The 459201-nt window shown below is 62.7% G+C and carries 403 protein-coding genes, 7 tRNA genes, 3 rRNA genes and 1 pseudogene (2 of these 414 running past the window's edge); 180 read left to right on the top strand and 234 right to left on the bottom strand.

The window, feature by feature from the left end; all coding sequences use genetic code 11:
* Together ACEW7X_RS02275 and hutG are read left to right on the top strand one after the other, a co-directional pair.
* On the top strand, positions 1-324 hold the end of the coding sequence (locus ACEW7X_RS02275; protein WP_130487723.1) for a carbon-nitrogen hydrolase family protein. Its footprint begins 498 nt before the window's first position; only the last 324 of its 822 coding nucleotides appear in the window; the start codon falls outside the window, past its left edge; the stop codon is at positions 322-324.
* A gap of 79 nt (positions 325-403) precedes the next feature.
* Positions 404-1213 (top strand): N-formylglutamate deformylase, encoded by an 810-nt coding sequence (hutG, locus tag ACEW7X_RS02270; RefSeq protein WP_130487724.1) that lies wholly within the window; start codon positions 404-406, stop codon positions 1211-1213.
* A 127-nt stretch (positions 1214-1340) separates the two neighbouring features.
* Here the strand turns inward: hutG and ACEW7X_RS02265 are convergent, their stop codons facing one another.
* Positions 1341-1703 (bottom strand): DUF4870 family protein, encoded by a 363-nt coding sequence (locus ACEW7X_RS02265; protein ID WP_068375497.1) that lies wholly within the window; start codon positions 1701-1703, stop codon positions 1341-1343.
* Between the two features lie 458 nt (positions 1704-2161).
* Between ACEW7X_RS02265 and ACEW7X_RS02260 the strand changes: the two genes are divergently transcribed.
* From ACEW7X_RS02260 to ACEW7X_RS02245, 4 genes are all read left to right on the top strand, one after another.
* Entirely contained in the window at positions 2162-2692 is a 531-nt protein-coding gene (locus ACEW7X_RS02260; protein WP_068375503.1) for a sigma-70 family RNA polymerase sigma factor, read from the top strand.
* Positions 2693-2701: 9 nt separating this feature from the next.
* Positions 2702-3679, top strand: coding sequence for a FecR domain-containing protein (locus tag ACEW7X_RS02255; protein ID WP_068375506.1), 978 nt, complete (start codon positions 2702-2704; stop codon positions 3677-3679).
* A 132-nt stretch (positions 3680-3811) separates the two neighbouring features.
* A complete protein-coding gene (locus ACEW7X_RS02250; RefSeq protein ID WP_253596634.1) occupies positions 3812-6745 on the top strand; it encodes a TonB-dependent receptor in 2934 nt (977 codons plus the stop codon).
* 508 nt (positions 6746-7253) lie between these two features.
* Positions 7254-10187 carry a TonB-dependent receptor gene (locus ACEW7X_RS02245; protein ID WP_253596637.1) on the top strand — a complete coding sequence of 978 codons (2934 nt, stop codon included), beginning with the start codon at positions 7254-7256 and terminating at the stop codon, positions 10185-10187.
* A 234-nt stretch (positions 10188-10421) separates the two neighbouring features.
* On the opposite strand, the gene ACEW7X_RS02240 is transcribed toward ACEW7X_RS02245, so the two are convergent.
* Entirely contained in the window at positions 10422-12935 is a 2514-nt protein-coding gene (locus ACEW7X_RS02240; RefSeq protein WP_253596640.1) for a FepA family TonB-dependent siderophore receptor, read from the bottom strand.
* A 979-nt stretch (positions 12936-13914) separates the two neighbouring features.
* Here ACEW7X_RS02240 and ACEW7X_RS02235 point away from each other — a divergent pair.
* Positions 13915-14142, top strand: a complete 228-nt coding sequence (locus tag ACEW7X_RS02235; RefSeq protein ID WP_339138288.1) for a GNAT family N-acetyltransferase — start codon at positions 13915-13917, stop codon at positions 14140-14142.
* A gap of 35 nt (positions 14143-14177) precedes the next feature.
* Here ACEW7X_RS02235 and ACEW7X_RS02230 read toward each other — a convergent pair whose 3' ends face one another.
* The 20 genes from ACEW7X_RS02230 to gltS form a co-directional block, all read right to left on the bottom strand.
* Entirely contained in the window at positions 14178-14363 is a 186-nt protein-coding gene (locus tag ACEW7X_RS02230) for a transposase (protein ID WP_416054493.1), read from the bottom strand.
* Positions 14364-14494: 131 nt separating this feature from the next.
* Positions 14495-14607, bottom strand: a 5S ribosomal RNA gene (gene rrf / locus ACEW7X_RS02225).
* A 199-nt stretch (positions 14608-14806) separates the two neighbouring features.
* Positions 14807-17689, bottom strand: a 23S ribosomal RNA gene (locus ACEW7X_RS02220).
* A gap of 292 nt (positions 17690-17981) precedes the next feature.
* Positions 17982-18057 (bottom strand) — tRNA-Ala (locus tag ACEW7X_RS02215).
* Positions 18058-18088: 31 nt separating this feature from the next.
* Positions 18089-18165 (bottom strand) — tRNA-Ile (locus ACEW7X_RS02210).
* 125 nt (positions 18166-18290) lie between these two features.
* Positions 18291-19825 (bottom strand): 16S ribosomal RNA (locus tag ACEW7X_RS02205).
* Together the 16S, 23S and 5S rRNA genes with 2 tRNA genes alongside form the textbook arrangement of a ribosomal RNA operon.
* A gap of 1275 nt (positions 19826-21100) precedes the next feature.
* Positions 21101-22753, bottom strand: coding sequence for an AMP-binding protein (locus tag ACEW7X_RS02200; RefSeq protein WP_068371059.1), 1653 nt, complete (start codon positions 22751-22753; stop codon positions 21101-21103).
* 41 nt (positions 22754-22794) lie between these two features.
* Positions 22795-23358 carry a DUF4442 domain-containing protein gene (locus ACEW7X_RS02195; RefSeq protein WP_238591376.1) on the bottom strand — a complete coding sequence of 188 codons (564 nt, stop codon included), beginning with the start codon at positions 23356-23358 and terminating at the stop codon, positions 22795-22797.
* Complete coding sequence (locus ACEW7X_RS02190) at positions 23355-24557, bottom strand: acetyl-CoA C-acyltransferase (protein ID WP_134838021.1); 1203 nt, start codon at positions 24555-24557, stop codon at positions 23355-23357. Before ACEW7X_RS02190 ends, ACEW7X_RS02195 begins: the two co-directional genes overlap by 4 nt.
* A 13-nt stretch (positions 24558-24570) precedes the next feature.
* Positions 24571-26970 carry a 3-hydroxyacyl-CoA dehydrogenase/enoyl-CoA hydratase family protein gene (locus ACEW7X_RS02185; protein ID WP_130487544.1) on the bottom strand — a complete coding sequence of 800 codons (2400 nt, stop codon included), beginning with the start codon at positions 26968-26970 and terminating at the stop codon, positions 24571-24573.
* Between the two features lie 42 nt (positions 26971-27012).
* A complete protein-coding gene (locus ACEW7X_RS02180; protein WP_068371065.1) occupies positions 27013-28293 on the bottom strand; it encodes an OmpP1/FadL family transporter in 1281 nt (426 codons plus the stop codon).
* An 88-nt stretch (positions 28294-28381) separates the two neighbouring features.
* Positions 28382-30316 (bottom strand): 3-hydroxyacyl-CoA dehydrogenase NAD-binding domain-containing protein, encoded by a 1935-nt coding sequence (locus ACEW7X_RS02175; RefSeq protein WP_253597312.1) that lies wholly within the window; start codon positions 30314-30316, stop codon positions 28382-28384.
* Complete coding sequence (locus ACEW7X_RS02170; RefSeq protein WP_068371072.1) at positions 30313-31635, bottom strand: acetyl-CoA C-acetyltransferase; 1323 nt, start codon at positions 31633-31635, stop codon at positions 30313-30315. The genes ACEW7X_RS02175 and ACEW7X_RS02170 overlap by 4 nt, the downstream gene beginning before the upstream one ends.
* On the bottom strand, positions 31632-33971 hold the full coding sequence (locus ACEW7X_RS02165; protein WP_068371075.1) for an acyl-CoA dehydrogenase: 2340 nt from the start codon (positions 33969-33971) through the stop codon (positions 31632-31634). Before ACEW7X_RS02165 ends, ACEW7X_RS02170 begins: the two co-directional genes overlap by 4 nt.
* A gap of 28 nt (positions 33972-33999) precedes the next feature.
* Positions 34000-34665, bottom strand: a complete 666-nt coding sequence (locus ACEW7X_RS02160) for a TetR/AcrR family transcriptional regulator (RefSeq protein ID WP_165390064.1) — start codon at positions 34663-34665, stop codon at positions 34000-34002.
* Between the two features lie 119 nt (positions 34666-34784).
* On the bottom strand, positions 34785-35414 hold the full coding sequence (locus ACEW7X_RS02155) for a LysE family translocator (RefSeq protein ID WP_127775519.1): 630 nt from the start codon (positions 35412-35414) through the stop codon (positions 34785-34787).
* Positions 35415-35547: 133 nt separating this feature from the next.
* Entirely contained in the window at positions 35548-36255 is a 708-nt protein-coding gene (locus tag ACEW7X_RS02150) for a YggS family pyridoxal phosphate-dependent enzyme (protein ID WP_130487548.1), read from the bottom strand.
* 56 nt (positions 36256-36311) lie between these two features.
* A complete protein-coding gene (locus tag ACEW7X_RS02145; protein WP_068371555.1) occupies positions 36312-36938 on the bottom strand; it encodes a glutathione S-transferase family protein in 627 nt (208 codons plus the stop codon).
* 96 nt (positions 36939-37034) lie between these two features.
* The gene (locus tag ACEW7X_RS02140) at positions 37035-37586 is read right to left on the bottom strand and encodes a glutathione peroxidase (protein ID WP_068371081.1); all 552 of its coding nucleotides are present in this window, start codon (positions 37584-37586) and stop codon (positions 37035-37037) included.
* 96 nt (positions 37587-37682) lie between these two features.
* The gene (gene gltS / locus ACEW7X_RS02135) at positions 37683-38891 is read right to left on the bottom strand and encodes a sodium/glutamate symporter (RefSeq protein WP_068371557.1); all 1209 of its coding nucleotides are present in this window, start codon (positions 38889-38891) and stop codon (positions 37683-37685) included.
* A gap of 371 nt (positions 38892-39262) precedes the next feature.
* Here gltS and ACEW7X_RS02130 point away from each other — a divergent pair, with 371 nt between their 5' ends.
* Both ACEW7X_RS02130 and ACEW7X_RS02125 read left to right on the top strand, forming a co-directional pair.
* Positions 39263-40642, top strand: coding sequence for an MmgE/PrpD family protein (locus ACEW7X_RS02130; RefSeq protein ID WP_068371084.1), 1380 nt, complete (start codon positions 39263-39265; stop codon positions 40640-40642).
* Positions 40643-40784: 142 nt separating this feature from the next.
* Positions 40785-41627 (top strand): phosphosulfolactate synthase, encoded by an 843-nt coding sequence (locus tag ACEW7X_RS02125; protein WP_068371087.1) that lies wholly within the window; start codon positions 40785-40787, stop codon positions 41625-41627.
* 151 nt (positions 41628-41778) lie between these two features.
* Here the strand turns inward: ACEW7X_RS02125 and ACEW7X_RS02120 are convergent, their stop codons facing one another.
* The 7 genes from ACEW7X_RS02120 to ACEW7X_RS02090 form a co-directional block, all read right to left on the bottom strand.
* On the bottom strand, positions 41779-43131 hold the full coding sequence (locus ACEW7X_RS02120) for a sulfate adenylyltransferase subunit 1 (RefSeq protein WP_420177553.1): 1353 nt from the start codon (positions 43129-43131) through the stop codon (positions 41779-41781).
* Positions 43131-43979 carry a sulfate adenylyltransferase subunit CysD gene (gene cysD / locus ACEW7X_RS02115; protein ID WP_238591386.1) on the bottom strand — a complete coding sequence of 283 codons (849 nt, stop codon included), beginning with the start codon at positions 43977-43979 and terminating at the stop codon, positions 43131-43133. The genes ACEW7X_RS02120 and cysD overlap by 1 nt, the downstream gene beginning before the upstream one ends.
* A gap of 249 nt (positions 43980-44228) precedes the next feature.
* Positions 44229-44981, bottom strand: a complete 753-nt coding sequence (locus tag ACEW7X_RS02110; protein ID WP_420177552.1) for a phosphoadenylyl-sulfate reductase — start codon at positions 44979-44981, stop codon at positions 44229-44231.
* On the bottom strand, positions 44978-46045 hold the full coding sequence (locus ACEW7X_RS02105) for a sulfate/molybdate ABC transporter ATP-binding protein (RefSeq protein WP_127773087.1): 1068 nt from the start codon (positions 46043-46045) through the stop codon (positions 44978-44980). The genes ACEW7X_RS02110 and ACEW7X_RS02105 overlap by 4 nt, the downstream gene beginning before the upstream one ends.
* Positions 46046-46056: 11 nt before the next feature.
* Positions 46057-46968 (bottom strand): sulfate ABC transporter permease subunit CysW, encoded by a 912-nt coding sequence (gene cysW, locus ACEW7X_RS02100; RefSeq protein WP_130487550.1) that lies wholly within the window; start codon positions 46966-46968, stop codon positions 46057-46059.
* Positions 46968-47849 (bottom strand): sulfate ABC transporter permease subunit CysT, encoded by an 882-nt coding sequence (gene cysT / locus ACEW7X_RS02095; protein ID WP_068371099.1) that lies wholly within the window; start codon positions 47847-47849, stop codon positions 46968-46970. Before cysT ends, cysW begins: the two co-directional genes overlap by 1 nt.
* 19 nt (positions 47850-47868) lie before the next feature.
* Entirely contained in the window at positions 47869-48891 is a 1023-nt protein-coding gene (locus ACEW7X_RS02090) for a sulfate ABC transporter substrate-binding protein (RefSeq protein ID WP_130487551.1), read from the bottom strand.
* Positions 48892-49074: 183 nt separating this feature from the next.
* Between ACEW7X_RS02090 and ACEW7X_RS02085 the strand changes: the two genes are divergently transcribed.
* Complete coding sequence (locus ACEW7X_RS02085) at positions 49075-49335, top strand: metal/formaldehyde-sensitive transcriptional repressor (protein WP_068371105.1); 261 nt, start codon at positions 49075-49077, stop codon at positions 49333-49335.
* 38 nt (positions 49336-49373) lie between these two features.
* Positions 49374-50483: an S-(hydroxymethyl)glutathione dehydrogenase/class III alcohol dehydrogenase gene (locus ACEW7X_RS02080; protein ID WP_068371108.1), complete on the top strand. Its 1110-nt coding sequence runs from the start codon at positions 49374-49376 to the stop codon at positions 50481-50483.
* Between the two features lie 98 nt (positions 50484-50581).
* On the opposite strand, the gene ACEW7X_RS02075 is transcribed toward ACEW7X_RS02080, so the two are convergent.
* From ACEW7X_RS02075 to ilvD (ACEW7X_RS02060), 4 genes are all read right to left on the bottom strand, one after another.
* Complete coding sequence (locus ACEW7X_RS02075) at positions 50582-51244, bottom strand: DUF799 domain-containing protein (RefSeq protein ID WP_068371111.1); 663 nt, start codon at positions 51242-51244, stop codon at positions 50582-50584.
* A complete protein-coding gene (locus ACEW7X_RS02070) occupies positions 51241-51612 on the bottom strand; it encodes a DUF4810 domain-containing protein (protein ID WP_238591377.1) in 372 nt (123 codons plus the stop codon). The genes ACEW7X_RS02075 and ACEW7X_RS02070 overlap by 4 nt, the downstream gene beginning before the upstream one ends.
* 20 nt (positions 51613-51632) lie before the next feature.
* The gene (locus ACEW7X_RS02065; RefSeq protein ID WP_068371578.1) at positions 51633-52319 is read right to left on the bottom strand and encodes a CsgG/HfaB family protein; all 687 of its coding nucleotides are present in this window, start codon (positions 52317-52319) and stop codon (positions 51633-51635) included.
* 260 nt (positions 52320-52579) lie between these two features.
* Positions 52580-54445 (bottom strand): dihydroxy-acid dehydratase, encoded by a 1866-nt coding sequence (ilvD, locus tag ACEW7X_RS02060; RefSeq protein ID WP_068371116.1) that lies wholly within the window; start codon positions 54443-54445, stop codon positions 52580-52582.
* Positions 54446-54871: 426 nt separating this feature from the next.
* Here ilvD (ACEW7X_RS02060) and ACEW7X_RS02055 point away from each other — a divergent pair, with 426 nt between their 5' ends.
* On the top strand, positions 54872-55786 hold the full coding sequence (locus ACEW7X_RS02055; protein ID WP_068371581.1) for a DMT family transporter: 915 nt from the start codon (positions 54872-54874) through the stop codon (positions 55784-55786).
* A gap of 84 nt (positions 55787-55870) precedes the next feature.
* Here ACEW7X_RS02055 and ACEW7X_RS02050 read toward each other — a convergent pair.
* Both ACEW7X_RS02050 and ispB read right to left on the bottom strand, forming a co-directional pair.
* A tRNA-Pro gene (locus ACEW7X_RS02050) sits at positions 55871-55947 on the bottom strand.
* Positions 55948-55996: 49 nt separating this feature from the next.
* The gene (gene ispB / locus ACEW7X_RS02045; RefSeq protein WP_068371119.1) at positions 55997-56962 is read right to left on the bottom strand and encodes an octaprenyl diphosphate synthase; all 966 of its coding nucleotides are present in this window, start codon (positions 56960-56962) and stop codon (positions 55997-55999) included.
* A 364-nt stretch (positions 56963-57326) separates the two neighbouring features.
* On the opposite strand from ispB, the gene ACEW7X_RS02040 reads away from it, so the two are divergent.
* The 3 genes from ACEW7X_RS02040 (at position 57327) to thiS (ending at position 61319) form a co-directional block, all read left to right on the top strand.
* Complete coding sequence (locus ACEW7X_RS02040) at positions 57327-60197, top strand: HD domain-containing phosphohydrolase (RefSeq protein WP_420177551.1); 2871 nt, start codon at positions 57327-57329, stop codon at positions 60195-60197.
* Between the two features lie 235 nt (positions 60198-60432).
* Positions 60433-61116 carry a tRNA (guanosine(46)-N7)-methyltransferase TrmB gene (gene trmB, locus ACEW7X_RS02035; protein ID WP_238591378.1) on the top strand — a complete coding sequence of 228 codons (684 nt, stop codon included), beginning with the start codon at positions 60433-60435 and terminating at the stop codon, positions 61114-61116.
* 2 nt (positions 61117-61118) lie between these two features.
* Complete coding sequence (gene thiS / locus ACEW7X_RS02030) at positions 61119-61319, top strand: sulfur carrier protein ThiS (RefSeq protein ID WP_068371124.1); 201 nt, start codon at positions 61119-61121, stop codon at positions 61317-61319.
* Between the two features lie 147 nt (positions 61320-61466).
* Here thiS and ffh read toward each other — a convergent pair whose 3' ends face one another.
* A complete protein-coding gene (gene ffh, locus ACEW7X_RS02025; RefSeq protein ID WP_068371128.1) occupies positions 61467-62876 on the bottom strand; it encodes a signal recognition particle protein in 1410 nt (469 codons plus the stop codon).
* Positions 62877-62972: 96 nt separating this feature from the next.
* Between ffh and ACEW7X_RS02020 the strand changes: the two genes are divergently transcribed.
* The 3 genes from ACEW7X_RS02020 to crcB all read left to right on the top strand — a co-directional run bounded on the left by ACEW7X_RS02020 (position 62973) and on the right by crcB (position 64628).
* Positions 62973-63827 (top strand): cytochrome C assembly family protein, encoded by an 855-nt coding sequence (locus ACEW7X_RS02020; protein WP_420177550.1) that lies wholly within the window; start codon positions 62973-62975, stop codon positions 63825-63827.
* Positions 63828-63830: 3 nt separating this feature from the next.
* The gene (locus ACEW7X_RS02015; RefSeq protein WP_068371133.1) at positions 63831-64115 is read left to right on the top strand and encodes a PP0621 family protein; all 285 of its coding nucleotides are present in this window, start codon (positions 63831-63833) and stop codon (positions 64113-64115) included.
* A 120-nt stretch (positions 64116-64235) separates the two neighbouring features.
* Complete coding sequence (gene crcB / locus ACEW7X_RS02010) at positions 64236-64628, top strand: fluoride efflux transporter CrcB (protein WP_068371136.1); 393 nt, start codon at positions 64236-64238, stop codon at positions 64626-64628.
* Positions 64629-64775: 147 nt separating this feature from the next.
* On the opposite strand, the gene htpG is transcribed toward crcB, so the two are convergent.
* Positions 64776-66683, bottom strand: a complete 1908-nt coding sequence (gene htpG / locus ACEW7X_RS02005) for a molecular chaperone HtpG (RefSeq protein ID WP_420177549.1) — start codon at positions 66681-66683, stop codon at positions 64776-64778.
* 185 nt (positions 66684-66868) lie between these two features.
* Here htpG and ACEW7X_RS02000 point away from each other — a divergent pair, with 185 nt between their 5' ends.
* The 6 genes from ACEW7X_RS02000 (at position 66869) to ACEW7X_RS01975 (ending at position 72363) form a co-directional block, all read left to right on the top strand.
* On the top strand, positions 66869-68257 hold the full coding sequence (locus tag ACEW7X_RS02000) for a uracil-xanthine permease family protein (protein ID WP_127773073.1): 1389 nt from the start codon (positions 66869-66871) through the stop codon (positions 68255-68257).
* 212 nt (positions 68258-68469) lie between these two features.
* Positions 68470-68554: transfer RNA gene (locus tag ACEW7X_RS01995), tRNA-Leu, on the top strand.
* 134 nt (positions 68555-68688) lie between these two features.
* Positions 68689-69816: a site-specific integrase gene (locus tag ACEW7X_RS01990; RefSeq protein WP_420177548.1), complete on the top strand. Its 1128-nt coding sequence runs from the start codon at positions 68689-68691 to the stop codon at positions 69814-69816.
* Between the two features lie 61 nt (positions 69817-69877).
* Positions 69878-70504, top strand: a complete 627-nt coding sequence (locus ACEW7X_RS01985; RefSeq protein WP_420177547.1) for a hypothetical protein — start codon at positions 69878-69880, stop codon at positions 70502-70504.
* A gap of 339 nt (positions 70505-70843) precedes the next feature.
* A complete protein-coding gene (locus ACEW7X_RS01980; protein WP_070541143.1) occupies positions 70844-71272 on the top strand; it encodes a DUF3010 family protein in 429 nt (142 codons plus the stop codon).
* The gene (locus ACEW7X_RS01975) at positions 71269-72363 is read left to right on the top strand and encodes a serine/threonine protein kinase (RefSeq protein ID WP_083301379.1); all 1095 of its coding nucleotides are present in this window, start codon (positions 71269-71271) and stop codon (positions 72361-72363) included. The genes ACEW7X_RS01980 and ACEW7X_RS01975 overlap by 4 nt, the downstream gene beginning before the upstream one ends.
* Before the next feature lie 298 nt (positions 72364-72661).
* Here the strand turns inward: ACEW7X_RS01975 and ACEW7X_RS01970 are convergent, their stop codons facing one another.
* Positions 72662-73351, bottom strand: coding sequence for a metallophosphoesterase (locus tag ACEW7X_RS01970; RefSeq protein ID WP_420177546.1), 690 nt, complete (start codon positions 73349-73351; stop codon positions 72662-72664).
* Between the two features lie 465 nt (positions 73352-73816).
* Here ACEW7X_RS01970 and ACEW7X_RS01965 point away from each other — a divergent pair, with 465 nt between their 5' ends.
* From ACEW7X_RS01965 to ACEW7X_RS01900, 14 genes are all read left to right on the top strand, one after another.
* The gene (locus ACEW7X_RS01965) at positions 73817-74044 is read left to right on the top strand and encodes a hypothetical protein (protein ID WP_231755246.1); all 228 of its coding nucleotides are present in this window, start codon (positions 73817-73819) and stop codon (positions 74042-74044) included.
* A complete protein-coding gene (locus ACEW7X_RS01960; protein ID WP_241082051.1) occupies positions 74041-75051 on the top strand; it encodes a hypothetical protein in 1011 nt (336 codons plus the stop codon). The genes ACEW7X_RS01965 and ACEW7X_RS01960 overlap by 4 nt, the downstream gene beginning before the upstream one ends.
* Entirely contained in the window at positions 75048-75587 is a 540-nt protein-coding gene (locus ACEW7X_RS01955) for a plasmid mobilization relaxosome protein MobC (RefSeq protein ID WP_042997010.1), read from the top strand. Before ACEW7X_RS01960 ends, ACEW7X_RS01955 begins: the two co-directional genes overlap by 4 nt.
* Positions 75584-76579, top strand: coding sequence for a relaxase/mobilization nuclease domain-containing protein (locus tag ACEW7X_RS01950; RefSeq protein WP_420177545.1), 996 nt, complete (start codon positions 75584-75586; stop codon positions 76577-76579). Before ACEW7X_RS01955 ends, ACEW7X_RS01950 begins: the two co-directional genes overlap by 4 nt.
* Before the next feature lie 25 nt (positions 76580-76604).
* Positions 76605-76862, top strand: a complete 258-nt coding sequence (locus ACEW7X_RS01945) for a hypothetical protein (RefSeq protein WP_234103205.1) — start codon at positions 76605-76607, stop codon at positions 76860-76862.
* 256 nt (positions 76863-77118) lie between these two features.
* Positions 77119-77844: a P-type DNA transfer protein VirB5 gene (gene virB5, locus ACEW7X_RS01940; protein ID WP_420177544.1), complete on the top strand. Its 726-nt coding sequence runs from the start codon at positions 77119-77121 to the stop codon at positions 77842-77844.
* 14 nt (positions 77845-77858) lie between these two features.
* A complete protein-coding gene (locus tag ACEW7X_RS01935) occupies positions 77859-78338 on the top strand; it encodes a hypothetical protein (RefSeq protein ID WP_420177543.1) in 480 nt (159 codons plus the stop codon).
* Complete coding sequence (locus ACEW7X_RS01930; protein WP_420177542.1) at positions 78335-78595, top strand: EexN family lipoprotein; 261 nt, start codon at positions 78335-78337, stop codon at positions 78593-78595. The genes ACEW7X_RS01935 and ACEW7X_RS01930 overlap by 4 nt, the downstream gene beginning before the upstream one ends.
* Positions 78595-79671, top strand: a complete 1077-nt coding sequence (locus ACEW7X_RS01925) for a type IV secretion system protein (RefSeq protein WP_420177541.1) — start codon at positions 78595-78597, stop codon at positions 79669-79671. The genes ACEW7X_RS01930 and ACEW7X_RS01925 overlap by 1 nt, the downstream gene beginning before the upstream one ends.
* Positions 79672-80321: 650 nt before the next feature.
* On the top strand, positions 80322-80555 hold the full coding sequence (locus ACEW7X_RS01920) for an antitoxin VbhA family protein (protein WP_420177540.1): 234 nt from the start codon (positions 80322-80324) through the stop codon (positions 80553-80555).
* 153 nt (positions 80556-80708) lie between these two features.
* Complete coding sequence (locus ACEW7X_RS01915) at positions 80709-81797, top strand: hypothetical protein (RefSeq protein WP_420177539.1); 1089 nt, start codon at positions 80709-80711, stop codon at positions 81795-81797.
* A 6-nt stretch (positions 81798-81803) separates the two neighbouring features.
* Positions 81804-82214: a hypothetical protein gene (locus ACEW7X_RS01910; protein ID WP_420177538.1), complete on the top strand. Its 411-nt coding sequence runs from the start codon at positions 81804-81806 to the stop codon at positions 82212-82214.
* Positions 82211-82993, top strand: coding sequence for a hypothetical protein (locus ACEW7X_RS01905; protein WP_198512880.1), 783 nt, complete (start codon positions 82211-82213; stop codon positions 82991-82993). The genes ACEW7X_RS01910 and ACEW7X_RS01905 overlap by 4 nt, the downstream gene beginning before the upstream one ends.
* Positions 82994-83147: 154 nt before the next feature.
* On the top strand, positions 83148-84128 hold the full coding sequence (locus tag ACEW7X_RS01900; protein WP_420177537.1) for a DUF4917 family protein: 981 nt from the start codon (positions 83148-83150) through the stop codon (positions 84126-84128).
* A gap of 557 nt (positions 84129-84685) precedes the next feature.
* Here the strand turns inward: ACEW7X_RS01900 and tnpC are convergent.
* The 5 genes from tnpC to ACEW7X_RS01875 form a co-directional block, all read right to left on the bottom strand.
* On the bottom strand, positions 84686-86227 hold the full coding sequence (gene tnpC, locus ACEW7X_RS01895; protein ID WP_420177910.1) for an IS66 family transposase: 1542 nt from the start codon (positions 86225-86227) through the stop codon (positions 84686-84688).
* Positions 86228-86292: 65 nt separating this feature from the next.
* Positions 86293-86622, bottom strand: coding sequence for an IS66 family insertion sequence element accessory protein TnpB (tnpB, locus tag ACEW7X_RS01890; RefSeq protein ID WP_253104750.1), 330 nt, complete (start codon positions 86620-86622; stop codon positions 86293-86295).
* Positions 86619-87026 (bottom strand): IS66-like element accessory protein TnpA, encoded by a 408-nt coding sequence (gene tnpA / locus ACEW7X_RS01885; RefSeq protein ID WP_420177454.1) that lies wholly within the window; start codon positions 87024-87026, stop codon positions 86619-86621. The genes tnpB and tnpA overlap by 4 nt, the downstream gene beginning before the upstream one ends.
* A 75-nt stretch (positions 87027-87101) precedes the next feature.
* Entirely contained in the window at positions 87102-87503 is a 402-nt protein-coding gene (locus ACEW7X_RS01880; protein WP_420177536.1) for a hypothetical protein, read from the bottom strand.
* A 41-nt stretch (positions 87504-87544) separates the two neighbouring features.
* A complete protein-coding gene (locus tag ACEW7X_RS01875; RefSeq protein ID WP_068371591.1) occupies positions 87545-87781 on the bottom strand; it encodes a hypothetical protein in 237 nt (78 codons plus the stop codon).
* Between the two features lie 303 nt (positions 87782-88084).
* On the opposite strand from ACEW7X_RS01875, the gene trhA reads away from it, so the two are divergent.
* Positions 88085-88675, top strand: coding sequence for a PAQR family membrane homeostasis protein TrhA (gene trhA / locus ACEW7X_RS01870; protein WP_238591379.1), 591 nt, complete (start codon positions 88085-88087; stop codon positions 88673-88675).
* Positions 88676-88843: 168 nt separating this feature from the next.
* On the opposite strand, the gene ACEW7X_RS01865 is transcribed toward trhA, so the two are convergent.
* From ACEW7X_RS01865 to ACEW7X_RS01845, 5 genes are all read right to left on the bottom strand, one after another.
* Positions 88844-89857 (bottom strand): MDR family oxidoreductase, encoded by a 1014-nt coding sequence (locus tag ACEW7X_RS01865; protein WP_420177535.1) that lies wholly within the window; start codon positions 89855-89857, stop codon positions 88844-88846.
* A 384-nt stretch (positions 89858-90241) separates the two neighbouring features.
* Entirely contained in the window at positions 90242-91099 is an 858-nt protein-coding gene (gene asd / locus ACEW7X_RS01860) for an archaetidylserine decarboxylase (RefSeq protein WP_207224940.1), read from the bottom strand.
* 301 nt (positions 91100-91400) lie between these two features.
* A complete protein-coding gene (locus ACEW7X_RS01855) occupies positions 91401-92612 on the bottom strand; it encodes a beta-ketoacyl-[acyl-carrier-protein] synthase family protein (protein WP_257741186.1) in 1212 nt (403 codons plus the stop codon).
* Positions 92609-92974, bottom strand: coding sequence for an acyl carrier protein (locus tag ACEW7X_RS01850; protein WP_253597359.1), 366 nt, complete (start codon positions 92972-92974; stop codon positions 92609-92611). Before ACEW7X_RS01850 ends, ACEW7X_RS01855 begins: the two co-directional genes overlap by 4 nt.
* A gap of 33 nt (positions 92975-93007) precedes the next feature.
* Positions 93008-93718 (bottom strand): response regulator transcription factor, encoded by a 711-nt coding sequence (locus ACEW7X_RS01845; RefSeq protein WP_253103116.1) that lies wholly within the window; start codon positions 93716-93718, stop codon positions 93008-93010.
* Here ACEW7X_RS01845 and ACEW7X_RS01840 point away from each other — a divergent pair.
* Positions 93717-93977, top strand: a complete 261-nt coding sequence (locus tag ACEW7X_RS01840) for a hypothetical protein (protein ID WP_253597361.1) — start codon at positions 93717-93719, stop codon at positions 93975-93977. The genes ACEW7X_RS01845 and ACEW7X_RS01840 overlap by 2 nt on opposite strands.
* Before the next feature lie 32 nt (positions 93978-94009).
* Here the strand turns inward: ACEW7X_RS01840 and ACEW7X_RS01835 are convergent, their stop codons facing one another.
* The 13 genes from ACEW7X_RS01835 to ACEW7X_RS01775 all read right to left on the bottom strand — a co-directional run bounded on the left by ACEW7X_RS01835 (position 94010) and on the right by ACEW7X_RS01775 (position 108404).
* Positions 94010-95110 carry a fimbrial protein gene (locus tag ACEW7X_RS01835; protein WP_420177534.1) on the bottom strand — a complete coding sequence of 367 codons (1101 nt, stop codon included), beginning with the start codon at positions 95108-95110 and terminating at the stop codon, positions 94010-94012.
* Positions 95107-97653, bottom strand: a complete 2547-nt coding sequence (locus ACEW7X_RS01830) for a fimbria/pilus outer membrane usher protein (RefSeq protein ID WP_420177533.1) — start codon at positions 97651-97653, stop codon at positions 95107-95109. Before ACEW7X_RS01830 ends, ACEW7X_RS01835 begins: the two co-directional genes overlap by 4 nt.
* A 14-nt stretch (positions 97654-97667) precedes the next feature.
* Entirely contained in the window at positions 97668-98411 is a 744-nt protein-coding gene (locus ACEW7X_RS01825) for a molecular chaperone (RefSeq protein ID WP_253597367.1), read from the bottom strand.
* Positions 98412-98457: 46 nt separating this feature from the next.
* The gene (locus ACEW7X_RS01820; protein WP_420177532.1) at positions 98458-98994 is read right to left on the bottom strand and encodes a fimbrial protein; all 537 of its coding nucleotides are present in this window, start codon (positions 98992-98994) and stop codon (positions 98458-98460) included.
* Between the two features lie 82 nt (positions 98995-99076).
* On the bottom strand, positions 99077-99601 hold the full coding sequence (locus ACEW7X_RS01815) for a fimbrial protein (protein WP_253597371.1): 525 nt from the start codon (positions 99599-99601) through the stop codon (positions 99077-99079).
* Between the two features lie 49 nt (positions 99602-99650).
* The gene (locus ACEW7X_RS01810) at positions 99651-99926 is read right to left on the bottom strand and encodes a hypothetical protein (protein ID WP_253597373.1); all 276 of its coding nucleotides are present in this window, start codon (positions 99924-99926) and stop codon (positions 99651-99653) included.
* Between the two features lie 258 nt (positions 99927-100184).
* Positions 100185-101435, bottom strand: a complete 1251-nt coding sequence (locus ACEW7X_RS01805; RefSeq protein ID WP_420177531.1) for a hypothetical protein — start codon at positions 101433-101435, stop codon at positions 100185-100187.
* A gap of 258 nt (positions 101436-101693) precedes the next feature.
* On the bottom strand, positions 101694-101930 hold the full coding sequence (locus ACEW7X_RS01800; RefSeq protein ID WP_339138359.1) for a hypothetical protein: 237 nt from the start codon (positions 101928-101930) through the stop codon (positions 101694-101696).
* 41 nt (positions 101931-101971) lie between these two features.
* Positions 101972-103300 carry a branched-chain amino acid transport system II carrier protein gene (brnQ, locus tag ACEW7X_RS01795; RefSeq protein ID WP_420177530.1) on the bottom strand — a complete coding sequence of 443 codons (1329 nt, stop codon included), beginning with the start codon at positions 103298-103300 and terminating at the stop codon, positions 101972-101974.
* Between the two features lie 346 nt (positions 103301-103646).
* Positions 103647-104498, bottom strand: a complete 852-nt coding sequence (locus ACEW7X_RS01790; protein WP_415777725.1) for an NAD(P)-dependent oxidoreductase — start codon at positions 104496-104498, stop codon at positions 103647-103649.
* 38 nt (positions 104499-104536) lie between these two features.
* Complete coding sequence (gene ilvD / locus ACEW7X_RS01785) at positions 104537-106264, bottom strand: dihydroxy-acid dehydratase (RefSeq protein WP_068371195.1); 1728 nt, start codon at positions 106262-106264, stop codon at positions 104537-104539.
* Between the two features lie 26 nt (positions 106265-106290).
* Positions 106291-107079: an SDR family NAD(P)-dependent oxidoreductase gene (locus ACEW7X_RS01780; RefSeq protein ID WP_068371198.1), complete on the bottom strand. Its 789-nt coding sequence runs from the start codon at positions 107077-107079 to the stop codon at positions 106291-106293.
* The gene (locus ACEW7X_RS01775; protein ID WP_420177529.1) at positions 107076-108404 is read right to left on the bottom strand and encodes an MFS transporter; all 1329 of its coding nucleotides are present in this window, start codon (positions 108402-108404) and stop codon (positions 107076-107078) included. The genes ACEW7X_RS01780 and ACEW7X_RS01775 overlap by 4 nt, the downstream gene beginning before the upstream one ends.
* 278 nt (positions 108405-108682) lie before the next feature.
* Between ACEW7X_RS01775 and ACEW7X_RS01770 the strand changes: the two genes are divergently transcribed.
* From ACEW7X_RS01770 to ACEW7X_RS01760, 3 genes are all read left to right on the top strand, one after another.
* The gene (locus ACEW7X_RS01770; protein ID WP_127773063.1) at positions 108683-109639 is read left to right on the top strand and encodes a LysR family transcriptional regulator; all 957 of its coding nucleotides are present in this window, start codon (positions 108683-108685) and stop codon (positions 109637-109639) included.
* 191 nt (positions 109640-109830) lie between these two features.
* The gene (locus ACEW7X_RS01765; protein ID WP_420177528.1) at positions 109831-111009 is read left to right on the top strand and encodes an SGNH/GDSL hydrolase family protein; all 1179 of its coding nucleotides are present in this window, start codon (positions 109831-109833) and stop codon (positions 111007-111009) included.
* A 244-nt stretch (positions 111010-111253) separates the two neighbouring features.
* A complete protein-coding gene (locus ACEW7X_RS01760) occupies positions 111254-112792 on the top strand; it encodes a purple acid phosphatase family protein (RefSeq protein WP_420177527.1) in 1539 nt (512 codons plus the stop codon).
* A 160-nt stretch (positions 112793-112952) separates the two neighbouring features.
* Here the strand turns inward: ACEW7X_RS01760 and ACEW7X_RS01755 are convergent, their stop codons facing one another.
* The gene (locus tag ACEW7X_RS01755; protein WP_068371212.1) at positions 112953-113978 is read right to left on the bottom strand and encodes a TRAP transporter substrate-binding protein; all 1026 of its coding nucleotides are present in this window, start codon (positions 113976-113978) and stop codon (positions 112953-112955) included.
* A gap of 402 nt (positions 113979-114380) precedes the next feature.
* Here ACEW7X_RS01755 and ACEW7X_RS01750 point away from each other — a divergent pair, with 402 nt between their 5' ends.
* Entirely contained in the window at positions 114381-116078 is a 1698-nt protein-coding gene (locus tag ACEW7X_RS01750; RefSeq protein ID WP_068371214.1) for an alpha-keto acid decarboxylase family protein, read from the top strand.
* A gap of 141 nt (positions 116079-116219) precedes the next feature.
* On the opposite strand, the gene ACEW7X_RS01745 is transcribed toward ACEW7X_RS01750, so the two are convergent.
* Positions 116220-116699, bottom strand: coding sequence for an Lrp/AsnC family transcriptional regulator (locus ACEW7X_RS01745; RefSeq protein WP_068371217.1), 480 nt, complete (start codon positions 116697-116699; stop codon positions 116220-116222).
* Between the two features lie 289 nt (positions 116700-116988).
* Here ACEW7X_RS01745 and ACEW7X_RS01740 point away from each other — a divergent pair, with 289 nt between their 5' ends.
* Entirely contained in the window at positions 116989-117876 is an 888-nt protein-coding gene (locus tag ACEW7X_RS01740) for a LysR family transcriptional regulator (protein WP_338134559.1), read from the top strand.
* Positions 117877-117900: 24 nt separating this feature from the next.
* Here ACEW7X_RS01740 and ACEW7X_RS01735 read toward each other — a convergent pair whose 3' ends face one another.
* Positions 117901-118677, bottom strand: coding sequence for a Crp/Fnr family transcriptional regulator (locus ACEW7X_RS01735; protein ID WP_083969600.1), 777 nt, complete (start codon positions 118675-118677; stop codon positions 117901-117903).
* Positions 118678-119391: 714 nt separating this feature from the next.
* On the bottom strand, positions 119392-120720 hold the full coding sequence (locus ACEW7X_RS01730) for a tetratricopeptide repeat protein (RefSeq protein WP_420177526.1): 1329 nt from the start codon (positions 120718-120720) through the stop codon (positions 119392-119394).
* 323 nt (positions 120721-121043) lie between these two features.
* On the opposite strand from ACEW7X_RS01730, the gene def (ACEW7X_RS01725) reads away from it, so the two are divergent.
* The 5 genes from def (ACEW7X_RS01725) (at position 121044) to nadB (ending at position 129124) form a co-directional block, all read left to right on the top strand.
* Positions 121044-121577, top strand: coding sequence for a peptide deformylase (gene def / locus ACEW7X_RS01725; RefSeq protein WP_068371231.1), 534 nt, complete (start codon positions 121044-121046; stop codon positions 121575-121577).
* 76 nt (positions 121578-121653) lie between these two features.
* Complete coding sequence (locus ACEW7X_RS01720; protein ID WP_253103098.1) at positions 121654-125115, top strand: NahK/ErcS family hybrid sensor histidine kinase/response regulator; 3462 nt, start codon at positions 121654-121656, stop codon at positions 125113-125115.
* 266 nt (positions 125116-125381) lie between these two features.
* Positions 125382-126284, top strand: a complete 903-nt coding sequence (nadC, locus tag ACEW7X_RS01715) for a carboxylating nicotinate-nucleotide diphosphorylase (protein WP_068371237.1) — start codon at positions 125382-125384, stop codon at positions 126282-126284.
* An 82-nt stretch (positions 126285-126366) separates the two neighbouring features.
* Positions 126367-127530: a quinolinate synthase NadA gene (gene nadA / locus ACEW7X_RS01710; RefSeq protein WP_415358613.1), complete on the top strand. Its 1164-nt coding sequence runs from the start codon at positions 126367-126369 to the stop codon at positions 127528-127530.
* Positions 127514-129124, top strand: a complete 1611-nt coding sequence (nadB, locus tag ACEW7X_RS01705) for an L-aspartate oxidase (RefSeq protein WP_420177525.1) — start codon at positions 127514-127516, stop codon at positions 129122-129124. The genes nadA and nadB overlap by 17 nt, the downstream gene beginning before the upstream one ends.
* A gap of 22 nt (positions 129125-129146) precedes the next feature.
* Here the strand turns inward: nadB and ACEW7X_RS01700 are convergent, their stop codons facing one another.
* The 10 genes from ACEW7X_RS01700 to ACEW7X_RS01655 form a co-directional block, all read right to left on the bottom strand.
* Positions 129147-129956 (bottom strand): sugar phosphate isomerase/epimerase family protein, encoded by an 810-nt coding sequence (locus tag ACEW7X_RS01700; RefSeq protein WP_165390059.1) that lies wholly within the window; start codon positions 129954-129956, stop codon positions 129147-129149.
* A gap of 7 nt (positions 129957-129963) precedes the next feature.
* Positions 129964-130776, bottom strand: coding sequence for an SDR family NAD(P)-dependent oxidoreductase (locus ACEW7X_RS01695; protein ID WP_420177524.1), 813 nt, complete (start codon positions 130774-130776; stop codon positions 129964-129966).
* A 6-nt stretch (positions 130777-130782) separates the two neighbouring features.
* A complete protein-coding gene (locus ACEW7X_RS01690; RefSeq protein ID WP_130487579.1) occupies positions 130783-131811 on the bottom strand; it encodes a TRAP transporter substrate-binding protein in 1029 nt (342 codons plus the stop codon).
* A gap of 83 nt (positions 131812-131894) precedes the next feature.
* Positions 131895-132395 (bottom strand): TRAP transporter small permease, encoded by a 501-nt coding sequence (locus tag ACEW7X_RS01685; protein ID WP_165390060.1) that lies wholly within the window; start codon positions 132393-132395, stop codon positions 131895-131897.
* A 24-nt stretch (positions 132396-132419) separates the two neighbouring features.
* Positions 132420-133697: a TRAP transporter large permease gene (locus ACEW7X_RS01680; RefSeq protein ID WP_130487581.1), complete on the bottom strand. Its 1278-nt coding sequence runs from the start codon at positions 133695-133697 to the stop codon at positions 132420-132422.
* A 154-nt stretch (positions 133698-133851) separates the two neighbouring features.
* The gene (locus ACEW7X_RS01675) at positions 133852-135444 is read right to left on the bottom strand and encodes a GMC family oxidoreductase (protein ID WP_130487582.1); all 1593 of its coding nucleotides are present in this window, start codon (positions 135442-135444) and stop codon (positions 133852-133854) included.
* Positions 135441-135923 (bottom strand): type II 3-dehydroquinate dehydratase, encoded by a 483-nt coding sequence (locus tag ACEW7X_RS01670; RefSeq protein ID WP_130487583.1) that lies wholly within the window; start codon positions 135921-135923, stop codon positions 135441-135443. The genes ACEW7X_RS01675 and ACEW7X_RS01670 overlap by 4 nt, the downstream gene beginning before the upstream one ends.
* A 76-nt stretch (positions 135924-135999) precedes the next feature.
* Entirely contained in the window at positions 136000-136989 is a 990-nt protein-coding gene (locus tag ACEW7X_RS01665) for a PhnD/SsuA/transferrin family substrate-binding protein (protein ID WP_130487584.1), read from the bottom strand.
* A complete protein-coding gene (locus ACEW7X_RS01660; protein ID WP_242611503.1) occupies positions 136986-138860 on the bottom strand; it encodes a thiamine pyrophosphate-binding protein in 1875 nt (624 codons plus the stop codon). Before ACEW7X_RS01660 ends, ACEW7X_RS01665 begins: the two co-directional genes overlap by 4 nt.
* Entirely contained in the window at positions 138857-140386 is a 1530-nt protein-coding gene (locus tag ACEW7X_RS01655; protein WP_207224947.1) for an aldehyde dehydrogenase family protein, read from the bottom strand. Before ACEW7X_RS01655 ends, ACEW7X_RS01660 begins: the two co-directional genes overlap by 4 nt.
* A gap of 386 nt (positions 140387-140772) precedes the next feature.
* Here ACEW7X_RS01655 and ACEW7X_RS01650 point away from each other — a divergent pair, with 386 nt between their 5' ends.
* On the top strand, positions 140773-141750 hold the full coding sequence (locus tag ACEW7X_RS01650) for a LysR family transcriptional regulator (protein WP_130487585.1): 978 nt from the start codon (positions 140773-140775) through the stop codon (positions 141748-141750).
* A 26-nt stretch (positions 141751-141776) separates the two neighbouring features.
* On the opposite strand, the gene ACEW7X_RS01645 is transcribed toward ACEW7X_RS01650, so the two are convergent.
* From ACEW7X_RS01645 to ACEW7X_RS01630, 4 genes are all read right to left on the bottom strand, one after another.
* Positions 141777-142448, bottom strand: coding sequence for a response regulator transcription factor (locus tag ACEW7X_RS01645; RefSeq protein WP_130487586.1), 672 nt, complete (start codon positions 142446-142448; stop codon positions 141777-141779).
* A gap of 173 nt (positions 142449-142621) precedes the next feature.
* The gene (gene acs / locus ACEW7X_RS01640; RefSeq protein WP_130487587.1) at positions 142622-144574 is read right to left on the bottom strand and encodes an acetate--CoA ligase; all 1953 of its coding nucleotides are present in this window, start codon (positions 144572-144574) and stop codon (positions 142622-142624) included.
* 325 nt (positions 144575-144899) lie between these two features.
* Positions 144900-146561, bottom strand: coding sequence for a cation acetate symporter (locus ACEW7X_RS01635; protein ID WP_068371252.1), 1662 nt, complete (start codon positions 146559-146561; stop codon positions 144900-144902).
* Positions 146558-146869 carry a DUF485 domain-containing protein gene (locus ACEW7X_RS01630; protein WP_068371255.1) on the bottom strand — a complete coding sequence of 104 codons (312 nt, stop codon included), beginning with the start codon at positions 146867-146869 and terminating at the stop codon, positions 146558-146560. Before ACEW7X_RS01630 ends, ACEW7X_RS01635 begins: the two co-directional genes overlap by 4 nt.
* 512 nt (positions 146870-147381) lie before the next feature.
* On the opposite strand from ACEW7X_RS01630, the gene ACEW7X_RS01625 reads away from it, so the two are divergent.
* Entirely contained in the window at positions 147382-148260 is an 879-nt protein-coding gene (locus ACEW7X_RS01625) for a pirin family protein (protein WP_420177523.1), read from the top strand.
* A 265-nt stretch (positions 148261-148525) separates the two neighbouring features.
* Positions 148526-149203 carry a ProQ/FinO family protein gene (locus ACEW7X_RS01620; protein ID WP_068371263.1) on the top strand — a complete coding sequence of 226 codons (678 nt, stop codon included), beginning with the start codon at positions 148526-148528 and terminating at the stop codon, positions 149201-149203.
* A 71-nt stretch (positions 149204-149274) separates the two neighbouring features.
* Here ACEW7X_RS01620 and ACEW7X_RS01615 read toward each other — a convergent pair whose 3' ends face one another.
* Complete coding sequence (locus ACEW7X_RS01615) at positions 149275-150723, bottom strand: heavy metal sensor histidine kinase (protein ID WP_420177522.1); 1449 nt, start codon at positions 150721-150723, stop codon at positions 149275-149277.
* The gene (locus ACEW7X_RS01610; protein WP_130487590.1) at positions 150720-151418 is read right to left on the bottom strand and encodes a heavy metal response regulator transcription factor; all 699 of its coding nucleotides are present in this window, start codon (positions 151416-151418) and stop codon (positions 150720-150722) included. Before ACEW7X_RS01610 ends, ACEW7X_RS01615 begins: the two co-directional genes overlap by 4 nt.
* A 225-nt stretch (positions 151419-151643) precedes the next feature.
* Between ACEW7X_RS01610 and ACEW7X_RS01605 the strand changes: the two genes are divergently transcribed.
* From ACEW7X_RS01605 to ACEW7X_RS01585, 5 genes are all read left to right on the top strand, one after another.
* Positions 151644-152222, top strand: coding sequence for a cytochrome b (locus ACEW7X_RS01605; RefSeq protein ID WP_257741171.1), 579 nt, complete (start codon positions 151644-151646; stop codon positions 152220-152222).
* Positions 152219-152776: a YceI family protein gene (locus ACEW7X_RS01600; protein WP_068371266.1), complete on the top strand. Its 558-nt coding sequence runs from the start codon at positions 152219-152221 to the stop codon at positions 152774-152776. Before ACEW7X_RS01605 ends, ACEW7X_RS01600 begins: the two co-directional genes overlap by 4 nt.
* Before the next feature lie 84 nt (positions 152777-152860).
* On the top strand, positions 152861-153448 hold the full coding sequence (locus ACEW7X_RS01595; RefSeq protein WP_420177521.1) for a YceI family protein: 588 nt from the start codon (positions 152861-152863) through the stop codon (positions 153446-153448).
* Positions 153449-153542: 94 nt separating this feature from the next.
* Positions 153543-155036 (top strand): amino acid permease, encoded by a 1494-nt coding sequence (locus ACEW7X_RS01590; RefSeq protein ID WP_127773045.1) that lies wholly within the window; start codon positions 153543-153545, stop codon positions 155034-155036.
* Positions 155037-155107: 71 nt separating this feature from the next.
* Positions 155108-155182: transfer RNA gene (locus ACEW7X_RS01585), tRNA-Arg, on the top strand.
* Positions 155183-155477: 295 nt separating this feature from the next.
* Here ACEW7X_RS01585 and ACEW7X_RS01580 read toward each other — a convergent pair.
* Together ACEW7X_RS01580 and ACEW7X_RS01575 are read right to left on the bottom strand one after the other, a co-directional pair.
* The gene (locus ACEW7X_RS01580) at positions 155478-156185 is read right to left on the bottom strand and encodes a TerC family protein (protein WP_257741169.1); all 708 of its coding nucleotides are present in this window, start codon (positions 156183-156185) and stop codon (positions 155478-155480) included.
* A gap of 252 nt (positions 156186-156437) precedes the next feature.
* Positions 156438-157370 carry a LysR family transcriptional regulator gene (locus ACEW7X_RS01575; protein WP_127773043.1) on the bottom strand — a complete coding sequence of 311 codons (933 nt, stop codon included), beginning with the start codon at positions 157368-157370 and terminating at the stop codon, positions 156438-156440.
* A gap of 81 nt (positions 157371-157451) precedes the next feature.
* On the opposite strand from ACEW7X_RS01575, the gene ACEW7X_RS01570 reads away from it, so the two are divergent.
* On the top strand, positions 157452-157793 hold the full coding sequence (locus tag ACEW7X_RS01570) for a protocatechuate 4,5-dioxygenase subunit alpha (protein WP_068371281.1): 342 nt from the start codon (positions 157452-157454) through the stop codon (positions 157791-157793).
* A gap of 40 nt (positions 157794-157833) precedes the next feature.
* On the top strand, positions 157834-158673 hold the full coding sequence (locus ACEW7X_RS01565; protein WP_420177520.1) for a class III extradiol dioxygenase family protein: 840 nt from the start codon (positions 157834-157836) through the stop codon (positions 158671-158673).
* A gap of 240 nt (positions 158674-158913) precedes the next feature.
* Here ACEW7X_RS01565 and ACEW7X_RS01560 read toward each other — a convergent pair whose 3' ends face one another.
* Positions 158914-159816 (bottom strand): LysR family transcriptional regulator, encoded by a 903-nt coding sequence (locus ACEW7X_RS01560; protein WP_068371288.1) that lies wholly within the window; start codon positions 159814-159816, stop codon positions 158914-158916.
* A gap of 99 nt (positions 159817-159915) precedes the next feature.
* Here ACEW7X_RS01560 and ACEW7X_RS01555 point away from each other — a divergent pair, with 99 nt between their 5' ends.
* From ACEW7X_RS01555 to ACEW7X_RS01520, 8 genes are all read left to right on the top strand, one after another.
* Positions 159916-160779, top strand: a complete 864-nt coding sequence (locus ACEW7X_RS01555) for a VOC family protein (RefSeq protein ID WP_127773041.1) — start codon at positions 159916-159918, stop codon at positions 160777-160779.
* Positions 160776-161468, top strand: a complete 693-nt coding sequence (locus tag ACEW7X_RS01550) for a class II aldolase/adducin family protein (protein ID WP_253103090.1) — start codon at positions 160776-160778, stop codon at positions 161466-161468. The genes ACEW7X_RS01555 and ACEW7X_RS01550 overlap by 4 nt, the downstream gene beginning before the upstream one ends.
* Before the next feature lie 90 nt (positions 161469-161558).
* Positions 161559-163019: a 2-hydroxymuconic semialdehyde dehydrogenase gene (locus tag ACEW7X_RS01545; protein ID WP_068371295.1), complete on the top strand. Its 1461-nt coding sequence runs from the start codon at positions 161559-161561 to the stop codon at positions 163017-163019.
* A 7-nt stretch (positions 163020-163026) separates the two neighbouring features.
* On the top strand, positions 163027-163812 hold the full coding sequence (gene dmpE, locus ACEW7X_RS01540; RefSeq protein WP_068371296.1) for a 2-oxopent-4-enoate hydratase: 786 nt from the start codon (positions 163027-163029) through the stop codon (positions 163810-163812).
* 11 nt (positions 163813-163823) lie between these two features.
* Positions 163824-164627, top strand: a complete 804-nt coding sequence (dmpH, locus tag ACEW7X_RS01535) for a 2-oxo-3-hexenedioate decarboxylase (RefSeq protein WP_257741166.1) — start codon at positions 163824-163826, stop codon at positions 164625-164627.
* A 13-nt stretch (positions 164628-164640) separates the two neighbouring features.
* Positions 164641-164841, top strand: coding sequence for a 2-hydroxymuconate tautomerase family protein (locus tag ACEW7X_RS01530; RefSeq protein WP_068371302.1), 201 nt, complete (start codon positions 164641-164643; stop codon positions 164839-164841).
* A 314-nt stretch (positions 164842-165155) separates the two neighbouring features.
* Positions 165156-166511, top strand: a complete 1356-nt coding sequence (locus ACEW7X_RS01525) for an MFS transporter (RefSeq protein WP_068371306.1) — start codon at positions 165156-165158, stop codon at positions 166509-166511.
* Between the two features lie 345 nt (positions 166512-166856).
* Positions 166857-167126 carry a hypothetical protein gene (locus tag ACEW7X_RS01520; protein WP_068371309.1) on the top strand — a complete coding sequence of 90 codons (270 nt, stop codon included), beginning with the start codon at positions 166857-166859 and terminating at the stop codon, positions 167124-167126.
* 185 nt (positions 167127-167311) lie between these two features.
* Here the strand turns inward: ACEW7X_RS01520 and ACEW7X_RS01515 are convergent, their stop codons facing one another.
* From ACEW7X_RS01515 to ACEW7X_RS01455, 13 genes are all read right to left on the bottom strand, one after another.
* Positions 167312-168019 carry an amino acid ABC transporter permease gene (locus ACEW7X_RS01515; protein ID WP_134837969.1) on the bottom strand — a complete coding sequence of 236 codons (708 nt, stop codon included), beginning with the start codon at positions 168017-168019 and terminating at the stop codon, positions 167312-167314.
* Between the two features lie 51 nt (positions 168020-168070).
* Positions 168071-169048 (bottom strand): D-2-hydroxyacid dehydrogenase, encoded by a 978-nt coding sequence (locus tag ACEW7X_RS01510; protein WP_420177519.1) that lies wholly within the window; start codon positions 169046-169048, stop codon positions 168071-168073.
* Complete coding sequence (locus ACEW7X_RS01505) at positions 169045-169764, bottom strand: amino acid ABC transporter permease (RefSeq protein ID WP_068371319.1); 720 nt, start codon at positions 169762-169764, stop codon at positions 169045-169047. The genes ACEW7X_RS01510 and ACEW7X_RS01505 overlap by 4 nt, the downstream gene beginning before the upstream one ends.
* A gap of 225 nt (positions 169765-169989) precedes the next feature.
* Positions 169990-170805, bottom strand: coding sequence for an ABC transporter substrate-binding protein (locus tag ACEW7X_RS01500; protein ID WP_130487597.1), 816 nt, complete (start codon positions 170803-170805; stop codon positions 169990-169992).
* 432 nt (positions 170806-171237) lie between these two features.
* Positions 171238-172179: a 2-hydroxyacid dehydrogenase gene (locus ACEW7X_RS01495; RefSeq protein ID WP_257741160.1), complete on the bottom strand. Its 942-nt coding sequence runs from the start codon at positions 172177-172179 to the stop codon at positions 171238-171240.
* A gap of 69 nt (positions 172180-172248) precedes the next feature.
* Complete coding sequence (locus ACEW7X_RS01490; protein WP_202969552.1) at positions 172249-173745, bottom strand: tripartite tricarboxylate transporter permease; 1497 nt, start codon at positions 173743-173745, stop codon at positions 172249-172251.
* A 26-nt stretch (positions 173746-173771) separates the two neighbouring features.
* Positions 173772-174314, bottom strand: coding sequence for a tripartite tricarboxylate transporter TctB family protein (locus ACEW7X_RS01485; RefSeq protein WP_068371332.1), 543 nt, complete (start codon positions 174312-174314; stop codon positions 173772-173774).
* A 142-nt stretch (positions 174315-174456) separates the two neighbouring features.
* The gene (locus ACEW7X_RS01480; RefSeq protein ID WP_068371335.1) at positions 174457-175416 is read right to left on the bottom strand and encodes a tripartite tricarboxylate transporter substrate binding protein; all 960 of its coding nucleotides are present in this window, start codon (positions 175414-175416) and stop codon (positions 174457-174459) included.
* A 165-nt stretch (positions 175417-175581) separates the two neighbouring features.
* Complete coding sequence (locus ACEW7X_RS01475; protein WP_068371338.1) at positions 175582-176289, bottom strand: FadR/GntR family transcriptional regulator; 708 nt, start codon at positions 176287-176289, stop codon at positions 175582-175584.
* A gap of 3 nt (positions 176290-176292) precedes the next feature.
* Positions 176293-177441 (bottom strand): galactonate dehydratase, encoded by a 1149-nt coding sequence (gene dgoD / locus ACEW7X_RS01470; protein ID WP_420177518.1) that lies wholly within the window; start codon positions 177439-177441, stop codon positions 176293-176295.
* A gap of 110 nt (positions 177442-177551) precedes the next feature.
* Positions 177552-178202 carry a 2-dehydro-3-deoxy-6-phosphogalactonate aldolase gene (locus ACEW7X_RS01465; RefSeq protein ID WP_068371344.1) on the bottom strand — a complete coding sequence of 217 codons (651 nt, stop codon included), beginning with the start codon at positions 178200-178202 and terminating at the stop codon, positions 177552-177554.
* A 148-nt stretch (positions 178203-178350) separates the two neighbouring features.
* The gene (locus ACEW7X_RS01460) at positions 178351-179385 is read right to left on the bottom strand and encodes a 2-dehydro-3-deoxygalactonokinase (protein WP_127773026.1); all 1035 of its coding nucleotides are present in this window, start codon (positions 179383-179385) and stop codon (positions 178351-178353) included.
* Between the two features lie 164 nt (positions 179386-179549).
* Entirely contained in the window at positions 179550-181607 is a 2058-nt protein-coding gene (locus ACEW7X_RS01455) for a UvrD-helicase domain-containing protein (RefSeq protein ID WP_068371607.1), read from the bottom strand.
* A gap of 186 nt (positions 181608-181793) precedes the next feature.
* On the opposite strand from ACEW7X_RS01455, the gene ACEW7X_RS01450 reads away from it, so the two are divergent.
* Positions 181794-183452, top strand: coding sequence for an FAD-binding protein (locus tag ACEW7X_RS01450; protein WP_420177517.1), 1659 nt, complete (start codon positions 181794-181796; stop codon positions 183450-183452).
* On the top strand, positions 183449-183778 hold the full coding sequence (locus tag ACEW7X_RS01445) for a 4Fe-4S dicluster domain-containing protein (protein WP_130487600.1): 330 nt from the start codon (positions 183449-183451) through the stop codon (positions 183776-183778). Before ACEW7X_RS01450 ends, ACEW7X_RS01445 begins: the two co-directional genes overlap by 4 nt.
* A gap of 18 nt (positions 183779-183796) precedes the next feature.
* Here ACEW7X_RS01445 and ACEW7X_RS01440 read toward each other — a convergent pair whose 3' ends face one another.
* From ACEW7X_RS01440 to ACEW7X_RS01430, 3 genes are all read right to left on the bottom strand, one after another.
* A complete protein-coding gene (locus ACEW7X_RS01440) occupies positions 183797-185974 on the bottom strand; it encodes a primosomal protein N' (RefSeq protein ID WP_420177516.1) in 2178 nt (725 codons plus the stop codon).
* A 394-nt stretch (positions 185975-186368) separates the two neighbouring features.
* Positions 186369-187475, bottom strand: coding sequence for a uroporphyrinogen decarboxylase (gene hemE, locus ACEW7X_RS01435; RefSeq protein WP_068371365.1), 1107 nt, complete (start codon positions 187473-187475; stop codon positions 186369-186371).
* 69 nt (positions 187476-187544) lie between these two features.
* Positions 187545-188342 (bottom strand): helix-turn-helix domain-containing protein, encoded by a 798-nt coding sequence (locus ACEW7X_RS01430; protein WP_134837962.1) that lies wholly within the window; start codon positions 188340-188342, stop codon positions 187545-187547.
* A gap of 174 nt (positions 188343-188516) precedes the next feature.
* Here ACEW7X_RS01430 and ACEW7X_RS01425 point away from each other — a divergent pair.
* A pseudogene (locus tag ACEW7X_RS01425) lies at positions 188517-188720 on the top strand (hypothetical protein); the annotation flags it as partial.
* Here the strand turns inward: ACEW7X_RS01425 and ACEW7X_RS01420 are convergent.
* From ACEW7X_RS01420 to ACEW7X_RS01375, 10 genes are all read right to left on the bottom strand, one after another.
* Positions 188623-189357, bottom strand: coding sequence for a TonB-dependent receptor plug domain-containing protein (locus ACEW7X_RS01420; protein ID WP_420177942.1), 735 nt, complete (start codon positions 189355-189357; stop codon positions 188623-188625). The pseudogene ACEW7X_RS01425 and the gene ACEW7X_RS01420 sit on opposite strands and share 98 nt — an antisense overlap.
* A gap of 373 nt (positions 189358-189730) precedes the next feature.
* On the bottom strand, positions 189731-190165 hold the full coding sequence (locus ACEW7X_RS01415; RefSeq protein WP_068371372.1) for a F0F1 ATP synthase subunit epsilon: 435 nt from the start codon (positions 190163-190165) through the stop codon (positions 189731-189733).
* 81 nt (positions 190166-190246) lie between these two features.
* Complete coding sequence (gene atpD / locus ACEW7X_RS01410; RefSeq protein WP_127773020.1) at positions 190247-191647, bottom strand: F0F1 ATP synthase subunit beta; 1401 nt, start codon at positions 191645-191647, stop codon at positions 190247-190249.
* 46 nt (positions 191648-191693) lie between these two features.
* Positions 191694-192608, bottom strand: coding sequence for a F0F1 ATP synthase subunit gamma (gene atpG, locus ACEW7X_RS01405; protein ID WP_127773019.1), 915 nt, complete (start codon positions 192606-192608; stop codon positions 191694-191696).
* Between the two features lie 103 nt (positions 192609-192711).
* On the bottom strand, positions 192712-194253 hold the full coding sequence (gene atpA, locus ACEW7X_RS01400; protein ID WP_068371382.1) for a F0F1 ATP synthase subunit alpha: 1542 nt from the start codon (positions 194251-194253) through the stop codon (positions 192712-192714).
* A 32-nt stretch (positions 194254-194285) separates the two neighbouring features.
* A complete protein-coding gene (locus tag ACEW7X_RS01395; protein WP_068371385.1) occupies positions 194286-194831 on the bottom strand; it encodes a F0F1 ATP synthase subunit delta in 546 nt (181 codons plus the stop codon).
* Positions 194832-194843: 12 nt separating this feature from the next.
* A complete protein-coding gene (locus tag ACEW7X_RS01390; protein WP_130487603.1) occupies positions 194844-195314 on the bottom strand; it encodes a F0F1 ATP synthase subunit B in 471 nt (156 codons plus the stop codon).
* 160 nt (positions 195315-195474) lie between these two features.
* The gene (atpE, locus tag ACEW7X_RS01385) at positions 195475-195714 is read right to left on the bottom strand and encodes a F0F1 ATP synthase subunit C (RefSeq protein WP_068371391.1); all 240 of its coding nucleotides are present in this window, start codon (positions 195712-195714) and stop codon (positions 195475-195477) included.
* A gap of 112 nt (positions 195715-195826) precedes the next feature.
* Positions 195827-196708 (bottom strand): F0F1 ATP synthase subunit A, encoded by an 882-nt coding sequence (atpB, locus tag ACEW7X_RS01380; protein ID WP_068371394.1) that lies wholly within the window; start codon positions 196706-196708, stop codon positions 195827-195829.
* Between the two features lie 83 nt (positions 196709-196791).
* The gene (locus ACEW7X_RS01375) at positions 196792-197214 is read right to left on the bottom strand and encodes an ATP synthase subunit I (protein WP_165390061.1); all 423 of its coding nucleotides are present in this window, start codon (positions 197212-197214) and stop codon (positions 196792-196794) included.
* 385 nt (positions 197215-197599) lie between these two features.
* On the opposite strand from ACEW7X_RS01375, the gene ACEW7X_RS01370 reads away from it, so the two are divergent.
* From ACEW7X_RS01370 to ttcA, 8 genes are all read left to right on the top strand, one after another.
* Positions 197600-199351, top strand: a complete 1752-nt coding sequence (locus ACEW7X_RS01370; protein ID WP_130487604.1) for a ShlB/FhaC/HecB family hemolysin secretion/activation protein — start codon at positions 197600-197602, stop codon at positions 199349-199351.
* Between the two features lie 24 nt (positions 199352-199375).
* The gene (locus ACEW7X_RS01365) at positions 199376-205438 is read left to right on the top strand and encodes a DUF637 domain-containing protein (RefSeq protein ID WP_420177515.1); all 6063 of its coding nucleotides are present in this window, start codon (positions 199376-199378) and stop codon (positions 205436-205438) included.
* A 214-nt stretch (positions 205439-205652) separates the two neighbouring features.
* A complete protein-coding gene (locus ACEW7X_RS01360; RefSeq protein WP_130487606.1) occupies positions 205653-206006 on the top strand; it encodes a hypothetical protein in 354 nt (117 codons plus the stop codon).
* 295 nt (positions 206007-206301) lie between these two features.
* A complete protein-coding gene (locus ACEW7X_RS01355; RefSeq protein WP_068371402.1) occupies positions 206302-206886 on the top strand; it encodes a DJ-1/PfpI family protein in 585 nt (194 codons plus the stop codon).
* Positions 206887-206958: 72 nt separating this feature from the next.
* Positions 206959-208755 carry a M61 family metallopeptidase gene (locus ACEW7X_RS01350; RefSeq protein ID WP_130487607.1) on the top strand — a complete coding sequence of 599 codons (1797 nt, stop codon included), beginning with the start codon at positions 206959-206961 and terminating at the stop codon, positions 208753-208755.
* Between the two features lie 162 nt (positions 208756-208917).
* A complete protein-coding gene (locus tag ACEW7X_RS01345; protein ID WP_130487608.1) occupies positions 208918-209715 on the top strand; it encodes an SDR family oxidoreductase in 798 nt (265 codons plus the stop codon).
* 79 nt (positions 209716-209794) lie between these two features.
* Positions 209795-210166: a dihydroneopterin aldolase gene (locus ACEW7X_RS01340; RefSeq protein WP_127773015.1), complete on the top strand. Its 372-nt coding sequence runs from the start codon at positions 209795-209797 to the stop codon at positions 210164-210166.
* A complete protein-coding gene (gene ttcA, locus ACEW7X_RS01335; RefSeq protein WP_420177514.1) occupies positions 210163-211215 on the top strand; it encodes a tRNA 2-thiocytidine(32) synthetase TtcA in 1053 nt (350 codons plus the stop codon). Before ACEW7X_RS01340 ends, ttcA begins: the two co-directional genes overlap by 4 nt.
* A 51-nt stretch (positions 211216-211266) precedes the next feature.
* On the opposite strand, the gene purT is transcribed toward ttcA, so the two are convergent.
* Positions 211267-212484 (bottom strand): formate-dependent phosphoribosylglycinamide formyltransferase, encoded by a 1218-nt coding sequence (gene purT, locus ACEW7X_RS01330; protein WP_068371418.1) that lies wholly within the window; start codon positions 212482-212484, stop codon positions 211267-211269.
* A gap of 182 nt (positions 212485-212666) precedes the next feature.
* Between purT and ACEW7X_RS01325 the strand changes: the two genes are divergently transcribed.
* From ACEW7X_RS01325 to ACEW7X_RS01275, 11 genes are all read left to right on the top strand, one after another.
* Positions 212667-213656 (top strand): KpsF/GutQ family sugar-phosphate isomerase, encoded by a 990-nt coding sequence (locus ACEW7X_RS01325; RefSeq protein ID WP_068371421.1) that lies wholly within the window; start codon positions 212667-212669, stop codon positions 213654-213656.
* Between the two features lie 37 nt (positions 213657-213693).
* Positions 213694-214302: a KdsC family phosphatase gene (locus ACEW7X_RS01320; RefSeq protein ID WP_068371424.1), complete on the top strand. Its 609-nt coding sequence runs from the start codon at positions 213694-213696 to the stop codon at positions 214300-214302.
* Positions 214303-214324: 22 nt separating this feature from the next.
* Entirely contained in the window at positions 214325-214924 is a 600-nt protein-coding gene (gene lptC, locus ACEW7X_RS01315) for an LPS export ABC transporter periplasmic protein LptC (RefSeq protein ID WP_238591382.1), read from the top strand.
* A complete protein-coding gene (gene lptA, locus ACEW7X_RS01310) occupies positions 214921-215499 on the top strand; it encodes a lipopolysaccharide transport periplasmic protein LptA (protein ID WP_068371433.1) in 579 nt (192 codons plus the stop codon). Before lptC ends, lptA begins: the two co-directional genes overlap by 4 nt.
* 8 nt (positions 215500-215507) lie before the next feature.
* The gene (gene lptB, locus ACEW7X_RS01305) at positions 215508-216287 is read left to right on the top strand and encodes an LPS export ABC transporter ATP-binding protein (RefSeq protein ID WP_068371434.1); all 780 of its coding nucleotides are present in this window, start codon (positions 215508-215510) and stop codon (positions 216285-216287) included.
* Between the two features lie 213 nt (positions 216288-216500).
* Positions 216501-216821 carry a ribosome hibernation-promoting factor, HPF/YfiA family gene (gene hpf, locus ACEW7X_RS01300; RefSeq protein WP_068371443.1) on the top strand — a complete coding sequence of 107 codons (321 nt, stop codon included), beginning with the start codon at positions 216501-216503 and terminating at the stop codon, positions 216819-216821.
* Between the two features lie 109 nt (positions 216822-216930).
* Entirely contained in the window at positions 216931-217404 is a 474-nt protein-coding gene (locus ACEW7X_RS01295; RefSeq protein WP_068371447.1) for a PTS sugar transporter subunit IIA, read from the top strand.
* 11 nt (positions 217405-217415) lie between these two features.
* Complete coding sequence (gene hprK, locus ACEW7X_RS01290) at positions 217416-218354, top strand: HPr(Ser) kinase/phosphatase (RefSeq protein ID WP_068371450.1); 939 nt, start codon at positions 217416-217418, stop codon at positions 218352-218354.
* Entirely contained in the window at positions 218351-219235 is an 885-nt protein-coding gene (rapZ, locus tag ACEW7X_RS01285; protein WP_068371453.1) for an RNase adapter RapZ, read from the top strand. Before hprK ends, rapZ begins: the two co-directional genes overlap by 4 nt.
* 98 nt (positions 219236-219333) lie before the next feature.
* The gene (locus ACEW7X_RS01280) at positions 219334-220191 is read left to right on the top strand and encodes a septal ring lytic transglycosylase RlpA family protein (RefSeq protein ID WP_068371609.1); all 858 of its coding nucleotides are present in this window, start codon (positions 219334-219336) and stop codon (positions 220189-220191) included.
* A gap of 11 nt (positions 220192-220202) precedes the next feature.
* Positions 220203-220772, top strand: coding sequence for a L,D-transpeptidase family protein (locus tag ACEW7X_RS01275; RefSeq protein WP_420177513.1), 570 nt, complete (start codon positions 220203-220205; stop codon positions 220770-220772).
* Positions 220773-220850: 78 nt separating this feature from the next.
* On the opposite strand, the gene rsmI is transcribed toward ACEW7X_RS01275, so the two are convergent.
* The gene (gene rsmI / locus ACEW7X_RS01270) at positions 220851-221807 is read right to left on the bottom strand and encodes a 16S rRNA (cytidine(1402)-2'-O)-methyltransferase (RefSeq protein WP_068371459.1); all 957 of its coding nucleotides are present in this window, start codon (positions 221805-221807) and stop codon (positions 220851-220853) included.
* Here rsmI and ACEW7X_RS01265 point away from each other — a divergent pair.
* Entirely contained in the window at positions 221795-222358 is a 564-nt protein-coding gene (locus tag ACEW7X_RS01265) for a YraN family protein (RefSeq protein WP_134837958.1), read from the top strand. The two genes, rsmI and ACEW7X_RS01265, sit on opposite strands and share 13 nt — an antisense overlap.
* Here ACEW7X_RS01265 and ACEW7X_RS01260 read toward each other — a convergent pair.
* Complete coding sequence (locus tag ACEW7X_RS01260; RefSeq protein WP_083969603.1) at positions 222351-222644, bottom strand: hypothetical protein; 294 nt, start codon at positions 222642-222644, stop codon at positions 222351-222353. The genes ACEW7X_RS01265 and ACEW7X_RS01260 overlap by 8 nt on opposite strands.
* On the opposite strand from ACEW7X_RS01260, the gene ACEW7X_RS01255 reads away from it, so the two are divergent.
* From ACEW7X_RS01255 to ACEW7X_RS01210, 10 genes are all read left to right on the top strand, one after another.
* Complete coding sequence (locus ACEW7X_RS01255) at positions 222643-226068, top strand: TonB-dependent receptor domain-containing protein (protein WP_420177512.1); 3426 nt, start codon at positions 222643-222645, stop codon at positions 226066-226068. The genes ACEW7X_RS01260 and ACEW7X_RS01255 overlap by 2 nt on opposite strands.
* 65 nt (positions 226069-226133) lie before the next feature.
* Positions 226134-227099, top strand: coding sequence for a Slam-dependent surface lipoprotein (locus tag ACEW7X_RS01250; protein ID WP_420177511.1), 966 nt, complete (start codon positions 226134-226136; stop codon positions 227097-227099).
* Between the two features lie 97 nt (positions 227100-227196).
* A complete protein-coding gene (locus ACEW7X_RS01245; protein ID WP_420177510.1) occupies positions 227197-228672 on the top strand; it encodes a surface lipoprotein assembly modifier in 1476 nt (491 codons plus the stop codon).
* Between the two features lie 136 nt (positions 228673-228808).
* Entirely contained in the window at positions 228809-229846 is a 1038-nt protein-coding gene (locus tag ACEW7X_RS01240; protein ID WP_130487614.1) for an ABC transporter substrate-binding protein, read from the top strand.
* Positions 229847-230072: 226 nt separating this feature from the next.
* Complete coding sequence (locus ACEW7X_RS01235; protein ID WP_420177509.1) at positions 230073-230861, top strand: ABC transporter permease; 789 nt, start codon at positions 230073-230075, stop codon at positions 230859-230861.
* On the top strand, positions 230858-231691 hold the full coding sequence (locus tag ACEW7X_RS01230; RefSeq protein ID WP_207224944.1) for an ABC transporter ATP-binding protein: 834 nt from the start codon (positions 230858-230860) through the stop codon (positions 231689-231691). Before ACEW7X_RS01235 ends, ACEW7X_RS01230 begins: the two co-directional genes overlap by 4 nt.
* Positions 231682-232998, top strand: a complete 1317-nt coding sequence (locus tag ACEW7X_RS01225) for an NnrS family protein (protein ID WP_253597093.1) — start codon at positions 231682-231684, stop codon at positions 232996-232998. Before ACEW7X_RS01230 ends, ACEW7X_RS01225 begins: the two co-directional genes overlap by 10 nt.
* Positions 232999-233214: 216 nt before the next feature.
* Positions 233215-233982: a Crp/Fnr family transcriptional regulator gene (locus tag ACEW7X_RS01220; protein ID WP_068371473.1), complete on the top strand. Its 768-nt coding sequence runs from the start codon at positions 233215-233217 to the stop codon at positions 233980-233982.
* A gap of 167 nt (positions 233983-234149) precedes the next feature.
* A complete protein-coding gene (locus ACEW7X_RS01215; RefSeq protein ID WP_068371475.1) occupies positions 234150-234743 on the top strand; it encodes a phosphoheptose isomerase in 594 nt (197 codons plus the stop codon).
* Positions 234740-235483 carry a BON domain-containing protein gene (locus ACEW7X_RS01210; protein ID WP_068371478.1) on the top strand — a complete coding sequence of 248 codons (744 nt, stop codon included), beginning with the start codon at positions 234740-234742 and terminating at the stop codon, positions 235481-235483. Before ACEW7X_RS01215 ends, ACEW7X_RS01210 begins: the two co-directional genes overlap by 4 nt.
* Positions 235484-235597: 114 nt before the next feature.
* Here ACEW7X_RS01210 and ACEW7X_RS01205 read toward each other — a convergent pair whose 3' ends face one another.
* The 19 genes from ACEW7X_RS01205 to ACEW7X_RS01115 form a co-directional block, all read right to left on the bottom strand.
* Positions 235598-236386 (bottom strand): MetQ/NlpA family ABC transporter substrate-binding protein, encoded by a 789-nt coding sequence (locus ACEW7X_RS01205; RefSeq protein ID WP_068371481.1) that lies wholly within the window; start codon positions 236384-236386, stop codon positions 235598-235600.
* Between the two features lie 56 nt (positions 236387-236442).
* Positions 236443-237132 carry a methionine ABC transporter permease gene (locus tag ACEW7X_RS01200; RefSeq protein ID WP_068371482.1) on the bottom strand — a complete coding sequence of 230 codons (690 nt, stop codon included), beginning with the start codon at positions 237130-237132 and terminating at the stop codon, positions 236443-236445.
* A complete protein-coding gene (locus tag ACEW7X_RS01195; RefSeq protein WP_127772997.1) occupies positions 237129-238160 on the bottom strand; it encodes a methionine ABC transporter ATP-binding protein in 1032 nt (343 codons plus the stop codon). The genes ACEW7X_RS01200 and ACEW7X_RS01195 overlap by 4 nt, the downstream gene beginning before the upstream one ends.
* Before the next feature lie 323 nt (positions 238161-238483).
* Positions 238484-239467: a PDR/VanB family oxidoreductase gene (locus ACEW7X_RS01190; RefSeq protein ID WP_127772996.1), complete on the bottom strand. Its 984-nt coding sequence runs from the start codon at positions 239465-239467 to the stop codon at positions 238484-238486.
* Between the two features lie 73 nt (positions 239468-239540).
* Positions 239541-240611 carry an aromatic ring-hydroxylating oxygenase subunit alpha gene (locus ACEW7X_RS01185; RefSeq protein ID WP_253597088.1) on the bottom strand — a complete coding sequence of 357 codons (1071 nt, stop codon included), beginning with the start codon at positions 240609-240611 and terminating at the stop codon, positions 239541-239543.
* An 81-nt stretch (positions 240612-240692) separates the two neighbouring features.
* Positions 240693-240917 (bottom strand): recombinase-like helix-turn-helix domain-containing protein, encoded by a 225-nt coding sequence (locus ACEW7X_RS01180; protein WP_068371488.1) that lies wholly within the window; start codon positions 240915-240917, stop codon positions 240693-240695.
* Between the two features lie 62 nt (positions 240918-240979).
* Positions 240980-242164, bottom strand: coding sequence for an FAD-dependent monooxygenase (locus ACEW7X_RS01175; protein ID WP_420177508.1), 1185 nt, complete (start codon positions 242162-242164; stop codon positions 240980-240982).
* A 65-nt stretch (positions 242165-242229) separates the two neighbouring features.
* Complete coding sequence (locus ACEW7X_RS01170; protein ID WP_420177507.1) at positions 242230-243201, bottom strand: VOC family protein; 972 nt, start codon at positions 243199-243201, stop codon at positions 242230-242232.
* A gap of 18 nt (positions 243202-243219) precedes the next feature.
* The gene (locus tag ACEW7X_RS01165) at positions 243220-244701 is read right to left on the bottom strand and encodes an aldehyde dehydrogenase (protein ID WP_420177506.1); all 1482 of its coding nucleotides are present in this window, start codon (positions 244699-244701) and stop codon (positions 243220-243222) included.
* 37 nt (positions 244702-244738) lie between these two features.
* Entirely contained in the window at positions 244739-245539 is an 801-nt protein-coding gene (locus ACEW7X_RS01160) for an aspartate dehydrogenase (protein WP_420177941.1), read from the bottom strand.
* Between the two features lie 16 nt (positions 245540-245555).
* Positions 245556-247268: a thiamine pyrophosphate-binding protein gene (locus tag ACEW7X_RS01155; RefSeq protein WP_068371496.1), complete on the bottom strand. Its 1713-nt coding sequence runs from the start codon at positions 247266-247268 to the stop codon at positions 245556-245558.
* Positions 247261-248145 (bottom strand): SDR family oxidoreductase, encoded by an 885-nt coding sequence (locus ACEW7X_RS01150; protein ID WP_242611505.1) that lies wholly within the window; start codon positions 248143-248145, stop codon positions 247261-247263. Before ACEW7X_RS01150 ends, ACEW7X_RS01155 begins: the two co-directional genes overlap by 8 nt.
* A complete protein-coding gene (locus ACEW7X_RS01145; RefSeq protein ID WP_068371498.1) occupies positions 248142-248993 on the bottom strand; it encodes an IclR family transcriptional regulator in 852 nt (283 codons plus the stop codon). The genes ACEW7X_RS01150 and ACEW7X_RS01145 overlap by 4 nt, the downstream gene beginning before the upstream one ends.
* On the bottom strand, positions 248990-249922 hold the full coding sequence (locus tag ACEW7X_RS01140) for an alpha/beta fold hydrolase (protein WP_127772990.1): 933 nt from the start codon (positions 249920-249922) through the stop codon (positions 248990-248992). Before ACEW7X_RS01140 ends, ACEW7X_RS01145 begins: the two co-directional genes overlap by 4 nt.
* Positions 249923-249963: 41 nt before the next feature.
* A complete protein-coding gene (locus ACEW7X_RS01135) occupies positions 249964-250512 on the bottom strand; it encodes a cupin domain-containing protein (protein ID WP_420177505.1) in 549 nt (182 codons plus the stop codon).
* Between the two features lie 79 nt (positions 250513-250591).
* Positions 250592-251359: an SDR family oxidoreductase gene (locus ACEW7X_RS01130; protein ID WP_068371642.1), complete on the bottom strand. Its 768-nt coding sequence runs from the start codon at positions 251357-251359 to the stop codon at positions 250592-250594.
* 84 nt (positions 251360-251443) lie between these two features.
* A complete protein-coding gene (locus ACEW7X_RS01125; protein ID WP_068371507.1) occupies positions 251444-252220 on the bottom strand; it encodes an ABC transporter permease in 777 nt (258 codons plus the stop codon).
* A 39-nt stretch (positions 252221-252259) separates the two neighbouring features.
* Positions 252260-253261 carry an ABC transporter substrate-binding protein gene (locus tag ACEW7X_RS01120; RefSeq protein WP_068371510.1) on the bottom strand — a complete coding sequence of 334 codons (1002 nt, stop codon included), beginning with the start codon at positions 253259-253261 and terminating at the stop codon, positions 252260-252262.
* A gap of 79 nt (positions 253262-253340) precedes the next feature.
* Positions 253341-254123 (bottom strand): ABC transporter ATP-binding protein, encoded by a 783-nt coding sequence (locus ACEW7X_RS01115; protein WP_083969606.1) that lies wholly within the window; start codon positions 254121-254123, stop codon positions 253341-253343.
* 699 nt (positions 254124-254822) lie between these two features.
* On the opposite strand from ACEW7X_RS01115, the gene argB reads away from it, so the two are divergent.
* The gene (gene argB, locus ACEW7X_RS01110) at positions 254823-255728 is read left to right on the top strand and encodes an acetylglutamate kinase (RefSeq protein ID WP_068371515.1); all 906 of its coding nucleotides are present in this window, start codon (positions 254823-254825) and stop codon (positions 255726-255728) included.
* 170 nt (positions 255729-255898) lie between these two features.
* Here the strand turns inward: argB and ACEW7X_RS01105 are convergent, their stop codons facing one another.
* The 4 genes from ACEW7X_RS01105 to gpmA form a co-directional block, all read right to left on the bottom strand.
* Complete coding sequence (locus ACEW7X_RS01105; RefSeq protein ID WP_253597074.1) at positions 255899-256654, bottom strand: HesA/MoeB/ThiF family protein; 756 nt, start codon at positions 256652-256654, stop codon at positions 255899-255901.
* A 13-nt stretch (positions 256655-256667) separates the two neighbouring features.
* Entirely contained in the window at positions 256668-258104 is a 1437-nt protein-coding gene (locus ACEW7X_RS01100) for a S41 family peptidase (protein WP_278859802.1), read from the bottom strand.
* Between the two features lie 78 nt (positions 258105-258182).
* Entirely contained in the window at positions 258183-259787 is a 1605-nt protein-coding gene (locus tag ACEW7X_RS01095) for a murein hydrolase activator EnvC family protein (RefSeq protein WP_420177504.1), read from the bottom strand.
* Between the two features lie 27 nt (positions 259788-259814).
* Complete coding sequence (gene gpmA, locus ACEW7X_RS01090) at positions 259815-260564, bottom strand: 2,3-diphosphoglycerate-dependent phosphoglycerate mutase (protein ID WP_068371524.1); 750 nt, start codon at positions 260562-260564, stop codon at positions 259815-259817.
* A 207-nt stretch (positions 260565-260771) separates the two neighbouring features.
* Here gpmA and ACEW7X_RS01085 point away from each other — a divergent pair, with 207 nt between their 5' ends.
* From ACEW7X_RS01085 to ACEW7X_RS01070, 4 genes are read left to right on the top strand one after another with little or no spacing between them, the layout of a single operon-like run.
* Positions 260772-261188 carry a rhodanese-like domain-containing protein gene (locus tag ACEW7X_RS01085; RefSeq protein WP_238591384.1) on the top strand — a complete coding sequence of 139 codons (417 nt, stop codon included), beginning with the start codon at positions 260772-260774 and terminating at the stop codon, positions 261186-261188.
* 20 nt (positions 261189-261208) lie between these two features.
* Positions 261209-261466, top strand: a complete 258-nt coding sequence (gene grxC / locus ACEW7X_RS01080; RefSeq protein WP_068371526.1) for a glutaredoxin 3 — start codon at positions 261209-261211, stop codon at positions 261464-261466.
* A 55-nt stretch (positions 261467-261521) separates the two neighbouring features.
* Positions 261522-262034, top strand: coding sequence for a protein-export chaperone SecB (gene secB / locus ACEW7X_RS01075; RefSeq protein ID WP_068371528.1), 513 nt, complete (start codon positions 261522-261524; stop codon positions 262032-262034).
* A gap of 5 nt (positions 262035-262039) precedes the next feature.
* Positions 262040-263104 carry an NAD(P)H-dependent glycerol-3-phosphate dehydrogenase gene (locus ACEW7X_RS01070; protein WP_068371535.1) on the top strand — a complete coding sequence of 355 codons (1065 nt, stop codon included), beginning with the start codon at positions 262040-262042 and terminating at the stop codon, positions 263102-263104.
* 294 nt (positions 263105-263398) lie between these two features.
* Here ACEW7X_RS01070 and ACEW7X_RS01065 read toward each other — a convergent pair whose 3' ends face one another.
* The 3 genes from ACEW7X_RS01065 to ACEW7X_RS01055 all read right to left on the bottom strand — a co-directional run bounded on the left by ACEW7X_RS01065 (position 263399) and on the right by ACEW7X_RS01055 (position 266234).
* Entirely contained in the window at positions 263399-264562 is a 1164-nt protein-coding gene (locus ACEW7X_RS01065) for a hypothetical protein (RefSeq protein WP_420177503.1), read from the bottom strand.
* A 350-nt stretch (positions 264563-264912) separates the two neighbouring features.
* Positions 264913-265386 carry a tRNA (cytidine(34)-2'-O)-methyltransferase gene (locus ACEW7X_RS01060; RefSeq protein ID WP_068372605.1) on the bottom strand — a complete coding sequence of 158 codons (474 nt, stop codon included), beginning with the start codon at positions 265384-265386 and terminating at the stop codon, positions 264913-264915.
* Between the two features lie 257 nt (positions 265387-265643).
* The gene (locus tag ACEW7X_RS01055; protein WP_068372608.1) at positions 265644-266234 is read right to left on the bottom strand and encodes a ComF family protein; all 591 of its coding nucleotides are present in this window, start codon (positions 266232-266234) and stop codon (positions 265644-265646) included.
* 241 nt (positions 266235-266475) lie between these two features.
* Between ACEW7X_RS01055 and ACEW7X_RS01050 the strand changes: the two genes are divergently transcribed.
* Entirely contained in the window at positions 266476-267390 is a 915-nt protein-coding gene (locus ACEW7X_RS01050) for a methyltransferase domain-containing protein (RefSeq protein ID WP_130486256.1), read from the top strand.
* Positions 267391-267414: 24 nt separating this feature from the next.
* On the opposite strand, the gene ACEW7X_RS01045 is transcribed toward ACEW7X_RS01050, so the two are convergent.
* The 8 genes from ACEW7X_RS01045 to def (ACEW7X_RS01010) all read right to left on the bottom strand — a co-directional run bounded on the left by ACEW7X_RS01045 (position 267415) and on the right by def (ACEW7X_RS01010) (position 276800).
* Positions 267415-268887 carry a TrkH family potassium uptake protein gene (locus tag ACEW7X_RS01045; protein WP_068372614.1) on the bottom strand — a complete coding sequence of 491 codons (1473 nt, stop codon included), beginning with the start codon at positions 268885-268887 and terminating at the stop codon, positions 267415-267417.
* Positions 268888-268906: 19 nt separating this feature from the next.
* On the bottom strand, positions 268907-270289 hold the full coding sequence (gene trkA / locus ACEW7X_RS01040) for a Trk system potassium transporter TrkA (protein ID WP_068372618.1): 1383 nt from the start codon (positions 270287-270289) through the stop codon (positions 268907-268909).
* Entirely contained in the window at positions 270286-270957 is a 672-nt protein-coding gene (locus ACEW7X_RS01035; RefSeq protein WP_068372627.1) for a response regulator, read from the bottom strand. The genes trkA and ACEW7X_RS01035 overlap by 4 nt, the downstream gene beginning before the upstream one ends.
* A gap of 25 nt (positions 270958-270982) precedes the next feature.
* Positions 270983-273289: a sensor histidine kinase gene (locus tag ACEW7X_RS01030; protein ID WP_068372629.1), complete on the bottom strand. Its 2307-nt coding sequence runs from the start codon at positions 273287-273289 to the stop codon at positions 270983-270985.
* Positions 273286-273879: a DUF4390 domain-containing protein gene (locus ACEW7X_RS01025; RefSeq protein ID WP_127772979.1), complete on the bottom strand. Its 594-nt coding sequence runs from the start codon at positions 273877-273879 to the stop codon at positions 273286-273288. The genes ACEW7X_RS01030 and ACEW7X_RS01025 overlap by 4 nt, the downstream gene beginning before the upstream one ends.
* Before the next feature lie 19 nt (positions 273880-273898).
* Entirely contained in the window at positions 273899-275227 is a 1329-nt protein-coding gene (gene rsmB / locus ACEW7X_RS01020) for a 16S rRNA (cytosine(967)-C(5))-methyltransferase RsmB (RefSeq protein ID WP_130486258.1), read from the bottom strand.
* Positions 275224-276186 (bottom strand): methionyl-tRNA formyltransferase, encoded by a 963-nt coding sequence (gene fmt, locus ACEW7X_RS01015; protein ID WP_068372634.1) that lies wholly within the window; start codon positions 276184-276186, stop codon positions 275224-275226. Before fmt ends, rsmB begins: the two co-directional genes overlap by 4 nt.
* Positions 276187-276287: 101 nt before the next feature.
* Positions 276288-276800: a peptide deformylase gene (def, locus tag ACEW7X_RS01010; RefSeq protein ID WP_068372967.1), complete on the bottom strand. Its 513-nt coding sequence runs from the start codon at positions 276798-276800 to the stop codon at positions 276288-276290.
* A 270-nt stretch (positions 276801-277070) separates the two neighbouring features.
* On the opposite strand from def (ACEW7X_RS01010), the gene dprA reads away from it, so the two are divergent.
* The gene (gene dprA, locus ACEW7X_RS01005) at positions 277071-278264 is read left to right on the top strand and encodes a DNA-processing protein DprA (RefSeq protein WP_416054126.1); all 1194 of its coding nucleotides are present in this window, start codon (positions 277071-277073) and stop codon (positions 278262-278264) included.
* A gap of 35 nt (positions 278265-278299) precedes the next feature.
* The gene (locus ACEW7X_RS01000) at positions 278300-278797 is read left to right on the top strand and encodes an acyl-CoA thioesterase (RefSeq protein WP_068372637.1); all 498 of its coding nucleotides are present in this window, start codon (positions 278300-278302) and stop codon (positions 278795-278797) included.
* 41 nt (positions 278798-278838) lie between these two features.
* Here the strand turns inward: ACEW7X_RS01000 and ACEW7X_RS00995 are convergent, their stop codons facing one another.
* Entirely contained in the window at positions 278839-281508 is a 2670-nt protein-coding gene (locus ACEW7X_RS00995; RefSeq protein WP_420177502.1) for an HAD-IC family P-type ATPase, read from the bottom strand.
* Between the two features lie 590 nt (positions 281509-282098).
* On the opposite strand from ACEW7X_RS00995, the gene ACEW7X_RS00990 reads away from it, so the two are divergent.
* On the top strand, positions 282099-283031 hold the full coding sequence (locus ACEW7X_RS00990; protein WP_420177501.1) for an EamA family transporter: 933 nt from the start codon (positions 282099-282101) through the stop codon (positions 283029-283031).
* Positions 283032-283101: 70 nt separating this feature from the next.
* Here the strand turns inward: ACEW7X_RS00990 and ACEW7X_RS00985 are convergent, their stop codons facing one another.
* From ACEW7X_RS00985 to ACEW7X_RS00965, 5 genes are all read right to left on the bottom strand, one after another.
* Positions 283102-284502 carry a TRAP transporter large permease gene (locus ACEW7X_RS00985; RefSeq protein WP_420177500.1) on the bottom strand — a complete coding sequence of 467 codons (1401 nt, stop codon included), beginning with the start codon at positions 284500-284502 and terminating at the stop codon, positions 283102-283104.
* Positions 284502-285137 carry a TRAP transporter small permease subunit gene (locus tag ACEW7X_RS00980; protein ID WP_420177499.1) on the bottom strand — a complete coding sequence of 212 codons (636 nt, stop codon included), beginning with the start codon at positions 285135-285137 and terminating at the stop codon, positions 284502-284504. Before ACEW7X_RS00980 ends, ACEW7X_RS00985 begins: the two co-directional genes overlap by 1 nt.
* 104 nt (positions 285138-285241) lie before the next feature.
* Positions 285242-286285 carry a TRAP transporter substrate-binding protein gene (locus tag ACEW7X_RS00975; protein WP_068372646.1) on the bottom strand — a complete coding sequence of 348 codons (1044 nt, stop codon included), beginning with the start codon at positions 286283-286285 and terminating at the stop codon, positions 285242-285244.
* A gap of 41 nt (positions 286286-286326) precedes the next feature.
* Positions 286327-287184 (bottom strand): isocitrate lyase/PEP mutase family protein, encoded by an 858-nt coding sequence (locus tag ACEW7X_RS00970; RefSeq protein WP_068372649.1) that lies wholly within the window; start codon positions 287182-287184, stop codon positions 286327-286329.
* Between the two features lie 23 nt (positions 287185-287207).
* Complete coding sequence (locus tag ACEW7X_RS00965; protein ID WP_205704130.1) at positions 287208-287960, bottom strand: SDR family NAD(P)-dependent oxidoreductase; 753 nt, start codon at positions 287958-287960, stop codon at positions 287208-287210.
* Between the two features lie 185 nt (positions 287961-288145).
* On the opposite strand from ACEW7X_RS00965, the gene ACEW7X_RS00960 reads away from it, so the two are divergent.
* The 7 genes from ACEW7X_RS00960 (at position 288146) to ACEW7X_RS00930 (ending at position 294276) form a co-directional block, all read left to right on the top strand.
* Positions 288146-288376: a hypothetical protein gene (locus ACEW7X_RS00960; protein ID WP_068372652.1), complete on the top strand. Its 231-nt coding sequence runs from the start codon at positions 288146-288148 to the stop codon at positions 288374-288376.
* Positions 288373-289104, top strand: coding sequence for a GntR family transcriptional regulator (locus ACEW7X_RS00955; protein ID WP_068372653.1), 732 nt, complete (start codon positions 288373-288375; stop codon positions 289102-289104). The genes ACEW7X_RS00960 and ACEW7X_RS00955 overlap by 4 nt, the downstream gene beginning before the upstream one ends.
* A 271-nt stretch (positions 289105-289375) precedes the next feature.
* Complete coding sequence (locus tag ACEW7X_RS00950) at positions 289376-289765, top strand: GtrA family protein (protein ID WP_068372657.1); 390 nt, start codon at positions 289376-289378, stop codon at positions 289763-289765.
* On the top strand, positions 289762-290805 hold the full coding sequence (locus ACEW7X_RS00945) for a glycosyltransferase family 2 protein (RefSeq protein WP_068372660.1): 1044 nt from the start codon (positions 289762-289764) through the stop codon (positions 290803-290805). Before ACEW7X_RS00950 ends, ACEW7X_RS00945 begins: the two co-directional genes overlap by 4 nt.
* A complete protein-coding gene (locus tag ACEW7X_RS00940) occupies positions 290792-292273 on the top strand; it encodes an ArnT family glycosyltransferase (RefSeq protein ID WP_130486263.1) in 1482 nt (493 codons plus the stop codon). Before ACEW7X_RS00945 ends, ACEW7X_RS00940 begins: the two co-directional genes overlap by 14 nt.
* Positions 292270-292965 carry a response regulator transcription factor gene (locus ACEW7X_RS00935; protein ID WP_068372664.1) on the top strand — a complete coding sequence of 232 codons (696 nt, stop codon included), beginning with the start codon at positions 292270-292272 and terminating at the stop codon, positions 292963-292965. Before ACEW7X_RS00940 ends, ACEW7X_RS00935 begins: the two co-directional genes overlap by 4 nt.
* Positions 292966-292968: 3 nt before the next feature.
* Positions 292969-294276, top strand: coding sequence for a sensor histidine kinase (locus ACEW7X_RS00930; protein ID WP_420177498.1), 1308 nt, complete (start codon positions 292969-292971; stop codon positions 294274-294276).
* Between the two features lie 135 nt (positions 294277-294411).
* Here ACEW7X_RS00930 and ACEW7X_RS00925 read toward each other — a convergent pair.
* The 7 genes from ACEW7X_RS00925 to tyrS all read right to left on the bottom strand — a co-directional run bounded on the left by ACEW7X_RS00925 (position 294412) and on the right by tyrS (position 301013).
* Positions 294412-294502: transfer RNA gene (locus ACEW7X_RS00925), tRNA-Ser, on the bottom strand.
* Positions 294503-294638: 136 nt separating this feature from the next.
* Entirely contained in the window at positions 294639-295271 is a 633-nt protein-coding gene (locus tag ACEW7X_RS00920) for a riboflavin synthase (RefSeq protein ID WP_068372669.1), read from the bottom strand.
* Positions 295272-295425: 154 nt separating this feature from the next.
* Positions 295426-296532 (bottom strand): bifunctional diaminohydroxyphosphoribosylaminopyrimidine deaminase/5-amino-6-(5-phosphoribosylamino)uracil reductase RibD, encoded by a 1107-nt coding sequence (gene ribD, locus ACEW7X_RS00915; RefSeq protein WP_068372975.1) that lies wholly within the window; start codon positions 296530-296532, stop codon positions 295426-295428.
* Positions 296533-296603: 71 nt separating this feature from the next.
* Positions 296604-297080: a transcriptional regulator NrdR gene (nrdR, locus tag ACEW7X_RS00910; protein ID WP_068372672.1), complete on the bottom strand. Its 477-nt coding sequence runs from the start codon at positions 297078-297080 to the stop codon at positions 296604-296606.
* 111 nt (positions 297081-297191) lie between these two features.
* Positions 297192-298436, bottom strand: coding sequence for a serine hydroxymethyltransferase (gene glyA / locus ACEW7X_RS00905; RefSeq protein ID WP_068372675.1), 1245 nt, complete (start codon positions 298434-298436; stop codon positions 297192-297194).
* Between the two features lie 238 nt (positions 298437-298674).
* The gene (locus tag ACEW7X_RS00900; RefSeq protein WP_068372678.1) at positions 298675-299331 is read right to left on the bottom strand and encodes a YbhB/YbcL family Raf kinase inhibitor-like protein; all 657 of its coding nucleotides are present in this window, start codon (positions 299329-299331) and stop codon (positions 298675-298677) included.
* 449 nt (positions 299332-299780) lie between these two features.
* Positions 299781-301013 (bottom strand): tyrosine--tRNA ligase, encoded by a 1233-nt coding sequence (tyrS, locus tag ACEW7X_RS00895; protein WP_068372681.1) that lies wholly within the window; start codon positions 301011-301013, stop codon positions 299781-299783.
* A 354-nt stretch (positions 301014-301367) separates the two neighbouring features.
* Between tyrS and ACEW7X_RS00890 the strand changes: the two genes are divergently transcribed.
* Together ACEW7X_RS00890 and ACEW7X_RS00885 are read left to right on the top strand one after the other, a co-directional pair.
* Positions 301368-302657: a M23 family metallopeptidase gene (locus ACEW7X_RS00890; protein ID WP_253103375.1), complete on the top strand. Its 1290-nt coding sequence runs from the start codon at positions 301368-301370 to the stop codon at positions 302655-302657.
* 3 nt (positions 302658-302660) lie between these two features.
* A complete protein-coding gene (locus tag ACEW7X_RS00885; protein WP_130486273.1) occupies positions 302661-303791 on the top strand; it encodes an anhydro-N-acetylmuramic acid kinase in 1131 nt (376 codons plus the stop codon).
* Between the two features lie 320 nt (positions 303792-304111).
* Here ACEW7X_RS00885 and erpA read toward each other — a convergent pair whose 3' ends face one another.
* The 6 genes from erpA to pmbA form a co-directional block, all read right to left on the bottom strand.
* Positions 304112-304480, bottom strand: a complete 369-nt coding sequence (gene erpA, locus ACEW7X_RS00880; protein WP_068372697.1) for an iron-sulfur cluster insertion protein ErpA — start codon at positions 304478-304480, stop codon at positions 304112-304114.
* Positions 304481-304635: 155 nt separating this feature from the next.
* The gene (locus tag ACEW7X_RS00875; protein ID WP_127772953.1) at positions 304636-305409 is read right to left on the bottom strand and encodes a DUF6776 family protein; all 774 of its coding nucleotides are present in this window, start codon (positions 305407-305409) and stop codon (positions 304636-304638) included.
* Positions 305410-305418: 9 nt separating this feature from the next.
* Entirely contained in the window at positions 305419-306483 is a 1065-nt protein-coding gene (argC, locus tag ACEW7X_RS00870) for an N-acetyl-gamma-glutamyl-phosphate reductase (protein ID WP_253103374.1), read from the bottom strand.
* A 693-nt stretch (positions 306484-307176) separates the two neighbouring features.
* Positions 307177-307569, bottom strand: coding sequence for a 30S ribosomal protein S9 (gene rpsI, locus ACEW7X_RS00865; RefSeq protein WP_068372703.1), 393 nt, complete (start codon positions 307567-307569; stop codon positions 307177-307179).
* 9 nt (positions 307570-307578) lie between these two features.
* The gene (gene rplM / locus ACEW7X_RS00860) at positions 307579-308007 is read right to left on the bottom strand and encodes a 50S ribosomal protein L13 (protein ID WP_068372705.1); all 429 of its coding nucleotides are present in this window, start codon (positions 308005-308007) and stop codon (positions 307579-307581) included.
* A gap of 233 nt (positions 308008-308240) precedes the next feature.
* Positions 308241-309608 (bottom strand): metalloprotease PmbA, encoded by a 1368-nt coding sequence (gene pmbA / locus ACEW7X_RS00855; protein WP_127772952.1) that lies wholly within the window; start codon positions 309606-309608, stop codon positions 308241-308243.
* Between the two features lie 109 nt (positions 309609-309717).
* On the opposite strand from pmbA, the gene yjgA reads away from it, so the two are divergent.
* Positions 309718-310302, top strand: a complete 585-nt coding sequence (gene yjgA / locus ACEW7X_RS00850) for a ribosome biogenesis factor YjgA (protein ID WP_068372713.1) — start codon at positions 309718-309720, stop codon at positions 310300-310302.
* Positions 310299-310982, top strand: coding sequence for an alpha/beta hydrolase (locus ACEW7X_RS00845; RefSeq protein ID WP_068372716.1), 684 nt, complete (start codon positions 310299-310301; stop codon positions 310980-310982). The genes yjgA and ACEW7X_RS00845 overlap by 4 nt, the downstream gene beginning before the upstream one ends.
* A 54-nt stretch (positions 310983-311036) precedes the next feature.
* Here the strand turns inward: ACEW7X_RS00845 and ACEW7X_RS00840 are convergent, their stop codons facing one another.
* Positions 311037-313499: a GNAT family N-acetyltransferase gene (locus tag ACEW7X_RS00840; protein WP_420177497.1), complete on the bottom strand. Its 2463-nt coding sequence runs from the start codon at positions 313497-313499 to the stop codon at positions 311037-311039.
* Between the two features lie 99 nt (positions 313500-313598).
* On the opposite strand from ACEW7X_RS00840, the gene gltX reads away from it, so the two are divergent.
* From gltX to ACEW7X_RS00820, 4 genes are all read left to right on the top strand, one after another.
* Positions 313599-314993 (top strand): glutamate--tRNA ligase, encoded by a 1395-nt coding sequence (gene gltX, locus ACEW7X_RS00835; RefSeq protein WP_068372723.1) that lies wholly within the window; start codon positions 313599-313601, stop codon positions 314991-314993.
* A gap of 281 nt (positions 314994-315274) precedes the next feature.
* Positions 315275-315652, top strand: a complete 378-nt coding sequence (locus tag ACEW7X_RS00830) for a hypothetical protein (protein ID WP_068372725.1) — start codon at positions 315275-315277, stop codon at positions 315650-315652.
* A gap of 38 nt (positions 315653-315690) precedes the next feature.
* Positions 315691-317295, top strand: coding sequence for a hypothetical protein (locus ACEW7X_RS00825; protein ID WP_420177496.1), 1605 nt, complete (start codon positions 315691-315693; stop codon positions 317293-317295).
* Between the two features lie 326 nt (positions 317296-317621).
* A complete protein-coding gene (locus ACEW7X_RS00820; RefSeq protein ID WP_127772947.1) occupies positions 317622-318185 on the top strand; it encodes a YggT family protein in 564 nt (187 codons plus the stop codon).
* 214 nt (positions 318186-318399) lie between these two features.
* Here the strand turns inward: ACEW7X_RS00820 and ACEW7X_RS00815 are convergent, their stop codons facing one another.
* The 5 genes from ACEW7X_RS00815 to accB form a co-directional block, all read right to left on the bottom strand.
* Positions 318400-318903, bottom strand: coding sequence for a glycine zipper 2TM domain-containing protein (locus ACEW7X_RS00815; protein WP_068372729.1), 504 nt, complete (start codon positions 318901-318903; stop codon positions 318400-318402).
* A 280-nt stretch (positions 318904-319183) separates the two neighbouring features.
* Positions 319184-320128 (bottom strand): carbohydrate kinase family protein, encoded by a 945-nt coding sequence (locus tag ACEW7X_RS00810; protein ID WP_068372731.1) that lies wholly within the window; start codon positions 320126-320128, stop codon positions 319184-319186.
* An 86-nt stretch (positions 320129-320214) separates the two neighbouring features.
* Complete coding sequence (gene prmA / locus ACEW7X_RS00805; RefSeq protein WP_068372734.1) at positions 320215-321132, bottom strand: 50S ribosomal protein L11 methyltransferase; 918 nt, start codon at positions 321130-321132, stop codon at positions 320215-320217.
* A 126-nt stretch (positions 321133-321258) separates the two neighbouring features.
* Positions 321259-322605: an acetyl-CoA carboxylase biotin carboxylase subunit gene (gene accC, locus ACEW7X_RS00800; protein WP_068372735.1), complete on the bottom strand. Its 1347-nt coding sequence runs from the start codon at positions 322603-322605 to the stop codon at positions 321259-321261.
* 6 nt (positions 322606-322611) lie between these two features.
* The gene (accB, locus tag ACEW7X_RS00795) at positions 322612-323070 is read right to left on the bottom strand and encodes an acetyl-CoA carboxylase biotin carboxyl carrier protein (protein ID WP_068372736.1); all 459 of its coding nucleotides are present in this window, start codon (positions 323068-323070) and stop codon (positions 322612-322614) included.
* Positions 323071-323530: 460 nt separating this feature from the next.
* Here accB and mpl point away from each other — a divergent pair, with 460 nt between their 5' ends.
* The 6 genes from mpl to ACEW7X_RS00765 all read left to right on the top strand — a co-directional run bounded on the left by mpl (position 323531) and on the right by ACEW7X_RS00765 (position 330797).
* Positions 323531-324913, top strand: coding sequence for a UDP-N-acetylmuramate:L-alanyl-gamma-D-glutamyl-meso-diaminopimelate ligase (gene mpl, locus ACEW7X_RS00790; protein ID WP_420177495.1), 1383 nt, complete (start codon positions 323531-323533; stop codon positions 324911-324913).
* Between the two features lie 146 nt (positions 324914-325059).
* Complete coding sequence (locus ACEW7X_RS00785) at positions 325060-326952, top strand: ribonuclease catalytic domain-containing protein (RefSeq protein WP_339138526.1); 1893 nt, start codon at positions 325060-325062, stop codon at positions 326950-326952.
* 120 nt (positions 326953-327072) lie between these two features.
* Positions 327073-327933 (top strand): shikimate dehydrogenase, encoded by an 861-nt coding sequence (aroE, locus tag ACEW7X_RS00780; RefSeq protein WP_068372745.1) that lies wholly within the window; start codon positions 327073-327075, stop codon positions 327931-327933.
* Between the two features lie 13 nt (positions 327934-327946).
* Complete coding sequence (gene mtgA / locus ACEW7X_RS00775; protein WP_127772945.1) at positions 327947-328678, top strand: monofunctional biosynthetic peptidoglycan transglycosylase; 732 nt, start codon at positions 327947-327949, stop codon at positions 328676-328678.
* A 107-nt stretch (positions 328679-328785) separates the two neighbouring features.
* Entirely contained in the window at positions 328786-329964 is a 1179-nt protein-coding gene (lptG, locus tag ACEW7X_RS00770) for an LPS export ABC transporter permease LptG (RefSeq protein WP_068372748.1), read from the top strand.
* Positions 329961-330797, top strand: a complete 837-nt coding sequence (locus tag ACEW7X_RS00765; protein ID WP_068372753.1) for a symmetrical bis(5'-nucleosyl)-tetraphosphatase — start codon at positions 329961-329963, stop codon at positions 330795-330797. Before lptG ends, ACEW7X_RS00765 begins: the two co-directional genes overlap by 4 nt.
* Before the next feature lie 112 nt (positions 330798-330909).
* On the opposite strand, the gene ACEW7X_RS00760 is transcribed toward ACEW7X_RS00765, so the two are convergent.
* The 7 genes from ACEW7X_RS00760 to ACEW7X_RS00730 form a co-directional block, all read right to left on the bottom strand.
* A complete protein-coding gene (locus ACEW7X_RS00760; protein WP_420177494.1) occupies positions 330910-331662 on the bottom strand; it encodes a lysophospholipid acyltransferase family protein in 753 nt (250 codons plus the stop codon).
* Positions 331659-332957: a dihydroorotase gene (locus ACEW7X_RS00755; RefSeq protein WP_068372759.1), complete on the bottom strand. Its 1299-nt coding sequence runs from the start codon at positions 332955-332957 to the stop codon at positions 331659-331661. Before ACEW7X_RS00755 ends, ACEW7X_RS00760 begins: the two co-directional genes overlap by 4 nt.
* A complete protein-coding gene (locus tag ACEW7X_RS00750) occupies positions 332954-333907 on the bottom strand; it encodes an aspartate carbamoyltransferase catalytic subunit (protein WP_068372769.1) in 954 nt (317 codons plus the stop codon). The genes ACEW7X_RS00755 and ACEW7X_RS00750 overlap by 4 nt, the downstream gene beginning before the upstream one ends.
* Positions 333900-334454, bottom strand: a complete 555-nt coding sequence (gene pyrR, locus ACEW7X_RS00745) for a bifunctional pyr operon transcriptional regulator/uracil phosphoribosyltransferase PyrR (protein ID WP_068372773.1) — start codon at positions 334452-334454, stop codon at positions 333900-333902. Before pyrR ends, ACEW7X_RS00750 begins: the two co-directional genes overlap by 8 nt.
* Positions 334455-334472: 18 nt before the next feature.
* Positions 334473-334928, bottom strand: a complete 456-nt coding sequence (ruvX, locus tag ACEW7X_RS00740; RefSeq protein ID WP_068372984.1) for a Holliday junction resolvase RuvX — start codon at positions 334926-334928, stop codon at positions 334473-334475.
* A 91-nt stretch (positions 334929-335019) separates the two neighbouring features.
* Complete coding sequence (locus tag ACEW7X_RS00735; RefSeq protein WP_068372775.1) at positions 335020-335604, bottom strand: YqgE/AlgH family protein; 585 nt, start codon at positions 335602-335604, stop codon at positions 335020-335022.
* Positions 335605-335673: 69 nt separating this feature from the next.
* Complete coding sequence (locus ACEW7X_RS00730) at positions 335674-335838, bottom strand: rubredoxin (protein ID WP_068372778.1); 165 nt, start codon at positions 335836-335838, stop codon at positions 335674-335676.
* 278 nt (positions 335839-336116) lie between these two features.
* Between ACEW7X_RS00730 and thiD the strand changes: the two genes are divergently transcribed.
* Genes thiD through hemL form a run of 3 tightly spaced genes read left to right on the top strand, consistent with a single transcriptional unit; the run spans position 336117 to position 338898 of the window.
* Positions 336117-336914 (top strand): bifunctional hydroxymethylpyrimidine kinase/phosphomethylpyrimidine kinase, encoded by a 798-nt coding sequence (gene thiD, locus ACEW7X_RS00725; RefSeq protein ID WP_238591410.1) that lies wholly within the window; start codon positions 336117-336119, stop codon positions 336912-336914.
* Positions 336911-337576: a thiamine phosphate synthase gene (gene thiE / locus ACEW7X_RS00720; RefSeq protein WP_068372782.1), complete on the top strand. Its 666-nt coding sequence runs from the start codon at positions 336911-336913 to the stop codon at positions 337574-337576. Before thiD ends, thiE begins: the two co-directional genes overlap by 4 nt.
* Positions 337577-337605: 29 nt before the next feature.
* Positions 337606-338898 carry a glutamate-1-semialdehyde 2,1-aminomutase gene (gene hemL, locus ACEW7X_RS00715; RefSeq protein WP_420177493.1) on the top strand — a complete coding sequence of 431 codons (1293 nt, stop codon included), beginning with the start codon at positions 337606-337608 and terminating at the stop codon, positions 338896-338898.
* 67 nt (positions 338899-338965) lie between these two features.
* Here the strand turns inward: hemL and ACEW7X_RS00710 are convergent, their stop codons facing one another.
* From ACEW7X_RS00710 to ACEW7X_RS00690, 5 genes are all read right to left on the bottom strand, one after another.
* On the bottom strand, positions 338966-340084 hold the full coding sequence (locus tag ACEW7X_RS00710; protein WP_127772941.1) for a helix-turn-helix transcriptional regulator: 1119 nt from the start codon (positions 340082-340084) through the stop codon (positions 338966-338968).
* A gap of 200 nt (positions 340085-340284) precedes the next feature.
* Positions 340285-341076: a hypothetical protein gene (locus ACEW7X_RS00705; RefSeq protein ID WP_068372791.1), complete on the bottom strand. Its 792-nt coding sequence runs from the start codon at positions 341074-341076 to the stop codon at positions 340285-340287.
* A 33-nt stretch (positions 341077-341109) separates the two neighbouring features.
* Positions 341110-341721: a penicillin-binding protein activator LpoB gene (lpoB, locus tag ACEW7X_RS00700; RefSeq protein ID WP_130486278.1), complete on the bottom strand. Its 612-nt coding sequence runs from the start codon at positions 341719-341721 to the stop codon at positions 341110-341112.
* Between the two features lie 104 nt (positions 341722-341825).
* Complete coding sequence (locus ACEW7X_RS00695; protein ID WP_130486279.1) at positions 341826-342278, bottom strand: YcfL family protein; 453 nt, start codon at positions 342276-342278, stop codon at positions 341826-341828.
* Between the two features lie 38 nt (positions 342279-342316).
* Positions 342317-343762 (bottom strand): COG3014 family protein, encoded by a 1446-nt coding sequence (locus tag ACEW7X_RS00690; RefSeq protein ID WP_130486280.1) that lies wholly within the window; start codon positions 343760-343762, stop codon positions 342317-342319.
* Positions 343763-344066: 304 nt separating this feature from the next.
* Here ACEW7X_RS00690 and argJ point away from each other — a divergent pair, with 304 nt between their 5' ends.
* The 7 genes from argJ (at position 344067) to ACEW7X_RS00655 (ending at position 356292) form a co-directional block, all read left to right on the top strand.
* Positions 344067-345299, top strand: coding sequence for a bifunctional glutamate N-acetyltransferase/amino-acid acetyltransferase ArgJ (gene argJ / locus ACEW7X_RS00685; RefSeq protein WP_253596174.1), 1233 nt, complete (start codon positions 344067-344069; stop codon positions 345297-345299).
* A 6-nt stretch (positions 345300-345305) separates the two neighbouring features.
* Complete coding sequence (locus ACEW7X_RS00680; protein ID WP_068372801.1) at positions 345306-346184, top strand: ATP-binding protein; 879 nt, start codon at positions 345306-345308, stop codon at positions 346182-346184.
* 76 nt (positions 346185-346260) lie between these two features.
* On the top strand, positions 346261-347232 hold the full coding sequence (locus ACEW7X_RS00675; protein ID WP_068372804.1) for a Nudix family hydrolase: 972 nt from the start codon (positions 346261-346263) through the stop codon (positions 347230-347232).
* A 27-nt stretch (positions 347233-347259) separates the two neighbouring features.
* On the top strand, positions 347260-348477 hold the full coding sequence (locus ACEW7X_RS00670; protein ID WP_127772936.1) for an MdtA/MuxA family multidrug efflux RND transporter periplasmic adaptor subunit: 1218 nt from the start codon (positions 347260-347262) through the stop codon (positions 348475-348477).
* Between the two features lie 5 nt (positions 348478-348482).
* The gene (locus tag ACEW7X_RS00665; protein WP_420177492.1) at positions 348483-351599 is read left to right on the top strand and encodes a multidrug efflux RND transporter permease subunit; all 3117 of its coding nucleotides are present in this window, start codon (positions 348483-348485) and stop codon (positions 351597-351599) included.
* A complete protein-coding gene (locus tag ACEW7X_RS00660) occupies positions 351596-354694 on the top strand; it encodes an efflux RND transporter permease subunit (RefSeq protein ID WP_420177491.1) in 3099 nt (1032 codons plus the stop codon). The genes ACEW7X_RS00665 and ACEW7X_RS00660 overlap by 4 nt, the downstream gene beginning before the upstream one ends.
* A 44-nt stretch (positions 354695-354738) precedes the next feature.
* On the top strand, positions 354739-356292 hold the full coding sequence (locus ACEW7X_RS00655) for an efflux transporter outer membrane subunit (RefSeq protein ID WP_068372808.1): 1554 nt from the start codon (positions 354739-354741) through the stop codon (positions 356290-356292).
* A gap of 16 nt (positions 356293-356308) precedes the next feature.
* Here the strand turns inward: ACEW7X_RS00655 and zapD are convergent, their stop codons facing one another.
* The 3 genes from zapD to ACEW7X_RS00640 all read right to left on the bottom strand — a co-directional run bounded on the left by zapD (position 356309) and on the right by ACEW7X_RS00640 (position 358708).
* Positions 356309-357064 (bottom strand): cell division protein ZapD, encoded by a 756-nt coding sequence (gene zapD / locus ACEW7X_RS00650; protein ID WP_165389917.1) that lies wholly within the window; start codon positions 357062-357064, stop codon positions 356309-356311.
* A gap of 142 nt (positions 357065-357206) precedes the next feature.
* On the bottom strand, positions 357207-357830 hold the full coding sequence (gene coaE / locus ACEW7X_RS00645; protein ID WP_130486734.1) for a dephospho-CoA kinase: 624 nt from the start codon (positions 357828-357830) through the stop codon (positions 357207-357209).
* Positions 357831-357913: 83 nt separating this feature from the next.
* Positions 357914-358708 (bottom strand): prepilin peptidase, encoded by a 795-nt coding sequence (locus ACEW7X_RS00640; RefSeq protein ID WP_420177490.1) that lies wholly within the window; start codon positions 358706-358708, stop codon positions 357914-357916.
* Between the two features lie 128 nt (positions 358709-358836).
* Between ACEW7X_RS00640 and ACEW7X_RS00635 the strand changes: the two genes are divergently transcribed.
* Together ACEW7X_RS00635 and ACEW7X_RS00630 are read left to right on the top strand one after the other, a co-directional pair.
* A complete protein-coding gene (locus tag ACEW7X_RS00635; protein ID WP_193755199.1) occupies positions 358837-359628 on the top strand; it encodes a copper resistance protein NlpE N-terminal domain-containing protein in 792 nt (263 codons plus the stop codon).
* A 188-nt stretch (positions 359629-359816) separates the two neighbouring features.
* Positions 359817-361187, top strand: coding sequence for an MFS transporter (locus tag ACEW7X_RS00630; protein WP_134837928.1), 1371 nt, complete (start codon positions 359817-359819; stop codon positions 361185-361187).
* Between the two features lie 211 nt (positions 361188-361398).
* On the opposite strand, the gene cyoE is transcribed toward ACEW7X_RS00630, so the two are convergent.
* From cyoE to ACEW7X_RS00590, 8 genes are all read right to left on the bottom strand, one after another.
* Positions 361399-362256, bottom strand: coding sequence for a heme o synthase (gene cyoE, locus ACEW7X_RS00625; RefSeq protein WP_068372831.1), 858 nt, complete (start codon positions 362254-362256; stop codon positions 361399-361401).
* A gap of 23 nt (positions 362257-362279) precedes the next feature.
* Entirely contained in the window at positions 362280-362630 is a 351-nt protein-coding gene (gene cyoD, locus ACEW7X_RS00620) for a cytochrome o ubiquinol oxidase subunit IV (protein ID WP_068372834.1), read from the bottom strand.
* Positions 362630-363265, bottom strand: coding sequence for a cytochrome o ubiquinol oxidase subunit III (gene cyoC, locus ACEW7X_RS00615; RefSeq protein ID WP_068372835.1), 636 nt, complete (start codon positions 363263-363265; stop codon positions 362630-362632). The genes cyoD and cyoC overlap by 1 nt, the downstream gene beginning before the upstream one ends.
* A gap of 3 nt (positions 363266-363268) precedes the next feature.
* The gene (gene cyoB / locus ACEW7X_RS00610) at positions 363269-365245 is read right to left on the bottom strand and encodes a cytochrome o ubiquinol oxidase subunit I (protein ID WP_068372999.1); all 1977 of its coding nucleotides are present in this window, start codon (positions 365243-365245) and stop codon (positions 363269-363271) included.
* Positions 365246-365308: 63 nt separating this feature from the next.
* The gene (cyoA, locus tag ACEW7X_RS00605) at positions 365309-366343 is read right to left on the bottom strand and encodes a ubiquinol oxidase subunit II (RefSeq protein WP_253596185.1); all 1035 of its coding nucleotides are present in this window, start codon (positions 366341-366343) and stop codon (positions 365309-365311) included.
* Positions 366344-366723: 380 nt separating this feature from the next.
* Positions 366724-367236 carry a response regulator transcription factor gene (locus ACEW7X_RS00600; protein ID WP_134837927.1) on the bottom strand — a complete coding sequence of 171 codons (513 nt, stop codon included), beginning with the start codon at positions 367234-367236 and terminating at the stop codon, positions 366724-366726.
* A 180-nt stretch (positions 367237-367416) separates the two neighbouring features.
* A complete protein-coding gene (locus tag ACEW7X_RS00595; protein WP_308219088.1) occupies positions 367417-368307 on the bottom strand; it encodes a ScpA family protein in 891 nt (296 codons plus the stop codon).
* A gap of 13 nt (positions 368308-368320) precedes the next feature.
* Positions 368321-368515 (bottom strand): DUF3460 family protein, encoded by a 195-nt coding sequence (locus tag ACEW7X_RS00590; RefSeq protein ID WP_068372844.1) that lies wholly within the window; start codon positions 368513-368515, stop codon positions 368321-368323.
* A gap of 212 nt (positions 368516-368727) precedes the next feature.
* On the opposite strand from ACEW7X_RS00590, the gene ACEW7X_RS00585 reads away from it, so the two are divergent.
* Positions 368728-370167: a DHA2 family efflux MFS transporter permease subunit gene (locus tag ACEW7X_RS00585; RefSeq protein WP_068373005.1), complete on the top strand. Its 1440-nt coding sequence runs from the start codon at positions 368728-368730 to the stop codon at positions 370165-370167.
* A gap of 57 nt (positions 370168-370224) precedes the next feature.
* A complete protein-coding gene (gene glpK, locus ACEW7X_RS00580) occupies positions 370225-371730 on the top strand; it encodes a glycerol kinase GlpK (protein WP_130486288.1) in 1506 nt (501 codons plus the stop codon).
* 19 nt (positions 371731-371749) lie between these two features.
* On the opposite strand, the gene ACEW7X_RS00575 is transcribed toward glpK, so the two are convergent.
* The 10 genes from ACEW7X_RS00575 to ACEW7X_RS00530 all read right to left on the bottom strand — a co-directional run bounded on the left by ACEW7X_RS00575 (position 371750) and on the right by ACEW7X_RS00530 (position 380835).
* The gene (locus tag ACEW7X_RS00575; protein ID WP_068373007.1) at positions 371750-372298 is read right to left on the bottom strand and encodes a UbiX family flavin prenyltransferase; all 549 of its coding nucleotides are present in this window, start codon (positions 372296-372298) and stop codon (positions 371750-371752) included.
* A gap of 32 nt (positions 372299-372330) precedes the next feature.
* The gene (gene grxD / locus ACEW7X_RS00570) at positions 372331-372657 is read right to left on the bottom strand and encodes a Grx4 family monothiol glutaredoxin (RefSeq protein WP_068372854.1); all 327 of its coding nucleotides are present in this window, start codon (positions 372655-372657) and stop codon (positions 372331-372333) included.
* 121 nt (positions 372658-372778) lie between these two features.
* The gene (gene prmC, locus ACEW7X_RS00565; protein WP_372726427.1) at positions 372779-373633 is read right to left on the bottom strand and encodes a peptide chain release factor N(5)-glutamine methyltransferase; all 855 of its coding nucleotides are present in this window, start codon (positions 373631-373633) and stop codon (positions 372779-372781) included.
* Positions 373633-374715 (bottom strand): peptide chain release factor 1, encoded by a 1083-nt coding sequence (gene prfA / locus ACEW7X_RS00560; protein WP_068372861.1) that lies wholly within the window; start codon positions 374713-374715, stop codon positions 373633-373635. Before prfA ends, prmC begins: the two co-directional genes overlap by 1 nt.
* A 74-nt stretch (positions 374716-374789) precedes the next feature.
* Entirely contained in the window at positions 374790-376067 is a 1278-nt protein-coding gene (hemA, locus tag ACEW7X_RS00555; RefSeq protein ID WP_257740266.1) for a glutamyl-tRNA reductase, read from the bottom strand.
* A 418-nt stretch (positions 376068-376485) separates the two neighbouring features.
* Complete coding sequence (locus tag ACEW7X_RS00550; protein ID WP_127772925.1) at positions 376486-377223, bottom strand: amino acid ABC transporter ATP-binding protein; 738 nt, start codon at positions 377221-377223, stop codon at positions 376486-376488.
* 18 nt (positions 377224-377241) lie between these two features.
* On the bottom strand, positions 377242-377907 hold the full coding sequence (locus ACEW7X_RS00545) for an amino acid ABC transporter permease (protein WP_068372867.1): 666 nt from the start codon (positions 377905-377907) through the stop codon (positions 377242-377244).
* Positions 377908-377909: 2 nt separating this feature from the next.
* Complete coding sequence (locus ACEW7X_RS00540; RefSeq protein WP_068372870.1) at positions 377910-378668, bottom strand: amino acid ABC transporter permease; 759 nt, start codon at positions 378666-378668, stop codon at positions 377910-377912.
* A 151-nt stretch (positions 378669-378819) separates the two neighbouring features.
* A complete protein-coding gene (locus ACEW7X_RS00535) occupies positions 378820-379719 on the bottom strand; it encodes an amino acid ABC transporter substrate-binding protein (RefSeq protein WP_130486290.1) in 900 nt (299 codons plus the stop codon).
* Between the two features lie 216 nt (positions 379720-379935).
* Positions 379936-380835 (bottom strand): transporter, encoded by a 900-nt coding sequence (locus ACEW7X_RS00530; protein ID WP_165389918.1) that lies wholly within the window; start codon positions 380833-380835, stop codon positions 379936-379938.
* Positions 380836-381162: 327 nt separating this feature from the next.
* Here ACEW7X_RS00530 and feaR point away from each other — a divergent pair, with 327 nt between their 5' ends.
* The 3 genes from feaR (at position 381163) to tynA (ending at position 386271) form a co-directional block, all read left to right on the top strand.
* On the top strand, positions 381163-382107 hold the full coding sequence (gene feaR, locus ACEW7X_RS00525; RefSeq protein WP_130486292.1) for a transcriptional regulator FeaR: 945 nt from the start codon (positions 381163-381165) through the stop codon (positions 382105-382107).
* Positions 382108-382268: 161 nt separating this feature from the next.
* Complete coding sequence (locus ACEW7X_RS00520) at positions 382269-383753, top strand: aldehyde dehydrogenase family protein (protein ID WP_257740300.1); 1485 nt, start codon at positions 382269-382271, stop codon at positions 383751-383753.
* A gap of 193 nt (positions 383754-383946) precedes the next feature.
* Complete coding sequence (gene tynA, locus ACEW7X_RS00515; RefSeq protein WP_068372890.1) at positions 383947-386271, top strand: primary-amine oxidase; 2325 nt, start codon at positions 383947-383949, stop codon at positions 386269-386271.
* A 198-nt stretch (positions 386272-386469) separates the two neighbouring features.
* On the opposite strand, the gene ACEW7X_RS00510 is transcribed toward tynA, so the two are convergent.
* The gene (locus ACEW7X_RS00510) at positions 386470-387357 is read right to left on the bottom strand and encodes a helix-turn-helix transcriptional regulator (RefSeq protein ID WP_339138561.1); all 888 of its coding nucleotides are present in this window, start codon (positions 387355-387357) and stop codon (positions 386470-386472) included.
* Between the two features lie 285 nt (positions 387358-387642).
* Between ACEW7X_RS00510 and leuA (ACEW7X_RS00505) the strand changes: the two genes are divergently transcribed.
* The gene (leuA, locus tag ACEW7X_RS00505; protein WP_420177489.1) at positions 387643-389322 is read left to right on the top strand and encodes a 2-isopropylmalate synthase; all 1680 of its coding nucleotides are present in this window, start codon (positions 387643-387645) and stop codon (positions 389320-389322) included.
* A gap of 23 nt (positions 389323-389345) precedes the next feature.
* Here leuA (ACEW7X_RS00505) and ACEW7X_RS00500 read toward each other — a convergent pair whose 3' ends face one another.
* Positions 389346-390275, bottom strand: a complete 930-nt coding sequence (locus ACEW7X_RS00500) for a LysR family transcriptional regulator (protein ID WP_167731822.1) — start codon at positions 390273-390275, stop codon at positions 389346-389348.
* Between the two features lie 134 nt (positions 390276-390409).
* On the opposite strand from ACEW7X_RS00500, the gene ACEW7X_RS00495 reads away from it, so the two are divergent.
* From ACEW7X_RS00495 to ACEW7X_RS00475, 5 genes are all read left to right on the top strand, one after another.
* Entirely contained in the window at positions 390410-391348 is a 939-nt protein-coding gene (locus ACEW7X_RS00495; protein ID WP_420177488.1) for a tripartite tricarboxylate transporter substrate binding protein, read from the top strand.
* Between the two features lie 133 nt (positions 391349-391481).
* Positions 391482-391868 carry a hypothetical protein gene (locus ACEW7X_RS00490; RefSeq protein ID WP_420177487.1) on the top strand — a complete coding sequence of 129 codons (387 nt, stop codon included), beginning with the start codon at positions 391482-391484 and terminating at the stop codon, positions 391866-391868.
* A 15-nt stretch (positions 391869-391883) separates the two neighbouring features.
* Positions 391884-393362: a tripartite tricarboxylate transporter permease gene (locus ACEW7X_RS00485; protein WP_134837923.1), complete on the top strand. Its 1479-nt coding sequence runs from the start codon at positions 391884-391886 to the stop codon at positions 393360-393362.
* A gap of 27 nt (positions 393363-393389) precedes the next feature.
* A complete protein-coding gene (locus ACEW7X_RS00480) occupies positions 393390-394157 on the top strand; it encodes a LamB/YcsF family protein (RefSeq protein ID WP_068372904.1) in 768 nt (255 codons plus the stop codon).
* On the top strand, positions 394154-395293 hold the full coding sequence (locus ACEW7X_RS00475; RefSeq protein WP_420177486.1) for a diaminopropionate ammonia-lyase: 1140 nt from the start codon (positions 394154-394156) through the stop codon (positions 395291-395293). The genes ACEW7X_RS00480 and ACEW7X_RS00475 overlap by 4 nt, the downstream gene beginning before the upstream one ends.
* A gap of 75 nt (positions 395294-395368) precedes the next feature.
* On the opposite strand, the gene ACEW7X_RS00470 is transcribed toward ACEW7X_RS00475, so the two are convergent.
* The 5 genes from ACEW7X_RS00470 to ACEW7X_RS00450 form a co-directional block, all read right to left on the bottom strand.
* Positions 395369-395707, bottom strand: coding sequence for a tRNA-binding protein (locus tag ACEW7X_RS00470; RefSeq protein ID WP_068372911.1), 339 nt, complete (start codon positions 395705-395707; stop codon positions 395369-395371).
* An 88-nt stretch (positions 395708-395795) separates the two neighbouring features.
* Positions 395796-396806 carry a DMT family transporter gene (locus tag ACEW7X_RS00465; protein ID WP_420177485.1) on the bottom strand — a complete coding sequence of 337 codons (1011 nt, stop codon included), beginning with the start codon at positions 396804-396806 and terminating at the stop codon, positions 395796-395798.
* Positions 396800-397396: a TetR/AcrR family transcriptional regulator gene (locus ACEW7X_RS00460; protein ID WP_127772911.1), complete on the bottom strand. Its 597-nt coding sequence runs from the start codon at positions 397394-397396 to the stop codon at positions 396800-396802. Before ACEW7X_RS00460 ends, ACEW7X_RS00465 begins: the two co-directional genes overlap by 7 nt.
* A gap of 125 nt (positions 397397-397521) precedes the next feature.
* Positions 397522-397887 (bottom strand): YggL family protein, encoded by a 366-nt coding sequence (locus ACEW7X_RS00455; protein ID WP_068372917.1) that lies wholly within the window; start codon positions 397885-397887, stop codon positions 397522-397524.
* A gap of 60 nt (positions 397888-397947) precedes the next feature.
* Positions 397948-398023: transfer RNA gene (locus ACEW7X_RS00450), tRNA-Phe, on the bottom strand.
* 83 nt (positions 398024-398106) lie between these two features.
* Between ACEW7X_RS00450 and thpR the strand changes: the two genes are divergently transcribed.
* From thpR to ACEW7X_RS00420, 6 genes are all read left to right on the top strand, one after another.
* Positions 398107-398742 carry an RNA 2',3'-cyclic phosphodiesterase gene (gene thpR, locus ACEW7X_RS00445; RefSeq protein WP_278857151.1) on the top strand — a complete coding sequence of 212 codons (636 nt, stop codon included), beginning with the start codon at positions 398107-398109 and terminating at the stop codon, positions 398740-398742.
* 217 nt (positions 398743-398959) lie between these two features.
* A complete protein-coding gene (hdeA, locus tag ACEW7X_RS00440) occupies positions 398960-399268 on the top strand; it encodes an acid-activated periplasmic chaperone HdeA (protein WP_068373023.1) in 309 nt (102 codons plus the stop codon).
* A gap of 308 nt (positions 399269-399576) precedes the next feature.
* On the top strand, positions 399577-400950 hold the full coding sequence (locus ACEW7X_RS00435; protein ID WP_278857148.1) for a DEAD/DEAH box helicase: 1374 nt from the start codon (positions 399577-399579) through the stop codon (positions 400948-400950).
* Between the two features lie 55 nt (positions 400951-401005).
* Positions 401006-401635, top strand: coding sequence for a LysE family transporter (locus tag ACEW7X_RS00430; protein WP_415358576.1), 630 nt, complete (start codon positions 401006-401008; stop codon positions 401633-401635).
* A 75-nt stretch (positions 401636-401710) separates the two neighbouring features.
* A complete protein-coding gene (locus ACEW7X_RS00425; RefSeq protein WP_068372928.1) occupies positions 401711-403318 on the top strand; it encodes a peptide chain release factor 3 in 1608 nt (535 codons plus the stop codon).
* A 39-nt stretch (positions 403319-403357) separates the two neighbouring features.
* Positions 403358-403999, top strand: a complete 642-nt coding sequence (locus tag ACEW7X_RS00420) for a hypothetical protein (RefSeq protein ID WP_068372931.1) — start codon at positions 403358-403360, stop codon at positions 403997-403999.
* A gap of 113 nt (positions 404000-404112) precedes the next feature.
* On the opposite strand, the gene bfr is transcribed toward ACEW7X_RS00420, so the two are convergent.
* The 4 genes from bfr to rpoN form a co-directional block, all read right to left on the bottom strand.
* Complete coding sequence (bfr, locus tag ACEW7X_RS00415; protein WP_068372934.1) at positions 404113-404589, bottom strand: bacterioferritin; 477 nt, start codon at positions 404587-404589, stop codon at positions 404113-404115.
* Between the two features lie 420 nt (positions 404590-405009).
* Positions 405010-405252 (bottom strand): (2Fe-2S)-binding protein, encoded by a 243-nt coding sequence (locus ACEW7X_RS00410; protein WP_068373026.1) that lies wholly within the window; start codon positions 405250-405252, stop codon positions 405010-405012.
* A gap of 87 nt (positions 405253-405339) precedes the next feature.
* On the bottom strand, positions 405340-406536 hold the full coding sequence (locus tag ACEW7X_RS00405) for an MFS transporter (RefSeq protein WP_420177484.1): 1197 nt from the start codon (positions 406534-406536) through the stop codon (positions 405340-405342).
* Positions 406537-406559: 23 nt separating this feature from the next.
* Positions 406560-407945, bottom strand: a complete 1386-nt coding sequence (gene rpoN, locus ACEW7X_RS00400) for an RNA polymerase factor sigma-54 (protein WP_068373029.1) — start codon at positions 407943-407945, stop codon at positions 406560-406562.
* 31 nt (positions 407946-407976) lie between these two features.
* On the opposite strand from rpoN, the gene ACEW7X_RS00395 reads away from it, so the two are divergent.
* Positions 407977-408582 (top strand): hypothetical protein, encoded by a 606-nt coding sequence (locus ACEW7X_RS00395; RefSeq protein WP_068372940.1) that lies wholly within the window; start codon positions 407977-407979, stop codon positions 408580-408582.
* Positions 408583-408629: 47 nt separating this feature from the next.
* On the opposite strand, the gene ACEW7X_RS00390 is transcribed toward ACEW7X_RS00395, so the two are convergent.
* Entirely contained in the window at positions 408630-409205 is a 576-nt protein-coding gene (locus tag ACEW7X_RS00390) for a TetR/AcrR family transcriptional regulator (protein ID WP_165389921.1), read from the bottom strand.
* A gap of 1195 nt (positions 409206-410400) precedes the next feature.
* On the opposite strand from ACEW7X_RS00390, the gene leuA (ACEW7X_RS00385) reads away from it, so the two are divergent.
* Positions 410401-412104: a 2-isopropylmalate synthase gene (gene leuA / locus ACEW7X_RS00385; protein WP_127775500.1), complete on the top strand. Its 1704-nt coding sequence runs from the start codon at positions 410401-410403 to the stop codon at positions 412102-412104.
* A 295-nt stretch (positions 412105-412399) separates the two neighbouring features.
* Here leuA (ACEW7X_RS00385) and ACEW7X_RS00380 read toward each other — a convergent pair whose 3' ends face one another.
* The 6 genes from ACEW7X_RS00380 to ACEW7X_RS00355 all read right to left on the bottom strand — a co-directional run bounded on the left by ACEW7X_RS00380 (position 412400) and on the right by ACEW7X_RS00355 (position 418647).
* Complete coding sequence (locus ACEW7X_RS00380; RefSeq protein ID WP_339138598.1) at positions 412400-413074, bottom strand: hypothetical protein; 675 nt, start codon at positions 413072-413074, stop codon at positions 412400-412402.
* Between the two features lie 142 nt (positions 413075-413216).
* Positions 413217-414710: a tripartite tricarboxylate transporter permease gene (locus ACEW7X_RS00375; RefSeq protein ID WP_068372949.1), complete on the bottom strand. Its 1494-nt coding sequence runs from the start codon at positions 414708-414710 to the stop codon at positions 413217-413219.
* Positions 414711-414719: 9 nt separating this feature from the next.
* Positions 414720-415253, bottom strand: a complete 534-nt coding sequence (locus tag ACEW7X_RS00370; protein WP_083969676.1) for a tripartite tricarboxylate transporter TctB family protein — start codon at positions 415251-415253, stop codon at positions 414720-414722.
* Between the two features lie 42 nt (positions 415254-415295).
* Positions 415296-416300 (bottom strand): Bug family tripartite tricarboxylate transporter substrate binding protein, encoded by a 1005-nt coding sequence (locus ACEW7X_RS00365; RefSeq protein WP_420177483.1) that lies wholly within the window; start codon positions 416298-416300, stop codon positions 415296-415298.
* Between the two features lie 90 nt (positions 416301-416390).
* Positions 416391-417584, bottom strand: coding sequence for a mandelate racemase/muconate lactonizing enzyme family protein (locus tag ACEW7X_RS00360; protein WP_068372955.1), 1194 nt, complete (start codon positions 417582-417584; stop codon positions 416391-416393).
* 724 nt (positions 417585-418308) lie between these two features.
* Positions 418309-418647, bottom strand: coding sequence for a DUF1840 domain-containing protein (locus tag ACEW7X_RS00355; RefSeq protein ID WP_068372958.1), 339 nt, complete (start codon positions 418645-418647; stop codon positions 418309-418311).
* A gap of 202 nt (positions 418648-418849) precedes the next feature.
* Between ACEW7X_RS00355 and ACEW7X_RS00350 the strand changes: the two genes are divergently transcribed.
* Complete coding sequence (locus tag ACEW7X_RS00350) at positions 418850-422842, top strand: phospholipase effector Tle1 domain-containing protein (protein ID WP_420177482.1); 3993 nt, start codon at positions 418850-418852, stop codon at positions 422840-422842.
* 24 nt (positions 422843-422866) lie between these two features.
* On the opposite strand, the gene ACEW7X_RS00345 is transcribed toward ACEW7X_RS00350, so the two are convergent.
* A complete protein-coding gene (locus ACEW7X_RS00345; RefSeq protein WP_083969715.1) occupies positions 422867-424099 on the bottom strand; it encodes an acyl-CoA dehydrogenase family protein in 1233 nt (410 codons plus the stop codon).
* 266 nt (positions 424100-424365) lie between these two features.
* On the opposite strand from ACEW7X_RS00345, the gene argS reads away from it, so the two are divergent.
* From argS to ACEW7X_RS00330, 3 genes are all read left to right on the top strand, one after another.
* Complete coding sequence (gene argS, locus ACEW7X_RS00340) at positions 424366-426051, top strand: arginine--tRNA ligase (RefSeq protein WP_130486308.1); 1686 nt, start codon at positions 424366-424368, stop codon at positions 426049-426051.
* Positions 426052-426060: 9 nt separating this feature from the next.
* Positions 426061-426744, top strand: coding sequence for an SPOR domain-containing protein (locus ACEW7X_RS00335; protein ID WP_130486309.1), 684 nt, complete (start codon positions 426061-426063; stop codon positions 426742-426744).
* 302 nt (positions 426745-427046) lie between these two features.
* Positions 427047-427679: a thiol:disulfide interchange protein DsbA/DsbL gene (locus tag ACEW7X_RS00330; protein ID WP_068373725.1), complete on the top strand. Its 633-nt coding sequence runs from the start codon at positions 427047-427049 to the stop codon at positions 427677-427679.
* 86 nt (positions 427680-427765) lie between these two features.
* Here the strand turns inward: ACEW7X_RS00330 and metC are convergent, their stop codons facing one another.
* A complete protein-coding gene (metC, locus tag ACEW7X_RS00325; protein ID WP_068373783.1) occupies positions 427766-428926 on the bottom strand; it encodes a cystathionine beta-lyase in 1161 nt (386 codons plus the stop codon).
* 310 nt (positions 428927-429236) lie between these two features.
* Between metC and ACEW7X_RS00320 the strand changes: the two genes are divergently transcribed.
* Positions 429237-429626, top strand: a complete 390-nt coding sequence (locus ACEW7X_RS00320) for a helix-turn-helix domain-containing protein (RefSeq protein WP_068373723.1) — start codon at positions 429237-429239, stop codon at positions 429624-429626.
* 63 nt (positions 429627-429689) lie between these two features.
* Here the strand turns inward: ACEW7X_RS00320 and ACEW7X_RS00315 are convergent, their stop codons facing one another.
* Positions 429690-430754, bottom strand: a complete 1065-nt coding sequence (locus tag ACEW7X_RS00315; RefSeq protein WP_068373720.1) for an MBL fold metallo-hydrolase — start codon at positions 430752-430754, stop codon at positions 429690-429692.
* Between the two features lie 223 nt (positions 430755-430977).
* On the opposite strand from ACEW7X_RS00315, the gene ACEW7X_RS00310 reads away from it, so the two are divergent.
* Together ACEW7X_RS00310 and aceK are read left to right on the top strand one after the other, a co-directional pair.
* The gene (locus tag ACEW7X_RS00310) at positions 430978-431358 is read left to right on the top strand and encodes a MerR family transcriptional regulator (protein ID WP_420177481.1); all 381 of its coding nucleotides are present in this window, start codon (positions 430978-430980) and stop codon (positions 431356-431358) included.
* A 240-nt stretch (positions 431359-431598) separates the two neighbouring features.
* The gene (gene aceK, locus ACEW7X_RS00305) at positions 431599-433446 is read left to right on the top strand and encodes a bifunctional isocitrate dehydrogenase kinase/phosphatase (protein ID WP_420177480.1); all 1848 of its coding nucleotides are present in this window, start codon (positions 431599-431601) and stop codon (positions 433444-433446) included.
* Between the two features lie 174 nt (positions 433447-433620).
* On the opposite strand, the gene ACEW7X_RS00300 is transcribed toward aceK, so the two are convergent.
* The gene (locus ACEW7X_RS00300) at positions 433621-434814 is read right to left on the bottom strand and encodes an acetylornithine transaminase (protein ID WP_068373780.1); all 1194 of its coding nucleotides are present in this window, start codon (positions 434812-434814) and stop codon (positions 433621-433623) included.
* Positions 434815-435149: 335 nt separating this feature from the next.
* On the opposite strand from ACEW7X_RS00300, the gene ACEW7X_RS00295 reads away from it, so the two are divergent.
* Together ACEW7X_RS00295 and gluQRS are read left to right on the top strand one after the other, a co-directional pair.
* A complete protein-coding gene (locus ACEW7X_RS00295; RefSeq protein WP_068373711.1) occupies positions 435150-435608 on the top strand; it encodes a DUF494 family protein in 459 nt (152 codons plus the stop codon).
* 88 nt (positions 435609-435696) lie between these two features.
* Complete coding sequence (gluQRS, locus tag ACEW7X_RS00290; protein ID WP_420177479.1) at positions 435697-436602, top strand: tRNA glutamyl-Q(34) synthetase GluQRS; 906 nt, start codon at positions 435697-435699, stop codon at positions 436600-436602.
* Positions 436603-436708: 106 nt separating this feature from the next.
* Here gluQRS and ACEW7X_RS00285 read toward each other — a convergent pair whose 3' ends face one another.
* The 6 genes from ACEW7X_RS00285 to ACEW7X_RS00260 all read right to left on the bottom strand — a co-directional run bounded on the left by ACEW7X_RS00285 (position 436709) and on the right by ACEW7X_RS00260 (position 442709).
* Positions 436709-437569: a metallophosphoesterase gene (locus ACEW7X_RS00285; protein WP_415358570.1), complete on the bottom strand. Its 861-nt coding sequence runs from the start codon at positions 437567-437569 to the stop codon at positions 436709-436711.
* Between the two features lie 44 nt (positions 437570-437613).
* Positions 437614-438507 (bottom strand): carbohydrate ABC transporter permease, encoded by an 894-nt coding sequence (locus ACEW7X_RS00280; RefSeq protein ID WP_083969713.1) that lies wholly within the window; start codon positions 438505-438507, stop codon positions 437614-437616.
* Between the two features lie 2 nt (positions 438508-438509).
* Positions 438510-439385, bottom strand: a complete 876-nt coding sequence (locus ACEW7X_RS00275) for a carbohydrate ABC transporter permease (protein ID WP_068373706.1) — start codon at positions 439383-439385, stop codon at positions 438510-438512.
* Between the two features lie 125 nt (positions 439386-439510).
* Positions 439511-440809, bottom strand: a complete 1299-nt coding sequence (locus ACEW7X_RS00270) for an ABC transporter substrate-binding protein (protein WP_068373703.1) — start codon at positions 440807-440809, stop codon at positions 439511-439513.
* A gap of 56 nt (positions 440810-440865) precedes the next feature.
* Positions 440866-441951 (bottom strand): ABC transporter ATP-binding protein, encoded by a 1086-nt coding sequence (locus ACEW7X_RS00265; RefSeq protein ID WP_068373701.1) that lies wholly within the window; start codon positions 441949-441951, stop codon positions 440866-440868.
* Positions 441948-442709, bottom strand: coding sequence for a 5'/3'-nucleotidase SurE (locus ACEW7X_RS00260; RefSeq protein WP_068373698.1), 762 nt, complete (start codon positions 442707-442709; stop codon positions 441948-441950). Before ACEW7X_RS00260 ends, ACEW7X_RS00265 begins: the two co-directional genes overlap by 4 nt.
* A 183-nt stretch (positions 442710-442892) precedes the next feature.
* On the opposite strand from ACEW7X_RS00260, the gene ACEW7X_RS00255 reads away from it, so the two are divergent.
* Both ACEW7X_RS00255 and ACEW7X_RS00250 read left to right on the top strand, forming a co-directional pair.
* Positions 442893-443879 (top strand): sugar-binding transcriptional regulator, encoded by a 987-nt coding sequence (locus tag ACEW7X_RS00255; RefSeq protein WP_068373695.1) that lies wholly within the window; start codon positions 442893-442895, stop codon positions 443877-443879.
* A 167-nt stretch (positions 443880-444046) separates the two neighbouring features.
* Complete coding sequence (locus ACEW7X_RS00250; protein ID WP_238591427.1) at positions 444047-444880, top strand: hypothetical protein; 834 nt, start codon at positions 444047-444049, stop codon at positions 444878-444880.
* A 25-nt stretch (positions 444881-444905) separates the two neighbouring features.
* On the opposite strand, the gene ACEW7X_RS00245 is transcribed toward ACEW7X_RS00250, so the two are convergent.
* Entirely contained in the window at positions 444906-447710 is a 2805-nt protein-coding gene (locus ACEW7X_RS00245) for a GDYXXLXY domain-containing protein (protein ID WP_420177478.1), read from the bottom strand.
* A gap of 61 nt (positions 447711-447771) precedes the next feature.
* Here ACEW7X_RS00245 and ACEW7X_RS00240 point away from each other — a divergent pair, with 61 nt between their 5' ends.
* The 7 genes from ACEW7X_RS00240 to ACEW7X_RS00210 all read left to right on the top strand — a co-directional run.
* Positions 447772-450426, top strand: a complete 2655-nt coding sequence (locus tag ACEW7X_RS00240; protein WP_420177477.1) for a DNA topoisomerase III — start codon at positions 447772-447774, stop codon at positions 450424-450426.
* 532 nt (positions 450427-450958) lie between these two features.
* Positions 450959-451450: an SET domain-containing protein gene (locus ACEW7X_RS00235; RefSeq protein WP_420177940.1), complete on the top strand. Its 492-nt coding sequence runs from the start codon at positions 450959-450961 to the stop codon at positions 451448-451450.
* Positions 451451-451934: 484 nt separating this feature from the next.
* The gene (gene mnmE / locus ACEW7X_RS00230) at positions 451935-453362 is read left to right on the top strand and encodes a tRNA uridine-5-carboxymethylaminomethyl(34) synthesis GTPase MnmE (RefSeq protein ID WP_420177476.1); all 1428 of its coding nucleotides are present in this window, start codon (positions 451935-451937) and stop codon (positions 453360-453362) included.
* A gap of 183 nt (positions 453363-453545) precedes the next feature.
* Positions 453546-454736: a tyrosine-type recombinase/integrase gene (locus tag ACEW7X_RS00225; protein ID WP_420177475.1), complete on the top strand. Its 1191-nt coding sequence runs from the start codon at positions 453546-453548 to the stop codon at positions 454734-454736.
* A 165-nt stretch (positions 454737-454901) separates the two neighbouring features.
* Complete coding sequence (locus ACEW7X_RS00220; protein WP_420177474.1) at positions 454902-455219, top strand: MarR family transcriptional regulator; 318 nt, start codon at positions 454902-454904, stop codon at positions 455217-455219.
* A 106-nt stretch (positions 455220-455325) separates the two neighbouring features.
* Positions 455326-457716, top strand: a complete 2391-nt coding sequence (hsdR, locus tag ACEW7X_RS00215) for an EcoAI/FtnUII family type I restriction enzme subunit R (RefSeq protein WP_420177473.1) — start codon at positions 455326-455328, stop codon at positions 457714-457716.
* A gap of 25 nt (positions 457717-457741) precedes the next feature.
* Positions 457742-459201 carry the 5' portion of a type I restriction-modification system subunit M gene (locus ACEW7X_RS00210; protein WP_420177472.1) on the top strand. It continues 19 nt past the right edge of the window, so only the first 1460 of its 1479 coding nucleotides appear in the window; the start codon lies at positions 457742-457744; its stop codon lies off the right edge, out of view.

The raw sequence follows: 459201 nt of genomic DNA, 5'->3' as shown, positions 1-459201 counted from the left end.
TCCCGTGGCGCCAATGTTCTGGTCGTTCCGGCCGCCTTCAATGTCCATACCGGCAGGGATCACTGGGAAGTATTGCTGCGCGCCCGCGCCATCGAAAACCAGTGCTATGTGCTGGCCGCCGCGCAGATCGGCGGCCCCGGCCCGGCCCTGCCCTGCCTGGGCCGCAGCATGATCATCGACCCTTGGGGCACCGTACTGGCCTGCATGCCCGACCAGCCCGGCTATATTTGCGCCGACCTGGACCCGACGCGCGTCACCATGCTGCGCGACAAGCTGCCAGCCTGGTCGCACCGCCGTGGCGACCTGTATCCCACCAGCCCCTGAGCCGCACGCCAGACGCTGCCCGTATTCCCCTGTTTTCACACCCGCGCCCTGCGCGGGCGCTCCTGCCAGGAGAGCCCTCATGACCGAAGCCAGTCCCGCCGTCTATACCTTTCATCAGGGAACGGCCCCCCTGCTGATTTCCATGCCGCACGCCGGCACCTACGTGCCGCCTGAGCTTGCCGCCCGCTTCACCGAGGAAGCCCGGCAAGTCCCGGATACCGATTGGCATATGCCCCGCCTGTATGCTTTTGCCCGGGAAATGGGCGCATCCATCCTGTGCGCGAACTACTCGCGCTACGTCGTGGACCAGAACCGTCCGCCAGACGGCGCCAGCCTCTACCCCGGCCAGAGCGTCACCGGCCTGTGTCCGGTGGATACCTTCTACGACACACCCATTTATGCCGCGGGCGACGTGCCAGACGCAGCAGAAATCGCGGCGCGCCGTGTCGCCCTCTGGCAGCCCTATCATGATTGCCTGCGCCAGGAACTGGATCGCCTGCGCAGCCTGCACGGCCGTGTCGTGCTCTGGGATGCCCACTCCATCCGCTCTGTCGTTCCCCGTTTCTTCGAAGGCAAACTGCCGGACCTGAACCTCGGCACGGCAGACGGAAAAAGCTGCGACCCGGCGCTGGCCGGGAAACTGCTCGCCGTGGCCAGCAGCGACACACGCTACACCAGCGTACTCAATGGCCGCTTCAAGGGCGGCCACATCACCCGTCACTACGGCGCCCCCGAGGCCGGCATCCACGCGGTGCAGCTGGAAATGGCGCAATGCTGCTATATGGAAGAAGCCCTGCCCTTCGCTTATCTGGAAGAGCGGGCCCGGGAAATCCAGCCGCTGCTGCGCCGCATGCTCGACAGCGCCCTGGCATACGCCCGCCAGGCTTGAACCCGGCTCCGCACCCGCCAGCCTGTACCGCAGGCCGGCATGCATAAAAAATGCGCCCGATCCAGAAACCGGATCGGGCGCATTTTCTTCGGACAACCGGCGGGAACCGGCGCCGGAACACGGAGAATTACTCGTAATCGACGGGCGAACGGCCTTCGACCAGTGCCAGCCAGCCGCGGATGACGCGGTACAGCGCCCAGACGATGGTAGCGAATACGCCCAGCCAGCCGATATAGATCAGCGTGGCCAGGAAGCTGACAGCCAGCGCCAGCACGCTCCACCAGAACGTGGCCAGCAGCCAGGCAGCATGACCATCGAAATAGGTAGCGGCAAAATCCTGGCGCTTGACGTACAGCAGGATCACACCAGCGACCGCAGCCAGGCCCAGAAAGCCCGCACTGATCAGCGACACGGCAAACAGGCCATAGACGATGTGCATAACGGTCTGCAGGCTCAATTCGGGCGAGCCGGATTGCGGCAGGTTGCTCATGTTGATCGACTCCTTATCAAAACAGCGGATATCTTACCGCGTTGTCTGTAATAACGTGTTGCAGCGCCGCGCCATCCTGCGCCTGCGCCGCTTGCGCGCACCGGCATTTTCCTGCACGTTTTCCATTACGGCGCAAACCTGCCGCCCCTGTCTGGCGGCAACCGCCCACGCCAGCGAAGCGTACCCGAACGCATGGCTGCGCCAACCCCGGATGTTGCAGGATTTCCACGGCCAGCCAGAATAAACAGGAATGAGAGTTATAATCATCAAAGAATTCTGCTCCGGCTACCGATCCGGGTTGCCGCCAGCTGGCCTCCGTCTGCCGTGCAGCCAGCCCGCCATCCCCAGGATCGCAGCCGCGCCTGTCGGGCAATGTGCACACCTGAAAAGGCCCGCTGCCCCCCATGCACCGGTCGCCATGCAACCGTCTTCACTGCAACACGTCTCGCTGAAAGGCCATGCCCTCTTCCGCCCTTACGCCATCGGCCGATATCGCCACGCTATACGCTGACCATCACAGCTGGCTGCGCAACTGGATTGCCAGCAAGCTGCAGCATTCCGGCCGCGAAGTGGCGGAAGACCTGGCGCATGATACCTTCGTCAGCCTGATCAGCAGCCGCAACCGCGCCCCTGAACCCGACGAGTTGCTCAAGCCTCGCGCCTACCTGGCCACCGTCGCCAAGGGCGTGGTGGTCAGTTGGATACGCCGCCAGTCGCTGGAACGTGCCTGGCTGGAAACACTGGCCACGCTGCCCGAACCGCAACACCCCTCCCCTGAGCACCAGCATGTCATCGTCGAAACGCTGGCCGAGATCGACGCCATGCTCGACACCCTGAAGCCGCGCGCCAAGCAGGCGTTCCTCATGGCAACGGTGGACGGCATGAAACAGGCGGATATCGCCACGGCACTGGGCATCAGCATTCCGACCGTCAAGAGCTATATGCACAAGGCGTACCTGCTGTGCCTGAGCCAGATGCCCGACGACTGAGCCGGCAGCATGGCCAATACACCGGATACACGCATAGACCCCGGCATCCTCAACGAGGCGGCGCACTGGCTGCTGCGCATCCAGGAAGGCCATCTGGATGCGGAACAACAGGCCAGCTTTGCCCGCTGGCATGGCCAGAGCAGCGAACACCAGCGGGCCTGGCGGCGTGCCGAACGGCTGCTGGACAAAATGGGCAGCATGCCAGCAGGCCTGGCTGCGCCCACGCTGCGGCGCGCTAACAACATCGGCGGCGCCAGCCGCCGCGCGCTGCTGCGCAGCGTCGCCGCCATCCTGGCCCTGGCACCTGCCGGATGGCTGGCCTGGCAGGCCCGCCCCTGGTTCGAACGCCTGAATGCCGATTACGTCGCCGGCATCGGCGAACAACTGGACGCCACGCTGGACGACGGCACGCGGATCTCACTCAATACCGACACGGTGCTCGACGTGCTCTACACCGTCGAACAACGCCTGCTGACACTCAAGCGCGGCGAGATATACATCAGCACGGCACCGGATACGCAACAGCCGCCCAGGCCATTCCGGGTGCGCACCGACCACGGCAGCATGCAGGCGTTGGGAACGCGCTTCGTCGTGCGTCAACACGAAGACCATACGCTGCTGGCCGTCTATGAAGGCGCAGTGCGCATCACCCCCGCCGATGCCGGGCCGGGCGTGGCCGTCACCTTGCAAGCGGGGCAGCAGGCTGGCTTCACGCGCCAGCACGTCGGGCCGCTGACAGACACCAGCGAAGCCGCGTCGGCATGGCGCAACGGCCTGCTGATGGCCGATGCCATGAGCCTGCCACAGTGGGTTGCAGAACTCTCCCGCTACAGCCAGGACACCATCGAATACGCACCGGGCCTGCGCCAATTGCAATTGTCCGGCGCCTTCCCGGTGCACGACATCGAACTGGCCTTGCAGATGCTGGCCCAGACCTACCAATTGAACGTCCGCCGCAACGGACGACGGGTCTATATCGGCCGTTGAGGCCGCCTGCTGCAGCCCGCCATCCGGCCCGAAAATATCCTTTTTCATTCCTCATGCGACAAGGAGAGTGAAAGACCAGCGTGTCGCGCAGCGCTGGACCTGACTCCGCCCTGTTCTCAAGGAATGATCGAGATGTCCCGTCCCCCTGTTGCCCCCCGGCCAAGCCTGCGCCTGTCACCCATCGTGCTGGCAGGACGGCTGGTGCTTTTCGGCGTGTCCACCACCGCCGCCGCTGCCCTGCTTTTGGGCCCCGACACGGCACATGCCCAGGCCGCGCCTGACTCTGCTCACCTCGCAGATACCAACGTGCGCCAGTACAACATCCCGGCCGGCCCGCTGGGCCGATCGCTGGCGCAATTCGCCACGCAATCCGGCCTGCTGCTGTCTTTCGACCCGGCCATGACCCGCGGCCTGCAGGCTCCGGCTCTTCAGGGAGGGCATACCACCGGCGCCGGGTTGCAGATCCTGCTGGCGGGCAGCGGACTGGAAATCATCCGACGGCCCGACAGCAGTTACACGCTGCGCCAGAAGAAAAATCCAGGCAAGGTGGCCGAACTGCAGGAAGTCACGGTCGTGGGCAGTATCAGCCCTGCCGAAGAGGTCTACACCGCGCCACGTTCTTCCGTTTATATCTCGAGCGCTGAAATCGAGCGCTACGTCCCCATCTCGACCAGTGACCTATTCAAGGGCGTGCCCGGCGTGCAGGTGGGCGACTCCCGCAACGGCGGCGCGCTGGACATCAACATACGCGGTATCCAGGGGCAAAGCCGGATCGCCGTCACCGTCGACGGCGCCCAACAGGCGCTGGACGTCTACCGCGGCTACGCCGGCACCCAACAACGCAGCTATATCGACCCGGACCTGCTCAGCAGCATCACGATCAACAAGGGCCCCAGTCTCTCGGCCAGCGCAGGCGGCAACGCCATCGGCGGATCGGTGGAAATGCGCACCATAGGCGTGGACGATATCCTCCTGCCCGGCCAATCCGTCGGCGTGCGCCTGATGGGCAACCTCTGGAATAACGGCCAGAAGCCGGCGTACCGCCCGGAAAGCGTGGACAGCGCCAGCGATCTCTCGACAGAACCACACGACAAACATGGCGACCTGTTTGGCTCCCATGCGCAATCCGGCAGCCTGGCCTTCGCAATCGCCGGAGAAAAAATCGACTTTCTGGCAGCCGTTGCCAAGCGTGAACAAGGCAACTATTTCGCCGGCAAGCACGGTCATGACGCCTATCGAAGCTGGGACGAATATGGCCGCGAGGAAGAAACCGTCGCCAAGGTCTATCAGCCAGGCGAAGAAGTCCTGAACTCCTCGGCCGAGACCCGGTCTGTCCTGCTGAAAACCACGATCCGGCCTGCCCCCGGACATACACTGGAACTGGGCTACCGCAACTACGACGGACGCCAGGGCGAAATCATGCCGTCGGACATCTTCCGCTTCGGAACAGCCAATATTTACCAGTATCCGCAGGGCCGCATGCGCATAGATACGGCCACGCTGCGCTACGACTTATCGCCTGCCGACAATCCGCTGATCAACCTGAAAGCCAATCTGTGGGCCACGGATGCCCGCAGCAGCCAGCTCAACGCCGTCACCGTTCCCAGCAGCGAATTTTTCGTCACTGACCGTGGCTGGGTGAGGCAGAACAACCGGCGCATTGGGGGTGACCTCAGCAACCGCTCGGAATTCGGCAGCGCCATCGGCAACTTTGCCGTCGATATCGGCGGCTCGTTCCAGATTGAAGAACTGGGCCCGCAATCCCGGGTCGTGACCACGCAACACGATATCAATGCGAACCGGCAACTGCGCGATGCTCACCGCCGCCAAATGGATCTCACCGGGAAAATCGAGTACCGACCAATCGACCAGCTGAAAATATGGGCCGGCCTGCGCTTCAGCCAGTACCACACCCGCGACCGCAACGTCATTGCCACAGGAGTACGGGAAACCCGCCTGGTACGCAATATCGTGGTGTCCAAACCCGGCATGTGGGGCAACATGTGGTGGGAGGCCGACGCCAACGGTGAATTCACCGATGCGACCGACCCCCGCCTGCATAACGGCATCGTCTGGGAAGACTCCAACCATCCCTTCAATGGCATCCCTTACGACGAAGCCTCGCAAGACGCCACCGTCACGGTCTACGACCCGCGCGAAGTCGCCATCGTCACCGGCTACACCTATTCCCAACCGCAGGAAGACAGCGGCCATGGCTACGCTCCGTCCGTTGGTGCCGAATACGAATTCGCCCCGAACTCCATCGCATATGTCTCCTACACACAGGGGCTGCGCCTGCCCTCCCTCTTCGAAAGCAGCCTGGGCACCTTGCAGGTCCACCCCGGCCAGGCGCTCAAGCCGGAGCGCTCACGTAGCTGGGAAATCGGCTTGAGCACGCTGCAGCACGGCGTCCTGAGCCAGCGCGACATGCTGGCAGCCAAGCTGGCCTATTTCGATACCAACATCAAAAACTACATCACGCGCTACTACGACCCCACCACATGGGGGCTGATGACCTTCACCAACACTGACCGCTACAAAGTCAACGGCCTGGAATTCCAGTCGCAATACGACACCGGTACATTTTTCATGGACCTGTCCGGCACCCGCTACTTCCATGCACAAACTTGCGATGCCGCCTTTGCCGGTCATTTGCGCAGCAACGCCAATGAATACATGCCGACGGAAAACACGCCTGACTGCACCCCGGGCAGCTTCATGGGGTCCTTCTCCAACACGCAGAACCCGCCAAAGTACGCCATCAACCTCACGCTGGGCACGCGCCTGCTGGACGAACGGCTGACCGTAGGTGGCCGCATGGTGTTCACCGCCGGCCCGACCGAAATCCTGGACAAGCCCTGGCAAGTCGGCGCCACGACGCCCCAATTGCTGTACCGCCCCGTCAAAGTGTTCGACGCCTTCCTGAGCTACCAATTCCATAAACAGGCGTCGCTCAATGTTTCCCTGCAGAACATCACCAACCGTTATTACCTTGACCCGCTGGCGCAAAGCTATATGCCTGCACCCGGCCGCACCCTTAATGTCGGCCTGAAAGTGCAGATGTAGGGCCTGCCACCGCCAACCGCCTCAATCGGCCCGGCACGACCAAGATGCCGGGCCGACGCGGGCAAGACCGCACATTCCCCCCGACAAAAGAAACAAAATGTAAAATTCCAGGGAAAAATATACTTTCCTGCGCGTCGTTCGACATAGGTAATGAAAGCCGGCAAGGAAACTGCCGGCTATCGGCTCTGTCACGGGTTCCCCCCGGATTCCAACATTACCGGAAGCTTGCCCATCATGTCCTGCGTCGCTCTGCTGAAGCTGCGCCGCGCGTACCAGCCACGCGTGTCGCCCACCTGCCTTGCCCTTGCGGCCTGTGCGAACGCCGGACCCGTTGGGCCGGCAGTGCATTCAGCGATTTCTTTTTCCTTGAAGCAGAAATCATTCCCATATTGAAAAAATATCCGACATTGGCCGTACCATGCCCGCATCCAGACAGACCGGTTTACCTGATGCCCGCATCGACCCTTGAGGATATCTCCCGCCACCCAGCGGAAACCATTTGCTCAGCATGAAGCCACAACCCGCCCTTTCTGCCCCTGGCCGCCTGCACCCTGGTGCCGCAGCCGTCCGCCAACTCATGTTCGGCCTGATCATCAGCACCGCGCTGATGCCCGGGCTCGTCCCGACCGCCCAGGCCCAGGCCGTGGGCAGTGCAGCGCTGGATGGCAGCACCCTGATCGACTACCGCCTGCCCGCCATGCCCTTGAGCCGCTCGCTGGCGGAATTCGCAGCTCAATCCGGCATTCTGCTGTCCTTCGATCCCGCGCTGGCAAGCCAGCGGCAGGCGCCTGCGCTGCAAGGCACTTATACGGCGCGCGAAGGCATGAACCGCCTCCTGTCCAACAGCGGCCTGGAACTGGTATCCCGCCCGGATGGCAGCTACACCCTGCAGAAAATCGCAGGCCCGGTCGCCACCCTGCCCAACGTCACCGTGGAAGGCACAGCGCCCGACAGCGCGGAGCGCGCGGTCTACACCGAGCCGCGCTCCTCGGTCTATCTTTCCGAGCAGCAATTGCGCCGTTTCGTGCCGCTGTCCCCCGGCGACATGCTCAAAGGCGTGCCTGGCGTGCAGGTCGGCGACAGCCGTAACGGCGGCGGGCTGGACGTGAACATCCGTGGCATCCAGGGCCAAAGCCGCGTCGCCATTACCGTCGATGGCGCCCAGCAGGCGCTGGACGTCTACCGTGGCTATGCTGGCACCCAGCAGCGCAGCTACATCGACCCGGATCTCATCAGCAACGTCACCATCGACAAGGGCCCGGGGCTGTCGGCCGCCACCGGCGGCAATGCCATCGGCGGTACGGTGGCCATGCGCACCATCGGTGTCAACGACATCATCCCCGCCGGGCAAAGCGTCGGGGTGCGGATCACCGGTGAAATGTGGAACAACGGCAACAAACCGGCACACCGCTCGCGCGACGGCTCCAACTACAACAGCTCGTCCGATCTGTACAGCGAACCGGAAAGCAAGCACGGCAACCTGTTCGGGTCGAATGCACAGGCAGGCAGCATCGCCTTCGGCTACACCAGCGAAAAGGTGGACCTGGTCGCCGCCTACGCACACCGCACGCAAGGCAACTATTTCTCCGGCAAGCATGGCTACGACCGCTATGTCGAATATGAATCATCGGGCCGCGAAAAAAACACCGTCGCCAAGATGTACAAGCCCGGCGAAGAAGTCCTTAACTCGTCGGTGGAAACGGAGTCCGTGCTGGTCAAAACCACGATCAGGCCCGCCGCCGGCCATGCACTGGAACTGAGCTATCGGCGCTACAACGGCCGCCAGGGTGAAGTCATGCCTTCGGACATCATCCGCAGCGGCACTGCCGGCATCTATCAATACCCCACCGGCAAAACGGAAATCGACACCACCTCGCTGCGCTACAACTTCAATCCGGCCGACAATCCCTGGATCGACCTGAAGTCCAACCTGTGGTTCGTCGGCGCACGCACGTCGCAGATCAACGGCGTGATGGCCCCCAGAAGCGAAATGTACGTGGGCGACCGCGGCTGGGTGCGCCTGAACAACCGCCGCATCGGCATGGATCTGAGCAACCGCTCGGAGTTCAGCAGCAACATCGGCGACTTCGCCTTCGAACTGGGCGGCTCCTTCCAGGCAGAAAACCTCAGCCCGCAAGCCGGCGTCACCATTACTGAAGACGACCGCAACGCCAATCGCATCCTGCGCGACGGCAAGCGGCAGGAAATCAACCTGACCGGCAAGCTGGAATACAAACCGACCGACCGCCTGACGCTCTGGACCGGCGTGCGGTTCAGCAAGTTCAAGTCGCGTGACCGCAATACCTACGCGACGGCAGTCCGCGAAGACCGCGAAAAGAAATCCGTCATGGTCTTCGCCAACGGCAAGCTGGGCTACATGGATTGGTACCCGGACGAAAACGGCGAATACACCGACGCCACCGATCCCTTGAAAAACAATGGCTTCGTGTACTCCGACTCCAACCACCCGGAAGTCGGCGTCAACCTGGATGAATTCGGCGAACCCAGCTACGTCGCCGCCTCCAATCCCATGGTGATCTCCACGGTCGTGGGCTACAGCCACAGCGAACCGCTGTCGTCACACGATCACGGCATCGCGCCCGCATTCGGTATCAGCTACGAGCTGGCACCGGATACGCAGGTCTATGCCTCGTACTCTACCGGCATCCGCCTGCCCTCACTGTTCGAAACCTCATTGGGCACACTGCAGGTATCACCGGTGCAGAACCTCAAGCCGGAACGCTCGCGCAACCTGGAGCTGGGCTTCAGCACCATCCATAGCGGCGTGTTGTCCTCGGCCGACCTCGCTGCCTTCAAGTTCGCGTACTTCCGCAACGATGTCAAAAACTACATCACGCGCTATTACGATCCTACCCTCAATGGCTCGATGACGTTCTCCAACGCCGACAGCTATCAAGCCAGCGGACTGGAACTGCAATCCCAATATGACAATGGCCGGATCTTCACGGATCTGTCTGCCACGCACTACCTGAAAACGCGCACCTGCGACGCGGCCTTCGCCGCCAACCTGCGCGCCAAGGCAGACCGCTACATGCCGACAGAAAACACGCCGGACTGCACGCCGGGCAGCTTCATGGGCTCATATACCAACACCCAGAACCCGCCGAAGTATGCCGTCAACCTGACCGTTGGCACCCGTTGGCTGGACCAGCGCCTGACGGTTGGCAGCCGCATGACCTTCACCTCGGGCCCGACGGAAAAAATGGAAGAGCCCTGGCAACAAGGCGACACCACGCCCCAGCTGATCTACCACCCCGTCACCCTGGTTGATGCGTTCCTGAGCTATCAGTTCCACAAAATGGCCGCCGTCAACGTCTCGCTGCAGAACATCACCAACCGTTATTACCTGGATCCGCTGGCACAAAGCATGATGCCCGCCCCAGGCCGCACCCTGCGCGTCGGATTGCAAGTGCAGATGTAAACACATCGACTTCCAATCACAAAAACCCGGTTTCCACGAATGGCGGAACCGGGTTTTTCACATCTGGCATCAGCCTGGCTTCCCCCTGCCATGGGCATCCAGGCGTTACTCTCGAAGCAGTACAGCAGGCCAGGGGTGCCGTGGCCACCTGCCACGGCGGTTCTGAAACATACGGTGCAATGTATTTAACCTGCCGCTTCCACACGAGATATCGGATGGAAGCTGACCATCAGCTTAGAACGACACCGTCGTGGTCAGGTAGTACGCCCGGCCAGGTTCGTTATAGGTATAGGCACCGCCACTGACGCCGTTGGAACGACGCTTGATGACCTTATCAAACAAATTGCTGATCCCCACACCAATGCGGAGGTTCTTGTTTACGTCATACAGCGTGTTCAGTCCGATCACTGCGTACGGGCTCACACTGTCCAGTGCCGCCCCTTCCGCATCGGCGCCACGAGCCGTCAAAGTACGAGGCTTCTGAGTGCCGTACCAGCTCATTGTCAGCTGAGCGGACAGCTGTTCCACTGGACGCCACAGCAAGGTACTGTTAAGCGTATATTTGGGAATAATGCTCAATGGCTGATCGGTTTCCCGATCCTTGTTATCCAGCATCCAAGTGAAATTGTTGAGCAGGCTTAAAGTGTGCCCACTCTCTCCGAGCAACGGAATATTCAGGTTACCTTCCAAGCCTTGAACCAAGGCCTTACCCGAATTGTGCCACTGGTAGTATTTGTACGTGCCGACATCAACCGTACCCTGTGTGTACATGTCTGCAGTAATTTTGTTCTTGTAATCATTGCGGAAATAACTGACGCTTGCATCCCACCCCTGGTGATTGTCCCACTGCACGCCGATTTCCTTGTTGACACTGATTTCCGGCTTCAGGTCAGGATTCCCCTGGATGTAGCAAGGGCCACTCACGTTAATTGGGCAACCATTGCCACGCGTGGTATACCAGTAATTTTCATTGCTCTGATACAAATTAGGTGCTTTATATGCGCGAGCAATACCGCCCTTCAAACTGAAATCAGAGCTTAACTGATAGGTTGCATTCAGACTTGGGCTCCAATTGCTGCCAAATTGATTGTGATGATCGAGCCGCACACCTGGCGTGACAATCAAATCGTCAGTAATTTCAATGTTATCTTCCAGATAAAAAGCGACACTGCTCGCCGTCGACTTTGGATCAGTGCCTTGTGTAACGCCGCTAGGCGGTGCTTGCAACAAGGTATTCGGATCTTTCAAGCTCTCATGACGATACTCGATCCCCGTTGTCAGTACCTGTGACAAGCCGCCCAGCGTAAACGGTGTGTAGAGTTCACCATTTGCATAAAGATTCTTGAGATTGGATTCCAGATATGACAGGGGAGACGCACAACTACCTTCCGGGCTACCGGCAGAATTTTTGCGGCAATCCAAATTGCGCGTGTCTTCGTACTGAAGAATGACGCGGGAATTTCCTAGCTTTCCCCAATCGCCCCGGTGAGTCAAAGCTGCTGTCTGGCGATAGGTGCGGCGTACTTCTGCGCCATCATTGGCCAATTGCTCGATCAGTTCCTCATCGCTGACATTCACAGGATACTCACCGGTATAAGCGTTGCCCTGGCGGCTGAAACCAAGATCCAGTTCGACCACATGGTCGGGATTGATATCCAGACGCAGTAAACCGTTTATATCTCGATTGCGTACCCCTTCGCGACCTGCTGCGTTACCGCTGACAACTTCATCTGCATTGATATCTGGCGAATCAGCATTGGTCTTGGCTGCATTGCCATAGAGACGAAACGACAGTTTGTCGTTCAAGGGCCCAGACAAATTGAAACCGATTCTGCGCGCATTGCCCTCATCGCCATTTTCCGGTTGATTGTAGTAGCCGGTCAGCGAGCCGGAAATTTTGTCCGTGGGGGGCTTGGTAATGATGTTGACCACCCCACCAGCAGCGCCAGAGCCATAGCGCGCAGCGGCCGGCCCACGAATGACCTCAATACGTTCTACTTGATCGGCCGGCACCCAGTTGGTATCACCTCTTGTATCGCGTTCGCCGGAACGGCGCATTTGCGCGGCTTCCCGGGACCTGACCGGTTTGCCATCAATAAGCACCAATGTGTTTTCGGGACCCATGCCACGGATATCTATCTGGCGCTGATTACCATACGCCCCGCTAGAGCTCGCGCCGGTCAGGTTAACGCCGGGAACCGTACGAATAATTTCGGACAGATCAGTTGCAGGCGGGCGGATCTGGAGGTCTTCCGCAGTGATTATGGAAACACTCAACTGTTGTTTAAGCTCTTCCTCTGCGGTACCTAAAACCCGGACCGCCTCTAGCTCACGAGTCGCAACCGGCTCATGGGCGATGCGTACACCGCCAGCAGCAGTCAAAGCGAAGAGACCATGGGGCTGCAGAGCCTGACTAAACGCCTGGGGTGGTGTGAAGCTTCCCCTCAGGCCCGGACTGGGCACGTCCAGCGAGACGCCAGGCTCCAAGTCGACGGACCGGCCTGTCTGCTGACTGATGTGATTCAAAACCTCGGCCAAAGAGCCGGCAGGCACATCAAAACGTTGCATCTGCTCAGTTGGTGCCTGTGCGTACGCCACCGCCGCCCCGAAGCATAGGACCGCAGCACCAGTGACATGCGCTGCCAGCGAGAAAGGCGCGACGACTGCACGATGCCTCATTTGAGCGACCATGCGCCGAAGATCGAACTTCCTGCCACATTTATTGGATAGCGATGCTGGACTCGTCATTCCGGATATCCTATTTGATTGATACAAACGTATCGGACGGGTTAGATAGCTGAGGCATGGCAATCGCCATTGAGGCATGCCATGGCCCTATGCCAGTCAGCTTGCAAGCCGTTTTTCCCAACACCAGGAGCAAAGTACGCAAGCCGCGTCTGGCCTCTTAATTTACAAATGCAAATCGTTTTCGATTTTATTTTGTAAATTAAGAAACCTCAACAGCTTGAGAAATTGCAGTATTTTCTTTAGATAAGAGCATCACCCCTCACATCACCAAGGTACATCCACGAACATCTGGCATTCGTCACTGTTCCTGACACCGTCATCGCACCGCGACGACAGCGATATCTCCCATGGTTCTCCACAATTTCGTGGCGGTTTCACCACCAAGCCAGCATCGTCTTTTTCAACGTACAGCGACCTGGCAAAGACCTGTGCGAGCACCATAAAGTGAAAGTGGCGGGCATGAATGTGGCCGAGATACCTCGGATCAAGGAATTAACGTCGGAGAACGAGCGCCTCAAGTGGCTGGTGGATTAGCCATTACCGGTCATTGACGGGTGGAAGGCACTCAATCAAAAGCAGGCGGTCCCCGGCGCGGCGATGCGAAACGTTCGATGCGCTGATCCGGTGGGGGTTATCACACCGCAAGGCATGCTGCTACCTGGGCCGGAGGAGTCGACGGGTGTCGACCTAAACAAGCAAGCAGCCAGAGAAAGACCGCAAGCGATGGGAGCGCTAGATTGCCTTGCCCCAGGAGGGGCCGCGCTTTGGCTATCACCACACTGCGGCCTGGTTATCAGTGGATGCCCCGGAAAACCGTAAGTGACATGCTTGCGCCATGCTGCCGATAGCCTACCTCCGTGATTGACAGGAAATAGAGCTGTGACACGAGCATTTCAGAAAAACAGGCGCCGGCAGCAATGCACCAGATAACGCCGCGACAGGTTCTACCACCACCTTCAACAGGGCTTCCGGGGATCACATGGTGCAGGCCCTGCTACCGGAAGACGAAGGCCACGGCCTGGGTCGTTTGCTGCTGACGCAGGTCGTGGAGACCTTGCGGCACCTGGGCAGGCAAACCCTGTTCCTGTCCTGTTCCAGTGATCCCAAGGTACGTTCCTACGGTTTTTACCGTCATCTGGGCTGGGTGCATGACGGCGGCACCGATGAAGCCGGGGATCACATTCTGGTGCTGAAGCCCGCAGGCTGAGGCAGGCTGGCGCCCCGATGACGTGGGCGCTGCATTCAGGCTGTCTTTATGTATTCCCCGACCCAACGTCGTAGCAGATTGGCGTTCAATCCGTGGGCCAACGCGATCGAGGCAATCGACACATGTGGCGGCAGGCACTGTATCGCCAAGTCACTTTTGTATTCCGCCGTGTACCGCCGACGGCGTCTCGGGCCAGCCCCGATCTGTTCCGCAGAGTGCATACTGCTCCGCCGGCACAAGGTGGGTTCGTCGGACGGTTACTTTCGTCGGGCCCGACCGGCCTGATGATTTCCGGACGCCCCAAAGACAAAACCCCTCTCTGCGTGTGCAGAGAGGGGTTCTGAGGATAAGAGCTTGACGATGACCTACTTTCACAGACGTCCGTCCACTATCATCGGCGCGAAGGCGTTTCACTGTCCTGTTCGGGATGGGAAGGAGTGGTACCACCTTGCTATGGTCGTCAAGCGTAACTGTTTGGCTGGGATGGGATTTAGCCATCCTGGCCCAATTCGGAAGAAACACACGGTGCGAGAGTATAACTCATCGCACACTTGAGGTTGTAATTTATTTCGTTGGCCTGGCTGCTGACGGAGCAGCCAGGTTTTGAGTTTTGAACGGCACTTGTCATACAGACGTTAGCAGGTTTATTAACCGCCATCGTTATAGGATCAAGCCGCACGGGCAATTAGTACTGGTTAGCTTAATGCATTACTGCACTTCCACACCCAGCCTATCAACGTCCTGGTCTCGAACGACCCTTCAGGGGGGTCAAGCCCCCGGGATACCTTATCTTCAGACGAGTTTCCCGCTTAGATGCTTTCAGCGGTTATCTCTTCCGTACTTAGCTACCCGGCAATGCCATTGGCATGACAACCGGTACACCAGAGGTACGTCCACTCCGGTCCTCTCGTACTAGGAGCAGGCTCCGTCAAGTATCCAACGCCCACGGCAGATAGGGACCAAACTGTCTCACGACGTTTTAAACCCAGCTCACGTACCACTTTAAATGGCGAACAGCCATACCCTTGGGACCGGCTACAGCCCCAGGATGTGATGAGCCGACATCGAGGTGCCAAACACCGCCGTCGATATGAACTCTTGGGCGGTATCAGCCTGTTATCCCCAGAGTACCTTTTATCCGTTGAGCGATGGCCCTTCCATTCAGAACCACCGGATCACTATGTCCTGCTTTCGCACCTGCTCGACTTGTCAGTCTCGCAGTTAAGCACGCTTATGCCATTGCACTATCAAGACGATTTCCGACCGTCTCTAGCGTACCTTCGAACTCCTCCGTTACACTTTGGGAGGAGACCGCCCCAGTCAAACTGCCCACCATGCACTGTCCCCGACCCGGATAACGGGCCAAGGTTAGAACCGCAAACAAACCAGGGTGGTATTTCAAGGTTGGCTCCGGCGAATCTGGCGACTCGCTTTCAACGCCTCCCACCTATCCTACACAGATTTGTTCACAGTCCAATGCAAAGCTACAGTAAAGGTTCATGGGGTCTTTCCGTCTAGCCGCGGGTAGATTGCATCATCACAACCACTTCAACTTCGCTGAGTCTCGGGATGAGACAGTGTGGCCATCGTTACGCCATTCGTGCAGGTCGGAACTTACCCGACAAGGAATTTCGCTACCTTAGGACCGTTATAGTTACGGCCGCCGTTTACCGGGGCTTCGATCAAGAGCTTGCACCCCATCACTTAACCTTCCGGCACCGGGCAGGCGTCACACCCTATACGTCCACTTTCGTGTTTGCAGAGTGCTGTGTTTTTAATAAACAGTCGCAGCCACCGATTCTCTGAGACCCCTTCACGCTTTGCACGCAGGTGCATCACGCTACAAGGGCATACCTTCTCCCGAAGTTACGGTATCAATTTGCCGAGTTCCTTATCCCGAGTTCTCTCAAGCGCCTTGGAATATTCATCCCGTCCACCTGTGTCGGTTTGCGGTACGGTCTCGTATAGCTGAAGCTTAGAGGCTTTTCTTGGAACCACTTCCAATCACTTCGTGAAACAAGTTTCACTCGATCCACACCCTTGAATTACGCGCCCGGATTTGCCTAAGCGCCTTCTTCGATGCAGAAACAGGGACTTCCAACACCCTGATGACCTTCCGCGATCCGTCCCCCCATCGCACTATACGACGGTACTGGAATATTAACCAGTTTCCCATCAGCTACGCATCTCTGCCTCGCCTTAGGGGCCGACTCACCCTGCGCCGATGAACGTTGCGCAGGAAACCTTGGACTTACGGCGAGGGGGCTTTTCACCCCCTTTATCGCTACTCATGTCAGCATTCGCACTTCTGATACCTCCAGCAGCCTTTACAAGCCACCTTCGCAGGCTTACAGAACGCTCTCCTACCGCGTATATCTAAGATATACACCCGCAGCTTCGGTTTATTGCTTAGCCCCGTTACATCTTCCGCGCAGGACGACTCGATCAGTGAGCTATTACGCTTTCTTTAAAGGGTGGCTGCTTCTAAGCCAACCTCCTGACTGTCTATGCCTTCCCACTTCGTTTCCCACTTAGCAATAATTCGGGACCTTAGCTGGCGGTCTGGGTTGTTTCCCTCTTGAGTCCGGACGTTAGCACCCGGTGCTCTGTCTCCCGCGCTGTACTTGCCGGTATTCGGAGTTTGCCATGGTTTGGTAAGTCGCCATGACCCCCTAGCCATAACAGTGCTCTACCCCCGGCAGTAATACGCGAGGCACTACCTAAATAGTTTTCGGAGAGAACCAGCTATTTCCAAGTTTGTTTAGCCTTTCACCCCTATCCACAGCTCATCCCCTAATTTTTCAACATTAGTGGGTTCGGTCCTCCAGTACCTGTTACGGTACCTTCAACCTGGCCATGGATAGATCACTTGGTTTCGGGTCTACACCCAGCGACTGAACGCCCTATTCGGACTCGCTTTCGCTACGCCTCCCCTATTCGGTTAAGCTTGCCACTGAATGTAAGTCGCTGACCCATTATACAAAAGGTACGCAGTCACCCCACAAGGAGGCTCCTACTGTTTGTATGCACACGGTTTCAGGATCTATTTCACTCCCCTTCCGGGGTTCTTTTCGCCTTTCCCTCACGGTACTGGTTCACTATCGGTCGATTACGAGTATTTAGCCTTGGAGGATGGTCCCCCCATCTTCAGACAGGATTTCACGTGTCCCGCCCTACTTGTCGTACGCTTAGTTCCACAGTATTGATTTCGTGTACAGGGCTATCACCTGCTACGGCTGGAGTTTCCAATCCATTCCACTATCATTACCGCTAAATCGTACAGGCTCTTCCGATTTCGCTCGCCGCTACTTTCGGAATCTCGGTTGATTTCTTTTCCTCGAGCTACTGAGATGTTTCAGTTCACCCGGTTCGCTTCTCTGCACCTATGTATTCAGTGCAGGATACTCCTTGCGGAGTGGGTTTCCCCATTCGGACATCTACGGATCAATGCTTGTTTGCCAGCTCCCCGTAGCTTTTCGCAGGCTACCACGTCCTTCATCGCCTGTAATCGCCAAGGCATCCACCATGTGCACTTAGTCGCTTGATCCTATAACCATGTCGGCTATAGGCTATGCTGTATGCGATTGTGCCGTTCATTCAAAGCAACTTCGATTTCTCGAAGTCTTGAGAATTGAACTTTTCGATTTTGCAATCACAACCCGTATCTAAAATTTCATCGCTTGCGCGATTCCATGTTAAACACTTCTCGTTGTGCTTCTTCCAAATTGTTAAAGAACAAAACAGCCGTCAGGTCTAAACCCAACGATCAACACACTCGCGTGCGCTCACCGTTGAACTCAAATCCGATAAGTTTGTTGTTTCCAGGGCAAACCAAGGTTTGGTGGAGGATGACGGGATCGAACCGACGACCCCCTGCTTGCAAAGCAGGTGCTCTCCCAGCTGAGCTAATCCCCCAATCCACAGCATCTTCATACTGCAAAACCGTTGGTGGGTCTGGTTGGATTCGAACCAACGACCCCCGCCTTATCAAGACGGTGCTCTAACCGACTGAGCTACAGACCCTAAACCTTAGAGTCTGTACCGGAGCAGAACCAGGAAGGTGACTTCCCATTCCTCTCCTGCTACCGACTCATCCTAAACAACAACCGATAAGCGTGGACGCTTTCGCTTCGTGTACATATGCTCTTAAAGGAGGTGATCCAGCCGCACCTTCCGATACGGCTACCTTGTTACGACTTCACCCCAGTCATGAATCCTACCGTGGTAATCGCCCTCCTTGCGGTTAGGCTAACTACTTCTGGTAGAACCCACTCCCATGGTGTGACGGGCGGTGTGTACAAGACCCGGGAACGTATTCACCGCGACATTCTGATCCGCGATTACTAGCGATTCCGACTTCATGTAGTCGAGTTGCAGACTACAATCCGGACTACGATCGGGTTTCTGAGATTAGCTCCACCTCGCGGTTTGGCAACCCTCTGTCCCGACCATTGTATGACGTGTGAAGCCCTACCCATAAGGGCCATGAGGACTTGACGTCATCCCCACCTTCCTCCGGTTTGTCACCGGCAGTCTCATTAGAGTGCCCTTTCGTAGCAACTAATGACAAGGGTTGCGCTCGTTGCGGGACTTAACCCAACATCTCACGACACGAGCTGACGACAGCCATGCAGCACCTGTGTTCCGGTTCTCTTGCGAGCACTCCCAAATCTCTTCGGGATTCCAGACATGTCAAGGGTAGGTAAGGTTTTTCGCGTTGCATCGAATTAATCCACATCATCCACCGCTTGTGCGGGTCCCCGTCAATTCCTTTGAGTTTTAATCTTGCGACCGTACTCCCCAGGCGGTCAACTTCACGCGTTAGCTGCGCTACTAAGGCCCGAAGGCCCCAACAGCTAGTTGACATCGTTTAGGGCGTGGACTACCAGGGTATCTAATCCTGTTTGCTCCCCACGCTTTCGTGCATGAGCGTCAGTGTTATCCCAGGGGGCTGCCTTCGCCATCGGTGTTCCTCCGCATATCTACGCATTTCACTGCTACACGCGGAATTCCACCCCCCTCTGACACACTCTAGCCCGGTAGTTAAAAATGCAGTTCCAAGGTTAAGCCCTGGGATTTCACATCTTTCTTTCCGAACCGCCTGCGCACGCTTTACGCCCAGTAATTCCGATTAACGCTTGCACCCTACGTATTACCGCGGCTGCTGGCACGTAGTTAGCCGGTGCTTATTCTTCAGGTACCGTCATCCACCCGAGGTATTATCCCGGGCGATTTCTTTCCTGACAAAAGTGCTTTACAACCCGAAGGCCTTCATCGCACACGCGGGATGGCTGGATCAGGGTTTCCCCCATTGTCCAAAATTCCCCACTGCTGCCTCCCGTAGGAGTCTGGGCCGTGTCTCAGTCCCAGTGTGGCTGGTCGTCCTCTCAAACCAGCTACGGATCGTCGCCTTGGTAGGCCTTTACCCCACCAACTAGCTAATCCGATATCGGCCACTCCAATAGTGCAAGGCCCGAAGGTCCCCTGCTTTCTCCCGTAGGACGTATGCGGTATTAGCCACTCTTTCGAGTAGTTATCCCCCGCTACTGGGCATGTTCCGATATATTACTCACCCGTTCGCCACTCGCCACCAAGGAGCAAGCTCCTCGTGCTGCCGTTCGACTTGCATGTGTAAAGCATCCCGCTAGCGTTCAATCTGAGCCAGGATCAAACTCTTCAGTTCAATCTCTGTTGTTTACATATACCTTCCCGTTTCCGGGACGGAAATATGTCGCTTTGCTTTCAAAGGAAGTGAGGTATAAAACCTTACTTCTTTCGTAGGCACTTGATAATTTTGGCATTCCCATTGCTGGGATCGCACACTCATTCCAAGCGCCCACACTTATCGGCTGTTAAGTTGTTAAAGAGCAGTTACTGCAAATTCGGTACTGAACCACTAAACTTCCTACTGCGTCGCTTTCGCGTTTCGCTGATTTGCATCAGCAGAGAAACGAGATTATGAAGCAGTTTTTCAGGTTTGTCAACTCAGTTTCGTTTGCCACTTAGCGGCTATCCACTGAATCCCTACTTGAAAAACGCCGCCTGGGTAAACCCACCAGACCTCGTTTCCGGCCGCTTATCAGAACCACCCGCTAGGGTTAACCCTGAGTTACTAAGCAACCGAGCTAGGAACTTTAACATGAAGTTTTGAAGCTTGTCAACACTTGCTGAACCTTTCTTCAAAACCCTGCCGAACCTGCTTCCCGCACCGCCTGGCCGTCCTCAAGGATCAAACCGCAGCGCCTGAAAACAAACTCCGTTTCCGGCCCCGTCGAACTTTACTTCGCCCCTTTCGCTGGGAAAGGTTTGCTGTGCTGCTCAACAGAAGATGAAATATAGCACGCTTTTCATCACCGTGTAAAACTTTTCGAAGAAAATCTTTTGTTCAGCCAAAAAAAGCTGTTCCGCCCCAGGGAAACGGGCCCTGGCGCCGCTGGCGCTGGCCACGATAGGAAGCCGTCCCCTGCTCTCTGGCACCAGAACGCCTGGCACGGGCCCTGGCTGCAGCGCTCAGCTGGTGGCAACGCATGGATAGCAACGGCCGTGCTTGTCCAGGTCCCTACTATATCCAGGCAAGCAAGCCCGAGGGGTCGCAGAGGCCACGGTAGCTTCATGCCATCTGCCAATCAAGGCGTACCCCAACCACCTGGGGCCATGGCGCTCTCGATATACCTGATGACCTATATATAGATGACCTGATCACCAGCAGGCCTATGCAAAGTGAGCCAACCCAAAGTGGAGCTACTGACGGCCTCCGGCTGCCGGGCTCACACCGGTCACCCCCTGCCTGGAACTATCCTGCTCGGATAGCCTGCCAGTGCCTACCCCGTCCATACCGACCTCTATATATAGACATACAGACAGCAGGCAGAACCCCGTGCTGGCAATACCATGCCTTGCATTGCCTCCTTCACTGTCCCTGGCCGGCAGGGTCCCCCTTGCCAGCCAGGGGGGAAACTCAGCGCAATTCCCGGCGCAGGATCTTGCCGACATTGGTACGCGGCAGGTCTTCGCGAAATTCCACGTGCTTGGGGATTTTGTAGCCGGTCAGTTGTTGGCGGCAGAAGGCGATCAAATCCTCTGCAGTCAGTGCCGGGTCGCGCCGGATGACGAAGAGTTTGACCGCTTCGCCCGAGCGCGGGTCCGGCACGCCAATGGCAGCCACTTCCTTTACGCCCGGATGCGTGGCCACGACATCCTCGATTTCGTTCGGATAGACGTTGAAGCCGGACACCAGGATGATGTCCTTCTTGCGGTCTACCAGGAAGACGAAGCCCTTGTCATCCACATAGCCGATGTCGCCAGTGCGCAGGAACCCGTCCGGATAGAACGCCAAGGCAGTTTCTTCGGGCTTCTGCCAATAGCCCGACGTGACCTGGGGGCCGCGCACGCAGATTTCCCCCGCTTCGCCCACCGGCATTTCCTGCCCATCGTCATTGCGGATGCTCAGTTCGGTCGACGGCAGCGGCAGGCCGATGGAACCTTCCACGTGGTGGCCATCCATCGGGTTGATGGTTACCGCCGGCGAGGTTTCAGTCAGGCCATAGGCCTGAACCAGCGGCGTACCGGTAATCTGGCGCCAGCGCTCGGCCACGACGCGCTGCACGGCCATGCCGCCCCCCAGCGTCAGCCGCAGCTGGGAAAAATCCAGCTTTTCGAACTCGGGATGGTTGAGCAAGGCATTGAACAGCGTGTTGACCCCGGTAAACGCCGTCATGCCGGAACTGCGCATGGTCTTGATGAGGCCGGGAATGTCACGCGCATCGGTCACCAGGACGTTGCGCGCGCCTATCTTCATGAAGATCAGGCAGTTCGCCGTCAGCGCGAAGATGTGGTACAGCGGCAAGGCCGTCACGATGCATTCCTTGCCTTCGCGCACCGCCGAACGAATCCAGGCATGCGCCTGGCAGACATTCGCCACCAGGTTGCCGTGCGACAGCATCGCACTCTTGGCCACGCCGGTGGTGCCGCCGGTGTATTGCAGGAAGGCCAGGTCGGCCGCGCCCAGCGTTGGCGGGTTGAAACGCTGGCCGGCACCACGGGCCAGCGCGTCGCGCAGCCACACGTGCCCCGGCAAGGACCACACGGGCACGCCTTTCTTGACCCGCCGGACCACAAAATTCACCAGCAGGCGCTTCATCCCCCCAAGCAGGTCGCCGACAGCAGTCACCACGACATGCTTGAGATGCTGGCGGTTCTTGATCTTGTCGAGCACATGGGCGAAGTTTTCGGCGATGACGATCGCCTTGGCCTGGGAATCGACCAATTGATATTCCAATTCCCTGGGCTTGTAGAGCGGGTTGCAGTTCACCATCACGCAACCGGCGCGCAGAATGCCGAACAGGCAAACCGGGTACTGCAACAGATTGGGCATCATCAACGCGACCGCGTCCCCCTTGCCCAGACCCTGGCTTTGCAACCACCCGGCAAAGGCGCGGCTCTGGCGGTCCAGTTCCGCATAGGTCATTTCCTTGCCCAGCGACACATACGCCACTTTGTTGGCGTAGCGCCGGCAGCTGTCCTCGAACAGATGAATCAGCGAATCGTATTCCGAGGTGTCCACCATGGGAGGAACGCCTTCCGGGTACTGCTCTAGCCAGATTTTCTCCACGATTGTCTCCTTTGTCCGCCAGCGGCTCCGCATGGAGCCCCTTATTGTGTGCTCTCGGCGTCGGCGCTGGCAGCCGCCTGCCTGGCTCCCAACTCTTTTTCCCGCTTTCTTTCCGCATAGTGCGCCCGCGTCGCAATGTACAACGTGCGCTCTACCGTGGCATATACCGTGCCCTGGGTATCGACCAGGTCCACGTTGTAGACGCGGATGGTCTCGTGTTCCTGGTCCAGCACTTGGCGGATGGATGCCACTTCGTCATCCGTGACGCGGAAATCCGCATACAGCACCTGGTAGGCCGGCCGCCGGAAACGGATGGCGGCCTGCTTGTCCCAGATGATGACATCACGCCCCAGCCGCAGCGTCAGCAGCAGCGGGTGCGGCCCATCCGTCACGCCAAACAGCGAGCCGCCATAGATCGACCCCAACATATTGCGCGTGCGCCGCCGCCAGGGCAAGCGCACACGCATGCATGAAAGGTCAGGCTCGACATGCACGACCCGCCCCCCCATGCCCCGGAACCCGGGGTGCATATTGAAGCCCAGGCGCACCGCCGGGGCGCGCCAGGCAAGAGGCAGGCGGCTCAGCCAGTCCAACGGCGTGCTCACAGCGCCTCGAATACGCCGGCTGCACCCATGCCAGTGCCTATGCACATGGTCACCATGCCGTACTTCCCGCCGGTACGGCGCAGGCCATGCGTCACCGTAGCGGTGCGGATCGCGCCGGTTGCGCCCAGCGGGTGCCCCAGTGCGATGGCGCCGCCCAGCGGATTGACGCGCTGCGGGTCCAGTTCCAGCTCGCGCATGACAGCCAGGGACTGCGCCGCAAACGCTTCATTCAATTCGATCCAGTCGAGCTGGTCCTTGCGGATGCCGGCCTGGGCCAGCGCCCGCGGAATCGCTTCGATCGGGCCGATGCCCATGATCTCGGGCGGCACACCTGCCACCGAATAACCGGCGAAGCGCGCCAGCGGCCGCAAGTTCAGCTGCTTCACCAGGCGTTCGGACATCAGCACGACGGCAGCCGCGCCATCGGACATCTGCGAACTGTTGCCTGCCGTCACCGAACCACGCACCGAAAACACAGTACGCAGGCGCGCCAGCGCTTCGGCGCTGCTGTCTGGACGCGGACCTTCGTCGCGACTCACGGTGCGCCGCGTCACTCGCGGTTCACCGGTCTTGCGGTCACCAGGCCCATGGCTGACGATCTCGAAGGGAGAGATTTCCGCATCGAAATAGCCTGCTTCCTGGGCGGCCACGGCGCGACGGTGAGACTCCAGCGCGAAGGCGTCCTGGTCTTCGCGCGACACCTTCCAGCGCTGCGCGACTTTCTCGGCCGTCAGGCCCATGCCAAACGCCATGCCCAGGCGCTCATCACCATCAAAAATTGCCGGGTTGATGGAAATCTTGTTGCCCATCATCTGCGACATGATGCTCATGGACTCCGCGCCGGCGGCCACCATGACATCCGCTTCGCCCAGCCGAATACGGCTGGCGGCATCGGCCACGGCCTGCAGGCCGGAAGCGCAGAAGCGGTTGATGGTCAAACCCGGCACGACATTGGGCAAGCCGGCCAGCAGCAGCCCCATGCGGGACAGATTCATGCCCTGCTCGGCCTCGGGCATGGCGCAACCGGTAATGACATCGCCGATCTGCGCCGGATCCAGCCCCGGCACCTGGGCCAGCACCGCGCGCAGCGCAGCCGCCAGCAGATCGTCGGGACGGGTACGACCATACATCCCGCCCCGCTTGCCGACCGGCAGGCGGGTAGCGGCCACAATGTAGGCATCCTGTTTCTGCATACTCATGAATGCTCCTTGTTCAATTGCGCAACGGCTTGCCGGTTTCCAGGGTGTGGCGAATGCGTGCCAGCGTCTCCGGCGTGCGCAGCAGCGCCATGAATTCGCGTCGTTCCACGGCCAGCAGCCAATCCTCATCGACCTTCACACCGGTATCGACGTCACCGCCGCACAGGGCCACGGCGGCGGAATGCGCCACCTTGTAGTCGTGCGGGCTGATCATGCCGCCTTCCAGCATGTTGACCAGTTGCATGTCGAAATTGGCAATGCCGCTGCGGCCGGCCACAATCACCTGGCCCGGACGCGCCGGCACCCGGTGCCCGATTTCGGCCAGCGCGCGCGCACGGCGCAGGGCCGTCCACAGCAATTCGTCAGGATGGAAGATCACGGTATCTGTCGGTACGCCAAAGCCGGCCTCAATGGCCTGCAAGGCGCTCTTGGACACCTGGCCCATGGCGATGTTGCGGAACGCGGGCTGCAGGTACGGGAAGACCTCGGCCGGCGTTTCGGTCTGCGCGGCCAGCCAGGCGGCGCGCACCGCGAACGCTTTGCTGCCACCCCCCGCCGGAATCAAGCCGACCCCGGCTTCTACCAGCCCCACATAGCTTTCAAGCGCAAACACGCGGGCCGTGGCATGCATGGTGAATTCGCAGCCGCCGCCCAACGCCATGCCCTGCACGGCAGCAACCGTCGGCACCTGGGCGTAATGCAAGGACAGCGATGCTTGCTGGAACTTGGCAACGGTCTGTTCCAGACGTTCGAACTCGCCTGCCGCAGCAGCTTCCGCAACCTGCTTGAGGTTGGCGCCGACCGCGAACGGCGGCTCGTGCCAGAGCACCAGCGCGTCGCTGGTCTGCTCGGCCAGCGCCACGGCCTGCAGCACACCCTCCAGCACTTCATCTCCGATGGTATGCATCTTCGACTTGAAGGACAGGATGGCAACGCCGGCGTCGACTTCCGGCAAGCGCCACAAACGCACACCGTCATTTTCCCAAAGGGTTTCCTGCACCTGGGCCGCAGCCGGATTCTGTCCGCCCAGCACGCGCTCGGGGAACAACTGGCGACGATAGACCGGCAAGGAGGACGGCGCCTCGATGCGGTGCTCGCGCGCCGAATAGGAACCTTCGGACGTATGCACGCCCCGGCGGCCCGGCTCCTTGGCCCACTGGGGCAGAGACGCCGTGCTCATGGTTTCCCCGCCGGCGATATCGGCTTCGATCGCCTGGGCGATTTCGTTCCAGCCTGCGGCCTGCCAGGTTTCCAGCGGCCCCAGGGCCCAGCCGAAGCCCCAGCGTATGGCCAGGTCGAGATCGCGCGCATTGGCAGCGATGCCGCCCAGATGGAACGCGCTGTAGTGGAAGGTGTCGCGCAGCACCGCCCACAGGAAACGGGCCTGTGGATGCGCGCTGGCCCGCAGCGCGCGCAGGCGCTCGGCCGGATCGCGCTGCTTGAGGATGGCAGCGACTTCGTCGGCCACCTTGCCGGCCGACGGGCGGTAATCGCCCTGGGCCAGGTCCAACACCTGGATTTCACGCCCAACCTTGCGGTAGACGCCACGGCCGCTCTTCTGGCCCAGCGCCCCCTGTTCGATCAGGCCCTGCAGCCAGTCCGGCGCCTGGAAATAGGCATGCCAGGGGTCGTCGCTCGCGCCGTCACGCAAGGTGTTGATGACGTGTGCCAGCGTATCCAGGCCAACCACGTCGGCCGTACGATAGGTAGCGCTCTTGGGGCGGCCGATCAGCGGGCCGGTCAGGGCATCGACCTCATCGAACCCTAGCCCCAGCCGCGTCGTGTGGTGCATGGCTGCCAGCAGCGAAAACACCCCCACGCGGTTGGCGATGAAGTTGGGCGTGTCCAAAGCGCGGATCACTCCCTTGCCCATGCGGGTCGTCAGCCACGACTCCAGGTTATCGAGGACTTCGGGACTGGTTTCAGGAATCGCTACCAGCTCGACCAGCTTCATGTAGCGCGGCGGGTTGAAGAAATGCACCCCGCAAAAGCGCGGGCGCAATGCTTCCGGCAGCACCTGCGCCAGGGACGCAATGGACAGGCCCGAAGTATTCGATGCCAGGATGGTCTGCGGCCCGATATGCGGCGCCACGCGCCGGTACAGGTCGTTCTTCCAGTCCAGCCGTTCGGCGATGGCCTCGATGACGAGGTCGCACGACGACAGCTGGTCCAGGTGCTGGTCGTAATTGACCGGCGTGATATACGCCAGGCTGGCGGGGCTGGCCAGGGGCGCCGGTTCGAGCTTTTTCAGCCCGGCCAGCGCCTTGAGGGAAATCCCGCTGGGATCGCCCTCCTTGGCCGTCAGGTCGTACAGCAAGACCGGTATGCCGGCGTTGGCCAGATGCGCCGCGATCTGCGCACCCATCACGCCGGCCCCCAGCACCGCGGCGCGTTTGATATTGAACTTGCTCAAGCAACTCTCCTTAGTCATGCCGTGAATCGGATGGCCGCATCGTCAGAACCGGGTCGAAACCTGCACGCCGACGATATGGCCGCTGCTCTTGTAATCCCCCACCACGCGGCCCTGGGTCAGAACATTGCCGTTGTCGATGGGCGTGTCCTTCAGGTGCAGATAGGTATAGCCCAGGTCAACCGTGGTGTTCGCACCGTGGCGGTACTGCACCCCAGTGGACAGCCACAGGCGGTTGTTGTCAGGCAACGAGGTCGGCCGGTATTCGGCACTGCGTACCGGCGACTGGTCGACTGCCACCCCCACCTTCCAGGTCCACTTCTCGTTCACGCGGTAGTTCGCTCCCAGCGCGAAGCGCCAGGTATCGCGGAACCGCAAGTCCAGCGAAGTCGTACGATTGATCGTGCCGCCGCTTTCAATATCGAGACGCGGAATACTGCTCCAGCCTGTCCACGATACATCACCCAGCAACGTCCAACTTGGGGTCAGATCATGAGAAATGCTCAACACGGCAGTATCGGGCAGATCGACGCTGGCATGCGCCGCGCCGCTGCCCACTTCGTTGCCGCGCAATTCGATATCCGTGCCGCCGCTGGCCGAATGCTTGATCTTGGAGCGGTAGGACAGGCCGATACGCGTTGACGCTGTCGGCTGGAAAATCACGCCTGCATTCCAGCCCCAGGCATCGCCATGCATCTTGACCTTGGCATCGCCTTCCATATAGCCCACGCCCGGTACCGGCACGACCTGCGCCAGGCGATAGGTGGCGTCTATCCGCTGCCAGTTGGCCCCCACCCCGATCGAGAAGTAATCATTGACCTTATAGGCAACCGACGGATTGATGTTGATGGTGCGGATTTCGAATTCACGCGAATGGAAGCGCCCGGCCCAATCATCCTCGTATTCGGTCTTCAAGCCGAAGGGCGCGCCCAGGCCTACGCCGGCGAACCAGCGGTCATTGATCTGCCACGACATATAGGCATTGGGCACGACGCCCCAGCTGCCCGCATCGCCGCCGTTGGAGGTACTGGGCGCGCCGCCCAGCGCCAGCGGGCCGCGGCTGAGCCCATTGTCGCGAAACTTGAACGACGGCCGGATGGCCGTGGCGCCGCCAGACACGTTCACACCAGGCAGATATGTCATGCCTGCCGGATTGAAGTAAATCGTACTGGCGTTTTCAGCGATCGCCGCCGAACCGGCATAGGCATTGCCCAGTCCGCTGGCGCTCTGTTCGAGCAACTGGAATCCCGCGCCATGGCTGGCCGTGGCAACGCCACTCAGTACCGCCAGGGAAAAGACGCGCCCTGTCAGATTGCGTGTTTTCATCTTCTGTCTCCTCGTCAATGACCAACCTTCTTTGGATTGGCCATAAAGAACCGGCCAGGCCGGGGCTTGTGCTGCGCCTGCTTTATTTTTATGGTGACAACATCCCTTGATGCCGCAAGGGCCCTCCGGTGAACGGGGCATAGCCCGTTCCGAAAATCATGCCGGCGTCGGCCAGATCGGCATCCGCCACAACGCCGGTATCCACCTGGCGACGTGCTGCATCAGCCAGCGTGCGGGCCAGCCGCGCCGCCAAATCGGCAGGCACCTGGCCTGCAGCCGGCTTGGTGGCCTTGCCGTCACGCCAGGGATAGAACCCTTCCCCGCTTTTGCGGCCCAGCTTGCCGCTGTCTATCTTCTGCTGCAGGCAGCGCGGCGGTTCGGCGTCGGGTGCCAGTTGCCTGCCTGCAGCCAGCGCCACGTCCAGGCCGACGGTATCTATCAGTTCTATCGGCCCCATGGGCATGCCGAATGCCGTCATGGCCGCATCTATCCCGGCCGGGCTGACGCCCTGATCAACATAACGCATGGCTTCCAGCATGTACGGCGCCAGCGCCGCATTGACCAGGAAACCTGGCGCGCTGCGCACCGGCAGAGGCAGCTTGCCGATCTGCGCCACGAAACCGCAGGCACGGGCTGCCGCCTGCTGGTGTTCTGCATCGCCATCGCGGGTGCTCACGACTTCCACCAGCGGCATGCGCGCCACCGGATTGAAGAAATGGATACCGATCAGGCGCTGCGGCCGTTGCAGGCACGAACGCAAGGCTTCCAGCGACAGGCTGGATGTGTTGGTGGCCAGCAGCGCATCCGGCCGCATGCGGGCTTCCAGCTGCCGGTACAGGGATTGCTTGGCTTCCAGGTTTTCGCTGATGGCCTCGATCACCAGGTCCGCCCTGGCCGCGCCATGGCCCGCCAGGTCGGGCACGAGGCGATCCAGCGCCGCCTGTTCGCGGCGCCTGTCCTTGAGCTTGCGGCGGTACAGCTTGGCGGCGCGCGCCAGCACCGGCGCAATCTGCTTCATGGACTGGTCCTGCAAGGTCACGCGCAGGCCCTGCAAGGCGCACCAGACAGCAATATCGCCGCCCATCACACCCGCACCGACAACGTGCACATGGCGTACGGGCGCCTGTCCATCAGTCTTGCCGTAGCTCTTGAGACGCTCCTGCAAGTGGAATACCCGCAGCAAATTGCGCGCCGTCTGCGACGCCAGGATGGAATCCACCAGCGCCGGCGCCTGCAATGCATTGCCATCGTGATGCGCCCACAGCGCCAGGATGGCGCGCGGCGCCGGGTAGTGCCCTTGCGGGTCCTTGCTTTCCAGCTGGCGCTTTACCTGCCAGCGCACCAGACGGTTCAACGGCCAGGCGCCCAGCCAACTGCGCCAGCCGCGCACCCGCGCCACAGGCTTGCCGGACAGCACCCACTGCCGCGCCGCCGCCTCGCCGACCCGCTCGGGCACCCGCGCATCCACCAGGCCCAGCGCCGCTGCGCGCCTGGGGTTGACCCGACGACCGGTCAACATCATATCGAGCGCGGCCTGCGCGCCGATCAGGCGTGGCAGCCGCTTGATGCCGCCCCAGCCGGGAAAGATGCCCAGCATCACCTCCGGCAGGCCCAGCCCGGTGCCCGGATCATCTATGACGATACGATAGCGGCAGGCCAGCGCCAGTTCCAACCCGCCCCCCAGGCAATGCCCCTGGATCAGCGCCAGCGTGGGATAACGCACGGCGGCCAGGCGTTCGAACAGGTTCCAGCCGCGTGCCACGATGGCCTGGGCGGCGCCTTCATCGCCCATGCGCGAAAATTCGTCGATATCGGCCCCCACCACGAACCCGGTATTCTTGCCGGAACGGATGATCAAGCCCGCTGGCGGCTCCTTCTCCAGGATATCCAGCACTTCGCCCAGTTCCGCCATGACATCGGCCGACAGGGCATTGACCGCGCTGCCACGCCGGTCCAGCGTGAGCCAGGCCAGGCGTTGGGCATCGCGTTCCAGCGACCAATGCTGCCAATTCTTTTCCGTCATGCTGCCTCCTGCTGCGTCGCCCGGTGGCTGTCACCGGTGCCCAAGGCTTCCACCAACATGGCACCGCCCTGTCCGCCACCGATGCAGATCGAAGCCATGCCCCGATGCAGGCCACGCGCACGCAGGGCCTGCAGCAAATGCAGCACGATGCGTGCGCCCGATGCGCCGACCGGATGGCCGAGCGCAATCGCCCCGCCATCGACATTCAACCTTGTTTCGTCCAATTCGCCCCACGCGGCCGTTCCCAGGTGCTCGCGGCAGTAATCCTCGTCACGCCAGGCCGCCAGGCAGCCCAGGACCTGGGCCGCAAATGCCTCGTTGATTTCCCAGAGCTCCGGGCCATCCAGCCCCAGGCCCTGGCGCTGCAGGATGGGTGTCACGGCATGGACAGGCCCCAGGCCCATGCAGGCCGGGTCCAGGCCGGCCCACTGGCGGTCCACGATCCGGCCCAGGGGTTGCAGGTCCCATTTTTCCACCGCACGCTCGGATGCCAGCAACAGTACAGTGGCGCCATCGGTCACCTGCGAGCTATTGCCTGCCGTGATGCTGCCCCCCAGCCTATCGAATACAGGACGCAACCGCGCCAGCCGTTCCAGCGTGGAATCCGCGCGCACGCCGTCATCCTCCGCATAACTCTGGCCCTGGGCATCGACCAGCGGCGCCATCTCGGCCTGAAAGGCGCCGGCCTCGCGGGCGGCCAGCACCCGCTGATGACTGCGAGCCGAATAGGCATCCATCTCCGTGCGACTGATGCCAAAGCGCATGGCAATGTTCTCGGCCGTCTGCCCCATGGAAAGCCCCACGACAGGATCGGTCAGGCCCTTGAGCAAACCGATCACCGGCTTGAAGAAGCCTGGGCGGAACTGCCCCAGCAGGCGCAGCTTCTGCCCCGTGGAGCGCGCCGCCATCCAGCGTGCCAGCCAGCGCGTCATGTCATCGGAAAACAGCAGCGGGGCGCGCGACAGCGCATCCACCCCGCCGGCCAGCACGAGTTCGGCGCGGCCAGCCTCGATATTGGTCATGGCGGAATCCAGCGCCTGCATGCCGGACGCGCAGTTACGCATCACAGTCCAGCCCGGCACCTTGTTGCCGCATCCCAGCCGCAAGGCGATCACGCGGCCGATATTGACTTCGTCAGGCGATGGCGCGGCGCAACCTATCACCACTTCATCCAGGTCAGTAGGAGCGAAGGGCTGGCGCAGCAGCAATTCGCGCCCGGCCTGCACGGCCAGGTCTGCCGCGCTGAACGGCCCCGGCCCGGTACGGACTTTCAGGAACGGCGAACGTGCGCCGTCCACGACATAGACAGGAGCACTCATGCACGGCCTCCCTGCGGCGCATCTTCAGCCGCCATGATATCGAAGGGGAAATCGTCCACCCGGACCACGATATCGCGCAGCGCATCACGCTTGCGCAACAGGGCATATTCCTCGTCGCTGAGCGCGCCGGCCGCATGCGCCGCTTCGGTCATGTCGCGGACGTTGGCCAGCGGGTTGTCAGCCAGCAAGCCGCTTTTATCGAGCTGACGCAGCTTGAGCTGCGCGGCGTCTGCCGCCAGCGTTGCCTGCAAGGCCTGTTCAATGGCGCCCACCGGTTCGTCGGACGATGCCGGCAGATAGCAGCCTACGGTCAGCCGTTCACGCGCCGCGCCCGGTTCCGTCAGCAGGCGCGCCACCTTCTGTCCCAGACGATCGCTGGGCGCGGAGAACGGCCGCCCCCAGAAGAACACCAGGCAGCGCAGGCAACCCGCCACGAAACGGTTGGGGAAGTTTTTCAGCAGACCGTCCATGGCCGCCTGGGCGCGGAACAGCGCATCCTGCATGGCCCAGTGCACCAGCGGCAGGTCTTCGGCCTGGCGGCCTTCGTCCTCATAGCGCTTGAGCACCGCACTGGCCAGGTACATCTGCGACAACACATCTCCCAGGCGGGCCGACAGGCTTTCGCGCCGCTTCAGGCTGCCGCCCAGGACCAGCATGGACATATCGGACAACATCGCAAAGGCGCTGGAAACACGGCCGAGCTGCTGATAATAGCGGCCGGTAGCGGCATCGGCCTTGCGCGGCTTGGCCGCCCAACGGGCCGCCGTCAGGCTGTGCCAGCCACTGCGCACCACGTTGCCAATGACGAAGCGGACATGGCCCCAGAAAGCACGGTCGAAATCATGCAACGCGCGCTTGCCGTCGCTTTCACGCACCGCCTGCATCTCTGCCAGCACATACGGGTGGCAGCGCGTGGCGCCCTGGCCGAAAATGATCAGGCTGCGGGTCAGAATATTGGCGCCCTCCACCGTAATGCCGATGGGCACCTGCTGATAGGCACGGCCCAGGAAGTTGGACGGCCCCAGGCAAATGCCCTTGCCGCCGATCACATCCATGCCGTCATTGACGACCTGCCGGGCGCGCTCGGTAACGTGATACTTGACGATACCGGAGGCAACCGAAGGCTTTTCGCCCAGGTCCACCGCCCCTGCCGTCATGACGCGGGCAGCTTCCGCGACGTAGGCATGGCCGCCGATGCGAGCCAGCGCTTCCTCCACGCCTTCGAAGCGGCCCACCGGCACACCGAACTGGCTGCGCACGCGGGCATAGCCGCCCACGGCGCGCGCCGTCATGCGCGCCATCCCCGCATTCGAGGACGGCAGGGAAATCGAACGACCAGCTGCCAGGCACTCCATCAGCATGCGCCAGCCCTGGCCAGCCATCTTCGGGCCGCCGATAATGAAATCCAGCGGCATGAACACCTCGCGCCCCCGCGTAGGCCCGTTCATGAACATGGCATTGAGCGGGAAGTGGCGCCGGCCCGTTTCCACGCCGGGATGATTGGAAGGCACCAGTGCGCAGGTGATGCCGATATCCTTCTTGCTGCCCAGCAGGCCGTCCGGGTCATACAAACGGAACGCCAGGCCCAGGATGGTGCAGACCGGCGCCAGCGTGATGTAGCGCTTGTCCCAGGTCACGCGCATGCCCAACACTTCGCGGCCCTGCCATTCTCCCTTGCAGACCACGCCGTAATCCGGGATAGCAGCCGCGTCCGAACCGGCCCAGGGGCTGGTCAAGGCAAAGGCGGGGATTTCCTCGCCCGTCGCCAGGCGCGGCAGGTAGTGGTTCTTCTGTTCTTCGGTGCCATAGTGCAGCAGCAGCTCCGCCGGCCCCAGCGAATTGGGCACCATGACGGTCACCGACAGCGCCGATGAACGCGTGGACAGCTTGGTAATCACCTCGGAGTGCGCATAGGCCGAAAAACCCAGGCCGCCGTATTCCTTGGGAATGATCATGCCCAGGAAGCCGGCCTGCTTGATATAGGCCCAGGCTTCAGGCGAAAGATCGCCCGCATGGTGCGACACTTTCCAGTCGTCGACCAGCGCGCAGGCGCGCTCGACCTGGTGGTCCATGAAATCCTGTTCCTCGGCCGTCAGGCGGGGCCGGGGAAAATCCAGCAGGCGGTTCCAGTCCGGGCGGCCGCGGAACAGCTCGCCTTCCCACCAGACCGTACCGGCCTCAAGCGCATCGCGCTCGGTTTCGGACATTTGCGGCAGGATTTGCCGGAAGCGATTGAGCAGCGGCCGGCTCAGCAGGCTGCGGCGCACACTGGGCACCCCCAGCAAAATGGCGCCCGCCACCACCAGCGCCAGCACGATCCATCCAATGACTTGCATGATTATGTCTCCAGCTTCTGATTGATTATTAGGGCGACTGCAATGGCGCCCTCAGCCCCCCGAGCAGGAAGCTCATCAGGCGCGGCAACAAATTGGCTTCTTCCTGCGCCGCGTCCTGGGCATTCTCCTGCCAGCCCATGACTTCGCGCAGTTCCTTCGTACCCGTCAAGGCAAAAGAGGCGGCGCCCAGCATGAACTGGAAACGCCATACGATTTCATCGTGCGGCACGCCCGGCAGGGCCTTGAGCAAGGCCTGCTTGTAGCGTTCCAGCACGTCGCTGTACTCCTGCGCGAACAAGGTGCGGATGAAGACGGTCGGCTCGGTCATGGAACGCTCGAGCAGTGGCCAGATGCCGGCCTTGTCCTGGCGGGCCAGACGAATCAGCGTGCCGAAAAAGGCATCGACAATTTGCGAAGCCTTGACCGGCTGACCCGTCAGGCCCGCCTGCCGCTCCAGCTGTTCCAGCTGGTTCAGGCGCTCCTGGTTGAGCGCGCCCAGGCGGCGCTTGAGCACGGCCTGCACCAACCCTTCCTTGGAACCGAAGTGATAGTTGACGGCAGCCAGGTTCACACCGGCCAACGCGGTGATCTGGCGCATGGACGTCGCTTCATGCCCCTGCCTGGCGAACAGCGTTTCCGCCGCATCCAGCACCGCTTCGGGAGTGGGGGCCGCCACGCGGCCCATCTCGTTGATGACTGCTGACACCGTTCTTTCACCTGTTTCAAACGTTTGTTTGAATTATGGCGATACGAAACGCGCGCAGCCATGCTGGTTTACCCTGCGCCGCACTGCAACATTTTTACGGAAACGTATTAATCCCGCCCGGAAAACGCCAGCTTGAGCGCCAACGCCACGAAAACCGCGCCCGCGCCTCGGTTCATCCAGACCTGCACCTCGGGCGAGCGCCGCAGCAAATCTCCCAGCCGCCCCGCCAGCAGGGCAATCGCGCCGAACACCAGCAGGGCCGCCAGCATGAACAGCGCCCCCAGGGAAATAAGCTGCCCGGTCACGCTGCCCTGGCCTGGCGTTACGAATTGCGGCAGGAAGGCCAGGAAGAACAAGGACACCTTGGGATTACTGATATTCATCAGAATGCCGCGCCGGTAGAGGGCCCAGCCCGTCAGGCCCACGCCTTGCCCCACGCCGCCAACATCCTTCGCATGCGCGAAGGCTTGCCAGGCCAGATACAGCAGATAAGCCGCGCCGCAAAGCTTCAAGATAATGAATGCCAGTGTCGATGCCTGGAACACCACCGCCAACCCGAGCGCAACGGCGGCGGTATGCACCACCAGGCCGGAACACAATCCCAGCACCAGGCACATACCAGCGCGCCACCCTGCCGTGGCCGATTGCGCCAGCACACACAAATTGTCCGGCCCCGGCACCAGTGCCAACACCACTGCCGTTCCAAAGAACGACAGCGCCACATCCATAGACAGCATCATTACATCCATTGCGGCGCGCCCGCTGCGCGCCAGGTAGGCCGGCCCCATGGCACCGGCTGGTTCATTCCCGCCTTCTCAGGCCCTGCCCGCCATTGCTGCACGGGAAAGCCCGCCGCGACACGCGGCAGGTTCAGGCCCGTGAATAGTCTCGCCCACCGAACAACAGTGAACCAATGCGCACTTCGGTCGAACCTTCTTCGATGGCCATTTCAAAATCGCCGCTCATGCCCATGGAGAGCCGCGCCAGCGACACCCCCGCCGGCGCGGACGGCGCCAGTTCGTCACGCAGCTGGCGCAGGCGCCGGAAACAAGCACGCACCTGTTCCGGGTCGGGATCGTTAACGGCAAGCGTCATCAACCCCTGGATATGCAGGCGTGGCGCCTGTTCCGTCACTTCGCGCAGAAACGCCGCCACGGCTTCGGGCGCCATGCCGAACTTGCTGGGTTCGGATGACGTCTTGACCTGAACCAGTGCATCCATTTCGCGGTTTTCGATTTCCAGACGCTTTTGCAACGCCAGTGCCAGCTCGATGCGATCCAGCGACTGGATCTCGTCAGCCAGCCTGGCGGCTTCCTTGGCCTTGTTGGTCTGCAAGTGGCCGATCATCACCCAGCTGATACCGCAATCCGCCAGCGGCTCGCTCTTGGCCTTGATTTCCTGGGTTTTGTTTTCGCCAAGGCGCCGCAGGCCATGCGCGGCGGCTTCTCGCAGCACATCGACACTGAAAGTCTTGCTGACGGGCAACAGGGTGACGCTACCCGGCGCACGCCCGGACCGTTGTTCGGCCGCGGCAATGCGGGCCCGGATATGCGCCAGGTTATCAGGGGAAAAAAGCATAGATCAGACCAGAAACCATTCAACAACAACACCCGCCCGGACAGGCATCCGGGCGCTCAACGCAACGACAATCCTTCCAGCAACCGCAGGCCCTCGCGCTGTTGCAGGCGGGCATACCAGGCATCAACGTGGGGCAGCGACGGCAGCGAACCTGGCACCGTATGCAAGGCCTGCAGCAAAGTAGCCAGCGGAATGTCGCCCATGCCGAAGCGCTCACCGGACAGATAGGGCTGCCCGCCCAGCGCAGCGTCGACAATGTGCAGCAAGGCCGCAGCCTGCTCGCGCCCGCGCTGGATCTCAGTCTCGCTGCGCTGTTCAGGCGTGGCTCGCACGCTGTTCCAGAAAATGTCACGGAACGGCGCCACGAACGTGGTGGACGTCCAGTCCATCCATTTGTCAGCCGCCGCACGCGCCTGCGCACCATCCGGCAGCAGACTGCCCTGGCCATGGACATCGGCCAGGTAGCGCACGATGGCATTCGATTCCCACAGCACGAAACTGCCCTGTTGCAGGCAGGGCACCAGGCCATTGGGATTGAGGCGCAGGTACTCGGCATCACCAACCACGCCGAACGCCCCGCCGGCATCCACGCGACGGTAGTCCAGGCCCAATTCAGCCAGCGCCCAGATGACCTTGCGCACATTGCTGGAGCTGCTGCGCCCCCAAAGCGTGAGTTCACTCATAATGTCCATCCCCGGAAACGATTCAGGCGCCGGACCCGCCCGGCGCCTGTTCCTGAAGCCTTGTTCCGGCCACTTGGCCGGCGGCGGCAACGTCCGTCAGGCCAGCGCGGCGTCGATGGCCTGGCGCAGCGCGGGATCGTCCGGCGCGATGTCGGGCGCGAATCGGCCGATGACCTCACCGGAGCGCGACACCAGGAATTTTTCGAAATTCCAGGTAACGTCGCTGGGCTCGGCCGACAGCAGATTGCGGTCTGCCAGGCGCTGGCGCAGCGTGCCATCGGGCTTCTGCTGCGCCGCCGGACGGGCGGCGATCAGCGCTGCATACAGAGGGTGGCGGCCGGCGCCGTTGATCACGACCTTGGCAAACAGCGGGAAACGCACGCCGAAAGTCCCTTCACAGAAAGTCTTGATTTCATCGGCAGACCCCGGCTCCTGGCCGGCGAAATCATTGCAAGGAAAGCCCAGCACTTCCAGGCCCTGCTCCTTGTACTGCTCGTAAAGCGACTCCAGCCCCGCGTACTGCGGGGTCAGGCCGCACTGGGACGCCACATTGACGATCAGCAGCGCCTTGCCACGGTAATCGCCCAACGTTGCCGCGCTGCCATCCAGGCGCTGCAAGGGAATATCGTAAATCGACTTCTCGCTCATTCGGAAACTCCTGTCTTGTCGCCCCCGGCATTATCCGTGGCCACTGCCATCAGGCCGCCATGCGGCCAACCCGTCGAGAATACGGGAAGCAGTCTGTCAAATCAATGCCGTGATAATCATGGCGTTGACCAGATCAATGAAAAACCCACACACCAGCGGAACGACGATGAACGCCCGGTGTGCCGCCCCGTATTGCTGCGCCACCGCCGTCATGTTGGCAATGGCCGTGGCAGTAGACCCCAGGGTGATGCCGCCGAACCCGGCCGCCATCACCGTAGCCTCGTAATCCTTGCCCATCAGGCGGAAGACCACGAACAGCGCGTACACCACCGTCAGGAAAATCTGCACCACCATCACGACGGCAATGAAGCCGAAGACGCCCTGGAGCTCCCAGAGCTGCAGGCCCATCAACGCCATCGTCAGGAACAGGCCCAGGGTGACGTCGCCCAGCAGCGCCAGCGCCTTGGTGGTGCCAGGCAGGCTGCGCGTCGGGTCGCGGCGTATCGTGAGCGCCGGAATATTGCGGATCAGGATGCCTGCCATCAAACAGCTGACGAAGGTCGGCAGCGTCAGGCCCAGCTCCTTCAGCGCAGCATCCAGGCTCCAGCCGATCAGCAGCGCGCAGTTCAGCAGGAACAAGGCCCACAGCACACTAAAATAATCCAGTGGCTCCGCCCGGCCCTGGTTGACCGCGCCTACGTCCAGCCTGCGGCTGCCCGAAGGTTTCACGCCATGACGGCGGATCAGCCAGGTAGCGATCGGGCCGCCGACCACGCACGCCGCGATCATGCCCACGGTATTGCCCGCAATGCCCAGCTCCATGGCATTGGGAATGCCCAGCTTTTCAATGAAGATCGGGCTCCAGGCCAGCGTCGTGCCTATGCCGCCGGTCAGGGAAATCGAACCGACCATCAGCCCGGCGCGCGGGTCCAGCCCGAACAGCGCCGCCAAGCCCATACCCGCAACGTTCTGCAGCACGATGAAGACCGACGCGAGGATCAGCAGCAGTACCAGCGGCCAGCCGCCGCGCTTCAAGGTACGCATGTCCGACTTCAGACCGATACCGGCAAAGAAGTACAGCAGGAGCAGTTCGCGCACGCCCAGCGCAAACTGGATGCGGATATCCAGGACGTAATAGGCCAGCGCCACCACGACCGCACAGCAGAAACCGCCAACGACAGGCTCCGGAATGCTGTAGTGCCGCAGCAAGGCGATACGCATGGTCGCGAGCTTGCCAATGAACAACAACAAGATGGCAATCGTGAAGGCGACGAATGCGCTGACCTGCAAGACTCCGGTATCCATGACACCCCGGCCCGAAATGGAAAAATGCAGTGTATCCCCGGCGCTGCGCAAAAACGCGGGGGATTTCCTTTTCTGCAACAGAAAGCGCTCATGAAACGTCAGCGGACGCCAGGCAGCCAGGAAAAGCTGGCAAGACGCACCTGTTTCTGGCGGCGGGCAGCCCGGTTGCAGGGCTGTAATACCTGCACTGACAGTAGCGCTTTAATCAATAATCAATCTCATTACATATACAATCCTTTCAACGCTTCACCCTGCCATGACCGGCAACCGCTACTGCGCCATGCATTACATCATCGCCTTCACTACACCGCATTCCTGTTGCTGACCCGCTCCGCTACGGTGCGGCCCATGGTTTCTCACAAGGAAATATCATGACGGAAGTTGCACAGCTAGCCAGTTTTGTCCACCGCGCCCGCTTTGAAGACATCAGCGCCGCTGCGGTACAGGAATTGAAGATCCGCATTCTGGACACCGTCGGCGTCGCCATTGGCGCCCAGGATGCGCCCCCTATCCAGGCCATACGCAGCCTGCTGCACGACCTGGGCGGCAACCCCGCGGCAAGCTACCTTGGCGGCGGCCAGGGCTCGGCCGACCGCGTGGCGTTCTACAACGCCGCGCTCAGCCGCTACCTGGACTACATGGACGCCTATCTCGCCAAGGGCGAGACCAACCACCCCTCTGACAACCTGGGCGCCGTCCTGGCCTGCGCCGAAAGCGCCGACGCCAGCGGCAAGGATCTCCTGACGGCGCTGGCCGTCGCCTACCAGGTGCATACCCGCCTGTCGGATGTCGCACCGGTACGTGCCAAGGGCTTCGACCACACCACGCAAGGCGCCTATGCCGCCGCAGCGGCCAGCGCCAAGGCGCTGGGCCTGGATGCCGGGCAGATTGCCAACGCCATTGCCATTTCCGGCACCGCCAATAATGCCCTGCGTGTCACGCGCACCGGCAATCTTTCGCACTGGAAAGGGCTGGCCTACCCCAACACCGCCAAGGAAGGCGTCTTCGCCGCCCTGCTGGCCAGCCGTGGCATCACCGGCCCGGAAGCCGTGTTCGAAGGCAACAAGGGATTCAAGGACAGCATTGCCGGGCCGTTTGACATCGACTGGCTCGCCGAAGACCTCGAAAGCGTACGGCGCACCATCCTCAAGAAACACAACGCCGAAATCCACTCGCAATCCGCGCTGGATGCCGCGCTCGATATCCGCGCGCGGCCCGGCTTCGATGCTCACGCAATCAGCAGCGTCAGGCTGCGCACCTTCGACGTCGCCTTCTCCATCATCGGCGGCGGCGAGGAAGGCGACAAACAGAACATCCGCACCAAGGAAGAAGCAGATCACTCGCTGCCCTACATGCTGGCGGCCGCCTTGCTCGATGGCCAGGTGCTGCCAGAACAGTACGAACCGGAGCGCATTGCCGCCGCCGACATCCAGGCGCTGCTGCGCAAGGTCCACATTTCGCCCGACCCCGCGTTGTCGGCCCGTTTCCCCCAGGAAATGCCCGCCGAACTGGAAATCACCTTCGCCGACGGCCGGATAGAACGCGCCACGCGCAACAGTTATGAAGGCTTTCATACCCAGCCCATGAGCTGGGAAACAGCGCGCCGCAAATTCGACCTGTTGGCCGCCCCTTTCGCCAGCGCCGACCTGCGCGAACGCCTGGCCGGGCTGATCGCCACGCTGGAAACGCATAGCGCCCGCGACCTGGCCGGCTTGCTCGCCCAGGTGCCGGCCACGCGCCATACCGTATGACGCCCAGGCCCGCCCTCGACTGAGCGGGCGGGCTACGGCTACGGCTACGGCTACGGCTACGGCTACGGCTACGGCTACGGCTACGGCTACGGCTACGCAAGATTTTCACTCGCTGTTCCTTCGTTTCGAAAAGGAGATTGCCATGAGCAAACCGACGTCGCAGGAAACCGCATTTTCCTTCATCCCCCGTGCCTACCGCCCGCCCAAGCCGCGCAAGTTCGGCCTGACGGAAGCACGCGCGCCCTACTATGCCACCTTCGGCACCCGCCATCTGGCGGACGTGCTGGATGTCGCCGGGCAATGGGTCGATGGCATCAAATGGGCCGGAGGCTCCTTCGCCCTGCTGCCCCGCGAACAGGTACGCGCCTTCAGCGATCTGGCGCACCAGCACGACGCTTATGTGTCGTCCGGCGGCTGGATCGAAACCGCGCTGCGTTATGGCCCGGAAGCGGTGGAAAAGTATCTCAAGGAAGCCAAGGAATCAGGCTTTGACGTGATCGAAATTTCCACCGGTTTCATCTCCATTCCGACTTCCGGCCTGCTGCGCCTGATCGAACAAGTGAAGAAGGCTGGGCTGAAAGCCAAGCCGGAACTGGGCATCCAGTTCGGCTCCGGCGGAGACTCCAGCGAAGCCGAACTGGCAGCCGAAGGCAAAAAAGATGTCGGCGACCTGATCGCCCGCGCCCGCAAGGCGCTGGATGCCGGGGCCGACATCATCATGATCGAGTCCGAGGGCATCACCGAGAACGTTGTTGACTGGAACACCGGCGCCGTCGCCCGGATCATCAACGAAGTCGGCCTCGAACACGTCATGTTCGAGGCCGCCGACCCACCGGTATTCGAGTGGTACATCAAGAACTATGGCAACGAGGTGAACCTGTTCGTCGACCATAGCCAGGTACTGCAACTTGAGGGCCTGCGCCAGAACATCTGGGGCAACAAGAGCACGTGGGGCCGCATCATCAACCCTGCGCCGCGCAGCTAAACCCGCCGCCCGCCTGCGCTTGCGGCCTGCACCGCAACGCGGGCGCCGGCCGGGCCGGCCCCACCCCTGCCATCGCAGTCATACCCAGAGACGCCTCCCCCAGAAGCGCCTACCCCCTTAACGCCTCCGGCAGAGACTGCTGGGCAGATACCTAAGCCAGGCGCACCATGCCCGCCGCAGCCGTCTGGTTGCTGGCCTCGTCGATCAGGATGAAAGCGCCATTGCCAGGATTGGCTGCGTAATCGTCCAGCGGCAGGGGGTCCCGCACCGCCAGGCTGACACGGCCGATTTCATTGGCCTGCAAAGGTTCGCCGCCTGTCACTTCCGCCAGCTCATGGATGTCGCGGCGCGACAGGATTTCCTTCACCTTGACCGACGTCAGGCGGCTGCCATGCTTGAGCAGATAGCGGCGCGCCGGATTGAGTGCCTGGGTATCCAGCCAGCAGATATCTGCCTCGAAAGCCCGCTCCACCCTGGCTGGCGCATGTGCATGCACCAGCAGATCGCCCCGCGACACGTCGACATCCCGATCCAGCACCACCGTCACGGCGTCCCCCGCCAGGGCTTCCTGGCGTGGCTCGCTGCCCAGGTAAATCGCCTGGATGCTGGCCGTCACGCCCGAAGGCTGCACCTGCACGGCATCGCCAACCCGCAGCTCGCCCGAAGACACCAGCCCCGCATAGCCCCGGAAATCCTCCACGCTGCTACCGCCATGGCGTATCACCCATTGCACCGGCAGACGCAGCGGCCGCTGGCGTGCAGGCGCATCCACCGGCAAGGACTCCAACAAATTCAGCAAGGTCGGGCCGTCGTACCAGGGCGTACGCGCCGAGGCCGTCACGACATTGTCGCCCTTGAGCGCCGACAGCGGCAGTGCATGGAAGGACGGGATGTCCAGGCGGCGCGCCAGCTCGGCATAGGCATCGCGAATACGCTCGAAGGTATCGCGGTCCCAGTCCAGCAAGTCCATCTTGTTGACGGCCACGATGATATGGCGAATGCCCAGCAGGCGCGCAATGGCGCTGTGGCGCTTGGTCTGGGTCAGCAGCTTGCCGTCTGCCGCGCGCGTGGCGTCGATCAGGATGATGGCGGCATCGGCAGTCGAAGCCGCAGTGACCATATTGCGGGTGTATTGCTCGTGGCCAGGCGCGTCCGCCACGATGAACTTGCGCCTGGGCGTGGCGAAATAGCGGTACGCCACATCAATCGTGATGCCCTGCTCGCGCTCGGCTTCCAGGCCGTCTGTCAGCAACGCCAGATCAGGGGCGTCACCTTCGGTACGCTTGTACTTGGCGCGCGCGATGGCATCGAGCTGGTCGGCAAAAACGCCCTTGCTGTCGAACAACAAGCGGCCGATCAGGGTGGACTTGCCGTCATCAACCGAACCTGCCGTAACGAAGCGCAGCACGCCGCCATCGGCGGGGCTGCTGTCACCTGCCGGGATGACCGGGAGAGCAACAGTGTCGGCCGCCCGGTCCAGAATCACGCTGGAACTATCGCTCATCAGAAATACCCCTCTTTTTTTCGGCGCTCCATGGAGGCCTCGGAAGTCTGGTCGTCCATGCGCGTCGCGCCGCGCTCGGTAATGGTGGTCACGGAGGTTTCGGCGATGATGCCGGCCACGTCATCGGCTTCCGACGCCACCGGGCAGGTACACGAAATATCGCCTACCGTACGAAAGCGCACGGATACGGTCTCTACCGTTTCCCCTTCGGCTGGCGGCGTCAGGCGCGTCACCGGCACCAGCAGGCCGCGCCGGCGCACGACTTCGCGCTGGTGGGTAAAGTAGATGGAAGGCAGCGCCAGGTTCTCGCGCGCGATGTACTGCCAGACGTCCAGCTCCGTCCAGTTTGAAATCGGAAACACGCGCATGTTTTCACCCTTGTGGACACGCGTGTTGTAGAGATTCCAAAGTTCGGGGCGCTGTGCCTTCGGGTCCCATTGGCCGAACTCATCACGGAAGGAGAAAATGCGTTCCTTGGCTCGCGCCTTTTCCTCGTCGCGGCGGGCGCCGCCGATGCAGGCATCGAAACCAAACTCTTCGATGGCTTCCAGCAAGGTGACGGCCTGTGCCGCATTGCGCGAATCCGTTTCCTTGCGCAGCACCACGCTGCCGCGCCGGATGGAATCCTCCACGCTGCGCACGATCAGGGTTTCACCCAGTTCTGCGGCACGGACATCGCGGAACGCGATCACCTCATCAAAGTTGTGCCCGGTGTCGATGTGCATCAACGGGAAGGGAAAAGCGCCAGGGCGAAAGGCTTTTTCAGCCAGGCGCAGCAGCACGCAGGAATCCTTGCCGCCGGAAAACAGCAGCACCGGACGCTCGCATTCGGCCGCCACCTCGCGCATGATGTGAATGGCTTCGGATTCCAGCCAATCCAGGTGGCTGCGGGAGACGGACGCCGCATCGGGCCTGTCTGCCGCCCCTCGCAATTGGCCGGCATGGATAGCCGGGTTGCCCTGTGGGGCAAGGCTTGCGCTAGTGCTGATAGTCATAGTACCTCTGGGGAATAACGCCGGCCCGAAGGCTGAAACAGCCGCGCCCAAGGGCGACGGCGCCTGCGGCTCCGATAAAACTCGCCGGGCCCGGGAACCGGGTCATGGCGACGAAACAAAAGACACGCTGCCGGCCGGCCGATTGCCCGCATGCAGCCCGCACTCCTTGGAATCCGACGACTCCCACCACCAGCGGCCGGCCCGCACATCCTCGCCAGGCCGTACCGCGCGCGTACAGGGTTCGCAACCTATCGAGGGATAGCCCTGGTCATGCAGCGGGTTGTAGGGAATCCTGCGCTCGCGGATACTTTCCCAGACATCGTCCAGCGTCCATGCCGCCAGCGGGTTGAATTTCACCAGCCCGAATACCGGGTCCTGTTCCTGCTCGTGCAGCTCGCCGCGCGTCGTCGATTGTTCGCGGCGCTGGCCGGTGATCCAGGCGGAGCGGCCCGCCAGCGCGCGGCGCAGCGGTTCCACCTTGCGGATCTGACAGCAGGCCTTGCGCAGTTCCACGCTTTCATAGAATGCGTAGGCGCCATGCTCGGCCACATGGGCCGCGACCGCGGCCTCGTCGGGCTGGTAGACGTCCGGGCTGCGACCATAGCGCGCCTGCATCACGTCCAGCATGCCCAGCGTTTCGGCGTGCAGGCGGCCGGTATCCAGCGTGAACACCCCCAGCGGCAGGCCGCCGTCATAAATGGCATGCGCCAGCACCATGTCCTCGGCGGCCAACGATGAGGCAAGGGCCGCATCCGGGAAATGCCGGGCGATTGCCGCCAGGCTATCCTGCAGGCGCTGCCAGCGCAGCGCTTCTGCCGCGCCTGCCGTCCTTGGAGTCAGGTGCGGGTCACTCATGCCGAATCGCGCGCGAAGATCCGCGCATGGCGCGGACGGGCCAGCAGGACTTCGCCTTCCCTGAGATTCAGTTCACGGAACAGGCCTTCCGGCACCTGCGCCTCGATGAGCTGATCGCTGCCTTCGCGCGACAGTTCGAGAAAGGCGCTGGGGCCAGCCAGGTAGGCATGATTGAGCCGTACCGCCAGGCCTTCGCCGCCCTCTGCGTACGGCAGCACTTCCACTTCGTGCGGCCGCACATAGGCCGTGGCGGCACGCTCGTTGCCACCGCCGAACTCGGGCGCGGGCAAAGTCCAGCCGTCCAGGCGCCAGACGCCATTGGCGGCCACGCCCTGGAACTGGTTCACGTCGCCCAGGAAGCCATAGACAAAGGGCGTGGCCGGCGCTTCCCAGACTTCCCTGGGCGACCCGACCTGTTCAATCTTGCCGGCATTCATCAGCACGACCCGGTCGGACACTTCAAGCGCTTCTTCCTGATCGTGGGTGACGAACACGCTGGCGACATTCAATTCGTCATGCAGGCGCCGCAGCCAGCGGCGCAGTTCCTTGCGCACCTTCGCATCAAGCGCGCCGAAGGGCTCGTCGAGCAGCAGGACACGAGGCTCCACCGCCAGCGCACGCGCCAGCGCGATCCGCTGGCGCTGCCCGCCTGACAATTGCGACGGGTAACGATCGGCCAGCCAATCCAGCTGCACCAGTTCCAGCAAGGCCTTGACGCGGGCGCGGATGTCATCTTCCGAAGGGCGCTGGGCGCGTGGCCGCACACGCAGGCCGAACGCGACGTTCTCGAACACCGTCATGTGCTTGAACAAGGCATAGTGCTGGAAAACGAACCCGACGCGGCGCTGGCGTACATTGACGTCCGTGGCATCCTCACCGGAAAACAGCACGCTGCCCTCGTCCGGCGTATCCAGCCCGGCGATGATGCGCAGCAGCGTGGTCTTGCCGCAGCCGGACGGGCCGAGCAAGGCGACCAGCTCGCCAGTTTCGATATGCAGCGAGACATCGTTCAGGGCGCGGAAATCACCGAAACGCTTGGACAGGTGGCGAACTTCGATACTCATGTATGACTCCTTCAGGCGGCCACTGCCGCCAACGGCCGCTCCAGCGGCTGCGTCGCCGTGGCATGGCCGGGCCGGCCGGCGCGCTCATCGCGCCAGTGCACCCATTGTTTCAGCAACAGGGTAACGAGCGCCAGCAGGGCCAGCAGCGATGCAACGGCGAACGCCGCGGAAAACATATATTCGTTATAGAGGATCTCGACATGCAAGGTCATCGTGTTGGTCAGGCCGCGTATCTGCCCCGACACTACGGACACCGCGCCGAACTCCCCCATGGCGCGGGCATTGCTGAGAATGGCGCCATACAGCAAACCCCACTTGATGTTGGGCAGGGTCACGCGCCAGAACATCTGCCAGCCGGAAGCCCCCAGCGTCAGGGCCGCCTGTTCGCCATCGTTGCCCTGGGCCTGCATCAGCGGGATCAATTCGCGGGCGATGAAGGGACAGGTCACGAACAGCGTGGCGATGATGACGCCTGGCACCGCATAAACGATCTTGATGTCATGTTCCTGCAGCCACGGGCCAAACCAGCCCTGGGTGCCAAACAGCAGCACGAACACCAGGCCGGCAACCACCGGCGAGACGGAAAAAGGCAGGTCGATCAGCGTGACCAGGAATTGCTTGCCACGGAACTGGAACTTGGTGATGGCCCAGGCTGCGGCCACGCCGAATACCAGGTTCACCGGCAGCGAAATGGCGGCCACCAGCAATGTCAGCCGGATGGCATCCAGCGCATCGGAATCGGTAATGGCGGCAAGGTAGACCCCCCAGCCGCGCCGCAGCGCTTCGGCAAAAACGGAAACCAGCGGCACCAGCAGGAACAGCCCCATGAAGGCCAGGGCCAGCGCAATCAGTACATAACGCACCCAGGCCGGTTCTTCCAGCGGGTTGCTGCCCTGGCGGACGGGTATTTTAGTCTGGCTCATCAGCGCACCCCGCCACGGCGTTGCTGCCATGCCTGCAACAAATTGATCAACAGCAGCAACAGAAACGATGCGACCAGCAGCACAGTGGATATTGCCGCCGCCCCGGCGTAATCGAAGCGCTCCAGTTTGGAGACGATCAGCAGCGGGGCGATTTCCGACACCATGGGGCGATTACCGGCAATGAAAACCACCGAACCGTACTCGCCCACCGCCCGTGCGAACGCCAACGAAAAGCCAGTCAGCAAGGCCGGCAGCACCGCCGGGAACAACACGTGCAGGAAGGTTTGCAAGCGGCTGGCGCCCAGGCTGGCAGCGGCCTCTTCCAGTTCTTTCTCGACGTCTTCCAGCACCGGCTGCACGGTGCGCACGACAAACGGCAGACCAATGAAAATCAGCGCCACCACCACGCCCGCGGCGCTGTAGGAGATTTTCCAGCCGAAGAATTCATACAGCGGCTTGCCCAGCCAGCCCTTGGTACTGTAGAGATAGCTCAGCGCAATCCCCGCCACAGCGGTGGGCAATGCAAAAGGCAAGTCCACCAGGGCATCGAGGATGCGCTTGCCGGGGAAGGAGTAGCGCACCAGCACCCAGGCCACGATCATGCCGAAGACCAGGTTGACGGCAGCAGCCAGCAGCGCTGCGCCGAAGGTCAGCCGGTAGGCCGCCAGCGCCTGGGGCGTGCCCACGGCCGCCCAGAAGCCGTCCCAGCCCAGGCCGGCGGCCTTGATCGGCAGGGCCGCCAGCGGGATCAGCACCAGCAGGCTCAGGTAAACCACCGTAAAGCCCATGGACAGGCCGAAGCCCGGCAACACGCCGGGGCTGCGGCGCCGGCGTGCCACGGCGGGAGGATTCAATGTGCTGACCGGTGTCGTTGCCGTCATGCTCGCCCCTGGCTTCCGGTCAGCTGCCGGGCTGGTAGATCTGGTCGAAGGTGCCGCCGTCACCGAAGTGCTCGGCCTGTGCCTTGCGCCAGCCACCGAACACATCGTCGATCGTGATCAGCTTGACCTCAGGGAACTGGCTGGCGTACTTCGCCGCCACCGTCTTGTCGATGGGACGGTAATAATTCTGGGCGATGATTTCCTGCGCCTGCGGCGTGTAGAGCCACTTCAGGTAGGCTTCTGCGACTTCGCGCGTGCCCTTGCGGTCCACAACCTTGTCGACCACCGCAACCGGCGGCTCGGCCAGGATGGACAAGGACGGCACGACGATATCGAACTCGCCCTCGCCCAGTTCTTTCTGCGCCAGGAAGGCCTCGTTCTCCCAGGCCAGCAGCACATCACCCACGCCCTTCACGAAGGTGGAGGTCGAACCGCGCGCACCGGTATCCAGCACAGGTACATTCTTGTAAAGCTGGCCCACGAAGTCCTGCGCCGCCTTCTGGTCGCCGCCGTTCTTGTCGAGCGCATAGGCCCAGGCCGCCAGATAGTTCCAGCGCGCGCCGCCCGAGGTCTTGGGGTTGGGCGTGATGACTTCCACACCGGGCTTGACCAGGTCATCCCAGTCCTTCAAGCCCTTGGGGTTGCCCTTGCGCACCAGGAACACAATGGTGGAGGTATAGGGCGAACTGTTGCTGGGCAGACGTGCCTGCCAGTTCTGATCCAGCAGCCCACGGTCCGCGATGGCGTCGATATCGTAGGCCAGCGCCAGCGTCACGACATCGGCATCCAGGCCGTCGATAACGGAACGCGCCTGGCGCCCGGACCCGCCATGCGAAGGCCGGATCGTGACGGTGTCACCGGTTTCCTTCTTGTAGTCCTCGCTGAAACGCTCATCAATGGCCCGGTAGAGCTCACGCGTCGGGTCGTAGGACACATTGAGCAAGGTCCACGACTTGCCCTCCGCATGCGCAGACGCAAGCGGAGCCAGGACAGACGCTGCGATGACACCAGCAGCCAGCAGAAACTTATTTCCAATAGACATTTTGAGGACTCCGTTCATGGCAGGAACGGGTCAGTGTGCAACGCTTGCAAATGAAAACGAACGAATCAATTTTCCATTGCTCATCCCCATTAGGCATAAGAATTTCTGGATATGAGCTAATTCCAGCGCCCATGATATACTCCCCCCCAGTACAAACCAGGCACCACAACCAGGCCAGCCGAAATGCCCTACACCCCCACTGAAAAACGCAAGGCAGCCGCGCGCGTGCGCCGCATCCAGGGCCAGGTCGACGCCCTGGGCCGCATGTTGGACAACAACGCGCCCTGCAGCGACGTGCTGCAACAGATCGCGGCACTGCGCGGCGCCGTCAACGGCCTGATGTCCAGCGTACTGGAAAGCCACCTGCGTGAAAGCCTCGCACCGGTGGCGCCGCAGGAAACCGTGGACGACGCCATCGGGCTGGTACGTTCCTACCTGAAATAAACCTCGGCCCACATGGCCACCACCCAAGGAAAACCGCTATGAAATCCCGAGCTGCAGTTGCCTTCGAAGCCGGCAAGCCGCTGGAAATCGTCGAGATCGACGTGGAACCGCCGCGCAAGGGCGAAGTCCTGGTCAAGATCACCCACACCGGCGTTTGCCATACCGATGCCTTCACCTTGAGCGGCGATGACCCCGAGGGCATCTTCCCCGCCGTGCTGGGCCACGAAGGCGCGGGCGTCGTGGTCGAAGTCGGCGAAGGCGTCACGTCGCTGCAACCGGGCGACCACGTGATCCCGCTCTACACCGCCGAATGCCGCGAGTGCAAATTCTGTCTGTCCGGCAAAACCAACCTGTGCCAAAAGGTGCGCGCCACCCAGGGCAAGGGCCTGATGCCCGACGGCACGACACGCTTTTCCTACCAGGGCAAGCCCATCTATCACTACATGGGTTGCTCGACCTTCAGCGAATACACCGTGGTGCCGGAAATTTCGCTGGCCAAGTTCAATGCCGCCGCCGACCATGAAAAGGTCTGCCTGCTGGGCTGCGGCGTGACCACCGGTATCGGCGCAGTGCACAACACCGCCAAGGTCAAGGAAGGCGACACCGTGGCCGTCTTCGGCCTGGGCGGCATCGGCCTGGCCGTGATCCAGGGCGCGGTGCAGGCCAAGGCCGGCCGCATCATCGCCGTCGACACCAACCCCGGCAAGTTCATCCTGGCGCGCGCCATGGGTGCGACCGATGCGGTCAACCCCAAGGACCACGACCGCCCGATCCAGGACGTCATTGTCGAAATGACCGACGGCGGCGTGGATTTCTCGTTCGAATGCATAGGCAACGTGCACGTCATGCGTGCCGCGCTCGAATGCTGCCACAAGGGCTGGGGTGAAAGCATCATCATCGGCGTGGCCGGCGCCGGCCAGGAAATCAGCACCCGCCCCTTCCAGCTCGTCACCGGCCGCGTCTGGCGCGGTTCCGCCTTCGGCGGCGTCAAGGGCCGCACGCAATTGCCGGGTATGGTGGAAGACGCCATGGCAGGCAAGATCGACCTGGACCCGTTCGTCACGCACAAGCTGCCGCTGGACGAAATCAACGAAGCCTTCCACCTGATGCACGAAGGCAAGTCGATCCGTACGGTGATCCACTTCTGATCATTGCCGAAGCGCCCGCCGGCTGCGCGTGACGCATGCCGGCAGGACGGCTGCGATGAACGCTCCGCCGCAACCGGCCCTGCCCGCACAGCGAACCCTCAGTCGGTGCCGAAGCGCTGCGAGTACGGCCCGTACAGCAAACCGTTGGGACGGCCTGCAGCCAGCAGGCGCATATCGGCCAGGCCTGCCATCTTGTAGCTGTAATCGCTGGCGGATTCGATGATCTGGTTCACCAGCGCAGTCACCAGGGCGCCCAACAGGCCGCCACCGGAACTTTGCTGCTCGGCGCTGGACGCGGAAGCCGCACCGGACCACAGCTCGGTACCAGACGCCAGATCCACCAGCCGCGCCTGCAATGTCACCACCGATGCACTGCTGAGCACCGCATACGATGTACCGTACTGCTTCACGTCCATGAACAGCGCCGTGTCCGCACCGAAGATCTCACGCAGCTTGTCGGCCGGCACGGACCGTGCATCGGCCGCATCCAGCACGCCATTCTGGCGCAGTACCTCGCTCACCACCGCCACTGGAAAGACGTAATAGCCCGACTCGGCCAGCGGGTAGGACACCTGCGCCAGGACCGCCTCGGCCGCCCCGACTTCCAGCGAATCGTTGAGCGGCGGCAGCACCAGTACGGAGCGCGGGCGCGCTTCGCGGAACGCGGTGTAATCCAGGCTTGCAGGCGGCGTCGCGCAACCGCTGGCCAGGACCGAAACGCCCAACAAACCGATACCCAGGCATTTTTTCCAGATCGTCATTTGCCTGCCTCCGCACGCGCTGCCAGCGTCTTCGCCATGAAAGCCACGAAAGTGCCGGACTCCGGAAAGCTTGCCTGCTCGGCCGCCATCAGCGCCTGGACTTTATCCATCTGCCCTTCCAGGGCGTACAGCATCGCCAGATGCAACTGGAATCCCGGCGGCAGCGCCGCGCCCTCAGCGCTGATGCGCTCACGGCTTTCCTCCAGCTTGCTGATCTGCAAGGCCACGCCGTCCTTGCTGCCGTCCAGGTACTGATAAACCTGATCCTGATAATCTCCCCAACCGTACAGGGTGGGTTCCTTGTGTGCGCAGCCGGCCGCAAGCACTGCCAATGCGGCCAGCCAGGCGCGCGGAGCGCCTAATACCATGTTCATCTTCCTGCCCTGGTTCAATTGGCAGCAGGGCGCCAGGCGCCACTTTCGATCCCTTGCACCAGATTGTCCACGGCTTCGCGGATCGCCAGGTCCAGCACCTTGCCATTGAGGGTGGAATCGTAGCCGGCAGAACCGCCGAAGCCCACGACCTCGCGGCTGGACAGGCTGTACTCTCCCGCGCCCTGGGCGGAATAGACCACTTCGGAAGTATCGACGTCCACCACGTTCAGGTTCACCTTGGCATAGGCCACTTGCGACTTGCCGCGCCCCAGGATGCCGAACAACTGGCGATCGCCGGTTTCCTTGCGGCCGAACTCGCTCACGTCACCGGTGATAACGTAGGACGCGCCCTTGATGTTCTGCGCCTTGCCGTTGAAACCGGCTTCCTGGCTGATTTCAGACAGGTTGGCGCGATCCAGCACATTGAAGCGGCCTGTCTGCTGCAGGTGCGTGATCAGGATGGTCTTGGCCTGGCTGCCCAGACGGTCCTGGCCGTCGCTGAACACGCCGCGCATGAACTCGGTACGGTTGTCGAACTTGCCCACCGAAATCGGGCTGCGCGGCCCCTGGTACTGCACGGCGGCGGCGGCCGTCTTGGGCACTTCCAGGCTACGCGAGGATTCCGTCGCGCAACCTGCCACCAGCACCAGCGCACCCAGCGCCACCACACCTACCGCCTTCCGGCCAGAATTGAGATTCATCATCTGCGTATTGCGCGTCAAAGCGCCTGTTTTAAACATGGGAAAACAGGATATTAACGCCACAGGCAAATAAAAATAATTCCCATTGGCAAATAATCAGAACATGGCCGGCAACGGAGCCGCGCCCCAGGCCCCCGTACCGCCACGCTCTACCCCTGAATGCAACAAGGCCCCCGGCATTGGAACACCTCCAACAGCGGGGGCCAGGTCGTGGCCGCAAACGATGGCGCCAACCCGAAGGCCGACGCCACAAACGGCATTTACTTGCGGCGCAACTGGCTCAGGTCGCGCACGGCGCCCTTGTCTGCCGACGTGGCCATCGCGGCATACGCCTGCAGCGCCAACGAGACATGACGCTCGCGGTCTACCGGCTTCCAGGCGTTTTCGCCACGCGCTTCCATGGCAGTACGGCGCTGGGCCAGCACGTCGTCGGCCACATCCAGGTGAATGCTGCGTTCGGGGATGTTGATCAGGATACGGTCGCCATTTTCGATCAGGCCGATATTGCCGCCCTCGGCGGCCTCGGGCGATGCGTGCCCGATCACCAGCCCGGACGAACCGCCCGAGAAGCGGCCATCGGTCACCAGGGCGCACACCTTGCCCAGGCCCTTGGACTTCAGGTAAGACGTGGGGTACAGCATTTCCTGCATGCCCGGGCCGCCCTTCGGACCTTCGTAGCGGATCACCACGACGTCATTCGGCTTGACCTCGTCCCCCAGGATGCCGGCCACGGCATCGTCCTGGCTTTCGTAGACACGCGCCGTCCCTTCGAAAATCCACTGGCTTTCATCCACACCTGCCGTCTTCACGATGCAACCGCGTTCGGCCAGGTTACCCGACAGCACGGCCAGGCCACCGTCGCGCGAGTAGGCATGCTCACGGCTGCGGATACAGCCCCGTTCACGGTCCAGGTCCAGCGTGGAGAACTCGGCCGCCTGGCTGAAGGCCTGGGTGGTACGCACGCCACCCGGCGCGGCGCGGTAGAAGCGCTGCGCTTCCTCGCTGGCCTCGCCGCCGGCCACGTCCCAATTGCGCAGCGCTTCGCCCAGCGTGCCGCTGTGGATGTTCGCCGCATCCAGGTGCAGCAGGCCGGCACGGCCCAGCTCGCCCAGAATGCCGATCACGCCGCCAGCGCGGTGCACGTCTTCGATATGGAATTTGTCCGTCATGGGCGCAGCCTTGCACAGGCAGGGCACCGCACGCGAAATGCGGTCAATATCGGACATGCTGAAGTTCACGCCCGCTTCCTGCGCTGCGGCCAGCAGGTGCAGCACCGTATTGGTAGAGCCGCCCATGGCCACGTCCAGGCTCATGGCATTCTCGAATGCCTTGAACGTCGCAACATTGCGCGGCAGCACCGATTCATCATCCTGTTCGTAGTAGCGCCGGCACAGATCGACGATCAGGCGGCCCGCTTCCTCGAACAGGGTCTTGCGCCAGGCATGGGTGGCGACGATGGTGCCATTGCCAGGCAGGGACAGGCCCAGCGCTTCGGTCAGGCAGTTCATCGAGTTCGCGGTAAACATGCCGGAACAGGAGCCACAGGTGGGACAGGCACTGCGTTCTGCCTCTTCGGCCTCGGCGTCGCTGACGTTGGGGTCTGCGGCCTTGATCATGGCGTCGATCAGGTCAAGCTTGGCGATGACTTTCACCGTGCCCGGCTCATGGATCTTGCCGGCTTCCATCGGGCCGCCAGACACAAATACGACGGGAATGTTCAGGCGCATGGCGGCCATCAGCATCCCTGGGGTGATTTTGTCGCAGTTGGATATGCACACCATGGCATCCGCGCAGTGCGCATTTACCATGTACTCCACCGAGTCGGCGATCAGGTCGCGCGAGGGCAGCGAATACAACATGCCGCCATGGCCCATGGCGATGCCGTCGTCGATGGCGATGGTGTTGAATTCCTTGGCAACGCCGCCCGCCGCCTCGATTTCCTTGGCGACCAGCGCGCCCAGGTCGCGCAGGTGCACGTGCCCCGGAACGAACTGGGTGAAGGAATTCACCACGGCAATGATGGGTTTGCCAAAGTCGCCGTCCTGCATGCCGGTGGCGCGCCATAGAGCGCGGGCACCTGCCATGTTGCGGCCATGGGTGGATGTGCGGGAACGATAATGCGGCATGCTGGTCTCAACGAGCGGAATAACGAAGCCGCGCCAGACGGCGCGGACAGGGTGCGGATACAGCGAACGAATTTTTAATAATACGCTGTATGGCGCCAATCTTGCATAAAACCCTTGCCTTCGGCACGACTTCAGCAGCGAAAAAACACCTTTCGGCTCGCCCTGCGGCGCGAGTGATTCGCACTAGCGCCGCTATCGTACCAGTCGGCCGGCCAGGCAGGCGGTGCACACGGCGCCGTGACCCGATAACCCTTATGCGCGCATGGTAGCGATAACCCGTAATGCGACCCGCCCGCACAATAAGGGATACTTGCCAGCAACACCTGACCCGGCCAGCCGGCCGCCCATATGGCAGCATATGGCAATCGGCTGGCCTTGCTTTTTTATCGCTGCCTCTTCTACCGCTGCCCCTTGCCGCCTGAACCCATGCAAACGCGAAAACCCGTAGACGGCGCCGCCACGGCCGCCATGCTGCTGCTATGCCTGATCTGGGGCATGCAGCAAGTTTCCATCAAGGCCATTGCCGCCGATGTCGCCCCCGTCCTGCAGGTGGCCCTGCGTTCAGGCGTGGCGGCCGTACTGGTCTTGCTGTTCAGCCGCCTGTTCCTGCGCGAGCGCTGGCTGCCCGGCATCGCGCTGGGGCCAGGGCTGGTGGCAGGCATCCTGTTCGCACTGGAATTCCTCTGCGTCGCCCTGGGCCTGCGCTGGACCAGTGCCGCGCACATGTCGGTCTTCCTGTACACCGCGCCCATCTTCGCCGCCATCGGCCTGCACTGGAAATTGCCAGAGGAACGCCTGCAGCGCATGCAGTGGGTGGGCATTGCGCTGGCGTTTGCAGGCATTGTCATCACCTTCCTGGGACCGCAAGACCCGCAGACGCTGGCGGCCGCCCCCAATCCCTTGCTGGGCGACCTGTTCGGCCTGGGCGCCGGCCTGACCTGGGGGTTGACCACCATTACCGTGCGTGTCACGCGGCTGAGTGAAGCGCCGCCGGCGCAAACCCTGTTCTACCAATTGGCCTGTGCCTGCGCCCTGCCGCTGGCATTCGCCTACGCCACCGGCCAGACCGCCTTCCATGGCAGCCCGCTGGCATGGACCAGCCTGGGCTTCCAAACGCTGGTGGTGTGCTTCTTCAGTTATCTGACATGGTTCTGGCTGCTGCGCCGCTACCTGGCGGCCCGGCTGGGCATCCTTTCGTTCATGAGCCCGTTGTTCGGCGTGGCGATGGGCGCCTGGCTGCTCGACGAGCACCTGGATGCTTCATTCATCATCGGCGCCGTACTGGTACTGAGCGGGATGGTCATCGTCAACGGCCACCGGCTGCTGGCGCGCAAGCGCTGAAGCCGAGCCGGAAAACAAAAAACCACCTAGGCATGGCCTGGGTGGTTTCCCGATTTCTTCCGAGTGACCCTCTTGCAAGCAAGGTGGTCGGGGTGAGAGGATTCGAACCTCCGACTCCTGCGTCCCGAACGCAGTACTCTACCAGGCTGAGCTACACCCCGGAAAGAAATCAACTATAGATCGAATTTATCCAACTGTCAACAGACCACATCAATTTTTACGCGACACAGCGAAGTCGCAAAACGCCAGCAGGGAATCTCGGAACGGGGTATCCGGCAGTTGCGCCAGCGCGTCGCGAGCGATGGCGGCCTCGGCATCCGCCGCCCGGCGCGTGTGATGCAAGGCATCCGTGGCATGGATGGCCTGCGCCACCGCCGCGAAATCGCCTTCGCCCTTTTCAATGGCGCTGCGCACCAGGCTGCTCTGCTCGGCCGTGCCGACTTCCATGACCCGGATCAGCGGCAGCGTGGGCTTGCCTTCGCGCAGGTCGTCGCCCACGTTCTTGCCCAGCGCCTGCACGTCGCCGCCATAATCCAGCACGTCGTCGATCAGCTGGAAGGCCGTGCCGATATGGCGGCCATAGGCAGCCGCAGCTTCTTCCTGCTCAGGGGTGGCGCCAGCCAGCACCGCACCCACCTGGGCCGCAGCTTCGAACAGCTTGGCAGTCTTGTAGCGCACGACCTGCAAGTAACGCTCTTCGGAAACGTCCGGGTCGTGCACGTTGAGCAATTGCAGCACCTCGCCTTCAGCGATCACGGTCGTGGCGCCAGACAGGATGGACATGATGCGCATGGAACCGCCAGCCACCATCATTTCGAAGGAACGGCTGTAAAGGTAGTCGCCCACCAGCACGCTGGCCGCATTGCCAAATACAGCGTTGGCCGTATCACGGCCCCGGCGCAGGTCGGATTCATCCACCACGTCGTCGTGCAGCAGCGTTGCGGTATGGATGAATTCCACCACGGCGGCCAGCAAGTGATGGTTCGTGCCTTCGTAGCCGAATGCGCGCGCCACCATCAGCAGCATCGCAGGCCGCATGCGCTTGCCGCCAGCACTGATGATGTAATCGGCGATGGTGCGGATCAGCACGACATCGGAGTTCAGCCGGGCCCGGATCACGGCATCCACCGCTTTCATATCATCGGCAACAGGGGCAAGCAGCTCGGACAGGCTCAAGGTTCATCCTGGAAATGGAAGCGTGCGGCCTCGGGCCCGCGCGCTCTAACTACACACATCCGGGAACAGCCCGCAGACTCCTCTGCCAGGCTCCATTACCGGAAACAAACTTTATCAGGCTGTGATTATACGGTGCCCAGCATTTCAGGCCATTACCGTTGCAGCTTCCCCGCAATACGGCGCCAGGACTGCCGTCGTGGCCTGCGCCATGACATAGCTTTACCCTTCGGCCCATCCGGCACCTGACACATTTGGTCGTATGATGCTGGCAAACCAGGATCAGCGCCCACCAGACCGCACGCCGGCCTCCCGCCGCGCCGCCGGCCATGCAAGCGCGCCGCCCATCCGTCGGAGCGTACGGCCCATGTTTCTCAAACCACGCACAGGATTCCCGATCCGCTATGCGACCATAGGCATCATCGTCAGCGCCATGGTGCTGATGGCGGCCGTCCTGGTGGCGGCCGGCTGGCTGGGAACGCGCCAGATCCTGCTGGATTCGGCCTGGCGCTCGGCCCGTGAAACCGGGCAGCTGATCAACGAACGCGCCTTGCGCACGACCGCGCCGGCCTCGGCCATGCTGCGCACCCTGGCCTTCGACCCGCTGCTGTCCGCCCGCACCGAGGCTGGCCGGCTGTCACGCGTCGATGCATTGATCGCCTCGCTGATTGCCTCGCCGCTGATCACGTCCATCTATGTCGCCTACGACAATGGCGACTTCCTGCTTGTCCGCCCGCTCAACACGCCCGAATTGCGCCAGCATTTTGTCGCGCCACCGGGCGCGGCCTTCCTGGTGCAATCCATCAAACCGGCGGGCGACGGCACGCAACGGCGCACCTACCATTACTACGACGCGGACAGCCGGCACATTGGCGCCCGCCCCCTGACCGGCGACATCTACGACCCACGCGAACGCAACTGGTACAGCGCGGCCCGCCAGACCCGGTCCACCGTCATTTCCAAGCCCTACGTTTTTTTCTCGTCACGCGAAATCGGCATCAGCCTGTCGCGCCGGGCCGAGAACAGCCAGGCCGTGATCGGCATGGATATCGGCCTGGACGACCTGATGCTTGTCATGGACCGGCTGCGCATGACCCCAGGCACGGAAATCGCCCTGGTCGACGAACAGGGCGAAGTCATCCTCTACCAGGACATGCAGGCCTTCCTGGACGACGAAGACCATCCCGCCCCGGACCGGGATGCCACACTGACGCTGCCCAGCCTGGACCAGCTCGGCGCCAGCGCCCTGCGCGGCACTTATGATGCCGAGCGCAGCGACGAAGTCATTTCCCTGCAAGCCGACGGCAAGGAATGGCTGGGCCTGGCCCTGCCGTTCACGGCACTGGGCGAGGCACCGCTGCAATTGCTGCTGGCCATGCCGACCGATGAACTGCTGTACAGCCTGAAACAGCACCAGCAGCGCCTGATTCTGATCTCTGTCTTGCTGATCCTGCCCTTCCTGCTGCTGGGCTGGCGCGGCGGCTCGTTCATTGCGCGCCATCTCGAACGTATCGCGGCCCGAACCCGGCAGCTCTCGCGCTTCGACTTCCAGCGCCTGCCCGCACAGCCCTCTTCACTGCAGAAAATCAACACACTGAATGCCGCCGTGAACGATGTCAGCGACACCGTCGAGGCGCTGCTGGAAACCAGCCGCATCCTGAATACGGAAAAACAGATCGGCGTCATGCTGGAGCAACTGCTGGAAAAACTGCTCTCGGCCACGCGCTGCCAGGGCGGCGCCGCCTACCTGTGGCACCCGGACGAAGCCATCATGGAACGCATCGCCGCCCGCGGCGACCAAAGCACCCTGGCTGAACGCTTCCCCTATACCGCCGACCGGGCCGCAAGCCCGGCCGGCCAGGAGTCCAGCCAGGGCCGCTTCGAACTGCGCAGTCGGGACGGCGGCCTGCAGGGCCTGCTGATCCTGGCCCAGCCGGACGACCCGGCCTACGCAACGCCGGAATTTCTGGCATTTGCCAACCGCCTGTCCAGCATGCTGGCGGTGGCTATCGAAATGCGCCAGCTGATCGAATCGCAGAAAGCCCTGTTCGACGCCATCATCCAGGTGCTGGCCGACGCCATCGACGCCAAGAGCCCCTATACCGGCGGGCACTGCCACCGCGTGCCGGAACTGGCAATCCAGCTGGCGGACAGCCTGGCTGCGGAACAGCAAGGCCCCTATGCCAGCTTCCAACTGGATGAAACCGAGCGCTACGCCTTCCACCTGGCAGCCTGGCTGCACGATTGCGGCAAGATCATCAGCCCGGAACACATCGTCAACAAAGCCACCAAGCTGGAAACCATCCACAACCGCATCCATGAGATTCGCATGCGCTTCGAAGTACTCTGGCGCGACGCGGAAATCACCTGCCTGCAGGCCCAACTGGATGGCACGGACCCGGCAGCGGCACGCCGGCAGAAAGAGGCCCAGCAGGCGGCCTTGCACGAGGATTTCCGCTTCATCGCGCAGTGCAACGGCGGCAGCGAACACCTGCCCGACGAGGCCCTGGCTCGCCTGCACGATATTGGCAGCCGCACCTGGGAACGCCATTTCGACGACAGCCTGGGCCTTTCCACGGAAGAAACCGAGCGCCTGCAGCGCGCCCGCCCCGACGCCGTGCCGCTGCCAGCCTGGGAACAACTGCTGTCCGACAAACCCGAGCACATCATTCCCTGGGGCGCGCACCGCCCCCCCGTGGAGGCAGGCGACCCGACCAATACGCTGGGCTTCGACATGCCGCTGCCCGGCCAGCTGCAACACCTGGGCGAGCTGCACAACCTGGGCATCCGGCGCGGCACGCTCAGCGAAGAGGACCGCTTCGCCATCAACGAGCATGTCGTCCAGACGCTGCTCATGCTCAAGAAACTGCCCTGGCCACACGCCCTGGCCCGTGTGCCGGACATGGCCGCCAATCACCACGAAAAGATGGACGGCAGCGGCTACCCGCGCCGCCTGCCTGCGGGGCAATTGCCGCTTACCGACCGCGTACTGGCCATCGCAGACGTATTCGAAGCGCTGACAGCTGCTGACCGGCCCTACAAACCGGCCAAATCCCTGTCAGAATCCTTGCGTATCATGGCCCTGATGTGCCGGGATGGACACCTGGACACCGAGCTTTACCTGTATTTCCTGCACAGCAGGATCTGGCGCGGCTACGCGCACAAGCACATGCTGCCCGCGCAGCGTGATACCGTGGATACGGCCGAGCTGGCGCGTCTGGCCAGCAGCCAGGCCTGACACAGTGTTTACCGCCAGGCCCCAGGCCTGCCTCCATCCCAGGCAGGCCGCCCGTTTCGGGCGGGTTCCAGGCCCATTCCGCAGACTTGCCACACATGCATCCGCCAAAGTCTGCGGCGAAAGCCTAAAATAGCGCCCCAAAGATGCCTGCCGACCCAACCGTCAGGCGCCAGCCCTTGCTGGCCCCAATTCCTGCCCCCCGCCACTTTTTGGCGGCATAACGACAGAGTCCACCGTGACAGACCCGCAAACCCCCACCCCCCATATCCGCAGCTTCGTCCACCGGCGCGGCCACATTACCCAGGGACAGCGCGAAGCGCTGGAAACGCTGCTGGAAAAATGGTCCATTCCCTACACCCCGAAGCCTGCCGACTTCGCCGCGCTGTTCGGACGCAAGGCGCCGCAGATCCTGGAAATCGGTTTTGGCATGGGCGAAACCACCGAGCGCATCGCGCTGGCCCGCCCCGATGACAATTTCCTGGGTGTGGAAGTCTTCAACGCCGGCGTCGGCGCCATGCTCAAGCGCATCGAGGAATCCGAGCTGCAGAATGTGCGCATCATCCAGCATGATGCCGTGGAAGTCGTGCGCGACATGATCGCGCCCGATAGCCTGGCCGGCGTGCACATCTATTTCCCCGACCCCTGGCCCAAGAAACGCCACCACAAGCGCCGCCTGATCCAGCCGCCGTTCATTGCGCTGCTGGCCAGCCGTATTGCGCCCGGCGGCTACATCCACTGTGCGACCGACTGGGAAAACTACGCGGAACAGATGCTGGAAGTGCTGAGCGGCAACGAACTGCTGGAAAACACCGCGCAAGACTATGCGCCGCGCCCCGATTTCCGGCCGCAAACCAAATTCGAAACCCGCGGCCTGCGCCTGGGCCACGGCGTCTGGGATCTGATTTTCAGGAGGAAGTGAGCATGCGTATCACACTGAACGGAGAAGACCGTACATTCGATTCCGCACTGAGCGTGACCGGCCTGCTGGAAGCCCTGGGCCATACCGGCAAGCGCGTGGCGGTGGAACGCAATGGGGAAATCGTGCCCAAAAGCCTGCACAGCCAAACCCGGCTGACGGAAGGCGACATCGTAGAACTGGTGGTAGCAGTCGGCGGCGGCTGATTCTTCCTGCCCCACGCTGCGCACCACCAGGCCATCGGTGCGCCGCTGGCCTGGCATACGCGGAAATTACGCCGAAAAAGTAAAAGGCAGGCACCCACGGTGCCTGCCTTTTACATTGGCCGTCCGGCCTGAAAGAAGCAGCGCCGGTCAGCGCAAGCCACCGAAGCGGCCCAGGCCCTTCAGGCCGCCCATGGCGCGCATCATCTTCGCCATGCCGCCCTTCTTCATCTGCTTCATCATGCCCTGCATCTGCTCGAACTGATTCAGCAGGCGGTTCACTTCCTGCACCGGCACGCCCGCACCCGCTGCGATCCGGCGCTTGCGCGAGGCCTTGAGCAATTCCGGCTTGGCACGTTCCTGCGGCGTCATGGAATTCAGGATGCCTTCGGTACGGCGCAACTGTTTTTCCGCCTGCCCGCCCTGCAACTGGCCAGCCGCCGCCTGAAACTGCGCCGGCAGCTTTTCCAGCAACGAACCCATATCGCCCAGCTTACGCACCTGCAGCAGTTGCTCGCGGAAATCATTCAGGTCGAACTTGTCGCCGGACTTGATCTTGCTGGCCAGCTTCTGCGCTTCGGCAATGTCGATGTTCTTCTGGGCCTGCTCCACCAGCGAAACGATATCGCCCATGCCCAGCACGCGCTGCGCCATGCGTTCGGGGTGGAACGGCTCCAGGCCGTCGAGCTTTTCAGACACGCCGACGAACTTCAACGGCTTGCCGGTCACATGGCGTACGGACAGCGCCGCGCCACCGCGCGCATCGCCATCGAGCTTGGTCAGCACGACGCCGGTGAGCGGCAGCGCATTGGCGAACGCCTGGGCGGTATTGACGGCATCCTGGCCCTGCATGGCATCGACCACGAACAGGGTTTCCACCGGAGACACCGCCGCATGCAGCGCCTTGATCTCCTGCATCATGGCTTCATCAATACCCAGGCGGCCGGCAGTATCGAGAATCAGCACATCGTAGTGATGGCGGCGCGCATGGTCGACGGCATTGTTGGCGATATCCAGCGGTTTCTGGCTGGGATCGGACGGCAGCCAGTCGATACCGGCCTGCTCGGCCACGGTACGCAACTGCTCGATGGCGGCGGGACGATAAACGTCGGCACTGACCACCAGCACCTTCTTCTTGCCCGTCTTGCGGCCGCCATGCGTATGGCCGCCTTCGGCCAGCCAGCGCGCCAGCTTGCCGGTCGTAGTCGTTTTACCGGCACCCTGCAGGCCCGCCATCAGGATCACGGCGGGCGGCTGCACCGCAAGCGACAGCTCGCCGGCTTCAGTGCCCAGATCGCCGCCCATCAGTTCGGTCAGGACCTTGTGCACCACCCCCACCAGCGCCTGGCCGGGGTTGAGGCTGTCGGCCACATCTGCGCCCAGTGCGCGTTCCTTGACCCGGGACACGAAATCCTTGACCACAGGCAAGGCAACGTCCGCCTCCAGCAGGGCAAGGCGCACCTCACGCAGCATTTCCTGCGTATTGGCTTCCGTCAGGCGCGCTTCACCGCGCAGGGTTTTGACCACACGCGAAAGGCGCTGGGTAAGATTGTCGAGCATGGCAAGGGTTTCGCTTACACTTATCGGTTCATCAGTTGGTCCGGCAGGCCGTCATTCGGTACGGTTGCCGTAACCTGTCTCTGCATAATGGCATCTATGCCTTACGACATTGTATTTCACGTAGCGGCCACATTGCTCTACGCCAGTCTGACGCTGCATGCCTGGCGCTCGCTGGCCCGAGCCGAAGCCGAGCCCTGGCAGCCGCGCGAACCGCGCTACGGCTTGCCGCTGGCGCTGCTGCTGCATGGCCTGGGCTTGCAACAGGACATGCTGGCCGGCCCGGCATTGCAAATCAACTGGGCCATCGCCGCCTCGGCCTCGCTCTGGCTAGGCATGATCATTTTCTGGCTGGAAAGTCTGCGCGAACCGCTAGACGGCCTGAAACTACTGCTATATCCGACGGCCGCCCTGAGCGCCTTCGTGCCCATCATCGCCCCGATCACCTACCCGGTGTTGCCGGCCAGCGAACCCTGGCTGCGCGCGCACCTGCTGATCGCTCTGGCTTCCTACGGGCTGGTCATCATCGCCGCGCTGCAGGCCGTGCTCATGACGCTGCTGGATCGCCAATTGCAGGCGCCATCGCGCAATATCGGCAACAACTGGTTCGACGCCCTGTTCGCCCGCGCCCTGGACGCCATGCCACCGCTGTTGATCCAGGAAAAACTGCTGTTTCGCCTGATTTCGCTGGGTTTTGGCGCTCTCACGCTGGCCGTGGTGTCCGGTGCGCTGATTTCCGCCACCCTGACAGGCCAGGCGCTACCGCTGGACCTGAAAACCATTTTCACGCTGCTGGCCTGGCTCACGTTCGGCATCCTGCTGATCGGACGCCGTGTCTGGGGCTGGCGCGGCCGCGTTGCCGTGCGCTGGACACTGGCGGGCGCCGGTTTTCTCGCCTTGATCTACCTGGGCGGCGGGTTCGCCCTTTATGTCGCCCTACAAGGGAACCTGTGAACCATGGGAAAAATACTCTTCTGGCTGCTCATCATCCTGGGCGCAATGGTCGTCGCGCGGCTGCTGGCCACGCATAAGCTAAAAAGCCGGGACCAGGCTGGCGCACGCAGCGCCCGCGGCACCAAAGCGGGCCCGAGCGCCGGACCCGCTGCCAGCGCCAAGGAATCCATGGTGCGCTGCGCCCACTGCCACATCTACCTGCCGCGCTCCGAAGCCATGCTCAAGGGTGGCGAAACCTGGTGCTGCGATGCACACGCCAAGCTGGGAAAACGCCTGGAAAAGCGTTAAAAATAAAACAGGTGCCCGGCAGACCGGCGCCAGGACCAAGCAGCAACGATCCCGCCGGCCGCGCCTGCAAGCGCAGCTTCCTGCCCGCCGGGCGCATTCCATCCTTCCCGGCCCATCGCCATGAATGCCTTAACCATCGTCCTGGCCATCAGTTCCGGCGCTGCCCTCGGCGCGCTGGCGCGCTTCGGCCTCAGTGCGCTGTTCAACAACCTGTTGCCCCAAATTCCCATGGGCACGCTGGCCTCCAACCTGATCGCCGCCTACATCATCGGCTGCGCCATCGGTTATGCCAGTATCGTCGCCGAACTGCCTACCGTCTGGCGCCTGTTCATCATTACCGGCCTGGCCGGCGGCCTGTCGACCTTCTCCACCTTCACCGGCGAACTGCTGACCCTGCTGCGCAACGGCCAGCTGCTCTGGTCCGCCGGCATGATCACCGTGCACGTCTGCGGCTCGTTGATCTTCATGCTGCTGGGCATCTGGACCGTCAACCTGGTGCGCGGCAGCCACTGACGCCCCAAACAGGGAGACGCCGCAAAAAAACAGGGCTGCCTGCCGGTATTTGCCGGCAGGCAGCCCTGGATTCATTGCCATGGCGCCGAACTTGGCGGCTCCTTGTCAGCACAGCAGCCCCGCCAGGGAGCTGCCGGGTCATGCCGCTCAGCGTTGCAGCAGCAACTGATTGAGGCGCTTGACGAACTCGGCCGGGTCATTGAGCTGGCCGCCTTCGGCCAGCAGGGCCTGGCCCAGCAGCAGCTCGGCCCAATCATTGAAGCTCGCGTCGTCCGCTTCGCCCACGCGCACCACCAACGGATGATCCGGGTTGATCTCCAGCACCGGCTTGATCACCGGCGCTTCCTGGCCTGCTGCCTTCAGCATGCGCAGCAGATGCGGGCTGAGTTCGTTTTCTTCGACCACCACGCAAGAAGGCGAATCCACCAGGCGCGCCGTCACACGCACCGACTTCACCTTCTCGCCCAGTGCAGCCTGCAGACGCTCGACCAGCGGCTTGAACTTCTCGGCCACTTCTTCCTGGTGCTTCTTTTCGTCTTCGTCGGCCAGCTTTTCCAGATCCACGCCGCCCTTGGCGACAGACGCCAGTTGCTTGCCTTCAAACTCGCGCAGGTAGGACAGCATCCACTCGTCGATGCGGTCCGTCAGCAGCAGCACCTCGATGCCCTTCTTGCGGAACAGCTCCAGGTGCGGGCTGCTGGCGGCGGCGGTGTAGTTGTCCGCCGTCAGGTAGTAAATCTTGTCCTGGCCTTCCTTCATGCGGCCGATGTAATCCGCCAGCGACACGATCTGCGCAGCGCCTTCGCCGGCCGTCGAGGCAAAGCGCATCAGGCCCGCCACGCGCGCCTGGTTGGTCTGGTCTTCACCCACGCCTTCCTTGAGCACCTGGCCGAAGGCCTCCCAGAACACCGCGTAATCGTCCTTCTTGTTCTCCGCCATGTCTTCCAGCACGGACAGAATGCGCTTGGTCGAACCATCGCGGATGGCCTTCACATCGCGGCTTTCCTGCAGGATTTCACGCGACACATTCAGCGGCAGATCGGCAGAGTCGATCACCCCGCGCACAAAACGCAGATAGGACGGCAGCAGCTGTTCGGCGTCTTCCATGATGAACACGCGGCGCACATACAGCTTCAGCCCATGGCGGCTATCGCGGTCCCACATATCGAACGGCGCATGGCGCGGCACATACAGCAGCTGCGTATATTCGCTGCGGCCTTCCACGCGGTTGTGGGTCCAGGCCAACGGGTCTTCGAAATCATGCGACACATGTTTGTAGAACTCGCGGTACTGCTCGTCGGTAATATCCGACTTGCTGCGCGTCCACAAGGCGCTGGCCTGGTTCACGCTTTCCCACTCGTCTTCCTTGATCTGCTCGTTCTTTTCCTCGTCCCACTTTTCCTTGCGCATCAGGATGGGCAGGGAAATATGGTCGGAATAGCGGCGCAGAATACTGCGCAGGCGCCAGCCGTCGGCAAACTCCTCTTCGCCCTCGCGCAGGTGCAGCACGATCTCGGTGCCACGGCCGGCTTTCTCGGCCGGCGCCACGGAGAACTCGCCCTCACCGGCGGACTCCCAGCGCACCGCCTGATCGGCCGGCAAACCAGCACGGCGCGTCGTCACCACCACCTTGCTGGCCACGATGAAAGAAGAATAGAAACCCACGCCAAACTGGCCGATCAGTTGCGCATCCTTCTGCTTGTCGCCAGTCAGTTGCGAGAAAAATTCCTTGGTGCCGGAACGAGCAATCGTGCCCAGGTTGGCGATCACCTCGTCGCGCGACATGCCGATACCGTTATCGGAAATCGTGACCGTGCGGGCTTCCTTATCGAAATCAACGCGGATTTCCAGATCGGCGCCGCCTTCCTGCAACTCGGGGTGGTCGATTGCCTCGAAGCGCAATTTGTCGCAGGCGTCCGACGCATTGGAAACCAGCTCGCGCAGGAAAATTTCCTTGTTACTGTACAGGGAATGGATCATCAGGTGCAGCAGTTGCTTCACCTCGGCCTGGAAACCCAGGGTTTCGGAAGAGGGGGACGTCGCGTTTTGGCTCATCGTACTTTCTGACACTTGAAAATTGATAGGAAAACGGCGGCCGCCACAGCGGGCAACACCGGAATCCTGTGTTTATGGGGACAAACCGCAGCGATTTCAAGGGCTGCAGGCCCGGAAAGACCCGCAAGCCTGGCCGCAAACGCGCCCAGGCCGTTAAAATGCGGCGCTTTGAACGGCCATCCGCCATGCCTACCGCTCCCCTCCCCCATACCGCCGCGCCTGCCGCGCCCGAGGATGCGCCACGCCAGGACCTGATCTACGGCCCTGACGACCGCCCCGCCCCGCCCGTTGCCTTCATCGCCGCGCTGCAGCACCTGCTGGCGATCCTGGTGCCCATCGTCACGCCCGGCCTGCTGATCTGCCAGGCGCTGAACGTCTCCAGCCGCGACACCACGCTCATCGTATCCATGTCGCTGGTGATATCCGGCATCGCTACCTGGCTGCAATGCCGCCGCTTCGGCCCGCTGGGCGCAGGGCTGCTGATCGTCCAGGGCACCAGCTTCAACTTCGTCGGCCCGCTGATTGCCGGCGGCAGCGTCATGGTCAAGCAAGGCACGCCGGTCGAAGCCGTCATGGCGGCCATCTTCGGCGTCGTCATCGCTGGCTCCTTCGTGGAAATGGGCGTCTCGCGCATCCTGCCCTTCGTCAAGCGCCTCATCACGCCGCTGGTCACCGGCATCGTCGTCCTGCTCATCGGCCTGACCCTCATCAAGGTCGGCCTGATCAGCATGGGCGGCGGCTACGGCGCCATGCAGAACGGCACCTTCGCCAATGGCGAAAACCTCATCCTCTCCGGCCTGGTACTGGGCGCCATCATCGTACTCAACCGGGTTCCCGTCGTCTGGGTGCGCAGCACCGCACTGGTGCTGGCGCTCGTGCTGGGCTACCTCGTGGCTGGCTGGATGGGCCGCCTGGACTTCACCGGCGCCCGCGAAGCAGCGCTGTTCCAGATCCCCACGCCGCTGCACTTCGGCCTGGGATTCTCCTGGTCGCTCTTCGTCCCCATGCTGATCATCTACCTGGTGACCTCGCTGGAAGCCATCGGTGACATCACCGCCACCAGCAAAGTCTCGCGCGAACCGGTGGAAGGCCCGCTGTGGATGCAGCGCATCAAAGGCGGCGTACTCGTCAACGGCGCCAACTCCCTGCTGGCTGGCGTCTTCAACACCTTCCCCAGCTCGGTCTTCGCGCAGAACAACGGCGTCATCCAGCTCACCGGCATCGCCAGCCGCCACGTCGGCATCTGGATCGCGGGCATGCTCATCGTACTGGGCCTCTTCCCCGGCGTGGCCGGCATCCTCCAGGCCGTTCCCGAACCCGTACTCGGCGGCGCCGCCATGGTCATGTTCGGCGCAGTGGCGGCATCGGGCATCAACATCCTGGCCGGCATCGACCTGGACCGCCGCGCCCTGCTCATCATCGCCGTCTCGCTGGCGCTGGGCCTGGGCGTATCGCAGGTACCCGAAATCCTCAGCCACCTGCCCCAGGCCATCAAAAACGTCCTGGAATCCGGCGTTGCCACGGGCGGCATCAGCGCCCTGCTGCTGAACTGGTTCCTGCCGGAAAAGAAATAAGCGTTCAAAGCGGCGCTGCGGATAGAGAGCCGCCTATGAAGCGCAGTTGGTATTTTGGTTCTCGCCAGCCTTTCATGGGAAAGGCCGCGAGAACCAAAAACCAGCCGGGGCACAGCAAATTTCACGCGGAACTTGGCCAATCTGCTGTAAACCACATATAATTATCGTCTTCGCATCTCCCGCAGCACATCTTACGTGTTCGCGACCAACCTGCCCGGGTGGTGAAATTGGTAGACGCAGGGGACTCAAAATCCCCCGCCGCAAGGCGTGCCGGTTCGATTCCGGCCCCGGGCACCATCTCCAAATCTTCTGCTAATTCAAGCCATTAGAAGATTTCGAAGTACAAGCCCCGCACCGGGGGATTTTCCTAAAATTGTGGTCAGGTACAGTTTCGGTACAGTGATGCGGCGCTAGCCCCATACGGAGTACTCATGGCTACGATTGTTAAGACTTCCTCGGGCACTTGGAAAGCCCTCATCCGCAAGACAGGCTGGCCGACCACGGCCAAGACGTTCCGCACCAAGCGGGACGCCGAAGACTGGGCGCGCCGTACCGAAGACGAAATGGTACGCGGCATATACATCCAGCGAGCGCCGGCCGAGCGCATGACCGTCGGAGCGGCATTGACCCGCTACCTCAAGGAAGTCACGCCCACCAAGCGGGAATCGACCCAAGCCGGCGAGCACAAGAAGGCGCAGGTCATCATCCGGCATCTTGGCAAGTACTCGCTGGCAGCCCTGAACGCCGAGATCGTGGCGCAGTTCCGTGACATGCGACTGGCCGGCGACCCGGACAAGAATGGCAAGCTACGGCCTCGCAGTAACAACACGGTACGCTTGGAACTGGCCCTGTTGGGCCACCTGTTCACCGTCGCGATCAAGGAATGGGGCATCGGCCTGCCCTTCAATCCCGTATCCAACATTCGCCGCCCGGCCCCCGGCTCGGGCCGCAACCGGCGATTGACTCCTGAAGAGCAGAACCGCCTGCTGCAAGCCGTGGATAAGCACTCGAACCCGATGTTCGGTTGGATTGTCCGTATTGCCGTTCAGACCGGCATGCGGCTGTCTGAAATTGCCACGCTGCGCATTCGGCAAGTGGACATCGAGCGGCGCGTCGTCCGGCTGGAGCACACCAAGAACTCTTCGCCTCGTACCGTCCCGCTGACTGCCGAGGCAACGCACGTGTTCACCGAGGCACTTGCCAACCCCGTGCGCCCGGCCGAAACCGAATTGGTGTTCTTCGGCGAACCCGGCCGGGATGGCATACGACGCCCCTACCTGTTCGACAAAGCATGGACCGATGCCAAGCGGGCGGCGGGCCTTGAAGACTTCCGCTTTCACGACCTGCGGCACGAGGCTGTCAGCCGGTTCGTGGAAGCCGGCTTGAGCGATCAGGAGGTGTCGGCCATCAGCGGCCACAAGTCGATGCAGATGCTCAAGCGCTATACGCACCTGCGGGCCGAAGACCTGGTGCAGAAGCTGGACCGCCTCGCGCGTCGCGCGCCGTCCACTTCTAAACAACGGAGTGAGGCCGACTCCCAAACAGAGAACAACGCATAATCGCTCCATCGCGTTGCCATAATGAATAACCGATTGTCTTAACCTACGGAGGAAGCTAGTTTTGCATACCGCTATCAAGATCGTCGCCATCAGCAGCCTTGCCCTTACCCTTGCCGCGTGCGGCAGCGCCAAAGACGCCAACAAGAGCAACTTCAGCAAGGCCATACAGGCATACCTGGACACTCAAAAGGGTCTATGCGCTGCGATTCCTGCTAAGGGCTTGCCGTTCACCCTGGCGAATCAAGACATGCTGGGCGGTCAGAACAAGAAGCGCGCCGACGCGCTGGTCGATGCCGGGCTGCTGACGAAGCGAGACACCGAAGTCAAAGCCATGTTTGGCAACAAGATGGAGCCGGCCACCGAGTACCAAATCACTGACACCGGCAAGAAATTCCTCGTCGCCAATGGTGCCAATACGATGGCTGGTCAAGATGCCTTCTGCACCGGCAAGTACACCGTTGTGGAAGTGAGCAACTTCACCGAACCCAGCGACATGATGGGCGTAAAGCTGTCGCAGGTGAACTACCGCTACAAGGTAGAAGGTGCAGATGACTGGGCCAAATCGGAAGGCATGCGTGCCAATTACAAGAACTTTGCGGAACAGACGCAGGGAGATATCCAGGGTAAGGCGGCTGTCATCCTGACCAACGATGGATGGATGCACGAGCGCCTGTTCAAGCGCGGATAAGCCGCCCCTGGCTCAGTTCAAAAACGAAAGGCCTTTCACCTGCGAGTGAAGGGCCTTTTCTTTGGTTCTACGCCGATCTGCGTGGTGGTTGGGGTTGCAGAACGACCCAAAGGTGACTGTTTGAGCGCCTCTTCCCCAGCCGCCCATGCCTCTGCTTCCGACTTTAAATGTGAAAATTAGAAACTCATATTTGCTATAGTTTGTTCACCAGAGGCTGGCGGGGTTTCCCAACGCAGGGGCAATCCACATCCAGGAGAAAGCCGTGACCAGGTATCCCCCGGCCCAGTTTATCGCGCAGGTTTTGATTAATACATTACGTTGCGACCTCTAGGAGACACCATGCCCCTTTGCGGCGTTGAAATCAAAGGCAGCGAAGCGATCTTCGCCGTAGTCGAGGTTGTTGATGGTCATTGGAAGCACATTCCGACGGAAACGAAGCGCATCGCCTTGAACGACGATGACGACGCGAAGAATGTCCGTTCGTTTGCGGACCTCATCGCCGGGTTTCTTCGGGACAACAAGCTGACCGAAGTCGCGCTCAAGAAGCGCGGGAAGAAGGGGGAATTCGCCGGGGGGCCGACAACCTTCAAGATCGAAGGCGTTTTCCAACTCAACCGGGACTGCTCAGTTCAGCTAATCTCAGCCCCAACCATTGCCGCGCAGGACAAAAGGCACAATTTCGTCATCCCTACTACCTTGAACAAGTACCAAGTTGAGGCATTCCGAACCGCTTGCGCCGCGCTTGCTCAGCGCCTTCCAAAAGTATGACCAAGCTGTATATCGAAGGCTCAAGCGCGCCCGTTGAGATCAAGACGTCGCTGATAGAGTTCTCCAAAAGTATCGAGTTTCACCGCGAAGACTCAAAGGCGGAAAACGGCTACGTCTTCTTTGGCACTAACCGCGTAACGGGTACGCTCGTCACTCTCAAGTACTACTACTGGGGTGGCAAAGCAGAGTACCACGCTGAGCCCCGACAACTTGCCCAGATTGACGCACAGAACGTCCTCAAAATTCTGGACGCGGGGCTCATCGATGCAAAGTGGGCGTACTTCATGACCCCCACTTGTACTGGCGGCGATCTAGACCTTGTTCTGGAGTCAAGCCCACTGGGATTGAAGGCGGCGCTTGAGTACACGTATCAAACCCTCTCGGGTTTGAGCCATCTTCATGGGAGTCGTTTCCTCCATCGCGACATTAAGCTCGCAAACTTGTACTTGACTGAAGGTGGTTCCGTTGTCATTGGCGATTTCGGCTCAGTGAAGCGATTGCCCGAGGCAGCCTCAACAATTCCTGCATCAAGCCATTCGCTAGCTTATCGACCGCCGGAAACAGTAATCACTAACTCGTACGGTATTCCCGGAGACATCTATCAATGCGGTTTGGTCCTCTACCAGCTACTCGGTGGAACGCTTTCATACGACGGCCTCGCGTGGCTAAACAGGCGGGAACTCGTTCAGTTAGAGACGCTCGCAACGCCGTCGGATAAGGGAGACTTTATTGACCGCTGTATCAAGGCAAAGATCGCGGCGGGAAAAGCGACAGACCTCACGTCCTTACCACCCTGGGTTCCAAAGTCAATTCGCCGGATCATTAACAAGGCCTGCCACGTTGACGCAGCACAACGCTTTCAGACCGCCTCAGCGTTCATGGCCAAGATCCATGATGTTCGTCCGTCTGTTCCCGACTGGCGGGTGATCGAAGGCTGTCCAACACTTATTGCCAAGACTAGCTACAGGATCGTCAGTGGTGACGAGGGTTACTCCGTTCAGAAGCGGGCGAGAGCTGACTGGCGTAACGAAAATACTATCGCCGGTTCGACTCTCGAAGAGTTAGTCGAAAGCATCGCACAGAAGGTTTAGGCGCCAGCGCATGCGCTAAGCGTCCGCTTTCATTTTCTCTTACTGGCTGCTTTTGGCCGAATTCGGCCGCATGTCTTCCTGAGCGAATCATCCCCGCCTACACGGCAACCGAGTAGCACGCAAGATCATCAAGTCCTCGCGCTGGCTGCTCCTGCGCAATCCCGAAAACGTCAGGCGAAAAGCCTTCCCCGGAAATCGGTGATGAACCTCTTTTTCCATATCAGTTCACTTCTCTGATCCGCCCGTTTGTCGGGCCTTTTAAGGCTGCGCCATGTATTCCAGAGGTAGCAGAATGGCATTAGCGTGGCCACGACTTAAGCGTATGCAAGTCCAGCAACGTAAACCTCCCCGCATCCTGCCATCCACCTGTGTCGATGTAGTAAACGTTGCCAAGCTGCGCAGGGTTGCGCAGGGTCATATGTCCATGGACCACCGCACGTACATTGCGGACAGGCTGGGAATACTGCATTCGATAGCGGTCGACGGACCATAGACAGGCATCTTCATCCTCCGGGCTAAAAGTAGCGCCATGAATTGCATGCCAATCGTCATAGGGAAAGTCGGCGTGAACCATACCCACTACACCACTCGGCGTTTCCACCTCGATAGCCAGCGGCAAGGCACTCAAGCAGGCCGCAATGCGTTCACGAACATCGCCAACACAGGCATCCAACCATCCGCCGCCGTGGGCACGATGATCAACGTCCGGAATCGGATTGCCCATCACCCGTCGCCACGTCATCAGGTCGTGATTCCCACAGATCGCGTGAAACCACGGGCGCTTCAACCATTTCAGAACATCGGCTGACTCAGGACCTCGGTCCACAAGGTCCCCCACGGAAAACAATCGGTCCATTTCTGGCGAGAACTTTACGGCAGCCAGCGCGACCTCAAGCCGACCAAAATGACCATGGATGTCACCCACCGCAAAATCACGGCCGTTGGCATTCAATTGAAAGCGCCGGACTCGGACATTACCGGGCGTCATTCCAAGATTCCATATAGTTCCCTAACGACTTGTCATGCATGCCCCATGATACTTGGCTCTCCACGGTAACGTGACACGCACTCCGCTGATCCTAGTGTCATCACTTCGAATGCGAGCCAACAGCGTGAGCACGCTCACATCGTTGGTAATTTTCCACAAAATTTTTCCTTGTCCACCGACGTTTCAGACGCCGAAATCAGGGCGCCTCTCTGACCGCGCCTAAGCCCTTGATTTCGAGGTTCATTTTGCTTGATCACTTCATCGCAAGAAAGCCAATGTGCCATATCTTGGCATTTGGCGATGCCTAATCTTGGTTTTTACTGACACCCCATTTTGGTCTTTAAAATCAATGGGTTAAGTTTGACATCCATGCCTTCACGGTAAAGACTGGCATTACCTACGGTGAACTTGTGAGGCATATGAATGACTACTGGAGAATATCTGTTGGGACGGTTTGGACCGTTGATGAGCATCGTTGACGTCGCTACCTTGCTAGGCCGATCTCCCGATGGTGTCCGCGTTGCGCTTTATACCGATACCGATTTTTCGCGCAAGCTGAAACCAGCCATGCTGCGGGTCGGCCGCCGCGTTTATTTTCGGACGTTGCAGGTCACGGAAGCGCTGAGTCTGGAACAGCCGGCAGACGATGAAATCATGCCCGCAGAGGCCGCTACGCGAGGGCCGCGCGCATGAGTCGGCAAAGAACCATCAACGACCAGATATGGCGGTCAAATCGCCTGTCAGGCTGCACGGTTGAAGACCGCTATGCGCTGTTCTACTTCCTGACCTCGCCATTCAGCAATGTCATCGGCGCGTATGAAATCGTCATTCGCGTTGCGGCCTCAGAAATGGGCTGGGACCCCGATTCACAACTGATGCCAGTGATGCGTCGCCTCATCGAGGCTGGCATCTTGGATTTTGACGCGCAGGCGAATTACATCTGGATCAAAGATTGGTGGGACCACAACTCCGCCAAGATGGCAGTGGCAACGACCCTTAGGAAAAAGACACTCGAGCAAATAGCGGCACTGCCCCGAGGCTGGCGTGACGCTTACGTGAATGACTTTATCGATCGACTGCCTACCGAGGATCCGCTGCGCAATACGGTAGCCAAAGCCCTTGGATACGGTCCTTATAGGCTATCGACACCCTATGCGGGACCCGACGACGGCCGGACGTCGATTCCGGCCGAACCAAAAGACATCCATAGAAATCAATCAATTAGCAACGGGCATACCCCAGCGACAGCCTATCTCCAGGGTATGGGCAGGGGGCCGGGTAACACTACTACTAACACTAACCCTATCTATAACCCTACTACTACAACGAGAACCGACGACGGTCTTCAGTACCCTACCGCGCTGGTCCCCGCTGAGAAACTGTCGATCCAAAACTTGCTTACCGACGTCCAATCAGTTGATGCGCAAGCATTGCTTGACGAGCTGGACGGAGCCATCAAGACACCCGGAACCATCAGAAAGACAAAGGTCGCCTATTTCAAAGGAATCCTTGAACGCCACCGCACAGGGGGATTCGTGCCGTCCGCTGGCATCCCGATAGCAACCAGAAGGGAACGCCTGGCAGCGACGCAAGATATGTCGCGTGCTTCGGAATCAGCACCACTCAGCAAAGCTGAATCTCAAGCCCGGCTTCAAGAAATCAAAGCCCAACTGGAGCTGCATACGAGGATGCCGAAATGACGCGCAAGACCACACTCAGCATCCGCCTGGACGGTGATCTGAAGCGGCGCTGGCAGGCACTTTGTCTTCGACAAGGCAGTACGCCCAGCGACGGCCTGCGGCAGATCATTGTCCGCCTTCTCAACGGTTCGGCAACGGACACTTCGCCCACTCCATCAACACATGAGCAGCCCGATACTTCGCGTCGCCGCTTGGAACTCCGCCTGACTGAGACGGAATATGCCCGTATCGAAGCACTGGCCTTGCAGCAGGGCATGTCCGCCAATCGCTGGGTCATCCACCTGATACGGGCCAATCTCAGCGGGGAACCACAGTTCGGCATGACAGAGCTACGGACGCTGGGCGAATCGAATTCACGGCTGCTGGCCATCGGCCGCAACCTGAACCAGATCGCCCGGCATATGAACGCAGGACGCGCGCTGGAGACGGTGGTAACCGCTGAGCGTATCGACACACTGACCCGTCATATCAAAACCCACACCGCGCGGGTGGCAGACATCATGCGCGCCAACATTGACCGCTGGAGGCTGGAATGAGTCTGGTCATTGATGGAATTTTGAAGGACTGGGGCGAACGCATCTATACCAAGCCCGTAACCAGCCAAGGCATAAAGCGCACGGTGACGCGATCACGCACTTCGCCGCCCTCTAAGCCCCTGTTGTTGACTGGCAGCGCTCGGGTCCGCGACAAGTTGATGCTGACCACTCGCAAAGCGCCCGAAGTCATAGTGAAGATCTCCGGCGGCGGCAAAGGCATCGCGCAGGTGAAAGCACATCTCGACTACATATCGCGCAACGGCCTGGTAGCGTTGGAGAACGAAGACGGTGAAATCATCCTTGGCCGTGAGGCAGTGCAGGACGTTCGCCACGAATGGAAAAGCGGCCAGTACGGGTTGCCTGACAACGGCTCGCGGCGCGAAACGTTCAATATCGTGCTGTCCATGCCACCCGGCACCGACCGACGCGCAGTCAATGACGCTATCCGTGCATTCGCGAAAACGGAGTTCGGCGCCAACCACGCGTATGTCTTCGCCATCCATGACGATGAAGCCCATCCCCACGGCCACCTTTGCGTTAAGGCGCTCGGTCTCGACGGCAGCCGGCTCAATCCACGGAAAGCGGACCTGCAACGCTGGAGGGAGCGCTTCGCCGAGGCGCTGCGTGAACAAGGCATCGAGGCCAATGCCACACCGCGTAGGGCACGGTCTAACACGCATGCTACGGTCAAGCAGGCGACGCGACATGCCGCCAAGCGTGGCCAGAGCGCCAAAGCGGCCGAGCGGGAACAACGCAAGCTTTCGGACGTTTCACCTGCCATCAGGAATGGCTACGGGCACATTGCGAAAGCCTTGGCCGCTGGAGACATACAGGACAAATCGCTTGCCCTGGAAATTGTCCGGTTCCTTGATCCCTCGCAGGACAGAACGCTACAGGTCCCACAGCGTAGTCAGCGCAGCACGGAAGTGACCAAGGACGCCCATCAACTGGATGGGATCAACCACCCAGACACTGGCGACCTGAGCCGTTGATTGATTGCGCAAGAAGGACCATAAGATGGCTTTACGCTACGACGCCCTGCAAGACTACTGCGATGATCCAGCGCGCACCGGTGACGTGCAGGTCATTCTGTATGCGCACTACTGGAAGGGCTTTGCCTTGGCCGTGCAGGACGGCACTACAGAGCACCACGTCATGGACGACAAGGGCCGACCGTACCGGTTCCGAACCGTAGAAATGGCCTTGGCGGAACTGGCGAACATCTCGTATCTATCGGACCGCATCATCATTGACCGTCGCGCGTGGTCGCCGTAGTCGGAAACTACTTTGCATTAACCGTAAGTACAATCAACTTCGGTTGTACCTTTAACCACAACGAACGTTGCACCGCCCCAAGGACGCCTAGCGTACCGGGTGCCGACCCGAAAAGAAGGGTTCCGACCGCCGAGAGCAGATCGGCCGCTTAGTCGCCCCAAGGACGCACAGTCGTACTGGGCGCGGTTCCTGAACAGACCGACAGACCGGACAGCACGGTCCTACGTTCGCCCTCAACCTCTCAGGAGTGGCGAACATGAAGAAACTATCAGCCTCTTGCATTCTGGCCGTCGGCATTGCCGCGTCGTCGGCCGCCTTCGCACAAATCCCCGTGACAGATGGCGCTTCCATCGCCAAGAGCGTGGAAAACCAGATCGAAACGATGGCGAAGTGGAAGATGCAGTACGACCAGATGGTGAGCCAGATCGACCAGATGAAGCAGCAATACGCTGCGGTCACTGGCACGCGCGGCATGGGCGAACTGTTCAACAACCCGCAGCTGCGTGACTACCTGCCGCAAGACTGGCAAGGGGTCTATGACAGCGTGAAATCACGCGGCTATGCTGGCCTGAGCGGGCGCGCAGAATCCATCTACGACAACAACAAGGTGTATGACGCCTGCACCGGCTTCACCTCGAACGAGCAGCGCACCAACTGCGAAGCGCAGGCCGTCAAGGGCGCGCAAGACAAAGCCTTTGCGCTCGACGCCTACGACGCGGCGAAGAAGCGCCTCAGCCAAATCGACCAGTTGATGAGGCAGATCAATCAGACACAGGACCCGAAGGCCATTGCTGAACTGCAAGGCCGCATCGCGGCCGAGCAGGCCATGATTCAGAACGAGCAGACCAAGCTACAGATGTACCAGATGGTCGCGGCAGCGGAAGACCGGTTGCAGGAACAGCGCCAGCGTGAAATCAACGCGAAGGTCCTGGCGAATCGTGAATACACGAAGCATCAGCCTTTCAATCTGCTGGATAAATAAGAGGAGACAAGCCCATGATTTCCTATATTCACATCCCTGTTTTGGCAATTTGCTTTTTCACACTGATGTTCATGCGCCGGTGGTGGCAATGCATAGACCGCCTTGGTTTCACGCGCGAGGTCGGCCGCCGCGCGCCTTCGCTTGTTCAAGGTGACATTCTGGGCGCAGCCTTCGCCATCCTCCCCTTCGTGATCGCGGCGCTAGATTGGTCCGGGGTTGTCCTACCGGGCCAGTCGAGTCCGACGTCTTCATGGACGGCGGCATTGATTTCACTGTCCTGCCTCGGTATTTGCGCGTTCGTCCTGCGCAACTCTAGCGGGCGAATCGCAGGCAATTGGGCTGGCACGCGTGAAAGCGCACTTCGCACAGTTGCGGCGCTACGCATCATCGACGCGGCCGAGCTGGCTCACGCACTCGGCGTATTGCAGCAGCACGAGAGCCGATACACCGGCGGCCGAACCATCGAAATCAACGCACAGGAGATGCGGAAATGAAAAAGCTCGTTCTCACCCTTTTCGTCGCAGCAACACTCGCGGGCTGCGACCAGACCGAGCCGGTCCAAACCGTGGATTGGTACAAAGCGCACGATGCCGAGCGCACTGCGATGGTTTCCAAGTGCCGGAATAACCCTGGCGAGTCGGACGAATCACCGAACTGCATAAATGCCGTCACCGCCCAGAACCATCTGACGGTAGAGAAGCGCGGATACACAAAGCATGAGCCAATCAATGTGCTCGAAGGGGGCAAATAGTGGCTATTGAATCTAATATCTTTGAATGGATGGGCGAAAGCATCGACATGACGCTGAACGCATTTGTTCAGGTGACGTCGGGCAATGTCATTTCCATGTTCACTGACATCTTCATCTACGGTGGTACGCTCACACTCGTGATGATGGGATTCGCCATCATCTTCGGATATGTCGAAGCCCCTGCCTCAAACTTCATGAAGACTTGCGGGAAGTTCATCGTCATTGGCGGTTTGGCAATGAGCGCCCCTACGTACCTGTCATGGGTTGTCGAGGCATTGCGCGGCCTGGAAACGGGCGTCGCTGACGCCTTCTCGGCATCCGGCAGCAGTACGTCCGCTACCTCGGTTTATCAGGTGCTCGATAAGGCGGTGTCCGATGGCTTCCAGATCGGCGGCGATATGCTCGACAAGATGGGAAAACGGCGCTGGTATGAGATTGGCATGGTGTTTTGGGACCTACTAAACGCCCTAATCATCTACGCCGCCACGCTCATCATTGCCATTCCGGCAGGGGCAATGGTGATCGTTGCCAAAATCATGCTCACCCTCATGCTTGGCATCGGGCCGTTCTTCATCGCCATGCTGATGTTCCCCGTCACCGCGAAATGGTTTGATAGCTGGTTTGGCCAAGTGATGACCTACATCATGCAAATCGCCTTGGTGACAACGGTTCTCGGCATGGGCATGAAGTTTTTCAGTGCCCTTACGGCCAAAGTTTTGGCCGTCACCACTGACCATCCTATTGCCACAATGCTTGAAATCCTGATCGTCACGGGCGTTACCCTGTTCTTGCTGCAACGCGCATATGAGGCAGCATCGCACCTGGCCGGAGGCGTGTCCTCGGCGGGTATCACGCTTAGGCAAGTCAGCCAGGCCGCCGCATCCCCCGTTACTCAAGTTCTCAACCGTCAAACAACTCGCCGCGACATGCAAAGCGGCATGATGGTCACCGGGGGCCGGCTCAATCATCTCGCAGCAGGCAACACAATGTGGAACCCAGCGTACCGGCAACACGTAATGCAGAACATGGGCAAAAACTGGGGACCGGCTACAGGCGGCTCAGTCAAAGGCGAATAGCCTGCCATCTGCCCCTGCATTGGCCTCGCTTTCGGCGAGGCCCTTTCATTTCTAGCGGCAAAACTCCGCGCTTCGCTTGGGCAACCTCTTCGGTTGCATCCCGCGTCCGATCTTGCCGGACTGGCTGCGGGGGCAGGCCCGGCGGCTTCGCCTGGTTCCTACCCCTTGCCACAGGCTGCACGGCCTCCAGACGGGTCAAGGGTAAAGGCTACGCCCGATATCCTCACCCGTTCCCTACGCTCCGCTTCGGGCTGCGGCTTCCGGTCCCGCCCTTGCCCCCTCTTCCAGCCAAACAACGTCAGGAGCGGTGCTCTCAAGCGGATGGCGGGTCAAGGGGTTGGTGCGGCCCGCAGCCCCGCAGGGCGAGGACACGGCCCCTTGACGCGGGAGGAGCGCCCCACGCTATGCCCGGGGGCAGGAGTTCCGGGCCAGAGGCCCGCAACCCCTGCTCCCGAGGCTCCCGCCGGCGAGGGTGGAGAGTCCAGAGAGGCAAAGCCTCTTTGGAAACTACGGCGAGTACGCAGCCGATATTGGCATCCATAGCAGGTAAAACAAGACAATTTCAGCGCGCCACCTGTGTGGCTACGTGTACCTAAACCAAATTACCCATACTTCTTGTAAGATCGAGTTACCTACGGCAAGGAGGCACCATGGCAGGCACGGGTAAATGCAGGCAACAGCCCCACAAAACCATATCGGATACCGAACGCAGCCGCCGGCAATCGGCAGTTAACTATGCGCGGGCCTCCGTCGGTTTAGAAGGTTTCTCGCTCAATGAAGCAGATGAGGCCCACGCTCAGCGTTTCGTCGATGGTCAGATAAGCCTGCATGAGTTTGTGCAGCCGCGCGCTGACGCATTAGCACTCCCAAAGTCTTCGTCATGACGAAGAAATTTAGGATTTTGGGACTAGTGCAGGATAGGCTGTCGCCGGTTTTTGTATTGCACAAATTGCCAGTTTCATCCCTCGTAGATTGGATAGAGGAAGTTGCCCTACAAACTAGAGGCATAACCCAATAAGCACCAAGGATCGAAGAACATGTCAGGGATAAATGCCGCTATAAAGCCCAACCCCGCGGAAGACGCCAAACATTTCATTAGTGCACTGCGTGATCGTTGCAGTTGGCCTATTTTTCGAGAAGCATTAAAGAGAGCTCGTTTGTCCACAGGGCTTGGGTGGGTGGAGTTAGAAGGAACAGCTGCAGAAACGACCACCAACGGAGCAAAGCTGCGTCAACTTTTGCGGGAGTATTACTTTGAACACCTGATCGCCGGCGAAAGATATATTCAGCTCTACGAGATGCCCGCGATTGATAAAAAACGCCTACTCACGGTACTTGGGCTCGCTACTGTTCCAAAGTCGGATTTCCAAGACACCTACCCTCTTCCTCTCTCGCTTAAGCGACTGCCTTCCGCTCCATCCGACCCGACTCTCGTAGAAGTGCGTCCGCTGGATCGTGACGACTACGCACTGGTTTATTGTTCCGTCCGCTCTTATGATGACCGGGAAAAGTATACTTTCAACCAACTTCCGTCTCATGTACAACAAACCTACACGGAAATTGACCAACTTATAACCGTGCGAAAAGTGCATTACCAAGCCTATGACGTAGTAGTAATTCGCCCTGGCTTAAATAGGATCGAAATCTGTATAGACCAACCAAAAAAATCAAATGCCGAGCGTCTTGAACTTGCCGTCCTAAGCGTACTAGGGACTGCGTGTCAAAACGTTCCTGATTTAGAGCCAGCATTTTCAACTCCGGCCTATAACGTTTTTCCCGCAATAAGTGGAATTTATTTCACACATAAAGAAGGCACCGTCCGCTCTCTATCCTTTCGCACGCTTACGGGTTCACGAAAGCACGAGCGAATGATTCAATCGGATGATGACCTACGGGCGGAAAAGTTTCATCAGGCTGGAGCTCATGCTGTGCAAAATAAATTAAAACCATATGAGTTAACGGTTGAATGGGAATCAAAGGTTCCTGAGGGTAAATTTGAAGTTACGATGAAAGCACTAATTCGTGAATTATCTAGCCAAGAACCTCGGCTCTATGGATTCTATGTAACAGCAAACTCCAACCCGCTGATTGCTGTTGCAATCAATAAAATAATTAAGTATATCTAGCCAGCCATGGTTCCCGGAAATAAATCAGAAGCGCTAGAAGGGCTAAAACGCGTATGGGGCGACAGCCCCGAGACTCGCGTTGGACGCGCTATTCTCGACCTACTTTCCGAAAATCTCGATAATGCTTTTTTGCCACTCTCAGTATTTTTTGATTCAACAAACAGCACTCTCCCTGACGAAAAGGCCGTAGTCCTAAATGTGGTTAATTTTTTTGCAGGTGCTAGCCAACAGCTAATTAGAATTCAGCTTGAATACATCGACGGTGATGAAGTGATGCTACTCGATGATGATGCCGCCAAAGCAGCCACAGAACATGGAGTAAATCCAATTACAGGGGAAACTGATAGCGAACTCGGCACAAAAATTTTTCTTTGCCTTTCGCCTTCAGATATCGCGCGGAGGGTCTTGAAAAAATGACCACCCTTCCGAACGTATCTCTTAACGATTTCTATGCATTGGTGCAGCATAACCCTGTACTGAAAAACATGGTGCGCCAACAGTATGTGGCTACTTATGAAGAATTCGTCGAACTTCTCTACGAGACACTGGACTGCGCAATTAGCCAGCTCCAGGAAAATCCTCAGCATCATCAAAGTGACGACGAAGATGCACTAACCGACAAAATTATTTCGCTATTAAGAATGGCAGGCTACTCTGCAACTCATGGCACATCGGGAGGAGGCAGCAAGGATTTGACCGTTAGATGGCGTAACCCGCAATGGTCTTGGATTGGCGAAGCCAAAAAGTATAGGAGCTTGGCCGATGTGCGCGAAGGCTTTCTCCAATTGACGACAAGATACCGTAATGCGGATCCGTTATACACACAAGGTGGACTGCTCGCATATACGTACCGTCCGAACGCTGCAAAGTTGCTTTCGGAATGGATGAGTGAGGCAGCAAATGTAGCCGAGAGGGCCGAGGTAAAGCTTGAAAATTTTCGTGTTGAGGACTGCGTAACCCGTCCCAAACTGGCTTACACGTCGTATCACGATCATGTGGCAAGCGGGTTGCAATGCAAGATCCGACACATAGCAGTGGTGCTTTATCATCACCCAGAAGATAAGAGCGCACGTAAATCAAAGAAACATAGACGCAACAGAACATCAGGTCTACAAGAGATCAACGAAACCTCTCCAACAGACAATTCTGAACAAGGCGCCCAATCCTTAAAAGCAGCAATTGCTGACAACAAATGAATGTTGCGTACGAACTTTCCGTACAGTACACGTTGCTCTCAAATACGCAGCCAGCCGGGGGAGATGCTGGTTAGCATGAGCTAAAGCCTGTTCGGAAAAAGCTCCCGGAAGGATAGATGGCACTGGCTGGAATCTAAACGAAGGTTAACTTTATATGCTCACATTCGATGAGGCGTGGGATGCCCTCGCTCCTGGTACCCATCCAGCTATATTGCTAGGCAACGGTTTCTCTCAAGCATGGAACGCAGCTATTTTTAATTACGCCAGCCTACTTCAAGTTGCGAATTTTGAAGACCGTGAACCTCAGATCCGTGAGATTTTCAACAGGCTGAATACTTGGGACTTCGAGGCCGTTATGCGCGCACTTGAATCCGCAGAGATGGTAGCGGAGGTCCACGCGCTTGATCCCAGAATAATAGAAAGAATTCAACTAGATCAAGAAATTTTAAAAAATTCCCTTCTATCGGCTGTTTCCGACAGCCATCCACGATTGCCAAGTGAGCTAACTGTTGCACAATATCAAGCTGTGCGATTGCTGTTAGGTCGCTTTAGCCAGATATTCACCGTTAACTACGATCTGTTGATGTACTGGGCTCGAAATCAGGACCTAGAACCCGCCTGGCAGACAGACGACGGATTTCGAGCTGAACGGCTGTGGCGAGGATACGGAACCGAGCAGGAGATACATTTTCTCCATGGGGGTCTTCATTTGTATGAAGAACAGGGTGGTACGCGGAAACACGCCCACACAGGTGAGATTGGTGGAGGAATTGTCGACCAAGTGCGGGCAAATCTAAACATGCAACCACCGCGATTCCCCCTGTTTGTTGCAGAGCCCACTTATCTGAGGAAAAAGCAACGCATTGATCGAAGTCCTTACCTGACCTTCTGCTTGCGGAAGCTGGAAACCAGCGCCGCGCCAATGTTCATTCTCGGGCATTCGATGGACGAAAATGATCGACATATCTTTGACGCTATCCGCAAGTCAGAAGCTCGGCAAATCTTCGTGAGTATATTCGGGGATGACCAAAGTGACGCGAATAGACGCCTGAGAGCAAATGCCTTGGCATTCTTGGGTGGGCCAGGAAAATATGTGGATTTTTTCAATGCCGACACTGTAAGAGCTTGGGGCTGATCGGGAGGGGCGTACACCCTAGCTCCGGAGCATGTAGGACTGTACCGAAATTTCGGTACAGTACAGGTACAGTGACCAGTTTTCGCCAACTCAGCTAGAATACGCTAACCTACTGATTTGAAACTATTTTTTCCTATTTCAACCTACGCTAGAATTCGCCTCATTTCCCTGTAGAAACACAGTAAATCACCGACTCAAAATCCCCCGCCGCAAGGCGTGCCGGTTCGATTCCGGCCCCGGCACCAAGTTTTTTAAAAGCCGCCGAGCTCATCATAACGGCACCAAAATTCAGCATCGCACAAGTACCGACTTCCGTTTTCACCCATGTCGCTGACGTACGCCAACAAACTGATTGGCAATAACTTTTCTCGATGCCAACCTACGTCCGGCTTCGTCGCAGTCCCCTCAATCAAACAACCCCGCCCCCTTCCCCCATCAATACCTGCTCCAACAGCCCATCCAAACTTTCCGCCACTTCGGTCACTTCATCGAATTCCGGTTCGTAACCGTCCGGTCAACGCACATTGACGAACGGCCGCGTTAGCGGCCGTTATCTTTTAGCTTGTCGTGTCAGGTTGCCACCGATGCGGCAGCAACTCCTCGATCCGACTGTTGGGCTGCGTCGGCAAGCGCGTGAGCACATCCTTCAGATAAGCATACGGATCATGCCCATTGAGCTTGGCCGACTGGATCAGGCTCATCACGGCAGCCGCCCGCCGTCCCGCCCGCAGCGATCCTGCGAACAACCAGTTCTTGCGCCCAAGCGCCACCGGCCGGATCTGGTTCTCGATCCAGTTGTTGTCGATGGGCAAGCGCCCATCATCCAGGTAGCGCGTCAGCGCTGCCCAGCGTTTTAGGCTGTAGTCCAGGGCACGGCTGATGCCGCTATTGCCCGGCACCTTTTCCCGATGCGCCAGCAGCCAGGCGTGCAGCGCATCAGCCAGGGGCCGCGCTTGTTGTTGCCGTAATCGCTGCCGTGCTTCCGGCGTCAAGGTTTTGGCCTGGGCCTCGATGGCATACAGCGCCTGGATCGAGGCCAGCGCCTGTTCGGCGATCTGGCTTTTATTCGCCTGGTGCAGTTCGTGGAACTTGCGCCGGGCATGTGCCATGCAACCCACTTCCGTCACGCCTAGGCCGAAGCTGGCTTTGTAGCCCGCGTAGTCATCACAGATCAGGCTGCCTTGCCAGTCGCCCAGGAACGCACGGGCATGAGACCCGGACCGGCCCTCGGTAAAGTCATACACCACCGCTCGCAAGTCCTGGAACACGCCTGGCGCATAGGCCCAGAGGTAGCCGCGATGCGTGGCCTTGCTGCCAGGCTGCAGCACTTGTACCGGCGTTTCGTCGGCATGCAGTACGGGCTGCGCTAGCACCTCGGCACGCAGGGCATCAACCAGCGGTTGCAGCCGCACCCCGCAGACGCCCACCCATTCTGCCAGTGTGGAGCGCGCCAGTTTGACGCCAGCCCGTGCATAGATCGTTTCCTGACGGTACAGCGGCAGGTGATCCGCGTATTTGGCGACCAGCACCTGGGCCAACAGGCCCGTTGTTGCCAGACCTTTGTCGATCACCTGCGCGGGCACCGGCGCCTGGGTGATCGTCTCGCACTGGCGGCAGGCCCACTTGCCACGGATGTGACGCTCGACCGTAAAAGTGCCCGGTACATAGTCCAGCTTCTCGGTCACGTCTTCGCCAATGCGTTGCAACTGGCAGCCGCACTGGCAGGTTGTGTTGTCCGGCTCGTGGCGGATCTCGGTGCGCGGCAGCGCCGGCGGCAACGCCTGGCGCTTGGGTGCTGTAGCTGTTGGAGCCGACGGTCGCGTGCTGCTCAGCTGCAACAGCTCCTGTTCTATCGCCGCCAGATCAGCATCCACCGCATCATCCAGCAGACTGCCTTGTTCGCCCGCCAGGCGCTCACTCTTCTTGCCGTAGCGGTAACGCTTGAGGATCGCCAGCTCGTGCGTCAGTTGCCCGATGCGCGTTTCTTTGTAGAGATTGTCCTGGTTCAGCCGTTCGACCTGGCCCGTCAACTGCTGCACCAACGCTTGCAAGGCAGCGTTATCCAGTTGGGTCAGGTCGGGAACGGGCAATTGAGACATGGCGCCAATGATGCCATGCAGCATGCCATCACGCCATTGCCGATGCCCCCGATTGCGCGCTGTGGCTACAGCACGCTCAGGCTGCCATCCGCATTCATGCGCTGCCACGGCAGACCCACCACCAGGGCGCATGCCTGTTCCACCGACAGGTTCACGTGACTGCCCAGCGTCGGCCATGCGAACTGGCCCTGGTGCAGGCGGCGTACCGCCATCCAGATACCGAAGCCATCGTGGATCAGCACTTTCATGCGTGTACCACGACGGTTGGCGAACAGGTACGCGTGATGCGGCTGCGCTCGACCGAACACCGCCACCACCTGCATCAGCAACCTGTCCATGCCGCTGCGCATGTCCACCGGCTCCACGCCCAGCCAGATGTGGTCGATGCGAATCATGTCAGCAACACCTTCAGACACACTGCCAAGCGGTCGGCGTACTCGGCGGGCCAGTGAAGGCGAACAGGGCCTTTGCTCGACGGCAGTTCTACTGTGATCTGCCCCCGGACTGAGGAGGCATGCATAGGGGCGAGCGATGGATCCGTCATCGTGGCAGGTTTCAACTCGATGAAGTCAGGCGCCGGGCGGATCATTGTGACGTCCAGTCTCGATGCTGATGCTACTGCCAGATATGGCTCCCGTATCCACTTGCGCAGCAGATTGGCATTGACGCCATGCGCCTGCGCTATCGCCGCTACCGAGACATGTGGCTGCTGACATTGCGCGACCAATTCCGCCTTGTATTCGTCCGTGTACCGACGGCGACGCCGACGGCCTGGGCTTTCTTCTAACTTTAAGAGCATACGTGTCCACCTGTTTAAGTGGACACGTATGCTCTTCGATCTCTGGCAACCATTCAAGGTGGGTTCGCCGGACGGTTACTCCGGTTCTGCGCCATGTACGACACGGCCGGCGATTCGGTCCAGGGCCAGGGCCAGGAATTCATAGTCGCCGTTGACGCTCATGAATATCGGTATGTGGCGTTTCCAGAAGGATTCAGCTGTCTGCCGGTCTACCTCGCTGATGGCGGATTCCAGGCTGATGTCGCGCAAGACATCCGGGCCGAAGGCGCTGTCGGATGTGCCCGCATAGTCGGCAGCACACAGGAACCAGCAGGTGCCGTCCTGGTTGTGCAGTTGTTCAAAGCAAGAGAGAAACGCCGCATGGGCAACGTTGCCTGCCGGTGATGGCGGGCTTACAGGCATATTGCCTGCGGGAGGATGGATGATCCAGCCGCGCGCGGCCAGGTGGTTCAGGAATCGTTCGTGCAGCGTTTCCATGGGCACCCCGTTTGTGAAACGGGCAAGCCGGTCTGACCAAGCTACGCCGTCCGATTGGGCCGTTTGTACTGGCTCAACGCCTGCCTGCCATTTTCAGTCAGGACGGCAATGCGTGGCGCCGGGAAAGGCGATTGGGCCGATGTTTTCTGGTAAGTGGCCTCGATAAGGCCCAGCGCTTGCAGGCGGTCGAAGATGACCTGTTTTTTGTGCCAGGGGGTCTGGCGCAAGCGTACGGCTTCAAGCGCGTTCCAGATGCTTTCGTTTCCTACCTGTGCCATGAAGGCATTCGCCAGATGAGGCATACATCCCCCCTTTCAAGAGCGGCCACGCCATCGCAGCAAATCAGGAATCCGATGGACACGGCCTGTAGCCTTTAACTATGGCCCCTTGTTCCCGTCTTGTCCATGCCTAAGTTGCAACCGTTGCGGTTGCATTTGTGCTTGCCATGGGGCAAGCCAATATTGGGGCATCAAAAGCGGTATGACTTGGGCCAGCGCCATCAAATGTTCATCACCGCGTGTTCTACTGGTCCTTTCCCCTGGAATGAGAATCACGTGTACTACGGTGAAAGATTCAATAGTTTGAGTCATCTGTCCGGGTTGCTGCTCGCCGTCGCCGGCGCAGTATGGCTGCTGGCGGGCACCATCCACTCCGGTGACGGATTCCATATTGCGGGCGCCATCATTTTCTCGGTTGCGGTCATTACCTTGTATGCCGCGTCAACGCTGTATCACAGTACCCGCACTTCCCCGCTCAAGCAGATGTGGGAACGCTGGGACCATTGTTCGATTTATCTGCTGATTGCCGGTACGGTGACACCGCTGGTGCTCCGGCAGAGCATGGATTGGAGCGCCTGGCTGGCACTGGCGGTTATCTGGGCCCTGGCGGTATTCGGCATTTTCTGCGAAGTGCGCTCCAACCAGGGCAAGGCGCCTTCGGTGTGGCTGTATATCGGCCTGGGCTGGGCCGGCGTTCTGTCTGTGCTGCTGGACTGGAACCAGCTCAGCCAGACGTCACTGCTGCTGTTGATGGCAGGCGCGCTGCTCTATACCGCCGGCACGGTGTTCTACCGCAATACGTCGAATCGCAGGCATGCCCATGGTTTCTGGCATCTGTTCGTGGTCGGCGGCACCTCGTGCCATTTTCTGTCAATTTCTGCCCACCTGCTTTGATCGCCAGGTTGCTCAGCCTATGCACCTTGGGTCTTGGCGTTTCTGACGTCACTTCCGGACCAAGAAACGCCAGGTGCACCGAATGCAACGAAGATGCCCTGTTTAGTGGGGCAGACGGTTGTCCTCTGATCCGGCTGTTTCCGCAAATTTGCCGCCCACAGGCCGGACTCAGTCCACTGCCCCGCCCGCATTCACGTCTACCAGCACCCTGCCCTGCAGTTCGCCATCAAGCATCTGCGTGCATGCCTCGGCGACGCCATCCAAGGACACCGTCCTGGCCGTAATGCCTTCCAGCTTTTCCAGAGGAAGGTCCTGCGCCACGCGCTGCCAGGTTTCGATGCGGTTGGCGGTTGGCTGCATGACGGAATCCACCCCCAGCAGGCTGACATTGCGCAGGATGAACGGCATCACAGTGGTGGGCAGATCCGCGCCGCCAGCAAGCCCACAAGCAGCGACCACACCGCCATAGTGCATTTCTGCCAGCGCCCGGGCCAACACACTGGAACCGACGGTATCTATCGCTGCAGCCCAGCGCTGCCCTTCCAATGGCCGCGGCACTTCAGCCCATTGAGGCCCATCGGCAAACTCCGTCGCACCCAAGGCCCGTACATAGTCCTGTTTGGCTGGATGGCGGGTCAGCGCCGTGACGGCGTATCCCAGCTTATGCAGAATGGCGGTCGCCACGCTGCCTACGCCACCCGAAGCGCCGGTGACCAGAACTGTGCCACTCTCCGGGCGGATACCAGCTTTTTCCAGCGCATTGACACACAGCATGGCGGTAAAACCGGCAGTGCCCACCATCATCGCCTGGCGCGTGCTCAAGCCTGCGGGCAGGGGCACCAGCCAACCGCTTTTGACACGCTGATACTGCGCGTAGCCGCCCCAGTATTTCTCGCCGACGCTCCAGCCCGTCAGCACGACTTTCATGCCGGGCCGAAAAGCCGGATTGGCGGATTCGACGACTTCACCGGCAAGGTCGATACCGGGCACCAATGGCCAGGTGCGAACGATCTTGCCACGCCCGGTGACGGCCAGCGCATCCTTGAAATTGATGGTCGAGTATTCCACTTTGACCAGGGTGTCCTCGGCCGGCAGCGCCGTCATATCAAGCGTTTCGACAGCAGCCTGGGTACGGCCGCCCTCTTCCCTGAGGACCATGGCACGAAAATGTTCAACGGACATATTGACTCCTTGGTGGCCCCATGGCCGAAGGCATAGGCATGCTGCCGTGGGTGGCCGGCTTGCCCCGCTATCATCACGCGGCCTGGAAAACGACCGATCTCTGGTGCAAGCATTTAGTGCCGGCTCATGTTCGACTAAACGATCTGCCAACTATATTGAGTGCAGCACAAGGGATCAAGTACTGAAACTCAAGGAAAGAAATGGTGCACCCAGCCCATACCGTTTCAACAAGATGCCCGATCACTGGTTGTTAAACGGTAGTACAGCCTCAATCACACGGGCAAAGGCGCACAAAAAAGGCGCCTGAACGGCGCCTTGGACGTTTGTGCAACCCATGCCGGCACAGCCATCAGGCCGCGCCGGGCAGGTGCTGGCACGCGGTATTCAGTGCACGTCCGCCATCGCTTCGCCCAGGCGGATGGCGCTGCCTTCCTGCCAGGCAGGGTTGAAGCGCCAGTCCCCCGGCGGCAGCAGGGCCACGACGGTGGAACCCAACTGGAAACGGCCCATTTCCTGGCCCTGCAGGAACTCGCTGGCCTCGGGCTGGCCCGCGCCGCCATACAACCATTGGCGCGCCTCGCGGCGCCGGGGCGGCGTGACCAGGCCGTGCCAGGTGGTGGCGATGCTGCCCACGATGGCAGCGCCCACCAGCACCAGGACAAACACGCCATATTGCGGATGTTCGAACCAGCACACCAGGCGTTCGTTGCGCGCAAACAAACCTGGCACGCCTTCCACCACAACCGGGTTAACGGAGAACAGTTCGCCCGGAATATGGCGCATGCCCAGCAGCTTGCCGGCACAGGGCATGTGGATGCGGTGATAGTCGCGCGGGCTGAGATACAGCGTGGCGAAGTGCCCGTCGCGAAATGGCGCGGCCTGGGCAGCATCACCCAGCAGGGCTGCCGCCGTGAACTCTTGCCCCTTGGCCTGGATCAACCGGCCTTCCCGCATCGGGCCGAACTGGCTGACCTTGCCATCCACCGGACAGATCCAGTCCGCCTGGGCCAGCGGCCTGGCGTCGGCTTTCAGTTCACGGGTAAAGAATTCATTGAAACTTCCATAGCCAGCCGGGTCCTGCATGACGGCTTCACTCAGATTGACCTGGTACTTGCGGACAAATGAGCGGATCAGGTACTGGGCCAGCCAGGGGGTACGGCAGTCGGCCATGCAGCCGGCGAAGCGGGTCAACAGGTGCTTGGGCGCCAGATGCTGAAGCAGGATCGAGGGTTTGATAGGCATGAAAGACTGGGGGGTCCGCGCATGGCGGAAAACTCGGAAGCCGGCAGAATACCTTGTTCCGCTGCGCAGATGGAAGAACATGCCGCGTGAACAGTTCAAATCCCTGCTGGAAAGTCTGCCCCAGGCGGCCGGAAAAACCAAAAAACGGCCGGTGTGCCCGTTCCTGGAAACAACCGGCCGAACACCCTAAACACCGATGCGAAGCAGCGCGTTGCGCGGCATGCTGCGCGCCGCAGGACAGGCTGTACAGGCACATGGACACCTATGGCGCATGCGCCGCCTGCCGTATCTGTCTTGCGTGCTAGAGAGCCGCCAGCGCCAGCACTGCGTTATTGCCGCCCATGCCGAATGAATTGCTCAAGGCAGCGCCCAATCCGTGCACCTGACGAGCTGCGCCCGGCACATAATCCAGATCGCATTCATCATCCCCGCTTTCATATTTCAAGGTCGGTGGCAGCACCTGCTGTTGCAGCGACATGGCCGTGATCGCCGTCTCCACTGCGCCGCCCGCACCGATCAGGTGGCCGATGGCCCCTTTGATGCTGCTGACGGCCAGTTCATCGGCCTGTGCGCCAAAAACCTTGCGGATCGCCCGTGTTTCGACCTTGTCGCCCGTCAGGGTGCCGGTCGCATGCGCGTTGATGTAGCGAATGTCGGCAGGCGACAGGCGTGCTTCATCCATGGCCCGCTGGATGGCCAGCGCCTGGCCTTCGTGATTCGGCCGCAGGGCATGGGTACCGTCATTACTGACGCCATAGCCGCATATTTCCGCGATGGGCCTGGCCCCCCGCGCCAGCGCATGCTCGTAGGATTCGATCAGCAGCATCGCTGCGCCCTCGCCCAACGCGAAGCCGGTCCGGCCCTTGCTGAACGGGCGGCAACCGCCTTGCTCGGATTTGCCGGCATCCACGCAGAGCACCTGCAACTGCGACCAGGCCTGCAGCAGTTCCGGGCGCAACATGGCTTCCGACCCACCAGCCAGGGCAACATCCAGGTAGCCATCGCGAATACGGCGGAACGCCTCGCCTATGGCCACCGCCCCCGCCGTGCAGGCGGTCGCATAGGTTTGCGCTTCCTGGGTGGACGCCATGCGCTGGGCAATATGCGCTGCCGGGGCATTGGGCATGGCTGCAGGAATCACCAGCTGCACCCGCTTCTTGACCACGCCATGGAAGCCGCCGACCGCGTCGCACAACGCCGACACACCACCGATGCCAGTACCGACGAACACGCCGCACCCGACTTGCTCGTCCGCCTCCAGCCCGCCCTGTTCGAGGGCCTGCCTGGCCGCGTACATCGCCAACAGGGAGACCCGATCCAGCATGATGGCCTGGTTGCCGGGCAATCCGGCCGCCACATCCCCCCGGACGAACCCCACTTCTCGTGCCAGTTGCCCGTCGGGATGCAAGGCTACGCCACACCGCGCGTCATTCAATGCATCGAAGCAGGCCTGGGCGCTGTCGCCTACCGGCGAGGCCATGCCGATCGCCGTGATCACAACTCGTCTTTTCATTGGTTTTCCGCCTCTGCCGGGACTGTTTCGGATACCGCCTTCTGCACCGGTTCCTCACGCGGCCTGGCGGCAACCGCCTGCATCAGGTGAATCAGCCCGCTCAGGTTTTCGGGAAACAGTTCTTCGACATTGACGGTCTCCATTTCCTCACGGCGCATCATGGTTTCCGAGTCGAGCCCGAATTCGGCTTCGATCGCTAGCAAGATCTCCAGCATGGCCAGCGAATCGAACTGTTCTATCACTGTCGCAAATGGCACGTCGTCCTTCAAAGGCGCGGCTTCGCAGCGGCAAGTCTCCGCGATGATGCGCGCCAACCTGTCGCGGACAGGCGCGGTATTTTCAATCACTATCGGCGTCGTCATGTCCTACCTCCCCATAAACCTGTGGGCCGTCCTTCACATCCGGCTTGGACTGTAGTGGTCCGCAATTCCACATTGCTGCGCATACTGGGCCAGCACGAGATCACTATCCACGCCCAGCTTGCGCATGATGTTGGCCTTGTGTGTGGCAATCGTGCTGACCGAAACGCCCAGGCGGCTGGCGATATGCACCAGGCGCACGCCTGCGCCCACGAAACGCAGCACTTCGATTTCCCGCCGCGTCAGTGCGGCATCATGCCGACAATCCCCGAATATTGCCTCTGAGGCAATATTCTGCAAGGATGAGGACAGGTAGGGGCCTTGCAGGCGTCGACGATATTGCAGCGCCTCGCGCAGTTCCTCGACTGAATCACGCTTGCTGACGACAGCCTGGACGCCCATACGAATGACGCGCCGTAACACTGACGGATTGCTCAAGGCCGTAAATAAAACAATTCGGGCACTGGGCCAATTTCTCCGCAGCCCCTCAATTAGCTGCAAACCTTCCGGGCCATTTGAATTGCCCAAATAAAAATCCGTGACGATGATTTCACACGGGTCTTTTTGTAAGTTTTCGAATAATTTTTCGCTGGAGTTAGATTGATGGCAAAGAATAAAGCCACCGCACACACTCAAATAGTCAACCAGGGCTGCCCGCACAATCTGATATTCGTCTGCAACGGCGATTCGGGTTACTAACATCTCAACTCCCGTATAACACTCTCGTGTTGCTGCAACATTTTCCATGGAAATCCGCCAGACCCGGTTATTGCTTGCGACCCAGGCAGGACCAGATGGCCTGCCCATTCCCTGCTGCCCATCCAACATCCTGCTGCCCGGCCCCTGTCTACCACTTATCGTAATTTCAGACGGGCAAAATCAAAGCATCGAAAAAGGCAAAAATCACCGCAACAACCGCAAGTCCAGAAAACGGCGGACAATCAATAATGCTGGATTCCCGACGTCGTCAAAAAATGTCAAGGAAAGTATATCCAGTGATTATTAAATCAATTGCCAAAACAAACATTTTGTCACCCCTCAATTGTAAGTAACTGCGAGTGTGGCCATTGCTTTAACGCTGCCTTCCGTAACAGTCGAACCGGTCTGTATATATCCAGCCTCCATATTCAGGAGCCAGCGGTAGGCGCCGGATGTTCCGGCAGCATCACCCATCCGGACTTTGGCATCGTCGAAACTAACCGGCACAAAGGTATTGCTGTCCGATTTGCGGGACAGATAGACACCCACGCCACTAGCACTGGAATCTGCCGTCAAGGCAAGAACACCTGGCTGCCCGGATACGCTGCCTGACGTGGCCGTGAACGACACGTAGGGTCTGCCGCTGTCGCCCTGGCACTCGGCCATGACGGAAAATTGCCGCGCCCCCTGCTTCGAACCAATACCGCTGAAGCGGTCCTGCCCGACCGGGGCCAGCACGACATTCTTGGCACGATCCGCCGACGCGATATTGCAAGTGGGGATGGACACCGAGATCTGCGTTCTCAGGGATAGTTGCAGCAACTGCGGCACTTTCGACTCGTTGACGCCGTTCCCGGCCACGGACACCTTGCCATACAGACCAGTCTTGATGGTGCCGCCGGAAACCGGGCCGGTCTTGACCAGGGTCAGCGTCGAGACGGCACCGGGTGGCCAGTACAAGAAACCATCCTGATAGGTGTTCATAAAGAACGTATTGCCTGGTTCGCTCCTGCCTGGGTAGGTAAGCTGATAACCGATACCCGCAACCTCCGTGGTGTAGGTTTCCGTCATGCCACTTACCTTTGACCCTCTCGTCATTGCAAAGAACTCCATGGCGCCAAACGGACAATGGCCCATGGGAACTGCTTGCCTTGACATACCCAGGTCAGGCACCGTCACCTCCATGCGCATGAGTTCCGTGCCTATCGGTGCATCCTGCGGTACCTTCAGGACGGTGGTGGTTGGAGTGAAATACAGATTGAACAGCGACGGGATATAAGCGCTAGAGTGTCCACCCACGTTCATCTGGCAACTCGAAGCACGGGCTGCCATGGGCCCTGCCTGTACCATGCCTGCTGCCAGGCAGGCCCCCAACCCGAGCACACCGTTTAAAAGGACCGCGCGCTTGGTGCCACGGCACCGGCCGTTCTCTTGAATCATTCGCATAGCAACTCCTTGGGCTTCAGTGCGTTGACGGGCTGCGTGTCATCCAGGTCGATGAGGAAGCGGCACATCTGGTCCTCGTCATTGCCCCATTTAGCGGTGAAGCTGCTGCTCTCCCGCAACCCGGTCAGCCAGGCCCGGCCCGATGGGCCGACAATGCCAACCTGCTCACCATCCGGTCGCAGCAGCATCGCGCCAAAGGGCACGATGCCTGCGCCCGTCTGCAGCGAGACCAGGGCCGTGCGCCCTTCTTCCGTTTCGAACTCCGCCACGACGACCGCACCGTACGTAGGCACCACGGTTTTGACGTTCTGCTGCAGCGCGACGTTTTCCGAACGGTAGCCCGGCGCCAGGGAAATGCGGTTTTCACGGTAAGGCGTCGCATATGGCAACAGCGCGCGGCCCGCCTCGTTGGTCTTCACGCCTGGATAGTTCTCAACCGCCACCCCTGCCGCGCCATTGGCATCGACGATCACGGCGGTATCGTTGATCTGCTGCCCGAGAATCAGGCCTTTGCTATCGGCCAGCAATGCACCGCTGAGCTCGATTTGCGACGTGTTCGAGTAATGGCTGTAGCCATGACTGATGGTGGCGGCACCCACCGGCCCGGAATAAGACAGCGAACCATAGCCGTCGTGCCGCGTATGTCCATCGTCGCGGCCCAGTCCGGCACGCAGCGAGTAGGTCGTGGAGAAATCCTCGGTCAGGACGCCATTGAGCGTTGCCTGCTGCTGCACGCCACTGCCGGTATGGTGGGAAATGGCATAGCCTGCCGAGTGCATGCCGTTGCCGAACGGAATCGTCAGTTGCAACATCACCTGATTGTTGCGTTGCTGCCAGGGATCCTTCTGCACGTCATAAGACAGGTAGTAGGCAATGTTGCGGTACGCGCCGCCATAGCCCAACCGGAAGGTCGTGCTGTTGCCAGACAAGTTGTGGAAACTGGTACGGAAAATGTTGAGGTTCAGGTTGCCGTAGCGGCCCAGGTTCTGCCCGATGGACAACTGGTATTCCTGCGAACGCCGGGCGCCATAGTAAAAATCAGGGTGCCAGCTGGTTTTTTCCTGCATCGCATCATTGAGGCTGCGATAGCCCGAGGATGTGTAGCGATAGCCCACCATCCGGATGTCGGTGCCTACCCCAGGCACGACCTTCGCATATTGCAACCGCACGGCATTGCCGCTCTGACGCTGCTGTCGCAGCACGTCTGACCGCGAATGGGTGAAATCCGCCGAAACCGCGCCCATTTCCTTCAGGTTGAACGCCAGGCCCATGGAACCGGCGTTATAGCGCTTGGCGCTGCTCCAGCCGCCATACACCGTCAGGCCGTCCATCAAGCCGTAGCCGAATGTCGCCTGCGCCATCCAGGGATGGTCTTCATTGTTGTAGCCCTGGCGGTATTCCCCCGCCAGGAAGTTGTAGTTCCACACACCTTCCCGAACCATGGCCGGCAGGCTGGCAAACGGCTGGATGAAGCGCGACACCTGTCCATCGGCTTCCTCGACCTCCACTTCCAGGTCCCCCCCGCCGACGGTCGAATACAGGTCACTGATCACGAAGGGGCCGGGTGGAACGAAGGTGGTATACACCACGTAGCCATTCTGCCGGATCGTCACACGAGCATTGGTTGACGCCATGCCGTGCACCGTCGGGGCATAGCCTCGCATGCTGTCCGGGCGCATGCCTTCATCGGAGAACACCTGCACGCCTCGAAAGCGCGTCGAACCAAAGGCGGAGGAAGGCGATACGCTGTCTCCCAGCCGGATGCGCGCCGTCCAGTCAGTGATGTCACGCTCGCCATACACCTCGCTGAAATCGAAATGGCCTTCGCCATTGCTATGGTAATAGTTCATCAGCGCACGAACGCGCCAGGTGCCAAGGTTGAGCCCGCTGCGTACGGTCGTGAACGACGAATTGTATGTGTCATGCCCCCAGTCGCCCTTGGTGCGCCCGTGCTGGTAGGTCATGCGGTAGGACGCCCACAAGGCGTTTTCCCCTGAGTCCCAGAGCGATGGCGACACATAGCCGCGCGGCTCACGCGGCAATGCCGCCTGGGGGATGCTCAAAGCCAGGATATTGCTTTCGACCTGGTAGGCCTGCGAAGCGTCGGGCAGCAACGTGTCCAGGTCCACGCAGGAATCGGCGGCGGCAGCAACCAGCTCCGGAAAGGCCAGCACGGCAAAACCCAGCTCTTCAAGCAATGACTTGGTGATGCACGCTTGCGCGTCATCCTTGCCAGGCGCTTCGCGAAAGAAGATTTCGCGCTGCCCGAGCATCCGGCCATTGAGTTCGAGCTTGACGACGTGCAGGCCCGGCAGAACACGGTTGGCGAAAGCAAAAACCGACAGGTCGACCACTTGCGCATTGTCCGTACGATGCAGGAATGCGCTGTCGAATTGCACAGACGCAAGCGCCGGCGCTGGATCTGGGCTGGCATGCACCGCCCAGGGCGCCAGCAGACAGCCGAAAATATAGGGTTTGACGCTTCTTACGGGCGCAACCAGCCGGCCTGGCCATGCCAGGCGCATTTGCTTTCTCACGGCAGACTCCCTTATCAGTGGCCGGCGCTATCCGCGGCTGAGGCAGCCGCGCCAATCTTCGGGTTGGGCCAGGCATTCACTGCGCCATAATCATTGATGACATGGGGCACCACGTTGAGTCCGGCAGTATCCGCCGGACAACTGCCCAATGGCAGGCGCATCGTATCGAAAGGCATGGCCATGGCACCGCGTCCGAATTCCTCAGTCTCGCCACTGACCCCAATGCGGGAAAAATTGACGATGTAGGGCGACGTATTGCGTATCGACAGCTCACAAGCGCCGGACGCCGGGCGAACCAAGGCCCACTCCAGTTGCTGCGGTCCACGCACACCGCCTTGCATGGCGGTAGGACGGTAGAAGAACTTGATGCGCGTGCGCGTCGCGATGCTCAGGGAATTGTCGTCACCTGCGCCTTTTTGCGGCACTTCCAGCAGGTTGAACCAGAAGTAGGATTCCCGGTCTTCAGGCAAGCCTTCGCCGACCTTGGTAATGCTCAGCCCACGCTCTGCGCCGCCATCCATGCGGCTCAACGGCGGGGTGACAAAAAACGGCGTTTCCATGCTGCCGTCCGGGCCTTCTATCCAGGTCTGGACAACATACGGGTAGTTGGTCAGGTTGGTGGCGTAAATGGCCGCATGCTGGTCCTGCTCTTTCATCACCACACGAGTATTCGAAAGCTGCACCGCCGCCTGTGCTCCGGGGCTGGCCAGTATCGCCATCAAGCTCAGTGCGAAAACAGCGGGAAAAAACTTGCGCATGGTGATCTGCTCCTAAATACGTTCGGTCAATGCAAGAATGCAGAAATCAGAAATAGCTCAGCGTGAACGTGGCTTTGGCCGTCAACACGCCCAGGTTGATTGGCAGAGACTCAACCACCAGGCTTACCGAGAAAGGCAAAGTCGTGGTGCCGCTTTTCAGCGGGAAGTCCGTGGCCGTGCCATTCATGGGCACATCACCCGATACCCCCGGAGTCAGGGGCGTCAGGACCAGCGCCAGTCCGGCAATCGAGGTTTGCAGGTGCGTAGGCTGCGCAGCGTCATGGGGCCCGCTGAACGAAACGGCAACCCGGCTGGCGGTCGCCAGCGAACAATTGGTCAGCACGATTTCGGCGGTTTTACCGGTCGCAAATCTGCTGCCGATCTGACCGAGAAGATAGGTGCCCGTATCCGGCAGCAACACTTCCTGGCTGGGGGTGGACAACACGCAGGTCGGGCCGGAGACCGAGCCGGAGATGGTGATCAGGCTCTGGTTGGCAGCTTGCGCTTGCGCATGCCCCTGCATGCCTCCGGCAAGAGCCAGGCCGAACAAAAGCAGCGCCGCGTGTTTGATCGCAACGGACATATGTCCTCCGGATGAGGATTCGCTGAAACTCCATAGGCGGGACGGCAAGGGCTCGCCGCAAGCGGGCCCTTGCCTGCCGGAATTACGAGTAGGTCACCGTGAAGGTGGCGTACGAGTTGGCGGTACCCGCCGTCACGCCGGTGGCAACGGTCGACTCGTAGTAGGCTTCGAACTGCAGGCGGTTGTCACCGTCATGCAGCGTGAAGGGGATGCCGGTGTTGCTGCCGAATTCGATAGCAGTTGCAGAACCCTGGGGACGCAGGCCGATGGCCACGCCTTGTGCGGTCGAGTTGTTGTCCAGGGGCAGCAGAAGGCCGCTACCGTTGACGGATTCGAACACAAAGGTGGCCGTATCCTGCGTGGAGGTATCGCAACCCGTCAGCACGATGTCGAAGCTGCGCACCGGCGACTTGTCGCCAATCGCCGAGAAGACGTTGGTGGAGATGTCGCCCAGCGGCACATTGATGCTGGCCGAGTTACCACCGATGGAGCAAGGCGAGTTGGTGATGTTGCCCTTGAAGTAGATTTCGCCACCATCGGCCAGGGCGGAACCTGCGACGGAAGCCAGGCCAACGGCCAGCAGAGCGCTCAGAACGGACTTTTTCATATCATTTCCTTTCAGGAAGAACAGTTGACGACAAGGAAGGGATGGCGGGTCAGTTGCCTTGGGCCGCAGGGCGTTCGATACCAGAGAGGCTGTGCCACATGGACAAGCCTTGCCCCAGCAACCAGCTGCCGGGAACAAACAGGCCGTAGCGCAGCAATCTGCCGCGCCAGTGCCTCGCCTGGCGGACGCCCAGTGCGAACTTGACGTCCTCGATGTACCAGCTCGCGGGAACCGAAATCCCCCGGGCCAGCACCGGATAACGACGCATCAATTTCAGACAAGGAATTGCCCAGACGCGATAGCCTCGGTAGACCGTGACAGACATTCTTTCTGCGCAATAGCGGGAATCATGAATCCAATCCGAAAAGGAAATCAGATTCTGACGCCGCAATTCATTGCAGACGATTTTGCCTTCACTGTTTTCCCATAATTGACTAACGCGCATTTCGGCCTCCAGCTTTGATCCGCCTTCTCATGCATCGGCGTTTCCACCTTTGCACCCGCCGTATTGGACAGGCTCGGCCATGTTAAGCAGTGAAGTTCCAGCCATCTATCGAAAAAATTCGAGATTGCGGAACTTTCTCTATCGCCACTGAAAAGAAATGAAAAACCTACGGGGATTAACAAAGAAATAAATGCAACAAATTATGACCTGAAACAAAACACCTAGCCAAAGCGAATTCTCGTAAAGGCCGCTGACCGGCATTAATACCAAGGCAATAATTAATAACGCCAGGCCAGCCAATCCCCGGCATCCTGCCAGCATGCCTTCTTCGCGCCAGACAGTGGGTGTGGAGCGCGCGGCAAAAACGCAGGCCCAGGACAGGAGGATGCCCGTACCGGCCACCCCGATCACCAGCAGTTCCAGTTCAGCTGGCCAGTGCCGCGACAACAGGAAAATGATCAAGACCAGCCCGGCGGTCACCAATACGGCCAGCGCAGGCGTGCCACGGCCGTCCAGACGGCCCAGCCGTGCCGGCGCCATGCCGGCACGCGCCAGACTGAACAGCAGGCGCGAGGCCACATGCAGTTGCACGTACCAGACGCCGAGACTGAACAGCACCAGGAAAACATCGAAAATCCTTTTTGCATCATCAATTTGCGCCATTCTCATCAAGCCCAGCAAAGGCGCTTCCCGGGTGGGTGCGGATTGCCAGGGAACCAGCCATACCGACACCAGCATGGTCAGCAGATACAGTGCAATCGCCAGGCCAGCGCCTTTCCCTAGGCGGCTGGCCAGTGTCTGCGCAGGCTCTTGCGCCTGGGCTGCCGTCAGGGAAAGCAGTTCCACTCCCTGGAAGCTGAACAACGCCAGCAGAAATGCGCCAGCCAAAGACAGCCAGGGCCAGTCCTCCTGCGGCAAATGCCAATCCGGCCCGGCCACGGAAGCGCCTCCGGAACATACCAGCCACAAGCCGATGGAAACAAAAGCCAGCAATATCATCAGCTTGAAAAAATTGAACCCTGACAGGAGACGGGCAAAAGAACATGTACCCAGATACTGGACGAGGCTCATGAGTACGAGCAGCAGCAGAGACCAAAGCCAGGAGGCCGCGCCCAGAATGACAGCCAGGTAGTGTCCGAGCAGCACCAGTTCACTGCCCAGCAGGAGCAAAAACGCACAAAAATAGGACATACGGACAACAAATCCCGCATAGCCGCCCAGCTGTGCCTCGACATAGCCGGCAAAGCCGCTGGCGGGCGTTCCCTGACGGGCAATGTCGCGCAACGCCAGGACCAGCAGGCCCGTCACGCCGGCAGCCATCAGGTAGCACAGCCACACCCAGGGGCCGGCCAGATAGCGCGCCAAGGTTTCTCCCTGAATTAGGCCCATACTGATTCCACCACCTATTGCCATCCAGAGCCAGGTAACAGGACCAATATCCCGGGGCAATCCTGATTCTCTTTCAATAATCAATTCAAAAGAATTAATTGCCATTCTTCCCGCCTAAACGTATCAATAAGTTTCAGGAAAACCAGTCTCTCAAAGCAATCAAAAAGTGGATTGCCAGACAGCTGTGGACGATGCCCTCCACAAGCCTTCAATCCTACCTGTTTAATTTAATTTCGACTATTTACCGGAATCGAATCATCATACAAAAAGAAAAAGACGCATATCGTTTGCCAACAGCAGCAATAACATCACACGCAAGCATGCCGCCATTGCCAAAACCGCCACGGCACCTTCTTCACGGTTATCTTGGGCAGGCAAATTCCGTCCCGCAGGCCACAGATGGCACGCACGCAACAAAGCCGGATACCAGGCGGCATCCGGCAAACGGCAATGTATTCGGGAAAAAACCGGCCAGAACGGCCGGTCAGAAGACATCAAGACAAGCCCGGCCGATTTGGCCGGGCCAGGGCCCGGGCTCAGGCTTGGGGCTGCCCACCTGCCGCGACCTGGCGGCGCCCCAGGATAGCGTCCACGACACTGGCAATCACCAGCACCAGCACCACCGGCAGCAGCCAGTCCAGGCCTTGTTCGGCCAGCGGCAAGGTGAGCAGCCAGCCCGGCAGCCAGGCTCCCAGGCCGGCGCCATGCAGGGCATGCAGGCCACCGAACAGCAGCGCGACAGCCATCGCCGGAGCAATCGCCCGGCCTGGGGCATGCCAGAATTTCCAGCAGAAGCTCAACGCCACCATCACGATGCAGGGAGGGTAGATCGCCCCCAGGACCGGTTCGGATAATTGGATAAGCTTTGTCAGGCCAAGATTGGACACCAGCAGGCCAAAGCCCGTCAGCAGGAATACCAGGTGACGGTAGGAAATCGGCAGGACCTTGCTGAAATACTCCGCGCAGGCGCAGGTCAGGCCAACGGCAGTGACCAGGCAGGCCAGGAACATCAGCACCGCGAAGAAAGCGCTGCCGACATCCCCGAAGACGGTTTGAACATAGGCGTGCAACACGGCCGCGCCATTGGTGGCGCCCACCGCAATTTCATGGCTGCTGGCCCCCAGGCGGAAAAGACTGATGTAGACCAGCGCCAGGCCGACCCCGGCAAACAGTCCGGCGATGATGGCGTAGCGGGTGATGAGGCGCAATGAATCCACGCCTTTGGAGCGTATGGCATTGACGATGACAATACCGAACACCAGCGCCGCCAGGGTGTCCATGGTGAGATAACCGTTGATGAAGCCCTGTGCAAACGGTGCCGCCTGATAAGCCGGGGTAGCGTCGCCAACCGTACCCTGGGGCAGCAGGAAGGCGGCCACGCCCAGCACCGTAAGCGCCAGGATTTTCAAGGGCGCAAGAAAACGCCCCACGGTATCGAGCAGGCGGCCCGGATACAGCGACACGGACAGCACCACCATGAAGTACAGCAGGGTATAGATGAACAACACCAATGGCGTATCACCGACAAGCGGCGCCACGCCAGCCTCGAATGAAGCCGTTGCCGTTCGCGGCGTGGCAAACAGCGGGCCAACCAGCAAATAGCAGGCCGCAGCAAGTATGCCGCCAGCCGTGCGCCCGATGGGGCCGCTCAGCGCATCCATGGGGCCGCCCACGCGCGCCAGCGCGACGATGGTCATGACCGGCAAGCCCACAGCCGTGACCAGGAACCCAAGGGCGGCCACCCAGACGCTGGGGCCGGCCTGCAGGCCGATAATGGGGGGAAAGATGATGTTGCCAGCCCCGACAAACAGGGCGAAGGTCATGAAACTGAGTGCCAGGATATCCTGGCTTTTCAAGGATGCCATCGTAGGTATTGCCGCGGGCTGCGCGGACGGTCAGAAATTTTTGCCACCTCAGACAGAGGCACGGCAACCATCCGGACAATCCGCCCCAGACATGCACCCGTCCATCTCCGGCAATTCAGGCCGGCCGGCCTGAGGTGTGCCGGGTGGCCCGCCAGGCAACTGGCGGAGACACCTCACCAAGGATGTTTCCCCGGCTGGTACAGCGCCACGGAATCGGCAATCCGCCAGCCTGGAAGGTTTGCAAATGTAGCACAGCCGGCATCACGCCCTTTCCGCATGGCAGCGAAAAAGACGATGCCGGATGAACGGCAAGCCCCGCATCGGCGGGCGCGGCACACGCGGAGTGTCAGGCGTTCTGGGTGCTTTCCGCCAGGCCGATGCGAAACACCTGCGACAGGTCGGCCTCCGCCAGTCCCTGGCTGACGGCCGCCTGCAGCAGGCTGCGCACCTGCGGCAGGATCCGCTGCACCGTGCCGCTGGATTGCGCCAGCTCTGCAATGGCATCCAGGTCCTTGAGCATGACGCGCACGGTGCCCGATGCTGCCTGCGGCGGCGCCACCATGCGCGGCCAGAGCGTCTGCAGCAGCACGGAGTCGGCCCAGCCGCCTTGCAGCGCGGACGGCACGGCAGCCGTGTCCATGCCGTTGCGGCTGGCCAGTACGAAGGCCTCGGCCATGCCTGCCAGGGTCGTCGCTACGATAGCCTGGTTTGCCAGCTTGGCGGTTTGCCCGGCCCCTACGTCGCCCATGCGCGTCACACGGGCGGCAAATGCACGCAATACCGGCGTGACGGCAGCAATGTCCTCGGCCGTGCCGCCTGCCATGATGGCCAGTGTGCCGGCAGCAGCCCCTGCCGTGCCGCCGGAGACGGGCGCATCCACCCAGGCGCGCCCGGTTGCGTGACGCCAGCGCTGGGCCAGCTGGCGCGTCAGGGCTGGCGCCAGCGTCGAATGATCCACCAGATAGGCAGGCGCGACGGCGGCATGCGCCAGCCCGTCTGAGCCAAACACCACGTTGTCCACCGCCTGGCCATCCCCCAGGCATAGCAGCACCATATCTACCTGGGCGGCCATCGCCTGCGGCGTGTCGCAGGCCATCGCACCGGCAGCCAGCAGGGCATCCAGCTTGTCTGCCGAGCGATTCCACACGTGCACCTCATGCCCGGCGGCCAGCAGCCGCTGCGCCATGGGCTCGCCCATGCGGCCGATGCCGCAAAACCCGACTTTCACCGTTCCCGTCACCGTTGGTCTCCTGGATGTTCCGCCTCGTAAGGCCATTCGACTGCACCGGAATGCGTCACCGCGCCCAGTTTGGCTGGCCGCACCAGCGCTTCATATTTTTCCAGCACACCGCCAAGATGGCCCCGCACAAACGGCTGCGCGACACGCGCCCGCTCGGCCATTTCGGCCTCATCGAGCTCAACGTCCAGCTTGCCACGAATCGCGTCGATGTGGATACGGTCACCGTCGCGCAACAGTCGGATGGGGCCGCCAGCCGCTGCTTCAGGGCCCACATAGCCAATGCACATGCCCCGCGTCGCGCCGGAGAACCGCCCATCCGTCAGCAGCGCCACTTTCTCGCCCATGCCTTGACCGTAGATCGCCGCCGTCACACTTAACATCTCGCGCATGCCCGGGCCGCCCTTGGGGCCTTCATTGCGTATCACCAGCACATCGCCTTCGCGATAGTCCTGCGTGGACACTGCCGTCATACAGTCTTCTTCGTTTTCGAAAACGCGCGCGGTTCCCGAGAACACCAGTTGCTTCAGGCCCGCCGTCTTGAGCGCCGCGCCATCCGGCGCAAGATTGCCGCGCAGCACCACCAGGCCTGCATTGGGCGACAGGGGCTGGTCGTGCGGCCGCACCACCCGGCCGTCCGGCCCGGGAAATGCCTTCAGTGCTTCTGCCAGGGTTTCGCCGCTTTGCGTCAGCGTATCGCCATGGATATGCCCGCCCGCCAGCAAGGCATTGAGCACCGCCGGCACGCCGCCGACGTGATGCAGGTCCACCGCCAGATAACGCCCGCCAGGCTGCATGTCGCCAATGAGCGGCGTGCGCGCCAGCACCTCGGAGACATCATCAAGCGTAAAGCGTATGCCGGCCTCATGCGCGATGGCGGGAATGTGCAGCATGGCATTGGTGGAACCGCCGGTCGCGGCCACCGCCGCACAGGCATTTTCCAGGCTTTTGCGGGTGACCAGATCACGCGGCAGCGGCCCCCCCTGGCGCAAGGCGCGCATGACGCTTTCCCCAGCGCGGCGCGCCACGGCAATGCGTTCGCTGTAGGCTGCCGGCACGGTGGCCGAGCCCAGCGGCGCCAGCCCCAGCACCTCGGCCACCATTGCCATGGTATTGGCAGTGAACTGGCCGGGGCACGAGCCTGCCGTCGGCGTGCAACGCTTTTCGATCTCGCGCAAGGTCTGCAGCGGCATGTCTCCCCGCTGGGCGGTGCCAACCGCTTCGATGGCCGTCAGGATGGTGGCCTGGTTGCCGTCCGGCCCCACGCCGGGCAACATCGCACCACCGAAGAGAAAGACCCCGGGCACATTGACCCGCACCATCCCCATCAGGATGCCGGGCAGGGTCTTGTCACAGCCGGCCACGCCAACCAGCGCGTCGTAGCAATGCGCGCGCACGAAAATCTCCACGCTGTCGGCGATGGTTTCACGCGACACCAGCGAGAAGCGCATGCCGGAGTGGTTCATGGAGGTACCGTCCGACACCGAGATCGCCGACCCACGGATAGGCACCCCACCGCCGGCAGCCACCCCCAGGCGGACGTTGTCCGAGATCTGGTTGAGCGACATCGAGCATGGCGTGTTTTCGCCAAAGGTATCGACGATGGCGACGAACGGCTTGTCGATGGCCGCATCATCCAGGCCGGTGGCACGCAGGAAGGCGCGATGCGGCGTGCGGGTGATGCCCTCGGTCACGGTCCGGGAGCGATGTTTGTGAAGATCCGTCATGGCAATTCCTTTTCTGAAAATACGCTTCAGGTGTTGAGCAGCAGCCCGTTTTCGATCGCCAGCACCTGCCCGGTCATGGCGGGCGTGCGGGCAGCGATGAACCAGGCCAGCTCGGCGATTTCATCTGGCTGGGAAACCCGCCCCAGCGGGGAGTTCGCCCGCATGCCCTGCACGATGCCGGCATAGGCGTCTTCACCCAGCACGCGGCGCAACAGGCCGTCATCCACCATGCCGGGGGCCAGCGCATTCACCCGCACCTGCGGCGCCAGCGTGCGCGCCAGCGACAGCGTGAGCGCATTGACCGCCCCCTTGGACGCCGCATAGGCGATGGACGAGCCCGTGCCGTTGAGCGACGCCAGAGAGGAAATATTGATGACAGCCGCCGTATGACCATTGCTGCCATCGCCGCCGCTACGCCGCAACAGCGGCGCAGCGGCGCGCGTCATCTGGAACATGCCGATCAGGTTGACGCGATAGACCCGCTCGAACTCGGCAGCGTCCAGCCCTTCCAGGTCGTCATGCGGCACGACTTTGGTCGTGCCCGCGTTATTGACCAGGGCATCCAGCCGGTGCCAGGCATCGTCCACGGCTGCCACCAGACGCCGGCAATCCGCGTCGTCGCCGATATCGGCATCCACGACCAGGACCGGCACGCCCAGATCCCGGCACTGCTGCGCGACGGCCTGGGCAGCCGGGCGAGTGCTGTCATCAAAGTTGTTGATGGCAACCGCCCAGCCTTCGCGGGCAAAGCGCAGCGCCGTGGCTGCCCCGATACCCGTGGCCGCGCCGGTCACGAGGCAAACAGGAAAACTCATTTGTTACTCCGTTGTTTTCTGAGCGACAGCGCAATGACGGCGCCTGCAACCAAGGCACATGCAAGCACGATCATGCCCGGCAGCAACTGGCCCGTCCTGTCCTTGATGAAACCGATCACATAGGGGCTGACGAAGCCCGCGAGGTTGCCGGTGGAATTGATCAGGGCAATGGCTGCGGCCGCCCCTGCGCCCCCCATCATGGCCGTGGGAATGCCCCAGAAAACCGGCGCGATGGAGTTGATTCCGATGGCCGCCACGACCAGGGCAGCGATCGACAGCCAGAGGTGATCCAACAGCAGCACCGATGCCAGCATGCCCGCCGCGCCCAGCACGCAACAAATGGCGACGTGAACGCGGCGGTCGTTGCTGCGATCGGCGTGCCGCGCGATCAGCACCATGGCGACGGCGCTGATGACCGACGGCACCGCAGACAGCAGGCCGATGTTGCCGATATTCGCGACCCCTGCCGACTGGATGACGGTGGGCACCCAGAACACCAGCCCGTAGTTGCCCATGGCGATGCAGAAATAAAGCAGCCCAAGCAGCCAGACCTTGCTGTTGCGGAACACCTGGCGCACGCTGTGATGCGCACGGGTGCTGTCATCGGCTGCCAGGTCTTCCTTGAGCAGGCGCTTTTCTTCCGCACTGAGCCATTTCACATTCGCGATGCTGTCCTGCAGGATGAAGAACGCCGCGATGCCCACCACCAGGGAAGCCAGGCCTTCGATCAGGAACAGCCACTGCCAGCCGGCCATGCCGTGCAGGCCGCCGAACTGCTGCATGATCCAACCCGAAACCGGGCCGCCAATGGCGCCCGACACCGGGATGGCCACCATGAACAGCGCAATGATCTGCGAACGGCGGCTGGACGGAAACCAGGTGGCCAGGTACAGGACGATGCCGGGAAAGAAGCCGGCTTCGGCCACGCCCAGCAGAAAGCGCAACACATAAAAGGAAACGGGGCCCTGTGTGAACAGGGTCAGGCAGGAAATGACCGACCAGGTCACCATGATGCGGGCGATCCAGACCCGTGCGCCGACCCGGTGCAGGATCAGGTTGCTGGGCACTTCGAAAATGAAGTAGCCGATGAAAAACATGCCCGCGCCCAGCCCGTAGATGGTTTCGGACATGGACAGGTCTGCCAGCATTTCCAGCTTGGCAAAACTCACGTTGACGCGGTCTATGTAGGCCACGATGAACGCCAGGAACAGGAAGGGAATGATATGCCAGGTCAGCTTGCGGTACAACGCGTCCCGCTGCGCCTGCGACACAGGAACGGCGGAACCGCCATGCGGCTGCCCGCCACGGCCAATAGAGGTGCTCATGCGTATGTCTCCAAAACGCGTGCCGTCCGGCACGTCTAGTTATCTGGCAGTCACATCTCGGCATCCGGTTATGTGCCGTGCTGCAGGCCTTTCCTGGAAAGAAGCCCATCCGGTCCCTGAACAGGCATGAAACCTGGCGCCAATACGGTGCTGCCGATGGGAAGAGTAAAGTCGCACCCGGGCTGCGGCAAATCACGTTTCAAGCAACCGGAATAACCATATGGTTATGATTGACCTGGCATCCCGAAAAAAAACAGCGAAAACACAGGAGACATCCCATGCCAGCAAGCAGCGATTCCATGGAACGCTTCTTCCGCAGCGGCCTGAAGCTCGGCCACCTGCGCATCCTGGTGGCCCTGAGCGAGCTCGGGCAGGTCACGCGCGTCGCATCGGCTTTCCATGTCACACAACCCGCCATTTCCAAGCAGATAGCAGAGATGGAAACTGCCCTGGGCGCGCCCATCCTGCAACGCTCGGGCAACGCCATCGAACTGACTGGCATTGGCCGGGTGCTGGTGGAGCACGGCCGCGAGATCCTGCGGCAACTGGAACTGGCGCGCCGCGACGTCAGCGCACTGACGGCCGGCACGGCCGGGCACGTACGCTTTGGTTCTGTCGTCACCATCCCCCAGCCACTGATCGCCCATGCGGTTGAACTTTTCACCCGGCGCGCGCCCACGGCCTCCTTCTCCTTTGTCGAGGCGACACTGGACCGGCTCCTGAAAATGATGGACGAAGCCAATCTCGACCTGGCGCTGGGGCGCAACCGGGTCACGGACCGTCTGCCGGTCGTGCGCAGCGAAGCCCTGCACCATGAACCCTTCGTCTTTGTCGTGGGCACCCGTCACCCGCTGGGTGAACCAGATACGCCCGTGTCCTGGCGCGACCTGGACAACGTCCGCTGGATCACGCCCATGAAAGGCTCGCCCGCCTTTGCCACCATGGTGGAAATCCTGGCCGAACAGGGCGTGACATTGCAGCACCCTGCGATCGAATCCAGTTCGCTGGCGCTGAACCTGACGCTGCTGCGCGGTGGCGATTTCGTCTCCATCCTGCCGCTGTCGCTGGCACGCCGCCATGTGCAGCGCGGCAACATGCGCATGCTGCCGCTGCCGCCGCTCGCGCCGCTGGGCCAAGCCGTGCTCTATTGGCGCGAAGACACGCTGACGCCGGCCGCCCAGCTTTTCATGGAATGCCTGCGTGAGTCTTCCGCCGAGCTGATCGACACCCCCTGATGCCGGCGCCGGCCATGCGACCGAGAATCCCCCTTTCCAGTGATTCCCGCCTGCCGGTATTCGGCGTTCAATCACCTTTGCCTTGGATACGTCAGGACAGATAAAGCTTCAGCCCTGGATGCTCGCCTGGCGGCATTCCGGTGTTTCCTGCGTGGCCGTTTCCAACCAGAAGAAGACAAAGGAAGCCTCGTATGACCTCCCGTACAGAATCCCTGCATTCCATCCATACACTGGCGCTGACGGCCATTTTCTCGGTCCTGCTTGGCGCCTGTGGCGGCAGCAGCAATAGCGACGAACAGCCAGCACCGGTTGCGACATCATCCGTCACGGTAATCGGCGACAGCCTGTCCGATATCGGCACCTTCGGCATCCGCCATACGGTGCAATCCACCAGCGGCGTCCCCTACCCGCTCTGGACCGACCTGCTGACGCGCGCTACCGAAGCCCCTGAACCCTGCAGCTACTATCTGGCAAGTTCCGCCAGCAGCTTCAACCAGCGTGCCGGCTGCACCAACTACGCTGTCGCGGGCGGACGCATACAGGCTCCGGATGCCGCGCAACCCACCAGCATCCTGTTGCAGATGCAGCATGCCCGGCAGGCGGCAGGCGCGGCAGGCTTCGGCGCGCAGGACCTGCTGCTGCTGGACGGCGGCGGCAATGACGCTGCCGACCTGATCGAAGCCTATATCGCGCTGTTGTTGTCAGCCGCCACGCAGCAAACCCCTGATGTCGCGTCCTATGCTGGCTTCCTGCAGAACGTGCTGGGCGAGACCGCAACCTGGGCATTGCTGCAATCCGGCGAGCATGGCGCCGAAGCCGCCGCGCAGGCCTACATGCAGGCGCTGGCCGAACGCTTCGCCGCCGCTATCCAGGAACAATTGCTGGACGCCGGTGCCCAGCGCATTGCGGTCCTGAATATTCCGGACGTTACCCGCACCCCTCGCTTCCAGCCCTTGCTGCAGCTCCTGACGCTCGCCGCCGGGCCGGAAGCGGCCGCGCAAGCACAACAGTTGCTGCAAGGATGGCTGACGGCCTTCAACGCCCAGCTCGACAGCGCCTTCGCCAGCCATCCGCATGTCGTCGTGGTCGATGCCTTTGCACAACTGGGAATGTGGGCGGAGGACGCCAGCCGCTTCGGCTTCACCAACGCCAGAGATGCCGTCTGCCCGGAAGCCAGCCCGGCCACCCCGCTGCCGTCCTATGACATCACGCAGTGCACGGATAGCTACCTGGACGCCCATGCCCCCGCCGGGGCTGCAACCGGTTGGTGGCAGGCGTACGCCTTTGCCGACGGTTTCCACCCCACGCCCAAAGGCCATGCCGTGATGGCCCAGGCCGTCGCGGAAGCCATGCAAGCCAAGGGCTGGTGATCGCCCCGGCAAGGCCGGCGCGCGGGCAGTTGCCTTGCAATGGTCATCTTTCTCAAGCCGGCGGCGGCCATGTCATATCACCGCCGGTCTGGAGGATAAAAAAATGGCTTTGATAACAATCACCTGGAAAGAATAATATTTCCTAAACCCCTATTACATTCAGTATTTCTTAACAAATATTACCCGTCACCTCCTGGCAAGACTGACTGCCTAAATTGGCGCTCTTTTAGCCAGGAGTATGACAATGACTTCCCGTTTTTCCCGCCGGCAAATGGTCAAGGCCGCCGTCCTGGGCCTTGCCTCCGCCACCCTGCCCGCTTGTGGCGGCGGCAGCGACAGCAAGGATCCGCCCGTCGATGACGACCAAGGCACCCCCGGGCCTGGCCCGGAACCCTGCGTCGTGCCCGAACCTCAGACCGGGCCGCAGCAACCACGCGGCCTGCACGTCAGCTGGACCGACGACCTGTTCACGACCCGTACCATGACCTGGTTTACCGACGGCAGCCGCGACCCGGGCAGCATCGTGGAATACGGCCCGCTGGAAAGCGGCATGGAAGAGTGCCATATCCTCAGCGCCCCCTTCCCCTTCCGCGCGTCCGGCCTCAGCCACGAAACCTATGGCGTGGATGCCTTGACCCACGCCGCCACGATCAGCAGCATCGACCCGGAACGCGGCATACGCTATCGGGTTGGTTCGTCCGGCGGCGGCTGGAGCGAGGTGCATACCCTGCCCCCCTTCCCGCGCGACAAATTCCGCTTCTGCCACTTTGGCGACCAGGCGGTACGCGACTCCAGCCGACGCGTCATGGACAGCGTGCGGCAGCAGAACCCGGATTTCTTCCTGGTCGCGGGCGATCTTTCCTATGCCAATGGCGACCAGCCAGTCTGGGACCGCTATTTCGACATGCTGGAACCCTATACCGCCAGGCTGCCCATAATGACCTGTCCCGGCAACCACGAAGCCAAGGACGGCCGTGGCCAGGGCTACCGCACCCGTTTCAGCCAGCCCGGCGAAGGCACTTACTTCACCTGGGACGTGCATCGTGTCCACTTCCTGTTCAGCACGGGCGGTTCGCTGCTGCGCGACCTGTCCACCACCAAGGAATTGATGGAAGAACTCGATTTCATGGAAAAAGACCTGGCCGACGCCTACCAGCGCCGCCAGAATGGCGAGATCGACTTCATCGTGCTGGTGCAGCACTATCCGCTCTGGACCAACACCGAAGGCCGCAGCCCGGCCAATTTCTCGCTCGTGGCGCTGGAAGAAAAGATGCTGCTGCGCTATGAGGTCGACCTGGTGCTGGCCGGCCACGACCACCTTTACGAACGCTCGCATCCGACCATGCGCGGCAAACCGGCCGAGGGCGGCTACATCCAGGTCACGCAGGGCGGCGGCGGCAAGTCCCTGTACTCGCTGATTGCCAAGCCTGCAGCCTGGGCCGCGGTTTCCCGCGTCTGCCACGGCTATACGGTGCTGGATGTCGAGGGCCGCACCTTGCGTGCCCGCAGCTACGCCGTCAGCGACAGCGACGGCAATCTGTTCGAGCCCGATGCCGACCAGCTGATAGACAGTTTCGAGATCCCCGCCCGGGTACCGGCCGCCAGTGCACGTAGTGCGGTCGCAGGCAGCGCGGCCGCGGACGCCAAGGCGCTGCTGCCCCTGCGCAAGGCCAGGCGCCTGGAGGACATGGAGATAGACCTGCACGCCATGCTGCTGCACACCATCCAGCGCAACCGTGACCACGACCTGCACGAAGAAGGCCTGGAACACGACGAGGACTAGGCCGGACGATAGGCCGGAACCTGCCGCCATGCACACGGCGACGGGTTCCTCAGCGATAAAAAAACCGGCCCCAGGGAGTATTTCCCCTGGGGCCGGTGCCATTTCACCGGTTGCTGCCAGCAACTGCCATTGACTGGCAGCAGTGGCGCGGCTGCCTTGCTTACTGTGCCGGCGTACTCAGATTCCGGGCCGCTTCCAGCAGTTCAGCCGCATTGATACCGCGGCGCGTCGCGTCCTTGACCCAATCGTCCGACACGCTCGCGGCGGCCTGTTGCAGCGCGGCGTAGTCTTCCGGTGCGATGTCGACCAGGCTGCCCGGTGCCGATGCCGCCTTGGCATCACGCGTGAACTTGTCCCAGGCCACACCGAAACGCTGCACCAGCGCGTCGCCGCTGTTGCGGTCGAGGATCTCGCGCAGGTCAGCCGGCATCTGGTCGTACTTGCGCTTGTTCATCACCATCGCCAGGATCGTATGGCTGATGGCAGGATCACCTTCGGCAATGGCGCTGTGGTACTGCGTCACTTCATCCAGCTTGGTCGAGGGCACCACTTCCCACGACGCCAGCGCGCCATCCACCACGCCCTTGGAAATGGCTTCCGTCATTTGGGCCGGCGGCATGCTCACTGGTGCAGCGCCCCAGGCTTCCAGGATATTGGCGCCAACGCGATGCGAGGCCCGCACCTTCTTGCCTTTGATATCTTCCAGCTTGCGCACCGGCTGGTTACGCATGTGCAGGTCCATGCCGCCGCCAGTGAACATGGCCAGCACTTCATAGGCCTTGTACTCGTCCTTGAGGTGGTCGTTGTAGAACTGCCAGATCAGCTTGTTGCTGGCTTCATTCCCCGTGGGCAGGATGAAGGGCAGTTCCAGCACTTCGGTACGCGGGAACTTGCCGGTGGAGAAGCCCGGCCCCATCCAGACGATATCAGCCACGCCGTTGCGTGCCTGGTCCGGCAGGGTGGCCGCCGTGCCGCCCAGTTGCAGCGACGGATAGATCTGGCATTTGATCCGGCCATTCGATTCCGCACCCAGCTGTTCGCACCAGGGTTCGATGACGTTGACCTGTGCATTCGAATTCGAAGGCAGGAAGTGCGCAATTTTCAGGGTGACATCCTGCGCCTGAACCGGCGCGGCCGCAATGAACGTCACGGCGCAAACACCGGCTGCCTTGCTGAGTAGTTTCATGACTGCTGTCTCCAGATAGTGGTTCGCTACGACGCGCTGTGCCACTGTTCCAAACAAAAGTGTGCGCCGCAGCATAACGCTGTTGATAATAAGTTACTAGTGAAATAGCCGCCCGGACATCGGTTGAAGCACCGCCACGCACCAGGCAGGCGGCGGTTTTCCGGCTATCGGCAAGCATTGCGCCGGGCCTCCCCGCCCCTGTCGCAACGCTTCCCTCAATTCACACCATTACTGCACGCACAACCAATAATACGCAGTTATGCCGCAATGCAACCAATTTATAAGACCGATTATTGCACAACAGCGTGTTTTGATGCTTATAATCTGCGCATACCAGGAGACAGACGCCTGGACGGCCCGCCTGCCAGCGCAGGGCTTTACTCAGAACAACAAGGACTATCCATGCAAACCACCGTCGGAGACTTCCTGATTCGCCGCCTACGTGAACTTGGCATCGAACATATGTTCGGTGTGCCGGGCGACTACAACCTGCAATTTCTCGACCAGCTGCAAAATGACGGCAGCGTGGAATTCGTCGGCTGCTGCAATGAACTCAACGCAGCTTATGCTGCTGATGGGTATGCGCGCCTGCGCGGCGTCTCTGCGCTACTGACGACCTACGGCGTCGGCGACCTGAGCGCGATCTGCGGCATTGCCGGCGCGGCCACGGAACACATCCCGATGGTGTGCATCACCGGCGCGCCGCCGCTACATGCGATGCGCCGCAACCTGGCGCTGCATCACACGCTGGCCGAAGGCAATTACGACGATGTGATGATCTGCCTGCAGCAGTTCACGGTTGCCCAGGCCCGCCTGACGCCGGAAAACGCCGTCATCGAAATTGACCGCGTACTGACGGCCTGCCTGATGGAAAAGAAGCCGGTCTATCTGCAATTGCCGTCCGATGTGTCCCACGTCGTCATCGACGCGCCCGCCGCCCCGCTGCAGCCGCGCGCGAAGAATGACGAGGCGCGCCTGGAAGCGGCGGTCCGCCATATCCTGACGATCTGGAACGAAGCCCAGCAACCGGCCATCCTGGTAGATATGGATGCGGACCGCTACGGCTATGCCGGCGCCCTGCTGGACTTCGCCACGGCCACTGGCACGCCTTATGCGGCCCTGGGTAGCGGCAAGGCGGTTCTGCCCGAAACCCATCCGCTTTCGCGCGGCCTGTACGGCGGCCGCAACTCGGCCCCCGCCACGCGCGAACTGATCGAAAATTCGGATTGTCTGCTGTATGTATCGCCCCGCTTCATCGAGGGCAATTCCGGCCTGTTCACGGCGCAGCTGCCCAGCAAGGGCGCCATCCGCCTGTTCGGCCACTCGGTCGAAATCGAAGGAACGGCCTATTACGCCGTCGAGCCGCGCGACCTGCTGCAGGCCCTGAAGGCCGCCCTGGCCAATTCGCCAGCTGCCGTGCCTGAAGGCCAGGCGCCGCGCCTGGCTGCGCCCAGCCCCGCCACGGATGCCCCGCTGAGCCAGGCCCGCCTGTGGCCACGCATTGCGCGCTTCGTGCGCGCCGGCGACGTGGTGGTCGCCGAGGCCGGCACGTCGAACATCGGCCTGATGCCGCAATCGCTGCCTGAACAGGTCAGCTATATCAATGCCAGCATCTGGGGCGCCATCGGCCACACCCTGCCTGCCATGCTCGGCACCTGCATGGCCGCGCCGGAACGACGCCACCTGCTGTTCATCGGCGATGGTTCCTTCCAACTGACGGCACAGGAACTGTCCACGCTGCTGCGCTACGAACAGAAGCCCATCATTTTCCTGGTGAACAACCGGGGCTATACGATCGAACGCTTCATCCTGGGCATGCGCGACGCCTACAACGATGTCGCCAACTGGGACTACCAGGCATTGCCGGGCGTTTTCGCAGGCCAGGACAAATACCTTACCCTGTCGGCACGCACGGAAACCGAACTGGAGCAGGTATTGCAACAGGCCGAACACACCGACGGCCGCCTGGTGTTCGTGGAACTGCACCTGGACCCCTTCGACGCGCCCGAAGGCCTGAAGAAGTTCGGCCCGGCCACCGCCGAATTCGACTACGGCCCGCTGGGCCCGCAACGCCAACCGCAAACTGCGGTCACGGCCTGAGCATCCTGCAGCAGCGCGCTTGCGCTGCTGCCCCGAGTTGTTCCTCTCCAGCCCCGCAAGGGGCTGTCTCTCCGGAATGCCGGCAAGGCTTGATACGCTGGTATTTCTTTTGCTGATCTTCCGGGCCCTGCGCCCGGAAGATCAGGCTTCTTCCAGCGGCAGGCCGTTGTTTTCCTTGACCCACTCCATGACGAAACTGGAGCGGCAGTCGCGCACGCTTTCGTGGTGCAGGACCTTGTCGGAAATGAAGCGCGAAAAATGATTCATGTCGCGTACCGCCACGCGCAGCAGAAAGTCCATTTCCCCCGTCAGCGACACGCACTCCACGACCTCAGGCCAGGACTGCACGGATGCCTGGAACATTTCCTTGGGGCCGACCTGGGCCGCACCCACCTGTTTTTCCAGCCGCACGTTGACATAGGCCATCAGGCCAATACCGGCTGCCTCCGCGTTGATCACGGCGCGGTAGCCCTTGATCAGGCCCTCTGACTCCAGGCGTTTCACGCGCCGCAGCACAGCCGAGGACGATAGCCCGACTTCCGCTGCCAGTACATCGAAGGAAGACCTCGCGTTTTCCTGCAAAAGCCTAAGAATGCCCAGATCCGCTTTATCAAGCTGCATTGATTTCCACTTGGGTTTGAAATGAGTGCCAAGAAACGCAACCGTCGCCCGAGCGCCACGCCTCTGATACATGGCCAGCGTCCAGTTCGGGAACCGCCTAGGACGGGCATGCCATGGAAATTCTAAATCATGCAGGATACCCGCATGGGCAGGCCGGACCTGCAAATTACCCGCAAAGTGGCACAAATACCGCCAGAATCAGGGATAACCCCGTCTTCCAGCATAAAATCCACGGAGATATCCCCTCATTTTCCTGTCTGCGCGAGCCCCCATGGATAGACTCCAGGCCATGAATACCTTCGTCGCCGTCGTGGATGCCGGCAGTTTTGTCGGCGCCATGGACGCCACTGGCCTCTCCAAGCCAGCGGTTTCCCGGCAGGTGGCTGACCTGGAACAATACCTGGGCGTACGGCTGCTGCACCGTACGACGCGCCGCCTGTCACTGACCGATGAAGGACGGCTCTACTACCTGCGCTGCAAGGAAGTGCTGGCGGCAGTGCGCGAGGCAGAAGACGAGGCCGGTACACGCGCGGCACAGGCCCATGGCCGGCTGCGCATCGGTGCGCCGCATGACTTCGGCATCCTTCACCTGGCGCCGCTGTGGGCCCGCTTCATGGCGCTCAACCCGCAGGTTGAGCTGGATATCGTGCTGTCGGACCGCGTCGTCGACCTGATCGAGGAAGGCTACGACCTGGTGGTGCGCATCGGCAATCTCACCTCGTCCGGACTGGTTGCCCGCCCCCTGGCCCGGACGCGCATGGTGCTGTGCGCCGCGCCCGCCTACCTGGAACGGCACGGTGTGCCAGAAGAGCCGCAAGCCCTGGCCCAGCACGCCATTATTGGCTACAGCTACTCATCACATGGCGATGAATGGCGTTTCTTGCATGAGGACGGCCGACGCGCCGGCCTGCGAGTGCAGCCGCGCGCCCATGCCAACAGTGGCGCCACCTGCCTGGCGCTGGCGCTGGCCGGCCAGGGCGTGATCCTGCAACCGGATTTCCTCAGCCATGGCGCGCTGCAACGCGGCGATCTGGTGGAACTGATGCCGCAATGGCAAGCCGGCACTATCAACGTACATGCCGTCTACCCGACCCGCACGCTGCTGCCGCTCAAAGTTCAACTATTGCGGGATTTCCTCGCGGACGCACTGCGTGATCCGCCCTGGCTCGCCACCTGATTCCCTATTCGGATGGCAGTGCCGTCACTGCACCGACCACGGCACGGGCCAGGAGAGCGCCATGCCGCTTCCCAGGGCAATTTCCGCCTGGGCCTGGCCTGCCAGCTGCGCCAGCGCGACCGGGTCGATCATCAGCAGCCGCCGCTGGTACACGCGTATCCAGCCCTGGCTTTCGAACTGCTGGAATACCCGCGTCAGCCGATGCCACCCCACGCCCGTCATATCGGAAAAGTCCTGACGCGTCATGGGGAAATCCAACAATACGCCATCTTCCACCGTGCGACCGCACTGGCGTGCGCAGACCAGCAAGGTCACCGCCAGCCTGACATCGGCACGGGCCATCCTGGCCACGCTGGCCAGTTCCGTTGCCTGCCGCAGGCGCTCTCCCATCAGGGCAGCGGCATTCTGCCGCAAACGCGGGACGGATTCCAGCAAGGCAAGAAAAACCTCGCGCGGCACCGCGCTCACCTGGCACGTGCCGACAGCCGTACCAAGGATGGCCTGCCTGTCATCGTCCGCCTGCTGCGCGGCCCCGATCGCGCCGAAGATATCGCCAGGCAGGCAGAATCCATACACCGGGGTCGTTCCATCAGTTAGCAGGCGGCGCAGCTTGATCCGGCCCTGCTCAAGCAGGAATACCTGTGCGCCATCAGACGCCACCGGTTCTCTGCCACGAAAAACCAGGCGCTGGGCCTGGGCCTGGAAGGCGGACCGCGCGCTGGCGCTGCCACCCGCGAAAAAATCCGTATCTTTTCGTCGCCATAGCGTCATGGCAGGCTCTCGCACGCGTACGTTACTCATAGAGAATGGATTGAGTCTTCGAAACAGGATTTTTCGTTGATCCTGCAATCACGCGACGTGATATGCCGGACGAATTGACACGAAACTGGCCATGAACAGCCAGACAGACCGCCCAGGAACGCATCCACGAACGATACAGCAGCCGCAACGGTGGGTTACCGCCACGTGCTGGCATCAAATTGATATACAGACATTCCTTAATGCAACCGGACGCCGCACCGTTTTTCCATGCAGGCAAGGGCATGTCGCCATTGCTGCACCAACGCTGGCATCAGCGCTGGCGGTGGCCCGACCACACCGGATAGCCACGCATGGCCGACACGGCAACCTCGTTGTGAGGGCGCGCAACCAATCCCCGATAATTCGCAAAATCTTTCATCGCTTCGTTTTCTAACGCACTGCGTAACGGGCACTTGAGCCCCCCGGACTACCCGCCGCACCAGAAACAATTCTGGTACAAACGCCATGTTTTTTCATCCCACCAACATGGCATCATCCACGCTGATTACTATCTTTCTGCCCACAGAAATACGTGGAGATGCAAGACGATAGTGAGCTTTTTTCGAATATAACACTGTGCTGATTCAATAAATCAGCGCCAGCGCACGGATTTTGCGTTTAATAATTAAAAAATGTTCAGGCCTCCCCTGAACTAGTTATTATGCGCACAGAGGTATCCCCATACCCCTGTGCGAGAGGCGAAAACAGCGTGCCTCAGCCTGCGCTGCCTGAAGCGGACTTGAGCGCTTCGATGCGCTGGGCATAGCCGGCGGCATCCGCACTGCGGCCCTGGCTGACGCACAAGGCATGCAGGTTTTCCAATACCGGCAGCAGGCGGGCATCTTCCGTGCCCAAGACCTGTTCGGAAAGCGCCAGCGATTGCAGGAACAGTTTCTCGGCTTCGGCAAAGCGGCGCTTGCGGTAGATCGGCCCGGCCATATTGTTCAGAATCTGCGCCTGGCCCAGCAGGGCGTCCGCCTCATTGCCATGGGTAGCATAGGCGTCAAGCGCCTGCTGGTACAGGGCGCTGGCGCCGGCTTCATCGTTCTGCTCTTCGCGCAGGCGTGCCTGGCTCGACAGCAAGTGCGCAGCAGCCAGGCTGTCCGCCCCCTGCCCGCGCTGCACCAGCGCCAGCGCGCGCGCCAACAGAGGTTCCGCTTCGGCATATTCCTTGCGGCTCATGTGCCAGATCGCCAGTTCATTCAAATGCCCGGCAATGCCCGGGTCTTCCGGGTTGAGGCGTTCGCGCAGCGCCAGCGCGGCGCGGTGCAACGGTTCGGCTTCATCATTGAGCCCCTGGCGATTCAGCAATGCGGCCAGTTCGCCCTGGCTTTGCGCTACCACGATATCGTTGTCGCCCAAGGCCTGGCGCCGCAATTGCAAGGCTTCTTCCAGTGCCGCACGCGCCGCCGCCACGTCCCCGCGGGATTCCTGCACCCGCGCCTGGCGCGTCAGCCCGTCGGCGCGTACCAGCGGCGGCAGTTCCACCGAGGATGCCAGCAGGGCGCTGGTATAGCGCTCGGCCTCGGCCTGGTTGCCTTGCGCCGCATACACACGGCCCAGTGCGGCATTCAGATTCGCCTTGAGCGTATTGTTCTGTGCATCCGCCGGCAAGCCGGACACGATATCCAGGCCGCGCTTGTAGTAAGTCAGCGCCTCTTCGCCACGGCCTTGGCCGTCTAGCGTATTGCCCAGGTTATAGGCCAGCGAAGCCGTATTGGTGTGCTTGCCCAGCGACTGTTCACTCAACTCCAGCGAACGCTTCTGCAATTCGATCGCCTTGTCGTACTCGCCACGCTCGCCATGGATCATGGCCAGCAGATTCAGGCTGCTCGCCATATAGGGCTTGGTATTGCCCTTGCCCGACTCGGCGATCTTCAGCGATGCGCGCGCGGCTTTTTCCGCGCCCGCGAGATCCTGCGCCTGATATTGTTTGATGGCTTCGTCGTACTGGGTCTTCCAGTCGTCCGTTGCGGCCTGTGCCGCCGTTCCCGCCCAAGCCAGCAGGCAAGCTCCCAGCAAATGTTTGATGTTGATGTTCATGGATCAATCCGGTCCGTCGAGATGGCACATATGCCAGAAAACGCCACAGCTGACCGCGTCAGCGACGTACAGACTCGAAGTTTAGACAAAAAGACGATTGATATAGATATTTATTTCTGGATCATGACCCTGCCCGCCCCCAACCCTTTCCCTACAATAGAGCCTGCCCCCCCGGAATGCCCTGCACAGTCCGCGCGGACAACGAGGCGCGGAAAATCCGCCGGGATGTCTGGCCCTAGGCCCGCCAGGCATGTCAGAATGAAATATCTGCCAGAACCCGGTGCTTGGCACCATGGCCTGGCCAACGGATCAGGAGAACGACGATGATTCGCGAGATTCTGAAGATGGGAGACCCGCTGCTGCTGCAGATTGCGGAACCCATCGAACACTTTTCCACGCCGGAACTGCTGGCGCTGGTGGCCGATATGTTCGAAACCATGGACAGCGCGGATGGCGTCGGGCTGGCTGCGCCGCAGATCGGCGTCAGCCTGCAGCTGATGGTCTTCGGCTTCGAGCACAGCGAACGTTATCCGGATGCCCCGGCCGTGCCGCGCACGGCGCTGTGCAACCCCATCATCGAACCGCTGACGGAAGAAACCGAGGACGGCTGGGAAGGCTGCCTGTCCATCCCGGGCCTGCGTGGAGTGGTGCCGCGCTACCGTGCCATTCGTTACACCGGCTATACCCCTGAAGGCGAGGAAATCAGCCGTACCGCGGAAGGCTTCCATGCGCGTGTCGTGCAACACGAATACGACCACCTGATCGGCCGCTTGTACCCGTCACGCATCCAGGATTTCGGCCTGTTCGGCTATACCGACGTGCTGTTTCCGGAACGCAGCCAGACCGGCAGGGCCTGACACACTGTTGCGCCCGGCCATGCCCTGAAGCACGCCACGCAGGCATCGGCCCCTGGCCGGAAAGGATGACACGACAATGCTGCCAGCCTGGGTTTTGCTGGTCTCGCTAGGCTATGCCGCGCTGCTGTTCGCGGTCGCCTGGGCTGGCGACCGCTATCCGCTCTATCCGCAGCGGCCCTGGCTGCGGCCGGCGGTCTACAGCCTGGCGCTGGCAGTCTATTGCTCGTCCTGGACCTTCTATGGCGCGGTCGGTTCAGCCGTGCGCTACGGGATAGGCTATCTGCCCATCTATCTCGGGCCATTCCTGATGATGCTGTTCGGCTGGCGCATCATGGAACGCCTGGCGCTCATTGCGCGCTCGCAGAACACGGTATCCATTTCCGACTTCATTGCCAGCCGCTACGGCCGTTCGCAACGCCTGGCTGCGCTGGTGGCGATCATTGCCCTGCTGGCGGCCGTGCCCTATCAGGCCCTGCAGTACAAAGCGGTGGCGCTGAGCCTGGATGTCTTGACCGGGCCCGCCCGCGACGCCAGCCTGTTGGGTGATCCGGCACTGTATGTCGCCATCCTGATGGCGGTGTTCTCCGTGATGTTCGGCACGCGCAAGGTCGATGCGACCGAGCACCGCCCCGGCCTGATCCTGGCCGTAGCCTTCGAATCACTGGTCAAACTCATCGCGCTGATCACCATCGGCGTCTTTTCCATTCTCTGGTTTTCCGGCAGCGGCACCAGCCTGGTCCAGGCCACCCAGACCCTGCTGGACCGCCCGCCCATCGGCTTCGTGGGCCAGACCTTGCTGGCTTTCGCAGCCATGATCTGCCTGCCGCGCCAGTTCCACGTCGCCATCGTCGAATGCGGCGATGTGGCCGACATCCGGCGCGCGCGCTGGTGGTTCGGCGGCTATCTGGTCATCGTCTGCCTGATGGTGCTGCCGATTGCCAGCGCCGGCGCTGCGCTCTTCGGCTTCAGCGATACGGCCGCGCCCGACAGCTTCGTGCTTGCGCTGCCGCTGGCGCAGAACAATGCCGCACTGGCACTGGTGGCATATATCGGCGGTTTTTCTGCCGCCACCGGCATGGTCATCGTGGCCAGCGTCGCGCTGTCGACCATGATCAGCAATGACCTGATCATGCCCATCCTGCTGCGCCGCCGCCGTGCCGGATCGCTGGAACGCAACGTTGCCGGTACGGTACTGTGGGTGCGGCGCGTCGGCATCTTTTTCATGGCCTCGCTGGCCTATGGCTACTACCGGGCCAGCGGCAGCGATACCGCGCTGGCCTCCTTCGGCCTGATGGCCTTTGCCGCCGTGGCCCAGTTCGGTCCCGGCCTGGTGGGCGGGCTTTACTGGAGCGGCACCAGCCGCCGAGGCGTGGAAGCCGGGCTGCTGGTGGGCTTTGGCATCTGGACCTACACGCTGCTGCTGCCCAGCCTGACCGAAAGCGGCTGGCTGGACCCGGCCTGGATGCGCGACGGCCTGTTCGGCCTGCTCTGGCTGCGCCCGCAGCACCTGTTCGGCAGTACCGGCTGGGACCCGCTGACCCACGGCACGTTCTGGTCCCTGCTGCTCAACGGGCTGACCATGCTACTGGTGTCCATGCGCTGGCCGCCGGGCCTGGCCGAACGCCTGCGCGCCGAGCCTTTCCTCAATCCCTATGCGGAACACCGTGCCCAGGCGCCCAGTCAGTGGCGCGGCAACCTGCAAGTCACCGACCTGCAAGTCCTGGCTGGCCGCATCATCGGCGAACCTGCCGCCCAGAAGGCCTTCGAGGAACAGGCGCGCCAACGCGGCCTGACGCTGGCGCCCGGACTGCCCGCCGATGCAGCGTGGATACACACCACCGAACTGCTGTTGGCGGCCGCCGTCGGGGCGGCCTCCGCACGCCTGCTGATGACCACGGCGCTGGAAGGCTCGGGCATGGAGATCACGGCCATCGTCGCAATCCTCGACGAAGCCGGGCCGGCGCTGCGGTTCAACCGCGAGATCCTGCTGGCCACCCTGGAAAACATTGACCAGGGCGTGAGCGTGGTAGATGCGGAAATGCGCCTGGTGGCCTGGAACAAGCGCTATCTCCAGCTGTTCGGCTATCCGGCGGACATGCTGTACGTCGGCCGTCCTGTGGCCGACCTGATTCGCTTCAATGTGGAGAACGGCAAGCTCGGCCCGGCCTCGCGCCTGGATATCGAACAGGAAATCGACAAGCGCATTGCGTTCATGCGTGCCGGTTCACCGCATATCTTCCAGCGCGTGCTGGAAACCGGGCAAGTGCTGGAACTGCGTGGCCGCCCCCTGCCTGCCGGCGGCTATGTCACCACCTACAGCGACATCAGCGCCTATAAGCACGTGGAAGGCGAGTTGCGCGAAATGAACGAAAACCTGGAACAGCGGGTGGCCGAACGCACCCGCGAGGCTGAACAGGCCCAGGAGTCTCGCACCCGCTTCCTCACCGCCGTCAGCCATGACGTGCTGCAACCCATCAATGCCGCACGGCTGTTCGCGTCGGCGCTACGGGCCTCTGACCAGGCAGCCGAACAAAAGCACCTCGCCGAGCGCGTCGATACCTCGCTGCGTGCCGCCGAGGAATTGCTTGACGGTCTGCTGGATGTATCGCGCCTGGATGCCGGCGCCCTGCGGCCGGATGTCACGGTATTCGACGCCGGCATCCTGATGCGCCAACTGGTCGAACAGTATGCGCCGATGGCCCAGGGCCGGGGGCTGGAACTCCGGCTGCACGCGCGCTCGCATTATGTGCGCAGCGACCAGCGCCTGTTGCGGCGCGTGCTGCAGAATTTCCTCGCCAACGCCTTGCGCTATACCCGCCAGGGCCGCATCCTGCTCACCGCCCGCCAGCGCGGCGACAGCATCGTGTTCCAGGTCTGGGATACCGGCCCTGGCATTCCCTCGCACCATCTGCGCCAGATCTACGAAGAATTCCACCGCTACGAACAGCCCTTCGACTGGGACGGCCGTGGCCTGGGCCTGGGGCTTTCCATCTGCCAGCGCATTTCCCTGCTGCTGGGCCATGCGCTGGACGCGCGCTCCATCGTCGGGCGCGGCAGCATGTTTTCCATTGCCGTGCCGCGTGTCGCGGCGCCGGCGCCCGATGCCGCCCACCTGGCCAGGCCCGCAGGACAGGCGCCGGATGCCAGCAATGTCGCCGGCCTGAAAGTGCTGTGCGTGGATAACGACCCCGATATCCTCGAAGGCATGCGCGCCCTGCTGCAGCGCTGGCAGATAGACATAGACTGCGCCACCACGGTAGACGAAGCGCTGGCTGCCATGGCCCATGCCCCCGACGTGCTGCTGGTGGACTATCACTTGCACGACCGCCTGGACGGGCTCGACACCCTGGACGCACTGCGCGCATTGCGGCCGGGCGTACGGGGCGCGCTGCTGACTGCCGACGGCAGCGATACGCTCAAGCAGCTGGCCCGGACGCGGGGCTACCATGTTCTGACCAAACCAGTAAAGCCTGCCTCCTTGCGTGCCTACCTGGCAGCCCAGCTCAAGGCCGCCCGCGCCGGGGCTGTCTCTCCCTAGCCACATGGCACACGCCCCGGGGAAACCCGGACTTTACTTATGCTCAATTAAAGAATAAAACTTATGCTCACGAGCAGAATAACAGTCTGACAACGATCCGTCCGCCCCCCTGGGCCGGTCTTGGCACCGCGTCATGCCTCGCCGCAGCAACGCTACCCACAGCGTCGCAACAACGCCGGGGCCATGCCTGCGTGTGGCGGCCCGGATGGCCTATGCCCTGGCTGTGCATTCTGCGTTCCACGACTTTTTTCGCAAGGATAATGCTCATGGAGAGCAAATCTATCGCCTCCACCCCCAATGCCGCTGCGGCGGCCGACGCCTGGCCTGCGCCACCTCTGCCACGGCTCATCCTGGAACCGCAGGTGCGCGCCGCCTTGCTGGAAGACCTGGGCCGGCGCGGCGATATCACCAGCGATGCCATCATCCCGGCCGACACCGAAGCCCGGCTGGCCCTGCGCGCACGCGAATCCGGCGTGCTGGCCGGCCTAGATGCGGCCCGCCTGGCGTTCGAACTCATGGACGGCCGCATCCACTTCGAGCCCGCCATGGCCGACGGCACGCACCTGGCACCCGGCGACACCATCGCGCTCATACACGGCCCGGCCCGCGCCCTGCTCGGTGCGGAACGCACAGCGCTGAACTACCTCAGCCACTTGAGCGGCATCGCCAGCGCCACGGCGCGCATCGCCGATACCGTACGCCCCTACGGCACGCGTGTGAATTGCACTCGCAAAACCTTGCCTGGACTGCGCAGCCTGCAGAAATACGCGGTGCGCGTCGGCGGCGGCAGCAACCATCGCTACGGCCTGGATGACGCCGTCCTCATCAAGGACAACCACATTGCCATCTGCGGCAGCTTGCAAGCCGCCGTCGAACGCGCACGCGCCCATGCCGGCCACCTGACCGCACTGGAAGTCGAGGTCGATACCCTGGCGCAACTGCGCGAAGCACTGGACCTGGACGTCGCCGTGGTGCTGCTCGACAACATGGATACCGATACGCTGCGCCAGGCGGTTGCCCTGGCACGCGGACGCGCCGTCACCGAAGCCTCAGGCGGCGTGTCGGAAGCCAGTGCTGCCAGCATTGCTGCAACCGGCGTCAATTACATCGCCATCGGCGCGCTGACGCACAGTGTGCGTGCGCTGGATATCGGACTGGATAGCCTCTAACCCCTGCCCCTGCTGTCGGGCCGTAGCCGGACACCTGCTGCGCCCCATAAATACTCACATAGAGCATAAAAGGAACCCTGCCATGCCAACTGCCGCCAGTCCCGATGCCCTCCGCCGCTGGTTCGATTACGACACGCACGCCAGCGCACCGGCTGCAGGCTCAGCCTGCTCCACCCGCAGCGCCTGGGCCACTGTGCCGCCGCCACTGGATGACAGCCTGCGCGAGCATTACCGCACCCGCATCAAGGCCCTGCTACAGCGGGAAAATGCCGTACTGGTCGCGCACTACTATGTCGATGCAGACCTGCAGGATCTCGCCCGGGAAACCGGCGGCTGCGTGGGAGATTCGCTGGAAATGGCGCGCTTCGGCCGCGACCACGATGCCGCCACCATCGTTGTCGCCGGCGTCCGCTTCATGGGCGAGACTGCGCGCATCCTGAGCCCGGAAAAACGCATCCTGATGCCCGACCTGAGTGCCACCTGCTCGCTCGACCTGGGTTGCCCCGCAGACGAGTTCCGCGCCTTCCGCGCACTGCACCCGGATCGCACCGTTGTTGTCTATGCCAATACCAGCGCCGCCGTGAAAGCCCAGGCCGATTGGGTGGTTACCTCCTCGGTGGGGCTGGATATCGTCGCCAGCCTGCACGCGCGCGGCGAGAAGATCCTGTGGGCGCCGGACCGCCACCTGGGCAGCTACATCCAGCGCCAGACCGGTGCCGACATGGTGCTGTGGCAGGGCTCATGCCTGGTCCACAATGAGTTCAAGGGTTTCGAACTCGAAACGCTGCGCCAGGAATACCCGCACGCGAAAGTGCTGGCGCATCCGGAATCACCAGACTCGGTGGTCAGCCAGGCGGATGTCGTCGGCTCCACCACGCGCCTGATCCAGGCGGCGACCGAACTGGACGCCACGCATTTCATCGTCGCCACAGACATGGGCATCCTGCACGAAATGCGCATGCGCGCCCCTGGCAAGACTTTCCTGGCGGCGCCAACCGCGGGCAACAGCGCCGCCTGCAAAAGCTGCGCCTTCTGCCCCTGGATGGCAATGAACGGCCTGGCAGGCCTGGCCAACGCGCTGGAACACGGCCAGGGTGAAATCACGCTGGAACCGGCCCTGGCGCAGGCCGCCCGCCTGCCCATCACCCGCATGCTGGACTTTGCCGCCGCGCGCCAGGCGCGTGTGCAGGCCAGCGGCGACCTCGAACAAGATATGGAGCTTTACAGCCATGTGGGCGCAGCCTGAACCTACCCATACCGCGCCGCAGCGTTTTGACGCCATCATCGTCGGCGGCGGCCTTGCCGGCGTCACTGCCGCACTGCACCTGCCTGCGCACTGGCGCATTGCTCTGGTGCTCAAGCAAGCTCCTGAACACAGCGCCAGCTACCATGCCCAAGGGGGGATTGCCGCCGTGCTGGCGCAGGATGACAGCATTGCCGCTCACGTCGAAGACACGATAATCGCCGGCGCGGGGCTCTGCGATATCGGCCATACGACAGGCATCCTGTCGCAAGCAGGCGCGGCCATCGCCTGGCTGCAAGCCATGGGCGTGCCATTCAGCCAGGAAAACGGCTGCCTGCACCTGACGCGCGAAGGCGGACACAGCCAACGCCGCATCGTGCATGCGGCCGACGCCACGGGCCATGCCGTGATGGAGGCACTCTGGCCGCACATTGCCAGGCACCCGGGTATCACCGTGCTGGGCGGGCACGCCGCCATAGACTTATTGATCGCCGAGCCAGGCCAGCATCAACACTGCCAGGGCATCACTGCCATCGACCTGGACCGCGGCACCATCCGGCCTCTGCTGGCACCGCATACCATGCTGGCAACGGGCGGCAGCGGGCAACTCTACCCTCGTACCACCAATCCCGCCGGCGCGACCGCAGACGGCGTAGCCATGGCCTGGCGCGCAGGGTGCGTCATCGAAAACATGGAATTCATCCAGTTCCACCCCACCGGCCTGGCAGTGGAAAATTGCCAGCAGAATGGACGCACGCCCCTGATCTCCGAAGCCATGCGCGGCGAAGGCGCGCTGCTGCGCCTGCCTGACGGCGACCGCTTTATGCCCCGCCACGATGCTCGCGCGGAACTGGCCCCGCGAGACATCGTGGCCCGCGCCATCTACCGCGAAATGCAAGACCACAAGCTGGACCATGTCGACCTGGACATCAGCCATCGCAGCCCAGGTTTCCTGGCCAGCCATTTCCCCAGCCTCATGGCATTGTGCCGTTCATACGGCATAGACCCCGCCACGACACCCATTCCCGTCGCCCCCTTGGCGCACTATGCCTGCGGCGGCATCCGCACCGACCTGAACGGACGCACCAGCCTGCCTGGCCTCTACGCCATCGGTGAATGCGCCAGCACGGGCCTGCATGGCGCCAACCGGCTGGCCAGCAACTCGCTGCTGGAGTGCGTCGTCATGGGGCGCGCCAGCGCACGCGATGCCCTTTTGGGCAATCGAACGCCAGACATGGCTGACGACCAGCTTGGCGGGGCCATGCATTGCCGCTCAGTTCTGAGAAGCCATGCCATACCCGAGCCTGCGCCGCACAGCACATGGGATGATACGCGCTGCGCCCAGGCGCGCCGCACCCTGCAGCACCTCATGTGGCAAGGCGCAGGCATTCTTCGCACCCCTGCGGGCATGGCGCGGGCCAGCCTGGAATTGGGCCAGCTGCGGCATTCCTTCCTGGCTGCGACACGACCGGTAACGCTGTCCCTGGCCTGGCTGGAACTGCGCAACCTGCTGGACGTTGCCGGATTGGTCCTGGACGCAGCCTCGGCACGCCAGGAAAGTGTAGGGATGCATGCGCTGGAACACAGCAGCACCTGAAACACCCCTCGCAGCGTGCAGCCTATCTGGCCGTTGAGCCCGTCCCCAGGCTCGCCAGGAAGGCTTCGCCTGCCTCGCGCGCCTCACGGGCACGCTGCGCAGGCGGCAAGCCCAGGTAGCGCGCATTGGGCGCTTCGATTTCCAGTTCGATATGCGCAGGCACGGCATCCATCAGCCCACGCAAATCCAGTTCGCCCTGCCCTGGCAAAAGCCTCCCCTGTCGCATTTCCTCATGCAAATCGCTGCCTGGCGGCAAGCGCAAGGGGGCATCGCACAATTGCAGGGAAAACAGGAGGGCAGGGTCGACGTTCGCCACCTGGCCCGGCCCGCCACCCGAGCGCCACAAATGCAAGGCATCTATGACCAGGCCCAGACGGTCCCCCGCACCAGCCTGCTGCAATACATCAAGCGCATCCTCCAGCGCAGGGATCTTGCTGACAGGGATGAACTCCAGGCCAACCCGGACGCCATACTGCTTGCCCAACTCTGCCACCGCATGCAATTGCTCCGCCACGCCCGCACGGTCAGGATGGAAAGAGTTGGCAACCAGCGTATGGATACCGAGCTGGGCGCAAGCGGCCAGTACTGGCTCATAATCGGACGGCCGCACTTGGTCGGTGAAGCGATAGCTTGATGCGCTGGTCAGCGCCAAACCACTGTCACGAGCCACTGCCGCCAACTGCGCCACAGCGGCTTCGCGGAAAACATCCAGGGGCCACTCGTCACCAGGACGATGCCCGGTCAACCGGATGGCGCTGGCACGAAACCCGCCTTCAGCCGCTGCACGCACCATTTGCTCAGGCGCCAGTTCCGCCAGAGTGAGATATGCCATGACAAGGTTAGCCATGCGTACTCTCCGCCAGACGCGGCCGCGCGCCAGGGATACCGCCAAAAAGCGTCCATGCCTGGGTCACGGCAGTGCCGGTATCCACCAGCAAGTTGGCGCCGCTGATGCCGGAAGCCATGTCGGACACCATGAAGGCAATGGTATCGGCCACTTCCTCGGACGTCACCAACCGCCCCAATGCCGTCATCTCGATAGGATTGACGGTATAGCGCTGCCCCGTCGCAATGCGTTCCGCTACCCTGGGCGTCATCACGACACCAGGCGACACCGTATTGAAACGGACCCCGCTACGCCCCCATTCCACGGCCATGCTTTCCATCAGCAAATTGACAGCTGCCTTGGAAGAACAATATGCATGCATGCGTGCCGCCCGCACACCATTCCATGAGGATACCCCCACGAACGAACCTGCGCCCCTGGCAGCCATGCGCTTGCCAAATGCCACCGCCACCAGGAAAGTGCCCCGATGCACCAACTGGGCGATACGGTCCCACTCCTCCACCGAGGTGTCTTCGGCCGGGGCCAGCGGCTGGAACGTGGCAGCAGCGTGCACGACCGCCGCCACCGGACCCATTTCCGCTTCAATGGCGTCAGCGACTCTCTCCACGTCGTCACGGTCCAGAATATCCATGCGCCAGAACCGCGCCCCGCACTCGGCTGCCACGTCTCTCATGCTGTCTTCATTGATATCGCAAACGACCACACGCCAGCCCAGCGCCGTCAGCGTACGACATATGACGCGACCGATACCGCCCGCGCCCCCCGTGACCACGGCCACCCGCCCCTTTCCTGACAAACGATCCATCCTTCCTCACTCCTCTTGGCTGTCTGCCAGCGCGGCCACGTCGGCTCGTGCAAGATCCAGCATTTCCATGCCCCGGTCACCCGCGACTTTCTTCAAATATTTTTCCGACTCTGGAACCGCCAGGGCTGTGATTTCGGCCAATGTTTCTGGCGAAAATTCCTGCATTCCCAGGTGCTCGCGGGCGCCGTCAATCCCCAGTTGCACGTCTTCTTCGGCCCACTCTCGGCTCAAGCCAGCCCCCATGGCGACTGTCTCCTGCAGCAGCGCTCGCGTGCCCTCGTCCAACCTGGACCAAGTGCGTTGGGCCACGACCAACGGCTGCGTGCTGAATGCAGCAGGCAGGTAGGTCGCGTACTTCGACACTTCGTAAAACTTGCGTTCGACCACGGACTTCGGCCCCGTGAACGTGCCATCTATGGTGCCGCGCTGCAGGGCCATGTAGACCTCGCTGGATGACGTGATCACCGAACTGGCTCCCAGGGACTCCAGCATGATGGATGCAAACGTATTCGGCGCCCGCAGGCGCAGCCCCTTGAAGTCTTCTACCGTACGAACCGGCCGCACGCGGTTGAGCAGCATGCCATTCAGGCCAAACTCCATCCACCCCAATACCTTGATATCGTTGTCCCGCTCCAATGCGGACGACAATGCCCGGCCCATATTGCCATCCAGGGCGGCATGGGCCTTGGCATAGCTATCCAGCAGCATGGGAAAGTCCAGCACGGCCATTTCCGGCGTGGTTTCCTCCCAGAACGTCGATGCCGCGAAAATCATGTCGACGGCACCGAACGACACGCTATTGACCAGTCCTTTCTCGGTATACAGCGTGCCTGCGCCAAACACTTCCATGCGGTACTGGCTGCTTTTTTCATTGAAATGCTTGGCCATGGCATCAGCCACCCGCGACAGGTGATTGGATACCGGCGAATGATGCGCCAGCTTCAGCACCTTGCGGTCATCAGCCAGGCCAGCACCCGGCGCAACCGTCAGCGCCGCCAGACACAACGCGGCCAGGGATCGGTAGATTGTTTTCATAGTCTCCTCCGTTATATGTATCGAAAATGAACTGCCACAAAGAACTGCCCACTCGTTTTTCCAAGCTGGCCATCACCTGCCTGCTACTTTGCTTCTTCCTGCTGCACGCTTTTCTCGGATGCACGGCGCGGGCGCCATATCTGCAGCACCATGGCAATGAACAACAAGCCGAACCCCAGCGGAATGGCTGAGTACGGTATCCAGTAAGGCATGCGGAACAACCCCGGCGTCATGCGGCCCGTTTCCCAGGCGTCCAGCGCCAGCACACCGCCGTTCCACGCCATCGCCGCCACATAGGGCAAGGCAAAGGCCAGCGTCGCCCTGAAGCAGACGCGCTGCCATTTCGACGACATCATTTCGACGAACACATCCACCCGCACATGGGCATCCTCCAGCATGACGGACGCCTGCACCAGGAATGCCGCGATGATCACCAGGAAAATCGCCAGGTCGTGCACCCATCGCGTGGGCATGCCCAGATAGCGCGCCACGATTTCATAGGTCACGATGCCCGCCACCGTGACCAGCAGCACTGCGGCAATCACGCCCGCCAGGCGGCAAATGGAATATAGAAAGCCATACATATTCATCTCCTCCTTATCGTCCGCTTACAGGAAAACCCGCGTCATGCCAGGGAAGACCAGCAAGAGCACCAGCATGGCCAACAAGCAGAACAGATAGGGCGAAGTCGACATCAACACTTCACGAAACGTCGTGTTGGTATATCGCCGTCCGATCTCCTGGATGATGAACAGGTTCATCCCCACAGGCGGAGTCAGGAAGGCGCTCTCGATGGCGACCACCAGGAAGACGCCGAACCAGACCGGGTCTATCCCCATGGCAGTAATGATCGGGAACAGCACCGGCGAAATGATCAGCACCAGCGGCGAAACCTCGAAGAACATGCCCAGGAAGACAAGCAGCGCGGCGATGATGATCAACACCGTGGTCTGCGACACATCAGCGGACAGCGCGAAATGCGTCAGTGATTCAATCACTCGCATCTCGATCAACAAATGGTTGAACAGCGAAGAAGCCACGATGGCGCCTAGGATAAAGCCCGAGAACTTGGTGCCTTCCAGCATCACTTTGGGCAGTTGCTGCCATGTGATCGTCCGCTTGATGAGAACCGTCACGATCAAGGCCATGACCACGCCGAAGGCGCCTGCCTCGTTGGGTGTGAACAGGCCGCTGTACAAGCCACCCAGGACGGACAGCGACAGGAAGCAGGCCCAACCGGCTTTCTTCAAGGCAGCGCCACGCTCGGCCCAGGTCGCCTTCGGCGGGCGCAGCGACGTATCGTTGCGGAACAGGAAAGCCGTCATGCCGCAAAACAGCAAGGTCAGGATCAAGCCCGGCACGATACCGGCCAGGAACAGGTCGCCCACCGACACTTCCGTCACGGCACCATAAAGAATCATGACGCCACTGGGCGGAATCAGAACACCCAGCGTCCCACCCGCTGCCACGGGCCCGAACACCAGCTTGCGCGGGTAGCCCGCCTTCAGCATGGCCGGCACGGCAATACTGCCGATCGTGGCAGCCGTCGCCAGGCTGGATGAGGAAATCGCAGCGAACAGTGCGCAGGCCACCACGGAAGAGATCGCCAGGCCACCGCGTATATGCCCCAGGAAACTACTGGCCAGGGCGAACAATTCGTCGCCAATGCGGCCATGGAAAATCAGCGTTCCCATCAGAATGAACAAAGGCAACGCCATGAACGTCGACGTATTCAGCATCTGGTAGGCGATGATGGGAAACTGGATCAGCGCATCCAACCCGCCCCCGAGCACCGTACCCAGCAAAGCTGCCAAGCCCATGGCAAAGGCAAAGGGCATTCCCAGGATCAACATCGCCAGAAATAGCCCGACTATCGCAAAACTCATATTGTCTCTCCTTTGCCCAGACCGGCACGGTCGCCGGACACACCAAGCACTGCTCTCATTTTTTGTCTCCTTTCTTCTTATTTCATGCGCCGCGAAAGAAACGCCTGCGGCTGGCCATCCCGCAACAGGACAGCACTTTTGGCGCAGCGCCCCCTCACTGCCGTTGCAAAATCATGTCTGCCGCTTTCTCGCCTATCATCACGGTAGGCGCATGTGAATTGCCGGAAGGGCAGGCGGGCATCACCGATGCATCCACCACCCGCAGCCCCTGCACACCGCGCACGCGCAGCCTTGCATCCACCACTGAATCCGGCCCGTCACCCATGGCGCACGTCCCCACCAGGTGCAAACCGGAAATTCCTTTTTCCCTGGCAAACGCCAGGATCTCGTCATCGCTTTCCACCTGGCTGCCAGGGATCGTTTCCCCATGACTCCATCGTGCCAACGCCGGTGAATCAAGCAAGCGGCGCGCCATCCTGAGCGCCGCCACCAGGTTGCGCTGGTCAGCCTCATCGGAAAGATAATTAGGACGGATTTCCGGTGGTTCGCAGGGATCGGCAGAGCGGATATGGACAGCCCCCCGGCTGGCCGGATAAGACGGCCAGGCGCCCACCGTCATACCCGGTTCTTTCTCAAGCTCTCCGGGCGCTGCAAAGCTGCCGGGTGCGAAACTCAACTGCGCATCCACCCATGCAGAGTCAGGCGTAGCCTTGAAAAACAAGGCGGCGGCGCCGGCTCCTGCCGTGAGCAGGCCACGCCCCTTGACGGCAAAATTCATTGCCTCCCAGGCTGCCGTGAGGCCACGCGTGCGCTCGTTGAGCGTGGCAATGCCCTGCACCCTGTGCGCCACGCGCACCAGGAAATGGTCCTGCAGATTCTGGCCCACGGCGGGTGCGTCCCGCACGACGGGAATACCCAAGGCCTGCAAGCGTTCCGCCGCGCCAATCCCGGAACGCTGCAGGATGGCCGGCGACCCGATGGTCCCCGCGCTGATCACGACCTCCCGCCGAACGACAATCCGCCGTTCCTGGCCCCGCTGCAGGTAACGTACCGCGCATGCCCGCCCCTGCTCGAACTCCACGTCGCGGCACAGGCTTTCACTGATGATGCGCAGATTCCGGCGCTTACGCGCCTGCCTCAAATACGTTTGCGCCGGGTTGGCGCGAAAGCGCCCCCGCCTGTTCTGCTGGAACAGCGCCACGCCTTCGCGCCGGGGGCCGTTCATGTCTTCATTGACAGGAAACCCCAGGCTGGCCGCCGCTTCGACAAACGCCAGCGTCAAGGGATGCGGATTGTCCTGGCGGCTCACGCCCAGGGGACCGCTGCGCCCACGATAGGCATCCTCGCCGCCCTGGAAGCTTTCTGAACGCTTGAAATAAGGCAAGACATCGGCGTAGCGCCAGCCTGTGCAGCCTTCGTCCGCCCAGCGGTCATACTCGGCAGGCTGGCCACGCACATGCAGCATGCCATTGATGGAACTGGAGCCGCCGAGCACCTTGCCTTGCGAATACTTGATGCGCCGCCCGTCCAGCCCGGGCTCCGGCTCGCTCATGTACATCCAGTTAAACCGACGATCATGTTGCAGGAACAGGCAGGTTGCCGGAATATGGATAAACGGATGCCAATCACGCGGGCCCGCTTCCAGCAATATCACCTGGTTGGCGGGGTCCTCGGACAAACGGTTGGCAAGCACGCAGCCGGCAGGCCCTGCACCCACGATCAGATAGTCGCACCCTTCTGCCGTCATGACGCCTGCTCCTGGCGGAACACCGGCGGGAACAGTTGCTGGTGCACTGCATCAACCGCCAACAGGTAGCCACCAGGCCCGAAGCCCAGGATGACACCCGTTGCCACCGGACGCACATATGACCGCTGCCGCTCCACCTTGGCCGGGTCGCGGTAGACATTCGCGAAGTGCAGCTCCACCAACGGAACCCCCAGGATGCGCAGTGCATCAGGAATCGCCATGGATGTATGCGTCAGGGCGGCAGGATTGATGATGGCGCCTGCGACCTTGCCACGAGCCGCGTGAATCCAGTCGATCAACTGGCCCTCGTGGTTGGACTGCCGGAAATCAATCTCCAGGCCTCGCGCCAAGGCATGCGCACGCGTCACACGCTCGACGTCGGGCAAGGTGGCGCCGCCATACAGCGAGGGGTCTCGTTCCCCCAGAAGATTGGTATTGGGCCCATTCAAGACCAGCACGACGGGTTTGCTTTGATTCATGGCTATCTCCTCTTTTTTTTCTCTGTAGCAGGCGTAAAGCAGACTGCAAGCCAGGCTGCCGCACACGCCGCCCCCTTCAAATCCGATAACTTTCCAAGGTAGCCGGATGAAACAGTTCATCCAGCGCCACCTGCCGCTGCGATAGCCCCTGGGCATGGTGATGACGCAGAAAATATGTCAGCGCATCCTGATTGCCATCCAGGCCATAGCGCCAGAAATCCTGGCCCATGAATTCGTGCGCACGACGCAGTTGCTCTTCCACGAAGGGCAATGTGACCTTGGTGGCGGAGGTATCCGCCAACGCATCCAGCGCCATGTCCCGGGAAAGGGTAAAGGCTTTTTGCAGGGCTACCGGCAGCCAGGGATGAGCCGCCGCCAGCTCCTTGCGCACCCCCAGCAAATGCATGATCGGGAAAATGCCAGTACGCTCATGAAATGCCAGCGCCTCCGCAGTGGGGTCGTCGAACAGCCACCTCAGCGCAGGGTTGCCCGGCTGGAAGCTGGTCGGCGCACGCGGCCCCATGAAAGCGTCAATCGCCCCCTTATCCAGCATCTCGCGCAAGGTATCGCCAGGACCAATGTCCTCCACCACGATATCGGGCGCCAGCGCCAATTTCACTTTTTCCACCCGGCCAGGCTCTTCCAAGCCCCCCCTGAACCAGTGGATCTGGCGAGCATGCACGCCAAAATCCTCTTCGAGGAAGGCACGCGTCCAGACATTCGCCGTCAACTGCCATTCCGGCGTCCCGACCCGCTTGCCGACAAGATCGGCTGGCTTCCGTATCCCACTGTCCGAGCGCACGATAATGCTGGAATGCCTGAAGGCACGTGACAGAAAGACGGGCACACCGATATACGGGCAGTCGCCCCTGGCAGTGCGCAGCACGTAGCTGCTAAGTGACAGTTCACAGACATCGAAGGCTTCATGACGCATGGCACGAAAGAACATTTCTTCCGGAGAAAGCGGCATGACGACAGGGTTCACCCCGTCAATCCGGGCCCGGCCATCAATGATGGCCTGGTTGCGGTCATAGGGGCCGATTGCCAAGGAAAGCTGCAACGTCATTTGCCTGCCTCCCCGGCAGCGGACGCCTGGCTGCCGGCACCAGGCTCCGTGGTCAGGGACGCGACCATCGCCGGTGTATAGCCCGGCTGCGTCCGCACATCCACCACTGCCACGCCTCCCGCATCCACGTGTGCAATCGCACGCGCCAGTATTGCCGGCAGCTCGTCCGCCCGATGTACTGGCCCAAGGCCCAGCGCGCCTTGCGCTTGTGCCAGACCGGCAATGTCGATCTCCGGATCGACCATGCGCTGCCCGATCCATTTGTTCTCTACCGGACGTCCTCGCATGCGTGCGACCCGTTCCTGGTGCACTTCATCATTGAAGAACGATTGATTGTTCGCCACCAGGTACAGCAGCGGAATCCGATAGTGCACCGCTGTCCAAAGCGCTGTCGCCCCCATCAGGAAATCACCATCGCCGCCAATGCACACCGGCAAACGTTCCGTTCCACGCAAGGCCAGGGCGGCTCCCACCGAAATACCCGGCCCGCCGCCGATACCGCCGCCGCCATCCGAACCCAGGAAGTCCAGCGGGTGGCGCAACGGCCAGAAAGCGCCATCCCAACCCAGTGGCAAGTGCACCAAGGACACCTTGCGCTTGCCCACCGCTTCCCTCAAGCCCGATGCCAGATGCGCCATCGTGATCAGCGCGCTATCCAGGGCCGGCAAACTGGGCAGCGCCCTGGCCGGCAAAACCTCTTCGTCCTGGCGTGTCGCATCGAAGCCCATTTCATCGACCAAAGCCGCCACCACCGCATCGGGCTCAGCCGCCAGATGCACGTCGGCAATCGGCAAAGCCTGGTGATCCATGCTCCAGCCGTTATGGACCGTATAGTCCTGCGAAACCTGGATGACCGTGGCGCGCGGCGCTTGCCGCCCATACGCAGCCAGTTCCAGCCCGGCCAGATCCACCCAGTCCAGGCTCAGGATGACGTCGGCTTGCCGCACTGCCTCCAGGGCTTCAGGCGTGGCGTAGATGCCTGGCGCTCCGGCATGCAAGGGATGATCGGTCGGGAATGCCGCGCCCACCTTGAGATCCGTCAACACCCTGGCGCCCAAGCCTTCGGCCAATGCAATGCGCGCGGCCCAGGCGCGCTCGCACCGCGACACGCGTCCCGCCAGAATCACAGGCCTCTCCGCACCTGACAATATTTCCGCCAGTTCACGCGCCTGGCGCACAGACACCCCGGCACTGACCTGGGGCCGATAGCGCGCTTCGGGCAGCGGTTCCGGCATGCGATCCAAAGGCTGCTCCTGCAGGCCGGCATCCAGATTGATATAGACCGGCGCCTTGGGCGCGGTTTCCGCCAGCCACATCGCACGCATCAATGCTTCACTCGCAGCTGCTGGCGAAGCAGGCTGATCATCCCACTTCGTATAGGGCCGGACTATCGCCCCCTGGTCCCTGGCGGTATGGATCCACTCGATCCATGGACGACGATGCGAGGCATCCACCGGCCCGGTCGCGCCAATCAACAAGAGTGGCATGCGGTCGCACCAGGCATTGAAAACCGCCATCGTGGCGTGGAACAGGCCCACATTGGAATGCGCTGCAGCCGCCATGGCCTTGCCCGTCACCTTCGCATAGCCATGCGCAATAGCAACCGCATGCTCTTCATGCAGGCACAACAGCAAGGAGGGCTTGACGTTGCCCAGGTAGTTCACCAGGCTGTCATGCAAGCCGCGAAAGCTCGCCCCGGGGTTCAAGGCGATATATGGGATATCCATCGCCCGCAATGTTTCCGCGATGACATCGCTGCCAAACACTGCGCCCTGCGCGCCCATGCCCACGGGCTGCTCCAGTTTCCTGCCTTCATCCACGCCAGCATCGGCGGGCAACCCGACAGGCTGCTCATTCTTCGTCGTTGTCATTCCTCAACTCCTCCTTGTCCAGCGGCTGATCCCCCCGTGCGATCAAAACGCACATGCACATTCTTGCTTTGGGTAAACGCCAGCAACTCCTCCAGGCATTCTTCACGCCCGGTACCAGATTGTTTGAAACCGCCATATGGCGCGCCCAGGAAATGCCGCCCAACCTCATTGACCCAGACATAGCCTGCCTCAACGGCATGTGCCAGGCGCAATGCCGCGGACAGGTCGCGGGTCCAGATCGAACACGTCAGCCCAAGATCCAGACCATTGACGTCACGCAACAGGCTGGCCTCGTCATGCCAACGCAAGATCGAGAGGACCGGCCCGAAGATCTCTTCGCGCGCCAGTGCCATTGCAGGCGTGACGCCGGTAAAGACCGTGGGTTCGATATAAAACCCGCCAGCCAAGGCCGGCTCAGTCGGCACATTGCCGCCGTAGATCAATTGCGCGCCCTGTTCCTGGCCCTGCTTGATGAATGCCAGGATGCGTGCATGCTGACGTTCATCCACGATCGCCCCCATGGCGGTCGCCGGCGACTCTGGCTTTCCAGGACGAAAACGGGCCAATTGCGCAGGCAGCAAACGCAATACCTCGTCATGGATGTCGTCATGCAGAAACACCCGGCTGGTGGAGCCGCAAGACTGGCCGCACCAGGCAAAGTTCATGCCCGCTACCACGGCGCAAGCCACCGCCTGCGGATCGCTATCCGGCCGTGCGATCAGCGCATTCTTGCCACCCAGTTCCAGCAGCAAGGGCTTGAGCGTATCCGCCGCATCGCGCATGACCGCCTTGCCTGCCGCCACACTGCCGATCAACCCGACCTTGGCGACATCAGGATGACGCACCAGGCGCCTGCCCGTGTCCTTGCCACTGCCGCAAACCACATTCAACACACCGGGAGGGAAAACATCCTGCAGCAACTCGGCCAGCCGCAAGGCGGAGAGCGGCGCCTGCTCCGGCGGCTTGATCACCACGGTATTGCCAGCGGCCAGCGGCGCAGCCATCTTGCCCGCAGCAAACATGAATGGATGGTTGAAAGCGGCGATACGCGCCACCACGCCCAAGGGCTCACGCAGCGAATAATTGAGCCTGTCCGCCCCCATAGGAATGGTATCGCCCTTGATTTCCGTGACCAGGCCTGCAAAAAAATCCAGCTGCGCGGCAGCGATGGCGGCGTCACCCAATAACGCCTGGAAGGCATTGCCGCAGTCCAGCGCATCCAGCAATGCCAGCGCCTGGGCATGTTCGCGCACGATCTGCGCCGCTGCCCGCAGGCATTGCGCCCGAGCGGCAGGCGCCGTATCCCGCCATCCCGGAAAAGCCTGGCGTGCCGCTGCCACGGCAGCGTCCACATCTTCGTCCGCTGCGTCCGGCACCCGGCCCAGCGAAACACCGCTTCCCGGACTGAACACTTCAAACGTACGGCCTTGCGCCGCGTCATGCCACGCACCGCCATAGAACAACGCCCTATGCTCCGGCAACACCATTGCGGTGTCCGGCAAAGGCCCCGCCATATCCTGATCCATCGCCACCTTGAACTCCTCGATTGACTGGTATCCCCACTCTTGTCAGGCATCTTAGGCAGGCGGGCCGACACGATCCAATACCGTTTCCATGGGTGAGTCCAAAGCAAAAAGTTTTCCTCGGCAAACCCTCGCCAGCGCTGCATCACGCCGCCGGGCCATCTTCCCCTGGCCACATGGGCATACAGGCAACAGGCGCATCCCCCTACAATATTCTTGGGTATTCTTGGCAGCTGCCATGCCTGAACAGCATGGCAAGCAGCGCAAGCGGGCCATCTGGCGTCAGCATCAGCGACCCGAATGTGGGGGGATTCTTTTTAAATATGTTGGCCAGACAGGGATGGAATCAGGCATAACTGTTCCCCTGGCCCAAGGAGACAATCATTAACTTGCGTCAATTGCGTTACTTTGCCAAAGTCATCGAAACCGGCAATATGACACGGGCAGCGGAGCAGCTCTATGTTGCCCAACCGGCACTGGGCCTGCAGATCAGGCAGCTTGAAAACGAACTCGGGGTGCCGCTACTGGTTCGGCACTCGCGCGGTGTGCTGCCCACCCACCCCGGCCGCCTGCTCTACGAACGCGCCACGGATATCCTGCGACAAGTCGAGGAGACCCGCACCGAGATCATGTCGCATGCCGGACTGGACAAGGCCACACTGGTACTGGGTGTCACCCCCGGACTGGCGAACGTACTGGGTAGCGATCTCTTCATTGCCGCACACGCCGCCATGCCGGACATGCACCTGAGCATCGTCGAGGAAATGAGCTATGTGCTGGTCGATGCGCTGGAGCGCGACGAAATCGACTTGGCAATCGCCTACGGCGTCGCCGACAAACCGGGTTTGCTGCGCATTCCCCTGCTGGATGAAGACCTGCTGTTCGTTGCTGCGCCCCAGGCTGGCCTGCTCGATACCATTCACGATCGCAAGAGTGGCTACATCGACCTACCGGAAGCCTTGACACACCCCCTGGTTCTGGCAGGAGACCGCGACCCGGCACGCCAACTGGTACTCACCGCCGCTGAAAATCTGAGCCACTCCCTGCGCATAGACTTCGAGGCCTCGTCCATCTCAATGATGAAAAGCCTGATTTCCAAAGGCAAGGCAGCCGGAATCATGCCCTATGGCAGCGTCATGCAGGAACTCAAGCAGGGCACGCTGATAGGCTTGCGCATCGCCAACCCGGCACTGCAGCGTACGCTCTACGTGACGCGCCAGGCCCGGCGTCCGGGCTTCCCGGGAGAAGAAAACATCATGGCATTCATTGGGCAATTAATGGCGCGCTTCATGGAAGCGCTGGGGCCGCTTGGCCTGCCCAGGGAAGGCTTGGCCCACATACGTGGCAAAACCGGCCCTGCCGCCTGACACACAGGAAAGCCAAGACGATCGGTTCAAACCGCCAAATGCTGCTCGAACCCTTCGCCGTTTTCATGGGCCAGGCCCAGCCTGGCAACCAAAGCCACAGCCTGGGTCCGGTTGGAAATCCCCAGCTTGCGCATGATGGCCGTCATATGCGCCTTGACGGTCGCCTCGGAAACGCCAAGATCGTCGGCAATCTGTTTGTTCAGCCTGCCTGCCACCACCATCTGCAATACGCGGAACTGTTGTGGCGTCAGTTCGCCGACACGCCTGCCGACATTCAATTCTTCGGCATCGGCGCCAGGCGCCAGCAGTATGCCTTCGGGCACCCAGGGCGTGCCGTCGAGCACCTGCTTGAGCGCATGGCCCATCAGGTTGGCATTGGCCGACTTGGGAATGAAACCCATGGCGCCATGATCCAGCGCCCGGCGCACCACGGCGGGATCCTCATGCGCCGAGACAATGACAATGGGTAGTTGCGGGTGCAGCGCCCGCACATGTGCCAGGGCGCCGAAACCTTGCGCGCCGGGCATATCCAGGTCCAGCAGCAGGATATCCGCGTCTGGATGCGATTCAACTAGGTCGTAGAGCTGCTCCAGCTTGTCCGCTTCCAGGATATCGGTCTGCGGGAAAGCGCGCGCGACCACGCCCCGCAGTGCCTCGCGAAACAGCGGGTGGTCGTCAGCAAGTAATAGTTCTTTCATGTGTCCCCGGCCCTTTGCCGCGATGCATTGCGACACCGGAACCCACGCTACCCTGGAAAGGCAGCATGGGCTCCTGGGTCCGCGGCCTGGGCTGAGCCAGCGCCGCGTTCCTGCTGCGTCCGGAACATCTTGCCGCCCCGCTTGCTGGTAACCAAGAAGGGCCGACAGGAATGCTACGGCACGCGACGGCCTTCCAGCAGGTCGTTGACCACGGACGGGTCGGCCAGCGTTGTCGTGTCGCCCAGTTGATCCGGCGCGTTTTCTGCGATTTTACGCAGAATGCGGCGCATGATTTTCCCGGAGCGGGTCTTGGGCAATGCCGGGGCCCATTGCAGGTGGTCCGGCGTGGCGATCGGGCCGATGATCTTGCGTACGTGCGCGACCAGTTCCTTGCGCAACTCCTCGCTGCCCTCGTGGCCAGCCACCAGCGTGACGTACACGTAGATGCCCTGCCCCTTCAGGTCGTGTGCAAAGCCGACGGCAGCTGCTTCAGCCACCAACGGGTGCTCGACCAGCGCGCTCTCCAGCTCCGCCGTCCCGATACGGTGGCCGCTGACGTTGATCACGTCGTCCACGCGGCCGGTAATCCAGTAGTAGCCATCGTTATCGCGGCGCGCGCCATCACCGGTGAAATAGGTACCAGGGTAGGTCTTGAAATAGGTGTCGATGAAGCGCTGGTGGTCTCCATACACGGAGCGCGCCTGGCCGGGCCAGGAATCCAGAATGACCAGGTTGCCTTCACCCGGACCGTCCAGCACTTCGCCATTGGCATTGACCAGCGCGGGCTTCACACCAAAGAAGGGCTTGGTAGCCGAACCCGGCTTGAGGTCCATGGCGCCCGGCAGCGGCGCAATCAGCGCACCGCCGTTTTCGGTCTGCCACCAGGTGTCGACGATAGGTACGCGGCTGTCGCCCACGACCTCGTAGTACCAGCGCCAGGCTTCCGGGTTGATGGGCTCACCCACCGTGCCCAACAGGCGCAGCGACTTGCGCGACGATTTCTTGACCGGGCCTTCGCCCTCGCGCATCAGCGAACGGATGGCGGTAGGCGCCGTATAGAAAATGGTGACCTGGTGCTTATCCACCGTATTCCAGAAACGCGATGCGTCCGGATAGCTGGGCACGCCTTCGAACACCACGGTAGTCGCGCCATTGGCCAGCGGGCCGTAAACAATATAGCTGTGACCGGTGATCCAGCCGATGTCGGCCGTGCACCAGTAGACATCGTTTTCGCGCAGGTCGAAGACCTTTTCATGCGTGAATCCGGCATACACCAGATAGCCGCCGGTGGTATGCAGCACGCCCTTGGGCTTGCCGGTACTGCCGGAGGTATAGAGAATGAACAGTGGGTCCTCGGCATTCATGCGCTCGGGTTCGCACTCGGCCGGCACGTTGTCGATCAACTCGTGCACCCAGCGGTCGATCGAGCTGTCGAAGGCCACGTCATTGCCGGTATGGCGCACCACCAGTACGCGCCTGACGGTATCCACGCCCGGCAACTTCAGGGCGGCATCGACATTGGCCTTGAGCGCGATGGTACGGCCCGCGCGCAGGCCTTCGTCGGCAGTGATCACAACCGACGCCCCGCAGTCGCGAATGCGGTCGGCGATGGAGGTCGGCGAGAAGCCGCCGAACACCACGTTGTGGATCGCACCGATGCGCGCGCAGGCCAGCATGGCGACGGCAGCATCGACGATCATCGGCAGGTAGATGGTGACGCGGTCGCCCTTCTTCACGCCTTCGGCACGCAGCACGTTGGCAAAGCGGCACACGCGCTCATAAAGCTCGCGATAGGTCACATGGCGCGCGGCCTGGGAAGGATCGTCCGGCTCCCAGATGATGGCGGTCTTGTCGCCGCGCTCGGCCAGGTGGCGGTCCAGGCAGTTCACACTGACGTTCAGCTCGCCATCGGCGAACCAGCGGATGCGGAAATCTTCCTCCAGGAAGCTGACATCGCGGATCTCGGTGGGCTCGCGGAACCAGTCCACACGCTTGGCCACCTGGCGCCAGAAACCTTCCGGATCACTGACGGATTCCGCATACAGGCGCTCGTATTGTTCCTTCGTCACCGTATTGGGCCCCGCGAAGCCCTGGGGCACCGGATAGCGTTCTTGCTGCTCAGTCATGAATTGCCTCTTCTCTTGGTAAATCCTCCTGCGCTACCTTGGCGCAGGACCTGGTTATATAAGGTTGCTCAAAGCAGCACCGGCATGGCGCCGGCACCCGCCGTAAAGAGCCGGGAGATCCATCCGGAACTCCCTATGCACCGGCCTTGCCGCCTGCCCCGTTCGTCTCGTTCCCTGGCATCAGGGCAGAACGTGCCGGGCGATCCGGCCAGCCACACCACTCCTACAGTACTGCTTTTTTTGCCTGCCTTGAACCCGCAGGCCGGCACAAATCGTGCCGCACTGCAGCAACCGGCAGGCCGGGCAGGCCGCCGGTTGCGGGACTTCAGTGGTCGGATGCCTGGGCAGCGCCGATGCCGGTCTGGCTGCGCACGGTCAGGGCATCGAAAGCTGCCTGTTCGGACTTCGCACGCTTGCTGGTATCCAGTTTGGAAAACACCCAGATTGCAACGAAGGCCAGCGGGATCGACAGGATGCCGGGGTTGGGGAACGGCGTGATCGGCTCGGCAAAGCCCAGCACATCCACCCATACCGTCTGGCTCAGAATCACCCAGCCAGCAGCCGTCACCAGGCCCAGGAAGCCGCCGATGGTCGCACCGCGCGTGGTGCAGCCGCGCCAGGAGATCGACAACACCAGCACCGGGAAGTTGGAACTGGCCGCGATGGCGAAAGCCAGGCCCACCATGAACGCCACGTTCTGGTTCTCGAAGATGATGCCCAGCAGGATGGCCAACACGCCCAGCACCACGGTCGAAATACGCGAGATGCGGAACTGGTCGCGGTCGGACGCCCGGCCCTTGGCAATCACGTTGGCATACAGGTCATGCGAGATCGCTGCAGCGCCAGCCAGCGTCAGGCCTGCCACCACGGCCACGATGGTCGCGAAGGTCACGGCAGCCAGGAAGCCCAGCAGCATGCTGCCGCCCACGGCGTTGGCCAAGTGCACCGCCACCATGTTGGTGCCGCCGATCAGGCTCTTGATGAGGTCGAAGCTGCCATCCGGGCCGGTGATGAAGAACTCGGGGTGACGCACCAGGAAGGCCACGGCGCCAAAGCCGAGGATGAAGGTCAGGATGTAGAAATAGCCCATGAAGGTACTGGCCCAGATCACCGACTTGCGCGCTTCCTTGGCGTTGGCCACGGTGAAGAATCGCATCAGGATGTGCGGCAGGCCGGCAGTACCGAAGGCCAGCGCCAGGCCCAGCGACAAGGCATTGATGGGATTGCTGCTGACCGACGCGCCCGGCGACATGATGGCAATGCCAGACGGGTGCACGCGCACGGCTTCGGCCACCATGGCGTTCGGGTCCCAGTTGAAGGCCGCCAGCACCAGCACCGTCATCAGCGTCGCGCCGAACAGCATCAGCACGGCCTTGATGATCTGCACCCAGGTGGTGGCCGTCATGCCGCCGAAGGTCACGTAGATCATCATCAGCGCGCCCACGATCAGGATGGCGAACTTGTATTCCAGGCCGAACAGCAGCTGGATCAGCTTGCCCGCCCCCACCATCTGCGCAATCAGGTAGAGCGCGATAATGATCAGCGAGGCGCTGGCCGCCAGGATGCGCATGGACTTCTGTTCCAGGCGGAACGAAGTCACATCGGCAAAGTTGTAGCGGCCCAGGTTGCGCAGGCGTTCTGCGATCAGGAACATCACCACCGGCCAGCCGAACAGGAAGCCGATGGCGTAGATCACGCCGTCGAACCCGCTGACATAGACCATGCCGATGATGCCAAGGAAGGATGCGGCGGACAGGTAATCACCGGCAATGGCCAGGCCGTTCTGGAAGCCGGTAATGCCGCCGCCTGCGGTATAGAAATCAGACGTGGTGCGGGTACGGCGAGCCGCCCAGTAGGTGATGAACATGGTTCCGGCGATAAAGACCAGGAACATGACAATGGCCGATGTATTGGCCTGGCCCTGCGCAGCCCAGGCGGGCGATGCACATGCCATCGAAAGCAGTGTGGCGGTAAGCAGCTTCTTCATGACACATCCTTCACGATGGCTTCGATCAGCGGATCGAAAACGCGGTTGGAAATGCTGACATAGACAGCAATCAGCACCACGGCGATGATGCACATCAGGACACCGGAAAGCACGCCGATACTGAGCGTGTAGCCAGGCGCGATAGGTTGGCCGAAGAGCACCGGGTCGAAAGCCAGCGTGAGCACGAAGCCCGAGTAGAGGACGAGCGTGATGATGAAGAAGGTCATGCTGATGCGACTACGTTTTCGCAGCAGCTCCTGGTACTTCGGATGCCGCATTACGGCGGGTACAACGTCATTGGGTTGCATGTCGCCTGTCTCCTGTTTTCTTATATTTAGGTATCGGGATTTGCCATGCGCCCGTGTGGAAACGGCACGCGCCGGGAATCCTCTGACTGGCAATTTAGACCTCTGCAAGCCCCGGGAACAGGCGACTTTGGTCGTACAGGAAAACCATGGGTGGCCGCCAGCAACACGGCCCTCGCCGCATTGCAACATCGCCGCAAAGCCTTGCCTGTCGCGGGTTTCCGGGCAGAACAAGGAAACCGCCGGCACCGCTGCACCTGGGCCTGCCAGCTTTGACTTATATCAATCCTTCCGAAATATCTAAGGGATTCCCCTGCCATCCACGCCGACAGCCACCGCCCGGCAGCAGCCGCCTGGACCGGCTTTCGTGACAGCAGTACGAAAATTGGAACGATGCAGTCCATTAGCGCCTCTGGCAAGACACGGGGTTTGCCCTTACCTTGATACTCATCCCCCTACTGACACGCATCCGCCTCGGCAGTCCACTGCCGCGGCCCCGACAAGGAACATTCCTGATGAAACCGATTCTTTCCCTGCACGCCCCTCCCGCTGGCCACTGGGTAGGCGACGGCTTCCCCGTGCGCTCGCTGTTCACCTATAACGACCTGGGCCAGAAGATCAATCCCTTCCTGCTGCTGGATTACGGCGGCCCCATGCATTTCCCGCCGACCACGGCGCGGCGCGGCGTCGGCCAGCACCCGCATCGCGGCTTCGAAACCGTGACCATCGTCTATCACGGCGAGGTGGAGCACCGTGATTCCACTGGTGGCGGCGGCATCATCGGCCCGGGAGACGTGCAATGGATGACGGCGGCCGCCGGCATTCTGCACGAGGAATTCCATGCCCCGGCGTTTGCGCGCAGCGGCGGCCTGTTCGAGGTGTTCCAGCTCTGGGTCAACCTGCCGGCCGAGCACAAGCAGGCCCAGCCGCGCTACCAGACCCTGCAGCGCACCGGCATTCCCGTCACCGCGCTGCCCGGCGGCGGCCACCTGCGCCTGATCGCCGGAGAGTATGGCGGCCAGCGCGGCCCGGCCTGTACCTTCAGTCCGATGAACGTCTGGGACGGCCATGTCGCTGCGGAGACAGCGGTGGACCTCGAACTGCCCGCAGGCCACCTGGCCGTGGTGGTCGCCCGCCACGGCACACTGCGGCTCAATGAGTCCGCCAGCCTCGAAGAAGCACACCTGGCCCACCTGGATACAGCGGGCACCCGCGTCCGCCTGGCAGCAGGTGCCGGCGCCGGTACCGACTTCCTGCTGCTCAGCGCACCCCCGCTGGAGGAACCGGTCGTGGGCCAGGGCCCGTTCGTGATGAACGACGCCACGGAAATCCGCCAGGCTTTTGCGGATTTCCGTGCCGGCCGCTTCGGCCAGATGCCAGCCGCCCAGCGCTGAAACCCCGCCGCGCCATGCGCCGCAAGTGTGGCGGCAGGCGCGGCAATCCCATCACAGCCCGTTGCAATGACACCGCAGCGCCGCTGCCAGGACTGGCGCTCGGGCCAAGAACTACTACAATCCCCCCAAAGCCCTTCCCGCCACCCTGCGCGGCGGGAAGATCCTGCGCCCCGGAAACGGGCGGGATGCAGTCACCCAGCCTGCCCTGGCCCATTTGGACGCCCAGGACAGGCAGGTCGCAAAATCAACGGAAATCAAAGGCATTATGGGATTTGAACAACTTGCCGCGCTCAAGCGAGAGCTTGAGCTGGCAGCCAAAGCACAGGCCGGCGCCCAGCAACCGCAGCGCCGTGGCCAGCACAAGGCGCCAGCCCGGGGCCCGAAGGGTGCCCCCAAGAGCGCGCGCCGTGACACGCCTCCGGCTGACCCTGTCGTTCTGGCCATTGCCCGCCTGCAAAGGCAATTCCCCAATGCCTTCCCCCGCAAGCCGGCCGCCAAGATCCCGCTCAAGCTGGGTATCCACAACGACCTGTATGCACAGTCGGAAGCCCTGAAACTGAGCCAGGACGAGCTGAAGGAAGCCGTCAAGACCTGGTGCCAGGGCAGCCGCTACTGGGCGTGCCTGACCGAAGGCGCCACGCGCGTGGACCTCGCCGGCGAACCGGCCGGCACGGTAACCGCACCGGAAGCCCAGCGTGCCCGCCAACTGGCCTGGCGCCAGCGCAACGAGGCCCGCAAGGCTGCTGCCGCCGCACGCAAACCGGCGGATGCGGCTGAAGCCGGCCAGCCTGCCGCTGCCCCGGCCACAGATGCCGCCCCGGAAAACACGGCTCCCGCCGTAGTGGAAACCGCGGCCGCCGTGGCCGTACCGGCGCAGGATCTGACTGCTGCCCAGCCTGACACCGCCGCCGACAACGCTGCGCCCCAGGACCAGGCGCAGTAATACATGCGCAACCGCGCAGGGCCTGGCTGCGCGGCAGCCAGGCCCGTTCCTGCTGGCGCCTATGCCGGCGGTCAGATACCGGCCTGCATCGTAAACACAAAAATATTGCGCCCTTGCTCACGCCTGGCGCTGGCGGTACCGCCGTGCATGCGGGCCACTGCCGCCACGATGGACAGGCCCAACCCGTGGTGCATGTCGCTTTGCGCCCGCGAACTGTCCGCCCGGTAGAAGCGTTCGAACAAGCGCTGCTCCACCTCCGGCGGAATCGGTTCCCCGACATTGGCCACCGCCGCCACAACGTCGCTGCCCTCCCGTGACAGCAACACTTCCAGGCTGCTGCCCGGTTCAGCATAGCGTGCGCCATTCTGCAGCAGGTTGCCCAGCGCCCGATGGAACAGGCGCCGGTCTATCGACGCCTCGGTATCCCCGCTCACCACGACATCCACGTCATAATCGGCAAACACCGGTTCCAGGTAGTCGATGGTCTTCAGCGCCTCCGCACGCAGCGATACGCGGCTGAGGTCGGCAGCCCGCTGGCCGCTGCCCGCGCATGACAGGAACAGCATGTCGTTGACGATGCCAGTCAGGCGCTCGATTTCCTCGATATTCGAGCCCAGCAGGTTTTCCAACTCTTCCACGCTGCGGCGCTGCGCCAGCATGACCTGGGTCTGCCCCATCAGGTTGCCCAGCGGCGTGCGCAGCTCGTGCGCCACGTTCGCATTGAAAGCTTCCAGCTGCTGCCAGGCCGCTTCCTGGCGCGCCAGCGCCCCATTGAAGGCCGTGGCCAGCTCGCAAAGCTCAGCAGGCAGCGCAGGTACGTCCAGGCGCTGGCTAAAGCTGCCTACCGGCAGATTGCGCGCTTGTGCGCTCAGACGCCGCAGCGGCGCCAGCCCGAAACGCGCAATGCCGTAGGCCAGCAGGGCGATCAGCACCAGCCCGACAAGATAGGTCAGTACCATGCTCTGCCGGAATTTTCCCAGTGTTTGGAAATACGGGGTGCAATCCGAGACTGTCACGAAGCGGATGGCCGGCCGTTCCCCATGCGCAGGCAGCAGACGCGTAAAAATCACCCAGGCCCGGCCACCGCTCAGGTTCGGAATGATGGAAATACCTTCCGGTTTGCCCAGCCATTCAGGCTGCGCCGGGCCCGAGCCGAAGGTATAGGCGGGGTTCTCTCCCAACACCCAGTAGCGCGTGCGCGAGTCGCGCCCGCCCAGGTCGCCGAGCTTGCGGCGTACCGTTGCCCATTGTTCCGGCGTGCCGCTGGCCGCCAGCAAGGGGTCCAGCAGCGAATGGCGGAATTCCAGCTCGCCGCTGATCTGCTCGAGCAGTGTGCGCTCCAGGTACTGGTAAAGCCAGACGCCGCTGGCCGCGAAGACCAGCGTGCCCAGCAGGATGAACATGCACACCAGGCGGCGCGTAATGGACGAACGATGGCGCGGCCGCATGGCTGCCTGCGCCTGGGCCGCGTTTTCATCCCGGACTGGCGCTGCGGCAGGCAGTGGCATGGCGCGGCTCATGCTTGCGCCTCCTGCGTGCTGTCACGCTCTTCCAGTACATAGCCCATGCCGCGCACGGTGTGCAGCAGACGCGTGCCGAAGGGCGCATCCACCTTGGCCCGCAGCCGCTTGACGGCAACCTCCACGACATTTGCATCGCTATCGAAATTCATGTCCCATACCTGTTCCGCGATCATCAGCTTGGACATGACCTCGCCTTCATGGCGCGCCAGCAGGCTCAGCAGCGCAAATTCCTTGGCAGTCAGGTCGAGCCGCACACCTGCGCGCGTCACCTTGCGCGCCAGCAGATCCAGGTGCAGGTCGCCGATCTGGAAACTGGTCGCCTCCGGCGTCTCGGTGCCGCGGCGCCGCGCCAGCGCCTGCACCCGCGCCACCAGTTCAGTAAAGGAAAAAGGCTTGGGCAAGTAATCATCTGCGCCCTGCCGCAGGCCACGCACCCTGTCATTCACATCGCCACGCGCTGACAGCATGAGCACTGGCGTGCACTTGCGCTGGCGCAGTCCGGCCAGCACCTGGAAGCCATCCTGCAGCGGCAGCATGACATCCAGCACGACTACGTCATAATCCTGCTCCAGCGCGCAGTGCAGGCCATCGACGCCATTGTTGGCCAGGTCAACGGTGTAGCCCTGCTCCGTCAGGCCGCGATACAGGTAGGAAGCCGTTTTTTCCTCGTCTTCGACAATCAGCAAACGCACGCTTTCAATCTCCTGCCGGCCAGGCCGGCCATTCCATGTCACCACCCCGGCTAGCGGGACTGTCCAGATACTGCCATACGGGCTCAAAACTAGCATGCGGCAGCCGTCGAAGCGCTGACTGCTGCCTGACATTTTTGTCAGCCAGCAGTCATCTTCAGGTCAGAGCCAGCGGCCTAAGATGGCACCCATTCCTTGCTTCATGACGGCCCCGGTCTGCCGTCCACCATGATGCCGAAACCACAAGATACGCAATACGCTCCCTTCGCCAAGCTGCTGCACTGGCTGATCGCCCTGCTGATGCCCGGCATCCTGGCGCTGGGCTTTTACATGCAAGACCTGCCCTTTTCACCCGGCAAGCTGCAACTCTATTCATGGCACAAATGGCTAGGCGTGACGGTCTTCCTGCTGGCGCTGGTACGCATAGGCTACCGCCTGGGGCATCCGCCCCCGGCCCTGCCGGCGCACATGAACCGGCTGGAACGCCTGGCAGCCCACGGCGGCCATCTTGCGCTGTATGCCCTCATGCTGTCCATCCCCCTGTCGGGCTGGCTCATGAGTTCCGCCAAAGGCGTGCAGACTGTCTGGTTCGGCGTGCTGCCGCTGCCCGACCTGCTGGCCCGCGACCGTGCCCTGGGCGATACCCTGGCGCAGGTTCACGCCTTCCTGAATTTCGCTTTCCTCGGCATGCTGCTGCTGCACACGCTGGCTGCCCTCAAACACCAGTTCATCGACAAAGACGGCCTGCTGGCGCGGATGCTGCCGCGCTGCGCCTGTGCCACCGGAAAAAGGAGCTCTCAAGCATGAAAACATTGATAGCCGCGGCAGTTGCCGCCCTGCTGCCCTGGCACGCCATGGCAGCCTCATACCAGGACGTCGATACAGGCAAAAGCCAGATTCGCTTCCACTACTCGCAAATGGGGGTCGCGATGGATGGCGATTTCCCGCGATTCGCCGGCAAGATCGACTTCGATCCCGCCAAGCCCGAGCAAGGAAGCGCCTCGGTCGAGGTTTTCCTCGACAGCGTCGATACCGGCACGGATGAAGGCAATGACGAAGTCCGCACCGAATCATGGCTGGATGTCTCCGGCCACCCGATTGCCAGTTTCGCCACAACAGCCATCAAGGCCGTGGGTGATGGGGCCTATGAAGCCAGCGGCACGCTGACCATCAAAGGCAAGAGCCAGCCGGTGACCATCCCCGCCCGCTTCACCGAAAAAGACGGCCTGGGCATTTTCGAAGGCCGCTTCGACATTACCCGTGGCGACTACGCCATCGGCGAAGGCCCCTGGGCCGCCACCGATATCGTCGCGGCACAGGTCGGCATTTCCTTCTCGCTGGCCACCCGTCCTGCGCCCTGAGCGCGGGATGGCACGGCCTTGAGCCTGCTGTTTATGCATTGAACCGGCATCAGCCATTTTTTTCGATTTCACACGGAGCCATACATGAATCTTTCCCGTCTCAGCACCCGCCTCGGCCTGGCTGCCGCCCTGACCCTTGGCGCCTCGCTGCCCGCCCTGGCCGCCCCCGTCACCTATGTGCTCGACGGCAGCCACACGGCTATCAGCTTTTCCTACCGCCACGTGGGCCTGAGCACCCAGACCAGCCGCTTCAACAACGCAACCGGCACCATCGTGCTCGACACTGAAGCCAAGACCGGCAAGGTCGATGTCACGGTGGATACCCGTTCGGTGAACACCGGCCTGGAAAGCTTCAACGGCCACATCCAGGCCAAGGACTTCCTGGATACCAGCGCTTACCCGACCGCAACCTTTGTGTCCGATAAGGTGATCTTCGACGGCGACCGTCCCGCCTCGATCGAAGGCAAGCTGACGATCAAGGGTGTGACCAAGGACGTCACCGTCGCCATCGACGACTTCGTGCTGGCTGATCACCCGATGGCCAAGAAGCCCGCGCTGGGCGCGGCCGGCAGCGTCAAGCTGACCCGTTCGGAGTTCGGCATGAGCAAGTTCGCGCCGGTCAACAGCGACGAAGTCACGCTGCGCGTGGTGCTGGAAGCCATCCAGCAATAATGGCCTGCGGACGGCGCCGGATTGCCGGCGCCGTCCTGCATCCCGATGGCCCAGGCGGTATGATGCCGAACCTTACCGGTATGAAACCGCTTTTATGACTCACCCCGCTCCACCGACGTCCTGCCAAGACCAGGACAGTTCTTCCGCACCTCACCTGCAGCGTGCGCTCAAGACCCGCCACCTGACCATGATCGCCATCGGCGGCGCGATAGGCACCGGCCTGTTCGTGGCCTCGGGCGCCACCATCGCGCAAGTCGGCCCTGGCGGCGCGCTGCTGGCTTATGCGCTGATCGGCTGCATGGTCTACTTCATCATGACCAGCCTGGGCGAACTGGCCGCCTTCATGCCCGTGTCGGGTTCCTTCGCCACCTATGGCGCACGCTACGTCGAAGAAGGTTTCGGCTTCGCGCTGGGCTGGAACTTCTGGTATTCATGGGCCATTACCGTAGCCGTCGACCTGGTCGCCGCGCAGCTCGTCATGGCCTACTGGCTGCCGGACGTGCCCGGCATCCTCTGGAGCGCGCTCTTCCTGGCGCTGATGTTCGGCCTCAATGCCGTATCCGTCAAAGGTTTCGGCGAAAGCGAATTCTGGTTCGCACTGATCAAAGTCGTGGCCGTGGTGATCTTCATCGTCACCGGGCTGGCCATGCTGGCCGGCATCATCCATGGCGCGGAAGGCACCGGCCTGTCGAACTGGACCATTGGCGACGCACCCTTTGCCGGCAACTTCGCCGCCATGGTCGGGGTCGCCATGATCGTGGCCTTCTCCTTCCAGGGCACGGAACTCATCGGCGTGGCCGCCGGCGAATCCGAAAACCCCAGGGTCAGTATCCCCAAGGCCGCCAAGCAGGTGTTCTGGCGCATCCTGCTGTTCTACGTGCTGGCCATTCTGGTGATCGGCCTGCTCATTCCCTATACCGACCCCCAGCTGTTGCGCAATGATGTGGCCGACGTCAGCGTCAGCCCCTTCACGCTGGTGTTCGAGCGCGCCGGCCTGCTGTCCGCGGCAGCGGTCATGAATGCCGTCATCCTCACCTCGGTGCTGTCGGCCGGCAACTCCGGCATGTATGCCGCCACGCGCATGCTGTTCAATCTCGCCACGGAAGGCAAGGCGCCGCGCATGCTGGCACGCCTGACCCGCAACGGCGTGCCGCTCTATGCCCTGCTGGCCACCAGCGCCCTGGCCGCGCTGTGCTTCGTCAGTTCCATCTTCAGCCCGAAAGTGGTCTATATCTGGCTGCTCAACACGGCGGGCATGACGGAATTCATCGCCTGGATCAGCATCTCGGTCAGCCACTACCGATTCCGCAAAGGCTACATCAAGCGCGGCCTGGACCTGGACGCCCTGCCTTACCGCGCCGGCCTGTTCCCGTTCGGCCCGATCTTCGCCTTTGTGCTGTGCCTGATCATCACGCTGGGACAGAACTACAACGCGTTCCTGCAAGAACGCATCGACTGGGTCGGCGCCATCGCCACCTATATCGGCATCCCCCTGTTCCTGCTGATCTGGCTGGGCTACCGCCTGGTCAAGAAGACCCGTTTCGTGCGCTATGCCGACATGACCTTCCCGACCGATACATCGGCCTGACAGGGGTGCATCGGCGGGCCTGAGAGACAGCCCACACGGAAATGGAAAAGCAGAGTACAATCGTCGGCTCTGCGCCCGTAGTTCAATGGATAGAATTAGAGTTTCCGAAGCTCTCGATACAGGTTCGATTCCTGTCGGGCGCGCCAGATACGCACTGCCGCCAGTACGCCCCGCCACATTGCATGCCGTGGCGCAATCCCGGATACCGGCGCCATGAAAACGAAAAACCGCTCGCAAATTTGCCAGCGGTTTTTTTCATGGTGCAAGCAGGTGGCTTCCTGTGCGGGACAAATGGCCGCAGGATGAACCTGCGGCCTTGAAAGCAAACCCTGATGTAGAACGGCCCTGATGCAGCGGCCACTTAATCGTGGCAGCCCTTCATGGTGACTGCCCTTAAAGGTGACCGCCGTTTACTGGTGGCCGGCCTGGATGTCGCGGACCTTAATGCGCGGCCGCCTTCGCCTGCTTGCGACGGCCCAGCCACAGGCCCACGCCCACGACCAGCGCGGCGCCCGCGACACCGACACCGATGTGCAGCAGGCTGGAAGGTTCGCCGATATGTTCCTTGAACACGGCATCGGTCAGCAGCATGCCGCCCGCCAGCCAGCCCAGCAGGCCCGCACCGAACACGATAACCAGCGGAAAACGGTCTATCAACTTGAGCACCAGCGTGCTGCCCCAGATGATGATGGGCACGCTGACCAGCAGGCCGAAGATCACCAGCCCCAGCTGATGGTCGGCATGCGCGCCCTGGGCTGCACCGGCGATGGCGATCACGTTGTCCAGGCTCATGACCAGGTCGGCGATGATGATGGTCTTGACCGCGGACAGGACCGAGGCGCCGCCTTCTATCTTGCCATGGGCATCGTGGTCAGGGATCAGCAGCTTGATACCGATCCAAACCAACAGTATCGCGCCCACCACCTTCAGGAACGGCACTTCGAGCAGGGTCAGGGCAAAGGCGATCAGCGCGACACGCAGCAGGATGGCACCGGCCGTCCCCCACAGAATACCCTTCATGCGCTTGTCGGCCGGCAGGTTGCGGCATGCCAGCGCGATCACCACCGCGTTATCGCCGCCCAGCAGAATGTCGATCAAGATGATCTGGAAAACCGCTGCCCAGCTCAGTGTCTGAAAAAATTCCAGCATGGTTCGTCTATCCTCAAAACAGGCTATTCATTGATCTGAAAACCAGATCGGAACCATCACCGCTCCGCAACGACATGCTGGAAACAAAAATGGCCCGATCCGTCAGGACCAGGCCAGCATGCAGACGGAGTTTCATGCGCACGGACCTTGCCCTTGATGGCAAGGTCTTGCTAGCAGCGCCAAGCGCCGCCCGGGCACCGGGATGAACGCCGCTTGGGCGCGCATCCGTCATGACGATGCTCCGGAAGTAAGCTACTCCCCTTGATTGGCGGCAGTATAGCGCACTTGTCCCTGCTGCTGCGCAACATCCGCCACATGTCCGCGCAGCCAGCGATGCACCGGGTCGTCCTGATGCCGCTGGTGCCACACCATATACATGGGCATGGACGGCGTTTCCAGCGGCACGGGCGCCGTAGCCAGGCCGCGCAGCGCCCCCAGGGCGAGCAGCGACGGCGCCGTGGCGACCCACGGCCCGCCATGCAGCATCGCGCCCAGCGCCGCCATGCCGGGCACCGTGGCCACGAAGCGCCGCTGCACGCCCTTGCGCAGCATCCACTCGTCGATATCCAGCATGCGCCTGGGTTCGTACAGCACGGTGACGTGCTCGGCAGCGCGGTAGGCCTTCATGCTGGCCGGCGCGATGCATTGCGCGGCGTCGTGGAAGATGCAATAACTGTCCTCGAACAGGCGCTTCTGGTAAATGTCGTCGCCCAGCGGCGGACGCGGCGTAATCAGCAGATCGCAATGCTGTTCGCGCAAGACCGCTGGCGTGGGCGCGCCGGACGGAATGACATGCAGGCTCACGCCTGGCGCCTGCGCCCGCAGGCGGCGCAGCAGCCCCGGCAGCAGCACGTCGCGCTGCAGGTCGTTGGCGGCGATGGTCAGGCTCATGTTCAGGCGTGAGGGCTCGAAACCCGCCGCCAGGGTGAAATGGCGCAGGTCATCAAGCAGCCCGCGCGCACGCTCGGCCAGCACGCCAGCCATGGCAGTCGGCGCAATGCCCCGCCCGGATTTCACGAACAGCGCATCGCCGGCAATGGCGCGCAGCTTGTCCAGCCCATGGCTGACGGCAGACTGCGTCACCCCCAGGCGCTGGGCGGCACGGGTGACCGAGCCTTCCTCGTAGACCACCCAAAGCAACTGCAGCAACCGGCCATCCAGATCCAAATGATCGAAATCGTTCATGGGTTTCATGACTGAAGAGGCCTTTATCCATATTGCCAATAAGGGAATACTTGCCTCCATTATCCCCTTGCGGAGGCAGGCATGTCACATGAAATTCCGGGCACCAGACTGTTCGACGGCGAACTGGCCATGCGTGGCTACGCACTGAACAAAATGTGCTTTTCCTTCAATGACGCGGAGAACCGCGCCGCATTCCTGGCCGATGAAGACGCCTACTGTACGCGCTACGGCCTGAACGAAGCGCAGCGCGCCGCCATCCGCAACCGCAACGTGCTGCAACTGATAGATGCGGGCGGCAATGTCTACTACCTGGCCAAGTTCGCCGGCATCCTGAAACTGGACGTGCAGGACCTCGGCGCGCAGCAGACCGGCATGACCAAGGATGCCTTCAAGGCCAAGCTGCTGGCCTACGCCAAGGATTGAACCCGGCCCGGGACAGACATACAGAACAAGGATATTCATCATGGCTACCATCGTCGGCGGCATTCTCACTTCCCATGTTCCAGCCATCGGCCGCGCCATCGCGCTGGAACTGCAGCAAGACCCCTACTGGAAACCTTTCTTCGACGGTTTTCCGCCAGTGCGGGAATGGCTGGCACGCCAGCGTCCCGATGTCGTCGTCGTGTTCTACAACGACCACGGACTGAACTTTTTCCTCGACAAAATGCCGACCTTCGCCATCGGCGCAGCGCCCAGCTACAGCAATGCGGACGAAGGCTGGGGCATCCCGCAAGTCCCGGCATTCAAGAGTGAGCAAACGCTGTCGTGGCACCTGATCGAAGCGTTGGTGGCCCATGAGTTCGACCCGGTCACCTGTCAGGAAATGCTGGTGGACCACGCGTTCACGCTGCCCATGGCCCTGCTCTGGCCGGACCAGCAGTGGCCTGTGACGGTCGTGCCGGTGAATATCAACACCGTGCAGTTTCCCCTGCCGTCCGCCAAGCGCTGCTACGACCTGGGCGCCACCATCGGCCAGGCAGTGCGCAACTGGGACAGCAGCAAGCGGGTGGCCTTCCTGGGCACCGGCGGCCTGTCGCACCAGCTCGACGGCGAGCGCGCCGGCTTCATCAACAAGAACTTCGACCTGGAATTCATGGACAGCCTGGTCAAGGAGCCGCGCTGGGCCACGCAGTTCAGCATCCATCAATTGGTCGAACTCGCGGGCACGCAAGGGATCGAACTGCTGATGTGGCTGGCCACCCGTGGCGCGCTGGGCGAGCACGTGCGCGAAGTCCACCGCAACTATCACATCCCGATTTCCAACACCGCATCCGGCGTACAGCTGCTGGAGCCTGTTGCCTGAGTTTCATCGCCTGATGCCTCCTCATCCGGCCCCAGGCCAGCCATGGCCTGGTTTTTCGCCAGACGCGCACGTGTCTGGCATTTTTTTTGCCCGGCCAGCCGCCCGCCAATAATGTCCACACCCGCTGTGAACAACCCTGTTGGCAGCCCTTGCACAGCCACGGAAAACCCAATGGCATCAAGGCACTGCAACACACCGATCAAAAATTGAGCAGAGACGCACGCCTCGCCTGTGCGCCGGCTACTCCGCAAACACATCCGTGATCAGGCGCCGGAACCAGACATTCCTGGGGTCCTGCTGGAAGCGGGCGTGCCAGTATTGCTTCAGGTCGTAGCGGGCAATGTCTATCGGCGGCTCGATGGTCTGCACATTGACGCTGTGCGCGTACAGATCCGCCACCGTGCGCGGCAGCACCACGATTAGGTCGGACTGCTCGATGAGCGAAGGCACACTCATGTAGTGCGCCGTCTTCAGTACAACGTTCAACCTGACGCCGGTCCCGGCCAGGTAAGCATCGAACATTTCCTGGCGCCGGCTGCCGTCGCGCACCTGCAGGTGGTCGGCTGCACAGAAATCCTCCAGCGACAGGCGCTCGCCGGCCAACGGATGGCCTTCGCGCAACATGCAGGTCAAGTCATGCGAAAACAGGCGCTGCTGATATATGTGCGGGTCGGTCAGGTCCGGGAAATAGCCCAGCACCGCGTCCACCTTGCCGTCGTGCAGGTTTTCCGTCAGGGCGTCGGGGTCCAGGCTGATGGTACGCAGCCTGGCCTTGGGCGCGACGCGCCGCAGGCGCTCGAACAAGGCAGGCAGGAAGACGATTTCGCCTACCTCGCTCAGGCACAGCACGAATTCATGCTCGGTCCGAGATGGGTCGAACTGGGGGCCGCGCAGGATGTCGCGGTCGATGATTTCCAGCACTTCGCGGGTGCGCCCAATCACGCCCAGCGCCCTGGGCGTGGCTTCCATGCGTGCGCCCGAACGGATGAACAGAGGGTCGCCCAGCGAGAGGCGCAGGCGCGCCAGCGCCGCACTTGCGGCAGGCTGGCTGATGCCCAATTGCTTGGCCGCTGCCGTCACATTGCCCGTTTCATAAATGGCGAGCAACACCCGGAGCAGGTTGAGATCGGTGCGGGGAACCATAAGCAAATCAAATAGTGCGAATAAACAGAAGTGGCTTTTCTGATTAGAAGGCAACTGCCAGAATGAGTCCACTAAAAAAAGCAATCAAGGAGCAGACAAATGATCAATCTGCACGACATCCGTTATGTCCGCCTTGGCACAAAAAATCTCGGAGACGCACGCCGCTATGCAACCGAAATCCTCGGTTTGCAAGTTGCCCGGGAGGCCAATGGCGCGATTTACTTCCGGTCCGACGACCGCGACCATACGCTGTGCTACTACGAAGGCGACCCCAACGAAACCACCACGGCTTTCGAAGTCACCTCGCCTGAAGAACTGGAAAGCGCCGCCGTCCTGCTGGAACAGAACAAGTTCCACGTCGTGCATGGCTCGCGTGCAGATGCGGAAGTCCGCTACGTCGATGACCTGATCCGCTTCCAGGACCCCAGCGGCAACAATATCGAACTGGTACTGCGCCCGCAGGCCAGCGGCCGCCGTTATTTCGCCAGCCGCGACGCAGGCATCACCGGCTTCAGCCATATCGGCCTGCGCACGCTGGACGCCCGCCGCGACGAGCAATTCTGGACCGGCCTGGCCAGCGCCCGCGTCAGCGACCGCATCGGCGAAGCGCCTTTGCTGCGCATCGACGAAGTACACCACAAGATCGCCCTGTTCCCCTCCAAGCACGCGGGCGTGCAACATATCAATCACCAGGTCGAAAGCATCGACGACGTGATGCGCGCCTACTATTTCCTGCTATCGCGCGGCGTCAAGATACTCTTCGGGCCGGGCCGCCACCCGACCTCGGGCGCGGTGTTCCTGTACTTCGAAGGCCCGGACGGCATGACCTACGAATACTCCACCGGGGTCAGCCACATCAGCCCGGAACAGGAAGCCACGCACCAGCCGCGCCAATTCCCCGGCATTCCGGAATCCTTCTGCATGTGGGGCGCGAAGCCCGACATCCCGGAGTTCCGGTCATGAGCGCGCAGCCCGCCGCGACTGCGCTCCAGCAACGTGAAGTCCGCATGGCGGCGCGCGCCCTGTCGCGCGCCGGCCTGGCCCATGCCTACGGCCATTGCAGCCTGCGCCTGGATGCCGATCATTTTCTGGTCTGCGCCGCCAAGCCCATGGGCCTGATCCTGCCGGACGATGCGGGCACCGTGGTGCCCGTCCGCGGTGAACTGCCCGAAGGGGTGCTCGGTGAAGTCCGCATCCACCAGCAGATCTACCAGCGCCGCGCCGATATCGGCGCCGTGATCCGCAGCATGCCGCCGCAGCTCATGGCCCTGTCCTGTGCCGGCCTGACGCCGCAACCGCGTCATGGCATGGGCACGTATTTCCAGCCCGGCATCCCGCTCTGGGACGATGTGCAACTGCTGCGCACCGATGAACAGGCCAGTGCGCTGGGCGAACTGTTCGGCCAGGGCAAGGCGCTTGCCATGCGCGGCAATGGCGCCATCGTCGCCGGGGATTCGCTGGTCGAGGCCCTGACGCTGACCTGGTACCTGGAAGATGCTGCCCGCATTGAACTGGCGCTGCGCAGCGCCGGCCTGGAACAAGGCCGACCGGCCCTGGACGCCCGGACCTGCGAGCAACGTGCGACCCGCAATGGCCGGATCTACGAACGCATGTGGGACTACCTCACGGTGGGCGACCCCGAAGCGGCCTGACGCGCCGCCACACGCCATGCCGGCCCGGGTTGCGCACCCGCCTCCGGCAATGGCCTGAATCCATAGATAAGCAACACAAAGGAATACAGTATGTCTGCCAAAGAATTCCGTCACTTCATCAACGGCGAATGGGTTTCCAGCCCTCGCACCTTCGAGAACCGCAATCCTGCCGACAACAGCCTGGTTGGCATGGTGCATGAAGCCGGCGAACAGGAAGTCGATGCCGCCGTGCGTGCCGCCCGCGCCGCGCTGCGCGGCCCCTGGGGCAAGATGACGGTCGCGCAGCGCATGGAGCTGTTGCACAAGGTGGCCGACGGCATCCTGCGCCGCCAGGACGAATTCCTGGCCGCCGAAGTGGCCGATACCGGCAAGCCGGTGCACCTGGCCGGCCACCTGGACATTCCGCGCGGCGCGGCGAACTTCAAGGTCTTCGCCGACCTGATGAAGAACGTGCCGACCGAAAGCTTCATGATGGACACGCCTGACGGCGGCAAGGCCGTGAACTATGCCGTGCGCGCGCCTCGCGGTGTGATCGCCGTGGTCTGTCCGTGGAACCTGCCGCTGTTGCTGATGACCTGGAAGGTCGGCCCGGCGCTGGCCTGCGGCAATACCGTGGTCGTGAAACCCTCGGAAGAAACGCCGGCCACCGCCACGCTGCTGGGCGAAGTCATGAACGAAGCCGGTGTCCCGCCGGGCGTCTATAACGTGGTGCATGGTTTCGGCGGCGATTCCGCCGGCTCCTTCCTGACGGCGCATCCGGACGTCGATGGCGTGACCTTCACCGGTGAAACCCGCACCGGCGAAATCATTACCAAGGCTGCGGCCAAGGGCATTCGTCCGGTGTCGCTCGAATTGGGCGGCAAGAATGCCGGTATCGTATTCGCCGACGCCGACCTGGAAAAAACCATCAAGGGCCTGGGCCGCGCCGTGTTCGAAAACAGCGGCCAGGTCTGCCTGGGCACCGAGCGCATCTACGTGCAGCGCCCGCTGTTCGATCGCTTCGTCGCTGAGTTCAAGGCCTACGCCGCCAGCATCCGCATTGGCGACCCGCAGCACCACGATACCCAGATGGGCCCGGTCATTTCGCTGGGACACCGCGAAAAGATCCTGTCCTACTGCCGCCAGGCCGTTGCCGACGGCGCCACCGTCGTCCACGGCGGCAAGATTCCCGACATGCCTGCGCACCTGGCCGAAGGCGCCTGGTTCGAGCCCACCATCTGGACCGGTCTGGCCGAATCCTCGGCCGTCGTGCGCGAAGAAATTTTCGGGCCATGCTGCCATATCGCCCCCTTCGACACCGAGGAAGAAGTGGTTGCACTGGCCAACGACACGCCGTATGGCCTGGCCGCCAGCGTCTGGACCACGGACCTGCAGGTGGCGCACCGTATGGGCAGCGCACTGGAAGTCGGCGTGTGCTGGATCAATTCCTGGTTCCTGCGCGACCTGCGTACCGCCTTCGGCGGCGCCAAGCAATCCGGCATCGGCCGTGAAGGCGGCGTGCATTCGCTGGAGTTCTACACCGAACTGCGCAACGTCTGCGTGCGCCTGTGAGCCCGGCATGCTGAACCCCCAACACATCCAGACCCTGGGCCAGGAACTGCATGAAGCGCTGGCCCGCCGCCAGCCCGTGGCGCCGCTGACCGAATCGCATCCGGACATGACGCTGGCGCAGGCCTATGAAATCCAGCAGGCCATGCTGGCGCCGCGCCTGGCGGCCGGCGCCCGTATCGTCGGCAAGAAAATCGGCGTGACCAGCAAGGTGGTCATGGACATGCTGAAAGTCGACCAGCCGGATTTCGGCATGCTGCTGTCGGACATGCTGTACGCCGATGGCGCCAGCATTGCCGCCAGCGACCTGATCGCGCCCAAGGCCGAAGGCGAAATCGCCTTCGTGCTCAAGCATGCGCTGCGCGGCCCCGGCATTACCGTGGCCGACGTGCTGCGCGCCACGGCCTATGTCATGCCCTGCTTTGAAATCGTCGATTCGCGCATCCGCGACTGGAAGATCAAGATCCAGGACACCGTGGCCGACAACGCTTCCGCCGGCGTCTTCGTGCTGGGCGACCGTGGCGCTGACCCGCGCGATGTGGACCTGGCCTGCGTCGGCATGACGCTGGAAAAGAACGGTGAGGTCGTCGCCACCGGCGCAGGCGCGGCCGCGCTGGGCCATCCGGCCAATGCCGTGGCCTGGCTCGCCAACACGCTGGGCCAGCTGGGCATCGCGCTGGAACCGGGTGAAGTCATCCTGTCCGGTTCGCTGGCCGCCATGGTGCCGGTGCAGGCCGGCGACCACCTGCGCATCAGTCTGGGCGGCATAGGCTCGGCCTCCGTCCGCTTTGCTTGAAGGAATGCATCATGAAATTATCCGCTGACACCATTGCCCAACTGGCTGAACACCTGGAACAGGCCGAGCTGACGCGCACCGAAGTCGCGAAAATTACCGAAACCCATCCCGACATGGACTGGGACGACGCCTACGCCATCCAGAACGCTATCCGCCAGCGCAAGGAAGCGCGCGGGGTACGCATCGCCGGCCTGAAAATGGGCCTGACCTCCTTTGCCAAAATGCGGCAAATGGGCGTGACCGAGCCCATCCATGGCTTCCTGACCGACTATGGCTCCTGCCTGGAAGGCTCGGCCATTGATGTCGATACCCTGATCCACCCCAAGGTCGAAGCAGAAATCGCCTTTGTCCTGAAGCACCCGCTCAAGGGGCCGGGCTGTCATATCGGTGACGTGCTGGCTGCGACCGACTTCGTGCTGCCCGCCGTGGAAGTGATCGACTCGCGCTACAAGAACTTCAATTTCGACCTGAAGAGCGTCATTGCCGACAACACGTCCTCGGCGCGTTTCGTGACCGGCGGCCAGATGGCCGGTGTCGAAGGCCTGGACCTGAAATGCCTGGGCGTCGTGCTGGAAAAGAACGGCGAAGTGGTTGCCACCGGCGCCGGCGCCGCCGTGCTGGGCCATCCGGCGCAGAGCGTCGCGATGCTGGCCAACATGCTGGGCGCGCAAGGCCGAGAAATTCCGGCCGGCACCTTCATCATGACCGGCGGCATCACCGAAGCCATCACCGTTGCCGCAGGCGACTGCATCACGGTGCGCTACCAGCACCTGGGCAGCGTTTCCATGCGCTTCGTGTCCGGCAAGCAGGCCTGAGCGGAGCACAGCCATGCCCATCGCCATGATCCATATCGCGGCCGGCCGCAGTGAGGAAACCAAGCGCGCGTTGCTGAGCAACGTGACCGAGGCCATCGCTCGCAGCCTGGACGCGCCCGTGGCCAGTGTCCGGGTGCTGCTGCAGGAAGTGCCGGAAACGCACTGGGCCTCCGGCGGTGTGACGCTGGCTGAACGCCGCCAGCCCGGCGCCTGATCAGAAACCTCCCACTTTCAGGAAAAGTCGAACCGGAAATAAGATTCGCCACCCATCATTTGCCCTGCGCACTCGGCTCCGGCCCCGGACTGCGCCGCGCCGGGCAGGTGGACGTTCCAGGCCTGGAACCCTGGAACGTTTTTGCCAGGCCCGGCCGCTGCCTCCGTGCAGCGGCCGGGCTGGCATGTTTGTCCCGCAACGCCGCCCGTGGCCTGCAGGATGCCGATGCAAAGCAGTCGCAGTACCTGAAACCCAGAAAACCCCTGCGCCCGATACGACAGGTGGTAAAAAAAACCGAGCAATGAGGAGACAACATGAACCAGAAAACCGCCAGAATCGGCGATATCATCGACAACGCCAGGATATCGCCGTTCCAGATCATCATTCTTACCCTGTGTTTCCTGATCGTCCTGGTGGACGGTTTCGACACTGCGGTCATCGGCTATATCGCCCCTTCGCTGCGTGAAGAATGGGGCCTGGAAGCCTCGCAACTATCCCCTGCCTTCGGTGCCGGGCTGATCGGCCTGATGGTCGGCAGCCTGATTTTCGGGCCTGTCGCCGATGCCATCGGCCGCAAGCGCGTGCTGCTGGTGTCCGTGCTGGTCTTCGGCCTGGGCACGCTGGCCACGGCCTACGCCCATTCGATCGAATCCCTGACCGTCCTGCGCTTTCTGACGGGTATCGGCCTGGGCGGTGCGATGCCCACCTGCATCACGCTCAGCTCCGAGTACTCGCCGGCGCGCCGCCGCATGATCATGGTAACCCTCAGCTGGAGCGGCTTCACCGCCGGCCTGGCGCTGGGAGGCCTGCTTGCCGGGCAAATCATTCCCGCCTACGGCTGGCGCGGCGTGCTGATTTTCGGCGGCGCTGTGCCCCTGCTGATGCTGCCCCTGCTGGCCTGGCTGATGCCCGAATCGGTGCGCTTCATGGCCTCCAGCCCCAAGCACGCCGACGCCCTGCACAAAGTCGTGCAGCGCATTACCGGCAAGCCCTGGACCGGCGTCACCATCCTGGACGACGAGCGCCCCGCGCAAAGCCGTTCCCCGGTCAGCAACCTGTTCGCCGAAGGCCGCACGGTGCAGACCTTGCTGCTATGGGTCGCTTTCTTCTGCTCGCTGTTCGTGTTCTATCTGCTGACGAGCTGGCTGCCCACCATCCTCAAGGATGCCGGCTATGACATCGCCCACGCCTCGCGTGTCGGCGCCATGGTACCGCTGGGCGGCACGGTAGGCGCCATCCTGATGGCCCTGCTGATGGACCGCGTCGGCCCCTATCGCGTGCTGGCCCTGTCGTATCTGGGCGCGGCCGTCATCATCGCCCTGACCGGCTATATGATGGGTGATATCTATCAACTGGCCGCCGCTGTCTTCCTGATCGGTTTCGGCGTCGCCGGCGCCCAGAACGGCCTGAACCTGGTATCGGCAACGATCTACCCGACGTCCGCACGCGTGACCGGCGTCAGTTACGCCATGGCCAATGGCCGCTTCGGCTCCATCGTCGGTTCCATGCTGGGCGCCTGGATGATCGCTTCGGCCGGTTCGTCGCAAGTCTTCTTCCACTGGCTCGCCCTGCCGGTATTGATCGGTTCGGCTGCCATTTTCATCCTGTATCGCATGAGCCTGGCACGCCAGCGCAGCGCACCGGCCGCCATCCCCGCCACCAACGCCTGACCGGATTTCCGGGGCGGCAGGCTCGCGCCGCCCCCGTTCATCCGCCGTTCCTCCTGCTGTCCGCCGGCCCAGGCCGGCGGCCTGCCAGCTACCGCGTGCCAGTATCCCCCTGCCCGCGACTCTCCCTTCATTGCCCCGGCTCCTGCCCGCCAGCCCTGCTGCTGCGGGCGTTTCGCACTTATTGCCACGGTTTTCTTCTATATAACAACACGATACTAAGCGGCCCTAGGGAAAACCCTTGCACCATTTCAGGGTTTTCCCTATAATTCGTTTCAAGGGTTTTCCCTAGGTCATATAGAAGTTCGTCTTCTTATGACACATCACAAACAATAAGGAGCCGCCACCATGACCAAGCAAACCAACACCAACCTGTATTCCGACATCCGCATGACCGACTCGCTCGAACGCGAGCTGCTGCAACGTGCCATGCGTGATGAAATCGACGCCCAACGCGCCGAAGCCATGCGCGCCACCTTCCGCGCCATCAGCAAGGGTATGAACCGCGCATTCAAGGGCGTGTTCAACACCATCGTCGAAGCCCGCAAGCATCAAGCCCGTGCCGCTCTGCGCAGCACCATGGCCCGTTCGGCCAACCTGCACGGCAAAGCAGTCTGATTTCGCGCGGCTCCTTGCAGTACCTGCCCGCAGCAGGCCATGCTGCGGCAGCGCACCCTCTCCGATAGCGCTGTCTGATGCAGGGTCCGTGCGGTAAAAAAAACCCGGCTTTCCTTGGAAGCCGGGTTTTTTCATGCCTGCCGGAACAGCCTGGCAAGATGCTGCCACCTGCACTGAGGCGGCACTCAGGCAGCGATGCCTCCTGCCCGGGCATGGCGCGCGCCATAGCGCGCCGCCAGCCGGTTGGCCGCCATTTCCAGTGCCGAGCACAGCAGGAAATAGATAAAGGCCACAAACAGATAGATTTCCAGCGGATAAATCATCGTACGGTTGCTCACCTGCGTGGCCACAAAGGATAGTTCTGCCACGCCAACGACATAGGCCAGCGAAGTATCCTTGATCAAGGCCACCCACTGGTTGATGAAAGACGGCGCCATGATCGGCAATGCCTGCGGCAGTACCACGAATCGCAGGGTTTCCCACAGGCTCAAGCCCAACGAACGCGACGCTTCCCACTGGCCGGCCGGCAGGCTGCGTATGCCTGCCGCCACCGAATGCGCCAGATAGGCGCCGCCGATCAGCGACAAGGCGGCGACCACCGTCACCAGCTTGGGAATATCCACGTCGAACAGCATGGGCAGCAGGAAATACACCCAGAAGATCAGCATCAGCACGGGAATTGCGCGCAGGAAACCGATCACCAGCGTCAACAGCCCATGCAGCGGCCCGCGCCCCAGGGCCAGCGCCATGCCCAGGAACAGCCCCAGTACGCTGGCCACCACGCCCGACAGCAGGCTGAGCAGCAAGGTCAGCAACAGCCCCCCCAGCGGCCCATAGGGATAGGCTCCCACCAGGAAATACAACCAGTTGTTGGCAATGACGCTGAAATCCATGCTTTATCCATTGACCCGCCACGCCCGCACCGGCGGGCAAGACAGGCTAGCTCAATAACCCCGGGTGAAATCCACTGCGCCGCGCAGCGGCTCGCCGGCCTCGAAACGGCGCAGGTTCTCCAGGAACACAGGCGCCAGCAAGGCAGGCAGCGTCGGTCCCGCGCTATGACCGGTCAGCCATAGCCTGGGCGCACGCCGGAATGGATGTGCAGCTGGCGGGGGTTCCTCGCGGCAGACATCTATCGCTGCCGCGCCCAGGTGTCCGCGTTCCAGGGCCTGAACCAGATCCGGCTCGACCACCGCCACGCCACGCCCCATATTGATAAACAGCGACCCCTCGGGCAATGCGGCAAAAAATGGCGCATCGTAGATGTCGCGGGTCTGCGGTGTATCCGGCAGAATATTGATGAACACATCGGCCCAGGCCGCAGCGCTGCCCAGCGCATCCAGGCCATATACCTGCGCAAAGCCCGGCAAGGGCCGGGCCTGGCGCGCCAGGCCTCGCAGCGCCACGCCGAAAGGCGCCAGCAGGCGGGCCACGTCCTGGCCTATGACCCCGGCGCCTGCCACCAGCACCCGCAGACCCGCCAGGGTCCCGGGCGCAGGCCCGTCCCAATCGCCGCGCCGCTGCGCACCAGCCCAGGCGAACACCTGGCGGCGCCAGGCCAGCATGTAGGTCAGCGCATACTCCGCCATCAACTGGCCAAATACCCCCACGGCACGGCTGACGAGCGCTGGCTGCGGCACGCCGGCGGAGAACAGCGGCTCTATGCCGGCGGAAGTGGTCTGCAACCATCGCGGCGGCGCCTGCCTGGCCAGCAGGTCGACCGCCAGGCTGCAACTGGCCAGCCAGATGGCCGATGCCGAGGCCGCCTCCGCCACGTCCGGCCCAGCCGGCGATTCGTGCGCGTGCAGCCTGGCATTGGGCAGGGCTGCCGCCAGCAGGTCGCGGTACTGCCGCGCATTGCGGTCCAGGATCAGGATATCGCCCTGGAACGCCTGGAGGCCCGGAGTGCCGTGATGATTCATGTCTTCAGCCTGTAACGGTGCTGCATCCAGTAACCCACCGCCTCAATCACGGCGATGATCGCGATATACAACAAAGTGGCCACCCCGAAAGCCTGGAAGGTCTTGAAGGTTTCCGTTTCCACCTGGCGCGAGGCATACGACAGTTCCGCCAGGCCTATTGCCATGGTCAGGGATGAATTCTTGACTGCATTCATGTACTGCCCCAGCAAGGGCGGCAGTGAAATGCGGAAAGCCTGTGGCAGTACGATCTGGCGCCAGATGTCGCGCCCCGGCAGCCCCAGCGCGCGCCCGGCTTCCCACTGGCCGGCCGGCACCGCCTGGATGCCCGCGCGCAGCTCTTCGGCAATGAAGGCAGTGGTATAGAGCGTCAGCCCCCACCAGCCCGCCAGGAACTCGAAGCTCGGCCATTGCACGCCAAAAACCCCGAACTCGAAGCGGTGCACGCTGTTGAGCCAAAGCATCCAGGATTGCGGCAACAGCGCCGAAACGCCGAAATACCAGAAAAACAGCTGCACCAGCAGCGGCGTATTGCGAAAGAAGCTCAGCCCCAGCGACACCGGCAGGCGCACGGCGCGCCAGCGCGAATAGCGCGCCAGGCACAGCACCGCGCCCAGCACGGTCGCGGCCACGCAGGCCATCAAGGACAACAGCAGCGTGACCTTGAAGCCCTCAAAGAGCCAATCGAGATATTTTGGCGCAAGCCAGTCTGCAAACATGGGCGATGACAATCATGCGGCCCGCTCGCCCATCAGGGCAGGGGCCAGGTAGGAACCGGAGCGCAGCATGCGCGCTGCGGCATTGTACCGGCAGTCCCTGCCTGCTCCGGTCTTCTGCCGCTCAATCACGACAGGCCCGGACAGTCGGTGCCGTCCGGGCCTGTCAGCGCCCTGCGCGGCGCCGGACGGCGCCGTGCAGGGCGAGTCGCTGAAGTCAGCGCGCGCTCAGGGCTGGGCCTTGTCGCCGATGCGATAGATGCGAGCCAACGGCGTTTTGGTGTCGGGACCGAACCAGGCGTCATAGATTTGCTGCGCCTTGCCCGACTGTTCCAGTTCCACCAGCGTTTCGTCCACGAACGCCTTCAAGGCCGTTTCGCCCTTGGGGATACCCACGCCGATCAGATCGCTGGAAATGGCAAATGCCGGAATTTCCCAGGTGTCCTTGTCCGGCACGTTGGCCAGCAGGCCGATCAGCTTGGGACCGTCCTGGGTAATGGCCTGGACGTTGCCATTACGCAATGCGGTGAATGCGAAGGGGGTATCGTCGTAGGCCACGATGGTGGCGCCGGGATACTTTTCACGCAGCACGATTTCATTGACCGTGCCCTTGTCGACACCGACGCGCAGGGAATTCAGTTGCTCGGGCGAGGTCAGCGTTCCCTTGCGGGCGATGAACTGGGTACCGGAAGCAAAGTACGGAATGCTGAAATCCACCTGCTTGGCGCGCTCTTCGGTAATGGTGAAGTTAGCCAGCACCAGGTCGACCTTATTGGAAGTCAGCAGGGGCACCCGGTTGGCGGGGTTGGTCGGCACGATTTCCAGCTTCACGCCCAGTTTGTCCGCGAAAGCCTTGCCGAAATCCACATCCAGCCCGGAGATCTGGCGGCTCTTTTCGTCCACGAAGCCGAACGGCGGGTTGCTGTCAAAAGCAGCGACCTTCAGGACACCGGCCTTTTTGATGTCATCGAGGCGGTCCGCATGCGCCAGGCCCGCAACCAGGGCCAGGGACAGCGCAGCCACGGCTTTCAAAGTCTTCTTCATCTCAATCTGCTCCAAAGTTGCGCCATGAGCTCGCTGGGGAAAACCCGCAGGGCTTGGCATGGGTGTTATCTAACCACGGCTTTTTAAAACCAGGATATACAGAATTTATTATTACTTATTCTTTATGGAAATAAGAAAGCCGGCACCGGGCGCGCAACCGCGCAGCCGCTGGCACGGCGCCTGTCAGGTGCTGGAATGCTGCATAGAGACTGGCTATCGCGTCGATTGCCGTCTCCTATGGCGCGGCCTGGTGGCCGCAGATTCCGCGCCCGACCACCACAACCTGGTGCCCCCGGGCCGTTGCTTGCCAGGACATGGCCGGCACAAAAAAGCCGCAGCGGTAGCTGCGGCTTTTTTGTGCCGGGCACCGATGCGGTACAGGTTCGAGTACGGTGCCAATGCTGGTGCAGATGTGGGTGCAGGTGCAGTTACTTAGCCTGGTATCGGCGTCGGCAGGGGCCGGCCTTCCAGGTGCGCCTGCATATTGGCAAACACCAGATCGCTCATGGACTTGCGGGTCTGCGTGGTGGCGCTGGCCGAATGCGGAGTCAATACCACGTTCGGCAAGGCGCACAGCGCTTCCGGCACATTCGGCTCATGCGCATACACATCCAGCGCAGCGCCGCCCAGGCGGCCCTGCTGCAAGGCCGCGATCAGGGCATTTTCATCTACCACCGAACCGCGTGCGATGTTGATCAGGCGGCCATCCGGCCCCAACGCATCCAGCACTTCAGCACTGATCAGGCCGCGCGTGCTGGCGCCACCATAGGTACACACCACCAGAAAGTCGACTTCCTGCGCCAGCGCCACCAGGGACGGCTGGTAGCGCCAGCTGACATCCTCAGCCTGCCGCCGCGCGGTGTAGCTCACATCCATGGAAAAGGCCGCTGCCCGCGCCGCCACGGCGCGGCCGATACGTCCCATGCCGACGACGCCCAGCTTCTGCCCCGATACCTTGAACGACCAGGGGAACGGCCCTTCCTGCCAGCGTCGTGCCCGCACGAAGGCATCCGCCTCGACAACACGCCGCGCCTGCGCCAGCAACAACGCAAACGCCATATCGGCCACGTCGTCGGTCAGGACGTCTGGGGTATGGGTCACGGCAATGCCACGCGCTCGCGCAGCCGCTACATCCACGCCATCGTAGCCGACGCCAAATACCACGATCAGCTCCAGCTCGGGCAGTTGTTCCAGCAGTGACGCACGGATCGTGGATTCACCATTGGCAACCAGAATACGGACCTTGGCAGCGAATTCGCCCAGGGATCCCGGCGCGGCATCCTCACTGGCCCGGTGCACCTGGAAGTGGCGCTTCATCTGGTCTTCCAGGAAATGCGGCACGTAGGCCACCTGCAGGACATGCACGTCTTCCATCAATCTGTCTCCTCAATCGTTCTTCAACGGCATGGTACCGCTCCAGGCGGCCTCATGCCTGTTTGTCTTTCAGGACTGCGCCGCTACCCTGCGCGCCGCACGGCGCTTGCGCCAGGCGCTGAACAAGGGCGCCAGCACCGTCAGCGCAGCCAGGCTGAGCAGGCCCAGGGTAATCGGCCGTTCATACAGGAAGCCGTAACTGCCCTCGGACAATGCCAACGCACGGCGGAAATTGCTTTCCGCCATGGGGCCCAGCACCAGCCCCAGCACCATGGGCGATACCGGTATCGAAGCCTTGATCATCAGGTAGCCCGCCACGCCGGCCACCATCATGATGCCCACGTCGAACAGGCTGTTGCCGATGGCATAGGCGCCGGCAACCGCCAGCACCATGATCAGCGGCATCAGAATTTGCTTGGGGATCTGCACGATGCGCGCCACGAAACGCATGGACATCAGCGCCACCACCAGCAGCATCACATAGCAGAACAGCAGGCCGGCAAACAGGGTATAGACCAGATCGCCATGCTCCTGGAACAGCCTCGGGCCCGGCTGCATGCCCTGCAAGGTCAGCGCGCCCAGCATGATGGCCGTCACGGCATCACCAGGGATGCCCAGCGTCAGCATGGGCAACATGGCGCCGCCGGTACATCCGTTGGCGCCGGCCTCGGCAGCGGCCACGCCTTCTACCGCGCCCTTGCCGAATTTCTCGGGGTGCTTGCTGAAGCGGCGCGCTTCGCCGTAGGAAACAAACGCCGCGATATCCGCCCCGGCGCCCGGAATGATGCCGATGGCCGTCCCCAGGCCGCTGGAACGCAGAATTGTGCCCCAGACCTTGCGCCAGCTCTCGCGGGTCGGAAGAATGCGCCCGATCACCGTTTTCACTTCGCTGGCCTTGCTGCTTTCGGACAGCATCTTGAATGCTTCGGCAGCCGCGAACAGGCCGATCATGATGGGAATGAACGGGACCGAATACAGTTCGGACATGCCCCCGGTGAAACGCGGCAGGCCCACCAGGGGGTCCATGCCGACGGTCGCCAGCAACAACCCGGCAAACCCGGCCAACAGCCCCTTGAGCACCGAGCCCCCGGACACGCTGGAAATAATGCTCAGGCCGAACACCGCCAGCGCGAATGACTCGGCCGCGCTGAAGCGCAGCGCAAAATTGGCCAGCAAGGGAGCCAGGAAGATCAGCACCAGTACGCTGATGATGCCCCCCGTCACGGAAGAAAATACCGCCACCCCCAGGGCCTGCCCAGCCTCGCCGCGACGTGTCATGGCATAGCCGTCCAGCGCGGTGGCGGCGGCAGCGGGCGTGCCCGGAATGCGCAGCAGGATCGCCGTGATCGAACCGCCGTAGACGCCGCCGAAGAAAATCCCCGACAGCAACAGCAGGCCGTGCAATGGCTCCATGCCGTAGGTGAACGGCAGCATGATGGCCACACCCATGGTGACCGACAGGCCGGGCAAGGCGCCGACCAGAATGCCCAGCGCCACGCCAGCAATCGCCAGGAGCATGGCATCCCACTGGACAGCAAGGCTTTGCGCGCCTTGCAAAAGCGACATCAGATTATCCATTCTTCCCTACTCCGTCAGTCGTCGCCCAGGAACCACTCGCCAGCGGGCAGAGGCACCTGCAGCAGTTCGACGAATACGCCATACACCACCAGACCGACCAGCACGGCCAGCGCGATGGTGGAAAAGCGCCACATGGCGCCCGGCCCCTTGAGCAGGGAGATCATCAACCACAGATACAGTACGGTGGACAGCGCGAATCCTGCATAGACAATGGCAGCGATATACAGGGCAGCGCCGATCAGACCCAGCACCAGCCGGCCGAAATGCACCGGCGCGTGTTCCGGGTCTGCACTCTCGGCCGCCTCCTGCAAGGCCTCCTGCACCACGGCGGCAGGATTGGCCACCGGCACCGGGGCGGTGCGACCGCGCACGCTCTGAATGAACAACAGCAGCCCCAGCAGCGCCAGCACCAGGCCATAGGCCATGGGAAACACACTCGGGCCAATATCGGTATCGGTCAGACTGGGAGGAAAACCTCGCGCCACCACGACAGCCGCCAGGCCGCCTCCCATGGACAGCAGGCCCACCAGTGCGCTGGCTTTATCTTTTATAAACACGATGATTATCCTGACAGGGACTCAATAGTTTCTGCCTGCAGATACCTGCAGGCCGGGGCCTCTGCCCGCCCCGCCATCAGGGCGGCATGACGGCAAAAAGCGCCCGGCACATGCAACGGGCGCTTCCCCAGCCGGTTCACGCTCAGCGGCGCAGGCCCAGCTCGTCGATCAAGGCCTTGAACGTGGCCTCTTCCTGGACCAGGCTGGCCTGGAAGGCATCGGCGTCGTCAAACACGCGCCCCAGGTCCAGGCGCTCCAGCACCTCGATGAACGCCGGTTCTTCCGCAGCCTGGCGGGCCGCAACGCGCAGCTTTTCCACCACGGCAGGCGGCAGGCCCTTCGGCCCCACCAGCGCACGCCAGGTACCGATGGAGAGGTCGATGCCCTTTTCCTTCAGGGTAGGCACTTCCTCGAAACCACGGGCACGTTCATCGGCCATCACGCCCAGGGTACGCAGCGTGCCGGAAGACACGTGGGTAGCCACTTCGGCCGGGCTCACGGTCACGGCTTCGATATGATCACCCAGCAGAGCCGTCACGGCCGGCGCGGCACCATCATACGGCACGTGGTTGAACTTGCTGCCCAGCTTTTGCTCGTAGGCGATGGCTGCCAGGTGCCAGATCGAGCCGGTACCAGCATTGCCGACGCGCACTTTGCCCGGGTTCTGCTTCACGTATTCGTTGAATTCTTCCAGCGTCTGCCAGGGGGCATCGGCACGCACCGTCACCGCCGCCGGATCGGCATTGATACGGGCGATGGGCGTGAAATCGCTGGTCTTGAAGGGCGCCAGGCCCAGGCTGGGTAGAATGGCCATTTCCACCACGACCATGCCGAGCTTGTAGCCGTTGGGACGGGCCTTGGCGACATCCGCCGTACCGATGGCCGTACCACCGCCCGGCTTGTTCACCACACCCATGGGCTGGCCCAGATGCGGTTTAATGGCTTCGGCGAACGCGCGTGCCACGGCATCAGTACCGCCGCCTGCGGCCGTGGGCACGACCAGTTCGATGGAACGGGTAGGATACTCCGCCGCCTGGGCTGCACCTGCAAACATCGCTGCCGCGACCATCGCGCCAGCAAATCGGATAATGCCTTGCTTCATGTTTCCTCCAGTCGAGAGCACTCTGGTTTCCGGTCTATGCGCCGGGTGTCCCGCAGCCATTAGAGATATAAAATTATCATCATACAATTAACTTGGGGCTAAGGCCCGGCAGACTTCTCCGAATTTACCCGCCCCCCCTACCAACCTGAACTGCGTCGGTCGGTCCTATTGACGCGGCGCGGGCCCGTCGGGCAAGCGCTTGCGTGCATCCACCAATATGCCGAGCATGGCGGCATGGGCAGCCACTTCATCCTGCCGGGCAATGGCCGCACATACCCGTCCATGTTCCGGCAAGGACAAATTAAAACTGGAAGCGTGCTCGGCATTCAGCACCAGCACGCCTTCCAGCACCATTTCAATCAAGGACACCAGGGTGTTGAGCATGGGATTGCCGCCAGCCGCCAGCACCTCGCGGTGAAAAGCCAGGTCGGCCTCCACCCAGGCGTGCTGGTCCCTGGCGCTTTCCATCAAGGCATAGGCATGCTCGATACGCTGCAATTGCGCCGGGGTGCGCTTGCGCGCCGCCAGCGCCGCCACGCCCGGTTCCAGCACTTCGCGGACTTCCGCCAATTGCCGCAGGAACTCCAGGCTGAGGCCGGCCGCAGCCCGCCAGGCAAGGATGTCCGGATCCAGCAGGTTCCAGGTGTCCTGCGGCCGCACGCGCATGCCCAGCCTGGGCTTGACGTCCAGCAGGCCCTTGGCCACCAGAACCTTGGTCGCCTCACGCAAGGCCGTCCGGCTGACACTCAGCTCCAGGGACAGCTCTTCCTCGCTGGGCAGGGCCGTGCCAGGCGCATAGCGGCCTGCCGCAATGCGCCTTCCCAACTCATGCACCACCTGCCCATGCAGGCTACGACCCGAATATGTTGCCAAGCCCTACCACTCCGCTACGCTACCGTCCCGATGACGCCATACAGGGTTACGCCAGCGATGGCCAACCTTGGCGCGCTCAGCGACATAATCCTCGTTCACTTCAATTCCCAGGCCAGGCCCCTGCGGGATCCGTACGTAGCCACCCTCGTAGGCAAAAGCTTCCGGGTTGCTGACATAGTCCAGCAAATCATTGCTGGCGTTGTAATGGATGCCCAGGCTCTGTTCCTGGATGAACGCATTGTATGACACCGCATCTATCTGCAAGCAGGCCGCCAGCGCAATCGGCCCCAGCGGGCAATGCAGCGCCAGCCCGACGTCATAGGCTTCCGCCATGGCAGCGATCTTGCGGCACTCCGTGATGCCACCGGCGTGCGAGGCATCCGGCTGGACGATATCCACATAGCCCTGGCTCAGAATGTGCTTGAAATCCCAACGCGAATACAGGCGTTCGCCCAGGGCGATCGGCGCGCTGGCATGCGGCGCCAGTTCCTTCAGGGCTTCATAGTGCTCCGACAGCACGGGCTCTTCGATGAACATCAGATTGTAGGGCGCCAGCTCGCGCATCAGCACCTTCGCCATGGGCTTGTGCACGCGGCCATGGAAGTCCACGCCGATACCCACATTGGGGCCGACGGCTTCGCGCACGGCAGCCACGTTGGCCAGCGCGGCCGTGACCTTGTCGAAGCTGTCGATGTACTGCATTTCCTCGGTGCCATTCATCTTGACGGCCTGGAAACCACGCGCCACGGCTTCCTGAGCCGCACGCGCCGTATCGGCGGGGCGGTCGCCACCGATCCACGAATACACCTTGATACTGTGACGTACCGGGCCGCCCAGCAGATCAGCCACGGGAACGCCAAGCGCCTTGCCCTTGATGTCCCAGAGCGCCTGGTCGATCCCGGCCAGCGCGCTCATGTGCAGGCCGCCGCCACGATAGAAACCGCCACGGTACAGCACGTTCCAGTGGTCCTCGATCGTGCGCGGATCGCGACCTATCAGGTAGTCGGCCATTTCCTCGACCACGGCCGCGACGCTGGCCGCCTTGCCTTCCAGCACGGGCTCGCCCCAGCCCACGATGCCTGTGTCGGTTTCAATCTTCAGGAACAGCCAGCGCGGCGGTACCAGATAGGTGGTCAAACGGGTAATTTTCATCGTGCATCCTGCCGTCAGGCGCCCTACCGGGCAGGCCTAAAAAGGAGTAGACCGCTTGCGCAAGCAGGCCGCGGCCATCAAAAGAAGGGATAAGGCTTGTTGCGTACGCCTCAGACGTCCTGGCGCAAGGCGCGCCAGGACGACATGAACGCGGCCGCGTTGCGGCCCACCGTCGCCGCGTCGTCACCCGCCCGGTACAGCGCCGACCCCAGCCCGAAGCCGGAGGCACCGGCTTCCAGATAAGCCTGCATGCTTTGCGGCTTGATGCCTCCCACCGGCAGCAGCGGCACCGATTTCGGCACCACGGCGCGCCAGGCCTTGATCACCACCGGCGGCATGGCTTCGGCTGGGAAGGCCTTCAGGCCATCCGCCCCCGCATCCAGCGCGGCAAAGGCTTCCGTGGGCGTCGCCACGCCCGGCGTCACGACCATGCCGGCCGCATGGGCAGCGCGTACCACGGCCAGATCCGCATGCGGCATCACCACCAGGCGGCCGCCGGCATCGTGGACTTCCTGCACGGCAGCCGGGCTCATGACCGTTCCCGCGCCGATGATCGCGTCCTGCGGCAACGCCGCCAGCAGGCGCCGGATGCTCTCGAGCGGTTCCGGCGAATTCAGCGGCACTTCAATCAGGCGAAAACCCGCCGCATACAGCGCCTCGCCAATGGCGACCACTTCATCGGGACGCACGCCACGCAGAATGGCGACCATGCCGGTTGCAGACAAGGTTTGCTTGAAATGAGCGGACAATTCGTGATTCATGGCTATTTCTGATTCCTGTTGATACGACGCGCCGGCAACTGGCTGCCGGAACGACGCCTGAGACCCTGGCTGGCGCCCATACCTGAGGCCAACCGCTTAACGCTTTTATCCGCGCCTGGGGCAGGTTCACACCCTGCGCGGCGGCAACTCAACCTGCATGCTGTTCCTGGGCGCTGATCAGCGCCCATAGCCCGCGCACCGTTGCATCCTCATCCACCGAAATGGCATCCAGATCATTGACCAGCATGGCCTGGCGGTAGCGCTGGCACAGATGCGCCCGGCCGACCACGGCCACCCGCGCCGTGCGCCACTCAGGGGCAAGGCCGGCGAGCAGGCCGCGGATCTCATGCCCGATCAACAGGCCCGAGAGATAGTCGATCTGTTCCGCGCCCGACAGCGCGTGGGTCAGCCCCAGGGTGCGGCTGCTGAAAATCGTGGACAACAGGCCGCGATCGCCGTGGAGCGAGGCCGCATTGCGGATGCCGCGGTCAAACGCCTGCCGGGCGTCGGGATCGCTGGCATCCAGCCCTTGCTCGGCCATCGAGCGGCCCAACACACTGTGACGCGACAGCAAGGCAAATACCTCGCCCGTCATGAAGGTGTCGAAGTGCACAATGACGCCGTCTTCCACCTGCACCCATTTGCTATGCGTACCCGGCAGGCCGATCAACCAGCGCCCGCCGGTTCCCAGCCCGGCATGTTCCAGGTGCGACAGCACACCGGCAATCTGCGTTTCCTCGCCGCGCATCACATTGGGCAACTCGCCATGTTCGATCAGGCCGGGCGCGATATGCACCTGCACGCCATTGCCCGCATCGACGCTGACCATGCTGCCCGCCAGGCCATCGGTGGTAGCGGGCAAGGGGATATAGGCGGCCTCACGCCAGCCCTGGGCGCTGCCGACCATGCCACAGGCCGCGACATGTCGCGAAGTATTGGGCTGCGCCAGCCAATCCCCCGCAATCTGCCAGAAGGCCTGGGCAAAGCGTGCCGAGCGGCTGGCGGCGTCGTCACCGCTGCCGGGCAGGCCCATGATGCCCCAATCGTTGCCCCTGACATCCAGGATGGCTCCCGACGCCGACAGCAAATAGGCACGCAACGAACTGGTGCCCCAATCCAGGGCCACAAACTGGGTGACGCCATCGCTGACAGCGCGGCAAAAAGAGGAGGTCTGGCTCTTCACGGGGTACGCATCCTTGTAATCGAATTATCATAATACAAATCAGCGAAAAGCTGCATCAGGGAAAGACAGGATGCCTTCCGTCAGCAGGCACACCGGCCCGGCGCAGGGTCATCCTGGCCTGCCAGGCTCTGTCGCGCATGCAGGCCGGGGGTGACACTTTCTTCTTATTCTTTCTTTTGCAGCAGGGCCTTCAGCATGTCCAGGCGCGCACGCGGCGACATGGCGGCGTCTTCATCCTGCAGTCCCATCCCTGGCGCTTCCAGCCCCATCTCTTCAATGAAACGGGAGGGTTCGCGCACCAGATCCTCCCGCGCGCGGCGCCGCTTGCGGCACCAGCTGATCGACAGCGTGCGCTGGGCCCGGGTGATGCCTACATACATCAGGCGGCGCTCTTCTTCGATGCGCGCCGCCAGCGATTCCGCCGCCTGGGACGGATCGCCGTCCTCGTCGTCGCGCCCCCAGTGCGGCAGCAAACCTTCTTCCACGCCAGCCATATACACGTGGGGATATTCCAGGCCCTTGGAGGCATGCAGCGTCGAAAGCTTCACGGCATCCGGTTCTTCCTCATCCTCCTGGCGATCCAGCATCGTGATCAGCGCCACGCGCTGCACCAGCTCCTGCAGGCTCAGGCCATCCTCGTCCGCCTTGCGCTTGAGCCAATCAACCAATTCCAGGACGTTCATCCAGCGAGTCTGGGCAGGACGCTCATCCCAGGTATCGAACAGATAGCGCTCGTACTGGATGGCACCCAACAATTCATCGAGCAACTCGGATGCAGGCGCCGCCGGCGTGCCGCTGACCTCATCACGCGCCGAACGGCGGCGCAGGCGGTCCAGGAACTCCCCGAACACCTTGAGCGGCTCGTACTGGCGCGCCGCCAGCTTGGCCGCCACGCCGCTCTCCGACACGGCCCGCGCCAGCGCGATCCCTCGGGCTGCCGCATGCTCACCCAACACTTGCAGCGTGGCCTGCCCGATGCCGCGCTTGGGCGTCGTGGCGGCCCGGATGAAGGCCGGGTCGTCTTCCTCATTGGCCAGAATGCGCAGATAGGCCAGGATATCCCGCACTTCCGCCTTGTCGAAGAAACTCTGTCCGCCGGAAATCGTATAGGGAATGCGCAGGGTACGCAGCGCCTGTTCGAGAATGCGCGACTGGTGATTGCTGCGATAGAGGATGGCGAAATCACGCCATGAGGCCTGGCGCTCGAAACGCGCCGCCGAAATCTTCATGGCAATGGATTCCGCTTCGACCGACTCGTCGCCATAGGCCGTAACGGTAATCGGCTCGCCATCACCCAGTTCCGACCACAGCTTTTTCTCGAACAGCTTGGGGTTGCGTTCGATCACCTGATTGGCCGCATGCAGGATGCGCCGCACGGAGCGGTAGTTCTGCTCCAGCTTGATGACCTTCATGCCCGGATAATCCGTGGTGAGCCGCGCCAGGTTTTCCAGGGTTGCGCCGCGCCAGGCATAGATCGCCTGATCGTCGTCGCCCACGGCGGTAAAGCGCGCCCGGTCGCCCGTGAGCCAGCGCACCAGCCGGTACTGGCACTCGTTGGTGTCCTGGTATTCATCCACCAGCAGGTAGCGCACCCGCGCCTGCCAGCGCCGCCGCACTTCTTCGTTGCGTTCGAACAGCAACGCAGGCACGCGGATCAGGTCATCGAAATCAACCGACTGATAAGCGCGCAGGGTCGCGTCGTAGCTGCGGTAGATATGCGCCGCCTCGACATCGTCCGGCGTCTTCGCCGCGGCGGCGGCGCCATCCGGGTCCAGCAACGCATTTTTCCACAATGAAATCGTCGACTGCACGGCACGCAGCCGGCCTTTGTCGGTAGTATCCAGCAGTTCCTGGATAATCGCCAGGGCATCATCGGCGTCCAGGATGGAAAACTGCGGCTTGAGGCCCGCATGGCGGGCTTCTTCGCGCAGAATCTTCATGCCCAGCGAATGGAAAGTGCTGACCGTCAGGCCACGTGCCAGGCGTTTTTCCACCAGGCCGGCCACACGCTCGGCCATTTCCCGCGCAGCCTTGTTAGTGAAGGTCAGCGCCACGACATGTCGGGCGGAATATTCACAGTCCCGCAGTAGATAGGCGATCTTCTGGGTAATGACACGGGTCTTGCCCGACCCCGCGCCAGCAATCACCAGACAGGGTCCACCCAGGTACAGCACGGCCTCGCGCTGAGCCGGGTTCAGCCCGGCCACGGCCTCGTTCGACATCTTGGCATCCATCACGAAAAAAAGCGCCGCTATCGGCTCTCGGCGCCGGCTAGCAGAATAGCACTCCGCCAGCGCGCCAATATGGACATTACCGGAAAATCGTTGTCGCTGGCCGTGGCGCTGCCTAGGATGTCTGCACGCATCGCCGGACCGGCAGACCGGCCCGACTCTCCCGAGGAGCCATCCATGTCTTTCACTCAACGAAGCATCCAGGGTACCAGCGACCGGGTCGATGTCTTGATCATCGGCGGCGGTCCGGCCGGCGCCTGGGCCGCCATAGGCGCAGCGGCCCGAGGCGCGCGCGTGCAACTGCGCGACAAAGGTTTCTGTGGCACATCGGGCGCGGCTGCACCCTCCGGCAACAGCGTCTGGTATGTCGACGACGCCCCCGGCAAGCGCGCCGCCGCCAAGGCCAGCCGCTACGACCTGGGCGGCCAGCTGGCCGAACATGCCTGGATGGACCGGGTACTGGCCCAGACTTGGGACAACATCCAGCAATTGCGCGACTGGGGCTACCCCTTCCCGCTGGACACCAACGGACTGGTACGCGGCGAATCCCTGCAGGGGCCCGAATACATGCGCCTGATGCGCAAGGCAGTCAAGGCCGCCGGCGTCCAGATCCGTGACCACAGCCCGGCCCTGGAACTGCTGACCAATGCGCGCGGTGAGGTCTGTGGCGCAGCCGGCATCGAGCGCCAGAAATCCGCCAGCTGGGCAGTGGAAGCCGGTGCCGTGATCCTGGCGACGGGCGGCTGCGCCTTTCTCAGCAAGGCGCTGGGCTGCAATGTCCTGACCGGCGACGGCTATCTGCTGGGCGCGGAAGTCGGCGCCGAGTTTTCCGGCATGGAATTTTCCAATGCCTACGGGCTGGGCCCTGCCTTTGCCTCGGTCACGAAATCCCTGTTCTATCGCTGGGCGACTTTCTACGACGCCCATGGCCAGGCCATCGAAGGCGCCGGCTCGGCCAAGGGACGCGGCATCATCGCGCAGCGGCTCCAGCACGGGCCGGTCTATGCCTGCCTGGACCAGGCTGACGCGCAGATCGCCAACTGGATGCGCCACGCCCAGCCCAACTTTTTCGTGCCCTTCGACCGCCTGGGCATAGACCCCTTCACGCAACGCTTTCCCGTCACGCTGCGCCTGGAAGGCACGGTACGCGGCACCGGCGGCCTGAATATCACCACCGAAGACTGCGCTACGAATATACCCGGCCTCTATGCCGCAGGCGATGCCGCCACCCGGGAACTCATCTGCGGCGGCTTCACCGGCGGCGGCAGCCACAATGCGGCCTGGGCCATGTCTTCCGGCCTGTGGGCTGGCGCCGGCGCTGCCGATCGCGCCCTGCAGGAACGCGGCCAGGCGCGTCGCCAGCTGTATGGCGCAGGCACGGTCGCCCTGCAAGCTGGCGACAGCCATATTTTCGATGCGCAGCAGGCCACCCGCCTGGTCCAGGAAGAGGTCTTCCCCTTCGAGAAAAACTGGTTCCGCCGTGCAGACCGGCTTGCGGCCTCGCTGGAACGGCTGGACACGCTCTGGACGCACCTGCGCAGCAGCCAGGCCATCCATTCGCCCGATTCTCTGCTGCGCGCCCGCGAAGCTGCCGCCATGACGCTCACCGCCAGACTGATGTACCGCAGCGCGCTGGCGCGCACGGAAAGCCGGGGCATGGCCAGGCGCGCGGACTACACCTCGCCAGACCCGGCGCAACGCCACCGCCTGATCAGCCATGGCCTTGATGGCATCAGCCTGCGCCCGCAGGCCGTCCGGGACACGGCCGCCGCTGCCATTGCTCCTGCAGAATTGGCCAGCCTGGCTGGCAGCACGCTGGCAAGGATCGCAGCATGATAGAAGTCATCAGCACGGCCAGATGCACCGGCTGCAACATCTGCGTCACGGCCTGCCCCACCAATGTCTTCGACATCGTGCGCGGGCAGCCCCCGCGCATTGCGCGCCAGGACGATTGCCAGACCTGTTTCATGTGCGAACTCTATTGCCCGGTGGACGCGCTGTATGTCGCCCCCGATGCGGAACATAAACACCCGCTGGACGCCAACGCCGCCGAGGTGGAGCGATCGCTGGGCAGCTACCGCCAGGCCATAGGCTGGAGCCGCAAGGCCGCCACTGCGGCGCCTGCCGACCCGACCTTCGAATTGCTGCTGCGCGCGCACTGAGGACGCTGGCGGGCCGCCTCAGATATCCAGCGGGTCCACTTCCAGCTGCCAGCGCAGCCGGCCCAGCCCCTGCAACCTGGGCACCCACTGGCGCAGGAAAAACTGCAGGGAGGGCCGGTGGGCGCTTTCCAGCAAAAGCTGGGCGCGCTCCATGTGCGCGACTTTCACGACGCGCAGCGGCACCGGGTCGTACAGCATCACGCTGCCGGGCGCCATGCCGCATTCGGCGATGACCGTGTCGGCCAGCTCACGCGCCTGAGTCAGGAAATCCAGCGCCTGGGCCAGCTCCCTGGCTTCGGTCGCCAGCAAGGCCTGGTGCAGGTATGGCGGCAAACCGGCAGCTTCCCGTTCTTCCAGCGCATAACGGGCGAAACCCTCGTAATCATGGCGCAGCACCGCCTGGTAGATTTCCTGGTCGGGATAGCCGGTCTGGATCAGTACTTCCCCCGGCCGTTCGTGCCGCCCGGCGCGCCCCGACACTTGCATCAGTTGCGCGAACAGGCGCTCGGGCGCGCGAAAATCCTGTGAGTACAGCATGGCGTCGGCATTGAGCACGCCCACCAGCGTCAGACGCGGAAAATCATGGCCCTTGGCCACCATTTGCGTGCCCACGAGAATATCCACTTCGCCTGCGCGCACGCTGTCGAACATGCGTTCCGCGCTGCCTTTCAGGCGCGTGCTGTCCGCGTCGATGCGCAGGATGCGAGCTTCCGGGAAGCGCTCCGCCAGGGCTTCCTCGACACGCTGGGTGCCGCGCCCCATGGGGCGCAGATCCTGGTCACCACATTCCGGGCAGGCGCGCGGAACCGGCGCCTGAAAACCACAATGGTGACACTGCAGGTAATGGCCGCCACGTGCGCGCCGGTGCAGCACGGTGTGCACGGAACAGCGCGGGCACTGGCTGACCCAGCCACAGGCGTCGCAATGCAAAACCGGCGCATACCCCCGCCGGTTCAGGAACACCAGGGATTGCTCGCTGCGCGCCAGCCGTTCTTCTATGGCGCTCAGCAGGTGCGGCGACAGCCCTTCCTCCATCACCAGCCGGCGCGTATCCACCAGGCGGATGGCAGGCAAGGCACTGGCCCGGGCGCGCGCCGGCAGGCTCAGGCGCTGGTAGGAACCGCGCTGCGCATGCAACCAGGTTTCCAGCGCCGGAGTGGCAGACCCGAGCACGACCGGAATATCCAGCGCATGCGCCCGCCACACCGCCAGGTCCCTGGCGGAATAGCGCAGGCCGTCCTGCTGCTTGTAGGAGGTGTCATGTTCCTCGTCGACCACGATCAGGCCCAGTTGCTGCATGGGCGCGAAAATCGCCATGCGCGTGCCCAGCATCACCCTGGCCGTGCCATTGACGGCCTTGACCCAGGCATCCAGGCGCTCGCCGTCAGCCAGGCCGCTGTGCATCACCGCGACGGCATCCGCGCCTACCAGCGGGGCCAGGCGGGCGCGCAGCGCATGTTCGAATTGCGGCGTCAGGTTGATTTCCGGCACCAGCATCAGCACTTGGCGGCCAGCACGCAGCACCTCGGCCGCAGCATGCAGATAGACCTCTGTCTTGCCGCTGCCCGTCACCCCATGCAACAGGAATGCCTTGAAGGCCTGCTGCGCCGTCATGGTTTCCACGGCATGCCGCTGGGCATCATTGAGCACCGGCGCTTGCGCGCCAGGCAAGGCCTGATCTGACGTGCCCGGTTCAGCCGCTGATTCAACCACTGATTCAGCCACCGCTGCCGCAACGACTGCCGCCGCCACTTCAGGGGCTTTTTTTGACGCTCGCTTGCGGCGGCGCGCCAGGCGCGCCACCGGCCCTCCTGCCGCCCGGCTGCCCTGATATGCCGCCGGACGCCGCAAGGGGCCGGGCAATGCGGGCAAGGCAACTTCCCCCAGGGGCCGCTGGTAATAGTCGGCGGCAAAACGCGCCAGCGCAAACCATTCTTCGGTCAAGGGCGGCAAATCATCCAGAACCTGCTCGATCGCCCGCACCTGCGCCGGCTCATAGGCAGGTTCGGCGGGGTTATCCACCACCAGGCCAACCAGCTGCCGCTTGCCAAATGGCACGATGACCCGCAACCCCGGTGCCAGCGGCTGATCGTGCCGGTAATCGAAAGGCCCGGGCAAGGGAACATCCAGCACGATACGCACCCAGCAAGGGCGCTCGACTGCTGTTGCCACACTGCCATCAGGACTATCGCCCATGCTCACTCAACTTAAAGCCATTTCTGGATAAATACGTTAACCCCCCAGGCATGCTTGGATTTTCATCGCCGCCAAACCTGTGGATAACTTTGGGGAAAAGCTCGGGACATATTCATGAGAACAATTCACAAATAAGACACCGAAACATCAAGCAAACTTCTCAATGACAAAATAATCTTATAAATCAAATAGATAAATAAATTACAAAATCAATTCCGGCGCTTATAGCATGTCTGGGCGCATGAGGACAAGCTGTGCACAAGTCCAGTACCTCTTGCTGCAGCGACGGCTGGCGCGGCCTGTCCGGCGCTATTGGTGCGCCATCGTCCCGCTGGCGCACCGCCCCTGCCCGCAACATCCAGCGGATGGGCGGGCCCCTGGCGCCAGCCGGGCGTCAGGCCTGGGTGGCATGCAGATGGCGGCTGTAGGTATGCACCTCATCAACCAGTGCGCTCACTGCCTCCACCGGCGTATGGCGCGAAATGCCATGACCCAGGTTGAACACATGGCCGCCGGTGGCTACCGGGCCATAGGCATCCAGCACCCGGCGGGCTTCGGCACGGATGGCCTGCTCTCCGCCAAACAAGGCCATGGGATCCATGCAGCCCTGCAGGGCAACACTATCCTGGACGCGCCGGCGCGCCTGCGCCAGGTTCACCGTCCAGTCCACGCCGACTGCATCGCAACCCGACGCAGCAATGGCTTCCAGCCACAGGCCGCCCCCCTTGGTAAACACAATCACCGGCACCTGCCCATCGGGCTGGTCGCGGTTGAGCGCCTTCAGGACCCGCTGGATGTACGCCAGGGAAAACTCCTGGTACAGGCCATCGGCCAGCACGCCGCCCCAGCTGTCGAAAATCATCACGGCCTGCGCCCCCGCCTCGATCTGCGCATTCAGATACGCGGCCGTGGCCTCGGCATTGACCTGCAGGATGGCATGCAGCAAATCCGGGCGCTGGTAGAGCATGGTCTTGATGCGCTGGTAATCATCGCTGCCACCGCCTTCCACCATATAACAGGCAATCGTCCAGGGGCTGCCGGCAAAGCCGATCAGCGGCGCCTTGCCACCCAATTCATGACGGATCAGGGTCACCGCATCGAACACATAGCGCAGTTTGTCCATGTCAGGCACCGCCAGGCGCCTGACATCGGCCTCGTCACGCACGGGAAAATCGAAACGCGGGCCTTCGCCATCGGTAAAGCGCAGACCCAGCCCCATGGCGTGAGGCACGGTCAGGATGTCGGAAAACAGGATGGCGGCGTCGAAGTCATAGCGCTCCAGCGGCTGCAGCGTCACTTCGGCGGCCAGCGCCGGGTTCTGCGCCAGTGCCAGGAAAGAACCGGCGCGCGCGCGCGTCTCGCGGTATTCAGGCAGATAACGCCCCGCCTGCCGCATCAACCATATCGGCGTGTACGGCACCGGCTGACGCCGCAGCGCCCGCAGAAAGACATCATTGCGCAAGGCGGGGAAAGTCGTTGTCTGTGTCACGTCGGATTCCATCCAATCAAGAGGGCAGGCGCAAGGCGAAGCACCCGGCATTGTACTCAACCCGGTGGCCCTGCCCTGCCATCACGAAACAGCCTCGCCGGGCGCCGGGCGGTAGCGCCGGGCATCGAAGCCATGCTTGCGCATCAAGGACCAGAACGCCCGGCGGTGCTTGTTGACCGCACGCGCCGCCGCCGCGACGTTGCCGCCGGCATCCCGCAGGGCCACATTCAGATATTCCTGCTCGAATTGGCCCAGCACCTGGCGCTTGGCCTCCTGGAACGGTACCTCCGCATGGCTGATCCCGCACAAGGCCAGTAAAGGCATGCCGGCAGCCGGCAGCCCTGTCCGGACTTCAGCGGGCAGCCCTGCCGGCGCACCCGCCACCCCGCCACTGCGTTCATCCCTGTTCCTGGCCGCCGCCGGAAACCGCGCCGCACGCGCCAGCACCTCATCCGCATTGGCATCGCCGAGGACGAAATCATCCATGCCCAGCAGCAGCAAGTCCCGGATGGCAGGTGCAGTCAGCCCGTCCAGCAAGCCCAGCAAGGGCACGCTGGCGCCCGCATGGCGGCGCCAGGCCAGCATCAGACGGGCCCGCCGCAAGGACGCTCGCTGCACCGGCAATATGCAAAAATCAAAACGCCGCAAAACCGGGTCCAGCCGCCCCAGCGCCTGTGCGGCCAGGCTATCTCCGCCCGCGTCACCCGGTTGGGCCATCATGGCTTCCGCGGCAACCGTTGCCCCGAAAACCTGCAGCAAGTCAATGTCGCGCACCAGCAGACGTGCGGCAGTGTCACCCAGCGTATCGCGCCATGCACCTGCCCAGGCTGCATCTCCTGGCAGCATCAGCAAGCCGCCCTCCCTGACCCTATGTGCCATTGCTGTTCTCCGTTAGACCATTCATGACGAAGGCATAGCCTAGGGGCGGGCCAGCGCCTGGACAATGCGCAGTTGCCGACAGCCCACACTGCATTTGCCTGACCCGCAAGCATGGACGATAATGCAAATTATTCTTGACGGCATTGATAGCTGCCCGCCGGCACCGCACCCCTCATGCCGCCCCGGAAGATCGACGTTCCCTGCCCCTATGTGCGTGGCCTGCGCCGCCGGCGCCATCCACCCACATCCCTTTGGCCCCCGCCTCCACTCGCCACCATGTCTACTGGAAGCTCTGCCCAGCACGATGCACTTGCCGCCATGTACCAATCGCATCATGGCTGGCTGAGAACCTGGCTGCAACGCCGGCTGGGCAATACTGCCGATGCCGCAGATCTGGCCCAGGACGCTTTTCTGCGGCTGCTGGCTGCCGATGGCGACGCCATTCAGGCAGCCACCGTACGCGAGCCATCAACAGCACCGGCACCCGGCCCTGCCCTTGCATACCGCGAATATTCACGTCCAGGCCGCCTGAGTTGCGGTTTTCCGCCACCAGGACACCAGGCGTACCTTGAAAGATATCGCCTACCGAAGAGCCTCGGAAACGCTCGATCTGATCACGGCTGATGTACTGGGCCGAACCGGCAGTTTGAAAAGGCCTGTCCGCCTCGCTGAGCTGTCCTGTGACCTCGACAGCATCCAGTTCAGCCACACGTCCGGGATTGGCCGGCAACGCCCGCAGCACATAGATACCCTGGGCATTGCGCTGGACTTCCAGGTCATGGCTGCGCAACAAGGCAGCAAAGCCATGTTCGACCTCGAAGGTGCCGCGCAAGCCAGGGCTGTTCAAGCCTGCCAGAAAGCGTGAATCCGCCGATAGCAACACACCCGCCTGGTTGGCATAGGTTTCCAGGACACCGCTCAGCCAGCCAGGAGGAATATCAACCGTGACACGATCCGGTGCTGCCTCGGCGCGGATGATGCCCTGGGCATGAGCGCCTGCTGGCTCCAGCACCATCCCGCCAAGCGTGGCCGCAACGGCCAATACCAAGCAATTCAGGTGGCCCTGACTGCTGCAAGACGCAAAACTTGATCGCATGGGAAACATCCGGTGACCACGCCCGACATTCGGGGCGTACACCTTCTATGTCAATCAAGAATGGAAAATCGGAACCGTATGCAGAAATTTTTCTACGGTACCCGATGCATTTGTCATCTGGCCATCTCATGCCTGTCAGATTGCTCGCCAACGGCCTATCACCAAACCGTGGCAAGCGCATACCCGGTTGGTGCACACTTGGCCACGAACAGCATCCAGAAACAGGGCACAAGCAGCAAGTCATGAAAAACGGCCCCGAAGGGCCGTCGTTCATTGCCAGGGAGGGGATGCCTCAGAACGAGGAACGCACACCCAGGTCACGCAAGCGGCGGGCCGCACTGGCCTGGGCTGCCAGCATTGCCAGCTCAGCCTCGACCACGGCGATTTCTTCCTTGCCCTTGGCGTTGCGCAGGGACTCTTCCGCCTTCTTACGGGCTTCGAGCGCCTTCGCTTCGTCCAGCTCGGCACCACGGATTGCGGTATCCGACAGCAAGGTTACCGCGCCCGGCTGCACTTCAAGAATGCCGCCGGCGACGAAGATGTAGTCTTCGCCCTTGCCATCAGCATGCACGATTTTCACCGTACCGGGACGGATGCGCGAAATCAGCGGGGTGTGACCGGGCAAAATGCCCAGCTCGCCCGATTCTCCAGGCACAGCCACGAACGAGGCTTCGCCGGAAAAAATGGACGCTTCCGCACTGACGACATCGACACGAATGGTAGCCATGAATAGCCTCCGGTATTACCCCCGGCGCACCGCGCCGGGGAATGAAGGCCTGCCTCACAAGGCGGCAGGCCCGTTCCAGCCTTACTGCAGCTTCTTGGCCTTTTCGAAGGCCTCGTCGATGGAACCAACCATGTAGAAGGCCTGTTCCGGCAGTGCGTCGCACTCGCCTTCGACGATCATCTTGAAGCCACGGATGGTTTCCGACAGCGGCACATACTTGCCGGGCGAGCCGGTGAACACTTCTGCCACGTGGAAGGGCTGCGACAGGAAGCGCTGGATCTTACGCGCGCGGGCCACGGCCTGCTTGTCTTCCGGCGACAGTTCGTCCATGCCCAGAATGGCGATGATGTCGCGCAGTTCCTTGTAGCGTTGCAGGGTTTGCTGCACGCCACGGGCCACCTTGTAGTGCTCTTCGCCCACGATTTGCGGGTCAAGCTGGCGGCTGGTGGAATCCAGCGGGTCCACGGCGGGGTAGATACCCAGCGAGGCGATGTCACGCGACAGCACGACGGTGGAGTCCAAGTGCTGGAAGGTCGTGGCAGGGGACGGGTCGGTCAAGTCATCGGCAGGCACGTAAACGGCCTGGATGGACGTGATGGAACCGGTCTTGGTGGAGGTGATTCGCTCTTGCAGCACGCCCATTTCTTCTGCCAGCGTCGGCTGGTAGCCCACGGCGGAAGGCATACGGCCCAGCAGTGCGGACACTTCGGTACCGGCCAGGGTGTAGCGGTAGATGTTGTCCACGAAGAACAGGATGTCGCGGCCTTCGTCACGGAACTTCTCGGCCATCGTCAGGCCGGTCAGCGCCACGCGCAGACGGTTGCCGGGAGGCTCGTTCATCTGGCCGAACACCATGGCCACCTTGTCCAGAACGTTCGACTCTTCCATTTCGTGGTAGAAGTCGTTGCCTTCACGGGTGCGCTCACCCACGCCGGCAAACACGGACAGACCGCTGTGCTGCTTGGCGATGTTGTTGATGAGTTCCATCATGTTGACGGTCTTGCCCACACCGGCGCCACCGAACAGACCCACCTTGCCGCCCTTGGCGAACGGGCAGACCAGGTCAATCACCTTGATGCCGGTTTCCAGCAGTTCCACCGACGGCGACAGTTCGTCGAAACGGGGGGCCTTCTGGTGAATGGCGCGCTTTTCTTCGCAGGCGATGGGGCCGGCTTCGTCGATCGGGCGACCCAGCACGTCCATGATGCGGCCCAGCGTGCCGTTACCCACGGGCACCGAGATCGGTGCGCCGGTGTTGGCCACGGACATGCCGCGACGCAGGCCGTCGCTGGAGCCCAGTGCGATGGTGCGGACGACGCCGTCGCCCAGCTGTTGTTGAACTTCGAACGTCAGCCCTTTTTCGGCGAACGAATCACTTTCGTCGGCCAGTGTCAGGGCGTCATAGACCTTGGGCATATGATCGCGGGGGAACTGAATATCCACCACGGCGCCGATGCACTGAACGATGGTACCGTTGCTCATGTCGATTCCTTGATAATAACTTTCTTGACGGGATACCGCGCCATCGTCAGACGGCGGCGGCGCCCCCCACGATTTCCGAAATTTCCTTGGTGATCGCGGCTTGGCGGGTCTTGTTGTAGACCAGCTGCAGATCACCGATGACCTTCTTGGCGTTGTCCGATGCGGCCTTCATGGCCACCATGCGGGCAGACTGCTCGGACGCCATGTTCTCCGCGACCGCCTGATACACCAGGCCTTCGACGTAGCGATGCAGCAGGTCGTCGATCACGCTCTTGGCATCGGGTTCGTAGATGTAATCCCAGCCGTACTGGCCCTTGGTCACGCCCGTGTCGGACTCAGCAGCCGCTTCGCCACGGGTCTGGTACGGGTCGACCAACTGGCCCGGCAGGGGCAGCAGGCGTTCGAACACCGGTTCCTGACGCATCGTGTTGACGAAGCGGTTGGTGGCGACATAGACGGCGTCGATACGGCCGGCGATGAAATCGTCGAACTGCACCTTCAACGCGCCCACGAGACGCTCCAGGTTCGGCGCATCGCCCAGCTGGACTTCCTGCGACACCAGATTGACGTCCAGACGCGTCAGCAGGCCCAGGCCCTTGTTGCCAAATGCCGTGAACTGCGTCTTCACGCCAGCAGTCTCGAACTCGCGCAGGCGGTTGAGCACCAGGCGCATGACGTTCGTGTTCAGACCGCCGCACAGACCTTTGTCGGTGGTAATGACAACCACACCCACCGCCTTCACGCTTTCGCGCTCGTGCAGATACGGATGGCTGTATTCAGGATTGGCCTGCATCAGGTGCGAGGCGATTTCCCTGACCTTATCGGCATAGGGACGGCCGGCGCGCATCCGCTCCTGCGCCTTGCGCATCTTGGACGCGGCGACCATTTCCATGGCCTTGGTGATCTTGCGCGTGTTCTGCACGCTCTTGATCTTGGTTCGGATTTCCTTGATTCCGGGCATTGCGCTTTCCTGTTGAGACAACCGCCGGCCTTAAGCGGCCGGCTGGCTCGGGGCGGGCATCCGACGGCTCAGCCGCCAGTCGCCCGCCTCTTGTCAAGATTCCTTAAAAAGCACCGTGCTTCTTGAAATCCTGGATCGCAGCAGCCAGTTCGGCCTCGCCTTCCTTGGACAGTTCCTTGGTGTTTTCGATGGCTTCGATCAGGCTGGCGTTCTTGCTCTTCAGGGTATCCTTCAAGCCCTTCTCGAACGACAGAACCTTCTCGACGGCCACGTCATCCAGGTAACCGTTGTTGACGGTGAACAGCGTCACAGCCAGTTCCCAGACCTGCAGCGGCTGGTACTGGGGCTGCTTGAGCAGTTCCACCACGCGCTTGCCGCGCTCCAGCTGGCGACGGGTTGCGTCGTCGAGGTCGGAGGCGAACTGGGCGAAGGCGGCCAATTCACGGTACTGGGCCAAGTCGGTACGAATACCGCCGGACAGCTTCTTGACGACCTTGGTCTGGGCAGCGCCACCCACGCGCGACACCGAGATACCGGCGTTGATGGCGGGACGGATACCAGCGTTGAACAGGTCGGTTTCCAGGAAGATCTGGCCGTCGGTGATCGAGATCACGTTGGTCGGCACGAAAGCGGACACGTCGCCAGCTTGCGTTTCGATGATAGGCAGTGCGGTCAGCGAACCGGTCTTGCCCTTCACTTCGCCGTTGGTGAACTTCTCGACGTACTCTTCGCTGACGCGAGCAGCACGTTCCAGCAGGCGGGAGTGCAGGTAGAACACGTCGCCGGGGTAAGCTTCACGGCCGGGAGGACGGCGCAGCAGCAGCGAGACCTGGCGATAGGCCCAGGCTTGCTTGGTCAGGTCATCATAAATGATGAGCGCGTCTTCGCCACGATCGCGGAAGTATTCGCCCATGGTGCAGCCCGAGTACGCAGCCAGGTATTGCATGGCGGCGGAATCGGAGGCAGCGGCGGCCACGATAATGGTGTATTCCAGCGCGCCGTGCTCTTCGAGCTTGCGCACCACGTTGTTGATCGTCGAAGCCTTCTGACCAATGGCGACGTACACGCAGGTAACGTTCTTGCCCTTCTGGTTGATGATGGCATCAACGGCAACAGCGGTCTTGCCGGTCTGACGGTCACCGATGATCAGCTCGCGCTGGCCACGGCCGATAGGCACCATGGAGTCAATGGCCTTGACACCGGTTTGCAGCGGCTGCGACACCGACTTGCGCCAGATCACGCCGGGCGCGACCTTCTCGATGACGTCGGTCAGCTTGGCGTCGATCGGGCCCTTGCCGTCGATAGGCACACCCAGCGCGTTGACCACACGGCCACGCAGCTCGGGGCCGACGGGGACTTCGAGAATGCGGCCGGTCGCCTTGACAGGGTCGCCTTCGGAAACGCCGATGTAGTCGCCCAGCACCACGGCGCCGACGGAGTCGCGCTCGAGGTTCAGTGCCAGACCATAGACGTTGTTGGGAAATTCGAGCATTTCGCCCTGCATCACGCCGGACAGGCCGTGGATACGGGTGATGCCGTCGGTCACGGACACAACCGTGCCCTGCGTACGGATATCAGTCGAAACGCCCAGGCCTTCGATACGGCTCTTGAGCAGTTCGCTGATCTCGGACGGATTGAGTTGCATGTTCAGACTCCTGGAATCCAGTGTGCCGGCGATCAGGCCGCCAGCGTATTGCGCATTTGGGCCAGACGTGCCAGGACGGAATCGTCCAGCACCTGATCGCCTACTGCGACGCGCACTCCGCCGATCAGCGAGGCATCGACGGTGACATTGGGTTTAAGCTTCAGGCCGAAGCGTTTCTCGAGCGCGGCCACCAGACCGGCCAGTTCCTCGCCTTCGAGCGGGAACGCGCTGGTGATATCGGCAACGGCAGCGCCTTCGCTACGGTTCTTCAGTTCAATGAACTGCCGTGCGATCTCGGGCAACAGCAACAAACGGCCGTTTTCCACGAGCAAGGTAATGAAATTGCGGGCGCTGGGCGACAGTTCGGCCTGCGTCAACTGGATAAACAGCTCAATGCTCTGTTCGTCGTTCAGACGCGGATCGGAGAAGGCTTCGCGGACATCGGGCAAGGCCACGACCTGCGCCCACTGGGACAGCAGTTCGGACCAGCTTTCAGAACCCGCCGATTCCTTGTCCTTGCTCGCAGCTTCGTACAAAGCCTCTGCATACGGGCGGGCTACAGTCGAAATTTCAGCCATGGCAGTCCCGGATTAAAGCTGAGCTTTGAGTTGGTTCAGCAGATCGGCATGCGCCTTGGCGTCGATCTCGCGCTTCAGGATCTGCTCGGCGCCCTTGACGGCCAGGGCCGCCACGTCATTGCGCAGTGCTTCACGCACACGCTGGGCTTCCTGCAATGCGTCCTGGCGAGCTTGCTCGACGATACGAGCGCGCTCGGCTTCGGCGTCCTTGCGGGCCTGTTCCAGCAGAACCGTGCTTTGCTTTTCCACTTCGGCCAGACGCGTCTGGACTTCCGTCTTGGCATTGGCTTCGATCAGGCCGATACGGGCCTGCGCTTGAGCCAGGTCGGCCTTGCCTTTATCAGCAGCAGCCAAACCGTCTGCGATTTTCTGACGGCGTTCCTCGATCGCCTTCGTGAGGGGCGGCCAGATGAATTTCATCGAGACCCAGCCCAAAACGAAGAACACGAGCATCTGGAAGAAGATTGTCGCGTTCAGATTCACGTTCGTGTTCCTTTTACACCTTGTGCGACTCTGCTATCCGCCTGAACGCAGGAACAGAGCCAGGAATTCCTGCCGACAGGGCACACGGTCGATTGACAACCGCATGCCCGGCGCCGGCATCATGAACCGCCGGCCGCGCCGGCGGAAACAACGGTGCTTCTTAGACGAAAGGATTCGCGAAAGCGAACAGCATGGCGATACCCACGCCGATCAGGAAGGCGGCGTCGATCAGACCGGCCAGCAGGAACATCTTGGTTTGCAGGGCGTTCATCAGCTCAGGCTGACGGGCCGAGGCTTCGAGATACTTGCCGCCCATGATACCGATACCGATGCAGGCGCCGATGGCCCCCAAACCGATGATGAACGCGCAAGCGAGGGCAACGAAAGCAACGTTGGTCATGACACACAACTCCTTGGTTAAAAATCTGAAATCGAAAAAAGGAAAGAAATACCGGGTACTACCAATACATCCGACTCTGGCGCACCCGGCAATGCCGGGTGGCCCTAACCGATCAGTGACCTTCGTGGGCCTGACCGATGTAAACCAGCGTCAGCATCATGAAGATGAAGGCCTGCAGCAGCACGATCAGGATGTGGAAGATCGCCCAGATCGAACCCGCCAGCACATGGCCAATACCCAGGCCAATACTGGTGGCGTTCAATCCGGTCCAGGCACCGCCCAGCAGGGCGATCAACATGAAGACGAGTTCACCGGCGAACATGTTGCCGAACAACCGCATCCCCAGGGACACCGACTTGGCGGCGTACTCGACCAGGTTGAGCAGGAAATTGGCAGGAGCCAGCAGCACGGCAGCGAAGCCATGGGCATGGAAAGGCGCGCTGAACAGTTCCTTGACGAAACCGCCGGGGTGCTTGATCTTGATGCCGTAGTAGAGCATCAGCAGCAGCACGCCCATGGACATGCCCATCGGGATGTTCAGGTCGGCGGTCGGCAGGATGCGGTGATAGTACAGGGGATCGCCATGCTCGGCGCCCAGGCCGGTCCAGCGCATGATGGCGGGAACCAGATCAACGGGGATCAGGTCCAACGCATTCATGAAGACAATCCACAGGAAGACGGTCAGTGCGAGCGGCACCACGAACAGGCGGGACTTGACGTTCGGCACAATGCTGCGCGCCTGCTCGTCCACCATTTCCACCAGCATTTCAACGAAAGCCTGGAAGCGGCCCGGCACGCCCGACGTCGCGCGGCGTGCGGCACGCCACAGGAAGAACACGGCCAGCAGGCCCATCAGCACCGACCAGAAGATCGAGTCATAGTTGATGACGTCGAACTGGGCGATCAGCGACTGTTTTTCGCCGATATTGTTGTTGTGCACCAGGTGGTGCTGGATGTAATAGGACTGAGGCGACACATCGCTGGCAGCAGCCATTTGATTCCCTACCCTGTTCTTTTGAGCCACCGGCACGAAGCCGACACACATTCATTCTTGCGGGGACGCATTATCGCGAACGACTATGACAGCTTGCGCCGTCCCCACCGCGTACTGCGAAAGAGCATCCATAGCAATGGACCCTTGAGCGCGCAGATCAACCCTGCCAGCAATGCCGGCCAGACCAATCCATCACCACCCTCGGACGCCGCCCACCAAAGCAGAGCAATGGCAGCCAGCAATTTGAACGCTTGCCCAAGGATGAACACCACCGGGCTGGACTGGCCAGACACGGAAATGGTCATCATGAGACGCAGAATGAAAATCGCACTAGGTAGCAAATAGGCGCCAGCCCCGATCAAGGCAGACACGCCGGCACCCGCCCCGGCAATCAGCCAGGACAAGACCACCGCCAGGCTTCCCATCAGAACCTGTGCAACCAAAGCCCCGGCCAGTTCCTTCCTGGCCCGAAGCGCTACTTCCGTTCGCTCGGTGGCTGTCAGCATCAGACGCGGTTCTGTTCCCTGCCCCTGCATGCCTTGCCCCCTTGTTTCTGCGAACTACCCCGCAAGCGTCAAACCCGAAAATTATAACTTGAAAAATTTTAACCGGGCAATCCAAAATTGCGGCACCGCAATATGGGGATGGCCGGAGCGGTTTCAAGGTGTGCGGTAACAGCTCGACATAAGGGCACTCCGTGCATGCAGACGGGTTCCAGAGCCCGCCCCATGGCGCTGCCGCTGGATCAGTGAGCATAAAAAAAATAGCACCCAGAAATAGAACTGGTTATTATTCTCAATGATCATTAAGAAATAAAAATATTAGATTCGATCGAAAAATCTGGATTTTTTACATCCCGACATAACGCGAACAAGCAGCCGTCCAACAAGCATGCAACATAAACACACGGACCACCTCTCTCACCATGCCACATCCAGGCTCGGCTTAGGACTTGTGGCAGCGCTCTTTTCATGTCTCGTCCTCAGCCAACAACTACCTGACCCATCCCAAGAACTTCAACGACAGGAAGAACGTCAGCGCGAACGCCAACGTCAACTTGAACAGACGCCGACAGTTCGCCTAGAGACGCCGATCGCCACGCCATCAGACTATGACGCTCTGCTTCCTCATGATGAAACGCCTTGTTTTCCCATCTCAACCATTCTCCTTCAAGGAGATACAGATCACACATTCACTGCGCTTCCCTCACACAGCGGCATCACACCGTCTGGCCTGAGTGACCCTGCAATGGGGCGCTGCCTGGGCACCGAAGGCATACGCCTCGTCGTCTCCCGCATGCAACATGCACTCGTCGAACAAGGCTTCATCACCACTCATTTATTCTTGAAATCACAGGACTTAACAAACTCAGTATTAATTATCGACATCATTCCTGGACGTATTCACAATATTATTCTTTCATCAGACAGCTATCGTCCAATCAGCCTCTGGTCTGCAATGCCGGCCCGCCCGGGAGACCTGCTGAACCTGCGCGATATCGAGCAAGGCCTGGAAAACCTGCGCCGCCTGCCCAGCGTTGACGCCAATATCGCTATCGCTGCCGCCCAGGATACCAACGCCGATGGCTACAGTGACTTAATTGTCGCCTACGCCCAGGAGCGGCCCATTCGGCTTAGTGTCAGCCTGGACGACGGCGGTAGCAATGCAACAGGAAAATACCAAGGCAGTCTCACCCTGGCGTACGACAACTGGTGGTCACTAGGCGATCTTTTGCACATTAACTTAGGCCATGATCTGGGCGGCGGGGACCTTGGTGCCAAAAGTAGCCGAAACCTGAACACCCACTACTCCTTCCCCTGGCGTAATTGGCTGGCTTCATTCAATTACAGCCGCAATGATTATCGGCAAAACATCTCCGGCGCCAACCAGAATTATCTCTACCAGGGCAACAGCCGACAAACACAAATACAGCTCAGTCGGATGATATGGCGCAATGCCAGACACCGAGTCAGCCTACACGCCAAGGCTTTCCAGCGACGCTCCAGCAACTACATCGACGACACAGAAATCAAAGTGCAACGCCGGCGCACTGGCGGCTGGGAGCTTGGCATCAACCATCGGGCATTCCTCGGCAATGCAACCACCGATGTCACACTTTCTTTTCGACGTGGCACTGGCGCCTTTGGTGCCATTCCAGCACCCGAACAAAATTTTGGTGAAGGCACCGCACGCTTCAAGATCATCAACGCTGATGCCACTTTGCATCTGCCATGGCGTTGGGGCAATCAACTCTTCCAATACAGCGCCACCTGGCGCGCACAATGGAATCGCACCCCGCTGGCACCCAATGAAAGGTTTTCAATCGGTGGACGCTACAGCGTGCGCGGCTTCGATGGTGAGTACAGCCTGATGGCCGACCGCGGCTGGCTGCTGCGCAATGAACTCGCCATATCGCTGGGCGCCGGCCTACACCAAGCCTACGGCGGCCTGGACTTCGGTGCTGTCAGCGGTCCATCCAGCGAATGGCTATCCGGCCGCCACCTAGCCGGCGCAGTTTTAGGGCTGCGCGGTAACCAAAGCGGCCTGCTTTACGACCTCTTCGTCGGCGTCCCTCTGCACAAACCTCCACACATGCAAACGGCAAATGTCACTGCCGGTTTCAGTCTCGACTACCCATTCTGAACCTCTTCTGCATTTCGAACCGCTATGAACAAGAACCTTCATCGTCTCGTCTTCAACGTAGCCCGCGGCATACTTGTAGCAGTACAGGAAACGGCCCGCAGTAACTCGCAACACCAAGGCACATGCCACGCACGCCTCCTCAAACCTGTGCAGGAGAGCCAGGGATGGGCAACAACATCTCACGCCGCCCCGCATGTGCGATTACCAACGCGGCTCTCGGCCTCGTTGCTGGCCTGGGCATTGATACCCGCAGCATATGCACAGATCGTCGCCGACCCGACTGCGCCCGGCAACCAGCGCCCGACAATTCTTCAGACCAGTGACGGCAAGCCGCTGGTCAATATCCAGACGCCCAGCGAGGCTGGCGTTAGCCGCAACACATACCAACAGTTCGATGTCCAAGCCAACGGCGCGATCCTCAACAACCAGCGCGGCAGCAACCCTTGGCTAGCCAAGGGAGAAGCCAAGGTCATCCTGAATGAAGTCCGCTCCAGTAACCCCAGCTACTTGGGAGGACAACTGGCGGTACAAGGCGGTCGAGCCGAAGTCATTATTGCCAACCCATCGGGCATCAACATTGACGGCGCCAGTTTCAGCAACGCCAGTCGCGCCACATTGACCACCGGCACTCCCGTCATGGAGAACGGTCAGTTGACTGGCCTGAAAGTGGAACGCGGAACAGTCAGCGTCAGCAGCAAAGGCATAAATACGAGTGGCGTCAGCTATACGGATGTACTGGCTCGGGCGGTCAAAATATCCGGCAAAATGCAAGCAAGTGCCAACGACACGCTCAGCATTACCACAGGTACACAGACCATCGGCTATACGGATGGCTTGCTGGAAACCAACACCGGCACAGGCGCCAAACCAACTGTCGCCATTGACACGGCAGCACTGGGTGGGATGTATGCGGGACGTATCCTGCTACTAGCAACCGAGGACGGCGCAGGTGTGCGCAATGCTGGCACCTTGCAATCCAACGTCGGCAGCGGCCAGTTGGTCGTCACCGCCGAGGGAAAACTGGAAAACTCGGGCGTGATGGATGCAGCCGTCACCAGCATTGCCACACTGTCAGGAGACCTGAACAACACAGGAAAACTACAAGGCAGACAGCTTCTCATCGCCAAGGCCGGCAATGACATGCACCTATCCGGCAGCGGGCTGGCTCAAACCACAGCAACGCCGGCCAATGTAGTGCTGCACGCGGAGCGAGACCTTAACCTACAGAACAATGCACTTATTAAAAGCCTGGGCAGCACCAGCACCAATGGCGTCACCCAACGCGGACAGATTGCGCTCAGCGCTGGGCGCACGCTCACGTTGGAGACGGGCAGCCATGTGGAGGCCAATGGCAAGGTACAACTGAATAGCGATGGTTTGATGTCTCTGTCGACGACTACGCTATCAAGCCAAGCTGAAGATGTTGTGGCCATTAGCGCTGAAGGTATAAATGCCCGCAATTTACACGCGACAGGTCAAACAGTACACCTGGAAACCGGCGCCCCGTTCCGTGAAACGGACGCAAATATCCTTATGTGCAACTTCCACATTCAAGGAGCCAAACAAGCGACTCTCATTGCAAGCGGCAACCTGGTTTTCGTAAATGAACTAAACCACAAACATGCTGACCTCGAGAGCACGCAAGGCAATGTACATTTACAGGCAGGAAAAACCCTATTCATCTCACCCCATATCTCCATGCGTGCCATGCAAGATATGTCATTAATTAGTGAAGAAAAGCTATTCATCGACGGCTGGAAAGTTTTTCACAATTACCACCCCAACATATCCCGAACAACGAAACTTGAGGCTAACGGAAACCTTTCACTATCAGGAGGTCAGATTCAACTCACTGGTGATATACAGCTCGCCGCGCAAAAAGACCTATCCATTGAGGCGCTTCAACAAGAGGGAATCACACTTCAAGCACAGCACGCTTATCATGAAACAGCTGCGATCAAACTTAATGCCGAAAAGACATTAAATATTTCAGCCTATGAAGGGACAATCACGGCAGAAGGCCTACACGCAACAGCCGGGAACGCAAGCTTAGTCAGCCGGAAAGGTACTACAGTGAAAGCCCTCACGGCACAAAATCCGCAATCCGAGCCTATGATAGCTAGCACGCTTGAATCTAGAGGCAATTTAATCGTAGGCAGCACGGAGGGAAACGTCCAAATACAAGCTTCTAGCCTGCTCGCGGAGGGACACACCAAAATTGTTGCCCAAGGTGCTATAGAAACCGAAACACTTTATGACACCTATATCGTACCCACGCCATTCAAAGTTCCTGTAGGCCCGCTACAAGCAAGAATTAGCGCAAGTGACATCACGTTGCAAGCGGGCACAAACGTATCCATCAAAGGCAGCTATTTCAACGCCAGAACAGGTGACCTAAGCATTATCGCTGAAAATGGATCTGCTACGCTGCAAGACAGCGCTGATCTCAATAGCCGGCTCTATGCAGGAAAAAATCTAGCTCTACACTCAAAACAAGCTGCCAGCCTAAACTCCGTTAGCATTTCAAGCAGCGGCGGCCTGGGGATAACAAGTGCCGAAAGTACTATCACATCATTAGGAAACTATCTTTCGGCAGGTGACATACTCAGCTTTTCGTCTAAACGCAGCCAAAACCACGCTAACGGTACATATGCTGGCGGCGCTCTTTCCGTTTACAACGAAACTGGCCCATTAAAAATCGACAATAGCAACCTAAAAACATCAACAGCCAAGAGCACAAACATCAAGCCCTTCAGCGGCCAATTAAGCCTAGAGTCCGGCGGCACAATTACCATCGACACCAGCCCGAACAGCGGCACAGCCAGCAAATTTTCCGCACAGACTGACTTAACAATATTAGCAGGCACTGGCGACATCACTCTAGTTCCAGAAGGCACTAGCCTATTCGGCACTGGCCTGCACCTGCATGCCTCGCAACTGTCGGCCGGTCGGGATCTTAACATTGCAACCCGTGAGGGTGCACTGACTCTCTTAGGTATTCCTGGAACTCAGGGCAACACTAACGCTAAAACAGTTTCGCTCAATGCTCAAGGCAACTTGACCCTAGGAGGCGCAACAGTCAATATCCAGGGCGCCAATCTAAAAAGCAATGCCAATTTAAGCATTACATCTTACACTGGAAGCCTGCTGATCGATGGAATAAAGAATAATTTCAGCAACTACGTACCTGCTCAACGCATCCTCCAGCTCCAACAATTACAAGATGAAGTACAACAACAGCTGAACAAAATATGGCATGACCCTGAATATATTTACTGGGACACCAAAGCCATAGAACTTGAACCCATTTACTACGACAAATGTGCCAGATCCAGAAGAACCAATTATTGCACCTCCATTGCAGACCAATGGGATGAGGCACTAGCTCGTTTAGCACCATACGACAAAACAGCCCGAGTAATAGAATCAAAGAAATTTGAAATTATAGATTACATAAATACAATTTCGAAGCCTGCAAAAGGATACGAAAACCTCGGCACATCCATACAAGGACGAAACATCAATCTCACCTCCGCCAGCGGAATTGCGATATTTGGATCAGACATATTATCCAGTGGAAAAATAGAAATTCAATCCACAGGAGCCTTGCCTCAGGATAAGTCTGCTCCCACTAACGAACAAAAAAAACCGATTGGTATCCACATCAGCGGCCTCTCTGATCTCTATCAGTATGGTGACCCAAATACTGAATATCATGCCTGGGCTCTATTTAGCACACCCGCCCGAATCCAGGGAGCATCGGACACCACCATTCAAGCCGTCGGAACAAACGCCCAATCTAGTTTAGTCATTAATGATTCAGAAATCACGTCCTCACTCGGAAAAGTCTTACTTCAATCTCGTGGCGACCTACGACTGGAAGCAGGACAAGAAGAATTCTACAGCTACAGCTCTCGCAGCTATAAAACAGGAAAATGGTATAAAAAAAAGAAGGTAACTAAAACGGAGACAAATCAAGACACAACCGCATCACCAACAGTTATCAAAGGGCAAGATATTTCCATTAAATCTGGCGAAAGCGTTGTCGCCGAAGCAACCGTCTTTGATGCGTCGCAAAATAATATACACATCACTGCAGCCAATGCACTAAATCTCTATGCAGTCCCGGAAATAACCTACAGCCAGGTCAATTCACAAAAAAAATCCTCCCTATTGGGAATAAGCACTGGAAAAAACAAAAGCACTACCACCAGAGAAATTGCGTCTCAACTTCCTACGCACCTCATCGCCTCCTCTTCTCAAACAAACTCAGGATGGGATACCTTACTGCAAGGCACCCTCTTCGATACACTCCAAGGTGCGTCAATCAATGTTGGCGTTGGTGCCAATGCTCGTGCTGATGCACGTATTATCATGGAAGGCATCAAACGCCGCGTTACAGAGACACGTACCAAAGAAGGCAACTACGTTGTCTGGCAACGCACTCTCAACGCCGGCAGCATCACCGAAACCCTGGCCATGCCGAAGTTCACCGGGCCGGTTTCGCCTGTGTTTAATGGCACGGTTTTGGCAGACATTCCTGACGGCGATTTCAAGACCGAACTAACCAAACTGGCCAGACAGCCTGGCTACGAATACCTGGATGTCCTGGCACAGCGCAACGACGTCAACTGGCAGCCGGTACAACTGGCGTTCGAACAATGGCATGAATCACAGGAAGGCCTGACGCCTGCGGGTGCAGCGTTGCTGGCTGTGGTTGTGACAGCTGCAACCCACGGCACTGGTGCATCGCTGCTGGGATCTGCTGGCAGCAAGACCGTCATCGTCAATGGCGTGGCGACCACCAGCTTCACGACAGCGGGCCTGATGGCCAACGCCGCCATCACCAGCCTGGCCGCACAGGCCAGCATTACCTTGGTCAACAACCAGGGCGATATTGGTAAGACTCTCAAAGACCTGAGCAATAGCGACACCGCCCGTGCAGCACTCGCCGCTGCGATTACCGCCGGAGCCATGGCAAATGTCGCGGGGCTGGACGGAATGCAAGGGCTAGCCAATGGCTCCACCACCACAGAACGACTGGCTTTCAATCTCATCAACGCAAGCGGTCGGGCGTTAACCTATGCCGCGATCAATGGTGACGAACTCACCGAAGCGATCAAAAAAGGCTTGATTGGCGGACTGATCGACACCGCTCATGGAGAAATTGCTCGCAGCTATATTAAAGATCTGCGCGACAGCACAATCACCAACCAGGTTCTGCATAAGGTCGCACATGCCATGGCAGGCTGCACCGCCGGCTCCATCGCCGGGGGAAGTTGCCGCGACGGCGCCATTGGCGCTGCGGTTGCTGAAATTGTTGCGGAGTTCTTTATCGAGGATGTGCCTTCGCTTTCCGCCTCAACGGAGGAGTGGACCGCCTTTGATAATAAGGTCAAGGCCTACGGTAAATTTGTTGCTGGCAGCATTGCAGCCTACATTGGCGGCGATGCCCAGACTGCCATCACTACTGCTGAAACCGCTTATGACAATAATGGCAGGCTGGCCATGCGTACTCGAGCGGCTCAGCAACAAATCAGCCCACAACAGTATTATTTGAACCTACGTGGTCAAGACTTGGCAACTGCCATCATTGCCCGTGGAGGAAGAGTGCCGGATCGGATGACCAATCCGAACTCCCCTGTGCAATTCACCCAGAATGAAGTGACTGCCTATGAAAACCTGCTCAGAACCCTGGATCCGCATAGCCCACTCATTGCACGCCTGCCAAGCAACATGTCGTCTCCAATTCCGGACGCCTATGTCAATTGGAATTTAGCAGTAAATATGAACAACATTTCCACCGGCAGAAATACCAATGCCTTTGGTTTCAATCGAGATGGAACTGCATTCTTCAGGGTGCTACTTCAACGACAACCCGAAATGTTTAGCGAACACAACCAACGAAATATTAACAACGGTCTTGCACCAATCATTGATCAACAATGGATTCGCTACAACTCAACCCACCAGAATTTTGAGGGGCAAACCCTGACCCACCATCATTGGATGCAGGGAAATATAGCTATCCCTCTCCCCCAATCCATTCACCGAAAATGGTATCAAATCCTGCATCCATACAAATAATTTTCCAACTATGAAAATAAACGTCTTTCTAGCCTATTTACCATGGCTTCGCCTACCCAAAATTCTATCTATAAAGAGTAACGACACCGCAATTCACGAAAAACATGAGATCAGCCGAACCACTCCTATTGAAAGACCAACGCCTTATCCCCTTGACAATGCACCCGAAGAGATAAAAGCACTTTATCAACACTATGATCTGTCTTCGATCCATATGCTTTGGACCAGTTTTCTTTCCGAACCCAAACAGGTACTCGAAGGCTGGCATTTCGCCACCATGTCCGAAGCCAGGATTGTGTTGACCCCTTCCGGACGCATCGAGGCCTATAACGATCACCCGATCCAGGCCATCCACGGCGATAGCGAATTCCTGGGCGACCTCGCCCAGGACATGGAGTCCTACCTGGAAGCCTTGCTATGCGGGCAAATGAACAAATCCCATTTTGCCTCTGGCTTTGGAGATGAACCCGGTGTACGTGAGAAACTGGAGCCCATTGTGCAGCTTTGCACTGCCATTGCCGGCGGTGAGGAGTTCAGGGATTTCTGGGAAGGCACGCTAGGACTGTAGATTTGACAGCTCCCGTCCAGCGATTCAGCCTGTCCATCCTGATGCGGTGCTTGCCGCCACCTGGCGCATTGCACAATGGATATGGCACGCGAAATCCGGTCAAATGAGCAGCGCAGGCATCATTGCTACAAGCCGTCTCCCAACAAACCGGACATCATGATTCCCGCAATGCCTCTCTTGCCGTCATCCTCCCGCAGGAATCCCCTACTACCCTGTCATACGGGGCCGGCGCACAATCCTTCCAGCAAGGCTGATGCATGCCCCCGTCCATCACGAGACCTCAAGGAGACAACTCATGGCAGGCAAGAAAATCCTGATGATTTGCGGCGATTATTGCGAAGACTACGAAACCATGGTGCCGTTCCAGACACTGCTGGCGGTGGGCCATGAGGTGCTTGCCGCCTGCCCCGGCAAGAAGGCGGGCGAGCAGATCAAGACGGCGATCCACGATTTCGAAGGCGCGCAAACCTATAGCGAAAAACCCGGCCACAATTTCACGCTCAATGGCAGCTTCGATAGCCTGGATCCCGCTGATTTCGATGCCCTGGTGATTCCCGGCGGCCGCGGCCCCGAGTATCTGCGCCTGAATGCCAAGGTGATCGCTGCCGTGCGCCATTTCTTCGAGGCCGACAAGCCGGTGGCGGCGGTCTGCCACGGCGCGCAATTGCTGGCCGGCGCTGGCGTGCTGAAAGGTCGTTCGTGCTCCGCCTACCCGGCCTGCCAACCGGATGTGGAAACGGCCGGCGGCACCTATATGAATATTCCGGTAGACCAGGCCCACACCGACGGCAATCTGGTGACGGCCCCCGCCTGGCCGGCACACCCGGCCTGGATGGCACAATTCCTGAAGGTGCTGGGCACGCGCATCAGCCACGACTGACTGCAACGCTGACCTGCAGGGCCGGGCGCATGCGCCCGGCACGCATGACGCGCCTGGCTCTACAATTGCGCCATGAATACCGTCAGCAAAACCCCAACTCCCATTCAGTATCGTATCGAACCCTTCGACCCGGCCGGGCACCGTTTCCGCGTGCACCTGAAGGTCGAGCAGCCGGATGCCGGTGGCCAGTGCTTTGCGCTGCCCGCCTGGATTCCCGGCAGTTACCTGATCCGCGATTTCGCGCGCCAGATCGAAACCATTTCTGCCCGTTGCCACGGCGCTGCCGTCGCACTGCGCAAGCTGGATGATCACCGCTGGCAAGCCGATGCGGCCGAGGGCCCGCTGGAACTGGAATACACCGTTTATGCCTGGGATCTGTCCGTGCGCGGCGCGCACCTGGATGAAAGCCACGGCTTTTTCAATGGCACCAGCGTGTTCCTGCAAGTCGTCGGCCAGGAAGACCGCCCCTGCCTGGTTGATATTGCTGCCCCCGCCGGCATCAACGGCTGGAAGGTACACACCAGCCTGCCCGAAGCCCGCGGCCTGCCCGGCTGCGCTCGCCGCCATGGTTTTGGCTGCTATCTTGCGCCCGACTACGACGCACTTATCGACCACCCGGTGGAAATGGGCACGCCGATGGTGGCCCGCTTCGACGCCTATGGCGCCGAGCACGAGATTGTCTTTACCGGCCTGGTTCCACAGCTGGACCTGTCCCGCATCATTGACGATGTGCGCCGCATCTGCGAAACGCAGATTGCGTTTTTCGAGCCTGAAACCCGCCGCGCGCCGTTTCTGGACAGCGCCCGCCGCTACGTGTTCCTGGTCCAGGTGACCGGCGACGGTTATGGTGGCCTGGAGCACCGCGCCAGCACGGCGCTGCTGGTGTCGCGCAATGACCTGCCCGTGCTGGGCGAGACCGAACAGAGCGACGGCTACCGCAGTTTCCTGGGGTTGGTCAGCCACGAATATTTCCACACCTGGCACGTCAAGCGCATCAAGCCCGCCGCCTTCGTGCCCTATGTGCTGGACCGCCCCGCACACACGCGCCTGCTTTGGGTCTTCGAGGGTTTTACGTCCTACTACGACGACCTGATGCTGTTGCGTGCCGGGGTCATCAGTGAGACCAATTACTTCAAGCTGCTGGGCAAGACGCTGCATGTGGTGCACAACGGCACCGGCCGCTTCAAGCAATCCGTCGCACAAAGCAGTTTCGATGCCTGGACGCGCTACTACAAGCAAGACGAGAACTCGGTCAATGCGATTTCCAGCTACTACACCAAGGGTTCTCTGGTGGCGCTCGCCCTGGACCTGCACCTGCGCAACGCCAGCGGCGGCAAGAAATCGCTGGACGATGTGATGCGCCTGCTGTGGAAGCGCTATGGCCGGGAGTTCTATCGCGGCCTGGCGCGCGGCATTCCCGAAGATGCCATGCCGGCATTGGTACAGGAAGCCACCGGCATCGACGCGACGGCTGAAATCGCGGCATGGACCGAAGGCACCGAAGACCTGCCATTGCCGCAACTGTTCGCCGCGCAAGGGTTCCAGGCCGGACCGGCAGCCGCCGGCAGCGCTCCGTCGCTGGATATCCGCACCCGTGTCGCCAGCGACGGCGCGGGCATCGCCGCCGTGCAGGAAGGCGGCGCGGCACACCATGGCGGCCTGTCCGCACAAGACCTAATCATTGCCGCCGATGGCCTGCGCATCGCGTCCGTGGATGCGCTCAATGCAATGCTGGCCCGCCGCCGCGCAGGCGATGTCGTACGCTTCCACGTGTTCCGCCGCGACGAACTGCGCCAGTTCACCGTCACGCTGAACCCGGCCCAGCCCGGCAACTGGACCATCAGCAAACTGGCAGGCCCTGCCGCGTAAGCGGCCGGGCGCGGCAGCAGGGCTCGCGCCCGCATGCCGCCCCGCGCTTGTCCGGCACGCATTTGCCCGGTGCCGATCTCCGGCCACCGGAGATCGGCCGGACCAAGCAGGTCAACCCGCAAGACAAGCCGACGGGCATCGGAATGCCCTAAAATCCGGCGCATGAACCAGAGTTCCTTTTCTTCCGGCATTCGCCGCGCCGTCCTCATCACCGGCGCCGCCCGGCGCATGGGCAGCGCCATCGCCCTGGGTTTTGCACAACGCGGCTGGGATGTCGTCATTCATCACCGCGCCAGCCCGGACGAAGCGCATGCCACGGCAGACGCCGTACGGGCCTGTGGCGCGCAGGCAGCCATCATTGCGGCCGACCTCGCCGAAGACGGCGCAGCCGGCCAGCTGTTCCAGGAAGCACTGGCCGCATTCGGCCATCTGGATGCCGTGGTCAACAACGCCTCTCGTTTTGACTACGACGATGCCGACAGCTTCGACACCAGCCTGCTGTTCGGCCACATGCGGCCCAACCTGGTGGCGCCCGTCGCGCTGGCGCGCGATCTGGCCCGCCATGTGCGCGAGCGCCAGGCCCGGGGCGTGGTGATCAACCTGCTGGACCAGAAACTCTGGAACTACAACCCGGATTTCTTCAGCTATACCCTGAGCAAGGCCGCGCTGGAATCTGCCACCACCATGCTGGCACAGGCGCTGGCGCCGCACGTGCGCGTGGTCGGCATCGCACCAGGGCTGACCCTGCCCAGCCATCTGCAAACGCCTGAAGCCTTCGAGCAAACGCACCGCCTGGCCCCCCTGGGGCAGGCCAGCACCGCTGCCGATATCGCCGACGCTGCGGTTTTCATGGCGCACAACCCTGCCATCACCGGCACCACGCTGCTGGTCGATGGCGGCCAGCATCTGGTGGGCTTTGCACGTGACTTCAGCATGATGCCCTCCGGCCCTGACAGCTGAGCCGGCCCGCCGCCCCAACGGAGTTGTCCCTCCTGAAGCCACGCCGCGACCGCCCTTCTTTTTTCGACACCCAATCATCATGTACCTACGCCGCGTTTTCTTTTCCCGCCTGGCGGTGGACGCCAACATCGGCATCCTGGCCCACGAACTGCGCACCACCCAACCCTTGCACATAGACGCGGAATTCGACGTCATCATCCGCCAGCCCGTCAACGACCACGATATCCGCAGCGTGCTGGATTACCGTCAGCTGCGCGACGCCATCATCGCCGAATGCACGCGCGGCCACGTCAACCTGATCGAGACCCTGTGCGAAAAGGTGGGCCTGCGCCTGCTGGCCGATTTCAACGATATACAGGCCGTCAAGCTGCGCATCAGCAAACCGACGGTTTTCTCCGATTGCGCCGCTGTCGGCGTAGAAGTCACCATGGACCGGAATACGACGCTATGAGTATCGCCACCCCGGATACCGCCGCCACGCCCTTGAGCGCGAAAGCCCAGGCCCGCGAACGCCTGGAAAACAACAAGCTGGCCAAGCGCCTGGCCAGGGAAACCACCCGCGCCATTTCCGACTACAACATGATCGAGGCAGGCGACCGCGTCATGGTCTGCCTGTCGGGCGGCAAGGATTCCTATGGCCTGCTGGACATCCTGATGCGGCTGCGTGTAAGGGCACCCTTTCATTTCGATATCGTGGCGGTCAACCTGGACCAGAAGCAGCCCGGTTTCCCCGACCACATCCTGCCCGAGTATCTTCGCAGCCTGGACGTACCGTTCCACATCGAAACGCAGGACACCTATTCGATCGTGACCCGCCTGGTGCCCGAAGGCAAGACCATGTGCTCGCTGTGCTCGCGCCTGCGGCGCGGCATTCTGTACCGCGTGGCCGATGAACTGGGCGCAACCAAGATTGCGCTGGGCCACCATCGCGACGATATCCTGGCCACTTTTTTCCTGAACCTGTTCTATGGCGGCAAAATGAAGGGCATGCCGCCCAAGCTGGTATCCGACGACGGCCGCCATACGGTCATCCGCCCGCTGGCCTACGTGCCCGAGCGCGACCTGATCGCCTATGCCCGCCACATGCAGTTCCCCATCATCCCCTGTAATCTGTGCGGCAGCCAGGAGAACCTGAAGCGCCAGGAAGTCGGCCGCATGATCGCGCAGTGGGACAAGGAACAGCCGGGACGCGCCTGGAACATCTTCAATGCGCTGTCACGCGTCGTGCCGTCGCACCTGATGGACCGCGAGTTGTTCGATTTCGTCGGCCTCAAGCCCACTGGCATCCCGGATGCCGAAGGCGACAAGGCCTTCGATGGCGACGAATTCCAGGGCCCGGAATCGCACCAGGAACATGACGAGACAGACAACACCAGCCCGGCAGCCGCCCAGGAAGCCGTGATGGCAGCCACGCCCGCCACACCGGCCGTCGGCGCAGCCGTCCCGCTGAAAGAAACCACGCTGACCTTCGTCCGCCCGGCCGGCAGCCAGAAAGCATAACTGGCCCGCAAACCGGACTGGTCAAGCAGGCACATCCTTGCGGGCTGGCACTCAGGCGACGACCTTCACCTTGGCCGAAGCCTGTTTTGCCTTGATGCGCGCAGCCTCGGCATCGTCAGCCACCGCCAGCGCCACACCCATGCGGCGTTTGACGAAGGATTCCGGCTTGCCAAACAGGCGCAAGTCCACGCCGGGTTCGGCCAGGGCCTGCGCCACTCCGTCGAACGACACGGCCCCGGCATCCACCCCGCCATAGATCACGCTGCTGGCGCCCGGCTGGCGTAGCGCAGTATCCACCGGCAGCCCCAGCAATGCACGCGCATGCAGCACAAACTCGCTCTGCGCCTGGGTCACCATGGTGACCATGCCAGTATCATGCGGGCGCGGGCTGACCTCCGAGAACCACACCTGGTCGCCCGCCACGAACAATTCGACCCCGAATACGCCCCAGCCGCCCAGCGCGCCAGTCACGGCTTCGGCAATTTCCCGGGCGCGCGCCAGCGCCTTGTCCGACATGGGGTGCGGCTGCCAGCTTTCGACGTAATCGCCGTCCACCTGCCGGTGGCCGATGGGCGCGCAGAAGCCGGTGCGCGTCGTGCCGTCCGCAGCGCGGGAGCGCACGGTCAGCAGTGTGATTTCATAATCGAAATTGATAAAGCCCTCGACGATGGCACGGCCCCCGCCGACACGTCCGCCTTCCTGCGCAACGCGCCAGGCTTCGGCCACGTCTTCCGGCGTGCGGATGACCGATTGCCCCTTGCCCGACGACGACATGACGGGCTTGATCACGCAGGGATAACCGATGCCGCCGTCAATCGCCGCCTGCAACTCCGCCAGGCTGTCGATAAAACGATAGGGTGACGTCGACAGGCCCAGCTCTTCGGCCGCCAGACGCCGGATACCCTCGCGGTTCATGGTCAGGCGCGCGGCCCGGGCCGTCGGTGTTACCCGCGCCACCCCGGCCTGCTCCAGCTCCACCAGCAGGTCGGTCGCGATGGCCTCGATTTCTGGCACGATAATGTGCGGGCGCTCCTGCTCGATGACGCGGCGCAGCGCGTCGCGATCCGTCATCGGAATAACATGCGCACGGTGGGCCACCTGCTGGCCCGGCGCATTTTCATAGCGGTCGACGGCAATGACCTCCGCCCCCAGTTGCTGCAAGGCAATCACCACTTCCTTGCCCAGTTCCCCCGCGCCCAACAACATGACACGCACTGCGCGGTCGGACAAAGGGGTTCCCAACATAACGGGGGCATTGGCGGTCGGCATGAGCCTGCTCCATAAAGAATGACAAGACAAAAGGATAAAAGCCGCGAACGACCGGTCTGGTGCGCCATAATTCAGCCAGAGGCGCGCCGCCAGGCGGCTACGCCCGCCAGATTGCCATGCGCATGCCGGCTTTGCAAATCCCGTATGCGCCGGCACCGGCAGCACTGCACTAAAATCCCGCAATGGACTCCACGACCGCATTCAACCCCGAACTCGCGCTGGCCAGCGCATTCCGCACCCTGGAAACCGAAGCACAGGCGATCCTGGCGCTGCGCGAATCCCTGCGCAACGCCTTTCCCCAGGCCGTCGAACGCATCCTGGCCTGCAAAGGGCGGGTGATTGTCAGCGGCCTGGGCAAGACCGGCCACATCGCCACCAAGATCGCCGCTACCTTCGCCTCCACCGGCACGCCATCTTTTTTCCTGCATGCCGCCGAAGCAGTGCATGGCGACCTGGGCATGGTGACCAGCAATGACATCCTGATCGCCCTGTCACAATCCGGCGGCAGCCAGGAATTGCTGACCATCCTGCCGGCCGTGCGCCGGCTGGGCGTACCGGTGATCGCCATCAGCGGCAACCCGCAGTCGGAACTTGCGCGCAATGCGGATATCTATCTCAGTAGCGCCGTCGCGCAGGAAGCCTGCCCGCTTAACCTGGCACCGACTGCCAGCACCACGGCAGCCCTGGCCCTGGGCGATGCGCTGGCTGTCGCCTGCCTGGAAGCCCGAGGCTTCAATGCAGAGGATTTCGCCCGTTCGCATCCGGGTGGCGCATTGGGCCGACGCTTGCTGACCCTCGTGCGTGACATCATGCGACAGGGGGAACAATTGCCCACCGTGCCGGCCCAGGCTGGCATGATCCAGGCACTGGAGGAAATTTCGCGCAAAGGCATGGGCATGACCGCCGTGCTGGATGCCGACGGACGGCCCTGCGGCATTTTTACCGATGGCGACTTGCGCCGCCTGCTGGAAAAACGTGGCAGCATTACCGGCCTGAGCGTCAGCGACGGCATGACGCGCCAGCCCCATTCGATCAACCCCGAAGCAATGGCCGTCGACGCCGCTGCCCGCATGGACGAAATGCGAGTCAGCCAATTGCTCGTTACCGACAGCCAGGGCAAGCTGGTGGGCGCCCTGCACATGCATGACCTGATGGCCGCCAAGGTTATCTGAGCCCCCGACCGCCATCCCTGCCGCACCAAGGAAACCAATGACTACGCCATCCTCCCTCAGTTCCACGCCGCACCCCATCGACGCGCTCGTCCTGTCGGGCCTGCCCGAAACGACCCGCGAGCGCGCCGCTGCCGTGCGCCTGCTGGCGCTGGATGTGGATGGCGTACTGACCGATGGCAGCCTGATCTACGGCGAACAGGGCGAAGCGCTCAAGCGCTTCAATGTCCTGGATGGCTACGGCCTGCAAATGCTGCGCGACAACGGCATCGTCGTCGCACTGGTCACCGGCCGCAAAGGCCTGATCCTGGAACGGCGCGCAGCCGACCTGGGCATAGGTATCGTCCTGCAGGGGGTGCGCGACAAATGCGGCGCCCTGCAGGAACTGGCCCGCGAACATGGCCTCCTGCTGTCGCAGACCGCCTTCATGGGCGACGACCTGATCGACGTGCCGGCCATGCTGCGTGCCGGCCTGGCCGCCAGCGTTCCCAATGCGCCCGCCTATGTACGCCAGGCCGCCCATTGGATATCCGGCCTGAAAGGCGGCCATGGCGCCGTGCGTGAATGCAGCGACCTGATCCTCGCGGCGCAAGGCAAGCTGGGGCAACGCGTGCAATCCGGCGGCGCAGGCGCGCCCGTCGTCCAGTAGCGAGGCTCCCATGCGCGACCGCATGCCCTCTCTCACTGCCCTGATCCTGCTGCTGGCACTGGTAGCCGGCACCTGGTGGGCGGCCGATTATGCGCAGCGTTCGATTCCCATCGACCCGCCGCCACGCATGACCCACGAACCCGACGCCTGGGCAGAGGAATTCGCACTCATGCAGACCAGCCCGGACGGACGCCCCACCAGCCGGCTGGAAGGCCGCCGCATGGAACATTTCCCGGATGACGACTCCTATGCCGTGGACGCGCCGCGCGCCATCAGCCAGCAAGCCGCCAATCCGGTTACCATAGGCACCGCCAATACCGGCATCCTGGATCAGGACGGCAAGCGCATCACCCTGCAAGGCCAGGCGCGGCTGCTCCGGAAAGCAGATGCGGACCGCCCCGAACTGGAAGTGCGCAGCGAAGAAATCATCATCCTGCCAGACGACGACCTGGCCTATACGGACCAGCCTGCCACCGTCACCCATGGGAAATCACGCATGCAAGGCACTGGTATGCGCTATGACAATTCCACCCGGCAGTTGAAGGTCCAGTCTTCCACGCAAGTCCATATCGACGGCGAAAGCCAGCCTGCGCTCCGATCCCCTAGTTCACGACAGCCATGACTCCATTCTTTCTTGCCCGTCCCATCCTCCTGTTGAGCGCCTGCGCGGCGCTGCTGTGCGGCACTGCGCAGGCCCAGCAAGCGGACGCAGCCGACCCCAGCACGCAAATCCTGTCCGTGTCGCTGGAGTATGACGACCTCAACCGCAGCAGCATCTTCACCGGCGACGTCATCATGACGCGCGGCATGATGACGCTCAATGCCGATCGCCTGGAAATGCGCGAAGACAAGGACGGCTTCCAGTACGGCACGGCCACGGCCAACACCGGCAAACAGGTGCGCATCCGCCAGGAACGCCCGGAAAATGCAGAGATCTTCGAGGCACGCGGGCAGCGCGCCGACTACGACAGCAAGGCGGAAACCATCGTCCTCAACGGCAATGCCAGCATCGTACGCATGATCTGCGGCAAGCCCTACGACCGCATCCACGGCGACCGCATTGTCTACAACCAAAAGAACGACACCTATTCGGCCAGCAGCGAATCCGGCCGCGTCCGCTCCGTGGCCCAGCCGCGCAACAAGACCGAGGCTGCCGCAGCCGAGTGTCTTGGCCGCCCCGCCGCCAAGCAGGAATAAGGCTCACGATGGCAAATATCTCTTCCTCCGCGCTGGGCAGCAAAACTCCCGGCAGCCTGCGCGCCACCGGCCTGCGCAAGACCTACAACAAGCGCACCGTGGTCCAGGACGTTTCCGTCTCCGTCGACAGCGGCGAAGTCGTCGGCCTGCTGGGCCCCAACGGGGCAGGCAAAACCACCAGCTTCTACATGATCGTCGGCCTGGTACCGGCCGACGCCGGCCGCATCGAGATCGACGGCCGTGACGCCACTGCGCTGCCCATCCACCGCCGCGCGCGCCTGGGTCTGTCCTACCTGCCGCAGGACGCTTCCGTCTTCCGCCGCCTGACGGTAGAGCAGAATATCCGTGCCGTCCTGGAACTGCAGATCGACGCCAATGGCAAAACCCTGCCCAAGCAGGCTGTCGACGAACAGCTCGAAGGCCTGCTGGATGAATTGCAGATCGACCATATCCGCGAAAGCATGGCGATTTCGCTGTCTGGCGGCGAACGCCGCCGCGTGGAAATCGCCCGGGCGCTGGCCACTCGGCCACGCTTCATCCTGCTCGACGAGCCCTTTGCCGGCGTCGACCCGATCGCCGTGATCGAAATCCAGCGCATCGTGCGTTTTCTCAAGGGGCGAGGCATAGGTGTGCTCATTACCGACCACAATGTGCGTGAAACCCTGGGCATCTGCGACCGCGCCTACATCATCAGCGAAGGCAAGGTACTGACCGACGGCCACCCCGACGAAATCGTTGGCGATCCGGCAGTACGGCGCGTCTACCTGGGTGAGCATTTCCGCATGTAGCCAGGCGCTGCGCGCCGTGGCCGCGACATTTCAGGACAATTCACACCCGGGTTTGTCCTGCCTCATGGACAGTGACAATCACCCTGCCGGCGGGCTTGCTTTCGGCGCTCATCCCGATACACTGGGAACATACGACGGGAAAATATCCCGTCAGGCACCGGGGCTCAGGCCATCTGGCAGGCGCCCCGGGTTCATCACCCCGGAGGGAGCAATATGAATCTGAATATCAGCGGTCACCACCTGGAAGTCACCCCTGCCATCCGCGACTACGTCACATCCAAGCTCTCCCGCGCCCTGGGCCGATTCGACAGCGTCATAGACGCCCAGGTCATCCTGTCGGTCGAGAAGCTGCGCCACAAGGCCGAAGTCACGGTCCGCGTACCCGGCAAGGACCTGCACAGCGAAGCCGTTGAGGAAACCCTCTACGCCGCCATCGACCTGCTGGCCGACAAGCTCGACAGGCAAGTCACCGACCACAAGAATCGTGTCCGTGACCACGCCCACGAATCCGCCAAGCGCCAGGTCATTGAATAACAAGGCAACACCCGCATACCGCCCGCTCAGCCGGGCGGTATGCATTTCCGGCCCCCGCACAAGCGAAAAGATTTTTGCATTGCGGCATAAGTCCCTATAATGCGAAACCATGAACCATTTGTCGCGCATTCTGCCTGCCGGCAATGTCGTGCTCGACCTGCCCGTCACCAGCAAGAAACGGGCATTCGAGCAGGCCGGCCTGCTATTTGAAAACCATCACGGCCTGGCTCGCTCCACCGTGTTTGACAGCCTGTTCTCCCGGGAACGGCTGGGTTCCACCGCACTCGGCCACGGCGTTGCCGTTCCCCATGGCCGCGTCAAGGGCCTGACGCACGCGCTCTCCGCGTTCTATCGCCTGGCGCAACCCATTCCCTTCGATGCCCCCGACGGCCAGCCCGTCAGCCTGTTGATGTTCCTGCTGGTGCCGGAAACCGCCACCCAGCAGCACCTGGACATCCTGGCCGAACTGGCACAACTGCTTTCCGACAAGTCCTTGCGCGAGCGCCTGATGACGGAAACAGACCCGGGCATCGTTCACCAACTCCTGACCCAGTACGCGCCTTCCGGGGCGTCCGGGGAATAGGGTCGTCCGCCATGGTGACGATCCGCAACCTGGTCGAGGACAACGCCCCCCTCGTCCCGTTTACCTGGATCGCCAGCGAGGCCGCCGCCGATCGCGAGATCCCCAATGACGGCGATTCCGCCGCCGATCTCATCGGCCACCTGAACCTGATACACCCTGGACGCATCCAGGTCTTCGGCGATCAGGAAATTGACTTCTACTGCCGCCTGGAGCGGCGCCGCCGCGGCCAACATCTGGCCGAACTGCTGGCGGCCGGCGTACCGGCCATGATCCTCGCCGAAGACGCCATCAGCCGCACTCCGCCAGACCTGATCCAGGCCTGCGAAAGCCAGCAGGTGCCGCTGCTGGCCACCCCCATGCCCGCAGCCCGTGTCATCGACCTGCTGCGCAATTACATCGGCAAGCGCATGGCACCCACCACGACGGTGCATGGCGTGTTCATGGACGTACTGGGGCTGGGCGTGCTGATCACCGGAGAATCCGGGCTGGGCAAAAGCGAACTGGCACTGGAACTGATTTCCCGGGGCCATGGCCTGGTGGCCGACGATGCCGTCGATTTCGCCCGCACCGCGCCCACCCTGGTGGAAGGCTATTGCCCACCGCTGTTGCAGAACCTGCTGGAAGTACGCGGCCTGGGCCTGCTGGATATCCGCACTATCTTCGGCGAAACCTCGGTGCGGCGCAAAATGCCGCTCAAGCTCATCGTCCACCTGGTGCGTTCCAGCGCTACGGAAAAATTCGAGCGACTGCCGCTGCAGGACCTCAGCCAGGATGTGCTCGGCCTGCCCATACGCAAAGTCATGCTGCAGGTTGCGGCTGGCCGCAACCTGGCCGTTTTGGTCGAGGCCGCCGTGCGCAATACCATCCTCAAACTGCGTGGCATAGATACACTGGGAGAGTTCATGAGCCGTCAATCCCAGGCCATCATGCAGGGAATCGACAAGCCATGAATCACGCGGTTCAGGATATCGTCATCATCACCGGCATATCCGGCTCCGGCAAATCCGTCGCGCTGCGCATGCTGGAGGATTCAGGCTACACCTGTATCGACAACCTGCCCATCCGTTATCTGCAGGATTTCTGCGTCGACCTGAATTCACAGCCTCCCAGCCATGCCGCCGTCGCCATCGACGCACGCACGCCTGGTGAAATCGAAGACCTGCCGCAGGTGCTTACCGCCATCCGCGCCATGGGCATCCCCTTGCGCGTGATCTTCCTGGATGCCAGCACCGAAGCGCTGGTGCAGCGCTACTCGGAATCGCGCCGGCGCCACCCGCTGACCGACAGGCTGTCGGCCTACGGCAAAACGCTCACCCTGACGGAATGCATCCAGCAGGAACGTGAACTGCTGGCGCCATTGCGCGAGCAGGAACACATCATCGACACCTCCTATCTCAGCCCCGCGCAACTACGCCACTGGATAGGCCAGGTCGTGCAGGTCGAACGCCTGCCGCTGCTGCTGACTTTCGAATCCTTCGCCTACAAGATCGGCGTACCCAGTGACGCCGATCTTGTCTTCGATGCCCGCTGCCTGCCCAATCCGCACTACGACGCGGCATTGCGGCCGCTGACCGGCAAGGATGCACCCGTGGCCAAATGGCTGGAAGGCTACGCCCAGGTTGGCGAAATGATCGACGACATCTATGGCCTGGTGCGCAAGTGGCTGCCCCGCTACATGCAGGACACCCGCAGCTACCTGACGGTTGCGGTCGGCTGTACCGGGGGCCAGCACCGTTCCGTGTATGTCGTCGAACAACTGGCCCGGCGCTTCGCTTCGCATTCCCCCTTGCTGGTACGCCACCGCTCGCCCATCCATATTCCGCGCGCATGATGTACCGGTCGTCCATCATCCTGCCTGGCGCCTGCTCACCAGGCCAGACATCCGGCTCCTCGTTCCTGACGCCGCGTCCGGCCCGCCGCTGGGCCTGGATGGCACTGGCCATGCTGCTGGTATTGCTGCTGGCCGCCTGCGGCGGTTCCCCCAAGCGCGGCGGCTACTACAAGGATGATGGCCCGCATGCCCGCGTACCTGCCGATCTGGACAAGGTCCCGGATGCCGTGCCGCGCGTGGAACCGTATGCCAGCGGCCCGAACCGGCCCTATAGCGTTTTCGGCAAGAAGTACGTACCGGACACCAGCGGTCGCGCCTACCGTAACCGTGGCACTGCCTCGTGGTATGGCAAGAAATTTCATGGCCAGCCGACGTCCAACGGCGAAACCTACGACATGTACAAGATGACGGCCGCGCACCCCACGCTGCCCATTCCCAGCTACGCGAAGGTGACCCGCACTGCCAATGGCCGCAGCGTCATTGTCCGCATCAACGACCGCGGCCCCTTCCATGATGGCCGCATCATCGACCTTTCCTACGCCGCCGCCCACCGGCTGGACATCATCGCCCCCGGCAGTGGCGAAGTGATCGTCGAATGGATCAGCCCGGATGACATCCGGGGCAACCGGGTACCGCAACCCTCAGGCCCGTCACCCGCCGCAGTAGCCGCCGCCGTACCTGCCAGCCCGTCACCATCCACGCCGGCAATTTCTGCCGCCATGCCTGGCATCTTCCTGCAACTGGGCGCTTTCGGCTCGGCAGACAACGCCAATGCCTTCCTGGCACACATGCGCAGCGAACTCGACGATGACCCCCGCCTGAGGCTGGAACAAGGCGGCAATGGCATCTACCGTGTCCGGCTGGGCCCCTACCCCGACCGCAGCAGCGCGGAAGACGCAGCCAGCCGTATCGGCCGCCAGCTGGGCATTTCACCCTCCATTGCCCTGCAGCCCTGAGCCGGCCGCCCATGAAGCCCGTACGCCGGTTCCGGCAACGCCTGTTGCCCTGCCTGATCCTGATCGCCCTGCTGGTGCTGGCCGCATTCGGCTATACGCGCATCATGGGCCGGGTCGCGCCCGGCATGCCCCCTGTTGCCGAACAAGGCACTCCGAAAGCCGATCTGGTACGTGTCTATAAGTCCGCCAGGCGCCTGGAGCTCTGGCAGGGCGCTACCTTGCTCGCCAGCTACCGCATCGCGCTTGGCGGCGCGCCTGACGCCGGACACAAGCAGCAGGAAGGCGACCAGCGCACGCCAGAAGGCAGATATGTGATCGACTGGCGCAACCCGCGCTCACGCGCTTACCTGAGCCTGCACATTTCCTACCCCAACGCACAGGATCGCCAGGCTGCGGCTGCCGCTGGCTACCCGCCTGGCGGCGATATCATGATCCACGGCCTGCCCAACGGCTGGGGCGCTCTCGGCCTCATTCATCATTGGTGGGACTGGACGGACGGCTGCATCGGCGTCAGCAACAACGACATGCGGGAAATCTGGTCCCTGGTTCCCAACGGCACCGTCATCGAAATCGAAGCCTGAGCGCAGGCCAGGGTGGACAATTCCGGCACTTGCCGGCTTCCCTGGCCACCCGGAGCGCGTCACACTCGCGCCATGGCCTCAATCCGCTTCGTTCTTGCGCTGCAAGGCGCGACGATAAATCGCGTCGCGGTCGCCCCCTGTCACCTTCTGCGCCACCTTCACCGCGTCGCGCAGCGACAGGCTCTCCAGCAATGCATCCAGCAGCGTATCCAGGGCAGGGTCGCCCGCCTCGGCCGCCTCGTCGTCGTCATCCACAGTGGCTGCCGCACTTTCATGCAGGATCAGCACGAACTCACCCTGGCCGCGATGCGGCTGGGCTTCCAGCCAGGCCTGTGCATCGGCAGCCGGCACCGTCGCCACTTCCTCGAAACGCTTGCTCAATTCGCGGGCAATCGTTACCCGCCGTTGCGGGCCGGCGATCTCCAGCACATCGGCCAGGGTCGCCTTGAGCCGGTGCGGCGACTCGAAAAACACCACGGGCGCGGCCAGTGCGGCCCAGCGGCGCAGCCAGCGCTGGCGCGCCATGCTTTTGTGCGGGGCAAAGCCGGCGAAAGCAAACGCCGGGTTTTCATCCGACGTCGCGCCGCTGGCCATCAAGGCGGCAATCACTGCGCTCGGGCCCGGCACCGGCACCACCTGATAACCCGCTTCCCGCACGGCCCGCACCACGCGCGCGCCGGGGTCGCTGACCGCTGGCGCACCCGCGTCAGACACCAGGGCCACCCGCTGCCCGGCCGCCAAGCGTTCCAGAATATCCTGTGCAGCGCTGGCTTCATTGTGGCGATGCGCCGCCATCAGGGGCGTGGACAGGCCCCAGGCGTCAAACAGGGTGCGGGTCACGCGGGTATCCTCGGCCGCCACCACATCGACCTTGGCCAGCGTCTGCCAGGCCCGCACGCTCAAATCGCCCAGATTACCGATGGGCGTGGCCACCACATACAGGGCGGCGGCAGGCCAATGCTGCGCCATCACCTTCTCGGCGGCACGCAGCCAGGCCGAAGGCGCGGATAGGGAAATATCGGATGTCTCGTTCATCCCGCGAGGATACTATTTTCAGCGATGCTGCGTATGCGCCGCTCTGGCAACAGCTGGAGAAAGCCCAGGGCCGTGCGCGGCGCAACCGCAAGCGGCGGCTGGCACGGCAACACGCTGCACGCCTTGAGGTCATCTCGGACTCCACGCCGCCCCCGGCACCAGACCAGACGCCACGCCATGCCCGGCAAGGCAGCCCTGCCCGCCAGCGCGGCAACCGCGCGGAAGACCGCGCCCTTGCACACCTGCAAGCGGCCGGGCTGGTACTGCTGGCGCGCAACCTGCAATGCCGCGCCGGAGAAATCGACCTCGTCATGCGCGACGGCCAGGAACTGGTCTTCGTGGAAGTCCGCCAGCGCAGTCATAGCCGCCATGGCGGCGCGGCGGCCAGCGTGGATGCTGGCAAGCAAAGGCGTCTGCTGGCCACCGCAGCGTGGTTTCTCCCGCAGATCAGACGCGCTCATTTCCCTGGCCGTGAACCAGGCTGCCGCTTTGATGTGCTGGCTGTGGACGGCCACACCATCCACTGGCTGAAAAGCGCCTTCCTCAGCTGACTCCTAGTGCAAGCGCAGCCCCCAGGCATGTCCACCGGCACTCAGGTTCATGGACCTGAACCATTACGCGCGCCACGAACACGACAATATTTTCCGGAAATTGACAAAAATCATCGGCCAGAACCGTAACAGATTTGAGAATTGCACTCATTCTCCGATTGGGAATTGCCTGATTTGAAAGCTTGGGCGTGGTGGTGACCGCTTTTCCACGCTCCCGCCACACCCCCCGATTCCGCGCCCGTTTGATCGACTTCCAATCATCGCGGGACAACACCAGATAGAACATGTCTTCAGAACATTGCTCCCCGCCCAAACTCCTGGCCCTTCTCATTGCCGGCCTCGGCTGCGTATCCGGTGGTTTGCCAGCCGTTTCCGCCCAGCCATTGGCTGCGGAAATCCAGACGGCTGAACAGCACAATCCGCCACCGGCGCCCGAAAAGCCCATTCAGCCCCATCAGGATCACCAGGAACCCTCGGACGGCGTTACCCAGCTACATGCTGTCGAAGTCGTCGCCCCCGAACGCACGGACGACGAAAAGGGCGCGGACGATGTCTTCCACAAGAACGTCTCGAACGTTTACATGGGCAAGGAAGAAATCGAACGCTACCGCATCGACGCGGCTGGAGACGTGCTCAAGGGCCTCAACGGCGTTTACAACATGAACACCCGCACCGCGGGAGGCGCCATCACGCCGAATATCCGCGGCATTTCCGGAAAGGGACGCATCCCCGTCACCATAGACGGCACGGAACAAACCGTGGATGTCTGGCAGAACAACTATGGCGTCGGTGACCGCAACTACGTCGATCCCGCCCTGTTCCGCAGCATCGCCGTCGATAAGAGCCCGGATCTCAGCCGCAACATGAAGCCGGGCGTCGGCGGCTCCATCGCCATTCGCACCATTGAAGCCAGTGACATCGTCAAGAACGGCGACACCTGGGCACTGCAGCTCAAGCTGGAAGGTGCAAACAATACGATCAAGCCACAGAACAAGCTTGACCAATTCCTGGGTAAGGACTACCGCCGCGTCGGCGGCACCGCCGATGGCGCCGGCGGCGGTTTCCAGAATGGTGAGCTCAGCCCTTACGCCCTGCTCATGGATGACGTCGATGCCCCCAGGGACAAGGGCAGCGCTGACAACTGGCGTTTCGGTGGAGACAAGTCTGCCATGCTCGCGGCTGCGTTTCAGACGGATATTACCGATGGCCTGCTGAGTTACGCCTATCGCAACAAGGGCAATTATTTCGCCGGCAAGAACGGCGTGGGCGATTATCTGGACAATCCGATCTACGACATGGACAACTGCGGTATCGACTGCAAAAGTTCAGCCGCCTTTGTCCCCAACATGGGAGAGATGTATCCGGCCGGTGCAGAAGTCTTCAACAGCAATACCCGTACCGAAACACTGCTGGCCAAGAACAACTGGCATTTCGGCGACAACCAGAAAATCAGCCTGCAATACATGCGCACGGATGTGCGATTCGGCGAGATCAATCCATTCCAGTCCACCTGGGCGCTGAATTTCTATGAGTTGAACCCTGACTTCATCGACCAGCCCAAACCGCCACAAACCCAGAACATTGACTCCAAGATCCGCTCGGATACCTGGAAGCTAGGGTACGAATTCAAACCCGAAGACAACCGCTGGGTAGATCTTGAGGCCAGTCTCTGGCGCGTCAAAACCGACAGCGTCCGTCATCAGAGCGGCGGCATGTCCCTGGCGGTCAATACGCCCGACACCATGCACGATGCCTGGTACTGGTGCAATGTACGCAATACGACGCCATGGAGTATGGCGGAATCTACTTGCGAAGAACTGGGCGATATGTGGGGCTTCGACAAAAGCACCACGCTAGACGAAATCATCGCTGAATCCGATGCCATCTTCGGCACCGAAGGCAAGAAGATCATTTCCGGCGCACAGCAAACCACCCAGGTGACGCGCAACGGCGCCAATCTCAGCAATCGCTTCAAGTTGGCGCCCAACTTCAATTTGACCCTGGGCGCAGACATCCAGCGCGAGAAACTCGGGGAAGAAAGCACCATCATCAACAGTGACGACCTTTTCAACATCTACGGCACTGTCACCGGACTGGCCAAACTTGCCGGGCCGCGCAGCGGCAAAAGGCAGGAATGGGGCATGACCATGACGACGGACTGGCAGCCGGTTTCCTGGCTCAATGTCCAGGCTGGCGTGCGCTATACCCGCTTCAAGGGCGAAGACACGGCAATGTCCGAAGAACGGCAAAAACGCAACGAACAGTTCGCCTGGGGCGGGGGCTTCAACGAATATATCGACGCCTACTCCCTGCCGTATTGGGAAATTGGCTCTGCGGAGTTCAAGGCGGACTATGAAAACCAGAGGGATCTCTTTGACCAATGGGCGAACACTATCGGAAAAGATAACCCTTTAGGCGATCCCGCAGCCGCACAACGCGCTACGGAATCCTCTCAGGCGTTCACCAAGCAATATGGGGTAACGCCTAATTCCGTCCGGTCAATCTCGCAGAACGGACAGATAATTTACTACCAGTTCCGCTCCGACAATGTCATTCCATTTCGCAACGGGAAACCAGATAGTTCGGCGTCAACTTTGACGCCAGGCATGTTCGATGAGAAAGTCAGCACGCCTCAGGCAACGGAAGGCGAATACTACAAATACCTGATGGGCGGCCCAAAGCCTGATGCCCTCCCCTACGAAGAATGGAAGCTTCTCCCTAGCACTACCCGCCAAGTCACGACCGCCGCAGGGGAGTACAACCCTAACGGAGATTACTCCGGAGCGCTGAAAGCCATCACCCGACCCATCACCGACGACCAGAAGTGGGCTCGGCCAGAAAAACTGAAAGGCGATGCCTGGGCACCCATGCTGGCGCTGACCGTTTCGCTCAGCGCACAACAACGCCTGTTTGCCCGCTATGCGGAAATGACGCGTTTTCCGAGTATTTACGAGGCCACGTCCACTGCCATCGACGGGCTGGTCAGCATGCCTACTGCGCCTGGCTTCGACCTCAAGCCGGAACGCAGCCAGAACTGGGAAATAGGCTATGCCTTCGATTTCACCCCGTACTGGGACAAGCTGGATTATGGCGACATCCGCCTGACCTACTTCAGCAACACGATCAGGAACGTCATTGATACAACCGAGGCACGGCGCATCACGCAATATGACAAGAAGATTGTCAAAGGGCTGGAGTTTCAAAGCCGTATCGACACTGGCGGCTTCTTTGCTTCTGCCGGTGTCACCTACCGCCTGAAAAATGTCACCTGCGATGCCGATACCGCATTTGCCTTTGATATGTACCTGCGCCGTATTCCCGAATGCATAGAGGGCGGATTTGGCGTCACGCGTTTCTACCAGTCCCAGCAGCCCAAGTATTCGATCAATGTGGATCTGGGTACGCGCCTGCTGGATCGCAAGCTTGAACTGGGCGTGCGCGGCATTTATCACAGCGATGTCAAAACCAGCCAGTACGACCGCCTGCTGCAACAGGGGCTGGCCGACATCTTCACCTTCACTGGCAAGCCTTACCACTGGCGTCCCACGCTGCTGCTGGATGCCTATGGCCGTTATCGGATCAACGACACCCTGTCGGTCAATGCCAGTGTCACCAACCTGACCAACCGCTACTACCTGGACCCGATGTCCAACGTCGCTGCGCCTGGTCCTGGCCGCACCGTCATGCTGGGCATGCAAGCCCTGTTCTGAACCGCCTTTTGCCGGTTTTCAAACGCAAAACCGGATGCTTACCCACTCTCACAAGGAAGCCTGTCATGATGTCCAAAACCATCCTGTCCGTCGTTCTGCTCGGTGCCTTTGTGCCTGCCCATGCGGCGGTCACCGGTGGCACCAGCAATGCCGCCCATGTTGCCCCGCAAGCCTCGACCGCACTCCCCTTCGGCGCCAATAAGCCGGGGCTCTCGCTCAATGGATCTTCACTGGTCATCAACCTGAAAGACGGCCCGATTTATCACATTGCCAAGAAGTACAGCAACGCGCCCATCAATAGCTCGCTGAGTGCCAGCGTGGACGGATTGGCCAACCCGAAGTACCTGACGCTCAAGGATGTCAACGCCGTCGCCGGCCTGTTCACCAACCCGACCCTGGGCCAGATCTGGTACGAACAGCGCAGCCCGAATGAAGCCGTGGCAGGACAACAAACGGCCATCTTCGGAGTGTACAGCATCCGCCAGATCGCCAACCCGGCCCTGCCAGCCGCACCGAAATTCGGCGGTCTGGTGATCGCCGAGGTTCCCAACCTGCCTGCAGGCACGGCCGTCTATTTCGGCGAATGGGGGCCGCGTGCGGGCAACCCCAGCACGGGCTCCGATACCAATCTCAACCTGAATACGGCAGACCACACGGTGTGGTACGTCGGTGAAAACGCAACGGGCAGCACCAAGCACCTCAGCACCGCAAGCTATGCCGTGCTGGGGGTCAATCAGCACGTTCCCGGCCAGAATGATTTCTTCCAGGGGCAGCTGAACGCTAACTTCGGCAATCAACCCACGGGGAGCCTGGAGGGTGCATTGACCCGGGTGTCCAACACCAGCGACGTGGTCGTATTCGATAACGTCACCATCAACAACAACAACGGCGAATTCTACCAAAACGCCGCGAACGGCCTCATTACCGGCAAGTTCTTCGGGCCCAATGCCGAAGCGCTGGCAGGCTATGCCGACCGCGGCACCAGCAACCCTGCCGATGATGTCGCCTTCGGCGGCAACAGGGTCCAATAAACCGGCCAGCCCAAGCCACACAGGGCCCGCCAAGTTGGCGAGCCCTGTCCCGACTCAGGAAGCGGCAGCCGCCGCAGCCGCCCTCTTTGCCTCGCTGATGACCCGTCCGCTCCCCAAGCTGTTCCTGGCCTGCCTGCTGGCCTGCCCTTATTTTTCCGCCTGCGCAGACGACGACGATACCCGTTTCCTGCTGAACACCACGCAACAACAACTGCGTGTCGAACAGCAGCGGGACTGGTTGCACGCCGATACGCCGGCAGGAGAAAGACGCCTGGTCATCGAAGGCCAGGAATATCGTGTCGCGGAAGATGCTGCCGGCCTGGCATTGGGTATCTTCTATGCCATCAACCTGCAGCAGTGGGATAAAGTCGAGGAATTTCTTTCGAAGTACCGCCTGTTAGCAGCCAGCCGGCCAGAAGTGATATGGCTGGCCGAAGGCCTGCATGCCCGCGCACAAGGCGATACTGCCACTGCGCTGGAGCGCCTGCGGCGCGCCAAGCTTGCCGCCCCCGGCGACACCCGTATCCGCCTGGAACTTGCGCGGCTTTATGCCGAGGACTATCAGAGCCACGAAGCCATCGAACAATTCGAAGCCGTGAGGGCCGAGGACATTCCGCCTGAAACCCGCAGCACCATCGACACCTACATTGCCGCCGTCGCTCAACGCAACCGCTGGCACGGCTCACTCAGCATCGGTGGCGGCTACAGCAACAACATCAACCAGGCCAATGGTGCGCAACGCTGCGTCGTCCAGATCCTGCAGCAATGCTTCGTCACCGAGTCCCTGCCCGCACCGGTGGCGTCGTCCTTCCTGAACTACCAGCTTTCCCTGCAGAAACGCATTGCGCTGGGCGGCCATCACAACCTGCTGCTCCGCCCGCTGCTCTACGGCACCCGATATCACAAAGAAGACAACCAAAGCACTTTTCTCAAGGACAGCAGCGACAACACCACCGTGCTCTATGCCGGCTACAACTACAAAAACGCCAGCACGGAGTTTTCCGTCTCCCCCTACTTCGAGCACTATTACCGGGGCACGCACACCCATTACACAGCACCCGGCCTGGAACTCAGTTTGTCGCATGACCTGAACCGCCGCTGGACACTGAATGCCCAGGCCAACAGCAAGCGCTACCATTACTCGGACGCGGAAAAGTTGTACTTCTCGGACTACACGCAGTCCTCGGCCGGCCTGGGAGCCAGCTTTCAATTGTCTGCCACTGGGTCCCTGTTCGCAGGGGTCGATTGGACCCGCCGCCGCTACCCCTGGGCGGCCGCCAGCAGCAAGGACCAGGCCTGGCGCATCGGCCTGTTCAAATATTTCGACAGCGGCTTTTACCTCAATGCCATGGCGCTCTATCGTGACAGCCGCTATGACGAGCGCACCTTCCTGTCGGACAACCCGCGCAAGGACATTCAGAAAATGCTGATCGCCACGCTGGGCCTGCCACGCTGGCGCATCGGCAGCATTTATCCGGAAATCCGCTTCAAAAGACTCATCAACGATAGCAACATCATCCACTATCAATATCGCCAAAGCGAAGCATCGCTCAATTTCAAGTACATCTTCTGAGCCCTGGCAGGCCTGGCAAACCGGCCTTCGACTGCACACCCAACAGCACCCACGACAGCGGGAATGATAATTGTCATTGTCTTTCACGCCATGACGCGCCACACTGCGACGCATCAAGGCTTTCCATCCAGACATCATGCATCGCCCGTTTCCACACCCGCAACGCCGCCGTTTGCTGCTGTCCCTGGCATTGGCGCCTGCTGCGACAGCACTGCCCTGGCATACTCATGCCTCGGAAGCCGCTGCACCTGCCCGCTACCCTATCCTGACCCTCTCCGGCCCGCCCGCGACTGTCACCCTGCCGTTGCTGCACATGCTGGAAACCAATCCGCTGGCCGATGTTGCCGAAAAACTGGTGTTCAAGCCCTGGCGCGATCCCGACCAGCTGCGTGTCATCGCCATCGAGCAAAGCGCGGATTTCATTGCGGCGCCTTCCAATGTGGCAGCCAATCTGTATAACCGCGGCGTGCCGCTGCAACTGCTGAATGTGTCCGTCTGGGGCATGCTGGCGCTGGTGTCGCGCACGCCAGGCCGCCATACGCTGGCAGACTTCAAGGGCGAAGAAATCGCCATGCCGTTTCGCGCCGACATGCCCGATATCCTGTTCCAGCTCCTGGCACGCGCGCAGGGGCTGGACCCGCAGCGCGATTTCAAGCTGCGTTATGTGGCCTCGCCCATGGATGCAGCGCAATTGCTGATCACTCGCCGGGTCGATCATGCGCTGCTGGCCGAGCCTGCCGTTTCCATGGTGCTGGCGAAGTCGCAGTCTTTTCCTGCCAATGTCATTGCGCCCGACCTGTACCGCAGCGTGGATTTGCAGCAGGAATGGGGCCGGCTGTTGCATCGCGAACCCCGTATTCCGCAAGCCGGTATCGCCGTGCTGGGCCAGGCCGCGCAGGACCCGGCCCTGCTGACGCGTTTTAACGCCGCCCATGCCGATTCGCACGCCTGGTGCATCGCCAACCCGGACGCCTGCGGCGAGCTGGCGGAAAAGTATATCGACCTGCTGCGCGCCGATGCCGTCGCGGACGCCCTGCGCCATACCCCCGGCTATCTGACCAGCGCCGCCCAGGCGCGCCCGGAACTGGAGTTCTTTTACCAGGCGCTGCTGGAACAGAATCCGCAAATGGTGGGCGGCAAATTGCCCGACGACGGCTTCTATTACACGCCGTAAACCCCCCATCCAAACTCGGGCGCAGTACTGACACCCAGCCGGGCGCCATGCCGCCTAGCCACGGCCCGGCCAATGATAATTATCATTGGCTTTGCATGCCCGATCTGGTGACATGGCAGGTTGACTTCCCTGCCCCGTATTTTCCCTGCGCCACCCCTGTGTCCATGTTTTCATGTCAGACCCCTACATGCCAGGCTTTCCTTAGCGTCAACAGGCCGTCCACGTCATGACTCTATTCCGCCGTCTGCTGGCCGCTGTGCTGGCCTATCTCTGGAGTGGCTGGGGCGCCATCGCCAGCCTGTGCCTGTTAGCCGCCGCCTGGGAATGGGCAGCGCTGGCCTATGGCCCCCTGATCCTGCCCACGCCGGGTGCAGTGCTGGCCTCGCTGGCCCGGCTGCTGGATACTTTTCCGGCTTGGGAAACACTGGCCATCTCGGCGCGCCGCGCCATGGCAGGCTTCGCGCTGGCCCTGGTGGCGGGCAGCCTGCTGGGTCTGCTGGCCGGGTTGTCCATGACCGCCGCCATGGCCTCGCGGCCGCTGATCACGCTACTGGTCGGCATGCCGCCCATCGCCTGGCTGGTGCTGGCCATGCTGTGGTTCGGCAGCGGCGACCTCACCCCTATTTTCACGGTGTTCATCGCCTGCGTGCCCATCGTGTTCGCCGCCGCCATGCAGGGCGCGCGCACCTTGGGCAATGAACTGAAGGACATGGCACGGGCCTATCGCATGCCCTGGCACATGATGCTCACCGATCTGTACCTGCCGCACATGCTGTCCTACCTGTTCCCTGCCTGGATCACGGCGCTGGGCTCCTCCTGGAAAGTCGTGGTGATGGCAGAGCTGCTGAGTTCGTCCGACGGCGTTGGCGCGGCACTGGCCGCCGCACGCTCCCATCTGGATACCGTCGCAACACTGTCCTGGATCGCCGCCATCCTGGGCCTGCTGCTGGCCGTGGAATACCTGCTGCTGGAACCCATCAAGCGCCAGGTGGAACGCTGGAGGCCGCAAGCATGAACTGTTCCTGTCAGGTGCCAGCAGAAACAACCACCATGCCGCCCGCCGCTGCGCCTTTGCTGCATCTGCAGGGCATCCATCACCGCTATGCGCTCACCGACGCGCTGGTGGGCGTGGATTTCGCCATGCAGGCCAGCGAAACCGTTGCGCTGATCGGCCCATCCGGCTGCGGCAAGAGCACGATGATGCATATCGTGGCCGGCCTGCTGCAAGCCTCGCACGGCAAGGTCGTCAATCGTGCCATCAGCATCGGCTGCGTCTTCCAGGATGCCCGTCTCCTGCCCTGGAAACGCGTACTGGAAAATATCGCGCTGGGCCTGCGTGCCCGTGGCGTATCACGGGTCGCCAGGATGCGGCATGCCGCTGCGCTGGCCGCCCGGATGGAGCTGTCGGTCAACGATTACCGCAAGTTTCCGCACGAACTGTCCGGCGGCATGCAAAGCCGCGTCGCCCTGGCCCGCGCGCTGGCCATAGACCCGGATCTGCTGCTGCTAGACGAACCGTTTTCGGCGCTGGATATCGGCCTGAAAACCGAGATGTACCGGCTGCTGCGCGAATATGTGGATGAACGCGGCTGCGCGGTGCTGATGATTACCCACGACCTGATGGAAGCCGTCCGGCTGGCCGACCGCATCATCATGATGGCACCTTCGCCCGGCCGCATCGTTTATTCACATGCCATCGCCACCCCGCGCACGCAGCGCGACGACGCCTGGATTTACCAAACCGCCGGCGCCTTGATGCAGCTGCCCGAGGTTCGCCAGGGCTTCGAGCTGGAGCCCGCAACCGACCTGCCGCCCATCGTTCACCAGGGACACTCATGCGCCTGAACCCGCCCCAGGCCCTGCTCGCCCGCTGCCTCCGGCCGATGCTGGCCCACCCGGTGCTGACCTGCGCCTTCCGGCCGTTTTTCCTTTTGACCGCCATCAGCGGCGCCCTGCTGCTGCTTCTTTGGCTGGCATCGGCCACCCCATTGCCGCTGTTCGCCTGGCTGCGCCAGACCATGCCCGGCGGCGGCACGGCCTGGCATGCCCATGAGCTGATCTACGGCTATGGCATGGCTGCCGTCGCCGGTTTCCTGCTGGTGGCCGTGCCCGAATTCACGCAAACACCGGCATTCTCACGCGCCAGGGCTGCCACCCTGGCCCTGCTCTGGCTGCTGGCCCGGCTGGCCTACCTGGCCGCACCCATCTGGCCCTTCGGCCTGGGGCTGTGGCCCGCCTTGCTGTGCAATCTGGCCCTGGGGCTGCTGCTTGCCGCGACGGTCCTGCCGCCGCTGCTGCGTGCGTCCGGGCGCGGCCAGTCCGGCTTTGCCTGGGGCTTGATCTGCCTGCTGCCGCTACAGGCCGGCTTCTTTGCCGCGTCGCTCATGCATGGCGATGGCATGCGCTGGCTGCATGCCGCTGTCGGCGCGTTGATGGCCCTGATCATTGTGGCGGCCAGCCGCATTTCCATGCGCATCGTCAATAGCCGTATCCATGAAGGCCGGCTGCTGGACCCCTTGCCGGAAACACCGTTGTACCTGGCCCGGCCGCCACGCCGCAATTTTGCCATTTTCACCATCGCGCTGTGCGCAGCGCTGGAATTCCTGCAAGTCGCGCCCACGGTGCTGGGCTGGTGCGCGCTGGCCGCCTGCGCCGCCATGCTGAACCTGCTCAACGACTGGCATGTCGGCCGGCCCTTGCTGACCCGCTGGGCGCTGATGCTGTACGCCTGCTACTGGCTGATGGCGCTGGGCTACGGCCTGATGGGCGCGCACTGGCTGGGACTGCCGGGCGCCTTGTCGGCCGGGCGTCATCTGCTGATGATAGGCGGCATGGGGCTGTCCATTTTCGCGGTCATGTGCATCGCCGGGCGTTTCCACAGCGGGCATTGGCTGGATCAACGGCGCTGGATACCGCTGAGCGCCATCGCCTTGTGCGCTGCCGCCCTGCTGCGAGCCTGGGCCGGCCTGACGGCCTCGCCGCTGGTGCAGCACCTGACACTGGCTGCGTCCGGCCTGCTTTGGGTGGCCGTGTTCTCCGCCTATGCGGTGTACTTCTGGCCCATCCTGACGCGCCCCCGCACAGACGGTCTGGAAGGCTGCGCCGAACCACTCAGTGATGGGCACGGCGGCGCTTCGCACCAATGCGGATAACGTTCCCGCCGGGATGGCGCTCAGGCGGCACCTGCTGCGCCTGCAGAAGTTGCCACCCCGGCAACAAGCACTGGCGGCGAACCCTCCCTTTCAATGAATAGTTCTTATTTCCTACCCAAGCCACGCTATTCATGCCAAAATCAACGTCCCACCAGGCATCCCTAGCGCAGCCACGCCAACCAGGCCGGGCAGCGCCCTCGCCACCGCGATACGGACATGGCCTTGATTGACGACACCTCGTTTGCCACACTGACTGCCCATCCCTTGTTCCGGCCACTGGCGGAAGAAGGGTGCCGGCAGCTGGCGGCAGAAGCCTCCACCTTCCGTTTCGATACGGGCGAGCATGTTTTCCATACCGGCGGCCCGGCGGAATCCTTCTATCTGATCAAGGAAGGCAGCATACGGCTGTACCGACCCAACCACGAAGGCAACGAGAAAGTCTTCCAGATCCTCCATGGCGGCGACCTGGTTGCCGAAACTGCCATGTTCGCCGAGCCCTGCCTGTACCCGCTGTCGGCGCAGGCTGAAAGCGCCGCCACGCTCTACCGCTTCTCCCGCGACGGACTGCTGGCGCTGGCGCGACGCCACAGCGAGTTCTGCATGCATCTACTGGCCACGATGTCCGCCCGCATCTATCAGGCAGTCAACCGCATCGACCACCTCACCGTCGGCAATGCCAGCCAGCGCCTGGTCATGTATCTGCTGGATCTCTGCCGTGAACAACGCAGCCGGCGCATCCACTTTCCAGTCTCCAACCACGCACTGGCGCGCCAGCTCAATATCACGCCCGAAACGCTATCGCGCCAACTCAATCATTTCAAACGCACCGGCCTGATGGATGGCAAGAATCGCGACTGGGTCCTGCTCGACCTCGACGCCCTGCACCTGGCCGTCGGCCTGCCCTCGCCAGGAAAAGCCATGCGCGAACAATTCCAGGTCACCGACCTCGGTGGCAATCTGTTCGGCTGCTGCAATTTCCGCTGAAGCCCGGCCCACAGCTATGCCTGACGTGGTTTTCCGCACAAACTTTACGCAATGCTCACCAACAGACACAGCCGGGTTGTAGTACATTGGCTCCCTGATGTGCCGCATCGTCCGCGCCAGGCGCGTGGCCTGCTGCACGCACCGGTTTTTGCATTGGAAGTCGCCACATGAACATGAGCTCGCGCGTCCGTGCGCATTTCGAGGCCAATATCGCCGCCACCCAGGCCAGCATGGACGTGCTGACCGAACCGCTGGCGCTGGGCGTCGATATCCTCTTCAACGCACTGGTCAACAACAGCAAGATCCTGGCCTGCGGCAATGGTGGTTCAGCCGCCGATGCCCAGCACTTCATCGCCGAGCTGGTGGGACGGTTCGAACGGGAACGCCTGCCTCTGGCCGGTGTCGCACTCAATACCGATACTTCCATCATGACCGCGGTTGGCAACGACTACGGCTATGAACATGTCTTCGAACGCCAGGTGCAGGCCCTGGGCCAGCCCGGTGATGTGCTGGTCGCCATTACCACCAGCGGCAATTCAGCCAACGTGCTGCTGGCCGTCGAGGCGGCGCGCGAACGCGACATGCGCGTCATCGCACTGACCGGCAAGGATGGCGGCTCCATGCCAGACCTGCTGTCCACCGAAGACGTCCACCTGTGCGTACCCCATGACCGCACCATGCGCATCCAGGAAGTCCACATCTTGCTGCTGCATGCGCTGTGCGACGGTATCGACGCACTGCTGCTCGGAGACCCTGAATGAAACAGACACTGCTACGTACCAGTATTTGCGCACTCCTGCTGAGCACCACGCTGCTGTCGGCCTGCGCGCCGCTGATCATCGGCGGTGCTGCGGCAGGAACGGCATTGGTCGCCACCGACCGCCGCACCGCAGGCACGCAGCTGGAAGACAAGAACATCGACCTGAAGGTCGACCAGGTGCTGGTCAAGGAATTCGACAACGACACCGTGCGCGTGGTCAGCACGGTATACATGGGCAAGGTCCTGCTGACGGGAGAAGTGCCCGACGCCGCCACCCGGGCGAAGATCGTCGAACGCGTGGGCAAGGTGGAAAATGTCCGCGGCGTACTCGACTACATGGTGATCGCGGAACCCATGACACTGGGCCAGCGCACCGATGACAACTGGCTGGGCTCCAAGGTTCGCACGGCCCTGCTGCGCACCAAGGGCGTGCCGTCGCGCACCATCGTCAGCACGACGGAACGCGGCGTGGTCTACCTGTTGGGGCGCGTCACCCAGACCGAAGGCGCCTACGCGGCGGCCGCTGCTGCGCGCGTGAGCGGCGTGCAGCAGGTCATCAAGCTGTTCGACTACGTCACGCCGGAAGAGGCGCTCGCGCTGGATAGCGCCAATGGTTCGCCCGACGCCGACAAGCAGCCGCCGGCAGGCACGCCGGCACCGACGGCCGAACCCGCGGCTTCCTCTGGATCGTCGTTGCCTGCTCCCATCAACGACGGCCCTGAAGTCATGGCCATAGACTGAACGCCGGCGCTGCGTCGTCTGCTGCAAATAGGCCCGCTGGCATGATGCCAGCGGGCCTTTTCATCATGGGAGGCAAGGGCCTGGCTTCAGGCCCTTGCCTTCATGCCTCTGCGATCAGAATGCGGGAACGACCGCACCCTTGTACTTTTCCAGCAGGAACGCCTTCACTTCCGGCGTCTGCAACGTTTCCACCAGTTTCACCACATCCGGGTTGCTGGCGTTTTCAGGACGCACGGCAACCAGGTTGGCATAGGGGGAATCCTTGTCTTCCAGGAACAGGGCGTCCTCAAGAGGATTCAGTCCGGCTTCCAGCGCGTAGTTGGTGTTGATCAGCGCCAGATCGACGTCGGGCAGCACACGTGCCAGGGTGGCGGCTTCCAGCTCACGGAACTTCAGTTTCTTGGGGTTCTCGACGACATCACGGGCAGTAGCCAGGATGTTCGACGGGTCTTTCAGCTTGATCAGGCCTTGCTGCTGCAGCAGCACCAGCGCCCGGCCGCCATTGGACGGATCATTGGGCAACGCGATCGTGGCGCCGTCACGCAGCTCGCTCAGGCTCTTGATCTTGCTGGAATAGCCGCCAAAAGGCTCGACGTGCACCAGCGCCACGGAGATCAGGTCGGTACCATGATCCTTGTTGAAGCTGTCCAGGTAGGGCTTGTGCTGGAAGTAGTTGGCGTCGATGTTCTTTTCGAAGACCTGCTGGTTGGGCTGGATGTAATCGGTGAACACCTTGATGTCCAGGTCCACGCCTTGCTGGGCCAGGGTAGGCTTGATGAATTCCAGCACTTCGGCGTGCGGCGTCGGGGTAGCGGCGATGGACAGCTTGCCGGCATGGGCAGCACCCGCAGCCACGGAGAAAATGGCAGCCAGCAGGGCGGAACGAATCAGGGTCGATTTCATGATGAAGCTCCTTGAAAACCAGATTAAGGGTACGCGTATAAGACAGCCTTGCAAATTCAACGGCGCTGCAAGCGCCGCACCAGGCCATCGCCAAAAACCTGCATGGCCTGCACCAGGACAACGAGAATGATGACTGTGGCCCACATCACGTCGCTCTGGTAGCGCTGGTAGCCGAAACGCAATGCCAGGTCACCCAGGCCGCCGCCACCAATCACGCCGGACATGGCAGAGTAACCAACCAGCGTAATCGCAGTCACCACAATGGCAGCCACAATCCCGGTACGCGCTTCTGGCAGCAGCACCCAGAACACGGTTTCCCGGGTGTTGGCGCCCATGGAGCGGCTGGCTTCCAGCACACCCGGGTCCAGTTCACGCAACACGTTTTCCACCAACCGCCCGAAAAACGGCGCAGCACTGAGCACCAGCGGCGGAATCACTCCTGGCACGCCCAGCGCGGACCCCATGATGATGCGCGTCAGCGGAATCATCAGGATCAGCAGGATCAGGAACGGCACGGAACGCAGCACGTTCACCACCAGCGACAGCACCTGATAGGTGCCGCGCTGCTCCAGCATCTGCCCCGGGCTCAGCAGGAACAGCAGCACGCCCAGCGGCAGGCCCAGCAGTACGGTAAAGACCAGCGATGCGCCCGTCATCATGAGCGTCTCGACGGTCGCCCAGCCGATCAGCGCCCAATCCAGTCCAGCCAGCAATGACCAGAAGCCTTGCACATCCGCTCCGCTCATCGCAGCACCTCGTATTCAATCCCGGTTTGTTCCAGCTTGCCGGCCAGCGCGTGCCAGCCGGCTTCGGCGCCATTCACCGCCAGCACCAGTTGCCCGTAGGGCTCGTCCTTGATGCGGCCCACCGTCCCTTGCAGAATGGACAGGTCCAGCGCCAATTCCCGGCTGACCTGGCTCAAGAACGGCGTCAGGGTGGCGTCCCCGCGGAAACTCAGGCGCACCACGCGGCTGCCGTCCGCAGCCTGCTGCACCAGTTCACGCCAGCCATCGGCGTCCTGGCCGCTTTCGGCCAGCAGCGAACGCGTCACGTCATGCTGGGGATGCAGGAATACATCCAGCACATCGCCCTGCTCGACCACCTGACCAGCTTCCAGCACCGCCACGCGGTTGCACACGGCCCGGATCACATCCATGCCATGGGTGATCAGGACAATGGTCAGGCCCAGCTGACGGTTGATATCCGTCAGCAGCCGCAGGATGGACTGCGTGGTTTCAGGGTCGAGCGCAGACGTCGCTTCATCGCACAGCAGCAGTTCCGGCCGGTTGGCCAATGCGCGGGCAATGCCCACGCGCTGGCGCTGTCCGCCGGACAACTGCGCGGGAAATTTATCGCGGTGGCTTTCCAGGCCAACCAGCGCCAGCACTTCATCGGCACGTTGTTCGCGCTCGGCCCGCTGCATGCCGGCCAGGCGCAGCGGAAAGCAGACATTTTCCAGCACTGTGCTGGATGCCAGCAGGTTGAAATGCTGGAATACCATGCCGATACGCTGGCGCAGCTGACGCAGGCCCACGCCTTGCAGATCGGTAATGTCACGGCCATCAAGAATGACCTTGCCGGCGCTGGGCCGCTCCAGCAGGTTGAGCAGGCGTATCAGCGTGCTCTTGCCCGCGCCCGATCGCCCGATAATGCCGAAAACCTCGCCCCGGCGAATGTGCAGGTTTATCCCGCGCAGGGCATGATAGCCTCCCGCGCCGGTCTGCCGGCCAGGTGCCGGCGGGTAAACCTTTTCAATATTTTCTAGATGGATCACAACAGTAATAGCATCAAAAGGCATAAAGGGGCTTTTGACCCCCGCATTTGCCTTATTTGGGAAGCAGAAACGCAGATTACCTGAAAAGCCGGGCAAACCCCAAAACACATCTGGTTGTTAGCTAAGAACCAAAAAAGTAATAAGGACCGACGTAAACCCGTTCATCCACGCATAACAAGATGGCCATGCCACGCCAATTCCAGCCCCGGCCCGGGATGCCCTGGCGCCAGGCGCCGCACGCAAAAAGAAACGGCTGGCCCGCCGCTCGCAGCAGCAGGCCAGCCGGCCGAATCATAAACCCTGTCGTGAACGTGGGAAATACGCTACAGGTCCAATACCAGCCGCGGCGACTTGGCTCGCGACACACACACCATCATCACCTGGTTGGAAGCTTTCTCGACACTGCTCAGGATGCCGTCGAAATGTTCCACTTCGCCATCCAGCACCCGGACTTCGCACGAGCCACAGACGCCCTCCTTGCAGGAATGGTCGCACTCGACGCCGGCATCCAGCAAGGCATCGAGCAGGCTCTTGCCCGCCGGCACCTGGAGCGTCTGGCCGGATTGTTCCAGATAGACTTCGAAAGCGCCATCCTGGGCATCTGGCGGCAGCTCCACCGCCGCGAAACGTTCGATATGCGCATGCGGGTATGCCAGTTGCCCGCACGCCGCCTCGAATGCGGCCAGCATCGGTGTCGGCCCGCAGCAGTAATAGTGCGTCTCCGCGCCTTTACCTGACAGCAGCCCGGCAAGGTCCGGCGGACATCCGGCCTCCTGGTCGATATGCCAGGAAACCGGCACGCCCTCGGCGCGGGCAAGGTCTTCGATTGCTTCGACGAAAGCCGCCTCGCGCCGGCTGCGCGCACAATAGACCAGCTCCACACTGGCCTGGCGCGCCGTCAGGTGCCGCAACATGCACAGCAGGGGCGTGATGCCTATGCCGCCGGCCACCAGCACCGTATGCGGCGCGCTTTCGTCCAGGGCGAAATTGTTGCGCGGCGCGGAAATCGTCAGCCGCTGGCCAACCCGTAAATGCTCATGCACCCAGCGGGAACCGCCACGGCTACCCTTGTCGTTGAGCACGGCCACCCGGTAGCTGGTATGCCGGGCATCTGCCAGGCAGGCGGGCTGGCACAGCGAGTAGCTGCGCACCAGCCCGTTGCCCAGGTGCAGGTCGATATGTGAGCCCGGCTCATAGGCGGGGAAACGCATGTCTTCCTGCGCTGGCCGCAATTCGATGCTGACGATGCCCTCGGCCTCGTAGCGGATGGAATGAACCAGGGCATTCAGTATTTTTTCTGTGCTCATACGAAGGCTTCTTCATCAATGTTCCAGGGGTGTGCCGCCCCTGCCCGTCATCGCTGCGGGCAAGGCGGCAAACTCAGGCCACGCTGGCGGAGTGCACGGCTGGCTTGGCCTGCGCCGCTTCCCTGGCCTGGATCTGTTGCTTGGCCTGGCTGCGCAGATAGCGCCGCAGGCGCACCAGCCCCATGTCGTGCTGGTACAGGGACTCACGCTGATTGGCGTCCGCCTCCATGTGCTCGACCAGCACGCGGTCCTGCTCCAGCACCGCCCAGTGGCGCGCTTCCAGGCGATTGCGGTACAGGAAGCGCCAGGTGTCGCGCTGCCAGCCGGGCGCAAGCTTGCGCACCCGCCAGAAGAACACCGCCGACAGGGTCGGGCTGATGGGCGAAACGCCGTAGACAATGGTGAAGTTGCCACCAGGGCCGCCAGTCTTGGGATACGGAATTTCCAGGCGCATCCAGTGCGTCCCGGTATCGCCCCACTCCGTCCAGTCGAAATTGACGTTGCGCTGGCCTTCCTTTTCAAAGACGAATCCATGCTCGGTATCGCGGATGGCGAACTTGGCCTTGGTATCGCCTTCGAACATGGTGTGCGATTGCTTGTGCAGGAAGGTGCCATGCATAGGGTCCATGACGTTATCGCTCACATAGCGCCAGTCTCCCTTCCATTCCACGTAGCAAAGAAAGCGCGAATAGGTTTCGTCGTCCGTCAGTTCCTCGGGCAGCACCAGTTCCGGCGGCGTCTGGCAATCCGGTTCAAAGGCGTTGTAGACCCACACCGCACCCGCCACTTCGCGGACATGGAACGTGCGCGTCGCGCGTGACCCTTCCAGCTTGCAGCCCGGGCTGCCCGGCACCTTGGTCACTACGCCATCGCTACGCACTTCCACCCCGTGGTAGGGACAGGCAATCGTGTCGCCCAGCACCACGCCCAGCGACAGGGGCGCCCCCCGGTGGGGGCAGTGATCTTCCAGCACGTGCAGCTTGCCGGTCGTGGCATCGCGCCAAAGCACCAGCTTGCGGCCCAGGCGGCGCAGCGAAACCGGGGTTTCCTTCACGAAGCCGGACGGGCAGATGGGATACCAGAGATCCTTCAGGCCTTGCTCCAGCAATTGCTCGACAGGGTCGATCTGAGTCAGGGTTTGCATGATTCAATTCCTTATTTCAGGCGCCGGCATGCCGACGCAATGGGGCGGACAGGCTGCCGCACGGCGCAGCCGCGCCAGCAGTTACTGGGCCAGCGTCTTGATTTCGACCTGATAGCTGTCAGGCGTCCACGGCTTGCCGCTGGGGCTAACCGGGCCGGTACGGTTCAGGTACTCGACCAGGCCATCCAGATCATGGATGCCCATGGCAAAGGCCCGTTCGAGCGCATCGCCCAGCAGGTCTTCATAGCTTGTGGCCGGGCGCGTGCGGGCCTGGTTCGGGTCTAGGTAACGATCAGTGGCTTGCATGCTGTACTCCTTTGCTTTCCGTTTGATGGTGGCGCCGCCCCGCATGGCAGGACAGCGGACGATCAGGCCATGACGCGGTCGTGATCCAGCGGCGTGGTCCAGGCGTCATAGCCATAGACCCAGTCGGCATTGCCGCCCTCGCGCAGCCAGTTGTTGCCGCGCGAACCCAACTGCACCCGGCTGGTACGCGCCTGGCGCGCCTGTTCGAACTGCTGCAGCGCCCGGGCCACGGCGCCAGTGTCCGCGCAGTCCACATCCGCCAGGCAACGCGCCAGCACCACGCCATCCTCAATGGCCATGCCTGCACCCTGCGCCATGAATGGCAGCATCGGATGGGCAGCATCCCCCATGAGGGTGACTCCGCCCCGGGACCAGACCGGCAAGGGATCGCGCTCGTACAACGCCGTCTTCAACACCTCGTCGCAGGCTTGCAGCAAGGCCCGCGCATCCGCGTGAAAACCGGCATAGGCCGCGCGCAGCTCATCGACATGGCCCGGGGCGGTCCAGGATTCCTGCTTCCAGGAAGCCTGGGCGGTGGTGGCGAAAATGAAAATGTCCTCGCCGCGATTGAGCGGGAAAGTCACGATCTGGGTGTAGTGGTCCGGCCCCCACCACTTGGTGAACGCCCCCAGGTTGGGTACGCCCTGCAGGCGGGCGGCCGGCACGACGGCACGGTAGGCGACAAACCCGGTAAAGCGCGGCTGGTCCGGGCCGAACATGGCAGTGCGGACGGCGGAGTGGATGCCATCAGCGCCGACCAGCGCCGCCGCCTGCAACTGGCGGCCATCGGCAAGCTGCACCTGCACACCCGCTTCATCCTGGACCAAGGACTGTACTTTCGCACCCAGCAGCACATTTTCGGCAGGCAGGGCCTGCGCCAGCGCCGCCAGCAGGTCGGCACGATGTATTGTCAGCTGCGGTGCGCCATAGGCACGCTCGGCTTGATCCGACATTTCCAGGCGCGAGGTTTCCTCACCTGTGTCCCAGGTACGGCTGATGCGGTGGGTAGGCCGGGCAGCGCTGGCGCGAATGGCCCGCCGAAGCGCCGCGTCGCCCAGACCGTCAAGCGCCCGCACAGCGTTGGGTGTCAGGTTGATATCCGCTCCAACCCGCATGAATTGCCGGGTCTGTTCCAGCACCAGCACTTCGTGGCCCAGCCGCCGCAGGGCAATGGCTGCCGTCAGGCCGCCAATACCGGCGCCGGCGATAACGATGGGCCTGGCAGGTGCGTTGTTATGGTTCGTCATGATGGTTCTCGTGGTGGTGCACTGCTTGGCATGCGGCGTCTGAGGATGCGCGCCTTGCATGCAGCTCAGGATTTTTCGGTCAGGAACTTGCCCTGCGGGCCATCAGCGTTCTTCTGCCGCCGGGTATTGCCGTCAATGCCGCCGTCGATGGCCCATTCGGCAAAAACCGTGGGACCGGGCTCGAACTCACGCGGCTCCCAATCCGCAGTCAGGTGGTCCTCATCCGCGTAATACTCGATCAAGGCGCCTGCCGGATTGCGGAAATACCAGAAATAGGCCGACGACACCGGATGGCGGCCAGGGCCAAGCTGGGTTTCCCAACCGCAGCGCGAGATATGCATGCCGCCGCCGAAGACCTCGTGAATATCCCGGACGGTGAATGCGACATGATTCAGGCCGCGCTTGCCGGTCGGTAATTGCAGCAGGAACAGGTCATGGTGGCCGCCGTCTGCCGAACAGCGCATGAAGGCGCCGCGGCCCGGATAGCGGTCCGAAGCGCTGAAACCCAGCTGGCTGGCATAGAACGCTTCGGTACGGGCCACGTCAGCCACGAAAAAGACCACGTGCCCGACTTCGATCGGCGTGGCGCGGTCGTAGATAGGCGCCGGCTGGTTGACGCGCGGCTGATCCTGCCAGGTGTTCATCGCAGCGCAGGGCAGCGCCACTTCATGCTTGCGCGTGACCTGCAGGCGCACGGCCAGCCCGTTGGGGTCGGTGCAACCGATGCGGCGCGCCCCGTCCACCATGCCATCGACAAAACCCGGTTCAGCCGCAATGCGCGCGGCAATCGCGTCCAGATCGGCCGGACTCTCCACTCCCCAGACCACTTCACGCAGGGTCGGTCCGGCCTCTATCCCGTCCGGCAAGCCTGGCTTGGCCGCATCGGCCACTACCACGCGGCAGCCATTAAGGCACTCGAATACCAACTCGTCGGATGATTCGCCCGCCAGCGTCAGCCCCCAATCCAGCATGAAACGTCGGCAGGTGTCGAGGTCGTCTACGCCATAAGTGATCTGGTCTATGCCCAATATGCTCATGTTCTGCTCCTTGCTGATTCAGTGGGACGGATTGGCCCAGGCGAGGGGCAATTCATTCGTGCCCCAGTACATGCTTTTCTGCTCCATGTACTGGACGATCCCCGCCCGGCCCTTCTCGCGGCCCAGGCCGGAATCGCGCCAACCGCCGAAGGGAGTCGAAATGGAAAACTGCTTGTAGGTGTTGACCCACACCGTGCCCGCCTGCACGGCCCGGCCCAGGCGCCAGGCACGCTTGAAATCACGGCTCCAGACACCTGCGGCCAGCGCGTAGATGCTGTCGTTGGCCTGTTCGACCAGCGCATCTTCGTCATCGAACGGCATGGCCACCAGCACCGGCCCGAAGATTTCCTCGCGCGTGATACGCGCCTGATTGTCCAGGCCTTCGATGATGGTGGGGGTGTAGAACCAGCCGCGCTCGAACTGGCTGCCTGCCGGGCGCACGCCGCCCGTACGGATTTGCCCGCCTTCGGACACGCCCAGTTCCACGTAGCGTTCAATGCTTTCCCGGTGGCGCGCCGTGATCAGCGGCCCCATCTGCGTCTTTTCATCGGCCGGATCGCCAACACGCAGTGCCTGCGCTCCCGCCACCAGGCGTTGCATGAATTCGTCATAGATGCCGCGCGCCACGAAAAGCCGCGACCCGGCAATGCAGGATTCTCCCGAACTGCTGAAGATGCCGTACAGCACCCCATTGACGGCGTGATCCAGGTCCGCGTCGTCCAGCACCATGGTGGCAGACTTGCCACCCAGCTCCATGGACACCGGCATCATCTTCTGCGCGGCGATACCGGCGATGTGCTTGCCGGTCGATGTACCGCCGGTAAACGACACGCGCCGTACCAGGGGATGGCGTGTGATCACATCACCGATCACCGAGCCCTTGCCCGGCAGCACGCTGATCATGCCCCTGGGCACCCCGGCCTCCTCGCACAGCCGCGCCAGTTCCAGCGCCAAGAGCGGCGTGACCTCCGCCGGCTTGAGAATCACGGCATTGCCGGCAGCCAGGGCCGGCGCCAGCTTCTGCGCATCACTGGCAATCGGAGAGTTCCATGGAGTGATGGCCGCAACCACGCCCATGGGCTCGTGTACGCTCATGGTGACATACTCACCGCGAGACGGTGTGATGATGTCTTCCATGGTTTCGCAGGCAGCGCCGAAGAACTGGAAGGTGGCGGCGGCGCTGACGACCAGCGCACGTGTTTCCTGAATCGGCTTGCCGTTATCCTGGCGCTGCAACTGCGCCAGCATTTCCGCCCGCTGGCGGATGAGCGCAGCCACCCGGTACAGGACTTCGGCACGCTGATGCGGCAACCGCCGCGCCCAGTCTGTGCTGAGGAATGCCGCATGGGCGCGTTCAATCGCCTCTTCGGCATCAGCGGCGCTGGCGGCATTCAGGCGCGCCACTTCCTCGCCCGTCGCCGGGTAGATGCTGGCGTACTCCTCGCCACTGCCTGGCCGCCATTCACCGGCAATATTGATGGGCAAAAGCGCTGGATACATGATGAGTCTTCCTGGTCCGTTTCGTGTCGCCACAGCGCTAGATCGCCACTGAGGCGACCCGGTTGTGTATCGCCCGCGCCAGGCTGTAGACAGTCTGCGCAGAGGTTTTGGGATTGCTGGCAAGCGGCAGATTGCGCATGCTCAGCTCAAAGCTGCCGAATGCACCCTCGGCCTCGACGGTATGGATGTTGTCGCGCACGCCGGGATCTGCCACCAGGCGCACCTGTGTCGCATCCAGGCCCAGACCAGCCAGCGCCACCGTGGCCGCGACGTTTGCATTGCGCGGATACTGCCTGGCCGCTTCGCGCGCCGTCCCTTCGAAAATCACCTGAGGCTGCGCCAGGCCAGCCAGGTCTGCCAGGTCTGCCACCTGCTCGGCCGGGGTATCGCGCCAGGCCTGGGGCGGCTTGCGGCCGGTGTAACGCACCTGTGCCAGCCCACCCAGGCGCGCTGCCGCCAGCACATCTATGGCGCCGATAGCGCCAGCGACGAATTCAGCCTGCGTGCCGCCAGCCTCGGCTGCCTGTTCGATCTGCTCGACCATGCCGGGCTCGGCCATGGCGCCCATGGACGCCACGATGCAGGGCACGCCGGCGCGCAGGGCCGGCAACACATGCTGCACCACCGCCCCATGGCCTGCCGCCTCGACCACCAGATCGACATCCACCAGCGGCACCTGGCGCATTGCCTGCGCCTGCGGCAGCACGGCCGCCACACGCTCATCCAGCGTGTTGTCAGGCGTAACCACCACCGTTATCCGGGCTGCCGGTTCCTGCTCCAGCAACTCCACCAACGCGCTGCCTATGGCGCCAAAACCGATCAAGGCGATGCGTAGCATATCCATGCGCTCCTGCTCACAGCGTGGCCGGCTGCAGCGCCGGAATCTGGTTCAGCTGGTTGACCGGCGGGCCGGCAAATACCGACTTGAACTGACCGATGGAAAGCATGTCGACTTCCAGCATGAATGGCCCGGGCCGGTTGCCGGCCTCCTGCAGCAGGCCGGGCAATTGCGCCAGGTCCGTCATCCTGGCGTGCGCCAGCCCCATGCTCTGGCACAGCTGCGCATAGTCCGGCGTATGCAGGTCCACATAGCAACGGCGGCTGCCATACTGGGCATCCTGGATATTCTTGATAACGCCATAACCCTTGTCGTTCATCAGCACGATCAGGACATCGCAGGCTTCCTGCACCAGCGTCGCCAATTCACCCAGGTTGAGGATGAAGCCGCCATCACCTGCCAGACAGAGAGTCTTGCGGCCAGACCCGGTAACGGCCGCACCGACCGCCGCGCCAATGGCCATGGGCATGCCCTGACCAATGCCACCACCCGTGGCATGCACGCCCTGGTTGGGTTCGAAGATGCGCAATTCGCGGTTGCCCCAGGTGCTGTTCGACACCGTCACATCGCGGACCCAGTTGAAATTGCGGCCATAGGCCTGCTGCAATTGCGCCACCAGCGCCTGGTAGGGCCCCAGGCCGTCGCGCAAGGCAGCCACGGCTTGCGCCTTGGTGGCCTCGAGATCGTCGATCAAAGCGGCATCAGCGCGCCAGCCACGTTGTTCCAGACGATCGGCCAGGCCTTCCAGCACCAGTCGGGCATCGCCCCAGACAAACAGGTCGTTGGCATAGCAGCGGCCCGCCGCTGCGGCATCGGCATCCACGCGGAACAGCGGCCGGGGCAGTTTCAGCTCATACTTCAGCGTCTCGTTGCTGCGCAGGCGCGAGCCCACCACCAGCATGGCGTCGCAGCGCTGGTAAAAGTCTTCCACCGGTTTCTGCAGGTTGTAGGCTCCCAGGGAACCGCGTTCGTCTTCCGGCACGATGCCCCGGCCCTGCACACTGGCCACCACGCCAAAGCCCAGGCGGCGCAGCCGCTGCACGGCAGCGCCTGCATGGCGCGCACCGCCTCCCAGCCACAGCAACGGCCGGCGCGCCGCCGCCAGTTGGGCCGCCAGCATATCCAGCTGCGCGGCATCCGGCGTGGCGCAGGGCACCGGCAAGGGCGCCAGCGCCAGCTCGTCGGGCATGGGAATCAGGCTTTGCTGCACGTCGATGGGAATTTCGATACTGACCGGGCCGGACGGCGCCGCCAAGGCAAGCTGCACCGCCTTTTTCAGCACGCCCAGCACGTTCTCGGGGCTGTAGGCGCGAAAGGCCGCTTTCGAGACGGCTTCCAGCATCTTCAGCTGCGCGGGCGCCTCGTGGATATAGGACATGCCCCGGTCCAGATAGGGCACTTCGATCTGGCCGGTGATATGCAGCACCGGCGCGCCGGCGGTCAAGGCCTCGACCATGCTGCCTGCGATGTTGCCCGCAGCCGGTCCGGTACTGGTAATGCAGACGCCCAGGCGCGACGTCGAGCGAGCATAGGCATCCGCCATGTTCCCGGCCCCGGCTTCACCACGCGCCGGTACGAAACGCACCACGCCGCGCTGCGCGAACGCATCGAGAATAGGCATGTTGTGGATCGAAATGACGCCGAATGCGGCGCGAACACCGCACTTTTCGAGAAAGGCGGCGACGACTGCACCTACGGTCACCAGCGGTTGTTGGTTATGTTCAGGCATTGCGCGAATGACCTCCAGAAATATCTATGTGACTGCCCGTCGTATAGCTGGACAGGGGAGAAGCAAGAAAAACCACGGCCTGCGCAGCCTCGTCGGGCCGGCCCAGGCGGCCCAGGGGAATATGTTTGGTACGCGCCAGTTCGCGGGTCCAGGCCGTCCAATCGAGTTCAGATTCACTGCGGGCCTCGAAGCGGCGGCGCCACTGGCCGGACTCGATCAGGCCGATAAGGATGCCGTTCACACGTATCCCTTGCGGCGCGAACTCCGTCGCCAGCGAGCGCACCAGATTGAGCAGCCCCGCTCGTGCCGCCGAAGTCGCCACCATGTGCGGCTCAGGCTGGCGCGCCAACAGTGAGTTGGAGCAAACGATGGCGGCGTCACCCAGCTCGCTGGCGCTTTGTGCCAGTTGCGGCAGGAAGGCGCGCGTGGGGTAGATCACGGAAAAGAACTTCAGGTGCAGCTCTTCGCTCCAGGCGGCATCGCCAGTGCTCGCGAAGGTGGAGACGCGCCCCTGCCCGGCGTTGTTGATCAACATGGCGGCGGGCCCCAGCTCACGCTCGACCTGCCCGGCGAAGTCGCCCACGCTGGATTCGTCCAGCACATTGCAGGTCCTGGCCAGCAGGCGGGCATCGGGATGGCGCTGCCGCAGCCCCTGTGCCGCCGCATCGAGCCGCACGGTGTCCCGGCCGCAGATCGCCACAGCGGCGCCACAGGCCAGCAGCAGGTCTGCCGTCGCCAGGCCGATGCCCGAACTGCCGCCGGTCACCACTGCCGTCCTGCCGGCCAGCGCATCATGGCGCCAGCCAGCCTGCCCGGGTGTCCGGGCCAAGGCAGCCGCTGCCGTGGCGATGCCGGTGTCTTGGCGCATGGTCATCATGCAGCTCCTTTCATGATGTACGGCGCCTTGCGGCGCTGCTGTGCCGGTGCGTAGTCGAGCAGGCCCGACAACTCATTGGCCACCTGGCACACGCTGTCGATGAGCATCAGCTTCTGCGCCTGGTCTATCTGCCGCATGCCCAGCGTGACGCCCAGCGCCGCAACGATCTGTCCCTGGTGGTTGTAGACCGGTGCCGCCACGGTGGAGATATGCAATTCGTAGAACCCTTCGGCCGCCACATACCCACGTTCGCGTATCCGCACGGCGGATTCGTACAGCTCATTGACGTCCTTGGGAGTCTGAGGCGAAAACACTTCCAGGCTGTGTTCCGGATACAGTTCCTTGAGCTGCGCCAGCGTCAGGCCACCCAGCAGCACGTGCCCAAGAGCCGTCGCATGCGCAGGCAGACGGGTGCCCACCGAGACGGAGCCGATGAACGGCGTGTTCGAGGTCGTGGTCTTGGCGACATACACGATGTTCTGCCCGTCGCGTACCACCAGATTGGCGGCATGGCCGACCTCATGGCACAGGCGGTTGATCAGCGGCGTGCCCAGTTCGGTCAGGTCCAGGGAGGCCAGGTATTCGAAGCCCAGGCGCAGCACGCCCAGGCCCAGCTTGTATTCCCGGCCATTCTCCGAACGCTCCAGATAGCCCATGTACTCCAGCGTGTTGAGCAGACGGAACACAGTGGAACGCGGCAACTGCAGGCGCTGCGTCAATTCCGGCGCGCCGATCTGGCGCTTCTCGCGGCTGAACTGGCTCAGTATCAGCAGGCCGCGCTCCAGCGCTGGCACGATGTATCGGAGCGCCTCATCGTCCTGGTTGTTGATAGCGGTTTGCTCGTTCATCCGTTGACTCCTTGATCGGGTTGGGCAGGCAGGCCCAGCAATACCTGCGTCAACAGGGCAGCCAGCACTGCCGGCTGCTCCACATAACAGGCGTGCCCGGCGCCCTCGATGGGCTGCAAGGACACGTCCAGTGCGGCCGCCACCTCCGCACAGGCGGCGGGCGGGGTGACAATATCCTCGGTGCCGCACCACACCTGCACGGGCACCGGCCCCTGGGCCACGGCAATACGCCTGCAGTCGGCCAGCAGATCCCCGCCACACAGCAGTTCCACCGCCTGGGCATAGCCCGGCCCCTGCAGGCGTGCCATATTCCAGTACACCCATGCCTGCGCACGGCGGTCTGCGCCAGGCCCCAGCAGGCGCAGGTAGCGGCGCGCCGCCATCGCCGGCATGCCGCCTTCCCGGGTCACTTCGGCCAGACGCTGCTGCCGTACTTCCCGGCCCCGTGCTTCGCGGGCCAGGGCGCCATAGCCCTGCGCCGGGCTGATCAGCACCAACGCACGCGGTCGACAGCCTGGCCAGCGGTGTGCGGTGTAGGCAGCAGCCACCAGAGCGCCCAGCGAGTGCCCCACCAGCACGAAATCGTCAATGGAAAGCGACACCAGCACGCGGTGCAGCGCCTCGGCATAATCCAGTGCCGAGGGCGCGGCGCCGGGCAATGGCGTGGATTCGCCATAGCCAGGCGCATCCCAGGCCAGCACGCGGTGCCGCAGGTTGAAGATGCGCGCCAGTTCCAGCCACGACGCCGCCCCCGAGCCAATGCCGTGCAAACAGACCAGGACAGGCTTGCGGACGTCGCCCGCCACGGTGTCCCGCACGGAAACGACCGTGCCATCCGCCAGGCGGATGTTGAACAGGCCGAACGTGGCTTCCAGGTCCGCGAGTTGCTCGGCGGTAATGGCCGGAGGGGCAGTAAGGATCTCAGTCATGGTGCATGGGCCGATTGCAGGGAAAACACTTCCAGCGGCGCTTACTTGGGCGTCCGCTTGATATGAGCCAGCGGGTGATCCTCGGGATAAGTCGGCGTCACCGGTTTCTTCGCGCCGAGCATCACGCACATCAGCGCGTCCTCGTCGCCGATATTGATTTCTTCGCGGTAGACGCCGGGCGGCACCGAGACCAGGTCACGATCGGTCAGGATGGTTTCGTAGCGTTGGTCGCCCTGCGTAATGACCAGTTTGAGCTTGCCGCGGATGACGAAGAACACTTCCTCGACATCCACGTGGATGTGCGGCGGGCCTTCATGGCCAGCCGGAATCACCATGGTGGAGAAGGTGAAATGCTTGCTGGGCACGGTATTGTTGTCGGTCGAAACACCGGTGCCGCCGGTGCCGACGTAGCGCATCTGCGCACGGCGGTACTTGGGGTCGTAATCCGCCTGGAACTTCAGTGCGTCCCAGTCATAGTTACGGGTCGAGAAACGGGCGATGCGGCTATTGATCCAATCCTCGAACGATGCGCCTTCGGGGCGGGCCCAGCTGGGCTCGTTCTGGATGGACTTATCAGCAACTTCAGACATGGCGGACTCCTGCTTGTGATCAGTGTGGATTGCGGTGGAAATGACGGCGAAGTGCCAGGGGCGCGCGTGCGCCCGTTCTTCAATGCATGACGAAACCGCCGTTGACCGGCAGTACCTGCCCGGTGACGAAACGCGACAGATCGGACAGCGCGAACAGCACCGCGCCGCACACATCGGCAGCTTGCTGCTCGCGCGGCAACGCCCTGCCGTCGAGATACTTCTGATGGCGCGCCTGAGGCACGTACTCCGTGGCTTCGACCAGCGTCAGGCCAGGCGCCACGGCGTTGACGGTGATGCCATCCCCACCCCATTCACGCGCCAGCGCATGCGTCATGGCAGACACAGCGCCCTTGCTGGCGACGTAGGCCAGCAGATTGGGTGCACCCCACAGCGCCGTATCGGAAGACAGGTTGACGATCGCCCCACGGCCGCTGGCCTTGAGCGCCCCATGGCAGGCGCGGCTCATCAGCCAGGTGCCGCGCACGTTTACATCCATCACCTGGTCCCAGGTGGCGACGCTCAGCGCGTGGGCATCCTTGCCGCCGGAATTGGTGATCGCGGCGTTGTTGACCAGGCCGTCCAGCCCGCCCAGGCGCTGCCCCGCTTCTTCGGCGGCGCGCTCCACGCTGGCCGGATCGACCAGATCCAGCGTCACGGTGTGCACCTCTGCGCCGGTGGCGCGCAGCGCCCCGCCCGCCTGTTGCAGCAGCGCTTCGAGCCGGTCGGCCATCACCAGGCTGGCGCCCGCCCTGGCGATGCAATGGGAAAACGCCAGGCCCAGGCCGCGCGCCGCGCCTGTCACCAACACCCGGCGGCCACGCAGCAGGCCGGCAGGAATGGCATCCATCAAAGCCTGCAGGCTGGTGGCATCGACTGCCCCAAGCGACTGCACGTGATCGTTCTGCTTGTCCATGTTGCGCATCCTCCGGGCTCAGTGCGTCGTGACCGAAGCACGCGGCAGGTAATGCAACACCCGCCGTTCCAGCCAGACCACCGCCCAGTAAGCCAACAGCCCAACCAGCGTAAGCGCGGCAATGGCAACGAATACGGCAGCCGTGTTGCCCTGCCCTTCGCCGTCCACCAGCAGATAGCCCAGCCCCTTGTTGCCGCCCACCAGTTCCCCCACCGTGACGCCGATCACTGCCAGCGTCGCGGCAATGCGCAGGCCGGAAAACAGCGAGGGCAAGGCGGACGGAAACTCAACCAGGCGGAAGATCTGCACGCGGCCGGCATTGAGCGTGCGGACCAGATTCACCATATCCGGGTCCACGGTACGAACTGCCGACAGCACATTGATCATGACCGGGAAGAAGACGATCAGGATAGCCACCAGAATCTTGGGATAGATGGTGTAGCCCAGCCACATCACGAAGAGCGGCGCGAAGGCAACCTTGGGCGCAATCTGCAGGGCCAGGATGTAGGGCGACAGGACGGATTCCGCCTTGGGCGACAGGCCCAGCACCACGCCGAACATGATGCCCAGCAGGGACCCCAGCAGAAAGCCCAGCACGACTTCCAGCATGGTGATCCAGAAGTGCGAGACCAGGTCGCTGTTGTGCCACATGTGCACTGCTTCGCTCATGACCCGCGTGAATTTCGGGAACACGTATTCGGGCATGCCGAACAGGCCCGGCCCCCATTGCCACAGTGCCAGGAAAACCAGCAGCACTGCGACACTGCTGAGGTAGGTGGAAAAATCTTTCTTCATTGCGCGATTGCCTTGTGGTTATCTGCTGCGCGGCCGGGCTCAGCGGCTCTCGACGAATTCGTTGGTGTAGAGCTCATCGAGCGGCTGCGCACGCGGCACGATGCCCTGGGCGACATAGAACGCCTGAACTTCTTCCAGGCGCGCCGGGTCCATGCGACCCAACACCTCCTGGTCCGCGTACACGTATTCGCGGTACAGGTCGAAAATGCGTTCGATCATGGCTTCCTGGCCCTGGTACGACGGCACCGCCTGGACATAGGCGACAGCAGCGGCCTTGGGGTCGCGGATGATGTCCGCCATGCCGCGCAACGTAGCCTGCACCAGCTTGCGCACCAGTTCCGGGTTCTCCTTGATGGTCTGCTCGGACGCCAGGATGGCCTGTGCCATGCTCTGGAAGGTTTCATCCTTGGGCAGGATGCGCACCTTGGTGCCGGTCTGCTCGACGTTGGCGATCCAGTCGGGCACGGCTGCCATGGCATCCGCGCGCCCGGCGTTGAACAACTGCCAGACACCGGCAGGCCCGGCGGCCTGGGCATCGACGTCACGACGGCTCAGCCCGGCCTGTTCGAGCGAGCCCAAAAACGCATAGAAAGTCGTGTCGCTGTAGGCCATGACGGTCACCGTCTTGTCCTTGAGATCCTTGACATGCCGGATGTCACCGTCCTCCTTGGCGGCCAGCAGCGTCAGTGAGCCGCTGCCCAGCACCGCCACGGCCTTCACCGGAATCCCATTGGCACGCACGATGATGGGCGTATCGCCGATCGCACCGCCGACCGGCGCGTTGCCCGCGCCCACCTGCTTGGCCACGTCCACACCGCCCCGAGCCGCCACGAACTTGACGTCCAGGCCTTCCTCTTCGTAATAGCCGCGCTGCTTGGCAAGCATCCAGGGCGCGAACGCTGTCAACGTCGCCGGGGCCGGCAGCAGATAGGTCACCTCCTGCAGGGCCTGCGTCTGCGCCCCGGCGGGCGCAGACAGGGCACAGACCAGCGTCAGCGGCGCCAACCATTTGCGTACTGCCGATATGCCGTTCAGATTCATCACATCGTTTCCTAAAGTGGGTGGGACGACAGTTGTGGCGCAAGGCCGCCGCGAGGCAACCGGCCACGCAGATCCTGCTTCAGTGCAATGCTTCCTGCCCGACCTTGAGCAGTTCCATCAGGCGGCCCTGGATCGGTGCGACCTCAGGCATCTTGCGGCGCTGCATCGGATTGTTGCGATGCGGCAGATCCACAATGATTTCTTCGATGATCCGGCCCGGCCGTTCACTCATCACCAGAATCCGGTCCGACAGCGCAATGGCTTCGATCAGGTCGTGGGTAATGAACAGCGCTGTTTTCTTCTCTTCATGCAGGGTGGCGGCCAGGTCCTGCTGCAACACCATCTTGGTCTGCGCATCCAGCGCGGAAAACGGCTCGTCAAGCAGAAGGACTTCGGGGTTGACCGCCAGCGTGCGCGCCAACGCTGCACGCTGGCGCATGCCGCCCGAGAGCTGGTAGGGATAGTGGTTCTCGAAACCACCCAGGTGACAGCGGTTCAGCAGTTCTTCAGCAATGGGACGGCGCCTGGCGCGCGGCACCGAGTCGATCTCCAGACCCAGCTCGACGTTCTCGCAAATCGTGCGCCAGGGCATGAGCAGGTCCTTCTGCAGCATGAACGCCACCTGCCGCACCGGGCCGGTCACCGGCTGGCCGTCGATCAGCACTTGCCCTTCCGTCGGCAGGTACAGGCCCGAGCCCATGTTGAGCAGCGTACTTTTGCCACAGCCCGACGGGCCGATAACCGAAACGACTTCGCCCCGTCCGATCTGCAGGCTCAGGTGCTGCACGGCATACGGAGGTTCGGCCTGCGTGCGCGTCGGAAAACGCTTGGCGACACGATTGAATTCGATATGGTGGTGCATTTCCGCCCTTTGTTTCATCTGTAAAACAACAATTCACCAATGGAATTTGAATAAATTAAATCAACATCCCCATTAGCCCGATATCAGTGAAAACACTGCCTCCGCCGGCAATATCAGCCATGCAAATTCCGTGCCAATTTCCAATAGATGAATCCGTGTCTCACAAACAAATCAATGCATTTCACATATGAAATAACGACGCCAAATAAACGCTTGCATCACAGATGAAAAATGTTTTTTCATTCATGGACTTATTAAATTTGCACCGGCTTAATACAAAAATCTCCAGGACGTTTCATCCTTGCATCAGAATGGTGCAACGCATCACATCCACATTCATTGCGTCAATTCGAAAACCGATCCAAAAACATCTGCATCATTTAATTAAGAAATTTCAAAATCAAATCAAATGTGAAAGCAATCCGAACGGCTGCATGGCAGGAATCATGGCGAATCCCATCAAGCCATCCATGACCAGATACAACGCCTGCCCAGCCAGCCGCAGCCCTGGATCGCCTTGGCCCCGACTGACGCCTTCCCCAATGCCCTGCCACCCGGGCCGCCCTAACCACCGTCTGCCCCAGGTCACGCCCCAAGGACGCCGCCATGGGGCCGAATCCCCTGGCGGGCGCGATACAATGCCGCGCAGATGGTCTGCACCGCTGCAGCCGAACCGCTACCGAACGAGACCCGATCGCCATGTCTGATTCCCCTTCCATTACCGCCGCGCAACTGCCTTCGGATATCAAGGCCGAGGTACTGTCCGAGGCCCTGCCCTATATCCGCCGCTTCCACGGCAAAACCATCGTGGTCAAGTACGGCGGCAATGCCATGACCGAGGAACGTCTGCAGCGCAGCTTTGCCCACGATGTGGTGCTGCTGAAACTGGTCGGCCTGAACCCCATCGTCGTGCACGGCGGCGGCCCGCAGATCGACAATGCACTGCAACGCCTGGGCAAGCAGGGCAAGTTCATCCAGGGCATGCGCGTGACCGACGAAGAAACCATGGAAGTGGTGGAGTGGGTGCTGGGCGGCCAGGTGCAGCAGGACATCGTGATGATGATCAATGCTGCCGGCGGCAAGGCCGTGGGCCTGACGGGCAAGGATGGCGGTCTGATCCAGGCCACGCACAAACTGATGGACGACCGCGAGCATCCGGGCGAGAAAATTGACCTGGGCTTTGTCGGCGATATCGCGCGCATCGAACCCGCCGTAGTCAAGGCGCTGCAGGACGATCAGTTCATCCCGGTGATTTCGTCAATCGGCTACGGCGAAGACGGCAATGCCTACAACATCAACGCCGATGTGGTGGCAGGCAAAATGGCAGAAGTGCTGGGCGCCGAAAAGCTGGTGATGATGACCAACACCCCGGGCGTGCTGGACAAGGACGGCAAGCTGCTGACGCGCCTATCGGCCGCGACGATCGACGCCATGTTCGATGACGGCACGATTTCCGGCGGCATGCTGCCCAAGATTTCCTCGGCGCTGGATGCCGCGCGCAACGGCGTAAATTCGGTACACGTGGTGGACGGCCGCGTGCCGCACTGCCTGTTGCTGGAAATCCTGACGGACAAGGGTGTGGGAACGATGATCCAAGGCGCCTGAACCTGCCCCTGTCGTGCATCACAGGCGAAGCGTCCCATGCGGCGCTTCGCGCCATGAATGCCAACGCCCATCCCGGCTCGGAATGGGCGTTTTTTTATCCAGGACGTCGATACCGAGCGCGGTATGGGCGGCAGCCCGGCGGAAATTGAGGCAGACGCAATGAGCCGGCGTCAGCCGTGCCGCGTGCCACAGACAGGGCAGCCCGGGTCACGCACGACCTTGACGCTGCGCCACTGCATGCCCAGCGCCTCCAGGCGCAAGAGCCTGCCTGTCAGCGGTTGGCCTATCCCTGCCAATACCTTGAGCCCCTCGGCCGCCTGCATGGCGCCTATGATGCCCACGACCGGCCCGAAGACCCCCGAGGTCGCACAGGTCATGGTGTCCGGCTCATCGGATTCCGGGAACAGGCAGTGATAACAGGGTGAACTTTCCTGGCGGGTATCGAAAACGCTCACCTGCCCGTCGAAGCGTATCCCGGCTCCCATGACCAGCGGTTTCCCCAAGCGCACGCAGACCCGGTTGATGGCGTGGCGCGTCTCGAAATTATCGGTGCAGTCCAGCACGATATCCGCGTCCGCCGCCAGCCGCTCCAGCCCGGCCTCGTCCAGGCGTTGGCAGACGGCCTCGACCTGTACCTCGGGATTCAGGCGCGCCAGCGCCTGACGGCCGGACTCGGCCTTGTAGGCGCCCACGGTTCCTGTGTCGTGCAGCACCTGGCGTTGCAGATTGCTGAGTTCCACGCGATCATCATCCACCAGGATGAGACGGCCGACGCCAGCCGCCGCCAGATACAACGCGGCAGGCGAACCCAGGCCGCCTGCCCCGACCATCAGCACCGTGCTTTCCAGCCAGCGCTGCTGAGCTTCTATGCCCGCCTCATCCAGCAGGATGTGGCGGGCATAGCGCAACAACTGGTCGTCATTCATGACTGCAGGTCGTTCATTTCTTGCTGGATTCGACGCCATCGACAGTGATGCGCTGGCGTGCGGCAGGCGCCGCCTCGACCACCGTCGTGCCGCCCGGACCGCCGGTTTCGACAGGCCGGCCCTGCAGCAGGTTGATCGCCTGGCGCAGTTGGAAGTCGTCGTCACCACCAAACTCGAACATCTTGAAGTCCTTCAACTGCTCCTTGTCGATTTCATTGGAGCGGACTTCCTCTTCCGGCGTCTGCTTGTTCGACAGGTGGCGCTGCAGGTCGGCTTCGCGCGGCAGGCGGAACAGATCGCCCTTTTCGGTATCGGACACCACGATATCCGGCTCGATGCCCTTGGCCTGGATAGAACTGCCGTTGGGCGTGTAGTAGCGTGAGGTCGTGAGCTTGATGCCAGTGTTCTCGGACAGCGGCAGGATGACCTGCACCGAGCCCTTGCCGAAGGTGCGGTTGCCCATGACCTTGGCGCGGCCATGATCCTGCAGCGCGCCGGCCACGATTTCCGAAGCCGAGGCCGAGCCCGCGTTCACCAACACAACCAGCGGCACCGTCTTGGCCCATTCAGGCAGATCGCGCATGTAGTTGCTTTCGCCACGCGCGAAATCCACCGGGTTGGCCAGATAGCGATGACGCGATTCCGGGGCACGTCCGTCGGTGGAAACCACCAGCACGTCCGGCGGCAGGAATGCGGCGGACACGCCGATGGCGCCGGTCAGCAGGCCGCCCGGGTCATTGCGCAGGTCAAGCACCACGCCCTTGGGCACGCCGTCGCGGCCAAGTTCGCGCAGGTGCTGTACCAGGTCGGCGCCAGTGCGCTCCTGGAATTGCGACACACGCACGTAGCCGTAGCCGTCATCCAGCATCTTGCTGCGCACGCTGCGCACCTTGATGACGTCGCGCACGATGTCGATGACAATGGGCTGGTCCACACCGTCGCGCACGATGGTCAGGCGGATCGGGGTCTTGGGCGCGCCGCGCATGAGCTTGACCGCATCCGTCAGCGTCATGCCTTTGGTCGGCGTGTCGTCGATCTTGATGATCAGGTCGCCGGCCAACACGCCGCCGCGCGCGGCAGGAGTGTCTTCGATGGGCGAAATGACCTTGACGAAACCGTCCTCGGCGCCGACTTCGATGCCCAGCCCGCCGAATTCACCCTGGGTGGCGGTCTGCATGTCCTCGAAGGCTTCCGCATCCAGGTAGGCCGAATGCGGGTCCAGGCTCGACAACATGCCGGAAATGGCGCCGTTGATGAGATTGGTATCGGTGACGGGCTCGACGTAATTGTTCTTGATGGCGCCAAAGACGCTGGTGAACTGGCGCAGTTCATCAAGAGGCAGCGGCGTGCCGCTGCGCTCTGCCACCGCGCTGATCCCGATACTGGTCAATACGCCAGCCACAGCGCCCAAGGCAACCAGGCCGAAACTCCGCGTTTTACGAGTGCTCATGCACATTCCCGTATGAAGGCCGGCAGTGAAAACGCCGGCGATAAATTGCCGCCTTGCCAGAACACCGCGCCGCCGGATTCAACGCGCCATGAAGCGCGCCGGATCGACAGGCGTCCCACGATGCCTGACCTCGAAGTATAGGCCCGAATCCACCTGTCCGCCTGTCGCTCCAGCCAGCGCAATGGCTTCCTGGCGGGCCACTGCATCACCAACCTGTTTCAGCAGGCTCTGGTTGTGGGCATAAACAGACAGGTAATCCTTGCCGTGATCCACGATGATGATGTTACCGAAACCACGCAGCCAATTCGCGTAGACCACCGTGCCTGATTCGATGACGCGCACCGGCGTCCCCTCCGGCGCTGCGATCAATTGACCCCGCCAGGCTCCGCCATCGGGTTTCTGCGTGCCATAACGGGCCAACACCTGTCCCGTCAGCGGCGCCTTCAAACCCGTGCGCAAGCCATTGCTCAAACCCGCCTGCCCCTGCCCGCCCGGCACCACGGAGACTCGCGGCGCGGGTGAAGTTGGCGGTGCTTGCGCGACAGACACTTCGACCGGCGCGGACGCGGGCGGTTCCACCGGACTCACATCTACGGTTTCGACCGGTTCCTGGCGCGCCAGTTCCGTCGGCGCCGGGGTCGATTCCGGCGCGCCCAGGCGCGGCCCTTCAACCTGACGCAACGAAGATACCGGCCCGCCTTGCGACGTGGCATCACGAGCGGCCAATACACGTTCGCGTTCCTGTTCACGCGCACGTGCCGCCGCCGCACGATCAGCCGCGACTTTTTCGGCAGCGGCCTGCTGGGCCGCTGCACGTGCCGCCGCCAGGCGCGCCTGGCGTTCGGCTTCGGCCTTGGCCCGGGCCTGACGCAATTCTTCCTGACGCCGCAGCTCCGCCTGGCGACGCACTTCCGCCGCACGCCTGGCGGCCTCTAGCTGCTTGCCCAGGTCATCGACCAACTGGCCCAAGCGCTCATCGTCGCGGCTCAGGCGGCTGGCTTCGACGCGCTGGGCGCGTATACGGTCTTCCAGGCGGGCCAGTACGGCCGCCCGCTCTCGCTGCTGGACCTCGCGCTGGCGCCGCTGCGCCTCGGCATCCTGATTCAACGCCGCCAGCCGCTCGCTGCCGGCGCGCTGCTCGGCCTGCAGGGCTTCCAGGCGACTGACTTCCGCATCCAGGCCGCGCACGGTTTGCGCGCGCGCCTGGGCGACATAATCCAGATAGGCCAAATTGCGGCCATTGTCCTGTGGGTCGCCTCCCGACAGCCAGATGCTCCAGGGCGACAATTCATTGACATACTGTTCGTGCAATTGCTGCGCCAGGATCTCGCGGCGCTGCGCGAGATCCTGCTGCACGGCCGCGACCTCGCTTTCCAGCCGTGCCAGTTCAGCCTGCTGCTGACGCTCCTGCGCCGCCAGTTCGTGCAGGCGCCGTGTGCTTTCGGACAGCGCCTGTTCCGACTGGCGCAGCGCATCCGCCGCTTCCTTGCGTTCGCTTTCGCGCAGTTCCAATTCTTGCTGCACGGTGCGGATGCGTTGCTGCAGTTCCTTGCGGCGCTCCTGAGCCTCACGCTGGCTGTCGCTCACCTGCTGCGCATCCGGCGCTGCGCCGGCCAGCGGCGGCGCCAACAGCGCCAACCAGAGCAGGCACAACCGGCACAGCACGCCCGGACGGAGATTCATGATCGACAGCCTCTGTGAGTGCCAGCCTTACTTGCCGGCCTTGCCTTGCGCAGCCACTGCCGCCACGGCCGCAGCGATGGCTTCCGGATCGCCCAGGTAGTAATGGCGGATCGGGCGCAGGTTTTCGTCCAGTTCGTAGACCAGCGGCTGGCCGGTGGGAATATTCAGGTTGACGATTTCCTCTTCGGATACGTCGTCCAGGTACTTGATCAGTGCGCGCAGGCTATTGCCGTGCGCGGCAACCAGCACCTTGCGGCCGGCCCGGATAGCCGGCGCAATGGATTCGTTCCAGAACGGCACGACACGTTCCACCGTATCCTTCAGGCATTCAGTGGCCGGCAGGTTTTCCGCAGCAACGCGGGCATAGCGCGGATCGAAACGGGGATGGCGCGGGTCGTCGAGATCCAGCGGATTCGGTGCAATGGCATAGGCACGGCGCCAGACCAGCACTTGCTCGTCACCATACTGGGCGGCGGTTTCCGCCTTATTCAAGCCCTGCAGAGCGCCGTAGTGACGCTCATTGAGGCGCCAGCTCAGGCCCAGCGGCACGTACATGGCATCCATCGCATCCAGCGCGATCCAGGCGGTGCGGATGGCGCGCTTGAGCACCGACGAAAACGCGACGTCGAAGGTGTAGCCTTCGCGCTTGAGCAGCTCGCCGGCCTGCCGCGCCTGTTCGCGGCCGGTTTCCGTGAGGTCGACATCGGTCCAGCCGGTGAAGCGGTTTTCAAGGTTCCACTGGCTTTCGCCGTGACGCATCAGCACTAATTTATACATGGCGGGCTTTCAAAAAGAGTTGTAGAACCCGGCCATTTTAATGGCTTCGGCAGCGCTTGGCGGGCCCAGACACGTTCTGACGCCATTCGTGCTGCCATTCGCCATGACGGCAGCACTGCCGGCACGGCCCGACTGCGGTAATATCTGCTATTCAGATCAATCCGGGCCGCATCCCTGCCGCCCGCGCCAGCCCGCAGGAAATACGAAGTGGACTTCATTTATTCGCCTGAAAATCTCATGCTCATCGCCGTGGTGCTGCTGTCCGGCATCATGCTCGCGTGGCCAGCCATCACACGCAGCCGCATGGGCACCAGCCTGGTGCCTGCCGCTGCCGTCCAGTACATCAACCACAAGAACGCGCTGGTCATCGACGTGCGCGCCAGCGAAGCCTTCCAGAAAGGCCACATCGCCCAGGCCCGCCACATCGGCGCCGACGAAGTCGAGCAGAAGGCCGACGCCCTGCCGAAGAACCGGCCACTGCTGGTCGTCAGCGAAACCGGGCGCGACACGGCCCGCGTCATCGCCACGCTGAAGGCCAAGGGCCACGCCGAAGTCGCCAACCTGGAAGGTGGGCTGCGTGCCTGGAACCAGGCAGGCATGCCGCTGGCCAGCGGCAAACGCTGAGCATCCCGGGAGGTCTCGCCATGAATTCCGTACGCATGTATTGCACGGCAGTCTGTCCGTACTGTGTCCGTGCCGAAATGCTGCTGCGCCAGCGCGGTGTGGAGCAGATCGAAAAAATCCGCATCGACACCGACCCGTCACAGCGGGATGTCATGATCGCGGCCACAGGCCGGCGTACCGTGCCGCAGATCTACATCGGCGACACGCACGTGGGCGGCTTCGACGACCTGGCCGCGCTGGACCGCGCGGGCGGGCTGCAAGCGCTGCTCGCCGGCTGATCCCGGCGGCCTGAAACCCATTCTCTTATCGCAACCATTTTTCGCAGGAAGCACCATGTCCGACCAGGAACAACAAGCCAACGGCCAAGCCGCACCGTCCTTCAGCATGCAGCGCGTCTATCTCAAGGACCTGTCGGTCGAGATGCCCAACGCGCCGCAGATCTTCCTGGAACAGGAAGGCCCGAAGGTGGAAGTCAGCATCAACGTCGGTGGCCAGCGTCTGGCAGAAACCGTGTTCGAATCCACCGTGACCGCCACCGTCACCACGCGCATCAACGACAAGGTGCTGTACCTGGTTGAAGGCACGCAAGCCGGTATCTTCGAACTGGCCAATATTCCCGGCGAACAAATGGACCCGCTGCTGGGCATCGTCTGCCCGACCATGCTGTACCCCTACCTGCGCGCCAACATCGCCGACGCGATTACCCGTACCTCGCTGCCCACGCTGCACCTGGCCGAAGTCAACTTCCAGGCGCTATACGAACAGCGTATCGCCGAACTGCAGAAGCAGCAGGTGGAACAGGCCGACAGCGGCATCATCCTGCCCCCGGGCGCCACGCGTCAGTAAGCCGCATGTCCGCTGCAAGGGAACCTGACCGTCAAGCCCGCATTGCCGTACTAGGCGCGGGCGCCTGGGGCACCGCCCTGGCGGCAGCTGCCAGCCGGCATGGCGATACCATGCTGGTGGCGCGTTCGTCCGAAGCGGCAGCCAGGCTGGCCGCAGACCGCGAAAACACGCGCTACCTGCCCGGCATCGAGCTACCCGCTACGCTACGCTACGGCCATGGCCTGGACGCCGCGCTGGCTCACCTTGCAGGCGACCATGCCCCACTGCTCATCCTGGGCATTCCGGTGGCCGGACTGGCCTCCACCTGCGCCAGCCTGGCGGCAGCATTGCTGGCCCGGCCGCTGCCAGGCCTGACCGTGCTGCGCACCTGCAAAGGCTTTGACGCCCAGACTGGTGAACTTCCGTATGAAATCAGCCATCGCCTGCTCGATGGCATTCCCGGGCTCGCCACAGGCGTGCTGTCCGGCCCTTCGTTCGCCCAGGAAGTCGCGCGCGGCCTGCCCGTCGCCCTGACCGTCGCCAGCCCCGCACCGCACGCACGCGCAATCGCCACCATGGCCTTGCACGGCGGGCCGGTACGCGTCTATGGCAGCGATGATGTCATTGGCGTGGAAATCGGCGGCGCACTCAAGAATGTCATGGCCATCGCCTGCGGTATTGCCGATGGCCTGGAACTGGGCACCAATGCCCGCGCCGCCCTGATCACCCGGGGACTGGCGGAAATGACCCGCCTGGGCATTGCCCTGGGCGCACAGGCGGCCACCTTCTCGGGCCTGACAGGGCTGGGCGACCTCGTCCTGACCGCCACCGGCGATCTGTCACGCAATCGCCGCGTGGGCCTGGCGCTGGGCCGTGGCATGACGCTGGAAGCCATCCTGGCCGACGGCATGACTGCCGAAGGCGTACGCTGCGCCCAGGCCGCCTGGCAGCGTGCCCAGGCGCTGAACGTGGACATGCCCATCACTGCTGCGGTTTGCCAGGTGCTCGATGGTACCCATACCCCGGAGCAGGCTGTCGCCACACTGCTGTCGCGCGAAGCCCGGGCCACGGAATCCCCATCCCAGCCCTGACCCCTGTCAGGCCAACGGCCTGATCCACACGGACGCAAGGGATGCCAAACAGGTATTGACCGGCATTGCCAATGGGCTCGGTCCGCCAGTCAAGCTGGCCTTGACGGAAAGAAACAGCATTCCTATGAAATGGGCCTGGACAACACGTCAGGCCCGGCCTCGCCGCAGCGTGCCCATGCGCCTTGCCGCCGCCATGCCTGTAAAGAAACGCTGCCACCGTTCTGTCGCGTCGCTCCGGCCTGCCGCGCCGCCCTCCCTGCACTCGCGCGGTCCTGGCTGTGTTACCCAGCAGGGCTACTGCCAGACGCTGTCTAGGGTTTTGGCTTCCAGCAAACGCCTAGCCCATATGCGCAACATGGCGCCATCGGCCTGATGCAAACGCGTCAGCCCCGCATCCGGCAAAGGACCGAAGCGCAACTCCAATTGTTCGCGCAGCAACCCCGCCATGCCTTCATGACGACCTTGCTCCAGGCCGCGATGCAATCCCTGTTCCAGGCCTTGTTCCAGGCCTTGCCGCAATCCCTGTTCCAGCCCCTTGCGGATGCCTATCCGTTCCACACTGCTGATGTAAGCCATGTTGCGCTCCTTCTCGAAACTTGCCAGGGATTGCCAGAATGCCTCGTCAAGGCTGGCGGGCAGGGCCAGGATGCCGTCGATAAACAGGAACAGCTGGCGGATGCGCCTGGCCTGCCAGCCGTATTGATACAGGCTGCGCACCAGCTGTTTCTTGTCTTCCAGACGTGCCTGCGGCGTACTGCGCCTGGCTGCTGCCAATTCGGCCAGCACGATGATGGCAAACGGGTTGGCAGGGGCCTGGCGGCGCAGCTCCTCTTCACGGCCGGCCCAGTCCAGCAAATGTACCACCGGCACGCGGTAGCTCAGGCTCAGAAAATCCTGACCTTTCGGTGCATAGTGGTAGTGCAGGACGCTGCCCTGACTGGCGCTGCGGGTGACGATGGCGAACTGCAGGATGGTTTCGTCCGGAAAGACTTCCTGCAACCTGGCGAAATACCCATACATGCGCCGCGCGAAGCGGCTGCCCAGGCGCTGCTGGATTTCCAGGTGCAGCAGCATCAGCGCCTGTGCACCGCCCTTGAGTTGGACACGCGCCAGTTTGTCCAGGTAGCGGCGGTTGCGACGCCGGCCCGGGGCCAGGGCACGCAGTTCCTTGTCGAGGAAAGCCGGCGGATGGTTCCAGTCAATGTCGGCATGCAGGCTTGGCCAGAAGAACGCGATGCAGGGTTCCAGCAAGGCTTCCAGCGCATCTTTCCAGTGGCCGTCGGCATCGGTGGGCGAGTTGGCATCCGCAGCGCCTGCGGCACCATAGTCATCCAGCGCCGATGGCGCATGCAGCCAGCCGGCGGACGATGGCAGTACCCGATAGCGCAACCGGGCCTGGGCACCGGACTGGCAGCGCGGGACCGGCCGTACCGGCTGCGCATTGCGGGACAGGACCACGCCTCGCTGCGGCAAATGCCCCGACCTTCGATTCAAATCGGCGGGTGGAGCCCGAGACGGAATGGAGGGCGGGACCGAGGCTGGGGCAGAGAACGGAACAGCGGTCAGGACATCAGGTAAAACGGTGGGTAGAACAGCAGGCAGGGCTGCTGGCAGCACCACGAAAGAGGATGCTGGACGAGACATATTGCCTCCTGGCAGGGCGAACAGGCATAGCCTAATGCCGGGAGTCTCATGACACGAGCGTCAGCGTGCCGAAAATAGCACGCTATCAGTCCATGGCCGCCCCGCTAGGCGGTGGCCTACCAGGAAACGACCAGCCACTACACAGCTATCCAGCGTGGCAGGACTTATCCCGCGCAGCCTGCGTAATCTTGCTGGCGCCAGGCTTCGAACACCGTCACGGCGACGGCATTGGACAGATTCAGGCTGCGCTGCCCCGGCCGCATGGGCAGTCGGATACGCTGAGCGGCGGAAAAAGTCGCCAGCTCGGCATCCGCCAGCCCGGCCGTTTCGCGGCCGAACACGAACACATCGCCCGCCTGGAAACTGACACCGGCAATGCTGCGCGCACCCTGCGTCGTCAGCGCAAAGCAACGCTCGGGCGGTGCGCCGGTCGCCGTCAGCGCGGCATCCAGGGAATCATGCACCTTCATGGGCTGCCATTCATGGTAATCCAGCCCGGCACGACGCAAACGAGCGTCGTCCAGCTCGAAGCCCAAGGGGCGCACCAAATGCAGCTGTGCGCCAGTATTGGCGCACAGGCGAATGGCATTACCGGTATTCGGCGGAATTTCTGGGTGAACAAGGATGACGTGAAACATCCCGGTATTTTGCCACTGCCACGCCCATGGCGACACTATTTCCATGAGCCGGCATACACACAGGCCCCTCTACACCACCATGAACCAGCCCTTGCCTTCCCCTCGCAGCATCTTCTGTCATGCCAGGACTGCGAGCCCGCAATCCATACCGCCCACGCAACGAACCGTCACCCTCTCCCGAACAGCCAGACAGGAGCACGACAGCTGCCCCTCCAACGCCATCACCCCCAGATTCATGCACGATACATGCCTGGCATCTACGTGTCTGTGGCCCAGTCCGGCGGCGGCACGCGCGCGGCCGCGAGCAGGGCCACGCTGCTCGCCCCTGCCGCCTTCAAGGCCAGCGCGGCTGCGCTGGCGGTGCTGCCCGTGGTGACCACGTCATCCACCAGCAGGACCGCGTTGCCACCGATGCGCTGCGGACAGTGAAATACCCCATCCAGGATGGCACGCCTTGCCTGCCGTCCCAGTGCCGCCTGCTTGTGCTCGGTTTCAGTACGCCGCAGCCAGGCCGGTTGTTCCTCTGCCCCCAGGCGCCGCGCCAAGTGCCGCGACAATTCACGCGCAGGATTGAAACCGCGCCGCTGCAATGAGCGGCGGCTGGACGGCACCGGCACCAACACCCTGCGCGGTGCGCTCCCGGCCTGTGCCAGCCAGGCATCGGCCATCAGATTGGCCAGCAGGCGCGCATGGCGCAGACGCAATTCCACCTTGTACTGCCAGACCAGCACATCGCCGGGCGGCGTATAGGCAAATGCCTCGCAAATGGATGCCAGGCCTGCCAGCGCCAGGGGCGGCAGGCGCTGCTGCCCTTGGCGCAGGTCCGCCAGGCAGGCAGCGCAGGGCATGCCGCCGCGCGCGGCCGCCAGACATAGTGGACACGCCGAAGATAGGCGGGCCAGCGCAGACTCCACGCACCCGTACCAGCCGCCTCGCAACAATTGCAATGGAACTCTCCCGGTCTGCCGCCCTGGCAGTCTGCTGGCCTGCTGGCCACGGAGGGCGGGCTTCACGCAACCACGCAAGTACGCGTACACTGCACAGCATCCATCCCACACCATGCATGGCACGATGTCCAGCCCATGCGAGATGAAAATGTCCACCACTGCCCCACGCCTGCCCCTGGATCCCCGCCATGTCATGCTGCAGTTTTCCCGACGCGGAGAACTGGCCGAAGGACGGTTTCTCTATGACGAAATTGCCGCGCGCATGGACGAGCGGCTACGCTATATCCGGGTGACGCCCAATGCACTGATGGATGCCGGCAGCGGCGCAGGCCATGCGCTGCCCCTGCTGCAGGCCCGTTATCCGCAGGCCAGCTATACCGGCGTGGATCACAGTGCACCGGTGCTGGCGCTGGCTCGAGCGCGACATGCGCCCGGCAGCTTCCGCACCTGGCTGGACACCTTGCGACGGCGCGACACGGCGCCGCGTTTCGTCCAGGCCGATATGGCTGCAACCGGCCTGCCGCCCGAGTCGCTGGAACTGGTGTGGTCCAATCTGGCCCTGCATTGGCACCCGCAACCTGACGCCGTGCTGGCCGAATGGCGCCGCGTGCTGAAAATCGGCGGCCTGGCCATGTTTTCCTGGCTGGGGCCCGGCACCTTTCTGGAACTGCGGCAAGCCCTGGCCGACGCGGGTCTGAAAACCGCCACGCCGGCTTTCGTGGACATGCATGATTTCGGCGACCAACTGGTCGAGAACGGCTTTGCCGACCCTGTGATGGACCAGGAAACCCTGACCCTGACCTATGAAACACCCGAGCGCCTGCTGCAGGATGTGCGTGCCCTGGGCGGCAACCCCGCCATCGGCCGGCGCGCCGGCCTGCCCGGCCGCCAGTGGCTGCAAGATCTCAAGAATGCACTGGCGGCACAACGCGGCGCCGACGGCCGCATCGCACTGAGCGTGGAAGTTTCCTATGGCCATGCCTGGCGCGCCGCTGCGCGGCAGGTCGGTGGCGAAACCCGGTTGTCCGTCAGTGCCATTGGCCGCAAGCAAGGCTAGCTCACAAGGCTGACCGCCCAGGCGTCAGCGGCGCCAGAAATCCGGCAGGAACAGCACCAGCACGGTAAACAGTTCCAGGCGCCCTATCATCATCGCAAAGGTGCAGACCCAGGCCTGGAAATCCGTCATGCCGGCATAGTTGCCCATCGGCCCGACTGCGCCCAGCCCCGGGCCAATATTGTTGATCATGGCGAATACCGCCGTCAGCGCTGTCAACGTATCCAGCCCGCTCATCAGCATCAGCGCGCTGAATACGCCTATGGATACGGCATACAGCAGCATGAAAGCCATGATGGAAATCATCAGCCGCTGCGGCACGATGCGGCCAGCCACACGCACCGGCATGACCGCATGCGGATGCAGCAGGCTGCGCATTTCCTGGCGCGCCTGCTTGAACAGCAGTACCACGCGGATCATCTTGATGCCGCCCCCCGTCGACCCGGCAGACGTACAGAACGCCCCTGCCAGCATCATGGTCAGCGGCAGCAAAATGGGCCAGAGGGCATAGTCGGTATTGGAAAAGCCCGTCGTAGTGCCGACCGATATCGTGTTGAAAAAACCCTTGCGCAAGGCATCCAGGATGCCGGCATCCGGGTAGTGCCAGAACAGGTAGCAGGACACCAGCACGCACAACGACAGCAGCGTCGCCAGGTACGGAATGGCCTCGGGGCAGCGGCGGTAGGGGCGGAAACTGCGCAACCGGAAGGCCTGGAAATGCGTGGCGAAATTGATCCCGGCAATCAGCATGAAGACCATCGCCACGGCTTCCACGGCTGCCGAATCGAAATGCATGAAACCGTCATCATAGGTAGAGAATCCCCCCAGGCCCATGGTGGATGCCATATGCGTCCAGGCATCGAACCAAGACAGCCCAGCCAGGTGGTAGCACACGAAGCACACCAGGGAAATGCTGACATAAATGGCGTACAGCGCCTTGGCAGTCTCCGCGATGCGCGGCGTGAGTTTTTCATCCTTGATCGGTCCGGGCACTTCGGCACGGAATACCTGGTGGCCACCTACACCCAGCAGCGGCAATACGGCCACGGCCAGCACCAGGATGCCCATGCCGCCCAGCCAGACCAGCGTGGTGCGCCAGAGGTTGATGGACATCGGCAGATCGTCCAGGCCGGTCAGGGCCGTGGCGCCGGTGGTAGTCAGCCCCGACATCGCCTCGAAGTAGGCATGCGCCACCGTGATCGGCGTGCCTGCGCGCAGGAAATACAGATACAGGGGCACCGCAGCCAGCGCCGGCAGGCTGACCCAAACGACGGACACCAGCATGAAGCCGTCCCTGGGGCGCAGTTCACCACGCCGCCAGCGCCCCAGCAGCCAGAACAGTGCGCCCAGCCCGAAGGTAATGAGGAAGCTGTCCTCGAAGACCGGCAGCGCACCGTCTCCGCTCGCCACCGAAACGGCCACGGGCAGCAGCATGGCACAGGCAAACAGCGTTACCGTGACGCCCAGCAGATGCAGCACGGCAAAGAAACGACGGCTCATGGCTCTTGTGGTTAGGTTGTCAGAAGAAAGCAGCGCTGACCTGGAACAGGCTTTCGATCTGCGGAATCTGGCGCCGGGTCGGCGCAAACACAATGACGTGGTCGTCCGACTCGATCACCGTATCATCATCGGCCATGATGATCTGTTCTTCGCCACGCACCAGCGCCACGATACGCGCGCCGCGCGGCAGGCGGACATCCTCGACCTTGCGGCCCACCACCTTGGAGGTATGGCGATCACCGTGGGCGATGACTTCCAGAGCCTCGGCCATGCCTTGCCGCAGTCGGTGTACCGCCACGATATCGCCACGGCGCACATGGCGCAGCAACTCGCTCATGGTCGCCTGGGCCGGTGAAATGGCAACGTCGATATGACTGCCCTGCATCAGTTCGCCGTAGGCCTGGCGGTTGATCAGGGCAATGACCTTGCGGGCGCCCAGGCGCTTGGCCAGCAGGGAAGACATGATGTTGTCTTCATCGTCGCTGGTCAGCGCCAGCCAGATATCCATGTCCTCGATGCTTTCGCCTTCGAGCAGGTCTTCGTCGGTGCCGCTGCCATGCAGCACCAGGACGTTGTCGGGCAAGGTTTCCGCCAGGTACTCGCAACGCCTGATGTCGCGTTCGATCACACGGATGTTGTAGCCTTCGGCGGCCAGTTCGCGGGCCACGCGAATACCGATATTGCCGCCGCCTGCAATCATCACACGGCTCACGCTTTTCTCGGCGCTACGCACCTGGCGCACGGCGCGGCGCGCCTGGGTCGTATCCACGACCACCAGGGCCTCGTCACCGGCCGCGACACGCAGTTCAGGCCGTGGCAACAGGGAGCGGCCGCGCCGCACCACATCTATCACCCTGGCATTGATGCCGGGAAACACACTGGTCAGTTCATCGGTGCGGCGCGCCACCAGCGGGCTGCCCTCGCCCACCCGCAGCGCCATCACGCTCAGCTGGCCATTGGCAAACTCGACCATCTGCAGCGCTTCGGGGAACTCGATCAGTTTGTACAGGTAGCCACTGACGCTGCGTTCCGGGCTGATGACGGCATCCACGCAGAAACCGCCCTCGGCCAGCAGTTCCGGCATTTCGGGCAGTTCCGCCGAGCGTATCCTGGCAATCCGGCGCGGCACGTTGAACACTTGCCGCGCCAGCTTACAGACGACAAGATTCACGGCATCCAGGCTGGCGCAGGCGATCAGGAGATCGGCATCGTCCGCGCCGGCCTTGCGCAGCACGGATACCTGGCAAGCGTCGCCATGCACCACGCGCAAGTCGAAATGCTCCTGCAGCGGCGCGAGCTGCTCAGGATTCATGTCGACGACGGTGATGTCGTTGCGCTCGGAGACCAGGTTTTCCGCGACGCTGACACCGACACGTCCGGCGCCGACGATCAGGATCTTCATGATGAGCGCTTGCGCGTGGCCTCGATGCCAAGCTGCTTGAGCTTGCGGTACAGGTGGGTGCGCTCCAGCCCGGTGCGTTCGGACACGCGTGTCATGCTGTGCCCTTCACGCACCAGGTGGTATTCGAAATAAATCCGTTCGAAGGCATCGCGCGCCTCGCGCAAGGGCAGGTCCAGGGAAATTTCCCCGAGACGGCCATTGGCAGGCGCCTCCTGTTCGGCCCCTGCCGTCACCGGGTCCTGCACTGCGCGTTGCGGCTGCGGTGCGGCCGGCGCATTGGCCGCAGCCGGCGCAGGCACGACACGGCGCCGCGCCAGGCCGTTTTCGACGGTCTTGAGCAGACGCTGCAGTGTGATCGGCTTTTCCAGGAAATCTATGGCGCCGATGCGCGTGGCTTCCATGGCGGTATCAATGGTGGCATGCCCGCTCATCATGACGACCGGCATGTCCAGCAGGCCCTGAGCGCTCCACTCCTTGAGCAGACTGACGCCATCGGTATCCGGCATCCAGATGTCGAGCAGCACCAGGTCAGGCCGGAACGCCTGCCTGGCGGCCCGTGCCTGACTGGCATTCTCGGCCAGTTCGACCGTATGCCCTTCGTCATAGAGAATTTCGGACAACAGCTCGCGTATGCCAACTTCGTCGTCCACTACCAGGATTCTGGCCATAACCTCTCACCTATCGCTTGCTGCATTATCCCTTTTCTGGCCCTGCATCGTCCAGTTTCGCCGAAGTCGAGGCTGGTGCCAACCGGGTCAGGAGAATGGTCACCCGCGCTCCGCCTTCCTTGCGGTTGCCCAAGTCTATCCTGCCACCATGCTCGTCAACGATTTTACGGACAATGGCCAGGCCCAGGCCCGTACCATGCGACTTGGTAGTGACATAGGGTTCGAATACCCGTTGCTGCACGTGCGCCGCGAACCCCTTGCCAGTATCGGAGACTGAAAATCTCAGGGCAGGCTGCTCCGTGCCATCCGCCCGCGCCGTCAGTGTCCGCACCGTTCTTACCCGGACTTTACCCTGTTCTGCCTGCTCCACGATGGCATCGCGGGCATTACTCAGTAAATTATGGATAACTTGGCGCAGCTGGGCCGCATCACCCATGATAAGCGGTGCTTCCGGGTCCAGATGCACTTCCAGCCAATGTTCTGCGCCGGATGCACCATGCTCGACCGGATCCCAGCCGTACAACGCCAGCACATCCGTCACCAGACGATTGAAATCCACTGGCCGCATGACCGCCTGCGGCGCGCGCGCATATTCGCGGAACTCATCGACCATCTGCTTGAGCGAGGCCACCTGATCGACAATGGTCTGCGTGGCCCGCCGCAACATGCGGGCGTCGTCGGATTCCAGCTTGTCGGCCAGCTTCATGGCCAGACGCTCGGCGGAAAGCTGGATGGGCGTCAGCGGGTTCTTGATTTCATGGGCAAGGCGGCGCGCCACTTCGCCCCAGGCTACCGTACGGCTGGCCGACATCAGTTCGGTGATGTCGTCGAAGACCACCAGATAGCCGTTGTCACGCTCGGCGACACGCAGGTGGGTACCACGCGCCATCAACGTCGCAGGCTGCGGGTCGGTGCCGCTGCCCCCCTCTTCGGACAGGGCCAGCTCGAACCGCTGGGTCCAGTAGGGCGCTTCGGAATCCACGGCTTCGTGCGCGGCGAAAGCATGGCGAATCACGGCGGCAAAACCGATCAGGCTATCGACGGTTTCCAGCGGGCGGCCCACAGTCTGGCGCAGGTCGGCATGCAGGATGGCCTGCGCTCCCTGGTTGAACATGGTGACGCGAAACAGTTCGTCGAACACCAGCACGCCGGAAGACAGGTTGCTCAATACGCTTTCCAGGTAGACGTTGGAGCGCTCGAGCTGGCGCCGGTTGCGCTCCACCATGGTGCGCGCCTCGCCCAGCTGCCGCGTCATGGCGTTGAAGGAGCGCGTCAGCTGGCCGACCTCGTCATTGCCGGGAGGCTCGGGCAACGGCCGATAATCCCCGACGCTGACGGCCTTGGTGCCCGACGCCAGGGTCAGCAGCGGCCGCACCAAGCGCCGGGACAGCGCCAGCGCGACAGCCACCGAGGCAAACACCGTCAGCAGCAGGGCCATCGTCAGCGTGATGCCGTACAGCTTGCGCAGGCCCAGCCGCGACAGCGACAGCTCCTGGTAGTCGCGGAAACCTTCCTGCACGCGGCTGGCGTTGTAGGCAATCTGCTCAGGCACGGGTTGTATCAGCTGCAACCAGCGCGGGTCGCCAGTGGTCCAGCCGCGCAGGCGGTCTATGCTGGCATCCGACGACATGGGCAGCACCACGCGCAAATACAGGCGTTCTCTCCCCACCGAGCCACGGGTTTCATCGGACTCGGCAGCGGAATAGCTGCGTGCAATGCGCAGCTGGTTCATGACGGATGGCGGCGGCAGCTCGGGCAGCAGCGCGCCGTAACCTTCAGTCGAATAGGCAATGGAACGACCGTTGCTGGTGAACACCATGGCATCGGACACGCTGTGCGCACTGCGCAGGCGGGTCAGTACCAACGCCATGTCGGCGTCGCTGGTGCGGTTCAGTTCGAGCAACATGGCACGCCCGCGGGCTTCCAGTTCCGCCAGTTGCGAATCCAGCGCCGCGCGCCCCAGGTTCAGACCGGCCTCCAGCGCCGCGTTCACGCGCACGTTGAACCAGGACTCGATGGAGCGCGACATGAACTGTACCGACAGCATGTAGATGGCCACGCCAGGCACCACGCCGATGACAGCGAAGGACAGGGCGAAACGCGCAGTCAGGCGGGCGCCGAAGGCGCGGCGCTGGAACTGGCGCCACATGCGCAGGCTGAGGCCCAGCACCCAGACGAACATGGCCAGCGCCAGCACGCCATTGAGCAACAGCAGCAGATCGTAGTATTCGGCGAAACGGGACGCATTGGCTGTGGACCAGACCAGCATGGCCAGCAGCGCCAGCCCGCAGGCACCGCCCAGCAACAAGGCCATGCGCAGCATCTGGCTCATGGGCCTTCCGGTACGGGATCCGGCACCTTGAACGAAAAATCGAACCAAGGTGAACTGGCCGTCCAGGCGCTGCTGTTGAAAGCGTTGATCTGGAACGGCCTGGACAGGCGTGCCGTATCCAGGCGCAACCGCAGCCTGCCTTCATAGCGGACGCCGGGGACAAGCTGAGCGGTCTTCGCCACGGGCCAGCCACGGATGGTACGCACCACCTCCATGGCTTCATCCAGGCCCGATACCGGCAGCGAGAGCTCGCCAGTGCCGACACGCCATTGACGCGTCAAGGCGTTGTAAAGCACGCGCCAGGTAATGCGCGTTTCGATTTCCGTGGCGTCGAACCACCACCAGCGCTTGCGATCGACTTCCAGGTCTACGCTGAAATACAGCGGCACGCCCCGTTCGGCAGCCTCACGCAGTTCCGCGTTCAGTTCGAAGGGCAGCTGCGCATCTATCTCCACCTCACCGCGCCGGAACGACACGGAGATATCGGCCTGCTCGGCAAACGCCGGCCCCACCGGCAGCAAACATGCCGCCAGACACAGCGAAACCAGCGCAAGCAGGTTTCGGAGGAGGGAGAAAGATGTGCGTGGCATAGCCATCATTCTTGGCGATTCAGGCCTGCTTGGCAAACAAGGCGTAGAAAAAACCGTCATGCTGATGCGACAGTGTTGCATTCGCCCCAACCGGCAGCAATTGACCCGGCGCTTCGAGCACCACGGCATCTGCATGTGCCTTGAGAAATGCCCGCGCCTGGCCCGCGCATTCCTCCGGGAACACTGAACATGTCACATACAGCAGGCGCCCGCCCGGCGCCAGCAGCGGCCAGAGGGCATCCAGCATGCGGCGCTGCACCGCGGCGGTCTTCTGCACATCGGCTTCACGCCGCAACCAGCGAATGTCCGGGTGACGGCGCACCACGCCCGAGGCCGTGCATGGCGCATCAACCAGCATGGCGTCGAACGGCCGGCCATCCCACCAGGTGTCGGGACGCGCGGCATCCCCGGCCCGAACCTGCACTGCCGGCCCATCCAGGCGCAGGCGCGCCAGGTTTTCGTGCACGCGCGCCAGGCGGCCGGCATCAGCATCCAGCGCCAGCAGCTCCACATCGGCGCATTCCAGCAGGTGCGCCGTCTTGCCGCCAGGCGCTGCGCAGGCATCCAGCACACGCATGCCCTCACGCGGCGCCAGCAGCTCGGCCGCCCGCTGGGCACCGGCATCCTGTACCGACCACCAACCTTCTGCGTAGCCCGGCAGGCGCGTCACGACATGCGAACCCGCGAGCGTCAGGCCCCAGCTGCCGACCGGCTCGGCTTGCACGCCGGCTGCGGCCAACGCGTCCGCCACCTGGGCCAAGCTGGCACGGCGGCGGTTGACCCGCAAGGTCAGTGGCGCCGGGGTGGCGCTGCTCTCGAGCACGGTCTGCCAAGCATCGGGGTAGGCGAATTGCAGCTTGCGCACCCACCATTGAGGGAAATTCCAGCGCGCTTCATCGTCGTCACGCGGCAATTGCCCGTACTCGCGCAGGAAACTGCGCAGCACGGCATTGATCAGGGGTTTGAAATGCTTCAGCCGCACCTGCCCGGCAGCCGCCTCGACGGCCTGGTCCACCAGCGTATGCGATGCGTAATTGGGTTCATGCGGCAAGGCCGTGCCCTGTTCATGGCGCACGGCGGCATCCAGCAACGACAAGGCCGTCAGCAACAAGGCATCCAGCAAAGGTTGTTCCGGCCTGCGCCGCACCAGGTAGGAGCGGTCCGCGATGGCGGTGCCCAGCGTGCGCATGACATGCGATGCCAGCGCCTGGGCCGCCGGACGGCGGACCGATGGCAATGCATCCAGCGTTTCCGTCAGAGAACGCCCTGAGAGCACGGACTGCACTGCAACTGCCGTATCCAGCAGCACAGCCGACAGCGGGATCTGGACCTGCGGCGCGCCCGTCACGCGCCCAGCCCTCCGGCTGGCACCTGCCAGCCTCGCACGAAGACATCGACAGGCTGGCGCTTGCCCCCCGCTTTCTGCAGCGTCAACAAACGCAGGCGGCCATTGGCCGTCGCCAGGTCTATGCCTTCGGGCGTGGCGGCCAGCAAGGCGCCGGGCGCCTGGCCGTGACCTTCGTCCGGCAGCGCGACGGCTTCCCATACCTTGACCGGATCAGCCAGACCAGGCAGGCGTACACTTGCGCCCGGCACGGGATCGAAAGCCCGGATGCGCCGCGCCAAGACGTCTGCAGACTGGGTGAAATCAAGCGGCGACTCGGCCTTGTCCAGCTTGGCCGCGTAGCAAACCCCTTGCTCAGGCTGCGGCACCGCCGGCAGCGTGCCACGTTCCAGCGCCGCCAGCGCCTCGACAATCGCTTCGCCACCCAGCGCCGCAAGACGGTCATGCAAGCGCGCCGCATTGTCGTGCGGACCGATGGGGGTGCTTTTCTCCAGCAGCATAGCGCCGGTATCCAGGCCCTCGTCCATCTGCATGATCGTCACGCCGGTACGTTCGTCGCCGGCCTCGATGGCACGCTGGATGGGCGCAGCGCCACGCCAGCGTGGCAACAGGCTGGCGTGAATATTCAGACAGCCCAGGCGCGGCAACGCCAGCGTCCAGGCAGGCAGGATCAGGCCATAGGCGGCGACGATCATTGCATCCGGCCGCAGCGCTTCCAGCACGGTGCGAGCGGCCCCGGCTTCATCGGGAAACTTGCCATCCAGCCTCAGGCTGCGCGGCTGCAGCACCTCGATTCCCGCCGCCAGCGCTGCCTGCTTGACCGGACTGGCCATCAATTTCATGCCCCGGCCGGCAGGCCTGTCAGGCTGTGTCATGACTAGCACGATCTCGTGCCCGGCTGCCAACAGCGCGTCAAACGCGATACGGGCGAATTCCGGGGTACCGGCAAAGACAAGTCGCATGGGTAGGATTCAGGAATAACAACAGTTGACGAACGCGCGCCCCGCCAGGGCGCCACGGCGAATCCAGGCCGCCGGCAGACGCAGCCGGCGGCAGCGCGGCATCAGGCGCGCGCCAGTTCGCGTGCCTGCTTGCGCAGCTTGTTGCGAATGCGGTTGAGCTTCAGGCTGGAGAGGTATTCGACGAAAACCTTGCCATCCAGGTGGTCGATTTCATGCTGCACGCAGACAGCCAGCAGGCCATCGGCATCGAATTCGTAGGCTTCGCCCTGCTCATTGAGCGCGCGCACCCGGACCTCCGACGGACGGCAGACTTCGTCGTACACGCCGGGCACCGACAGGCAGCCTTCTTCGTAGGTCTTGCTGTCGTCGCTGCGCCACAGGATTTCCGGGTTGATGAGCACCCGCAATTCCTGCTGATTTTCCGAAACGTCGATCACCACGACACGCTTGTGCACATCCACCTGAGTGGCGGCCAGGCCGACGCCGGGCGCCGCATACATGGTTTCAGCCATGTCGCGCACCAATTGGCGAATGCTGTCGTCGACCTGCTCGACAGGCTGGGCGACCTTGTGCAGGCGAGGGTCGGGATAACGGAGGATGGGAAGCAATGCCATGGCCAAGGTACCGAAGAAACACAAAAAGCGCCCTGAGACGCGCATAACCTTCATCATAAATCATCTACCTGCCGGCACGGGGAAAAGCCATGCGGATGAATGGGTGAAGGTGTGCTCAATTGAGCACACCTTCACCCCCGACTGGCCGGGCAACGTGCCAGACTGCCATCCATGTGCACTCCCGGCCCTTCCCCCATCCCACATGCCAACTCGCATGCCGGCACACCGGTCAGCCCTCCTGCAGGCACACTTGTCCGCCCGCTTGTCTGCCTGCCTGCTCACCCGGACCCAGTCCTGGCGGCCTGGCTGCGCTTCGCGCTCGAACCTGGCCTGCCCTTGCGTACCGCACTGGCGCTGCTACAACGCTTCGCCACGCCATCGGCCGTCTACCAGCAGGACGCTGCCGTATTGCGAACCTGTCTGCCGGCTGCCCTGGCCATGCAGCTGGCGCGTGCGCCCGGCACCGAACTGGCGGCCCGCCTGGCACAGGCGTCGCACTGGCTGCGCGGCGGCGCAGAGCGCCATGCCCTGCCGCTGCATCACCCCTGCTACCCCGACGCCCTGCGCCAGCTGGCCGACCCACCGCTGCTGCTCTACCTTGAAGGCAACCCTCAGGTGCTGGCGCGACCCGCCATCGCCATTGTCGGCGCTCGCAACGCCACCCCGGCAGGCAAACAGAACGCCTATGCCTTCGCAAGCGCGCTCGCCAGCGCCGGCTGGGTGGTCGTCAGCGGGCTGGCACGCGGCATAGATGCTGCCGCGCATACTGGCGCACTGGACGGCGCGCCCCCGCTCGCCCCGGCCACGGTGGCCGTCCTGGGCTGCGGCCCGGATATCATCTACCCGGCGTCCCATGCCGAGCTGGCCCGCCGCATCATCGGGCAAGGCGCCATCCTGTCGGACTATCCACCAGGCACTCCGCCGCTGCCGGGTCACTTCCCGCGTCGCAACCGCCTGGTTGCGGGCCTGGCGCAGGGCACGCTGGTCATAGAAGCTGCCCTGCGTAGCGGTTCACTGGTGACCGCCAGGCTGGCCGCCGACAACAACCGGGAAGTCTTCGCGCTACCCGGCTCCATCCATGCCCCGCTGGCGCGCGGCTGCCATGCACTGATCCGCCAGGGCGCCAAATTGGTCGAAACCCTGAAAGACATCCTGGAAGAGCTTCCTGCCATTCCGCCTGCGCCTGAACAAACCCCGGCCCAGCCCCCCCATCCTCAAGCTCCGCCCGCCTGCCCGCTGTCCCCGGATGCCCGCCGTCTGCTCCCCTTTCTATCGGACGCCCCCGCCGGCCTGGATGCCCTGCTGCTGCGCAGCGGCATGGATGCCGCATCGGCCAGCGCCGCGCTCTGGGAACTTGAAACCGCCGGTCTGGCCGCGCGTACGGATGCAGGCAGCTACCAGGGCTTGGCCGCCCGGAGGCGCGTACGCCAGGGCCAGGCTCCTTTTCCCGCCAACAAGACCTAGAATCGGTCTTTTTCTTCCCGACCCCGGCTTTTCCCATGAATGAACATCGCCACAAGCTTTCCATGAGCATCCTGATGACGCCGGACATGGCCAATTTTTCCGGCAATGTCCATGGCGGCACCATCCTGAAGTACCTCGACCAGGTGGCCTACGCCTGCGCCAGCCGCTACGCGGGCAGCTATGTCGTCACCCTGTCGGTCGATCAGGTGATGTTCCGCCAGCCCATCCACGTCGGCGAACTGGTCACCTTCTATGCCAGCGTGAACTACACCGGCAGGACCTCCATGGAAATCGGCATCAAGGTCGTGACCGAAGATATCCGTCAGCAGATGGTGCGCCACACCAACAGCTGCTACTTCACCATGGTGGCCGTGGATGACAATGGCAAGGCGGTCGCCGTGCCGCCGCTGCAACCCGACACCCTGGAAGAGCGCCAGCGCTATGAAGCCGCCATCCAGCGCCGCGCCCTGCGCGAGGAAATGGAAGCCAGGCATCGCCGCATCAAGCACGACACCACGGGCCACGAAGCCTGAAGCCTGTTTATTGACCCAGTGGCGCCGGCCAGCCAGGGCGGCTAAACGACCTCTCCGAGCCAGCGCCGTGCCACGGCCTTTTCCAGCTCCAGCAAAGTGAACAGCGCAAGCCCTACCGCCAGCACGGCCACCACCTGCCCGGGGCTCAACGCCGCCGTCTGGAACCAGCGCTGCATGGCGGGCGCATAGGTGAGCAACAACTGCCCCGCCGTCACGACCACCAGCGCCAACGCCACAGCCGGCGTCCCCTTGATGCCCTGCCAGTTGAACGAACGCATGTGCAGGTAGCGCACGCTGAACAGATAAGCCACCTCCATCACCACGATCACGTTCACCACTGCCGTGCGTGCGACTTCCAGCGGTGCCCCCCGGGCCTGCAGGAACAGAAAGATGCCCAGCGCACCTATCATGAACAGGAACGAAACGAACCCCACCCGCCACAGCAGGAAGCCCGACAGCAACGGCTGCCCGGCCAGACGCGGCCGGCGCGCCATGACGCCGGGCTCGGCAGGCTCGAAAGCCAGCACCAGGCCCAGCGTCACGGTCGTCGCCAGGTTGATCCAAAGGATCTGGGCGGTAGACATGGGCAACACCCATCCCATCATCAGGGCCAGGATAACGACCATGACTTCACCGCCATTGGTCGGCAAGGTCCAGGAAATCACCTTTGTCAGGTTGTCATAGACCGTCCGGCCTTCCTTGACGGCCGCAACGATGGAGGCGAAGTTGTCATCGGCCAACACGATCTCGGACGCTTCCTTGGCTGCTTCCGTCCCCTTGCCGCCCATCGCCACCCCGACATCCGCCTGCTTGAGCGCCGGCGCATCATTGACGCCATCGCCAGTCATGGCCACCACCGCGCCACGCGCCTGCAGCGCACGCACGATGCGCAGCTTGTGTTCTGGCGTCGCACGGGCAAACACCGTCGTGCGCTGTGCGGCATCAGGCAAATCGGCATCACTGATGCGATCCAGCTCGGCAGCACCCAGCACCTCGGGCTGGTCCCGCAGGCCCAGCTGCCGTGCAATCGCCAGGGCGGTGGCGGCGTGGTCGCCGGTGATCATCTTGACTTCGATGCCTGCGCTGCGGCAATCACGCACGGCCGCCAGGGCCTCGTCGCGTGGCGGGTCGATGAACCCGATCACCCCCAGCAGCACGAAATCCGCCGCCAGCTCATCCGGGTTCAGCGACAGCGCATCCTCCGGCCCCAGCTCGCGCATGGCAAAGCCCAGCACACGCTGGCCCTGTTCCGCCAATGCCGCGATTTGCCCATCCCAGTAGGCGCGGTCCAGCGGCGTCTCGCCCCCGGCCGTGCGCTGCGTAGCACAGCGTCCCAGCACTTTCTCGGGTGCGCCCTTCAGACACAACAATCGCACGCCGCTCCCCGCCGCGTCGCCATGCAGGGTCGCCATATAGGCATAACGTGCGTCGAACGGGATTTCATCGAGCCGTGGCCAGGCTAGCCGCTCCAGCCCGGCATCCAGCCCCCCCTTGGCGGCCAGCGCCAGCAGCGCCCCTTCCATGGTATCGCCGCGCACCGACCAGGCACCACCTTCGTCCTGATGCAAGCCCGCGTCATTGCACAACAGGCCGCAACGCAGCAGCGCACCGGCCTGTTCCACATCCGCGCCACCTGCCTGCGCCAGCAGCTCGCCCTGGGGCGCGTAGCCCTGGCCGGACGCCTGCCAGCAGGCATCTGCCATTACCACTCGCTGCGCCGTCATTTCATTGCGCGTCAGCGTACCGGTCTTGTCGGAACAAATAATGGAAGTCGCCCCCAGGGTTTCCACGGCAGGCAGACGGCGCACGATGGCCTGGCGCCGCGCCATGCGCTGCACGCCGATCGCCAGCGTGATCGTCATGACGGCCAGCAAACCCTCGGGCACCACGGCCACCGCCAGGCTGACCACAGCCATCAGCGCATCCAGCGCGCCATAGCCGCGCACACCCACGGCGAACACGAACAGCAAGACGGCGCAAACCAGCACCGCCACCCCGAACACCCGGCTGAAACGATCTACCTGGCGCAACAACGGCGTACTGATCACCTCGACCTCATGCATCAGCGTGCTGATGCGGCCGATTTCCGTCCTGGCGCCAGTCGCCACCACGACGCCAGCGCCCATGCCCGCCACCACCAGGGTGCCGGAAAACGCCATCCCGTCGCGGTCGCCCAGGGGCGCGTCCACCATCGACACGGCGACCTGCTTGGACGCATTGACGGATTCGCCTGTCAGGATGGCCTCGTCCACCATCAAGCCACGCGAGCGCAACAGGCGCAGATCCGCCGTCACGCGGTCGCCCGGCTCCAGCAGCACGATATCGCCAGGCACCAGGTCTGCGGCATCGCATACCATCCGCCCGCCATCGCGCAACACCGTGGCATGGGGCGCGATCAAGCGCCGGATGGATTCCATGGCCTGTTGCGCCCTGCCCTCCTGGATGAATCCGGTAACGGCATTCACAACCACCACCAGCACGATGACGGCCGCATCCACGCCATGGCCCAACGCCAGGCTGACGGCCGCCCCCACCAGCAACAGATAGATCAGGCTGTTATGGAACTGCAAAAGAAAACGCCGCCATGCCGGCTTGCCCGCAGCCAGCGGCAACCGGTTCGGGCCATACGTTTTCAGCCGCTGCGCGGCCTGCGCACCATCGAGCCCTTCCGGCCCGCTTTGCAGGCTTGCCAGCACATCGTCCACTGGCATGGCATGCCAGATGGACGCAGCCCCTTCGTGCCCCGGACGCGCCAGGCGCCCCCCGGCCGCCTCTGTGTCCTCCGGCCCTGAAACCGGTTCCTGCCCCCGCTGCTGCATTTGCCCCCCTGGCTCTGAACACAACCCCGCTGTCATGAAACACCCTGGCCGCTAAAGCCGGCCAGCCAGGGACCGGCCGCATGGCATGACGCGCTATCGCGCGATTCTGATTGCATCCGCCACACCGGCCCCATTAGCAAAAGATAACATGGCACCTGCCCCATACCCGCACGCGGACTGGGCCTGTCCAGCCACGCCTGCCAGGAAAATGCCATAATCGCCAAGCCTGGATGCCGCCTGACCGGCGCATCGCCGCACTGCTGTCCCTGCCCGCCGGCAAACCCGGCCGGTCACGCCGCAGCAACCAAGCCGCACCCCTGAAAATACTGCGCCACGCCTTCATCATGCAGCCCCCTGGAAACCTCACGGGGGGCTGTTTGTCTTGAAGCGCCCAGGCAGACCAGAACACCCATGCCTACCTTGCCCCTGGCGACGCGGGCGACCAGGCCAGGAATTGTCACCCTGCCGCCTACGGAGACACCATGACTGCAACCGCCTCTGCCCCCACCTTGCCCCGCCACCTGGCCATCGCCATCCTGCTGCTGCTGGGCACCTGTTTCGCTGGCAACCACGTTTCCGCCCGCCTGGCCTTCGACAACGGCGCCGGACTGCTGGTCGCCATCCTGTTCCGCTCGGGCGCAAGCCTGCTCGCGCTCACCGGACTGCTGCTCTGGCTGCGGCAAGCGCCCCGCCTGCCCGCGGGCACCGGCAAATGGCAACTGGCGCTGGGCGTGCTGATCGCCCTGCAAAGCCTCTGCCTGTATTCGGCTGTGGCGCGCATTCCCGTCGCGCTGGCACTGCTGGTCGCCAATACTTTCCCCATCCTGCTGGCCCTGCTCACCTGGGCCCTGGGCGGCAAGCCGCCTACCCGGCGCACGGCGGGCATCATGGCGTTGATCCTGTTCGGACTGCTGTTCGTGCTGGACCTGCCTACCCTGATCCGTGGCGGACATGAACTGGGCCCGGACTGGATCAGCGGCCTGCTGTTCAGCTTCGGCGCGGCCTGTGTGTTTTCCATCGGCCTGTGGGTCACCGAACACAAACTGGCCACCGTCACCGGCCCGGTACGCAGCTTCTATACGATCCTGATCGTGTTCGCCAGCATGATCGTGGCAGGCACCGCAGACCTCATCCCTGGCGGCATGGCCGCACCGGACAACAGCCTGGGATGGCTGGCGCTGGTGCTGCTGAGCATCCTCTACACCATCGCCTTCAGTTCTCTGTTCGTGTTCGCGCCACGGCTGGACATGGCTCGCAACGCGCCGGTCATGAATATCGAACCCGTGGCATCGCTCTGCCTGGGCTGGATGGTGCTGGGCCAAATGTTCAATTCCACCCAACTGATCGGCGGCGCCATCGTCATCACCGGCATCGTCCTGCTGGCCTACAACAAGCAGAAACCGGCAGGCGCCTGATGCCGCACCAGCGCACCGCACGCGGGCTCATCCCGTCTGGCGGTGCGCTGGCGAGCGCATCATGCCGCGCTCATGACAACAGCCAGAACACAATGGACGGGCACAGTGTCAGCACCAGCACACCCACCAGTTGCAGGATCACGAAAGGCGTCACGCCACGATAGATATCCTTGATGCGCACCGACGCCGGCGCCGCCCCCTTCAGGAAGAACAGCGCGAAACCGAAGGGTGGCGTCAGGAACGACGTCTGCAGGTTCACCGATACCAGAATGGCAAACCACAACAACACCATGGACTTCTGGTCTTCCGGTGACAGATGCTCGATACCCAGCGCAGGGGCGAAATCCGGCGTAAAACTGGCAATGATGGGCGCGAATACCGGCAGGATAATCAGCGTGATTTCCAGCCAGTCAAAGAAGAACCCCAGCAGGAAAATCACGACCATCAGCAGGAACAGCAGGCTCCAGTGCGTCAGGCCCATCCACTGGATGAAGTCCAGGATCAGGTCCTCGCCATACAGCGCACGGAACACATAGGAAAATGCAGTAGCGCCGCCGAAGATCAGGAAGATCATGGCCGATGTCAGCGCCGTCTGCATGCAGACCTTATCCACGGTCTCGCGCCGCAGCCGCCCCGAGAATGCCGCCAGTAGGATGGCGCCGAACGCGCCTATCCCCGACGCTTCGGTGGGCGTGGCCCAACCGGCGAAAATCGAGCCCAGCACCAGCACGATCAGGAACGAAACCGGCAGCACCCCTTTGGCAAAGAGGACAAAAAGATTCCAGGCCCCGACTTCACTTTCCTCGCGCTCCACCCGTGGCGCCAGCTGCGGCTTGATCATCGAGATCACTACCACATAGATGCAGTAGAACGCCGCCAGCATCAGGCCCGGCAGAATGGCCGCCAGGAACAGATTGCCCACGGAAATGGCCATGAGATCCGCCATCATGACCAGCATGACCGAAGGCGGCAGCAAGATGCCCAGTGTCGCGCTGGCAGCGATGATGCCCGTGCCCAGCCGTACGTCGTACTTCTGCGCCAGCATGGCAGGCAAAGCCATCATCGTCAGCATCACCACGGAGGCTCCGATGATGCCCGTCGTCGCCGCCAGAATCGTGCCCAGCAATGCAACGGCCAGCGCCAGTCCGCCAGGCACGCGGCGCAGCAGCAACTGCAGTACGCGCAGCAGGTTGTCCGCCACCTGGCTTTTCTCCAGCATGATGCCCATGAAGATGAAGCAGGGCACGGCCACGAGGATCTGGTTATTGGCGGCGTTCTGCCACAGCCGTTCGACGAACAGGTACAGCTCGGAGGTATGCATCACCCCCAGCCCGATCCCGCCCAGCGCGAACAGCAGCGCCAGCCCACCCAGCACCAACCCGACCGGAAAGCCGGTGAACACGAACAACGCCAGGGCGATGAACATGTAGCCGCCCAGGTAGTCATAGAAATGGTTGTAGAGGGCTTCCATCAGCGCACCTCGGCAGAATCATCGCGCACCGCCTCGCCGGCGGGCTGCTGGACCATGCCCAGCCGCGCCAGCGCTTCAGGGCGCAGGACTCGTGGGCCGAACAGGAAAATCACCAGGCGCAGCAGGGTCGCCAGCAAAGCCAGCAACAGCAGGCCCACCCCCAGCAGCAGGAAGGACTTGATGATCCAGCGGTGCGGAATGCCGGTCAGGGCCGCCGAACCCTCGCCCTGCACATAGGCATTCACGACGAATTGCCAGGACTCATAGACCAGGACGCCGCAGAACGGCAGTGCGAACACCAGGATGCAGATGAGTTCGACCCAGCCGCGCTTGCGCTCGGACTGTTTTTCGCGCCAGATATCCACCCGTACGTGCGCGCTGTTGAGATAGGCCAGCGCATAGGCCATCAGGAAAATCATCGCGTGCAGGTGCCACTCGAGCTCCTGCAATTTGGTCGGGGAAATGAAGTCGTACAGCCAGCTATTCATGACCCACTGCTGGATGAATACGATCTTGCGGGTGACGACGTCATAGACGATCACCAGGATGAGCGGCAGAATCAGCCAGGACCCAAGCCGCGCCACACCCGCGCACAGCCTGGAAAGCATGTCTGATAAAACGAGTAACTGGCGCATGGCGGGCTCCACTAACAGCCATCAGATTCCAGCGGGGCGGCGGGCGGCAACCGCAGCCCGCCGCCGCAAGGCAGCATCCACCCGGATGCTGCCGGCCTGCCCCCTTACTTGAGGTAGGCGCGTTCCCCCCAGATCTTGTAATCCTCGCGGAACTTGGACAGGCTGTCCCAGACCTTGGCCGAATCCGGGTTCTGGGCCACCTCCTGCTTGATCACCTTGTCCCAGGCCGTGCTGAAGGCTGCCAGCATTTCTGCCGGCCACATCTTGATCTGCACGCCATCGGCCTCGTTCTGGCGCATGATGGCGTACTGCCCGGCTTCGCCGGCCGCCAGCTGATCCACCAGGGCACGGTCGCAAGACAACTCGATCATGGCCTTCTGTGCCGCATTCAACTTGTTCCAGCTATCCTTGTTGACCAGCAGTTCCTGCACCGTGGATTGCTGGTGCCAGCCGGGGAAGTAATTGAACTTGGCAATCTGGTAGAAGCCCAGGCCCCGGTCGATGGCCGGCACGGATTGCTCGGCGCCATCCAGCGTGCCCAGCTCCAGCGCCTGGTAGATTTCACCCGGCGCCAGCAACTGCGTGGATACCCCGAACTCTTCCATCACTTTTGCACCCAGGCCCAGGAAGCGCATTTTCAGGCCGCGCAGGTCGTCGAGCGACTTGATTTCCTTGCGGAACCAGCCGCCACTCTCGGGCGGCAGGATGCCGCACGGCAGCATGTGAATGTTGTCGCGCGCGTACATTTCCTGCGCCAGCTTCAGGCCATCGCCATAACGCAGCCAGGCCAGCATTTCACCCGCCCCCGGGCCGAAGGGCACCGCAGCAAAGAAGGCATAGGCCGAGTTCTTGCCGACGTTGAACCCGGGCGAACCGTAGGCGGCGTCGACTGCGCCCTTGGACACGGCGTCGTAATACTGCGTACCGGCCACGATGGCGCCCGGCTCGAACACGCGGATATCGAACTTGCCGTCCGACAGCAACTTGACCTCATCACCTATCTGGAAGGCGGTCGCACCGGCGACCGGCATGGCTTTGGCATAGGCGGAATGCATGCGCCAGCGCACGCGTTCCTGGGCATTGGCAACGGTGGACACCCCTATCGTCAGGGCAAGCGCCAGGCCACTGATCACTGCGAGTTTCTTCATTTCCAGCTCCTCTCTTTGTTGTCTCCGGCTCCGGCTTCCCATCAGGCCTGGCCGAATTCCTTCTCGAAATCATGGTAGCGATGCAAACCCACCATTTCCATGAACTCGCCGTAAGTCGCCATATCGTTCGAAATGGCCGCAGTACTGCCATCGTGCCGCAGAACTTCAAGCACCCTGGCGGACGCCTTGGCCGCAGCGAACAATGTCGACAGCGCATAGAACACGATGTCAAAACCCATCTGCTGGATTTCGGCTGCGGTCAATCGCTGTGTTTCATTGCCATCCACGACACTCAGCACCTTGCGCCCGGGCACGTGCCGCGCAATTGCCTCGGCCTGGGCAATCGTCTTCACACCATCGACGAACACAAGGTCTACTCCGGTTTCGGCATACAGATTGGCCCGACGCACGGCTTCCTCGACACCGTGCACGCCCAGCGCATCCGTACGCGCGATCAACAACATGTCCGACCAGGCCCGGGCGCATACCGCCCCCTTCAGCGTACGTACCTGGGCCTCGGCATCCACCAGCTGAATGCCGCTGAGCTGCCCGCAGCGCTTGGGCAGCGTCTGGTCCTCCAGGTGGATGGCCGCGACGCCGATCTGGGCGTAGTCCTCCACTGTGCGCAGCAGGTTGTTGATGCCCCCGTAGCCGGTATCGGCATCGGCAATGACCGGCAGGGCCGTGGCGCGCACCATGCGCCGGGCATGCTCGAGCATTTCGGTCTGCGTCATCAGGCCGAGGTCCGGCATGCCCAGGGTGGTAGCCGTGGCGCCGAAGCCCGTCATATAGACAGCGGGAAAACCGGCCTGCTCCACCAGGCGCGCCGTCAGCGCATCCGCCGCGCCGGGCGCCTGGATCAATGTTCCTGCGTTCAACAGTTCCTTCAGTTTGGACATTCGTCAGACTCCTGACGCCAGGTTCAGCGGCCGCCGGCCACGTCGAGCACACTGGCAGTGATATAGGAAGCGCCGGGCGACAGCAGCCAGACAGCCGCTTCGGCAACTTCGGCGGGCGCCCCCAGACGGCGCATGGGAATGATGTCGGCCAGGGCAGCAATGGCAGCCGGGTCCCCCAGGGAATCCATCTGGATTTCCGTGTCGATGATGCCGGGCGACAGTGCGTTGACGCGCACGTCCGGTGCCAGCTCCTTGGAGAAGGATTGTGTCAGCGTGGCAATCGCGCCCTTGGTGGCGGCATAGGCCATATTGCCCACCATACCCCCGGTGCGCGCCGCAATGGACGCCATGGAAACCATGGAACGCTCGCTGAACCCGCCGCCGCGCGTGGCAAAGGCCGACGTCGCAAAAAATACGCTCTTGAGGTTGACGCCCAGGACGCGGTCCAGTTCCGCCGCGTCAAGATCCGCCAACGTCATGCGCCGGCCGATGATCCCGGCATTGTTGACCAGATGGGCGATACCGCCCCATTGGGCCAGTACGGCATCGGCCGCCGCATCGACCGCAACCTTGTCGCTGACATCAACCTTGAGCGGCAGAATCTGCCCGCCATACCGGTCTGCCAGCGCCGCCAGACGATCTTCCCGCAGGTCCCAGACCGATACCAGGGCATCCAGTGCCAGCAGGCGCTCCACGATTGCACGCCCGATACCGGACGCCCCCCCTGTCACCACCACGACACGCCCGGCGAACCAGGACTGATCATATGTCTGCACCACCGGCGCCTCCCGTAGACCTGCTGCATGGATTTTTGGCGATCTTAGCATAGCAGAACTAGTATGCAATTCGGGTTAGCGAGCAGCGTGGCCAGCGTCCTCTCCCCTGGCTGCGGTACCATAGGAACAACATTGAACAAGGCCGGAATGTGAGCAATAATCGAAGTAGACCATGACTGCCAGCAATGGCCGCCAGCGCCGGGATTTCCATGCTCCCGGCGCCGGAACATCCCATCAATCCGCGTTTGCAATTCCGTTTTCCTGGCCAACCATTGACCACGCGCCAAACCGAAACGCTCGCCCGCCGGGGTGGGATCAAGCAAGGCAATTTCCATCTGGAGTCCATGACTCCCCCGAATGGCGGTGGAATCATTTTCGCCGCCGGGCCGGATCTCTTCACGACAGTTCAGTCATGACAGCAACCAAAAGCACTGCCACCAAGTCCTCCATGTCTGCGGAAGTCGCGGACAAAATCCGTGACGCCATCATCAATGCCGCCTTCGATTTCGGCGAAGCGCTGTCGGAAGAAAACCTGGCCGCCGCCTTCGACGTCAGCCGCACGCCCATCCGCGAAGCGCTGAACCTGCTGCAGCTCGAAGGCCTGGTGAACATCGTGCCGAAATCCGGCACCTATGTGTTCACCCCGTCGCTGGAAGACATCATCGAACTGTGTGAATACCGCGCCTGTCTGGAATTGCAGGCCGCAGAACTGTCTGCGATGCGCAACCCGCTGAACCTCGCCGCTGCACTGGAACGCCTGCTGGGGCAAATGGAACAGGCAGTCCATGACGGCGACATCCGCATCTACGGACAGCTGGACACGCAATACCATCTCGCGTTCCTGGAGAACGCTGGCAACCGTTATCTGATGCAGGGCTACCGCATGATCATGGGCCGCGTCGCCACGCTGCGCACCCAGCTCGCCCTGCATGCCAAGAACGAACCCAAGCGCTCCATGCACGACCACGCGATGATGATTCAGCTCATCCGGGAAAACAAAATCTCGCGCCTGAAAACCGTGCTCTGGACGCATATCATGCGCACCAGCGACAACTTCATGCAGGCCTTCCAGGACAACCCCATCAAGCCGCTGACCCAGAAGGAAGTCGTGCGGCGCAAGCTGCAACAGGGCGGCGCGCTGTAGGCCATACGACACATTCTCGCGCCGGGCGGCCCGCCCGACACGGCCTTCCTGCGCCAGTCCCAGGCGTACTTGCCCGGCCATCGCCCACAGACATCCTTCCCCATCCCGTACACCAACCTGGCCCCTGGCATCCAGCGGCAGCCGGGAATTTGACGCGTTTTTCATTTTTCCTTGACGGATTTTCGACGCCTCGAAATCTACGATCCACAGGTATGAGCTTCCTGCCGCACAGGCATCGGAGCATCTCGCCCACCGCCGGATCGTTTTCGTCATGCCCGCATCTTTTCTTTCCGCCAGCCAGTACCAGGCCCTGCGTTTTGGCCTGAGCGGCGCTGCAGCCACGGCCCTGCATTACCTGATCATGCTGGCCCTGCTGCAAGGCAGCCTGCCGCCCACGGCGGCCACGGCGACAGGAGCACTGGCCGGCGCCTGGGCCAATTACCTCCTGCAATACCACTATGCCTTCCGGCCTGCGTCCCGGCATGCAGCCACCGCCATGAAATACCTGATAGTGGTACTGATCGGTTGGCCCCTGAACCTACTGTTCTTCACAACCCTGTATTCCGGGTTCGCACTGCCCGTTCCTCTCGCACAGATGCTGGCCACGCTATTGCTGGCCCTGTGCAACTACTGGATCTCCAGGAGATTCGTGTTCCTATGAACAATATCCGCACCCTCCGTGCCTCCTCCGCCACACCGACACGGCCACCCGCCCTATCGCTGCTGATCCCTGTCTATAACGAGGCCGACGTCCTGCCCCTGTGCTTCGAGCGCGTTAGCGCCGTGCTGCAGGACATGGACCTCAGCCATGAGATCGTCTTTGTCGATGACGGCAGTACCGACGGCAGCAGCACCGCACTGGCCGCGCTCGCGCTCTCCCAACCTGGCATAAAGGTCGTCCGGCTCAGTCGCAATTTCGGCAAGGAAGCCGCCATGTCCGCCGGACTGGAACACTGTGCCGGCGCCGCCGTCATCATCCTGGACGCCGACCTGCAAGACCCGCCAGAACTCATCCCCGACATGGTGCGGGCCTGGCGCGCCGGTGCAGACATCGTCACCATGCGGCGCCGCTCTCGCGCTGGCGACCCTTGGCACAAGCGCCTGAGCGCCCATCTCTACTACCGCCTGCTGAACCGCCTGAGCGACGTTGCCATCCCCGAGGACACGGGCGATTTCCGCTTGCTCAGCCTCAGGGCCATCCAGGCATTACAACAATTGCCTGAACGTTCACGCTACATGAAGGGCATATTCGCCTGGATCGGCTTCCCGACTACCCAGATCCTCTATGAACGCCAGCCGCGCGCGGCCGGCAGGACCAAATGGAACTACCGTGGCCTGATCGGCCTGGCGATCGAAGGCATCACCTCCTTTTCCATCAAACCGCTGCGCTGGGCCTCGGGTGTCGGCCTGACCGTGGCGGGCGCCGGGCTGGCATACGGCCTGTTCATCGCCACCAAGACCCTGCTGTACGGCGAATCAGTACAGGGTTACCCTTCGCTCATCGCGATCATTGCCTTTCTGGGCGGCGTGCAGCTCATCACCATGGGGCTGCTGGGAGAGTACGTCGGCAAGACCTATATCGAAACCAAGCAGCGCCCCGTCTACCTGATCCGCGATGTCCTGCACAGCCAGGCCGGCAGTGCGCGGGCCAGCGCCCACGCCACCGTACCTGTACAGGAGCCCCGTCATGGCCGCCGCTGAACGCCTGCTGCCACGCTGGCTCTGGTTTCTGGCTGCGTTGTTCGGGCTGCGCCTGGTGCTGATGGCCATCCTGCCCATGGCTGACACCTCCGAACCACGCTATGCGGAAATCGCCAGATTGATGGCCGTCAGCGGCGACTGGATCACCCCCTGGTTCGAACCCGGCACTCCCTTCTGGGGCAAGCCGCCATTTGCCTTCTGGGCTTCCGCCGCCGCATTCCGGCTCTTGGGCGACTGTGACTTTGCCGCCCGCTTACCCGCCTGGCTGGCAACCCTGGCCACCACCGCACTCATCTATGCCTACTCACGTGACCGCATCAGCACGGCGGTCGCTCGCCATGCCACCCTGATATACAGCTCCTGCCTGTTGACCTTCGTCCTGGCTGGCGCCGTGCTGACCGATGCCTACCTGACGCTGGCAATCACGCTATGCCTGGTTGCCTTAGGCAAACAACAGGACGGCTTGCGCCAGGCCTGGGGCTACGCCTTCTTCGCCGGGCTGGCCCTGGGCATGCTGGCCAAGGGGCCGCTGGCGATCGTTCTGGTGCTGGCCGTCTTGCTCCCCTGGCTGCTCTGGCAGCGCCGCGCTGCGCTGGCCTGCCTGCGCCGCCTGCCTTGGACGGGCGGCGTGCTGCTGTTCCTGGCGCTAAGCCTGCCCTGGTATCTCCTGGCCGAACTGAAAACGCCGGGTTTCCTGCAGTACTTCATCGTTGGCGAGCATTTTTACCGCTTCGTCGATCCCGGCTGGCAAGGCGACCTTTACGGCAGCGCTCACCAGCGCGCCTATGGCAGCATCTGGCTGGACTGGATTCTGGCAACACTACCCTGGGGACCATTCGCCATTTATTTGCTGGCGCGCCAGGCCTGGAACCGCCGTGCAGCCAGGCCACGCCTTGCCCGCGTGTCACCGGACATCAGCCTGCTGCTGCTCTGGGCATTGGCCACGCCCCTGTTCTTCACCTTGTCCGGCAATATCCTGTGGACGTACGTACAGCCCGCCCTGCCCGCCTTCGCAATCCTGCTGGCCGCATGGCTGTCGCAGCACGCGCCGGCAAACCCGCCCGCGCTGCACTGGCAAGCCCTGGTCACGCCAGTACCGGTGATTGGACTGCTGCTGGGCATTGCCGTCTGGGCCAACCCCGACATCCTGAAAAGTGAACGCAGCCTGGTGGCCGTGCAGCAGGCACATGCCCAAGACGGCCAACCGCTCTACTACCAGGACAAGCTGCCGTTCTCGGCACGCTACTATTCCAGGGATACTGCCAAACTGCATCGGGGTCCGGTCACCCGGGATTTCCTGGCCCACTACCCTGCTGGCGTCTTTCTGGCCGTCGAACACGACCAATTGGCACAGGCCGGCCTACCACCCGACAGCCCGATCCTGTTCAAAAACCGGCGATACTCCCTGGTGTACGCCAACGGCGCCCGGTATCCAGCGCCACGCAGACAAGGAGATGGCCCGCCATGAACGAACAGCGCATCCGTGTGCTGGTGATCGAAGACAATGCAGCGCTCGCCGCCAATATCAGCGACTTCCTGGAAGACGGCCGCTACCTGCTGGATTTCGCCGCCAACGGCCTGGTCGCGCTGCACCTGGCCTCAGTCAACGATTACGACGTCATCGTCATGGACATCATGCTGCCCGGCATGTCCGGCTTTACCTTGTGCCAGCGCATCCGCAACGACCTGCATTGCGCCACCCCCATCATCATGATGACAGCCAAGGACCATATCGACGACAAAATTACCGGCTTTACCCAGGGCGCGGACGATTATCTCGTCAAACCCTTCCACCTGAAGGAACTGGCGATACGAATCGACGCCCTGTACCGGCGCAGCACCGGCGGCACACCCGTGCTCCATGCCGGCAACATCAGTTTCGACCCCGGCACACTGCGTATCCGCCTGGGCCAGGGCACCCCACTGCAACTGTCAGGCATGCCAGCCAGTATCACTGAAGCTCTGGTCCGCGCCTATCCCAACTTCGTATCCTATGACCAGCTGGCGCAAAGCCTGTGGGGCGACAAGGAAGTCGAGCCGCATACCTTGCGCACCCACATCTACCTGCTGCGCAAACTATTACAGGAAAACCTGGGGGCCAACGTCATCAAGACCCTGCACGGACGCGGCTATTGCATCGCCCCACCCGAGGAATCGTGACGCATGGCCTTCCTTCGCCCCGCACGCACCAGCACCATCGAACGCCGCATCCGCCTCACGGTCCTGTGCGCCATCCTCCTGACGTTCTTCGTCACGGTAGCGTCCGTCCTCATCGCCAACGAGCGGCTGGAAGAATCCCTGCTGGAAATGGATATGCAGACGGAGCGGGATTTCCTGCTGGACAACGCCCGCCCGAATGAAATACTGGTCTGGGACATTGCCACCCTGACTGCTTATTTCGTCCCCGCCGGCATGCAGGCCGACGACCGCATGCCGATGCTGTTCCAGGGTCTGCCGTTCCCCTTTTCCGGGGAAATCGAAGCCGGCAATAACACATACTTGATCACCAGCAGCGTGGTCAACGACGGGCAGCTGTACCTTGCCAAGGACATCACGCTGTTCGAAACCCGCGAAGACGAATTCCACCGTTTCCTGCTGCTTCTGGGCATCGCCGTCATCGCCCTGGGCATCTTTCTGGCTCGCCTGACCGGCAAGCGGCTGGTGGCACCAGTGCAACAGCTTTCCCGGCAAATCCTGGACACCAGGCCGGCACCACACATGCGGCGCGTCACGGAGGATTACCAGGATGCCGAACTGAAGACCATTGCCCGATCCTTCAACCGCTTCCTCAATGAGCTGGAAACCTATGTCAAGCGCGAACAATCGCTGATGGGACTGGCCAGCCACGAACTGCGCACACCCATTGCCGTCATCGCAGGCGCGCTGGATGTCATCGAACGGCGCGGCGGCCTGGGCACTGCCGACCAGGGCGTGTTGCTGCGCATGCGTCGCGCCGTCGATGAAATGGCAGCCAATATCGACATCATCTTGCGCCTTACCCGGCGCAAGGCGCAGGCAGACCGGCGTGTCAGCATCCCGCTCGCTGACCTGGTACAGGCCATACAGGAAGACCTCAACCGCCATCTGCCGGATGCATCACCGCGCCTACAACTGATATCGGTAGCCCAGCCCAAGGTTCAGGGTGATCCGGTACTGGTCAAAATGCTGCTGCGCAACCTTATCCAGAACGCCCTGCAGCACACCGGCGCAAGTGTGGAAGTGCTGTTGTACACCCACTATGTCGATATTCGCGATCATGGCCAGGGGCTACCACAAGCCTATCAGGCCTACCTGAACGACCCGCAGGCCGACGCCAGCGAACTGCTGTCATTGTCCGGGCTGGGCCTGTTCATCGTCAGCCTGATCTGCGAGCGCCTGGGCTGGACGCTGCAGGCCCTGGCCGGAGACGGCCCGGGCAACGTACTGCGCCTCACCTTCCTGCCACCCACGACGGCTGAACTATCAACCTAGTGGCAGAGGCTCGCCTTTCCTCGGCTCGCCCGGCTCGGCCCAGTACCACACAACCTCACGCGACCAGCAGCAGAGCCAGAAATAACAAAGCCCGCTGATTTCCAAAAATGAAATCAACGGGCTTTGAAGAATTCCTGGCGGACAGAGGGGGATTCGAACCCCCGATACGCTTATCACGTATACACGCTTTCCAGGCGTGCGCCTTCAACCACTCGGCCACCTGTCCTAATTACCTACTACGTGCCGCAGGGAAACCCCACAGGTCACGAGAATCCGTAATTCTAGCAAACTTTCATCGTACCCTGCAGCTTTTTCGGTGCATAAGACGAAATATCGCTCGGATCAGGGCGAAGCCACGGACCTTAGTCGGTGACGGCGATCTGGTTGCGCACGCCTACCATGCGCTCGACATAGCGGGCGATGGTGTCGATTTCGATGTTCACCTTGGCGCCAGCCTTCAAGTGGCGCAGGGTGGTCACCGCCACCGTATGCGGGATCAGGTTGATGGCAATTTCACAACCGGCAGGCAGGTCGTGCACACGGTTGACCGTCAGGCTGACGCCATTGACCGTGACCGATCCCTTGTAAGCCAGGTAGATCGCCAGATTGGCAGGCAGGCGCAGCACCAGCTCATGCGATTCACCCACGGGCTCGAAACGCACCACCGTGCCCAGGCCGTCCACGTGGCCGGATACGATATGCCCGCCCAGGTAATCTCCCACGCGCAGCGCCTTCTCCAGGTTGACTTCACCCGGCGCGTCCAGGCCAACCGTGAGGCTCAGGCTTTCACGCGACACATCGACGGCAAAACCGCCTTCTGTCTTTTCCACCACCGTCATGCAGGCGCCCTGTATGGCAATGGAGTCCCCCAGCGCCACGTCGGACAAGTCCAACGCATTGGCGCGGATGGTCAGGCGCACGCCCGACGCAGCATCCGCGCCCAGCGGCGTCACGGTTTCAATGTTCCCGACGGCGGCAACGATTCCAGTAAACATGACTGCTCCTGCTGAAAATTATCGCGAGGGCGGCCTCCTGCCCCCGCTCAGTCTCCGGCACATCACGCCGGCCAATTCCGAAAGGATACTCCACCCCGGAACACACATGCACCCATCCGGGCCAGGCGGGCCGAAGCCGCCGGCCACGGCCCCTTTACCCAAGGCGCACCTGCGCACGCAGGGCGTCCCAGTGTTCCGCCACTCTGGCGCGCACGCGCACGTCCGCGCCCAGCCGCACCATGTCGGTGAACTCGAAGCGCCGCGCCTGCGCCAGGCTGCTCAAGGCAGGCAACCTGGCCATGGGCTGCGCATCGCCCAGCAGCACGGGCGCCACATAGGAGATCAATTCATCGACGCACCCGGCACGCAGCAAGGCGCCATTGAGTCCCGGGCCGGCTTCCACGTGAACTTCATTGACACCATCCGCAGCCAGCCACTGCATCACCGCCGGCAGGTCAACCGTTCCCGGGCGCTCGCCCGGCAGCAGGATCACCTGCACGCCACGCTGCGCCAGGCGGGCCGCCTTGGCATCGTCTTCACGTGCGGTAAAAACCAGCAGCGGCGCGCCTTCGATCAACAAGGCATCCTCGGGCAAGCGGAAATCGCCGTCTATCAGGGCCTTGCGTGGCTGACGCGGGGTCTCCAGCGCACGTACGTTGAGACGCGGATTGTCATGCAGCACCGTACCGATGCCGGTCAGCACCACGCAGCTGCGAGCGCGCCAGCGATGGCCGTCATCACGGGCCTGCGGACCGGTAATCCATTGCGACTGACCGTTCTCCAGGGCGCTGCGGCCATCCAGTGAGGCCGCCGTCTTGAGCCAGGCCCAAGGCGTGCCCCGGCTCATCCTGGCCACAAAGCCGATATTGAGCGCCAGCGCTTCTTCTTCGCAGATACCAGCAACAGTCTGGATGCCCGCGGCGCGCAGGCGCGCCATGCCCCGGCCATTGACCAGAGGGTTGGGATCGCCCATGGCTGCCACGACACGGCCCAGCCCTGCCGCCACCAACGCATCGCAGCAGGGCGGCGTGCGGCCAAAGTGGCTGCAAGGCTCCAGCGTGACATAAGCCGTCGCGCCACGCACATCGACGCCACGGGCGGCAGCATCCCGCAGGGCGCAGACTTCCGCGTGCGGGCCGCCGACAGCCTGGGTCGCCCCTGCGCCCAGCAGCACGCCATCGCGCACGATGACGCAGCCTACCCTGGGGTTGGGAGTCGTGATGTTGGTCACTGCTTCCGCCAGCGCCAGCGCCCGGCGCATCCAGGCGATATCCTGATCAGCCATGCTTGTTTCCTTGAGGCCCGCACGCGGCGCGGCCTGCAATATCGCTGCTATTTGTCTTTCGGCGCCTCGCCACGCGGCCCCTGCATGGCCCGGATGGCACGGACAAACTCACCGATGTCCTCAAAGCTCTGGTAGACAGAGGCATAGCGCACGTAGGCGACCTGATCCAGGTTCTTGAGTTCCTGCATGACCAGTTCCCCCACGCGAGAACTCGGGACTTCGCGCAGGCCGCTGGTCATGAGCGCTTCTTCGATGCGCACCACTGCGGCATCCACGTCTGCCGTCGCAACCGGGCGCTTGCGCAGTGCCAGGGCCAGGCTGGCACGCAACTTGGCACGCTCATAGTCGGTGCGGCTGCCATTGCGCTTGACGATGTACGGCAGGTCCAGCTCCGCCCTCTCGAAGGTCGTGAAGCGGCGTTCGCAAGCGAGACAGCGGCGGCGCCGGCGTATGGTCTGTCCTTCTTCCATGGCGCGGGAATCCAGCACCTGGGTGTCCTGATGGCCGCAAAAAGGGCATTTCACGCTGTCAGTCTCCTGTTTCCAGAATGCAAAAACGCGACTCGCATCATATACGAGCCGCGTTCCTCCGGGACAGGCGCCAGCCGCCAGGCAGCCGGCGCCCCGTGCCAGGGCTTATTTGTAGACCGGCAGGCGGGCCGTCAGCTCGCTGACGCGCGCGCGCACCTTGGCGATGTTATCGGCGTCATGCGGATTGTCGAGCACGTCGGCGATCAGGTTGGCGGTCAGTTCGGCTTCAGCCTCGCCAAAACCACGCGTGGTGATGGCCGGCGTACCCAAACGGATGCCGCTGGTAACGAACGGCTTTTCCGGATCGTTGGGAATGGCGTTCTTGTTCACCGTGATGTGGGCCTGGCCCAGCACTGCTTCGGCTTCCTTGCCGGTGATGCCCTTGGCGCGCAGATCAACCAGCATGACGTGGCTTTCGGTACGGCCGGACACGATGCGCAGACCACGCTTGACCAGCGTTTCCGCCATGACCTTGGCATTCTTGACGACCTGGGCGGCGTAGTCACGGAAGGAAGGATCCAGCGCTTCCTTGAAAGCCACGGCCTTGGCGGCAATGACGTGCTCCAGGGGACCCCCCTGGATGCCGGGGAAAATTGCAGAATTGACAGCCTTTTCGAATTCGGCCTTCATCATGATCACGCCACCGCGCGGGCCGCGCAGCGACTTGTGCGTGGTAGACGTCACGAAGTCGGCGTGCGGTACCGGGTTAGGGTACGCGCCACCGGCGACCAGGCCGGCGTAGTGGGCGATGTCGACCATCAGCAGCGCGCCATTTTCATGAGCGATGCGGGCCAGGCGCTCGAAGTCGATGTGCAGCGAGTAGGCGGACGCGCCAGCCACGATCAGCTTGGGCTTGTGTTCGCGCGCCAGGGCTTCGACCTGTTCGTAGTTCAGGACTTCATTGGCATCCAGGCCGTACTGATGGAAGTTGTACAGTTTGCCGGAGGAATTGACGCTGGCGCCGTGGGTCAGGTGGCCGCCTTCGGCCAGGCTCATGCCCAGGACGGAGTCGCCCGGCTTCAGGACGGCGTTGTAGACGCCCTGGTTGGCCTGGGAGCCGGAATTGGGCTGCACATTCGCCGCTTCAGCGCCAAAGAGTTCCTTCAGGCGGTCGATGGCCAGCTGTTCGACGATGTCGACGAATTCGCAACCACCGTAGTAGCGCTTGCCGGGATAACCTTCCGCATATTTGTTGGTCAGCTGCGTACCCTGGGCCTGCATCACCGCCGGGCTGGCATAGTTTTCCGAAGCAATCAGCTCGATGTGCTGTTCCTGGCGGACGTCTTCCTTCTGGATGGCGTCCCACAGTTCGGGGTCGACCTTATCAAGGGTACGGGTGCGATCAAACATTTGGGGGTCCTGAGCTCAATAGCGTGAAACACGAAGAAGCTATTTAGTTTACCCCGCCAGGCACTGCAAAATGCATCATCAGGCAGCGATCGGCCATAAAAAAACCCTGCTTGTGTGCCAAACTGCCACGTTTGCCCGCACGCGGCAAAAAAAGCGCATGCAGGACTTGAGCATCACTCATGCAAGGGCCCGGGCACACCGCGCAGCGGCATCCGCCCTGGGCCCGGGCGGCCTGGCATCAAGATGCCGGCGGGCCGATGCGCACAGGCGCAAGCGCCGGATTCAACGTGAAGGTTCCAGTCCAGGAGGCACTGTCGAGCACGTGGCCGTCCATTGCCTGCTGCACGTCCTTGCCGTCGAAACGTTCCGGCAGCGCCAGCGTTTCGACATCCAGCGCATACAGCGTAAACACATAGCGGTGCACGCGCGCGTCGTTCCATGGCGGGCACGGACCATCGTAGCCGTAATAATCGCCAGACATGTCGGGGTCGGCCGCAAACCAGCCGGTATAGTCGTTGATCCCCTGGCGCACGCCGGCGATGTGGGTTTGCGGACCGCTCTTGCCGCGGGCACTGATGCCATTGGAAAAATGGCCTTCCTCAAGCGTGCGGAAACGGGCAGGCAGATCGACCAGCACCCAGTGGAAGAAATCCGTGCGGGGCAGATCGGCAGGCACAAGGCGGTCGGCCACGTTGACATCGTCGGGAACAGTGGGGACGTCGGGATCGACGCACAGCAGCGCGAAGGACTTCACGCCTTCGGGGACATCGCTCCATGTGAACTGCGGGTTGAAGTTATCCGCCAGCTCTACCCTGGATTTGACATCCATTTTGCCGAAGGCATAGTGCTCCGGGATCGGTGCGCCGTCAGCAAAGGAAAGACTTGCGAGTTTCATGGGAACAGCTCCTCGTGGAATGGCTGGACGCCGGCCTGGACAAATACGACTGCGGCTTCAAGAAGGCAACCCGGGTTGCCACGGCGCCGCCCAGCACTAGGAAACAAACGATGCGCCCCGCACCATGGCGGTTCGCCAGACCGCGTAAAAATCAAGCAGCCGTAACGTTATCCTACAGCAAAACCTTCTTTTTTATCGTAAAAAAGCTGTCATTTTGCAGGTAAAAATCAGCATCAGAAATCCGGCCCAGCCCCCATGCATACTAGGAAAAATCCTAGGAAAAACCTGGGCTGCACCGGCAAAAAACCTAGAATCAGGCAAGAAAAACCCGGCTCCATTCCTGAAGAATGGGCCGGGTTTTTCCTAACGCGGCCTTCCCTGACGACGTGCCGCGCGCCATGCAGGCGTCGGCCAGACCAGCGCCCGCTACCCGGGCAGGCGGCGTCGGCTCAGGCTGCGACCAGCGTGACGCGTGCGAAACGGCGCTTGCCCACCTGGATCACGTACTCGCCTGCCGCCAGCGTCAGGGCGCGGTCTTCGACCCGCTGGCCGTCCACGCGCACGCCACCCTGCTCGATGTTGCGGTTGGCCTCGGTGCCCGACGGCACCAGGCCCGCTTCACGCAGCACCTTGGCAATGCCCAGCGGAGCGCCGGCAATGGTGACTTCCGGCATGTTCTCCGGGACGGCGCCGTCCCGGAAACGTGCGTCGAATGCCTCTGCGGCGGATTCGGCCGCGGCCGCGCCATGGAAGCGCGCCACCAATTCGCGGCCCAGCAGCACCTTCACATCGCGCGGATTGCGGCCGGCGTCGACCTCTGCCTTCAGCGCCGCGATTTCGTCGAGCGACAGGAAGGACAGCAGCTCGTAGTACTTCCACATCAGCGTGTCGGAGATCGACATCAGCTTGCCGAACATGGAGTCAGGCGCTTCAGTCACGCCGATGTAGTTGCCCTTGGACTTGGACATCTTCTCGACACCGTCGGTACCGACCAGCAGCGGCATGGTCAGCACGCACTGCTGCGCCATGCCATATTCCTTCTGCAATTCGCGGCCCACCAGCAGGTTGAACTTCTGGTCGGTTCCGCCCAGCTCCATGTCGGCCTTGAGCGCAACCGAATCGTACCCCTGCAGCAGCGGGTAGATGAATTCGTGCACCGAGATGGGGATACCGCCCTTGAAACGCTTGGTGAAGTCGTCGCGCTCCATCATGCGGGCCACGGTATAGCGCGACGCCAGTTGAATCAGCCCGCGCGTGCCCAGCGAATCGCACCATTCCGAGTTGTAGCGGACTTCAGTGCGCGAACGATCCAGCACCAGGCTGGCTTGCGAATAATAGGTTTGGGCGTTGGTCTCGATCTGCTCGCGCGTCAGCGGCGGGCGGGTGCTGTTGCGGCCGCTGGGGTCGCCGATGGTGGCAGTGAAGTCGCCGATCAGGAAGATGACCTTGTGGCCCAGGTCCTGCAGCTGACGCAGCTTGTTCAGGACGACGGTGTGGCCAAGGTGGATGTCGGGCGCGGTAGGATCCAGCCCCAGCTTGATCCGCAGCGGCTCACCCGAGGCACGGCTCTTTTCCAGTTTCTGAGCCAGTTCGGATTCAACCAGCAACTCATCGCAACCGCGGCGGATGATCTTCAGATCTTCCTGAGTTTGGGGGGAAATTGTTTCAGAAGATGAGGACATTGGGTAAATGGTAGCCTTGGCGGCTGTAAGCATGTTAAAAAAGGCTAAATTCAAGGTGTTATCGCACCTTGTCGCGCAATTCTCCCGGCAATCATAACGCGCCAGGAGATTTCTGCTTCGCAGTCTCCCCTCGAATTTATTCTGGCAGCCTGGCCAACTCGCGGGAACTTCTCCTGGAGCCACTTGGTCTGCCATGCATTGTTCCCAAACCTTGGCAATAGGGCTCCAGCGATGACCGGCAGGTCTCCCGACACGCAAAACAGGCTACGGACTCTCCGTTCTTCCGGATCGAGCCAGCCACGCAACAACTTCTCCAGCCGCTTCCGCCGTGTCGCCCTCTTGGGCGCGTTCGCCATGTTCGGCGCGGCCGCAGCCATCGGCATGGTCCAACCCAGCAAGGATAACAGCGTTCAGGTGCAGCAGCGCATGCTGCGCGAAACCCTGCCGCTGACCCTGGATGCTTCGGCCGCCGAAGCCGCCGAAGCCGATTTCGTCCATGAAACCCGCATCCGCAGCGGCGATACGCTGGCGCAAGTGCTCAAGCGGCTCAATATCGACGAACCCGGCCTGCTGGCTTTCCTGACGCACAACCCGGACGCGCGCAGCATCTACCGCCTGTATCCCGGCCGTTCGTTGCAAGCCTCGCTGGACGAGAACGGCCAGTTGAACTGGCTGCGCTACATCCACACACCGCAAACCACGGAAAACAACCAGCCGGTCACCGCTCTGCTGGAAGTCCGCCGCGCCGATGACGGCTTCAGCGCGGAAGAACTGAAAGTCACGCCCGAGCGCCAGGTACGCGTCGGCATGGGCGAAATCCGCAGTTCGCTGTTCGGCGCCACCGACCGCGCCGGTATCCCTGACGGTGTCACCCAGCAAATCGCCGAGATCCTAGGCAGCCGCATCGACTTCCTCAAGGACATCCGTCAGGGCGACCAATTCCGTGTCGTCTACGAAGCCCGCATGTTCGAAGGCAGGCCAGTCGGCTCCGGCCGTGTGCTGGCGGTCGAGTTCTCCAACCGCGGCAAGCAACACAGCGCTGCCTGGTATTCGCCCAATGACGACGAACGCGGCAACTATTACGACTTCGAAGGCAACAGCCTGCGTGGCGCCTTCCTGCGCACCTCGCTGAAATTCAGCCGCATCAGCTCCACCTTCGGCATGCGCCAGCACCCCATCCTGAACAAATGGGTAGGCCACAAAGGCGTGGATTACGCTGCCCCCAGCGGTACCCCCATCCACGCAACCGGCGATGGCACCATCAGCTTCGCTGGCTGGCAGAATGGTTATGGCAATGTCATCATCATCGAACACGCTGGCGGCTACTCGACGGTATATGCCCACCAAAGCCGCCTCGCCGCAGGCATGGCCAAGGGGCGTCGCGTCAGCCAGGGCGAGATGATCGGCTATGTCGGCTCCACCGGCTGGGCAACCGGCCCGCACCTGCACTATGAATTCCGCGTCAAGGGCGTTCCCGTCGACCCACTGTCGGCGTCGCTGCCTGTCACACAGAAACTGACTGCTGCAGAGATCCAGGCCTTTGCCCGCGCCACCGCACCTTACCAGGACCAGATCCGGATGCTGGCCCAGTTCCAGCAGAACATGCAGGAACTGCCCGGCACCCAGGTCGCTTCCGCCAACTGATTCATGACCTTTCCCACACCCGACGCCCGCGCCCGCCGCGGGCGTTATTACATCGGCATCATGTCCGGCACCAGCCTGGATGGCGTGGACGTCGTCCAGGTCGAAATCGACGACGCCCGGCAGTTGCGCCTGATCGCCCACGCCCACCAGGCCTACCCGGCCGCCTTGCGCGACGAACTGCTGGCGCTCAACCAGCCTGGCGAGAATGAAATCCACCGCGCCGAAACAGCTGCGCTGCAAATTGCGCAATCCTATGCCCAGGCGGTCGCCGCCGTGCTTTACCTGAGTGAATCGGACGCCAGCGACATTGCTGCCATCGGCGCCCATGGCCAGACGGTACGGCACCGCCCCGATATCGGCTACACCGTGCAACTGAACGCCCCGGCCCTGCTGGCCGAACTGACCGGCATTCCTGTCGTGGCAGACTTCCGCCGCCGCGATATTGCCGCAGGCGGCCAGGGCGCGCCGCTGGTGCCGGCATTCCATGCCGCGCTGTTCCAGGCCGACCACCCCCGTGCGCTGCTCAATCTTGGCGGCATCGGCAACCTGACCCTGCTGCGGCCCGGCGCCGACCCGGTCGGCTTCGACACCGGCCCGGGCAACATGCTGCTGGACCTCTGGTGCCAGCGGCACACCGGCCAGCCCTATGACGCTGGTGGCGCCTGGGCCGCCAGCGGCCAGTGCCAGGATGCATGGCTGGCCTACCTGCTGGAGAGCGAACCCTGGCTGCGCCTGCCACCACCGAAATCCACCGGACGCGACCTCTTCAGCGCCAGCTGGCTGGACAGCCGCCTGGCCGCCGCAGGCAACGCCAGTGCCGCCGACATACAGGCCACGCTGACACAACTGACCATTTCGACCGTGCTCGAGGCACTGGCCCGGCACGCCCCCGACACCGAAGAACTGATCGTCTGCGGCGGCGGCGCGCGCAACCTGCATCTGCTGAGTAGCCTGACCCGGCAGGCACCCTGCTCTGTCAGCGCCAGCGACGCCTACGGCGTCGACCCCCAGCACATGGAAGCCATGGCATTCGCCTGGCTGGCCTGGGCGCACCATCACGGCATTGCCGCCGGCCTGCCCTCCGTGACCGGAGCCCGCCATCGCAGCATCCTGGGCGCCTGGCACCCAGCCTGAGCCAGCCACAACGGCAGGAAAACCCGCATCGTCATGGCGGTGCGGGCCTCAGCCCGCGCTTGCAAGGCATGCCCCCAATGCCCCGGCCGCAACGCCTGCCGGCCTCCCTCGTGACCTCACCATGCAAAAAGCCCTGCCACCCTGACTTGCCACCACAGGGAGGGAGAGTCAGAGTATGCAGGGCTTTACACCGTTGCATCCCTCGGGACGCCAGGTGAAAACTGATTTGTACCGAGTTCGCCCGAGTCAGGGCACTGCGACGGAAGACAGCGGCAAACCAGGGCCTCCCGGCAGACAAGCCGCCGGGCCCGGGCCCTTCATTACACCGAGAACGACGAACCGCAACCGCAGGTCGTGGTGGCGTTCGGATTGCGGATCACGAACTGCGCGCCTTCGATGTCTTCCTTGTAGTCGATTTCGGCACCGACCAGATACTGGAAGCTCATGGGGTCGACCAGCAGCTGCACACCGGCCTTTTCCAGGATGGTGTCGTCTTCGGCCACGTCTTCGTCGAACGTGAAGCCATACTGGAAACCCGAGCACCCGCCACCTTGCACGAACACGCGCAATTTCAGGTTGGCGTTGCCTTCGTCGATGAGGAGATCGCGCACTTTTTCAGCGGCGGCATCGGTAAAGATAATGGAAGCAGGCGGTGCCTGCAGATCGGTGACTTCGGTCACTGCGCTCATTTGCTGACTCCTGGCGGCCTGCTGGGGCCGCGAGATGGCCGGCACAGAAACACCGGCGGACGCTTTACTATAACGCAGCGCTACGGGGCTAGCCAGAAATACACCCATAGATGGCATTGCTATTGCCCGCGCTGCAACACTCTGCGGCCGGCCCATCAAGGCGCCGCAACCGCCTCCAGCTCCACGCGATAGGCCGTCTTGACCGCACCGCCTTCCAATACCTGCACCGTTACGGATTCAGGCACGAAACCGGCAGGAATCCACAGCACGCCCTTGGCGCTCAGGTACTGGTCGAAACTCAACTCATGCTCTGCTGCATCATCCGGCGCATCCGGGACCGGCTGGCCGCCTGGCTCTGCCTGCATGGGCCGCAGCTCTCGGGTGGCCGCCTTGCCGTTATCCAGTCCCGTCGCCATAAACCGCAGGTTGCCCTGGAACGGCGCATCGAACTTGCCATTGCGCATCAACAGCACGCGATACTGCAAGGCACTGCCAAAACGTTCGAAGCTGGCGGAACGGATATCCACCGACCCACCCGGCCCCGACGGCAGCAGCTGCTCGAAAAACGCCAGGCGATCCCGCTCGGCGCCCAAATCCCGTTGCAAGCCGGTCAGCTGCTCTTCCAAACGCTGGCGGGCCGCCCGCTCCACGGCCAGCTCGCCGTCACGTGTCGCCAATTGCGAACGCAACAAGGCCAGCTCTTCCATGTTACGGACCAGCACTTCGTCCGGTTCAAGCAAGGCACCCGCACCCTGTACCGGCGACTGGGGACGAGCCTGCGCCCAGAACCAGCCGCCAGCCACGCCCGTCACCAGCCCCAGCACCAGCGCCAGGACAATTGCCAACGCCGGTGCACGGCGCGCGCGCGCCCGGTGGCGAGCCGCATGCGGCGCGTGGGCCTTGCCCGGTTTTCGCTTACTGGTTGGCACGATAGGCCATCAAGGCAGGATCGCCACGTGTTCCAGTCCTGCCGTTTCCGGAAAACCGAACATCAGATTCATATTCTGCACTGCCTGGCCGGAAGCGCCCTTCACCAGGTTATCCTGCACGACCAGAATAATGAGCTGGTCGCCATTGCCCGGACGCTGCACGGCAATACGCAACTTGTTCGACGCCCTGACAGTACGGGTTTCCGGCAGCTGGCCGGCAGGCAGGACGTCCACGAACGGTTCGCCCGCATAGCGTTCCTCGAACAGCTTCTGGAAATCGACCTCGCGTGCGCCCGGCAGGATGCGTGCGTAGATGGTCGAGAACATGCCGCGGATCATGGGCACCAGATGCGGCACGAACGTCAGCTTGATCAGGCTGCCATGCAGGCGCGACAGTTGCGCTTCGATTTCCGGCTGGTGGCGATGCCCCGCCACGCCATAAGCCTTGAAGTTATCGCTGGCCTCGGAAAACAGCAGCGGAATCTCGCCCTTGCGGCCTGCGCCGGTCACGCCGGACTTGCAGTCGGCGATCAGGCTGTTGGTGTCGATCAGGCTCAGGCCGCCTTCCAGCAACGGTGCCAAACCCAGGATGACGGTCGTGGGATAACAGCCGGGATTGCCGATCACCCGCGCCTCGCGGATGCCTTCGCGGTCCAGCTCGACCAGTCCATAGCGCGCCTCCGCCAGGACATCCAGGCAGGAATGCGACATCTTGTACCATTTCTCGAACATGGAAGGATTCTTCAGGCGGAAGTCCGCCGCCAGGTCGATGATGCGTACCCCGGCGTCCAGCAGCTCGCGTGCCTGGTTCATGGCCACGCCGTGCGGGGTTGCGAAAAACACCACGTCACACTTGTTCAGCTCGGCCTTGTCCGGCGAACTGAAAGCGATATCGACATGACCGCGCAGATTGGGATACATATCCGCCACCAGCAGGCCGTCTTCCTTGCGAGAGGTAATGGCCTTGAGTTCCACATGCGGATGGCGCGACAGCAGACGCAGCAATTCCACGCCGGTGTAGCCAGTACCGCCAACAATACCGACCTTGATGCGTGCAGGTGCGGTTTGAGCCATGTCGAAATCCTCTCGTAATACGGGTTCTTCTGAAACCATTGATTCTATCGCTTCTGGATGAGACCCCCGGTACTTTTTCCAAGTTCCCCGGTTTCTCCCCATTGCACCTGCCCCGCCCCCATCATCGTCCGGCCCAGCCGCCCCGCAGCCAGGTCAAAGCGGTCAAGCCGTACCGAAGGACTGAGGTACTGAGGGGCTGAGGTACTGAGGGGCTGAGGTACTGAGGTACTGAGGGGCTGAGGTACTGAGGTACTGAGGTAAAGATACATCAGCCTTACTTTTTTAAAACCCCGGCCATCGCCAGCCGCTGCACGCAACGATTGCAAGCGCCCAGGCTGGCCGTCCGGGCTGGCGCAGTGGAGCGTGCCGGTGTTCGGGGCGGGAACGGGGAACCGAGGGCACACATGTCTGAGCGGCATGCTTGCGGACAGTCCGGTGGACTGTCCGCGCCGCGAGTTGTGTGCCCGCCCCGTTCCCGCCCTGAACGCCGGGCAGTTCCGGCGCAGCCGGAACCACGCGATCTGCGCGGGCCCGGGCGGCTGGCCTGGGCGCGGCTTAGCAAGACGCCCTCTGCCCCTCTGCCCAACCCCAAACCCAACCGCCAAAGCATAAAAAAACCCCCGGCTGCCAAAACAGCCAGGGGTTTTTTCGCCTGCCCATACCGCTCCGAAAAGCGGCAAGGACAAAAACGCATCAGCGCTTGCTGAATTGCTTGCGGCGACGGGCCTTGTGGAAGCCGGTCTTCTTACGCTCGACTTCACGCGCATCGCGGGTCACCAGGCCAGCCTGGGACAGTGCGGGCTTCAGCGTTGCATCGTAGTCGATCAGTGCGCGGGTAATACCGTGACGCACTGCACCGGCTTGGCCGCTTTCGCCGCCGCCATGCACGTTGATGTGGAAATCGAAAGATTCCAGATGGCCGGTCAGCACCAGCGGCTGACGCACGACCATGCGGCCGGTTTCACGAGCGAAGTATTCGTCAACAGCCTTGCCGTTGACCACGATCTTGCCCGAGCCCTTCTTGAGAAACACGCGAGCCACCGAAGTCTTGCGGCGGCCGGTGCCGTAGTTCCAGTTACCGATCATGGCCTTTCCTTAGATTTCCAGCGGCTGCGGCTGTTGCGCGGCGTGCGGGTGCTCGGCACCGGCGTACACCTTCATTTTCTTGATCATGGCGTAGCCCAGAGGACCCTTGGGCAGCATGCCCTTGACGGCCTTCTCGAGCGCACGGCCCGGGAAACGCTGCTGCATCTTCTCGAAATTGGTTTCGGTGATGCCGCCGGGATAGCCCGAGTGACGGTAGTAGCGCTTGTCCAGCGCCTTGTTGCCGGTCACGACGATATCTGCCGCGTTAACGATGACGATGTAATCGCCGGTGTCAACGTGAGGCGTGAATTCCGGTTTGTGCTTGCCACGGAGGCGGCGTGCGACTTCGCTGGCCACACGACCCAGGACCTTGCCCTTGGCATCAATCACGAACCAGTCACGCTTGACTTCATGCGGCTTTGCCACAAAGGTCTTCATGATCTGTTCCTAAAATCAAATGAAATCCGGTCAGGCTGGGCCACCATTGGCACATACCCCGCGCGCCGTTCAGGACACGCCCGGAAAAGTTCAAAATCACGCTACGCCCCCGACCCCGAACGCAAAGCTCAGGAATACCGGCTTGTGCAGCGTGCTCTCGCCAAAGCGTTGTCAACCGCCCGTGCGAATTCCCTGCCAATGAAGGCAGAAACCCGCGAGTTTAGCATGAAAAATCAGGAACCTGCCACTGCCATGCGGTCGATCAGAATCGAACCACTGGTTTTCGCGCCACGCGTGATGGCATCCGCACCCACGGCAACGATGCCCTTGAACATCTCCAGCAGGTTTCCGGCAATGGTGATTTCTTCTACGGCGTGAACAATCTCGCCGTTCTCGACCCAATAACCGAAAGCGCCACGGGAATAATCGCCGGTCACATAATTCACGCCCTGGCCGATCAACTCCGTCACCAGCAGGCCGGTGCCCATCTTCTTGAGCATGGCACGGAAATCATCCGTTTTACGGGTGCGCGAGGAACGCAGCACCAGATTGTGCGAGCCGCCCGCGTTGCCTGTAGGCGCCAGCCCCAGCTTGCGCGCCGTATAGGTGGACAGGAAATACCCCTGCAACACACCGCTTTCCACGACCCGGCGGGCACGCGTGCGCACGCCCTCGTCATCAAAGGCCGCACTGCCTGCCTGGCCGGGCAGGAACGGATCTTCGTCGATACGGATATGGCGCGGGAACAATTGCTTGCCCATGCCATCAAGCAAAAACGAAGCCTTGCGGTACAAGGCGCCGCCACTGGCCGCGCGCACCATGGCGCCCATCAGGCCCAGCGCCAGCGGCGCCTCGAACAACACAGGATAGTTCCCGGTGGGAATGCGGCGCGCCGACAGGCGCGACAATGCCCGACGGGCCGCATACCTGCCCAGCGCCTCGGGGTCGGCCAGATCCGCCGGGTTCAGCACCGCGCTGTACCAGTAATCCCGCTGCATGCTGTTGCCGCGCCCGGCGATGGGCGCCACGGACAGGCTATGGCGCGAATAGGGATAACCCCCCATGAAGCCGCGCGTATTGCCGAGCACGAAATGCCCTTCGCTGGCATTGATCTGCGAGCCGTCGCTATTGGTGATCATCTTGCTGACCGACCGCGCCGCCTGTTCGGCCTGCAAAGCCAGTCGGGCCGCCTCGTCGGCGTCCAGCGCCCAGGGATAATGCAGCTTCAGATCCGGGAAATCCGTCGCCAGGTCTGCGGCCTCCGGCAAACCGGCGGCATCGTCCTCGCCGGTATAGCGGGCAATATGCCAGGCCGCCTCGACCGCGGCGCGTATCGCCTGCGGCGAAAAATCCGAGGTACTGGCCGATCCGCGCCGTTGCCCGGCATAGACCGTCACGCCCAGGGAGCGGTCACGCGTCTGCTCCACGGTTTCGACGTCGCGGCGCCGCACGGACACGCTCAAGCCCTGGCTTTCGGAGACTTCGGCCGCCGCATCGCTGGCGCCCAGGCTGCGTGCGTGGCTCAGGGCCAACTCGACCAGTTCGCGGAACAATGCCTGATTCGCGGCAATCGGTAAAAAATTCGAAGAAGAATCTGCCATGACTTTCCCATACGCTGAGGCGGGTATCATAGCCAAGTCGCCGCCTGCATGACGAAGTTTCGTCGGCCTGCCGCCATTCTTTTTCATTTGCCTCATTCAGGATTTCCCCATGTGCCCGCCCGCCCACAACACGACAGACGAGTTCGACGAGGAGGATCTGTCCCCCAGCAAATCCCAGGTCAAACGTGAAATGCACGCTTTGCTAGACCTGGGCAAAACGCTGATCGAACTGCCTGTTGACCGTTTGAAACAACTGCCGCTGTCCGAATCGCTGTATGAAGCGATCCGGGCCGCTCAGCGCATCAACAGCCATGGTGCGCGCCGGCGCCAGACCCATTACGTCGGCAAGCTGATGCGCGACGCACCCGCTGATGCCATCCGCACCCAGCTCGACATCTGGGCCAACGGTTCGCGCGAGCAGACCGCCGGGCTTCACCGCATCGAACGCCTGCGCGACCGCCTGATGCTGGATGACCAGCCGCTGACGGACCTGCTGGCCCGCCACCCAGGCGTGGACGTCCAGGCGCTGCGCGCCCAGCTGCGCGCCGCCCGCAAAGAGGCCGCCGCCAACGCTGCGCTGCCCGAAGGCCGCGAACCGCAACGCAAACACTACCGGGCGCTGTTCCAGGCGCTCAAGACACTGCTCGACGCCGAGCAGCCTGCCGCATCTTCCGAACCCGATACAGAATCATGACTTCCGCTCCTGCATTACTGGATACCGTCGAACTCGAAACTGCAGCCAACCCCACCCACGCCGTCATCTGGATGCACGGCCTGGGCGCGGACGGCAACGATTTCGCGCCCATCGTTCCGCATCTTTCCTGGCCTGGCGCACCAGCCATCCGCTTCGTGTTCCCGCATGCGCAAGTGCGCCCCGTCACGATCAACGGCGGCATGCCCATGCGCGCCTGGTATGACATTTTCCAGATGGCTGCTGGCGTACGTGAAGACCATGCGGGCATACACCAGTCGGCCGGGCAAATCGAAGCGCTGATCGCCCGCGAACATGCCCGTGGCATTCCCAGCGCCAATATCGTGCTGGCCGGCTTTTCGCAAGGTTGCGCAATGACACTGCATACCGGCCTGCGCTATCCCGAGACCCTGGCCGGCCTCATCGCGCTATCCGGCTACCTGCCCCTGGCCGATACCCTGGCCGAGGAACGCAGCGCCGCCAACCAGCAGACGCCCATCTTCATGGCGCATGGCACCCAGGACCCGATCGTCATTCCGGCCCGCGCCGAAACCTCGCGACGCATTCTGGACAGCCTGGGCTACCAGATCGAATGGCGTACCTACCCCATGCCGCACTCGGTCTGCCCGCAGGAAATCGCCGACATTGCCGTCTTCCTGAAAACAGTGCTGTCCGCCCAATAGCGCCTCCCCCGGGGCAGCCCGCTGCCGGAGCCAGCACTGCCAGCCCCGGCGCGATCAGAGCGCCGGCGCCGGCCGCAGCCCCAGCCAGACCCGACGCATGGTCGGGTCCTCGGCATCCACATCATTGACAAAGCCCAGGCTGGTCATCAGGCTCAGCATAGGACGGTTGTTGGCCAGCACCAGCCCGTCTATGTATTCCAGTCCCTGCGCGGCTGCAGCCTCTATGAGCGTTCCCATCAGTTCACGGCCCAGCCGGCGCCGCTGCCAGTCGTCGGCCACGACCAGGGCATACTCCGCCCCACGCCCGTCGGCATTGCGCAGGTAATGGGCCAGGCCGATGATGATTTCCATTGGCAGGCCCCGGTTCGCCGGATTCGGCACGCGTGTGGTCGCCACCAGCGCGAACTCGCGGTGATAGTCGATCTGCGTGTAACGGGCCAGCATGCGCGGCGTCAGTTCCCGCATCATGGAAACGAAGCGCATGTAGCGTGTCTCTTCCGACAGCCCGCGAATAAAGGCCTGCAGCGGCTCGGCATCGTCCGGACGGATGGGACGGATTTCCCACGGCGCACCATCCGCAAATTGGCGCTGGCGCACCCATTGCGCAGGGTACGGATGAATGGCCATATGCGGATAGCCGCTGGCCGCCGGACGCGCCTCGGCGGGCGCCTGTGCCAGGCGAATGCGCATGCCGCCAGCGGTCAGGCCGGCATCACCGATATATAGCGGGTCGATATCAATTTCCACCACATCGGGCAATTCCGTCACCAGGTCGGAAACCTGCTCCAACGCCACCCGCAGCGCCTCCTCGGCAGAAGGGCTGATATGATCGCGCAGCACCCGCTGCCACAGACGGCTGCGCTCCATCAATTGACGGGCCAGGAAAGCGTTCAGGGGGGCCAGATCAGCGCCCCGGTCCGGCGCCTGCATGACCGCCGCCGCGCCCCCGGCCCCGAGGCTCAGCACCGGGCCGAAACGGCAGTCGGTACGCACACGGATGGCCGCTGGCGGCTCCATGGCATCTGCCGGCGGTTCACATCCCACATAAGGCCCGGCGACCGGCACGCGGAAGGCTCGCAGCAAGGCCCGGCACTCCGCCGGCTCCAGTTCCTGGCGCGCCTGGGCACGGGCGGCGGCAACCACCCGCTCGGCGCCCTCGATATCCGGGGCATCACCGTGCTGCTCGGGCGGCTGCGTCTGCACCAGCAATTGCTGGTTGTAGTGATGCGTGGCCAGCACGCCGAAGGCATCGGCCGCAGATTCCGGCGTACGGAACGCGGGGGTGCCCGCATCGTCCATGAGGCGCCGCAAAGGCCGCATGCCGGCATCCCCCATCAGGCAGGTGATGACGGGCTTGCGAGCCTTGGGCGCCAGTTGCGCCAGCCGGCCCACCACCCCTGCCAGGTCCGAGCGTCCATCCGGTGCAAGCAGCACCAGCACGCCTTCGACATTCGCGTCGTCGAGCAGGCATAGCAGCAAGTCGCCGATGCGGTCCGGCGTCAACGGAGCATAGGTGATCACCGGATTGGCCGGACGCGCGGCAGGCTCCAACAGTTCGGCCAGCCGCTTGCGCGTGGCGGACACCAGATCGGCCGGCAGCACAGCAGCAGCCGGCCCCATCAAATCCAGCGCCAACTGGGGCGGCCCGCTGCCATTGGACAGCAGTGCAACGCTGCGGCCGCGTGGCCGGCGCGCATAACCCAGCACTTTCAAGGCCGAAAACAACTGCACGAAATAACGCACGCGCACCGCGCCGGCACGCCGCAGGGCCGCATCGAAGGCGTTATCCGCCCCGGATGCATCCAGCACCCGGCCGGCCTTGAGGACAACCACCGGCTTGACCATGGCCGCAGCACGCAGCGCACTCATGAATTCGCGGGCAAAGCCCACGTCTTCGACATAAAGCGCAATGCTATCGGTCCAGCCGTCGCCGGCCAAGAAGTCGAGCACCTGCGGCAGGCCGATGACTGCCTCGTCGCCCAGCGCCACGGCCACGGAAAATCCAATGTGCGCATCATCGGCCCAATCCATCACCGCCGCCATCAAGGCGCGCGATTGCGTGACCAGCGCAACCTTGCCGCGCCGCGCCAGGATAGGGTGCTGGCTGAGGTTCAGGCCGGCATGCGGGCGCTGCACGCCGAAGGCATTGGGGCCCAGCAACGCACACTGGTTGCGCGTCGCCCATTCGCGGCACAGGGCGGCCGTGGCGGCGGGGTTAGGGTCGGCTTCATTGGAAGGCAGCAGGATAGCTGCGCAGGGGCGGAAGGCTTCCAGCCGCGCCAGTGTTTCCGGCAGAATCGACGGCCGCACACCGACCAGGGCCAGGTCCAGGCGCCCGCCGGGCGCCAGGCCACAGAGCGCTTCCGGCAGCACCGGCACTACGCCCGGCGTGCACTCCACCCAGGTCACGCGGTCGCGCAAATTCACCGGCAAGCTCTGCATGACGGGCAAAACGCTGTCGGCCACAACCAGCAACGTACGCGGATCAAACAGCGGAGCAATGAGATGACGCAACATAGTGAGTGGCGCTCCATTAAAATGATACGGATACCATAACCCTACACGCACTCACGGCTGCATGAAAGCAGTATTAGCTCCATGCCGCCTGCGCCAGCCATGACCACACCCGTACGTACCCGTTTCGCACCCTCCCCCACTGGCTTCCTGCACCTGGGAGGCGCCCGTACCGCCCTGTTTTCCTGGGCTTACGCCCGCCATCATGGTGGCACCTTCGTATTGCGCGTCGAAGACACGGACCTGGAGCGGTCCACGCCGGAAGCGGTGCAGGCCATCCTGGACGGCATGCGCTGGCTGCAACTGGACGCCGATGAGGGTCCGTTCTATCAAATGCAGCGCATGGACCGCTACCGCGAAGTGCTGGCCGGCATGCTCGCCGCCGGCACGGCCTACTACTGCTACAGCAGCCCGGAAGAAGTGGAAGCCATGCGCGAGGCTGCGCGCGCCCAGGGTTTGAAGCCGCGTTACGACGGCACCTGGCGCCCCGAGCCCGGCAAGACCCTGCCGCCCGTGCCCGAAGGCCGCAAGCCCGTGATCCGCTTCCGCAATCCGCAGGAAGGCGAAACGAGCTGGAATGATATGGTCAAGGGCCCCATCCGCTTCGCCAATACGGAACTGGATGACCTCATCATCGCGCGCCCTGACGGCACGCCGACCTACAACTTCTGCGTCGTCGTCGATGACCTCGACATGAACATCACGCACGTCATTCGCGGCGATGACCACGTCAACAACACCCCGCGCCAGATCAACATCCTGAAAGCGCTGGGCGGCACCGTGCCGGAATACGGTCACCTGCCCATGATCCTGGGCCCGGATGGCGAGAAGCTTTCCAAGCGCCATGGCGCGGTCAGCGTCATGGAATACGACCGTGACGGCTACCTGCCAGAAGCCATGATTAACTACCTGGCCCGCCTGGGCTGGAGCCATGGCGACGACGAGCTTTTCACCCGCGAACAATTCGTCGAGTGGTTCGACCCCAGCCACCTGTCGCGCTCCGCGGCGCAATGGGATCCGAAGAAACTGAACTGGGTCAATGCCCATTACATCAAGCAGACACCCGACGCAGAACTGGCGAAGCTGGTTGCGCCACGCATCGCAGCCCGAGGCGGCAAGGCCGACGCCGACAATCTCGAGGCCGTCATTGCGCTACTGAAAGACCGCGCCGAAACGCTGGAACAGCTGGCCGATGGCGCCATGCTGTTCTGCGGCCCGCATGAACCCGCACCGGCCGAGCTGGCGCAGGAACACCTGGGCGACGACAACCGCGCCCTGCTGCGTGACTTTGCCGCCCTGCTGGCCGACACGCCCTGGCAACGCGAAGCCCTGAATGCACAGGTCAAGGCGTTCATCAAGGAACGTGGCCTCAAGATGCCACAACTGGCCATTCCCCTGCGCGTCGCGGTCGTTGGACGCACCCAGACGCCCTCTATCGACGCCGTGCTGGAACTGCTGGGCCGCGACACGGTGCTGGGCCGCCTGGCGCAACTCTGACCTGCCACGAACCTGGCCTTTGCCCCCGCTGCATGCATGCCTTCCTCCTCACACAGCACCCGGAAATACGGGTGCTGTCCCGGCATGCAACCGGCCTCGGCACATGCCTGGCCAGCCGCCGTTGGCACCACAGATTTTCATCGCGCCAACGGCGGCCAGACAGGCAGCACGAAAGGCAGCATTCACGCCAATCGGGGGCTGACGTTGCGTGTGAAACCACACTGTCAGAAAAGCACGGGTGGAAATTGGCTGCAAACATCCCAATTCCCGCAAATTCCCCTATGATTGAGGTATTTCCGGCCCCGCACCGATCGGCTACGAACTTGTCTATCACCACGCCCGTGTCTGGCACGATCTTCCCGACAGCCGTTTCCCTGCCTGCCTCCATTCAAGGGCAGGTGCACCGCATCGCTCATACCTTCGTGACAGGCGCGATGCCCATTTCCCCATCCCCGACAGATTTCCATCGTGGCAGGCAATCCATCACCTGCCAGCGCCATTTGAAATGTCTCGCGCAAACCGTGCGGGCCATATCAAAGGGTCGCACGATGTTCATTGGCATTTCCCCGGCTCGCAGCCTACCCATGCGCGCAGAATTCGCCAATGAATTTTCCGGGCAGATAAATGCCGCCCTGACCGGCAGTTACTGCGCGCGTTGAAGTTCTGGGAACCCTGAGAGAACCTAAGGAGCAATACCATGGCAACAGCCACCAAGACTGCGGCAAAGGCAGTCAAGAAAACCACTACCAAGAAAACTGCCGCCCAGGCTGCCGCCGTCCCCGCGACTGCACAGGCCACTACCCAGCCGGCTGCTGCCACCCCTGCTGTGAAAACACCGGCCAAGAAGGCTGCGGCAACCAAGGCGCCCGCCAAGAAGGTTGCTGCCAAGGGTGCTGACGCTGCTACCGCCAAGGCCCCGGCCAAAGCGGCTGCGAAGCCCGCTGCCAAGGCTCCTGCCAAGGCCGCACCCGCCAAGAAGGCTGCCGCTGCCAAGAGCGCCGACACCGCTGCTGCCACCAAGGCCCCGGCCAAAGCGGCCGCGAAGCCCGCTGCCAAGGCTCCCGCCAAGGCCGCACCCGCCAAAAAGGCTGCCGCTGCCAAGAGCGCCGACACGGCTGCCGCCGCCAAGGCCCCGGCCAAAGCGGCCGCGAAGCCCGCTGCCAAGGCTCCCGCCAAGGCCGCCCCCGCCAAGAAGGCTGCCGCTGCCAAGACTGTCGACACCGCTGCCGCCGCCAAGGCTCCGGCCAAAGCGGCCGCGAAGCCCGCTGCCAAGGCTCCCGTGAAGGCTGCGCCCGCCAAGAAGGCTGCTGCCGCCAAGAGCGCCGACACGGCGGCTGCCACCAAGGCCCCGGCCAAAGCGGCCGCGAAGCCCGCTGCCAAGGCTCCTGCCAAGGCCGCCCCCGCCAAGAAGGCTGCCGCTGCCAAGAGCACTGACACGGCTGCTGCCACCAAGGCCCCGGCCAAAGCGGCCGCGAAGCCCGCTGCCAAGGCTCCCGTGAAGGCTACGCCCGCCAAGAAGGCTGCCGCTGCCAAGAGCGCCGACACGGCTGCTGCCGCCAAGGCTCCGGCCAAAGCGGCCGCGAAGCCCGCTGCCAAGGCTCCCGCCAAGGCCGCACCCGCCAAGAAGGCTGCCGCTGCCAAGAGCGCCGACACGGCTGCTGCCGCCAAGGCTCCGGCCAAAGCGGCTGCGAAGCCCGCTGCCAAGGCTCCTGCCAAGGCCGCCCCCGCCAAGAAGGCTGCCGCTGCCAAGAGCACTGACACGGCTGCTGCCACCACCAAGGCTCCGGCCAAAGCGGCCGCGAAGCCCGCTGCCAAGGCTCCTGCCAAGGCCGCCCCCGCCAAGAAGGCTGCCGCTGCCAAGAGCACTGACACGGCTGCTGCCACCAAGGCTCCGGCCAAAGCGGCCGCGAAGCCCGCTGCCAAGGCTCCCGTGAAGGCCGCGCCCGCCAAGAAGGCTGCTGCCGCCAAGGCGCCTGCCAAGAAAGCTGCGGCCGCAAAGAGCACCGACACCGCTGCCAACGCCGCGCCTGCCGCCGAAGCCGCTGCCAGCAAGATTCCGGTCGCGCCGGCCGACAAGCCTGCCGCCAAGGCCAAGGCTGCCACGGCTGCCAAGCCTGCCACGGCCGACGGCAAAACCGCCAAGCAACCTGCTGCCGTCAAGAAGCCTGCTGCCAAGAAAGCAGCTGCCAAGAAGGCCGCTCCGGCGCCTGCGGTGACGGAAGCCACGCCGGCCAAGACCGGGAACAACCCGGCCAGCGCCTGGCCGTTCCCGGTTGACGACCGCCCCGCCGACAAGCGTTAAGCCAGTCCCGAGACGGTAGCCTGAGCCCGCCTTGTGACGGGCCTGGCCCCGGCAAGCGCACCCTTTACCAGGGTGCGCTTTTTTTTGCACGAAAACGCAATGACTCTCACTTAAACTGGCGCCTGGCACCCCGGAGCTTGGCGCGCAGCCATCACATCGTGCGACAATAGCGCTCCGGCAACACTGCCATCGCAGTCAATACGCGATAGGCGCCGGAGGGCATCACCTTTGTGCGCCCTCCTGCACAAAATCGCCTTGCCCGCGCGCCAGGCCCAGGATACCCAGCGTCCGGCCGCCCGCCCCCCACCGTAATTTCAGGTTTATCCATGATCGGCGAAATCATTCACTTCCTGCTCGACATTGCAGCCATGCTGCTGGGCGCTGCCTTGCTGGCACGCGCCTGGATGCTATTTGTCCGTCTGCATCCTTTCAACCCCATCCACCAGGCCGTCTCCCAGGTAACCCAATGGATGGTGCAACCCCTGCGCGCTGTCTTTCCCTTGCGCGGACGCATCGACTGGGCCAGTCTCGCCGCTGCCTGGCTGGTTGCACTGATCTATTGGCTGCTAGTGATCTGCCTGGCGCTGCAAGGCCTCCCCACCCTCGGCATGTTGCCCTCTCTTCTTGGCGCCGCCATCGTGACGGTCGTGAAATGGGGCTTCAATCTGCTGGTATGGCTGACGCTGATCCAGGCCATCCTTTCCTGGGTCAACCCGCTGGCGCCCGTCATGCCCGTCCTGCGCACCATGACGGACCCATTGCTGGAACCCATCCGCCGCGTGCTGCCCACGCCGGGAGGCATGGACTTCTCGCCGCTGGCCGTCCTCTTGGGCGCCCAGATCTGCGTGATGATCCTGACCCGCATCAGCTACCAGTTACTCGCCTTCTGACAAGCGCTGGTTGTCGCCAGCCACGCCTGGAAGACGACCACAAACCTACTGCCATACAAAAAATCCCCCTGCAGGCCTGTTAAGGCCCTGCAGGGGGATTTTTCATGAACCACCCCGGGAAGATTTTTACCCGAGCAGCCGCCCGGGGCCGGCATACAGCGTCATTGCCCTTGCGGCAATCCGCCCATGCTCCGGCACCCGGAAGCCATGTTCATTACATGGGCGCAACACGCGTCGGGCCGGCGCCACTGATGACCTGCACACGCTGGCCAACGCTCAGGGGCACGTCGTCTTCCTGTGCAATGACGCGGGTTTCGCCGTTATCCATATGGACGGTGATTTCCACGCCATTGCGGGTGTTGACGCCCTTTTCGACAGCATTGCCTGCGAGCGCGCCCAGGATGGCACCGCCAACCGTCGCAATGGTGCGGCCACTGCCACCGCCGATGGTATTGCCTACGACACCGCCCAGCGCACCGCCAGCCAGCGTGCCAACAGCCGAAGGGTCATCGGATTGCAGCGTGATCGGACGCAGCTTCTGCACCGTGCCATTGCGCACGATCTGTTCGCGCTGGGCCTGACCATAGGAATAGACGGAACTGGATGCCCGCTGCGTCGAGCAGCCTGCCAGGATGGCCAGGGCGGCTGCAACAGCAACCACGGCCACGCCACGACGGGCGCCGGTACGGGAAGAAACTTGAACTTGTGCCTTAGCCATGATGTCGCTCCTAATGTCACCGCCAGCCGGCCGTCATGCCCGGTGGCATCGCGGCAGCCCGGTATCCGGCAAATGCCTGGACCGGTCCGGCCGACCATTTTCAGGGCCGGCCACTGCCGCATAGAATCTCTATCTACATGATACATCCCGATGCCCGGGAAGCATACGCATGGTACAGGAGCCTGGCCGTGAATCTGTCACAACGTTTGTCAATGCAAGGCCCCGCCGGCCAGCGGCAGCGGACAGGCCGAGGGCCTGGCGCAGCTGCCAACACTACCCTTTACAGCGAGGGCAACACCAGGCCGTAGCCCTGTTCCAGGCGCGCGGAAATGTCGGCACGCGACGGCTGGTGCTGCTGCGGCCCACGCGAAGCCACTTTGATCGAACCCATGACATTGCCCAGGCGGCAGCTGTCGGCCCAGGACCAGCCCAGCGACACGCCATACAGCAGACCGGCACGATGAGCATCGCCGCAACCCGTGGGATCGACCACGGCATCGGCCTTCACTGCACCGATTTCCTCGGTCTTGCCATCGCTCCAGACCGTCGCGCCGTTGGCGCCACGCGTCACGACCACCGCCTGCAGGTTCCTGGCAATATCATCCAGGCTGCGCCCGGTGCGCTGTTCCACCACCCCGGCTTCGTAATCATTGAGCGTGAGGACCTGCACCAGCTTCAGCATTTCCTCGATCTCCTCGCCACTGAACAGCGGCATGGCCTGGCCCAGATCGAAGACCGCAGGAATGCCACGCGCATGCAGGCGACGGGCATGGGCAAACATACCTTCCTTCGCATCGGGCGCAACGATGGCCCAGGCGCCTTCCGCCGAAGAAATGTCGTTTTCCGCCGCCAGCGCCATCGCGCCCGGGTGGAATGCGGCGATCTGGTTGTCATCCAGGTCGGTGGTCACGAAACACTGGGCGGTATAGCTGCCCGGCGCAACACGGATCCATTCTGTACTGATGCCCAGCTGGCGCAGGTAATGCAGGTAATCACCGGCATCCTCGCCCACCGTCGCCACCGGCAGAGGCTGGCCGCCCAGCAGGCGCAGGTTGTAGGCGATATTGCCGGCGCAGCCGCCATAGACCTTGCGCAACGACGGAACGGTGAACGACACGCTCAGGGAACGGATGCGATCCGGCAGGATGTGGTCCTTGAAACGACCTTCGAAAACCGCAATGCTGTCAAAAGCGATGGAGCCGCAAACCAGAATGGGAAAAGCCATGGTTGATTCCTCGATACAGTGAATACAGGCGGCTGCCGGACAGCGCCGGCAGCGCTCACATCAGCCCGACGCTGCCGGGCGCGTCTTCAGGCAGCCGGACGCTGTCCATGCAGACAGACCCAGCCCTCACGTTCCTGCCAAACTGTCATTTCCAGCCACGGTGCGTAGGCGGCAGCGACTTCCTCTGCCTGGCGCGCCAGCACGCCCGACAGCACCAGGTGACCGCCCGGCTGCACGCGTCCTGCCAGCATGGGTGCAAGCACCTTCAGGGGATTGGACAGAATGTTGGCCACCACGACATCGAACTGCCCGTCGGCCAGGCCATCCGGCAGGCTGGCCATGATGGCCACGCCATTGACCTTGGCATTGTCCTGAGTGGACTGGACAGCCTGCGCGTCGATATCCACGCCGTGAACGCTGCGGGCGCCCAGCATCGCGGCAGCGATCGCCAGGATGCCCGAACCGCAGCCGTAATCCAGCACATTGGCACCCGTCGGCATGGATTCGGCCAGCCAGGCCAGGCACAGATGCGTGGTCGGATGGCTGCCGGTGCCGAATGCCAGCCCAGGGTCCAGCTGGATCGCGATGCCCCCGGCCGGCTTGTCCAGCGCGGCGCCCGGTTCCACGTGCCAACTGGGCACGATACGTACTTTGTCGCCCACTGCAATGGGCCCGAATTGCGCCTGGGTCAGACGCACCCAGTCTGCATCGGGAACCTCCCTCAGCGTCCAGTCCTGCGCCAGTGCCGCATCCAACCCGCTGGACGCCAGCGCGGCCTCCAACAGTTGCTCGGGATCAGCGCCATCGGGCAGCAGGGCCACGACGACATTCCGGTTCCAGCCAACGGTTTCCGGTTCCGTGCCGGGTTCGCCGAACAGCGGTTGCTCGGCATCGGTATCGCTATCCGCATCTTCGACGGAAACGGACAGCGCACCAGCCTCGAGCAAGGCATCCGACCAAGGCTCAGCCAGGTCTCCCGGGCAGGACAACAATAACTCACGCATGTTTCTGGTTCCTGAAATAGGCATCGCCAGCATGTTACTGCTGGCGATGCCTGTCGGGCCATTCCTGCCTGAGCAGGATGCACCCTGTGCCCTGGCGGGTGGCTGCGCCACCCGCTGCCCCGGGGGTCAGGGGCGCTGGGACAGTTTGTGTTCGAGATAGTGAATGCTGGTGCCGCCTTCGATGAAGCGTGCGTCCTGCAGCAGCTCGCGGTGCAACTGCACGTTGGTAGAGATGCCTTCCACCACCATTTCCGACAGAGCGATGCGCATGCGGGCCAGAGCCTGCTCACGCGTGTCGCCATAGGCAATCACCTTGGCAATCATCGAATCGTAGTTGGGGGGCACGAAATACCCGTTGAACACGTGCGAGTCGATGCGGATACCCGGGCCGCCACCCACGTGCCAGTTGGTGATGCGGCCAGGGCTGGGCACGAACGTGAAGGGATCTTCCGCGTTGATGCGGCATTCGATGGCATGGCCCTTGATCTGGATGTCGCGCTGGCGCAGCGTGAACTTCTCGCCCGCTGCCACGAGGATCTGCTGCTGGATCAGGTCGATGCCGGTAATGAGTTCCGTCACCGGGTGTTCCACCTGGATACGGGTGTTCATTTCGATGAAATAGAACTCGCCGTTTTCATACAGGAACTCGAAAGTACCCGCGCCACGGTAGTTGATGCGGCGGCAGGCTTCGACGCAGCGCTCACCAATACGCTCGACCTGACGGCGGGGAATGCCGGGTGCCGGCGCCTCTTCGATGACCTTCTGGTGACGGCGCTGCATCGAGCAATCACGTTCGCCCAGCCAGACGGCATTGCGGCCACCATCGGCCAACACCTGAATTTCGATATGGCGCGGGTTCTCGAGGAACTTCTCCATATAGACTTCCGGGTTATTGAAGGCCGCGCCCGCTTCGGAGCGCGTCATCTGCACGGCGCTCAACAAAGCAGCTTCGGTATAGACCACACGCATGCCGCGACCACCGCCGCCGCCAGCAGCCTTGATGATCACCGGATAGCCGACTTCGCGGCCCAGGCGGAGGATCTCCTGCGGATCATCCGGCAAGGCGCCAGGCGAGCCGGGAACAACAGGCACGCCGGCAGCAATCATCGCCTGCTTGGCGCTGACCTTATCACCCATGATACGGATGGAATCCGGCCGCGGACCGATAAACACAAAACCGCTCTTTTCCACGCGCTCGGCAAAGTCGGCATTTTCCGCAAGGAAACCGTACCCCGGGTGGATCGCTTCGGCATCAGCCACTTCGGCAGCCGAAATGATGGCGGGCATGTTCAGGTAGCTGTCGCGGGACGGTGCCGGCCCGATGCAGACCGACTCATCGGCCAACCTGACGTATTTCGCATCGCGGTCAGCCTCGGAGTGCACGACCACGGTTTTGATACCCATCTCGCGGCAAGCGCGCTGGATGCGCAGCGCAATCTCACCGCGATTGGCGATAAGGATTTTCTCGAACATGTGCTATCAGCCGATGACGAACAGGGGTTGGCCGTATTCCACGGGTGCGCCGTTTTCCACCAGGATCTCGGTGACAACGCCAGCCTTGTCGGCCTCGATTTCATTGAGCAGCTTCATTGCTTCGATGATGCACAGCACTTCGCCTTCCTTGACGCTCTGGCCAACTTCGATGAAGGGCGTGGCGCCAGGACTGGAGGCGCGGTAGAACGTGCCGACCATGGGAGCCTTGACGACGTGGCCTTGCGGCGCGGCGGGCGCAGCCGGGGCCGCAGAGGCCGCAGGCGCTGCCGGTGCGGCGGCCTGGGCAGCCACGGCGGTTTCCACATAGACGGGCGCCGGCGCGACAGCGGCCTGCGGCACGAACTTGACGATGCGGACCTTGCCTTCGCCTTCGGTAATTTCGAGTTCGGCGATGCCGGACTCGGCAACCAGGTCAATCAAGGTTTTCAGTTTTCGGAGATCCATAACTGCCTTTTCCCAAAGTGTATTTTTCAGCAATGCGAGACGGTGCTATGCCCGGTCTGCGATGCCAGGGTGGAACGAACGTGCTGGAAGCTGGAAACGGGGAGATCTCATGGACGGGCAGACCAAGTGGACACATAGGACGGCGAAGACGCCGCATGTCTCACGGACGAGTCCAGGCACGGCCACGGCCTAGCCGTTCCGGGCGAGATCTGGTACCGGCTGCCAGCCTGTGCGCGAGCGCCGGCCAGCCAGAAAAAAACGGCCCGCGCAGGCTGGCGGTAAACAATGCCAGCATCTGGGGAACCCATTCGCAATGCGCCATTATGTCGGCAAAAGTAACGATAGACCGCTTTTTACGTCAAAAAAACGCCGTTGTCCATTGAAAACAATGGTTCACCGACATGCCCAGCCCCCCTCTTGCACCGCATTTCCCCCATTACAATGCAGTACGGAGGTTTCCATGCATCTGCACATTCTGGGCATCTGCGGCACGTTCATGGGCGGTCTGGCCCTGATCGCCCGCGCTGCCGGCCATCGCGTCACCGGGTGCGACGCGAACGTCTATCCCCCCATGAGCACCCAGCTCGAAGAACAGGGTATCGAACTGCTCGAAGGCTTTGACGCCTCGCAGGCTTCCCTGGGCGCAGACCTGTACATCATCGGCAATGTCGTCAAGCGCGGCAACCCGCTGATGGAAGCCATCCTCGACCAGGGGCTGCCCTATATCTCCGGCCCGCAATGGCTCAACGAGCACATCCTGACGCCGCACCGGCAACACGTGCTGGCCATCGCCGGCACGCACGGCAAGACCACTACCACGGCCATGCTGGCCTGGATACTGGAACAGGCCGGCCTGGCGCCCAATTTCCTGATCGGCGGCGTTGCGCCCGATTTCGGCGTTTCCGCGCGCTGGCAGCCCGCCAGCCGCCACTTCGTCATTGAAGCCGATGAATATGACACCGCCTTCTTCGACAAGCGTTCCAAGTTCGTCCATTACCGTCCCCGCACTGCAGTGCTGAACAACCTGGAATTCGATCACGCCGACATCTTCCCCGATCTCGCGGCCATCGAAACCCAGTTCCATCACCTGATCCGTACCGTGCCCGGCCATGGCCGCATCATCCGCGAAAGCCACAACGAAGCGCTGGATCGCGTGCTGGCGCGCGGATGCTGGTCGGAATGCCAGACGTTCGGCGCCGATGGCGATTGGCAGGCCCGGGATCTGGCCGACAACCGCTTCGATGTCGCTCTGCATGGCGAGCACCAAGGCACCGTCACCTGGCACTTGTCAGGCGCTCACAACCGCGCCAATGCGCTGGCGGCCATTGCCGCCGCGCACCATGCAGGCATCGCACCGGCAACAGCCATTGCCGCCCTGAACACATTCCAGGGCGTGAAACGCCGCATGGAAGTCCGAGGCCAGGTGGACGGCATCACGGTTTATGACGACTTTGCCCACCACCCCACGGCTATCGCCACGACGCTGGCCGGGCTGCGCCGCCAGGTCGGCCCGGCGCGCATCATCGCCGTGCTGGAACCGCGCTCCAACACCATGAAGCTCGGCACCATGGCCGACCGCCTGCCCGGCTCACTGGCTGATGCAGACAGGGTCCACTGCTTTGGCGAACGCCAGGGCACGCAAAGCGTGCAGTGGGACCCGTCGGTAGTGCTTGCTCCCCTGGGCGAGCGCGCCCGCTGCTGGAGCGACCTCGATGCGCTGGTTCAGGCCCTGACGGCAGAAGCTCGCCCTGGAGACCATATCCTGATCATGAGCAATGGCGGTTTCGGTGGCATACACGGCCGCCTGCTGAATGCGCTGGAAAGCGCCCGCAAAAGCAGGTAAAACCGAGGTAGAAAAGCCGGCAGCCAGCATTCGCAGGCGCCCTGCCGGTCACTGCCGGCCGCACTCCGCCATTCCCTTTCTTTTCCACACAGCCATACCCCGGGCCTGCCAGGCCCGGGCCAACTCCCCCAGGAATACGCGACAAGATGTATCTGTTCTACGAAGAAGACGGCGGTTTCAAGATCGGCCATATCCTTGCTGAAACCGACGCCAGCCTGCAAGTGGAGTCGGAAAGCGGCAAGCGCAGCAAAATCAAGCGCACCAGTGCGCTCTTTACCTTTGATACCAAGGACGCTTCCAATTTCCTGACGCAAGCCCAGGCCCAGGCCGAAGACATCGACCTCGATTTCCTTTGGGAATGCAGCAGCCAGGAAGATTTCGAGGCTGCCGAGTTTGCGGCCGATTACTACGGCCATGCCCCTTCCGCGCTGGAAAAAGCTGCCCTGATCCTGCGCCTGCACAGCGCCCCCATCTATTTCCACCGCCGTGGCAAAGGACGCTACCGCGCCGCGCCGGCAGACATTCTTGCGGCCGCCAAGGCAGCCCAGGAGAAAAAGCGCCTGCAGGCCGAACAGCAGCAGCAATGGGTCGATGAAATGACGGCAGGCCGCCTGCCTGCCCCCATTGCCGAAGCCGCCGAAATGCTGCTGATCCGCCCCGACAAGAACAGCATGGCCTGGAAGGCCATGGACGCCGCCTGCCAGCAACTGCAGAAAAGCCCCGAGCGCCTGCTGCTGGACCTGGGCGCCTGGCCCAGCCCGCTGGCGCTGCACAAGGCCCGCTTCCTGGCCGCGAACTTTCCGCGCGGCACCGGCTTTGGCGACATCACGGTGCCTGACCTGGGCGCGGACCTGCCGCTGGCCGACGCCCAAGCCTATTCCATCGACGACATCACCACCACTGAAATCGACGATGCGCTGTCGGTGCAGCGTCTGGATGATGGCTGGCTGCGCGTAGGTGTCCACGTGGCCGTACCGGGCCTCGCTGTCACCCGCGACAGCGAACTGGACAAACATGCGCGCACCCGGCTGTCCACGGTTTATACGCCTGGGGAAAAAATTCCCATGCAGCCCGAGGTGCTGATCAGCCGCTTCTCGTTGGATGCCGGCAAACCCGTGCCCGCGCTGTCGCTGTATGTGGAAGCCTATCCTGCCACCGGCGAAATACGCCACACTGAAACTCGCCTGGAGCGTGTGCAGGTGCGCGAAAACCTGCGCCACAACCAGATGGATGCCATCTACAGCGAGGAAGCCCTGGCCGGCCCCGCCGATGCCCACCCGCATCTCGACTGGATGCAGCCGCTCTGGCAATTGGCGCTGGCCCTGTCCGCCCGGCGTGATGAAGTGCGCGGCAAGCCGGAAAACAATAACCGGGTCGAATACAGCTTCTATCTGGATGGCAACCCGGACGACCCCGACGCCACCGTTCGCATCGAGCCGCGCCGCCGCAATGCCCCGCTGGACCGGCTGGTGGCCGAATACATGATCCTGGCCAATACGCTCTGGGGCGAATTGCTGGCCCGCACCGGTCTGCCTGGCATCTATCGCTCGCAGCAGGCGGGCCGTACCCGCATGAGCACTCACGCCCTGCCGCACGAGGCCATCGGCGTGCCGCAATACGCCTGGTGCACGTCGCCGCTACGGCGTTATGTCGATCTGGTCAACCAGTGGCAACTGATCGCCGCTGCCCAACATGGCATCTCGGCGCCGCTGGTGGCGCCCTTCAAGCCACGCGACGCCGACCTGTTCGCGATCATCGGCGCCTTCGAGGCGCAATACGCAACCTGGCACGACCACCAGGATGCCATGGAGCGCTACTGGTGCCTGCGCTGGTTCCAGCAGCAGGGCCTGAAGGAAGTGACGGCGCACGTCCTGCGCGAGGATCTCGTGCGCTTCGCCTGCGCCCCCTTTGTCACCCGCGTGGCCGGCATGCCGGAGCTGGAACGCGGCACGCCGGTCAGGCTGGAATTGATGGGCTGTGACGAACTCGCGCTGACACTGGACTGCCGCTACCTGGGCGTCATCGCCGAAAACGAGTAAACGGCGCGTCCGGCGAGATACACTTGCCCTGAACCACCGACGCCACGAACCCGTTTCGGGGCGCCATGAATTCCTCTCCGGCCCGTCCGGAGAGGCGAGCCGCGACTTCTTTTTGCAACCATGAGCGACACGAAACCCATCATCTGTGCCGTCATCGGCAACCCGATCAGCCACAGTCTGTCTCCCGACATTCACCAGGCCTTCGCACACCAGTTCGACCTGCCGCTGGAGTACTCCCGGCTGCTGGCCCCCATCGGCGGCTTCAATGATGTGGTGCTGCCCTTCTTCGCCGCTGGCGCAAGGGGCATGAATGTCACGGCCCCCTTCAAGCTGGACGCCTATGCCCTGGCGTCCCACGCGCTCAGCGCGCGCGCTCGCGTGGCTGGTGCCGTCAACACGCTCTGGCAGCAGGACGGCATCATGCACGGCTGCAATACCGACGGCATCGGCCTGGTGCAGGACCTGCAGCAGCAGGGCGCGCCGCTGCGCGACGCCCATGTATTGATCATTGGTGCTGGTGGTGCGGCGCGCGGTGTCCTGCAGGCTCTGCTGGCCGCCGACTGCGCCAGCCTGCGTATCGTCAACCGCAATGCGCTGCGCGCACAGGAAATGATCGCCAACCCCCTGGTGCGCACCCTGCCCCAGGCCGGCCGCCTGGAAGCCGACGGCCTGGATGGTGCCAGCCGCCCCGGCGGCTGGGACCTGGTCATCAACGCCACCTCCAGCAGCCTGGGAGATGCCGCCCTGGACCTGCCCGCCGGGCTCTACGCCCCGGCTGCTGTGGCCTACGACATGGTGTATTCGGCCCGCCCCACTCCGTTCATGCAACAGGCGCTGGATGACGGCGCCAGCCGCGCCAGCGACGGATTGGGCATGCTGGTGGGCCAGGCGGCCGCCAGCTTCGAGATCTGGCACGGCCTGGCGCCGGATACCGCACCCGTGCTTTCCGCGCTGCGGCAGCAGCTTGCCACCGCCGCCTGAGGCGCCCAGGGCCATGCAGGACAGCACCGCCGACCGCATCCGACCAGGATTCCGCTGGACCTGGCCCAAGCGGCTGGGTGCCATCGTCATGGCGCTGCTCATCCTGCTGTTGCTCTCACAGCTGTGGCTGCTGGCGCAGGTCGCCTGGTACGCCCGCCAGGACCCCGGCAGCAGCGCCATCATGCGCCATGAACTGACCCGCCTGCAGGACACCGACCCCGACGCCAGGCTCGACTACCGCTGGGTTCCTTACGACCACATCAGCAACAACCTGAAACGCGCCGTCATCGCAGCCGAGGACTCGCGTTTTACTGAGCACGACGGCATAGAATGGGATGCAATCCGCAGCGCCTGGGAGCACAACCAGCAATCCAGCCGCATCCGTGGCGGTTCCACCATTACCCAGCAATTGGCAAAAAACCTGTTCCTGTCTGGGTCGCGCAGCTATCTGCGCAAGGCACAGGAACTGGTGCTGGCCTACATGATCGAACACAGCATGGACAAGCGCCGCATCCTGGAGCTGTATCTCAATCTGGCCGAGTGGGGAGTAGGGATTTTCGGGGCCGAGGCTGCGGCACGGCATTATTATGGGGTGTCGGCGCAGCAACTCAGTGCCGCGCAAGCAGCGCGGCTGGCTGCCATGCTGCCCAACCCGCGCTATTACGACAAGCACCGCAACACCGCGTTCCTCAATAAGCAGACTGCGACGCTGCTGGCCCGCATGAGACAGGTTCACATTCCCTGACATCCTGCCACCACCAGAATGTGCCATTCGGGCCCGCATCCTGCAAAATCTATCGAAACGCGCCAAAATAACAGGTTTTTCTCTCATCCAGTCAAGGTTTCCGCCGCATGCGCACCGCACGCCGTTATCTGGCCCGCGAAATCTACCGCTCCTGCGCGGTAGTGCTGCTCGCACTGCTCGGGCTGTTCACGTTTTTCTCCCTGATCGAGGAACTGGACAACCTGGGCGGCAGCTACACCCTGCCCGGGCTGCTCTACCTGCAGGCGTTGCAACTGCCCACGCGGCTCTACGATATTCTGCCCATCGGCCTGCTGATCGGCGCCATCCTGGCGCTTGCTGGCCTGGCGCAACGCAATGAACTGGTAATCCTGCGAGTGTCCGGCGTCAGCGGCGCCAGGCTGCTGGGCATGCTCTGGATCGTGACGTTGCCCTGGATGGCCGGCGCCCTGCTGCTGTCCGAAGTCATTACCCCGGCGGCCGAACTGCACGGCAGCGAAGCCAACCTCCTGCTGCGCGGCAAGCCGGGCGGCGGCGCCATGCACAGCGGGTATTGGTTCAAGGAGCCCACGCCCGAAGGCGGCATGCGCATCATCAATGTCGGCAAGCTCGAAGCCAACGGCGGCATCCGCGACATCACACTCTACACCTTCGCGCCGGACAACCGCCTGAGCGGGCTGGCCATGGCCGAGAACGGCAATTTCAACAGCAACGAACTGCACCTCAACAACATCAGCCACCATCGCGTCGACCTGGACGCAGCCACCGCGTTCTCGCAAACCCGTCCCGGCAGCCAGCCACTGGTCACCATCGACAAGGAAGCGCAACTGTCCATGCAGACTACGCTGACGCCCGAACGCCTGCTGGCGCGCGTGCTGACCCCCGAGCGCATGTCCATGCTGACGCTTTGGGACTACATTTCCTATCTGCACAGCAATCACCTGCAGGCAGATCGGCAAATCGTCGCGCTGTGGCGCAAGCTGATCTACCCCTTCACCCTGCTGGTCATGATGACCATCGCCGCGCCCATCAGCTTCATGCAGACCCGGCGCGGCGGCGTCGGCGCCAAAGTGTTCATCGGCATCCTGCTGGGCGTGGGCTTTTTCATGCTGAACCAGCTGGCGCTGAATATCGGCATGCTGGGACGCCTGCCGCCATGGAGCACAGCCATCCTGCCCAACGCCGCCGCGCTGCTGGTTGCGCTGGGAGCCCTGCTCATCATGGAAAACCGCCATTTCCTCGCCCGCATGGCGACACACCGCAACCCCTGGAGAAAACACCCGCTATGAACCGTCCCGATATCTGGATGATCGGTGACGTGCAAGGCTGCTGCGTTCCTCTGGAACAACTCCTTGCCTTGCCTGAGATCGCCGGCGCGCCGGACAGCCGTTTATGGTTCGCCGGCGATCTCGTCAACCGTGGTCCCCAATCCCTGCAAACCCTGCGCCGCATCCGCGACATGGGCGAACGCGCCACCTGCGTGCTCGGCAATCACGACCTGCACCTGCTGGCCGTGGCCGCCGACGTGCGCAAGCCCGGCAAGAACGACACCATCAGTGAAATCCTGCAGGCGCCGGATGCCGAGGAATTGCTGGACTGGCTGCGCAACCGGCCGCTGGCCCATTTCGAGAACGGCCACCTGATGGTGCATGCTGGCGTGTTGCCGAAATGGGATTGCGCCAAGACGCTGGCCCTGGCAGCCGAAGTCGAGGCCGTGCTGCGCGGCCCGAACTGGCGCAAGGGCCTGCAGAAAATGTATGGCAACGAGCCTGCCGAGTGGAAGGATGACCTCACCGGCGGCAAACGCATGCGCGTGATCATCAACGCGCTGACGCGCATGCGCCTGGGCACCGCCAAGGGCCAGATGGATTTCGCCGCCAAGGCGGTCCCTGGCCAGCATCCCCCGGCCCTGATGCCCTGGTATGACATCCCCGGGCGCGCCACGCGCAATGTCGTCGTGGTTTTCGGCCATTGGTCGACGCTGGGCTTGCTGGTACGCCCCGATGTCATCTGCCTGGATACCGGCTGCGTCTGGGGCGGGCATCTGACCGCCATGCGCCTGCGCGACCGCAAGATCCTGCAGATCACCTGCCAGCAATACCAGGACCCGGAGCTGTTCTAGGCGCCGGGTCCATGGCAAGAACAACGGTGACAGGGGCTGCGGTGGCCGTCTCCGGCCCCGCGCCGGCGCTTGCTGCGACAAACCGCAGCCGCGCCAGGCAACCTGCGGCCTGTCAGATTTCCACCACGTTGCGGACTGCCTGTTCCGCCATGCGGGCCACCTGCGAACGCCGCACCGTCTGATCCGCACCTTCAGGCATTTCCAGCACCGGCAGGAAATACAGTTTGACCAGAAGACCAGGCGTGCTCAGGATGCACCAGATATTGGCCATCAATGACTGATCGCCGGTAAAGGCGGCGCGGCTGCTGCGCCGGCCGTCCTGCATGAAGACCAGCGCCACCGGTTGCACCGGCACACCAGCGTCGACTGCCGGCGCGAACAGGCCGGAACGGAACGGCAGCAAGCGCATGCCGTCCGTCGTGGTACCTTCCGGAAACAGCCCGACCGAACGGCCACGGCGGAAGTGGATTTCGACTGCCTGCCCGATTTCACGCACGGCCTGCCGATAGGCGCGATCCAGGAACAAGGTGCCAACACCTGCCGCCAGCCAGCCGATCAAGGGCCAGTCGCGCACTTCCTTCTTGGCAACGAAAATAGACGCTCGCACGCTGTTGATCACAAAGATGTCCACCCACGATACGTGGTTGGACGTCCACAGCACCGAACCTTCCATGATGGGCTGCCCGGAGACTTCGCAGCGCACGCCGCAGCACCAGCGCAGCAGTACGCGCGACCAACCCCGGACGATGGTTTCACCCCGCCCCACCTTGAAGACGGGGTAGTAAAGCAACGCCAAGGTCAGCAACCCGCCCAGCAACCAGGGCACCAACAGCATGGCGCGCAACGTGAAACGCAGCAATCTCACGAAGCCGCTTCCCAGACCTGCCGGCCACCGACCCAGGTAGAACGTACCCGGCCCGGCAGTTCAAGCCCGGTGAAAGGCGTGTGCCAGCTCTGGCTCAGCAGGGTATCGCGGCTCACCACCCAACGTGCATCCAGGTCCACCAGCGCGAAATCGGCCAGCGCCCCCAGCTCAAGGCGGCCGCACGGCGGCAGGTCCGGCGCGCCGGTCGTCAGCACACGCGCGGGTTGCGAGGTCACCTGGGCCAGCGCCTGGGCCAGCGGCACCCCGGTTTCATCTGCCCACTTGACCGTCAGGCTGAGCAACAGCTCAAGGCCGGTAGCGCCCGGTTCGGCGTCGGCGAAGGGCAACAGCTTGTTGTCGTCATCCACCGGCGTGTGGTCGGAGCAAATGGCGTCGATGGTGCCGTCCAGCAGGGCGGCCCGGATCGCCTCGCGGTCGCGCTGGCCGCGCAGCGGCGGGTCCAGGCGATAATTGGCATCGAAGAAACCGATGTCGACGTCGGTCAGGTGCACGTGATTGACGGACACGTCGCAAGTCAGGGGCAGACCTTCCTGCTTGGCTGCTCGCACCAGTTCCAGGCCGGCGGCACTTGACAGGCGGCACAGGTGCAGGCGGGCGCCGGTCACGCGCTGCAGGTCGAACAGCGTCTGCAGCGCGATGGTTTCCGCCTGAACGGGAATGCCCGACAGACCCAGGCGCGACGCATAGGCGCCGCTGGCGGCCACGCCGCCGCGCGACAACCAGTAATCCTGCGGGCGCACCCACAGCACGTAATCGTAGGTACGCGCATATTGCATGGCGCGCAGCATCACGCTGGTATCCGTCAGCGGCACGTTGGCCTGGGAAAAGGCCACGCAGCCCGCTTCGGTAAGTTCCGCCATTTCCGTCAGGCGTTCACCCTGGAGACCCACGGTGATGGCGCCCAGCGGGTACAGGCGCACATGGTTGAGCTGACGCGCCTTGTGCTTGAGCATTTCCACAAGGCCGGGCTCGTCGAGCGTCGGGTCGGTATCTGGCGGCTGCACCACGCTGGTCACGCCACCAGCCAGGGCGGCCCGCATTTCCGATTCCAACGTTGCGCGGTACTCGAACCCCGGTTCGCGCAGGCGCACCGACAGGTCGATCAGGCCCGGCAGCACGGCCAGGCCCTGGGCATCGACCACACGGTCGGCCACGAAGCCCGCGGGCGCTTCGCCCACGCCCACCACCCGGCCACTGGCGACGAACAGGTCCGCCACACGGTCCAGTCCACTGGCCGGGTCGATCAGCCGGCCTCCCTTTACCTGCAGATTCATGCCTGTGCTCCCGCTACGATGCTCATGGCGGCCATGCGTACCGCGATACCGAACGTCACCTGATTGAGAATGACCGCCTGGTCGCCATCGGCCACGGCAGAGTCGATTTCCACGCCACGGTTCATGGGCCCGGGATGCATGACGATGGCATCGGGCTTGGCACGCGCCAGTTTCTCGCGAGTCAGGCCATACTGCTTGAAATACTCATGGGCGGACGGCAGGAGCGCGCCGCGCATACGCTCGTTCTGCAAACGCAGCACGATCACGACATCGACGTCCTTGAGGCCTTCGTTGATATCGGTGAAGACACGCACGCCCATCTGTTCCAGACCGCCAGGCAGCAGCGTCAGCGGACCGACAACGCGCACCTCGGCAGCACCCAGCGTGGTCAGCGCATGGATGTCCGAACGCGCCACGCGCGAATGCAGCACATCGCCAACAATGGCCACGCACAGGTTGGAGAAGTCCTTCTTGAAATGCCGGATGGTATACATGTCCAGCAGGGCCTGCGTCGGGTGCGCGTGGCGGCCGTCACCGGCATTGACCACGTGCACGTGCGGTGCAACATGCTGGGCAATCAGGAACGGCGCGCCGCTGGCCTCGTGGCGCACAACGAACAGGTCGGCCTGCATGGCGGACAGGTTGGCGATCGTGTCGAGCAGCGATTCGCCCTTGGCCGTCGACGACGACTGCACGTTCAGCGTGAACACATCCGCCGACAGCCGCTTGGCGGCGATATCGAAGGTCGTCCGGGTACGGGTCGAGTTTTCGAAGAACAGGTTGAAGACGCTTTTGCCGCGCAGCAGCGGCACTTTTTTGACCTCGCGGTTGGCCAGGGGCACAAAGTTCGCAGCGGTATCCAGAATATGCGTCAGGATGTCGCGCGGCAGGCCTTCGGTCGTCAACAAGTGGGTCAGCTCGCCATGGCGGTTGAGCTGCGGGTTATTCATGTACGGAATCCTTTTCCAGGGCCAGGGAAAAATTCCCGTTATCGAGACGGGACAGAACAAATGCGCTTTCCGGGGGCAGAGGAATATCCGCCGCCACCACGCAGGCCGCGACCGGCAGTTCACGGCCGCCGCGATCCAGCAGCACCGCCAGTCGGATGCTGTCGGGCCGGCCGTAATCGAACAGTTCGTTCATGGCAGCCCGGATGGTGCGGCCGGTATACAGCACGTCATCGACGAGGATGACGTGGGCACCCGCCACGGGGAAGTTGATGGAAGAAGGCTGTGCCTGACTATTGCCATGCAGGCCGATGCGGTGGAAATCGTCGCGATAGAAACTGACGTTCAGCGTGGCGACGTTGCCTTCCAGGCCCAGGTCGCGCTGCAGGCGTTCTGCCAACCAGGCGCCTCCTGAATGGATGCCGACCAGCCAGGTTTTGTCCGGCGGGGTCTTGGAAAACTCTTGCTTCACCCCTGCGAGCAGGCGCGCGTAAAGTGTTTCGGCATCCGGCAGATCGCCGGGCGAATGAACAGGTGTATCAGAAGCCATGATGCGGATTTTAGGATATTAGGAAGCCGTGCGGGAGCCCGGCACGGACGCTGTGTTACAGGAAGTGGCCACAGCGCGCGAAAGCAAATCCAGGTAGCGTTCCAGAATAATAGCCGCTGCAACGGCATCGTCGTCGGCATTGGTGCCCAAACGACGTTGCGCTTCCATGCTGGAACCGCGTTCATCGACCAGTATCACAGGCAAGCCGAAGCGGCCATGCAACTGATTGGCAAAACGGCGCCCCTGCAGCGAAGCATGCTGCTCGGCACCGTTTTCATCCAGCGACAGGCCGACGATCAGGCTGGCAGGACGCCATTCCTCAATCAGCGTGGCGATGCGCTGGAAGCGCTCGTCGCGGGTCTGCGAGCGGATGATTTCCAGCGGCGTTGCGCTGCCGGTGATGGTATTGCCCAGCCCGACGCCCAGTTTGCGCAGGCCGAAATCAAAAGCAAGCAGGGTGGCTTCGCCCGCCACCGCCCAGGCGCCACCGGCCGCGCCGGCGACACTGACGCCAGCCGCCGCACCCGGTGCCCTCAGGGCGCCGGGCTGGCCGGCGTTTTCTGCATCAGGCATGCCCGGCTTCTCCGGAAAGCATCACCGGGTCTATCCCCAGCTGCTTGAGGGCGGCGTCATAACGCTGCGCGGGTTCGACATCGAAAATGATGTCCGGACTGGCATAGACCGACAACCAGGCATTGGACGCCATTTCGCTCTCCAACTGGCCGGCGCCCCATCCCGCGTAGCCCAGCGTCACCAACAGGCGGCGCGGACCTTCGCCGTTGGCCACGGCCTGCAGCACGTCGCGGGAAGTCGTCAGCGCCATCTCTCCCAGCTTGATGCTCGACGAGTACTCGCCGATGGGGGCATGCAGCACGAAACCCCGGTCCGTTTGCACCGGACCGCCAAAGAAGACAGGATTGTCTTTCTCGGGTTCAATTTCCAGCTTCAAATCTATACGCTCGAACAGAGCACCCAGCGTGAGGTCGGTCGGACGGTTGATTACCAGCCCCAGCGCGCCGCGCGGGGTATGCTCGCAAACATAGATGACGGTTCCCGCCAGGCTGCCTTCTACCCCTCCGGGCATGGCCAGCAGGAACTGATTGGACAGATCGGCATGGGGCAGGTCCTGGCTTTCCGCGGCTTTCGTCATGGCACACTCCACACACACATTACTCAGCCTGTCATCCCGGCAGGCAGGGCTCAGAACGTATTCACGATCTCAAATTTCCATCAATTCGAAATCGTCCTTGCGGGCCCCGCACTCGGGACAGACCCAGTTCGGGGGAACGTCTTCCCAGCGGGTCCCCGGCGCAATACCCTCTTCGGGCAAACCGGCCGCTTCATCATAGACCCAGCCGCAAATCAAACACATCCAAGTACGCATCGTTTCAGAGTTTCCTGTCAATCCAGGCGGGCAGCGCTAACCCTCGGCCTGGGAGGCATGCGCCCCATTAAAAAACCGCCCCGTTTCCCGGGCCGGGCAGGGCGCAAACGCCCTGCCGCACAGCACGCGCAGCATGACTGCCCGCGCGCGCCTGTTTCACCTACAATGGGGCCATATTAACCAAACACAACCTCGGCTGGCAGGATTCCTGTCGCCAGCGCTTCACCACAGCGCCTGCCAGGTTCCACTATTTCCCCTCGCCCGCAGTGTCCGCCTCTGTGCTCCCTCCCCTTCTGATCTTCGGCCCCTTCGACCCCAGCGGCGCCACTTCGCTGCCCGCCGATGCCATCACCAGCGCTGCGCTGCAGTGCCATGGCCTGGGCGTACTGACCGCCAATACCGTCCAGGATTCGGCGCATCAGGAAGATGTCGTCGCCATCTCCCATGAATTCATCGACGAGCAGGCGCGCTGCCTGCTCGAAGACATGGCCATCAGCGCCATAAAGGTCGGCAGCCTGCATACGCCGGAGGCCGTCAGCGTCATCGCGCAGATCGCCGCCGACTACAACCACCTGCCGCTGGTGCTGCACCTGGACACGCCCGGCGATGCCGGCGACCTCGATGCCCAGGACCTGGCCGAAGATGTCATGGCAGCCATCGTCGAGTTGCTGCTGCCGCAGACCGATATCGTCGTGTCCGAACACATGCGCGTGACGCAATGGCTGGCAGACGGCCTGCTGAGCGAGCCTGTGGAAACCAGCGACGTACTGCGAGAAGCCGGCGCGGAATGGTCGCTGACGCTGGGCACGCCGCTGCGCAGCGATACCCGCTGCACCCAATTGAGCGGGCCGGAAGGCCTGCTGCGCCAATGGAACTGGCATGCCAGCCAGGAACGTCTGTCCGACACCGCCGATCTCGTCGCCACCGCCGTGGCCGCCATGCTGGCGCGCGGACTGGCGCCCGACGAAGCCGTGGGCCAGGCCATCACCTATGTGCAAAGCTGCCTGCAGCAGAGCTTCCGCCCCGGCATGGGCCGCCGCCTGGCCTGGCGCCTACCTGGAGAACAACAGGCATGACGTCCGTTCCTGATTACGACGGCCTGCGCTTTCCGCGCGGCCTCTACGGCATCACCCCCGACACCGACGACACTGCCGGCCTGCTGGCAGCCATCGCTGCTGCCGCCCGTGGCGGGCTGCGCAGCCTGCAATGGCGCCGCAAGCAAAGCGCCAGCCCTGAGGCCTTGCTGGCCCAGGGGCAAGCCATTGCGCGGCAATGCCGCGAGCTGGGCCTGGTCTTCATCGTCAACGACGACTGGCGCATGGCGCAAGATCTGGACGCCGACGGCGTGCACCTCGGACGTGACGACGGCGACCTGCAGGCCGCCCGGGCCGCGCTCGGCCAGGGACGCATCATCGGCGTGTCCTGCTATGCAGACCTGGCGCGCGCCCGTGCGCTGCTGGCGCAGGGCGCCGACTATATTGCCTTCGGTGCCGTCTATCCCTCCCCGACCAAGCCGCAAGCGGCACGTGCGCCGCTGGAACTGCTCATGCAGGCCCGCAAGCTGCTCGACGAGCTGCCTGCTCCGCGTCCGGCCATGGTCGCCATCGGCGGCATCCATGCTGCCAATGCCGCGCCTGTCGTGCAGGCCGGCGCCGACGCCCTGGCCATCATCCAGGGCATTTTCCAGGCAGATGACATCGAAGCCGCCGCCAGCGCCTGCGCGCAGGCGTTCGCCTGATCAACCCTACGGATACCCGTACCGCCATCATGAAAGCCACCTCCCGCAATGACACCCTGTTCCAACGCGCCTGCCGCAGCATTCCCGGCGGCGTGAATTCGCCCGTGCGCGCATTCCGTTCGGTAGGCGGCACGCCCCGTTTCATCGCACGCGCCCAGGGCCCGTACATCTGGGATGCGGATGGCAAGCAATATATCGACTACGTGGGCTCCTGGGGCCCTGCCATCCTGGGCCATGCCCATCCGGAAGTCATCGAGGCGGTGCGCGCGGCGGCCCTCAACGGCCTGTCCTTCGGCGCCCCCACCGAAGCGGAAATCGAGATCGCCGAAGCGCTGATCGCACGCCTGCCTTCCATGGAACAGGTGCGCCTGGTCAGTTCCGGCACCGAAGCCACCATGAGCGCCATCCGCCTGGCGCGCGGCGCCACTGGCCGCAACAAGATCATCAAGTTCGAAGGCTGCTATCACGGCCATGCCGACAGCCTGCTGGTGAAGGCTGGCTCGGGCATGCTGACCTTCAATAACCCGACTTCCTCGGGTGTACCGCCCGAATTCGTGCAGCACACGCTGGTGCTGGACTACAACGACAACGCCGCTGCCGAAGCGGCCTTCGCCAGCATGGGCGACGACATCGCCTGCGTCATTGTCGAACCCTTCGCCGGCAACATGAACCTGGTGCGGCCCGCCCCCGGCTTCCTGGAAACCCTGCGCACGCTGTGCACCCGCCACGGCGCCCTGCTGGTGTTCGACGAAGTCATGACGGGCTTCCGGGTTGGCCCGCAAGGCGCGCAAGGCCTGACCGGCGTCATCCCCGACATCACCACGCTGGCCAAGATCATCGGCGGCGGCATGCCGGTCGGCGCATTCGGCGGCCGGGCCGACATCATGGCCAATATCGCGCCGCTGGGCGCGGTGTACCAGGCCGGCACGCTGTCAGGCAATCCGGTGGCCGTGGCTGCCGGCCTGGCAACCCTGCGCCTGCTGGGCACGCCGGGCTTCTATGAAGACCTGGCTGCGCGCTCGGCCAGGCTGTGCGCCGGCCTGGAGGCCGCCGCGCAACGCCACGGCATCGCCTTTTCCAGCGACAGCGTCGGCGGCATGATAGGCCTGTATTTCCGCGCAACGCCACCCACGAGCTTTGCCGAAGTGCAGGAATGCAATATCGAACACTTCAAGCACTTCTTCCACGCCATGCTGGACCACGGCGTACATCTGGCGCCTTCCGCCTTCGAGGCCGGCTTCGTTTCCGCCACCCATACGGACGAAGTCATCGAAGCCACGCTGGCAGCAGCCGACCTGGCATTTGCAAGTCTGAAGCGCTGATACCGGGTGGGGTACCTAAGCGCGCAGCAGGCGCCGGTACCCGCCCCTGCCACTGGCTGCGGCAGCATCAGCCCTGCCCCACCGCGTGAATGAGCCTGACCAGGTCGAGCTGGCGCTTGCAGCCGGTCTTCGCCAGCAGGCTTTTCAGGTGGCTGCGGGCCGTGTTCAGAGTGCATCCCCGGGCCATGGCGAATGCCTTGATGGTATCGCCCCCAGCCAGCACACTGGCCAGTTCTGCCTCGGCAGTGGTGATGCCCAATACTGCTCCCAGTTCCCCGCACGAAAACGACAGCCCGGCATAAGGCATCGCCATGGCAATCAGCGCCAGCGGCGACTGGCTGCGGCCAGCCACGGATGCCACCGCTACCGCCGGCAAGGGCAGGATGCGCAACACAACCGTATCCGCCCCACTGCCCCAACGGACAACCGCCGCACGCCTGGAAGCCGAACAGGCACGCGCAACGGCCTGCTCCAGCTGCAGCTGCAATGCCTGCTGCCTGAGCGCAAAGCGGCTATAGCCGGCACACCATACCGCTTCCCGCACATGGCTGGCCGCCCGGGCATTCAGGTACTGGATACGCCGCCCGGCGTCAACGATGACGATGCCGAACGGCATGTGCTCCATGGCGGCGGTTCCCAGCGCGGCGCGGCGCGCCAGTTCGCGGGTATGGTCGCGCAAGCGGGTCGCGCGCAGGATTTCCGGCGCCAGCAGCCGCATGACGGCTTCCTCACGCTCGCCGTAAGGCCGGTGATCGACTGGGCGCAGCATGGCCAGATAGGCGTTCGTGCCAGCGGTCTGCCGCATCACCATGCACATCGAATAGCGCGTCCCGACACCACGCAGGAAGTCATAGACTGCCGAGCGCGACATATGGCGCTGATCGAAATGATGGTGGTCGAACACCACCTCGCCTTCCACCATACGATCCAGCAGAGCGACGCGTTCATCGCGCCCCATGTACTGCTGCTCGTATTCCTCGAGCTTGTCGCCTGGCACGGTTTCCGATGCCATGGATTCCAGGATCGGGTCTTCATGCGCCGGACCCAGCGTCACCTGGTGGAAGTTCATCGCCTCCAGTTCCCGGCAGAGTGAATCGAGGGCGATGTACCAATGGTTCGAATCCAGCACCCCCTCATAGAACAGCGGCGCGATATCCAGCGCCACCTGCAATGGATCACGAGCCATGGACGTTCCCCTCCCTGAGCGCCATATCAGGCATCCCGCCGCTGCGCATTATCACCAAATAAGTTTCATTTTATTTCAATTGTTTGAAAAAATGAAAATTCTGTGATTCTTGAGATCATTGCACTTGTTGCTCTGCAGCGGCAGCCCCCCTTGGGCTTCCGCTTCCCTGCGCAGACGTGCGGGCCGGCGCACCGCAAACGTCAATAGACAGTCACCCCGCTGCGGGGCGCTTCGGGAGCCGCGGGCGCAACAGGCCGCGCAGGCGGCAGCGGCGCCTCGAAGGTGATCGCGGCACCGGCCTGGGTAAACTGGCCGATCAACTGTTCATAGACCTCTTCAGCCAGGCTCTGCGAGGTTTCCCGCACCACTTTGGCGCGGTTCAGGCTAGCCCGGTCTCCGGCGCGGCTCAGTATCTTGCTGTCCAGCCCGCTGCCGGCTGCACTGAAGGCCGCCACGATTTCATAGTTGCGCGTGTTGATCAGACTGAAATCCGCGACCAGATCCAGTTGCAGGGTATAAGCTCGCGATCCAGCATCGAAACCCATTTCCCCTTCGCTGAACTGAATGTCACTGACCGTGCCGAACAGCACGTAATCCGCGCCCGGAAAGGCACCTACCCGGATACGGGCAATGATGTCGTGGACGTTCTCGCTCGCCTTGCCCGTATGGGGCCGGCCCTGCACAACCCTGACTTTGCCGCCACGTACCAGCGCCCCCTTGATGTCGGCCGTGAAATTGCGCAGCTCACCCGGCACGATATAGGTTTTGGTTCCCTCTTCCAGCGTGAAGCTGCTGCTGCCGCTGGCCTGCCTGCCGTGCTGGCTGAACTGCTGCGACGCCGACACGTTGCGGAAGTATTCCGACACCTGCACCTCATAACCCAGGTCCGTCACGGCGACCCTGGGCCCGGCGGCCTGCGCCGCCGGTGCCGCCAGGCACAGCAGGGCCAGCACGGCGCAACGCGCCCGGTTCAGCAATGGCTGTTCTTTCATGGTTCCGTCCTTGATCCAATCCTCACAACCGCCTTAACGGCGCGAGGATTTGCGCAGCTCCGCCTGGTCCTGCCACTCGATCACGCCCGACTCCGCATCGAAAAGCTTGAGCGTCATGACGTAGTACACATCCTTTATGCTGGAGGAACGCTTGACGATGGACGAGATTTCGCCTTCTATGCGGAACTGCGCCCCTTCCATCTGCCCCGTGCGCGCCCGGCCCTTGGCCTTGTAGAGGCCGCTCTGGTTCTGGCGCTGCAGCTCGCGCACGGCCGTATCCATTTCCGCATGGCTGGCAACAAAGCGCACCTTGCCGCTATTGACCAGCGCCGTCTGGATGCGCAGCATGATCGTGCCGGTGTCGATATATTCGCTGGTCTTGTTCAACACCGGGTCCAGCGACACCGTGGGGCGGCCAGCCAGCGCCGGGCTTTGCAGCAGGGAAGCCGTCATGCTTTCCGCCAGGCGCTGCAAATCGGTGGAGCCGAATTCATTGGTTACGTTTTCGACCGCGGACGGATCGCCATAAACGACATCGCCCGAACCGCTCACAAGCGGCAGGGAGGACTGGCAGCCGGCCAGCCCCAAGGCGCCAGCCAAGGCCAGGCTGCGGGCTGCTCGCGGCAGGTAATCAAGAGACAACATGATGGGAACTCCCAGGAAAATCCATCGTGGCACGGCATACCGCAGCGCCACGCAACGAGCCGCACCTCCGGCCGGCATCTCCCGGCTGGGCGCGCGCGGCGTTCTCACTTATCGGCACGCAGTTCGAGCCGGAAATCCACGGCATCCGGACGCGCCGCCATGCCTTTCACGAAATGGTTCTGTCGGCCCAGGAACGGCAGTTCCTTCCAGGGCTCGTCGCGCCCGCTCTGCAGGCCGTCGGCATTCAGCCAGAGAAAGCGGTAGAACAACCGGCGGGGACTGCTGCTGCCATTGGCAATCTCGGCCTGCACGGTCAGCATGTCGTTGACCCGCTGCGCGCGCAGGTCCACCACCCGTAGATCCAACATGGACTGCGGCACGACCAGCTTGCTGGCAATTCCTGCCGATGCGGCGTATTCCGGCAGCAGGGCCGCTGCCTGCGCAGCCGGCGCCGGGAGTTCTGGTCGCGATACGCTGCGGCCTTGTTGCGCGCAGGCGGCCAGCAGCATTGCCGCCAGGCCCGTGACGGCCAGGCGCAGATTGGCTTTGTGATTCATGATGCTTTCCTGAAAAAAAATGACTCACCCGGAAACGCCTATTGCGCTTCCTGTGCCACCGAAACCGGCACGCGCCGGGATGACGCCCTGCCAGCCTTCCGCTCCGGCGCAGTATCAGCGGCTGCCACGCCATCCAGATAGGCCGGCTCGCCGAAATACGTGACCGCACTGAGCATCCGTACCGGCACGACCATGCGCCGCCCCCGCACATCCAGCGTCCTGACGGCATGGCCGTCTTCGGACAACTGCAATTCGTGCTGGCCATGCGGCACAAATGCGCGTGCCAGGTAGACCCGCTCGGGCAACATGCGCCACATGCGATCATCCGCCTCCGGCTCGATGGCCGCCGATACCAGTGCAGCAAACAAGCCGGCCAGCGGCCCGGCCTGCTGATTGATTTCGTTTTGCAGCACCGCTTTGGTCACCAGCCGGATCGACGAGCGCGTCAGCATGCCGGGCAGTTCGTCGCGCAACGCTCGGCGCGCCATCGCATTGAGATCCGTGGCCTGGGCCACGGGCACAGTCTGGCCGGCAATCGAAATCTGCCGCAGGTCCAGCGCATGAGGATTGGGCTGGATCACGGGGAATGCCGTCGCCAGCGTCAGCAGGCCATTGTGGGTGGGTACCGGCAACACGATGGATTGTGACCGGCGGGCGGGCGCCAGCCCGGTTTCAATCACGAACAGGACATCGGTTTCCTTGCCCGAAGCCAGGCGTTGCTGCCGTTCCGCCAGTCCTTCCAGCCCAGCCTGCAGCGCCGTTTCGTCGGGGCGCAGCTCGATGGCCTGGCGATAGCCGGCCGCCGCCAGGCTGGGTTCATTCATCGTTTCATAGACAAACCCCGCCAGATAATGGCTGAGCGCATTCTGGTAGCCATTCTTCAGCCCGATGACGGCAGGATCGTCGAATATTTCCACCGGATAGCCGCTGATGTCCTTCTGCTCGACTTCCACCCCCTGCTCCTGAGCCTCTTCTTCGGCCTCGGCATTGGCGCGCGAGCGCGCTTCGGCGATCAACGCCTCGCGCTCGTGAGTGCGGCGGATGTCCACCCGGGCATTTTCCAGGTCGCCCATGTTCAGGCGGTTCATGGCCATGCGCGTGGTCAGCATGACCTTCTCGTAGTCCTGGCCCTCATAGTCCCGCATGCCGTCGCCGAACAGCGTTGCGCCGATCTGCGTTCCCACGGCGGCCAGGGCGCCACGCACCTGGTCTTCCCAGACGCGCACCGTGGCATCCGCCGTTTCCAGTGCCTGCTGGCTTTCGTCGTAGCGAGCGGCCACTCGCAGCAGCTCGCCTTTCTCCAGGTTCAGCAACAAGTCTTCCGCCGCTTCCCCCTGCATCTGCGTTTCAACCCGCAGGATGGCGGAATCCAGCAACCCGGCGGCCAGATCGTTCGCGCTTTCGCCCACTTTGCTATCGTGCGTCGCCGCACAGCCCGCCAGCAGTCCTGCCACCATCAGGCAGGCTCCCCGTTGCAGAATCATGATCTTCCCCTTCTTCACCGTTCAGCCCGCAACCCAGGCACTTCCCCAGGGGGGAGCCGCCCGACCCGTTGACATTCCCTTGCATTTTTTTACGGTTTATAAGAAGAAAGCCGGCAGCCCCACATCCCCCAACCGTGGGATGACGCTTCGACGGAAATCCTGATATTTAGTCGCGCTGACCGCACAGCGCGGGGCCGGGGCGCGACTTTGTCCCGCATGACCGCCAACGGCGCTCCGGATTTGCCATAATGGCACTCTCCCATACGCCGCTTCCGGCGCTGTTTCCCCTTTCAAGGCAAGTCAAATGGCTGTCAATCTCCAGATTCCTCCCGCAGACCAGATCCATCCCGTCGCCGGCGTTGAAATCGGCATCGCCTCCGCCGGCATCAAGCAGGCAGGCAGCGGCAAGCGCGACCTGACAGTCTTCCGCCTGGCCCCGGGCAGCAGCGTCGCCGGCGTATTCACGCGCAACCGCTTCCGCGCGGCGCCGGTACAGGTCTGTGAGCGCCATCTGGCCAGCGGCACGGAGATCGCAGCGCTGGTGATCAACACGGGCAACGCCAATGCAGGCACCGGCGCCAGCGGCCTGGCGCATACCGAACAAACCTGCGACGCGCTGGCCGGCCTGCTGGGCATCCGCCGCGAACAGGTCCTGCCGTTTTCCACCGGCGTGATCCTCGAGCCGCTGCCTGTGGATCGCCTCGTCGCCGCGCTGCCGGCCGCTATCGCCGACCTTGCGCCGGCGCACTGGTTCGAAGCGGCGCACAGCATCATGACGACCGACACGCAGCCGAAAATCCATTCACGCCAGCTGACGCTCGACGACAAAACCGTCACCATCACCGGTATCAGCAAGGGCGCCGGCATGATCCGCCCCAATATGGCGACCATGCTGGGCTACCTTGCCACCGACGCCGGCATCGCCCCCGCCCTGCTGCGCGAGCTAGCGCTGGCACTGGCCAACCAGTCATTCAATCGTATTACCGTCGATGGTGACACCTCCACCAACGACTCTTTCATCGTCATCGCCACCGGCAAGAGCGGCGTGCAGATCGACGACGCCAGCCATCCTGCCTATCCGGCCCTGCGCGCAGCCCTGACCGATGCTGCACGCGACCTGGCACAGAAGATCGTGCGCGATGCCGAAGGCGCCACCAAGTTCATGACGATCCGGGTGGAAGAAGCGGCCAGCACCGAAGAAGCGCTGAAAATCGCCTATTCGGTGGCCCAATCGCCGCTGGTCAAGACTGCGTTCTACGCCTCGGACCCCAACCTTGGCCGCATCCTGGCCGCCATCGGCTATGCCGGCGTCGAAGATCTCGACGTCAGCAAGCTGCGTCTGTGGCTGGACGACGTTCTCGTTGCTCGCGACGGCGGCCGCAATCCTGAATACCAGGAAGCTGACGGCCAGCGCGTCATGCAACAGGCTGAGATCGTCGTGCGCATCGCCCTGGCCCGCGGCCAGGTCAGCGACACCGTCTATACCTGCGACTTCTCGCACGATTACGTTTCCATCAATGCAGACTATCGTTCCTGAGATTTCATGAATTCAACCAAACCCGAAGATCTGGCCCAGCTGATGGCCCAGGCCTCGCGGGTGCTGGCGCGGCTGGAAGCCTGGCTGCCGCCCGCCCCGCCCCCGACAGACTGGTCTGCCCAGGCCTACCGCTGGCGCAAGCGCGGCGCGAGCGGCTGGCTGGAAGCCGTCCCGCGCGTCAGCGCCATCGCCCTGGATGACCTGCGTCACGTCGAACGCCAGAAGGCCATCCTGGACCGCAATACCCGCCACTTCGTCTCCGGCAAGCCCGCCAACAACGTCCTGATGACCGGTGCGCGTGGCACCGGCAAGAGCTCGCTGGTGCGCGCCATGCTGCTGACCTACGCCAGCCAGGGCCTGCGCCTGATCGAAGTCGACAAGGAAGACCTGGGCGACCTGCCCGAGATCATCGACCTGATCGTGGCCCGGCCGGAACGCTTCATCGTTTTCAGCGATGACCTGTCTTTCGAATCCGGCGAAGCGGGCTACAAGGCGCTCAAATCCGTCCTGGACGGTTCCATTGCCGCCGCCGACGACAAGCTGCTGATTTACGCAACATCCAACCGTCGTCACCTGATGCCGGAGTACCATAGCGAAAATCTGCAGACCACGACGCACGACGACGGCGAGATCCATCCGGGCGAAGCCGTCGAAGAAAAGGTATCCTTGTCAGAGCGCTTCGGTCTCTGGCTGTCCTTCCATCCGTTCCGCCAGAACGATTACCTCGATATCGTCGCCCACTGGGTCAAGGAACTCGGCGGTGCAGAGGACGACGGCAGCCAGCCCTGGCGCACCGAGGCCCTGCAATGGGCCCTGGAGCGCGGTTCGCGTTCGGGCCGTGTAGCCCGGCAGTTCGCCCGTGACTGGGCGGCACGCCAAGCCTGATGGCCCTGGCCTCGCGGGCGGCTTGCCGCCCGCGACTCAACCTAGCAACCCCCGAAACAGAAAGTCCCGAATACCCATGCCTGGAAGAATTCTTGATGTTGCAGTCGGTGTCCTGGTACGCCAGGACGGATGCGTACTCCTGGACCAGCGCCCCGCAGACAAAAGCTGGGCCGGCTGGTGGGAATTGCCCGGCGGCAAAATAGAAGCCGGTGAAACCGTCTTGCAGGCGCTGGCCCGGGAGCTCCAGGAAGAACTGGGCATCAAGGTAACCCGCTCCTATCCGTGGGTCACCTACATACACGAGTATCCCCATGCCACGGTGCGGCTCTCGTTCTGCCGCGTCGAGCACTGGGAGGGCGAACCGCGCCCCGAGGAGCGCCAGACGCTGGGATGGTTCACGCCGCGCGATGCGCTCGAACTGCCGCAGTTGCTGCCCGCCGCCTATCCGCCGCTGCGCTGGCTGCAATTGCCCGATACCTATGGCGTCACCGCCATCGGTGGCACGGACAACCTGGCAGGCTATCTCCAGCGCCTGGAGCGCGCGCTGGCGCGCGGCCTGCAACTGGTGCAATTCCGTGAACCCGGCTGGGCCAACGGCGGCCCGGCCGACGCCAGCGCGCTGGCCGCGCTGCAGGCCGTGCGCGAACGCTGCCACGCTGCCGGGGCGCGTGTCCTGGTCAACAGCGTGCATCCACAGGAATGGTGGCAACAAGCCGACGGCGTGCACCTGCGCGCCGCCGATGCTCGCGCCACGGTCACCCGCCCGGCCTTGCGCCCCTACAACCTGCTGGGCGTTTCCGCCCACGACAGCGTGGGCCTGGCGCATGCGCGCCGTCTGCAGGCCGACTTTGCCGTGCTGGGCCCTGTCCTGCCCACCGCCAGCCACCCCGACAGCCCGGTGCTCGAATGGGAAGGCTTCACGCGCCAGCTGGCCGATGCCGGCCTGCCGGTCTATGCCATAGGCGGCCAATCCCCCGACACCCTGGAAACGGCGCACCATCACGGCGCCCATGGCATCGCCGGCATCAGCGCCATCATTCCTTCCTGAACCTCACACCGATTACGCAGCCCAGCCATGAGCCTGCCGCGCCCGACCCGCAACCGCCCGCTCCGGTTCCTGCTGCTTATCCTCATCCTGGGCGTGGCAGGCGCCTTGCTCTGGCGCTACGTCATTGCACCGCCCGCCCCGCCGTCCACGGCTTTTTCCACCTGGAACCTGCCGGCACCGGTGCGGCTGGCCCCAACACGCCAGGAAGCCCTGAGCGAATGGATACGCGCCATCGGCACCGTCACGCCGCTCAATACCGTCACGGTACGCAGCCGCGTCGATGGTGAACTGATAGACGTCGCCTTCCGTGAAGGCCAGCACGTCGAACAGGGCGAGCTGCTGGCACGCATAGACCCCGAGCCCTACCGCATCGCCCTCTCCGAGGCCGAAGGCCAGTTGCAACAGAACACGGCGCAGCTGCGCAACGCCGAGTTGAAGCTGCAGCGCTACCAGACGCTCTTCAAGCAGGACTCCATCGCCCGCCAGGAGCTCGATAGCCAGCAGGCCCTGGCGCAACAATACAAGGGCACGATCCGTATCGACCAGGCGCGCGTGGACAACGCCAGGCTGCAGCTGTCCTACACCACCATTACGGCCCCCATTTCCGGCCGTATCGGCCTGCGCCAGGTGGATGCCGGGAACATGATCCGCGCCGGCGACAGTACCGGCCTGGCCGTCATCACCCAGGTCAAGCCGATTTCCGTACTCTTCTCCATCCCGGAAAACCGCCTGCCGGCGCTGCTGGAAGCCATGCGCGGCGGCACGACGCTGGCAGTGGAAGCCTGGGACCGCAACGACCAGACCCTGCTGGCCCGAGGCACACTGGGCACGCTGGACAACCGCATAGATACCGCCACGGGCACCCTCAAGCTGCGCGCTGATTTCCCGAACACCGACGAAACCCTGTTTCCCAACCAGTTCGTCAACGTACGCCTGCGCCTGGCCACCCTGCCCGATGCGCTCACCATCCCCGCAGACGCTGTGCAATATGGCGCACGCGGCCCGTATGTCTACCTGGTCGATGCCGAGCACAAGGCCTTCATCCGGCAGGTGAAGCTGGGCATTGCCGACGAAGGCCGCATCGCCGTGCTGGACGGGCTGGCGGCTGGCGACCAGGTCGTGCTCGAAGGGCTGGACCGCCTGCGCGAAGGCCGTGAAGTGCGCGTGGTGGACGACACCGGCGGCACGGTCGGCACACCGGCCACGCCGCCCGCAGGAACCCAGCGACCAGGCCCGCGCCGGTAAGGCCCATGAACCTGTCATCGCCATTCATCCAGCGGCCCGTCGCGACCACGCTGTTGATGATCGCCATGCTGCTCTCGGGCCTGATGGCCTGGCGCCTGCTGCCCGTAGCCGCCCTGCCGCTGGTGGACTACCCTATCATCCAGGTCTTCACCTATTATCCCGGCGCCGGCCCCGACATCACCACCAGCGCCATCACTGCGCCGCTGGAACGCCGCCTGGGACAGATTCCCGGCCTGCAGCAGATGTCATCGGCCAGCGGCAGCGGCGCCTCGGTCATCACCCTCAAGTTCTCGCTGGACCTGGACATGAGCGTGGCCGAACAGGAAGTCCAGGCCGCCCTGAGCGCGGCCGGCAACCTGCTGCCGCGCGACCTGCCCGCTCCACCCGTCTACCGCAAGGTCAATCCGGCGGATACCCCCATCCTGACATTGGCCGTCACATCGTCCACCATGCCCCTGCCGGATCTCTACGATCTGGTCGATACCCGCATGGCGCAGCAACTGTCGCAGATCAATGGCGTCGGCATGGTCAGCCTGGCCGGCGGCCAGCGGCCAGCCATACGGGTACAGGTCAACCCCGCCGCGCTGGCCTCTTATGGCCTGGACATGGAGGCCGTGCGCAGCGCCATCGCCGCAGCCAACGCCAACCAGCCCAAGGGCCGCTTCGACGGCCCCATGCGCACGGTGATGATGAGCGCCAACGACCAGATGCGCAGCCCAGAGGACTACCGCGCACTGATCCTGACCTGGCAGGACGGCGCCCCCTTGCGGCTGGGCGACGTGGCGGAAATCGTTTCGGGCCCGGAAGACAGCCGCCTGGCGGCCTGGTCAGGCGAACTGCCTGCGGTACTGCTCAATATCCAGCGCCAGCCGGGCGCCAATGTCATTGAAGTCGTTGACCGTATCCAGGCGCTACTGCCGCAGCTCACCGCCAGCCTGCCGGCCAGCGTGGATGTCACCGTCCTGACCGACCGCACCCAGAATATCCGTGCCGCCGTACGCCATGTCCTGCAGGAACTGCTACTGGCCATCGTCCTGGTGGTGCTGGTGACGCTGCTGTTCCTGCGCAATGCCGCCGCCACGCTGATTCCCAGCCTGGCCGTGCCGCTCTCGCTCATCGGAACCTTCGGCGTCATCTACCTGGCCGGTTTCTCCATCAATACCCTGACGCTCATGGCGCTGACCATCGCCACGGGCTTCGTGGTTGATGATGCCATCGTCATGCTGGAAAACATCGCTCGCCATCGCGAACAGGGGGCCTCGCCGATGCAGGCGGCACTCAAGGGTGCCAGCCAGATCGGCTTCACGCTGGTGTCGCTGACCGTCTCGCTGATCGCCGTGCTGATCCCGCTGCTCTTTATGCAGGGCGTCGTCGGCCGCCTGTTCCATGAATTCGCCATTACCCTGGCCATTGCAATCTTCATTTCCCTGCTGGTGTCGCTGACGCTCACGCCCATGATGTGCGCTCGCATGCTGCCTGAACCGACCGGTTCCCACGCGGATGAAGGCAACGACTGGCTGTCCGGCCTGATCCGGCGTTACGGCGCCGCCCTGGACTGGGTACTGCGCCACCAGACGGCAACGCTGCTGTTCACCCTGGGCACCATGGTCGCCACGGTGGCCCTCTACCTCTGGACCCCCAAAGGCTTCTTCCCGGTACAAGATAGCGGCGCCGTCCTGGCAATCACCGAAGCACCGCAAACGGTTTCCTTCGCCAGCATGGCGCAGCGCCAGCAAGACCTGGCGAAATCGCTGCTGCAGGACCCGGACGTCGACAGCCTGTCTTCCTTCATCGGTGTCGACGGGACCAACAACACGCTCAACAGCGGCCGCATCCAGATCAACCTCAAGCCCTACGGCGAGCGTGAGGGCAGCCTGCAGGACACCCTGGCGCGCCTGGCGCGATATGCCGACGAAGTGGAAGGCATACAGGTATGGTTCCAGCCCGTGCAGGAACTGACCATAGATGACCGCATCAGCCGTACCCAGTACCAGATGACGCTGACTTCCCCCAGCCTGGATGAGCTGGAAGAATGGGCGCCTCGCCTGATCGACCGATTGCGCGACATGCCGCAACTGGCCGATGTCTCGGCCGATCTGCAGAACGACGGCCTGCAGGCATACATCGACATAGACCGCGACGCTGCCGCTCGCCTGGGCATCACCATCAGCGCCATTGATGCTGCGCTTTACGATGCCTATGCGCAACGCCAGGTCAGCACCCTGTTCACCCAGAACAACCAGTACCGCATCGTGCTGGGCGTGCTGCCCGATTTCGCCCGGACGCCCGCCGACCTGGGCCGGCTGTATGTCGCCAGCGCCAACGGCACGCCCGTGCCCCTGGCCAGCATCGCCCGTATCAGCGAGCGCCGCGCCCCCGTGCTGATTTCCCACGTGGGCCAGTTTCCCGCCACCACGGTGTCATTCAACCTGGCGCCCGGCGCATCGCTGGGCGCGGCCGTCGCGGGCATCGAACTGGCGCAGCGGGAAATCGGCCTGCCGGCATCCGTGGACGCGCGCTTTGCCGGTGCCGCAGAAGCCTTCTCCGAATCGCTCGCCAATACGCTCTGGCTGATCCTGGCGGCCGTAGTCACGATGTACATCGTGCTCGGCATCCTCTACGAAAGCGCGATCCACCCCATCACCATCCTGTCCACCCTGCCATCGGCAGCGGTAGGCGCGCTGCTGGCCTTGCTGCTGACCGGCGGCGAACTGGACCTGATCGCGATCATCGGCATCATCCTGTTGATCGGCCTGGTGAAAAAGAACGGCATCATGATGATTGATTTCGCGCTCGATGCCGAACGCAGCGGCGGACTGACGCCGTTGCAGGCCATACGCAGCGCCGCACTGCAACGTTTCCGCCCCATCCTGATGACCACGCTGGCCGCCCTGTTCGGTGCCGTACCGCTGATGTTCGCCAGCGGCGCCGGCGCGGAGCTGCGCCAGCCCCTGGGCGTCGTGATGGTGGGCGGGCTGATGGTCAGCCAACTGCTCACCATCTTCACCACACCGGTTATCTATCTCTTTTTCGACCGCCTGACCGCCAGCCGGCAACGGCCACCCGCCATCGCCCCCGATGACACCCCGGGCAATCCGCCGGACGGAGGCCGGCAGGCGTGAACCTGGCGCGTCCCTTCGTCCAACGGCCCATTGCCAGCATCCTGATCGCGCTGGCCATTCTGCTGCTGGGCCTGCTGGCAGGCCGCCTGATGCCCGTCGCGCCCCTGCCCGCCGTGGATTTCCCGGCCATCATGGTGCGCGCCTCGCTGCCAGGTGCAGACCCGGAAAGCATGGCTGCCACGGTCGCCGCACCGCTGGAACGCGCCTTCGGCAGCATTTCCGGCGTCAGCAGCATGACATCCCGCAGCGAACAGGGCGGCGCCAACATCCTGCTGCAGTTCGACCTGTCGCGCAACATCAACGATGCCGCCCGCGACGTGCAGGCGGCCATCAATACCGCGCAAGGCGAGCTGCCGGCAGGCATGCCGCAACTGCCCAGCTACTTCAAGATCAACCCGTCCCAGGCGCCCATCCTGGTGCTGGCGCTCAGTTCACCCAACCTGTCGCCCGGGCAGCTCTATGACGTTGCCGCCACTGTGCTGGCGCAGAAGATTGCCCAGATCCAGGGCGTCAGCGAAGTCTCCGTCGATGGCGCCGCCCTGCCCGCCATCCGCGTGCAGCTGAACCCCCAGGCCCTGGCGCACAGCGGCATTTCGCTCGACGAAGTACGCCAGGCGCTGGCCGATGCCAACCCGCTGCAGCCACGCGGCATCATCGAAAACGACAAGCTGCGCTGGCAGGTGCAAAGTGCCGACCAGCAAAAGAAGGCCGCCGAATACCAGGACCTGGTCATACGCTACCAGGATGGCGCAGCCGTCCGCCTGGCGGATATCGCCACCGTCACGGACTCAGTGGAAGACCGCTACACCAGCGGCTTTCACAATCACAATCCGGCCGTGATCCTGATGGTCAGCCGCCAGCCGGGCGCAAATATCGTCGCCACCATCGCAGACATCCGTGCGCAGTTGCCGGCCTTGCAGGCGCTGATTCCCGCCGACGCCACCCTGACGGTCGTGGCCGACCGCTCGCCCGGCATCCATGCCACGCTGCGCGAGGCTGGCCTGACGCTGCTCATCGCATCCGCCCTGGTGGTAGTCGTCATCCTGGGCTTCCTGGGCAGCTGGCGCGCGGCGCTGATCCCCAGCCTCGCCATACCGATATCGCTGGTCGGTGCGCTGGCCATCATTTATCTGTATGGGTTCTCTCTCAACAACCTGTCCGTCATGGCGCTGATCGTCGCCGCCGGGCTGGTCGTGGATGACGCCATCGTCGTCATGGAAAACATTCAGCGCCATATCGAACGCGGCATGGCGCCCTTGCCGGCGGCCATTCGTGGCGCCGGGGAAATGGGCTTCACGCTGCTGGCCATGAACCTGGCCCTGATCATGGTCTTCGTCGCAATTCTGGCGATGGGAGGCATGATAGAACGCTTCTTTCGCGAGTTTTCCATCACGCTGGCCGCCGCCGTGCTGGTGTCGCTATTCCTGTCCCTGAGCCTGACGCCCAGCCTTTGCGCACGGCTGTTGCCCGGGCAGCCTGCACCCGGCAATCGCCCGCGCCAGGCTGCCTGGCACGAACGCATGTTCGCCGTCGTACGGCGCGGCTATGGCGCCAGCCTGCGCTGGAGCCTGCGGCGCCAGCCGCTCGCCCTGCTGGCCTTGGCCGGTGCCATGGCACTGACCGTGTTCCTGTTCGCTGCGGCGCCCAAGGGCTTCCTGCCGCAACAGGACACCGGCCAGTTGCAGGGTTTCATCCGTGGCGACGACGGCGCTTCATTCAATGTCATGCAGCCCAAGATCGAGCAATACCGCCAATTGCTGGTCAACGACCCGGCCATTTCAGATGTCATCGGCGTCAGCGGCGGCGGCACCGGCGTCAGCAACGGCCATCTGCTGGTGCGGCTCAAGCCCTTGGGCGAACGGACGGAAACGGCCAATGACATCGTCAACCGGCTGCGCACGCAACAACCTGTCATTCCCTCCGGCATGCTGTTCCTGGCAGTCGACCAGGACATCAACCTGCCCCGCTCCATGGGCAGCTCCGGCGACTACGAACTGACCTTGCTGTCGGGCGACCTGGAACTGCTGCGCGCCTGGGCGCCCAAGGTACGCACCGCCCTCATGGATACGCCGGAACTGGTGGACATATCGCCCAGCAACAGCGACCGCACCCAGCAGATCAACCTGGAAATCGACCGGGAAGCGGCGCGCCAGCTAGGCGTGGACATGAGTACCATCACCTCCACGCTCAGCAACGCCTTCAGCCAGCGTCAGGTGGCGACGCTCTACAGCCCGCTCAACCAGTACCGCATTGTCATGGAACTGGACCCGCGCTACACCGGCAGGCCGGAAACCCTGGAACAACTGCATGTCCTGGCCCGTGACGGCCAGCGCGTGCCGCTTAGCGCCTTTTCCTCCTACGGCTACAGCATGGAACGCGACCGTGTAGCCCACGACGGGCCCTTCGCCGCCGAGAACATCAGTTTCTCGGTTGCCGAAGGCGTCTCGCTGGATGCCGCCATGGCCGCCATAGACCGTACCCTGGGCGAAATCATGCTACCCAACGGCGTGCATGCCCGCATCGGCGGCAATGCCGGCATCTTCCAGAGCAGTATGGACACGCAACCCATGCTGCTGCTGGGCGTGCTGGTCGCCGTGTACCTGGTGCTGGGCATTCTCTATGAAAGCGCACTGCACCCGCTCACCATTCTTTCAACCCTGCCCTCGGCCGGGCTGGGCGCTTTCCTGGCGCTGCGCGCCACCCATACCGAATTCACGCTGATCGCCCTGCTGGGGCTGTTCCTGCTGATAGGCATGGTCATGAAAAATGCCATCCTGATGGTGGATTTCGCGCTGGTGGCGCAACGCCGTGGCGTTGCCGCCGCCCCAGCCATCTACACGGCGGCCTGCCAGCGCCTGCGCCCCATCCTGATGACCAATATGGCCGGCCTGCTGGGCGCACTGCCACTGGCGCTGGGTTCCGGCGACGGCGCGGAAATGCGTCAGCCGCTGGGCATTGCCATCGTGGGCGGCCTGGCCATCAGCCAACTGGTCACGCTCTACACCACGCCTGCCATCTACCTGCTGATGGACCGCTGCAAGCGCCGCCGCAGCCGCCGTAACGAGCACGCCACGGCAGGCGTGCCACGGCGCTGATATGATGTGTGCGCCTATCCTGCACCCGCTTTCCTAGCCATCCTATGCCTCAACGCTCCTGCGCCCACGGTTTCCATGCCCTGCCCCACGCCGCCCTGCCTGCTGCCCGCCGCAGCAAGGCCTGGGCGCCCATGCTGACGGCACTGCTGGTCTTGGCCGGTTGTGCCAGCGGCCCCGACTACCAGCGCCCGGCCGCGCTCGAAGACATGCCGGCCAGCTTCCGCCAGATGGACGGCTGGCGCACGGCCACGCCTGGGCAGGCACTGACCGACACAGCCTGGTGGCAACGCTACCAGGACCCGGTCCTGACGGAACTGCTGACACGCATAGATGGGCACAACCAGAACCTGCTGCAGGCAGAGGCCAGGTTGCGCCAGGCCGAAGCACTGATCGGCCGCGCCCGGGCTGCCGGTATGCCGACGGCAGGCGCCAACGCCGGTTACACGCGCTCGACCGGGGGCACCAACAACTACAGCACCGGTCTGAACATTTCCTGGCTGCCCGACATCTGGGGCCGTGTCCAGCGCGACACGGAAGCCGCCCAGGCGGCCGCGCAAGCCAGCGCGGCCGATGTCGCCGCCGTGCGCCTGGGCCTGCAATCGAATCTTGCCCAGGCCTATTTCCGCCTGATCACCCTGGACCGCCAGGCCGAGTTGCTGGCAGCCACCGAGCAGGCCTATATCCGCGCTGCCGAACTGACCCGCAACCAATATGAAGCCGGCATCAGTGCCCGCGCCGACGTCGTACTGGCGGAAACCCAGCTGGAACAGGTACGCGCGCAGCGCTACAACATTGCCTGGCAACGCGCCCAGAACGAACATGCCATCGCCGTGCTGGCCGGTGCTGCGCCTTCGGCATTGCAACTGGCGGAACAGCAAACCCTGCCGGCCCTGCCGCCACTGCCGCAGGCGCTGCCAGCCAGCCTTCTGGAACGTCGCCCGGATATCGCCATGGCCGAACGCAACATGGCCGCCGCCAATGCCCGTATCGGCGTGGCGGCCAGCGCCTGGTTCCCCGACCTCACCTTGAATACCTCGGGCGGCTTCCAGCACAACAGCCTGAATCACTGGCTGACGGCCCCCAGCCGCGTCTGGTCGCTGGGCCCGGCGCTGGCCCTGACGATCTTCGACGGCGGCGCCCGCCAGGCCACGCTGGAACACGCCGAAGCAGCCTACGATGAACAGGTGGCGCGCTACCGCCAGACGGTGCTTGAGGCCCTGCGAGAAACCGAAGACGCCCTTGCCGCCCTGCGCACCCGTGCGCAGGAAATCGAAAGGCAAGAGAAAGTCGTGGCGCTGGCCGAGGAAAACCTCAGGCTGGTCATGAACCGCTACCAGGCGGGCATCGTCACCTACCTGGAAGTCACGACCGCTCAAACCACGGAATTGAATGCACGCAACACGCTGTTTGCGCTGCAGGGCGAGCAACTGGCTGCCAGTGTGCAATTGATCGCCGCACTGGGTGGAGGCTGGTCGGATGCGGCACTGGCGGATACCCCGGCAGCGACGAAAGACAGCGCGCCTGCAGACCAGCAAGGCGCCGATGCCCCGGCCGCGTCAACCGCCACGCTGCCGTCCCGGACTGATACAGGCGCCTAGTCCGGCGCAAACTGGCTCATACCCCCTGGCACAGCGCCAGTTCGAAATCCACGTCGCGCTGCAACTGCTGCGGCCGCAGGCGCCCTTCCTGTGTGGAAAAGCGCACCCAGATCATGTGTTTATTGGCACTGATATCCGGGAACGTGCCATCGCTGCTGTCCACCCAGATGCGCAGGAGATGACCAGCCTTGCCGTGCAGCATCTGGCGGTAGGCACCCGCATGCGCCACTTCGCGCTGGATTTCCCCCCCCCGGCGCAGCAGGTCGAGAAGCAGGTCCAGGGCTTCGCGCATAACAGAAAACGGCGCAATCCACTGCTGCAGGTCGTCGCAACGCGCCGCTTCATCCTTGGATTGCCAGGCATGATAGGACGGCATATCGACATGAGTCGTGCCCCCCAGCACGGCCATGCGGCCGCGCAGGCTGGCCAGCCATTCGTTTTCACGCAGCAGCTGGCTGGCGCGAGGCTGGCGGAACAACTGCCCTGCCACGCGCTCCAGCGCGGCCAGGGTGTCATCCAGCACCTCGGGTTCCACATCGGGATGTTCGCGCAGGTTCATCAGCGCCTGGCGCTGGCGTTCGATATCCTGCAACAGGCCGCCCTTCAGGTCGGTGCGCTCGGTCGCTTCGATCAGTTCGAACAGCGCGCCCATGGCCTGCTGGTGCATCCGTGAATCACCTGGCTGGGCAAAATAGAACAGACGGTCGAACAGGGACTCCAGCCGCAAAAACGCGCGGATGCGTTCATTGAATGGGTATTCGTATAAAGTCACTCGCCTCGACACCCCTGTTGTTCGTGCCGGCGGCGCCGGCATGGTTCAACCCTTGCAGCCCTAAGCATAAGCCAACGCGCGCTATCTTCGGAAACTCGTCCCAAAAAGCGGGATTTTCTACCAGAAGATGTGCCTGGCCGGACTATCCGGCTGACGGGCCGCCCAATGGCGTTCCGGCGGCCCATTGCGCGTGCGCCAGGCGCACGCGTTGCAGCAGTTCGGCCTCGGAGGTTGCACCATCGTTCACGATGACGTCGTGCGCTGCCGCCAGGCGCTCTGCCCGCGAAGCCTGCGCATCCATGATACGCCTGATGGTTTCGGCCGTCAGCCCGCTGCGCGACTGCACTCGCGCGACCTGGGTATCCGGGTCGCAATCCACGACGCAGATGCGGTCCACGCGCTCGCGCCAATCACCCGACTCCACCAGCAACGGCACCACCGCCACCCGGTAAGGCCCCTGGGCCAGCGCCAACTGTCGTTGTGTTTCCGCCCGGATCAAGGGGTGCAGGATGGCCTCGAGTTCGCGCCGCACGCCGGGGTCCGCGAACACCCGCGCTCGCATCCAGTCGCGGTCCATTGCCCCATCGGGGCGTTCCACCGCCGCGCCGAAGACCGAGCGCAGCAAGGGCATGGCCGCTCCGCCAGCCGCCGTCAATTCATGCGCGACCGCATCGGTATCCACCACCCCGGCGCCCCATTGGGCCAGCCAGGATGCCACCCGGCTTTTGCCCGAGCCGATACCGCCGGTCAGACCCAGCGTCAGGATGCCCGACCCGGCCTGCGACGGCGCCCATACTCGTGCGGCCCCCGCCTGGTTGCCGTTCTGTCCGGCGGATTGATCATCGCGATTCATGGTGCTCCCATCCACAACATGACTGCCACGCCCGCCCAGGCCAGGTGAATGCCGAAGGGCTGCGCCGTACGCATGCCGGCGCGCCGCACAGTCACCAGCCACAGGCCATATGCCAGGCCGGATACCGCAGCGATCAGGATGAGCTGCGGCAATGCCGCCAGCCCCACCCAGGCGCCCAGGGCCGCCAGCAGTTTGAAGTCGCCATGGCCCATGCCTTCCCGGCCGGTGGCCAGGCGAAAGCCGTGAAACAGCAGCCACAGGCACAGGTAGCCTGCCACGGCGCCCAGCACCGCCTGCGGCAATGGCACCCAAGCCGATGCCAGATTGAACAGCAGCCCGGCCCACAGCAAGGGCAGGGTCAGGCTATCAGGCAGCAGCATCTCTCGGGCATCTATGACGGCGAGCAGCAGCAGGCCCCAGCAGCAGGCCAGTACCGCCAACCCGCCCCATGTCAGGCCGAAACGCCAGGCGCAAAGACCCGCCAGCGCCACGGCAGCAAGCCACAGCAGCCTGCAGACGGCGCGTGACGGCAGCGGCACGGCAGCCAGCGGCAGCATCTGCCGCGCCTCCGTATCGTCCGTCACGCCTGGGCAGGCCTGGGGCATGTTTTCTTCCCGGGTGTCCTGCGCGGCTTGCTCGCTCAGCCAGTCCTGCGCCATCCAGGCCCATTCGCACTGCATGCGCCATGGCAGCCAGACGGCCAGCCGCATCAGCAGCGGCGCAATGGCCAGCCCCGCCGCCGAAGGCAGCAACCATGCGGCCCAAACAGGTAGATTCCAGGTTTCCCACATGGTTTGGGATGATAACAGTGCATCCCCGCTGCCGAATGCGTAGAATTGTCACTTGAGACCTTCCTGTTTTGCCCTTGCGGCACGCGCCAGGCGCTATCCTCCGGCAAGCAGGAGCCAGCAGTCAGACCTTGAGCTTTCCACTACTGCCTACCATGCGAACCTCGCCCCTGCCCACTCGGCCCGCCCGCCGGGCCCTGACGCCGCTTGCCACCCTGCTTGGCGCTGCCTTGCTGTTGTCGGCATGCGCCAGCAGCCCCGACGGCGCCTATTCCTCCCAGGCTGAAAACAGCGCGACCGATGCGCGCAACCAGTATCAGGATTTCCGGGGCCGCGAAGCCGTGCGAGCGCCCAGCCAGCTGCAGATTTCGCTGCCAGACCGCAACAATGCGCGCAAGAACGCCAATGCAGCCGAGGCGGAAGTGGTCGCCCAGGCGCAGGTACCTGACACCGAAGCCCCCCCCGATGTACGCGCCGCCAGCGGCGACGGCCCGGCAGTGCTGCCCGAACCGGCCTACGAAGGCTCGCCCTGGCTGCGCGACACGCAAACCTACCTCGGTACCGTGCCTTGCTTTACTGGCGACGAATCCTGCCGCGCACAGCGCGTCACGCTAACCCTGTCGCCCAATGGCCGCTGGCGCAGCCGCACGATTACCATCGACCCGCCATCCAATCCGCCTGACAGCTTCACTGACCAGGGCTGCTGGCGCGTCTCCGGCGATAACCGTGAACGCATCACGCTCTACAACACCGACCGCACCCAATCCATCGCCAGCTTCAGTTTCAGCCACGGCAATGCCCTGATTTTGCGGCAGTTGCATGAACAAGGCAGCCGCCTGACCTATCGTCTGTCGCGTCAGCCCGAAATCGACCCGATCAGTGAATTGGGCCAGGCCGCCCCGAACTGCCACGTAGCACCCTGAGCAACACGGAAAACGGCTGCTTCGGTACTACAACTGCCCGGGCCTACCCGCCCGGGCTGTCCTCCTGAGCCGCTTGCGCCACGCCTTTCCCCGCTGTTTCCCCCGACCACGCACGTCGCCCGTTACCAGCCAGCCTGCCGCGCTGGCGATGTGCGCCAGTCCCCACCCAGCCTTATCCACACGGTTTCATGTTCACCTTGCTCGCCACGGAAAAACGCGCACTTGCCGGCCTCTCAGGTATGTTCGCCATCCGCATGCTTGGGCTTTTCCTCGCCCTGCCCGTCCTGAGCCTCTACGCCGGCGACCTGCCCGGCGCCACGCCGGCACTGATAGGCATCGCCCTGGGCATCTACGGCATTACCCAGGCGGTACTGCAAATTCCTTTCGGACTGCTGTCCGACCGCTACGGCCGCAAGTTCATGATTGCCATCGGGCTGGTCCTGTTCCTGGCAGGCAGTGTGATCGCCGCGCAGGCGGAAACCATGACCGGCCTGATCCTTGGACGCGCGCTACAAGGCGCAGGCGCGGTGTCCGGGGTGATCCTGGCGCTGCTGGCTGACCTGACCCGAGAATCCGTACGTACCCCCGCCATGGCCCTGGTCGGCCTGTCCGTCGCACTTTCCTTCGGCGTGGCCATGACGGTATCCCCCATCATTGCCGCCAGCCACGGCCTGTCTGGCGTATTCTGGTTCACGGCGGCGCTGGCCCTGCTGAGCCTGCTGGCCTTGTGGCGCATCGTCCCGGATGCGCCGCAGGCCGTGCGCCACCGCGACGTTTCCATGGATTTCGGTATGCTGGGCAGCACGCTGGCGCGTCCCGACCTGCTGCGCCTGAACCTGTCGGTATTCGTCCTGCACTTCACCCTGATGGCCGTGTTCATGGGCGTACCCACCCTGCTGGAGCAAAGCGGCACGCCCGCTGCCCGTCACGGCTGGATCTACCTGCTGGTCATCACCCTGTCCGTCCTGGCGCTCATTCCGCTGATGACGCTGGCCGAACGGCGCAATAAGGTGCGCGCCATCCTCTTGCTGGCCATCGCCCTGACTACGCTGAGCACCGCCGCCATGGGGCAGTTCCGCAGCCATTACGGCGTCATCGCGCTGCTCTGGAGCTTCTTCATCGGCTTCAACCTGCTGGAGGCCATGCTGCCCTCGCTGCTGAGCAAGCTGGCACCCGCAGGCACCAAGGGCACGGCCATGGGCGCCTATTCGACCTGCCAGTTCCTGGGCACCTCGCTGGGCGCCATGCTGGGCGGCCGGCTGGCTCAAAGTTATGGCCTGGAGGCCATCTTCCTCATGACGGCGGGGCTGGGTGTGCTGTGGTGGCTGCTGATGCTGGGGATGAAGGAGCCGCCACGCGTTTCCGCCGCCACGCTGCGCCTGAGCCGCCCGCTGGCTGAGACAGACATCCCGGCCTTGCAGGCCAGGCTGCAGGCCGTCGCCGGTGTGCGCGAAGTCATGCTGGCGCCCGGTGAAAGCGTGGCATATCTCAAGACCGAGCGCGGCCAGTTCCAGCGTACCGAGGCCAGCGCCGCCCTGGGTGAACTTGCCGGGGAATAAACTGACGAATCAGCTGGACGCCAGGAATTTCCCGGTGTCCGCTCGGCTCCCTGAAGAGTTGAATGAAAAAACGCTGCGAACCACAAGGTTCGCAGCGTTTTTTGTATCCTGCTGCGGGTACGGACGTACCCGGCGCAATTCTGCCATGGGGAAATCGAAGGAATGAGCACGCCATCACCCTCCGGTAGCACACGGCAGGCGCTATCTTGGCCTACAGCGGCTGGTAATCCACCGCCAGCGCCACGCACAGCACGACGACAATGATGATGGATATCCAGAACACACGGCGCGCCCAGGCATTGATGTCCTTGGTACGCCAGCCCTGCAGGCTGACCCACAGCCAGTAGAACGACATGCCGCCCACTGCCACGGTATAAATCCAGCCCACGTAGCCTGCCAGCGGCAGCGTGAACACGGACAGCAGGAACAGGATGACGAAACCGACAATGTGCCGTCTGGCGGCATCCACGCCCAGCTTGACGGGCAGCACCGGCACGCCGGCAATACGGTAATCCGCATGGCGGAAGATACCGATGGCGTAGGAGTGCGGTACCTGCCAGAGGCAGAAGATGAGCAGCAGCAGCCAGGCGCCAGCATCCAGCTGGCCACGGACAGCCAGGTAGCCAATGACCGGCGGCGCAGCGCCGGAAAAACTGCCGAAGATGGTGGACGACGACCAGCGCCGCTTGGTACAGAGGCTATAGACGCCCACGTACACCACGAAACCCACCAGGGCAAAGATGAAAGCCAGGATGTTTGTCAGGCAATACAGCACTGCCAGACCGGCCACGCCGAGAACCGTGCCATAAGCCAGGCCGGCGGGGCCGGAAATCCGCCCCACCACAAATGCCCGGTTACGCGTGCGCGTCATCCTGGCATCTATGTCCTGGTCTATGTAATTGTTGAACACGCAGCCTGATGCAATGACCAGTGCGACGCCCACCAAGGTGGACAGGAACAAAGCCCAGTCCACCTTTCCCTGCGAGGCCAGCAGGAAACCGCCAGCGACAGAAACCAGATTGCCGTAGATGATCCCGGGCTTCGTGACCTGCAGGTAGTCCTTAAGCATTACACGACTTCGAATCAGCCCGCTTAATACACCATCATGTTGTCATGCACGTGGATCATGATCCAGATGGAGCCAACAACGACGATGAATAGCGTGATGACCGTGTAGATGAAGGCCATCGAGTTCCAGAGCTGCCCGGAAGAAGTGCTCAGGTGCAGGAAGAAAACCACCTGAACCAGCACCTGCAGAATAGCGCACACACCCAGAACGGCGATCAGTGCGCCGTTACCCAGGATGTGATTGCCTGCCACGCGCTCCATCACCAGCCAGAACGGAATGGCGGTGAAGATGACGGACAGCAGGAAACCGAGCACATACGACTTGGTATTGCCATGGCTGGCGCCGAAGGAATCGACATGATTGTCGTGAGCCATCAGAGCACTCCAAACAGGTAGACAAAGGTAAAGACGCAGACCCAGACGATGTCCAGGAAGTGCCAGAACAGGCTGAAGCAGCTCAGGCGGGTGTAGTTCGTCGCCGTCACACCCTTGGTCTTGACCTGGTGCATCAGAACCAGGATCCAGAGCAGACCGATGCTCACGTGCAGGCCGTGCGTGCCGACCAGCGTGAAGAACGCCGACAGGAACGCGCTGCGGTCCGGACCGTAGCCTTCCGAGATCAGGTGATTGAACTCATAGAGTTCGATCGCCACGAAGCCTGCGCCCAGCAGGAAGGTGACAAACAGCCAGAACACCACGGCGTTTGCAGCCTTCGGGCCGCCTTTGTGGCGGGCCAGCATGGCCAGGCCCGAGCTCAGGCTGCTGACCAGCAGGAATGCCGTATTCAGCAGGATCAGGTTCAGGTTGCCGCTGAAGATTTCCTTGCTGGTGGGGCCATCAGCAAAGCTGCGGCCCAGCACTGCGTAAACGGCGAACAGGCACCCGAAGATGATCAAGTCGGTCATCAGGTAAATCCAGAACCCGAGTACCGTGTTCTCGCCACTGTCGTGGTGCGCATGGTCGTCATGACCGCCATGCGCCGCGTTGTTTTTCAGGACATCAGTAGACATGACTTAGGCCGCCTGCTGTTTCAGTCGTTGATAGTACTCGTTCTCGATGCGCTCGACCTCGGCCGCAGGGACCCAGTAGTCGATGTCGTCATCATAGGAACGCACGATGAAGGTGACGATGCCGCCGACAAAGCCGACGATGGCCATCCACCAGATATGCCACACCAGGCCAAAACCCATCGCCAGCAGGAACAGGCTGATGATCAGGCCCACGCCGGTATTGCGCGGCATGTGGATATCTTCGTACTTGGCAGGACGTTGACGGAAGGTACCTTCTTCCTTGGCCTTGACCACGGGTTCCAGATCATCGACGTACGGCAGCACGGCGAAGTTGTAGAACGGCGGCGGCGAGGAAGTCGCCCATTCCAGGGTACGGCCGTCCCAAGGGTCGCCACTCACGTCGGCCAGCTTCTTGCGCTGGAAGACACTGACGATGACCTGGATGAACTGGCACGCGATACCCAACAGCACGATACCTGCACCGGCGAATGCCACCCACAGGAAGGGCACCCACGGCTCGTAGTTGGTCGTGTTCATGCGGCGCGTCATGCCCATGAAGCCCAGGATGTACAGCGGCATGAAGGCCACGTAGAAGCCGATCAGCCAACCCCAGAATGCGCCCTTGCCCCAGAACTCGTTGAGCTTGAAGCCGGTTGCCTTCGGGAACCAGTAGGCGAAACCTGCGATGTAGCCGAACACCACGCCACCGATGATGGTGTTGTGGAAGTGGGCGATCAGGAACAGACTGTTGTGCACCACGAAGTCGGCTGCGGGCACGGACATCAGCACGCCGGTCATACCGCCGATGGCGAAGGTGATCAGGAAGCCCAGCGTCCACATGATGGGCACCGAGAACCGGATACGGCCGCCGTACATGGTGAAGACCCAGTTGAAGATCTTCACCCCTGTCGGGATTGATATCAGCATCGTCATGATGCCGAAGAACGCGTTGACGTTGGCCCCCGCACCCATGGTGAAGAAGTGGTGGACCCAGACGATGAACGACAGGAAGGCAATTGCCATCGTGGCGTAGACCATCGACTTGTAGCCGAACAGGCGCTTGCCGGAGAACGTGGACACCACTTCGGAGAAGATACCGAAGGCAGGCAGCACCAGGATATAGACCTCGGGGTGACCCCAGATCCAGATCAGGTTCACGTACATCATGGGGTTGCCGCCCATGTCATTCGTGAAGAAGTGCATGCCCAGGTAGCGGTCCAGGGACAGCATGGCCAGGGTGGCGGTCAGAACCGGGAAGGCAGCGACGATCAGAATGCTGGAGCACAGGACGGTCCAGGTGAACACCGGCATCTTCATCATGTCCATGCCGGGCGCGCGCATCTTCAGGATGGTGACGATGAAGTTCACCCCTGTCAGCAAGGTACCCAGGCCTGATATCTGTAGACTCCAGATATAGTAGTCAACCCCGACCCCCGGACTCATCTCGATCCCCGACAGCGGCGGGTAAGCCAGCCAGCCCGTCGTGGCGAATTCACCGATACCCAGGGACACGTTGACCAGCGCCACGCCGACCACGAACAGCCAGAAGCTGAGCGAGTTCAACAGCGGGAAGGCCACGTCGCGCGCACCGATCTGCAGCGGCACGATGATGTTCATCAGGCCGGTCATGAAAGGCATGGCCATGAAGAAGATCATGATCACGCCGTGCGCGGTAAAGATCTGGTCGTAGTGCTCGGGATGCAGGTAGCCTTCGTTGCCACCGGTGGCGACAGCGAGCTGGCTGCGCATCATGATGGCGTCCGCGAAACCGCGAATCAACATCACCAGTGCGACCAGGATGTACATGATGCCGATCTTCTTGTGATCGACAGAGGTGAACCATTCCTTCCACAGCCACTTCCAGCGACCCAGGAAGGTCACCAGAAGCACCAGGGCAACGACACCCGCCGCGGCGCCGGCGGCTGCCGACAGTGCGATGGGATCATGCGGAATGGCGTTGAGCGTAAGTTTTCCGAAAATAGGATCGGTGGGGATCGCATTCGGAGAGATATTTTCTAGCATTGCTGAGTCCTCGCTACCCTACTAGTGCTGGACGGCGGCGCCATGCGCCTGGCCATCATGCTGCGCGCCTTCGACGGCGGCATTCTCGCCCTGACCAGCGGCGGGCTGTTCCGCAGCGCCATGTTCACCGGCGTCGGCGGCATGCTCCACAGCAGCGGGAGCCGGCTCGTCCTGACGCGGTTGGTGATGATGCTGGCGCTGGCTGGTTCCTTCCGCCTTGGCCTTCTCGACCAGGTCAGGATCCATGCGGCCACCCATGTAGGTGTCGAGGATCTGCTGGAACAGGCCGGGCTGGACGGAACCGAAATACTCGGGAGCGTTGTTGCGGCTCTTGACCATCAGCTTGTCATAGCTGGCGTCATTCAGCACGGCGGGCGACTGGCGCACCTTGTTGACCCACTGGTCGAACTCGGCGTCGGATACGGCGTAGGTCTGGAAGCGCATGCCGGAGAAGCCCGCACCACTGTAGTTCGTCGACTGGCCGAAATAGGTACCGGCTTCGTTGGCGATCAGGTGCAGCTGCGTCTGCATGCCAGCCATTGCATAGACCATGCCGCCGAGCTGCGGAATGTTGAAGGCGTTCATTGCCGTGGCCGACGTGATGTCGAAGCGCACGGGACGATCAACCGGGATGGCAATCTCGTTGATCGTGGCAATGTTCTGCTCGGGGTAGATGAACATCCACTTCCAGTCCAGCGACACGACCTGGATGGGCAGCGTCGGCTTGTCGGACTCGATCGGACGATACGGGTCGAGCTTGTGGGAAGTGATGTAAGTAACGTAGGCCAGGAAAGCGATGATCAGACAGGGAATGCCCCAGACCACCACTTCGATCGCGGTCGAGTGCGACCACTTGGGACGGTACTTGGCGTTCTTGTTGGAAGCGCGATACTTCCAGGCGAACAGTACGGTCAGCACCAAGGCGGGGATGACCGCAATCAGCATCAAGCCAAAAGCCTGGTAAATCAGGGCGACCTGCTGCTGTCCGATTTCACCCTTGGAGTTCAGCACCACGGCTTCGCTGCAGGCAGCAAGCACGACAGCAGCTAACGCCACTGAGAAAATACCTAATAGTCTCTGTTTCATTTCACAACCCTGACGGCAGGCCCCTTTCGTTGCATCACTCGACCTATATGGAAACTGTGGCCACCACAAACGAAGTCCAACATAGACCCTATCCGGCCCCTGGACTGCTTACAGCGTGATGCCGCAAGCCAAGGCGGAAAACGCTTTCAGGGCAGGCGCTTCAAAAGTGGCGATGGAGCAAAACCGGCGATGGCGACAACGCTTGCGATCGGCAATAGCAAACGCACCGCGTCACCTTCGCGGCGCCCGCATCATAGCAACAAATCGAAGGTAACTGTACCTCTGCAATGGTTTTCGACGTTATCCCCTACTTAAATTGTGGTTTTTTCTTTACTGTCAGCCACCCTGGGTTAAACACCGGTCTGCCCCTTCGCGGCAAACCGGGGCGCCAAGGACGGCAACCCGGCGGCCGCGGGCCCATAGGCGGGCAGCACGCTGCCGCACAGGCGGCAGCAACATGCTTGCGCCGCCCGGTCATCCGGCGCCGCCAATTGTGGATAAGCCTGTGGATAAAATGACGGGCGCCACGATGCGCCGGCCTGGCCGTAGCTGGCCATCGGGTTCGAAAGCCGCAGGCATGACGGTGCGGCATCCGGCTCGGCCAGCATCAAGACCGTGCCTGCACCTGCCCCCGGGCGAGACAACGGCTGTACGCCATACCAGCTGTGCACGAGTTCCACGGCATTGCGCACACCCAGCTTGCTGAAGATGCGGGCCCGGTGCTTTTCCACGGTACGCATGGAAATACCCAGGTCTATCGCCACGACTTTGTTGGAACGTCCCATGGCAATGTACTCCAGCACCTGACGCTCGCGCGCCGTCAGTGCATTGCCTTCCATTTCCCTGCCGTCCCACGCCGCCATGCCTGCCTCCCTGAAAGAGGCTTCATTCTGTACCGCCCCACTGCCCCCGGGAACTGTCAGTTCTGACAGGACGGATTCCCCCCATGCGGCAGCGCAAATGCCGCCGCCGGGCGCATCATGGGGAGACGCCAGGCAACGCTAGCTGGCAGGAATGACAGCGCCGACAGGCTCGACGTGCGTTCAGTAGCCGTCCTGCAGTTCGGCATCCGCCTGGGCGGGCGCGTAGGTCAGCCTGACGTAAATGGGCGCGTAGGGTTCCGCCTGGGTGATTTCCAGCAGCGATTCCCGCGCCAGCTCCAGCATGGCAAGAAAGTGCACGACGATGACGGCAGCCGGCTCGCCCATTTCGATACGTTCGACAAATAGCGCCGTGAACTCCATGAAACGGACGTCGCCCAGGCGCCGCAGGATATGCGTCATGTGCTCGCGCACCGACAGCTGCTCGCGCGTGATCTGGTGACTGGCATTGAGCTGCGCGCGCTTGAGGATATCGGCCCAGGCGGCACGCAGGTCTTCGACACTGACATCCGGCAAGGCCCGGGTCACGCTGATGTCGGGCCAGGCCTGGGCGCGCTGGAAATCCCGCCCCAGCACCGGCAGTTCGGTCAGTTCGCGCGCGGCCAGCTTCATGCGCTCGTACTCCAGCAGCCTGCGCACCAGTTCGGCCCGGGGGTCCTCGACTTCTTCGTCGGTATCCGCCTTGCGCACCGGCAGCAGCATGCGCGACTTGATTTCGATCAGCATGGCGGCCATGAGCAGGTACTCGGCCGCCAGTTCCAGATTCTGCGCCCGTATCTGCTCGATATAAGACAGATACTGGCGCGTGACTTCCGCCATCGGAATGTCCAGCACGTTGAAATTCTGCTTGCGTATCAGGTACAGCAGCAGATCCAGCGGCCCTTCGAAAGCTTCCAGGAACACTTCCAGGGCTTCCGGCGGAATATAGAGGTCCTGGGGAATGGCAAACAGCGGTTCACCGTAGAGCCGGGCCAGCGCCACGTGATCGACGACCTCGGGCGTGGAATCCTGCGATGGATTCATCAGCGCATCGAGCTCTTGCGGCTCCGCCATCGACATCGCCAGGTCAGTCGTTCTGGTAAACGTACGGACGCTGGGGAACGCGGGCCGCACGCAGGCGCTCCTGCAACTCCAGGTCCTGGGGCTTGTCCCACAGGCGGGCACGGCCTTCCAGCTGACGCTCTTCCACGCCCGGATGCTTGTCGCGGTATTGGTGGAGGAACTGGGTGATTTCAGACTCGTAACAGGTTGGCTTGCTCATAGAGGTTCCAGCTTCGGGCAATTCAAGAAAAATCGGCAAACATAGCCATGCAGCCTGCCAGAATACCCCAAGGCATCCAGGCAGGCGCCGCGCGACCATCGACGCGGCGGGAAACCCTGCTGCCTGCCCGCTGAAGCGGCAATATTTCCCTATCCCCTGATTCTACCAATCGCCACCACACTTCCCAATACTGCCCCCTTACAATGTCGTCCATGCCGCCATCAGACCCAGAACGCCTCTCTCGCAGCCCGGACAGCCTGCAAGCCAGGATGATCCCCTATATCGTGGGGTGCGCGCTTTTCATGCAGATGCTGGACGCCACCGTCGTCGCGATCGCCTTGCCGGCCATGGCCAAGGCCTTCGACACCACGGCGGTGCGGATGAACATCCTCATCACCACCTATCTGCTGACCGTGGCCGTGTTCGTGCCCATCAGCGGCTGGGCGGCCGACCGCTTCGGCGCCAAGCGCGTCTTCCAGAGCGCCATCCTGCTGTTCACGCTCAGCTCCACCGCCTGTGCACTCGCTCCGACGATGTCATGGCTGATTACCGCGCGCGCCTTCCAGGGGCTGGCGGGCGCCATGATGGTGCCCGTGGGCCGGGTCATCCTGCTGCGTACGGTACCCAAATCGCGCCTGGTGAATGCAATGTCGCTGCTTTCCATGCCAGCGCTCATCGGCCCGGTCATCGGCCCGCTGCTGGGGGGCATGCTGGTCACCTACGCGTCCTGGCACTGGATTTTCCTGATCAACATTCCCATCGGCATTCTGGGCCTGGTGCTGGTGCATCATTTCATCCGCGAATCCGGCACACTGGACCGCACGCCACTGGACCTGCCCGGTTTCCTGCTGAGCGCCATCTGCCTGGCTTCGCTGGTCAGCGCCTTTGATGCGCTGGGCCACGGCAGCCTGAGCCCGCTCCAGCTCCTGCTGCTGGTCGGCGTGGGCGTGGCCTGCGGCCTGCTCTACATGCTGCACGCCCGGCACGCGGCGCACCCCATCATCGACCTGCGCCTGATGCGCCTGCCCTCTTTCCGCATCGCGACGCTCGGAGGCAACCTCTGCCGCTTTGCGGTGGGAGGCTCGCCGTTCCTGCTGGTCCTGCTGCTGCAGGTCGGCTTCGGCCGCACCGCCATGGAAGCCGGCATGGTCACTTTTGCCGGCGCCGCCGGCGCGCTGCTGATGAAGCTGGTGGCTACGCCACTCATCAAGCGTTACGGCTTTCGCCGCGTGCTGTCGGTCAATGCCCTGCTGACCGGCCTGTTCATCGTGGCCTGCGCGGCCTTCACCGCCAGCACGCCGTCCTGGGTGATGATCGCCATCCTGCTGCTGGGCGGCTTTTTCCGCTCGCTGCAGTTCACCGGCGTCAATTCGCTGACCTATGCCGAAGTCGGGCATGCCGACATGAGCCGCGCCAGCAGTTTCGCCGCCATGGCGCAGCAACTGGGCATCAGCCTGGGCGTGGGGGTTGCCGCCGCCACCATCAACGTGTCCATGCGCCTGCGCGGCGACACGAACCTGGCGCAGCCCGATATCATGGCCGGATTCATCGCCATCGGCCTGTTGTGCGTCGCCTCCGCGCTCTCTTTCCGCCGCCTGCCCGCCGATGCCGGCGCCCAGCTGGAAAAACGCAACGAGAAGCGCAAAGGATAGGCACCGTCCACCGCGCCAGCGCATGGGTTCGCGCGACGCCCTGCCAGGAGAACGACCATGCATGCCTCCCATATCCTCGCCCTGGACCAGGGCACGACCAGTTCCCGCGCCATCGTCTTCGATGCCGATGGCAGGGTCTGCGGCCTGGGGCAACAGGAAATCCGGCAGTTCTACCCGCATTCGGGGTGGGTCGAGCACGACCCCATGGAAATCTGGCGCAGCCAGCTGGCGACCGCCAGGACTGCCTTGCGCAACGCCAGCCTGAGCGCTGCCGACATTGCCGCGATCGGCATTACCAACCAGCGCGAAACCACCGTCCTGTGGGAACGCGCTACCGGCCGCCCAGTCAGCCGAGCCATCGTCTGGCAGGACCGCCGCGCGGCCGCCATCTGTGAGCGCCTGCGCGCCGACGGACACGAAACATTCCTGCGCCAGCGCACCGGCCTGCCGCTAGATGCCTATTTTTCAGGCGTCAAGCTGGCATGGATGCTGGAAAATATCCCCGGTGCACGCGCCGCCGCCGAACGGGGCGAACTGGCCTTCGGCACGATCGACTGCTGGCTGACCTGGCAACTGACCGGTGGCGCGCTGCATCGCACCGACCCCAGCAATGCATCGCGCACCATGATGTTCGACCTGCAAACGCAGGACTGGAGCGATGAACTACTGGCCTGCCTGGACATTCCGCGCAGCCTGTTGCCGGAAATCCTGCCCAGCAGCGCACTGGCCGGCCAGGCACGGGCCGAGCATTTTGGCGGCGCCATCCCGCTGGGCGGCATCGCCGGCGACCAGCAGGCGGCCACCTTCGGCCAGGCCTGCCTGCAGCCGGGCATGGCCAAGAATACCTATGGCACCGGCTGCTTCATGCTGATGAACGTCGGCACCGCCCCCAGACTATCGACGCAACGGCTGATTTCCACCGTCGGCTGGACGCTCGCCGATGGCCGTACCAGCCACATGCTGGAAGGCAGCGTGTTTGTTGCCGGCGCCGCCGTGCAGTGGCTGCGCGACGGCCTCGGCCTGTTCAGCCAGGCCGGCGACATCGAGGCGCTAGCCGCCAGCGTCGCGGATTGTGGCGACACCTATCTGGTACCGGCCTTCACCGGCCTGGGCGCACCGTACTGGGACCCCTACGCGCGTGGCACCATGGTCGGCCTGACGCGCGCAACGACCCGCGCCCACATTGCCCGGGCGGCACTGGAAGCCATCGCCCTGCAAAGCGCCGATGTCTTCGATGCCATGCACCTGGACAGCGGCGTCGCGCTGACGGAATTGCGCGTCGATGGCGGCGCGGCGCGCAACGACCTGCTGATGCAGATGCAGGCGAATTTCCTGGGCATCCCGGTCGTGCGGCCGCGCGAACTGGAATCCACGGCGCTGGGCGCGGCTGCGCTGGCCGCGCTGGCTTGCGGGCTGTGGCAGGATGAACAAGAGGTCGCAGCCCGCTGGCACGCGGAAAAGTGCTTCGAGCCGCGCTGGAGCGCAGACCAACGGCTCGCCAAGCTCCAGCGCTGGCGCCAGGCCATTGCCATCAGCCGCCAGTGGCAGGCCGACGCAGGCTGACGCCGCCCGGCCTGTCAGCTCAGGATTCCCGCGAACCCTGCCATTGCGGGCCGCCGACGTCGATGCCGAACATTTCCAGCATGCGCGCCACGGTGTGATCCACCATTTCCTCGATGGAAGCCGGGCGGTGGTAGAAGGCCGGCAACGGCGGGAAGACAATGCCGCCCATTTCCGTCACGGCGGTCATGTTGCGCAGATGCGCCAGATTGAAGGGCGTTTCACGCACCATCAGCAGCAACCGGCGGCGCTCCTTGAGCGTGACGTCGGCCGCGCGTGTGATGAGATTATCTGAAAGACCGTGCGCGATCGCTGCCAGCGACCGCATCGAGCACGGCGCCACAATCATGCCGGCCGTATCGAAGGCGCCGCTGGCCAGCGTCGCGCCGACGTCGCGGATGTTGTAGGACACGTCGGCCATGGCCTGCAGCTCGCTGCGCCCGATATCCAACTCATGCTTGAGGTTCAGCACACCGCTGGCGGAAATGACGAGATGGGTTTCGACATCAGGCACCTCGCGCAGCATTTGCAGCAAGCGCACGGTGTACAGGGCGCCGGTCGCGCCCGTCATGCCTATGACCAAGCGGCGGCGCCCCGGGCGGCTCACTGCGTGGCCCCTGCCTCGTCGAGCAGCGTCTTGAGCTCACCACTGGCATGCATTTCGCCCATGATGTCGGAGCCGCCGATGAACTCGCCCGCAACGTACAGCTGCGGAATCGTCGGCCAATTGGAGTATTCCTTGATGCCCTGGCGCACTTCGGCATCTTCCAGGACATTGACCGTGACCAGCTTCTTGACGCCACAGGCCTTCAGGATCTGGATGGCTTTGCCGGAAAAGCCGCATTGCGGAAATTGCGCGGTTCCCTTCATGAACAGCACCACGGGATGACCCGTGACGGTTTCGCGGATAAAAGATTGGACGTCGCTCATATCAGGCTCGCTAAAAAGTGCCCCTGTGCCACGCTTCCGGCAGTACATCTGCCTTGACGCAGCATAGTGGTAGGCCAGGGCGGCATTGCCTCGTACCGCACGGCGTGAAAAAAACAGGAAATTATAGGTAACCACCAGAAATACGGTCTATTCCCGCAAGATCAGCATGGCTATTCACCTGCCGGAATCCTGCCTCGGACAGTATTTCCCGTACCGCAACTGCCTGGTCCCAACCATGTTCCAGCCACAGCGTTCCGCCCGGATTCAACCATGCCGGCGCGCCTGCTGCAATGCTGCGGATATCCGCCAGGCCATCGGCCCCGTCTGTCAGCGCCATGCGCGGCTCGTAACGGACATCGCCCTGGTCCAGATGCGGATCTGCCGCCGCCACATAAGGCGGGTTGGATACTATCAGATCGTACCGCGCTTCTTGCTGCAACGCAGCAAACCAATCGCCCGCCACAAATTCCACCGTTGCGCCCAGGCGTCGGGCATTTTCCCGCGCCACCGCCAGCGCCTCCGCGCTGGCATCGCTGGCCGTCACATGCGCCTGCGGCGCAGCCAGCGCCAGCGACACGGCGATGGCGCCGCTGCCCGTCCCCATGTCCAGCACGCGCGCGCCCGGCCCCAGGCGTGCCAGTTCGCGCAAGCCCTGCTCGACCAGCACTTCCGTATCCGACCGTGGAATCAGCACCGCCGGCGTCACGTGGAATTCGTGCCCCATGAACTCACGCATCCCGAGCAGATAGGCCATGGGCTCGCCCTCGCGCCGGCGGCGTGCCAGCGTCTCGAAACGGCTGGCCACCCCGGCGGGCAGCGGGTCGCTATCATGCGCCACCAGCCAGGCATGCGGACGCCCCAGCAGCTCGGACAGCAACATGCGGCTCTCCAGCCGCGGCAGGCCGCAAGCCGCCATGGCCTCGCGAATGCTGCATGCGCCGGCAGGCACGGCCTGCCCGCCTGGGCTGGTTGCCATCACAGGTCCTCGCCCAGCGCCGCCAGCTGTTCGGCCTGGTGCTCGGCCAACAAGGCGCCAGTGAGTTCGTCCAGGTCCCCTTCCATGATGGCTGACAGCTTGTAGAGGGTCAGGTTGATGCGGTGATCCGTCATGCGACCCTGCGGGAAGTTGTAGGTGCGAATGCGCTCGGAACGATCCCCCGAGCCCACCAGGCTTTTGCGCTGCGCGGCTTCCTTGGACTGGCGTTCGCGCTGTTCCTTGTCTTTCAGGCGCGCGGCCAGCACCTGCATCGCCTTGTCGCGGTTGCGGTGCTGTGAACGGTCGTCCTGGCATTCCACCACCAGGCCGGTCGGCAGGTGGGTAATGCGCACGGCGGAATCCGTCTTGTTGATGTGCTGGCCGCCCGCGCCGCTGGCGCGGAAGGTATCTATGCGCAGATCAGACGGCTGGATCACGATTTCGCCGGCCTCGTCGGCTTCCGGCATGACAGCCACCGTGCAGGCCGAGGTATGGACGCGGCCCTGGGTTTCCGTCACCGGCACGCGCTGCACCCGATGCGCGCCCGACTCGAACTTCAGGCGCCCATAAACGCCTTCGCCTTCGATCCTGGCGATAACTTCCTTGTAACCGCCCAGTTCGGACTCGCTGGCGGATACCAACGAGGTACGCCAGCCGCGCGACTCCGCATAGCGCAGGTACATACGCAGCAGATCGGCTGAAAACAGGGCGCTTTCGTCACCGCCGGTCCCGGCGCGGATTTCCAGGTAGACACTGCGGCCATCGTCCGGGTCGCGCGGCAGCAGAAGCACTTGCAGTTCACCTTCCAGCGTTTCCATGCGCTCGCGGCATTCCTGGATTTCCTGCTGGGCCAGGGCCTTCATTTCCGGGTCGGACAAAAGCTCCTGCGCCGACAGGCGGCCCTGCTCAGCCTCGACGTATGCATTGAAGGCTGTCGTTACCGGCTCCAGCTCGGCGCGCTCCTGCGAAAGCTTGCGGAACTGGTCACGATCACTGGCAATATCCGGCTGCGCCAGCAAGGCGTCGATTTCGGTCAGGCGGCGGGACAATTGTTCCAGCCGTGCACGCATGGATGCTTTCATAAAAACCAGGAAAAAACGGGATCGGGCCGGATACGCAGTGTATCCGGCAATCGGCAATGGCGATGAGGGCGCCGCTAACGGCGGCGGTCGCGGGCGGAAGGGAAGAGGCGCGGCAGCCAGTGCATGAGCTGCTCGCGTTCGTCCTGCGGACTTTGATTGAGCGCGGCCATGGGGCCGTGCAGATACTTCTGGGTCAGGCCATGGGCCAGCTGCTCAAGCACGGCTTCCGGCGCTTCACCCCGGGCCAGGGCCCGGCGGGCGCGTTCCAGCTCCTGCTGGCGCAAGACATCGGCAGCATCGTGCAGGTCGCGGATGGCCGGCACCACCGCGCGCGAAGAGAGCCAGTGCATGAAGTTGTGCACCCGCGCGTCGATGATGGCCTCGGCCTGCAGGACTGCGGCACGGCGGGCATCGCTGGCATGCTGCACCAGACGCCCCAGGTCATCGACGGAATACAGATAGACGTCGTCCAGGCGCCCCACTTCCTGCTCGATATCGCGCGGCACGGCCAGGTCAACCATCACCATCGGGCGATGGCGGCGCATGCGCACCGCGCGCTCGACCATGCCCAGCCCCAGCAGGGGCAGGGAGCTGGCCGTACAGGACACCACCACATCGAATTCCGCCAGGCGGTTGGACAGCTCGGAGAGCTTCATGGTCGATGCGGCAAAGCGCCCGGCCAGGTGTTCGGCGCGTTCCAGCGTGCGATTGGCGACCATCATGCCGGCCGGTTGGCGCGCCGCGAAATGCGTGGCGCACAATTCGATCATTTCGCCGGCGCCGATAAACAGCATGCGCGTCTTGGACAGATCGCCGAAGACACGTTCCGCCAGGCGCACGGCGGCGGCCGCCATGGACACGGAATGCGCACCGATTTCCGTCTGCGTGCGCACTTCCTTGGCCACAGCGAAGGTACGCTGGAACAACTGGTTGAGCGTCACGCCCAGGCCGCCGACTTCGCCCGCAGCACGCACCGCGCTCTTGATCTGGCCCAGGATCTGCGGTTCGCCCAGCACCATGGAATCCAGGCCGCTGGCGACCCGGAAAGCATGGCGCACGGCGGCATCGCCATCGTGGCGGTACAGATAAGGATAGAGTTCGTTCGGATCCAGCTGCTGGTAGCTGGCCAGCCAGGCAGGCAACTCGGCCGCCGCGCCGCGCTCAGCGGCACAGTAGATCTCGGTGCGATTACAGGTAGACAGAATGGCGGCCTCGCGCACGCCCTTGCCGAACGCACTGCGCAGACAGGCGATCGCCGGCCGGATGATTTCTTCCGACAGCGACACACGCTCGCGCACCGCCAGCGGTGCCGTGCTGTGATTCAAACCGAGTGCGAGGACTTCGACGGACATGGTCAGTGCAGTGCGCAAGACCTGCTGATAAGCCTCCCGGTGCTGCCAGGAGAGTGAATATCATTCGCAAGCCATTGAGTTATATAACCTTTCCCTGCGATTATAGCGCACTTATCCACAAGCGGTTGCGCATCATGCCGCTGCCGCACCGCACATGCTCCCCCGGGATTCAGGCCCTGCTGCCTGCCTCTGGCGTTCAAGCACGGCTGGCGCGGTTTCCGGTATGGATACAGCGCACCTGCGCAGAAACAACACCCGGCGGCCCACACGGCACAGTCGGGTCGCCCCCCAGGCCACCATACAGTGCCGGACAGCGACAGATCTCAGAGTCAAGAGACGACGGAACCGGTGAACGGCGTAGACGGCAACAGGCCCGGCAGCATTGCTGCCGGGCCTGTTGCAAAGCGCCGGACCTGCCTCAATGCGCCAGGATCTTGTGCAGGAAATCCTTGGTCCGCGGCTGACGCGCATCAGGGTTGCCGAAGAATTCGTCGGTGGGGCAGTCTTCCAGTATCTTGCCGCCCACGTCCATAAAGATCACCCGGCTGCTGACCTTGCGCGCGAATCCCATTTCGTGGGTGACGCACATCATGGTCATGCCGTCATGCGCCAGGCCGACCATGACATCCAGCACCTCTCCCACCATTTCCGGGTCCAGCGCGGAGGTCGGCTCGTCGAACAGCATGACGATAGGGTCCATGCTCAAGGCGCGGGCGATCGCCACGCGTTGTTGCTGGCCACCGGAAAGCTGGCCGGGGTATTTGTCCTTGTGCGCCAGCAGGCCAACCCGGTCCAGGTATTTCAGGCCATGCTTGTGGGCTTCGTCCTTGCTGCGGCCCAGCACCTTCATCTGCGCCACCGTCAGGTTTTCCGTTACCGACAGATGGGGAAACAGCTCGAAATGCTGGAACACCATGCCCACCCGGCTGCGCAGCTTGGGCAAGTTGGTCTTGCGGTCGTGCACCGGAACGCCATCGACCCAGATTTCGCCCTGCTGGAATGGTTCCAGCGCGTTGATGGTCTTGATCAAGGTGGATTTGCCCGAGCCCGACGGCCCTGCCACCACCACGACTTCCCCTTTTTCTATCTTCGTTGAGCAATCGGTCAGCACCTGGACTTCGCCATACCATTTCGAGACATTCTTCATTTCAATCATCTTGTGCTTCCCTTCTGACTAACGAATGATGGCGATCTTGCGATGCAGTTGCTTGACGATCCAAGACAGCGCATAGCAGATGATGAAGTAGGCCACGGCCGCTGCAATGTAGGCTTCTATGGGGCGGCCGAAGTTCTTGCCGGCCGTTTCGAAACCCTTGAGCATGTCATAGGCGCCGATGGCATACACCAGCGAAGTGTCCTGGAACAGGATGATGGTCTGCGTCAGCAGCACCGGCAACATGTTGCGCAGGGCCTGCGGCAGCACCACGATGCGGATGTTCTGGCCGTAGGTCATGCCCAGCGCCTGGCCGGCATGGACCTGCCCCCGGGAAATGGCCTGGATGCCAGCACGCATGATTTCGCTGAAATAGGCCGCCTCGAATGCCACGAAAGTCACTACGGCCGAGGTGCCCGCCCCCACCGGGAAGCCGACGATGAGCGGCACCAGCAGGAAGAACCACAGGATGACCATGACCAGCGGAATGCTGCGCATGCCATTGACGTAGATGGCCGCCGGCAGCACCAGCCAGCGCTTGCCCGAGAGCCGCATCAAGGCCAGCACCGTACCCAGCGCGATACCGCCCAGCGTTGCCACGACCGTCAGCCAGACGCTGAAGTAGAAGCCTTTGAGGACGTAATCACTGATCAGCGTCCAGTTATAGAAACCGAAGTCGAGACTCATGCTCAGTGCCCTCCCGTGTTGCCGCCGCTGGCGATGAAGCCCGGGATGGCCAGGCGCGTCTCGATGAAGGTCATGACGCGGTTGATGGCAAAAGCCGTGATGATGTAGAGCAGGGTCACGCCCAGATAGATCTCGACACCGCGCGAGGTTTCTTCCTGCGCCTGCATGGCGAACATGGTCAGTTCGGCAATCGACACTGCGAATGCCACCGACGAGTTCTTCACGATGTTCATGGACTCGCTGGTGAGCGGCGGAATGATGATGCGAAACGCCATCGGCAACAGCACGTAGCGGTAGGACTGGAAGGTCGTGAAACCCAGCGCCAGGCCGGCATAGCGCTGCCCGCGCGGCAGCGACTGGATGCCGGCGCGCACCTGCTCGGCGATACGCGCCGAGGTGAAAACGCCCAGCGCACAGACCACCAGCACGAAGCCGGAGACATTGCGCATGACGGGAAACAACGTAGGCACCACGTGGTACCAGAGGAAAATCTGCACCAGCAAGGGGATATTGCGGAACAGTTCGACCCAGGCGTTGCCCAGCCGGGCCCAGACGCGGCTGTTGGGCAGCGTACGTATCGTTCCCACCAGAAAGCCCAGCACCAGCGCCAATACCAGCGCCGACAGCGACACCGAAATCGTCCAGCCCCAGGCAGAAAGCATCCAATCCAGGTAGGTGACATCACCCCCCGAGCCAAAACAACCCTCGACCACCCGCTGGTCCAGGTTGTCCTGGCAGAAAACCTGCCAATCCCAACTCATACCGTCCCCTTTGCAACCTTGGTCGCCCGACACCGTGGCAATTGCCAGGCACGAGCGTGGGAAATTACAGCAAAAAGGCGCCCCTCAGTCCTGCTGCAGGGGCGCCTGTATTTCAAAAAGATCAACATGCACTACTACGCAACTGCGGGGCTTACTCGATCACGTAGTCTTCCATGGGCTTGTCGTTCGGGTTCTCCCAAGCCTTCTTGGTCGCGTCGGACAGCGGCAGGCCAACCACAGCGCCCGCAGGCGGCGTGGGCTGCAGGAACCATTTGTCCCACAGTCCGGCCAGCGTACCGTCGCTGATCTGGCGCTCGATGCTCTTGTTGATCGCCGCCTTGAAGTTGTCGTCGTCCTTGCGCAGCATGCAGGCGATCGGCTCGACCGACAGCACTTCGCCGACGATCTTGTAATCCGCCGGGTTGCGCGACTTGGAGATGTTGGCCGCCAGGATGGAGCCGTCCATCACGAACACGTCGGCACGGCCGGTTTCCAGCAGCAGGAAACTGTCGGCGTGGTCCTTGCCCATCACTTCCTTGAAGTTGATGCCTTCGGCGCGCTTGTTGCGGCGCAGTGTCTGCACCGACGTGGTACCGGTGGTCACGGCGACGTTCTTGCCGTTGAGATCAGCCACCGAGTTGATGCCGGAGTCGGCCTTAGTCGCCATGCGGACTTCTTCCACGTAGGTGGTGTGGGCGAAATCCACGTCCTTCTGGCGGGCGCGGTTATTGGTGGTGGAGCCGCACTCGAAATCGACGCTGCCGTTCTGGATCAGCGGAATGCGGTTCTGGGAGGTAATGGGCTGGTACTTGATCTCGATCTTCTCGAGGCCGAGATCCTTGCGCAGATCCTCGATGATGTTCTCGGCCATTTCCGTGTGGAAGCCGACGTACTTGCCATTGCCCAGGGTATAGCCCAGGCCGGAAGACTCGCGCACGCCCAGTGTCACGGCGCCGCTGTCGCGGATCTTGGCGAGCGTGTCGTTCGCCTGAGCCATGGCACTGCCTGCTGCCAGCGCGAGGATCGCTGCGGCCAGAATATGCTTCTTCATACCATCTCCTTGAAACAAAACTGCATCAACTGACGGATATAGACATATGTTTACAGCCATACCCATTCTAGCAACATTGTTAAGGCAAACCGGCAATATTGCCCACCCAGGAAACTACTAAGACGCCGCTTTTCTCACAATTCTTATCAATCGCCGTGCCTGCCCCAGCGCCAGGCACCGGCAAACCGCCGCTCCTGGCGCCCGCAGGCGCAGGCTTCAGAACACAAACACCGTACGTGCCTGCAACGCCCTCACCGGGCTGCCATTGCGCACATGCACGTCATCAGCATACTGCAGCTGCAGCTGGAAGTTGTCAGTAAATTGATGCGCCCAGGTCAGCATCAGGTTGGTATCGTTCTTGGAACCCAGCACCTTTTCACCGTAAAGCGTTTCACGCGAACCCCAGCTCTGGCGCACGCTGAAGGCCAGCCGGGTCTGTTCCGACCAGTGGTAGCTCAGGTGGGCGAAAGCGCGTGCCATGGGGCGGCGATGCACATCGGTGGCATCATCGTGGGTATAGGCCTCGACCTGGCCGATGAGGTCCAGCGACCAGCGGCCGCCCAGTGGCGTCAGGTAGGCAGCTTCGAGGTCCAGCGCGTAGCGATCCTCGCTGATGGCGAAACCGTCCTTGCGGTGCGAACCCGTCGGCAAGGTCAGATATGCCGCCCAGGCTGCGTAGCGGCCGGCCTCATTGTCTTCCAGCATCCAGTAGGTCGTGCCCAGCTGCAGGTTGCCCAGCCCGCTCTCGCGATAGTCCATGGAGCGGATGCGCTGGCGCGCATAGGGCAGGATGATCTCGAAATCCATGGTCTTCCCGCCCACATCCACATAATGCATCAGGCGCGCCACGCCGATGTCCAGCCGCAGGCCCAGGCCGTCTTCGACCTTGTGGCCATTTTCATAGACCTTGTCCGACTTCAGATGCTGGGCATAGACGGCGAATACCGTTGCACCGGCTGGTGCCGGCACGTAATCGCCGGGGTCGGGCGTGCCGGCAGCCTGGGCTGCGCCTGCCAGCAGGCAGACTGCCGGCACGGCCAGCAAGGCACCCGCCAGACGCTGGCTGAAGGCGCGGGACAGGCAATGATGGACAGGCGAAGTATTGCGTTCAGTCATGATGCGGTGCTCCATGTTTTCGTTGTTGTGAAGAGCGCCAGATAATCGGCGGCGCGCACCTATTCATTAACCTCTAATTTTCTTTTTTCGGTATAGAACGAACGTGCCAGATTCATGTTCCGGCGTGACAAGCCAGCGCTGGTGCCAGCCGATGCCAGGGTTAACCCGGACGCCTTTATTGGGTAAACCCTAAATGAATCGCCAGACGCTTCGTGCTTTGATTGCAGCATCCCTTACGCCGCCTCGCCTACGCGGTGGGCCGCGGCCCCGTCAACGCTTCCCACGCTTTCAGACGCTCCGCCACCGCAAGAAAAGGTTTGGACAGGCATGCCTTCTGTCAGACACTCCGCTCCCGACCGGGCATTCGACGCCTGGATTTCCGCCATCAACCAGACGTGCGGACGCTTCCGTGCGGACGTTCAATCCGGCGATTTTTCCGGCGGCCTGAAAGCCTATGAAAGCAGCGCCGTGCGCGCCAGCATGGTGGAAGCCAGCGATGGCACGCATCTATACCGCACCCCCGAAGAAGTCCAGGAAGACGACAGCAGCAAGTTTTTCGCCGTACTGCAATTGCGCGGCCGCTGCGGCATTGCGCAAAGCGATACGGAAACCGTGCTGTCCCCGGGCGACATTACGCTGGTCGATGCCGCGCATCCCTTCAGCGTGAAGTACATCGCCGCCTCGCGCCAGGTGTCGCTGATCCTGCCGCGCCTGGCCATCGAGCGCAATCTGCGTGCCATACGCGTGCATTGCGCCCAGCGCGTCCCTGCATCGACTTCAGCGGCAGGCCTGGCACGCCACCTGATTCTGGCCACGCTGCGCCAGACCAGTTCGGGTCTGAGCCGCACCGAAGGGGAGGCGGCGCTTGATGCCGTCGTGCACCTGCTGCGGCCTGCCATCGGCAATACCGAAAGCCCGCGCCAGGGTGGCAACGACCGGCTGCAACGCGCCCTGGACTTCATCGACGACCATATTGACGCCGAGGAACTCACACCGGAAAGCATCGCGCAATGCATAGGCATTTCCGTGCGCGGCCTGTACCGCCTGTTCGCCACGCAGGGACTGGTGGTGGCGCAGTACATACGCAACCGACGCCTGGACCTATGCGCTGAAACCCTGCGCAGCATGAACTGCCCGCAAAAGCTTGCCGCGGTTGGCTATACCTGGGGTTTCTCCGATTCCAGCCATTTTTCCACTGCCTTCAAGGCGCGCTTTGGCATCTCGCCGGGCGAATACCGGCGCCAGCATACCGGCAACGTCCTCGCCGACTGATCGCCATCCCCCCGAACCACCGCCCCACCTCCCCACGCTGGCAGCCTGACACATAAACTAGGCAGGCACAGCAAATCCCGCACGCGCCATTGTTCCTAATATCAGTCCCATAGCACCGGCCCGAGCCCGTGTGCAGAATAAATTTCATGGAGACAAAGATCATGGCGCAAGTCGAACTGCTGGCTGCCGTACAGGCATTCCTGGCCCGCCCGCACGGCAGCTTTATCGAAGGCAAGGCCATCGCGGCCAGCCGTACCCTGCCGGTCTACAACCCCGCAAACGGCGAAACCATCGCTACAGCCGGCGACAGCGATGCAGACACCGTGGACCAGGCCGTGCGCAGCGCCCATACCGCCTTGCGCGATGGCCGCTGGAGCGGCCTACGTCCGGCAGACCGCGAACGCATCCTGCTGGCCTTCACCGCGCTGGTCGAGGCCCATGCTGAAGAACTGGCGCAGATCGAAACCATCAACCAGGGCAAATCCATCAACCTGTCACGTGCGCTGGATACCGGCGCCACGACGGAATTCATGCGCTACATGGCCGGCTGGGCCACCAAACTGCATGGCGAATCGCTGGACCTGTCCATCGCCATGCCGCCGGGCACACGTTATACCGGCTACACCCGCCGCGAACCGGTTGGTGTCGTGGCCGGCATCGTGCCCTGGAACTTCCCCCTGATGATTACCGCCTGGAAAGTCATGCCCGCGCTGGCCGCAGGTTGCAGCGTCGTCATCAAGCCATCCCCGGAAACCCCGCTGTCGGCGCTGCGCCTGGCGGAACTGGCGCTGGAAGCGGGCGTGCCGCCGGGCGTCTTCAACGTCGTGACCGGCGCGGGCGCGACCGGCCAGGCGCTGGTGTCGCATCCGCTCATCGCCAAGGTTTCCTTCACCGGCTCGACCCAGACCGGCAAGCTGGTCGGCCATGCTGCCGTGGAACACATGGCACGCTTCACGCTGGAACTGGGCGGCAAGAACCCCATGATGGTGTTCGGCGATGCCGACATCGGCAAGGCCGTGCAAGGCGTCATGCTGGGTGGCCTGCTGAACCAGGGCCAGGTCTGCGCTGCCGCCTCGCGCATCTATGTGCACAAATCGCGCCATGATGAATTCGTCAACGCACTGTCGGCCGCCGTGTCCACCCTCACCCTGGGGCCCGGCCTGGACCCCGGCGCGCAAGTCAACCCGGTGGTATCGCGCCGCCAGCAGCAAGCCATCGAAGGCTATATCGAATCTGCCCGTCAGGAAGGCGCCAAGCTGGCCGCTGGCGGCAAACCTGTGGAAGCGCCTGGCTTCTTCGTGCAGCCCACCATCCTGTCCGGCGTGTCGCAGGACATGAAGGTCGCCCGCGAGGAAATCTTCGGACCGGTGCTGTCCGTCCTGACCTTCGACACCGATGAAGAAGCCGTGCAACTGGCCAACGACAGCCACTACGGCCTGGGCGCCAGCCTCTGGACCAGCGACATCAGCCGCGCCATGAACCTGATCCCGCGCATCGAGGCCGGTACGGTCTGGGTCAATACCCACGTGCTGCTGGATCCGAGCATGCCCTTCGGCGGCTACAAGCAATCCGGCATCGGCCGCGAGTTCGGACGCCATGCCGTTGAAGGCTGCACCGAAATCAAGTCCGTCTGCATCGCGCACTGAAGCCGTCTCACCGTGCTGCCGTCTCCCGCCATGACCGGGATGCAGCAGCACCGTCCTGGCGTCCGGGGTTCCCGGGCGCCAGGACGGCGAAATGCCCGCCGCAGAGCCGGTGTTCGCCGCAGCCTTGCCCGCTGGCCCCGCCCGGGGCCGGTACGCTGTTGATTCATAAAAAGAGAAAACGAGAGGAACGACCATGACTACAACGAACAAGCCGCCGCGGCAGGCCTCCACTTTTCGGCGCAGCGTGCTGGCGCTGGCACTGAGTTCCGCCGCGCTGCTGGCGCCCGCCGGCCAGGCGCTGGCCCACGGCGCACCGGCCAAGATGGTGCCGCTGGAGCAAACGCTCAAGGATTTCGGCGCCACCGTGCGCTGGGACAACTATGCCGGTGTCTACGACATCCAGCGCAACAGCACCATGGTGCGCGCCAAGCCCGGTTCACACACCATCCTCGTCAACGGCACGCCGCTGGAACTGAGCGTCCCCGTGACGATCAAGAATGGCCAGGCCATGGTCTCCGAAGAATTCATCAATGACGTTTTCCAGTCCGGCCTGGACAAAACGTTCATCATCGAGGAAACGCCCAGCCCGCTCAATCCGCTGACCGCCGATGAAATCAACACGGCCGTGGAAGTGCTCAAGGCCAGCGGCCACCTCAAGCCCGGCATGCGCTTTACCGAGATCACGCTGAAAACGCCACCCAAGGATCAGGTCTGGGATTTCGTACTGGAAGGCAAGCCCGTCAGCTACAACCGCCATGCGGCCTTCACCATCCTCGATGGCAAGACACTGTATGAAGGCACGGTGGATTACGTGCTGAAGGAAGTGCACGGCTGGAAGGAAGTCGAAGGTGCGCACGGCATGGTGCTGCTGGACGATTTTGCAACCGTGCAGAAGGCCATCGAGAACAGCCCCGAATACGCGGCAGCGCTGGCCAAGCGCGGCATCAACGACGTTTCCAAGGCCATTGCCACGCCGCTGACGGTGGGTTACTTCGATGGCAAGGACCAGCTCAAGCAGGAAGACCGCCTGCTGAAGGTCGTCAGCTACCTGGACGTCGGCGACGGCAACTACTGGGCCCACCCCATCGAGAACCTGGTAGCCGTGGTCGACCTGGAAAAGAAGGCCGTGATCAAGCTGGAAGACGAAGGCGTCATTCCCATCCCCATGACGGCCCGTTCCTATGACGGCCGCGACCGTACCAACCGCCCGCCCGTCAAACCGCTGGAAATCCTGGAACCCGAAGGCAAGAACTACTCCATCGCGGGCAATACGCTGCGCTGGCAGAACTGGGAATTCCACTTCCGCCTGGATTCGCGCGTCGGCCTGATGCTCTCCACCGTGACCTACAACGATAAGGGCACCAAGCGCAAAGTGATGTATGAAGGTTCTCTGGGCGGCATGATCGTGCCCTACGGCGACCCGGACGTGGGCTGGTACTTCAAGGCCTACCTGGATTCCGGCGAGTACGGCATGGGCACGCTGACCTCGCCCATCGAACGCGGCAAGGACGTGCCACAGAACGCCGTGCTCCTCGACGCCACGCTGGCCGACTACACCGGCGAACCAACCGTCGTCCCCAACGCCATTGCCGTGTTCGAACGCTATGCGGGCCCGGAATACAAGCACCAGGAAATGGGCCAGCCCAACGTCAGCACCGAGCGCCGCGAACTGGTAGTGCGCTGGATCAGCACCGTCGGCAACTACGACTACATCTTCGACTGGGTGTTCTCGCAGAACGGCACCATCGGCATCAACGCCGGCGCCACCGGCATCGAGGCCGTCAAGGGCGTGCAGGCACGCACCATGCAGGACCCGACCGCCAAGGAAGATACCCGCTATGGCACGCTGATCGACCACAACATCGTCGGCACCACGCACCAGCACATCTACAACTTCCGCCTCGACATGGATGTGGACGGCGAAAACAATACGCTGACCGAAATCGACCCGGTCGTCGCCCCCAATACCCGTGGCGGCCCGCGCACCAGCACGATGCAGACCGAAACCCGCACCGTCACCAGCGAGCAGCAGGCTGCGCAGAAGTTCGACCCCGGCACGATCCGCCTGCTGAGCAACACCAACAAGCTCAACCGCATGGGCAATCCGGTTTCCTACCAGCTCATCCCCTATGCCGGCGGCACCCACCCGGTGGCCAAGGGCGCGAACTTCGGCGCCGACGAATGGATCTACAACCGCCTGCACTTCATGGACAAGCAACTGTGGGTCACCAAGTACAAGCCCGAGGAATTCTTCCCCGAAGGCAAGTACCCCAACCGCTCCGACAAGGACACCGGCCTGGGCCAGTTCACCGCAGATGACGAGAACATCGTCAATACCGACAACGTCGTATGGCTGACAACCGGCACCACGCACGTCGCACGCGCCGAGGAATGGCCCATCATGCCGACCGAGTGGGTCAACGTGCTGCTCAAGCCTTGGAACTTCTTCGATGAAACCCCGACGCTGGACCTGCTGGCACCGGCCCCCGCAAAGGAAGACAAGCCACACCGCCATTGAGGCACACCGCCCTATCGCCCGTCGCGTGCGTGACACGTAACGGGCTCCCTCATCCCCCTCCAGGGATATCTCCGTGAACTTGGCCCCCGCAGCTGGATTCTCCGGCCCAGGGGGCATTTTTTTGCCGCCGGGCCGCCCCAAGAAAAAACGCCCCCGCTGAACTGAGTCCCAGAACAACGCCACCACGATATGGCACGCTCACGCGGCGCGCAGCATCTCGCGGAAACGTGCCGGTGCCACGCCGAAGGTCTGCCTGAACGCCAGGGTAAAGGCGCTCTGGCTTTCATAGCCCACCTGGAGCGCCACCTGCAGGATGGGCATCTCCTGCAACAGGGCGTCCAGTGCCGCCAGCATGCGCGCCTGCTGACGCCAGCGCCCAAAGCCCAGGCCGGCGCTCTTGAGAAAATGGCGCTGAAAAGTCTTGCTGCTCATGGCCAGCACCTGCGCCCAATCCCCGGCATCACGGCCATCGGAGGGGTCCGCCAGCACGGCTTCGCAGACCGCCGCCATGCGCGCGTCTTCCGGCCATGGCAGGTGGAATGGCAACTCCCGCTGGCCGCGCAATTCTTCCAACAGCAACTCCGCCAGCAGGCGGCCCCGCCGCTGCGCACAGAGATCCCGTCCCAGCAAGGCCGCCTGCGCGATCAACTCACGCAACAACGGCGACACATGCAGCACGCCATCCTGCTCCGGCAGGCCATGCGCCGCCCCTGCCGGCACGAAGACGCTGCGCACCTTGGCCTGGCCCTGCATGGACAGCCGATGACGAATACCTGGCCGCAACCATACCGCCGTTGTCGGCGGCACGATCCAGCGGCCCGTGACCGCCTGCACCACCATCACGCCCTGCACCGCATACAACAACTGGCAACACTCGTGTGCGTGCCAGGAGGTGGCATACCCAGCCGGGTAATCCATCGCCACGCCAGTCATCAAGACCGCACCGGGCCCGAGCTGCGCCCGCCCCGTCTCCAGGCAGGGGTCCGGCTGAGGCTCGCTGAAAGTCAGGCCGGCAGCGCTTGCCCGCAGCGCGCCTGTCAGCCTGGAAAGGGGTTCAGCAGGCAGTGACGCATTGTCCTTTTTCATATATGAATTGTCTTTTTGGATAAAGAAAGACAGCCTGACCGAGCATACACTGTCCTGCAATGAGCTGCTATGCCCTGGCGCACCGGCAGCATCGCCATCAACGGAAAAACCATGTCTGGCTTTATGTCGCTACCCCTGCCGCTGCTAGCCCTGACCCTGCGTCGGGGTCTGAGCACGCCTGCGTGCGCCCAGACCTGCACTGATTCCCCCTGACCCCGACCGCGCCGCAGCTTGGCCCAGCCAAGCAAGGGGAATCAGTCCAGCCAGAATTTCCGGAGACTCCTCATGCTGCAGCACCCTCATACCAAGTACCAGGCTTTCCCCCCGATCAACCTGCCCAACCGGCAGTGGCCATCGCGTGTCATCACGCAAGCGCCCGTCTGGCTCTCCACGGATCTGCGCGACGGCAACCAGGCGCTGTTCGAACCCATGAACCGGCAGCGCAAGCTGCGCCTGTTCCAGGAGCTGGTGCGCCTGGGCTTCAAGGAAATCGAAGTCGGCTTCCCGGCTGCCTCGCAAACCGACTACGACATCGTGCGCAGCCTCATCGACGAGCAGCAGATTCCCGCCGATGTCACCCCCATGGTCATGACGCAACTGCGCGAAGACCTGATCCGCCGCACCGTGGACAGCGTACGCGGCGCGCCGCGCGTGATCGTGCATTTCTACAACGCCATCGCCCCGGCATGGCGCGAGCTGGTGTTCGGCTTGAGCGTGCCCGAAATCATCGCCATGGTGGAAAAGCACATCGCGCTCTTGAAGAGCCTGACTGCTCAGCACCCGGAAACCGAATGGGTGTTGCAGTACTCTCCGGAAACTTTCTGCATGGCTGAGCTGGACGTATCGCTGGCCGTCTGCAACGCCGCCATTGCTGCCTGGGACGCGGGCCGCGACCGGCCCATGATCATCAACCTGCCCACCACCGTGGAAGTCTCCACACCCAATGTCTTTGCCGACCAGATCGAATGGATGGACCGACGCCTGCACCGGCGCGAACACATCGTGCTGTCGGTGCACCCGCACAATGACCGCGGCACCGGCGTGGCCTGCGCGGAACAGGCGCTGCTGGCGGGCGCCCAGCGCGTGGAAGGCTGCCTGTTCGGCAATGGCGAACGCAGCGGCAACGTGGATATCGTCACGCTGGCGCTCAACCTCTACACACAGGGCGTCCACCCCGGCCTGGATTTCTCCGATATCGCCGCCGTCGCCCGCGTCGCGGAGGAATGCACGTCGCTGCCCATCCATCCACGCCATCCCTATGCCGGCGACCTCGTGTTCACCGCCTTCTCGGGGTCGCACCAGGATGCCATCGCCAAAGGCTTTGCGGCCCAGCAGCCTGGCAGCATCTGGCGCGTCCCCTACCTGCCGATAGACCCCAAGGACCTGGGACGCACCTACGACAGCATCGTGCGCGTCAACAGCCAATCCGGCAAGGGCGGCATTGCCTACCTGCTGGAACGCGACCACGGCATTGCCATGCCGCGCCGCATGCAGGTGGAATTCAGCGCCATCGTGCAACGCCATGCCGATAGCAGCGAAACGGAGATCAGCAGCGAAGCGATCTGGGACCTGTTCCGCCAGACCTATCTCATGCCGTGGCAGCCTGGCCGCCACCGCTACCAGTCACATTCCCTGGTCGATGTCGCCGAGGGTCATCAGATCCGGTTGCGCCTGGTGCCGCCCGGCGACGATACCCAGGCCAATGAAATCATCGGCCAGGGCAACGGCCCCATCGCTGCGGCCGTCAACGCGCTGAACGCCGGACTGCGCGTCGACGCCTACGAACAGCGCAGCCTGGGCTCAGGTGCCCAGGCGCAATCGGTCGCGATCATCGAAATGGCGCATCCCGCAGTGACTGGCAGCCGCTTCGGGGTCGGCATCCATGAAAACATTGCCACGGCCTGCGTTCTCGCCGTCATCAGCGCCTACAACCGGCTGGCACAGGAACAGCCGGCCGCAATCTGAAGCGCCTTGCCCACCGCCCTGCACTACAGCAGGGTAGTGGCAAACTGCCGGAACCGGCTGCCTTCCGGGCTGTCGCGCAGGAAACTGCGCAATTCGGCCTGGAAGGCCTGCAAGGCCAGCGGCTGGTAGCGCTCCACATTGCGCACCGCCGATACGACTTCTTCCACCCAGTGTCCATTGAGCGTCAAGGGCACCACATCCTTGTGGTGCCACTGGCTGACCGCGCTGGACGACACCACTGCCACCCCCATGCCGGAACGCGCCAGCGCCCAGAGCGTCTGCGTGCTTGCACTCTCGGTAATGCGGTTCAGGCGCAGACCGGCATCCTCGCAGGCCTGGTCGAACATACTGCGCGTCATGAAGCCGCGCCGCAAAGACAGGATGGGGCCATCGCCCAGCTGCGTCAGATCCAGTTCTTGCGCTCCTTCTGCTGCGTGCCCAGGCGGCAGGACGGCGTACAACCTGGCCTTGAACAGGTCCAGGCGCTCGAATTTCTGCTCGTGCGGCGCCCAGGCGATGGCGGCATGCACCGTGCCACTTTCCACATAATCCAGCAGACGTTCATTGGGCCCTTCAACCAGGTGGATTTCTATGCCGCTGTGATTACGGCGCAGCGCGCGCAGCACGGGCGCCAGCAGCGCCTCGATGGTCTGCGGCGTCGCCCCCAGGCTGAGATAACCTGCCTCGCCATTGTGCAGGCGGTGAATGCGGTCGGACAGCCCATTGGCTTGCTGCAACAGCTGGCTCATCTTCGGTAGCAGGTCCTCTCCTTCGGCCGTCAGCGCCAGGCGCTTGCCGATGCGCTCGAACAGCCGCACACCCAGGTCTTCTTCCAACCCCTGGATCTGGCGTGACAAGGCCGACTGGCTGATATGCATGGCCGTCGCCGCACGCGACACGCTCAGGCGTTCCGCCACGGCGATGAACAACTGCACGGTACGCAAATTCAACATGGCGCCAGCCCCTTGCTTATGCACGAAATGCATAAATTAACACGTTGAATTTGCATTGGACTCCGGGTTGGCGCCTACCTATAGTGACCAGGCATGCCGCACACATAACAGCAGTTTTCCACCCGGAGAGAGACATGAAAAAAGCCGTGCTTGCATCTTTTGCCACCCTTGTCCTGCTTGCCCATGGCGCCGCGCGCGCCGACTGGCCCGAAAAACCCATCATTGTCACCGTCGGCTTCGGCGCCGGCGGCACGACCGACATCGTGGCACGTGCGGTGGCAGAAGTCGTCAGCCGCGAACTTGGCCAGCCGCTGGTCATCGAAAACAAGCCTGGCGCCGGCGGCGCGGTTGCCGCCACGGCACTGTCGCGCCAGAAGCCCGACGGTTACAACCTGGTCGCCACTACCTCCACCACCATCACCCTGGATCCGCTGATTGCCAAACTGGGCTATAGCGCCGACGATTTCTCTTATGTGGCCGCAATCGGCCAGTTCCCCGAGGCGTACATCGCCCTGCCCGGCAAAGGCTGGACAACCATCAAGGATGCCACTGACGCCGCACGCTCGGCAGGCCAATTGACGGTCGCGTCCAATACCGCACTCGACAAGATGCTGACGCGCTATATCGCCAAACAGGACGGCGTCAACCTGAAGCCGGTACCGACCCGCAGCGGTGCGGAAGTCGTCACGCAAGTCATGGGCGGCCACCTGGATCTGGGCTATAGCTCCGGCGCCTATTACCCGCAGGCGGAAAACGGCGATGTCGTCGTCCTGGCCGCCCTGGCGGATGAACGCATCAGCGGCCTGCCGGACGTCCCTACGCTCAAGGAACAGGGCTATGACGTTTCCAGCGTCAATCTGGTGATGTTTGTCGCGCCCAAGGGGCTGCCCGCTGACATTCAGGCCAAACTCACCGCCGCCTTCGATGCGGCAGGCCGCAACCCGAATGTGCTGGCGCTGCTCAAACGCCGCAGCGTTGATCCGGTCGTGCTGAGCGGCGCGGCGCTGGAGCAAACTGTGGACGCGCATATTGCCGGTTACCGGCAACTGATAGATGCCACCAGCGGAGACTGAGCATGACCAGCGCGCAACACCCCCTTCCACACGACCTTCCTGACGCCGCCACGCACGCCACGCCGCCCACGCCTGCGGCGGGCGCCGAGGCTGACGCCCCCTGGAAACACGCCGCGCGGCGCCCGCCTGGGATATGGCGGCCCTGGCCGCCATATCCCTCTGGCTGGCCTTCGGCTTCATTCCGGCGCAAATTCCGGCTGCCGATGCGCTGGGGCTATCGCCCGCGCTGTTGCCCAAGGCGGCGGCCTTGGGCATGGCGGTGCTCTGCGCTGCCGGCTTTCTGCTGTCTCTGCGCCGCGATGCGCCGGCGCTGCTGCTGGCCCGCCTACCCTGGCGGCCAGTCACCAGCGTCATGGCGCTGTGCGTCGTCGGCGTGCTGATTGTCAGCTACGCCAGCCTGGCGGCCGGAGCGCTGTTCCTGATCCCGACCCTGATGCGCCTGCTGGGCGAGCGCCGCTGGCTGCATTGCCTGCTGCCTGCCCTGCTCATCGCCGCCCTGTTCCACTTCGTCGTGGCCTGAGGCATGGAGACCATCATGGATATGGCACTCAACGGCCTGACCGACGCCCTTTCCCCCTCCGTCATCCTGTTTGTTTTTCTCGGCATCCTGCTGGGCTACGCCGTCGGCGTGCTGCCCGGGCTGAACCGCCCCGCCGCCCTGGCGGTAGCTGTTCCGCTGAGCTATTACATGTCGCCGCTGGCGGCCGTCGCCTTCCTCATTGGCATCGCCAAGGCCAGCGGCGCGGGCGGCGCAACCACGGCAATACTGCTCAATACGCCGGGCGAACCCAGCTCCGCCCCCACCTGCCTGGACGGATATCCACTGACCAAGGCCGGCAAGGGTGAAAAAGCCCTGAAGGTCGCCCTGTACGGCTCGGTCATCGGCGACCTGGTCGGCACCCTGCTGCTGATCGCCATCGCCCTGCCGCTGGCACGCTTTGCGCTGCGTGTCGGCCCGGTCGAAATGACCGCCATCATGTTCCTGGCGCTGACTTTCATCGCCGCACTGGCCGGCACCTCGGCCATCCGCGGACTGATCGCCGGACTTTTCGGCATCCTGCTGGCCTGCGTCGGCATGGATGCGGAAACGGCCATGCCACGCATGACCTTCGACCACGTGGAACTGATGGACGGCGTTCCCCTGCTGGCCGTCACGGTAGGCATGCTGGCCATGACGGAAATGTTCATCCAGGCCGAACGCCTGCTGCTCTACGGCGAAGAGCGCAGCGAATTCACCGAACAGCCCAGCAAGCGCGACCGCGGGCTCAGCTGGCCCGAGTTCCGCCGCGTCCTGCCCACGATCATGCAATCCAGTGGCGTCGGCATTGTCGTGGGCATTATTCCCGGCCTGGGGCCGACCGTCGCTTCCTTCCTGGCCTATGGCCTGGCCAAGCGCACGGCCAAGCCCGACGACTGTTACGGCAAAGGGGAAATCAAGGGCGTGGCGGCTGCCGAAACCGCCGACAACGTGGTGACGCCCGCCAGCCTGGTGCCGCTCTTTGCGCTGGGCATTCCCGGCAGCGTGTCGGCAGCAGTGTTGATCGCCGCTTTCATGATCCACGGCGTCGTGCCCGGGCCGCGCATGTTCGAAGAGCATGGCCAGCTCATCTACGGCATTTACGGTTCGATGCTGGTCGCCAGCCTGCTCATGCTGCTGGTCGGCCGCCTGGGGCTGGTCGGCTTCGCCCAGCTCACACGTGTGCCGGTCCGCATCATCATTCCCATCGTCATCATGCTGTGCATGCTGGGTTCCTACCTGGAAACACGCTCCATGTTCTCGGTGCAGCTGATGTTCGGCTGCGGCGTCCTGGGCTACCTGATGCACCGCTTCGATTTCTCCCGCATCACCTTCCTGATCGGCTTTGTCGTGGGACCGCTGTTTGAACTGTCGCTGCGCCAGAGCCTGATCATCACCAATGGCGACCCACAGGCGCTGCTGCAGCACCCGGTGGCCCTGGGCATCGTCGTGGTATCGCTGATCGCACTGGTGTCCTTCCTGCGCAAGCCTTCCTGAAACCCTCCTTCAACAAGAGAGCCTCACATGAAAATCAACCTCAACGCCGATATCGGCGAAAGCTACGGTAAATACACCATCGGCGCAGACCCCGAACTGATGCGCCTGATCGGCTCTGCCAATGTCGCCTGCGGCATGCACGCGGGCGACCCGTCCATCATGATGCGCACGGTCCGCCTGGCGCAAGAGAACGGTGTCTCCGTCGGCGCCCATCCAGGCTTCAATGACCTCTGGGGTTTTGGCCGCCGCCAGATACGCATGAACCCGCAAGACCTCGAGTATCTGATCACCTACCAGATCGGCGCGCTGCAAGCCCTGGCCCGGGCCCAGAACGTCAGGGTCACACACGTGAAGCCGCATGGCGCGCTGAACAACATGGCGCACGACATCGAGGACTATGCCATGGCCATCGGCCGGGGCATCAAGGCGGCCGACCCGGACCTGATCTACGTCGCCAATGCCGGCTCGCAGATGACGCGGGCGGCTGCACGCCTGGGCCTGCGGGTCGCGCATGAATCCTATGTGGACCGGCGCTATGACGACAACGGCAAGATGCTGTCGCGCGAGCTGGATAATTCCGTCATCAAAGACCCGGAAGAAGCCGTTGCGCATGTCATGCGCATCCTGGAGGAGCGCGCCATTTTTTCGACCTCGGGCAAGCGCATTCCCTGCGAAGTCCACACCTTCTGCATCCACGGCGACGAACCGACTGCCGTACCGGTGGCACGTGCCGTCCGCCAGGCGCTGGAAGCCGCAGACATTCGCGTCGTGTCCCTGCCGGAGCTGATCCAATGAACCGTCCCGACTTCCCGCACACCCTGTACATCGACGCCATCTGGCGCCAGACACGCGACAATACGGCTTTCCGCTCTGCCATCGAACGCACGCTGCCCGCCAGTCTCTGCGCGCAAGCGCAAGCCCGCATCACCCGGTGGGAACAGTACCGGGCCACGCCGCTCCTGGGCCTGCCTGCCATGGCGGCGGCAGCCGGCCTCGCCGCCATCCACTGCAAGGATGAAGGGCCGCGCTTCGGCCTGGGCAGCTTCAAGGCGCTGGGCGGCGCCTACGCCGTGGCATTGGCCACGGCGCAGCAACCCGGACGGATGACGATGACCTGCGCCACCGAAGGCAACCATGGGCGTTCAGTGGCCTGGGGCGCGCAACGCGCGGGCGTCGACTGCGTGATCTTCCTGCACGCAGGTGTCAGTCCCGCGCGTGAAGCAGCCATCGCCCAATACGGCGCGCGCATCATCCGCGTACCCGGCGACTATGACGATGCCGTCCGTGCCTGCGCCCAGGTTGCGGCGCAGAATGGTTGGCAAATCATTTCCGACACGACCTGGGAAGGCTATGAAGACATTCCGAAATGGGTGATGGCCGGCTACAGCGTGCTGGCCCAGGAACTGCAGGCGCAACTGCCCCAGGCACCCACCCACGTGTTCCTGCAAGGCGGCGTGGGCGGCATGGCGGCCGCACTGATGGCGAGCCTGGAGCGCTGCTGGCCTGACGCCGGCATGCGCTACATTCTGGTCGAACCGCGCAGCGCGGCCTGCCTGATGGCCAGCGCCCGTGCCGGCGGCGAATACCGCAACACGCCCGGACCTTTTGATACCATCTCGGCCGGACTGGCCTGCGGCGAGCCATCGAGGGCCGTTCTGGAAATCATCTGCCAGGGCAGCGACATGATGCTGGCACTGGACGATGCCGCCATCAAACATGCGGTGCGCCGCTTTGCCCGCCCGTCGCAAGGCGACCCTGCCATCGTATCCGGCGCATCGGGCGCTGCCGGGCTGGCCGGGCTGCAAACCGTGCTGGCTACGCCTATCCTGCAACAGGCGCTGGCCCTGGACCAGCACAGCCGGGTACTACTCATCAATACAGAGAACGACACCGACCCGCAGGCCTATCGCGATATCCTGCAGGAGGACTGACAGCCAGGCCCCCTGGACGTCGTACCGGCTTGCCGGGACGGCAGCCAACGCTGCCGTCCATCTTGCCCTCCGGCCTCAGCAGAGGCGCGCGCCCAACGGCACGGGCCGGTCGGGCACGCACAGGGCCACCGCACCATTTTCATCATGGAAGCCCGTCACCAGGCATTCGGACATCAGCGGACCGATCTGCTTGGGCGGGAAATTGACGACGGCAACCACCAGCTTGCCCACCAGGGATTCCGGCGTATACAGATCGGTGATCTGCGCGCTGGACTTGCGCAGGCCGATCTCCGGACCAAAATCCACCTGCAGCTTGAAGGCCGGCTTGCGCGCCTGCGCGAACACTTCGGCCTGGACAATTCGCCCGACGCGCAATTCGACCTTGGTGAAGTCATCCCACGAAATGGTTGCCATGATTGATTTCTGCTCCAGATTGATAAAACGACACAGCCTTTGAACACTCAACTGCCGGCATACCCTGCCGCAGCAAAAACTGTTGCGCTCAGCCAGCCGGTACCGACATGGCCGCCGGCGCCCGTGCCCTGGCCCGCCCTGGCCAGGTAATGCAGACCAGGCACGCAAGAATCAACGCGACCCCCAGCCAGCCCAGCGCGGGCAGGCGCTCCCCGATCACCACGGCGGCCAGGCCTGCGGCAAACACAGGCTCCAGCAAGGTCACCGTGGTAGCCGTGCTGGCCTGCACGCGCGCCAGGCCGTAGCCAAAACACACATAGCCCAGGAACATGGGCACCAGGGCCATGTAGATGCCTACGGCCGCGTTGTTCCAGGACGCCAGGAATGGGGCGCCGGTCGCGAACAGCACCGGCATCAGCAGCAGCCCGCCCCCGCCGAATACCGCGCCCATCGCCGCCCGTGCCGGAATGCCACACTGCATCAGGCGCCGGGCGGCCCAGGAATACAGGGCATAGCTCAGACCCGCCAGCAGTCCCAGCCATACGCCAGTGGTGACGTCAGGCGCCAGTACGGCACTGACGCCACTGCCTTCGGCCAGGCTCAGCAGCACCATGCCCAAAAGCCCCAGCACGGCACCGCAGGCCCAACGCATGCTGACGCGCGTGCCATCCAGCACCATTTCAATCACCGCCGAGAGCAAGGGCGCCGAGCCCAGGGAAACCACCGTGCCTATCGTCACGCCGGCCAGGCGCATGGACGCGTAGAAAGCCAGCGGATAAACCGCCACGGCAATGGCGCCCATCAGCAACCAGGGCCACTGCAGGCGCAAGGCGCCGAGGTTACGCAGGATGGATCGCACGGCAATCAGCGCCTGCAACAGGCCACCTATGCCCATAGCCGCAGCCCCTATCGCCGCAGCGCCGACTTCCGGCGCGAAAGTGGCGGATACGCCCGTCGTCGCCCACAGGATGCAGGCAAACAGGATGGCCGACACCCCCAGCAGGTATTCCCTGCCCGGCGCCGCGCGGCCCGCCAGCGGGACCGGACGATCCGCAGGCGAAATGGAGGCCGTGGGCGCGTGCGGGCGCGTGCTCACCATTGCTCCAGCAAGCTGGCCGCCATCTGCCGGGCCTGGTGCAGGCACTGGCTGCTGCCTTCAAGGCCCGCCCGTGCCACAGCCCCTTCCAGCAAGAAGGCCAAGTGCCTGGCCAGCGGCGCCGCGCGTTCGGCGTCGCCTGACAGATGCTCGGTGAGATGCCGGGCAAGCAGGGCTTCCACTTCTTCCTTGTAGGCCCGGATCGCTTGCCGGCTTGCATCTTCCACCGGCAACTCCGCAGCGGCATTCCACTGGCCGCAGCCCCGGAAGCCGCGCTCATAGGCAAACTCGGCATGGTCGACATAGGCATCGAACACGGCCAGTGTCCGCGCTGCCGGGCCCCTGGCCTGCTGCAAGCGCGCCGCATACAGCGCCAGCCATTCCTCGTGCCGGGCCTGCAGATATGCCGCCACCAGTTCGGCCTTGGAACTGAAGTTGTTGTACAGGCTCTTCTTCGCGACGCCGGCTTGCTTCACGATGGCATCTATGCCCGTACCCGCGATGCCGTCGCGGTAGAACAATACTGCGGCAGCGCCCAGCAGCCTGTCGTGGGCGCTGATGCGCGCCTTGCCATCCCGGCGGGTAGCAGCCATGGAATCACCTGCATGCAAAAGTAGTTAGACCAGTATACCTACTTTTAGCCGTTAAAAAAATGCGGAATCCTTGCGGTCCCGCGTTCCGGGCAGCCACAGCCTGGCCCTACCCGTGGTTCAAGGCATCAATGCCAGCCGTACCAGGCATCGGCCAGTTCACCCACCGTTACCTGCGTGACATCACCGCGCTGTTGCAGCCACTGCAACACGGCTTGCCTGTCGTCCTCGGAGGGAGAACCGGCACGCGCGGAAACCACGCCATCCAGTACACCTCGTCCGACACTGCCGCCGAAGAACAGATCGCGCGATTCGATCATTTCGATCAATGCATCCAGCAGCGCATCGCTGCCGTCATTCGCGGAGAATGAAGCACGGACTTCGAAAATGAATTGCTGGAATTCGCCCACGTGCAGCTTTTTACGCTGGCGGGCATTGAGGCGGCGCAGCCGCTTGCCCGTCGGGGCGTTGGAAGAGAAATAGGAAGCAGACATAAAAAATCCCCGATGATACGGGGATTTTCAGTATTTTGATGCGGTAGAACCTGAATTCTTTGGTGGCCTGGGGCGGAATCGAACCACCGACACGCGGATTTTCAATCCGCTGCTCTACCAACTGAGCTACCAGGCCAACGCTTGCTTGAGCAAGAATTGCATTCTAGCACTGTTTTTTTTAGATTGTCCAATAGTTTTTCCAAGCCCGGAACCGACACCATGCCTTTGCCCCCTGCCACCAGTGCGCCAGCCCCTCTGCCGGAAGATGATGCAGCCTTGGTCTGGCGCCGTTGTTTCCTCGCGCTGGCGCCCGATGCCCCCACCTGTGCCGCGCTGGTGCAGCTCCGCCTGCCTGACGCCGTCCAGCCCGTCGCCCCCGCCGACCTGCACCTGACCCTGGCTTTCCTGGGCGCAATCACGCCGGCCCAGGGGCAGGCGCTGATACAGGCCTTGCCACGACTGGCACGCAGCCTGCCGCCCCTGCTCGGGCTGGGCCGTGCCAGCTGGCCACAGCCTGCGGCCCCCAGGGTGGCAGTGGCACGTTATGAATATCCGCCCGTGCTGCAGGCCTTGCTGACAGATACGCATGCCCTGTTGCGCAAGCTCGGCCTGCCCGTCGAAGCCCGGCCCTTCCAGCCGCACATCACGCTGGGACGCTACCGCCGACGAGCCGTCGCCCAAACAGATGACTCAGCCGTCAACATCGCCCTGCCAGCCGCCCGCTTCACTGCGCTGGCGTTATACACCAGCCTGCATGCCGGTACCGTACGAACCCCGAGGACCTCAGGCGCGCAGGCAGAGGACCACACCGGAGCAACACCGCATTACCGGATCGTGGCGCAGCAGCCGATATAACCATTTCACCAATAAGGTTTCATTTACAAACAATTTTTGAGCATATTTATCCCCGAATTTTCAGACAATATTCATAAGCTGGACGCAGATACGGTCGCCGCGACACATCCGCCGCGACCAGCACCACCGTTATCGCCGGTAGCCGCGCTCCATGCTTGCCGGCGTTGCAGTGATGGAGCAAAACGAACATCTCAATCTAGCCACTTCGGAGTCTGAAATGAAGAAAACCGCATGCATGATCGCTCTCGCTAGCGCCGCCGTCCTGCCGTTCGCCAGCCAGGCCAACGCAGAAAAGCCCGTCGCGCTCTGGCTCTGTAGCGACTACGTCTCGCTGGACGAAAGCTATCGCCCGGTCGCGGTCGGCTTTGCCGCTGCCGTCAACCACGACGGCAAGGTCGAAGAAGCCGTGCTGGATACCGCCGGCATCGCCAAGCTGCAGCCCCAGCTGCTACAGGTCTGCAACGAAAACCCGCAAATCGCCCTGCGCGACGCGCTGGTTCAGGCTCAAGGCAAGACCGCAAACTGATTTCCCTCCCGGGCTGGCCTCGCCAGCCCGGCACCAGTGCGTCATCTAGCGGCGCCCTGGTGCCAGCCAGCGTCTGTCACACGACAGCACTGTCGCAGTGACCGGCATCTTAAAGTCTGACCATAGCCGCTGCGTCCGCTACAATCATTCCTTTCGCGCGCACGCAGTTCCAATCCGCATGCCGTGTCCATCCGTGCCCCCGGCCTGACTGGCCGCCATATCTGCATGGATGTTTCTCCCTCCCGTTCATTGCGCCCGCCCCGATTGGAGTTGATCTCAGGAACAACTGGCTGGCGCCGGAGTCTCTTTTGTCTCAGCCCATTTCCTTTACCGACCTCGGCCTCGCGGAGCCCTTGCTGCGCGCCATCGCCGATGTTGGTTACAGTCAGCCTACCCCCATCCAGGCGCAAGCCATCCCGCAGGTACTGCAGGGTGGTGACCTGATGGCTGCCGCCCAGACTGGTACAGGCAAGACCGCCGGCTTTACCCTGCCCATCCTGCACCTGCTGCTGGACCGCCCGCTGTCCGGCGGACGCCGTCCCGGCCGCCCCCGCGTCCTGATCCTCACCCCGACCCGCGAACTCACTGCCCAGGTCGAGGAATCAGTCAAGACCTATGGCAAATACACGCAACTGAAATCCATGGTGATGTTCGGCGGCGTCAATATCAACCCGCAGATCACTGCGCTGAAGAAGCCCCTGGATATCCTGGTGGCTACACCCGGCCGCCTGCTGGACCACGCCTCGCAACGCACCGTCGACCTGTCCGGCGTGGAAATCCTCGTGCTCGACGAAGCCGACCGCATGCTGGACATGGGCTTCATCCGCGACATCCGCAAAGTGCTGGCCCTCTTGCCCGCCAAGCGCCAGAACCTGCTGTTTTCCGCGACCTTCTCCGACGAAATCCGCACCCTGGCGCGCGGCGTCCTGGCCAACCCGGCGGAAATTTCCGTCGCCGCGCGCAATACCACCGCCGAGCGCGTGGACCAAAGCGTGCACCTGGTCGCCCAGGCGCACAAGCGCGATGCCGTCAGCCACCTGATCCGCAACAACGGCTGGCATCAGGTGCTGGTCTTCACCCGCACCAAGCACGGCGCCAACCGCCTGGCCGAAAAGCTGGTCAAGGACGGCCTGTCGGCTGCCGCCATCCACGGCAATAAGAGCCAGTCGGCGCGCACCCGCGCCCTGGACGGTTTCAAGAGTGGTGACGTCGCCGTGCTGGTGGCCACCGATATCGCCGCGCGCGGCCTGGATATCGACCAGCTGCCGCAAGTCATCAACTTCGAGCTGCCCAATGTCCCGGAAGACTACGTCCACCGCATCGGCCGCACCGGCCGAGCTGGTGCCGCAGGTTCGGCGATTTCGCTGGTGGACGGGGAAGAAATCAAGCTGCTCAAAGCCATTGAAAAGCTGATCCGCCGCCCTATCGAGCAATTCCCCATTCCCGACTGGACCCCTCCGGCCGTGACCGAACCGGCTGACCCGCGTGAAGAACGCGATCTGCGCAATAGCCTGGGGCGCGGCCGTGGCGGCCCGGCTCCGCGCCGCAGCCAGCCCGGCCAGCGCTCGGGCGACAGCCGTCCGCGCAGCGCAGGCCCTGGCGGCAATGCCCGTTCCGGCGGCGGCAATCGCAGCAGTTCGGGTGTGCGGCGCTCAGGCAACGACCGGGGCGGCAAGGCTTAACCCCGGCAGGCCGACCGCTTACAATTCCGCTTTCTTTCCGCGCGCCTGAACCGCCATGACTTTCTCCACCTGGCTTGCCTTTTTTGCCGCGTCCTGGGCGATTTCCTTTTCGCCCGGTGCCGGTGCCATTTGCGCCATGTCCTCCGGACTGCGCTATGGCTTCGCGCGCGCCTGGTGGAGCACGCTGGGGCTGATTCTCGGCATCATGCTGCAAATCGCCATTGTCGGCATCGGTTTGGGCGCGCTGCTGGCCACCTCGGAATTGGGCTTTGCCATCGTGAAATGGCTGGGCGTGGCCTACCTGATCTATCTGGGCTGGAAACAGATCCGCACCGATGCCGCACCGGTCGATGCCTCAGGCAGCCAGCCCCGCATCAGCGCCTCCGTCCGTGAGCTGGTGATGCGGGGCTTTTTCATTAATGCCAGCAATCCCAAAGGCACGGTGTTCCTGCTGGCCGTCGTGCCGCAGTTCCTCGATGCCAGCCGCCCGCTGCTGTCGCAATACAGCGCCATTGCCGGCACCATGGCGTTCACCGACCTGGTTGCCATGTCATGCTACAGCCTGCTGGCCACCCGTGTCCTGAGCCTGCTGCGCAGCCCCAGGCACATCCGCTGGCTGAACCGCACCTTCGGCGGGCTTTTCATCCTTGCCGGCGTCGTACTTGCCGGCTTTCGCCGCCATTAACCTGTTACCACCGCGCTGGTGGCCTCGCCGCCCGAAAGGGCGGCGAGGCCACCAGCGCAGAACCAGTCATCCGCCATGTCGATTTCCTCCGAAGTTTCCCGGCGCCGCACTTTCGCCATCATTTCCCACCCTGACGCCGGCAAGACCACCATTACGGAAAAGCTGCTGCTGTTTACGGGTGCGATCCAGATCGCCGGCAGCGTGAAGGCGCGCAAGGCATCGCGCCATGCGTCCTCGGACTGGATGGAAATCGAAAAGCAGCGCGGCATTTCCGTCGCCTCCTCGGTCATGCAGACCGAATACCGCGACTATGTCATCAACCTGCTCGACACCCCGGGTCACCAGGACTTCTCCGAAGATACCTACCGGGTACTGACCGCCGTCGACGCCGCCCTGATGGTGATCGACGCCGCCAACGGTATCGAACCGCAGACCATCCGTCTGCTGCAGGTCTGTCGCGCGCGCAATACGCCCATCATCACCTTCATCAACAAGCTGGACCGCGAAGTCCAGGAACCACTGGACCTGCTCTCCGAAATCGAAGAGCACCTGGGTATGGATGCCGTGCCCTTTTCCTGGCCTGTCGGCATGGGCAAGCAATTCAAGGGCGTCTTCGACATCCGCAATGACCGCATGCGCGTGTTCCAGCCGGGCCAGGAACGCCTGCCCAGCGATGACGAAATCATCGAAGGCCTGGACAACCCCGCCATCGCCAGCCGTTTCGGCGACAACTACGACAAGGCGCACGGCGAGATCGAGCTCATCCGCGAAGCCGCGCCCGCCTTCGACCGCGAAGCCTTCCTCTCGGGCCGCCAGACCCCGGTGCTGTTTGGCTCTGCGATCAACAACTTCGGCGTGCAGGAAGTGCTGGACACACTGGTGGACCTGGCGCCGTCGCCGGGACCACGCCACGCCGTCGAACGTGAAGTGCGCCCGGACGAACCCAAGTTCAGCGGCATGGTCTTCAAAGTCCAGGCCAATATGGATCCGGCCCACCGCGACCGCATCGCCTTCATCCGCGTCAGTTCGGGCAAATTCACGCGCGGCATGCGCCTGAAGGTGAGCCGTACCAACAAGGAAATCCGGCCCAATAACGTGGTGTCCTTCCTGTCGCAACGCCGCGACCTGGTCGAAGAGGCCTACGCCGGCGACGTGATCGGCATCCCCAACCACGGCGTGCTGCAACTGGGCGACGTCCTGACCGAAGGCGAAACCCTGCACTTCACCGGCCTGCCCTTCTTCGCGCCGGAACTGTTCCAGCAAGTAGAAGTCAAGGACCCGCTGCGCGTGAAGCAGTTGCGCACCGGACTGGTACAGCTGGGCGAAGAAGGCGCCATTCAGGTGTTTCGCCCGATTGCAGCGGGCGGCGCCATGCTGTTGGGTGCCGTCGGCCAGTTGCAGTTCGAAGTGGTCATGCACCGCCTCAAGACAGAGTACGGCGCAGAGGCGCGCATGATGCCCTCGCGCTACACCATGGCACGCTGGATTACCTCTGAAAACCCGCGTGCGCTGCAGAAATTCATGGATGCCAACGCTGCCCATATCGCCTATGATGTGGTCGATGCCCCGGCATTCCTGGCCACTTCCGGCGCGGCCCTGCGGGTCGTCCAGGATCTTTATCCCGACGTCCAGTTCCACGCCATGCGTGAACATGGCGGCCACGTCTTCAGTAAAACGCCCTGACGGCGCACGTATGGAAATCAACAAAAACGAGCAACGTTCATGTCCTGGCGATCCATCCTGATCATTATCGTCCTAGCGCTTGCCGCCGCTGGCTTTTCCGGCATGCAGCTGGGTGACTGGCTGGTGTCGCGCGCCCCCACGACGGCGCCGCCGCCACATGCCACAGGCGCCGATGCCGAAAATGTCCTGGACGCAGACGGACGCCCCTATGTCGCACAACCGCCACAGCCCCGGCTGGACGGCACGCTAGGGGTTCCCGATACGTTGGCAGCAGAATGGGATGTGCCCATGGTGTCGCTGTTCGATACCGTCAACGATCCCAATGTCATGATCTCTCGCGAGAAAGCAACACCGGAAAGCCTGCGTCTGCTGACCCACGGCGCATCTCCGCTGCCCTCGGACACGCGCCAGGAGACTGACACGCCGCCGCCTGCGGATATCCGCGACATCCAGGCCGCGCTTGCAGGCGACCCCGGCTATCCGCCCGTGGCCTCGCCCAACCCGGCGCATCCCACGTCCGGCGCCGGCAACTGGCAGGCGGCACTGCGCCGTGAACTGCAGGTCTGCGCCGACACGATGGGCTTCTTCGAGCGCCCCAGCTGCGCCTGGGCAGCCCGCCGCAAGTACTGCGAACCCAACAACGCCTGGGGCACGATCCGCGAATGCCCGGAGCGACGCTGACCGCCCCAGCAGGCATCGGCCTTTGTCTCGACAAACAAAACGCCGCTGCTGTTCTCTGGAACAGCAGCGGCGTTTTCACGTGCGCGGCAGGCCATCGCCGGCCCGCCCGACACTCAGTCGTCTTCGTGCATCTGGTGTTGCAGATAATTCTGCAGGCCCACCTGCTCGACCAGCCCGATCTGGGTTTCCAGCCAGTCGATATGCTCTTCGGTGTCGTCCAGGATCCTGCGGAACAGATCACGCGTCACATAATCCTGCACCGATTCACAGTAGGCAATCGCTTCAACCAGGGTCGCGTGGGCATCGCGTTCCAGATTCAGGTCACAGGACAGGATCTCCGGCACATCTTCGCCGATGCGCAGCTTGTGGAGGTCCTGCAGGTTGGGCAGGCCGTCCAGCATGAAGATCCGTTCCATCAGTTTGTCGGCGTGCTTCATTTCGCTGATGGATTCATCGTACTCATACTTGCCCAGGCGGTTCAGCCCCCAGTGGCGCAGCATGCGCGCATGCAGGAAATACTGGTTAATGGCCGTCAGCTCATTGGTCAGTTGCGCATTCAAAAACTTGATAACCTGTCTGTCACCCTTCATCGTCGGCTCCGGCTGTATGGGTTTGATAAGGCAGCGGCATGGGGAAACAACACACCCAGGCAAGGCCCTGGCCGCCGCTGAAACCCAGTCAGGCTAGCATCCACGCGGGCAAAAGCCCATGCCGACTATGCATGTGGTAAACCGCCGTGCAACCCATGACAGGAAAGCTCTGGCGAATGAGAATGCGTCTGCAACTGCAAAATGCCGCATGGCCGGATCAGGCCTGATGCGGGCTGGCAGACGCAAAATTCATGAAAACCGTTTGATTTTCATGAAAAAAACCGAAGATCAGGAGTAAATTGCCGCAACAGAGGTGTTGGACCAAATGAGAATGGCCGGTGTCTGCTGTTGTTTAAATCATACAGAAACACCACAGGCCATGGCGTGCCTGGCGGCACGCCAACCCGGATACTGAGCGAATCAGGCGGCTTGCTGAGCGGCGCTGGCCGGGAGGATCTCCGACGCCGCGCCGGCCGGCAAGGCGACAGTCGCCACGGTGTGGCAAGCGCCGCCAGGCAAGTAGGAACAGGCGCTCTCGGCACAGCGGCCACAGCAACTGGCCACGCCGAGCTCATACTGGAGATCATCGAGCGTCGCGGCGCCGGAATCGACGCATGCGCGAACCTGGCGCTCAGTGACAGCGTTACAAATACAAATGTACATGAGACTAATTATCTTGAAAGTCCATGTCATATGCAAGCGTCTTCCTGCCTCCCCGGCCCCGGGGTTTTCCCGGCCAGGCTCCGCTCCTCAGGCCTTGCGCCGGTAGGGTCCCGGGCCATGCGGCAGGCAACGCCAGAATACCGCCGCTGCCGCCAGCCCGAACGTTCCAACAACAAAGGTTCCCACCGCCAGCGAAATGGCTCCCGTGAGGGCCGACAACAGCAGGGGACCAGCACTGGACCCCACGTCCGACACCAGCCGCCATAGGCCGAGGAAGTGGTGCCGGCCCTGTGCCGGAGCGGCATCGGCCGCCAGCGTCATCACGATGCCGGAACTGATGCCGTTGCCGAAGCCCAGCATCAAGGCCGTCTCCATGAACGATATAACGCCCGAGGCAAACGGCATCAGCATCAGGCTGGCGCCCATCAGCAACACCGACGGCACCGCCACCCAGACCCGCCCATGGCGGTCCATAATTTTGCCGGCATGGTAGAACACGGCCATGTCCAACGCCGCCACCAGGCCATAGATCACCGAAATCGCAACCGAATCCAGCCCCAGCTGTTCCGCCCAGAGCGGCAGCACCACCTGCCGGGTGGCGCGCAGCACGCTGATCAACAGGACGCCTATGCCCAGGCTCAGGAATACACCGGCATGGGAGCGCGCAATCGACAGCAGCGACGCCTTGCCCCCGCCCACCGTCGCCAGGGCGGCCGGTACCTCCAGATCAGGTACCTTGTAGGCCAGCACCCCGGCCCCAAGCATCGCGATCATCGCCAACAGATAGGCACCCGGCAAATCCATCAACGCAATCAAACCGGCTCCCGCGAACGGCCCGACGAACGCGCCTATGCGCGCCGTGCCGCCCAGAACGGACAGCGCCCGCGCCCGCATGGCCAGCGGCACGGCCTGCACCAGGTAACTTTGCCGCGCCAGCTGGAACACTGATGCGGCCGCGCCGACCAACAGGGTCGCCACCGCCATCATCCACACCATATGGGCTGCCATCGCGATCAGCATGGCCACCGCGCTCAGCAGCGATGCGCCTATCATCGCGCGCCGTTCGCCATAGCGATTGACCAGCAGCGCCGCCGGGATATTGCTGACCAGCGAACCCAGGCCCACCAGCGCGGCCACCAGCCCGGCCACGGCATATGACGCTCCCAGGCCGCGCACGCTCAGGGCAATGACTGGCGTCATGGCGCCGATACCGACGCCGAACAGCACGGAAGGTCCGTAGGCTGCCAACGCAATCTTGCGCAAGCTGAAAGAAGAATCGTCCATAGTCCTGAAATCGCCCGCGGGCTTCAACAATCATCCATACGCATCAAGGCCATGGCCTTGCGCTGCGAAGCCGTAGGCACTCTCATGCCTTCCCGGTACTTGGCAACCGTGCGGCGCGCCAGCTCGACACCGCGCTCGGCCAGCTTGGCCATCAGCTGGCTATCGGACAGCGGCTTGCGCGGATCTTCCTGATCCAGCATTTCACGCATCATCGCCTGAATCGACGCCGCAGAAGCCGACTCGCCATCGGCTGCCGGCACGCCGGTACTGAAAAACCGCTTGAGCTCCAGCGTGCCGTGCGGCGTCGCCATGTACTTGCTGGAGGTCGCCCGCGATATCGTGGACTCGTGCATGCCCAAGGCCTCGGCGATCTCGCGCAGCACCATCGGCCGCAACGCCACCATGCCGGATTCGAAGAAAGCCTGCTGCCGCGCCACGATCTCGGTAGAGACGCGCAGCAGCGTATCGAAGCGCTGCGCTACCTGTCGGATCAGCCAGCGCGCCTGCTGCACATGGGACTGCAGGCCCTCGTAACTGCCGCGCGGCTCCTGCCCCAGAGCCTGCACATAGGCATCATTCACGCTCAGGCGCGGCACCAGGTCGCCATTCAGGCGAACACGCCAGCCATTGCCGCTACGGTAAGCGATCACGTCCGGAACCGCAAAATCCGCCACCGGCACCGTCCAGGCCCGGCCCGGGTAAGGGTCCAACCGCCGGATCAGGGCGTGCGCGGTACGCACCTCGGCCGGCGAACACTTCAATTCCTCGCACAGGAAAGCAAGCCGGCCCGCCGCCAGGGCGTCCAGATGCCTCTCGCACAGGCGCCGCGCCAGCGCCACAATGGCAGCGTCGCGGGCCTCGGGCCAGACCTTGGCATCCGGCTGCCGCAATTGCAGCAGCAGGCATTCGGACATCGTGCGGGCGGCAATACCGGCCGGCTCCATATTCTGCAGCAAGGCCAATGCCGCTTCCAGTTCGCCCTGTTCAACCTCGAGCGATTCCGGCAAATAGGCCAGGATTTCCTCGAAACTGGCCGCAAGATAGCCGTTATCGTCCAATTCGTCGATCAGCACGGTCATCAGCGCGAGGTCACGACGGCTGGCACGGGTACAGGAAATCTGCCCCAGCAGGTGCTCGCGCAGCGACGGCGTGGCGGCAGCCTCGGGGAAAAAATCGTCGTCGCCGTCCTGGCGCGGGCCGCCGCCTCCGGAAAACAGATCCTCGGCCGCCACCGACTCAGCGGCGGGTTCGGGGGATTCCAGCTCCAGAACCGGGTTTTCCGTCAGCGCCTGCGAGATTTCCTGTTGCAGGTCCAGCGACGACAGTTGCAAGAGACGCAAGGCCTGTTGCAACTGTGGCGTCAGCACCAACTGCTGACTTTGGCGAATTTCCAGCGCGGGTCGTATCATGGGAACCATATTTTGCACCATAAGACCCGACATGACTTCACCCAGCCGATATGATCTGCAAGTGTTGAATAATTATCTGCGCGCCCAGGCGCAGCCTGCGCTGCTGCGCGATGGAGGCCTGATCCTGCTCGCCGCCCTGGCATGGCTCTGGCTATGCTGGCAAGGCCTGTCATATGGCCTGGCCCAACGCTATGAATTCCTGGCCAAGTTCAGTACCAACGCACAGGACATGGCCTTGCGCAGCGGCCCCTATGTCTGGTGGGCGCTGGCCGTGCTGTTGAGCCTGGGGGTACTGTCCCTGCTGCGCGCGTGGGCGCGGGAAAGAATCAACCATCATTGGGAAAAAATCGTGCCGCCGGGCGAACTGGCGCCGCTATGCCGCGACCTTTCCGATGATGGCCGCGCCGTACTGGATTGGGTATGGCAGGACAGGGAGACGCCCCTGGCGCTGGGAGACCTGAAACGCACTGCCACCGAATTGGCCAGCGGGCGCGTGGAGAAATTCCATATTGCCAGCGAACAACGCGCCGCATTGGCGGCTGCGATGAAACCGGCGAATGCTCAAACGGCCACAACAGGCCAGCCCGCGGCATTATTCAAGCAACAACGCCAGGAACCGCGCCTGGAGACTGATTGAAATGAAACGCAGGCATTCCCCGGCAGATTAGCCGGAGAATGCCGCGTTCACGCTACGCTCGCCACGGACAACGGCTGGCGCGCACGAATGAGCGCGAATGCGCAGCGACGGGCGACCTCTGCTGCGAACGGTTCACGATGAATGGCCATTGCCGCCATCGCACCTTCAAAGCAAAGCGTCAATTCCTCAGACAATTCATCGGCCTCATCCGTCAGATTACCGGCCAATTCGGTAAACATTTGCAGGATCCAGCGCCGATACTCGCGCGCCACTGCCAACACCGGCGCACATCCTTCGTTTTCCGCCACCGCCAGCAGAAAGGCACAACCGCGATATTCGCTGCGTGCACCCATCTCCTGCAGAATACGATAAGGTAACAATGCCTTCTCTGCCGGATCCGGCTGGTCGTTTTCCAGCACCTGTTCGCGCAGATGTTGCGTAATCCTTTCGTATCTGTCCCTCAAATACGCAACCACCAGTGCTTCCTTGGTGGCGAAATGCCGGTACAGCGTCGCCTTGGCAATCCCCGCTTCGGCGATGATGCGATCTACGCCCACTGCCCTGATGCCTTCGGCATAAAACAAAGTGCCCGCGACCTCAATAATGTGTGCGCGCATATCCATATCAGATCCCCTACGACCAACGCAGAAAATGACAACGGTCATCTCTCCGGCCAGGCAAAAATTTCCTATGCGAACACGACCGGCAATCGTGCAGCCTTACCAGCACGACGTCCTATCCATCCGCAGGGCCAATGCTATCAAAATAAATATTCGCCTGGTTTTTACTCTAATGCATTAGGCATGCATCATGCCGCATTGCAAAAGAAATTCCAACCCCTACGAAAGGCGAAGACCCGGACTGATTCCCTGACCTATTTCCGCAAAATCACGAACATACACTGACAACTGCCGGACAATTGCGCACAATTCCTCACAATTAACCCACTCGTCCGACAATATACGGATTTACCCCAAAAAAGCAGAAATTATTTGAAGCTGAAAAATCAGTATTTTCGTCATAGCACCAATGTCAATCCCAAGACTCAGGTATTCACCAATGGCATGCATCGCCAAGGACTATCACAATTGGCAGCTTATCGCGCCCAATAGCGCCGGACATTCCAGCATCGGTGCTGTCTAATCACCGGGCAGATGCCTGCAGTTTCCTGTCCGGGACCATGGATCTCATTACAGTTTTTTTTAATACACGGCCTTTTATTTTCTAATATCTGAAATAACAGGCAATCCGGCAGTATCCCAGTCCGGGAATACAACTTTCCTTGCTCCACAGGACAATCATGTGACCGGACAAAAACACTTGGACACCATTTACCCTGCCGCACGGGTGCAGGCCATCGCACAAATGGCCTGCAATAGACGCCGTTCGTGCCGCCAACTGCAACGCCCTTAGCGCATTGCAGTTGCGCCAGCCCGACACCGGACATCAGGGCGGCCCACGGTATCACGGTTAACCAGGGTCTTTCTTGACTTTCCCGGCCAAACATGTTGGACTATGCACACTATGGCCTATACGTCGATCTCCTCTCTCGACTCCAACGCAAGCATTTCTGCTCTGCGCGCCGGCCTGCGCCTGTCCATTGGCGCCTCCATTGCCTCGCTGCACATTCAATCGCTACTACTACCGATCGGTTGCCGAGCCTAGCGCTCAGTGGCAGTTCGGCAGCCTGTCGCCACGCCTATACCCGTTCCCCGTTCAATTTCGCCGGCAAAACCGGCACCCATGGTCCTGACCATGGGCGGGAGCCAGGCCGTGATCCAAATACCCCCTGCGGCTGTCTCCTTGATCCAAAGGTGCATCATGCTTGCCAATCCTTCTACCAAGTACCGCCCATTCGTCCCGTTCACTCGTGACTTCTCCGAGCGCACCTGGCCCAGCCGCCGCATCGAGAAAGCCCCGATCTGGATGAGCACCGACCTGCGTGACGGCAACCAGGCCCTGATCGAGCCCATGAGCGTCGAACGCAAACTGCGCTTCTTCGACCAGCTGATCAAGATTGGTTTCAAGGAAATCGAAGTGGGCTTCCCGTCGGCGTCGCAAACCGACTTCGACTTCGTGCGCAAGCTGATCGACGAAAAACGCATTCCCGATGATGTCCGCATCATCGTGCTGACCCAATCGCGCCAGGACCTGATCGAACGCACCGCCGAAGCCGCCGCTGGCGCCAAGCAAGCCATCATTCACCTCTACAACGCCTGCGCCCCCGCCTTCCGCAAGATCGTCTTCAAGATGTCGCCCGAGGAAGTGCGCGACCTGGCCGTGCGCGGTACCCAGTGGGTCATGCAAGCCCAGGCCAAATACCCGCAGACGCAATGGGGCTACGAATACTCGCCCGAAGTCTTCAGCACCACCGAACCCGAAGTGGCGCTGATGGTGGCTGACGCCGTGGCCCGCACCTGGGATGCCACGCCCGAGAAGAAGTTGATCCTCAACCTGCCGGCCACCGTCGAGGCCACCACGCCCAATCTGTACGCTGACCAGATCGAATGGATGCACCGCAACCTGGAACGCCGCGACAGCATCATCATTAGCGTGCACCCGCACAACGACCGCGGCACGGCCGTGGCCGCCGCCGAATTCGCCGTCATGGCCGGCGCCGACCGTATCGAAGGCTGCCTGTTCGGCAGCGGCGAACGCACCGGCAACGTCGACCTCGTGACGCTGGCGCTGAACCTCTATTCCCAAGGTGTGCATCCGGGCCTGGATTTCTCCGACATCGACGAAGTGCGCCGCTGTGCCGAATACTGCAACCAATTGCCGGTACACCCGCGCCACCCGTATGCCGGCGACCTCGTCTTTACTGCCTTCTCCGGTTCCCACCAGGACGCCATCAAGAAGGGCTTTGCCGTGCAGCAGCCCGACGCGCTGTGGGAGGTGCCCTACCTGCCAATCGACCCGGCCGATGTCGGCCGCAGCTACGATGCGATCATTCGCGTCAACAGCCAGTCGGGCAAGGGCGGTGTGTCCTACCTGCTGGAAAACGACCACGGCCTGGTCCTCCCGCGCCGCCTGCAGATTGAGTTCAGCCGCGCCATCCAGCAGGTGACCGACACCACCGGCAAGGAAGTGACGGCCGAGGATGTGTATGAAGTATTCAGCCAGGAATACCTGGACCGCACCAAGCCCTGGAAGCTGGTGCGCCACCGTATCGACGGCGATCCGACCCAGGAAGAAAAGCGCCACTTCCGCGTGGAAGCCGTGCTCGAACATGACGGCGAAACACGTACCGTGTCCGGCGAAGGCGAAGGCGCGATCACCGCATTCGTTGCCGCACTGGGCATGCCGGTGCGCATCATGGACTACCACGAGCACGCCATCGGCACCGGCACGGATACCCGCGCCGCCTGCTATGTGGAAGTGCGCCTGGGAGAATCACAAACCCGCTTCGGTGTCGGCATCCACCGCGACATCGTGACGGCTTCGTTCCTGGCCGTGCTCGGCGCGGTCAACCGCCATCTGGCCGAAAACCCCGAACTGGCTGCCATCGCCAACGTGGCCTGAGCCAGGCCCTGATTTCCATGGAAGACTGAAGGGCGGCTACCGCCGCCCGCCGGAGCACTGGCGCCAGACGCGCCAGATCCGCTCCCTGTGCGCATACCAGGCGGCAGCCTGACGCGCGACGGCTTGCTGGCCATCCTGGCAAGCCGACCGGCACCGGCCACAAGCCAGTTCCCGGCACGGAGACACCTGCCTCAATCTGCCAGCCGCCCACGCTTCGCCCCCTCCCTCTCCCTCGCCCGCCCGGGCCAGCATGCTGCCCCGCAAGGCGGCACCGCCAGTCAAACTCCCCCGAACCTCAATCCTGCGGCAAACCGGCAGTACGCCTGTCCAACGCGTGGCACAGCATGAATTGCTCTGGCTCGCCGCCCTGCCAGGCCGCGCCCAGCCGCGCCACGGCATGACGGGTCGCCACCGCCAGCGCATCCGGTGCTGCCGCCTCGATAACCAGCAAGGCCTCGAAAGCACCGTCGTTGCCACCACGCATCGCTTTTTCCTGGGTGGGGACATTCGTCACATCGTGATCCACCTGCATGACCCAGGCCGCGCCTATGCTGTCCATCAGCACCAATTCGTTGACCAACACATGGATGTCCGCCTCAAGCGCCGCCAGCGAGAAACGCATCGGACTGATCACCCCGCCACGCCCCTGCCCGCCACGCACCAGGACATGGCCGCCGCCGCGCCGGAAATTGCGCAGGGTAGGCATCACGCGCTGCGACCAGGTAGTTGGCGCATTCTGGCGCGCCATATAGGACGGCCCGGCCAGCACGGCCGGCGTCTGCAATTCATACAACACACAGTAGCGCCGCAAGCCAGGCTCCAGGCTGCGGAACAGGCGCCCCGCAATGAAGCCGTCGACGCCGACGCGCTCGGCCAAGTGCTCGCGCATCAGCCAATGGCGGTAATCGGTTTCCGTCTGGGCATCGAGATCGCTCCAAATGGCGAGCACGCCCTGGGTACGCTGATTCATTTTTTGTCTCCGTGGATTATCCGGCGGCCAGGAACGGCCTGCCGTGTTTTAGTTCCCGGAAATCATATGCCAATGACGTGGCCCTGACAGGTGCGGACGGATCGCCCGCACCTGGATGAAACACCTGGATGGCGCTCCGGGCTCAGCGGCTGCGCAAGCGCCGCCAAAGCGGCCCGATCACGGGCAGCAACAGCATGATGACGGCAAGCGTCATAATGCCGCCCGCCAGGGGGTTGGACCAGAACACGCCCAGCGAACCATCTGACAACAGCATGGACTGGCGGAAGGCGTCCTCGGATTTGTCGCCCAGGATCATTGCCAGCACCAGCGGCGCCAAGGGGAAATCCAGCTTCTTGAACACATAGCCCACCACGCTGAAGATCAGCAGCAGCCAGAGGTCAAAAGGCGCGGAAGCCACGGTATAGGCGCCCGTCACGCAGACGATCACGATCACCGGGCCGATCACCGCAAACGGAATGCGCAGAATGGCAGCGAAGATAGGCACGGTCAGCAAGGCGGTGAACACGGCGACGACATTGCCCAGGTACATGGACGCAATCAGCCCCCAGACGAAATCCGGCTGTTCGGCAAACAGCGTCGGCCCTGGCGTCAGGCCCCAGATCAGCAGGCCGCCCATCATCACGGCTGCCGTCGCGGAACCCGGAATGCCCAGCGCCAGCATGGGCAGCATGGCGCTACTGCCGGCCGCATGGTCGGCGGTTTCGGGCGCGATCACGCCTTCCGGTTCGCCCTTGCCGAAGTTGCTCCCGCGGCGCGACATGCGCTTGGCGATGCCATAACTCATGAATGATGCCGCGGTCGGGCCGCCGGGCGTCACGCCCATCCAGCAGCCGATCACGATGGAACGCACATAGACCAGCGCATAGCGCGGCAACTGCAGCACGGTGGACAGGATCGCGCGCACGCTGAGACGCGATGCCACGCCATTGAAGCGCAAGCCCTCTTCCATCGTCAGCAGCAACTCGCCGATACCAAAAATACCGATCACCGCCACCAGGAAACTGATGCCGCGCACCAGTTCATCGGTGCCGTAGGTCAACCGCATCGCGCCGGAAATCGTATCCATGCCGACAGTGGCGCACGCCAGGCCAATGCCGATGGACAGCAAGGTCTTGGCTGGCGCCGCCCCGCTGAGACCGACGAAACTGGCGAACGCCAGCAGGTACACCGCGAAATACTCGACGGGCGAGAACTGCATGGCAAAGCTGGCCACCCAGCCGGATACCAGCGTGATCAGGATGACGCCGGCCAGCGCACCTATGCCTGCCGAGCAGAAGGCGAAAGTCAGCGCCTGCGCGGCCTTGCCCTGCTTGGCCATGGGATAGCCGTCGAATGTCGTCGCTACCGACGACGGCTCACCCGGGATGTTGAACAGGATGGATGTCGTGGAACCGCCGAACAAGGCCCCCCAATACATGCTGGTCAGCAGGATGATGGCCGAAATGGGTTCCATCGTGAACGTCAGCGGCAACAGCAGCGTCACGCCATTGGGCGCCCCCAGTCCGGGCAGCACACCGACCAGAATGCCCAGGAGCACGCCCGCCAGCATCAACAGGACATGGTAGCCGCTCAAGGCAATGCCGAACCCATGCAGCAGGTAGTCAAAATTACTCATCGGGATTCCTCAATAGACGCCCAGCCAGTTCTCCAGCGGCCCCTTGAGCAGCGCCATCTGGAAACCGATCTCGAAAACAACGAAAAACGCCAGGGCCACGCCCACGCCCACGGCATAGGAACGCAACGGCCCATATCCGCCCTGACGCCACATGACCGTGCCGAGATAGAGCGCCGACCCCACATACAGCCCCAGCCACAGGGACAGTACGATGTAAGCGACGATGGGCAGGAAAAAGGACAGCATCCGGCGGCATTGCGAGCGCATCAGCCAGACTTCATCCGCACCGCCCGGCCGGCGCCACCCTTGCCAGGTCATCCAGAGCGCCGCCAGCAAAATGACGACGCCCACGTAAAAAGGAAAGGCACCGGCAGCCGGGCCGAAATCCGACCAGCCGATTTCGTTTTCCAGCGCGCCGAACATGACAAGCAACCCGAAGATTGCCGCAGCCAGCCCGGTCACGCATTCCGCCTGGCGGCGGGTGACCCAGGGGCGGTCTCCCGCCTCCCCGTCACCGGCCGCCGGTGTGTGTTCTGTTTGCATAATTTCTGTCCAGAATAGGTACGGCGTCAGCAGACGAGCTGCTTACTTGACGAGCCAGCCCTCTTTTTCGAAGACGCGGTGCGCCATGGCGGCGTCGGCCTCAATCAATGCATCAAGGTCGGCGCCTGTTGCAAACAGATCCGACTGCGCGGTGTTGGCCAGATACTGGCGCCATTCATCGGTGTCCTTCACCTTGGCCAGCAGATCGGTATAGAAGGCCACGACTTCCGGCTTGACGTCGCCCGGCGCGAAGATCGTGCGGGGCAGCACGTAATCCTCGATCGGCAGGCCCTGGGATGCGCAAGTCGGGATGTCCGACAGCGACATCTCGCCCGCAATCTTGCGCTGGTCGTCCAGCGGACTGGCCGAGAACACGCACAGCGGGCGCACGCCGCCAGCCTTCCATTGGCCCAGGTTTTCGCTGGGATTGTTGGTATTCGCGTCCAGGTGGCTGCCCGCCAGCTGCACGCCCGCCTCGCTGCCGCTCTTGAACGGCACATAGGTGAACTGACCACCACTGGCCTCGTTGATCAGTTCGGTCAGGATGTGGTCGCCATCCTTGGATTGCGTGCCGCCCAGCTTGAGCTGGCGCGGTTTTTCCCGCGTGGCGGCCAGCAGCGACTCAACCGTCTGGTACGGCGAGGCAGCAGGCACCCACAGGATGAAATCGTCGCCAGCCATGACCGCCAGCGGCGTCAGGTCGTTCATCGAATAGGCCACCTTGGCCTTCATCGGCAGCAGCCAGGCATTGTTATTGCCGAACAGCAGCTTGTGCGCATCGCCCCGGGATGCACGTCCGGCCATGAAGGTCTCGGCGCCTGCGCCGCCGCCCTTGTTGCTGACGATCACCGGCACATTCAGCAGCTTGTGCTTCTCGACGATGGACTGCACCACGCGTGCGAACTGGTCCGTGCCGCCGCCCGGCCCAGCCGATACGACGAACTCGATCGGTTTGGAGGGCTGCCAGGCCGTATCGGCCGCGTAGGCTGCGCCCTGCGTTGCCAGCAAAGCCGCCACCGCCAGCCATCCCATGTTTCTGGTCTTCATTGTCTGTCTCCTCGTTGTACTGAATTTGTATTGCGCCGGGCCACCTGGCCCGGACACGGGGCATCTGTCGTGCCCTGTTGCCGGCTGGGATCAGCCTTTGCCCTTGCCCCGCGACGCCGGGCGCCTGCCGATTTCGCGCACTGCGTCCAGGTCCAGTTCATAGCCCAGGCCGGGCTGCGTCGGCAGCGGCAAGGCATCGACTTCGCGTTGCGGCAGCTGCTTGAACAGTTGCTGGCACATGGACACCGATACCAGATGCCACTCCACCAACCCGCCATTGGCCAGGCCGGCATGCAAATGCATGTTATGGAAGGGAAATGCACCGCCGTTGTCGATGGTGATGCCATGCGCCTGGGCCAGTGCCGCCGCCTTCACGCCTGCGCTGTAGCCGCCGCCGATGCAGACATTGGGCTGCAGGATATCCAGGGCACCGGCAGCCAGCAGGTCGCGGTAGCGGAACAACTGCCCTTCGTTCTGGCCCGCAGCGACCGGCATGGGCGCCTGGCGCCGGAAATCGGCCAGCCGCTGCGTATCATTGCCGCGCAACGGTTCCTCGAAAAAGCCAATATCGCAATCCGCCACGCGCTGCGCCAGCCGCAAGGCATGGAACGCATCCAGGCTGCAATTGGCGTCGATATACAGCTCCACCTCCGCCCCGATGGCCTCGCGCACGGCGCGGATACGGCGCTCGTCCTCGGCAATCACGGCATCCAGGGGACGCGGCTCGTCGCGACGCGCCAGCGCATGCTGCCCGACCACCATTTTCAGACGCCGATGCCCCTTGCTGGCCAGATGGCGCGCCGCTGCCGCCAGTTCATCACGATCCAGCGCACCGAAGCCGAAGGTCGTGTAGGTCGTCACCACCGGACGAGCACCGCCCAGCAGACGCCATACCGGCTGCCCCAGGCGCTTGCCGGCGATATCCCAGAGCGCAATATCCACGGCGGAAATCGCATGACTGGCATAGCCAGTCTGGCCGCGTGGCGACAGCAGCCAGTACAGGGCCTCGGAAATATGCTCGCGGGCCATCGCGTCCTTGCCCAGCAGATGGGGCGCCACGACCTCGTTGAGTGCAGCCGCCACGATTTCCTCATCGGTGATCGCTGTAAACCCATGCCCCAGCAAGCCATCGGCCGTTTCGATTTCCAGAACCAGGCCCGATAGCCGGGCCGGCTTGGAAATGGGGCCGATATCCAGGCTGCAATCCACGTAGACCGGGGTAGCCTGCACCCGTGCAATGCTGTCCCTGCTGCTCGCTGTGCTTCCTTCCACTGCCGTTTTCATGCTGTCTTTCTCCTCAAACGATTGATCTCGATACGCCGCACCCTGCGTAACCGGCGCTGGCGGCCCTGTGCCTCTGTGAAGAACTTCGGCCGGAAGGCCGAAGCTTCTCCCCCACCCTATGGGGGTGCCTGCGGCACCTTATAAATACTGCCTCGCTAGACCCCGGAATAAAGTTCGGGGCTTGCGCTTAGGCTCGTGGTCACGACAAAGGCAAAGCGGTAATACGGCGGCGGGCACGGGTCAGGCGGCAGCTTGCAGGCGCGCATGAGATTCGGGCCGGGGCCAATAGCTGAAATTCGGTCCTGGCTTCAGGCAGCCGCACCCAACGGCGGACGGCCCGGCCATCGGCGCGAAGCCGGTTCGGAACAGGACAACAGGCCCGATAGGAGATATCGGCGCTGATGCAAGTGTGGATCGGTGTCATGCATGCTTGTCTCCCTGGCCTCTCTCGGTGGCCAATCGCCACCGGGAAGCTCATGTTCTTTATGCAAGGCCACAACAACCGGCCTGTCCTGCCAAACCAGAGGAACGATTCGATACAGGACGGTTCAGTCTATGCAGCGGACACTCATTGCTCAATAGCATGAAGCTTATAAGCGATATTAGATTCACCAATAAAAATAATGATATTCGGGTCAGTTGCCAGGAGGCATGCCCCAAAAGCAACAGCCCGGCGTCGGGCCGGGCTGTGGTGGGGGATACGGCATCAGGCCAGCTGGCCTCCTTACCAGGCCGAACCGGCCTCCCACATCACGGGAACATCCGTCGCCAGGGATTTGCGCATCATGTCCAGCAAGGGAAACGCACGCTGCTTCAGGCTGACGGTCTGGGCCAGCGGGTGCACGGGGTCTTTGTCCGGATCGTCGGATTCCGTTTCGGGGCTCTCTGCATCAATCGCCGCTTCCAGCGCGGCAATGGCGGCCGGCAGCTGTTCCACCGTGAAGATGCCGCGCTTGAGATCAGCATCGGTCACCGGACGGCCGGCAGCCTGCAGCACCAGCACGGCATGCTTATCCAGCATCAGGACATCGGATGCCGCCTTTGATTGAAATGTGACCAGCATGGGTATTTTCCTCCGTGGATGAATCCGTTCATTCGTAAGCCATGGCAAACGCTACGGCAGCATGATGACGAGACGAGCTGCGTCACACAGATGCAGTCATGCCAATGCACTGAAACGACAACCGCGCAGCCACCGCCATCAGGCACATGCAGCGGTTGTGCCATCACTGGCGGTCCCGCAACACTTCCATCACTCCTGCATCATGCACGCCAACACGCCCGCCCTGCCCGCCTGCTGTCACTCGCGACAGCCAGGCTCGCCACGCGCCAACCGGCATCCCGTACCGCCCGGCCAGCGCGCGCCATGCAGTCATCATATCCTGCCTGCCCTGCTCTGCGCCTTGATGCATATCGTGCCGGCACCTGTCGCCGCCCAGACCGCCGCGCCGCTGTCCTGCCCTGCAACGCAGCTGGGCCAGCCCTGCAGCGGCGCCGGCCTGGCCAGCGCCGGCGCGGCGGAACCCGAACTCAACCTGGGGCTGGACAACCCGGTGCACCTTGCCAGCGGGCGCAAATACCTGCGCGACACAGATCTTCCCGCCCATCCGCTGGCGCCCGGCCTGGAACTGGTACGTCATTACAACAGCGCGGACCCTCGCCTGCCGGGCAATCCCGGCCGTGGCTGGCAGTTTTCCTACGACCTGCGGCTATACCGGCAGGCAAACACCCTGCAGCTCATCCAGGCAGATGGCAGCCGCCTACGATTCAATTGCCTGCCCGGCCACACCAGCTGCACGCACGACCGGCAAGGGCTGGTACAAGCCGACGGACAAGGCTGGCAATGGCGCTGGCCGGACGGTGCACGGCTGGATTTCCGCGAAGATGGCTGGCTGGCCGCGATCCGGCGCAGCGACGGCCTGCTCCTGGCACGCCTAGAACGTGCGCAAGATGGACGCCTGTTGGCCGTGCACAGCGCAACGCCCGGGCGGCAACTGGCCTTTCATTACCTGCAGCAGGACAAGCTGCCGCCGCGCCTGACTGGCGTGGATACCCCCGCTGGGCGCTTCCGCTACCATCATGCCGCACTGGCGGATGGCTGGTTTCTCTCCGGGGTCGAACGCCCCGATGGCATGCAACGCCATTACGGCCATGACCCGGCGCTGCAGCACGGCCACCCGCAAGCCATTACGGCAAGCGGGCTGTCTGCCGCCGGCCAGCCGGTGCAATGGCAGCGACGCTGGCATTACGACAGCGACGGCCGCGTCTCCCGCGTGGAGCACCTGACCGCGGATGGCCAGCCCGGTGCCGCCTGGCGGCTGGAATACCTCGAACCGGCACATGGCATCCATGCCGGCCTGACACGGGTGCATGGCGCACGCGGCACCACCGACATCCACTACGTACTGGCAGGCGGACGCCATCGGCTCGCCCGGGTTGCCGGCATTGCCTGCCCCGGCTGCCCGGCACCGGGCCTGTCTGCCAGCTATGACACCGCAGGACGCCTGACCAGGCTCAATGACCTGCTCCTGCTGCGGCGCCCGGATGGCTCGCCCCGCCAGCTGGTGCTGCCCGGCAGCGGCTGGACCGGCCTGAAGCTTGACTATGACAGCCAGGGCCGGATGGTGTCGTGGCATAGCGAACGCACAGGAACCACCCGCCTGCTGCGCCGTTTCCTTGCCGCCCGGCACACGGAGGGCCGCACGCCGCCTGAGCCGCCGGCAACGGCCACCCGCCAGATAAGCATCCGCTACGCCAACGGCGACCGCTGGCGCGCCTGGCTGGACCACGCCGGCCGCCCCTGGCGCATATCCGCCACCAGCACCGGCCTCGCCGATGCCGCCGACACATTCCGTGCGGAAGCAGGCGAATCGGCGCATGCAACAGCCGTTAGATCCGTGCCTGTACCGGCCGGCGCGCATGTCGTGGATACCCGCATCACATGGCGCGACGGCAAGCTGGCCACGCTGGAACACCCCCATGAAACCGAGCGGCGTAGCCACGACAGCAATGGCCGGCTGCTGTCACGCAGCCTCCACCGACCCGGCGCGGACAGCACACCCGAAATTGCAGTGACGGACCGCTATGCCTATCACCCCGATGGTCGGCTGGCACGTCATTATCTGCCCGAAGGCGGCGTATTGAGCTACGAATGGCAGCAAGGCCGCCTGAGCCGGCTCGACTGGCATGACCGCCACGGCACGCGCCATGCCATCCTGCATCACTTGCCTGGGTCCGGCGGTTATGTCTACGGCAATGGCGTGCGTACCGTGGGGCTGCGCGACGAGCATGGGCTACGCTACCTGCTGAGCAGCCAGCCAGGCACTGCAACGCCCATCCTGGCCCAGGCCATCCGGCTGGACGCCCAGGGCCGGATCATCGAAGAACGATTCCAGACCGGCGATTGGCGCCAGCACCTGCGCTATGGCTACGCGGCAAGCGGTCGCCTGGCGCTGGCAGAGAATACGGTTGCCCATACTCACTCAGATACCAATGCCAAGGGGCATGTTGATGTCGATGCCAGCCCCAGGATCAGCTATCTGGCCTGGCATGCAGACGGCCGCCTGCTGGCGCGCAATGACACTGCGCCCCCCCACCCGCCAGCCCCCTCCACCAGGCCGCAGGCTCACCACGTTGCCAGGCTCGGCCCGGAACCGGAGCCGACAGTCGTGGATGCCAGCGGCCTGCCGGTGGCGCACGAGGGCTGGCGCCTGAGCTACGATGCGCAACGCCGCCTGCAACGTGCCAGCCAGCCGGCCACCGGCCTGCGTATCGACTACCGCAACAACGCCCATGGCCAGCGCATCCGCCGCGCCAGCGGACAGGACATCACCCATTACCTCCATGACAGCCAAGGCCTGCGGGTCGCACTGGCCCTCCCGGCCCAGCCCGGCCAGGCTGCACGGATCACGGAGCGCTACCTGTACGCGGGACAAGTCCCCGTGGCCTGGCTGCGGTACGACTCGCACGGGGACGCCAACCTCTATTTTCTGCATAGCGATGCCCAAGGCCTGCCGCGCGCGCTCAGCGACAGCCGTGGCCATCTGGCCTGGCGCGCCGAATTCGATGCCTTCGGCAGGTTGCTGCGTGAACACGGCGGCCCCCGGCCCTCTCCGCGCTACCCAGGCCAGCACGCGGACCCGGCCCTGCCCTGGCACGACAACGGCATGCGCACCTATGACCCCGGCACCGGCAGTTACCTGGAACCCGACCCGCTCGGGCCGCAGCCCGGCCACGATGCCTACGGCTACGCGGCCCAGCGCCCGCGCCAATACGCCGACCCCGCCGGCATGCTGCTGTATGCCTTCGACGGCACACGCAATACACCGGCGTCACTGACCAATGTCTGGTTGCTGCACCAGCTTTACCCTGGCGGCGGCAGCTATCAGCCCGGCCCCGGCCAGAACGCCTGGGATGCCGCCACCGCCAGCCGCGCCACGCATATCATCGGCGCGCAATGGGAACGCCTGCTGGCCGACCTTGCCGCCGCAGGGCGGCAATGGCAGCAAGAACCCGCAGCCATCGACCTGCTGGGCTATTCACGCGGCGCGGCCCTGGCCCAGCACTTCGCCAACCAGATCGCCGCGCACGTCAGCAATCAACGTTTCTGGGCCTATGACCCGCTCATGGGCACGGTCTCGGCCTGCGTCGACCTGCGTTTCATGGGCCTGTTCGACACCGTGGCTCAGTTCGGCGTGAACGGACGCGACAATGCCGACTACCTGCTGGGCGCCAGCCCCGCCTGGCAATGGATTGCCCATGCCGTGGCGCTCAACGAGCACCGTTACCTGTTCCCGCTCAACAGCCTGGCCCAGGGCCAGGGGAATCTGGTGGAAATGCCATTCATCGGCGCCCATGCCGATATCGGCGGAGGCTACCTATCCCGCGACACCCCCGATGCAACGCGCGGCGACTTGTCCGACGTCGCCCTGGCCTGGATGCACTGGCAGGCCCGCGCGGCCGGCGTGCCGCTTGCGCCCTTGCCCGAGGCACAAGCCACTGTCAGCCAGCCGCTGCTGCACGATGAACGCAACGTGTTCTATCGCAAGACCGGCCAGGACAGGCCGGTGCGCCATGCCGATGGCAGCCCTTGGTTGCATAGCCAGGCCGAACATCCCGGACTGGGCGCAACAGGCAGGAACGAAGTGGAGGCATTCATCGAACGCCTGCCGGACTGGATGCACACGCCCGGCTCAGTCGTGGGCAGCGTCGACATGGCCGCCTATGAGCAATGGCTGGCCCGGCAAATGCAGCGTTAAAACCGCGGCAATACCGGCACGCGCTCAGAACAGCCCTGACAAGGGCGGCTCCGCCCCCGTCAGCTGGTAGGAGCCGACCACTGCGGCCTTCCAGTCGCGCGGATTATGGTTGGCCACCGTGCGCGCATTGCGCCAGTGCCGGTCCAGGTTGTGGCTGCGGGCCGTGGCGGAAGCGCCGCCGACATCGAACACCAGTTCGGCTGCCTTGAGCGCGGCATTGGCAGCGATGTACTGGGCCTGGGCCACGTCGATGGATGCCTGCAATACCGCCTCGTGCGCCAGGCCTGCCTGCCAGGCGGCGTCTATGGACGCCGCCGCCCTCAGCACCGCCGCCTCGGCGGCAAACGCCTGAGCCGAGATCTCTCCTACCGCGTGTGCCACGTACGGGTCGTCCACCGACCGGCTGGCGCTGCTATGCTTGATCGGCCGCGCATGATGACGGGCGAAATCGACGGCATCCGCCAGCACATTGCGGGCAATGCCGGCCTCGACAGCCCCCAGGAACAATTGCGCGAACGGCGTCACGATCGTACGTTGCGCGCGCCCGTCACGGAAATGGGAGGAACGGATAAGGTCATCCTCTTCCACCCTGACATTCCTCAGGTGTGTCGTGCCGCTGGCCGTGAGGCGCTGCCCCATGGCATCGAAATCGTCCAGCAACTCCACGCCCTCGCGGTCGCTGGGCAAAATGAAGCGGACCTCCTGCCCGGCCTCTGTCAGGGCCGTCACCTGAATCCAGTCCGCATACAGCGAACCCGTGCTGTAGTACTTGGTGCCGCTCACGCGGTAATGATCGCCCTCCCGCACCAGCACCGAGCTGATGGCACCACTGGCACCGCCACGCTCCCAGCCCGCGTTGGCAACAACATCGCCCCGCAGATAGCGCGGAAACCAGCGCTGGCGGCCCGCCTCGTCATCCCCGGACAGCAGGTTTTCGATGAACAGAAAGCCCGGCCGCAGCGCCTGGGCAATATTCGAATCCACGGCCGCAACATCCATCACGAACCGGATCACGTCCTGTACGGCCGCACCGCTGCCACCAGCGGCCTGGGGAATGCGGAAGGTATACAGGCCTGCGGCCGCAATGCTGCGGATCTGATCATGCGGCAGGAGCCGCTCGCGCTCCCGGCTCTCCGCGCCCGTGCGCAGCACCGGCAGCAAGGCGTCCGCACGCTGACGCAACGTGGCCAGATCCGCGGCCACGGTAGTGCTGCCGTTGGGGTTGCCTAGGGGTTTAAAAGCCAGGGAAGAAGACATGGAATATCCGGAAATGTCGGACGCCGGGCACGAAACTTCGTGCCCGGCGCGATGCCAAGGGCGGGTGACCTTCCATGGTAGAAACACAACACTGCATTTCAAACGATGCTTTTTGTATTTGATAATTCACATGGCCCGCATGGATAGCGGCACCCGGGCCAGGCTCCTTACGCTCCTTGGCACTCTGTCGTTCCCTGTTGCACGCCCGCTGCGTGAATCAGGCTATCATTCCCGGATTGCACTCCTCTTTTTTCGAATCCGCTCCCATGCTCCCCGAGCAACAGAATCTACTGATCTCCCGCATCCAGGCAGCCGTCAACGCGCTGCTGCCTGAAGCTCAGCCCAGCATCCAGCTGGAGCGTCCGAAAGTCGCCGCACACGGCGATGCCGCCTGCAACGTTGCCATGCAGCTTGCCAAGCCGGCGCGCCGCAATCCGCGCGAACTGGCGCAAGCCATCGTCGACCACCTGCTGGCTGACCCGCAAGCCGCGAACCTGCTGGCAGGCGCCGAAGTCGCCGGCCCCGGTTTCATCAATTTCCGCCTGTCGCCCGCCGCGCATCAGGCTGTGCTGGGTGCCATTGCCGGGCAGCGTGAGCAATACGGCCGCGCGCCGCGCCGCGACGAGAAAGTCCTGGTGGAATTCGTCTCCGCCAACCCCACCGGCCCCCTGCACGTGGGCCATGCACGCCAGGCTGCGCTGGGCGACGCCCTGTGCCGCCTGTTCGACGCCCATGGCTACGACGTTACCCGCGAGTTCTACTACAACGACGCAGGCAACCAGATCGACAATCTCGCCATCAGCGTACAGGCCCGCGGCCGCGGCATCTCCCCGGATGATGCCAGCTACCCGGCCGACGGCTACCGTGGCGACTACATCGTCGACATCGCCAATGATTACCTGGCTGGCAAGACAGTTCAGGCCTCAGACGGCGTCCCCGTCACCGGCAAGGGCGACCTCAATGACCTGGACGCCATCCGCCGCTTCGCCGTCACCTACCTGCGCAATGAACAGGATCTCGACCTCCAGGCCTTCGGCCTGAAGTTCGACAACTACTACCTGGAAAGCTCGCTGTATACCAGCGGCCGGGTGGAAAACACGGTGCAGCGCCTGGTCGACAAGGGCCACACCTATGAAATGGACGGCGCGCTGTGGCTGCGCACGACCGAACTGGGCACCGGCGACGACAAAGACCGCGTGATGCGCAAGGCCGAAGGCGGCTACACCTATTTTGTGCCCGATGTCGCCTACCATGAAGCCAAATGGGAGCGCGGCTTCCACAAGGCCATCAATATCCAGGGCAGCGACCACCACGGTACCGTGGCTCGCGTGCGCGCCGGCCTGCAAGGGCTGGACATCGGTATTCCCAAGGACTTCCCCGCGTATATCCTGCACAAGATGGTGAAGGTGGTGCGCGGCGGCCAGGAAGTGAAGATATCCAAGCGTGCCGGCAGCTACGTGACGCTGCGCGACCTGATCGACTGGGTGGGCCGCGACGCGGTGCGCTTCTTCCTGATCCAGCGCCGCGCCGATACCGAATTCACGTTCGATATCGACCTGGCCCGCTCGCAAAGCGAAGAAAACCCGGTGTACTACATCCAGTACGCGCATGCGCGCATCTGTTCAGTGCTGGAGCAGGCCCAGGCCGATGCGGCCGCCCTGCAACAGGCCGATGCCACGCCGCTGGTGGCACCAACGGAAATCGCCCTGCTGCAACGTCTCTCCGAGTTCCCCGCGCTGGTGGCGTTGGCTGCCCAGGAACTCTCACCCCACCTGGTAGCGTTCTGGCTGCGCGACTGTGCCGCTGACTTCCATGCCTGGTACAACGCCGAACGCGTCCGTGTCGATGATGCAGCACTGCGCGATGCGCGCCTGCGCCTGGCGGACGCCACGCGCCAGGTCCTGGCCAACGGCCTGGCCTTGCTGGGTGTCGCTGCACCCCAACGCATGTAACGAGTCCCTATGGCAAAACGCTCTTCCCGTTCCTCCGGCCAAGGCGGCAGCACGATCTACGGACTGCTGGCCGGGCTCCTGCTGGGCCTGGTCGTGGCTGCCGTCGTGGCGTTCTACGTCACCAAGGCGCCCGTGCCCTTCGTCGATCGTGCGGGACGTGCCCCGGCGCCTGCGGTTTCGCAGATTCAAGCAGCAACCCCTGGCGCCAGCCTGCCCGACCCCAATCGCGGCCTGCAGAACGGCAACCTGACCGTACCGGATACACGCATCCAGCCGCCCAGCCTGCCTTCGCCTGACAGCATCGGCGGGGTTGCTGGTAGCGGCGCGCAACCGGCCACACAGACACCTGCACCAGTACCGGCAACGCCGGCTGCACCGTCCGGCGACGACCTCGGCGCGCTGATTGCATCGCTGCCGAACCAGCCACCGGCCCCGCTGCCCAAGCCTGCCAATGGTGCGGCAGCCAGCGCCTATTTCCTGCAGACCGGCTCCTTCCAGGTGCTGGAAGATGCGGAAGCCTTGCGTGCCCGCATGATCCTGCTGGGCCTGCCGGTGCAGATTCAACGCGCCGAGGTCAACGGCCTGCAAGTCAATCGTGTCCGCGTCGGCCCCTACACGCGGCTGGACGAAATGAATCGCGTGCGCGCCCAGCTGACTGCCGAAAATATCAGCTCGACGGTCGTCCGGCAGTAGTCCTGGCTGCCCTGGCGGGCGGCGGCGTCAGTTCGCCACGAATCTCCGCCGGGAACCCCCGGCGGCACAGATGGTCAAAACGTCTCCGCCAGGGTTTGCCTTGCGCATGAATCCGCTGGCTCAGCCAGGCCAAGCCTCACGGACACCGCCCCAACGGCCATCCGGCGCCAAGTCCGGCAGATGACCGCTGGCTGGCCCAGCCAACAGGGCACTGGCCATCAACAGCGCCTTGCCATGCTTGCACTGCCATATTCCTGTCGTATCATTTCCCATTCACTCAGCCCAGCCAGGAACTGTCCAACATGACTTTTTCGTTCTCCCGCCTGCTTGCCGCCGCTACGCTCATGCTCGGCGCTGCCATCGCTCCGTTGAGCCAGGCCCAGACCTCCCGCTCGGTGGAGCTACAGTCGCCCCAGCGTACCGACAGCCCGGGACAGGTTGAAGTGCTGGAGTTCTTTGCCTACACCTGCATCCACTGCAAGCTGCTGGACCCGATGATCAACGCCTGGGCCAAGGAACAGCCCCAGGACGTGAATTTCATGCACGTGCCGCTGGGCGGCGACAGCCGCAGCCGTCCGCTGCAGCAGATGTACTACACGCTGAATGCGCTGAACCGCATGGACCTGCACGAAAAGTACTTCACCGCGCTGCATGACGAACGCAAACGCCTCTTCACCCGCAAGGACATGGCCGACTGGGCCGTGGAACAGGGTGTCGACCGCGCAGCCTTCAATGCCGCCTTCGATTCAATGGGTGTCAGCAGCCAGGTTGCCCGTGCAGACGAACTGGCGAAGAACTACAACGTCAACAGCACGCCTACCATCATCGTCAATGGCCGCTACGTGACCTCGCCGGCACACGCCGGCGGCTACCGCGAAAGTGTCGAGGAAACCGGCCGCCTGGTGCAACAGGAACGCGCGAAGCTGTCCAAGTAAACCGGCACGGCGTGCGCCAGCCCCTGCACGCCGGCTCGTATCCAGAACAGCCAGCGGGACCCGCCCCGCTGGCTGTTCTGCTTTTTTCAGGCCTGAACGGCAGCATCCAGGGCCTGGCGCAGGTCCGCTATCAGCTCGTCGGCGTCTTCCAGGCCAATCTGCAGGCGGATCAAGGTTTCCCCCGGCAGTTCCGCGCCATAACGCTGCAGGCCGGCCAGCGCGGGTTCCACCCATTGCACCAGGCTCTCGAAGCCGCCCCAGGAAAAGCCGATGCCAAACAGCGTCAGTGCATCGACGAAGCGACGGCCCGCATCATGGGACAGATCCAGCGCCACGCTCAGCAAACCATTGGAGCCCTGGGCATCACGCTGCCACAGTGCATGGCCCGCATCGCCTGGCCAGGCGGGATGGTAGATAGCCCGTGTTTCCGGACGGCTGGCCAGGAATTCACACACACGCAGGGCGCTGCGGGCCTGTTCATCCATGCGCAGGGGCAGGGTACGCAACCCGCGCAGGGCCAGCCAGGCGTCATCGGCACTCAGGGCATAACCCAGGGCATACTGCATCCGGCTGATACGGTCGCCCAGCGCGGCATCGCGCGTCACCACCGCACCCAGCATCAGGTCAGAATGGCCGCTCACGTACTTGGTACCAGCGATCATGGAAATATCTGCGCCCAGGGCCAACGGATGATAAGCGTGCCCGGAGCCCCAGGTGTTGTCTGCAGCGACCAGCAGGCCATGACGATGGCCGATGGCCGCCAGTGCCGGCAAATCCTGCATTTGCAGCAGCAAAGACCCCGGCGACTCCAGGTAGAGCAAGCGGGTATTGGGACGGATCAGGCTCTCGAGATCATCCACGCCGGGGGTGAAATATGTGATCTCCACCCCCATTTTCTTCAACAGCATATTATCGAAATGGCGCACAGGCCCGTACACGCTATCCACGACCAACGCATGATCGCCTGCGCCCAGCAAGCTGAAGAACACCAGCGTCAGCGCCGCCAGCCCGGAGGGCGCCAGCACGCAATGGCTGCCGCCTTCCAGAGCCACGAATGCATCTTCCAGCGCGCGGTGCGTTTCCATGCCGGAACGGCCATAAGTGATGGCGCGCTCGCCGGCGGCCTTGCGGCGCTGGGCATTTTCCAGCGCCGCGAGATCAGCAAAGCGCACGGTGCTGGTGCGCATGGCCGGCAGGCTGACAGGTGCCACGCCATCCGCATCAAAGGGCGCGCTGCCTATATGCATCAGGCGGGTGCGTACACTGCACTCAGGGGCGAGGGTCGCCGCAGCGGTGTCTTCCGATGCGGCACTGGCGGATTTGGACATACATGAAGCTCCAGGAAAAGCGACGGCACAAACCGTGGTATCCCTGCCATTATCGCGTGCCTGCTGCCTGCGTGCACCCCGGCAGGCGGCAGGAAGCGCCCATGCCACACTGGCAAGCCGCCATATGACTTTTCATCTTGATGCAGCATGCCATTCAGGCAAATGAAAGCCCGATATTTGTGCCTTAAAGGCTTTGCCCCATAGGCAAAACGGCCCGGAAAATGGCTACATGAAAATAGGTGAAAAAATACGGAAACTCCGGCGTGAACGCGGGCTGACACAAGAAGAACTCGCCCTGGAACTGGACACCGCCGCAAGTACCGTTTCCCGTATAGAAAACGACGAGCGCACGCCCTCGCTGGACATGCTCGGCCGTCTCGCCAGCAGCCTGCAGGTTGGCATAGGCGAACTGTTTTCCGGCGTTTCGCAACATGAGCCTGCCGTGCAGTCCGTGGCAGACAACGACCACGCTCTGCGCCACTACGGCCAGAGTCATGAAGGCACTGGCGGCGACGACTACATGGAACTGCGGCGCTGGTTCCGCAACCTGACCCCAGACAACCAGCGCGTGGCCCTGGAACTGATCAAGACCCTGGCGCGCACCCAGCACAAAGGCTAAGCCGCAGATCTGCGCCTGCGGCTTGGCCCTCATGTGACGGCTCGCGGGTGATGTAACGCCTGTTCAGGCCGGCGCGAAGCGGAACACGCCGTTGTCATCCAGGCGGCGTACCAGCTGGCCGCCGTGCCATAGCATGTGCAAGTGCGCCAGCGCTTCGCCCAGCGCAAACGTGAGCTGGTGCAGGTCCAGCTTGCGGTGGAACATGATGGGCACGATATCCGCTGCGCTGCAGGGCGCTGCCGTACAGGCATCCATCACTTCCTGCAGGCGGTCGCGGTGATGCTCGCGCTGCTGGCGTATGCGCTCGTGCAAGCCACGGAACGGCTTGCCGTGCGATGGCAGCACCAGCGTCTCTTCCGGCATGTCACGATAGGCGTCCAGCGACTGCAGATACAGGCGCAACGAATCAGCCTCGGGCTCGAAATCGAATACGCTGACATTGGTGGAAATGCGCGGCAGCACCATGTCGCCGGAAATCAGCAAGTCCAGTTCTGCACAATACAGGCCTATGTGTTCGGGCGCATGGCCGTAGCCGACAATCTGCAGCCAGTCACGTCCGCCGATGCGCAGCGTATCGCCGCCCAGCAAGCGATACATGGTGCCCGGTACCGAAGGCACCATGTTGACGTAATAGCCCGAGCGCTCGCGCACCTGCGCCAGCGCGCCCTCGTCGCACAGCCCGTTACGCCGGAAATGCGCAGCCGCAGCTTCGCCGCCCGCGCCAGCACTGGCGTCGCGCCGTCCTGAGGCAATCACTGCCTGGGTGTATTCGCTCATGCTCATCAGCAGGCGCGCATTCCAGCGGGTGCACAGCCAATCAGCCAGCCCCACGTGGTCCGGATGCATATGTGTCACCAGCACGCGCAGGACAGGCAAGCCCTCCAGTTCATGCTCGAAGATGGATTCCCACTGGGCCTGCACTTCCTTGCGGGCAATGCCGCAATCCACCACCATCCAGCCCTCGCGGCCATCGACCGTGTCGCGCAATAGCCAGACATTGACGTGATCCAGTGCAAAGGGCAGGGGCAGGCGCACCCATTTCACGCCATCCAACAGCGTCATGGCCCGGCCTGGTTCCGGCAATGCGTCGTTCCAGGGATAGGACAGCGCCATTTCATTCTTATTCATCGGGACTCCGGGAAGCATCCAGACTGCCTCCCGCAGGTCCGCCGCCAGTGTGCCACCCGGCGCCCGGCGCTGCGCAGCCATGAAGACGGCAAAAACAGGCCCGGAGCGTGGCTGGCGCTCCGGCAACGGCGGATACGGCAGACAGCACAGACATCAAATCAGACAGGAAATCCGGGTTACTATACCTTACGTTGACGTAAACGGAAATTAAAGTTTTCTTGCCATGCCCGCACCCAATTGGAGTATTTCCGAACTTTCCAGCGAGTTCGGCATCACGCCGCGCACGCTCAGGTTCTATGAAGACAAGGGCATTCTTGCGCCTGCGCGCCATGGCCGCCACCGCATCTATGGCGCACGCGACCGCGCCAGGCTGGTGCTGACGCTGCGCGCCCGCGCGGTAGGCCTGGCGCTGGACGACATCCGCGGCCTGCTGGATATCTACACCGGCCCCAACAGCACCCAGGCGCAGATCCGCGCCTGCGCCAACAAGCTGGAAATCCATCGCCAATTCCTGCTTTCGCAACGCCAGGAAATCGACCTTATGCTGGCCAGAGTTGAAGAACAAATTCAGGACTGCCTAAATAAACTTAATCCTGAAGATTGACCGTCAATTTCATTCGTTTACGTTAACGGAAGTTCGGCGCTTGCCGTTTTACGGCAGAATAATGCTGAAAACCAGGGCCAGGAAACCCCAGGACACCCGCTGAAATCACCCCGAAAAACACCGGGACAGGCGACAGGCAAGCCCCGCGTCACATCAGCCACGGTGCCTCTGGAACTGCTGCGCAAACCTGCTCCTGGCCGCAAAACAGGCAGTATTACGGCAGCCAGGAGCCCGGCCACGATGTCCAGCACCCGCAACACCGCCTTTCCCGCCAGCGACACCGCGCTGCGCGTCGAGCCCCTGGCCCGGCCCTTGCCTGCACGCCAGGCGGCGGCCAGCATCCTGCAGGGTTTTGACCGGCACTACGCCCTGTTCCGCTACAGCGCGCAACGTGCCAAGGCGCTGTTCGAGGCAGGGGACTGGCGTGGCATGCAGCAGCTGTCGCGCGAACGCATCGACTACTACGACCAGCGTGTGCGTGAATGCGCCAGCGCGCTGGCCAGCCGACTGGCCCGGCAGGGCGGTGATGCCGACCCAAGCCCACATTGGCAGGCCATCAAGCAGGAATTCGTCGCACTGCTCGACGAGCACTCGCAGCCCGAATGCGCCGAGACTTTCTTCAATTCCGTCTCCTGCCGCGTACTGCGGCGCGAATATTTCAACAACGCCTGCCTGTTCGTGCGCCCGGCAGTCGCTACCGAATACCTGGAAGGGCAGCGACCCGCCTTCCGCGCCTATTACCCCACGCGCACCGGGCTGCGCGCCACGCTCAGGCGCATGTTGGGGGATTTCGGGCTGGCAGCGCCCTTTGAAGACCTGCCACGCGACGTGCGCCTGCTCGCACGCGCCGCGGTCGGACTGCTGCGCCAGGCCCTTCCCAAGGGCCATGGCCCGCGCCTGGGGCAAGACTGCCAGGCCCATGTGCACGCCACCCTGTTTTTCCGCAACAAGGGCGCCTACCTGGTGGGCCGCCTGGTCAATCAGGGCGCCATCCACCCGTTCTGCATTCCGCTGCTGCGCCTGCCGTCCGGCCAGATCCATGTCGATGCCCTGTTGCATGGCCAGGATGCGCTCAGCCGGGTTTTCAGCTTTGCACGCACCTATTTCCTGGTAGACATGGAAGCGCCATCCGCCACCGTGCGCTTTCTTGCCACGCTGCTGCCGCGCAAGCCGCTGGCCGAGCTCTACACCATGATCGGGCTGCAGAAGCAGGGCAAGACGCTGTTCTACCGGGATTTCCTGCAACACCTGGCGCACTCCGGCGACCAGTTTGAAACCGCTGCGGGCATTCCCGGCATGGTCATGTTCGTGTTCACGCTGCCGTCCTACCCCTATGTCTTCAAGATCATCCGCGACCGCATAGAGAAGGACCGCATGAGCGCCGCCATCGTGCGCCGCAAGTACCAGCAGGTCAAACTGCATGACCGCGCCGGACGCATGGCAGATACCTGGGAATATTCACAGGTCGCCTTGCCGCGCCACCGATTTTCCGACGCCCTGTTACAGGCCCTGCGCACGCACATCCCGTCGCAGCTGGAAGAGCAGGGGGATACGCTGGTCTTCCGGCATGTCTACATCGAGCGGCGCATGACACCGCTCAATATCTACCTCTGGCAGGCCGGCCCCCAGGCACGCGCCGCAGCCCTGGCGGAATATGGCGATGCCATTCGCGAACTGGCCGCCACCAATCTTTTCCCCGGCGATATGCTGTTCAAGAATTTTGGCGTCACCCGCCTGGGCCGGGTGGTTTTCTATGATTACGACGAAATCCAGTCCATGGCGGAAATGAATTTCCGCCATATTCCCGAAGCGCCCGACGACGATGCGGAAATGAGTGCGGAAACCTGGTACGCCACCGGCCCCAATGACGTCTTCCCGGAAGAGTTCGAACACTTTCTGTTCAGCGATCCGGCCCTGCGCGAACCCTTTGCCGCCAAACATGCCGAGTTACTACGGCCCGAATGGTGGCGCGACTGCCAGGCGCGCATTGCACGCGGCGGCATTGCCGACATCTTCCCCTACGACCCCGGCATACGCTTTCCCAGCCATACCTCGCCCACCGGCGACGGCCTGGCGCAACAGCGTTGAACAGCCAGGCGCCTACGCCCGGTCCTGCTTTCCCCAGCGTCGTCGTTGACACCAATCTGGCCGAAAACCATGCCATGTGTCTGCCAGGCCAGACTGCCGTTTGCACCCCGCTAGCTGCGGGCGCCCAAAAAAACGCCCCCTCTTGCTGTCACCAGCAGAGGGGGCCAGGGCGCATCAGGCGCCGCGTACCTGGCGGAAAGCCTGGTCGAGCAATTCGAACTGAATGTCGATTTCTTCCGGCGTCACGTTCAGCGCAGGCATGAAGCGCAACAGGTTGGGGCGCGGGGAATTGACCAGCAGGCCAACCGGCGCCAGGTCCCTGGCAGCTTCGACGATCTGGCCGCCGTCTTCGCGATCCAGGACCAGCGCACGCAGCAGGCCACGGCCGCGTTCGCCCTGCATGCCCCACTTGGCCGAAAACGCCAGCGAACGCTGGGCCAGCAGCTCGCCCAACTTGACGACGTTTTCCAGAAAGCCCGGCGCCGCCAGGGTATCAAAGACCGCAACGCCCACCGCCGTCATCAACGGGTTGCCGTTATAGGTGCCGCCCTGGTCGCCCGGACGGAAGCAGCTGACTTCCTCGCGCGCCAGCAGTGCCGACAGCGGCACGCCGCCGCCAATGCCCTTGCCCAGCGTCATGATGTCCGGCTCGATGCCGGCGTGCTGGTAGGCGAACATCTTGCCGGTACGCCCCATGCCGGTCTGCACTTCATCGACGATGAGCAGCAGGCCGTGCTTGCGGGTCAGTTCGCGCAGCTGCTGCAGGAACTCGTCGGTCGCCGGCACCACGCCCGCCTCTCCCTGAACGGGTTCAAGCATCACGGCGATGGTCTGGTCGTCGATCAGCGCCTCGACAGAAGCGATATCGTTGTAGGTTGCCTTGGGGAAACCATCAACCTGGGGCGCGAACAGCGTATCCCAGCCTGGCTTGCCCGATGCCGACATGGTCGCCAACGTGCGGCCATGGAAGGCATTGGTGAAGGTGATGATCTTGTAGGCGCCATTGCGATGGATCTGGCCATAGCGGCGGGCCAGCTTGATCGCCCCTTCGTTGGCCTCTGCGCCGCTGTTGGCGAAGAAGACCTTGTCAAAACACGAGGCATCGGTCAGGCGGTCGGCCAGCGCGATCGACGGTTCGTTGTAGAACGCCGGCGACGGATTGATCAGGCGGTCAACCTGCTGGTGCAGCGCTGCACGGATGGGTTCGGGATTGTGGCCCAGCGCATTGACCGCCCAGCCCTGAACGAAGTCCAGATATCGCTTGCCGGCATGGTCCTCCAGCCACGACCCTTCGCCTCGCACGAAGACGAGTTCGGGACGCTGCGTGATTTCCATGACTGCCTGCACTCTGAACTGAGAAAATTCCATTTCGGCCACCTGCCGCAAAAAGTTGTAAAAGGGAGCCGACAGTATGCCGCATTTACCGGGCTTTTTTGCGACAAGCGCCACCGATATCCGACATTCTGTCAAACAAGGGCCGGCCCGAGCGCCGGCGCGGCTCTGCCCCCGCCCGCCGGCATCGCATGCCAGGCAAAACCTGCCCCCGCCTGCGACTCTGGAAATACCGCTACTGGTATGCTGCGGCGTCTCTTGGAGTAAACTGGCTCCAAGGCTTGGCCTATACGATTACGGAAAACGGCGGCTGCCGCCACCATGGCCATAACGGCTCGAATCCGGACCCCTACAGGCGAACTACGCTGCTCATGTACGACATACTGGTTTATCTGTTCGAAAACTACTACACCCCCCAGGCCTGTCCTGCCGCAGATGTACTGGCGCGCCGCCTGGCGGCAGCCGGTTTCGAAGATGAGGATATCGACGAAGCCTTGGGCTGGCTGGGCGGCCTGGCGGAAAGCACCGCCCGCTGTGTCGGCCTGACGGATGGCCCCATCACGGGCGCCCGCATCTACAGTGAATCGGAATACCAGGCACTGGGCACCCAGGCCATCGGCTTCATCGCATTCCTGGAAAGCGCCGGCGTGCTGCCGGCAGCCTTGCGCGAAATCGTCATCGACCGGGCCATGGTGTGCTCGGAAACCCCCGTTTCGCTGGAAACCATCAAGATCATCGCGCTGATGGTGCTGTGGAGCCAGGAAGCAGAAATCGACCGTTTCATCCTCGAAGAACTGCTGGAGCAGGGCGACGCCCGCCTGCTGCACTGACCCGCCCGCCAGCGGCCGGCGCGCCCGGCCAGCCTGCGTTGAACCCGCCCCACGCCTGCCTGCCGCCCACAAGCCTGGCTTTTCTCCCATGACCTCGCGCCACGCTGCCCCGGCCGCCTATGTCGGCCGCTTCGCCCCCAGCCCCAGCGGCCCGCTGCACGCCGGCTCCCTGGTGGCTGCCATGGCCAGCTGGCTGGATGCCCGTGCACATCGCGGGCGCTGGCTGCTGCGCATCGAAGACGTGGACACGCCCCGCATGGTTGAGGGCGCAGCCACCTGCATCATGCAGCAATTGCAGTCCCTGGGCATGCACTGGGAGGGTGAAGTCATGTGGCAATCCCGGCGCGAAGCCGCCTACCTGGATGCCCTGACGTGCCTGCGTGCGGACGGCAGACTCTACCCCTGCGGCTGCACCCGACGCGAAATCGCCGCAGCAGCCAGTGCCGCCGGCCGCCTGGAAGACAATGGTGAACGCCCCTACCTGGGCATGTGCCGCCACGGCCTGGCCTCTGGCCGCAGCGCCCGCGCCTGGCGCGTGCGCGTCGACCCCGGCGTGATCGCCTTCGATGACCGCTGGCTGGGACCGCAACAGCAGAATGTCGAAACCGAAGTTGGGGATTTCGTGCTGCGGCGCGCCGACGGCCTGTGGGCCTACCAACTGGCCGTCGTCGTCGATGACGGCAACCAGGGGGTGACGGACATCGTACGCGGCGCCGACCTGCTGACCAGCACGGCGCGCCAGATCATGCTGGCGCATTTGCTGGGCTACCCGGCACCACGCTACATGCACGTACCGCTGGTGCTGGACCCGGCCACCGGCCTCAAGCTTTCCAAGCAGAACCACGCGCCGGCGCTGGACCTCAGCCAGCCGCTGGAAACGCTGATGCAGGCATGGCGCGCCCTGGGCTTCGCCGGGTTCGCCGCCAACAGCCTGGCGGATTTCTGGTCCATTGCCACAGCACAATGGGCGACGCGCTGGCAGATTCCAGCCTGAACCGGCAGCGGCCCAGGGGGGGCTGAATTCACAGCCGCCCATGCACCTCGCCACCTGAACCCCACAAACCCAGCCACCCGGTCACCCGGCAGCCTCGCCATCCGGTCTATTTGCTGGCGCGCAGGCGCTCCCAACTGATCGCCTGCAATTCGTCGCGCACCGCCGGCAACGGCGCATATTCCACCGTCAGGCCGGATGCACGCAAGGTACACACTGCAAAACCCGCCCCCTGCACCAGGCTCAAGTGGTCCTGGCACAGGATGTCCTTGGCATGATGCAGGCCGGTTGCAACCGCCAGCACCGTGCCGTACCAGCTGGAAACGCGGTCATAGTGGATATGGCCGCAAAACATCCCCGCCACCGACGCGCCAGTCGCCTGGCGTTCGCGCAGCAAGTCGCGCAGGCGGCGCGTATCGGCCAGGCTGAGGGTCTCCCATTCGCCGCTTTCGTCCTGCTCGTCCAGCGCGGGCGCATGATGCGCAACCAGCAGGCAGGGCAGCCCGGGATGCGCGTAGAGGCGCTCGCGCAGCCAGCCGAACTGCTGGTCATCCAGCGCGCCGCCTATCTTCCCGGGCACACTGGTATCGAGCACGATCACGTGCACGCCAGCCACCACCGCGTCGTAATGACAGGGAGCAGCAGCCCCCGGCTCGGCATGGGGCAAGTGCAGCACGGACCGCAGCGCGGCACGGTCGTCATGGTTGCCTGCCGCATACAGCACCGGCATGCGCAGGGGTTCCATCAACGCCGCCAGTTTGCGGTAGCTGGCCTCATCGCCCCGGTTGCTGAGGTCTCCGCTCACCAGCACGAATGCGGGCGCGGGCTGCATGGCCTGCAAGGTGTCGACCACGGCAGCCAGGCGGCTGGCGGTATCGGATTTCAGGCCGGGATCGGCGTCCTGGTCGCCGATATGCAGGTCGGTCAGATGGATGAACGTGATGGGCGCGGAAGATGGGGTGGATGACATGCGGAAAGAATCCCTGTTGGACGGTATGGCGAAACGCGGTCGGCTCATTTGATGCCAGCGCGCATGAAGCTCTGAATGAACTGCTTCTGGAACAGCAGGAACGCCACCAGCAGTGGCGCCGATGTCAGCAGGGTCGCGGCGGAGATGATGGCCCAGCTGGTGCCCTGGTCCGGCGAGGCAAACACCTGCAGGCCCACCGTGACCGGACGGGTAGACACCGAATTCGTGACGATCAGCGGCCACAGCAGGTTGTTCCAGTGGTAGCTGATGGAAACCAGGCCGTAGGCCACATACACCGGCCGTGCCAGCGGCACGTACACGCGCCAGAGGATGCCCAGCGTGCTGGCGCCTTCGATACGTGCGGCATCCTCCAGCGCACGTGGCGTGGCAAGGAAAGTCTGGCGCAACAGGAAGATGCCGAATGCCGAAGCGAAATAGGGCATGCCGATGGCCAGCAGGGAATCCAGCAAGCCCATGTTGCTGATCGTGCGGTAGTTCTCCACCATCAGCATTTCCGGCATGATCATGAGCTGCAGCAGCACCAGGTAGAACAACAGGTTGCGGCCTGGAAACTCGAAGCGCGCGAACGCATAGGCGGCAAGCGTGCACAGCACGAACTGCACCGCCATGATGACGGTCACCAGCACAGCGGTATTCGCCATGTACCGGGCGAACGGCGCAGCCTCCCAGGCGGCGCGGAAGTTTTCCAGGGTCAGCGGCGCGCCCAGGCTGAAACGGACTTCGTAGGCCGCCGGGTGGATGGCAGTCCAGACCGCATAGGCGAACGGCAGCAGCCACAGCAGCGCCAGCAGCCAGGCGCCGGCCGTCTCTAGCCAGGAAGCCGTCAGCAGGCCTGGCAGGCGCGCCAGCCAGCCTGGCCGCGCCGCGTAAACATCGCCATTGTCCAAGGCAATGCCAGCGCCGGATTGCGAGCTCATTTTCATTGGTAATGCACCTTTTTATCCATCCAGGCGAACTGCACGAATGCCAGGATTGCCATCAGCGCCAACAGCACCACCGTCAGCGCCGAGGCATAGGCGGTATCCCAGTACTTGAAACCGACGTTGTAGATGTAATGCAGCAGCAGATTGCTGGCATTGTCGGGACCGCCGCGCGTCATGACGATCACATGGTCGATCAACCGGAATGAGTTGATGAGGGCATTGATCATCACGAACAGGGTGGTCGGCATCAGCAGCGGCCAGGTCACGCGGCGGAAGAACGTCCAGCGGCCGGCACCTTCCAGCGTGGCTGCCTCGCGCAATGCCGGGTCCATCTGCTGCAGGGCAGCCAGGTAGAAGATCATAAAGAAACCGGCCTCCTTCCAGACTGCCAGCACCATGAGGCACGCCAGCGCCGTGGACGGGTCGCCCAACCAGTTTTTGCCGGTCAGGCCGGCCAGCGAACGCAATTGGTCGAGCAAGCCGTAGTCCGGTGTGTAGAAGAACAGCCAGATGTTGGCAACGGCAATCAAAGGCAGCATCGTCGGCAGGAAAAACGACAGCCGCATCCAGGCCTTGCCGCGCATGCCGCTGTTGACGATCAGCGCCAGGCCCAGTGCCAGCACGATGGCGGCCGGCACCGTGACGAGCGCATAGATGGCGCTGTTCCAGAGCGAGGTCAAGAATACCGGGTCGTCCAGCATGACAGCATAGTTTTCCAGGCCAACGAAAACGGCTGGCCGCGCGCCCACCGGCGTACTGAAGAAGCTGTGGAAAAACGTGGCAACCGCCGGGTAATGCGTAAACGCCACCAGCAGCACGACAGCCGGCAAGAGCAGCAGCCATCCCTGGACAGGAGCAAAGCGCAGATTCATGTTGAGAGTTTCCAGATGGGCTTAGCCGGGGCAATGCGGCCGGCTCGCAGGCCGGGCCGCCATCTCCCTGGGGAAGGCAGCCCGATGCCCACCGTGCCGGCCGCCAGGCAGCCGCTGAACCCGGTTCAGCGATAACGGCGCAGGATGCGTTCGGATTCGGCCTGCGCGTCATCCATGGCCTGCTGCGCCGTCTTGCGGCCGATCAGCGCTGCTTCGATGTTGTCGTCGATCAGGCGCGCCACGCGCTGGTTGTCATGCGTGGACAGCTCCGCCACGGCATATTGCAACTGATCGCGGGCCACTGCGGCTGCCGGAAACTCCGCCACGTAAGCCTTCATGGCCGGGGTTTCCCAGGCATCCGGGCGTACTGCCACATAACCAGTGCGAATCCCCCATTCGGCAGCGCGTTCAGCCGATGTCAGCCACTTCGCCAGGGTGAAGGCCGCCTGCTGCTGCTCGGGCGTAGCATCCTTGAACAGGTAGATATTGCCGCCGCCGGTCGGGGTGCCGCGCTGCTTGCCTGCCGGCAGCATGGCCACGCCGAAGGGGAAGGGCGCATTGGTGCGTACGTTGGTCAGGTTGCCCGTGGTGGTGGTCATCATGGCCGTGCGGCCTTCAAAGAAATCCTTGGGTGTGGTCGCCCATTCGATGGCGCCGGGCCGCATCACCTTGTGCTTGCTGCCCAGATCCACCCAGAACTGCATGGCCTCGACCACTTCAGGGGAATTGAAGTAGGTCTGCGTGCCGTCTTCGCTGGCGATCTTTCCACCGTTCTGCGCCACGTAGCCCTGCAACAGCCAATAGGCCGTCAGCGACGAGGGCACCTGCATGCCCCAGCGCACCACATTGCCCTTTTCATCCTTCCTGGTCAGCTTGCCGGCGTATTCGATCACTTCATCCCAGGTCTGCGGGCCACGCTCGGGGTCCAGCCCCGCTTCGCGGAAGGCATCCTTGTTCCAGAAGAACACCGAGGTAGAGCGCTGGAACGGAATGCCCCAGGTCTGCCCGTCGCTCTGGCTATTGCGCATGAAACCCGGGAAAAAACCCTGCAGCCAGGCCCGGTCTTCATCCGTCTTCACCAGGGACTCGATAGGCACCAGCACATCCTGGTCGCGCAGCGTGTACATCTCCGTCGACAGCATGATGGCAGCTGCCGGTGGCTTACCGCTGCGCGCCGCCGTCAGCGATTTGGCCGCCGTTTCGTTATAGGTACCGGAATACACGGCCTGCACGCGAATATCGGGATGCTCGGCCTGGAAATCCGCCACCATGTCATCAATGATCTTCGTCACCGGGCCGCCAATGGCCACGGGAAAGTAGAACGAAACATCCACGGGTTCGGCCAATGCCGAGGTCCCCGCCGTCAGGGCGGCCAATGCCAGCCCGGCTGCGCCAGCGCGCTTTTTCAAGGTATGCAGAATCATTACGTATCCAGGGGAACGTTGAGGGAAAAACCGGCAAGGGTGCCGTAGCCAGCCACTCAGGCCGCCAGCGACTGCCGCATGTCAAGAACACCCGGCACCGCCAGCCGCTGGCCGGTGGCACCGTCGAAAAAATGGCAGGCCTGCTCGGGCCAGGACAACATGACTTGGTCGCCGGGCTTGCCGCAGAACTGGCTGTCATGCCTGACTGCCAGCGTGGCCGAGCCGATGCGGCAACTCAAGATATGGTCGGCGCCGTGATACTCCACGTGCTCCAGCACTGCCGGTACACCACCCATGACACCCAGGCTGATGGCTTCCGGCCGCAGCCCCAGGGTCACTGGCTGCGCCACGCGTCCGGGCCACAGGCAGATATCCGTTCCCGGCAGCACGGCACCCGCCACCCGTGTTTCCAGCGGCACCAGGTTCATGGGCGGCACCCCGATGAACCTGGCAGCGAAATGCGTGGCCGGTCGGTGGTAGAGCTCGCTGGGCGCAGCCTGCTGCTCGATACGCCCGGCCCGCATCAGGATGACCTGGTCAGCCATGCTCATCGCTTCGGTCTGGTCATGGGTGACGTACACCATGGTCATGCCCAGGCGCTGCTGCAAATCTCGGATTTCACGCCGCATTTCATGGCGCAGTTGTGCATCCAGGTTGGACAGCGGCTCGTCCATCAGGCAAACCGAGGAACGCGCCACGATGGCCCGCCCCAGCGCCACGCGCTGCTGCTGTCCGCCGGACAACTGCCCGGGCTTGCGCAGCAACAAGTCCTGCAAGCCCAGCACATCGGCCGCATGGCGCAGGCGCCGAGCACGTTCGGCGGCCGGCACGCGCCGGATCTTCAGACCAAAAACGATGTTTTCCGCCACGCTCAGATGGGGCAGCAGGGCGTAGTTCTGGAACACCATGGACAAACCGCGCGCCGCCGGCGGCAGGTTCGTCACATCGCGCCCACCGAGCAATATGCGGCCGCTGTCCGGCTTCTCCAGCCCGGCCAGCAGGCGCAAGGTGGTGGACTTGCCGCAGCCCGACGGCCCGAGCAGCACGGTCATGCTGCCTGCGGGCACCTCGAAGGAAACATCGTTCACCGCCAGATCGCCGCCCCAACCGCGCATCAACGACTGGATCGACAGGGCGCTCATCGGATTTGCTCCAGCGCACCGTCTTCATGCAGGATATCGGCCGGCACCTGCGAATGGCCATGCCAGTTCAGGCAGGTCACCGTGGCGTAGCCAGCGTCGATCAGCGCGTTCTCGTCGCCGTCGCCCGCCAGGTAGTTGCGCAGGGCCAGCGGCTCGATCAGCGCATGCTCGCGCTCGCGCTCTGAATGGATGATGACCTGCGTGGCGACCTTGTCGCTGCCGCGCCGCGCCGCGCGCAACGATGCCGGCAGGCGGCGCGGTAGATTGACGTTGAGCCAGTGGCCGTCGCGCGCCCACTGTTCGCGGGCCTGCCAGAAACCCTGCAAACGTCCGGCCAGCCAGCGCTCGCCTTCTTCATCGCCGCCACTGTCCCGCGGACGGGAAAAAGCCACGGCGGGAATCCCGCACAGTGCGGCCTCCCGTGCAACCGCCATGGTGCCGGAATACGCAACATCCTCGGCCACGTTACGACCCTCATTGATCCCGGACAGCACCAGGTCCGGCTGGCGGTCGCCACGGAATAGCCAGGACACGCCGGCAATCACACAATCTGCAGGCGTGCCGCTGCATGCATAGCGGCGCGGCGAGCGCTGCGTAACTTCGAAACTGCGACGCAGGGTAATACCATGGCCATAACCGCTGCGGTTGCCGTCCGGCGCGACCACCCAGACGTCATCGGTCAGCAGCAGGGCCGCACGTTCCAGCAGCGCCAAGCCAGGCGCGTCGATACCATCGTCGTTGGAAATGAGAACTCGCATATATCCGCTTTTTTTCTGTGGATTTTCCGGGGAACATCCCGGCCTTGCGAGCAAGTCTATTGAACAAAAGTTTCCTTAAAATGACATTTATTCATTTCTCAGCACACCCAGGACGTGATGGAAAATGACATATTCGGCGGGTTATCCTGCGCGCTTCCGTTCCTTTTCCTATCCATCTCCCCGATGTCAGAAGCCAGCCCCCTTTCCGCCAGCGACTTCCTTTCACCCGATACCCACGACGTGAAGCTGCGCGCGGCCTGGCTCTACCATGTCGAGCAGCTCACCCAGGAAGAAGTCGCCCGCCAGCTGGGGCTGAACCGCAGCAAAGTCCTGCGCCTGCTGGCTGCGGCGCGCGAAGAAGGGCTGGTGCAGGTTTCCATCAATGGCCGGGGCAGCGACATGCTGCAACTGGAACAGGCCCTGATGGCCCGTTTCCGCCTGCAGCAGGCCATTGTCGTGCCGGTATCCGGACTGTCGGAAAGCCTGTCCATCAAGGCCGTGGCACATGCCACCGGCCGATATCTGTCTGACCAGATGACCGACGGCATTTCCATCGGCGTGGGCTGGGGTGCCACGCTGCACCACGCGATACGCTCGCTGGCCTGGCGCCATGTGCGCGACGCCACCGTCGTCTCCCTGTTGGGCGAGGTAACTCACGCTGGCGTGGACAGCCCGTCGGCCGTGGCCTGGCAGCTGGCGCATTTCTACCGCACCGAGCTCTACCAGATCACCGCGCCGGTATTCGTGCCCGACCCTGCGCTGGCGCAGGCGCTCTGGCAAATAGATGAAATGGCCAAGCTGCAGACCCGGGCGCGGCAACTCGACCTCGTGCTGCTGAGCGTCGGCGACCTGAGCCGCCAAGCTTCCATCTTCCGGCGCGGTCTGCTCGGCTGGGACACGGCGGACAACCTGAAGGCTGCCGGGGCGGTTGGCGACGTGCTGTGCCATTTCGTGGATGCCTCCGGCCAGGTCATAGACCATCCGGCCAATCAGCGCGTCATGGCCATCCATCCGGCCAGCCTCGCCCCCGTTCCCCGCATCGTCATTTCGTCCTGTGGCGCCCGCAAGGCCCAGGCCATGATCGCCGGCATCGCGGCCACCCAGGCCCATGTGCTGATCGTGGATGAAACGGCGGCACGCGCCATGCTACGGCTCGCAGGCGGAGCTTAGGTGTCGGTTTGGCGGCGGATGAGCGACACACCAGCGGTTGCTTGACAGATCGCAGACAGCAGGCAGGGCGTCGCGGCGGCGCCACACCTGGCGTTACGTTTATTTGGCGCCGGTCGACCTAAAATACCCCGACTACCTGTAGGGATGCTGCCCGGCCCCAACCCGCCATGCCACCAGACCTACGTCCAGCCACCTTTTCCTGCCGCCACATGCACGCCGACCTGCTCGACATCGACATCTATTCCTGGACGACCCTGGTCGCCCTGCTGGCCAGCCTGACGCTGGCGGCTTTCCTGGGAAAATACACCTGGGGCCGCCGTTTCAAGCACAGCAACACCTCTGATGACGAACTGAAAGTCGTGCTCGGCGCCGCCCTGTCGCTGTTTGCCCTGCTGATCGGCTTCATCCTGACCTTCGCCATCAACGGCTACAACCTGCGCGTGTCCGCAGAGGAAAACGAGGCCATTGCCATCGGCAATGCGCTGCAGCACACGACGTTGCTGGAAGAATCGAAACAGGAGCAGGCCGAGCAGATGCTGAGGCATTACCTGGAGCTGCGCATCCAGTTTTTCGAAACCAACGACAATGCGCTGCGCGCCGATCTGCGCCTGCAAGCTATCCAGCTGCAAACCCGCATGTGGACGCTGATCAGCAAAATTGCGCTGGCGAACCCGAACACCATCATCAAGACAGCGCTGGACGCCAGCAACAACCTCTATACCGCCCAGCAGAAAACCATGTCCAGCTGGCGGCGCCAGGTGCCCAATGCCGCCTGGGCGATCCTGCTGCTGTTCGGCCTGTGCTCGAACTTCATGATCGGCTACAACATACGCGGCAAGCAGGGCAGCAATCTGCTGATCCTCACCTTTCCCGTCATCACCGCACTGGCCTTATTCCTGATCGCAGAAATCGACGTACCCGGCAGGGGCATGATCCAGGTCGCCCCCGACAATCTCCAGGCCATCAAGGTCACGCTGGCCCACGGCGGCCTGGCACCCTGAACAACAACGGCCAGCCGCCTGCTCTTTACTCGTTCGTGGCGGCTTCTGCCGCCTCACTGGCGGCAGCGGCCGAGGCAGCCGCCTGGGCCGCTATGGCCCGCACTTCAGCCTCTTCCTTCGGGGACAACTCCCGGGCAGAAGGCGGCGCCAGTTCGGGTGCGGCATCCGCTGCGCCGGACAGGTCATTGACGGGAGCCGGCCGGGGAGTCGGCGGGGCCTCGCGGCTGCCGACCGGGGATGTGTCCCCACTGGCCGCCATGGGCTGCATGTCGGCATCCCGCAATTGCAGCAGCACCGAGCGGCCGGATTCATCAACCCGGAACTCGCCATAGCGCGCGGGCGAGAAATAAGGCTCCAGCCCTTCGGCAAAGAAATACGCCCCTGTCAGCGCCAGGCTGACGTTATCCCATGAACCTGTGCGCAAGGGGACGACCACTTCGTCGCTGGCCTGAGGTTGCGCGTGCGCTTGCACCCGCAACACCTCGGCCGGCTGCTCCAGGCCCGCCGCAAATACCGCATAGCCACCAGCGCTGGCCTCTTCCCCCCAGCGCAAAATGCGATCCGCAGCATAAGCCAGATCCATGTAATCGCCCTGCAGCAGGGCGCGCGGGTCCACCGGCGCCAGTTCAAGCAGCAACGGCTTGCCGTGGGCCAGGATGTTTTCATAGCGCAACACTCCCGCATTGGCCACGACCAGCACCGCCAACAAACCACCCGCCAACCCGGCCTGGGCACCTCGTGTACCGATCGCTCGCTGGCCGGCACCTGCCGCCTGCGAACCACCCATGTGCCGCTTATGGCTGCGCTCCAGCACAGCCGACACAGCCAGCGCCAGGCATCCGCCCACCAGCAGCCATTGCGCTTTCTCCAGCAGCGGAATATGCAGGCTGTAGTAATAATCGAACAGGCCCCACAACAATGCCAGCGTACCGAAAACCCGCAACCAGCGACGCTGCAACCCGATGCCCAGCCAGACCCAGACCATGGCAATCAGGACGGCCGGCGCCGACAGGCAGACCAACGACACCAGCAAAGTCATTGCCGTCAGGCCTGCGCTCCAAACCAGCGACGGCCGCTGCGGCAGACTGCGCAACACCATCAGGGCCACGGCAGCAGGCAAAATCGCATACAGCAGGGCAAAGCTGCCAAACATCACATCCTGGCGCAGCAGCGCGGGCAAATTCTGCACCGCGACGCTGCCCATGCCGAAAATGGCACCCTGGGCCACCAGCATCCAGGCCAGCGCGCCCGGCAACAGCCAGGTTTTTCGTTGCTGCCCATAAGCCAGCACGAATGCCAGCAATGCCCCAACCGTCAGCAGCCAGACATCCGGCACCATGGGCAGCAGGTCATGCCAGCCCTGTTCCATCTGCCACCAGATCATGTCACCCAGTGCATCCCCGCCCTGGAGCTTCACCCAGAACAGCCAGCGCACGACCACCATCAGGCAGCCTGCCTGCACCAGGGCCGCAACGAAGCGGATGATGCGCCCCGTTCCCGCGCCGTAAAGCGCGACGGCCGCCAGCCCCAACAGCAGATAGCTATGGGGTTCCTCCAGCAGCATCACCAGGCCGAAACCGACAAATCCCATGCCCGCCACGCCTGCCGCAACACCAATCTGCTCGACCATATTGGCAAGCTGGCTGCCTGGCGCGGCCTGTTTCAGGGCCACATTTTCCGTGCTGACGCTGGCCTTTTCCGCCGCCTGTCTGAGCCGCAGGATCAGGACAGACACCAGCATCAGCACGATGCCGAAGACCAGTGCACCTTCTTCGCTTTCCACCACGCCCAGCAACAGCAGCAGGCCAATGCCGAACAGGGTCACCAGCCAGGCACCGAAACCCTGCACGATCTGCACGGACAAGGGGATGTCTTCCGCACTGCCAGTGGCCTTGCCGGTGATTTTCTCGTGCAATCGCAAAATCCGCCACGCCACCCATGCCGCCTCAATCAGCACGACGAAGCTCAACACGCTCAGCAGGGCTTCCAGGGAGCCAGAATCGTTCAGCACCGACTGGAAGAAGGCCAGGCTCACGCCGATGGCGCCGATGCCTACAATGGCCAGCACCCACAAATCCTCGTGCCCGGAACGGCTGGAACGCCGCCACAGTACCACTGACGCCACGAGCCAGATGACCCCCAGGATCAGCAGCGGCCCCATGGGTTCGCTGTACCCGCTGAAATCCATGATGCAATACCCGACTTCCATCGCCAGGGGCCAGAGCGCCAACGCAGTCAGCAAGCGCATGCCCGCCTTGCCATATGCACCAACGCGCTCGCCATACCCATGCCAGAGCACCAGGCACAGCAGATTGGGCAGCGCCTGTTGCCACGTGCCCAGGCTGCCACGCAGGTAATTGACCCCCAGGAAGCTGTGGCCTACCGCCAGCCAGAGCGCCAGGGCGATATTCATGAGAGCCAGCCAGAACAGCCACAGGCCAGGCCGCCGCGCCGCCAACGCCCAGGGCAACAGCAGCAGGGTCCACCAGGCAAACAACTGCCAGCCCTGCGCGCCAGTCTGGTAGGTCTGGCCGACCAGGCCCAACAAGGCGCCAATCCCCACGGCTGCCAGAATCATTATTGCCAGGAACAGGTTACCCTTCGTCCCGCGCCGCCTGACATCCCAGAATGCCAGGCCGACAGTTGCAATCAGCAACACTTGCAGGCCCACCAGACGTGTCCACTTTCCGAGGGAAGTCCAATTGGCGGCCAGCAGACAAATCAACCCGCTGGCAAGGAGGATCGCCCCCAGCCAAAGCGCCTGCGAGGACAGCAAATTCCGCCAATTCGAGCCTGCCGTGCCAACTTCATCCTGGCTGATCGCTTGCATGTCTTGATTCTCCAACCGTATGATTCCCCGCAACCTGGCGCCAGGCGCTCCTTGGAAACACATGGAAAAAACGCTGATTATTGCCGAGAAACCCTCGGTAGCCCTTGATATCTCACGCGCCCTCGGCGGTTTCAAGCGTGAGGGCGATTATTTCGAAAGCGATCGTTACGTGCTGAGTTCCAGCATCGGGCATCTGCTGGGCCTGGTCGCGCCCAATGATCCGGTACGGGGCAAATGGAGTTTTACCCATCTGCCTGTCATTCCACCACAGTTCGAACTCGCCCCGGCCGACAAGAAGTCGACGGAGCGCTTGAAGATGCTGGTGCGGCTGATCAAGCGCAAGGATGTGGTCGACATCATCAACGCCTGTGACGCGGGACGCGAGGGTGAGCTGATCTTCCGCTACATCACCCAGTACGCCGGCACCAAGAAACCGATCAAGCGGCTCTGGCTGCAGTCGATGACGCAAGCCGCCATCCGCGAAGCCTTCGAGAACCTGCGCGACGACGAAGACCTGCAACCGCTGGAAGCCGCTGCGCGTTCGCGCGCCGAGGCCGACTGGCTGGTGGGTATCAACGGCACGCGTGCCATGACGGCCTTCAACAGCAAGGATGGCGGTTTCTTCAAGACACCCGTGGGCCGCGTGCAGACGCCGACCCTGGCCATCGTTGCAGAGCGCGAGGAACGCATCCGCCGCTTCGTTTCCCGCGATTATTGGGAAGTGCGCGCGCAATTCGTTGCCGCCGCCGGCCTGTACGAAGGCCGCTGGATAGACCCTGATTTCAAGAAAGACGAACGCGACCCGGAAAAACGCGAATCGCGCCTGTGGTCGCTGGCCGCCGCGCAAAGCGTGGTGGCGGCTTGCCGCGAACAGCCCGGCACGGTCACGGAAGAGTCGCGTCCCAGCACGCAGCTGTCGCCCGCGCTGTTTGACCTGACCTCGCTGCAACGCGAAGCCAACTCGCGCTTCGGCTTTTCCGCCAAGGCCACGCTGTCACTGGCGCAATCACTGTACGAACGCCACAAGGCCTTGACGTACCCGCGTACCGATTCGCGCTATCTGCCGGAAGACTATATCGCCACGAGCCGCGAGGTAGTGGGCGCCTTGTCGCAAGGGGAATCCGCCGCCGCCGGCGTGAATCCGCATGCGCAGCGGATTTTGCAGGAAGGCTGGATCCGCCCGAACCGCCGCATTTTCGATAACAAGAAAGTGTCGGATCACTTCGCCATCATTCCGACGCTGCAAGTGCCGCGCGAGCTGAGCGAAGCCGAAGCCAAGATTTATGACCTGGTGGTGCGCCGCTTCCTGGCGGTGTTCTTCCCCGCAGCCGAGTACCGGGTGACGACCCGGCTGACGGAAGTCAATGGCCATCGTTTCAAGACCGAGGGCAAGGTGCTGGTGCAGCCCGGCTGGCTGGTGCTGTATGGCCGCCACGCGCAAGGCGATGAAGCCAATCTGGTAGCCGTGGCCGATGGCGAGAAGGTGCGCACCGAGAAGGTCGAGGCCGTGGGCCTGGCCACCAAACCGCCAGCGCGCTACAACGAAGCGACGCTGCTGTCGGCCATGGAAGGCGCGGGCAAGCTGGTCGATGATGAAGAGTTGCGCGAGGCCATGTCCGAGCGCGGCCTGGGCACGCCTGCCACGCGCGCTGCGATTATCGAAGGCCTGCTCAACGAGAGTTACCTGCGCCGCGATGGCCGCGATCTGATTCCTACCGCCAAGGCGCGTCAGCTGATGACCTTGCTGGCAGGCCTGGATGTGCGCGAGCTGACGTCGCCGGAACTGACGGGCGAGTGGGAGCATAAGCTCAAGCAGATCGAGCAGCGCAAGCTGGACCGCGATGCCTTCATGCGCGAGATCGCGCAGATGACGCAGGTCATCGTCAAGCGCGCCAAGGAATACGAACGCGACACCGTGCCTGGCGATTACGCCACGCTGAAAACACCGTGCCCGAAATGCGGCAGCGTCGTGAAGGAAAACTACCGGCGCTTTGCCTGCACGCAGTGCGATTTTTCCATCAGCAAGCATCCTGGCGGACGAACGTTCGAGCTGCCGGAAGTGGAAACCCTGCTGGAAAAGCGCGAAATCGGGCCGCTGCAGGGCTTCATCAGCAAGATGGGCCGCCCGTTCGCGGCCATCCTGCGCATCGACGACGAGTTCAAGCTGAATTTCGATTTCGGCCAGAACGACGACGATGACGAAGAAGAAACCGATTTTTCGCAGCAGGAGCCGGTTGGCGTCAGCCCGATCAGTGGCGGCAAGGTGTACGAGCACGGCATGCATTACGTGAGCGAACACGCCGTGGGGCCGAACAAGAACACGGCGGATTTCCGCTGCGGCAAGGTGATACTGCAGCAGGAGATTTCCCGCGAGCAGGTGGCCAAGCTACTGCGTGACGGCCGAACGGACCTGCTGGACGGCTTCGTTTCCAGCCGAACCAACCGCAAGTTCAAGGCTTACCTGGTGCTGCAACCTGACGGCAAGGTTGGCTTCGAGTTCGAACCGCGCCCCGAAAAGGGTGGCAAGGCGGCTGGCAAAACGGCGACCAAAACTGCCGGGAAGACCACCAAGACGGCGGCCAAAACTGCCACCAAGGCGGCAACCAAGACGGCAACGAAGTCTGCGACCAAGACAGCGGCAAAGAAGACCCCAGCCAAAGCCGCGACCAAGACTGCCCGCAAGACTGCGAGCAAGAAGGGCGCTGCGGACAAGTAAACCCGGCTGAGTCGCCGCTCGTTGCGCAAGAAGGGCGTGGAACAATTTTCCACGCCCTTCTTTATGTGCTGCCTGACACTGATCCAGCAGCGCGATAGCACAACTCGCGGCCTCATCGGTCATGGCACGCGCCCCAGCCTCACCCGGCAGGGGATCTGTTGCCTTTTCGGAACGGTCTGACTCCCTGTGGGCAGTGAATGCTGCAAGTGCAAAAACGCAGGCCTATAATTCGCCCGGTCGGGCAATGCCTGTCTTTCACGTTCCTCATCATCATGATTCAGCACCGCGCGCCGTCGCGTACATCCCTGGGCTGGCGTCCTAGCCGCCGTGAGTTTGTTCCCTGTAATCCTCGTAATGAAGCGCCGCAAGACGGGCCGCAGCATGCCCAGCAGCCGGGCAGCCTGAACGGCAAAAGCGGTCAGATTGCGTGAGTAGCAAACCCCGTTCCCCAGCCAAGGACAAGCGCCTGGAGACCCCTGCCGCTGTACGCACCGCTGGCCGGACGGGCACCGGAGAACCCGCCTGGCACCGCCTGGCGGACTCTCCGGTACATGGCAAGGGCGTATTCGCCGCCAGAGACATCCCCGCTGGTACCCGGATTCTTGAATACCAGGGCGAGCGCATTGACCAGGACGAAGCGGACCGCCGCCACCCCGTCAATCCCGACGACCCTTTCCATACCTTTTTTTTCGCCCTGAGCAGCGGCATCGTGATCGACGGTGGTGTCGATGGCAATGATTCGCGCTGGATCAACCATTCCTGCGCCCCCAATTGCGAAACCCAGGAAGGCCGCCACGGCAAACGGATCTACATTGTCGCCCTGCGTGACATCCGCGCCGACGAAGAGCTGAACTACGATTACGGCCTGGTGATAGACGGCCGGCAGACGCGCAAGCTCAAGGAACAGTATCGCTGCCTGTGCGGCGCGCCGGAATGCCGGGGCACCATGCTGGCCCCGCCCTCGGGCAAACGCAGCAAGAAAACCGCCAGCCCGGCGGACAAGAAGGCCAAGGCGGCGGCATAGCGCCAGGCGCACCGGCTTCATCCCGGTCGCACACTTACAGCCCCTCCAGTCTGCCCCGCCCGGCAACCGTTCAGCCAGGCGTCGATCGGCCAGGTCAGGCTGGCTGATTTGCCGTAACCCGCTCTTGCAGCCCCTGACTGACCTTCACCGGCGGGAATTGCGCCGTGTCGTCCACAAAAGTATCCACAAGCGGCCTGATGCGGCCTTCCTGCGTCGTCCAACGGCCCGCCATAGCCTGGAGATGCACAAGCAGCGTTTGCCGGGTACGATGCGTGCTGACCGTCCTGCGCGGCAGCCATGTCCAGCCCCGCCAATGCTGGCCCTCACTGAAGCAGGCGCGGGCCTGTCAGCACAGGCAGGCGGCTGGTCGCCTTCCCCGCAAGGGATGCCGCCGTCACCGCCCGCCAGCGGCACCGGACCTGCCCGCCCCGGCCCGTTCTCGTATCCAGTGTTTTATCAACAGAGTTATCCACAGCTGATTGCCATGTCCATCCTCGATGCCAAGCCCATAGTCGCCATCGCCACCGCGCCCGGCCGCGCCGGCATTGGCATCATCCGCCTGTCCGGAGAGGCGCTCGGCCCGCTCGTCCAGGCATTGCTGGGCCAGGAACTCAAACCGCGCCATGCACATTTCCTGCCCTTCCGGGATAACGACGGCAGCGCCATCGACGAAGGCATCGCCATCCACTTTCCGGCGCCGCACTCCTACACCGGCGAAGACGTGCTGGAATTGCAGGGCCACGGCGGCCCAGCCGTCCTGCGCCGGCTGCTGCAACGCTGCCTGGAAGCAGGGCGGACGCACGGACTGCGGCTCGCTGCACCCGGTGAATTCACCCAGCGCGCCTTCCTCAACGGCCGCCTGGACCTGGCGCAAGCCGAAGCCGTCGCCGACCTGATCGACGCCAGCTCGGAAGCCGCTGCCCGCAGCGCTGTGGCATCCTTGTCAGGGGTATTCTCGGCCAAGGTCAACGACCTGGCGGAACGCATCATCCACCTGCGCATTCTGGTCGAAGCCACGCTGGACTTCCCCGAAGAAGAAATCGACTTCCTGGAAAAATACCAGGCGGCCGCCACCCTGACCGGCCTGCGCGAAGAACTGGCGGACATCCTTGCCAAAACCCGCCAGGGCGTGGCCCTGCGCGACGGCCTGAAAGTCGTGCTGGCAGGAGAACCCAACGTCGGCAAATCCAGCCTGCTCAATGCCCTGGCAGGCGAAGACATCGCCATCGTCACGCCCATCGCCGGCACCACGCGCGACAAAGTCACCCAGGAAATCCACCTGGACGGCGTCCCGCTGCACATCATCGACACCGCTGGCCTGCGCGACACCGACGACATCGTCGAAAGCCTGGGCATCGAGCGCAGCTGGAACGAAATCGCCAACGCCGACATCGTCCTGCACCTGCAGGACGCCCGCCTGCCGGTACAGGCCATCAGCGCCCGCATCCTGGCACACTGCCGCCCGGGCGTTCCGGTGCTGCAAGTCTTCAACAAAATCGACCTGGTGGAAAAAGACACCGGCACGGCCTGGCAGCCAGCCACTGCGGCAAGCGCTCAGGATCAGCCCGTGGCCGGTTTGGAACACACGCGCCATGCCCTGGCCTCCATCGGCATCTCCGCCAAGCGTGGCGACGGCCTGGACGCGCTGCGGCAGCAACTGCTGCAACTCGCCGGCTGGACCCCGGGCGAAGCCTCCCCCTGGCTTGCCCGCGCCCGCCACGTCGAAGCCCTGAACCTCGCCAGCGCCCACCTGGAAATGGCAGCCCTGCACGCCGCCCAAAACGACACCGTCCTGGACCTGTTCGCCGAGGAACTCCGGCTGGCACATGACGCGCTGGGGGAAATCACGGGCAAGGTCAGCAGCGATGATTTACTGGGGATGATTTTTTCCAGCTTCTGCATCGGGAAGTGAGGTGGGGTCCATGGATGTCTATTGAAGTCTGCTGATGTGCCTATAAGGCGCATAATTAAAGGGATTTTTGTCTACTGAGTGATTTGGTGATACAGTCAAAGCTGCTCTCTTTTATGTCCAAGTTTGGCTCCAAGTAGACGGCTGATTGCTTTCCTTTCTCTACTTGGACATACGGAGGATGAGATGGCACTGACCGACAACGCACTCAAGGCGCTCAAACCCAGAGACAAGACCTACACGGTCACCGACGACCGGGGACTGTATGTGGAGGTCTTCCCGACCGGAGGCGTTGTCTGGCGTTACCGCTACCGCCTGAATGGCAAGTACGAGAAGCTGACGCTGGGCAAGTACCCAGCGCTTACTCTGAAGAACGCCCGCCTGAAGCGAGACGAAGCGGCGCATCTGGTGGCGCTGGGCCAGTCGCCGGCAAAAAGGAAACAGCATGAAAAAGTGGCCGGCGCAGAAGACGCCACCGTGGCCGACTTCGCCGAACGCTTCTTCAAGGATATCCAGTCACGCGACCGCAAGGACGTGACCATGCCTCGCCGCTACCTGGAAAAGGACATCCTGCCGCACATCGGTAGCAAGCCAGTCCGTGACATTACCGCCGAGGACGTGCGCAGCGTCATCTGGCGCAAGAAGGAACAAGGCTTCGACGCTGCCGCCGGCCAGGTGCGCGGACTGCTCAAGCGCATGCTCGACTACGCGCTGACCTGCGGCCTGATCCAGGCCAACCCGGTCATGGCCCTGCCCATGCGGCACGTCTACCGCGCCGCCGCCCGCGACCGGGCGCTGACGCCGGACGAAATCAAGCTGTTCCTGCGCGCCATGCAGAAATCCAATATCCGCCGCCAGTTCAAGATCGCTTTCCAGTTGATCCTGATGACCCTGGTGCGCAAATCCGAGCTGATGCTGGCGCAGTGGAAAGACGTACATCTGCACGAAGGCGAATGGCATATCCCAGTCGAGAACTCCAAGACTGGCAAGCCGCACATCGTCTATCTGTCCACCCAGGCACAGACGCTGTTCAAGGAACTCAAGCCGCTGGCCAGCAGCAGCGACTGGGTGCTGCCGGGACGCGGCACCCTGGCCAAGCCATTCGCCAGCAATGCACTGAACCAGGCGCTGAAGGTGTCATTGCAGGGGCAGGAGATTCCTGCCTTCACTATCCATGACTTGCGGCGAACTGCTTCGACTCTGCTGCACGAGCAGGGCTGGCCTTCGGATGTGGTGGAGAAAGCGCTGAATCACACCATTGGTGGCGTGCGTGGCGTCTATAACCGGGCCGAGTACGCTGAGCAGCGGCGGGAGATGTTGCAGGCGTGGTCGGATTACATCGACAGGCTGGCACCGTCTGCCAATTTGGTGGTGTGAGTCCGGCCGGGGCGTTGGTGGCCTTTTCCTTTTTGGGTAGGGCCGTTGCCCCTTGATTGCCATTCACTTGCCTCTGCCTTTTCCTTTGTAGCCGCCTTTTATGACCTACGATGATTATCAGAGGATGATACAATTGTAAATCAACGTGTCATTGGATTAGCGATCATGAAGCGCTGCATTGTGGGTATCCGACAGCCAGAAGGTTCGCCACCGAAGGGAAGCGAAACGCCCAGTATTTGGTTTCCATCCCTTGCCTCACTGGCAGCGGTGCTGTCAGACGACAACCGCCGCCTGCTGCGCCTGATCCACGACAAACAACCCAAGTCACTGACCGAACTAGCTGAGCTTAGCGGCCGCAAGGTGCCAAACCTGTCGCGCACCCTGAAGACGATGGCGGATTACGGCCTGGTTTCGCTACAGCGCAATGTTCGGGATGTTCAGCCGACAGCATTAGCGACCGAGTTTCTGGTGGTGCTGGATTGAGCGCCATGGATACATGGGGGATGAGATCGCTGCGAGAGTCGCGAGGCCGGGCATCTAACGACAAGCAGACACAAGGGGAAGCCAGCATGGAAGGGGGGTACGTCCTATGAATAAGCAGACGCTCAGCGAACGTGACATCTGCACCAAATTCATCACCCCAGCCCTGGAAAAAGCCGGATGGGATATCCAGACCCAGGTGCGTGAAGAATTCCTGCTGACCAAGGGGCGCATCATCGTGCGCGGCAAACTGCACACACGTGGTCAGCACAAGCGCGCCGACTATGTGCTATTCCACAAGCCCAACCTGCCCATTGCCGTTATCGAAGCCAAAGACAACAAGCATGCCATCGGTTCGGGTATGCAACAGGCCCTTGGCTATGCAGAAATGCTGCAAGTGCCTTTCGTATTCAGCAGCAATGGGGATGGCTTCCTGTTCCACAACAAGATCGCCAAGGACGGTGTGATTGAGCGCGAACTGAGCCTGGACGAATTCCCCAGTGCCGATATGCTTTGGCAATGGTGGGCAGAGCATCAGGGGCTGAGCACGCAGCAACAGGCCCTAGTCGCCCAGGACTACTACAGCGATGGCAGCAACAAGACACCCCGTTATTACCAGTTGCTCGCCATCAACAAGACCATCGAGGCGATCGCCAAGGGGCAGAAGCGCATTCTACTGGTGATGGCCACGGGCACAGGCAAGACCTATACCGCCTTCCAGATCATCTGGCGGCTGTGGAAGTCCCGCGCCAAGAAACGCGTCCTGTTCCTGGCTGACCGCAACATCCTGGTCGATCAGACCATGACCAACGACTTCAAGCCGTTTGGCGCAGCGATGACCAAGATCCAGAAGCGGCAAGCCAACAAGTCGTATGAGATCTATCTATCGCTTTACCAGGCAGTCACCGGTAACGAAGAAGAACGGAACATCTACAAGCAGTTCAGCCCGGAATTCTTCGATCTGATCGTGATCGACGAATGCCACCGGGGCAGCGCCGCCGAAGATTCGGCCTGGCGCGAGATCCTGACGTATTTCCACTCAGCCACACAGATCGGCCTGACCGCGACGCCCAAGGAAACCAAGGACGTATCCAACATCGACTACTTCGGCGAGCCCATTTACACCTACTCGCTACGCCAAGGCATCGACGATGGCTTTCTTGCCCCTTACAAGGTGGTGCGCATTGATCTGGACAAAGACCTGACCGGCTGGCGTCCCGACAAGGGCATGCTCGACAAGCACGGCAACGAGATCGAAGACCGTATCTATAACCAGCGCGATTTTGATAAGACGCTGGTACTGGAACAGCGCACGCAAATGGTCGCGCGCAAGATCAGCGAATACCTGAAAGCCAGCAACCGCTTCGATAAGACCATCGTCTTCTGCGACAACATCGACCACGCCGAGCGCATGCGCCAGGCGCTGGTCAACGAAAACGCCGACCTGGTGGCACAGAACCACCGCTATGTCGTGCGCATCACCGGCGACAATGAAGAAGGCAAGATGGAGCTGGACAACTTCATCTTCCCGGAAAGCAAATACCCCGTCATCGCGACCACTTCCAAGCTGATGACCACGGGCGTCGATGCCCAGACCTGCAAGCTCATCGTGCTGGATCAGCGCATCCAGTCCATGACCGAATTCAAGCAGATCATCGGTCGCGGAACGCGCATCAACGAAGATTTCGACAAATACTGGTTCACCATCCTCGATTTCAAGAAGGCGACCGAACTGTTCGCCGATCCGGCTTTCGATGGCGATCCCGTGCAGATCTATGAGCCAGGCCCCGGCGAGCCACCGCTTCCTCCAGATGAAGAAGATGGGGAGGCGTCGCCTGACGATGAATTCACCTATCCCACGCCGGACGACAACCCCACGTCCCCCGGCGGCGTAGCCGAACCGCTGCCAGGTGAGGAAGGCAGCAGCGTGCGCCGTTACGTTGTCGCCAATGTCGAGGTCAAGGTGGTGGCCGAGCGAGTGCAGTACTTCGACGCCAACGGCAAACTGATCACCGAGTCCCTGAAGGACTACACCCGCAATACCCTGGCCAAAGAATTCGCATCGCTCGACGATTTTCTGCGCCATTGGAGCAAGGCCGAGAAGAAGCAGGCCATCATCGACGAGCTGGCTCATCAAGGCATCTTCTTCGAGGCTTTGGCCGACGAGGTGGACAAGCAAGCCGGCAAGGATTTCGACCCCTTCGATCTACTGTGCCACGTGGCCTGGGATCAACCCCCGCTCACGCGCAAGGAGCGGGCCGAACAGGTCAAGAAGCGCCATTACTTCGCCAAGTACGGCGAGCAGGCGCAGAAGGTGCTCGAAGCCCTGCTCGACAAATATGCCGACGAAGGTGTGGCCGCCATTGAGGAAACGCAAATCCTCTCCATCGCTCCCTTCGACCGTCTAGGCACACCGATCGAACTGGTGCGTGCCTTTGGCGGCAAGACCCAATACCAACAGGCCGTGGGCGAGCTCGAGCTTGAGCTCTATCGCGCCTGACCAGAACTAGACTCAGGAAGTATTCATGTCACTTGCAACTCTTATCAAAACCATTCAGGACATCATGCGCAAGGATGTCGGCGTCGATGGCGATGCCCAGCGCATCAGCCAGATCTGCTGGCTGTTGTTCCTGAAGATCTTCGACGATAAAGAACAGGAGTGGGAACTGACCCAGTCCAGCTACCGTTCGCCGCTGCAAAGCCGCTTTCGCTGGAGCAACTGGGCCAAGGATGCGGAAGGCATGACCGGCGAAGAGCTGATCGACTTCGTCAACAACGACCTCTTTCCTGCCTTGAAACAACTTGCCACCAAGGCGGGCGTGTCCGCGCAAGGCCGGGTGATCGGCTCGGTGTTCGAGGATGCCTACAACTACATGAAGTCCGGCACGCTGCTGCGCCAGGTGATCAACACCATCGAAGAAGACGTGGATTTCAACTCGTCCAGCGACCGGCACCTGTTCAACGACATCTACGAGAAAGTCCTCGCCGACCTGCAGTCGGCCGGCAACGCGGGCGAGTACTACACCCCGCGTGCGGTGACGCAGTTCATGGTCGATATCCTCGACCCGAAACTCGGCGAAAGCATCCTCGACCCGGCCTGCGGCACAGGCGGCTTTCTGACCTGCGCCATCGAGCACCTCAAGAAGCAGGTCAAGACGCCAGATGACAACCGGCTGCTGCAAGAGAACATCCATGGTGTCGAGAAGAAGCCCCTGCCGCACATGCTGGCCATGACCAACATGATGCTGCACGGCATCGACGTGCCTACCCGTATCCGCCACGACAACACGCTTTCCCGCCCCTTCAAGGACTATGGCCCACGCGACCGGGTCGACATCATCATCACCAATCCACCCTTCGGTGGTATGGAAGAAGATGGTATTGAGAAGAACTTCCTCGCCAAGCACCAGACCCGCGAAACCGCCGACCTGTTCATGGCGTTGATCATGCACCTACTTAAGCACGACACGGGCCGCGCCGCCGTGGTGCTGCCGGATGGCTTCCTGTTCGGCGAGGGGGTGAAAACCACGCTCAAGCGCGAACTGCTGGAAGATTTCAACCTGCACACTATCGTGCGCCTGCCCAAAGGCGTGTTCGCCCCCTACACCAGCATCGCCACCAACATCCTGTTCTTCGAGAAGGGCGGCCCCACAAAGGACGTATGGTTCTTCGAGCATCCCTACCCGGCAGGCTACAAGAGCTACTCACGCTCCAAGCCGTTGACCATTGAGGAATTCGATCTTGAGAAAACCTGGTGGGGCGGCTCGCAGCGTAAGGGGCGCAAGACCACTGAGCATGCCTGGAAGGTCTCTGCCAAGGATCTGGCTGCTCGTAACTACAACCTGGACTGCAAGAATCCGCATGAGGTGGCTGTCGAGCTCGGTGATCCGGACGAACTGATGTCCGAATACCAGGACATCACCCGCCAGTTGCAGGCCGCCCAGCAAGCGCTGAAAACCGAACTGCTGGCCGCGCTCAGGGCCAC

Origin of the sequence: Kerstersia gyiorum, assembly GCF_048595715.1 — a bacterium.
GTDB classification, from domain to species: domain Bacteria; phylum Pseudomonadota; class Gammaproteobacteria; order Burkholderiales; family Burkholderiaceae_B; genus Kerstersia; species Kerstersia gyiorum.
Note: the sequence above shows the minus strand (reverse complement) of the source record. Positions and strands in the feature narration are given on the sequence as shown.

Excerpts from the sequence above, each read along its gene's own strand:
- ACEW7X_RS01365 (WP_420177515.1), top strand. The coding sequence starts at position 199,376 with ATGAACAAGAACCTTCATCGTCTCGTCTTCAACGTAGCCCGCGGCATA.
- hsdR (WP_420177473.1), top strand. The coding sequence starts at position 455,326 with ATGAATAAGCAGACGCTCAGCGAACGTGACATCTGCACCAAATTCATC.
- ACEW7X_RS00590 (WP_068372844.1), bottom strand. The coding sequence starts at position 368,515 with ATGAGCAAGCCAACCTGTTACGAGTCTGAAATCACCCAGTTCCTCCAC.
- thiS (WP_068371124.1), top strand. The coding sequence starts at position 61,119 with ATGCGTATCACACTGAACGGAGAAGACCGTACATTCGATTCCGCACTG.
- ACEW7X_RS00575 (WP_068373007.1), bottom strand. The coding sequence starts at position 372,298 with ATGACGGGCGCGACCGGCGCCCTGTACACCGTGCGCTTGCTGCAAATG.
- rplM (WP_068372705.1), bottom strand. The coding sequence starts at position 308,007 with ATGAAGACCTTTGTGGCAAAGCCGCATGAAGTCAAGCGTGACTGGTTC.
- ACEW7X_RS01190 (WP_127772996.1), bottom strand. The coding sequence starts at position 239,467 with ATGAGCACAGAAAAAATACTGAATGCCCTGGTTCATTCCATCCGCTAC.
- hemA (WP_257740266.1), bottom strand. The coding sequence starts at position 376,067 with ATGTCCGTCGAAGTCCTCGCACTCGGTTTGAATCACAGCACGGCACCG.
- ACEW7X_RS00465 (WP_420177485.1), bottom strand. The coding sequence starts at position 396,806 with ATGGTGAGCACGCGCCCGCACGCGCCCACGGCCTCCATTTCGCCTGCG.
- ACEW7X_RS01950 (WP_420177545.1), top strand. The coding sequence starts at position 75,584 with ATGAGTCTGGTCATTGATGGAATTTTGAAGGACTGGGGCGAACGCATC.
- ACEW7X_RS00665 (WP_420177492.1), top strand. The coding sequence starts at position 348,483 with ATGAACCTGTCATCGCCATTCATCCAGCGGCCCGTCGCGACCACGCTG.
- ACEW7X_RS01590 (WP_127773045.1), top strand. The coding sequence starts at position 153,543 with ATGACTCACCCCGCTCCACCGACGTCCTGCCAAGACCAGGACAGTTCT.
- ACEW7X_RS00375 (WP_068372949.1), bottom strand. The coding sequence starts at position 414,710 with ATGAGTAATTTTGACTACCTGCTGCATGGGTTCGGCATTGCCTTGAGC.
- ACEW7X_RS01160 (WP_420177941.1), bottom strand. The coding sequence starts at position 245,539 with ATGCTACGCATCGCCTTGATCGGTTTTGGCGCCATAGGCAGCGCGTTG.
- ACEW7X_RS01170 (WP_420177507.1), bottom strand. The coding sequence starts at position 243,201 with ATGAGCATATTGGGCATAGACCAGATCACTTATGGCGTAGACGACCTC.
- nadC (WP_068371237.1), top strand. The coding sequence starts at position 125,382 with ATGGAGAGCAAATCTATCGCCTCCACCCCCAATGCCGCTGCGGCGGCC.
- ACEW7X_RS02180 (WP_068371065.1), bottom strand. The coding sequence starts at position 28,293 with ATGAAAACACGCAATCTGACAGGGCGCGTCTTTTCCCTGGCGGTACTG.
- ACEW7X_RS00225 (WP_420177475.1), top strand. The coding sequence starts at position 453,546 with ATGGCACTGACCGACAACGCACTCAAGGCGCTCAAACCCAGAGACAAG.
- ACEW7X_RS01200 (WP_068371482.1), bottom strand. The coding sequence starts at position 237,132 with ATGAGCGGAGCGGATGTGCAAGGCTTCTGGTCATTGCTGGCTGGACTG.
- ACEW7X_RS00930 (WP_420177498.1), top strand. The coding sequence starts at position 292,969 with ATGGCCTTCCTTCGCCCCGCACGCACCAGCACCATCGAACGCCGCATC.
- ACEW7X_RS02190 (WP_134838021.1), bottom strand. The coding sequence starts at position 24,557 with ATGAGTATGCAGAAACAGGATGCCTACATTGTGGCCGCTACCCGCCTG.
- ACEW7X_RS01550 (WP_253103090.1), top strand. The coding sequence starts at position 160,776 with ATGAGCGCGCAGCCCGCCGCGACTGCGCTCCAGCAACGTGAAGTCCGC.
- ACEW7X_RS02155 (WP_127775519.1), bottom strand. The coding sequence starts at position 35,414 with ATGCTGTCTATGGATGTGGCGCTGTCGTTCTTTGGAACGGCAGTGGTG.
- ACEW7X_RS00540 (WP_068372870.1), bottom strand. The coding sequence starts at position 378,668 with ATGAGTTGGGATTGGCAGGTTTTCTGCCAGGACAACCTGGACCAGCGG.
- thpR (WP_278857151.1), top strand. The coding sequence starts at position 398,107 with ATGCCTTTGCCCCCTGCCACCAGTGCGCCAGCCCCTCTGCCGGAAGAT.
- ACEW7X_RS01780 (WP_068371198.1), bottom strand. The coding sequence starts at position 107,079 with ATGAGTTTTCCTGTTTGCCTCGTGACCGGCGCGGCCACGGGTATCGGG.
- ACEW7X_RS02075 (WP_068371111.1), bottom strand. The coding sequence starts at position 51,244 with ATGACGATCTGGAAAAAATGCCTGGGTATCGGTTTGTTGGGCGTTTCG.
- ACEW7X_RS00960 (WP_068372652.1), top strand. The coding sequence starts at position 288,146 with ATGGCCGCCAGCGCCGGGATTTCCATGCTCCCGGCGCCGGAACATCCC.
- tynA (WP_068372890.1), top strand. The coding sequence starts at position 383,947 with ATGACTACAACGAACAAGCCGCCGCGGCAGGCCTCCACTTTTCGGCGC.
- ACEW7X_RS01100 (WP_278859802.1), bottom strand. The coding sequence starts at position 258,104 with ATGAGCACTCGTAAAACGCGGAGTTTCGGCCTGGTTGCCTTGGGCGCT.
- dmpH (WP_257741166.1), top strand. The coding sequence starts at position 163,824 with ATGAAATTATCCGCTGACACCATTGCCCAACTGGCTGAACACCTGGAA.
- ACEW7X_RS01845 (WP_253103116.1), bottom strand. The coding sequence starts at position 93,718 with ATGGAAAATGTTGCAGCAACACGAGAGTGTTATACGGGAGTTGAGATG.
- ACEW7X_RS00315 (WP_068373720.1), bottom strand. The coding sequence starts at position 430,754 with ATGAATAAGAATGAAATGGCGCTGTCCTATCCCTGGAACGACGCATTG.
- ACEW7X_RS00710 (WP_127772941.1), bottom strand. The coding sequence starts at position 340,084 with ATGGCTCGTGATCCATTGCAGGTGGCGCTGGATATCGCGCCGCTGTTC.
- ACEW7X_RS01915 (WP_420177539.1), top strand. The coding sequence starts at position 80,709 with ATGTCAGGGATAAATGCCGCTATAAAGCCCAACCCCGCGGAAGACGCC.
- ACEW7X_RS02020 (WP_420177550.1), top strand. The coding sequence starts at position 62,973 with ATGCCTTACGACATTGTATTTCACGTAGCGGCCACATTGCTCTACGCC.
- ACEW7X_RS01415 (WP_068371372.1), bottom strand. The coding sequence starts at position 190,165 with ATGGCTACCATTCGTGTCGATGTCGTCAGTGCGGAAGCGTCCATTTTT.
- ACEW7X_RS01115 (WP_083969606.1), bottom strand. The coding sequence starts at position 254,123 with ATGCACCACCATATCGAATTCAATCGTGTCGCCAAGCGTTTTCCGACG.
- ACEW7X_RS02070 (WP_238591377.1), bottom strand. The coding sequence starts at position 51,612 with ATGGTATTAGGCGCTCCGCGCGCCTGGCTGGCCGCATTGGCAGTGCTT.
- ACEW7X_RS00955 (WP_068372653.1), top strand. The coding sequence starts at position 288,373 with ATGACAGCAACCAAAAGCACTGCCACCAAGTCCTCCATGTCTGCGGAA.
- ACEW7X_RS01505 (WP_068371319.1), bottom strand. The coding sequence starts at position 169,764 with ATGTTTGCAGACTGGCTTGCGCCAAAATATCTCGATTGGCTCTTTGAG.
- ACEW7X_RS01240 (WP_130487614.1), top strand. The coding sequence starts at position 228,809 with ATGCATCGCCCGTTTCCACACCCGCAACGCCGCCGTTTGCTGCTGTCC.
- ACEW7X_RS01935 (WP_420177543.1), top strand. The coding sequence starts at position 77,859 with ATGATTTCCTATATTCACATCCCTGTTTTGGCAATTTGCTTTTTCACA.
- ACEW7X_RS01125 (WP_068371507.1), bottom strand. The coding sequence starts at position 252,220 with ATGAAGAAAGATTTTTCCACCTACCTCAGCAGTGTCGCAGTGCTGCTG.
- ACEW7X_RS00320 (WP_068373723.1), top strand. The coding sequence starts at position 429,237 with ATGAAAATAGGTGAAAAAATACGGAAACTCCGGCGTGAACGCGGGCTG.
- ACEW7X_RS01945 (WP_234103205.1), top strand. The coding sequence starts at position 76,605 with ATGGCTTTACGCTACGACGCCCTGCAAGACTACTGCGATGATCCAGCG.
- ACEW7X_RS00995 (WP_420177502.1), bottom strand. The coding sequence starts at position 281,508 with ATGCCAGTGGACGATGTGCTGGCAAGCCTGCAAAGCGGGCCGGAAGGG.
- gltX (WP_068372723.1), top strand. The coding sequence starts at position 313,599 with ATGACCACACCCGTACGTACCCGTTTCGCACCCTCCCCCACTGGCTTC.
- ACEW7X_RS00530 (WP_165389918.1), bottom strand. The coding sequence starts at position 380,835 with ATGACTGAACGCAATACTTCGCCTGTCCATCATTGCCTGTCCCGCGCC.
- ACEW7X_RS01880 (WP_420177536.1), bottom strand. The coding sequence starts at position 87,503 with ATGGAAACGCTGCACGAACGATTCCTGAACCACCTGGCCGCGCGCGGC.
- ACEW7X_RS00330 (WP_068373725.1), top strand. The coding sequence starts at position 427,047 with ATGACTTTTTCGTTCTCCCGCCTGCTTGCCGCCGCTACGCTCATGCTC.
- ACEW7X_RS01265 (WP_134837958.1), top strand. The coding sequence starts at position 221,795 with ATGTCTCGTTCATCCCGCGAGGATACTATTTTCAGCGATGCTGCGTAT.
- ACEW7X_RS02245 (WP_253596637.1), top strand. The coding sequence starts at position 7,254 with ATGAAGCCACAACCCGCCCTTTCTGCCCCTGGCCGCCTGCACCCTGGT.
- ACEW7X_RS00675 (WP_068372804.1), top strand. The coding sequence starts at position 346,261 with ATGCCTGGAAGAATTCTTGATGTTGCAGTCGGTGTCCTGGTACGCCAG.
- ACEW7X_RS01805 (WP_420177531.1), bottom strand. The coding sequence starts at position 101,435 with ATGGGCCTAATTCAGGGAGAAACCTTGGCGCGCTATCTGGCCGGCCCC.
- ACEW7X_RS00600 (WP_134837927.1), bottom strand. The coding sequence starts at position 367,236 with ATGGCGGCGTGGGACGGCAGGGAAATGGAAGGCAATGCACTGACGGCG.
- ACEW7X_RS01325 (WP_068371421.1), top strand. The coding sequence starts at position 212,667 with ATGGACTCCACGACCGCATTCAACCCCGAACTCGCGCTGGCCAGCGCA.
- ACEW7X_RS02130 (WP_068371084.1), top strand. The coding sequence starts at position 39,263 with ATGACGGAAGTTGCACAGCTAGCCAGTTTTGTCCACCGCGCCCGCTTT.
- ACEW7X_RS01205 (WP_068371481.1), bottom strand. The coding sequence starts at position 236,386 with ATGAAATCGACCCTGATTCGTTCCGCCCTGCTGGCTGCCATTTTCTCC.
- ACEW7X_RS00900 (WP_068372678.1), bottom strand. The coding sequence starts at position 299,331 with ATGAAACTCGCAAGTCTTTCCTTTGCTGACGGCGCACCGATCCCGGAG.
- ACEW7X_RS02165 (WP_068371075.1), bottom strand. The coding sequence starts at position 33,971 with ATGCAAGTCATTGGATGGATCGTGCTGGCGCTGGTGGTGGCGGGCGCC.
- mnmE (WP_420177476.1), top strand. The coding sequence starts at position 451,935 with ATGTCCATCCTCGATGCCAAGCCCATAGTCGCCATCGCCACCGCGCCC.
- ACEW7X_RS01500 (WP_130487597.1), bottom strand. The coding sequence starts at position 170,805 with ATGAAGAAGACTTTGAAAGCCGTGGCTGCGCTGTCCCTGGCCCTGGTT.
- hemE (WP_068371365.1), bottom strand. The coding sequence starts at position 187,475 with ATGGAATCCGACGTGACACAGACAACGACTTTCCCCGCCTTGCGCAAT.
- ACEW7X_RS00265 (WP_068373701.1), bottom strand. The coding sequence starts at position 441,951 with ATGAGCGCCCTGTCGATCCAGTCGTTGATGCGCGGTTGGGGCGGCGAT.
- ACEW7X_RS01030 (WP_068372629.1), bottom strand. The coding sequence starts at position 273,289 with ATGAGCCAGATGCTGCGCATGGCCTTGTTGCTGGGCGGTGCCTGCGGG.
- ACEW7X_RS01180 (WP_068371488.1), bottom strand. The coding sequence starts at position 240,917 with ATGCAAGCCACTGATCGTTACCTAGACCCGAACCAGGCCCGCACGCGC.
- secB (WP_068371528.1), top strand. The coding sequence starts at position 261,522 with ATGTCCGACCAGGAACAACAAGCCAACGGCCAAGCCGCACCGTCCTTC.
- ACEW7X_RS01045 (WP_068372614.1), bottom strand. The coding sequence starts at position 268,887 with ATGAGCCGTCGTTTCTTTGCCGTGCTGCATCTGCTGGGCGTCACGGTA.
- ACEW7X_RS01990 (WP_420177548.1), top strand. The coding sequence starts at position 68,689 with ATGGCTACGATTGTTAAGACTTCCTCGGGCACTTGGAAAGCCCTCATC.
- mpl (WP_420177495.1), top strand. The coding sequence starts at position 323,531 with ATGCATCTGCACATTCTGGGCATCTGCGGCACGTTCATGGGCGGTCTG.
- ACEW7X_RS01615 (WP_420177522.1), bottom strand. The coding sequence starts at position 150,723 with ATGAGCCGCGCCATGCCACTGCCTGCCGCAGCGCCAGTCCGGGATGAA.
- ACEW7X_RS00730 (WP_068372778.1), bottom strand. The coding sequence starts at position 335,838 with ATGCGTACTTGGATGTGTTTGATTTGCGGCTGGGTCTATGATGAAGCG.
- ACEW7X_RS01215 (WP_068371475.1), top strand. The coding sequence starts at position 234,150 with ATGAACATGAGCTCGCGCGTCCGTGCGCATTTCGAGGCCAATATCGCC.
- ACEW7X_RS01235 (WP_420177509.1), top strand. The coding sequence starts at position 230,073 with ATGACTCTATTCCGCCGTCTGCTGGCCGCTGTGCTGGCCTATCTCTGG.
- hpf (WP_068371443.1), top strand. The coding sequence starts at position 216,501 with ATGAATCTGAATATCAGCGGTCACCACCTGGAAGTCACCCCTGCCATC.
- ACEW7X_RS00285 (WP_415358570.1), bottom strand. The coding sequence starts at position 437,569 with ATGTCATCCACCCCATCTTCCGCGCCCATCACGTTCATCCATCTGACC.
- lptA (WP_068371433.1), top strand. The coding sequence starts at position 214,921 with ATGACTCCATTCTTTCTTGCCCGTCCCATCCTCCTGTTGAGCGCCTGC.
- ACEW7X_RS01525 (WP_068371306.1), top strand. The coding sequence starts at position 165,156 with ATGAACCAGAAAACCGCCAGAATCGGCGATATCATCGACAACGCCAGG.
- ACEW7X_RS01635 (WP_068371252.1), bottom strand. The coding sequence starts at position 146,561 with ATGAAGAAGCTGCTTACCGCCACACTGCTTTCGATGGCATGTGCATCG.
- ACEW7X_RS00365 (WP_420177483.1), bottom strand. The coding sequence starts at position 416,300 with ATGAAGACCAGAAACATGGGATGGCTGGCGGTGGCGGCTTTGCTGGCA.
- ilvD (WP_068371116.1), bottom strand. The coding sequence starts at position 54,445 with ATGCCGCATTATCGTTCCCGCACATCCACCCATGGCCGCAACATGGCA.
- cysD (WP_238591386.1), bottom strand. The coding sequence starts at position 43,979 with ATGCGCGAGGTGGCGGCCGAATGCGAGCGTCCGGTGCTGCTGTTTTCC.
- asd (WP_207224940.1), bottom strand. The coding sequence starts at position 91,099 with ATGCCTATCAAACCCTCGATCCTGCTTCAGCATCTGGCGCCCAAGCAC.
- ACEW7X_RS01700 (WP_165390059.1), bottom strand. The coding sequence starts at position 129,956 with ATGGCATATCTCACTCTGGCGGAACTGGCGCCTGAGCAAATGGTGCGT.
- ACEW7X_RS01515 (WP_134837969.1), bottom strand. The coding sequence starts at position 168,019 with ATGGATTTCAGCGTCATTGCCAACAACTGGTTGTATTTCCTGGTGGGA.
- glpK (WP_130486288.1), top strand. The coding sequence starts at position 370,225 with ATGCATGCCTCCCATATCCTCGCCCTGGACCAGGGCACGACCAGTTCC.
- ACEW7X_RS01745 (WP_068371217.1), bottom strand. The coding sequence starts at position 116,699 with ATGCAGCTTGATAAAGCGGATCTGGGCATTCTTAGGCTTTTGCAGGAA.
- argJ (WP_253596174.1), top strand. The coding sequence starts at position 344,067 with ATGGCTGTCAATCTCCAGATTCCTCCCGCAGACCAGATCCATCCCGTC.
- tyrS (WP_068372681.1), bottom strand. The coding sequence starts at position 301,013 with ATGTCCTCATCTTCTGAAACAATTTCCCCCCAAACTCAGGAAGATCTG.
- ACEW7X_RS01630 (WP_068371255.1), bottom strand. The coding sequence starts at position 146,869 with ATGCAACCCAATGACGTTGTACCCGCCGTAATGCGGCATCCGAAGTAC.
- ACEW7X_RS01175 (WP_420177508.1), bottom strand. The coding sequence starts at position 242,164 with ATGACGAACCATAACAACGCACCTGCCAGGCCCATCGTTATCGCCGGC.
- ACEW7X_RS00425 (WP_068372928.1), top strand. The coding sequence starts at position 401,711 with ATGTCGATTTCCTCCGAAGTTTCCCGGCGCCGCACTTTCGCCATCATT.
- ACEW7X_RS00825 (WP_420177496.1), top strand. The coding sequence starts at position 315,691 with ATGGCAACAGCCACCAAGACTGCGGCAAAGGCAGTCAAGAAAACCACT.
- rpsI (WP_068372703.1), bottom strand. The coding sequence starts at position 307,569 with ATGATCGGTAACTGGAACTACGGCACCGGCCGCCGCAAGACTTCGGTG.
- ffh (WP_068371128.1), bottom strand. The coding sequence starts at position 62,876 with ATGCTCGACAATCTTACCCAGCGCCTTTCGCGTGTGGTCAAAACCCTG.
- ACEW7X_RS00735 (WP_068372775.1), bottom strand. The coding sequence starts at position 335,604 with ATGACGAAAGCCGCGGAAAGCCAGGACCTGCCCCATGCCGATCTGTCC.
- ACEW7X_RS00970 (WP_068372649.1), bottom strand. The coding sequence starts at position 287,184 with ATGTCCAAACTGAAGGAACTGTTGAACGCAGGAACATTGATCCAGGCG.
- bfr (WP_068372934.1), bottom strand. The coding sequence starts at position 404,589 with ATGAAGGGTGACAGACAGGTTATCAAGTTTTTGAATGCGCAACTGACC.
- ACEW7X_RS01360 (WP_130487606.1), top strand. The coding sequence starts at position 205,653 with ATGCTTTGGACCAGTTTTCTTTCCGAACCCAAACAGGTACTCGAAGGC.
- ACEW7X_RS01445 (WP_130487600.1), top strand. The coding sequence starts at position 183,449 with ATGATAGAAGTCATCAGCACGGCCAGATGCACCGGCTGCAACATCTGC.
- ACEW7X_RS01800 (WP_339138359.1), bottom strand. The coding sequence starts at position 101,930 with ATGTCTTCTGACCGGCCGTTCTGGCCGGTTTTTTCCCGAATACATTGC.
- ACEW7X_RS01690 (WP_130487579.1), bottom strand. The coding sequence starts at position 131,811 with ATGAAAACAATCTACCGATCCCTGGCCGCGTTGTGTCTGGCGGCGCTG.
- ACEW7X_RS01495 (WP_257741160.1), bottom strand. The coding sequence starts at position 172,179 with ATGGAAGACGTGCATGTCCTGCAGGTGGCCTACGTGCCGCATTTCCTG.
- ACEW7X_RS01670 (WP_130487583.1), bottom strand. The coding sequence starts at position 135,923 with ATGAATCAAAGCAAACCCGTCGTGCTGGTCTTGAATGGGCCCAATACC.
- ACEW7X_RS01855 (WP_257741186.1), bottom strand. The coding sequence starts at position 92,612 with ATGAAAAGACGAGTTGTGATCACGGCGATCGGCATGGCCTCGCCGGTA.
- ACEW7X_RS01825 (WP_253597367.1), bottom strand. The coding sequence starts at position 98,411 with ATGCGCAAGTTTTTTCCCGCTGTTTTCGCACTGAGCTTGATGGCGATA.
- ACEW7X_RS01960 (WP_241082051.1), top strand. The coding sequence starts at position 74,041 with ATGAGTCGGCAAAGAACCATCAACGACCAGATATGGCGGTCAAATCGC.
- hdeA (WP_068373023.1), top strand. The coding sequence starts at position 398,960 with ATGAAGAAAACCGCATGCATGATCGCTCTCGCTAGCGCCGCCGTCCTG.
- cysT (WP_068371099.1), bottom strand. The coding sequence starts at position 47,849 with ATGACGGCAACGACACCGGTCAGCACATTGAATCCTCCCGCCGTGGCA.
- lptG (WP_068372748.1), top strand. The coding sequence starts at position 328,786 with ATGCGCACCGCACGCCGTTATCTGGCCCGCGAAATCTACCGCTCCTGC.
- ACEW7X_RS01660 (WP_242611503.1), bottom strand. The coding sequence starts at position 138,860 with ATGACAACGACGAAGAATGAGCAGCCTGTCGGGTTGCCCGCCGATGCT.
- nadA (WP_415358613.1), top strand. The coding sequence starts at position 126,367 with ATGCCAACTGCCGCCAGTCCCGATGCCCTCCGCCGCTGGTTCGATTAC.
- rapZ (WP_068371453.1), top strand. The coding sequence starts at position 218,351 with ATGAATCACGCGGTTCAGGATATCGTCATCATCACCGGCATATCCGGC.
- tnpA (WP_420177454.1), bottom strand. The coding sequence starts at position 87,026 with ATGCTCTTAAAGTTAGAAGAAAGCCCAGGCCGTCGGCGTCGCCGTCGG.
- ACEW7X_RS01685 (WP_165390060.1), bottom strand. The coding sequence starts at position 132,395 with ATGTATGGCTTTCTATATTCCATTTGCCGCCTGGCGGGCGTGATTGCC.
- ACEW7X_RS00255 (WP_068373695.1), top strand. The coding sequence starts at position 442,893 with ATGTCAGAAGCCAGCCCCCTTTCCGCCAGCGACTTCCTTTCACCCGAT.
- ACEW7X_RS02015 (WP_068371133.1), top strand. The coding sequence starts at position 63,831 with ATGGGAAAAATACTCTTCTGGCTGCTCATCATCCTGGGCGCAATGGTC.
- ACEW7X_RS01740 (WP_338134559.1), top strand. The coding sequence starts at position 116,989 with ATGAATACCTTCGTCGCCGTCGTGGATGCCGGCAGTTTTGTCGGCGCC.
- ACEW7X_RS01910 (WP_420177538.1), top strand. The coding sequence starts at position 81,804 with ATGGTTCCCGGAAATAAATCAGAAGCGCTAGAAGGGCTAAAACGCGTA.
- tnpB (WP_253104750.1), bottom strand. The coding sequence starts at position 86,622 with ATGATTCGCATCGACCACATCTGGCTGGGCGTGGAGCCGGTGGACATG.
- ACEW7X_RS01320 (WP_068371424.1), top strand. The coding sequence starts at position 213,694 with ATGACTACGCCATCCTCCCTCAGTTCCACGCCGCACCCCATCGACGCG.
- ACEW7X_RS01060 (WP_068372605.1), bottom strand. The coding sequence starts at position 265,386 with ATGTTTCACGTCATCCTTGTTCACCCAGAAATTCCGCCGAATACCGGT.
- crcB (WP_068371136.1), top strand. The coding sequence starts at position 64,236 with ATGAATGCCTTAACCATCGTCCTGGCCATCAGTTCCGGCGCTGCCCTC.
- aroE (WP_068372745.1), top strand. The coding sequence starts at position 327,073 with ATGAGCGACACGAAACCCATCATCTGTGCCGTCATCGGCAACCCGATC.
- ACEW7X_RS01375 (WP_165390061.1), bottom strand. The coding sequence starts at position 197,214 with ATGCTGACAGCCACCGAGCGAACGGAAGTAGCGCTTCGGGCCAGGAAG.
- ACEW7X_RS01930 (WP_420177542.1), top strand. The coding sequence starts at position 78,335 with ATGAAAAAGCTCGTTCTCACCCTTTTCGTCGCAGCAACACTCGCGGGC.
- ACEW7X_RS02230 (WP_416054493.1), bottom strand. The coding sequence starts at position 14,363 with ATGCACTCTGCGGAACAGATCGGGGCTGGCCCGAGACGCCGTCGGCGG.
- ACEW7X_RS00295 (WP_068373711.1), top strand. The coding sequence starts at position 435,150 with ATGTACGACATACTGGTTTATCTGTTCGAAAACTACTACACCCCCCAG.
- ACEW7X_RS02090 (WP_130487551.1), bottom strand. The coding sequence starts at position 48,891 with ATGTCTATTGGAAATAAGTTTCTGCTGGCTGCTGGTGTCATCGCAGCG.
- ACEW7X_RS01605 (WP_257741171.1), top strand. The coding sequence starts at position 151,644 with ATGATGCCGAAACCACAAGATACGCAATACGCTCCCTTCGCCAAGCTG.
- ACEW7X_RS01770 (WP_127773063.1), top strand. The coding sequence starts at position 108,683 with ATGCCAGCAAGCAGCGATTCCATGGAACGCTTCTTCCGCAGCGGCCTG.
- ACEW7X_RS02085 (WP_068371105.1), top strand. The coding sequence starts at position 49,075 with ATGCCCTACACCCCCACTGAAAAACGCAAGGCAGCCGCGCGCGTGCGC.
- purT (WP_068371418.1), bottom strand. The coding sequence starts at position 212,484 with ATGCCGACCGCCAATGCCCCCGTTATGTTGGGAACCCCTTTGTCCGAC.
- ACEW7X_RS00260 (WP_068373698.1), bottom strand. The coding sequence starts at position 442,709 with ATGCGAGTTCTCATTTCCAACGACGATGGTATCGACGCGCCTGGCTTG.
- htpG (WP_420177549.1), bottom strand. The coding sequence starts at position 66,683 with ATGAGCCAAAACGCGACGTCCCCCTCTTCCGAAACCCTGGGTTTCCAG.
- ACEW7X_RS00430 (WP_415358576.1), top strand. The coding sequence starts at position 401,006 with ATGACTTTCTCCACCTGGCTTGCCTTTTTTGCCGCGTCCTGGGCGATT.
- atpE (WP_068371391.1), bottom strand. The coding sequence starts at position 195,714 with ATGACCAACGTTGCTTTCGTTGCCCTCGCTTGCGCGTTCATCATCGGT.
- ACEW7X_RS01035 (WP_068372627.1), bottom strand. The coding sequence starts at position 270,957 with ATGGCCAGAATCCTGGTAGTGGACGACGAAGTTGGCATACGCGAGCTG.
- ACEW7X_RS01970 (WP_420177546.1), bottom strand. The coding sequence starts at position 73,351 with ATGACGCCCGGTAATGTCCGAGTCCGGCGCTTTCAATTGAATGCCAAC.
- ACEW7X_RS01455 (WP_068371607.1), bottom strand. The coding sequence starts at position 181,607 with ATGTCGAACGAGGCCGTGGCCGGGCTGAACCCGGCTCAGCGCGAGGCC.
- ACEW7X_RS00945 (WP_068372660.1), top strand. The coding sequence starts at position 289,762 with ATGAACAATATCCGCACCCTCCGTGCCTCCTCCGCCACACCGACACGG.
- ACEW7X_RS00765 (WP_068372753.1), top strand. The coding sequence starts at position 329,961 with ATGAACCGTCCCGATATCTGGATGATCGGTGACGTGCAAGGCTGCTGC.
- aceK (WP_420177480.1), top strand. The coding sequence starts at position 431,599 with ATGTCCAGCACCCGCAACACCGCCTTTCCCGCCAGCGACACCGCGCTG.
- erpA (WP_068372697.1), bottom strand. The coding sequence starts at position 304,480 with ATGAGCGCAGTGACCGAAGTCACCGATCTGCAGGCACCGCCTGCTTCC.
- ACEW7X_RS00520 (WP_257740300.1), top strand. The coding sequence starts at position 382,269 with ATGGCGCAAGTCGAACTGCTGGCTGCCGTACAGGCATTCCTGGCCCGC.
- ACEW7X_RS00460 (WP_127772911.1), bottom strand. The coding sequence starts at position 397,396 with ATGGCTGCTACCCGCCGGGATGGCAAGGCGCGCATCAGCGCCCACGAC.
- ACEW7X_RS02265 (WP_068375497.1), bottom strand. The coding sequence starts at position 1,703 with ATGAGCAACCTGCCGCAATCCGGCTCGCCCGAATTGAGCCTGCAGACC.
- ACEW7X_RS02120 (WP_420177553.1), bottom strand. The coding sequence starts at position 43,131 with ATGAGCGATAGTTCCAGCGTGATTCTGGACCGGGCGGCCGACACTGTT.
- leuA (WP_420177489.1), top strand. The coding sequence starts at position 387,643 with ATGCTGCAGCACCCTCATACCAAGTACCAGGCTTTCCCCCCGATCAAC.
- pmbA (WP_127772952.1), bottom strand. The coding sequence starts at position 309,608 with ATGGCAGATTCTTCTTCGAATTTTTTACCGATTGCCGCGAATCAGGCA.
- cyoC (WP_068372835.1), bottom strand. The coding sequence starts at position 363,265 with ATGTCTACTGATGTCCTGAAAAACAACGCGGCGCATGGCGGTCATGAC.
- ACEW7X_RS01490 (WP_202969552.1), bottom strand. The coding sequence starts at position 173,745 with ATGTCGCTTTTGCAAGGCGCGCAAAGCCTTGCTGTCCAGTGGGATGCC.
- hprK (WP_068371450.1), top strand. The coding sequence starts at position 217,416 with ATGGTGACGATCCGCAACCTGGTCGAGGACAACGCCCCCCTCGTCCCG.
- ACEW7X_RS01820 (WP_420177532.1), bottom strand. The coding sequence starts at position 98,994 with ATGTCCGTTGCGATCAAACACGCGGCGCTGCTTTTGTTCGGCCTGGCT.
- prmC (WP_372726427.1), bottom strand. The coding sequence starts at position 373,633 with ATGGCAACCAGCCCAGGCGGGCAGGCCGTGCCTGCCGGCGCATGCAGC.
- ACEW7X_RS00275 (WP_068373706.1), bottom strand. The coding sequence starts at position 439,385 with ATGAATCTGCGCTTTGCTCCTGTCCAGGGATGGCTGCTGCTCTTGCCG.
- cyoD (WP_068372834.1), bottom strand. The coding sequence starts at position 362,630 with ATGGCTCACGACAATCATGTCGATTCCTTCGGCGCCAGCCATGGCAAT.
- ACEW7X_RS00705 (WP_068372791.1), bottom strand. The coding sequence starts at position 341,076 with ATGAAAGAACAGCCATTGCTGAACCGGGCGCGTTGCGCCGTGCTGGCC.
- ACEW7X_RS00420 (WP_068372931.1), top strand. The coding sequence starts at position 403,358 with ATGTCCTGGCGATCCATCCTGATCATTATCGTCCTAGCGCTTGCCGCC.
- ACEW7X_RS01480 (WP_068371335.1), bottom strand. The coding sequence starts at position 175,416 with ATGAAGCAAGGCATTATCCGATTTGCTGGCGCGATGGTCGCGGCAGCG.
- ACEW7X_RS02235 (WP_339138288.1), top strand. The coding sequence starts at position 13,915 with ATGGTGCAGGCCCTGCTACCGGAAGACGAAGGCCACGGCCTGGGTCGT.
- ACEW7X_RS01735 (WP_083969600.1), bottom strand. The coding sequence starts at position 118,677 with ATGAGTAACGTACGCGTGCGAGAGCCTGCCATGACGCTATGGCGACGA.
- gluQRS (WP_420177479.1), top strand. The coding sequence starts at position 435,697 with ATGACCTCGCGCCACGCTGCCCCGGCCGCCTATGTCGGCCGCTTCGCC.
- ACEW7X_RS01975 (WP_083301379.1), top strand. The coding sequence starts at position 71,269 with ATGACCAAGCTGTATATCGAAGGCTCAAGCGCGCCCGTTGAGATCAAG.
- ACEW7X_RS02250 (WP_253596634.1), top strand. The coding sequence starts at position 3,812 with ATGTCCCGTCCCCCTGTTGCCCCCCGGCCAAGCCTGCGCCTGTCACCC.
- ACEW7X_RS00405 (WP_420177484.1), bottom strand. The coding sequence starts at position 406,536 with ATGGACGATTCTTCTTTCAGCTTGCGCAAGATTGCGTTGGCAGCCTAC.
- grxD (WP_068372854.1), bottom strand. The coding sequence starts at position 372,657 with ATGAGCGACGTCCAATCTTTTATCCGCGAAACCGTCACGGGTCATCCC.
- grxC (WP_068371526.1), top strand. The coding sequence starts at position 261,209 with ATGAATTCCGTACGCATGTATTGCACGGCAGTCTGTCCGTACTGTGTC.
- ACEW7X_RS00990 (WP_420177501.1), top strand. The coding sequence starts at position 282,099 with ATGACTGCAACCGCCTCTGCCCCCACCTTGCCCCGCCACCTGGCCATC.
- ACEW7X_RS01120 (WP_068371510.1), bottom strand. The coding sequence starts at position 253,261 with ATGAATCTGAACGGCATATCGGCAGTACGCAAATGGTTGGCGCCGCTG.
- gpmA (WP_068371524.1), bottom strand. The coding sequence starts at position 260,564 with ATGTATAAATTAGTGCTGATGCGTCACGGCGAAAGCCAGTGGAACCTT.
- ACEW7X_RS00535 (WP_130486290.1), bottom strand. The coding sequence starts at position 379,719 with ATGAAGAAGCATATTCTGGCCGCAGCGATCCTCGCGCTGGCAGCAGGC.
- ACEW7X_RS01050 (WP_130486256.1), top strand. The coding sequence starts at position 266,476 with ATGAAAATGTCCACCACTGCCCCACGCCTGCCCCTGGATCCCCGCCAT.
- ACEW7X_RS02170 (WP_068371072.1), bottom strand. The coding sequence starts at position 31,635 with ATGAGTGCTCCTGTCTATGTCGTGGACGGCGCACGTTCGCCGTTCCTG.
- ACEW7X_RS01440 (WP_420177516.1), bottom strand. The coding sequence starts at position 185,974 with ATGGGCGATAGTCCTGATGGCAGTGTGGCAACAGCAGTCGAGCGCCCT.
- ACEW7X_RS01210 (WP_068371478.1), top strand. The coding sequence starts at position 234,740 with ATGAAACAGACACTGCTACGTACCAGTATTTGCGCACTCCTGCTGAGC.
- ACEW7X_RS01260 (WP_083969603.1), bottom strand. The coding sequence starts at position 222,644 with ATGTTCTATCTGGTGTTGTCCCGCGATGATTGGAAGTCGATCAAACGG.
- ACEW7X_RS01835 (WP_420177534.1), bottom strand. The coding sequence starts at position 95,110 with ATGATTCAAGAGAACGGCCGGTGCCGTGGCACCAAGCGCGCGGTCCTT.
- ACEW7X_RS01345 (WP_130487608.1), top strand. The coding sequence starts at position 208,918 with ATGAACCAGAGTTCCTTTTCTTCCGGCATTCGCCGCGCCGTCCTCATC.
- ACEW7X_RS00300 (WP_068373780.1), bottom strand. The coding sequence starts at position 434,814 with ATGGAATTTTCTCAGTTCAGAGTGCAGGCAGTCATGGAAATCACGCAG.
- ACEW7X_RS01865 (WP_420177535.1), bottom strand. The coding sequence starts at position 89,857 with ATGTCCGTTGAACATTTTCGTGCCATGGTCCTCAGGGAAGAGGGCGGC.
- prfA (WP_068372861.1), bottom strand. The coding sequence starts at position 374,715 with ATGAAAGCATCCATGCGTGCACGGCTGGAACAATTGTCCCGCCGCCTG.
- ACEW7X_RS00670 (WP_127772936.1), top strand. The coding sequence starts at position 347,260 with ATGAGCCTGCCGCGCCCGACCCGCAACCGCCCGCTCCGGTTCCTGCTG.
- ACEW7X_RS02055 (WP_068371581.1), top strand. The coding sequence starts at position 54,872 with ATGCAAACGCGAAAACCCGTAGACGGCGCCGCCACGGCCGCCATGCTG.
- feaR (WP_130486292.1), top strand. The coding sequence starts at position 381,163 with ATGCCTTCTGTCAGACACTCCGCTCCCGACCGGGCATTCGACGCCTGG.
- ACEW7X_RS01655 (WP_207224947.1), bottom strand. The coding sequence starts at position 140,386 with ATGGATCAGGATATGGCGGGGCCTTTGCCGGACACCGCAATGGTGTTG.
- ACEW7X_RS00845 (WP_068372716.1), top strand. The coding sequence starts at position 310,299 with ATGACTTCCGCTCCTGCATTACTGGATACCGTCGAACTCGAAACTGCA.
- ACEW7X_RS01220 (WP_068371473.1), top strand. The coding sequence starts at position 233,215 with ATGGCCTTGATTGACGACACCTCGTTTGCCACACTGACTGCCCATCCC.
- ACEW7X_RS00270 (WP_068373703.1), bottom strand. The coding sequence starts at position 440,809 with ATGATTCTGCATACCTTGAAAAAGCGCGCTGGCGCAGCCGGGCTGGCA.
- ACEW7X_RS00550 (WP_127772925.1), bottom strand. The coding sequence starts at position 377,223 with ATGATTGAAATGAAGAATGTCTCGAAATGGTATGGCGAAGTCCAGGTG.
- ACEW7X_RS01665 (WP_130487584.1), bottom strand. The coding sequence starts at position 136,989 with ATGACGTTGCAGCTTTCCTTGGCAATCGGCCCCTATGACCGCAACCAG.
- ACEW7X_RS00885 (WP_130486273.1), top strand. The coding sequence starts at position 302,661 with ATGACCTTTCCCACACCCGACGCCCGCGCCCGCCGCGGGCGTTATTAC.
- ACEW7X_RS00940 (WP_130486263.1), top strand. The coding sequence starts at position 290,792 with ATGGCCGCCGCTGAACGCCTGCTGCCACGCTGGCTCTGGTTTCTGGCT.
- accB (WP_068372736.1), bottom strand. The coding sequence starts at position 323,070 with ATGGATCTCCGAAAACTGAAAACCTTGATTGACCTGGTTGCCGAGTCC.
- ACEW7X_RS01905 (WP_198512880.1), top strand. The coding sequence starts at position 82,211 with ATGACCACCCTTCCGAACGTATCTCTTAACGATTTCTATGCATTGGTG.
- ACEW7X_RS00830 (WP_068372725.1), top strand. The coding sequence starts at position 315,275 with ATGATTGAGGTATTTCCGGCCCCGCACCGATCGGCTACGAACTTGTCT.
- ACEW7X_RS00355 (WP_068372958.1), bottom strand. The coding sequence starts at position 418,647 with ATGCTGGTCACATTTCAATCAAAGGCGGCATCCGATGTCCTGATGCTG.
- ACEW7X_RS02125 (WP_068371087.1), top strand. The coding sequence starts at position 40,785 with ATGAGCAAACCGACGTCGCAGGAAACCGCATTTTCCTTCATCCCCCGT.
- ACEW7X_RS02110 (WP_420177552.1), bottom strand. The coding sequence starts at position 44,981 with ATGAGTGACCCGCACCTGACTCCAAGGACGGCAGGCGCGGCAGAAGCG.
- ACEW7X_RS01295 (WP_068371447.1), top strand. The coding sequence starts at position 216,931 with ATGAACCATTTGTCGCGCATTCTGCCTGCCGGCAATGTCGTGCTCGAC.
- ACEW7X_RS01340 (WP_127773015.1), top strand. The coding sequence starts at position 209,795 with ATGTACCTACGCCGCGTTTTCTTTTCCCGCCTGGCGGTGGACGCCAAC.
- ACEW7X_RS00220 (WP_420177474.1), top strand. The coding sequence starts at position 454,902 with ATGAAGCGCTGCATTGTGGGTATCCGACAGCCAGAAGGTTCGCCACCG.
- rpoN (WP_068373029.1), bottom strand. The coding sequence starts at position 407,945 with ATGATACGACCCGCGCTGGAAATTCGCCAAAGTCAGCAGTTGGTGCTG.
- ACEW7X_RS00350 (WP_420177482.1), top strand. The coding sequence starts at position 418,850 with ATGCACGCCAACACGCCCGCCCTGCCCGCCTGCTGTCACTCGCGACAG.
- cyoE (WP_068372831.1), bottom strand. The coding sequence starts at position 362,256 with ATGCTTAAGGACTACCTGCAGGTCACGAAGCCCGGGATCATCTACGGC.
- ACEW7X_RS02040 (WP_420177551.1), top strand. The coding sequence starts at position 57,327 with ATGTTTCTCAAACCACGCACAGGATTCCCGATCCGCTATGCGACCATA.
- ACEW7X_RS01595 (WP_420177521.1), top strand. The coding sequence starts at position 152,861 with ATGAATCTTTCCCGTCTCAGCACCCGCCTCGGCCTGGCTGCCGCCCTG.
- ACEW7X_RS01620 (WP_068371263.1), top strand. The coding sequence starts at position 148,526 with ATGGGATTTGAACAACTTGCCGCGCTCAAGCGAGAGCTTGAGCTGGCA.
- ACEW7X_RS01465 (WP_068371344.1), bottom strand. The coding sequence starts at position 178,202 with ATGAATCACGAATTGTCCGCTCATTTCAAGCAAACCTTGTCTGCAACC.
- ACEW7X_RS00245 (WP_420177478.1), bottom strand. The coding sequence starts at position 447,710 with ATGCAAGCGATCAGCCAGGATGAAGTTGGCACGGCAGGCTCGAATTGG.
- ACEW7X_RS00500 (WP_167731822.1), bottom strand. The coding sequence starts at position 390,275 with ATGTTGAATTTGCGTACCGTGCAGTTGTTCATCGCCGTGGCGGAACGC.
- prmA (WP_068372734.1), bottom strand. The coding sequence starts at position 321,132 with ATGCGTGAGTTATTGTTGTCCTGCCCGGGAGACCTGGCTGAGCCTTGG.
- ACEW7X_RS00380 (WP_339138598.1), bottom strand. The coding sequence starts at position 413,074 with ATGAATCAGCGTACCCAGGGCGTGCTCGCCATTTGGAGCGATCTCGAT.
- ACEW7X_RS01250 (WP_420177511.1), top strand. The coding sequence starts at position 226,134 with ATGATGTCCAAAACCATCCTGTCCGTCGTTCTGCTCGGTGCCTTTGTG.
- ACEW7X_RS01570 (WP_068371281.1), top strand. The coding sequence starts at position 157,452 with ATGTCACATGAAATTCCGGGCACCAGACTGTTCGACGGCGAACTGGCC.
- ACEW7X_RS02000 (WP_127773073.1), top strand. The coding sequence starts at position 66,869 with ATGCCTACCGCTCCCCTCCCCCATACCGCCGCGCCTGCCGCGCCCGAG.
- yjgA (WP_068372713.1), top strand. The coding sequence starts at position 309,718 with ATGTGCCCGCCCGCCCACAACACGACAGACGAGTTCGACGAGGAGGAT.
- ACEW7X_RS01155 (WP_068371496.1), bottom strand. The coding sequence starts at position 247,268 with ATGCCTGAACATAACCAACAACCGCTGGTGACCGTAGGTGCAGTCGTC.
- ACEW7X_RS01580 (WP_257741169.1), bottom strand. The coding sequence starts at position 156,185 with ATGCTGGAATTTTTTCAGACACTGAGCTGGGCAGCGGTTTTCCAGATC.
- brnQ (WP_420177530.1), bottom strand. The coding sequence starts at position 103,300 with ATGGCATCCTTGAAAAGCCAGGATATCCTGGCACTCAGTTTCATGACC.
- ACEW7X_RS00585 (WP_068373005.1), top strand. The coding sequence starts at position 368,728 with ATGCCGCCATCAGACCCAGAACGCCTCTCTCGCAGCCCGGACAGCCTG.
- hutG (WP_130487724.1), top strand. The coding sequence starts at position 404 with ATGACCGAAGCCAGTCCCGCCGTCTATACCTTTCATCAGGGAACGGCC.
- ACEW7X_RS02255 (WP_068375506.1), top strand. The coding sequence starts at position 2,702 with ATGGCCAATACACCGGATACACGCATAGACCCCGGCATCCTCAACGAG.
- ACEW7X_RS01135 (WP_420177505.1), bottom strand. The coding sequence starts at position 250,512 with ATGTCTGAAGTTGCTGATAAGTCCATCCAGAACGAGCCCAGCTGGGCC.
- ACEW7X_RS00490 (WP_420177487.1), top strand. The coding sequence starts at position 391,482 with ATGGCGGCCCTGGCCGCCATATCCCTCTGGCTGGCCTTCGGCTTCATT.
- ACEW7X_RS00470 (WP_068372911.1), bottom strand. The coding sequence starts at position 395,707 with ATGGCAACCATTTCGTGGGATGACTTCACCAAGGTCGAATTGCGCGTC.
- ACEW7X_RS01450 (WP_420177517.1), top strand. The coding sequence starts at position 181,794 with ATGTCTTTCACTCAACGAAGCATCCAGGGTACCAGCGACCGGGTCGAT.
- ACEW7X_RS01395 (WP_068371385.1), bottom strand. The coding sequence starts at position 194,831 with ATGGCTGAAATTTCGACTGTAGCCCGCCCGTATGCAGAGGCTTTGTAC.
- ACEW7X_RS00935 (WP_068372664.1), top strand. The coding sequence starts at position 292,270 with ATGAACGAACAGCGCATCCGTGTGCTGGTGATCGAAGACAATGCAGCG.
- ilvD (WP_068371195.1), bottom strand. The coding sequence starts at position 106,264 with ATGACGGATCTTCACAAACATCGCTCCCGGACCGTGACCGAGGGCATC.
- atpD (WP_127773020.1), bottom strand. The coding sequence starts at position 191,647 with ATGAGCAACGGTACCATCGTTCAGTGCATCGGCGCCGTGGTGGATATT.
- rsmI (WP_068371459.1), bottom strand. The coding sequence starts at position 221,807 with ATGAACGAGACATCCGATATTTCCCTATCCGCGCCTTCGGCCTGGCTG.
- ACEW7X_RS01000 (WP_068372637.1), top strand. The coding sequence starts at position 278,300 with ATGAATGAACATCGCCACAAGCTTTCCATGAGCATCCTGATGACGCCG.
- ACEW7X_RS00310 (WP_420177481.1), top strand. The coding sequence starts at position 430,978 with ATGCCCGCACCCAATTGGAGTATTTCCGAACTTTCCAGCGAGTTCGGC.
- lptC (WP_238591382.1), top strand. The coding sequence starts at position 214,325 with ATGCCCTCTCTCACTGCCCTGATCCTGCTGCTGGCACTGGTAGCCGGC.
- ACEW7X_RS01810 (WP_253597373.1), bottom strand. The coding sequence starts at position 99,926 with ATGTCTGTCACGGTCTACCGAGGCTATCGCGTCTGGGCAATTCCTTGT.
- ACEW7X_RS00240 (WP_420177477.1), top strand. The coding sequence starts at position 447,772 with ATGGAAAAAACGCTGATTATTGCCGAGAAACCCTCGGTAGCCCTTGAT.
- ACEW7X_RS01900 (WP_420177537.1), top strand. The coding sequence starts at position 83,148 with ATGCTCACATTCGATGAGGCGTGGGATGCCCTCGCTCCTGGTACCCAT.
- ACEW7X_RS00475 (WP_420177486.1), top strand. The coding sequence starts at position 394,154 with ATGAACCGTCCCGACTTCCCGCACACCCTGTACATCGACGCCATCTGG.
- ACEW7X_RS00890 (WP_253103375.1), top strand. The coding sequence starts at position 301,368 with ATGTTCGGCGCGGCCGCAGCCATCGGCATGGTCCAACCCAGCAAGGAT.
- ACEW7X_RS00370 (WP_083969676.1), bottom strand. The coding sequence starts at position 415,253 with ATGCAAACAGAACACACACCGGCGGCCGGTGACGGGGAGGCGGGAGAC.
- ACEW7X_RS01675 (WP_130487582.1), bottom strand. The coding sequence starts at position 135,444 with ATGACGGCAGAAGGGTGCGACTATCTGATCGTGGGTGCAGGGCCTGCC.
- ACEW7X_RS01095 (WP_420177504.1), bottom strand. The coding sequence starts at position 259,787 with ATGAATCTCCGTCCGGGCGTGCTGTGCCGGTTGTGCCTGCTCTGGTTG.
- accC (WP_068372735.1), bottom strand. The coding sequence starts at position 322,605 with ATGTTCGAGAAAATCCTTATCGCCAATCGCGGTGAGATTGCGCTGCGC.
- ACEW7X_RS00345 (WP_083969715.1), bottom strand. The coding sequence starts at position 424,099 with ATGTCTTCTTCCCTGGCTTTTAAACCCCTAGGCAACCCCAACGGCAGC.
- ACEW7X_RS01840 (WP_253597361.1), top strand. The coding sequence starts at position 93,717 with ATGGAAATCCGCCAGACCCGGTTATTGCTTGCGACCCAGGCAGGACCA.
- ACEW7X_RS01750 (WP_068371214.1), top strand. The coding sequence starts at position 114,381 with ATGCAAACCACCGTCGGAGACTTCCTGATTCGCCGCCTACGTGAACTT.
- ACEW7X_RS01645 (WP_130487586.1), bottom strand. The coding sequence starts at position 142,448 with ATGAAAGAACTATTACTTGCTGACGACCACCCGCTGTTTCGCGAGGCA.
- ACEW7X_RS01955 (WP_042997010.1), top strand. The coding sequence starts at position 75,048 with ATGACGCGCAAGACCACACTCAGCATCCGCCTGGACGGTGATCTGAAG.
- ACEW7X_RS00480 (WP_068372904.1), top strand. The coding sequence starts at position 393,390 with ATGAAAATCAACCTCAACGCCGATATCGGCGAAAGCTACGGTAAATAC.
- ACEW7X_RS00785 (WP_339138526.1), top strand. The coding sequence starts at position 325,060 with ATGTATCTGTTCTACGAAGAAGACGGCGGTTTCAAGATCGGCCATATC.
- ACEW7X_RS00410 (WP_068373026.1), bottom strand. The coding sequence starts at position 405,252 with ATGTACATTTGTATTTGTAACGCTGTCACTGAGCGCCAGGTTCGCGCA.
- ACEW7X_RS00495 (WP_420177488.1), top strand. The coding sequence starts at position 390,410 with ATGAAAAAAGCCGTGCTTGCATCTTTTGCCACCCTTGTCCTGCTTGCC.
- ACEW7X_RS00920 (WP_068372669.1), bottom strand. The coding sequence starts at position 295,271 with ATGTTTACTGGAATCGTTGCCGCCGTCGGGAACATTGAAACCGTGACG.
- mtgA (WP_127772945.1), top strand. The coding sequence starts at position 327,947 with ATGCAGGACAGCACCGCCGACCGCATCCGACCAGGATTCCGCTGGACC.
- ACEW7X_RS01760 (WP_420177527.1), top strand. The coding sequence starts at position 111,254 with ATGACTTCCCGTTTTTCCCGCCGGCAAATGGTCAAGGCCGCCGTCCTG.
- ACEW7X_RS01755 (WP_068371212.1), bottom strand. The coding sequence starts at position 113,978 with ATGAAACTACTCAGCAAGGCAGCCGGTGTTTGCGCCGTGACGTTCATT.
- argB (WP_068371515.1), top strand. The coding sequence starts at position 254,823 with ATGTCTGATTCCCCTTCCATTACCGCCGCGCAACTGCCTTCGGATATC.
- ACEW7X_RS01565 (WP_420177520.1), top strand. The coding sequence starts at position 157,834 with ATGGCTACCATCGTCGGCGGCATTCTCACTTCCCATGTTCCAGCCATC.
- ACEW7X_RS01520 (WP_068371309.1), top strand. The coding sequence starts at position 166,857 with ATGACCAAGCAAACCAACACCAACCTGTATTCCGACATCCGCATGACC.
- cysW (WP_130487550.1), bottom strand. The coding sequence starts at position 46,968 with ATGAGCCAGACTAAAATACCCGTCCGCCAGGGCAGCAACCCGCTGGAA.
- ACEW7X_RS01765 (WP_420177528.1), top strand. The coding sequence starts at position 109,831 with ATGACCTCCCGTACAGAATCCCTGCATTCCATCCATACACTGGCGCTG.
- atpA (WP_068371382.1), bottom strand. The coding sequence starts at position 194,253 with ATGCAACTCAATCCGTCCGAGATCAGCGAACTGCTCAAGAGCCGTATC.
- thiE (WP_068372782.1), top strand. The coding sequence starts at position 336,911 with ATGACGTCCGTTCCTGATTACGACGGCCTGCGCTTTCCGCGCGGCCTC.
- ACEW7X_RS01775 (WP_420177529.1), bottom strand. The coding sequence starts at position 108,404 with ATGAGCACCTCTATTGGCCGTGGCGGGCAGCCGCATGGCGGTTCCGCC.
- ACEW7X_RS00510 (WP_339138561.1), bottom strand. The coding sequence starts at position 387,357 with ATGAAAAAGGACAATGCGTCACTGCCTGCTGAACCCCTTTCCAGGCTG.
- ACEW7X_RS01140 (WP_127772990.1), bottom strand. The coding sequence starts at position 249,922 with ATGACTGAGATCCTTACTGCCCCTCCGGCCATTACCGCCGAGCAACTC.
- ACEW7X_RS01275 (WP_420177513.1), top strand. The coding sequence starts at position 220,203 with ATGAAGCCCGTACGCCGGTTCCGGCAACGCCTGTTGCCCTGCCTGATC.
- ACEW7X_RS01575 (WP_127773043.1), bottom strand. The coding sequence starts at position 157,370 with ATGAACGATTTCGATCATTTGGATCTGGATGGCCGGTTGCTGCAGTTG.
- ACEW7X_RS01560 (WP_068371288.1), bottom strand. The coding sequence starts at position 159,816 with ATGGTTCCCCGCACCGATCTCAACCTGCTCCGGGTGTTGCTCGCCATT.
- gltS (WP_068371557.1), bottom strand. The coding sequence starts at position 38,891 with ATGGATACCGGAGTCTTGCAGGTCAGCGCATTCGTCGCCTTCACGATT.
- lptB (WP_068371434.1), top strand. The coding sequence starts at position 215,508 with ATGGCAAATATCTCTTCCTCCGCGCTGGGCAGCAAAACTCCCGGCAGC.
- ACEW7X_RS01530 (WP_068371302.1), top strand. The coding sequence starts at position 164,641 with ATGCCCATCGCCATGATCCATATCGCGGCCGGCCGCAGTGAGGAAACC.
- ACEW7X_RS02260 (WP_068375503.1), top strand. The coding sequence starts at position 2,162 with ATGCCCTCTTCCGCCCTTACGCCATCGGCCGATATCGCCACGCTATAC.
- ACEW7X_RS00810 (WP_068372731.1), bottom strand. The coding sequence starts at position 320,128 with ATGGCTTTTCCCATTCTGGTTTGCGGCTCCATCGCTTTTGACAGCATT.
- def (WP_068372967.1), bottom strand. The coding sequence starts at position 276,800 with ATGGCATTGCTTCCCATCCTCCGTTATCCCGACCCTCGCCTGCACAAG.
- ACEW7X_RS01420 (WP_420177942.1), bottom strand. The coding sequence starts at position 189,357 with ATGGTGCTGGAGCCAGCAGGCGCTCATGCCCAGGGCATCATCCGCGCC.
- ACEW7X_RS00390 (WP_165389921.1), bottom strand. The coding sequence starts at position 409,205 with ATGGATATGCGCGCACACATTATTGAGGTCGCGGGCACTTTGTTTTAT.
- ACEW7X_RS01355 (WP_068371402.1), top strand. The coding sequence starts at position 206,302 with ATGGCAGGCAAGAAAATCCTGATGATTTGCGGCGATTATTGCGAAGAC.
- hemL (WP_420177493.1), top strand. The coding sequence starts at position 337,606 with ATGAAAGCCACCTCCCGCAATGACACCCTGTTCCAACGCGCCTGCCGC.
- ACEW7X_RS01850 (WP_253597359.1), bottom strand. The coding sequence starts at position 92,974 with ATGACGACGCCGATAGTGATTGAAAATACCGCGCCTGTCCGCGACAGG.
- ACEW7X_RS02175 (WP_253597312.1), bottom strand. The coding sequence starts at position 30,316 with ATGACGGAAAAGAATTGGCAGCATTGGTCGCTGGAACGCGATGCCCAA.
- ACEW7X_RS01055 (WP_068372608.1), bottom strand. The coding sequence starts at position 266,234 with ATGCCCTGCGCTGCCTGCCTGGCGGACCTGCGCCAAGGGCAGCAGCGC.
- ACEW7X_RS00455 (WP_068372917.1), bottom strand. The coding sequence starts at position 397,887 with ATGTCTGCTTCCTATTTCTCTTCCAACGCCCCGACGGGCAAGCGGCTG.
- glyA (WP_068372675.1), bottom strand. The coding sequence starts at position 298,436 with ATGTTTGATCGCACCCGTACCCTTGATAAGGTCGACCCCGAACTGTGG.
- ACEW7X_RS00595 (WP_308219088.1), bottom strand. The coding sequence starts at position 368,307 with ATGGCGGAGCCGCAAGAGCTCGATGCGCTGATGAATCCATCGCAGGAT.
- dmpE (WP_068371296.1), top strand. The coding sequence starts at position 163,027 with ATGCTGAACCCCCAACACATCCAGACCCTGGGCCAGGAACTGCATGAA.
- ACEW7X_RS01680 (WP_130487581.1), bottom strand. The coding sequence starts at position 133,697 with ATGAGTTTTGCGATAGTCGGGCTATTTCTGGCGATGTTGATCCTGGGA.
- ACEW7X_RS00840 (WP_420177497.1), bottom strand. The coding sequence starts at position 313,499 with ATGTTGCGTCATCTCATTGCTCCGCTGTTTGATCCGCGTACGTTGCTG.
- ACEW7X_RS01130 (WP_068371642.1), bottom strand. The coding sequence starts at position 251,359 with ATGGATGCCATTCCTGCCGGCCTGCTGCGTGGCCGCCGGGTGTTGGTG.
- ACEW7X_RS01730 (WP_420177526.1), bottom strand. The coding sequence starts at position 120,720 with ATGAACATCAACATCAAACATTTGCTGGGAGCTTGCCTGCTGGCTTGG.
- ACEW7X_RS01025 (WP_127772979.1), bottom strand. The coding sequence starts at position 273,879 with ATGCCACGCACATCTTTCTCCCTCCTCCGAAACCTGCTTGCGCTGGTT.
- ACEW7X_RS00335 (WP_130486309.1), top strand. The coding sequence starts at position 426,061 with ATGGCAAAACGCTCTTCCCGTTCCTCCGGCCAAGGCGGCAGCACGATC.
- fmt (WP_068372634.1), bottom strand. The coding sequence starts at position 276,186 with ATGCGACTTGTCTTTGCCGGTACCCCGGAATTCGCCCGTATCGCGTTT.
- argC (WP_253103374.1), bottom strand. The coding sequence starts at position 306,483 with ATGGCTCAAACCGCACCTGCACGCATCAAGGTCGGTATTGTTGGCGGT.
- nadB (WP_420177525.1), top strand. The coding sequence starts at position 127,514 with ATGTGGGCGCAGCCTGAACCTACCCATACCGCGCCGCAGCGTTTTGAC.
- ACEW7X_RS01145 (WP_068371498.1), bottom strand. The coding sequence starts at position 248,993 with ATGAACGAGCAAACCGCTATCAACAACCAGGACGATGAGGCGCTCCGA.
- ACEW7X_RS01790 (WP_415777725.1), bottom strand. The coding sequence starts at position 104,498 with ATGGGCGAGCCCATGGCGCAGCGGCTGCTGGCCGCCGGGCATGAGGTG.
- ACEW7X_RS01430 (WP_134837962.1), bottom strand. The coding sequence starts at position 188,342 with ATGGCACATAGGGTCAGGGAGGGCGGCTTGCTGATGCTGCCAGGAGAT.
- ACEW7X_RS01255 (WP_420177512.1), top strand. The coding sequence starts at position 222,643 with ATGTCTTCAGAACATTGCTCCCCGCCCAAACTCCTGGCCCTTCTCATT.
- ACEW7X_RS00250 (WP_238591427.1), top strand. The coding sequence starts at position 444,047 with ATGCCACCAGACCTACGTCCAGCCACCTTTTCCTGCCGCCACATGCAC.
- ACEW7X_RS01370 (WP_130487604.1), top strand. The coding sequence starts at position 197,600 with ATGCAACATAAACACACGGACCACCTCTCTCACCATGCCACATCCAGG.
- ACEW7X_RS01980 (WP_070541143.1), top strand. The coding sequence starts at position 70,844 with ATGCCCCTTTGCGGCGTTGAAATCAAAGGCAGCGAAGCGATCTTCGCC.
- ACEW7X_RS02065 (WP_068371578.1), bottom strand. The coding sequence starts at position 52,319 with ATGAATCTCAATTCTGGCCGGAAGGCGGTAGGTGTGGTGGCGCTGGGT.
- virB5 (WP_420177544.1), top strand. The coding sequence starts at position 77,119 with ATGAAGAAACTATCAGCCTCTTGCATTCTGGCCGTCGGCATTGCCGCG.
- acs (WP_130487587.1), bottom strand. The coding sequence starts at position 144,574 with ATGACTGAGCAGCAAGAACGCTATCCGGTGCCCCAGGGCTTCGCGGGG.
- ACEW7X_RS01280 (WP_068371609.1), top strand. The coding sequence starts at position 219,334 with ATGGCACTGGCCATGCTGCTGGTATTGCTGCTGGCCGCCTGCGGCGGT.
- ACEW7X_RS00630 (WP_134837928.1), top strand. The coding sequence starts at position 359,817 with ATGTTCACCTTGCTCGCCACGGAAAAACGCGCACTTGCCGGCCTCTCA.
- ACEW7X_RS01350 (WP_130487607.1), top strand. The coding sequence starts at position 206,959 with ATGAATACCGTCAGCAAAACCCCAACTCCCATTCAGTATCGTATCGAA.
- ACEW7X_RS00545 (WP_068372867.1), bottom strand. The coding sequence starts at position 377,907 with ATGAGTCTCGACTTCGGTTTCTATAACTGGACGCTGATCAGTGATTAC.
- ACEW7X_RS00950 (WP_068372657.1), top strand. The coding sequence starts at position 289,376 with ATGCCCGCATCTTTTCTTTCCGCCAGCCAGTACCAGGCCCTGCGTTTT.
- ACEW7X_RS02240 (WP_253596640.1), bottom strand. The coding sequence starts at position 12,935 with ATGACGAGTCCAGCATCGCTATCCAATAAATGTGGCAGGAAGTTCGAT.
- ACEW7X_RS00750 (WP_068372769.1), bottom strand. The coding sequence starts at position 333,907 with ATGAATAACCCGCAGCTCAACCGCCATGGCGAGCTGACCCACTTGTTG.
- ACEW7X_RS01965 (WP_231755246.1), top strand. The coding sequence starts at position 73,817 with ATGAGCATCGTTGACGTCGCTACCTTGCTAGGCCGATCTCCCGATGGT.
- ACEW7X_RS01185 (WP_253597088.1), bottom strand. The coding sequence starts at position 240,611 with ATGCAAACCCTGACTCAGATCGACCCTGTCGAGCAATTGCTGGAGCAA.
- lpoB (WP_130486278.1), bottom strand. The coding sequence starts at position 341,721 with ATGTTGTCTCTTGATTACCTGCCGCGAGCAGCCCGCAGCCTGGCCTTG.
- ACEW7X_RS01720 (WP_253103098.1), top strand. The coding sequence starts at position 121,654 with ATGCTGCCAGCCTGGGTTTTGCTGGTCTCGCTAGGCTATGCCGCGCTG.
- tnpC (WP_420177910.1), bottom strand. The coding sequence starts at position 86,227 with ATGTCTCAATTGCCCGTTCCCGACCTGACCCAACTGGATAACGCTGCC.
- ttcA (WP_420177514.1), top strand. The coding sequence starts at position 210,163 with ATGAGTATCGCCACCCCGGATACCGCCGCCACGCCCTTGAGCGCGAAA.
- ACEW7X_RS00280 (WP_083969713.1), bottom strand. The coding sequence starts at position 438,507 with ATGAGCTCGCAATCCGGCGCTGGCATTGCCTTGGACAATGGCGATGTT.
- ACEW7X_RS01070 (WP_068371535.1), top strand. The coding sequence starts at position 262,040 with ATGTCCGCTGCAAGGGAACCTGACCGTCAAGCCCGCATTGCCGTACTA.
- ACEW7X_RS00695 (WP_130486279.1), bottom strand. The coding sequence starts at position 342,278 with ATGAATCACAAAGCCAATCTGCGCCTGGCCGTCACGGGCCTGGCGGCA.
- ACEW7X_RS01815 (WP_253597371.1), bottom strand. The coding sequence starts at position 99,601 with ATGAAAAAGTCCGTTCTGAGCGCTCTGCTGGCCGTTGGCCTGGCTTCC.
- ACEW7X_RS01695 (WP_420177524.1), bottom strand. The coding sequence starts at position 130,776 with ATGGATCGTTTGTCAGGAAAGGGGCGGGTGGCCGTGGTCACGGGGGGC.
- ACEW7X_RS00360 (WP_068372955.1), bottom strand. The coding sequence starts at position 417,584 with ATGAAAACGGCAGTGGAAGGAAGCACAGCGAGCAGCAGGGACAGCATT.
- ACEW7X_RS01625 (WP_420177523.1), top strand. The coding sequence starts at position 147,382 with ATGAAACCGATTCTTTCCCTGCACGCCCCTCCCGCTGGCCACTGGGTA.
- atpB (WP_068371394.1), bottom strand. The coding sequence starts at position 196,708 with ATGGCTGCTGCCAGCGATGTGTCGCCTCAGTCCTATTACATCCAGCAC.
- ACEW7X_RS00485 (WP_134837923.1), top strand. The coding sequence starts at position 391,884 with ATGGATATGGCACTCAACGGCCTGACCGACGCCCTTTCCCCCTCCGTC.
- ACEW7X_RS01150 (WP_242611505.1), bottom strand. The coding sequence starts at position 248,145 with ATGATGACCATGCGCCAAGACACCGGCATCGCCACGGCAGCGGCTGCC.
- ACEW7X_RS01555 (WP_127773041.1), top strand. The coding sequence starts at position 159,916 with ATGATCAATCTGCACGACATCCGTTATGTCCGCCTTGGCACAAAAAAT.
- ACEW7X_RS00640 (WP_420177490.1), bottom strand. The coding sequence starts at position 358,708 with ATGTGGGAAACCTGGAATCTACCTGTTTGGGCCGCATGGTTGCTGCCT.
- ACEW7X_RS00690 (WP_130486280.1), bottom strand. The coding sequence starts at position 343,762 with ATGATTCTGCAACGGGGAGCCTGCCTGATGGTGGCAGGACTGCTGGCG.
- ACEW7X_RS00975 (WP_068372646.1), bottom strand. The coding sequence starts at position 286,285 with ATGAAGAAACTCGCAGTGATCAGTGGCCTGGCGCTTGCCCTGACGATA.
- ACEW7X_RS01545 (WP_068371295.1), top strand. The coding sequence starts at position 161,559 with ATGTCTGCCAAAGAATTCCGTCACTTCATCAACGGCGAATGGGTTTCC.
- ACEW7X_RS00655 (WP_068372808.1), top strand. The coding sequence starts at position 354,739 with ATGCCTCAACGCTCCTGCGCCCACGGTTTCCATGCCCTGCCCCACGCC.
- ACEW7X_RS00815 (WP_068372729.1), bottom strand. The coding sequence starts at position 318,903 with ATGGCTAAGGCACAAGTTCAAGTTTCTTCCCGTACCGGCGCCCGTCGT.
- def (WP_068371231.1), top strand. The coding sequence starts at position 121,044 with ATGATTCGCGAGATTCTGAAGATGGGAGACCCGCTGCTGCTGCAGATT.
- ACEW7X_RS01105 (WP_253597074.1), bottom strand. The coding sequence starts at position 256,654 with ATGAATGACGACCAGTTGTTGCGCTATGCCCGCCACATCCTGCTGGAT.
- ACEW7X_RS00820 (WP_127772947.1), top strand. The coding sequence starts at position 317,622 with ATGATCGGCGAAATCATTCACTTCCTGCTCGACATTGCAGCCATGCTG.
- dgoD (WP_420177518.1), bottom strand. The coding sequence starts at position 177,441 with ATGAAAATTACCCGTTTGACCACCTATCTGGTACCGCCGCGCTGGCTG.
- ACEW7X_RS00985 (WP_420177500.1), bottom strand. The coding sequence starts at position 284,502 with ATGGAAGCCCTCTACAACCATTTCTATGACTACCTGGGCGGCTACATG.
- ACEW7X_RS01225 (WP_253597093.1), top strand. The coding sequence starts at position 231,682 with ATGCGCCTGAACCCGCCCCAGGCCCTGCTCGCCCGCTGCCTCCGGCCG.
- trkA (WP_068372618.1), bottom strand. The coding sequence starts at position 270,289 with ATGAAGATCCTGATCGTCGGCGCCGGACGTGTCGGTGTCAGCGTCGCG.
- metC (WP_068373783.1), bottom strand. The coding sequence starts at position 428,926 with ATGCATATAGGCAGCGCGCCCTTTGATGCGGATGGCGTGGCACCTGTC.
- ACEW7X_RS01600 (WP_068371266.1), top strand. The coding sequence starts at position 152,219 with ATGAAAACATTGATAGCCGCGGCAGTTGCCGCCCTGCTGCCCTGGCAC.
- pyrR (WP_068372773.1), bottom strand. The coding sequence starts at position 334,454 with ATGGCTTCTGATACACCTGTTCATTCGCCCGGCGATCTGCCGGATGCC.
- ACEW7X_RS01920 (WP_420177540.1), top strand. The coding sequence starts at position 80,322 with ATGGCAGGCACGGGTAAATGCAGGCAACAGCCCCACAAAACCATATCG.
- ACEW7X_RS00980 (WP_420177499.1), bottom strand. The coding sequence starts at position 285,137 with ATGCGCCAGTTACTCGTTTTATCAGACATGCTTTCCAGGCTGTGCGCG.
- ACEW7X_RS02145 (WP_068371555.1), bottom strand. The coding sequence starts at position 36,938 with ATGAGTGAACTCACGCTTTGGGGGCGCAGCAGCTCCAGCAATGTGCGC.
- ACEW7X_RS01165 (WP_420177506.1), bottom strand. The coding sequence starts at position 244,701 with ATGTATCCAGCGCTTTTGCCCATCAATATTGCCGGTGAATGGCGGCCA.
- ACEW7X_RS00755 (WP_068372759.1), bottom strand. The coding sequence starts at position 332,957 with ATGAATCTGCAGGTAAAGGGAGGCCGGCTGATCGACCCGGCCAGTGGA.
- ACEW7X_RS02080 (WP_068371108.1), top strand. The coding sequence starts at position 49,374 with ATGAAATCCCGAGCTGCAGTTGCCTTCGAAGCCGGCAAGCCGCTGGAA.
- ACEW7X_RS01510 (WP_420177519.1), bottom strand. The coding sequence starts at position 169,048 with ATGAATCATCACGGCACTCCGGGCCTCCAGGCGTTCCAGGGCGATATC.
- argS (WP_130486308.1), top strand. The coding sequence starts at position 424,366 with ATGCTCCCCGAGCAACAGAATCTACTGATCTCCCGCATCCAGGCAGCC.
- ACEW7X_RS02150 (WP_130487548.1), bottom strand. The coding sequence starts at position 36,255 with ATGCTTTTTTCCCCTGATAACCTGGCGCATATCCGGGCCCGCATTGCC.
- ACEW7X_RS01230 (WP_207224944.1), top strand. The coding sequence starts at position 230,858 with ATGAACTGTTCCTGTCAGGTGCCAGCAGAAACAACCACCATGCCGCCC.
- ACEW7X_RS01875 (WP_068371591.1), bottom strand. The coding sequence starts at position 87,781 with ATGGCACAGGTAGGAAACGAAAGCATCTGGAACGCGCTTGAAGCCGTA.
- atpG (WP_127773019.1), bottom strand. The coding sequence starts at position 192,608 with ATGCCCGGAATCAAGGAAATCCGAACCAAGATCAAGAGCGTGCAGAAC.
- ACEW7X_RS02105 (WP_127773087.1), bottom strand. The coding sequence starts at position 46,045 with ATGAGTATCGAAGTTCGCCACCTGTCCAAGCGTTTCGGTGATTTCCGC.
- ACEW7X_RS02140 (WP_068371081.1), bottom strand. The coding sequence starts at position 37,586 with ATGAGCGAGAAGTCGATTTACGATATTCCCTTGCAGCGCCTGGATGGC.
- ACEW7X_RS00395 (WP_068372940.1), top strand. The coding sequence starts at position 407,977 with ATGACTTCACCCAGCCGATATGATCTGCAAGTGTTGAATAATTATCTG.
- ribD (WP_068372975.1), bottom strand. The coding sequence starts at position 296,532 with ATGCGCCGGGCGCTGGCGCTGGCGGAAGCAGTGACCAACATCACGACT.
- ACEW7X_RS00680 (WP_068372801.1), top strand. The coding sequence starts at position 345,306 with ATGAATTCAACCAAACCCGAAGATCTGGCCCAGCTGATGGCCCAGGCC.
- ACEW7X_RS01245 (WP_420177510.1), top strand. The coding sequence starts at position 227,197 with ATGACCCGTCCGCTCCCCAAGCTGTTCCTGGCCTGCCTGCTGGCCTGC.